Consider the following 461,373-nt stretch of genomic DNA (forward strand, 5'->3'; position numbering starts at 1 on the left):
GTCACTACATCTACTATTGAGTAGCAAAAGCTATATTACCCCTGCTTCATCAGGCGTTTCTAACAGTTGTAACACCATACTATTTAGGGAATCTCTCGCCGATAGAGTGAATAGCCAGCCACCCGCCAACGTTCGCCTGTGCGGGTGTCGTAGTAACCTCCCTGAGCGCTGCGACCTTCATCCTCTATACGCCAGTCAGCACCACCATCGTAGTTAACGGCCGTAACGTCTTTACCCAGCAGGCTGCCTTCGTTAACCCCATCGAACAATAATCCCTCTTCCGGCGTGATGTAGAGTGCATAGCCCACCAAGTCGCTGTCGAACTCATGTAGTTCCGTCAGTTGACTGCCATTCCAGTGCCAGATAGATGTAGGGTGATGTACCAACTGTTCCTTGGGCATCAGGGACGTCGGGCGTCCTTTGCGGGCCAGAATATAGACCTCACCCTGTTCATTAGCGGCAATATCATTCACGCCGTAATCGCCGATGGCGACCTCGAAGCGTGGCTCGGTTTCTCCCCACGGTAGTGAGTAGATAACGCTTTCGCCACGAGCTTGATCGAAGAATGTCATCCGCAGAACGTTATCCTGGCCAAGGGCAACTAGATCGAAACGCTCCCGTTCATTTTCCGGATCACGCGCTTCTGCTGGCACAGGGATTTCCTCCCAGTGCTCACCACCATTCTCGGTACGCCATATATGTGGTCCCCAACCAATCAGGTAGCCTCGCTGGGCGTCGAGAAACCGAAATGCCGAAATATTTTGGTCTTCTGGCCAGCGTAACTTCTCCCAGGACTCGCCCTGGTCGGTGGATTTAAAGAGTTGAGTTGCTTGAGGGCGATAGCGCTGACCTACAGGCTTATTAGCAGTACGGTCTGACCAGCCTGTCGCTAGATATAAGGTATTCCAATCTGGAGACAGCCACCAGTCGGCCTGCTGGGCAGGCTCTTCAAAGCGCCGTTCAACGCCTTCTTCAAGCGAGCCACCAAGAATACGTACCGTACGGCGATTAGCTGTTTCGCTTGGGCTATACATCCACTGTTCAGTAAACTCAGCCCGTGTTGGGTCGCTTCGCTCTTCACGCGACTTCGTGGTTACTTCAGGATTTGTAAGCTTCATGGACAGCACTTGCTCTCCACTCATCCTAAAGTCCCCTGGCCCGTAGGGCGTATCTTCCTTCATAAAGTCGTTACTAACACGCTCCCACTCCGTGCCATGGGTGAAGGCCCAGTATGCAAATAGCACGCTCCCTAATAGGAAGCCATAGCGCTTTTTCATTTAGGGAATTTCGCGTCGGTAAAGCGAATAGCCAGCCACCCGCCAGCGTTCGCCCGTGCGTGTATCGTAGTAGCCTCCTTGGGCGCTGCGGCCTTCATTCTCTATCCGCCAGTCAGCACCGCCGTCGTAGCTAACGGCCGTAACGTCTTTACCCAGCAGGCTGCCTTCGTTAACCCCATCGAACAATAATCCCTCTTCCGGCGTGATGTAGAGTGCATAGCCCACCAAGTCGCTGTCGAACTCATGTAGTTCCGTCAGTTGACTGCCATTCCAGTGCCAGATAGATGTAGGGTGATGTACCAACTGTTCCTTGGGCATCAGGGACGTCGGGCGTCCTTTGCGGGCCAGAATATAGACCTCACCCTGTTCATTAGCGGCAATATCATTCACGCCGTAATCGCCGATGGCGACCTCGAAGCGTGGCTCGGTTTCMCCCCAGGGCAGTGAGTAGATAACGCTTTCGCCACGAGCTTGATCGAAGAATGCCATCCGCAGAACGTTATCCTGGCCAAGGGCAACTAGATCGAAACGCTCCCGTTCATTTTCCGGATCACGCGCTTCTGCTGGCACAGGGATTTCCTCCCAGTGCTCACCACCATCCTCTGTGCGCCAAATGTGGGGTCCCCAGCCAATCAGATAGCCCCGCTGGGCGTCGAGAAACCGAAATGCCGAAATATTCTGATCTTCGGGCCAGCGTAACTTCTCCCAGGACTCGCCCTGGTCGGTAGATTTAAAGAGTTGGGTCGCCTGAGGGTGGTAACGCTCACCTGCAGGCTTATTAGCAGTACGGTCTGACCAGCCTGTCGCTAGGTATAAAGTATTCCAATCTGGAGACAGCCACCAGTCGGCCTGCTGGGCAGGTTCTTCAAAGCGCCGCTCGACGCCCTCCTCAAGCGAACCCGCGAGAATGCGTACCGTGCGGCGGTTGGCGGACTCACCGGGTTTCCCCATCCACGCCTCCGCAGGTTCTGCTCTATTAGGATCACTCCACTCATCACGTGGCTTAAACGTTATTTCAGGATTCGTGAGCTTCATTGACAATATCTGCTCACCACGCATTCGAAAATCCCCCGGCCCGTAAGGGGTGTCTTCCTTCATAAAATCGTTACTAATGCGCTCCCACATACCACCACTCCCTATCACGTATCCTGCTATCAAAATGACCAATGTTGCTGCTGCCCACTGATATCGGCGCATAGTGGCTCCTAGCGTATATGATTCATCAGCCGCGAAAGCGCCTGCTCCACAGCACTGAGACCCTCATTCGCCGCCTCGGCCGCCGCTTGTGCTCGGCTTGAGACAGCATCCTTGGCACTGTTAGCTTTGTCCCAGCCGACTTCAACAGCGCTGTCCCAAGCCTGCTTCCACGTCTCGCCATCCAACCACTCTTCAGCATTGGGCTGGGTGCCAATTCGCATCAGGTCGGTGATCGGTAAATCAGCAAGGCCCGCATCAAGATAGGCAGGTACATGGGTATTGAAAGCAAAAGTTTTGAAGGTGATGGGATCGACTTCCAGCTCATACTGGGTGACTTCCATCTGAACGCTGCGGTTGGGGTAGCGGCGGCAGACCACAGAGATGTAATCGCCATCCATATTGTCTTCAAGACCAGTTTCTATATTCTTCTGTAGCAAATATCGCGCTTCTGCTAACCACCCTTTCCCAGCATCGCTTAAACGAGGTTGAAGTCGCTCCCCATAGGTATAACAGTAGTAATATCCGTAGCTGATGTAATAACCCGGTGGCAGATGCCCGCAGCCAATATGGCGCATCATAAAATTGGCGTGCCGCGACCAGTGAGAATGGGCGCTATCGGGTGCAATAATTTCATCCCGGTTAGCTAGAAAACGGAGGAATACGTCAACATTGTCAAAAGGGTTCCAGGTGGTGGCCCAGGCTTTAAGAGCTTCCCAGCTTGCAACGCCGCTTTTATCAATAAACTCATCGTGAAGAGGACGATAATACCACTCGCAGTTGCCTAAAAAGGCCTCATTGGCGGGTGGCACCTGCTTGTTACAGACATGAAGATTAACGGTGRCAGGCTGTGTGTCATCGGTGGGGGTATAGGCCGCATCAGCAGCACCTAGAACATCATCATTCGTAGACACCCTTAGACTCCTAAGATATCGATATGCAAGCGGCCAGGTACGTCGCTTTCGGTGAGCTCGGTTTCACCCAGTTCATTAGTGCGCCCTTCTTTTACGACGCCACCCTGCGCATCGGTAATGCGATAGCGCATATTGGCGGCAGGTATATTCGTACCGCTCCATTTAGCGACAAAGGCTTGGTTATAGCTACCAGCGTCACTTTCACTGCCACTAGGCCGCAAAGGGTCTAAGACCGCCTGTCCACTCCCCAAGCCGGGGCTACCCCCAGAGTTGAACTTGACCTGAGCACCAACGATGGTAATGCCGCTAAGATCAAGTTTTACGAAGCTGCCCCCGGCTTTGAGGGTGATCTCTGCTCCGGCATCGATCACCGTTTTGCTGCCTGATTTTTGATGCACTTCCTGCCCCGCTTCCATCAGCTGCGCCTGGCCAACTTTTTCATGGCGGGTGCCGTCGATTCTCAGGTGGTCGTCACCATCGACTTGGGTATGGCGGTTGTTATGCACCGTGTGGTGATCGTCGTTATCAATCTCGCTGATGCGGTCATTGTGCACCTTGAGRTGGCTGTCGCKSCGGATCTCTTCRRTGCGGTCGTTRAGBGTTAACAGSTCCAGGTCTTTCTGGGCRTGGAGCCARATYTGCTCTTCGCCYGCTTCRTCYTCAAAGCGCAGTTCGTTGAAGCCTTCGGCCTTGTGGCTTTGGGTACGGATGACGGTGCGGGTTTTGTGTTCCGGCAGCGGGTAAGGCGCCGTATTCACCGCGTGGTAGGTACGCCCGGTAACCAGCGGCTGATCTGGGTCACCCTCTAAAAACGAGATAATCACTTCATGACCAATACGCGGAATGGCGATACTGCCATAGCCGCCACCTGCCCAGCCTTGGGCAACACGCACCCAGCAGCTCGCCGTTTCATTAGGTTCGGCGTAGCGATCCCAGGGGAACTGCACTTTCACCCGGCCGTGCTCGTCGCAGTGGATCTCTTCGCCTTCGGGGCCCACGACAAAAGCCACCTGGGGCCCATCGACGCGGGGCTTGGGATTAGGCGTGGCTCGCCAGGGGGCATCTCCGGGGATCAGCGTGACCTGATTGTGATAACGGGTCATCCCAGCGCTGTCAGAAGCGGTCATCCCGTCCTCTTCCAGCGCCTGGGGTTGCTCACCAAAGTGTCTCACTTCAATGGCTTGCCAGTCGCGGTTTAGACTGTCGGTGTCATGATTAGTCAGAGCAAAGCGCAGGCCGGGGGCCAGTTCGGGAAGGTCGCTTTCGGCGCTGGCGGTGATCGCTTCCCGGCGCAGCTGCTCCAGGCGAATGCGGGCAAACGGCTCGCCAGAGGCGTCCTGCTTATAGCGACCGGGGTAGTCGTAATGCTCGTAGTCAGCTTGCTGCCCACTAGCTTCTACACCTCGGCCCTGGTAGTCGTGCAGCTGTGCATAGGCGGGGTTTTTAAAGCTATAGTCTTTCAGCGTGGCGGACGCGGTCGCAACACGGGCAGTATGGCTGAGTTTGCGCACATGGCGGCTGGGGGCGGTGCCGCCTGCACGGCTGTGGTAAGTGCGTTCGCCGAGGTTGGTCAGTACCTGCGGGTCATCGGCGAAGATCAGCCGATGGCTACCCTCTGCAAATTCATGGAAGTAAAACAGGCCCTCTTCGGCGGCCAGGCGCTCGATAAAGGTGAGGTCGGTTTCACGGTACTGGACGCAGTACTCACGCTCGGCTAGGTCGCGGTTTACCGCAAATCCAACATCGGTAATACCCCGCTCATCGCACAGGGTATTAATGATGGTGAGCGGGTCGACCTTTTGGAAAATACGCGAGTTCTGACGCAGCGAAAGCCGCCAGAACGCTGGGCGCAGCCCCAGCGAGTAGAAGGTACGGCGATGGCCGCGGTCGCCCTGGCCAAATTCACTAACGATACCGTGCACTCGGCGCAGCGGTTCGCCATCCTGCCAAATAGTCAGTTCTGCCTCACGATCCAGCAGCTCCGCGGCGTCCAGGCTGCCATCGCGGCTGGCAAGGTTGAGCGCCAGCTCGAAAGGCTGGGAGAGCGCTTCATGGTAGGTGAAGTCAATCACCGCCACGTCATCCACCCCCGGTAGCGTTAGGGTGAATTGAAGGCCTGTCTTATCCGCCCCCATCCTGTCAGACATAATGCCGCTCCCTGGACCATCATTCGCTAATGAGAAACGCTCAGCATAGCGAGCCAAAAGCGAAGCGCAACCCTTGCAGGGCAAGTCACAGAGATCTCTTACACGCATGTAAGAGATCTCTTACAAAACTTTAAGCGATGGCTTACAGAAATCTCAGCACTCCCTCACTTAGTAGTGCTTTTTAGCAATAGCAGACCAACATTGAGCTATAGCTTTGTAGTCATCAGTGGCACTGAAAACCTGAATTCAGCAACAAAGATGCAATACACACTTACCGCCGCAAAATCACCAGCCAACGGCCCAAATTCATGACGCTGGCGAGCGAGGCGGCTACGTAGGTGAAGGCGCAGGCGGTGAGTACATGCCGGGCACCGGGCATATCGTAGGGTGGCACATACTCTTTTAGCAGCGGCAGTGCGCGATTAAAGCTGGCATCGAACTCTACAGGTAGGGTCACCAAATGCACCAACGCCGCCGTGCCAAAGCTGATGACCGCCATGGCAACCACGATCGCCAGGCCACCTGGCAAACGGGTCAATAGAAAAAGAAAAGGCGCGGCCATCATCAATAGAGCGCCGAGTTTTTCGGCTTTTTGAGCGACGCCGACTAACCGGCTGCGCGCCAGCAGTGGCGCGTAGCCCTGATGATGCTGAATAGCGTGACCGACCTCATGAGCGGCCACGGTGACGGCAGTTAGCGAACGGCCATCATAGTTGTCCGGGGAGAGCCTCACGCAACGTGTTTCGGGGTCGTAATGATCGCCAAACTCGGTGCGCTCTACGCTTGCGCCCTCAATGCCCAACCGACGCAGCAAATGATCGGCCAACTCGGCCCCTGTACCGGGGTAGTCGTCACGACCGCGGGTGTGGCGTTTGAGTACCCATTTGGCCCACACATTGGGGAGCACAAAAACCGCCAGCGCAAAAATGATCAGCAGAACAACCATGGCAGCCCCTGTTGATAAGCAAACGTAGGTAAATAGCCACACGCAACTATTTACTCATAGCCCGAAGGGCTGTTTTACCATGGGGACTGACTTGGCAACAGCGTTATACAGGTATGAGTTAGGTAGGATGGTTGCGGTGCTCTTCTACGTCGCGCTGAACCGCCTGCAAGCCGTGAGCAGAGATATCGCCCTGGGCGTGGGCGTGTTCGGCAATCAGCACGCTATCAGCGGCTAACACCAACTCACATTGGGTACCTACTAACTCATCGCGCAGGCGCTGAATCGCCTGCTCGCGCTTGGGATTTTTATCCACCCGACGTATATAGATAGCTTTAATACGGTTTGGGTAGGCCTTGACGATCTCGATATACACTTCTGGATCGTGCTGACCGCTGTCGCCAATCAGTATGCACGGCAGCTCGTTGTAGAGGGTCAACATGCGATCAATCAGATCGCGCTTATGCTCTTCGGCACGGCGCGGCCACGGGCGGCGCAAAGAGATGCCCCACTCGCGTAAAAAAATAATCGGCCCGACAGGAATGCGATTGATCTGAAAAAAGGTTTCGAGCATTTCATAAATGGCCCAGGGCCCCCGGGAGACATACAAAATAGGCCGTTCGGCGCGTTCACTCACGCCACGATGCAGCGCCTGATAAAGCGATGCTACACCGGGAAAAGCGGTGCGGCGATGGGGTTTTTTAACAAATAAGCGATACAGCATTTTGAGCTTTTCCGCCACGCCGGTAAACATCACGGTGTCATCGATATCACTGATCACCAGCAAATCGGCTTCGGGGGGCGGTATGTAAACTTCTACGTGAGTACGCACTGGCGTTTGATTGGGGCAATGCACCACAATATCGGCGCGGTGCCAGGAGACATCAATGGGTAGCGTGTGACTAATCGGCAAATGCACGTCGAAATAGCCATCGCGATCCGTACCCACGCAGAGCTGATTTTCGCCGATATGAATTTCTACCTGTGCATCGGCCAACCCGCGGCGCAAAATTCGCCGCGCCACATCTGCCGTATCTCGCAACATGCCATGGCGTGGGATGGCTCGACCTAGCGCAGCTTGGCGAAACACCCGGCCCATGACAAATACTTCACGCTGGGAGCCATAGCCGCGGTAAGGGTGCACCACCATGCCACCGCGGCTACTGTCTCCTTTAATGGGTTTGGCGATGACGTGGACAAGCCTTTTTACAAAGCTTGCCCACTGACGAATTAGCGCCATCAAGCGTGCTGGCCGGAGTGACGTCCTTCCTGCAGCTCTTCAAGTAACTTGGCATTAAAGGCATCCAAGTCTTTCGGCGTACGGCTAGTCACGAGTCCGCTATCCACAACAACCGGCTCGTCGACCCATTCAACGCCGGCATTGCGTAAATCTTGTGCAACGCTTGGCACGGAGGTCATGCGACGGCCTTCAACCACACCCGCGTTAATTAAAATCCAGGGGGCATGGCAAATAGCCGCGACAGGCTTGCCTGTCTTGAAAAACGCCTTTACGAAGTTCAGGGCATCGTCGTTAATGCGCAATGCATCGGGATTGAATAAGCCACCTGGAAGTACCAGTGCGTGGTAATCAGACTCACTGGCATCAGCAAGGGCTTTATCAGCTTCATAAGTGTCGCCCCAGTCGGTTTCCGCCCACGCGCGAATTCCTTTGCCTTCCGGGGTCACTACGTGAACCTCAACACCCTCTTTTTGCAGAGCAGCGCGCGGCACACTCAGTTCAGACTCTTCAAAACCATCGGCGGCTAAAATCGCCACGCGTTTACCGTTTAATGCTTGTTTCATCATGCTCTCCTTTTCGTGATGATTTGCGTTAGTAACGCTCCACCATTGTGGCGCATACAGTAACAGCGTCAAGCTAACCTGCTAACGATGTAAGCGAGTGCCTTAAGCGTTATAGACAATTTTTCCGGCCTCTCCGATATCATAGCCACCTAGCATGGCAGCCCTCTCGGCAAAGCGCGCTTGTTGCGTGAAAGCCAACAACCGCTGCAAGGCAGGTTCGAAATAGCTGCGCCGCTGCATAATTAAATCAAACGGCTCGTCGCAGAGTGGAATGAAGCCCAATTGCTGGCGATGGGCGGCGGCTTCAACGCCCAGACCCACATCGGCCTCGCCCTGACCAATACTGAGTGCCAAATCATCTTCACTTAAGGATGCGTGCGGCGCCCAGTTAAGCGCCGAGCTCTCTATCCCTGCTTGCTGTAGCAAACAGCTCAGCAGCCTTGCTGCCCCCGCATCTGGCTGGCGGTGCGCCACGCGAACATCGGGCCGCTTTAAATCGCTCAGCCCGGTGATTTTCAGCGGGTTATCAACGGGTAAGAGCAGCCCCTGGCGACGTTTGGCCCAGTGCACTATCAACAGGTCACGCATGCCGCTTAAACCGAGCAGGCTGGGCTCGTTGTAGCGTTGGGATGAAGCATCTAGGAGGTGAATACCCGCCAGCATCGCCTTGCCATCAATCAAGCGCCGTACACCATCGCCACTGCCCTGGCAGAGCATCGCCAAGTCAGAGCCACTCTCTCGAATCGACCACTCCAGCAGCGGATCCTGGCTCCCCGCGACGACCAGTGGTACCGATAAACGCTGCGCCTGATCGCCCTCCAAATGGCTCAGCACCCATAAATCAATCTGTTGACGGGGAAACAGCAGCTTTCCCGTTACCCGACTACAGGGGATCTGGCCTTGGCGCACCAGGTCGTAGACTTTGCGCTCTTTTAAGCGCAAATAGTCAGCGACTTCTGCGGTGGTCAGGTAAGCATATTGTTCAGCCATCACAATGAGCCCCTCCGCTGAGTATAAGCAATAAACAATTTACTGCATAAGGCTGCACTAATTTCAGCCTCAAGTGCATTAAGTCACTTTTCAGTACATTATGCTCAATATCACATAATAATGACGCCGATGCTCAATGCTAACCAGTGACAACCCCTTTAGTACCGCCCTCGCACTAATCCTGAGTATGGATAGCGCGTTAATTTCCATCGTGGCGCTATCGCTGCAGGTATCGCTAATGGCGGTGATGATTGCCAGCCTGATAGCCCTCCCCTTAGGCGCGGCTCTGGCGCTATGGTGCTTTCCCGGGCGTAACATCGTCATTGTTGCCCTTAATGCCTTAATGGGCTTACCGCCTGTCGTCGCCGGGCTTTGCGTGTACCTACTGCTTTCACGCGCGGGTCCACTGGGCGAATGGGGGCTGCTATTTACGCCGACGGCGATGGTGATCGCCCAGGTCATCCTGGTACTCCCGATTATTGCCGCCCTCACCCGCCAGCAAGTTGAAGCGCTTCACAGTGAGTATGCTGAACAGCTGAACTCACTAGGGCTAACACGCTTTCGCATGATCCCCACCCTGCTTTGGGATGCGCGCTTTGGGCTCCTCACGGTGATTCTTGCCGGCTTTGGCCGTGCCAGCGCCGAGGTTGGCGCGGTGATGATTGTCGGCGGCAATATCGATGGCGTTACCCGCGTCATGACCACCAGCATTGTGCTGGAAACCAGCAAGGGCAACCTACCCATAGCACTAGGGTTGGGGATTATTCTACTTGTCCTGGTCACCATGATTAACGCTATCGCCCATATAATCGGCGAAACATCGAAGAGGCGGCTGGGATGAACGCACACCACATGCCTCCCGTCGCCACTCTTGAGTTAGACAACGTGGGCTTTATCCATCGCGGCCATACGCTGCTTAAGCCCACCTCACTGCGTCTGGCGGGCTGCCAGCGAACGCTAATTATGGGCCCCAACGGCGCGGGCAAAAGCCTGCTTATGCGCCTGGCCCACGGCCTATTAACGCCTACCAGCGGCACGGTTCGTTGGCAAGGCGCACCGCCCGCACAAGCCATGGTTTTCCAGCGCCCTGTGCTGCTGCGCCGCTCGGCGCTGGATAATCTGACCTATGTGTTAGCCATCAACAAAGCGTCGCGATCAGAACCTAAAACATTAACCCGGAAAGCACAGGCCATGAGTGCCCTTGAGAAGTTCGGCCTGGCGCATCTCGCCAAACGTCCAGCACGGGTGCTTTCTGGAGGCGAACAGCAACGTTTAGCACTGGCGCGGGCTTGGCTACTCAATCCCCAGGTGCTGTTTTTAGATGAACCCACTTCGGCACTCGACCCCGCCGCCATTAAGGCCGTTGAAGATGCGGTGCTTGAGTTTCATCACAGCGGCACGCGCATTGTGATGACCACCCACGACTTGCACCAAGCACGCCGCTTAGCCAATGACGTGCTGTTTTTGCATAACGGCGAATTACTTGAACACACCTCCGCCAGCGACTTTTTTACCGCCCCCACCTCTCGTGAGGCAGGCGCGTTTATTCGCGGTGAGCTGGTTTGGTAGTCCCAAAGTGGGCGAACCCTGGGTATGAAGAAAAAGTACTGAAGCAAAAGCACTGAAGAAAAATGATTAATGCCAAACGATCAAGGAGCAATCACATGAATAAGACCACCGCATGGTTAACCGCAGGCGCGCTAGGGCTGACCTGGAGCGGCACACTGCTGGCAGCGGATGACTACATTACCCTGGCGTCGACCACTTCTACCGAAAACTCAGGCCTGTTTGACGCGATTATTCCTMCCTTCACTGAAGCAACAGGGATTGATGTACGCGTAGTGGCCGTAGGCACCGGCCAGGCGTTTGAAATTGGCCGCCGTGGCGATGCCGATAGCCTGCTGGTTCACGACACCGCGGGTGAAGAGCAGTTCGTGGCCGATGGCTACGCCACCGAGCGCCTTAATGTGATGTACAACGATTTTGTGATCGTTGGCCCCAGCGATGATCCTGCTGGCATCAGTGACAGTGAATCAGTAACCGATGCCATGCAACGCATAGCCGAGAGCGAGTCGCCCTTTGCTTCACGGGGCGACGATAGCGGCACCAACCGCGCTGAGCTGCGCTTGTGGGAAGATGCGGGCATCACGCCCCAGGGCGAGTGGTACCGTGAACTGGGCAGCGGCATGGGCCCCACGCTGAATACCGCCGCGGGCATGGATGCCTATACGTTTACCGACCGCGCTACCTGGGTTGCCTTTGACAACCCGCAAGACTTAACCCTGCTGTTTGAAGGCGATCAAGCGCTATTTAATCAGTACGGCAGCCTACTGCTCTCAACCGAGCGCTTCCCACACCTAAAGCATGAGCTCGCCGCCCAGTGGCACGAATGGCTGGTGTCTGAACAGGGACAGCAAGCGATTGCGGATTATGAAGTGGATGGCCAGCAGCTGTTTTTCCCTAACGCTGAGTAATCTTGCAAGCCCCCAAAATAGTAACGGCACGCCTTGAAGGCGTGCCGTTTTGCTTTAAGCGATTATATTTAGCGGTTAAACAAGCCGCTAATATCTTTCGCTTCCCAGTGGGGGAAATGCTTACGCACCAGGGCATTCAGGTCACGCTCAAACGCCGCCCAATCAGTGGTGTTTGAAGCAGTGCCTGGGGCGCTTGCGGTGCCGCGAATCATGCCCGCGCCTACGGTCACATTGGTCAGCCGATCAATAATAATAAAGCTGCCGGTGCCCGGGCTGGTGCGGTAGTCATCCACAGGAATCGCAGCAGTCAGCTCCACGTCGCAGCGGGCAATGGCATTTAAGCCCAGCGAATGCGTGGCATGTTTCTCCAAGGTATTGACGTCGATTTGGTAATCTATCGCGCTTACCTGGCCGGAAAGATCGCGGGTCGCTAGCTTGAAATCATATAGCTTACCCGGGGTTAACGCCTCTTCCTGCATCCAGACAATATCGGCTTTAAAGGTGTTGGAGAGCGGCAACTCGCTATCCGCCGCCACCAGCCAATCGCCACGGGAGATATCGATCTCGTCTTCCAAGGTCACCGTGATCGCCTGACCTGGATACGCCGCGTCAAGGTCACCATCATAAGTAACAACCCGTGCAACCCGCGACGTTTTACCCGATGGCAGCACTTTAACGGCTTGCCCTGGGCGCAACACACCCGCGGCTAAGGTGCCGCAATAACCACGGAAATCAAGGTTCGGGCGGTTGACGTACTGCACCGGCAAGCGCAGATCGCTAAGGTTTTGATCGCGGGTGATCTCGACACTTTCCAATAACTCGATCAGCGTTTTACCCTGGTAACTATCGGTAAAGTACCAGGGCGTTTGCTCGCTGCGATTCACCACGTTGTCACCATTCAGCGCCGACATCGGCACGAAGCGAATGTCCGGTGCTTGGAGGTTAGTGGCAAAAGCGCGGTACTCATCGACTATCTCATTAAAGCGCTGCTCGGAGAAGTCCACCAGGTCCATCTTGTTGACCGCAATCAACAAGTGCTGAATCCCCAGCAAATCGGCAATAAAACTGTGTCGGCGCGTTTGCGTCTGCACGCCGTAGCGAGCATCGATCAGGATAATCGCCAAACTGGCCGTTGAAGCGCCAGTGGCCATATTGCGGGTGTACTGCTCGTGCCCCGGCGTATCGGCGATAATAAACTTGCGCTTATCAGTGGAGAAAAAGCGGTATGCCACATCGATGGTAATGCCCTGCTCMCGCTCCGACTGCAGGCCATCCACCAATAGCGCCAGATCAACCGTATCACCGGTAGTACCACTGGTTTTAGAGGCCTGGGTGATCGCCGCCAGCTGATCTTCAAAAATCATTTTCGAGTCGTGGAGCATGCGACCAATCAGCGTCGACTTACCGTCGTCGACGCTACCGCAGGTAATAAAACGCAGCAGATCCTTGTTCTCGTGCTCGTGCAGGTACTCTTCGATATTATCGGCGATTAAATTGGATTGATGAGACATATTAGAAGTACCCCTCGCGCTTTTTCTTCTCCATGGAGCCCACTTGGTCGCGATCAATGGCGCGGCCACTACGCTCGCTGGTTCGGGTCAGCAACATCTCTTGAATAATTTCCGGCAGCGTCGCGGCTTCGGATTCCACAGCGCCGGTTAAGGGGTAGCAGCCCAGCGTTCTAAACCGCACCGATTTCTCTTCCGGGACTTCGCCAGGCGCCAACGGCATGCGGTCGTCATCCACCATAATTTGCATACCGTCGCGCTCGACCACCGGGCGCTTGGCCGAGTAGTAGAGCGGCACGATAGGGATCGACTCTAGGTAGATGTACTGCCAGATATCCAGCTCGGTCCAGTTGGAGAGCGGAAACACGCGGATCGATTCGCCTTTATTGACCTTGGCGTTATACACATTCCACAGCTCAGGGCGCTGATTCTTGGGATCCCAGCGGTGATACTTATCGCGGAAGGAGTAGACGCGCTCTTTGGCCCGGGACGCCTCTTCATCACGGCGGGCGCCGCCGAAGGCCGCATCAAACCCATGTTTATCCAGCGCCTGCTTGAGCGCTTGGGTTTTCATGATATCGGTGTATTTGGCGCTGCCATGATCGAAGGGATTGATATTGGCTGCCCGCCCCTCTTCATTGGTATGCACGATCAGCTCCATCCCCGCCTCTGCCGCCATGCGGTTGCGGAACTCGATCATCTCGCGAAATTTCCACGTGGTGTCCACATGCATCAGCGGGAATGGCGGCGTACCGGGGTAAAAGGCTTTACGCGCCAGATGCAGCATGACCGAAGAGTCTTTACCAATGGAGTACATCATCACCGGGTTGGAGAACTCCGCGGCGACTTCACGAATAATATGAATAGACTCGGCTTCTAACTGCTTGAGATGGGTCAAACGCGCAGCATCAGGGGTGTTAAAAGCCTCTCCCGGTGGCGCTGAAGACCGCTCCTTTGAAGAAATAGTAGACAATTGGGTCATGGCCCCTTACCTCACAAAAACATGCTCGTCACACAAGCTAGAAACAGTGTACGTTCTAAATATTGTACGTTCGAATGCAGGTAGGGTAACGCCAAGCTGATAATAACCCAAAAGAATTAATAACTATCTTTTTATTCCTAAATCACCTATCCAAGAATGAAACAGAGATAATCTTCTAATCGATGCGCTCAATCCAGCTCTGCCACTCGCCTCGTTGGGCATCGCTCCCGGTCAAATCAACAATGCGATAGCCAGGCCGAGAGGCTTCATCAATGGCGAACTGTTCGGCGCCGGGTAGAAACTGATCCGCCATCGCCGGGCAGCCATACACATCAATCGTGGTTTCGCCTAAGCCTTCACCTGTACCTTCGCTCAAAACATGCTGCTCGGCGTAGGCTTGATGCGCGTGACCAAACACGATGATTTTGACCTGTGGGTGCCTGCTTAGCAGCTGCCAAAACGCTTCGCGATCTTGCAACCCAATGGCATCCATCCACACCGCGCCTACATCAACCGGCGGATGGTGCATGGCAATCAGCGTGGGGCGATCGTCCTTCTCTAGCTGCTCAGCAAGCTTGGTTAGCCGCTCGCTTCCCAGCTCCCCAAAAGGCTTGCCTTCTACCTGGGTATTAAGCAGCACTATACGCCACGCACCCACGTCCACTTGATCGACCATCGGGCGCTCAGCAGCCATAAATTCGGGCTGGTCGTGGTTACCCGGCAGCCAGTACCAGGGGCAAGGCAATTGCTCCATCGCTTGAGCTGCCAAGGCATAAGAAGCGGCCGATTCATCCTGACTGATATCACCGGTAAACAGCACAAGATCGGGTTTGGCGGCAACAACGGCACTTAATACCTGCTGAAACTGACGCCAAGGGATGCCCGCTCGGGAGCGCGCTTGGGTATCTGCATAGAGATGAGCGTCGGTAATCTGCACCACCCGCATTAGGGCATCTCCGGAACATCAGCGGTATGGCCGTGGGCAAGGCCGTGAGCCAGCCACTCGCCTAGGAAACGGTTGAGCTGCAGCTTCTCATCGGGCTGATGCATGCGGGCATTGGGATAGCGGTAGCGGCCACTAAAGTGGCGCTCGCGCTGAAAATCGGTCACTTCCGCCATACGGACATCGTGATAGAGGTGCACCCGCATACGCGGCCCTTCCAGAACAGTATCTAGCGGACCGGTCTGAGAAACATCCACCATAGTGGTGTAAGGCGCCTGCTGTTGAATATAGAGATGCAAATCGCCGAAATGCTGTTTATTACCGCGCAGGGCAATATCACGGCGCTGGCCGGTCTCCATATCGCCCACCAGGCGCACCAAACGTAAATAGTTGGCGCTGCACTCCCCTTGGAGCGATTTTAAATCGGTGACATAGGCCGTTCTCGCCATGATCACTCCTTATCTGTTTCGCTTTGCGTCGTTTCGCTTTTCGTTACCGCGCGCTGAGAGGCGGCACGCAGTGACGCTCGCTGGTTATTCAGCCAATGTAGCCCAATCAAACACATGGCGTTGTCGAGTCGTCCTTGGGTTAAGAGTTCCCAGGCATCTGGAAAAGACACCACGTGAACACGAATGTCCTCATGCTCTTCGTCTAAGCCATGAATCCCGCCTAAGCCTTGGGTATCTACCAAACCACAAAACAGTGTCACTTGCTCGTTGCAGGCGCCAGGACTGGGATAATAAGTGTGAAGTTTGGTCAGTTGGGCCACTTTACAACCGGCCTCTTCCCACGCCTCGCGACGCGCCACGTCTTCCAGCGATTCATCTTTTTCTGCCAAACCGGCGACGATTTCCAATTTCCAGGGCGATATGGCGTCATCAATAGCGCCAGCGCGAAACTGCTCAATAAGCACCAGTGAGTCGCGTTCGGGGTCGTACAGCAGTACGCCCACCGCATCAAAGCGATTATGCACTTCACGCCGCATAGGTTCGCTCCAACCGCCTTCAAATAGCCGGTGGCGAAGCTCTAACGCTTCCAAACGGAAAAACCCCTGGTGCAGCGTCTCACGCTTGTGCAGCTCAACATCGTCGAGCTTTAACGGCGGAACGCTAAGCGATGGGGCAGTGGGACTCGTCGACATGCGGCACTCCCGGTGGTGATAATCGCTCTATTATCAATGCTTGCCACCGGGAATGCCAATTCAGCGGAAGGATTAAAGCTGATTAAGCAACGCCTCGGCATCGCGGCGCAGCGCCTCATCAGAGAGTTGTCGGTTATCGCGGGCGGTACCGTTAACCGCCCGCTGGGCGTGCTCACGGGCGGCCTGCCCGTTGCCCTCCTCTTGCAAAAAGGCGGCATAATAGTAGTTCACATCAATACCGTCCGGACGAATTTCCAGAGCACGCTGGAACATGCGTTCAGCGGTATCGCTATTGCCAAAACCAAGCGGACGGCCTGGAACACGATCATAGAGCGCGCCTAGCGTGACGTAAGCCGAGCCATTCAGCCCTTGAGGGTCGATTTCAATCGCCTTTTCCAGCGCCTCGCGCGCATCACCAGCGGTGCCTAACGCGCCTAAGCCACCGCGCTCACGAGCATAGGAGGCCAGCACGATCCCTTCCCAGACCAATACATCAGCTTCGTCACTGTACTGCTCGGCTAACTKCTTCGCTTCACCCGCCAATGCTTTTAACGTGCTTTCCCGCTCGTTGTCGGGCAGTTCCGCCACGCTATGCTCCCACCTGTTTTTCAGCGAGAAGAGCTCGCTTTCAAAGGCCGAAGCGGCTAGCGGCGACAGCACCAGCGCGCTGCCAATGGCGGCGGCAATTAATGAGCGTGGTAAAGAGATAGATAAAAAAGAGGGCGTTCGCATAGTTGCTCCTAAATTATTGTTGTCCGGCTTATACCCACCCATGGCGGGCCTCTCCCCCAATATAGCAAAAAATCTAACGAACGTTTGAATGATTCATCAGCGGCATGCTGCTTGGTTGCTTGGCGCAATTAACGTAAGGTAGATAGCTCGAAACATAATGGGGAACAGGTAATGAAAGGCCGCAACATGACCCGCTGGCGCGATCCAGCCAAAGATCCGCGTCAAGCCCCTAAGAGCAACCTGATTACGCCAGAAGGGGCGGCCCGCTTGCGCGCTATTTTAGATCACCTCTCGCGGGTTAAACGTCCGGCTATTTCAGCGAAGGTCGGCGAAGCAGCCGCCCAGGGTGACCGCAGTGAAAATGCCGATTACACCTATAACAAAAAAGAGCTGAACCGCGTTATTGCCCGGACCACCTACCTGACAAAACGCTTGGACGAACTGCAAATCGTTGACCGCCTACCCGCTGACACCAGCAAGGTGTTTTTCGGTGCGTATGTCAGCCTGGAAGATGGCAACGGCGAGCAGGTGCATCTTAGAATTGTGGGCCACGACGAAATCGACACCAAAAAGCGCTGGATCAGTATCGATGCGCCCATGGCCAAAGCACTGCTGGGTAAACAAGTGGGTGATGAAGCAAAGGTGCTCACGCCTAACGGTGATACGTTTTATACCATCACCGCCATCGATTACACCGCCTAACTGCTGCTCCTTTAACACTTAATCCTGCTGCACCTAATCTTGTAAGGCATAGTCTACCGTGGTGACAACGCGGACACGCTTGGTTTGCGGCGTGTAGCTATCCAAGTCTTCGATGGAAAAGTAGCCTTGTGTTGCTTGGCGAATTTGGCCCACTTGGCTACCGGAGTCTTCGGCAAACTGCTGTGCGGCGTTGCGCGCATCAGCAGTGGCTGCCGCGATCATTTCGGGCTTGATCGCGTCAAGACCGGTAAATAGAAACTCCGTACGGTACTCATAGCTTGGCGAGAGCAGTACACCCTCGCGCACCAGTGACGTCGCACTAGGGATCGCCTCAATTACGCCCTCAACATTGGGGGAGCGCAGTAGCAGCGTCGCTTCGGCACGGTAGCGTTCATCCGGGCGCTGACCGCCGTATTGGTTGCTAAATTGATCGGTAATTCGTGGCGGTGTCGAGCTAACATGCTCTGGGGCAAAGCCCTGGGCCTCAAGAAAATCGCGAATCGCCTGCTCATCCCTGGACAACTGCTGCTCAAGGTCGCCCAAGCTGTTGGCGCTGACACTGTAGTTGAACGGCCACAGCACCAAATCAGCAGGTACTTCTCGCTCAGCTAAACCTCGCACCGTGACGCTACGTGACGACTGCTGCCATACTTCCGCAGCGCCCTTGATATAACTACCGCTCCATACCAGCCCCAGCGCCAGCAGCCCGCCCAGCAAAATAGCGCTGCCCAATACCGCTGTATTACGAATGTTTCCCGCCATTTCGGCCACTCCCACTAACGTTCGTTAAATTAACGACTACTTATTTGCATCATAGCCCTTAAAGGTAGGGTCGTCGGCGGCTGATTGTGGCAAGTTTGAGGAAATATCTATGCGTTAGCTCTAACGCCCTGACTTAATCGCACCGTAAACCTTGAAGCGACGATTATCCGCCAGGGTCTGGAAATCCTGAAACGCCCGCTGCAAGTGATCTGGATAGGGTAAAAAACCATTGGCAACAATGACTAGACGCCCACCTGTGTTTAGGTGCTCGGGCGCTTGGCTAATCAAGCGTTGGCTGGGACCATAGCTAATATCGCGCTCTTTATGGAACGGCGGATTGCTGACGATCCAGTCAAACTGCTCACCTTCAAGGGCGCTAAAAACATCACTGCAGAGTACCCGCCCCGCTAGTCCATTGGCTGCTAAGCTGCGCTTACACGCCTCCACTGCAAAGGCGCTAACGTCCACAGCAGTCACATGGTGACCACGCTGAGCCAACCAGGCGCTAATGATGCCGTCGCCACAGCCCATATCCAGCACTTTGAGCGGTTTTTTCGGCAAACTACTTTCCAAACTCTCCAACAGTAATAGCGTGCCTTCATCGACTTTGCCGTGACCAAAAACGCCCGGGTGACTGTTCAGCGTCAGTCCTAATGTCTCGAATTGCTGCCAAGCGCTATCGCTAGTCGAATCCAATGCAACGGTTTGGGTGGCAAAGAGTGAACAGCGCCGGGCGTTGTCGCGCTTATCCCAAGGCATACCCAGCTCATCAAGCATCTTGGGAACGCGTTTGATCCCCCCTTGGTGTTCACCGACAATTTCAATGGGTGTGCCGTCGGGTAGCTGTTCACATAGCCACTTGAGCCACCAAATTCCCAGTTGGTGGGCCTTCGGCCAAAACAGCACAATCTCTTTGCTTAAGGGCTCCCCCGCCGCCAAGTCAAAAGGCGTTCGGGCCTGCTTGCCTTTCGCCTGCCACTCACGCAGTACGTCTAAGTCACCACTGATCACGCCCATCGATTGATCGATAAGCCAGCTATCAGTGGGTGGGCCAATGGCCCACAGCGCTGTATAGGTATCATTTTGACGCTCTAACAGCTGGCATGCGGGTGCTTGGGCACTCATTCAGCGAACTCCGGTTTAGTTAATGTGTAAAGTAGGTAACGGCCCAGGCGCCAGTGGGGGTCTTGGCGACAGTACTGCTTTTCCAGCGCCAGCAGCGTGGCATTTTCTGCTGGCGTGGCGGGTGGTTGGCGTAAGTAATCTTGAAAGRCGCGGATACCGGCAACGGCGTCTATTCGCAAACCGCTCTCTGCGCTCCACTGTTCAATCTCCGCGTGGCTAACGGGCGAAATAGGCGTCAATCGTTGGCGTTTGCCCTTCCCCGCTAAGCGGTCACTCAACGCCTTCTCCAGATTGCCTTTGACCGCGTTGGAAAAGCGCAGTGCATCGCGATTAAACACCATCAAGCTCAACTGGCCGCCCGGTGCCAGTAACTGACTCAAAGTAGCTAGCGCTGTCTGAGGATCGCCCAGCCATTCCAACACTGCGTGGCAAGTGATTAAAAGCCATGGGCCAGGGGCCTGATCGGCCAGTTCTTGCAGGGGCGCCTGCAGATAAGTGAGCGCCGCTTCCGGCAACGTCTTAGTACCCTGGTGCCAGGTTTTCGCATAATCCAGCATATCTGCTGAGGGCTCCGCCATCACAACGCTATGGCCCCGCTCAGCAAACCATGCCGCTTGTTGGCCCAGGCCACCACCGACATCGAGCACTTTCTGGCGGCTCAAAGTAAGCATTTGCGGCAACAGGTAGTCCAGCATTGCTAAACGCAGCTCGCCACGCGGCGCTTGATAGAGCGAACGCGAAAACTTATCGACTAACCCGTCAAAATAGCGATCGCCAGCCTGGGTTAATTGATAGTTTTTAAATTCGGGATTTATTAATTTATCGTTGGGGTGCATGCATAAGACCAAGCGTCGCATCAAAGCGGCGTAGTTTACCCTGCTTGCGCGTGGAACGCCTGCGGGGGTAAGAAGTGTTGCCAATCATCGTGCTGTTCCATGGCAGCAGCGAGCTGAAGCAGTTGCTTGTCCTGCCCAAGGCGGCCCACCACCTGAACACCAACCGGCAAGCCATTGCCCCCAATATGCATAGGCACTGACATGGCAGGCTGCCCGGTAAGATTGGCTAGTTGGGTAAACGGCGTACGGCTGAGCGCGTCTACCGCCAAACGTTTTAGCATCCCCGCCTTCAACGCCAACGATGGTACCCCCGGGATCGCCAACAGGCTCATCATCCGCTCTCGCGCTTCTGAAGGGTATAGCTCGCCAATCTTTGGGGCTGAATCAGCGGCTACTGGCATCACCAGTGCATCATAGCGCTGATGAAACAGGCTCATCTGCTCGGCCGCCATATGCCAGTAACGTTTCGCCAATTCGTAATCCCGCGCGGAGAGCTTTGCTCCCAATCGTCCAATGGCGCGGGTTGAAGGCTCAATATCGAGCTTGCGGACAGATATCCCGGTTTGCTGACTAACCCAAGCCAGGTCCGCGGCCAAATGGCCCAAATATAGGGTGAGATAACTATCGGCTAGCGCCYCTCCATCAACGGGCGGGTCACACCACTCGACCTCATGACCCATCGCTGCCAGCGCCACAGCCGCCTTCTCAACCGCCAAGCGAACCTCACAACTTAACGTCGTTCCCAGGCCTTGGCTTAGTGGCTCGCCCAGCGAGATGGCAATGCGCAACGGTGGAGGCGGAACTGACAACGCTGCCACATAGCCGGTTTCCCTCGGCACCGGGKAGGGCCCCGACGCCGCCATACCGTTGATCTGTTCAAGGAGAGAGGCACTATCACGTACGCTACGCGTCACGGCATGCTCAATGACCGCACCTTGCCATACCTCACCATGGGCAGGCGCAAGGGGAATCCGTCCACGCGAAGGTTTAAAGCCAAACAATCCACAGTAACTGGCAGGAATGCGAATAGAACCTCCACCGTCCCCAGCGAGGGCCATCGGCACGATACCGCCGGCCACTGCTGACGCGGCGCCACCGCTGGAACCGCCAGGGGAGTACCCAGCCCGCCACGGGTTTTGGGGGTGCGGATAAGCTTTCGGCTCAGTAATCCCCATCAAACCAAGCTCAGGGGTGGCTGTCTGCCCTACGAATACCAAGCCAGCAGCTCTTGCACGCTGAATCAGTAACGCATCTTCCTTGGGGCACCATTTCGCCAGCGACGCACTACCAAAGGCCAGCGGCTCACCGGCCAGCCCCATTAAAAGGTCTTTACTTAAGGTGGGCACCCCACCGAACGGAGTATCAGCCGGGAGTTTTTGACTCTCTTGCCGGGCACGCTCATAACGCGTTCGTACCACAGCGTTCAAGGCAGGATTAAGTTTCTCAATAGCCGTTAGGGCAGCTTCCAACACCTCATCCCGACTGACTTCACGGCGGCAAATCAGCTCGGCCAAGCCCACCGCGTCATACTGCTGGTACTCGTCAAGATGCATGGTAGTCGCCTCATATTTTTTTCCCAGCCTAGCAGACAGCATACATATCGTGCCTATCAGCACTCCAGCAACATGCCCCTTAGCCCCACCATCTAACGCTGGTAGCCATTTTTGCCCAAAAACATTGACCATGCTCAGCAAGTACTGGTTTTCAATGTCACCTAAGCCCACGCCACCACAACAAAAAGGCTATCAAGGAACATTTCATGATAAACAAAATAAATTGATATGTGTTTGCAAATGCTTTCGGAATACTAGCTAATAAACTGATAGTTTATTGGCAGATATTTTATACACATTCCCGACAGGTGCTTACTAAAAATCGACAAATAAAATCACCTAACTTTACAAAAACAATACAAAAGGTGGGATTGACATGCTTATCGACACAGCCATTCAAAATACTACCAGCCAAATAATGAAATCGTTGTTCGATAAAGACCACACCATTACGATTTTTTCTAAGGAAGCTGCCCAATCCATAGCGGCGACAGCTATTAAAGTTGAGCCCGATAATAGAAAAATTACGTTAGAGATAAAGTACGCGGGTCTTTCGCTGTCTCCTTACCTAAATAACGACACCATATCGTTTGATATAGAGGCTTCGCGGCATGGGCATGATGCTGAAGAAATTTATAATATCGAGCACGTTCCTGCTCATATTATTCAAATAGACACCCACACTTACCACCTAACGTGCCAATTACCCAACTCCATTTTTTCCTCTGATAACCGTGGTGCATTAAGAGTCCCTTTTGTTCTTGGCATGCACGCCCGCGTTTACCTGGAAGTGTTTGCCCACGAGCTCAATATAGAGGGGAAAATACGAAACCTTTCAGTGGGTGGCTGTATGGTGGATGTGCGCCTAGAAGACAGCATTGCGCTTTCTGTCGATCAGATACTTCCAGGCGTAACGCTAAAATTTCCAAATGGAGAGGCATTTAGTACCCAAGGCCGCATACGTCATATGCGCCCTTTTGGCAATCATGGTCATGCCGCCGTTGGCATAGAGTTCATTGATATGAGCCCCGCCGCAACGGAAACGCTGTTCCATTACGTTGCTGAAGCTGAATTTGAGGCCGCTTTACGCTCGGGTACTCAACATAACGCGCGGGCAAGATCAAAACTGTTTATAGCCGATGCGAAAGAGAAAAAAATGCAGCGTCAAGAAGAGCATGACCAGCTAGTAAGTGCGCAACATACCCCCTTACTGCGAGGCGTCCTCGAAATAGCCCAGCAGCTCCAAATCATGTTGATGTTTATGAAAAATAAACATTTATTACCAGCAGAAATTTTATATGAGTGCGTGGATAGCATCCTGTATATGGTCAACCATGACCGCAAAGCCCTACAGTATGCCCTGACGTATTTGCACGATGAGCCGGAGTGGGTACGCCACGCCATCCAAGTGGGTAGCCAGCTCGCCATGATGCTGATTAGCCGCGACCCCTACGCCTACAAAACGCGGGAAGCAGTAGCGGGCGCCTTGCTTCATACCATGGGCAAACCACTGCTCATTAGTGAGCAGTTGCCCTCACTGAAAATACACATGTCACCGCCACACGCGGAGATACTCAAGCAGCATGTACATGCCCTTAGCAAAAAACTGTCGGTTCTCGACTGGACACCTAGCCCAACGTGCAGCGACATTATCCTCAATGCAAACGAAAGGCTCGATGGCAGTGGCTACCCCACGGGAATGCAAGCAGAGGCGCTATCAGAAGTTGTTCGCTTAATGAGTGTTATCAAAATAATCAACAAGCTGACACATGAACGCAATGGGCAACACCCACAGCAACCTCTGGATGCTTACCGGTGGGTTAATAGCCGTCCAGAGAAATATGAAAAGTCATTGTTGGTCGAGTATATCCAACACTTTGGCCTTTACCCTATCGGCAGCCTGGCTAAGTTTTCAAACGGTTTTCTAGCCTGGATTGTGGATGTAGATGCAAAGGGCATGCCTTGTAAGGTAGACGTTGTTAAAAATTTGGCTTTTAGGGATACGTCCATTGATACAGTGCTGTTCAGTAACGACTTTAACCAGATTGGTCGACTCGAGGGGACGGTCAACCCTAGCGATTATAATGTCAGCATGAAAAAAGCATAGCTAGGCTTACCGTTCTCAAACATAGCTACCTTCAAAAGGTCGTTGCTAAGTAATAAGTGATTGCTCAAAATGGAACCGATACCATTACTTTAAGTGGTTTATGTCGTCTATCTCACGTCGCTCCACCATTGTTGAAGTAGCCCGTCTCGCTGGCGCCTCTAAAACCAGCGTTTCGCGCTATTTTGGCGAAGAGCGTGACCGGCTCTCGCCTTCACTTCAGGCGCGCATAGCCCATGCGGCAGGCACCCTTGGCTACCAGCCAAATCAAATGGCACGCGGCTTAAAAGGTGGTCGATCTAAATTGATCGGCATGCTGGTCGCCGATATCCGCAATCCATTTTCAGTGGCCATCACCCACGGTGTTGAGCAAGCGTGCCGCCAATACGGCTACTCGTTGGTCGTGTGTAATACCGACAATGACCCGGAACAGGAGCGCCAGCACTTAGACCTGCTTGGCGCCTATCAAGTGGAAGGTCTCGTGGTCAATGCGTCCGGCAACCCAGAACGCCAACTGCACACCTTTATTAGTCTGGGGACACCCATCGTGTTGCTAGACCGGGAAGTCGACCATGTAGAGGCGGAAGTGGTCGGGCTCGATAATCACCTAGCCATTGATATGGCGCTCAAATACTTAGCCGGTCAGGGCTACCAAGCCGTGCTGTATGTTAGCGAAGCGCCTGAACAATCAAGCACACGGCAAAGGCGTTTGTCCCGCTTTCACCAAGCTGCCGAGCAGCGAGGTCTGCATAACGCGACATTACTACTCGCCGCCCCAAATGGCACGGCAGCGCAGCAAACGCTAAGCGACTTTTTAGCCGCCCATCAACAGCACGCCTGCGCGGTTTTGTGTGGTAACGGCACCGCCACCCTAGCAGTGACCCGCCTGTTTCAGCAGTTGGGCTTAACGCTTGGCAAGGTAGGCTTGATGGGAATCGACGAGCTCGATTGGTGCGCCTTAGTCTCCCCCGGCATTACCACGCTTGCCCAGCCCACCGATGCGATCAGCAAAACGGCGGTTGAGTGCTTGATGCATCGCATTGCGCCGCATACATCGGCAATGCCGACCACGGTAAGTTTTGCCCCTAGCCTGATTGAACGAGGCTCCACCCAGCGCTAATTTTTAAGGCACCGCTAGAAAAGAGTCGCAAAAATGGTATCGTTCCCATTGAATGACAACAAACAGCACCAAGACAGCACAAAGAGAGTATCGACCATGCCCCACTCCATCTCTAGCCCACCCGAAATTCTCACCTTTGGCGAAGCCATGGCCATGTTTGTGGCGGATACGCCGGGCGACTTATCCAGCATTGAGCGTTTCCACCGACGCTTGGCCGGTGCCGATAACAATGTCGCTATCGGCCTCTCAAGGCTAGGTTTTCACGTCGGCTGGTTAAGCCGAGTGGGAACCGATAGCTTTGGAGGTTTTATCCAGGCGGCATTAACAGAGGAAGGTATCGATGACCGCTATATCCACGCCGATGCCCAGCACCCCACCGGGCTGCTTTTTAAAGAGCGCGCCCAAGACGGCGCCGACCCGCGAGTCGAGTATTTCAGGCGTGGCAGTGCCGCCAGCCACCTTACTATTGACGACGCCCAGAGTGTCGACTTTCAGGCGCTGAAACACCTTCACGCGACGGGCATTACCCCGGCGTTATCTGAAAGCGCCTGCCAGCTGAGCCATCATTTGATGGAACAGGCCCGCGCCCATGGCGCCACTATTTCCTTTGACCCTAATTTGCGACCATCACTTTGGCCCAGCGAGAGTGTTATGCGTTCGACCCTCAATGAACTTGCCGGCCGTGCTGACTGGGTTCTACCAGGGCTTTCCGAGGGCCAGCTGCTCACCGGGCAGAAGACACCTTACGACATAGCAGGCTACTATCTGGATCAAGGCGCCTCCGCGGTGATCATCAAGCTGGGGCCGGAGGGCAGCTATTATCGTGGCAATCTGGATGGGCAAGAGGAGAGTTTTACAGTCAGCGGTTGCCCTGTCGCTGAGGTGGTGGATACCGTGGGCGCAGGCGATGGCTTTGCCGTCGGAGTGATTAGCGCCCTGCTTGATGGCTTTACAGCACGCCAAGCCGCCCAGCGGGGAAATCTAATCGGCGCTCAGGCAATTCAAGTCATTGGTGATATGGAAGGCCTTCCTAATCGCAAGCGGTTACAAGCGCTTGAAGCAGAGCAACCCTCTGCCTAATTCGCCTCCGATGTTCTTAGTATATGGTTCTTAATATATGGCTTTTAATAAACGACCTTTAATAACAGGCTTTTACCCAGGAGATAACAATGAAAAAACGCCTAGTGGTTCAAGGACGACTCAGCGACGCCCAACTAGCGGCGCTTAATGACTTGTTTGAGGTAGACGTACTGCCGAAGACCACCGCGCTTGATGCCCCTGAAAATCGCGCGCTGTTAGCTGACGCTCAAGGCATTATCGGCTCCGGCTTGGCGATCACTCCCCAGTTGCTGGACGCAGCACCCAACTTGAAAGTCATCGCCACCATCTCGGTTGGCTACGACAACATCCCTGTTGATGAACTGACTAAGCGCGGCATTATGCTGTGCAATACGCCTGATGTGCTTACCGAAACCACCGCCGACACCGGCTTTGCGTTGATCATGGCCGCGGCGCGCCGGGTGGTTGAACTAGCCGAGTGGGTGAAAGCCGGTGAATGGCAAGCCAGCATTGGCCCCGCACTGTTTGGCAGCGATGTACACGGCAAAACACTGGGCATGGTGGGGTTTGGACGCATTGGTCAAGCCGTTGCCAGGCGCGGTGCGCTAGGCTTTGGCATGCAGGTGCTCTACTCCAACGCTTCACCCAAGCCCGATTTAGAGAGTGAACTTGGCGCGCAGCGCCGCGAACTCAGCGAGCTATTGGCCGAGGCCGATTTCGTCTGTGTCACTGTACCGCTTACCGCCGAAACCGAGCATTTGATCGGTACCCAAGAGTTCGCGCTGATGAAGCCTTCCAGCATTTTTATCAATATTGCCCGCGGCAAAGTGGTCGATGAGCGCGCCTTGATACACGCACTGGAGAACGGAGTTATTCACGCGGCCGGGCTGGATGTCTTTGAGCAGGAGCCACTACCCGCTTCGTCACCGCTGCCGAAGATGGCCAATGTCGTCGCCCTGCCCCATATCGGCTCTGCTACCCATGAAACCCGCGACGCCATGGCCCAGCGGGCGGTGGATAATATTCGCCTAGCGCTTCAGGGCAAGCGGCCGATTAGCTTAGTCAACGAGGACGCCTATCAATGAACTCTGCGATGAACACGGCCACACCTCTCTGCCTGCTGTTTGACTGCGATGGCACCCTGGTGGATAGCGAAATACTGCTTGCCGAGGTGATGGGCGACATTCTTCCTGAGTTCGGCTTACCTTTCTCAGCACGGCAATATATGGATGAATTTCGCGGGGTACGTTTCCAGACCATCGTGCAAACGCTAGAAAGCCGTTTTCAGGCATTGGAAGAAGACACGTTTTCCCAGCTTGAAGCAGGTATGCGAACCCGTATGGAAGCCCGGATGCGTGCCGAACTAGTGGCAATACCCGGCATGTCCAATGCGCTGGAACAGCTAAGCAGCCATCCCAAGGCCGTGGTATCCAATGGCCCTGAGCGCAAAATTCGCTGCGCCCTGGAAAGCACTGATCTAGGCCACCATTTTGCCGACAGGCTGTTTAGCGCCTATACCCTCAACGTCTGGAAACCCGACCCAGAACTGTATCGAAAAGCAGCCACTGCCATGGGCTACTTACCACAAGCGTGTGTTGTGATCGATGATGCGGCAGTGGGTGTGGAAGCGGGGCTAGCGGCAGGCATGCATGTGATTCATCTCAACCACTTTCCGAATGAAGAAAGCACGCCCGAAGGCGCGGTGGGTATTCACCACGCCAGCGAGCTGCCCGCGGCAATCTTACGCTTAGCGACAGCCACTACCGCTTAGCGGCGGGAAGGCGCGGGCGATTTTTAAAAGCAGGTCACCAAGCGCTCTTTAACGTTTAATTGATCATCGACGAGCAATAGCTGGCGCCACTTATCAAAGGTCAAACACGGATGAGAGGCGCCAAATGCGACGATATCACCCACCTCAACGTCCTGCGCCTCATCGGGAAGCCGCACGAATGTATGTTGATCCATGATTTTCGTCACTTCCCAACCACCCACCGACAAGGGCTGCGCGGGGTCACCTGCTTCCCGGAACCGACGTAGCGCAATAGGTAACTGGTCATGACCAATATCACGCTTACCTAGGGCCACAATAGCCAGTCCAGGTTCAGGCAGCGACTGCACCTGGGCAAAAACTTCCAGGGCAGGCTCAAGCCCCTGGTGCAAATCTGGTCGACGGTTTAGCACGGCGGACTGCGCTTCACGATAGAGCCCATGGTCGTGGACCACATAGCACCCAGGCCTTAGCACCGGGGTAAAACGACCCTGTAGCGGCGCGCCTTGAAAGGCTTCCGCAATCACGTCATACCAGGCAGAACCTGAGGCCGTTACGATCGGGTTTTCCTCCGCAAAGCGTCCAGCAGCTTCGAGCTCTACTGCAACATCCACCAGGTATTGAGCATAAGCACGAATGCCAGATTCAGGGTTATCCCCGTGAACCACACCTTCATAGCCCTCTAGCCCCACCAGGGAAAGCGCTGGCTCATTAGCAATTGTCTCCGCCAGCGAGAGAATCTGCTGCTTATTGCGGCAGCCGCAACGGCCACCGGTGACACCCACCTCAATAAGTAGCGCCAAATTCAAATCACGCTCAGCAAAGAAACGCCCGAGCTGGCGCACGTTTTCCTGACTGTCAACCACACAGTAAAACGTCGCGCCCTGCTCAATCAGGCTAGCGATGATGGCCATATTAGCCTGACCGACTAATTGGTTAGCCATTAATAGCTGGGTAACACCATTAGCAAAGGCCGCACGACACTGGGGCGCCGTCGCCAGGGTGATGCCCCACGCACCCGCCTGAAGCTGGCGATGGAAAAGTGCCGGGGTCATGGTGGTCTTGCCGTGAGGGGCCAAACGGGCACCATGGGCTTCCGCAAAGCGTTGCATCCACTCGATGTTATGCGCCAGCGGGCCTTCATGCACCACCGCGGCGGGCAGGCTGACACCGGACAGCATATTGGGCCCCACTTCGATACCACCTTTGTCCAACGCTAACGCCATTGTCTGCATTCGCCCATTTCCTCTTTAGCGTAAAGCACGCATGTTAGTTACTTTCACAAGCATTGACTTCAAGTTAGAAACTAACATATTTTCTAAGGAAGGCAATCATAGGAGTCCACGGTGAGCCAAGAAATTGACATTTTGTCACGCATTACCACTGACTTTGCCGCGCTGCGCGACGCTGAAAAGAAAGTTGCTGAGCTGATATTCGCTGACATTGAGTTTGTTACCGAAGCCAGCATCGGTGATATTGCCCAGCGCGCCGGGGTGAGCGACGCCAGCGTCACCCGCTTTGCCCGCGCCATCGGCTGTACTAACGTGCGCGACTTAAAAACACGCTTAACCCGCGCCTTAGCTGCTGGCCGTCGTTTTATTCAAGAAGCAACGCCAGAAGACAACTCAAGCGTGGTGTATGACATTGCCACCCAAACCCTGGCGCTTAACCGTGACCTACTTGCCCAAGCCGACGTAGCAGGCGCGGTTGAACAGCTAGATAAAGCCCGCCAGATACTGGTGTTTGGTGCTGGCGGCGGTTCCAGCATGCTTAGCCAGGAGCTCCAGTTTCGTTTGGTACGCCTTGGCTATGCGATCAGTGCTTACCCGCAAGCACTGTTGCCCCGCATGGTGGCATCCACCCTTGAGCCCGAAGATGTAGTGGTTGTACTCTCCGCCACCGGCTACACCCCTGAAATGGTGGAGTCTGCTCAGATTGCCAAGCAGTACGGCGCTAAGGTGATTGCGATCACCGCGATGAATTCTCCGCTAGCCGACACATCCGATATCGTGCTGCCAGTGACCTCCCGCGAAACCGACTTCATTTTCCATCCTTCCGCCTCCCGCTACGCGATGCTCGCCGTTATCGATGTATTAGCGCTTGAACTCGCCATGCGCCACCGCGAGCGCTCGCGGACTAAATTGCGCCGCCTCAAGCTGAGTCTGGATGACCATCGCGGTGGTGATAACCGCCAGCCTCTAGGAGATTAAGATGGTTTACGACTTACTGATTCGTAATGCCAACGTGCTGGATGGCTCAGGCGCTGCCCATTTTCGTGCCGATGTAGCTATTCAGGGCGAACGTATCTGCGCCATCGGCGATATGCCCGACGCCACTGCCACCACTATCATTGACGCCCAAGAGCGCTATCTGGCCCCTGGCTTTATCGATGTCCACACCCACGACGATACCAACGTCATTCGTACCCCCGAGATGCTGCCGAAGTTGACCCAAGGGGTAACCACAGTGGTAGTAGGTAACTGTGGTATTAGCGCAAGCCCTGTAACGCTTGCTGACGAAGTGCCCGACCCAATGAATCTATTGGGCAATCTAGAAAACTTTCGTTATCCCAGCTTCGCTGACTATGCCAACGCCGTAGACGCCGCTACGCCAAGTATTAACGTCGCCGCCTTGGTGGGGCATACCAGCCTACGCAGCCAGGTAATGGACAGCTTTGCCCGCCCCGCCACACAGCAAGAAATATCCGCGATGGAGGCTCTGCTACGCCAAGCGCTGAGTGAGGGCTCGTTAGGGCTTAGCTCGGGGCTTGCCTATCGCAATGCGATTCAGGCGCCCACCAGCGAAATGGGGCCACTGGTGGCGGCTGTTGGGGAGTCAGGCGGTGTCTATACCACTCATCTTCGCGATGAATTTGCGGGTTTACTGGGTGCCATGGATGAAGCCTTTACCACTGCGCGGGAGGGCAAGGTGCCGCTAGTCATCTCGCACCTGAAATGCGCTGGGGCAGGCAACTGGGGAGGAGCGGGTAAGGCGCTGAGCAAGTTGGAAGCGGCCGCACAGCATCAGCATGCCCACTGCGACTGCTACCCCTACACCGCGGGCTCTTCCACCCTCGATTTGGGCCAGGTCACGCACGAGATTGAGATCACCATTACCTGGTCTCAGCCCCACCCAGAGCAAGCACGCCGCCCACTCAAAGAGATCGCCGCTGAGTGGGGTTTATCGCTGCTAGAAGCTGCCAAGCAGCTACAGCCTGCGGGCGCGGTTTACCACAACATGAGCGAAGCGGATATGCAGCAGGTGTTAGCGCACCCGCTCTCCATGGTGGGATCTGATGGCCTGCCGAACGATCCGCATCCACATCCGCGCCTTTGGGGTGCATTCCCGCGTGTACTGGCCCACTACAGTCGCGATTTAAATTTAATGCCACTGGCAGAAGCGGTGCGCAAAATGACCAGCCTCTCGGCGGCCAATTTTGGCTTAACCGATCGCGGCGTGATCCGCATCGGTGCTTACGCAGATCTCACCCTGTTTGATCTCGCGGTGCTGGAAGATACCGCGAATTACGAGACTCCTATCGCCGCCGCAAAGGGCATCGATATGGTCGTGGTGAACGGCCAGCTCGCCTACTACCAAGGCGCGATTACCGACCAACGCGCTGGCCGAATGCTGCGCAGAACAGCGCGTATTTCTCAAACCCTCACTCCCTCACAACCCAACCAGGAGCAAACCCCATGAGTATTACTCGATACGGCACCGAAGGCGGCGTAGGCACCGGCGGTCAGAAGCTGCCCTTTGCGCGCGCCGTAGAAGCAGGTGGCTGGCTATACGTCTCTGGCCAAACGCCGATGACCGATGGCGAAGTGGTGGAAGGCGGCATTGTGGAGCAGACCCGCCTCGCCTTCGACAACTGCCTGGCCATTATGCAGGAAGCCGGGTATGGCGTTGAAGACGTCGTACATGTCACCACCGTGCTCACCGATGCGCGCTATTTCACCTCGTTCAACAAGGTGTTTAAGGAGGTCTTTGGCGACAACCCACCGGCACGTATCTGTAGCGTTCAAGACCTAGTGGTGGATTGCAAAGTAGAAGTTGACGTGAAGTGTTTCAGAGCGGATCGCGTTTAAACACCGGCTCTAAAAAAAGCGCCGCGCCCCGGCAAGGGCGCAGCGCCAGATTACCGCGTGATTAGGATAATAAAGCCCCGCGGTAATCGCTTCCATTGCCTACCTTCGGCCGCGGCAACGGCCGGATACACAACGACAAGAGGTTAACATGAACAGTCAACTATTCCTTATTACCTTCGTGCTCTACATTGTCGCCATGATCGCGTTTGGCTGGTGGGKGTCCAGGCATAAGCGCGGTAGCGGTGACGACTTTCTACTTGGCGGGCGAAGCGTGCCGCTCTTTTTAACCGTGGGCACCACCGTCGCGACCATGGTCGGCACCGGCTCCAGTATGGGCGCCGTCGGCTTTGGTTACGCCAACGGCTGGGCCGGTGCTTTATACGGGCTTGGCGGCGCAGTGGGTATTTTACTGCTCGCGGTCTGTTTTGCCCCAGTACGTCAGTTTCGTTTTATGACCATGAGCGAAGAACTGGCCTATTACGTCGGCGCTAACCGGCTGGTGCGCAACGTTGTCGCGCTACTTATCTATATCGCCTGCATCGGCTGGCTGGGTGCGCACATTCTGGGTGGCGGTCTCTACCTCTCTTGGATGGCGGGCATCGACCTGACCACGGCGCGTATTTTGGTGGCACTGGGCTTCGGCATCTACTGCGTCGTCGGCGGTTATTTTGCGGTTATCTGGACCGATACTATTCAAGCCGTTGTGCTCTTCGCGGGCTTTATTTTAATGGCAATATTGGCGCTGATAGAGGTGGGCGGCCTCCCAGGTCTTACGGAGGGTATGGATGCGGGCGCCACTAGCTTTTTAGGTATTGGTCAAATAGGCGCGCTCCCGGCACTATCGTTGGCGGCTGTTATCGCTATTGGTGTGCTGGCAACGCCCTCTTTCCGCCAACGTATATACTCTGGCGAATCAGTCAAGTCGGTACGCCGTTCGTTCTTAATCACCGGCGTGCTATACCTGGGCTTCTCGATTATCCCCGCGATTATCGGTATGGCCACCCACGCGCTTAATCCTGGGCTCGACAATAGCAACTACGCCTTCCCTTTTTTGGCGACTGAAATTATGCCGCTGGGGTTAGGATTGCTGCTATTGGTAGCGGGCCTCTCCGCCACCATGTCCAGCGCCAGCTCCGATGCCATCGCCGGTGTTTCCACCCTGATTCGAGATCTCTATGTGCTGGCCACGGGCCGCACGCCATCCGCGCGTAACGTGGTGCGCTTCTCGCGTATTGCGCTGGTGGCTACCATAGGCTTGGCGCTGCTGTTCGCACTCGCCTCGGACAATGTGATCACCTACATCACCCGCATGATCTCGACGATTCTTTCAGGGCTGTTTGTCAGCGCCATGCTGGGCCGCTTCTGGCCACGTTATAATTGGCAGGGCGCTATTGCGACGCTTATTTGCGCGTCGGTGACTTCCTTGACGATTATCGCCAATAGCGATTGGACAGCCTTCTGGGGTAACCCCAGCATCCCCGCGGTGCTAGTAGCGCTGGTAGCCGGTGTGGTCGTCAGCCTGGCAACACCCGCTTCCCGCGTCACTTCTGCCCAGGCCCTGGCGATTCTTGACCAAGAACGWAAACGTATGGAGCAAGTGCCCGAGCCGACACTGACCGGTGCAGAAGCGCCGTCTACTTCGCGCTAACGGTTAGCCATTCGTACACAAAACCCCCGCTGATTGAATCAATCAGCGGGGGTTTCTATATGAAGGTAGTGTCTTGATAGGTAATTAGGTTAACTGCCGCACTGCCAACTCCACACCGCGCAGTTCGGCAAGGCCGCGCATACGGCCATAAAGCGGGTAGCCGGGAGCCGTATTGCGTCGTTGATCATCAAGCAGTTGGTGACCATGATCCGGGCGCAGTGGTAAGCGCGCCCCGCCCTCTCGTTCGCGTCGCCGCTCTTCCTCCACCAAGGCATGTATCACCCCCMCCATATCCACATCGCCGGCCAAGTGCGGCGCCTCGTGGAAAGAGAGCGTATCCGCTTCACGCTGCGTGGCGCGTAGATGAATAAAGTGTATATGCGCGGCAAAGTGGCGGGCCATCGCCACCAAATCATTATCGTCACGAACACCGTAAGAGCCTGTGCAAAACGTCAAGCCATTGGCCGGGCTGGGCACGTGATCGACAATCCATTGGGCATCCTGCCGCGTCGACACAACCCGGGGCAGGCCCAGCAGTGGCCGCGGTGGGTCATCCGGGTGGATAGCCATTCGGACACCCACCTCTTCTGCCACCGGAATCACCGCCTGCAGAAAGTAGCCAAGGTTTTCCCGCAGCCTGGCGGCGTCAATATCAGCGTACCCTTCCAATACAGTGCGAAACTGCTCAAGGGTGTAGTGCTCTTCGGCGCCCGGTAGCCCAGCGATCAGCGTATTGACCAGCTTGTCACGACGGGCTTTATCCAACCCGTCTAAATAGCGAGCTGCCTGACTTTTTTCCTCGGTACTGTACTCGTTCTCAGCACCAGGGCGTTGAAGCAGATACAAGTCAAAAGCTGCAAACGCCACCTGCTCAAAGCGCAGCGCCAAAGCGCCATCGGATAGCTCATAGGTCAGATCGGTGCGCGTCCAATCAAGGACAGGCATGAAATTGTAGCAAACAGTATCGACGCCACAGGCAGCTAAATTGCGCAGGGTCTGGCAGTAGGTGGCAATTAACCCGTCACGTTCGGGCAAGCCTTTTTTAATCGACTCATGTACCGGCACACTCTCCACCACCGACCATGTCAGACCAGCCGCTTGGATCATTTGCTGGCGCTCACGAATCGCCTCGACCGACCAAACCTGATCATTGGGCACCTCATGCAGTGCCGTCACGATACCGGTAGCGCCTGTCTGGCGGATCTCTTCTAGGCTAATCGCATCATTAGGGCCGAACCAGCGCCAAGTATGCTCCATTGGGATCTCCTTATATTAGTTGTGATCAAGCGCCGCGAGCGCCCCGCGCAGCCCATCATGGGTCAACGTCTGATAGGCGACCACCACCGCCTGGACAAATCCCTTATTCGCTGCCAGTTCCCTCGGCACCACATCGTCCATAGCCAAAAAGGCAGCCACTAGTGCAGCGCTATCGGAACCCTGTGCTTGGTGCAGCGAGGCAAACCGCGCGGCCAACGGGTCGTCGACGGTGTAACGATTCCCAAGCAGATCTTCGCCTGCGGTATAGCGAATCCAGGCCGCCATCCCCAACGCCACGCAAGGCGATGATTGACCAGCGGCGCTGCGTTTTAGTGCGCCGGAGAGCCAGCGCTGCGGGAGCTTTTGGCTGCCATCCATGGCGATTTGCTGCAGGCGATGGCGCAGGCTGTCATTAGCAAAGCGTGCCAGCAGCGAGTCGGCATAGGCGTCTAAATCGATTCCTGCGGGCAACTCAAGGGTAGGCGCCGCCTCTTCAAGCATATAACGACGCAGTAGCGCGCGAAGTTCGGCGTGATTGACGCCGTCAAACACGGTTTCAATGCCCGCCAATGCGCCCAGGTAAGCGAGTAAAGAGTGGCTGCCATTCAGCATGCGTAGCTTCATGGTTTCAAACGGCGCCACATCGGCGACCATTTCAACGCCCTCGGCTTCCCAGCTTGGGCGCCCCATAGGAAAGTGATCCTCCACTACCCACTGAGAGAAAGCCTCACATACCACCGCATTGGGATCAGTAACGTCCAGTGCCGCTAAACGCCCGAAGTCCGCGTCGGTCATCGCGGGCACAATGCGATCCACCATGCTGCAGGGAAATGCCACCTTATTGGCGATCCAGCTGGCCAATTCTGCGTCTCGATGTTCGGCCAGTTGCATCACCGCTTGACGTGTTCGCTTACCGTTATCCGGCATGTTGTCGCAAGAGAGCACGGTAAAGGGGGCTATGCCTGTCTCGCGCCGCCTAGCTAACGCTTCCACCAATAGCCCAGGGGCAGTACGCGGCTGTTGGGGCGAAGCTATATCACCGATGATCATCGGGTCATCGACTCTTAGTTCACCGTTGGCGGGGTTTAGAAAGTAGCCCTTTTCGGTCACCGTTAAAGTAACGATACGGGTATCCGCAGAAGCCATTCGCACCAGCAAAGCCYCCCTGTCGCGGCTCCAGTTACCCGCGCCATCACGGCCCGAGAACAGCGTCTCTTCAATCACGCCTACTTCACGCAGCGTGATGTTATCGCTATCAGCGTACTCTGCTACATGATAACGATGCCCAGCCGCGCTCAATCCATCGACTAAACCAATGCTAGCGCGTAGGTTAGCGCTGCATATACCCCAGGCAGTATCGCCGCTGCGCTGACGATAGCGCTCTAAATAGACAGCCTGATGGGCGCGGTGAAAAGCGCCTAAGCCTAAATGGACAAACCCGATCTGGCCGCTTTTAGGCATGGCGTCAAGACGTTGCTGGTCCATAGTCACTACTCTCCCATCAGCAAGTTAGGCAACCAAAGCGAAATCGCGGGGACATAGGTCACCAACAGCAGCACCGCTAAGTTGCAGAGCAAAAAGGGCACGATGGCTCTGGCAACGGTCAACATCGGAATTTTGCCAATGCCGGCCACCACAAACAGGCATACCCCTACCGGCGGTGTGGTTAAACCAATCATCAGGTTCAACACCGCGATCACCGCAAAGTGAACCGGATCGACACCCACGCCAGTGGCTACCCCCACTAAGGCCGGGAAAAGAATAATCAGCGCGGCGATGGTCTCCATAAAAGCGCCGACAAATAGCAGAATCAGGTTGAGAATAAGTAAAACAATGAGCGGGTTATCGCTGATGGAGAGAATAAGCGCAGCGATCATCTGCGGGATCTGCTCACTGGTGAGTATCCAGCCAAACAAGTTAGCCAACCCTACCATCAGCAGGAGTGCCGAAGAGGTTAATACAGTATCCGACAAAATCGCCGGGAGCTTTTTCCACGACAACCCTTTATACACAAACATCCCCACGACCAAGGCATACAGGCAAGCCACAATGGACGCTTCGGTGGGGGTAAAGAACCCGCCAATAATGCCGTACAGAATAATCACGGTCATCAGTAGTGCCCAGAAGGCTGTTTTGGCTTCGCGCAGCAGTTGCAAAAAAGGTACCCGCTGCTCTTTTGGATAGCCACGCCGAACGGCCAGAATGTACACCGTGATCATCATGGCGAGGCCCATTAAAAGCCCCGGAACTGCACCGGCTAGGAACATCCGCCCGACCGAAATACCGCTAAGTGAACCGGCAATAATCATCGGTACGCTGGGCGGTATAATCGGCCCAACGGTTGACGAGGCGGCGGTAACCGCAGCAGCAAACGGCTTGTCATAACCCGAGCGCGCCATACCGGGAATCATCACCGAGCCGATGCTGGCGGAATCGGCTACGGCCGTACCGGAGATACCGCCAAAAATCATCGATCCGGCCACGTTGGCCAAGCCAAGACCGCCGCGAATATGGCCTAACAGAGCGTTGGAAAAGCGCACAATATGATCCGTAATATTGCCCACATTCATTAAATTGCCAGCCAGCACGAAACCGGGGATACACAGCAGCACGAAGGTATCGATACCCGCATACATACGCTGCGGCACAATGGTTAATGAAATGCCTTCAAGCAGAAGATAAGAGAGCGACGCTAACCCCAACGCAAACGCAATGGGCATGCCCACCAACAGCAAAACCAAGAAAACGCTAAAGAGGATAATAACTTCCATGCTTACGACTCCTGAAGGGAGGCAGAGGAGCGACACATTGCGATAATTCCCTCAAGACACCCTAGTAAGCTGTAAACCAGGAGTAGCGCAAAGGTGACTACCGTTGAGAAAAAGATATACAGCATGGGAACATGCAGCGTGGGCGAGGTCTGCCAGGCGCCGTTTTGCGCATACTGCCAAGCGTAAGGCAGCACCAGAAAGGCAAACAGGCCAATCAGCGCACAGATCAACACTTGAAAAGCCGCCTGCATACGCGGCCCTAGCAGGTGATGAAAAAGCTCGACGCTAATGTTGCGGTTCTGGCGCAGTACCACGCCAGCGGATAGCGCCACCATATAAATAAACAGATAGCGCGAAAGTTCTTCGGTCCAAGCTATCGAAAACGGCAAAAAAAGCCGCGAACAAATTTGCAGCAGTACCGTGGCGGCAATCGCTACAAGTGCCACAACAGCCAAGGTCAGAAAGCACCTATCCACCCAGCCAATCACGCGTCCGATGGGGCCCTTTAGCTTAGGCACCGCCGACATTGAATCCAGGCTATCCAACGCTTCCTGTTCAAGCGCTTTGTGATCCGAGTTCATAACCGTATCCTTATAGGCAAGCTGCATGTGCAGTTCGAAGATGGGCCAGCAAGATGCCAGCCCATCGCCATTACCAATTCACTGCAAATACGACCTTACAAATCCTGGATAGCGTCGAAGAGTTCGCGCTGCTCTTCGGTTAAGGCCTCAAGCACGGCGGGGCGAGCTTTCTCTGCGAACGCATCAACGTCGACTTCCACGAACTCCATGCCACGCTCCTGAAGCGCTTGCTCAAGACGTGCCTGGTCATCAACAAAAAGCTCGGCCTGATACGTTTGCATTGTTTGGGCGGCATCACGAACCACCTGCTGAAGCTCATCCGGCATGCTTTCCAGCTGGTTACGGCCAATCACTACATAGATCCAGCTGCGCACATGGCCGGTCATGTTGACGTAGTCCTGGACCTCATTGAAGCTGGCGCTTTCGATCAGACTAAGCGGGTTCTCCTGACCTTCCAGGGTATTTTGCTGTAGCGCGGTGAACACTTCGCTAAACGCCATTGGGGTTGGACGTGCCCCCATTGCCTGCCAGGTATCAACGAACAGCGGCACGTTCGGCACGCGTAGACGTAACCCATCCAGCTCATCAGGCGTTCGGATAGGACGATTGGAGGTCAGCTCACGGGGCCCACGCTCAAACCACGCCAAGGGCACCAGGTTAGTACGCTCAGTGATTTGCGCTTCAATTTCAGCACCAATATCACCATTCACCGCCGCATGAAGATGTTCGGAATCTCGAAAGGCGTAAGGAACCGCCATCATCGCGGCTTTAGGCGCCCAATTCTGTAAGCTTTCACCGGTGATCGTCATATCCGCCGTACCTAGCTGGATACTGTTGATCACGTCCATCTCGTTACCCAGTTGCTCACTGGGGTAGAGACGCACCTCAATCTGCCCCTCGGAGTTCGCTTCGACCTCCTGTTTAAATTTCTCGGCGGCCTGGTGCCAAATATTCTGCTCGTTGGCTAAATGGCCAAAACGCAGCGTGTAATCTGCCGCCATTAATGAGTGGCTGCCTAGCATGGCGGCCCCAAGAACAGCGCTGGTGATCAGTTGTTTAATCATTGTCTTTCTCCTGCACGCGGGTGTTGTTAGTTGTTAATTGCAGCTTCTAATTGCACGTGGGTTGGCGTGGGTGGGTGTAGCCCCTCAAGCACCGATTTGAATCAGCACCTTGCGGGCCTCTTCTGGGCGGTGTTCAAGCATGTCAATAGCGCTGGGCATGTCGCTTAGCGGCAACCGATGGCTGACTAACGCCAACGGATCCAATTGCCCACTTGCCATTAGCTTAAGCACCTCCGGAAACTTACGGTTGTTAAGTCGCGAGCCGACCAGGGTCAGCTCTTTCTTAATCACCTCTAACTGCACTAGCTCGCTGGGCTGAACGCTAAAGCCCAGCAGACCAATGCGCCCTGCCGGCGATGCTAAGCGCAGCATTTGCGGTAGCAGCGCGGGCACGCAGGCCGCATCGGCAATCAGCGGCACACCTTCACCCTGGGTTAAGGCAAGCACCTCTTTTTCCACATCCTGCTCGCGGCTGTTAAAGACCTGCGTTGCCCCCAGCTGTTTTGCCGCCGCTAATCGCTCATTAATAACGTCCGTGACGATGACCTCTTCGATACCCTTGGCCAGAGCCATCTGCAGAATCGTCAGGCCAATAACGCCAGCGCCCAAAATCATCAGTCGGTCGCCGGGATGCGGCTGCATACGATCAAGCACGTTAGCGGCGATGGTGTAGGGCTCAACCAAGGCCGCAGCATCTAGCCCAATGTGATCAGGTAGCTGGTGCAGATTTTCAGCGGGCACGGCGACTAACTCTTCAAAACCGCCATTGCGATGCACGCCGATCACCTCAAGCGTACTGCACACGTTGGGACGGCCAATCCGGCACGGGTAGCACTCGCCGCAGCTAATCACGGGGTCAACGCATACGCGATCCCCGACGGAAACGCCGAGCACGCCTTCCCCCACTGCTTCGACTACCCCGGCAAACTCGTGACCGGTGATACGCGGAAAGCGTACAAAAGCGTTATCGCCATGGATAATATGCATGTCCGAGCCGCAAATGCCGGCAAATGCCACACGCACCAGTGTTTCACCAGTGGCAGCCTTGGGCGTTTCAACGTCCGCTACCTGATAGTCGTGAGGCGCCTTCACCTGGAATGCTTTCATTGATGTAAATCTCCTTTACCCGTGCGTTAAGTTACCAATGCCCCTAATTCACCAATGCCAGAGCGTGCCATCTTCCAACCGGTTAACCGGCAAGCTTGCGCGCTTATAGGGGTACTGCTTGGCTAGCCGTTCATCGATATCAACACCATGCCCCGGCTTTTCGCCGACAATGAAATGCCCATCTTCAAAGCGATAGTCGTGGGGGAAGACCTCGTCAGTGGCACGGGAATGGGGCATATACTCCTGGATACCGAAGTTGGGCACCCAAGTGTCAAAGTGAATCGCCGCACCCAGACACACCGGAGAAAGGTCCGTCGGCCCGTGGAAGCCGGTACGCACGTGATAAAGGCCTGCTAAATCGGCGATTCGGCGCACATGGGTAATACCACCCGCATGGGTTAGCGTGGCGCGGATATAGTCGATCCACTGATTTTCAATCAGCGCTTTGGCATCAAACAGACTGTTGAAAACTTCGCCGACGGCCAGCGGTGTGGTGGTGTGCTGGCGGATAAGCCCAAACGCCTCCTGATTTTCAGCCGGTACGCAGTCTTCAAGCCAAAATAGATGGTAGGGCTCAACCTCTTTGCCTAAGCGGGCGGCCTCGATGGGCGTCAGGCGGTGGTGAACATCGTGTAGAACATGCAGGTCTTCACCGAAGCGCTCACGCACGGCGGCAAACAGCTTGGGCACATGATTTAAATATTTGCTGGTACTCCAAACGTGCTCGGCGGGTAAATCAGAATCGGCTGGCTCATAGGGCTCGCCATCTTTTTTGGCAACACCATAAATGCTCGCAATGCCGGGCACACCGGCCTGCACACGTACCGCTTTGTAGCCCTCATCCACATGACGGGCGACCTCTTCCAGGCAGGCGTCAATATCACGCCCCGTTGCATGGCCGTAAACCATGACGCGGTCTCGGCTTTTACCACCTAACAACTGGTACAGCGGCATGCCCGCGAGCTTTGCTTTAATATCCCAAAGCGCCATATCAACGGCGGCAATCGCACTCATGGTGACAGGCCCACGCCGCCAGTAAGCGCCGCGGTAAAGGTAGTGCCAGATATCTTCAATACGCTGAGGGTCTCGGCCGATCAAGGTCGGGATTACATGCTCTTCCAAATAAGCCACTACGGCCATTTCACGGCCATTGAGCGTTGCATCACCAATGCCGTACTCGCCCTGATCGGTCACAATCTTTAGCGTCACAAAATTGCGCCCCGGCGAGGTCACAATGGTATAGGCGTGCTCAATTTTCATCGCATCGACTCCTGCTTTAGCTGTTGATTTTCTTGTTCTTCGAACATGGCGGGGAAACGGCGCACCAGATCAGGCATAGAGACCAAAATTTCACGCAGATGAAGCATCATCGTCTCTTCAGCTTGCTGAACGTCTCGCGCCTCAATGGCCGCCACGATGCTGGCATGCTGGBCCACAAGCCGTTCGAGCGGGGTGCTATGGGGCACACTGAGGTAGCGCACCCGGTCAAGCTGAGCGCGGACTTCTTCAATGACTTTCCAGGCTGCATGCTGCTTTACCCCCAGCGAAAGCGTCCGGTGGAAAGCTTCGTCAAGACGATAAAATCGGTCATTATCATTAGGCTCAATACAGCGACGCTGCCGCGCTAGCAAATCATGCAGCTCCGTCAGCATCGCTGGCTCAATCCCCTTCTCTGCCGCCAATTTCACTACGGCTACTTCAACGGCTTCACGTACAAAGCGTGCCTCAAGCACCGCCCGCTGGGATATTTTGACCACATAGGTGCCACGCTGAGGTTTAACCTCCACCAGCCCAGCCTCAGAGAGCCTTATGAAAGCCTCCCTCACCGGCTGACGGCTAACCGAAAAGGTATCGGCTATCTCCTTTTCAGATAACACCTGACCCGGCGCCAGCACCATTTGGATAATCGACTGCCTCAGCACGTGAAATAGCCGTTGGCGAACCGATTCTCCATCGTGGGTTTCCTGCCAAAGCGTTTGTAATGTTGTGGGCATGGCACCTGATCCTGATAGAGAAGTGCGTGTAGGTTAGCTGCGAGAACTGATATGACTAGTATGGTAGTTGACTTAAGATAAAAAAAGCCCGAATGCGTCACTCTTTAGTCGCATTCACGATTAACGCCCACTAGCCAAATTCATACATACCTTGTAAGAAATATCTTACATAACAACCCGTTTTGGGTTATTTTTTGAGCATTGCTCTGCAAAAAAATCGCCAGCTAAAATTAAGTATTTCGCAACCTAATCGCTTAACATGCTTTGATACAAACGACTGAATACGATGACCACTGCCCAGTACGGCAATTGCCATGGACGGCCGAGGGCTGCTGCGAGCCAATACCAGTTAGGAGAGAGTAATGCAGGCCATCCAGGCAAGGGATAATTCGAAAGACCTGGTCTTAACGAAGGAACTTCCGTCATTTTTGGTAGCGGATCTACTCAAGTGCCCAAACTTACCTACCCTGCCCACTGTTGCTGTTAATGTCTTGAAAATGGCACGTACAGAGCGTCCTTCGGTTAACGACTACGCGAATGCCATTGAGCGTGACCCAGCTTTGACTATGCGTATCATTACCCTTGCCAACAGCGCCTTTTTTTCGCGTAGCCATACGAAGGTACACGGGTGTCAGGAAGCGACGGCTCGCCTGGGGCTAGACACCACGCTGGCAGCGGTAATGAGCTTTAGTCTGCTGCAAAACAGGGGGATTGATGCCCATTACCAACGGGTATGGATGCGTTCTATCATCGCCTCGTTAGCAGCACGACACCTGGCCATACAGCTCTGCCCCGATATAGCAGGGCCCGTGTTCACCGCCGCCTTACTACAAGACATTGGCATCATGGCCCTAAGGGCGACATACCCTAAAGAGAGTAATGAGATATATACCGAGGTGGCCTTATCTCATCGACAGTTATCCGAGTCTGAACAGCGGCTTTTTGGCTGCGATCACTCTCAAGTGGGCGCTTGGCTTGCCGCCAAGTGGGGCGTTCCGACACCGCTTGCTCAGCGTATCTGCGATAGTCACGGCGAACCTGATATTACAGCCCTGGACAGGCTGTGCATTCAGCTCTCTGGCCCCATCGCCGATGCCTGGCTCTCGTCTCACCCTGCGCAGTCGCTAGTCGCCGTGGTGCGAGAGTTTGAAACCTATCAGGGGGCCCACTCGATCTCGTTACGGCATTTACTCGAGAATATTCAAGAACAGTTGCCTGCGCTGGCAGATATGCTGCAAATGACGGCGCCCCCTTTACAGGATAACGAGTCGCTGCTTGCCGAGGCCCAGCAACTGCTGTTTCAGCAAACGCTACAGCTCAAGGCGCGCCTTGATACCCAGCAAGCAGAACTCGGCTCCCTGCGTCAGCGCCAAGATGAGTTAGAAGAGCGCTCACGAACAGATATGCTTACCGGGCTTGCCAACCGATCCTGGCTTGAAGAGCAGACGCATCAGCGCTTTATACTTTGCAAGGAACAGGCTCGCATCATGTCGGTGGTGTTTATTGATCTTGACCACTTCAAGAAGCTAAACGATCAATACGGCCACCAAATGGGTGACCATGTGCTGCAAAAATTTGGTAAAACGCTACAGGCACTTATTCGCGAAGGTGACCTTGCAGGGCGCTGGGGCGGCGAAGAGTTTCTGGTCATTTTGCCCGATGAAGATGCCCAGGCAGCCCAGCTATTCGCCAAACGAATTGCCCAGCGTTTAGAAAAAACACCCATGGCTCACGATGACCAGCAACCCATCCATGTATCCGTCTCGATTGGCATTGCCTGCTTGGATGATGGCGGATTTGGCGATGCAGGCGAGCTTATAGATGCCGCTGATAAAAGTATGTACTTCATTAAACGCACAGGCCGGGGGGGAATAGCGGTGTATGGCGAGCGTGGTGCTCCAGGCGCACCTCCTAGCATCGACTAGCGTATGCTTATTGTTTAGCCCTTCAGTTGACGACAAGAGCAGCCATGCTGGAACTTCACCAGATACACAAAACCTACGCGACGCCACAAGGCCCGCTGAAGGTACTTGAAGATGTCTCCTTTCGCCTAGCGTCAGGGCAAAGTATGGCGCTAATGGGTGTATCCGGCAGCGGCAAATCCACTCTATTACACCTAGCCGCCGGATTAGATCTGCCTGACCAGGGAAACATCACCCTGGCAGGAAACAACATCGCCTCTCTATCTGAACCCTCCCGTGCCAAGCTGCGCCGAGAAAACCTGGGTCTGGTCTTTCAGCAGTTCCATCTAGTGCCTAGCTTGACCGTCATCGATAACCTGCGCCTTCAGGCGCGCCTCGCTGGTCGCGACAATGCCGGCTGGACAGCGCACTTACTCGAGCGGCTAGGGCTGACGAGCATGGAAAAACGTTACCCGGAACAGCTCTCCGGTGGTCAACAGCAGCGCCTGGCCATTGGCCGCGCTTTGGCCCCGCGCCCGCCTCTGCTACTGGCCGATGAACCCACAGGCAATTTGGATGAAAACACCGCTGGCGAAGTGCTTGAACTGCTATTGAGCCTGGTTCGCGAAACGCAATGTGCGCTGTTAGTCGTGACTCACAGCCAGCAGGTCGCCGCGCCACTTGATCGCTGTCTGCATTTACGCCATGGCCAACTGATCAATAGCGCACATGTTTAGAGCAATGCCCACCGTTCTGGCCACGCTCCTTAGCCACTACCGGCGTCACCCTGGGCAACTGGCCATGCTGCTACTTGGTCTTTGGGTTGCCAGCGCTTTATGGAGCGGTATTCAAGCGATCAACGCCACAGCAAGAGACAGCTACGCCCGCGCCGATGCACTGTTTGCCACCCAACTGGACCAGTTTGAGCGCCGCGATGGCGCCCCACTCACCCGCGCCGAGTATCACGCTCTGCGCCAAACAGGCCTGCCTGTTTCGCCTATGCTAGAGGGTGAAGTCGTTACCCAAGATGGCACCCGACTAACGCTGATCGGCATTGACCCGCTTACCCTTTCCAGCGATAACGCGCTGGCTCAAGCAAACACCTCCGCGTCGTTAAGCGACTTTCTAACGCCGCCGTGGCAAACACGCCTAGCGCCTGATGCCTTGGCAGCCCTGGGGATAGAGCGCGACAATGCACCGGGTGCTAGCCCAACGTTGGCAGATGGCAAAACGCTACCTCCGCTCGTTTTAGCGCCAGCGTTGCCGCCGGACACTCTGATCATGGATATTGCCGCAGCGGCACAGTTACTGGAAAGCGGCGACGAGATTACCCGAATCGTTAGCGCACCGGGGGCACTTGCGAAAGCGCCCGCAGGATTGACCCTCACCCGTGCCAGCAACTTAGCCACCCCGGGCCAACTGACTGAAAGCTTTCACCTAAACCTTACCGCCTTGGGGCTACTGGCCTGGGTGGTGGGGCTATTTATCGTTCAAGCAGCGCTGGGTCTAGCCTTAGAGCAACGTTTGGGTATGCTGCGCACCCTCAGGGTGCTGGGTGTATCAGGGCGCAGTTTAGTCGTGACACTCAGTTTAGAGTTACTCCTGCTCGGCCTGATCGGCGCGCTTGCCGGTATTGCCAGCGGCGTCTGGCTGGCACGCCTGCTGCTACCCGATGTGGCGGCCACCCTGGGCTCACTTTATGGTGCAGGCGTGGGTCAAGAACTCAATCTACCCTGGCATTACTGGGTCGGCGGGCTGGCAGTTAGCCTTGGCGGGCTAGTGCTGGCGGGCAGTGGCGTGCTATGGCGTGCCGCCCGTTTAAACATGCTGGAGTTAGGCCAGATGCAGGCCTGGCGTAGTGGTTACCGTCGGCAATTAACGCTAATGAGCATGGGCGGTGCACTCGCCTTGAGTATTGCGTTAGCGCTATACGCCTGGTTACGTTTACAGCCCCCTGGCGATGGCTTAGTGGCAGGTTTTGGACTAATCGCAGCCCTACTGCTGGCCAGCGCCCTGTGGTTGCCACCCTTGTTAGCGTTGGTATTGAAAGTGCTGGCGCACCTTGCCCGGCGGCGGCCGCTTATTCACTGGGCAGTCGCGGATATGCAGCTTCAGCTACCCAAGCTTTCGCTGGCCATGATGGCCTTGCTCATCGCGCTGGCAACCAATCTGGGTGTCGGCAGTATGGTAGGCGGCTTTCGTTTGACCTTTTTAGACTGGCTTGATCAGCGCTTAGTCGCCCCMCTCTATTTAAATGCACCCGCCGAGCAATATGCAGACATTGATGCCTGGCTGGCGGATCGCCCGGAGGTCTTTGAGCGCCTGCTCACTCGGCGCAGCGACGCAACCCTTCAAACAGTTAGCACACCCGAAAGCAACCGCTCTTTAGGCACGCCTATCGAGCTTTATGGTATTACCCCTGGCGTATCGCTGACACCTCACTGGCCGCTGCTGGAGACACAATCAGGTCGCGCCGCAGCCTGGGCAGCTTTCGACCACGGAGCGGTTTTTGTTAACGAACAGTTAGCCACGGCTGAAAACCTTGCCCCCGGTGATCGGCTAGCATTGAGCGCGCCAGGGGTAAGCGAAAACCTGATCATAGCCGCTGTCTATCCCGATTACGGCAACCCCAGCGGCCAAGTGTTAATGGCGTCGCCCCAGCTCGCCGCACGGTTTAATGCACCGCCTAGCTCGATAGGCTTGGTGCTACATGACGATGCCGATGTGGGTGCTCTACGAGCAGCCCTTACCGTGCGTTTCGATTTAGGCAGCGATGCACTTACCGATCAAGCCGAAATCAAGCGCATTGCCACCGAGATTTTTGAGCGCACCTTTACCATTACCCGCGCGCTTAATGCACTAACCCTAGCCGTCGCTGCCCTGGCACTATTCGCTAGCCTGCTGGCCCAGGCACGCAGCCGGCGCCAGCAGTTAGCCCCACTCTGGGCGCTGGGCGTCCCCCGGTCACAGCTAGCATGGCTAAACTTAGCGCAGCTGGGTGGCGCGGCATTCGTCACCGGCCTGCTGGCCGTACCACTGGGCATTGCGATTACCTGGGGCTTAGTGGCGATTATCAATGTGGCCGCCTTCGGCTGGCGTCTGCCGCTCTACCTATTCCCTTGGGAAATGTCCGTGACACTCGCCACGGCAGTCGTCGTGGCGCTGCTGGCTGCTGCCCTGCCCGCGCTGCGTTTCTGGCGCGCATCACCGCGTGCATTGCTGGCGGAAGAGGCCAATCAATGAGCATACGCCGACGGCTAAACCTGCCACTTCTACTGATAGCCATCGTTGCTTTGATGCTTCAAGGCTGCGGCGATGAAGACGTAACCTCAGCCAGCAGTGCGGGGTTTGCCGGGTTGGGCCAGGACGCCGACGGCTTCCAACACGCCGTGCCAAACCAATTACTGACATTCCCAACGGATCACTCAGCACACCCGGATTACCGTATCGAATGGTGGTATTTAACCGCCAATTTGGAAGATGAATCCGGCGAGCCACTCGGCCTGCAGTGGACACTATTTCGTCAGGCGCTGATGCCACCCAACGAGCGACCCGAACCCACGCCCTGGGCAGCGGATCAACTCTGGATGGCCCATATGGCAATCTCACAAGGCGAGCAGCACTACGTTGCTGAGCGCTTTGGGCGCAGCCACTCACAGGCCCCATTGAGCACTCCCCAGGACAGCCAGGCGGGGGTTATCGCTTCACCCTTCCACGCTTGGCTGGATGATTGGCAGCTTAAAGCAAACGAGCAGGCCGATAGCAGCGATTTCAATAGCCTAACGCTCACCGCCTACAGCGGCGAAGGCGCGTCGCGGTTTGGTTATACGCTGGAACTTACCGCCGAGGGGCCGCTGGTGCTGCATGGCGACAAGGGGTTTAGCCAGAAAGCCGCCAATGGCCAGGGCTCGATGTACTACAGCCAACCCTTCTGGCAGATAGAGGGCGACGTCACGCTCAATGGAGAAACCAAAACGGTCAGCGGGCGCGGTTGGTTAGACCGGGAATGGAGCAGCCAACTACTGGATGCCCGCCAATCTGGCTGGGACTGGTTCTCGATTCACTTTGATGACGGCCACAAGCTAATGGCCTTTCAGCTGCGTGGCGGCTCCGCCCAAAATGCCGACTACCGCTCTGGCACCTTGATAACGCCTGAAGGCCGAGCCACCCCCTTAGCCAACAACGACATCACACTCACACCGCTGGCAAGCTCGGCAGTCGGCGGGCGCGAGGTACCCACCCAATGGCGGTTGGAAATACCGTCAGTGGAAATCGATATCAACATTGAAGCCCCTCACGCCAACCGCTGGATGACCACCAGCGTGCCCTACTGGGAAGGCGAAGTAGTGGTCAACGACCGCGCCAGCGGCGAGCCGCTGGGCGAGGGCTACCTGGAAATGACCGGGTATTGAGCTAACAAACACATTAACCCTTTGCGTAGCGAGCCTCCCCCCATCGCTGCATCGCCTCAAGCACTTCACGCAGCACCGGTCGTACCTCGGCGGCGCGATCTTCGCGATAGGCGAAGATAGGCTGGTCATCATCGGGTTCGTTCATATAGGTGCGCTGGGAGAGTTCGAGCTGCGCCGCGTGAATATGGTTGGCGGGATCGCCATAGCCGCGCGTAATATGCCCGCCTTTAAAGCGGCCATTGATCACATGCGTAAAACGCGACTGAGCAGCACAGACGGCTTGTAACGACTTGCTAAGCTCAGGGTCACAGCTCTGCTCCTCAAAGGTACCCAGGTTGATATCCGGCAGTTGGTCGTCGAAGAGCCGCGGGATGCGAGAGCGGATAGAGTGGGCGTCGAACAGCAGCGCATAGCCGAAGCGCGTCTTTAGCCGCGCAAGCTCCCTCGCCAGGGCATTGTGGTAAGGGCGCCAAACATGCTCCTTTGCCCACTCGCGCTCTTCCTTGCTCGGTACTTGTCCGTCTCGAAACAGTGGGTCACCGTCGAAGTCGATGTCGGGAAATAATCCAGTCGTCGCACCCGCGTAGAGCGGCGCGTCATTCTCAGGCCGATTAAGGTCGATAACGTAGCGCGAATAGCGCGCCTCAAGTCGGCTCGCCCCAAGCTCGGCGGCGAAGTCGTAAAGCTTGGGTATATGCCAGTCGGTGTCGGCAAGGCTGAGCGCAGCTTTATTAAGCCCCGCCTCTACCTCCGGCGTTAGCGCGGTGCCTGCGTGAGGCATTGAAACCAATAGCGGCGTATCGCCCTGGGTGAGTTGGTAACTTTCGATCATGCCTCTAGCTCCTTACCTGCTTTGAATACCGTGACCGGCAATTGCCCGCCCAGCCAGTAGCTAAGCTCCGCTGGCCCGGTAATCTCCCAGACGACCGCGTCTGCCCATTTACCTACTTCTAGCGAACCGTGAGTGGCATCAATACCCAGCGCTTTAGCGGCATTGATGGTCACGCCTGCCAGCGCTTCTTCAGGGGTAAGGCGAAACAGCGTGCAGCCCAGATTCATCATCAGTCGTAACGACAGTACGGGTGACGTCCCGGGGTTAAGGTCGCTGGCCAGCGCCATGGTGACGCCCTGCTCACGAAAGTCTGCAACCGGCGGTAGCTGGGTTTCACGCAGGGTCAGAAAAGCCCCCGGCAGCAACACGGCGGCAGTACTGCTTTGTGCCATCGCACGGGCATCCGCTTTATCGGCGTATTCGACGTGGTCCGCAGAAAGCGCGCCAAACTCCGCAGCCAGTTGGCAACCGCCAAGACGCGACAACTGCTCAGCATGTAGCTTGAGCGGCAGGCCCAATTGCTTTGCAGTTTCAAATACGCGCCGCATCTGTTCCACAGAGAAGGCGATACCTTCACAGAAGCCATCGACGGCGTCGACAAGACCTTCCTTCGCCAGCGTCGGCAGAATTTCCTCGCAGACTAGATCAATATACTCATCGCTACGTTCGCGGTATTCGGGCGGCAGCGCGTGAGCCGCAAGGCACGTCGTGAGCACTTCGGCAGGTAGCCGTTCCCCCAGCGCCCGGGCCACCTTGAGCATTTTGCGCTCGCTCTCCAGATCAAGCCCATACCCCGACTTGACCTCTAGCGTGGTGACGCCTTCACGCAGCAGTACTTTGGCGCGCTTCTCGGCGCTGGCCAGTAATTCGTCAAAGTTGGCCTCGCGAGTTGCCCGCACGCTGCTAACGATCCCACCGCCCTGTTTAGCTATCTCGCTATAGCTCACGCCCTCCAGGCGCTGCTCAAACTCATTACTGCGGTCACCGCCAAACACCAGGTGCGTGTGGCAGTCGATCAACCCCGGCGTTAGCCAGCGCCCACCCAGGTCACGCACTTCATCGAATGCCACATCGCGGTCAAGTTGCGCCTCAGTGCCAATCCAGGCGATGCGTCCCGCGTCTATAATCAGCGCCGCATCGCGCACAATTCCGTAGCGGCCACCCGCCAGGGTCACCGCATGGCAGTGGTGCCATAGCTGTTTCATGCTTCCTCCTAATCGCTAGGCTGCCGACTCGGCAGTAAGTTCGGGGCAATAGACAGGAGCTTATCGATCACTTGAGTCTCCTTTAGGCGCTGGTAAGCCGCCTCAATATCCAGGTGCAGCGCATGCTCTTCCTGGTAGGCAGGCAACACTTCTCGCAGTGATTTCCAAGCCAACGATGTGCCCTTGGCAAACTCATCGCTGCCAATTAAATCAAGGGCCTGAGAGGCGAGTAGATATTCGATCGCAAGAACGTAGAAAGCATTGTCGAGGCTCTTGTCCAGTTTCAGGGCAGCACTTTCGCCAAAGCTTAGATGGTCTTCCTGGAGGCCTGAGGTGATAAAATTGTCGGTCACTGCGGGCTGCGCCAGACGTTTGTTATCCGCCACCAGGGAAGCCGCCGAGTAGTGGGCGATCATCATGCCGGACTTGACGCCGCTTTCAGTGGTCAAGAAAGGTGGCAGCTGATTTGCCTGGGGGGTCACTAAACGGTAAGCGCGCCGCTCGGAGATCGAACTCCACTCACAGGCCGCGATGGCCAACAGATCGCAGGCCATCGCCACCGAGGCGCCGTGAGGATTAGCCTGAGACACAACCTGATAGCCATCTTCAACGGGAATCACTAACGGATTATCGGTGGCGGAATTAAGCTCTTTCTCTACCTGCTTTGCCGCATGGTCGAGCTGGTCGCGGCAAGCACCATGTACCTGGGGCATGGAACGCAGGCTTAGCGCATCCTGTAGCCGCTGCCCTTTATGACGCGCCAGGTGCGCACTGTCCGCAAGAAGCCGGCGCAAGTTGTCGCCAGTTTGCTGAACGCCTGGGTGGCATTTGAGGGCCGTCACCTCGGCCATAAACGCATTCAACTGCCCGCCCAATGCCTCAAAGCTCATGGCACCGATAATATCTGCCCAGGCGGAGAGGCGCGCTGCATCGTCAAGCGCCAAACAGGCCAGCCCGGTCATCGCGGGGGTGCCGTTCACCAGGCTCAGCCCATCCTTGGGCCCAAGCGTTACCGGCACCATACCGATGGCCTCCAGCGCCTGCTTGGCAGGCATCCGTTGGCCACGAAACTCAACATCGCCGTGACCGATTAGCGCCAAGCCAATGTGTGCCATATGAGTGAGATAACCCACCGAGCCGCGTGAGGGTACGACGGGAATAATCTGCTCATTGAGCAGCCTTATCAGCCCCTCCACCACGGCCGGACTGATACCGGAGTAGCCGTGACTGTAGTTGATCACCGCGCTGCACATAATGGCGCGAACTTGCTCCGTTCGCAGCGGGCTACCAACACCACAGGCATGGCTCATCAAGGTGTGGTGCGAGAGACGTTGCAGCTCATCCTGCTTGAGCACTACATCGCACAGCGCGCCTAACCCGGTATTGATACCGTAATGGGGCACGCTCGAAGCGGCAATCTTCTCGACGGCTTCGCGGGCGCAGCGAACCTTCTCCCAGGCCGAGGGCGACAGCGACATCGGATACCCGTCGCGGGCGACCCTGACCACCTCCAGCCAAGCTGGAGGCGTATTGCCAATTTCCACGTAGCGAGACAACTCACTCATAAACATCCTCGGCGGGTTTAACACGCGCCTGGCTCTCTTGGGGGTTATTAGCGCCATCCAAGATGAAAACCTTCACCGCAGAAGCCACAATCAGCAAAAACAGAAACAGCACGATAAAGCCCCCCGCTGCCGCCAGGAACTTAATACCGTCTACCCCCTGAGCACCGCCGCCAAAGGCCACCATGACATAGGCGATAATAGCGATTGATAGCCCCCAGAGGATCTTCTGCTTGCGGGGAGCTTCCTCCTCCGCCGTCATGTTTCTAGTGCAGATGGTAGCGATGGTCGATGACATAGAGTCTGCGGCCGTAGAGAAGGAAATAATCAGCGTAAAAATAGCTAACGGGATCAGCAAAGCGGACATTGGCAGGTTTTGCAGGAAGCCCCAAAGTCCCGAAACTGCGCCGTTCTCGGTCACCACGCTAACCAGATCGAGAGTGCCATCCATCTGCCACTTGATCGCCGACCCGCCCCAGATAGCGAACCAAACGATGCCGAACACGGAAGGCAGGATCCAGTTAATTACCAAAAACTCACGTAGCGTTCTGCCATAGGAGATCCGCGCCAAAAACAGACCCATCAACGGGGCGTAGGCGATCCAGATCGACCAGTCGTACATCGTCCACCAGGTGACCAGCGCTTCACCGCCAGACTCTTTGGTATCGAATGACCACAGGAAGAAGTTATCGAACCAGTAACCCAAGCTGGTTACCGACAGACTCAGGATGTAGCTCACTGGGCCAATGATCAGCAGAATGACGACAAAAGCGTAGAAGATGTAAGCATTGACCGATGAGAGGAAGCGGATGCCCCGCTTAAGCCCAGATAACGCAGAGGTAATAAAGATCGCCGAAATAACCAGCGTTAAAATCAGCCACGTCATGGGGCTCGAAGCGATACCGTACTCAGCCTCAATGCCGGAACTGATCAGTGCGAGGCCCGCCCCTAACGATGATGCCAGCCCAAGCGCAATGGCAAGAATAGAGATAATATCGACCACGGCTCGTACGGTAGGGCTTCGCTCGCGACTCCCTAAGAGCGGGGACAGCGTCGAAGAGATCGAGAAACGCTCTTTGCGATTAAAGTGCATATATCCAATCATCAAGCCAACGATGGAGTACATGGCGTAGGGAATAAAGCTCCAGTTATGGAAGCTTCTTGCCAGTGCAAAGATGGCCGCTTCGCCACTGTTGGGCTCAAAAGATTGATTGGCGATCTCGCCATAGACATTGCCCAGATAGATGATGGGCTCATTGACCGAGTAGGTCACCACCCCCGTCGCTATCCCGCCGGTTAGCGCCATGGCAAAAGTCGCCGCCAACGAAAACGTGGGTTTAGCGTTCGCCCCACCCAAACGGATATTGCCTGCCTTGGAAAAGAAGATAAACGCCGTGACACCCAGCGTCGAGATAGCCAACAACTGATAAAGCCAACCAAAGTCGGAAAGCGAAAGATAGAACAACTGCCTGGCAACGCTGACCAGTAGTTCGTTATTAACCAAGCCAATGATGACGGCCAGCATAATAATCACGAAGGCCGGTATAAAGACGCTTCGCTTTAACTGTTTCCTGTCTGTTTGTGACATTGTATGTCTCCTGTCGAGGTTTATTCTTATAACGCTTTTTTATTAGGTGCCGACATGCTGTCTGTCGACACCCGTATCTGTGTATCCAGCAACGTTAAAGGGAGGGAGGTAGTTGATAAGGAAGATTACTTAACCATCGGCAAATCGAGCCCCTGCTCACTGGCACTCTGTTTGGCGATGTCGTAGCCAGCATCGGCATGACGCATGACCCCAGTGGCCGGATCATTACGCAGCACGCGGCCCAATCGGGCATGAGCGTCATCCGTGCCATCGGCGACGATCACCACCCCTGCATGCTGGGAGTAACCCATGCCCACTCCACCGCCATGGTGAAGAGAAACCCAGGTAGCGCCCCCGGCAGTGTTGAGCAGCGCATTGAGCAGCGGCCAGTCGGAGACGGCATCCGAGCCATCCTGCATTGATTCAGTCTCACGATTGGGGCTGGCCACCGAGCCGGAGTCCAGGTGGTCGCGACCAATCACAATGGGTGCTTTGAGCTCACCACTGGCGACCATGGCGTTAAACGCCTGCCCCAAACGCGCACGATCCTTTAAGCCCACCCAGCAGATGCGCGCCGGTAAGCCCTGGAAGCTGATACGCTCCTTGGCCATATCCAGCCAGTTATGCAGATGCGGATCATCTGGGATGAGTTCTTTGACTTTCTGGTCGGTCTTGTAGATATCTTCTGGATCACCGGAGAGCGCCACCCAGCGGAATGGGCCAATTCCCTGGCAGAACAGTGGGCGAATGTAGGCAGGCACAAAGCCGGGGAAGCCGAAAGCATTAGAAACGCCCTCCTCCTGAGCCATCTGGCGAATGTTATTGCCATAATCGAAGGTAGGTATACCCATTGCCTGGAAGTCGAGCATGGCCTGCACATGCACCGCCATGGAGCGCTTAGCCGCCTTGACCACCACCTCGGGTTCGGTCTTCCCGCGTGCCAAATACTCATCCCAAGTCCAGCCTGCCGGCAGATAACCGTGCAGTGGGTCGTGAGCGCTGGTCTGGTCAGTCACCATATCCGGCTTGATGCCACGCTTAATCAGTTCCGGCAGAATCTCAGCCGCATTACCATGCAGCGCAATCGAGACGGCTTTACTTTCTGAGGTATAGCGCTCCAGGCGCGCCAGGGCATCGTCGAGATCACTCGCCTGCTCATCCACATAGCGGGTACGCAGACGCATATCAATGCGGCTCTGCTGACACTCAATATTAAGGCTGCAGGCCCCCGCCAGCGTTGCCGCCAATGGTTGCGCCCCGCCCATACCGCCAAGACCAGCCGTCAGAATCCAGCGCCCGGCTAGCTTGCCATCGTAGTGCTGGCGACCAGCCTCAACAAAGGTCTCGTAGGTGCCCTGAACAATGCCCTGAGAACCGATGTAGATCCATGAGCCAGCCGTCATCTGGCCGTACATCATCAGGCCTTTCTTATCCAGCTCGTTGAAGTGCTCCCAGTTGGCCCAGGCGGGCACCAGGTTGGAGTTGGCGATTAATACCCGTGGCGCATCCTTATGGGTCTCAAACACCCCCACCGGCTTGCCGGACTGGATCAGCAGCGACTGGTTATCTTCCAAGCGCTTGAGGGTCTCAACGATGGCATCGAAGCACTCCCAGTTACGGGCGGCGCGACCGATACCGCCATACACCACTAACTCTTTGGGGTTCTCGGCCACATCTGGATCAAGGTTATTCATCAGCATGCGCAGCGGTGCTTCCGTCAGCCAGCTCTTGCAGGAGAGCTCGGCTCCATGAGGTGCCCGAATTTCGGTATCGCGAAAGCGTGAAAGAGACATGGTAACTCCTGTTTGCTGTCAAAGTTTGTATATACATTATGACAACAAACGCTTCTGCGCAATCACCTAAATCGCCCTTTTTAGCAAAAAAACAACTCAGCCCTAAATATTCGCCAACATAGTGCAAACGCCAACAATAGGGCGAAATTACGCACCAAAATGGACTTTACGAGGAAATTCCAACTCTCTTCTTTACCTAAGAAGCGGACTTCGCTATATGTATATACATTAGCCGTTATTCGTTAACAAAAAGGAGCCCCGATGACCCACTGCTATTTTGCTGATCATGCCCTACTCCCGACTGGATGGGCCTCTCAGGTGCTGTTCGAAGTCGATGCCACCGGCATGCTTATATCGGTACTGCCCAACAGCTCGCCCGGCAACGCCCAGCGCTTAGCCGGGCCAGCGCTACCCGGTATGCCTAACCTACATTCACACGCTTTTCAGCGCGCCATGGCGGGCCTGGCAGAAATCGGTAGCCCCCAGCCAGACAGCTTCTGGAGCTGGCGAGACCGCATGTACGGCTTKGTTGACCGCCTGACACCGAATCAAGTGGGCACTATTGCCCAATCGCTGTATGTCGAAATGCTTAAGGGCGGCTATACCCAGGTCAGCGAGTTTCATTATTTGCACCACGATCTATCGGGCAAGGCCCATAGCGATCCTGCTGAGATGGCCTGGGCGATTAGCCAAGCGGCCGAGCGCAGTGGCATTGCGCTTACCTTGCTACCGGTGCTTTACGCCCACAGCGGCTTTGGCGGCCAGCCACCCAATCATGGGCAAAGACGTTTTATCCACGCCGTACCAGATTTTTTGAAATTGCTTGAGACGTTGAAGCCAAGCTTTGCCGACCACTCCACACAGGCACTAGGCATGGCGTTTCATTCCCTGCGCGCGGTGACATTGGAAGAGATCCAGGCGGTGCTGGCGACGAACCCTGTCGGGCCACGCCMCATTCATGTCGCCGAGCAGCAACGCGAAGTGGAAGACAGCCTCGCCTATTCAGGCAAACGCCCTGTGCGCTGGCTACTGGATAACGTTGAGGTGGATGAGCGCTGGTGTTTGATTCATGCCACACACCTGGACGATGCAGAGATACGTGACCTCGCCACTAGCGGCGCCGTGGCAGGGCTCTGTCCGACCACCGAGGCCAATCTGGGCGACGGCATCTTCCGCGCAGTGGAGTATGCCGCCCAGGGTGGGCGTCTGGGCATTGGCTCCGACAGCCATGTCTCACTCGATGTGGTTGAAGAGCTACGGCTACTTGAGTATGGCCAGCGCCTTGCCACGCAACAACGCAACTGCCTGCACAATAGCGACATACGCCCGGTGGGCGACTGGCTTTATCGCCAGGCCTTAGCGGGAGGCGCCCAGGCCTCTGGCCAACCCATCGGCGCGCTCGAAGCGGGCAAACGAGCCGATATAGTCGTCCTCGATGGCAGCGATCCCTACCTCGCCACGAGTAACGACGAAACACGGCTAGGACGTTGGCTGTTTGGCGGTTCAAAGCAGCAGATACGCGATGTGATGGTCGCAGGCCGCTGGGTTATCCAGCAGCAGCGTCACGCCCTCGATGAATCAAATAATGCCGCGATGACCAGGCTGTTTCGCGATATCGGCTAACCAACAAGCGCCCCGCTGACCAAAACTCTCCAACTGCCCTTGGAGCTCCTATGCCTGACGCAAACTACACCCTCAAAGCCACACCAACCGTTCTGTGTAAGCTACTGGTGCCCAGTCTGTTAGGCATATTGGTATTCTTTGTACCATTGCCCATTGGTGGTAAAACCGCCGTGCGCAGCATGCTTGGGGGTACAGCGGCCTACTACGTCATGGCGGTGATCGTCGCAGGCGCCCTCTATCCGGTGATCACCGGGCAGTGGGCAATGCGGTTGGCAATCAGCAGTCTGTCGCCTCCCGCCTTTTGGGCCTGGCGGCTTTTTTATGGCTGATGTCCTTCGAATTTCTAACTCAGGACACTAAGTCAAAGCCTCCATAAACGCCTGCACCAAGGGTGATTTAATCGCCTCAGGCGAACATATCCATGAGAATGACCGCACTAATGTCAGGTCGGTGTTAAGCGGTACAAAACGGCCAGACCCATCAGCATCTAGGGAGAGGTGTGATAAACACCCTGCCCCCAGCCCACTGAGCACAGCTTGTTTAATAGCCTCCTGACGGCTCAGGGTTAAGCGTATCTTCGGCTGAACGCCTACCGCCTGCATGGCGGTATCAAACACTTCCCGTGTGCCGGAACCCGGTTCGCGGACAATCCAGTCCAGGGTTCCCAGTTGCTCGGCCGACACCTGGTTTTCTTTTGCCAACGGGTGATCCCGGGTTACAAACAACGCCAACCGATCCTCCTGCCAGCGCCGAATCTGCAAATAGTCGTGCACCGCCGGCCCTTCTATCAGGCCGATCTGCGCCTGTCCGGTTTCCAGTTGTTGCAACACGCCCCGGGTGTTTTGAATATCGATGGTCGGGCGGATGCCCGGGTACTGGCCCGTCAGCCGGGCCAGTACGCCGGGGACTACATAACAGGCAATAGTGGTACTGGCGGCAATTCTAAGCTGACCTGCCAGCTCATCGCCCGACCCTTCAGCCAGCCGCTGGCAATCGCTGAGGATCAACCGCACCTGCGGCAAACGATCACGTCCGGCAGGAGTAAGCACTAACTCTCGACCTCTCCGCTCAAACAAAGCCAGCCCCATTTGTCGCTCCAGCTCCGTTACCGCCTGGCTCGCGGCAGACTGGCTGATCGCCTGTTCTTCGGCCGCCAGTGTGAGACGCCCAAGACGGGCTGTCGCCTCGAATATGGCCAGTTGGCGCAAGGTAAAATTCATAAGTTAAACCGAACTTTTAGTTAAGTTATATCCATTATACTTATCATAGTCACCAAACTACAGTAATCGCACTTGAACAGGAGCTATGTGATGGTGTGGATACTGGTAGGTTTGGCAGGCGCGGCCTTGTTGCTGTCTCAACTGCCGTTGCTGGCGGGCATAGGCCTGAGCGCCCTGCCGTTGGCCGTGCTGATTGGTGCGCTTTATGGCAATTCACCGCTGGCGACCGAACCAACTGCAAAATCTAAAGACGTTCTGGGGTTTGCTCAGCAAAAGCTGCTGCGCCTGGGTATTATTCTGTTTGGTTTTAACCTGAGCCTAACCCAGCTCGTCGCCGTCGGCTGGCCTGCCCTGGTGGCCGATGCCATTATGATCGTGGTGGTGCTGAGTTTCGGCATCTGGTTTGGCATTCGCTGCCTGAAGATGAGCCCGGAGCTTGCTTCACTGACCTCGGTCGGCAGCGCCGTCTGCGGTGCCGCTGCCATCATGGCCGCCAACCCGGTGATCAAGGGCCGTGATCAGGACGTTACACTAGCCGTGGCACTGGTCGTTATTTTCGGCACACTGGCCATGTTCAGCTACCCTCTGCTGTTCGCCTATTCCGGGCTGGACCCGGCCTGGTTCGGCATTTACATAGGCAGCACGGCCCATGAAGTCGCCCAGGCGGTCGCTGCTGGGCAGTCCATGGGTCCGGAAACGATGGAGTTCGCGGTCGTCACCAAGCTGGTACGCGTCATGATGCTGGCACCCGTTGTGCTGGTGCTGGCGCAAGTCTTCATCCGATTGCGTCAAAACGAAACAACAGACACCACCCAAACCCGCTTGCCTATCCCCTGGTTCGTTTTCGGTTTCATGCTCGCCGCTGGCATCGGCAGCCTGGGCTGGTTGCCGCCCGTGGTCATTACCGCTCTGCAATGGCTGGCCCAGGCGGCACTGGCTTTGGCGATGGTCGCCCTCGGTATCAAAGCCTGCTGGTCAGACCTGAAAGCCGCTGGCTGGCGCCCGGTAGCACATGCTGGGGTGTTGTTTGTACTGCTGTTGGGTGGCGGGCTTGGGGTAACGTCTGTTTTGGTGGCGATATTTTGAACTAGAAAGCCTGGCTGAATGCCGATGACGAGAAGCCAATCGTTCATGCTGACACCGCAATCGTGTCTTCTGGCGACCAACTTAGCCAGACATTGCCATCCCGTGGCAGTTCGGGGATATCCCTATCCCGCGCGACCAGTTTCCACTGCTGCCCATCGACATCAATCAGACAGGTGGCCATAGCTCCGGCAAAAATGCGCTGAGTCAGCCGCCCCCGAATAGAATTGCGCCCATCCTCTGGCACCGCGCCGATTGTCAGCGCTTCGGGCCGAACGGCAAAGCTGCGCCCAACGCGACCACCCGGGAGGGCAAGGCTGCCCAGACGGCTTTCCGGCAGCCAATTCGCTTCTCCCAGGAACCCTGCGGCAAAGGCGTCTTTGGGATGATCATACACCTCTCGCGGGGGACCTGACTGCACGATACGCCCTGCCCGCAGGATGCCGATGCGATCCGACAATGTCAGCGCCTCTTCCTGATCGTGGGTGACAAAAATCGTGGTGATGCCGATTTCACGCTGGATGCGTTTAAGCTCGATCTGCATGTCGATCCGCAGCGATTTGTCCAGAGCCGACAGCGGTTCATCCAGCAGCAGAACCTTGGGGTTGGTCACGATGGCCCGTGCCAGCGCCACCCTCTGCCGCTGCCCGCCCGAAAGCTGGCTCGGGCGTCGTCCGGCCATCGCACCAAGCTGCACGAGATCCAGCACCTCGGCGATCCGCCGTTTTTCCTCTGCTGCGCCCACTTTACGAACCCGCAGGCCGAAACCCACGTTGTCCGCGACGCTCATATTGGGAAACAGCGCATAGTTCTGGAACATCATGCCGATGTCGCGCTCTTCCACCGGGATCTTTTCCACGTTCCGATCCCCGATGCGGATGCTGCCGCCTTCGGGATAATGGAACCCGGCGATAGTGCGCAGCAGCGTCGTCTTGCCCGATCCCGACGGACCAAGCAGGCCAAAGAAACCGCCATCTTCAAAAGTGATCGACACTTCGTCCAGTGCAATCGCCTGGCCGAATTTTTTCGTGACGTTCCGCACATCGACGAGCGACATCAGCGTTCTCCTCCGAACTTGGAATAGCGGGTGGCAAGGAACATGATCAGCATCGACAGGGTGATGATGATGGTAGAAATCGCGTTGATCTCCGGGGTGAACCCCTTGCGGATGGCGGTGTAGATCAGGACAGGCAACGTGCTGTCGCCCGGTTCCGACAGGAAATAGCTGACCACGAACTGGTCAAAGCTGACGGCAAAAGCAAAAAGCGACCCTGCCACGACACCCGGTGCTATCCATGGCAGAGTTACGCGCCGCAACACTGTCCAGCCAGAAGCCCCCATGGAACGGGCGGCTTCTTCCAGCGTGATGTCAAAGCTCGACAGGCGCGCGGTGACGGTGACGATGACATACGGCAGGGCAAGCGCGACGTGGCCAATGATGACCGCAGGCGTGCCCCGCCCTATGCCGATGGCGAAGAAGAAGATAAGCATGGCGGTGCCCGTGATCAGCCACGGAATGGCGATCGGCGGGAACAACAACACCTGAAATACGCGTTTGCCCGGAAAGTCATAGMGGAACAACGCGATCGAGGCGGCCGTGCCAAGCGCCGTGGCGATCACCGTCGTTGCCAGCGCGATCAGCACCGACCGGACGGCAGCCGCGATGATCTGCTGGTTCCCGCTCATCTGTTCATACCATTCCGTCGAGAATTTGAACGGCAGTTGATAGAACGGCGAGGCGTTAAAGGACATCGTCGCCATGACAAGGATCGGCGCATAAAGGAACACGAGGATCAGCACCAGCCAGAAGCGGCCGATTAGCGAAAGAATGGAACTTTTCATGTTCTTGCCCTTTTCAGGATCGGGCTGGACAGCGCAAGAACCAGCAGAACCACGGCCAACAGGATGAACGACAGCGCCGCGCCCAGTGGCCAGTTGTAGACGGCAACGAATTGATCCTCGATCACCGTGCCGAAATAGGTTCCCATCCGGCCACCCAGAATGCGCGGCTCCATGAACGATCCGACCACCGGTACGAAGACCAAAACGGCGCCCGCCAGCAGTCCCGGCAGCGACAGTGGCAACAACAGCCGCCACAAGATCGTGATCCGCGATGCGCCCATGGAGCGAGCCGCATCCACAATATCGTCGTCAATGGCCTGCAGCGCGAGATACGAGGTCAGAATCACATATGGCAGGAAACTGTGCACCAGCCCGATCACCACGGCTTCGGTCGTGAACATCAGATTCAGTTGGATGTCGAAGGGCAGGATGAATTCAAGGCTTCGTTCCAGCACGCCGTTGCCACGCAGCACGATGGCCCATGAGAAGATCCGGACAAGCGAATTGGACCAGAACGGCAGGATCACCAGCAGGAACAGGGTTTCGCGCGCGCGTCCCTTGATAGTCCGAGCCAGCACCAACGCGCAGGGATAGCCGATCAGGATGCAGACCAGAGTGACGGTAAAACCCAGCTTCAGCGATTTCCACAACAGCGTGGCGTAAGTCGGGTTCGTCAGGAACTGGTTGTAATTGCCCAGCGTGATCCGCCAGTCCGGGGTATCCTGTGGCAGGTCGGTCAGAAAGCTGAAGAACAGCATGGCCGAAAGAGGCAGGAACACCGCGACCAGCAACCAAAGATAGGCGGGCGACAGAAGCGCGAACAGGCGCCTTCGATCCATCGGAGCAGTGGGTTGAGCCATTCCAATCTCCTTCCTTTTTATATTCTACGGAAGCATAGCGATTGCCGGACCCTGTATCGGGGTCAATTTTGACATTTACTGGGCGGCTTTCAGTCCCTGCCATATTTCTAAATAGGCCTCGCGCGACTCATCCGTGACGGGCGCTTGGAACTTCGCTCGCGCAACCACCTCCGGATCTCCCAGAACGCGTTTGTTGAACGCATCTTCTGGCAGAGCCGCCGCCGCATCTGCGTTAGCGGAGGCAGGCGCGCCCTCCTGATCCCAGCGGGTGTAGAATTCAGGATCAATCATCCAGTCAATGAACTGCTGCGCAGCCTCCCTGTGTTCAGAGGTCGCGGGGATCGACAAGGCATCGAGCCAGCCAATCGCACCCTCTTTCGGCACCACGAATTCAACCGGCAAGCCAAGGGAGGCGGAGCGGGCGGCCGAACCGGACCAATAGCTAGCAATGTCCAACTCGCCTGCGGCCATGTACTGGTTCCAGTCGTTTTCGCTGCTCCAGAAGGTTCGTAAGTTGGGCATCAGCGCCGCGAGCTTTTCTTCCGCCGCGTCCAGGTCTTCAATATTATTGATGTCCTGCCCGGTCGCGAGCGCAGCCAGTTGCATCGCCTCAAGCGCATCGTCGCGGATCGAAATGCGACCTGCATAGGCAGGATTCCACAGCGCCTCGATGCTGTCGGGCGCTTCCTCAATCACCGATGTGTTGAAAGCAAAGGATGTCAGGCCCCATGTCCATGGCACACCGTAGACGTCATTATCTGAAACCAGTTTTGAGTCCTGCGCAAAGCGCTCCGGCACACCCGCATAATTTTCGATGACCGAAGCGTCAATGGGCGCCAGCAACTCTTCCTCAATGGCCTGCGGAGTGAAGACGGCATTAATCATTACCACGTCATAAGCGCCAGGGTTGGTTCGCAGCTTTGTCAGCATCTCCTGCTCGGAGTTGAAATATTCATGCACAACGGTATGGCCGGTCGCCTCTTCAAAGGGCTCGATGGAAAAGCTCTGGTCAGTGCCGTAGCCCTGCCAGTTTAAAACGCGAATTTCATCCGCCAGGGCGGTACCCGTCGTCAGAGCAAGCGCGGAAAGGGAAAGCAATGTTGTCTTCATCACAGATACTCCTTGTTATTGGTGGTATGAGATCAGACCAGAGCCAAAACCTGCCTATGCTCTGGMGGGGTCGCCGAACCGGCCCGTGTCGTGGACAGGGCCGCAGCGATGTTGGCGTAACGCGCGGCACGCAGAGCGTCGCCGGATCGGGCAAGCTCGGCGATAAAACAGCCAATGTGGCAATCCCCCGCGCCGTTGGTGTCAATGGCCTCAACCCTATGAGGCTCAATCCGGTGCACCTGACCGTCAGTGGCCAGCACACAACCTGCCGCCCCGCTGCGCAGAACAGCGCCCTGGCGGTCTTGGGCCAGGGCGCTAGCGGCCTCCGCCGGATCGGACTTACCGGTCAGCACTGCTGCCTCGGCGGCATTGGCACTGATCCAATCGGCACGGGACATGACCGTGCGCAGGATCACTTCGGACAACAACGCTACGACGGGCGAGGGATCGAAGATCACCGTGATATCCGCCTGCAGACCGGCAACCCAGTCGGCCAAGGCAACCCGTGCTGCGGGGTAGTAAAGGGTATAGCCCGAGAGCATCACATGAGTGACACCTGACAACTCGATCTTCGCCAAGTCCGAGGCCGTGATCTGTCCTTCAGCACCGGGATATCCAACAAAGCTGCGTTCTCCATCCGGTTCCAGCAGCACGGTGCAACACCCCTGATCGTGTCCTGGGACTGCCGGGCGGGCACAGTCGATGCCCAGCTCCTTCAGTCGTTCTGCCACGATCCCTGCCAGCGGCCCAGTGCCGATTGATCCACCCAGGCGCACCGCCATTCCGGCTGCATGCGCCGCGGCCATCGCATTGAATCCACCGCCAACAACCATGGCAAAGCCCGTAACCTCCGCCTCCGTACCCGAGGCGGGCATGGCGCGGACATTGTAGGTCAAGTCCATCACCGGCCCAGTCATCTGCAGCAGCAGGCTCATCCTATGACCTCTTCGCAATCTACACCGCGCAGCGCCAGCAAACCCCGCGCGACTGCGTCGATGTCCAGATCGTTGGCCGCCATGACTTGCGCCTCTGCCGCGGGAGGAACATCACCGCCCAAAGCACCAGCCATGGCTCCCACTATCGCCCCAATGGTATCGGTGTCGTCGCCTGCATTTGCGGCAATCAACAGCCCCCGCCATAGATCGCCCTGCGCCAGACGCAGGATGCCGAAAGCCGCCGGAACACTTTCGCGGCTGGCGACAGAGGTGCCGATCCCGGCGATAAGAGCTTCTTCGTCGCCGCCTTCGGCCAGGTACAGAGCGGTTTCGATACGCCCGGCCATGTCAGTTTCACCCACGGCATGGCCAGCGGTCTGCCCTAAGCGGCACGCCTCCAGTGCATAATTCAGCGCCGCGTCCAGATCGCGCCCAGCGATCCCGCAGCTAACCATCATGGCGACGGCTGACGCCGCGGCGATGGCCTCTCCAGTGTTATGGGTTACCCGGCAGGTCAGTGCAACCCGTGCAACCACTGTTTCTACCTCTGGTGGAGTCATGATTCCAACAGGCGCAACCCGCATTGCTGCGCCATTGGTTGTCCCACGCCACCCGGACTCTTCGGACGAAGCTCCGGCTAACAGCGCGTCAATCGCCGTGCGGGAGGACGGACCAAGCAGATCCGACAGTCCCTTGGCGCGAATAGCCGCTTCCCACTCCAGTAGGTCGTGCGCCCAGGCCTCATGGTCGAACCCCTCGGGGTGGGCGATAAGCCTTCGGGCCAGCAGCAGCGTCTGTTCGGTGTCATCGGTCACCTGCGCGGCGCGCAGCCCGTGGGAAACTGGGTGCCCTTGAAACGGGGCGACGAACCCTTCAATCCGGCCGTAATGGGCCTGGATGGCGCTGCGCGTCAAAGTCTGTGCCGGCATCCCAAGCGCATCGCCCATTGCGAGACCCATTAGCGTCGCGCGAGCCCGGTTCAATATCGCATTCGTTACGCTCATCTTCAGAACTCCAAGTGCAGACCAAAAAGTCCCGGATCAAGAAGGCTTTCCACATATTCGACAATGTCACCAGACACCGTGCGCGTCAGCCGACGCAAGCGCAGCATCGGCTCGCCCACTGCACGCCCCATCAGCGCTGCGTCCTCAGGCGTAAGAGCGGGCAACACATTGGCCCACTCCTCGCCCGAGGCAGGCGATAGGTTCCGCGCCTCCAACGTCTGACTGAGCGAACCGTTCTCCAGCCCTTCTGCCAAAATCGGAGCAAAGTCGTCGCGCCACGGCACACGGGATCGCTCTAGTGTCAGCGCGCGGCCTGTATCTTTCCGAAAGCGGATACGGTCAACGGCAAGCACGTACTCTGCTGTGAACTGCTGGACGTCTAGATCCATCGGTTGCCGCACGATCTGCAGAATCCGCGCGCCCATCTGCGTGCCAGTATCCGATAGGGCAAGGCTCCAGCCCGGCCCGTTATCAATCACCGCACCGCCATAGGTCACAAAGGAGCCAATTCCGACCCTGGTTCGGATGAGCCCCTTGGCGACGAGGATACCCAGCCCCTTGCGTACTGTTGTACGCGAGACGGCAAAACGCTCCACCAGGGAGCTTTCACTAGACAGCGCCGCTCCATCATGCAGCGAGCCAGAGCGAATTTCCGCCTCCAGCACACGGGCAATTCTTTCGGATTTGGACTTTGGTGCAGCCTGTATCATGCAGCCTCCTTTTCTATTCACCATACTATACAGGTCTAGTCAGGAATATCACAAAAAATTACTAATCATCTATTTAAAGAGCGTAAAATTCTATTTTATCAGCACCTTATGAATACATTAAAAACACCTGTATGGTACCTGTATTATTTATAAAATCAATTATTCCAGCCAAATGCCGCATACGCATACCCTAAGCTGCTCTATCAATGATCATAGAAATGACTTAATTCCTGGCAAGCAACGCGGCTAGGCCATTGGCTGTTTGGCGGTTTCAAGCATCAGATACGCGATGTCATGGTCGCAGGCCGCTGGGTTATTCAGCAGTGGCGTCACGCCCTCGACGAGTCAAACAATGCCGCGATGACCAGGCTGTTTCGTGAGATAGGCTAGTTGTTGTTTCGCGAGAACGACTACTTAGAAGAGTGCGCCATGGTGCGCAATTTATAGCGGTCACCGGGATGCAGCAGGTGAGCATAACTAATTAGGCGGTCGCCTGACCAAGTGCGCCGACGAACACTAAGGCAGGGTAGCGCAGCATCAATTTCTAGCCACTCTGCCGCACCCGCCTCAGGCAGCACCGCCTCTACCACGTGCTCCATATCAGTAATCGGGCAGGCGGCAACCAACACCTCGTTGGGCGTTTGGCGATTGAAGTCTGCCTCCAGATAGTCAGGCACCCAGCGTGGATTGACGAAGCGCTCTTCGAGCTGGATCGGCTGGCCATTTTCCAGGTGAATAAGAATCGAATGAAATAACCTAGTCCCAATACGCACACCCATCCGCAGGGCAATCTCATCGTCAGCATTCAGCGCTTCGCAACTCACCACACGATTAGCGTATTCGTGGCCACGGCTGCGTACCTCATCAGCGATATTATTAATTTCGGCCAATGGCGACTCAGAGCGACGATCCGTCACAAAAGTGCCGATCCCCGATTGACGCACCAGATAGCCTTCCTGCACTAGGTCGCGAATGGCCTTGTTGGCCGTCATCCTGCTGACACCGAAGGTAACCGCAAGCTGCTCCTCAGGCGGGATCTTATGGTCGACGGGAAAATGACCTGTTTGGATATTATCCAGCAAGTACTGTTTGATCTGTTGATACCGGGGCGGTTGGCGTCCCACGTGCTCTCCTCAAATCCCTTTCACCACCCCGCTTTATTAGCACTCTGAAAAGAATTATCAAACCCGCGGAAACAGGTCGATCCTAATCAGGCGCGTTGCAGGCAGCGTCTCAAATGTCATTGTGTGACAGCTTTCGGTCGCTAACTCGTCATCAGCGATGGGCCTGGGCCAGTGCCAAATATCGCCACCATTAAGGGGCAGTGACGGCTCACTGACCAACCACGCCTGCCCACCAAAAGCTAAGATAAGTGCCTCAGCGTTCGGGGCTTGCCTTAGCGACTCCCCAGACGTTAGCCAGCGAACAGAAGCCTGCCAGTTTGCTGGATTGTACATTAAATTCAGTGCCCGGCTCGGCCCTTCAGGCAACAAGCAATTCACCGCAGCTTCGCCTTCGAAGATAAAGCTTTCCCGAGCCACCAAAACAGCACGCTGATCAGGCAAAACAAGTGTGACCGGATGCTCGCCTATCACCGTAAAGTGACGCCTGACCCCAGCAATAATCGAGAATGGCCCTTCCCTGTCAAGTTCAGCCACCGAAACCCGCCAACCCGGCGACTCACCTTCTCCCTCCTGGCGAGCCACTTCACGTGTTACTCCACCGCCATTTTGCCAAGCGACGGGCAAAAGATCGGTAAAGCGTAACCTTTCGGGTAGCTTCATTGATTGCTCCTCATCAGGATGCGGCAGCCTTGCGGTAGCTCATTGAGGCATCAATGCGACCCAAGATGTAGTCACCCGCGGCTACCGGCGGATATTGAGCTTCTGCTGCTGAGACACCAAGGTCGGCAGGATCAACGCGAGCCGTATAGTCGGGGTCATAAAAGGTCGCTATGGAGKAGCGTTCCCGGCCACTGGTATTGATGACACGATGCAACGTAGAGCGAAAGCGGTCATTTGACCATCGCGCCAACAGATCACCGACATTAACCACCAACGAGCCCTCAATAAAGGGGGCGTCAACCCAGCGCTCGCTACCCAGCTCGCGCACCTGTAAACCACCGACGGCGTCTTGGTAGAGCAGCGTCACGCAGCCATAATCAGTATGCGGCGCAACGCCAAATTGATCCGCCGGTCGATCATCAGCCTGCACGGGGTAATAGACCGCCTGGGTGCGCTGCAACGGCTTAGTGTATTTTGCCGCGAAGAACTCAGGGTCGATTCCTAGGCTCACCGCAATCGCACGCAACAGATCTGCGCCACAGCGACCTACCTCAACAAAGTAGCGATCCATTGCTGGCTGAAACTCCGGCATAAAGTCTGGCCACTGGTTCGGCCCACGCAGTGCCTCGCCTGCCAGTACGCTTGGGTCATCCTCGGCCAAGTCCAGCCCAAAACCATAGAACTCCTTCTCATCAGGTCGGGTTGCCTGATACATAGTGGCACCACCGCGCCGATGAAAACCACGGTGGTGCTTATTAACCGCCACCTGCGCCTTGCGCTCCAGTGGCTCAGCAAAGAAGCGCTGAGCGGCCTGCATAGCATCGTCTATTACTGCCTGTGATAAACCATGGTTGATGATGTAAAAGAACCCCACCTGGGTACAGGCGTTGTGTATCGCCTCCCCCGCCCGCGCGAGGCTATCAGGGTCGCCCTCACGCACGCCCTGCATATCAACCAGCGGTATGGTCATTGCTGAAGTTGTCATTACTTGAGTCTCCACTGTCAACGAAAAGCCAGCCCAATCCTTACCCGTGTTAGTCCACTTAGGCTATCGGTAGCGGCTATAAACAAGAACAGCCACAAGCAATAAGTATATACATATAAAAATACTTTTATCTATCCATGTCATTAAAACAAATCCTATAAAATTTCGCCTAAAACGCACCAAAATCACACAAAAAGCACCATTAATGCACTAAAAATTATCATTTTAAAATAATCTCTAACAGCGCCAGGAAACTTAACCAATAGAACTTGCATAAACACCACCTACCTGTATATACATAATAGCAGCGTCCGATTTCATAGACACAGATTCTCAACGACAGCTGGGAAGATCTAAAAACCATTTTCAACACCCGCTGAGTGAGAAAAAGACTGTTTAGATGCTCCCAAATGATGCCCGTAAAGCACTTCAGAGGTCACCATGACATCAGTACAACGACTCTCCCCAGGCCAACTTACGCTTGCCACACTTCGCGCGCTTTTTGAGGACAGCCCCACTATCGAGCTCGATGAGGAGAGCAGGGCTAGAGTCGCTCGGGCCGAAGCAACGGTTAGCGACATTCTGGATAGTGGCCGCACCGTTTACGGTATTAACACCGGCTTTGGCGTGCTCGCCCAGACCTCAATACCACGCGCGTCACTCACAGAGCTCCAGCGAAACTTAGTGCTGTCACACAGCACAGGGGTTGGTGACAACTTAGACGATGCCACCGTTGGTTTGATACTGGCGCTTAAGGCCGCCTCGCTGGCCCGTGGCCACTCCGGCGTACGCTGGCTGATCATTGACGCATTGCTGGCGCTTTACAACGCCCAGGTCTACCCCTGTATTCCCGCTAAAGGCTCAGTAGGCGCCTCAGGGGATCTTGCGCCGCTAGCGCATTTAGCCGCCACCCTGCTCGGCGAAGGCCGTATGCGCCATAAGGGACGCGAGATGCCAGCCGTTGAAGGACTTGCCCTAGCGGGTCTGGCACCGCTGACACTAGCGCCCAAGGAGGGGCTGGCACTCATCAACGGAACACAAGTTTCCACTGCACTTGCGTTGCGCGGCCTGTTCGCCACCGAAAAACTATTCACCGCTGCCGTGGTCGCCGGTAGCCTGACAGTGGATGCTTTAAAAGGCTCAGACACCCCGTTTGACGAGCGCATCCAGGCCGTTCGCGGCCACCCCGGTCAGTGTGATGTCGCTGGTTTCTACCGCGAGCTGCTAGCGGGCAGCCGGGTGCGCGAATCCCACCGCGACTGCCCGCGGGTTCAGGATCCCTACTCGCTGCGCTGCCAGCCCCAGGTGATGGGCGCCTGCCTCGACCACTTACGCTTTGCAGCGGGCGTATTTCTACGTGAAGCTAACGCCGTTTCTGATAATCCGCTGATCTTTGACAACGGTGACGTCCTTTCCGGCGGCAACTTCCATGCTGAGCCGGTTGCCATGGCCTCCGATGTGCTGGCGCTGGTGATCTCAGAAATCGGCGCGCTGTCGGAAAGACGTATCGCCCAACTCGTCGACCCCGCCCTCTCAGGGCTACCGGCGTTCTTGGTCAACGACAGTGGCCTTAACTCTGGCTTCATGATCGCCCAAGTTAGTGCGGCGGCACTGGCGTCCGAGAACAAAACCCTGGCCCACCCCGCCTCAGTAGACAGCCTGCCGACCTCCGCCAATCAAGAAGACCACGTATCAATGGCGACGTTTGCGGCAAGGCGACTGGCCGACATGGCGTTTAACTCCAGCGCGGTAGTCGCCATTGAGCTACTGGCGGCGGCCCAAGGGGTGGAATTCCACCGCCCCATGACCACGTCACCTTCCCTCGAAGAAGCGCTGGCACTGATTCGGCGCGACGTTAAACATTACGACCGGGATCGCTACTTTGCCCCCGATCTCGTTGCCGCCCAGCGCTTTGTTGACGAGGCTATCTTCGAACCACTGCTGCCCCGCCCACGCCTCTACGCCGAAGGTTGATATGAAACGACGCTACGCCCCAAGCCACCGCTGGCGACACGCCCAAAGTATCGATGAACTGGCCACGATGGCCAGTAGCCGACTGCCCGCCTTTGCCTGGGAATATCTCAATGCAGGTGCCGAGGACGAGCACACCCTCAACGACAATCGCAGAGCATTTCAACGCTGGCAGTGGCGACCACGCACGCTGGTTGACCTAAGTGAGATCGACAGCCGCACCACCCTTTTGGGCCAGGAGTGCGCAATACCCCTGGCAATCGCCCCCACCGGCTACAACGGCATGCTGTGGCGTGACGCTGATATCGCCCTAGCCCGAGCGGCGCAACGKCACGACGTGCCCTTCACGCTGAGTACCGTATCCTGCAATAGCCTTGAGGAGGTTGCCGCCGCTGTCCCAACCGGTCGGCTGTGGTTTCAGCTCTATCCACTACGCGATAAATCAGCGACCCAGGATCTGATCGAACGCGCTCAAGCAGCTAATGCAGAGGCTCTTGTAGTCACTACCGATGCAGTGGTGCTCGGTCGACGCGAGTGGGACAGCCGCAGCTACCTGAACCCTCGACGCCTGACCATGGGCCATACGCTAGATGCTTTGTGCCACCCACGCTGGGCCGCCCAGGCACTCTGGCCCAACGGCCTACCGACACTGGGTAACCTGCTCAAATACTTGCCCGCAGGGGAGCACAGTGCGGCCAGCGCAGCTACCTACATCAGTCAACAAATGGCGACCGACTTAACGTGGGAAGCGCTAGCCGAGATTCGCCAGCAGTGGTCGGGCAAGCTGATCATCAAGGGTATTCTCAATGCTGAGGATGCCCGCCACTGCCAGCGGCTAGGGGCCAACGCCATCGTGGTTACCAACCATGGTGGACGCCAACTGGATGGCTCGCCTGCCAGCCTCGACTGCTTGCCACCCATCGTCGATGCGGTGGGAAAAGAACTTGAGGTTCTGCTCGATAGCGGCATTCGCCGAGGTAGCGATATTGCCAAAGCGCTAGCTCTAGGCGCCAATGGCGTACTCAGTGGAAGGGCCACGCTATATGGTCTCGCGGTTGGCGGCGAGGCAGGCGCTAATCATGCCCTGACGCTACTCCAGCAACAGTTACACAATACGCTTGCTCTGCTGGGTCGCCCATGCGTGTCCCAACTCGACCGCGACTGTCTGGGTCTTCCCCTCCATCTTTCACACGACAACTCACATTACCTCACGGCTAATTCGGTGGATTCGCCCACACAAACCGTGCAGCCGACTATGGGAGATCTATCGTGAGCATTAAACCCAGTAAAGACGATGCCTTCCTAGATCTGTTGCTAAGCGCCTTTGGCGACAACGTGCTGCTGGGCGAGTCAATCCCGGCGTCTTGTCATAGCGATTGGACCGGCCACGCCGCCTGTCGTCCACTGGCGCTGGTACGTCCAACCAGCACACAGGAAGTCTCCAAGCTGCTGCAACTTTGCAACCAGCACCGTCGCGCCATCGTCCCCCAGGGTGGCATGACGGGTTTAGCCGGTGGCGCCGTACCCACGGCTGAGAGTGTCGCGCTGTCATTAATCAAGCTCAGCGGCGTGGAGAACGTTGACCAAGTTGCCGCCACACTGACGGTGCGAGCGGGCACTACACTTCAGGCCGTCCAAGACGCGGCTATAGAAGCAGGCTTTTGCTATCCAATTGATTTTGGCGCCCGAGGCACTTGCCAGATCGGCGGCACCTTATCCMCCAATGCGGGCGGCCATGGCGTGATTCGTCACGGCATGACACGTGACCGTGTGCTCGGCCTTGAAGTAGTGCTAGCCGACGGGCGGATTCTCGATTTGATGAACAGCATGATCAAAAATAATACCGGCTACGACCTTAAGCACTGTTTTATCGGTGCCGAGGGAACACTAGGCGTCATCACCCGCGCTGTACTGCGTCTTGCCCCGCCCCAGAGGGAGTCCCGCACGCTTTTGTGCGCGCTACGCGMCTACCCGGCGGCGGTCAGTCTGCTGCATCGACTGCGTGGCACCGGACTAGCCCTAGAGGCATTCGAGGTGATGTGGCAGGACTTCTATGCGATGAGTTGCGAGTGGCAGAGCAACCAGTCGCCTCTCCCATCAAGCTACCCTCTTTACGTGCTGTGTGAGGTCGAAGGCGATGCAAGCCACCTAGAGATGGTCCTGGAAGCCGCTCTGGAAACTGGCGAAGTGCAAGATGCCGTCATGGCAAGCACGATCAAACAGGCCCAAGAACTATGGGCAATTCGGGAGGCGACTGGCGAATTTCCCGTCAAGTTGGCACCGATCAACTTCGACATCAGTTTACCCATTGCAAAAATTGGCGACTTTGTTGAAGCGGCAGGCAAGCTGCTCACGCACCGCTGGTCAGGCATCCGCATCGTCAATTTCGGCCATATTGGCGACAGCAACCTGCATCTCACTGTAGATAGTAACTCGCTAACTGAGAACACCTCGGCGACTCACCACGCTATCGAAACTGATATCTACGGGCTGGTCGGTGAATACCGCGGCTCCATTTCTGCCGAGCATGGCATTGGTCTGCTTAAGCGTGAATTCCTGCATCACAGTGTCCGCCCCGAAGCGTTGAACGTTATGCATGCCCTCAAGCAAACATTTGATCCAAACAACATTCTCAATCCCGGCAAGGTGCTCAGTTAAGCCACCTTTATTCACCAACAACCGCACTCAAACAGGGCGAAGTTAATTCGCCCTTTAGTGCCAAAATTTGCAAAACCATTATGTATATACAGGTAAGTACTTTTTGGCATGCAGTTTGCTTTTATAAAGCTGACGTACTGGTACGCATTGTCAGTTTCGCCTCCAACAGATCCAGGCGCCCTGACAGTTTCTTAATCATCCCGATGGAGTCATGACTCGATGAAAAAATCCAATCTACTCAAGCATTCACTCTCTTACCTGGCGATAAGCCTTGGTACTTCTTTTGCAGCCAGCACCGCCTCTGCGGATCTGCTTGAAGAGGTTCAAGAACGGGGGGTTCTCAATGTAGGTACTGAATTTCATTTCGCCCCATTCGCTTATCTAGACAATGGCCAGCAGAGCGGACTCAACCTTGAACTTATGGAGCGTGTGGCTGAAGAGCTAGAGGTAAGTATCAATTGGATCGATCTGCCCTGGCCCAGCGTACTGCCAGGCCTTGAGGCTGGAAACTATGACTTCGTAGCTGGTCCGGCGATGATTACTCAAGAGCGCAAGCTACGTTACAACTTCACCCTGCCCATCGCTGATGCCACCGTCGCCATCTTAAAGCGTGCTGACGACGACTCTATACAAACACCCGAAGATATCTCCGGCAAAGCGGCCGGTGGTGGTCGCGGCACTGCGCAGCTTGAGCAGCTAAAAGCGTTTGCCGCTGAATTGCCCGAGCCCCCAACGATTACCGAGTACGTTGATTATAGCCAAACCTACGCTGATCTTGCCGCGGGTCGGATTGATGCAGTAGCCAACTCACTCCCCAATATTGCTTACACCGCTACCCAACGGCCAATGTTTGAGGTGGTCCATCCCCCCTTTGGGCAACCCGCCTACTTCGGCTATATGGCGCGCAACGATGAGGAGTCCGCCTCACTGGTGGAAGCCATCAACGAGGTGCTGTTATCGATGCACGAGGATGGCAGCCTAGCTGAGCTGCAAACCAAATGGTTCGGCGAGCCGATGGATGTTCCCAGCGAAGATTTTGAACCGGAGATCTAATCAGCTTGTGACGTGTTCGGGCGGTCATTGAGCTAGATACCGCCCGGTATGCTCTCCCTCACCTCCAGGGATATTGCCAATGTTCGACTGGCCAACCTTTCTTTTCAGCCTTCCGTTGCTTGGCAAGGCACTGCTTATCACGCTACAGACGTCGTTGCTGGGTAATACCTTTGGCTTTGTCATCGCGATACTTATTTCCAGCATGCAACTGGCAAAAATGCCACTACTACGGCGCCTCGGTGGCAGCTATATCTTTATCTTTCGGGGTGTACCGCTGCTCGTGCAGCTATTGGTCATCTACTATTTGGCGCCTATGTTTGGCCTACCCAACCTTTCCCCTATGGTCGCCGCGGTGATGGCGCTCTCGCTCTGCTCAGGCGCCTATATCGCAGAAATATTACGCGGTGGCCTGATGGCAATCCCCTCAGGGCAGAGTGAAGCGGCACATCTACTAGGCATGAGCCGTCCGGCTATTTTGCTGCGTATTGAGCTGCCCCAAGCGGTTCAAAGCACCCTCCCTTCACTGGTCAACGAGCTGGTATTGCTGATTAAGGCCTCAGCGTTAGTGTCGGTGGTCGGCCTGGCGGACCTTACCCGGGTGGCCCAGAACCTCGCCTCGTCAGACTACTTATTCTTCCAGCATTACCTGGTGCTAGCGGGGATCTACTGCCTGATTAACATACCGCTGACCATGTTCGGGCGCCGACTTGAGCGTCATTTAGAGAGGAGTCTGGCGTGACTTTCGATCTATCCATTATCACTGCCAATGCCGGAGCAATCTGGAACGCATTTTTAGTCACCATTTATACCTGGTTGGCAGGTAGCGTGCTGGGCCTTATGGCGGGATTACTGATTGCTGCGCTGATGCTCTTTGGTGGGCGGCCATTACAGCTGTTACTAAGAGTATTCATTGAGCTGGTACGCGGCACCCCCTTTCTGGTGATCCTGTTCCTGGTCTACTACGGCGGCCCCTCATTTGGCCTGCGGCTCGGCGCGATGACGGCTGGGGTGCTCTGCATCGCCTTCTATAGCAGTGTCTATTTTGCGGAAATTTTTCGTAGCGGTTTTGCCGCGGTGCCACGTGGGCAGCTGGAAGCAGGCGAGTGCCTGGGGCTTGGCCGCCTTCAGCTACTGTGGCGCGTACAACTACCGCAGATGCTCGTCCTTATCCTGCCAGCAATCGTCAATATGCTGACCATTCTGTGCAAGGAAACCGCCGTACTGTCGATTATCACTGTGCCGGAGCTAACCGCGGTGCTCACCGGTATTGGCACCCGCACCTTTACCTTTATTGAAACGTTATTAGTGCTCTGCATCGCCTATCTATTACTGATCGAGATCACCTCACGCGCAGGCAGGTGGCTTGAGCACCGCGTCGGCATCTACTTGCAGCGCTGAACAGGAGCTAGCTATGTCGCTTTCCCTATCTTCGTCCACATCTACCCCTGCTGCGGCTTTAGTCGAAGCTACGCAAAAAGGGGGTGATAAGACGCCCCCCATTATCCATCTCTCCGCCGTCGGCAAGCGTTTCGGCGAGCATCAAGTACTCACTGATATCAACCTTGATGTGCATCACTCGGAGGTAGTCTGCCTGATTGGCCCATCGGGGTCGGGTAAAAGTACGCTGCTGCGCAGCATGGCCTTTCTTGAGGAGTATGACGAAGGGGAGATTCATATCGAGGGGCGCCTACTCGGCTGGGAAATCGATGACCGGGGGCGCCGTCAACACGCCGGACGCAACCGCCTCAATCAGGCCCGACGCAACCTGGGCATCGTCTTTCAGCAGTTCAACCTGTGGCCACATATGACAGCGCTGGGCAATGTCACGGAAGCGTTAGTCAGGGTAAGGCGCTTACCGCGACAGGAGGCTGAAAAAAAGGCGATGAAGGCGTTAGACAAAGTTGGCCTCAGTGAAAAAGCCAAGGAGTATCCCGCACGCCTTTCCGGTGGCCAACAACAACGCGTGGCGATCGCCCGGGCACTGGCGATGGAACCCAAAATCATGCTGTTTGATGAACCTACTTCGGCCCTCGACCCGGAACTGGTGGGTGAAGTGCTGGCCGTGATGAAACAGCTCGCCCAGGAAGGCATGACCATGGTGGTGGTGACCCACGAGATGGGCTTTGCAGCCCAAGTTGCCGACAGCGTCGTTTTCCTGGATCAGGGCAGCATCGTTACCCGCGGCACCCCCAATGAAGTATTCCGTGATACCAACCATCCACGTCTACGCCAGTTCCTACAGAACTACCTTGACCGCAACGCCTTTTGGCATACGACCCCGGAGCAAACGAGCTGATGCCCAACCTCGACCCGACCCATCTGGCGCGCCGGGAAGTTCGCGAACTCAAGGGTTACAACGCCGGACTCTCAAGCGAGCAGGTCAGCAAGCGCTTCGGCGTAACACGTATCGCCAAACTGGGTAGCAACGAAAACCCTCACGGCCCCTCTCCACAAGTAGCCGCTGCGCTCTCTAAAGCCTTGATGGATAGCGGCCTGTATCCCGATGCATCCTGCAGTCTGTTACGTGGAGCGCTCGCGGCGCAACTGGATATAGCCCCTGAACGGCTGGTATTTGGCAATGGCTCTGAGGATCTGATTGCGATTTTGTGCCGGGTATTTCTCGACCACGGCGACAGCCTGGTGACGATCACCCCCGCCTTTGGCCTGCACACACTCTACCCGCACTCGCTAGGGGCCCATATCCACTCGGTGCCATTGCTTGATGGGGGGCGTTTCGATATCGATGGGTTGCTGGAGGCACTGGTCGAGCCGCCACGCGTGCTGATGTTCTCGTCGCCCTCCAATCCGGCTGGCAGCGCTTTATCCGCCGCTCAGCTTGATCAATTGCTTAATGCGCTCACCCCCTCCACCCTGCTGGTCTTCGACGAAGCTTATTATGAATACGCCAAAACGAGCCCCGATTACCCAGACGTGCTGGCCCAGCTGGCTCACCAGCAAATTCCCTGGATCGTACTGCGCACCTTCTCAAAAGCCTACGCACTCGCTGGTTTGCGGATTGGTTATGGCATTGTCAGCAGCCCCGCCCTTGCCGACTTAATCGACCGCCTGCGTACGCCATTCAACGTCAACCGCCTCGCGCAAGTGGCGGCGGTGGCAGCACTCCAGGACACGACGCACCTTGAAACAAGCCTTGAGCTGACAATGAGCGAGCGCAGTCGCGTGGCGCAAGCACTGAAGGATATGGGGCTGACAGTGGTACCGTCACTGGCTAATTTTCTGTTCTTCGAAACGACCCAGCCATCAGAGCAGGTGCATGAGGCGCTGCTGGCTCACGGAGTGATCGTTAAACCTTGGCTAGAGCCGGGATACACCCATTGGGTACGTGTTTCAATCGGCAGCCGAGAGGAGAACGACCAGTTCTTGGCCGCACTAGCGGCTTCAATGCCACACTAACCTAGCCCTAGCTGATTGCCTTATTATGACGTCACTAGCGATTAGCTCTAAGCCATCACTGGAGTAGTGGATGAAAAAATCCGGCACCGATAGCGTCACCGCACCAAAAGCACTTTATTTACAGGCCAAACAGTTTGTATTGGAACGCGCCGCCTCAGGTTTTTGGAAACCTGGCGACATGATTCCATCTGAAAATCAATTAGTTAATGAGCTCGGCATGTCGCGTATGACGATAAACCGGGCGCTGAGGGAACTGACTAACGAGGGTTTCTTAGAACGTACCAGCGGTGTAGGTACTTTTATTGCTGAGCGCAAACCACACTCCAATTTATTGCAGATAGCCAATATTGCTGACGAAATAGCCTCCCGTGGCCATCGTTACCATTGCGAAGTACTCGAACTTGGTCGTGTAGCCGCACCGTTCTCCATTGCTTCAGCGCTTGAGCTGACCACCGGTAGCTCGGTCTATCATCTGCGCTGTGTTCACTACGAGGAAGAGCTCGCTGTACAGCTTGAGGATCGCTMCGTTTCGCCTGCCATGGCCCCGGATTTTATTCACCAGCAATTTGATGACACATTGCAGCCTTCACGCTACTTATTGAACACCATCCCCGTAGACGAAATAGAGCATATCGKCGATGCGCTATTGCCCTCGGAAGAAGATGCCAAAGCGCTAGATATTGATGTCAACGAGCCCTGTTTAGCACTTATGCGCCGTACCTGGAGTGCCTCACGGGTCGTTACTTACGTTAAGTTTCTCCATCCCTCCATGCGCTATCGTCTGGGTAGCCGCTACTCAGTGGATGCGACCTCCCATGCTGGCTGACGCTCCACACTTTGCGCCATCCCCCCATAGATGATTGTGAATAGCCAGCTATGTATAGCGAATGTCGCTTTACGACAACTAATATTTGCCCACCGCGACACACTAGTAAGCGAATAAACCGCTGACTAGAGAGCACGCCATGAACCGCAATGTCATCCTAACCTGTGCCGTCACTGGCGCGGGGGATACCACCGCTAAAAACCCCAACGTTCCCATCACGCCCAAGGCCATTGCGGCGTCCTGCATCGAAGCTGCTCGTGCCGGGGCCAGCATCGCGCATATCCATGTTCGCGACTCGGAAACTGGCGGCATTAGCCACTCGACTGAACAGTTCCGCGAAGTGATGGAGCGCGTTCGTGAGGCCGATGTTGATATCGTGATGAACATCACCGCTGGCGGTGGTGGCGACTGGATACCCGATGCCCTAGATCCTACGCGCGGCGGCCCCGGCACCGATATTCAAACGCCCGCTGAACGTCATGCGCCGGTAGCTGAACTGCTTCCAGAATTGTGCACGCTGGACTGCGGCAGCCTTAACTTTGGCGATATGGTCTACGTGAACCCAGCCGACTGGCTACGCGAACACGCCCGTTTGGTGCAAGCCGCCGGCGTTAAGCCGGAGCTGGAGTGCTTTGATCTGGGCCACGTCTGGTTTGCCCGCCAGCTTCAGCAGGAGGGCCTGATCGACGGCGACCCGCTCTATCAGCTCTGCCTGGGCATTCCCTGGGGCGCCGAAGCCGATACCGAAACCATGCTGGCCATGCGCAACAAATTACCTGCCAACGCCAACTGGGCCGCCTTCGGCATTGGTCGTCATCAAATGCCCATGGTCGCCCAAGCGGTGCTGCTCGGCGGCCACGCCCGGGTTGGCTTGGAAGATAACCTGTTCTTGAAGAAAGGCGTGCTGGCCACTAACGGCCAACTGGTCGAAAAGGCCTCGACGATTATTGAGAATCTCGGCGCCCGCGTGATGACGCCTGCAGAAACCCGCGCGCATCTCAAACTGCGTGACCCAGAGCTGCGCAACCCGGCAGGAGGTGACGCATGAGCCGTTTAGCCATCATTGGTACCGGCGTGATCGGCAACGGCTGGATTGCCCGCGCTCTCGCCCAAGGCTGGGATGTAGTGGCCTTTGATCCAGACCCTACAGCGCCAGCGCGCACCCAGTCGTTTATCGACAACGCCTGGCCTTCGTTAACCCAGCTCGGCCTGGCGCCCAACGCTAGTCCTGAACGGCTAACGTTTGTAGCAACGATTGAAGAGGCCGTGAACGGCGCTGATCTGATTCAGGAAAACGTCCCTGAGCGCCTTGAGCTAAAACAAGAGATCCTAGCCGCAATTGACGCCGCTGCCGCACCAGACGTCATCATCGGCTCGTCCACCTCTGGCTTTAAGCCCACTGATCTGCAGCAGCAGTGCCAACAAGCGCCAGGTCGGGTGATCGTTGCCCACCCCTTCAACCCAGTCTATTTACTACCGCTGGTGGAGCTTGTTGGCGGCGAAGCTACTCAGCCCGCACAGATTGCCACCGCCCAGGAACTCTACCAGTCGCTCGCCATGCGCCCGCTGGTAGTTTGCCGGGAAATTGAGGGCCATATCGCCGACCGTTTGATGGAAGCGCTGTGGCGGGAAGCCCTGCATCTGGTCAACGATGGCGTGGCCACCACTGAAGAGATCGACGCTGCAGTAGTTTACGGCTGTGGACTACGCTGGCCGTTGATGGGCACCTTTCTCACCTTCCMCCTTGCGGGCGGCGAGCCCGGCATGCGACATATGCTGGAGCAGTTCGGCCCGGCGCTAAAACTGCCCTGGACAAAACTGGAAGCCCCAGAGCTCACCGACGAATTGATTGATAAGGTGGTAGAAGGCTGTGAGCACCAGGCCGCAGGCCGCTCAGTGGCCACGCTTGACCGCCGTCGGGATGACTTTTTAGTCGAGCTGCTGGAGGTGGTACAGAAATACTGGCCGGAAGCCGAAGGCTTAAAAGGACGCATTTAATGATCATTTATGAGACCCAGGTCGCTCCCGAGTGGGTCGACTACAACGGGCATATGAACGACGCGGAGTACGCCCGCGTCTTCTCTCAGGCCTGCGAAGCGCTTATTGATCACATCGGGCTGGATGAAGCGGGTCGCGAGCACTACGGCTACACGGTTTATACCCTGGAAACCCACCTTTGCTACCGCCGCGAGGCGCACCAAGGCCAGCCGCTCAACGTAGACCTTACATTGCTTGATAGCGATGCAAAACGGCTGCATGTGTTTTTCGCCATGTTCGATGATGAAGGCAACCTGCTGGCGACCAGCGAGCAGATGCTGATGGGTATGAAAAAAGCGTCAGGACGGCCAAGTCCGTTTCCAGCGAAGATTGCGAACTGCATCGAAGAACTGCCCAAAGCAAATAGTCAGGCGTGGCCGACGTTAGCGGGCCGCACCATCGGAATACGGCGCTGAGCTATTAAAAACAGGCTAACGCTATGCACATAGACGCTTTTATTGATCGCTTTAGCGCAGGGCTAAGCGATATCGAGGCACTGCCTTTCCCCGAGGCTCGGCGCGCCTACGATAAGCTTTGCCGCACATTCGCTCCGGCCAACCCAGCCGGCATGCATATTGAAGATAGCGCTATAAACGGCGTTAGCGTGCGTCGTTTTAATCCCCAGCAGCCATCACCGGGATGTGTGCTTTTTATCCATGGTGGCGGCTTTACCATCGGTTCAACCGATAGCCACCATGGCCCCGCCGCCAGCTTGGCACAGCAGCTTGAGCGTGAAGTGGTCAGCGTTAACTACCGGCTGGCACCGGAGGTGAAGTACCCCGCCATGCTGGAAGACTGCAAAGCGGTGTTAGCAGCCGTTCAACCTGTTGCTCTGGTGGGTGATAGCGCGGGTGGACGATTAGCTATCGACCTTGCCCACCCACTGAGTGAAGCGCCGCCGTTGGGGTTAATCTACCCACCCGTTGGCGAGCTTTCGCCAGCCTGCCTAGGCGAAGATGCCCCACTGCTTGCGCGCAACGATGTACTGAGCATTCGTCAACATTGCCCTGAAATCATTGCCACGCATCGAGATAGCACCCCTCCTGCCAATAGCATTGAAGTACTGACGGTGGAGCGAGACCCATTAACGCGGCCTATCGAAGCTGCATTGGCAAACTGGCGAGCAGCAGGCGCCTCCGTGGGCTACCGCTGTGCGCCGCAGATGGTCCACGCCGCTCTGCACGCCCAATCGCAGCTATCCGATATGGGCAGCGCGTGGCAGGCGTTTTGCCACGCGCTCAAGCAACGCCTTGATGGATAAATAAACTATTTAAGAACAGAACTGGGTTAAGAACCGAACTGGGCCCGCACCTGCTCAATGGCGGATTCGCCATCGCGAGTTTCAACGCCCTCTAGCCACTCAGCCACAGTATCCAGATTGTTGCCGATCCACTCGTTCGCTACTTCATCTGCTGGACGCTCTTCATAGCTGTACTCGTGTACCCAGTCGTTCTGGTCTTCGATATCGATCACATACTGCGACAGGAAGCGGTGAACTTCCGGCGCTTCGTCCACCAGGCTGGCAGGAGTAATCGTCCATACCGTACTTTCAATGGAGGCCACGCCTGCATCATCGCTATCGGCTAAATAGGCCAAATCGAAGCTCACGTTCATCCAGTGAGGCTCCCAGCCAACAAAGGTCACCCACTCTTCATCGGCCATTTTCTGCTCGGCCTGGGCCAGCATGGCCGAGGTTGAGCTTTCGCGAAGCTGCCAATCGCCCAGTCCTGCAAGGTCGTTATCAATGGCGTTGAGAATGGCATCGTTGATGCCGGTGCCCGCTTCAATGCCCTGGATTTCACCATCAAAACGGTCGTGGTGTTCTGCCAGCTCGGACACTGTGGTGACACCCGCATCGTAAACATACTGGGGAACCACCAGCCCGGAATTGGCGCCGCGGATATTGGAAACCACTTTTTCTACTTTCCCGTCGGCCACCAAGGGCTCGACCATATCGGTCTGAACGGGATACCAGCCGCCCAAATAGATTTCCAGGTCGTTACGCGACAAACCTTCCAGAATGACGCTCACGGCTAAATCCTGCTGCCGCGTCTCGTAACCCATCGTCTCCAGTAGCTGGGCTGCAACTTCTGATTTTACCGTTACGCCAGGCCACGGCGGTACCCCAAAACGTAGCTCATCAAGCTCCGCCATGGCAGGGGTGGCGGCAAACGCAGAGAGTAAAAACCCTGCTGTTAACGTCAATGACTTGGTGGTGGGAGAAATGGTAGTGGGAGACATTTAGCTAAACCTCTTATTCGTTGGGTTTAGTTAGTATGCGCGGCTGCCTCCCCACTACTAGGCGTAAGGCGACGATTACCAGGCATTACACGACAATTATTGAGCCTTAAACGCCTTTCTCCCGCACCTGCCGAGGTGAATAGCCATAATGAGTTCGAAACGAACGCGCAAAGCTAGACGACGAACTGAACCCGCAGGCTAAACCCACCGCCAGCACCGCGAGATCTGTCTCCGCTAGCAGCCGCCGGGCGCGCTTGATGCGCAGCTGCAAATACCACTGCCGCGGGGTCACGTTCAGTTCCTGCTCGAACAAGCGCTGCAACTGGCGAACCGATACATCTACCCGGCTGGCTATCTCGTCAAGGGCGAGCGGCTCTTCAAGGTTCTGCTCCATCAGCGCCACCGCCTCCACAACGCGCCTGTTGTGAGTGCCTAAGCGTTTCACCAGCGCCATACGCTGCTGGTCGCTGCGAGTGCGAATTCGGTCATGAATAAGTTGCTCGGAAACATCGATGGCCAGCTTCGCCCCATGCCGCCGTGCGATCACTTCCAGCGCCATATCCATCGCTGCCGCCCCACCCGCGCAGGAGAAACGCCGTTCGCCCAACTCATACAGCTCATCGGTAGTATCAATACCCGGAAAGCGCTCACGAAAGGCGGGCAGGCTCTCCCAGTGCAGCGCCACCCGCTGGTGCTTTAACAACCCGGTGGCAGCCAACAAAAACGCGCCGGTATCAATGCCGCCTAAACAGCAGCCCGCCTGATCCAACTGATGCAGCCAGGCCATTAACGGCCGGGTAAGATGCGCCTCAGGAGTGAAGCCACTGCATACCGCCAGTGAGGGTAGATGGTGGACATCCGCCGTTGCCTGATCGGTCATCAGGGTCATGCCGTTAGACGCCGTGACCGGCCCGCCATCCGCACTGATTAGCGTCCAGTCGAACAACGGACTATTGGCTATGCGGTTGGCAATTCGCAGCGGCTCCACTGCCGCAAAAAAGGCCATCATGGAAAACTGCGGCAGCAGTAAAAATCCGACCATTTCAGGCAGCGGGCCCTGATAACTAAGACGCATAGCAATGCCTAACATTTCTAGTGTGTGGATATCAGGTCAGCCCAAGCAGCGCTTCAGCCAGCTTAACGTCATCATAACGGTGGCTGTCAGTGTTCTCCGGCGCAAGATCCAGGTCAATCACTTGTATCCCCATTGCATCACGGATTGTCTCAATCTGTTGGGGAGAAACACTCAGCAGCTGCGAATCAAACAGTAAAAAATCAATGGAAGACCGCTTAGACGATAGGGGCTCAAGTGTGCAAGACAAGTGCGCATTGAGCACTTGAACCTGGTCTACCAGTGTCATGCCTCGGGTTTCAAGGTCAGCGCCTAGACTCGGCACATAGACCTTAGCTGAAGGGTTCTTAGCCAACGCCCTATCCACCCCTTTGGGCAGTAGGTTGGCAATGATGCTGCTGTAAAAGCTGCCTGGCGGGAAGACGATCAACTCTGCCGAATCGATAAGTTTACGGGTCTCCTTGCGCACCTTGGAGGCATCCAAGGTCTCGATATCATCCGCATCACCGGATAATTTTATCGCCTGGATAGGCGAGTCGATTTCAGCCGTCTCTTTGCCGGTAAAGCGGTGCTGGCCAATAATTTTTCGCCCATTCTCTAGCAACACCTCCAGTTGAAGGTCGGCGTCTGTCGTGGTGCGAACGGTACCGCGGGTTTTGATCAGCTGGCCAAATAGAAAGGCGATTGGGTCCAGGGAGCGATCATGAATTAGATAGCCGCCGGTCAAGATAAGGTTCCCGACACTGGCACCATTGAGGTTAAAGTCCTGGGGCATGTGTTTATAAAAAGCGGCGATATAGCTCTGAATGAGCGACCGCATGGGTTCAGCGATCGCCTTAAGCAGCGGGTGCTTAGCGCTAACAAGGGCCTGCAGGCTTTGCTCAAGGGCGGCCTTTGCCGCTGTGTTGTCCCGCCCCTGGGCGGCTAACCGATGGGAAAAAAGCGCAGCTACCTCTGGGTGCCCGGTGACTGAGTCGTCAGCCAGCGCCAGCAGGCGTGCTCTCAGGTCGCCCACGGCAGGCATCGCAAAGGCCCGGCGCAATTCTGCCGAGCTGCCGCCTGAATCAAAGGGGGTAACCAGATGAATGGAATTATGGGTATAGTCTGTCAACACCTCAGAAAAGCGTTTCAGTGCTGTACCACCGCTGAAAAAGAGGATTTTCGGCCCCAGCTCGGGGGCTTTTCGGTATCTGGCCAAGCGCAGTTCCCGCCCCCTGCCAAGGTCACGGGGCAGGCACATTCGAGTATAGGTAAAACGTCTTTTTTTCATACAACTCTTTGAACTGTAAGAAACGTGTAACGTAAATGACGGCCCGGTTATTTATACTAGTTACACTAAAATACAGTGGCTATCCAAGCGCACTTTATCTCGGTGAGGCAGCGTATCAATACGTCGATTTTGGAGCATTTCTATTTTCTACGATTCGAAGTCGAAAATCACTTCGAGTTAGTTGAAGCTTATGTGACTAAGCCCAGTGAACCTCTTGTTCAGCGCCTCATCAATCGCAAGGGCTATAGAAGCACGCTGCTGGAGAAAGTAGAGCTCGCCGTCGCTATGGATGTGCAGCGACGCAAAATCGATGGCCAGGGTTTTCAACAATCTAAATCCCTTGAACGCTTAGCCCGTTTGCTTGACCAGCTCGGCCAAGCCTGCCTTGAATTCACCGCCATTAAGGCGCTAAAACAGCTTCCTGATAAGTCGCGAAAAGAGTACGCCAAGCTGATTCGGTTGGTAGGCAAATCATTGAAGCTGGTGATCATTAACATCGATGACGCAAATATTCGCCAAGGCCTAAAAATAGGCCGACGGATACCCAATATAGCCGCTCGCTTAACGGCTGCTTTCGGTCCTGACAATTCAGCCGTCAAAAACAGCGCCGTGGTAGATTTTCAACTTCACCGCATGATTCATCTGCTTTCAGAACTTGCCGACGCCCTACTCGCCGCCAACTTTGGCCCCGCCGTACGGCTGCAAAACTATAAGCAGCTGCAAAACGCCGCCCACGCGATGACCGCCCAGAGTGAAGACTTTAGCGTTGAGCGGCTGGCGCTTACCCGCAGCGGCAGCACCATCGCTACATTGAAAGCCGAGCATGCCGCTTCTGGCAATATGATGGCCGTCTACAAAGAGGGTGAAAGTCAGAAAGTCATTGAAGAGCTGTACGGGGTAGATCAATGGAAGCGGGTCTACCCCAAGGTGGCGCCCACGGTGCTCTCCCACCATGTGGAGCAAGGCGATGAACTGGGCTCGATGGTCATCGAACACCTACCAGGTCAAACGCTTGAATCACTGCTGTTAAACGGCCAGTGGAAATCAGCCAAGCAACTTACCCACACCCTCCAACGAACGTTGAGAAAAATCTGGAAGAGTTCACGCACCCCTGAACCCGCTCAGGCCGAATATATGCAGCAGCTGCGTAAACGCATGCCGGAAACCCGCCAAACGCACCCGACACTGTTTAATGAGCGCCAGACTATTTGTGGACTGCCCCGCCCCAGTTTTGATCAGCTGATCGATAGGGTTGAGCCCCTTGAGGGCCAGCTTAGAGCGCCATTTTCCGTGCTGATCCACGGCGACTTTAACGTCGATAACCTAATCTACGACGAACTCAAAAATCGCATCTACTTCATCGATCTCCACCGAGCCTCCTACTCTGACTATGTTCAGGATCTATCGGTACTGATGGCGTCGATTTATCGGCTGCCCATTATGGATGAGCCCCCTAGAGCCGAACTAATGGCATTGATCAGGCAGCTCTATCAGTTTGCTCGACGGTTTGCCAAAGAGAATAACGATACACGTTTTGACGCCCGGCTAGCCATCGCCTTGGGGCGCTCCTTTGCTACCTCCACGCGCTTTATTTATGACAAACCTTTTGCCAACCGGCTCGCCCTTAGAGCGAGCTATTTGTTAGAAGCCATAACGCTTCTAAACCCGGAAAAAATTGAGCAGTACAGGCTTCCCCTAGAGGATATTTTTAGTGATTAATAAGCGGATTGCGGTCATCGGGATACCGGGCAAATGGTCAACCGAGGTCTTGGCGAATCATTTAGAACAGCGCACCGGCTACCGCTGCGTCGTTGATATGGCAGACGTCGTGCTGGAACTTGAAAGCGGCCAGTTGCGCTATCAGGACACCCTGCTCAACGCCCTTGACGGCGTGATCATCAAAAAAATAAGCGAAACCTACTCCCCTGCCGCAGACGACCGACTCCGTATGCTCAGCAGCCTCGAAGCGGACGGTGTGCGCTGTTTTAGCAGCCCACACCAGGTAAGCCGTTTGATTAATCGCCTTGAGGGCACCGCCGCCCTGGCAGCAGGCGGCGTCCCGCTTCCCGCAACGCGAGTTACCGAGAGCACTGATGCAGCGCTGGCGGCTATCCACGCGTTCGGCAAGGCGATCCTAAAACCGCTCTACTCAACCAAAGCTCGCGGCATGATGGTGTTACAAGCAGCAGACGGTGTAAAAGCCAACACCCAAAAGCTGGATAAATTTAAGGCTAAGCACGGTCTGTTTTACCTTCAGCAGTTCGTGAACCTGGGCGGTCAGGATTTAGGCATGGTGTTTCTCGGCGGCGAGTACCTGTGCACCTATGCCCGTGTTAGCGATGGCAAAGCCTGGAACACAACGATACACAGCGGGGGCAAATATCAACCCTTTGATGCCAGCCCTGAGTTGATTGAGCTGGGCCGCAAAGCCCAGTCATGCTTCGATCTAAGCTTTACCACTGTAGACATTGCCTTGACCGATGAAGGCCCCGTGGTGTTTGAGGTTTCCGCCTTTGGCGGGTTTAGCGGCGCAAAAAAAGGCTGTGGTATCGATGCCGCCGAAAAACTGGGTGATTATGTACTGGGCCAATTAGAGGCAGCGACAGCAGAGGCAGGCTAATGATCAACCTTTTTGACAACCAGCAAATCATTCAGGCCAAGGCCGCCTGTCGCTACACGCTACCGCTGACGTTTAATGGCTTAACGGTGCGCGTATTGGCCGACCAACCGGCCATTCTTGACCATCTAGAGGTTTACTATGCTGGTTTAACGGCGTCAGGTTTACTCCCGAAAGAAGTCCATACCATTGACCAGCCAGAACTACCGGTATGGCTACTGGATCAGCAGGTGGATACCAGCGGCCGCGAGTGGACAGCGGTCAAGCGTGCTAAAACCAGCGCGCTAGGCCTGAAAGAGGCCTACGTGGATACGCCCCAAGGGCGCTGGATTCATAAAGTACGCACGGGCATGGTGCTGTTCCAGTCATTAACGGCGCCGGTCGCGGTGGGCGAGTTAAACAAGCATCACTCACAAGTCATCAACTTTATTAACAACCAGTTTCTTAATCATCATCAACGCGGCGGTTACCTGCTCGGCCACGCCTCGGCTTTCGATATTGATGGCAACGTTACGGCCATTGCCGCCAGTTCCGGTGGCGGTAAATCGACGCTGATGCTGAAAGCGCTGGAAACCGCACAGGCGCGCTTTCTCTCCAATGACCGGGTTCTGTTTAAACCCGACAACGGCCAGATAAACATTCTCGGAGTCGCCAAACACCCCCGGGTTAATCCGGGCACGCTGATCCACTCCCCGCGCTTGATCGACATACTGCCTGCCCATGAGCGTGCCCGTTTTGAGCACATGCCCAGCAGCCAGCTATGGGATATTGAGCAGAAGTACGATGTACTGATTCCCAACGCCTACGGCGCAGACAAAACCGCCCTATCCGGCACGCTTAAACACCTGGTTCTGCTGGACTGGGCATTAGACTCGACGGCCCCCACCGCGCTGAGCAGCGTGGATATCGCCACCACACCTGAGGCCCTGGAGGGCTTACGCAAAAGCCCAGGGCCGTTTTTTCAGCGCGCGGATGGCCATTTCCCAGCCGAACAAGCCCAATCTGCCCAGGCCTATGCCGAATACCTAGCGGGCGTTGACGTACTGCGCCTCACCGGCGCCATCGACTTTGCACGGGCAATCGAACTTTTCAACGACAGAGGCATTCTCTGATGGCGGCGCTGGCACTGATTCGCCACGGGGCTTATGCACAGTTGGCGAATACGCCCAGTGCCCTGCAGCCCTACCCCCTCACTGAAAAGGGTGCACAAGACGTTCGAGAGCAAGCGCGGCAATTCGGTGAATGGCTAGCGACTTCAGGCTATCAACTTCATGCCGAGATTCACTGCTCGACGCTGTTAAGAGCCTGGCAAACGGCCGACATATACCGCGAAGAGCTCACACCACTGTTTGCTGAGCCACCCCGCTTGCGCAGTTTCTCAGCCCTATGTGAACGCAGCGTTGGGGCACTAGCCAACCTTAGTGTTCAGGAAATAGAACGCATCGTTGCCCTTGACCCCCGCCTTGAACCTCTTCCAGCGGGCTGGAAATCGGCCAGCGAATTTAAACTGCCCTTCGATGGCGCGGAGTCACTGTTAGAAGCTGGTGAGCGGGTCGCTGCCCATTTACAAGCCCTGTTAGCGCCATCGCCAGGGCTTGAAGCAGCGAAACAACTGCAATTGGTCGTGGGCCACGGCGCCTCCATTCGCCATGCGAGCTATCATTTAGATGTCATCCCCTTCAGCGATATTAAACGGTTAAGTATGTTTCATGGTCATCCGGTCGTTTTCGAGCGACATCACCAAGGCTGGAGCCGACTATACGGCAACTGGAAACAGCGCCAGCCGGCAGACCCACTCGATTAAACGATAGCGACCTATAAGATGGCTTCCATGACAGCGTCCAATGTTATTCCGCAAATTAACGACCACCCCTATCACAACGCCATCTTGGCTCGCCTGCCAACGGAGTGGGCGCCCTGGCCCGATGATGCCACCTCGGTCAATCACGACGAAGCGCTAAGCACCTTTGTTAAGCGTGCGCAGAAAAAGGGCTTCACTTGGCCCAAAAAACCGGTGGTGTTTATTTCAGACCCCCATGCGGATGCCGAAGCCTTTGAGGCATCCCTAATTGCTGCCGGGGTGATCGAGCGTGACGGTGACCACCTATGTGAGTATGCGCTGACAAAATTCGGCAAAAAAGCCGACATCGTTGTGGGCGGCGACTGTCTGGATAAAGGCCCCAGTAATCTGATGATGCTGCGCAGCCTGGCCCACTTATACCGCCTTAACGCCAAGGTCACCCTGCTGGCCGGCAACCATGACCTACGCCTGCTGATGGGGCTGCTTTCCCTGGAACGCGACACTGACGCCGGTAGCCAGCACCTCTTTGTACGCATGGGTAAAAAGGTGATACCGCTGTTCAAAGAGGTCTTCGATCAATACCTGGCCGATACCCAGTGGGACAAAGGGTTACCGTCGGAGGAGGCGTGCCGACAGGCGCTGTTTCCAGGCAGTGACTGGTTCGAGAACTTCCCCTTCTATGCCGCCGGGTTTCTGACTGATGAAGGCATAGCGCGTGAAATTAGCAAGATGACGACCAAGGCCCAGAACTTTGAAGCGCACTGTGCAAAAAACGGCCTGTCGCTCTCCCAGGTCTACGCCGCCGCCATGAAGTGTCGTTCGCTGTTTCTCAAAAAGTCGGGGGAATTTAGCTGGTTTTTCCGCCGCATGCGGCTGGTCAAAAAGCGCGGTTCCTTTCTGTTTCTGCATGCGGGCCTCGATGACCATATGGCCGAACTGCTCGCCAATCACGGCGTCAAGTATGCCAACCGCGCCTTCAAACAAAACCTGATGAACCAGAATCTGTTCAGTTTTTATTACGGCTCTTTGGCCAACACCTTTAGAACGAAATACCGTAAAGCCGACCTGCCCCTTACGCCCCGCGGCGCTTACGTTGCCCGACAGGCAGGCATTCAGGTGCTGGTTCACGGCCATATCAACCAACACTTTGGCCAGCGGGTGACGCTTAAAAACGGCCTTATCCATATCGAAGCCGATATCACCTTGGACGCTCACTCGCGTAAAAATGAGGGGCTCGACGGCTGTGGTGTGGGGGTAACGTTAATCGACAAAAAACGCGGGGTGATCGGCCTGAGCTGTGACTACCCTCAGATAAAAGTGTTCAAACCCAGCCTCAAAAGGAAACGGGTAGGAGCCCACTAAATGAAGTCCAAAACTAAATTCAGTCACGACTCGCTGCTGGATCGTCAGGCAACCCAGGAGCTGTTGATCACCCTGGCAAACGCGATCAATAAAGGCGAGCTGGCCTTCCAGGAGAGCGAAGGCGAGCTAGTGCTGACACCCCAGCAGTTGCTGCAAGTCTCCCTACGCGCCAGCGATGAAGGCGATAAGCAAGAGGTGGAAATAAAGATTAAGTGGCGCACCAAAGAGAAAGAGCTTTCCGATACGCCCCCCAAAATTAAAACCAAAGCGGGTAAGCGTTAGGCCGAGCATTATCGCGATGTCCCGTGCCCTACCACGATGAATGTGGGAACATGATGCCAATTGCCCCAGAGCCCTTTCGGCTCACGGAAGAAAGGCTATGGGAGCGCAGAGATGGACGTCACACATTTAGAGCACGTCATTATCGCTTTGGTCATTCAGCTCTCACTATTACCGTTTGTTTCTGCACGCGTGGCGGGGGTTATACCGGTGGCGATACTGCTTGGTCGCGAGATCGCGCAGCACGAATACAGGCTAGGCATTCAACGTGGATGGGCGTGGAGCGAAACGCTACCAGTCGGTATGTTTGAAGGCGTCTGGCGCGGGTGGACGTTAGACTCAGTGTTTGATGTGCTGCTGCCAGCACTGGCGTGCGGGCTGCTAGCGGTTATGGTTGGCCTTAAAAAAAGCCATAAAACCAAGAACAGCTAAGCCCCTTGGACTAGGAGTGACTGGCCCAAGTGCGATAAAAGGTGACGACTAGTCATTATCAAGGCGCTCTTTACGATAAAGCTGCCACTCATTTTCAACCCGGCCATCAGGCAAGCGGCAATAGCGGCCAGTGCCTAAGCTGCTTTCGCGAATTTCATTCTCCCCGCCGAGGCTTCTACAGTATTCAGCCGCGTATTGCGTCATCTGATTGTCAGAATCCGGGCCACCCCCGCCCGAGGCACAGCCGCCGAGCATGAGTAGCACTGTTATTGCACCGTAGCGGTATATAAATCTTGTTAGCATTGGAACCTCCCTCCCTGCGCATACAGTTCAGCGTCAGTTTGATTTTGGTGAGTAACCGCGTGCACATCAAGCAGGATGTTACCTGGCGAGAGGTATGATTATTTAATAGAGCGTTTGCTGATGTCGAAAATGGTAGCTAGGCTGTAGCTAGTCATCTTCGATGTACAAGCATTGTCTATGGCTATTTTTAGTACCGAATTCATATGGAGAGTGAAGCTATGTCCAGCCCGGAACATAAGCAAAAGATCTGGAAGATGATCAAAGATATCAAAGTGGGCATGCTCGTGACGTTGGATAACGACACACCCCGAGCGCGCCCCATGCATCTGGTGCAAGATGAGTACGATGGCACCCTGTGGTTCTTCACCCGCCGCAGTGCCGAAAAGGTATTTGAAACCCAAAGCGACCACGATGTGTGCCTTAGTTTCTCCGACCAGGAAGATGGCGTCTACGTTTCCCTATCGGGCAAAGCCAACCTTACCGATAACCGCGAACTGATCGAGAAATACTGGAATCCTTTCATCGCGGCCTGGTTCCCTGAAGGTAAAGACGACCCAGACGTTGCACTGCTGGAAATTAAAGTGCAGATGGGTGAGCACTGGAAAGCCAAAGAGAGCAAGACGTTCCAGCTTTACGAAATCGCCAAAGCTAACCTCAAACAGGATGCCACCCCGAACCTTGGTGAGAATGAGAAGTTCGGTGGGTAACGTCCTACCCAAGCGCCCCGCTACCGGGGCGCTTTCCAGCCTGATAGTTGTCATGCTCCTGGGTTCAAGCGGCGCTTGGGCCAATGATCAGCCCCCGAGTGACGATGCTATCAGTCAGGATAAGTGCGAACTTACCGACCAACAGCAGGCAATGCTGTCGCTGGTTAACGAAGCGCGTAGCCAAGCACGACAATGCGGCGACCAGCCGTTTGAGGCCGTAGAGTCGTTAGCATGGAGCTGCAAGCTTGAAGCAGCGGCCAAGAGCCACTCCCAGGACATGGCCGAGAATGACTACTTTAGCCATACCGGCCCGGATGGCGCGGGAATTGAGCAACGGGTGGGCAATCAGGATTACGCATGGCAAGCCGTGGGAGAAAATATCGCCGCTGGCCACACCACTGTTTCCGCCGCGGTTGAAGGCTGGCTAGACAGCCCCGGCCACTGCCGCAACATCATGAATGACGCCTTTACCGAGATGGGCATGGCAAAAGCCGAGGGTTCAGAGTCGCGCTACTCAACCTACTGGACACAAACACTCGGCAAACCCCGCTAATCGCCCACAAATCGATTACAGGTCACTCCTCTATTTCACCTTCCCTAATGCCACCATAGTTAACGGCCGTAATTGCATTTTTAGGTGAGCCGTCTACCAGCTTGGTGCTATAGGTCAGGTACACAAAGGTCTGGGTTTCGGCGTCATGCATGCGCACAACGCGCATATTCTTGAAAAGCGCAGAGCGACGTTGGCTAAAAATCACCTCTTGCTCGTCTACTTCTGCAGGGTCGAAGACAATCTCCCCCGTCTGCCGACACGCCACGCTCGCCTCACTGGCTTCCTCAGCCAACCCCACCGCACCGGAAATCCCGCCAATCTGTGAGTAAGAGAGATAACAGGAGATACCCTGAACCTTCGGGTCATCGAAGCGTTCCACTTCAATGGTATTGTTCGGGCCCAGCAGCTTGAACTCGGTACGCACGCTGCCGATATGAGCATCCTGAGCGAATAGCGTGGGCGGCAATAGCGCAACCATAGCAATGAGCAACGTGAGGGCAGCGCGTTTTGGGAAAAGCATGGGTAACTTCCTTGGGATTAGTCAGACTAAGAGACAGGCAAGCGCTAAGGATACATGATGTACAAACTTCCTGGAGAACCATCAGCAGGCAGAATCCCACTTCCCTTTTTACTTCTGAAACGTAATATTGCGCATTATGAGCATGGCTGGGGCGTACCAGAAGACGACGTAGAAGCCACAAGGTGGTTTCGTCTCGCGGCGGTGCAAGGGTATCCAGAGGCACAGTTTGCTCTCGGGGCCCAGTACGAATTTGGGAGGGGCGTAAATCAGGACGATGTAACCGCGTACATGTGTTAAACCATTTTTGAAGCCGACAGTGATAGAACAAATGGAAATAAAACAGATTTCGCCGAAATAATGACAGACGAAGACATAGCTGAAGCTGAACGGCGTGCAAGTGTGTGCATGTCCTCCAACTATCAACCAGGTTGTGAATAGAGTACTACTGGCAACATTGAGCCTAAAGAGAGTGGATTCACAGACGTTATACTAATTAATACTGTGGCACTCTGTTTTATCGGCGAACATGGCAGCAGCATTGAGGAATACAACACGCTAACGCCCTACTCAAAGTCGGGGCGCTCATAACTCCAGCGTCACCATCAATCTACCCACCACCCCCGCTACATTTCAGAAAAGGGAAGCCACAAAGGCAAAGGGTCGTCGAAAGCATCCCTGGGATTCGACGACCCTTCACCCTTCTCAACAGCCAACGCATTAAGCTTTTATATTATCTGTAACCTTCCAAACACCGGGTGAGTTCCAGACCGCATTATGTATTAAGCTTTTTTCGGCGAGGCTGTGTACCTTTCCACTCAGTGTTACATCATGATCATGCACTTCTACTTTGATGGCGTTAGCATCCTGAACAGCCCTACGTTTCAGTGAGGCTTCAATATCGGCCTTGACAGCCGCCGCTGTCGGCTTAGGTTTTAGAATGATTTGATTGCTAACACCGGTAACACCGGCCAGGTAACGAATAGAACTAGCAGCCAAACGGCGTTGATACTCCCAGGGAACTTCGCCAGTCAGCGTCACCCAACCATCCTCGACCATTACTTTCAACGGATCATTGGGTATAAATACATTCCACTCCAGCGTGTTCTTCACCGCTCGTGCGATATCGGCATCGGTACGCTGATTACTTCCTGGCAACTTCACGTCAATTTCTACCGCAACCCCCTTCACACCGCTGACTCTCTGTGCTGCGGTTTCTGCATGCCACTTCTCCGCATAGCTATCGACATGCCCAGCCAATGTCACAATGCCGTCTTTCACCTCCACTCCAATATCTGTAGCGCGAACGGAAGGTTCCCATTTGAGTTCAGCAAGCACATCTTGCTGAATTTGAGTATCTGACTTAAACATGTCTACATCTCCCTTAAACGCATGAGTGATCTTTAGGCACATAACATACACTTTCAGTTAGCACCTCATTACATATCAACAATTGCTTACCTGCCTTAGTTGACTCATTTAACTTCTAACTTGCGTCGCGAAGTCTTTTTCGTTTTTGGCAGAGTAATTGTTAAGATACCATCCTTAAACTTAGCGTCAGCATTTTGTGCATCCACCTCAGCTGGCAAAGCCACGGTCCTAGAAAAAGAGCCTTGCCATATTTCCGAATAAAAATATTCATCCTTTTTTTCTTCGGTCTCACCAGAGCGATGCCCTTTTAACGTTACCGCATGCTCAGTGACTTCAACCTCTAATTCTTTTCGATCAATTCCGGTAATTTCAGCGCGTACTATGATCTCTTTTTCGCGATCAATAATATCAACCTTAGGATTGCGTTGAGAGAACAATCCCAACCGCTCTTTGACTGAATCGTCTTTAAAGAAAGGCTTCATCCAACTGCGTTCAAAAAACCCTTCCATCATTCGGTCAAACTCCTCCAGGGGACTCAATGCACGGCTAGAAGTCTGGGTATCGTTTTTACCCTCTACTGAAGACTTGATGGCTGTCTTGCTCATGTTATCACTCCTTTTTAGGACCCTTATAATAAGAAATACAAATATATTACTTACCTTAGTTTTGATAGCTTTTCCCAATGGTTATAAAAACCACTTGGTTAGTTATAGCTTAACTTTGCATGGAGAGTAGATTATTGGGATCATTAAAAAGTGTTAACATACGTAAATTTTGACCTATGTCAAAATAAAGCATCATATTCAAAAAACTATTTTAAAATATTAAAAAAACCATCTAAACCTCTTAACAGTTTCTCTTAGCCACATGCAAAATTTGTAACTTAAGTATTCATCGTTAACAGCCACACTGGCGAGGAAAAGGTCACTGAGTCTAAATAGGTATTAATAAAGCTATTTTAATAACCCTTTGTGAGGCATGAGATATATGTTTTTCGGAAATTCTCAGCATCAAGATTTTGATAGACTAGTGCGTGCCTCACTGGCGGGGATGACAATGGGTATTTCCCCTATGTCGGTTATGCTTACATATTTGGACTGGTTATCCAGCATGGTACTATCTCCAGGAACCCAGGCTCATTTGCTACAAAAAGCCTTAAAAAAAACAGCTGCGCTTGTTTTCTTGGGCTAGCCACTCGGCTTTTGATCCCAATGCTGCCCCTTGTATTACCCCCTTACCTCAGGATCGTCGTTTTCGCGACCCTAGCTGGCGCAGCTACCCTTACAATGTGCTTTATCAAAGTTTCTTATTGCAACAGCAGTGGTGGTATAACGCCACAACAGGCTTACGCGGCCTCTCACCTCATCACGAACAAGCCTTAGAGTTCGGGGCTCGGCAATGGCTTGATGTGCTGTCGCCCTCCAACTACCTGCTGACCAACCCTGTCGTATTAAACAAAACTTTCTTCAGCGGCGGAGCCAATCTGCTTCAGGGAATGCAACACTACTATGAAGATATTCAGAACCATTTACTCGGCAAACCTCCCGTTGGCACCGACACTTATGTAGTAGGAAAGGATGTGGCGATCACACCTGGCAAGGTCGTTTACCGCAACCATTTGATCGAGCTTATTCAGTACACGCCTACGACCGACAAAGTGCATGCCATACCTACGCTGATAGTGCCTGCTTGGATCATGAAGTATTACATTCTTGACCTCTCACCACATAATTCGCTAGTCAAGTATCTGGTTGATCATGGGCAAACCGTGTTTATGATTTCCTGGCGTAACCCTACCGCCGAGGATCGTGATATCGGCATGGATGACTATCGCCAGCAAGGTATTCTCGCGAGTCTCGACACCATCGCGCAATTAATGCCCAATCAGAAGATACATGGCGTTGGCTACTGTTTAGGCGGAACGCTATTAGCTATCACTGCTGCGGCTATGGCTCGAAATAAAGATGATCGCTTAGCATCCATGACACTTTTGGCTGCACAAACCGATTTTCGGGAAGCTGGTGAGCTCATGCTATTTATCGATGATAAGCAACTCGCTTTCCTTGAGGATATGATGTGGGCTCAGGGCATTCTTGATACCAAGCAAATGTCGGGAGTATTTCAGATCCTTCGGTCTAACGATTTAATATGGTCTCGAATGATAAATGAATACCTGCTAGGCACACGACAACCCGTAAACGACTTAATGGCCTGGAACACAGATGCAACGCGCATGCCCTACCGTATGCATTCTGAATACCTGCGCAACCTATTTTTAAATAACGATTTAGCCGAAGGTCGCTTGCGGGTGGATGACCGCCCAGTAGCGCTTAGCGATATACAGGTGCCGATCTTCTGTGTCGGCACCGAATGGGATCACGTTGCACCTTGGCGATCCACTTACAGGCTGAACTTGCTTTCTGATGCACCTGAAACCACTTTCCTACTCACCAGCGGTGGCCATAATGCGGGGATTATTAGCCCTCCAGAGCACTCTCATCGGCACTACCGAATGACAGTGGCGCATGAAAACGATAGTTATATTGACCCTGACACTTGGCTAGAGAGCACAACTATACAGCCAGGCTCCTGGTGGAAGGAGTGGCAAATCTGGCTGGAGAAACACTCAGGGCCTCTGGTTAGCAAGCCAGCTCTGGGTTCAAGCGACTACCCGCCATTAGAAGATGCACCGGGGAGCTATGTGAAGCAGCCATGAACAAGGTTTTCTTTTCGGCGAGATAAATTGGACACCAGTTCGCCAGCGAAACGCGAAGACTAAATAAACTGGCAAAAAAGCACCTTCAGGATGCTAACTAATATTGATGGCACCTCCCCCTCTTTCCTAACCTAAAAATCATCTTACAAGTCATTTTGTTACTGACATAGGCTTTAAATATAAAAATAACTAGCTTTTATCACTGTATAACTCACAACATCTGCTACGCTTAACTTCCCCAACGTCTAAAAAAACCAAAAACCACATAACTATCTGAATTATAATACTTTCAAGAGAACCTTCTTTAAAAATCGTTCGTGGCTCATAGAGTTACACAAAAATTTTATTGGGGAACCTAGGATAAACGTATGGAGAAGTCAACTGGTTTGGATAAGCCATATGTCGAACAAGGAGTGCTTTACAGTCATTCCTCTCTCTTATTTGTACAAGAATTGAAAAACCTGTCTCAATACATATTAACTTTGCGTAGAAAAAACACACTATTATACCAAGGAGATCCTTTTCAAGGCTTATACATCGTGCAATGTGGCATGCTAAAACAAATGCTTCAGTCTAAAAACGACAATGAGCAGCTCACACACTTTTTTCTACCTGGCGAAATTATTGGCCTAGATGCTATTGGCGAGGGATTTTATGCAGGCACCGTGATTGCCATTGAAACATCAGGCTTACTGCACATTCCCTTTAGACGAATTGAAGAGTTTCCCAACCTTCAAGCTAGCCATATGCAATTGCTGCGCTGTTTGAGTCGGGCTATGAGCCTAGAGCACTCACGAATGTGGCAAATGATTAGCCAGCCTGCAGACGTCAGATTAGCCTGTTTTTTTGCTGCAATGTCGAGGAGTTTTTTTGCTCGGGGCTATTCGCCCTACTCTTTCAGGCTTGCCATGTCACGACATGAAATGGCCGATTATCTCTGTATGGCAGTAGAGACGCTCAGTCGCCTCATCAGCCGCTTTCAGCAACAAGAAATATTAACAGCACGTGGTCATGAGTACTGCATAGTAAACCCTGATGCATTAGCGTCTATAGTTGTAAAAAGGAAGTGAATTTATCGCAGACGACATTCTCCTAAGCGACCGTTTCTATCTTAGGAACAGGCGCGCTCTATCGCTCTCCTTTTACACAGTACGCATTATAATAAAAAACAACATCTTGGCCATCTCGTTTCCTCAACTTAAACACACTTTTATCGCCATTGGCCATGCGAAAGGCTTAACCATCCGCCAGACAGGAAAAGCAGTGAGCAAGCCTTGCTGTGCTGGCCTGACAGCGCATAACATTCGGTTCGGCGACGAGTTCCCATTACAGATTTAGCACGACGGTGACGCTATCCGCCTGATGATCCGTTGGCATCACCAGAAATCCAAACTCTTTTACCATCTTGAGCATTGGGTGATTCTCGCGCAGCACATCCGCAAATAGCTGCTTAATCGCGTTCATGCGGGCAAAATCAATAATCTGCTGCATAAGGCTATAACCCAGTCCGGTTCCTTTAAAATCACTACGCACCATGACCGCAAACTCCGCTTTCTCTTTATCGGGATCGGCAGACAGGCGCACTACCCCCACAATCTCGTCGCAGCCAGAAGGTATCGCTACAAAAGCCATTTCCCGGTCGTAGTCTATCTGGGTTAGTCGCGCCGCAAAGGCATGGTCGAACTTTTTGATGGCTGCAAAGAAGCGCAATCGCACATCACTGGGAGAGGAATGGCCCAGCATGTTGACCAGCGCCGCTTCGTCTTCGGGGCGKATGGGACGCAAGAAATAGGCTTGGCCACTGCGTGTCGTGATTGTTTGGGCGAGCTGCTTGGGATAAGGGCGGATGGCCATTGGCAGCCGTTGTTGCTGACCGGATCTAATCACGATGCGCGCATCCAAAGCCATCACACCAGAAGCGTCAGCCAACAGCGGGTTGATATCAAGTTCGACTACGCGTTCCAAGTCGCTGGCCAGTTGCGACAATTTTATAAGCGTGAGCGTGATCGCATCCAAATCAGCTGCTGGACGATCACGATAGCCTTGCAACATACGCGATATGCGTGTCGATCTGATCATATCTTGAGCCAGCAGTGAGTTAAGCGGGGGTAAGCCAACCACGCGATCACCAATGACTTCAACGGCTTTACCCCCCTGCCCAAACAGAATAATGGGGCCAAAAACGCGGTCTTCAGCGACGCCTAGAATGAGCTCATGCGCACCTGGACGACGAATCATCGGTTGCACATTGAAACCATCGACCCGTGCCGAGGGGGCCTCCTGATGGACTACCCTAAGCATATTCTCGGCCGCCAGATACACGGCCTCGGACGAAGCCAAGTTTAATTGCACACCCCCGACATCAGACTTGTGAGAAATATCGCGCGACAAAATTTTCAGCACGACCGGGAAGCCCAGCTGCTCTGCTACGTGACAGGCCTCCTCCGGCGTGCGAGCCAACATGGCCGGCACCGTAGGTATGCCATAGGCAGCCAAGACAGCTGATGCTTCGGGCTCCGTCAGTACGCTGCGGCCCTCATCAGTAACACGATCAATAATCGCGTTCGCGCTAGCCATATCGATGGTAATGAGATCGGAAACAGCCGCAGGCGTCTCCATAAGGGCCCGCTGATTGCGCCAGTAGCTGGAGAGGTGCAAAAAGGCACGAACCGCCTGCTCCGGCGTGCCATATGAGGGAATACGTTTCTCCGCAAACAGTCGTCGGGCTTCTGCGGGCGCGCCTTCGCCGAGCCAACAGGTCAAAACGGGTAGCCGATGTTTCTCAAGTGTCGTCATTACCGTTTGAGCAGCATCCAGGCTGTCGGTAACCGCTACTGGGCAATTAATAACGAAGAGTGCATCAGCACCGCGTTCATCAAGCAGTACGTCAAGCGCCTCAGCATAGCGTTGGCCCAACGCATCGCCGAGAATATCAACGGGATTAGCGTGTGACCAAGCCTTGGGTAACACGGCATTCAAACGCGCCAAGGTCGCCTCGGAGAGCTCTGCCAAGTGGCCGCCCAAATCGATCAATTCATCCACGGCTAACACACCGACTCCACCACCGTTGGTGAGTATAGCCAGCCGATCTCCCTGCACGCGGATGCCCGTGGCGAGCGTTCCTGCCGCCTGAAATAGCTCATCTAGGGTTTTCACCCGAAGCATTCCCGCACGCCTAAAGGCAGCGTCATAGATAGCATCGGATCCCGCCAGAGCCCCAGTATGCGAAAGCGCCGCTTTGGCACCTGCATCGCTACGGCCGGCTTTCACCACGACGACCGGCTTGTTTCGTGAAGCCATGCGCGCCGCCGACAAGAATTTACGTGCGTCGGAAATGGCCTCGACGTAGAGCAGAATGGAATGCGTTTTTGGGTCAAGCGCCAGGAAGTCGAGCAMATCGCCAAAATCAACATCGCTCATTGCGCCTAGCGAAATAATATACGAGAAGCCGATACCTCGCGCTGACGCCCAGTCGAGCATCGATGTTGCCACAGCCCCCGACTGGGTAACGAAAGCGATATCGCCCTTCAAGGGGGTAAGATGAGCGAAACTGGCATTGATACCCTTGTGAGGAGCCAAAACACCCAAACAGTTGGGCCCTACAATACGCATTAGATAAGGTCGTGCCGCCTCGAGCATTGCCTGCTGGAGCGCCTTTCCATCTGACTGCTCTCCTTCGCCAAAGCCTGCGGTGATAACCACCGCCGCACGACAGCCCTGCTCACCAAGTTCCTTTATCAGGCCCGGAACGCTCTCCGGCGGGGTTGCGATGATCGCCAGATCAGGAGTGAGCGGCAATTCACTAACAGAGTGGTAGTTTAGGGTTGATCGAATGGCACGCTCACTAGGGTTGACGGTGAGCACCGGCCCTGCAAAACCAGCACTGAGTAAATTTCGTGCCAACACGGCACCCACCGACCCAGGCTGGTTGCTAGCACCAATGAGCGCAATTGTTTCAGGAGAGAACAGTACATCTAAATTGCGAATCGACATCTAACATCTCCGATCATGGTGGGATTTCGGGACGCCTCACATCGTGTTTAAAGTCACCTGAACCAAGTAAATTGAAGCTCGCACTGGCCTTGAGCGAGAAATGACGTGGACTACTCATTGTATGACGCTACTTTTTGCAGTAACTGTTTATTAACTTATTAACAGCAAAAATATTGATCTACAACATCAAAGCATTGATTAATGGGTAAGCCAAGGGGCCTATTTGCTTCTATACTTCCTTTTAGTCCTTAGGAGGTAAAAAAATGACAACCATGACAACTTTACAATCAAAACACCCCAAAAAGGCTTTGAACGCATTCAATTATGATAACGTTTTTATATGGTGGTACCAGCCCTGGATGACAACCAATGGCTCGGCTGCCAAGKTACAGGGTATTTTGTTTGATTCCCTCAATGATACCATGCGCCATGAACTCGAACTGTTTTCGACCATGGCCGATTCTTATAGCAAGCTAACGAGCTGTCTACTTGGGCTTGAAGGAATACAGACACCGCTATCGATGGCGTCTTGCTACCATAAAGTAGCGAGTGACATGGCTGACGTAACCATGAGGCGAATGCATAAGGTGTCTGAGCTTAACGAAGACTTCAAAGAACTTCTCTGGTGCGAAATATAGCACACCGAAAACCTACAAAAATAAAACTCTAACCAAAGCTGGATAGACAATGTCAGTCGAAACTATTCAACAAATGTTGAAGATGACGCGTTTATTACACACCAACTTAGCTTATAGCTTAAACAAAGCATCCCTTTCAACAAAAAAAGAAAAAGTGCGCATGCTGCTTGATTACCTATCACTGCATGAAAAAGAGCTGAGTCGTGTCTTGGCGCTGAGTGAGCAAGATGCTCAATCAGCTGCTATTCACACATGGTGTGKTGAGCACTTCGACAAGAACTTTATCACACTCGAAAATATTGATTACAGCAACATGACCTTCGCAGAAATCATGTGCTCAATCGTAACAATACATAACAAGATCATTGAGCTTTATCGCTATTTGGCGCTGCGTGCAGAAACAGTAGTTGCAAATGAGCTACTTAACAACCTCCTCACTCTTGAACAGCATGAAGCAATGCGCATGGTTCGTGACGCGCAAGAGCTTGAAGATCTTTAGCGCTCTAACTAAAGGCACTCACGAGGTTTAACAATTACCAAAGCCCACCTTGCATTCAAATACTTTCTAGCCGTAGAGACTGAACATTAGACCATTATGCTAAATAAAGAGCGCTTCATTTTACTTTTTATCAAGCACTGAGGGTGTACCATGATTGCAAATGACAGAAGAATACAGCTTGTGGAGCTCCGAGTAGAATTACTCGAACGTATACAACGCTACGAAGCACATCAGCACCAGCGAAGTGGTGCCTTAGATAAAGATTTGGAAGAACAGGCGCTTGAAATTCAGAGTGATGATGTCGTCGACCTTTTGGAAAATGAAGCACGTGCAAAGCTTACGCAAATTGAAAAAGCCCTCACTCGTATTGACGCCAACGTGGGAGAGCTCTGTGAGGTGTGTGGCGGAGTGATCGATATTCACCGCCTCCAGGCCTTACCTTACGCGACACGTTGCAATGAGTGCGCTATTCCATAAAGTGATGCGCTATTAATTCAGTAATCATCAGGCTGTGAGAGCAAAAGAAGTACATTCGATGCGGTTACGGCCGTTTCGCTTGGCATTCAATAGCAAGTGATCGGCACGGTTAATCAAATTATCAATGCAGCGATCATTCAGTTCAAGCGTGGCGATGCCAATGCTAACAGACAGCCTGGCGCTCTGCAGAGTGTTACTCAGTCGCTCTGCTATAACCTGGGCGCCTTGGATATCTGTTTCAGGTAATATGATGATAAATTCGTCCCCACCATAACGACCCAATAAATCCCAATCGCGCACCGTGGAACGCATCGCATGGGCTAAAGTTTTCAGCATATGATCACCCGCCGCGTGCCCCTGCTCATCATTGATAGTCTTGAAGTGGTCAATATCCAACATCATCACACAGAGCGATAAGCCATAACGAGCAGCCCGCTTGAACTCAGTGTTAGCCAAATCAAGGAGATGGCGTCGATTATACGTTTCAGTGAGGCCATCATGGGTAGCCAGGTAGGTCAGGTGCAAATTCGTAGCCACCAACTCAGCGGTGCGCTCTATCACCCGGCGTTCCACTTCTTGCTCGGAGTATTTCGCAACCTGCGTAATGTTGGTCATATTTGAGCTCAACACGATGCAGAGTAGATGCGACACTACCCCTGGTTGGTGCATGACAGGAAATAGAAGCAGCTTAAAGCTATGCTGGTCCCCCCCTTTGTTGAAGCAACCATCCGCCACTTCAAAATGAACAGGCACTTCCCCTTTAACACAGCGTGTGCAGTTTACGATCAACTCCTCGGCTAGGGGTGATGGAAGTAGATTTCTGAAAGGTTTACCCACACTTATTAGATGGTTGCTAAATTCAGCAGATTGCAGATGCTTAATCTCTTCAATAATATAGTGATTTCGCTCAGTAACACGAACGATTATCATCTCTTTAGGAAAACACTCCCAAAGGCTTTTTGCCACTAAATTCAAATCGCTATTAAGACAGCTAAAAAAATCCGGTTTATTACATACTGAAGTAAGCATGAACACACCTCAATGATATGAGCACATATATGTACAACACACTACTTCGGCTTTGACTACGACAAGCTACTTATAAAAACCTATAGCCCGTTGTTCGCGACACTCCTGTATGACGCGAAACTCATTATTTTTCTGCGTTACGAAGTCGAATAAGGTATTGTGTAACTCAGGAGTGGCATTAGTTTCTAGCAGCCAGCAAAAAAATGTCCATGACACTTCAGCAGCTTCTTCAGCTTTGGCGAGGATTTGATGCCCTATTTGATCGTCCACAACAAAAAAATGCTGTTCTTTTGTATTGAGCAAATGTATGTTCCCTTTTTGCTCAGTATTAATGCAAGCGCCAAGCTCCATTTTCCTAGCCACTTCTTGCAAATTGCAAAGGCGATGCATGCACTCCATGCTAATTGCGGTCATCAAACGACTAACCGATGAATCAAAAGGTAGGAAGGTAAGTGCTAGCCATCGATACCGTTTTAGCTCAGAAGCTTCATTAGAATAGGCTAAATTCAACTGTTCTTGAGGTAGAAGAGAAAGAGCTGCCAAGTTATTCATGATAACGAACCTTTGGGCAATAAAAAAAGGATCAGAGCGGGGCCCACAGGTGCATACTAGAGCATGATAAAGCCTACTTTCCTTGATATTCGTCAATTTTTATAGCGCAATTAAAAATATACAAAAAACGAATTAACAAGCTAATCCACTAACGCTAAGTTATTTTTAATAAAATTAACATTATTTAATAAAAGCTAATATTGAAATTCCGTATAAACAAAAGCACTAAACTACACAGGTAAAACCTTTATTAAAAAACACCTCATTGGGTAGTGTATTTTCAAAGCCCAGCAGCGCGCAATCTATCTTTTAGTCGCTGGTTTTCCTCAATTAAATCGGTCGTCAATGCGGCAAGTTCGGGTGCAGCCTCAAAATCGCGCTCCAACTGGTACATCCGCCGAGCACGTATCAGATCTTGACTGGTGAAGCGCCAGCTCGCCACATAAGGGGAACCATCAGCCAATAACCCGCTCTCAATACGCTCGATGACCCAGTCGGTTTCCACTGAGCAGGCACGCGCCAACTCATCAAGTGTCAGGGTCGCCTCATCAATCAAATCACCGCTAATAATAGCTCGCTGTACCATGGCTTAGCCTCCCTTCCGTTGGCGCGGATCAAAAGCCAGTTCCCGCGCCATGGTTTCATAGAGCTCCCGTGCCTTATAGCTATCGGCCGGGGGCAGTACGACCTCTAATTCCACATACAGATCACCCGGCTCAGGCCCGGGAATACCACGCCCCTTCAAGCGCAACCGACGCCCTGATTGAGAGCCAGCAGGCACCTTCAATTTCACGACCCCAGAAGGGGTGGGAGTTTCAATGCTGGCTCCTAACGCAGCCTCCCAGGGCGTTACCGGTACTGTCTGATGCACATCACGCCCTTCAACACGGTAACGCGAGTGGGGGGTAAAGCGAATCTCAAGGAACAGATCCCCCGGAGGCCCCCCGCCCACACCGGGGCTCCCCTGCCCCGTGAGACGGATATGCTGGCCGGTTTTAACGCCCTTGGGAATTCTTACGCTAAGGGTATGTTCCCTGGAACTGACGCGGCCTTGGGCATCGGCCTGTGGCACAAGCAGCGTGATCGACCGGGTAGCCCCGAAGTAGGCATCCTTGAGATCAATAACAACTTTCGCGTGACGGTCTTCGCCGCGCATTTGATAGCCGCCGGCGCCTCTTCTTGGGCGACGTGCATGGCCGAAAATATTCGCAAAGAAATCACTGAATTCACCGAGGTCAGCCTCCTCGAAGCCACGGCCGCTGAACTCAAAACCTGCATCCCAGTCCGGAGGGGGATGGAAATCCTGGCCMGAGTGATACTGCTCAGCCAGTTGGTCATAGGCGAGACGCTTCTCGGGATCAGACAGCACTGCCTTGGCCTCATTGATTTCCTGCATGCGCTGCTCGGCATCTGGCTCTTTGCTCACATCGGGATGAAACTTGCGAGCCAGCTTGCGGTAGGCTTTTTTAATCTCCTCGGACGTTGCGGTCTTCTTCACGCCGAGCATCTGATAATAATCCTTAAACTCCACGTTGAGAGCCTCCCGCAGTCGGAATGGGCTCCAGGCATTGTTCCGCCAAGTATCCCGGGTAACAAGCAGTAAATGACTTAAGGATAGTCGAGGCTCACGTCGCATGCCTGTAAGTTGGACATCTATTGATACCCAATTTAGAACATCAGAATTAAAGCCGTAGGCCCTTTAAGCAACCGTGGAGACGCCTGGCGTTGGCACACCACTTGCGGGTGCGACACTAGCACCTCCTGGATTCATAGAATAAGCGCAGCACTTTGGATCACAAGGTAGAGGCAGGAGGGCCAGCGCCAGTACCCTCTCTGCCTTACCTACCAAAGTGAAGCAGAGCATGGGATACCGACAACTGACCCAAGTCCAACGATACCAAATTTTTGCCTATCTTGAGACCGGCATCAGCCAGCGACAGATCGCCAAGGCCATTGGTGTCCACAGCAGCACCATTAGCCGCGAGATAAAACATAACGGTCTGCCCCGTGGTTATCCCAATTGGCAAGTGATCAGCGCCGACGCACTGCCTGGAAAGTGACTAAACGACTACCAAGCCTGGTTCGCTGGGTCACTGGCCAATTGATGGACGAATGGAGTCCTCAACAAATCAGTGGTTTTATGGCCAATGCCAACGGAGTCTGCGTAAGCCATGAGTGGATCTATGCGTTAATCTGGGACGACAAGAAGCACGGTGGAACCTTATGGAAACGGCTCCAGCTGTCACGCCAGCGGCGCTATCAGCGCCAATTGGCTAAGCGGGCGGGGTTAGGCAAAATCCCGCACCGAGTAGGCATCGAGCAGCGCCCTGCCAAGTTGGAAGAACGTCGCCATATCGGACATTGGGAAGGCGACACGGTGCTTAAGGGCCACAAAGAATCCGGGCTGGTGACCCTGGTCGAAAGACGCAGKGGCTACCTCTTGACAGCGCGGCTGCCAACAATCACCGCCACTAGAACGGCACAGGCGATGACGCGGTTATTGGCACCACGCCGAGGGGCAGTGCACACCATCACTTTGGATAATGGGTCGGAATTCGCCGAGCATCGGAAGGTTGCCAAGTCCGTCTCGGCCAAGACCTATTTTTGCGACCCGTACCGCTCATGCCAGCGTGGTACTAATGAAAACACCAATGGTCTGATTAGGCAGTATTTTCCTAAAGGTACTGACTTCCGCAAAGTGACCAATGCCGAGCTACGAAGAGTCGTCAATAAGCTAAACGATAGACCAAGAAAACGGCTGGGATACCGAACCCCAGCCCAGGTGTTCTTAGGTGAATACTCAGGAGCACTAGAAACCGCAGGTGCTGCACTTATTAGTTGAATTCAGGATAATAGTCAGTCGAGCGATGATCAAGCCTAGAGGATACGTTAATCCAGGAGAAAGCTCAGCGATTATCAAATTACAGGGACACATTAACTAAGTGCTATTTATTGTTACGAGGTGCTGAATTCGATGCTCGATAGAATGAAGCCAACAACTACGTAATAAAATCAAAATTTAAACTCATCTCCGTCTTCGTAAAATAGATCAATATCATTTTCAAGCTGTGACTGTTTAGCCTGCTCTTGCGCATGGAATTTCACTCGTTCTGTTAACTGAATTACTTGACTCATTGAGAATAGTTGAGCGTAGGCTAACGGCAAGGCACCACGGCGATGTAAATCAGCTAACGTTCCTTCTCCTAATTGGTTCAGAGCTTGCTGATTAATACAATGTAAACCCTGCATATGCAGTGACGCCTGCTTGTCACCCCAGGTCAGCTGTAGAGGCCAAGGCTCGATTAGGCCTGCTTCACTTAACACTTGGCAGGCAGCAGTCGTTAAGTGTCGGTTACACTCGCTTTGTTTGAGAAAACTCAGTGTTAGTTCGACTTGATTAGCAAGATTTCCCTTCCCTCCAAAAAGTGGCTCGGCGCTCAAATCGTCAGTGAGGTGCTGCCGTTCTATGCAGAATACTTTTTTATTCGTCTCGGCCTTTGCCAAGGTAAACGGATACTCTCGCAGCGACGCGGGCACGTAATCACCCAGCCAACGACCATCGCGATGCAAATACAAGTTGCATTCGTTAAATCCCAGTACTGCTACTGGGTGATAACCCTCATTCTGGTAAATAAAGCCCAATACATAATGGGGTACCAGACTGGCTAGCTCTTCCAGAAGAATGGGAGCCAAGTGATATTCTGCAGAAAAGAAATAGCCTTGACGTGACCAGAATCGTTTATTGACATGCTGAGTACGTGATATGGCGATCCATTCAAGCATGAGTGCACCTACTGTTCTTCAAAAAAAAGGGGCTGGTGAAACCAGCCCCTCATGCTACTAAGCTACTAACTTATCAAAAACTTCCTACCGTTGACTCATCATTAATACCAACTAGGCCAACTTCTTGGCTCATTGATGAGGGATTGAGAGTTCCAAACTCATCATCTCCCGGCATATCACTTATAGAGTTACTCTCGAACAGAAGGGTTGCATCATTACTTAGTTGGCTAGCACTGGCGTTATCAGCCACAGTAATAGCAAGCGTTGGAGCAGTCCGGTCTCCTCCAGCCGCCTCGACAAAGCGAGTCCCACCAGTTCCTTCTATTTTGACCGTGATCAGATCTCCTGAGTTAAGCCCCTCCTGAGCAATAAGCGAATTAAGTTGATTTGCCAAGTTAATACCTACAGTTATATTTTCACCATCCTGCCATGTACCTGTAGACTGCCACACTTCCTCTTCAGAGAGATAATTGCGGTTAGTGACTGAGCCGAAGCCCGCTCCGTTGAGTGAGTTCTCTACGGAGAAAGTCATCGTCGAGTTGGCAGAATGCGTCCTATCAGATACCCAACTGATAATCGCACTATCAATAGTTTCACTATCATCAAGATTAATATTATCAGGCACGGTAAATTGAATACCGACAACATATGAGCCTATCTCTAAATCAGGACTAGACAGAGATGAACCCTGTTCAATGTCGCCATTAGCACTCTCGACCATGGCGACAAAGTAAGTATCTGGCTCGTTTTGATCCTCTGGCACCACCACCAACTCAAAACCTGCTGTCGCAGTAGCACCATCTTCATCGGTTACCTGAACTTCCAGCGCGTAATTACCTACCCCTGCACTAGGGCTCCCCGAGAAAGTCTTCGTTTGTGCGTCGAAGAAGACTCCATCAGGTATGTTTAGGGCTTCATAGGTCAATATATCGCCATCCAGGTCGCGAAAGGTATCATCAGGAATCTCGAAGAAAAACTCATCTTCAGCTTCGATCGTCTGATCTTCAAGAGGGTTATTAACGAAAGGCTCGGTATCACCACTAAGTATAAAGGTAGAGTTCGTCGCGTTTATACTTGGCGCATTGCCTTGGTAAAGCTCAAAGAAGTCAATATGGAAGCCTTCGGAACGGCCTGCGAAAGTAATCGTATGAACACCGGCGTCAAGCACAAACTCCGCTGGGAAATTCGGTACCGAATCCGAGGTGCTATCGATAAAGTTCGCGAAGCCAAAATCGCCTGTTGCATTACCATACAGCTTTATAAACCCACTATTATCTATCGCATTGACATTACTAACGAGAAGCTCTTCAGCATTGTCATCTATCTTCACCCAGACATCATTCTGGGCATCGCTGGCCCCACCTGGATCCCGTGTCCCCCGAACTCGCAAGGTAAACTCCCCTGCTGCCGACTCAGGAATGACGAATGTATAGGTCAGTTCTGCCTGCGGCCCATTAAGAGCCTCACTGTCCTCATCGCCCCAGAGATAGTAACCAACTCCCTGGAAGTTCGCCTGGTTACCATTTTCGTCTGCCTCATCGAAGAACTGCCATTTGCCAGGAGGGTTTACTCCACCAGGTCCATTTATATCCTCAAACTGTACTTTAAGACGACTGTCCTCCATAAGGTAATAACCTTCCGACGGGATTGTCGTATCGCCATCCACAACAGGCGTACCATTCGAAATTAGATAGATCGGCTGCGATACCGGCCCCAATCCCAAGCCATCAGAGGTATTCGGGTTATCAATGACGGATGCAACAAAACCAAGCGGAAGTGTGTCATCTCCATCGAAGCTGGAGGTGTCGTTCAGGAAATCCCCATAGGTAAACTCCTGCGAAACATCGGCTGTGCCACTGGCGCCCAGCTGTACATCTACAAACTGGAACTCTGCAGCATTGTTAGCAGGGAAATTCTTATCCGCTAGACGGGCATTTACAGTATCGGCAATGCCATCCTGATTATTGGTTACTGGCTGGTGCCCTTTAGTCATGACGACTCGCACCCATTCACCAGCTGGCCCGCTAACAATTACCGAAGGTACTTCACCACCGTAGGTCCCTTGACTACCGGCAGAAAGCCCGTTGACACTCAATTCGGCAACTAGGTTAGGTGGCGTTTCACTCACCAGCACTTGTGCTCCAGCCTGGCTGCCATCGCTCATCAATTGTCCGCTGGCAGTACTACCATCAGTAAACTTGATATACACATTGGAGCCGATAAGTTCCGCCCCTGAGATCCCCCCCACATCCCAGAAGGGAATCGATCCCGTATCGACACTGGATTTGGTAAAGCCAGCAATCGAGTTAGGATCCATATCACCACTGAAACCAACTGTTTCACCGTTAGTAAATCCACCGTTGGCAGTGGCCGAAAATTTCACCAAGGCCCCACGGTAACCACCATTATTATCTGAATTCTCAGGCTCAGGATCGATTCCCGGCAGGAAATAATGCTCGTAGCCAGACGACCCCACAGGCTGAATTGCCCCGGTGTTACCGGCACTGTTGATCGCCCACTCCTTGGCTGTCGCATCCCCACCTTTGCCATCGGGATCAAACACGCTATCGCCATAGAGGGCTGTCGTCACATCAAAGAAAACCGCGGCGATCTTCTTATCTCCGGTATTTTGCACCTGGAACGAGTTACTGCCGTAATTGGAACTCTGTACGTCATTCCCGCCAGGAGTCACAGTGACCAATGCAGAGCCAACATCACCTTGATCATAGCTATCCGATAATTCGAGGTTAGCACCAGCAAAAATTTCTTCGATCTCGGTCGCCGGCACCGGCAAAGGAGTGCTAGTGTCTTCCTTGGCACTTMCCTCGAAGTAGTCATAGGCAGCGGTAAAGGCTTCCGCCGCACCATGCGTGTGGGTAATCCCTACGCCGACCGAAGCTGCAGGGTCTAGTATCGCCTCCTTAAGGGCTCCGGTGAGTTCCAACCCGCTAATGGTCACGCTGGCATTACCCGGTAAAGGTTCACCTGATGCGTCCAGTAAAGTGACTGTCGCCGTCGCCATAGTATTGCCGACGTTATTGACACTGACATCGAGTACTAGCTTCGCTTTTGCAAAATCACCAAAGCCATAACCATCTGGGAAGTCAGCCCCAAGTTTGGTTTCGGCGTTGTTGTCGCGCGAGGAAAACTCAATGTCCTGACCAACACTGCCAAATACCAACTTGGCAAAATCATTACTGTTCACACTAACCGCCAGCCCTAGCTGCGAATAACTACCGGGCGCCGAAGCAAAGGGGTTATCCACCACGGACTCCAGGATGAAGCCTCCATCACGAATAATGCCCAAGTGATAATCATTCTGTGGCGTATTTGCAGACCCCGTATCACCACTCGTTGTCGTGACCCTGAGTTGATTATCGGCAACGATGCCGGCGCCGGTATCTTCGTCCTGGAATGCCGCATCAGAACTGGCCATAACCCCGGTGAAACCGTTCTGATAGGGAGTGCCGTTTACTTCGAAATTAAGGCGTATGCTTTCGCCGTCGGCCAAAGGCTGCCCATTTTGGGCGTCATAAGCAAAGACATCATCTACATTGGCATCACCATCACCATCAATATCTTCATCCGCCTGATTGGCAGTGCCATCTTCGTCCAGGTCATCACCCGGGGCATAACCGCCAAGCGGGCTGCCCTCATCAAAGTCAATCATGAAGCTCGTCGATGGCGTTGAATCGACAAGGTTGGCATTCTCTGAGGCATCTGAGACCGCCCCCTGAGCCACCCAGACCGTATAACTACCATTTTCATTCCAACCTCCAGCTGGAGACGAGATCGCATAAGTTGCTTCGCCCGTCGTTGCGTTGAAGCCATCGAAGCTGATCGTGGCAGCAACTGGAACCCCATCCAGCATGAGTGCGATGTCACTGTTATCAAGCGTCTCCGTAGCGATGCCCGAGGCATCAGCGTAAGTGACAACAACCGTAAGTTCCGCGTCGGTGTTGACTGGCTGTAGGATAGCAATCGTCGCGACCGGCTTGTCGTTATCGTCAGTGGATTCTTCGCCCTGTTGCTGAATACGCAAGTAGTCATAATTAGCAACAAAAACTGGACCGGAACCAAACGAGGTCTGGGTTACGCCAACACCGAACTCTTCTCCCGCACTAGTAATGGCTGTATTCAAAGGGCCATCCGGTAGGAGCAGTGCTGGCAGAGCCGTATCTCCCAAACTTTGTCCTGATGCATCAAGGAAGGTCATGGTGCCCGAGAAACTTGCCATGCCACCATCAACACTGGCTTCGATAGCCACAACAACATCAGCAATCTGCGCGAAGCTGATGCTTGGCGGCAGGCTGAAGGTCTGTTTGCTTTGTGAACCTCCTAGCTCATAGGAGTATTCAATTTGCCCGCCTCCGACGTTGCCGAAGGTTACCTTCAGATATTCGTCCTGGCTGAGGCTTATATTAAGACCCAGCTGCGAATACTGTGCAGGCAGCGAAGGGAAAGGGTTGCCAAATTTAAGCTCAGCAGTAAAACCATCACCTCCAGACACATTAGTATAGTAATTATCATTGGCGTTATTACTGCCTCCAGCATCACCCTCACTGGCCGAAATAACCAAATTTCCATTAATGATTTCAGCTGTACCGGTTTCCTCTGTGTCAGTACCCGAACCTTCAGTCACTCCGTCAAATAAGCCTTGTAGAGTCTCACCTTCATCGAATTCAAGATTGATCGTCGCAGGATCGGTGCTGGTAATATCATCCTCCGTCACCGTTCCCATTGCCGTCGCAGCAGCGGGATCGATAGCAAACGCCTCATCTGCAATCCCATTCAGGATGACACTGACCTGCTCCGGGCCGTTGGCTTGATCATCGTTGGCGACGTCAACCGTCAAACTGCCGACGCCGCCGGTGAAGACCACCGTGCGGGGCTCGGATGTACCATTAATAGTGAGATCCAATGCCACCTCGCCGCTGAAGCCTTCCGAAGCGGTGAGGCCGAAACTTAGCGTGGTGGCACCCTCGTCGCCGCTTTCGACCATCGGATCAGCATCGGAAATGCCGATCAAGGTCGGCGCGGGTGGCTCGACGATTCCCGCGGGCACAAACTCGATATAGTCGATACGTGCGTATTCCAGCGTAGCCGCAGTTGCAGAGAGCGCCAGAGTAGCATCGTCGCCCACTGTGACATTTTCGAAAGTCACTGTGCGGAAGCTTGACGCTTGGGCAGCATTGCCACTGGTGGCGTCGTTATCGAAGATCCAGTCRCCGCTRAAGCTCTGGCCCTGGGCATTACCGATGCTCAACTGCGCCGTACTTTCGCCGTCGTTTTCGTCAAAATACCCGACAATCACGGTGTAAGTGCCCGCCGCAACCGCACCGGCTAGCGCGTAACTGGCCGTGCCCGACTCGCCACCCTGCAGCCGGATACCTTGACCCTCATCCGCTGCGCCGATGTTCTCGACGGTGTAATTGGTTGCCGTGGTAAAGTCCTCGGCCTGAAGGCGTACGGGCGTTGTTGGCGCGACCTCGTCATCCTCTGTCACTGTGCCCGTTGCCGTTGCAGCAGCGGGATCGATAGCAAACGCCKCGTCTGCAATCCCGGCTAGGATGACACTGACCTGCTCCGGGCCGTTGGCTTGATCATCGTTGGCGACGTCAACCGTCAAACTGCCAACGCCGCCTGTGAAGACCACCGTGCGGGGCTCGGATGTACCATTAATAGTGAGATCCAATGCCATCTCGCCGCTGAAGCCTTCCGAAGCGGTGAGGCCGAAACTTAGCGTGGTGGCACCCTCGTCGCCGCTTTCGACCATCGGATCAGCATCGGAAATRCCGATCAAGGTCGGCGCCGGTGGCTCGACGATTCCCGCGGGCACGAACTCGATATAGTCGATACGTGCGTATTCCAGCGTAGCCGCAGTTGCAGAGAGCGCCAGAGTAGCATCGTCGCCCACCGTGACGTTTTCGAAAGTCACCGTACGGAAGCTTGCTGCCTGGGCAGCATTGCCACTGGTGGCGTCGTTATCGAAGATCCAGTCGCCGATGAAGCTCTGACCCTGGGCATTACCGATGCTCAACTGCGCCGTACTTTCGCCGTCGCTTTCGTCAAAATACCCGACAATCACGGTGTAAGTGCCTGCCGCAACCGCACCGGCTAGCGCGTAACTGGCCGTGCCCGACTCGCCACCCTGCAGCCGGATGCCTTGACCCTCATCCGCTGCGCCGATGTTCTCGACGGTGTAATTGGTTGCCGTGGTAAAGTCCTCGGCCTGGAGGCGKACGGGCGTTGTTGGCGCGACCTCGTCATCCTCTGTCACTGTGCCCGTTGCCGTCACAGCAGCGGGATCGATAGCAAACGCCTCATCTGCAATCCCAGCTAGGATGACACTGACTTGCTCAGGGCCGTTGGCTTGATCATCGTTGGCGACGTCAACCGTCAAACTGCCAACGCCGCCGGTGAAGACCACCGTGCGGGGCTCGACCACCCCATCAATATCCACGCTCAGGGCCACCTCGCCGCTAAAGCCTTCCGAAGCGGTAAGGCCGAAGCTTAGCGTGGTGGAGCCCTCGTCGCCGTTTTCGACCATTGGGTCGGCGTCGGTAATACCGATTACCGTTTGGCCAACATCATCTTCTGTCACTGTGCCCGTTGCCGTTGCAGCAGCGGGATCGATAGCAAACGCCGCGTCTGCAATCCCGGCTAGGATGACACTGACCTGCTCCGGGCCATTGGCTTGATCATCGTTGGCGACGTCAACCGTCAAACTGCCAACGCCGCCGGTGAAGACCACCGTGCGGGGCTCGGATGTACCATTAATAATGAGATCCAGAGCCACCTCGCCGCTGAAGCCTTCCGAGGCGGTAAGGCCGAAGCTTAGCGTGGTGGTGCCCTCGTCGCCGTTTTCGACCATCGGATCAGCATCGGAAATACCGATCAAGGTCGGCGCCGGTGGCTCGACAATTCCCGCGGGCACAAACTCGATATAGTCGATGCGCGCATATTCGAAGGGTGCCGCCGTGCTTGCCAGGTCCAGAGTGGCGTCGTCACCCACCGTGACGTTTTCGAAAGTCACCGTGCGGAAGCTTGCTGCCTGAGCAGCATTGCCACTGGTGGCGTCGTTATCGAAGATCCAGTCACCGCTAAAGCTCTGGCCCTGGGCATTACCGATGCTCAACTGCGCCGTACTTTCGCCGTCGTTTTCGTCAAAATACCCGACAATCACGGTGTAAGTGCCCGCCGCAACCGCACCGGCTAGCGCGTAGCTGGCCGTGCCCGACTCACCGCCCTGAAGCCGGATGCCTTGCCCCTCATCCGCTGCGCCGATGTTCTCGACGGTGTAATTGGTCGCCGTGGTAAAGTCCTCGGCCTGGAGGCGTACGGGTGTTGTTGGCGCGACATCATCATCCTCTGTCACTGTGCCCGTTGCCGTCGCAGCCGCGGGATCGATAGCAAACGCCTCATCTGCAATCCCATTCAGGATGACACTGACCTGCTCCGGGCCGTTGGCTTGATCATCGTTGGCGACGTCAACCGTCAAACTGCCAACGCCGCCGGTGAAGACCACCGTGCGGGGCTCGGATGTACCATTAATAATGAGATCCAGAGCCACCTCGCCGCTGAAGCCTTCCGAGGCGGTAAGGCCGAAGCTTAGCGTGGTGGCCCCCTCGTCGCCGTTTTCGACCATTGAATCGGCGTCGGTAATACCAATCAATGTCGGCGCCGGTGGCTCGACAATTCCCGCGGGCACAAMCTCGATATAGTCGATGCGCGCATATTCGAAGGGTGCCGCCGTGCTTGCCAGGTCCAGAGTGGCGTCGTCACCCACCGTGACGTTTTCGAAAGTCACCGTGCGGAAGCTTGCTGCCTGAGCAGCATTGCCACTGGTGGCGTCGTTATCGAAGATCCAGTCACCGCTAAAGCTCTGGCCCTGGGCATTACCGATGCTCAACTGCGCCGTACTTTCGCCGTCGTTTTCGTCAAAATACCCGACAATCACGGTGTAAGTGCCCGCCGCAACCGCACCGGCTAGCGCGTAGCTGGCCGTGCCCGACTCACCGCCCTGCAGCCGGATGCCTTGACCCTCATCCGCTGCGCCGATGTTCTCGACGGTGTAATTGGTCGCTGCGGTAAAGTCCTCGGCCTGGAGGCGTACGGGTGTTGTTGGCGCGACCTCGTCATCCTCTGTCACTGTGCCCGTTGCCGTCGCAGCAGCGGGATCGATAGCAAACGYCTCGTCTGCAATCCCATTCAGGATGACACTGACCTGCTCCGGACCATTGGCTTGATCATCGTTGGCGACGTCAACCGTCAAACTGCCGACGCCGCCGGTGAAGACCACCGTACGGGGCTCGACCACCCCATCAATATCCACGCTCAGAGCTACCTCGCCGCTAAAGCCTTCCGAGGCGGTAAGGCCGAAGCTTAGCGTGGTGGTCCCCTCGTCGCCGTTTTCGACCATTGAATCGGCGTCGGTAATACCGATTACCGTTTGGCCAACATCATCTTCTGTCACTGTGCCCGTTGCCGTCGCAGCCGCGGGATCGATAGCAAACGCCTCGTCTGCAATCCCGGCTAGGATGACACTGACCTGCTCCGGGCCATTAGCTTGATCATCGTTGGCGACGTCAACCGTCAAACTGCCGATGCCGCCGGTGAAGACCACCGTGCGGGGCTCGGATGTACCATTAATAGTGAGATCCAGAGCYTCCTCGCCGCTAAAGCCTTCCGAGGCGGTAAGGCCGAAGCTTAGCGTGGTGGAGCCCTCGTCGCCGCTTTCGACCATCGGATCAGCATCGGAAATACCGATCAAGGTCGGCGCCGGTGGCTCGACAATTCCCGCGGGCACAAACTCGATATAGTCGATACGCGCATATTCAAAGGGTGCCGCCGTGCTTGCCAGGTCCAGAGTAGCGTCGTCACCCACCGTGACGTTTTCGAAAGTCACCGTGCGGAAGCTTGCTGCCTGAGCAGCATTGCCACTGGTGGCGTCGTTATCRAAGATCCAGTCRCCGCTAAAGCTCTGGCCYTGGGCATTACCGATGCTCAACTGCGCCGTACTTTCGCCGTCGTTTTCGTCAAAATACCCGACAATCACGGTGTAAGTGCCCGCCGCAACCGCACCGGCTAGCGCGTAGCTGGCCGTGCCCGACTCACCGCCCTGCAGCCGGATGCCTTGACCCTCATCCGCTGCGCCGATGTTCTCGACGGTGTAATTGGTTGCCGTGGTAAAGTCCTCGGCCTGGAGGCGTACGGGTGTTGTTGGCGCGACCTCGTCATCCTCTGTCACTGTGCCCGTTGCCGTTGCAGCAGCGGGATCGATAGCAAACGCCTCATCTGCAATCCCGGCTAGGATGACACTGACTTGCTCCGGGCCATTGGCTTGATCATCGTTGGCGACGTCAACCGTCAAACTGCCAACGCCGCCGGTGAAGACCACCGTGCGGGGCTCGGATGTACCATTAATAGTGAGATCCAGAGCCACCTCGCCGCTAAAGCCTTCCGAGGCGGTAAGGCCGAAGCTTAGCGTGGTGGAGCCCTCGTCGCCGTTTTCGACCATTGAATCGGCGTCGGTAATACCGATTACCGTTTGGCCAACATCATCTTCTGTCACTGTGCCCGTTGCCGTTGCAGCAGCGGGATCGATAGCAAACGCCGCGTCTGCAATCCCGGCTAGGATGACACTGACTTGCTCCGGGCCATTGGCTTGATCATCKTTGGCGACGTCAACCGTCAAACTGCCAACGCCGCCSGTGAAGACCACCGTGCGGGGCTCGACCACCCCATCAATATCCACGCTCAGAGCCACCTCGCCGCTAAAGCTTTCCGAGGCGGTAAGGCCGAAGCTTAGCGTGGTAGTGCCCTCATCGCCGTTTTCGACCATCGGAACAGCATCTGTTATGCCAATCAGTACCTGAGGTTCGGCCTCTTCGGTCGAGGACACCTGGAGATAGTCGTAAGAAATGTCGAAAGTATCAGGCGACTGGCCACCGGTGGATGTTTGTATAAAGCCTACGCTGACGCCCTGAGCTTCATCCTTAATTGCTGAAGCCAACGGATCAGTCAGCGTTATTTCTCCCGAAGCACCGTCAATTATATTGGTATTATTCAACGTCAATACAGAGCGAGTGAGTGCCTTAACTTCGCCGGATGTAGTATCTACGACTATTTCAAGCATCAGCTTCACTGAAGCTATGTCGCTGTAGACAACACCACTCGGTAAGGCAAAGGTCGCGCCTGGAACAGCAGGTGTTGCTCCCTCTACCTGTTTATTTTCATGGGCGAGCTGGAAAGCAGCGGTACCGTTCGCACCGAAAATCCATTTCACTAGATTGTCTTCCGAAAGACTGACCGCAACACCACCAGCCTGGTAGTTAAGTGGTGCCTGCAGGCCCTCTTGCTGATCATCGAAGTCCGGCATAGCAAAACTTGTCTCAACGATAAAGCCACCAGGATTCTTCACCCCTACCGCATATGCATCCTTCTGAGAATTGTTGTTGGTATAGTGATCACCTGTATCGGCTACAATATTAAGTGTGCCATTCTCGACACTTGCTGTACCGCTCTCGACAGCTCCAGCAGAATTACTCTCATTTGCCCGGCCCATTAACCCCGTCAGGCCAGCCTCATAGGGACTCGCGGTGTCTTCTTCAAAGTCAAGCAAGAAGGTTTCGCCAGCCGCTAAAATCATGCCATTAGCAGCATCGTATGGGAAAAGGTCGTCATCATTATTAACGCCGTCCTCATCCAGGTCGTCCGGATTGGGCACAGAGCCCTCATCGTCTTCGGTCACACTGCCCGTTGCTGTGGCCGCCGATGCATCAATTTCAAACAACCCTGTGCTATTGACTGCGACCAAAGTGACTGAAATTTCGTTGGTACCATTAGCCACATCGTCATTAGGCACATCAACCGACAGGATGGCGGTGCCGTCGCTGAAGTTCAACGTATCCGTCACGGTCACGCCATCGATGCTCAGGGTCAATTCCACCTCGCCACTAAAGCCATCTGAAGCGGTGAGGCCGAAGTTCAGTGTCGTGAAGCCATCGTCTCCATTCTCGATGATGTCAGGAGCATTAACGATAGCCAGAGTAGTGGTGGGATCCGTTGGCTCTGAAATGAGATCCGGCGAGGTAACGTTGAGATAATCCCAACTAGCCATGAACGACTCTATGGGATTGTTGTAATCAGTTGAAGTGACCCCAACTGCCGTTGTTGAGTTCAGATCAGTAAGATTACTTAGCACTGCGGGTGGCAACACCTCAGGGGACGCCGTTGCGAAACCATCGGTTGCCTCGGCACGCAAGCCCCCCAGAACATTTTCGTTAGTATCGAAGAAAGTAACGATAGGAGTCACAGTACCGGCTGTCTTGTTGACGACTAGCGTCAGTTCTACAGAGGCAATATCATTCAGGGTTGTTGAGGCATTACTCAGCATATTCGCAAGCGGAATGACTGTATCAATGGCGCTTTTGGACCAGATTTGCACCCCGTTACCGCCATTACCACCGAACACTAGCTTGACGAGCTCATTATTGCCCTGACTGCCAAGACCGAAGACTATGCCTTGCTGGGCAAAGTTCGGGACAGTATCAGTTGGTAGCTCTTGGGCTGCGAGAGCGGCAGGGAAGGGATTATCAAAGCGCGAGGTAATGTTTATCGTCTCTAACGCTGGATCGCCCAGTGCCACATACTTGATAAAGTCATTCGCACTCGGGTCAGCCGCTTGTGAAATGTCGCCATTGGATGTCCAGACGATCAGTTCGCCACCCTCCACAGTAGTGAAGACCGTATCATCTACAACGTCACCCAGCGTGCCATCAAAACCGCCTTCCTCAAGCGGCGACCCGGGATTCTCGAAATCAAGTTCGAGGATGACTCCATCGCTCGAGTAATTCACATAAACCGAACTAGCCGTTGCGCTGTTGCCATTGTTATCGCTATCGAGTACTGCATTGGCGGCGACTGAAGCGGTGATTGTCCCGGTTTGCCAGCCGCTCTCAGGGGCGTCAAAGGTATAGGTGGCAATGCCACTGGCGCTATCATAAGCCACCAGCGAAGGAGTAACTAACGCACCAGCGGCAGAGGAAACAGTGACATCGGTAGCACCGATCTGTGTGCCGGAAATGTTGCCATCGTCAGTGTACTGGACAGTGACAATAACCTGTCCATCGCTCGACTCCGGCGCTTCAATCGAAAGAATGCTGGCAATCGGTATACCGCTGTCGACTGCCTGATAAATAGCTATGGCGTTGAAGCCCGGCTCGCCGTTATCCGCATTGACATCAATAACGATCTTGCCATCTGTCACTATAACGTTTTTGGTAAGAACGGTTGGCTTGTCGGCTCCTCCCGCTGCTATAAAGGCATCAAAGTTCTCAGCAAACAACTCGCCTTGTATCGTGTAGTCACCCTGGCGCTGGCCGCCCTGGGTTTGATAAAGCTCAGCAAAATGCAGCTCCACCACATATAAACCATTGGGCACTTCATAGGTTGCTGTGTATGAGCCAGCAGCAGAGTCACGATAGGTGTGGTAGGCAGAACCATCCAGATCGACCCCACCACTGTTGCTACCGGTTGCTCCGGCTTTACCATCAATATTACTGACTGTTTTTGTACTCGGCGAGTAATACGCGGGGTCATCCGCCTCAAGATCGATACCCAGGATCGGATCATTAGTGATGGCACCGCCATAAGTATTTTTATCATCACCCTCGAGACTATTATCGATAGTGTTGCTGGTTGGTCCGACGTTTATCGCTCTTTGTAACGCCCCCTTGACGAGCTGTTCAAGGTTCCGGGCAATAATGACATCCGTTTCAAAAGCGGCGACACCAAGGCCTGTCGTATCAGTAAAGCTACCTGCAGCAACGCCAACCTTGAAAGCACCATTTTCCCAAGCATTAGAACCTGTCGGCGGGGAAATGGTGTACTGGATAGTAGCGGTCTTGCCATCATTGCTGAGTGTAATAGCATCGTTATCAGCCAGGGAGACGGCACCAGGCTCATAACCGGTAAAAATCAGCTCATCACCATTGATAGAATCAACATTAATTCCAGCGTTATCGGTAACCACTACTGTGGCCAAGATGTCACTGTCGTTATCGAAAGGTTGATCGATCATTATCGACACTACTTCCGGTGGTGTTACATCTTCAGGTGGCACATAGGTTCCACCAACTTGCCAGACCACCAAACCGCTGATTTTGGCCTGGTTGACCGAGGCATCGAAGCCAATGTTGAGAACACCATCAGTGACGGTAACGGCGTAGGTCTTGATCACTTCGGTTGCTGCGCTACCAACATCGCCAATGATGTCATAGTCATCTTCCACCAGCGCATCCTCAATGCTAATGTCAAAGACACGCGCCCCAGTACCGCTGCTGTTTTCCACACCATGGTAAATCTCGGCGAAATACATATCGATCAGGTATTCACCGTTCTCGACCGGAATCGAGTAGCCCCATTCGCCGGCATCTTCTGCCGAGCGCTCAGACTGATGCAGCTCATCGGGGACACTGCCGTCGATGTCGACTACGTTGACATAATCTTTGGAGGTGACACCGCTAACCCAGCCATTAACCTCAGCGTTGGTCATGTCTGAGAGGAAATCAATTGTCTGGTCACGTACGGKGACGTTGTTAATATCGGGCCCCCCCGAGCTGATCGCGGCAACCGCAGTCAACGCAGGTACAGTGGTAATGCGCGTCCCGTTAGCGGTGGACGTGAAGCTGAATACTGACTCGCCAGTACTGGGATCGAAGTCTTCAAAACCCTCACCACTAAAAGTGATTGCCGTTTCGTTATTGATAGTAATGATCGCGGATCCAGCTTGATAGGTTACGTCGCTGGCATCGAACGAAGCACCCTGAACAACGACTTCATCGTCGGGTGTGAAGTCGGTGATTTCAGTACCGTTTATAGTATCGAGCGTACCTTGGAAGCTGTCGGCTCCACCGCCCCCTGTAAACGTATTATTGCCACTCCCGGCGATCATCACGTTGTCGCCGCCATTACCAGTGGCATGAAAATCTGCCATGGTGCCGGAGCCATCGAAGTTCTCGACGCTGTCATCCAGCGGCGACAGTACGGTATCGGTTCCGGTATAGATAATAGTGTCAATACCATTAGAGCCTTCGGCCCCCACACCGCCAGCCGAATCTGCCTCAATCTCATTACCGAAGCCATTTATTTTGAGGTTTTCGAAGTTAACCGGTGCAAGAGGCGCACCTTCACTGGTTTCAGCTAGGAAGCCAAAAGCAGCTCCAGAGGGGGCCTGGGAATCACCATCGCTGATGGTATGATTACCTGTCAGGACGTCACGTAAAACACCCTCAGGCAGCGTAAAACCATTCAGAGGCAGTTCGGTAAAGGCATCCTGGCTATTGAAACGGTAGCCCGCGTAGAGGGCGAAGCCGTCAGCCATATCAATCTCTAGGTATAATTCAACCTGCGTCACAGCAGTATCTGTGAGTGCTGGCACCGCCACTTGAGCCAACGCCTGATAATTGTTGTCGTTGATTTCATAACCAACTTCAAAGCCAGCTTCTCCGTTTACCTCTCCAAACACAAGGCGTACGAAGTTGGCCTGAGTACCATCGCCAAACATGAGTCCAGTCAGTTGGCCATCTGCAACACCGCCATTATCGGCAACCCAGTTGAGCACCTGTGTTGTTGCCACCAGACGCTGAACATCACTGCTGGGATTGACACCTACATGCATAGCATCACGAACGCTATTTGCAGGACCGACCACAGTGCCCGGCACAACCTCCTTGATTTGGAACAGTGCGGCATTGGCACCGGGAATGATATTACCGCCGATATCATAAAGGCCGGGAAGCCCCTGATCCGGGTTGGCATCCTGATTCGGCGTCGCACCATCAAGTGCTGCGCCCATCAAACCAGTATCACCGATGGTGCCGGGATAGGGAGCCTCGGTAGGCTGAAAATTCATGACGATGGCTTCGCCTGGCGTCAGCGCGAGACCATTTGCGGCGCTGTACTCAAATGGGTCATGAATATGGTTAATGCCGTCAAGATCATGATCAGTCGGATCAGCGGCTTCACTGCCGGCGAGAGGAACAGCCCCATTATTGGGCTGGAGGATTTCGATTTTGGTACCACTTCCGCTGTAAACAGTTGCCCAAACAGAACCACGAAACGCTGCCTGGTTATCCCATGCAGATAGGTCATCGCCAATAGAAGCCAGCCCAAGAGGACTGCCTGACAACGCCAATGTGATCCTCTCAGCAGCTTTTACCCCACCGCTACCGCTAGCGGTTTGCATGACGCCATTCTCATCCCGTCCCATCACGATGAGGTTGCCACCGCCCAACTGTACTGCCATAAGAGCGCCGGACATCTTCGTCTCACCATCATCAAAAACGGTCGACGTATATTCGGTCAAACCATTGATCGACCCCGTACCTGAGTCAATTGCGCCATCGTTATATCCCCCTTCGAGATAGTTGCCTTCTATAACGTTAAGTGTGGCCACCACGTCATCAATATCTGCCGGCACCCCAGCGGTTCCGAGTACACCGGATCCTCCGATACTCGACGGCGTCTGGGTATAGTCGCTAGTCAGGTACGCCTCACCATTTTCGGTAATGTAATACAGCTCTCCAGGAACTAAGCTAATAACGCGGCTTGTAAGATCCCCAGAAGACACGCCGTTAGACTCATCCTCAACAGTTACCAGCCAGTCGATAACACTGTCGTAGTGCTCTTCAGATACCAGCAGGAAAGCATCCTCAACCCCATTCTTGGGCGTAAAGAGGAGCCCAGCTTCACCGCCACTGGCACGTGTCGGGTTCGGGTGACCGCCGTAAACCAGGGTTAAAGGATCGTCAAAGTCAGGATGCGCCATTACGTAGGTGGCGGCGCCCGCCTGACCAGCGGAAAGAACCCGGCCAGCGAGATCGTCTGATCGAGTGATTTCGTGAAACTGATCGAGGTTTTTAGGATTCCAAGCTTCAGTATTGATGCTGTCACTACCACTACCATCACCGTTATTAAGATTGGTAGCTATATAGTTTTCATCTTGTTCAGCATCGATATTGCCACCATTATCCCCCGCCTCGCCAACAGGGCGACCGCCCCAGCTATTATTAGCGCCGTTATCATAAGTCCAGACGCGTCCATCTTCGGTAACTTCTACATCATAGGCATTACGATACCCCGCAGAATAAATCTGCACTGGGCCGTTAGGATCTATTTTTCCCCCGTTGAAGCCATCATTACCACCAAAGGGGTCAGTGAGCGCTTCTTCGCTCGGGGAGCGTGAGGGGTCGTTTAAGGTAGGAATGTCATAGACGTAATTGCGGCCATCATCGTTTTTGATCTCCATGGATTTAAGTTGATCAAGATCGACCTCTAAAATCGCCGCACTATAGGCCGTTTCCTGCTGTCCAGAAAAATTATTCGAAGGTGCACCAGCATTGGCATTACCCCCGTTAGCAACGATGAGCCTCTCACTTAGTAAACGACCGTTATCGTCAAACTCTTGTATGACTTCCAAACCATTAAGAGAGTGATTCTCTTCGGAACGAGCAAGTCCCCGGACAAGATCTAGTGCTTCCCATCCATCTACTGTCTGCGTTAGGCGCGTAATGATGCCAGAGTTTGTATCGAGACCTGTGTCAGAGCCACTACTCCCAGCACCAATGCGATTATCACTAGATGTCACATAGATATTGACTGCCGGCTTTCCATTAATTATGACCGGGTCACCGTTTTCATCATATTGCGGGGTTACATCAATACCCGTAACTTGACGATTGTTAGATCCCCCCTCGGTACCATCATCGTTATGGTTAGGTAATTCCTTTACTAAAAAAACAGTTTCAGCTTCAACGACATAGAAACTTGCCGTACTGTCACTATCTGCTGTATTAGGATCTCCAAATGCTACGGTTAAAACCTTGACATCACCACTCTGCTCAGTGATATAGAGGCGACCATCTGCCCCCCACACCAGTGCGGTAGGTTGGGACAAGGTAATTTTTCCGTTGAGATCTAAACTGCTTTGAGAAAAATTATTCGTAACCATGATGGGAGGATCCTTTTAACTGATTATTTTAAAACAGCTTTCGGGCAACAAATTAACTAAAAATTACTAAAACAGAACGCAAGCCCTACTTCGCATCATGAACTTTAATCTGCAAGCAATTTTCAGCTTCATTAGTTTTATCAACAATGCTAAAGCTACGCGGCAACAAACGCTGCTGCATAGCTTCCACGCAAAGCCACGCACTGGTTAAAAAATAGTTCGGATAAAAAAAAACATCAACAGACTTATTATAAAAATCAGGCCAACTAACCAAGAAAACAAAGTTTAGGTTTTATTTTTTACTGTTACCAAGCAAAAGAAACATTAAAAATAATACATTTTCCGTTTAAAAAATGACGCCAACTAATGCTTTTTTACAGTAGAAACCTAACTATCAAGGACTAAAAACATACCATTCCAGGCCACATCCAGAAGCTAATTCACTGATTTCTTATTAATAAAATCAATCAAGAAAGCTTCCCTTGCTTTATTTTAAACAACTGAATAACCGAGGAAATACATTTGACCACCTCGTTTGAACAAAGCATTGTTTAAGCGAGTGTATGTATTAGCCCTTTTAAATGACTGGGAACTTATTCGTGCAAGAAAAAATCAAGTGGTGGAAATTGTCTTTAATAAAATCGTAAGTTGGTAGCCATAGTTTTCGTGACGTACAGATGTCCAGCCGTGTTACTCAGCAGCACAGACGACCAAACAAACGATAAGCACTTAAAGGCAGTCACTGTATTTCATCCACTGGTATAGAAGGCGGTCTCAATAACCAAGCGCACACGACGTGACTGCCACTCCAGTTCGATCTACATCGTTCGGGCGTGATGGATGTCAATGGCATCTATTAGCAGATAGAGTTTGGCGTCCCTGGCAGGAGCAGCACAGACACGATAAATATATGTTTTTATTATAAGAAATCAAAAAACCATTCTCTTTGTATACCAATGAATATACCACTACTCTGAAAAAATAGTTTAAACAGACTATCCACCCTAAAGAACTGGCATGGTAAAGACCTCGTGAAGCGATTGATGCGCAGCACTGCTGACCAGCCAGACATCTAGAACATGAAGACTGCAGGATATCCTTATCAAAACCTAGCTATTGAGTTAAATTTCTTGATATTCCATTTTCAGAAAACGATTTTCCTTTGTAAATGCGGCGCGTGTATATTTTTTGATATCAATTTCAAGTGAGTCCATATCTTCACGACTCAGCTTATCTCTATTAAGAGTCAGTATGTATTGCTTACCTATTAAATCATTAGAATTGTTACCAATGAAATTTATGCTTTTTACCAATGTATCTTGATCAACGTCAAAGATATTATCATGTACTAAAAAGCCAGGATGCCGACTAGCAGTATCAGGATTTATCAACAATCCAAGATCATATAGAAACACTTTCTCCCTATTTATACTGTGGCTACCATCAGAATCAATTCTAAGCTCAAATTTCAATATCTCTTTCTTATTCGATACATCTATTGAAAATGAGCTTTTTCTATTTCCAAAAATATATTGATGCATATCAAGCAAGGTATTTTCAAATGACTCAATAGTCTCAGCTGCATCATTTACGAAGCTTTGCAACAAGTATATTTCATTTTCTCTCTCGCGTTTCTTATTTTTATGTTCAGCATCGTACTCTGAATATTTTTTCAAAAATGAAGATAACGCAGAAAACTCTTGAGCTTTTTTCTCATGAACATAAATCGTTTGTTTAAGGCTTATGAGCAAACCATCTTGGTCTAATAGAAAAAGCTTTTCTTTATAGTCTTTATCCAATAATAAAACACGCTCTTCGATATCCTTCAATTCAGACTCCAGCTCTTCTCTCCTTCCTTCAATAATATTTCTTTGGAATTCGTCTATTTTTTTCTTAAACTCAGAAACCTCATCTAAGCTTTTTTTAACAAGATCGCCTAAACCCTCTTGAAACTGATTATAAAGCTCTGCCACTTCATCGCTATCAATATAATTTTCACCACGAAATAATTTTAATTTTGAGAGTTCTGACTTTAGAACGGATTGCGTTGCTCGCTCTTTCTCAATCACATTCTCTAAATCAATAATTTCATTTTTTACAATATCAAAACCTTCAATGTTCTCTAATCTATCGATACTTTCTTTTATTTTTTTTACTTGGCTCTCTAACTCATTCAGCTCTGACTTAGATTCAGACAAATTCTTGCCTGTTAAAACAGTTACATTTTCCTCCATTTTTTTCCTAGCTTTAGATATGCTATCCAACTCCTTTGAAAGTGATTTTGCACTAACATAAGGAGAGGGATCTATACCCAAAAGGAAAAGGTGGGGGGTGTAGTCAGGAGGAATACTTTTCCTAGTATCAAAGCAATGTATTATTGATTTGAACTCTGAACCTTCCTCTCTAATTAATGGCCCCATCATAGACCTGAAAGATGGCACGCTAAAAAATTCGCTACTAGGAAATAGTAAAGCATTTATGTGTTCGTGAGCATCAGAAAGACGAGAGTAGCTTTTTGCTTTACCATCAATTATTAGAGTTGGAGAGTCTGGATTTTCGATTTTTCGTTTCGATATGACAGAGTGCCCATTTATTTCAAAGTCTAAGCAAATAGTAGTATCATGCGATAATTTTTTTTCAGGTATTAATGAAATACGGCAGTCAGCATATCTTTTCAAAAGCCCAAAGCTAATAAAATCTATAGCAATAGACTTACCTACACCGTTGGTTTTTACATTCCCATCTTTTGTTTCTCCTAGGATAAGATTAAACCCTTCGTAAAAACAAATAGGATCAAAAACTTTTGGTTCACTATATAACTTATTGATCTTCATTAGCTACAACCACATATGGTTCATTAAAATCTACAATACCTAAAGAAAAAAGAAAAATCATTCCGTAGTACACCCCTCTTGCAGAAGTATTACTCTTCTTTCTTAATACTTTAGCAACCTCAAAAATACTTACCCTCTTATCTTCGCTATTTCGAATTAGCTGTAATATTTCAAAACCAATAATAGGCGCGGTATTTTTAAACTCTTCATCCTTGGTGAATAAATTGCTCATCTCGCACCTCTTTATTAGGAAAAACATTACACTTAATAAGCTGCTTAATTATATAAAAATATGCAGCACCCGTATCAGCTTCAAAACCATTACTCTGAATCAATAATAGAAAATCACTTAGCATTTTCTGCAGTGCTGTAGTAGGATCACCACCGCACTCAGTAAGAACTTTATCGCTCGTAACTCTTAAATGCTGAGCTACTCTACGTATTTTAACTGGGCTTATATCTGAATTTTTCTCAACAGCATCAAGTACTGCACCATAGTCACGGTATAGCTCAATATACTCTCTTTTTAAAAACTCAGCATGATCAGCAAATCTTTTATTAATTTTTTCCTGTGGAAAAGGTTCATCAAGAAAGCCCTCTCCGATAGCCGGGTGGTTTTCATCACTTAGTAACTCAACAATTTTCAGGATAGTTTCAACATTTCTGGCTAATTTTTCTTTAGGCTTAACATGCAACTGATCATTTAAAAACTCATTAATAAACTCAATATTTTTTAAATCCAAATTGTTAATTTTGGCACAAAGATCTCCAACATCCCAAACACAATCAGTTATTTTAAAAATAAAGTTTTCATTTCCAAGCTCTTTTAATTTGTGCTTCTCCTTCTTAGCAATATTCAAAATGATCAGCTTGTCATACTTCAAATAAAGTTCTTTTTCAATAAATTTACTAACAGTATGCCTTGATTTTGCGAGCGCAGATGTTGATGTTACTTGTATAGCAATTCGTTCATTCTCGTCACCAAGATCAATAGCAGCAGCATTACCATCGATACTATTAATATTAATAAAATTATAGCCAAACGCTAGATTTAACAAATCTCGATAGAAATTTTCCGCATGAACATTGATATCAGTTAAATTTAGCTTATTACTAATATCGACTTGGATAGAAAGCCAAGACAATGAGGATATTATCGACTTTTGTAATTCTTGTCTGTTCATACCCCACCAAATTCAGTGTTAGCTAAAAATAAAATCTACTTTAGCTCATTTTTCATGCTCTTGGGAATACTTAGGCCTTACCTAGCTTTATCAATACCAACCAATTCAGCAGCCAAGCTCATTTACTGTTGCTACCTGATCACCACCAACATGTTTGATATTCAACGTTCACAAATCCGCATGATTTCGCATGCCTCCAACGCACCCAAAACCCGCCTACAGCCCAGCAATAGCGGGCTTTGGGCCGTTTTGCGGTGTGCATGAAGAATTGCCCCACAAGCGAACACCGCAGGCGGGTGGGGGACAACGCGCCGTTGGGTGCGGCGGCCTGGGGGGCCTACCCCTTGGCAACCATCCCATATAGCCGCTGTGTGCCGCTGTAAGCCCTGCTAATGCTTTGAAACGAGAAAGCCCCGCACAGGGCGAGGCTTTGGCTTGAGGGGCGTGATTGAGCGCTAGGCGGCTGTATCGTCGCTATCCAGCTCATCAAGGCTTGGTACGAAGCCCATTTTTTCTTCAAGCTCTTTCAGCTCACGTGGGAAGCGGATGGGTGAGTAATAGCCGCCATCTTTATAGTCTTCAAACGGCAGGCGCTCAGGGATCTCGGTGCCTGGGAGCTTTATCCGCTTGTGATCGACTGGTATGCGACTGAGGAACAGATCGCCAAGTGCCGACATTTGACGCCTGCTCACCTCGCGATTCAGTTGAGCGGTGTCTTCGTAGTTCATTACCGCCTTATAGGCCGCTCCTTTTTGCTTCCAGGCATCGATCCCTAACGTGGCCATGTAAGCATGATCGTTGCAGGTATCTGTTTCGATGCGCTCGAACAGGTACTTCACAACCTCCCCTAACTTGGCCATGCACTCTGTGTTACGGGAAAGCTCGTCCACAGCTTCAATTAGGCGATTATGCGTCACCAAGTCGATGAGCCTGCTTTTATTGTCCACTAAGGCATTACGCGCCAGATAGGTATACATTTTGATCCACTGGGCCTGTGGCTCAAGTAACTCGATCATTTCCTTGATCTGCTCGGCCTCTAGCTTAGCTTGGGTTTTCTGTTTGACCTTATCGCGCATCGATTTAGTCTGTTTGCCAAAGCCTTTCAAAAAGCTCTGCTTCCACTCTCCATCGGCTTCTTCGCCCTGCTGTTCTAGCGCGCTTAGCGTTTTTTTCAGCCGATCCAGTTCATTGCATACCTCTGTCAGCTTCCGGCGACGCGTGAGGTATCTCTTCAAGCCCTTCTCAACATTCTCGCGCAGATCTTCTTCTGAGATACAACTCGCTATGTAGGGCGCATCGAAGTAAGTAAGTGAACGTCCAGGCGCTTTGCCCCCTTTGGCGGGTGCTTGTGCTTCCAGTTGTGCGGTTTCCATGGTTTGGCCCTCGTTGCTGTTACGGTCGGTCTGTTGAGTGGTAGTGGCTGGTTGGTTCATCAGGCCCTCCATTGGGCGGTTGGGGTGCAGGGTGAGGATGTGGAGCTGAAGCCCCACGGTTGGGAAAACGGGAGAAAGAAGAAAAGCGCCTGCCAGAAAGGGGGATGGGTCACGGCAAGGAGACAACCAGGAAGTGTTCGCATAACGAACGCAACCATTCCCCTATAATTCCCCTGACTGATTTCAAAAACGCGGGCAACGAGGCAACACCGGTAACACCATTGATTTAATTGATATTTTTTTTGGCAACCTGTAGCCGCTTTTTTAAAACGGCAACAGACAAAATCAGGTGCTCTATAGATATAAAGATATGTGTTGCCTTTGTTGCCACCTCTCTTATTAATAGGCAACGGCTGCAAGCCGCATGGTTGCTGGGTGTTGCCGTTGTAGCCAGTGTTGCCACAGAAACTAGGTTCACGCGTAAAAAGCCTATCCATCATTCGCCCCCTCGCTCTGCATCCAGCTTGTCGGGATCAATGACGAAAAAGCGCGTGCTCCCTCCTCCTGGCAGGCGGTAGTTTTTCTGGCGGCGGCCACTGTCGGTTTTGGCTAGCACGTTGTAGGTTTCCAGGGTGCGTATCACTCGGTCACGGCCATACCCCGCTGCCGCCTCAGTCAGTGAGGCACGGTTGAATAGGTAAAGACGCTTGCCGTCCTCGATCTCGAAGTAACCTGCTCGGTGCTTAATGTTGGAGTTGGGTAGCTCAGCAGCAATATTGGAAAAGCGGCTATCACCGTGCATAGCGATAAAATCCGATAGCGCGCTAAGTATTTGCCGATCTTCTGCGTTACCGTCGCCTACCCTGGCGATCCACTCGCGGAAAAGCTGGCGGCTTGCATTGGCGGCGGTGCCTTCTTCCCACGGCAAAATTCCGTAAGTGGTCGCCAGCTCACCTGCTAGCCCAATGATGGCGAAGCGATCCGCTACCCTGCCCGCCTGGGGGCCTTCAGAATTGAATCCTTACCGTACCTCAGCAAACCGGCGATAAAAGTAGTCGGGATCGGTTTCCTTGAGTATCTGCTCCACGAAGGCGGGGCCAATCATGCCAAAGTGGTGCGCTGTGGCCGTGGTTAGCCTTCTATGGAAGGTGGCCCCGCTCATGCCGTGTACGTCGTCAAAGGCGCGATAAGTGCGGGTGCCTGCATTCACATCCACCATGCGCAGTTCTGCCCCGGCATGGGCGGCATTGCCAGAAATGGCTGCGTGTTCTGTCAGCGATCGTTCACCACTGGAAAGCGCCAAAACCCGCCAATATAGCTTGGGCCGCCCTTCCCGTTCGCGGGTCATGGTGCCCTTGCCCGTACCGTTAGCGATGGCGTAGGCCATTTCTTGTACCCGCTTCGGATCGGCGCGCTTGATCTCGTCCAGAATCAGCACCGTGTCATTGCGTGACGATGCCTCGATCTCGATACCACCCTTTGACATATCCCACGAGGCGGCAAAGCGGCTGGGGTCGCCCCACACCGTGGCGGCGAGTGCTTGAGCCAGTGACTTACCGCTTGAGGAGTCGCCCACCAGATGCACACCGCCCCCATTCACGCCTACTTTTGAAAGCAGCGGGCCTGCCAATGCGCAGCAAACCGAAAGGATCAGTACCGGGTTGCCCTGGCAGTAGTAAGCCAGCTCGCTTTTCCAGCCTTCCAAGGTGCCCCGCTCTGAAAACAGCAGCGCGCCCTTGCCGCTATCCTGATAGCGCACATCTTCACCGCCTAAAACCCGACTCGGAAGCACAAAGGCCCCGCTTCGCTCGTGCCACCCTGGCTTTGTGGTTGTGGCTAGGATGCGAGTTAAGCCGTGGTAGCTAGCAATGTAGGCAGGCACATAGCGGCGCTGGTGGTAATCCACCTCTAGCCCTTGGCGTAGCAAGGCTTTCAGCACTTCCTCCCCTTTGCCCGCTAGGGCTTCCATGGGCATGACGTACTCAATGGCGTGGCCGCGGTGCTTGAAGCGCAACAGGCGGCCCACGCTGCCATCGTCGCTATTGATCGTTTCCGCTTTGACGTACAGCGGTGCGCATAGCCATAGGTCAAACGGCTGGCCTGCCTCGTCGCTGTTGGTGTGCTTGATGCCGTGATACCAAGTGCCCGCCCGGTACTGCTTGCCTTCCACCATGGTTGGCCCTTCATAAACGGCGTAGCTCGGGCGCTCTAAGGTGTCGATCTTGGGCGCGGTCGGCTTGCCCACCAGGGCTAGGTGCGCTTGCTGTTCGCGTGTCGTTTGCTCGCTCATGTGGCGTTCCTTTGCTGGCGATACCAGCGAGCTAAGTCGTTAAAGTCGCTGAGTGTGGTGGGGGCTTCTTGTGGCCATACGGGAAATAGCACCAGGGCACCCACTGCCAGCGCTGCCGCGTTGGCGGCGGTGCGGCCTGGGTTGCCGGGGGTTAAGCGGTCGTCATCCCCAGCAATAACCAAATCCAGGGCGTCGTATCGGTCGCGTAGGGTTTCGGCCACGGCGGCAAGGTTGCCCGCGTTCATGGCACACGCCACCGGCTCGCGGGTGTGAGCGTGAAGGGTTGCGCCAGTGGCCCAGCCCTCACAAATAAAAAGCTGGCGGCCTGCCTGCACCCTGCCAAGGGGCGCATAAGCGCCCCGCACACGGCCACCTTTCAAAAACCGCTTGTGGCCTTGCTGGTCGATGCACTGCACATTGACCAATTGCCCATCTGCATACAGCGGCACAAGCAATTGGCCCTGTGCGGATTGGCGAAGGTGGTAAGGCTCGATCCCCTTTTCCACCAAGTACGGGTGTGCAGGGTTAGCAGGGCCTGCTGAGTGCCAAAGCCGTTTAGCTGCCAGGGCAGCGCGTTCATGGGCAGCTAAACGCTCGGCGTCTGCCTGCTGGCGTAGCTGGGTTTTGGTGGGCACATCGTAGGGCTTGGGTAACGGCGCGGTAGACGCGCATGCACGTTGAAAAATGCCTAGCCCAAGCTGCTCATCAATCAGCATAGCGGCGTCGACTTGCCGACAGTTACGTAGGTAGCTCAGTAAGGAAACCAGATCCCCGCCGTGGGCGTCTTGGTCGGCAAAGTCATTCCACTTGCCAGAGACGAGCGACACGCCAAAGGAACCTGGGCAGGCATCGGCGCGTGCCGTGTTCAGGGCTACCCACTCGCTCCCCTGGCGCTGCCCATCGGGCAGCCACTCAACCAATAGAATTTCAGCACTGTTTAGTGCCACCGCCGCGACCTGCTGAATCTTTTGGATAGTCGCTTTAGCCATGGCGCACCCCCTTCCTGGCAGGCGCTTGTTGACGTTTTGCGACTAGGCGGGCAGCCATGAGTAGGTCATGGGAGTCAGCTAGCAGAAAGCGCGACGCAATCGCCACATTGGCTAAATCGCGGGCATCAGCGCTGGCTCCTGGCGTATCCAGTTGGCAAAGCGTAAACATTAAATTGCTAGCGGCTTCCAGGCGGGCTTCCGCTTGGTCAAACAGTGCGTCGTGATCGGCGCGGGGGTCGATTAATAGGCACTCAGCATCAGTCAGGCAAAGCGCATCTTCTAGGCGTGGGGTCTGGGTGAAATTAGGCATGATCCACCTCCTCGACGCACAGGCGCTCTAGCTCGATGAGAAGTTGGTCGTGTTCTTGGTAAGAAAGGGCGTTAAGTGCGCAGGCCATGCGAGCCATGCCTAACAACTGGTGAAGCTGTTCAGGCTTACGGTTCACACGGTAAGCAATCAGTTTTGCACCGATAAGCGCGGTAGAAACTTGCGAGGGGGAAATTTGGGTGTGCGTATACGCACCTTGGCTTTGATTGGCCATGGGTGAGACTCCTATTTGATTTTTGGAGTCACCAACAACCGTTCTCACGCGATTGGAGGCGACCGTACGCAGGGTGAGAAACCGGTCAAATAGGAAACCGGCCACGCCGAAGCGTGCCCACGCACAGCCGCCATAACGACGCACTACAGGCGGAAAAAAAGCGCCTGCAATGATAGGGGCGCTGTAGCGCCTATTTGAACTCGGGTTCTCACGCCCGGCTGTAGATTTTGCTACAGCAATACCATGATAAGCATTCCCTAGCGTTCCTCGCAAGCTTTCGAGGCAGCAAATTTCACATACTTTGATAGACTTCATGGGCACCTTTCTTTTGCTTTGCTTCGGCTCCATCGCCCCCCAGCTTTGGAGCCTTTTTCGTTTTTTGGGCAAAACTTCCCCCTACCCACTGGGCATTAGCCCAGCAGCGTTACTACTTGCGGAAAGGGTTTAGGGGGTTAGCAGTCGGTTTCGACGACACCAGCAGATGAGTGCTTGCTGAAACGCTGCGTACCACTCTGGTCGTTCAACACCTTGGCGTAGATGTTTCCTGAGGTGCCCTTACGAAACGTTTTTTCGCTAGGGTTACGCATCGCCTCCATCATGGCGGTAGACATGACCACCACATCCTCAGCGGTCAGTTGCAGCGTGGTGCCGTTGATAGTGACTTCAAACTGGTTCATGCGCGTTGCTCCTGCGGTTGAGTGGTCATGCGTAGCGGTGTGGGGCAGTTTTCCAGGCGTTGACGTTTGCGCGCTTCCAGGCAGTGGGCAATCCAGCTATCCACCTCCTCTTCTAGCCACGCCACACTCTTTCCACCGATGGGCACCGGGGCCGGAAAAGTACCCTGGCGAATACCCTCATAAATGGCCGAACGGCTCTTTCCGGTTTTCTGCTCCACGTCTTTACGGCGCAACAGGCGATTGCCTAGCGCGATCTGGTTCACCGTTTTGAAAGTGGGTTGGTGTGTGGTGTCGGTCATGGGTTTATGTCCTCGCGGTCTCGTTCCCAGCAAATGCTCCAGTAGCCCGACTAAGCTTGACGCCCATACCAAAACCTTTCCATCAGAGCCGGGTGTAAGTAGACTCACTCACACCGAGATACAACATTTGACTTAGCGCAGTAAGATATATAGATATTCAATACATTTAGGAATGTCAGAGTTACCAATGCCAGTTTAATAGAAGCTAAAAATCAAAACACAGCTATTAGCAATAATCAGAAGGATAAAATGTGAATTCAAATCTCGACTCTGCTGCTATTAGAGAAATTTTATTAACAACAGAACAGCTACTTGAAGCAGATAGAATGTATGAGGCACTAGCTGCTCTCCAAAGCTCATATATTGAAATTAAAGAAACTGGTTTCGACAACTGGAATGGAGGCACCACCTTATGGACAATTTACTTAAACCTAGACCCTCAAACTTATTCACAACTTTCTAGAAAAAAAGAAGTTTTCGAAAAACAAATATCAAAAAGATTCAATCTCACTATAGAGCAATATAGTAGCGATAACTTTACAATAAAATTTGTACCAAAAGTTGTCAAAAAAGAAATAACCACAACCAACGGTGAGATACCAAAAGATAAGCGAAAAAACATTTTTGATTGTTTTACAATGGATAATATTCATTATGCCGGAGCATTAAACGATGTTGAGTTCCTTCAGAGAATATTCGACCTAGAAACACTTCCCTCTTATGATTCAAGATATAGCACAGCAGCCGGAGACATCTGGCAGCATACAGTCAATAACGATGATTACCCACTTAACTGGGTGTTTACTGACGAGCGATTCAATCTATCGAGCTGTGATGAAGAGGTCTTCATAAAATTCATTTCGGAGGCTCTAAACCCAATTGTCAGGCCGGACAGGAACGAAACATTAAGTTTAGTCCAGCATATAAACGATCAACTAAAGAGCTGTGGTTGGGAGTTGATTGAAATAGAGAAAATTGCGGGCCGCCCTAGATTCCAAGGCGAAAAAACAGCTACTAAGAATCGTTCCATATCAAGAGGAAAAGCTGTAGCAGATTCTTTAGATGCAGGATGGATGCAAAAAGAGATTGAACGGCTTGAATATGCGGTGGAAACAGATCCAATTCTAGCTATCGGCACAGCTAAAGATTTAGTGGAAACTTGTTGTAAAACAATTTTGAAGAAAAGGGAAGTCGAATACCCTAGATCAGCGGATATACCAACTCTGACCAAGCTATTAACTAAAGAATTAAAGCTGGTTGCAAATGATGTTCCTGACTCAGCCAGGGGTGCAGAAAATATAAAATTAATTCTTAGAAATCTGAGCAACATCACCAAAAACATCGCTGAGCTTAGGGGGCTTTATGGCACTGGGCATGGCAGGGATGGACAGCATAAAGGGCTTGAAATCAGGCATGCACGCCTTGCAGTTGGTGCCGCAATAATATTTATAGACTTTATCACAGAAACCCATAACAAGCGTCAGCTTACACAATCAACAGACAAAGAATAATCATTAAATGAAAACAAAAATCAAAAGCCCACTACAGGCTCTAACAATTAACTTAACAATCACATTGCTAACTATACTACCCATACTATTAGGTTTTGATCTCACCATACCTGAGTTATCAGATGAAATGAAAAGACGTTTCGGTCAGGCCGCAGCATTATTAAGCTTTATTGGTGCACTTCTACTATCATATCATTTTCTACAATTTCACAGATATAAAAAGCAAGAAGAAAAAATCAATATCGAAAAACACAAGCTACTCTTAGAAATCGATATAGAAAGCTATAACTTACACTCCGCGCAACAAAAAAAGGAATTAGAAGACAAAGTCAAAATAAAAAATAAAGAATTATCAGAAGAAAGCGGGAACATCTTAAAACCTGATACTACTGTTAACTTAAACATGGCCCTTGGGTTCGTAATACTTGCTATAGCTGCATTGATGCAAGTCATCAGCGCTGGCTAAATTCAACAAGCATAAATTAAAATCACGCACCTCTAATTAACGTAATACTCATCTCTACTTTCATCTTGGCCCCACAGCTGGGGCCAGTACAGCTTAGATAGAACGCCTTGAAATATTCAGAAACGCGCCTACTGGTTCTGACACGAAAATACGACCCGCATTTGCCACACATGTCGCCAAAAAAGCACAATTCATCTGGATAGCAGACCTTTTCGTCAATAAGTATGCAGCTAGCTTCAGGCTCTTTCTCGCTTATTTCACTCTCAGCCTTTGAGCGCTTATAAGCCCTAACAGGGGAGAAATGTAGGTCAACATACCAAAGACGACGACAGCCGAAGCACTGCAACACGGCCTCTTGGTGCTGGTAGGTTATCCTGCGGCGCTCCTTGGTTCTCATTATGGACCCACACGCTAGACACTTCTCCCCTATCCCTTTCATATCGCTAGCCCTTCGCTTCTCCTCTCAGTGCCAAAGAGGTGATCCGCCCAAAACTGCATCATGGCGGGCCTTTGATCCGGGGCCATGTGCTGGGCATGGGTGTAAACGCCCTCGATCCCTGGCAGCTTGTGCGATAGCTGTAGCTCTATCCATTCTCTGGGGTAGCCCAGCTCTTTTAAGCCGGTGGCCACCACATGGCGGGTGCCGTGGGGAACGTGCCTGCCCTCATAACCCATACGCTTGAGGGCCATACCAAAGGCTGCATCTGATATGGGCTTTCTGGGGTCGTTTCGGCCTGGGAATAGCAGTTTGAAGGGGCCTGTTAGCTTGTGAAGGTAGCGCAGCTCGTCCACCGCCTGAGCAGGCAGGGGCACTTGGTGCGCCCTGCCCATCTTCATGCGCTCGGCGGGGATCTTCCAAACGGCTGCATCTAAGTCGAATTCAGCCCACTCTGCCCTGCGCAGCTCTCCAGGGCGAACGGCTGTCAGTAGCAGTAACTTTAGTCCAATACGTACCATGGGGCTTTTATCGTACGCCTGAATATCGCGCACAAGCTGTGGTAATTCACTTTGCGGGAGATGGTGGAAGCTACCCCGCTTGTAGGGCTTGAGCGCCGTTTGAAGGTCGGTAAGGGGGTTGTAGCTGGCTCTGCCCGTAATGATGGCAAAGCGATAGATGTCACGACAAAAGGCGTGTAGGCGGCGTCTCTGCTCGAATTTGCCTGCATCCTCTAGCGTGCGCAGGATCTCCAACCACTCCAGCGGTAAAATGCTCTCAATAGCGCGGTCTCCAACCTTCGGAAACACGTACATTTCAAGCACACGTCTGCTGTCGTTGACACGTTTAGAGCCTTCTTTCCAGCGCGGCACCATGGCGGCATGCCACTCCATCGCCAGCACTTTGAAAGTGTTCTCTGACGCGTATTTTAGAGCGCGCTTTTCGTTCTGTTTGTGCTCGACAGGATCAATACCCTTAGCAATCAACCGTCTTAAGTCGGTTCGCTTCTCTCGCGCCTCTGCAAGGGTCACTTCGGGGTATTTGCCCAGGCTGATCATGTTGCGCTTGCCGTTGGGGCGGGTGTAGCGCAAACGCCATCCACGGCTGCCGTTGGTTGTGATCCTAAGKTCTAATCCCATGCCATCGGAGAGGGTAACAATTTTCGTGCCTGGCTTAGTTGCGTTTATCTGACGGGTAGTTAGCGCCATGAGGGTATATCGAGAATCCTCGAATAGGGGTCTATACCCTACTGTATACCACTTTGCGGCTGGCTTTGGAAGGAATGCTGAGGAACTGTGAGGGGCAAAAAATTAAAGTCTTTCAGAGTGTTAGACTTCTATTTTGGCCTTGTCAGGACTACTCAAGATTGCCCGTTGGCGTCCCTGGCAGGAGTCGAACCTGCGACCTGCCGCTTAGGAGGCGGCTGCTCTATCCTACTGAGCTACAGGGACAAACGTGGTCTTAAACTTGCGGGCGCGTAGTATAACGCGTCGACTTAGGTAGGGCCAACCGAATGGCTATATCCAGCCCAGCAAACGCAGCGCGAAGATGCCTAGCGTAACGGTAATGCTCGCCATCAGCGTGGTGATGGCGATGATATTGGCTGCCAGGGCCACATTGCCGCCTATCGCTTTCACCATTACAAAGCTGGCGGCGGCAGTGGGGCTGGCGAAGAACAGGAACAGCAGGCCCAACTGCTCGCCTGAAAACCCCACTAGCCAAGCCGCCACAGTAGAGAGTATTGGGAGCGTGACCATCTTCATCAAGCTAGCGCCGAGAGCCACCTGACTGCTGTCGCGCATGCTCGACACGGAGAGCGTCGCCCCAATGCAAATCAACGCCAGCGGCAGTGTTAACGAGGCAAAATAGTCCCCGGAGGTAATCACCCAACTGGGTAGCGGAATAGAAAGTGCCGTAAAGGGTAACGCCGCAAACACAGAAATAATCAGCGGATTTTTGGCGACATGCTTAAGCAGGCTGCGCCAATCGGTGGACTGGCCCGGTTGGTAGAAGGCCAACACCACAACCGAAAACGCGTTATACATCACTATCACCACGCCCAGTAGAAGACTACCCGCTGAAAGGCCATAGTTACCGTACATCCCCGCTGCCAACGCCAGCCCTACTATCCCGCAGTTGCCGCGAAACGCCCCCTGAACGTAAATGCCGCGATCATGATGCACTACACGGTATCGCGCCCATACCCAGCTCAATAAAAACTGCCCCAGCGTAGCCACGGCAAAAAACACCATCAGCGAGACGTCTAAAGCAACGCTTAGGTCGGCTTTAATCAAACTAAGGAAGATCAGTGTGGGGAGCGTTGCTCTAAATACCAGTGCGGAAGCGGTCGAGACAAAAGCGCTATCGATCCATTTCAAGCGCTTAAGACCCAGGCCAAGAAATACCATCGCGAAGACAGGCAGCGTGACATCAAGCGTGCGGGCAAACAGTTCAAGTAGGTTCACAACAGTATCTCGGTCAGCTTTGATTTAAAAACTGGCTTCCAACAACAAATTTAGCACCTGCTTATACTGTACTGCCGGACGACGTTTGTCGACTGGCAAGCGCCCCTGAGTGTAGAACAGAACACGCGCTTGCCAGACGTTATGTGGATTGGTCAAAGAGCTCCACCACACCATCATTGGGCATATTAACCACCACACCATCACGACCCAACCCCTTGGCTTTATAACTACCGGCATCGGCCCGCGCCAGGACATCGGCCACGTTGGAGTCAACTTCATCAAAGGTGGTGACACCGATACTGAGCGTCACCATGTACTCTTTACCTTCATGGGTAACAGAGATTTCACTGACCGATTGACGTAATGACTCGGCGATCCTTCTCGCTTGAGCCAGGGTGCAACTGGGCAGCAACACGCCAAACTCGTCTCCTCCCTGACGTGCCACATGGTCGCTGCGGCGAACTTCCCAGGCGACCACCTGGGCAATACGGCGCAGCATTTCATCGCCTAACGCGTGGCCACCTTCATCATTGATAGGCTTGAAGTGGTCCAAATCGAACAACAATAGGGCTGAAGGTGTACTGGTTTTTTGGAAGTCGGCAAAGGCTTCGTCCAGGCGACGCTCGAAACCACGGCGATTCAACAAGCCCGTTAACGGATCATGTTCTGCTTCCCAGCGCTGAATAGCTTCCTGCTCGCGGCGCTCGGTAATGTCTTTTACCACCCCGACCAACCCAAGGGTATGGCCATCCTGGGAAAGCATCACCACACGGGCATGAATATCCAGCCACAGCAGCTCTTTATCGCTGCGCAAAAAACGCAACTGTCGGATGAAATCGCTGCCGCTGTTAAGGCTATGCAGCCACATATCCTTGGCATCGGCGAGGKCGTCACTATGGATCTGGGGCAGCCATGTCTCCATTGGCGCGTCAGCAGAAACCCCCAGCATCTCTAAAAGCGCAGGATTCATATAAGTAATGCTGCCCTTAATATTGGCGACAAACATACCTTGCGGTGCGGCGCTCAACACCGAGTCTAGAAACGCCTCACGCTCTTGAAGATAACCGAGCAATAGCTGCCGTTCTTCTTCTACTCGGTTGAAGGTACCCGCTACCTGCTGCAACTCCTGCATATTCGTCGCCAGGGTTACATTCTCACGATAGCCGAGCCCCACCTCGCCAATTTGCCTTTCCAAATGCTTCAGGGGCGAAAGCACTTGGCCTAACATCCACCACAGCAAAGGCAGCATGGAGAGCGCAAACAGTACCCACAACCACCACAGTTTCTGAATAAAGCTAGCCAGCGGAAGTTGCGCTTGATGAACCGGCAAGTAGAGACCCACCACCCAGCCTGCAGGCCATACCTGAGCATAAGACTGAAGCGCCATTTGACCATTTAATAGTTTGCCTAAACCATCTCCCTCCCAGCCATCCAGCGCAAGGTCTAACCACGGGTTAAATGACTTGTCGGGAACAGGGCCATTAATTAAGGTGCGATCCGGGTGATACAACACTTTCCCTGACGCAGTGGCAATACCCGCATAGCCATTCTCACCCAAACGCACCTTGGCTAAACGGCTGAAGATGCCCCCTGAATCAAGACTAAGAATTCCCCCCACAAAGCCATCGAACTCGCCCTGTTCGGTGAAGCGCGGCACACTTACTAACACCATCGGCATACCGCTCGCCCGCCCTTTAAATGGCTCGCTCACATAGGGCCGACGAGTACCGCGCAACATGCGGAAATACTCAAGCTGTGAGGTTTCCAGCCCTACCCGGCCAACAATGGCGGGCCAATCGGCCACTATTCTCCCCTCGCGATCAGCCACGACAATGCCCTCGAACCAGGCCAGCAAACTATCGTTTTGCTGCAGTTGATAGCTGATCCAAGACGCATCATCGGTGTTACCAATCATTCCGCGTAGGCGCTCCAATGCCTGGAAACGCAGCTCAACCTGTTGAGTGACTTCATCAGCCAGCAGAGTAGCTTCATAGCGCAGGTGCGACATATTGGTTTCTTGCACCATGGTTTTACCCAACTGCCAGGACATGCCCAGCACCAGGGTAACGACCAAAAACCAAGTAGCGGCAAGACCCAGCAGTAGCCGGCCTCTTAATGAGCGGGAAATATGCATTTTTTTCAGCAGGGCAGCCAGACGCACGAGGAGCCCCTGAATCTATAGAATAACGGCAGCATTTGTATCCATTTGCTGTTGTTGGGGGTGATGAGCGTATCGCTCAAGCCACTTCAAACACTAATTTACCAAACTTGTGGCCTAACGAGCGTTTCACTTATCAACTAAGCGTGCCCTTTACATGATCTAGCCTATCACTTAAAGGAGGATGAATTGATTACCCTAGCCAATTAACGTATGTTCGCCCGCCTACTCCTTGTCCTGTTACCTCACTGCGGCCTTATTTATGGCGAAACGAACGGCAGGTTACACATCCTCAGGTATTCGCAAGCTGGCTGCCCTGCCTGCGCTGCTGCCCGAATTTGACCAATTCGTCCGTATAAGTTCACTTAGGCCGCCCCCCGACGCAGTAATTGGCTGGGGGTTAAAGCCCACCAGCGTCCGCGCCAGGCAGTATGCTCAGCGTCGCCAGCTAGCCTATATCGCCTTGGAAGATGGCTTCATACGCTCGTTAGGCTTAGGCGTAAACGGCTTTCAACCGCACAGCATGGTCGTCGATGAAACCGGTATTTATTACGATGCATCGCGACCTTCGGATTTAGAAAACTGGCTCAACTCAGCCACTTTCGACGCTGAGGAGTTAGCCCAAGCAGAGCGCTGTATAGCACTGATTGCCCACTACCGGCTCTCCAAATATAACCACGCCCCAGATCAACCTATTAACAACCGGGGACGCGTGCTGGTTGTTGACCAAACCGCTGGGGATGCCTCTATACACTACGGCGGCGCCAGCGGTAATAGCTTCGATCAGATGCTTGAGGCAGCGTTAGCAGAGCACCCCGACGACGACATCCTGGTCAAGATTCATCCGGATGTGATCGCAGGCAAAAAACAGGGCCACCTGCTTAACGCCGCAGACCACCCGCGCTGTCAGGTAATCGGTGAAGACCTTAACCCCTGGGCGCTATTTGATCAGGTCGACCATGTCTATGTCGTAACCAGCCAACTTGGCTTTGAAGCACTGCTTGCCGGCAAACAGGTGCACTGCTTTGGCATTCCGTTTTATGCAGGATGGGGGCTGACCCATGACCAACTGCCCTGCCACCGACGTCGCACTCAACGCACGTTAACGGAAGTGTTTGCTGCCGCCTATTTACGCTACTGCCGCTACGCCAACCCCTACACCCGGCAGTCCGCCACGCTGGAAGAGACGATTGCCTTAATCGCCGACCAAAAGCGCCAGCAGGAGCGCTACCGGGGCAACTGGCGGGCGTGTGGTTTCTCCTCATGGAAACGGCGCTTTATTGGCGATTTTTTAGGCATCGCCGCCCAAGTGAAGTATGAGCCCGAACTGCCTTCCCACGAGCAGCCCGACGAGCGGCTACTGGTGTGGTCGAGCCGCATTGATGCCGATTTTAAACGTCAGTACGCCCAGCACATGGCCAAGCTGTGGCGCATGGAAGATGGCTTTATCCGCTCGGTAGGCCTGGGGGTGGATCTCACGCAACCGCTGTCACTGGTCATTGACTCTCAAGGCATCTATTACGACCCCAGCCAGCCCAGCGATTTGGAAGCGTTGTTCAACGACACCTCGTTCAGCGACGACCTACTGCTACGCGCCAAGCATCTACGTGAACGGCTAGTGGCACTCAAGCTCTCCAAGTACAATGTACGCGGCACGGCAGATATCGATCTGCCCAAAGGGCGTTACACCATACTGGTGCCCGGCCAGGTAGAGAGCGACGCCTCGATTGCCACCGGCTCTCCGCGCATCAACACCAATAGCGGACTGCTGAGCGCCGTACGAGAAGCACACCCGGATGCCTACATAGTCTACAAGGCCCACCCGGATGTGCTGAGTGGTGCGCGTGTCGGAGCACTCGATACTAACGCTAAACGCCTGTATGATCTGGATGCCAGCGCTATCGACATTGCCACCCTGTTAGAGCGTGTCGATGCCGTGCACACGATGAGCTCCTTAACCGGGTTTGAAGCACTGTTACGTCAGCGAGAAGTCAGCACCTACGGCCTGCCTTTTTATGCTGGCTGGGGGCTAACCCAGGATGCGCTTAGCTGCCCACGCCGTAAGCGCTCACTCTCGCTGGATGCGCTGGTTGCCGGCACCCTGATTCTCTATCCCGGCTATGTAGATCCCACGACCCGCCAGCTATGCAATGCTGAAACCGTCGTCAGCCTGTTGGAACAGGCAAGAGCACAAAAAAACACCCTTACATGGAAACAGCAACTCTACCGCTGTTATCGTAACTTGTTGATCGGAAGGCATTGAGTTGAAGGATCAGAAGCGTGCATTCTTATTTTTGCAGGGCGTATGCTCACCGTTTTACCAGCGTTTAGCCAAGCGCCTGGTCAACGATGGACACCGCGTCGTTAAGGTCAACTTTAATGCGGGCGATATCGTCTACTGGCAGCGCACCCACGGCGAAAGCCACCTGTTCCGTGGCCCCACGTCCGAGTTACCCGGCTATATTAAAGCGCTGTGGGATCAATACGGCATTACCGATCAGGTTGTGTTCGGCGACCGTCGCCCTATTCACCGCCCCGCGGTCGACAATGCCGCTGCAGCCGGTGTTCGCACCCATGTGTTTGAAGAGGGCTACTTTCGCCCCTTCTGGATCACCCTGGAGCGCGAAGGCGTTAACGGCCACTCGCTGCTGCCCCGTGACCCAAGTTGGTTTTATGAGACTGGCAAAGCGCTGCCCGAACCCGCTGCGCCGGTGCGCTTTCGCTCCTCGTTTAAAATTCGCGCAATGCATGATGTCGGCTACCACTTGGCCGGGCTAACCAACCCGCTGGTGGCACCGCACTACCGCAATCATGCGCCGATCACAGCCCCCGTTGAATACGCGGGCTACCTCAAGCGTTTTGCTCAATTAAAGGCGGTTTGGAAAAAGCGCGATGCTGAGCGCATCAAAACGCTGATCGAAAGCCGTCGCCCTTACTTTATGCTGCCGCTGCAGTTGAATAGCGATGCGCAGATTCGCGACCACTCCCCCTACGCCAATATGCAGCAAGTGATGGACGATGTGATGGCCTCGTTTGCCCAGCACGCGCCCAGCGATACACAGCTATGCATTAAGAACCACCCGCTGGATATGGGGCTGGTCAACTACCCCAAGATCATCAAACAGCTTGAAGAGCGCCACGGCCTGCAAGGCCGTATCGTCTATTTGGAGTCGGGGGATCTCAACGCCCTGCTAAAACACGCCAACGGCAATGTGACCGTTAACAGCACCGTGGGCATCGTATCGCTGGAGAAAAACTGCCCCACCTTCGCGCTTAGCGACCCAATCTACAATCTGGACGGGCTGACCTACCAAGGCGACTTAGCGGATTTTTGGCAGCAGCCGCAGCCGCCTAACAGCGAGCTATTTGGCTATTTTCAAAAGACCGTGATGCACGCCGTTCAGGTTAACGGTGGCTACTACTGCCAGCCCGGTATCGATTTAGCCGTAGAGAACGCCGCCCGCATACTCGAAGCCTGCCCGTCGCCGCTGGAGAAGTTACTGTGACAGTTACTGAAACAGCTCCGGAGAGAGCCACTGAGAGCCCCCCAGAGAAAGCCCTTGAGAAAGCCCCTGAGAAAGCAACGGTGAATAAGCCTACTCAGAACCGCTGCGTGCTGATCACCGGCGCCACCGGCGCGATTGGGGGTGCCCTGGCAAACGCTTATGCCACCCCTGGCACCCACTTGGTGTTGCACGGGCGACAGCAGGAGAAGCTAGAGGCACTTGCCGAGACCTGCCGCCAGCAAGGTGCCCAAGTCACGCTCTCAACCATCAACCTGACCGATGATCACACCCTGCAAAGCTGGCTAGCCGAACTCTGCGCTCAGCAGGTGCCGGATATTGTGATCGCCAACGCAGGCAAAAACACCCACCCCCAAGGGCCCGCTATCTTAGAGCCCTGGGCAGACGTGCAAGCGCTGCTGGATATTAACCTGAAAACGCCTATGGCTATGGTGCAGCACCTAGTACCGGCCATGCAGGCCCGCGGCAGCGGCCAGCTGGTGCTGATTAGCTCCCTTGCTGCCTGGCACGGCTTACCCACCACGCCCAGCTATAGCGCCAGCAAGGCGGGTATTAAAGCCTATGGCGAAGGGTTGCGTGGCCTACTCGCGCCCCATGGCATTGGCGTAACGGTGGTTATGCCCGGCTATGTCACCTCACCCATGTGCGAAGCCATGCCCGGCCCCAAACCCTGGGAGTGGCCGCCCGAGCGCGCAGCCAAGGTAATCAAACGCGGCATCACTGCCAACCGCGCACGTATCAGCTTCCCCTTTCCGCTCAATTTTGGTACCTGGTGGCTGGCGGTACTGCCTGCAGGGATTTCTCAATGGTTAATCAAACGCCTGGGCTTTAACCMCCCGGGAGACTCGCCCCATGACTAACGCGCTGGTATGGCCGCTGCTCCTGGGGCTATTGATCAGCGGCGTGTTTGAAGCCCTGCTTAGCCCACGACCGCGCCCGTTTTGGCAGCGCGGCCGTGCGGCTAATTGCGTGCATATCGGCTCATGGCTACTGCTTTTCGGCATCTTGGTATTGCTACTTCAGCGCCCCTGGTTTGCGCTGATGGTGTTTCTCTCACTGCAACTGGTCGTCGTGCAGTCGAGCAACGCCAAATCACATACCCTCAACGAGCCGTTTATCTGCCACGACTTCGAGTACTTTTGGGACGCCATTCTGCATCCTCGCCTGTACGTGCCTTTTTTTGGCGTTGGCTTGGCAATCGCCGCCAGCAGCGCCGCTGCCGTTGCGATTGGTGCGTTCTTCTACTGGGAAGGCTCGCTGGTCACCAGCGAGGGCGCTAGCCGCTTTTTAACCACAGTATTGGGATTAATCGCAGCAGGCGCCCTGCTGCTCACCCTCAGCCTACGCAGGTTGCCCCCCATCGCTTTGCGACCCATCGATGATATGCACCGCTTAGGGCTTTTCGCCAGCTTATGGGCTTACGGTGTGGCGCTGATGCGCTCCCCCGTGCCAGCACCTGAGCAGTCCCCCTTTCACGCTTTAACGCCGGTCGCGAGCGCGCATCAAAGCGAGCAGCCACTGCCCAACGTAGTGCTGGTGCAGAGCGAGTCGTTTTTCGACCCGCGCCCCTGGTGTCATGAGGTAAATGCCGACCTACTGCCCGATTTTGATGCCACCCGCGCGAGTGCCAGCCTGCACGGCACATTAAACGTGCCCGCCTGGGGCGCCAACACCGTGCGTACCGAGTGCGCCGTGTTAACCGGCATTGCCCCCAACCAGTGGGGCGCGCGCCAGTTCAACCCTTACCGCACCCTGTCACGCCACCCAATGCCCAGCCTGGCGAGCGCGCTAAAAGCCGCGGGCTATCGCACAGTGTGTGTGCATCCATACTTGGCGAGCTTCTATTTTCGCCACAAGGTAATGCCCCAGTTAGGCTTTGATCAGTTTATAGATATCAATGCCTTCCAGAGCAGCGACAAAAGCGGCCAATACGTTAGTGACCAAGCGGTGGCACGAAAGATTGGACGGCTGCTTGAAGATGACGATAATAGACCGCTATTTGTATTTGTTATCACCATGGAAAATCACGGCCCACTGCATTTAGAAGCTCCACGCCAGGCAACGTTAGCCACCACGCTGCCCCGTGCACCCTGGCCGCTGCCCAACCATTTGCGTGACCTTGCGGTCTATTTGCAGCATTTAAGTGAATCCGACAAGATGTTGGCAGGCGTTAAAAATTCGCTGAATACTGCAAAACGACCGGGGCTGCTAGGCTGGTATGGGGATCATGTACCAATTCTGCCTGAGGCGTATGCACACTTTACGCCTCCTGATAGCCGCACCCCCTACATGGTATGGTCAACGGGTGAGAAGGCAGCCGCAGGTGAGCAGTTGGCGACGGAGCATTATGCAAATAATCATTTTGCAAAAAACCATGTTGCGAAGAACCATTTCGCAAAGAACCATGAGTCACAGGAATTGGCCGCAAACGAACTTGGTGTCCAGTTATTCAAACATGTGTTTGGACACGATATAAGTAACGATGTGATCAAGGCAGAACCAGAACCTCAGGAGCAAGAATGACTAAACGCGTTGCCATCATCGGCGCCGCCCATCGTTTCCCCGGCACCACCCCTGAAACGTTCTGGCAGGACCTGCAAGCCGAAAAAGATTTAGTTACCGAAGTGGCCGCTGACCGCTGGAGCCACGACGTCTACCAGCATCCAGATAAGCGTCACCCCGGCACCAGCGTGACCTTTGCCGCCGGTAGCCTGGGCGATATTAGCGGCTTTGACGCCGAGTTTTTTGGCATTTCGCCCCGCGAAGCGGCCAACATGGATCCCCAGCAGCGCATGCTCCTAGAGCTCGCCTGGGAAGCCATGGAAAATGCCAGCATTCCGCCCAGCTCCCTGCGTGGCAGCCAGTGTGGGGTGTTTTTAGGCGTTGCCAGCCTCGACTACTCTTATCGAATCGCGGACGATTTGGCGGCGATTGATGCCTCCACCGCCACCGGCAACACTTCGAGCATCGCCTCTAATCGATTGTCGTATGTGTTCGACCTACACGGCCCCAGCATGTCGCTGGATACCGCCTGTTCGTCTTCCATGGTGGCCTTTCACCAGGCCTGCCAATCGATTCGCAGTGGTGAAACCACGATGGCGCTGGCGGGCGGTATTAGCCTGCATCTGCACCCTTACGGCTTCATCATCTTCTCCAAAGCCAGCATGCTCTCGCCGACGGGCCGCTGTCAGGTATTTGATGAAGCAGGCAACGGCTATGTACGCTCGGAAGGGGCAGGCATTTTCCTGCTCAAAGATTACGACCAGGCGGTAGCCGATGGCGATGATATTATTGCCGTGGTGGCTGGCTCCGCGGTCAACACCGATGGTCACAAATCCGGCCTGACGGTACCTAACCCCAGCGCTCAGATTGACCTGATGCGCCGCGCTTATCAGCAGGCAGGCATCTCGCCGGACGAGATCGACTACCTGGAAGCCCACGGCACCGGTACCGCCGTTGGTGACCCGATTGAGGCCCGTGCGATTGGCGAAGCGCTTGGCCAGCAGCGTAAAACGCCGCTGCTCATCGGCTCGGTAAAAAGCAACCTGGGCCACCTGGAAACCGCTTCCGGCGTGGCAGGGCTTGCCAAGGCGCTCTACAGCATTCAGCACCGGGAAGTCCCGGCCACGATTGGCATTCGCAAGCTTAACTCGCGCATCAAGTTTGATGAGTGGAATATCTCGGTGGTCACCAAAGGCCAACCGCTGAAAAAACAGGGCCGTTTGGTCATCGGCATTAACTCCTTCGGTTTTGGTGGCGCTAACGCCCACGTTATTCTGGAAAGCCCACCCGAGCGGGTCAAACCCGAACCGCAGGCACCAAACTCACCGCTACCGATTCGCCTTAGCGCCCGCAGCGAAGCCGCGCTCACCCAAAGCGCCGAAACCCTGGCTAGCTATTTGCGTGAAAATGACTTGCGCGAAAACGACAGCGCCAGCTTTTACGATATCGCCTACACGCTGTTTAACCACCGTGACCGGCATAGCCATGGCGCGCTGCTGTTTGCCCAAACCGCGGAAGAAGCCGCTGCAAAGCTGAGCGAATTTGCCGCCGGTGAAGCAAACGGCGTTACTACGCTGGAGCGCCTGCCCACCCCGGTAGGTCCAGTGTTCGTTTACGATGGCAACGGCTGCCAGTGGGAAACCATGGGCCGCGATCTGCTTAATGATTCGCCAGTTTTCGCTGAAGCCATTGATCGCGTTGACGCACTTTTTCAGCAGCACGGTAATTTCTCGCTACGTGCCGAGCTTGAAGGTCGTAATAGTGAACAGGAAAGTGATGACAACCGCTTCGCGCTGACCGAAATCGCCCAGCCTGCGCTATTTGCACTACAGGTAGCGCTGACCGAGTGGCTGCGCGATCAAGGCATTGCCCCCACGGCGGTCTTTGGCCATAGCGTGGGTGAAGTGGCCGCTGCCTGGGCCAGCGGAGCGCTTAGCCTGGAAGATGCGGTAAAAGTGATTTACTACCGCAGTGACTACCAGGGCAAAACCCGTGGCCAAGGCGAAATGACCGCCGTGGCCATGAGCGCCGACGACATCGCCGAGTGGCTCGAAAAGCCCGAGTTCAATCAGGTTTKCCTGGCCGGCATTAACAGCCCCAAAGGCATTACCCTGGCGGGTGATAGCCAACAGCTAGGCATTCTGGAAGCCGCTCTGAGCGAGCAGGATATTTTTGCCAAGCGCCTGCCGCTGGACTATGCCTTCCACAGCCCCGCGATGGACAGTATTGAAGCAGGCGTCATCGATGCGTTAGCCGACATTACCCCACGGGCCACGCAGATCCCCTACTACTCCACCGTGACCGGTGCGCTAAGCGACGGGCTTGAACTGGATGCCACCTACTGGTGGAAAAACATCCGTGAGCCGGTGCTGTTTGACGCCGCCGCTAGCGCGTTAATCGAGCAGGGCAGCAACGTCTTTATCGAGATTGGCGCCCACCCCATTTTGCGCCGCTATCTCAATGAGTCACTCCGCCAAGTGGAACGCCCAGGACTGGTATTTGGCACCATTGAGCGCCATAAACCGGGAATTGAGGGTTTACAACGCTGCCTAAGCCAACTGCTGCTGAGTGGCCTTACCTTGGCTAGCGACCAGTTACCCGTGGTAGGACAGCGCGTGCCGCTACCCCGCTATGCCTGGCAGCGTAGCCACCACTGGGTGCACGGCACCAACGACAGTCAGGGCCTGCTTTCGCGCTACTACCAGCACCCGCTGCTGGGGTACGCGATGGCGCAGCACGAACACACCTGGGAAAGTCAGCTCGACACCCAGCGCCAGCCCTGGCTGGCCGACCACGTCGTGGGTGAAAGTGCGGTGTTCCCTGGTGCCGGTTTTGTGGAACTCACCCTGGCAGCGGCACTGCAGCTAAAAGACACCCCGCTGCTGGATATCGAAGAGCTGGAAATCCGTGCCCCGCTGCTGCTGGATGGCCCCCATGGTCGCGCCATGCGGTTGACCTACCTGCCAGTAGACGGGCGCCTGGAGATCCACTCCCGCGAACCAGCTACCGGCGTTGAGTGGCAGCTAAATGCCGTGGCCCGCACCATGCGCGAAAGCCGTGGCTTTCTGCTCAACCGCACAGCGCCAGTGCTGCCCTCCCGTGCGCCGGACTACACGCTGGCAGACCACTTGGAAATGGCCGAGCGCATTGGCCTGCATTACGGGCCCGCTTTCCAGGCGATTTCCCACGGCTGGATTGAAGGCGATGCGGTAATTGGCGCAATCGCGCTGTCAGACGAAGTTCAAGCGCAGCTCAGCACATTGCACGTGCACCCCGGCATTCTGGATAGCGCCTTCCAAATGTTTATCCCGCTGCTGGCGCAACACAGCGAGTTTGCAACACAGCTCGCCTTCGTGCCGGTTCGCGTGGGACGCATTCAGGTCAACACTCAGGCCGGTGCGCCGGTACTCGCCCGCGCCGTTATGGGCAAGCGTGCGCCGCACTCCTTCACCGCCGACTTTGAGCTGTATGACGCCGCCGGTAATGCCGTCGCCGTTTTAAGCAAAACCCGCTTCAAAGCAATTCGTCTCAACCGCGCCCATCATCAACACTTTAGCTATCTGGATGTGCAGCTCACCCCAGCGCCGCTGCAGCCAGAACCGCTGGCACTGCCCGGCGATGCGCTCGCTCGGCTGGCCGATATCGCGAGCGTTTACGCCGCCAGCACCGGGCAGCGTTACGGCAATGAAGTGGCGCCGCTACTCGACACGCTTAGCGAAGCGTTTGCCCAGCAAAACGCTGTGGTTAAAGACCAAGATCAGGCAACCGATGACGCMCAGCACTCGCCAGACGTTATCTGGCAACTGCTGGTGCAGGACTACCCCGACTACTTTGCGCCCATTCACCTGGTGGGCCGCTTAGGGTTTCACCAGCAGGCGTTACGCAGCGGCACAAGTGACCTGGAAGCACTGGGCATTAGCCGCGACCAGTTGGCGCGCTTAAACCGTGTGCTGGTGGGTGAAAGCGGCTGGCAGGCGTTGGCAGGCGAGTTAGCCGAGTTGATCGATGCCCTGATAGCAGAGCTTCCCGCCGGACAGCGCTTGCAACTGCTGGAAGCGGGCCCCAGCGCGCCTGCGTTGGGCGAGCGACTGCTGGAGCGCAGCGCCCAGGCGCTTTACCACGACCTTACCCATTACCGTGTTATCACCACCCTCGATAGCACGCGCCATCAGGCCGAGCAGCTGCAAGAGCGCTTCCCGCTGATGGATATGCAGCACCTGGGGCAAGATGACGCCACCGCGTTGACCGCCCCCACCCGTGTTGAAAAAGCCCAATTGGCGTTTGTCAGCGTGGATATCACCCAGCCTGCCGCTACGCGTCAGTTGATTGAAGCCTTACCTGATCAGCTAGCCCCTGGTGCTCAGGTCATGCTGATCGGCATTGCGCCCAGCCGCTGGTTAGATGATCTGCTGGCCACACCCGGCGTCGATCAAACCGCCCTGGAGCAAGAGACGCTGATCGGCTGGCTCAACGACCAAGGCTTTGTGGTTTCCACGCCGATGGCATTGGAAGAGAGTGACAGCGGCGCTTATTTACTCCACGCCCACTATCCGCTAGATACGCCATCAGTCGACATTGAGGCCAGCGCGGCGCAGCGGCGGCACCTGGTCGTTGCGGATCACAACAGTGAAGCGCTTGCCGCCAAACTGGTCGAGGCCCTGCAACAGCGGGGAGATTCAGCCCTACTCAGCGTTAGCCAAGCCGCCCCCGCTGAACTGCTGGCTCAATCGGCACTCGACAGTCAAGCCGAGCTAACGCTCAATGTGATTGATCTGCGCGGCCTCGGCGCCAGCACCACCGCAGAGCAAACCGCACGCTGTGAGCACGCCCTACAGTGGACGCTAGCCCTGGAGCAGCACGGCCTTGCTGCTTCCCTGTGGCTGGTGACCAACGGCCTGAGCACACTCTGGCAGGCAACGCCTGCCTCCGGCCTTAGCGATAGCGATGTCCCTGGCGATGCGGCCTTATGGGGCTTTGGCCGTTCGCTGGCCAACGAAGCGGTAGGCCATAACGTCTACCTGCTGGATGTACCCGCGGCGGTGAGCGAACCCGCGCTTAGCGCCTGGGCGATGCTGCTTGCCCAACCGGATGGCGAAAACGAAGCGCTGATTGATAACCAGGGCCACCGCTTTGCCACCCGGCTGCGCACCCTGCCAGCGCCCCGCCCAACACAGGCGGAAGCCGCTAAAACCAAGCGATCTCATCAAGCGATGACGCTAGGCTTTGCTATGCCCGGCCAGCTGCGCCAGTTAACCTGGCGCCCGCGCCCGCTACCCGAAGCCAATGCCGACGAAGTGGCCATTCGCGTTAAGGCCACCGGGCTTAACTTCCGCGATGTGATGTACACCCTCGGCCTGCTCTCCGATGAAGCAATTGAGAACGGCTTTGCCGGGCCAACCTTGGGCCTTGAATTTTCAGGCGTGGTAGAAAGCGTGGGTAGCAACGTTACCCACCTAACCCCAGGGCAAGCCGTGGTCGGCTTCGGCCCCGCCAGCTTCAGCGATAAAGTTATCGCCAGCCAGCACGCCGTGGCGCCGCTGCCGGAAGGCATTAGCTTTGCCGCCGCGGCGACAATCCCAACTACCTTCTTTACGGTTTACTACGCGCTTAAGCATCTGGCGCGGGTAGAGCCCGGCGAGAAAGTGCTTATTCACGGCGCTGCAGGCGGCGTGGGGATCGCCGCGCTACAAATCGCCCAGTGGCTGGGGGCCGACATTTACGCCACCGTAGGCTCTGAAGAGAAGCGCGACTTCCTGCGTTTGATGGGGATCGAGCGACTTTACGACTCGCGTTCGCTCACCTTCGCCGAAGAGATCCTTGAAGACACTAATGGCGAAGGCGTCGATGTGGTGCTTAACTCCCTGGCCGGGGAAGCAATCAACCAGAACCTGCGCGCACTGCGCCCGTTTGGCCGCTTCCTGGAACTGGGTAAACGTGATTTCTACGAAAACACCCATATCGGCCTGCGCCCGTTCCGCAACAACTTAAGCTACTTCGGTATCGACTCCGACCAGCTCATGAAGGTGCAGCCCGCGCTCACCCAGCGCCTGTTTGGCGAAATGATGGCGCTGTTTAACGACGGTACTTTAAGCCCGCTGCCATTTACTTCGTTCAGCCACACCCAGGTGATCGACGCCTTCCGCTATATGCAGCAGGCGCGCCAGATCGGCAAAGKCGTGGTGACTTACGAACAGCCCATCGCGCCGCCCCAGAACGAAGTATTGGGCACGGCAACGATGCAGCTGTCCTCGGAGGCCAGCTACCTGGTCACCGGCGGCCTGGGAGGCTTTGGGTTAAGGACTGCCCAGTGGCTGGTAGACAAAGGCGCCCGGCAACTGATACTGCTCAGCCGCAGCGGCGCGGCCAGTGAAGAGGCCCAAGCAGCCATTGCGGCATTTGAACAGCAAGGCGTTACGGTACTCGCCGCCGCCTGCGACATTACCGACCGCGCTGCGCTGGCCGATGTGCTGGAACGCGCCAAGGGCGAGCTCGCGCCGCTGCGTGGCATCGTCCACGCCGCCACGGTGATTGACGACGGCCTTATTCGCAACCTGGATGCCGAACGCATTCAGAAAGTGCTAGCGCCAAAAATCGACGGTGCCCGTCATCTCGATGCGCTCACCCGCGAAAGCGAGCTGGACTTCTTCGTGCTCTACTCGTCGGCCACTACGCTGTTCGGCAACCCCGGCCAGGCTAACTACGTCGCCGCCAACCACTGGCTGGAAGCGTTTGCCGCCAACCGCCGTGCCGCGGGCTTACCGGCCACCTGTGTACGCTGGGGCGCCATTGAAGATGTCGGTTTCCTGGCCCGCAACACCCGCACCCGGGATGCGCTGCAAGAGCGCCTGGGCGGCTCCGCGCTGCGCTCGGAGGACGCGCTGAAAGTACTCGAACAGATGCTGCTGACGCCAGGGCCAAGCCTGGGCGTGCTGGAACTGGAGTGGGGCGCACTTGCCCGCTTCTTACCGACTGCCGAAGCACCGCGCTTTAACGAAATAGCCCGCGCCAGCGACGACGACGGCAGCGCCGATGCCGATGACGACATCAGCGCCCTGCTGGCCGAGCTCTCGCCCGAAGAGTTGCACAGCACGGTCACCGAGCTGTTGCGCGCTGAACTGGCCAGCATTCTGCTGGTGGATGAAGAGAAGCTCGATATTCACCGTTCGGTTTACGATATGGGCTTTGACTCCCTAATGGGGGTTGAACTCATGACCGCTATCGAGAACCGCTTAGGCGTTCAGGTGTCAGTGATGGTGCTCAGTGAAGCATCGACCCTCGACAAACTGGCGGGCGTGCTGATTCAGAAATTGCATCAGCATGACGATGTTGAAGACGCTCCTCAGGATGCGATAGCCTCACTGGCCGCTCAACACGGGGCCGAAGGGTTCACCACCGAGCCTGCGTCTGCCTCCTCATCACCCGCGACCGAGACACCATGACTGCCAAGCGCTCTGAACTGAAACAGCAACTACTGGAAAAAGCACGCCAGCGCACCGCGCCGCGTGCTGCCAGCGCCACCGCTCCCGCCGCCAATGGCCAGGGGAGTGAGCAGCGCACGGTGCCGGAGCGCTTCACGCGTTTTGACGCCCAGCCCGGCTATCAGCAAATTGCCATGATGCGCCAGGCCGCCGACCAGTTAGGCTTGGTCGACCCGTTTTTCAAGGTGCACGAAGGCACCGCCGGGGCGACTAGCGTGATCAACGGGCAGACCTGCATCAACTTTGCCAGCTATAACTACCTTGGCTTCTCAGGCGACCCGCGTATCAACCAGGCCGCCTGCGATGCCGTGGCCCGCTACGGCACCTCGGTTTCCGCCAGTCGTGTGGTCTCCGGCGAACGGCCCATTCATCAGGAGCTGGAACAAGCCCTGGCCMCTGCCTACGACGTCGAAGACGCGGTAGTGTTTGTCAGTGGCCATGCCACCAATGTCTCTACGTTGGGCCACCTGCTGGGGCCCAAAGATTTAGTGCTCCACGACGAGTATATCCATAACAGCTCGCTGGTCGGCGCGCAGCTTTCCGGCGCCAAGCGTATGTCGTTTAGCCATAACGACCCCGCCGCGCTGGAAGCCCTGCTGGCCCGCCATCGGCATCAGTTTGAACGCGTGCTGGTGGTGATCGAAGGGCTCTACAGCATGGATGGCGACATCCCTGAGCTGCCGCGTTTTATCGAGCTCAAGCAGCGCTATCAAGCGTGGCTAATGGTCGATGAAGCCCACTCCTTCGGGGTGATGGGCGAAACCGGCCTGGGGCTGCGCGAGCATTTTGATATCGACCCGCGTGATGTGGATATCTGGATGGGCACCATGAGCAAAGCCATGGCTGGCTGCGGCGGCTATATCGCAGGCAGCAAACCGCTGGTGGAAACGCTACGCTACCTCGCCCCCGGCTTTCTCTACAGCGTGGGCATGCCCGCGCAGGTCGCCGCGCCTTCGCTAGCCGCGCTGCAGCTAATGCAGCAAGAGCCCGAACGGGTTCAGCGCCTGCACGCTATTTCGCGCTACTTCCTCGAACAGGCCACTGCCCGCGGGTTAGACACTGGCAATAGCATTGGCGCCGCGGTGGTACCGGTGATTATCGGCAGCTCCGCCGCAGCCGCCCGGCTTTCCAACGCCCTGTTAGAACAACAGATTAACGTACAGCCAATCCTGCACCCGGCGGTACCCGAAAAAAGCGCACGGTTACGCTTCTTTCTCTCCTGTGACCACACCCAGGCACACATTGACCAAACCCTTGATGCACTCACCAGACTACTGCCATAATTTTGTAACGCTTTTCTCGACACAAGGATGATGGCATGGACGTTTTCAACGACCAGGAAAGTGCAGCAACGCCCGCCTGGTACGTTATTCATTGCAAAGGGGGCGAATCATTTCGCGCCGCTGAACACCTCGCCAACCAAGGTTACGAGGTGTTTCACCCGGTGCTGAATAGCCAGCGCAAGCGCCAGGGCAAGCTCACCACGGTGACCGAACCGCTATTCCCCTACTACCTGTTTATCTATTTGGATCAACTGGTCAGTAACTGGCGACCGATTCGCTCCACCCGCGGCGTTCTGCGTTTGCTTACCTTCGGCGATAGGCCCGTCGCCGTACCCTCTCAACTGGTCGAAACCCTGCGTGCGCAGCCGCACCGACAGGAAGGCATTCACAGCTATTTCAGCGCCGGTGAAAAAGTCACCATCACCGACGGCCCCTTCAAAGACCTGGAAGCCATCTTTACCCGCCTTAAAGGCGAAGAACGCGCCATCGTGCTGCTGAATGTACTCAACCGGCCACAGCATCTGGAAATACCGCTAGCCACCTTAAGCAAGAAGTAACGACGCCCCACGCCAATAACGATGCGCTACAATAGGTTTTTATAACCCAGGTTTTTATAACCCAATCATTCTGCATGGAGGCACGGGTGGCAACCTATCAACGCGCGCATATACCTGGCGGCTGCTACTTTTTCACAGTCGTCACCTACGCACGACAACCCCTGTTGGCGGATCGCCTAAATATTAACGCCCTCGGGCGAGCCTTCAGCAGAGTTCGAGAAGAACGCCCCTTCGTCATGGATGCGTTTGTGCTCCTCCCCGACCACCTCCACTGCCTATGGACACTCCCCGAAGGCGACGCCGACTACTCCTCGCGCTGGAGGGACATCAAAAAATACGCCTCGCAGGAATTTCTATTTCCACCCGGCACCCAGAACGCCTGGCAGCGCGGCTTCTGGGAACACGTCATTCGCGACGACAACGACTGGCAGCAGCATATGGATTACATCCATTACAACCCCGTCAAACACGGCTGGACGAAAGCCCCACGCGATTGGGAATGGTCGAGCTTTCGACAATGCGTACAGAAAGGCTGGTACGACCCCGACTGGGGCACCCAACAAGTACCCGATGTCGCCGACATGAATTGGGAATAAAGCCCCCGTGGCGCGTGGTAACGAGTCTCGCGAGGCAAGAGCAAATGAAGTACCCGCGGGTGGCGGAGGAACGACGCCCTGTGGCGCGGAATCAACCCGGCACCGCTGCGCGCTGCTCCCGCGGGTGCGCTAACGCTTACGCCGCGCTAGGAAAATCCAAAGGTTCAGCTTCGAGCACGCACCGTAGCGCGTGGTAACGAATCTCGCGAGGCACGAGCGAATGAGGCACCCGCGGGAGGCGGCGCAAGCCGCCCAATGGCACCCAACCAAACCCCAGCAATGCTGCGCGCTACTGCTTCCGTGGGGTCATCAAACTTATGTAAAGATAACAAATTGCAAAATGTCAGCCACAAGTTAGGTCAGCAGCAATCAAAATAACGACAAAAATCTTGATGTAGTTGTTGAAAGCGTACGGCCGTTAAAGAGCCATATTTCTTTACAACAACCTGCTTTGAAATGACAAATGTTTTTCGTACCATAATTTTAGAACGCTTTGGCAGACCACCTTCTCCTAAATCAGCTTCTTCAAGCAGTGACTCATCTTCATGCAGCCTATGTAATTGGCTACTGACAGGAACCCCAACAAAATCATCAAAAGGCAGATTATCCTTAAAAACGATCACAGGCCTGAGTTTGCGCTGTTTGGAGTCGGAGAAGTAGAACTCACACAACACAAGTTCACCTCGCCTCACTTCCATATTGCGTCCTCAGCTGCACTGCTCCACTCATCTACCAATCCCGCTGAATGTTCAGAAAATGCTCGCAGATCCGAGCTTTCGGAGTCATCTTCCAGCAAGATAACAACACGCGCATGTCTGTTGGCAAGCGCCTTGTACTCGTCAGGAATATTGACCACCCCATTCTGGATATCGGTTTCAAATTCAATCGCGTACATCACACCCCCTTTTGCTCACATATCTTGACTGACCATTGGACACCTTTTTTATTATAAATTCGAGCATTACCACACTCCGCTGCGCGCTGCCCCACGGATGCGCTTTAGGCTTACCTGGCGCTACAAGGTTTGTGCACGATCGAAAAACCGAGGAACGGTGGTGACGACCTTAAATTAATATTTATTAAGGTAAAGCTAATCTACAACCCGGACTTCTCTAAGGATGGGCACTTCGACTCTACTAAGTCCACCCAACCTCCATCCCTCAACGGGGCTACTGCCATCTGTACCCCCGAATGCCCCCCAAACCACTCGAAACGTGGTTGCGTACAAAGCCCCATCTCCCATAACGATGTTCGCATCCATATGAAAGCGACGCTTCTGCTCTTGCATTAATTCATCATCAAGCTCGGTTATTATTTCAATATCCGCGATACCGTTCTCTTTGCACGCCTCATGAAAAGCAGCAAACTTTTCATCATAATAGGGATCTGGTTCTATTTTTCGATAATGCATTGCAAGGTGTCTGTCTTTATCACCATCACAGATCGCCTGAACAGCAGCATTCACCATCCCTGTTGCTGTCTCGCTAAACACTTCCTCCTCCGCCAAGGCAGAGGAAGATAGCAGCAGAGCAAAAGCCGTAGCAGACAAAATAGAGGTTAGCTTTATTTTTTGTATCATTCCCATTTCCCTTTTGTTGTTAAGCTATTGTTGATCCCAGCCCGACTTCAAACTTAGCATCACAAGTGCCCCTCTACTGACTACGACCCCGTACTTTTCAACACCCCCGCTAACAGCGCTTTAGCGTTTTCAATCAATTCATCCAGGTGCTGCTCACCTTTGAAGCTTTCGGCATACACCTTATAAAGCGATTCTGTGCCACTTGGCCGAGCGGCAAACCAACCGTTTTCGGTGGTGACTTTGATACCACCAATGGCGGCACCATTGCCGGGCGCATTGACCAACACCGCAGTAATCGGATCACCAGCAAGCTGCTGCTCAGTCACACTCTCGGCGGTCAGTTTCTTGAACGCTGCCTTCTCTTCCGGTGAACAAGCCGTATCCACACGCTTATAGAAAGGCTCGCCGAAACGCTCAGTCAGCGTGCGGTAGTACTCGCTAGGCGTCTTACCGGTCACCGACATGATTTCAGCCGCCAGCAAACACAGCACGATGCCATCTTTATCGGTGGACCACGCCTTACCGTCACGGGTTAGCAAACTAGCGCCAGCGCTCTCTTCACCACCAAACGCCAGCCAGCCCTGGTGCAGGCCCTCTACAAACCACTTGAAGCCTACCGGCACCTCATAAAGCTCGCGCTGGTGGGAAGCCACTACTCGGTCGATCATGGAGGACGACACCAGCGTCTTGCCAATTTTCAGGCTAGCCGCCCACGCCGGGCGATGAGTAATCAGGTAATCGATGCACACGGCCAAAAAGTGGTTCGGGTTCATCAAGCCGTTGGCATCGACAATACCGTGGCGGTCGGCATCCGGATCATTACCAAAAGCGATATCGAAGCGGTCTTTAATCTTGAGCAGATTGGCCATCGCCGCAGGGCTTGAACAATCCATACGGATTTTGCCGTCGTGATCCGGCGGCATAAACGCAAATTCAGGATCGACCGTGGTATTCACCACTTCAAGATTAAGGTTGTAGTGCGCCGCGATTGCCTGCCACACCGGCAGTGCGGTGCCGCCCATGGGGTCGGCGCCCAAGGTCAGGTTGGCTTCCTGAATCGCGGCAATATCCACCACGCTGCCCAGCTTGGCAACGTAATGCGCCGTAAAATCGAACTCTTGTGCGTGGGCAATCGCCTCGTCAACTGGCACGGTGGGCACATCTTCCAACTGGCGCAGCAGGTAAGCATTGGCGCGCAGCTCGATCCAGCCCGTGGCGTCGGTATCTGCCGGGCCGCCGTGGTAAGGGTTGTACTTGATGCCGCCATCTTCCGGTGGATTATGCGAAGGCGTGATGATCAAGCCATCCGCCAGCGCCACCTCAGTTCCCGCCTGATCTTGAGGACGGTTATGGTGCAAGATTGCCTGGCTAATCAACGGCGTCGCGGTGTAGCCGTGATCTTTCTCGACGAATACCGGCACCCTGTTTGCGGCCAGCACTTGCAGCACGCACTCCCAGGCGGGACGAGAAAGCGCATGGGTATCAAACCCTAAAAACAGCGGCCCCTGATAGCCCGTCTCAGTGCGGTAATCGACCACCGCCTGGGTGATCGCATAAATATGCGCCGCGTTAAAAGTACGCTCTAGGGAACGGCCCCGGTGGCCGGAGGTGCCAAACGTCACCCGCTCCTTGGGAACGCTGGCACTCGGTTGTTGTTCGTAAAATGCTTTTAAAATGGCTTCCATTTGTAAACTCCTTTTAACAACAAAACCTACGACCAGCGGCCTCAACACCTAAGTCTATAAGACTCAAGTCTGTAAGCGCTAGGGCCAAAAAAAGAAAGCCCCAATGATAGGGGCTTAGAACCATGAGTGTTTCTACAGCACCGCTCCGCACTGCATCGCGGGTGCGCTCCGCTTACCACGCGCTACGAAAAGCACAAAACCAAGTGCTTGCACATACCGTAGCGCGTGGTAACGAGTCTGCGAGGGACGAGCAACGAGGCACCCGCGGGTGGCGGCGGAACGACGCCCAATGGCACAAAACCAACCCCAGCACCGCTCCGCGCTGCATCGCGGGTGCGCTATCGCTTACCACGCGCTACGAAAACCACAAACCAAGTGCGTGCACATACCGTAGCGCGTGGTAACGAGGTTGTGAGAGAAACGAACATCCGAGGCACCTGCAGCGGCAGCCCGGCACGGATAGCGGCGGAACGACGCCCAATGGCACTTGTCATCAATCACTACCAAACAGGTCACGGGTATACACCTTGGCTTCTACATCGCTCAACTCAGCGACCATGCGGTTCGCCAGGATGACATCGCACTTCTCCTTGAACGCATCCAGGTCACGCATGACGGTCGAGCCGAAAAACTTATCGTCTTCTAACACCGGCTCGTAAACCACCACTTCCACCCCTTTCGCCTTGATACGCTTCATCACGCCCTGCATGGCACTGGCGCGGAAGTTATCCGAACCCGTTTTCATGATCAGCCGGTACACCCCCACCACGCTCGGGTTGCGGCGCAGCACCGATTCCGCGATGAAATCTTTCCGCGTGCGGTTCGCATCCACAATCGCCTGAACCATGTTACTGGGTACATCGGCGTAGTTGGCCAGGAGTTGCTTGGTATCTTTCGGCAGGCAGTAGCCGCCGTACCCAAAGCTCGGGTTGTTGTAGTGCTTACCGATACGCGGGTCGAGACCCACGCCCTGGATAATCTGCTTAGCATCCAGGCCGTGGGTTTCAGCGTAGCTGTCTAATTCATTGAAGTAGGCAACCCGCATGGCCAGGTAGGTATTCGCAAACAGCTTGATCGCCTCGGCTTCGGTGCTGTTGGTTAGCAGCACCTCAACCTCTTCTGCCATCGCCCCCTGCTTGAGAAGTTCAGCAAACGTTTCGCCGCGCTCGGAACGCTCGCCCACAATAATGCGCGATGGGTAAAGGTTGTCATAAAGCGCCTTACCTTCGCGCAAAAACTCAGGCGAGAAAAGTAGGTTCTGGGTTTTGAAGCGCTCTGAAGCACCCTTGGTATAGCCCACTGGCACGGTGGATTTAATCACCATCACCGCATCAGGATTAATGCGCATGACCTGCTCAATAACGGCTTCAACGCTTTTKGTATCGAAATAGTTGGTTTGGGGATCGTAATCGGTGGGGGTAGCAATGATCACGAACTGCGCATCGGCGTAGGCCTGCTCAGCATCCAAGGTGGCCGTAAAATTCAAATCATCACGATTTAAAAACGCCGCAATTTCCGTATCTTCGATCGGTGAGCGGCGATTATTCAGCAGCTCGACTTTCTCGGGAACAATATCCACCGCGACCACTTCGTGGTGCTGCGCAAGCAGCATCGCGTTGGAAAGCCCTACATAGCCCGTTCCTGCAACGGCAATTTTCATGCGAATCAATCCCTAAGATGTTTCTAAAAGCTGACCATAAAACCAATGGTAACAAATCAGCTAATCAGAAAGCGCAGGAGCGGGCAAACTTTCATCGATCGGCGTGCTTCACCGGCTCATGCCCCCACGCAACAAAGTTAGGGTTGAGGATTTCACGAGGGTTGGCGTAGCTGAGCTCAGTGCCTTCCAGGTTTTCTATCCGGCCGCCCGCCTGGAGCAACACCGCATGGGCCGCTCCGGTATCCCATAAAGAGGTGGGGCCTAAACGCGGGTAGGCATCGGCAAAGCCTTCGGCGATGATGCACATCTTCAAAGAACTGCCCATGGGCAACATGGTGTGCTCACCCAACTGCTCAAGCCACGCAGCTAAATCGGGGCTGGCATGTGAACGGCTGCCCATTACCCGCCACGCCACGCCCGCTTTAGGCTTACCGGCGACAGAAATAGCCTTACGCTCACCATTGGCTTCCACCTTAAACGCGCCCAGCCCCTGGGCAGCCACGTAGCCAACATCCAACGCCGGGGCGGTCACCACGCCCAGCACCGGCTTGCCGTTTTCGATCAGGGCGATATTGACGGTGAACTCGTCGTTGCGCTTGATGAACTCCTTGGTGCCATCCAGCGGGTCCACTAGCCAGTAGCGGCCATTCGGATCAACCCCAGTAAAGCCTTCGATATCTTCTTCCGAGAGAATCGGAAATTGCTCCGGCAATGCCTGCAAGCCGCGCACGATAATCGAGTGAGCAGCTTTATCAGCTTCGGTTAACGGGCTTTTATCCGCCTTTTTTTCCACGCTGAAATCGCGAGCGTAAATGCTCATAATTGCCTCGCCAGCTTCATAGGCAATTCGTTCGACGGCATCCAGCAGTGCTTGGTTAATAACCGCCATACTCCAAAACTCTATAAGACTAAATTTTAAAGATTGTCTTTAATATCTAGTCCTTGTATAAAAAAGCCAAGAAGCAGCCAACAACCCATCCACCACTTGACAGCTAGTGCCTTAAAATCAGCTAATAATTCCACGTTCACATAAGGCTGCGATCAAAGCTTCGGCTGCTTCTTCTGGGTTCATTTCGAATGCTTTCAAATGAAAATACGGCGTTTCATAAACGAAATTAATACCAGTGAGATTTTTCAGCTCACCGCAGCGGGTCTTTTATGTCGTAGAGATTGTTTAGAAAGAGTTGGCGGAAAAGTTCTTTGATTTGTTTAAAAAAATTGATCAATATATTAATTTCAAAGTCTACTAAAAAAAGATGCATCAGTGAAGACATCAGCCGCCTGTTGAGGCCTCTTATACGTCATAACCCGCTTCGCGAGCTAAAATATTATTAGCTTGTAACCAACCTTCAATATGTCCGCAATCAAAAGTGCGACCATGCATTCGAAAAGCCTGCACAATATTACCTTCCTGCATTAACCGGTCGATGGCATCAGTCAGCTGGATTTCGTTGCCTGCGCCCGGCGGCTGGTCGCGTAGCAGCTCCATAATGCGGTACGGCAATACATAACGGCCAATCACGGAAAGGCGTGAAGGCGCCTCTTCCGGCTTAGGCTTTTCCACTACGCCACGCATAGTGGCGCTCTCGCCTGCGGCGGGCTCGTCGCAATCCACAATGCCGTAACGGTAAACGTCTTCTTGTGGCACCGCTTCTACCATAATTTGGGAAGCATCGTTCGCGTCCCAACGCTCTACCATACTGCCTAAATCACAAGCGGTGCTGCCTAACTGCGGCTTTACTAATACATCCGGCAGTATAACTGCGAATGGCTCGTCTTTGTCTAGCAGATGGGCTGCACAGAAAATCGCATGGCCTAACCCTTTTGCATTGGGCTGACGAACACTGGTCACTTTCAGTTGTTTCGGCGAAATAGCGGAAAGGGTTTCCAGAAGTGCATCTTTACCCTTGCTGGCCAGTGAATGCTCAAGCTCAAAGTGAGCATCGAAGTGGTCTTCAATGGCCGACTTTCCAGCACGCGTGACCAAAATAATTTCGTTGATGCCCGCGGCCAGCGCTTCCTCCACCACGTGTTGGATAAGAGGGCGATCCACCACCGGCACCATCTCTTTAGGAATCGCCTTGCTGATCGGCAGCAGGCGCGTACCAAAACCAGCTACCGGAATAATCGCTTTGCGTACTTGAGTCATTTACCACTTCCTTTTTCGTTACATTGCTGACGCCACTCACTCACTTTACGCAGCAGCTGAGCAGTACCGGGATCTTCTACATTCTGGTGTTCAATCGGCTGGCCCGCCAGGGTTTGATATAAGCTATTGGCTAATTGCTTACCTAGCTCGACACCAGGCTGGTCAAACGGGTTGATGTTCCACAACACCGATTGAACAAACACTTTGTGTTCATATAGCGCTAGTAACGCGCCTATCGACCACGCATCTAGCGATTTAAGGAGTATAACGGAGTTAGGCTGGTTGCCTCGATACCCCTGTGCCATGTAACCACGTAACGCGGGCGGTATCGCATCGTCTCCTAATGCAAATAGCTGTGACTGCGCCAAACAGTTCGCCAGCGTCAGCGCCTCTTGGTCGTTTAACGCCGTATTAGCGCGCTCGAAAGCGCTAGCTGCACGGTCTGCCACCGCCACAAAATCTGCACTGACGGTATGCCCACCCTGATGAAGCAACTGATAAAACGCATGCTGAGCGTTAGGCCCTACATCGCCCCACAAAATAGGGCAAGTCGCATGGTTGATGGAGCGCCCATCCAAACTAACGCTTTTACCGTTCGATTCCATCTCTAACTGCTGCAAGTAAGCAGCCAAGCTTTTAAGGCGGCCATCATAGGGCAGTACGGCGTGAGTAGGGATATTTAAAAACTGGCTATTCCAAGCCCCCACAAGGGCCATTAACGTAGGTAAGTTTGCTTCCAGTGGCGCGGCCATGAAATGTTGATCCATCGCATGCGCGCCTTCCAATAGAGCATCAAAGTGCTCTATCCCAAGCTGCATGGCAACACTCACGCCAATCGGGGACCACAATGAAAACCGCCCACCAATCCACTCTTTGAATTCCAACTGATGCGCGTTGGGAATACCGAACTCGCTCATTTTATCGGGTTTAGACGACACACCCAGCAGTTGGTAACGGCGAATGGTCTCCTCTTCTACTTCAAGCGCATCGCTGAGCCATAACAGCGCCGTACGGACATTAAATTGAGTATCGGCGGTGGTGAAAGATTTTGACGCCAGCACCAGCAGCGTTGTGGCAGGGTTCAATGTTTCCATTAAGGGCAGTAACTGTGACCCATCCATGGTCGAGACATAGTGCACGCCCACTTTGACACTGCTGGGGCGATCAGCCAGTGCCTCACTCACCAATTCGGGGCCTAAATCAGAGCCACCCACGCCAATATGCACAATATCAGTGATGGCTTGCCCAGTAGCACCAAACCATTCCCCACTGTGCACACGTTGCACAAAGTCTGCCATTTTCATCCGCTGTTGCTGGCAAAAAGTCGCGGCAGCTTCCATCCCTTTAGGGGGTGTAGAACCAGCAGGCCACCGCGCCGCCATGTGCAGCGCAGGGCGTTTTTCGGAAGGATTCACCTCAGCACCGGCGAAAAATGCGTGGCGCTTCGTTTCCAACCCACAGCTATGGGCCCACTCCACCAGCAAAGAGAGCGTTTCATTGGTTAAGCGCTGCTTGCTGAAATCCAGATGTAGCGCGCCAAAGGTGAATGCAAGAGACTCTGCCCGACGTTGCGCAGACTCAGTAGTACACAGCAAATCACTGAGCGATTGAGCCTGTAAGCGCTCAGCATGAACGGCCAGAGCATTCAAAGGGGTATAAACACGCTGAGTCGCAGCTGATAACGGTGTGTACATATGTCTTCCTTGATATACAAAAGGCGTTGTGGCCTACATTTATTAAGCAAACTTCATGCCAGCCCCTATCAATTCAGTGTTAATCATATAGTTTACAACATCATGAAAAGCACACGTAGTACGGCATAACTAGGCACTGGAAAAGCGTACAATGCTACCCTGCACCATTAAACCTGGGAGCCACCGTCGGCACTCCTAGCGGAGTGCTTCGCGGGTGCCTATCTAAAACTGCCTGGGAGCCATGTAGCGCGGCGTGACGAAAGAGCGAGAGCAACGAGCGAAAGAGGCACCCGCGAAGGCAGGCGGCGAGTAGCCGCCTGGGTCAGGCCACCGTGAATCATCAAACCTCTGTGCCACCATCGGCACGTGAACTACTTMCCCTTTCAACAACCCAGTTAAAAGCGCGGTGACAATCTCAATCAACTCATCCAAATGCTGCGGGCCTTTGAAGCTTTCGGCTTACACTTTGTAGAGCGATTACGTGCCGCTGGGGAGTGCGGCGAACCAACCGTTTTCGGTGGTGACTTTTAAACCACCAATGGCTACTTGATCACCCAATGCTTTTACCACTAAGGCGGTGATGAGGTCTCCGGCCAAGGTGGTGTCGGTGATGCTCTCGGCGGTGAGGCTTTTGAACGCGGCTTTCTCTTCTGCGCTGCAGGCGGTATCGACCCGTTTGTAGAACGGCTCGCCAAAGCGTTCTGTGAGAGTTTGGTAATACTCGCTAGGCGTTTTACCGGTAACGGCCATAATCTCAGCGGCTAGCAAGCACAGTGCGATTCCGTCTTTATCGGTCGACCACGCCTCGCCTGCTTGGGTGAGTAGGCTTGCGCCAGCGCTCTCCTCGCCGCCGAAGGCGAGCCAGCCTTCGTGCAGGCCATCCACGAACCACTTGAAACCGACCGGCACTTCAAACAACTCACGGTTGTGCGAAGCCACAACGCGGTCGATCATGGAAGATGAGACGAGCGTTTTACCTATTTTCAGCGAATCGCTCCACTGCGGGCGATGGCTAATCAGGTAATCTACACACACCGCCAAGAAGTGATTCGGGTTCATCAACCCGTTGGCATCCACAATGCCGTGGCGGTCGGCGTCAGGGTCGTTGCCAAAGGCGATATCGAAGCGGTCTTTAATCTTCAGTAGGTTCGCCATGGCATACGCGCTGGAACAATCCATGCGGATCTTGCCGTCGTGATCGGGCGGTATAAAGCTGAAGTTGGCATCAATGGTGGTGTTCACTACTTCCAGGTTCAGGCCGAAATGCTCAACAATCGCCTGCCACACGGGCAGCGCCGTGCCGCCCATGGGGTCTACGCCCAGCGTTAAGTTGGCTTTTGAATCACCATCATATCCACCACGCTACCCAACTACGCTAAATAATGCGCGGTGTAGTCATACTCTTGGGCATGAGCAAGCGCTTCTTCCAACGGTACCAGCGTGATATCACTTAGCTGACGAAGCAGGTACGCATTGGCGCGTAGCTCGATCCACTTGGTGGCTTCAGTATCAGCGGGGCCACCGTGGTAGGGGGTTGTACTTAATACCGCCATCTTCTGGCGGGTTATGACTAGGCGTAATAATCAGGCCGTCCGCTTTCATGGCAGGCATGGCCTGGCGCTGCTGAGCGATGTGCTGAAAAATGGCGTGGCTGACTAAGGGAGTAGCCGTGTAGCTATGGCCCTTTTCGATCATCACCGGCACTCTATTAGCGACCAGCACCCTCAGCGCACACTCTCAGGCGGGGCGTGAAAGCGCATGGGTGTCCACGCCTAAAAACAGCGGCCCTTGGTAGTCTTCTTCTTTGCATAATCCACCACCGCCTGCGTGATGGCGATAATGTGCGCTTCGTTGAACCTGCGCTCGGTAGCGGGGCCACGGTGGCTTGGATTTGCGTCTCCCTACTCATTTCGCCGTTTAGATCAACTTATACATTACTGAATACGCGCGAGCTTTTTCTCCCATGCCCATGCATGGCGAACAATAGTAATTAGGTCTGCATATTGAGGCTGCCAACCCAAGGCTTTCTTTGCCTGTGTGGCATCTGCGACTAGTCGAGCTGGATCCCCTGCGCGTCGCTCACCTTCCTCTACTGCCAATTCGCAACTATCTTCTGCCACAATATCTTTCACAACGTCGATGACTTCTTGTACCGAATATCCTTGTCCGTTGCCTAGATTAAAACCAAGCGCGCCAGACAACTCACCATCTACCAGCGCCTGTAAAGCTAGTGCATGGGCTGAACACAAATCTTCAATGTGGATATAGTCTCGGATACAAGTACCATCTTCGGTTGGGTAATCTCGCCCGAAAACCGTAATGCTTTTACGCCGACCGGAAGCCGCTTGCAGAATCAACGGAATCAAGTGGGTTTCCGGGTCGTGACATTCGCCCAGCACCCCTTCCGGGTCCGCGCCGCAGGCGTTGAAATAACGCAGGGAAACCGAGTTCAGTCCATACGCAGTGGCGTAATCCTGCAATGCCCGCTCTACCATTAACTTGCTGGCACCATAAGGGTTAATGGGCGCTTGCGGATGCGCTTCGTCTATCGGCGTGTATTCCGGCTCGCCAAAGGTAGCGGCAGTGGAAGAGAAAATGAAATGGCGCACATGGTGGCGTACCATTACATCCAATAAGTTCAGCGTATTGGAAACATTGTTGCGATAATATTTGGCGGGGTCGCCCACGGATTCTCCCACCAAACTACACGCTGCAAAATGCATGACCGCATCAAACTGGTGTTCGCGAAACAGCCGTTCCAACAGAACGGTATCCGCCAAATCCCCGACCACTAACTGGCCGTAACAGGCGAGTTCACGAAAGCCCGTGCTTAGGTTATCAAGTACCACCACCTGCTTACCGGCTTTTGAGAGTTGCTTGACCATATGGGAGCCGATGTAGCCTGCTCCGCCAACAACTAATATCACCATCTCCTCTCCTATAGAACTATTTCTATTAAGCTTCAAAATGCCACAAACTGACAAAACTTACCCATACAGAACCAACACCATATTTGACTCAAAGGCCAATAACTTCAAGCCCCAAATCATAAACTTCAATAAAGCGATTCTGAGCTCCAAAATCCGTCGAGGTCACAAAGACACTTCTCACCTCAAAATCAGCTTCAAACTCAAAATCAAACTCGACAAATTCAAACGCTTTTAAGAAAACAGCACCTAGAACTTTAGAGTCACTTTTTGAAACCCCTTCAACAATAACTCGAATACCTTTACTTGTCGAAAAGTTGGTTCTAATCCTGCCATACACCTTGACTTTCTTATTTATAACAGCACGAGCAAAGCACAGTGTCTTGACATTAAAGAACAACTGCCTTGCCACTTTATTTTTCACTAGAGTCAGCTTTGTGAATTCTTTACACCTTTCCTCATGCCAGAACCCATCATGGTATATTGGAAAACTGGATAGATTTTCAAAATTCAATCTCTTGCCTTCAAAAACAGATTTCATTCTACTTAACAGAGCTACGCCGCCCTCAACACTCATTATGCTTTGCGCCATTAACCTATGAGCTAAATAAGGAACACTTATCTCTTGGTAAGGCCCAAACAGAAGCTTTTCATCTGAGTCCAAATGATGCTTAGCAGCCGGAGAAGTGCCAGCATAGTGTATTACGCTCGTCCTATCACTATAGTACTGATAACTTACATTACCCAGCCCTTGTAGAACAATATCTCCCAAGACTTCTCTAAACCTACCTTCGAAAACAAACCCTGCAAGACCTTGATCTCCAAATATTTGAACCTCACCCATAAAAGATTTAACAGGCGGCAATGAGGCCACGTCATTTGCAATAGTTTGATAATATTCACTATTCATCGAACGAGCTTTCATTTCTTTTAAATTAAGCAATAAAACCCCTGAGTTAAAAACTCTACCCAGTTGCTTCTGCTCATCAGACATAGGTTTTTCTAATAGCTCTGCCCGTTTTGGGTTATGATTAAAAGATACCAGCAAGGTTTGGTCATCAAAAGATTCCGAAAATATATACTTTGTTAGATCCTGAAGCACGACAACATCTAAATCCAAAAATAGAGCTACTTCAATATCATCTGGAAGGTACTCATGGGCAATCATCCAATAAAAAGCCTGTTTACCCCACCGAGAACTTCCTTTCTTCATTTTATCGATATATTCAAAATCTTCTTCAGAAACCAGTATATATCTAAAATTTTGATTATAATACTCTGCTATTTTATTCAGAGATTCAAGAACATCCGGCTCGATGTAATCTGAAAGAGCATAATAATTAACTCTCAAGTCTTTGTGCATTTCATACAAATTCACCAACAATGTTGGTGCCAGTTTGAAATACCTGGAATCTCCAGAAGAAAAAACATTTATAATCTGACCCATATCCCCTCCACAAAATACTTATATCAAATATAAAAAACTGCCAAGCAAGCAAATCAAAGGTGTAGCTCACATTACTTTGGCGACCAAGGAGTTAAAGTGTAATCACTCCTTATACGCACCAGACCTTTTCCCAAACTCAGGAAATTCATAAATCCAGTCAATCAAGATCTATTAAAATATGGCACAAGCTCATTTTCCATAACTTGAAAAAGAGTCATATAGGTTCGCGAAAGCAGAACAGTAGATAGAATATTCAAATTATCCCTAGCTTCTTTGAATATCAGCCCAGGAGCATTTTCTTGCGAGTTTAACGGTGTTGATTGCCGAACTCGCTGTTCGCGAATGAGAGCCGTTGATTCACACCTTCGTTCTCGACCGTATCTGGGGATTCAGTATTTCACCCTGAAGACTTGATCACAGCTTTCCTAGGTTTTGTATGAATAAGTGACGAATTGCAGGCCGTTACGAGATTTCAAGGTACGGTTAGTCGTTGATTGACGATATCATTTCTCTGCCCCAACGCATTGAAAGACCCAGAAAGGACGATCAGAAAATACTCAATGGTATTTTCTGGGTGCTGTGCTCCGGTGCGAAATGGCAAGATGTGCCTAATAGCTATGCCCCGTGAACCAGGTTCTACGATCGCTTTCCCCGCTGGCATGAAGACGTCACCTTCGATACCGTTCTCCAGTGATTGCATCTTTAATTGTAAGAAGACAGCATGATTGGTTTAGATGCATGGATGTTCGACTCCACTTCCATTAGTGCTACGGGGGCTGCCTCGGGAAGAGACAACAAGTGAAGCCCCAGCGAACCTCAAGATCATTCATTGGGTCTCAACAGTGGCCAATTGAAAACAAAATTTTACTTGGTACACGACCGGCAAGCTACCCCGGAGCTTTATCTTATCACTAGGTCCGGACGCTAACTTACCTCGATTTATCGTCGCCCTAGACAGTATCCATTTACCTGGGCAACATTGTGTCTTCGAAAACGCCATAATTATATGCTGGTAAATATAATAGCGCAGCTTTGCAGCACTGCTGCTTTATCAGCTACAGAATGAAGTTATCATCATTCATAGCAATATGCTTAAACTTAGCCTCAGATTGCCTTCTAGGTTCGAAACGAAGAAATTCCGTAGAACATTGTCTATCTGGCTCAAAGAACAGAGCTATAGCAGCCACACTCAGCAAGGAGCCCCCCTACAAACCGTTATCAATCTAACAGCAACGATACAATCAGCGAATTGCAAAAATCTAAGAAAATTGAGATTATGGTTGTCAATCTCAACCTGATGAGTGCCAAACTGATTTGTACCTTGGATCAAGCAAGGACTAATTTGGCTATACCCATGATGCGCTTACTACAACTTAGAGCAATCAGACAAGTTCCAGCGTATAGGGAATGAAACGTTTTAAGGAGTTTGGCTGTGACTCGAAGTGCCTGATCGGCACCCCGAGAGACCAACACAGTCAGATGGCTTAACCTTAAAACCCACATACTATCGAGTTGAAAATACATTTTACGAAAAATTTAGGTGGCCATGCGCTTCACAGCTAGCTTTCAAAGCTCTCTATGTAAGATCGCTACCTAGTTCAACAAGATATCAGTTACATCCAAACGCATGGATTTCGGTACAAGAGCGTCACTATCATGGTAGCCAACCGCAACAAATGCTATGAATACGTGGGATTCTGGGATGCCTAGCAGCTTGCGTGCTTGGTTGACCTGATCAGTGCTCATGGCTGTATTAAGCGGACATGCACCAAGACCCACATTCTCAAGGCCTAGAAGCAGGTTCATCAAGAACAATCCCCCATCGATAAACGCCTGGTTACGTTCGTCCGCGAACACATACGCAGACAAGTCACTAGTTACCAAGAGTAATTTGGGCGGCATGTCATAGCCAGACCAGCCCCCCTGTAGCTTTAAGGCATTTTGCATCAGCTGTTTATCATCGAACTGGAAAACCCGAGCTGGCTGTCGATTACAAACAGAAGGCGCTTGTGCAGCAACTTTGATCGCATTCAGAATGTGAGTGTTGTCAATTTTTTGATCCAGAAACTCACGGACACTACGACGCCCGAATGCAACTGAGGAAAAGGATTTCTCGTAATATTCTGCTTCAGACGTGGCACGCTCCAAGTGTGCAGCTTGCACACCTCCCGCCTGAGCATCAGCCTTTTCAACATGTTCTAGAACTTCCGGCTTAAACAAAGCCCTAAACTCGGAAACATTATAACCTATTGTTTTATGATGATCGAAATAAGCCCGCATGACAGCCGCGCCTATTTTAAAAAAGCTATCATCTGTCGATTTGCCGCTTTCGACCCAACTGTTCATCTCTGCTGCAAGCTTTGGTATTGCTATCTTACCAAACCCAGGACGAAAGTTTGCACGGCTCAGCCCCTTTTCAACAGCATGTGCATTGAACATAATTACGCTGCGTGCGTTGCCTTCGCTATTTGATACCATGTTCTGGGCGTAGAACTTTATATAGCGGTCGCTATCTGCTTCAGACAACCTTTTAACTTTTTCAGCAGGCGTAGGAGCTTTTATCAGCTGAGGCCTACTCATGTCGGCTTTATCAATCGGATCAAGCACAATTTTATAAAAGCGTGCGCCCGGATTAACGCCCACAAAATGGACAGCCCCTAACATTATTTGCGAAAGGTTATCCTGGGGCACAATAAAGTCGATGAAATTCTGCTCATTGCTACCTTTACGTCCACCAGGCAATGTTCCGATAACATTAAAAGTACCAGTCTTTGCATTCCTCAAATGAATATTAATCGCACGCGCAGTGGTAATCGGTGCCCAATCAAATGTAAGCCGATAAGCATGGCCTTTCACTAAAGACTGGGGCAAGTCGCACCAAACCCGATTACCCTTGACTGAACCACCCGGTGTAACCGTAATGGAAGTCTCACCAGTTGCCTTAGCGACATGCCAAGCATTGCTGCTGGCATGAAACTCGGGCGCTTCGATTGTGATTGCTCTATCAGATGGCGGCGAAAAATGCGGCTGCCTCTGCCCACTTGCCTCAATACCCACGCGCAGGGCACCGCTCTGAACACGTGCTACAGTCGTCGCAAGCGCATCTTTTAGCCAAGCCACCGATGCTTCACGATCCACTTCCAAGACATCATTTGCAGCCGTGAAATCCAATGTAGCCGATACATTACTGTTCTGAGCAACCGTAGTCTCATCATCAGTTTCATACAATCGACGACTTTCGCCAAACTTGAAATGCTTCAGAATGTTTACAAAGCGATCAGCGCCACGTTTTGTATTGTAGATTGATGAAAACGGACGCTCAAAAATAATACTGAAGGCTGTGCCGTGAAAGCTGTCAGTGATTACATAATTCGCATTTTTGTAAGCGGCCAGGAAATTCTCTACCGCATCCTCTGGTACGAATTCAAATCGGTCGCCCGAGAATATCTCCATTGAAAGCGCACGTCCCTTGTCGGGATTGGGTACAATGACAATCTTCGACAGACCCAGCTTGTCGGCAACAGCCTCAGCGACCCGACGCTTTTCAGGTGTCGGATCAAGGTAGAAGACATTCAGATAATCGCCCTCGGGCTGCCAGCTGGCGCTATCGGCAAGCTTCTCGTACTCGGCCTTTTCCAATAGGAATACAGGGTCTACAACTTTATGAGCCTCAACGCCGAAGACATCGCGCGCAACATCTACGGCATATTCTTCGCGCACCGAAACGGCATCGAACTTCTGCAAATTTTTCGAATGCTTTTCACGGAACTCACCATCGAATTTCTTGGTACCCTTGTTGCCAAACGAAGTTGCATAGGCAATGCGACCGTTTTTGTCCGATACGAAATCAAGAAACAGATCATCGTTAACGCGCCCGATCAGTGGGTTCCAAAGCTGATCGCTGCCCACAATAAAAGTGTTAACTTTCATGTTGTAACTCGGCAGTTCGCTAAAATGGAACTGGTTCGTATACTCATACCCCATGCGATCCGCAAATTTTATAGATAGTAAGTCATGTGGCCACTCCACACGATAACCGTTATAACCTAAAGGTTCGTGAACCATAAGCACACTGTAGCCTAAATTAGAAATCGCACGGTGCAATCCGTAATAGGTAGTCATAGAGCCATAATTAGCACCGTACCACCAACCCAAGATAGCTACATCATATTCATGCTTCGTGCTCATTACTTTCACTCCGATTTAAACCGTTCTTCCCAAGCAGCTTTTGCAGCAAGGGTTTTAGATAATTCTTTGTACTGATTGCTCAACTGTTCGTAATTAGCTTCCAGCTTACGCACTAAGTCTTTAAAACGTTTACGGTTGTCAAAATAGGCTTGTTTATCTATTTTACAGATGTAACCTTTACCTGAGGCAGGGTCTACTGTTATCGTATAAGGGCGTAAGAATGTGTCGTGTTCAATAGCCCTTACATCCAAGGGGAAAACAACGCCTTTTTGATATTGTAATGAGTCTGGCAGTAAGTGGCCATTATAACTAAACCGACGTAGCAAACTCTTCCAACGGCCTTTATTGCGTTGAGGTGCATGGTGAGTAACATTGCCAAGATTCATAGAAATGGCATTTTGAATTTTTTCATTTTGTGTATTGCTATTGATCAGCTTTCTTCGTTCAGCCATATCAACATTCTGCTCCCAAAATGAATCTCCGGCCAATACATCCTCAATTGCTTGGCAAATAGCATCAGCAGATTCATAGTGGTAGCTATTATTAAATCGATTGAAAAACTTGGACATCAAACGACTTAACGATTTTTGACCAATCTCAATATTTTCGAATGTTAAATGATGCACAAGATGATAACGCATGTCCAAATATAGCGTTAGCGGTGTTTGCTTAGTAAAGAAGTCTTCTTGAATTGCAACAACTCCTGGCATCGTAATAATGTCAAAATCGTTTGCAAGTGAGAAATAACTATCATCTCCTCTGACAAAGAATGGAAACGGCCAAACATTCACTGATGCAATAGGAAAACAAAAATACCACCAGCCCGCATATTTATTATCTATGTTACGGGGCTGCCCGATAGACATCGCAACCACCTCACCAAAATCACCAAGATCTCGGCCATTATCGATAGGTTTACAACGCTGATCAAACGTAGCACCGTTCTCCCACATGCGCCATTTATGGGATTCTGTGATCATGGCACCACAAACTGCCCTGTTATCAGTTTTTGAATACTGCAAAACTGACATAGTTCTTCTTAGTGACTCAGGGAAAAAACTTGCATCATCATCCATAAATAGAACATGTGACGACAGTTGATTTTCAACGACCTCCATTAGGCCACGAGTAAAGCCACCCGCACCACCTAAATTACGATTCTTTATTACTGTTGACTTTTCAAACGGAATTGAATCAGTATCACCACCATTATCAATCACTAACAACTTGAACTTATCTAGTAAATCAACGTTATTCTCAAAATATGATTGCATGCGACGTCCTGTTTCCTGCACAGCTTCGTCGCGCTTAAAAGTTGTGATTACTGCTGTTAATGAAACACTCTGATGTATTTCACCGACAATACTATAATCTACGTCATATATAAGAGTATCCCGCAGAGATATTATTTCTACATATATCAACCCATCAAGCAGCATCGTGGGCAGACGAATTTTTTCTACTTCACCGTCAGTTAGCTCAACTCTGCTTTGATATAGTTGCTCCCAACTACGGCCATGCCTTGCCATCACAATTTGTACGATAAAAGTGCCTGATGCTTTTATTTCAACATCTACCGCATGTTCATCTAAATCGTATAAATGCACAGGAAATGAATTGAAATAGCTATTAAAACTTATGGTAGCGCCACGCTGAGCAAAGTACGCTTTTTTCAGGGTATCAAACCCTGCAACTCCACCATGATGATGAAAAAACAGGGGGTACTCGCTATTAATACCTGGCTCAGGCATCACTAGGCGTTGAACAAGGTTTACCAATTGCATATCATTTCCTATCTGCTCATTAACTATAACATCGGGTACATCGCTCATTGCTTAGCACTCGCTAGATATTTTTCTGCAACATCCAATGCAAGCCCAATTGTTATATCCATATCTAAATACTGATATGTTCCTAAGCGTCCTACAAAAGTTACGTTCTTTTCTTTTGCTGCACGTTCTTGATAGCGCTCTAGTAGCTGTGTCTCTTCAACCAGCCGAATTGGATAGTATGGAATATCATCAGGGCCACATGAGCGACTATATTCACGAAATGCAATTGTCTTTGTAAAGTTACCGCTTTCCCAGGGAGCAAAGTGCTTGTGCTCAGCTATACGTGTAAAAGGTATATCGGCATCTGGATAATTCATTACAGCTGTGCCTTGATAGTCACCTTCTGCGCGTACTGGCTCAAAGTCAAGTGTACGATAACCTAAGCGGCCTAGTTCATAATTAAAGTAACGGTCGAGAGGGCCAGAATAAAAAATATGTTCGAACTCTTCATTAAGTCTTTCATATTTAGTGTCAAGGCGCACCTCAATATTTTCATGATCCAAAATATTTTCCACTATGGCTGTATAACCATGACGTGGCATTCCTTGATAGGGGTGATTAAAATAATTATCATCATAATTGAAACGGAGTGGCAAGCGCTTCAATATAGATGCTGGTAATTGACTAGGCTCAACTCCCCACTGCTTTCGAGTATAACCAGCAAAGAAACCTTGATAAATATCATCCCCTACAAAACGCAAACCCTGTTCTTCAAATGTTTCAGGCTCTTGTATATCCATCCTTGCCTTACCTTCAATGAAGGACTTCGCTTCGGCAGGAGACATACTTTTACCAAAAAACTGATTAATAGTATGTAGGTTGATAGGCATCGAATATACCTGCCCTTTTACCGTTGCTTTTACACGGTTAACATAGGGCATCATCTCACCAAAGCGATTTATATAATTCCATACCCGTTCATCGTTTGTATGGAAAATATGAGGCCCATACTTATGGACCATTACACCACTTTCAGCATCGCGCTCAGTGTGACAGTTACCTGCTGAGTGCTGTCGTTCATCTACAACTAAGCACTCATAACCTTCCTCGGATAAACTGCGCGCAATCACAGCACCACTAAAGCCTGCTCCAACTATACATATGCGCTTCATATTCGTTCACCTTCTAAGTTATTCAAAGTTTCGTAAGATCTAGTTCTCACGTAAAAATGACATATAATGCTTAAGCCCCCAACGCTGTTGAGTAACTTCATGCCGTATTGAAAAATACCCCATTACCATATGAAATTTTAAACGACCACCCGTCACCTTTGAACCAGCCAACAGCTCCCCCTCATGCGCAAACTGATGATATGGTTCAACATGCAAACTTTTAACAGTCTCGTCTCGTTCTCGATAAAGATCGATCGACTTTTCTTTCATACGAGAGACAAGATGTGTATTTCGTGGCCGATAATGTCCCATTGCAACTTTGTCAATAATGGCCACTTGTTTTCGCGGATCTTCTACCAGCTTATGCCACATCCAATCAACACCAAGTGCTGCGTGTTTTCCTTCCATTATTGGCAGTAGCTTATGTAACAAATCTGTATGCACTAACGGCATCATAAGCTCTACAAAGTTTGTTAGCCGAAAATTAAAACGCGGATTGCTAATAGTAAGACGGTAGGCATAGACACTTTGAGGGGTCAGTGATGGCTGGGACAACTGAAAACCGTGAGTTTTCACAATCCTGAAGAAAGCTAAGACGTCACTTGGATCAGTTTGAATATCATCGTCTGGAAACCAGAAATAGTCATATTTCTCAAGCAGCGAAGGATTAGACTTAAATAGATCACATATCCCTATCCATTTACCGCCATTACAAACATGATGTTTTTCATCAGCATCTACCCCATATTGGCTAATTAACACATCATATTCGCTAGTACTAGCTAAAAGCCATTCAGGAGCTTTTTGATAGCTTTCGGCACGACATACAACTAGAACAGGCTTCATAAATAACCATTTATTAAAAATTTAAAACCAATAACATGGCGGGCTTAATCATCTCCTACAATATACTCAAGGGCTGCTTCTTTATCGCTTTTGTATCTATAGGCAAGTACTTTAGCCTTCTCCAGAACACTATATTCTTCTTCAGGCCATCCCTCTCTTTCCGCCAAACTCATACCATATTCAACACCTAGAACACTGCGTTCATATTTAGTCACTTCGGCTTTAGCTTCTTTATGCATTCCATCAGGCGTCGATGTAATTATACCCACCAACTCTTCTATTCGTTTTTTAGCATACTGATTAGCTCTACGCAAAACGTCTAACTCTTTTTTATTCCAATCATTCTCTTTAGCTGCATGTATAATAACATGCAAACCATTAAATATTTGACGCACCTTTGACAGCTCTTTTCTTAACGAACTAATTTGCACAGCACTTAGCAAGAGCGGATCAATATCAAACGTTTTCTCGTTTAATGCATTTATTAGCGTTTTATCATCTGTATCTTGATGATAATCAGAAATTGCCTCTCCTATATCATCATACCAAACAGCAGCTCCGCCTTGTAAGTATATTGCCGATTGACATAAGTCACGCAATATACCTTCACCATGTGACACCATAATTAAAGATGCACGACCAACACGTTCCTTAAATAAGGCCTGAGCTTTCGCCTTGAATGCCCTATCACCTACGGCTGTCGCTTCATCCGAAATGTAAATATCAAAATCAAATGCGAGTGACAAGCCAAAGGATAATCTTGAATTCATACCAGATGAGTAAGTACGAACAGGKTCATCAAAGGCTCCTCCTATTTCTGCAAACTCTTCAACGAATGCAATCACTCGCTTTATTTCCGCGGGGCTACTMCCTTGAGCTCGCGCTACAAACTTTACGTTTTGGCGCCCTGTCATGTTGCCTTGCATGCCACCCGATAGCCCCACCGGCCACGATACACGGCTGTGGCGTATTACCTCACCCCTATCGGGGGTATCCATACCAGCGATCAGACGCAGCAGGGTGGATTTACCTGCGCCGTTGGGGCCGATCAACCCCACGCTTACCCCGGTGGGGATCGTCAGGTTGATGTCCTTGAGTACCCAATCGCTGCCGTGGTGATTGTGGTAGCGTTTGTAGAGGTTTTTTATTTCAATCATTAAGTTTTAGAAGCCATTGGTGTCTTTTCATTTTCGAAAGCCACTTCGCAATGCATGGTTCAGGTGGCAACTTCGGGCGGCTTCGCCGCCTTCGCGGGTGCCTCATTCGCTCGTACCTCGCGAGATTCGTTACGCCGCGCTACAAGGATGCTAGTCGCCATTCACCACACTTACACTCCTGCGCTTGCGTGCGTATATCGTTTCTAGCTTATGTTTGAGCGCTGTGCGCGCTGTTTGTTCCCCATGCACTAAACGAATGGTGTGCGGCCAGCGGCGCATGCGTTTGACGAAGTTGAGCAGGTCTTTTTGATCGGCGTGGGCGGAGTAGCCGCTTATAGAGGTCACGCCTGCTTTGATATCGATTCGTTCGCCATCGATGCTTACCCAACCGCCCTGGGGGCCGTACTGCTGAATATCTCGCCCTGGGGTGCCTGCGCCTTGGTAGCCTACAAAGAGCACTTGGTGGCGTTCATCGCCCAACATGGCTTTGAGGTAGTTCATGATGCGCCCGCCTGCACACATGCCGCTGGCGGCAATGACTATTGCTGGGCGACCTGTTTTGGCCAGGTACGCCACGGTTTGTTCGTGCTCTTCGTGGCTATCCACCGTGTAGAGGTTGGCAAAGTTGAGCGGATGACGGCCACTACGCAGGCGGCGTTGGGCTTCTTTATCCCAGTAGGGTTTTAGCTCGCGGTACACCTGGGKAAAGCGTGCGGCCAGCGGTGAATCTACAATGATTTCCAGCGACTGCCATTGTGGTGAACGAGACTGGTGAATAATGGTTTCCAGTTCGTAGAGCAATTCTTGGGTGCGGCCAATGCTGAACGCAGGCACCATCACCGTGCCGCCGTTAGCGAGTGCTTGCTCTATGGCTGCTTTTAGTGTGGAGCGGCGGTGGCGACGATCCGGGTGGTTGCGGTTGCCGTAGGTACTTTCGAGCACCAGTTGGTCGCAACCGTAGGGTGATTTGGGCGCGGGTAGTAATGGTGCATAAGGTGCGCCTAGATCACCTGAAAACACCACGCGCTCTTTATCGTTGGTGACGGCATCCTGGTAGCTTACTTCTACGTAGCTTGAACCCAGAATGTGCCCCGCCCGTTTGAGTTTGACACGGGTGGTTCCTTTTCCGCCAATGCCTGAGCTAATACCGGAGTGACCGCTTACGTCGCTTGCTGACTCTATGTTGTGCCATTTTCCGTAAGGCACGCTAACAATCTGCTTTTCGAGCTGGGCTTGAAAGCGCTCGATTAGTTGGGTGTTGCGGGTAAAGCCGATTTTTAGCGCGTCTTCAATGACCAGTGGTAGCAGTTTGGCTGTGGGGATCGAACAGATGATGGGGCCGGTGAAGCCTGCGGCCAACAGATAAGGCAGCCTGCCTACGTGATCAATGTGTACGTGGGTGATGATTAGGGCTTTTACGGTGCTGATATCAAATTCAATTTGTAGCAGCTCGAAGGTGTCTTCTGTGGCGTCTTCGCCTTGGAAGAGGCCGCAATCTACCAGTAGGGATTCGTTTTGATTCAGAATCAGTTGGTGGCAGCTGCCGGTGACGCCGGTGGCGCCGCCGTGGTGGAGAATTTCGAGCATTTGAAACCGGGATTTTGGGTAGTGATTTGTGAGCAGTTTGAGGCGGTGCCGGGGTTGGGTTGTGTGCCATTGGGCGTCTTGCAGACGCCATCCGCGGGTGCCTCGTTGCTCGTTCCTCGCAGACTCGTTACCACGCGCTACGGGTTCTGTGGCACGCTTCTTAGTTTGCGGAATATCTGTAAGTGCACCCGCGGGAGCAGTGCGTTAGCGTTGCCGATGGTGGCACCGGGGTGAGCGGTGGCGTTTTAGCATTTGGTGGCGTTATCGGGGCGGCTAGCGCCGCCCTTCGCGCCGGGCCGCCGCTGCGGGTGCCTCTTTCGCTCGTTGCTCTCGCTCTTTCGTTACGCCGCGCTACGGGGTTTCTGCCGCGCTTCTGTGTTTGCGAAGTATCTGTAGCACCCGCGGGAGCAGCGCAGGTGCGGTGCTGGGTTAGTTAAGCGGCTTGGCTTTTTAAAAGTGGCCATGCACCTTGCTTCGAGGCCTCCAGAATGACGATTTCATTGATTGTGCCATCCTCTGCGTAACTAATATGTGTGTTCCAATCTTGGGAAACCTCCTTTACGGTAGGTTTATCAGATAGGTGCAGAACCAAGATATCATCTGCTTCATCGTAGGTAGTTCGCATTACTTATCCTCCCACTCAAAGTGATGCATTTAGTTATGGCAGAGCGGAGTAACGTGCCTTTGGGCGTCGTTACGCCGCGCTACGGGGTCTCTGGCGCGCTTCTGAGTTTGCTGAGTATTCGTAGCGCGGTGTAAGCGATAGCGCTCCCGCGAAGCAACGCGAGAGCGTTGCCGATGATGGCACGGGGTGAGCGGTGGCGTTTTGGCATTCGGTGGCGTTATCGGGGCGGCTAGCGCCGCCCTCCGCGGGTGCCTCGTTGCTCGTTCCTCGCMGACTATTTACCACGCGCTACGAACCCCTTCACCATTCACGGCTCATCTAGTCTCTGTGATCCTTGATGATCATGATTAGCATGCTGAGGATGAAGGCTAGGAAGATGGTGATGATGGCGAATACGCTGCTGTTGTAGAGCCGGTTTGGTTCTGTGGGGTATTCCGGCATTAGCGGGCTTTGCAGTACGCTTACTTGCTTGAGCTGGCGGGCGGCTTCTAAGCGGGTGTTTTCCAGTGCGGCGAGTGCGCTGGAGTAGGTTTCCTGGGCGAACTGGGCCTGTAGCTCCAGCGTTTCATATTCGGCGGAAACGCTGTTGAGTGAGTCACCTGATGCTTGGGCGATACGGTCCCGCTGCTCAATGATTTGGTCGCGAAGCGCAGTGATATTGCGCTCGACTTGGCGCAGCTCGGGCGATTGCGCACTTTGAAAGCTGGAAAGCGCATTGCGCTGTGCTTGAAGGCGCGCAAGGTCCGCTTCCAACGTTGCCACCACCTGGTTGATGCTCGCCACGGTATCCGTCGGTGATACTAGCCCGTACTCGTTCTGATACTCCAATAATGCCTGGCGGGTTTCGGTGAAGCGCTCATCCAGGCGCACCATTTGCCTCTCCAGAAAGCGTACCTGCTCGTCGGCCAGACGGTGTCCCATTTCGTTCATATGGTTTTCGCCTGCTTCCAGCAGCAGCGTGGTCATTTGATGGGCAAATTCGGGCGTATAGCCCTGCMCTTCAATATTTAATACACCTGCGTACTCGTCTAGCTCGACTTCCACACGACGTAGATAGTATTTGTGCAGGTCTTCGATTGGAGCTTCTTTATCGCCAAGCTTGGCAAAAATATCGCCATGCTCGCTGTAGTGTCCGCGAATGTCGAGCTCTTCATCCAGCCGGCGCAGCATGTCCACGGAGAGCAGGTGCTCACGCAGTAGTAGCAGATCCTGGGTATTGCCACCGCCGCCACCCATAATTGAGGATAAGCTGATTTCAGGGGTTGCTACCTGAGGGCTTTCCAATACGACCGTAGCGCGGGATACATAGCGCTCCTCAGCAATTACAAACCAATAAAACGAGACCAGTAAAATAGCGGCAAAAGCTAACGCCCACTGAGGGGACTTAACTAAAAATCGGCGTAACGGTTGGTTCATAGATTATTTTGCCTTTAAACGATCGATAAAGCGCAGGTGCATCAACAGCCCCAGGGCATTAAGAGAAAGCGTGACCAGCCAGAAATAAAGCATGCTGGTGTCGTGAATTGTTTTGTAATTTTCAAAGAAACCAAGGCGCAAGGTTTCTAGACCATGAGGAATAGGGTTGTACATGAGATATTCAAGCAACCAATGCGGCAGGTTATTTAAGGGAAAAATAACACCTGATATTATTAATAAAGGCAAAGAGAGCATCCTGATTACCCTACCTACTTCTGGCACCAGTGTGGCAGCTACTGATGTAACTAATCCAGCTCCTATACCTAAACTCCAGAGTGATAACCATGCATATATTGCACGTAATGCATTATCCGGATAGATATCCAGACTTAGTAACAAACCACCACATATAAAGAGTAAAAAAACAAAGCTACGCAACATTCCTTCAAGAAAATTACGCACCAATACAGGATCAACTGGTTGCACTTGACGGTACGCAAATAAAGCACTGTTAGCCTCTACTGCGCCCATGCCACGTAACATCCCTTCCCTGGCGAGTGAAAATCCCATTAAACCAGCGATCATCCAGGGTATAAAAGGAGCGTTAACGATGAGTTTATCGCCACTCACAAAGCTCCGTATACCGACCATAATCCCAATAAAAGCAACTGGCTCAAAAATCATCCAGAACCAGCCCATGCGGTCCGACATGGTGCGTGAAATGGCTTCGCGCATGAACATGGCGTACCACACGCTGCGTGTTACCTGCCACGGTGTGCGGGCGCGCCGTGGGCCGTGGTTTACGTTATCCATAGCGTTAATTCTTTAGAAATAGACAAAGCGTGTTCCTGCGCATTGGGGGTCAGCACGATTGGGCGGCGTCGCCGCCCTTCGCGGGTGCCTCACTTGCTCGTTCCTCGCGTCATTCGTTACCACGCGCTACGAGAGTCCATTCAACACTCTTACAGATCAAGCGCGACGCGGGTGGCGACGGCTACCTGGAATAGTATTTGGGTAAGCGTAGAAGCTAGCTGCAGGTTGTGGGTGGGTGCTGCGGGCATGACCAGGATTTCGTCGCCGGGGCGTAGGTTCACGTTACGGGCGTTTTCAACCGCGCCGTTTTGGCGAACGATAAGAATGTGGTCGTCATCGGCGCGCTCGGTAAAGCCGCCTGCGCCTTCGATGTAGTCAATCACGCTCATGCCGGGGCGGTAGACCGCTGCCTGGGGCACCAGCACTTCCCCGCTGATCAACATGGAGTCGCTGACTTCAGGAATGGTGACCACATCGCCATCCTGAAGGCGAATATCGGAAATGCGACCGTCGTAGGCCACGACCAGACGGCCACTGGGTTCCAGTTCGCTGGCACGGGTGATGAAGTCTTGAATCAACTGGGCTTCCTGAACTCGAATGGCGGCCTCTTCGTTGGTATTGGAAGGCGCACCGAGGTAGGTGGTTTCCAGGCGGCGCAAGCTGTCTTCAAGGGATTGTGCTTGCTGCTCTTTAACGCTTTCCCGTTTAATTGAAATGCTTTCCACGGCGGTCATGCTTTCCGGCACCGCGATGGCATCCAACAGTTCGCTCAGGCGGGCATCCCTGGGCAGCGCGTAGCGAGAGGGGCCGTAGTAGCTGCCTTCGACCTCCACCACGATGGTTTCACTACGCTGGTCGGAGCTGAACAGTACTTCGTCCCCGCTGCGAATAATTTGGCCTGCGAACATATCAATGGGGAAGTATTGCGCAATGGGGCCATCTTCACGGTCGCCGCGCAAAAGTACGTGGGAGACGCCGCTTTTCAGCCGTGCCAGATTCACTAACTCGGCGCCGCTTAGCTGGTTGCCAATTAGCTCGTAGCGATGCTCACGGTGTACATCCCCTCCGACGGCAATGGCCGGGCCGCGCTCTTCGATCACGATGGTGTCGCCATCCTGAAACTGCGGGCGGGCAATGCTGCCATTGAGCAGGAAGTCGTAAAGATCGACCGTGGCGACGGTTGTGTCGTTGCGAACCACGCGCACTTGGCGATAGCTGCCTAGATCTTGGTCAATGCCGCCGGCCTGGTCTAGGAAGTAGAGCAATGAATCGTTCGGCGTGCCCGCATAACGGCCTGGGTTTTCAACGTAGCCGGTGACGTACACCGCAACAGGCTGAACGCCTTGCAGGTTGGTGTAGACCTCTACGTTATCCGGATAAACGGAGGTAATCGCGCTGCGCACGCTGTTATCGACTTGCTGACTGCTTTGGCCTTCTMCATTCAGCGGGCCGGAGCCGGGAATGAAGATGTTGCCTTGGGCATCCACCGGTAGCACACGGTCAAACTCGAACGCACCCCAGGCGCGCACGGTGACTTGGTCGCCGGGCTTGATGCGGTAATCCGGGTTTAGGCCGTCGCCCATGGCGCCCCGAAAGCCGCCGGTAAACAGGTTGGCGCCAAACGGGGGTAACGCATCCGGGTTTTGCGGGGTTTGCGATACCGGGCCATAGGTGCCGCTGCGCCAGTCTGCACGGGGCGTGTCGTTAACTTCTTCCTGCTGCTGGGCATTAGCGCCAGCACCCTGCTGGCCGCTTTGCTGGGGCAAAATACTGTCGGAAAGGCTGAGTGACTGCGCCCAGGCGTTGGTTACCGTGAAACTACTGACGAGTGCCAGCGAGGCAACGGCCAGGGTTTGCTTGAGTGAAGCGGGGGTAAATTTGGCGATAACGTTCATTACATGCGCCCTTGTGATGTTTGCGCCACAACGCGTTGATTAACCCAGCCGTTTGGCGTTTTGCACACCAGCGCGGCGCCTGCGGCGTTGGTGCCTGCTTCGACGACTCGCAGCTTACGGCATTCGCGACCACTGGCGGCCAGGTAAGCCGCATCGGCGACGACTTCAACGTTGTCGCCCCAGGGGCTACGGGTCACGTTAATGATGGCACCGGCGGGCGCTTTTGATAGGAAGTCGTTGAGGCTTTCATCTTGCAGCAGTGTGGCGGGGTCGTTGTTGAGCACGTATTGCGCTTCTTGCTGGCCAGAGCCGGAGGGGTAACTGGCGCAACCGCTGACCATGACTAAACTGAGCGCCGCCAGCAGCATGCGAGCTGGCGACACCAATGAACGTTGTGATAATGGCATAGTAAATTCCAAATTAAAGGCACGCTACCGCCCAGGGATCGTTACGGGCGTATTCCCTTGCCCTACTCTTCTGTGCGGATGAATGTGGTGGTGCGTTGAACGAACACTCTTTACACCAGGCCGCCATTGTAGGGGAATACCGTTGTCGCCTCTACATCGACAACTCTTGTACAACTCGCTAATTTAACTTATGAGCTGAAAAGGTTAGTTTTCATCGGCTTAACGGCGTGAGCCAAAGGGATATAGAAGGTATAAACAAAAAGGTATGAATAAATAGGTATAAAAAACGCCACACTGGCAAGCCAGCGTGGCGTAGGCGTAACGCACCTTTCCGCTTTTTAGCGATGGCGGTGGTGACTAGCTGTATACATCCGCTGATGCAAAAGCGCTGCCCGCTTGGTCTTTTTCAGAGAGCGCAAACGGCACCGGCAGTTCGGGCCATTCGATACCCAGTTCCGGGTCGTCAAATCGAATGCAGCGCTCTGATTCTGGGTGGTAGAAATCGGTTGTCTTATAAAGGAAGTCAGCCGTTTCAGACATCACCACAAACGCGTGCCCAAAGCCTTCGGGCACCCATAGCTGGCGGTTGTTTTCAGCAGAGAGCTCGACCCCTACCCACTGGCCGAACTGCGCGGAATCGCGGCGTAAATCGACGGCCACATCCCATACGCTGCCGTGCACGACACGTACCAGTTTGCCCTGGGGCTGTTCTAGCTGGTAGTGAATGCCGCGCAGCACGCCTTGGCGTGAACGTGAGTGGTTGTCTTGCACGAAGTTGCGCTTGCAGCCGGTGGCATCTTCGAACGCCTGCTGGTTGAAGCTTTCCATGAAGAAGCCGCGTTCGTCGCCGAATACCTTGGGGGTCAAAATCACCACCTCGGGTAGGGAGGTTTTTTCAACGAGCATTAGTGGCCTCCTTTCGCATCTAAACGGTGCAGCAGGTATTGGCCGTAGCCGGTTTTGGCCAGTGCGTTAGCGCTTTCACGCAGGGCTTCATCGGTTAGCCAACCATGCTGCCAAGCGATCTCTTCAAGGCAGGCGACTTTCAGACCTTGGCGGCGTTCGATGGTTTGCACGTACTGGCTGGCTTCAAGCAGGCTGTCGTGGGTACCGGTATCCAGCCACGCGAAGCCGCGGCCTAGCCGTTCAACGCGCAGGTCGCCGCGCTCTAGATAGGCGTTGTTGACGCTGGTGATTTCCAACTCGCCGCGCTCAGAAGGCTTCACTTGGCGGGCAATTTCCACTACGTCGTTGTCGTAGAAGTAGAGGCCGGTCACCGCATAGGGCGATTTGGGCTTGGCGGGCTTCTCTTCAATGGAAACAGCGGTGCCGCTTTCATCGAACTCCACCACGCCGAAGCGCTCGGGGTCTTTGACCAAGTAACCAAACACCGTGGCGCCGCTGGCTTGGTCAGAGGCGCGCTTGAGCTGCTCCGAGAAGTGCTGGCCGTGGAAGATGTTGTCGCCTAGCACCAGGCAGACCGGCGCATCGCCAATGAACTCTTCGCCAATGAGGAACGCCTGGGCGAGGCCATCCGGGCTGGGCTGTACGGCGTATTCAAAGCGCACGCCGAAGGAGTCGCCATTACCCAATAGGTTCTCGTATTGGGGCAGGTCTTCCGGCGTGGAGATAATCAGGATTTCGCGAATACCTGCCAGCATCAATACCGAGATGGGGTAATAGATCATCGGTTTGTCGTAAATCGGCAGCAGCTGTTTGGAAACGCCGCGCGTGATGGGGTGCAGGCGGGTTCCGCTGCCTCCCGCTAAAATTATGCCTTTACGTTGCATCGTTGTTGCTCCTTGCTCGTTGCTCGACGACTAACGCGAGCTTGCTATTTCTTCCACGGTAAGCGCCAACTGGCTTTGCCAAGTGGGCATCTGAATTCCCAATGCTGCTTCTAACTTTTCCACCGCTAGCCGAGAATTCAGTGGGCGGGCTGCCGGGGTTGGGTAGTCAGCGGTGGGGATTGCGGAGACGCCTTCCGGGCTAATCGCTAGCGGCAATTCGGCCTGCTTGGCTACCTGGAATATCTCGCAGGCAAACCCGTGCCAGCTGGTTTCGCCCCTGGGGGCAAGATGATACACACCGCTTGCCAGGTCGTTGGCGGTTTTCGGGTTGTTCAGCGTCGCTAACGCTTGTTGGGTGACGAGTGCAATCAGGCGTGCCGGTGTGGGTGCGCCCATCTGGTCACTCACAATGCTTAATGCTGGGCGCTCAGCCCCTAGCCGTAGCATGGTGCCTAAAAAGCTTTTGCCAAACGCGCTATAAACCCAGCTGGTGCGGAAAATAAGGTGTTTGCAGCCGCTATTGGCCACCGCTTCATCACCAGCCAGCTTGGTCGCGCCGTAAGCATTGCATGGCCCGGTGGCATCGTTTTCCTGCCAGGGGGCGATGCCTTCACCGTTGTAAACATAATCCGAGGAGTAGTGGATTAGCCAACTGCCCCGCTGCTGGCAATATTCTGCCAACTGCGCAGGCACTTCGGCGTTTAGGCGCGTTGCCATGGCCTGGTCGGATTCGGCGTTATCGACGGCGGTGTAGGCTGCCGCGTTAACGATTAGGTCTGGTTGGTGTTGATCTAGGTAAGCACTAACAGCATCGGTGTCAGCCAGATCTAACTTAGCGCGATTGGGCGCTAGAATTTCACCCAGCGTTGCCAATTGACGACGCAGTTCAAAGCCCACCTGACCATTGCCGCCGGTAATTAAAATAGTGAGGCGTGAAATGAGAGGTGTGAGGTGTGAGTGTTCAGAGTTCATAGTGACGCCTTTAAATGCTTGATCAGCCCGCCTAGCTGTGAAAATACAGAGTTAATCGCTATTTCGAGAGTTGAAATATCAGCCGTATACCCTAAGCGTTGGGCAATTTGGCACTGAGTTTCAAGCTCACTGAGCGATCCCCGCGCTATATGCAAAAATCTTAAGAAGTCAGGTTTACTGCCTCGTGCCGCGCCTTCAGCTATGTTGCTCGGCACCGAGACAGCGGCACGCTGCATTTGGCTAGCAAGGCCAAAGCGCTCAGTTGAGGGAAAGGTCGAGGTCATTGTGTAAATAGAAACAACGAGATCCATCGCTTCTTGCCATACACGCAGTTGCTGGTGCTTTCTCATGACCATTCCCCTCCCCCCTTACAAGCGAAGCGCTTACCCCTTACCTCTTACAAACTGCCTAGGCGCTGGCCCTGGTAGCTGCCGTCTTGTACGCGTTTCCACCAGGATTCGTTGGCGAGATACCACTGGACGGTTTTGCGTAGCCCAGTTTCGAAGGKTTCTTCTGGCTTCCAGCCTAGCTCGCTTTCGATCTTGCTGGCGTCGATGGCGTAGCGTAGGTCGTGGCCCGGGCGGTCTTGTACGAAGGTAATCAGGTCGCGGTAGTTACTTTCCGCTGGCACCAGCTCTTGCAGCAGGTCACATAGCGTTTCAACCACTTCTAGATTGGCCTTCTCGTTATGCCCACCGATGTTATAGGTTTCACCCACAACGCCTTCCGTGACAACTTTGATCAGCGCGCGGGCGTGGTCTTCTACGTATAGCCAGTCGCGTACCTGTTGACCATTGCCATACACCGGCAGTGGCTTACCTGCCAGGGCGTTAAGGATCATCAGCGGGATGAGTTTTTCAGGGAAGTGGTAAGGGCCATAGTTGTTGGAGCAGTTGGTGACCAATACCGGCAGACCGTAAGTACGGTGCCATGCGCGGACCAGATGGTCTGAACTTGCCTTGCTGGCGGAGTAAGGCGAGCTGGGGGCGTAGGGGGTTTCTTCGGTAAACAGGTCTTCCGGGCCTCCCAGGTCGCCATACACTTCATCGGTCGAGATGTGGTGGAAGCGGAAAGCGCTGGCTTTTTCAGGGGCGCTTGCTTGCAGGCCTTTCCAGTAGTGACGCACCGCTTCCAGCAGCGTGTAGGTGCCGACAATATTGGTTTGAATAAAAGCGGCGGGGCCATCGATGGAGCGGTCTACGTGTGACTCTGCGGCCAAGTGCATCACGGCATCAGGCTGATGGCGTTCGAAAATAGCCGCCATGCTGTCGGCATCGCCAATATCGGCCTTTTCAAAGGTGTAGCGTTCGTTGCTTTCCACCGATGTTAGCGACTCTAAATTACCGGCGTAGGTCAATGCATCGACATTCACCACGGCGTGTTCGGTCTGCTCGATCAGGTAGCGGATCACCGCTGAACCGATAAACCCTGCTCCACCTGTTACTAAAATATTCATTTAAGGTTCCTTATAGATCATTCATTACATCCCTTGCACCGGCTCTTGTGTACTTTTTTGCTTTGGGTACCGATAGATTGTCCAGATAAGCCCTAGAACAATTATGACAGTGCGACCATCGAGAGGAAATAAATAGGTCGGCGGATTGATGTGTGGACAAGCTTTGCTAACAAAATATAAACAATCGTTTAAAATATGCTAAGAACAATATTCGGCATATTAATTCAAAATTATTAGTTTAGCTGTTTGCGGTGACGTGAGTGAATTCCCCACAAAATAGCCAACAGAAAGGCATACATCATTACTCCACTGTTATGTCCCAAAAAGGTTTGGGTTATCCCAAAATCGATATAGGCCACGGGCAACAAAAACCCGGCAACTGCCACCGCACGTATTTCTAGGTTGCTATGCCTTAAATACTCGCTAAATAGCTTCATCGGCACTAAATAGAGCAATAGAAGTACGGCAAGACCGATCAGACCTCGCTTTGCAAAAGTGTCAAGAAATTCATTGTGTGCATGGTCAAACTGCAAAATACCAGCACTGACGATGCCATCTTCTGCCAGCGTAGTCATGCCTTTCAAATAGCCATTCTGACCCCAGCCTAGTATTGGCCTATCTGAAATTAAATGACTGGCACCTTTCCACATTTCAAACCTGGCGCCCACAGAGGTGTCTTGTGATTCACCAGAAACATAAAGTGAAATATCATCAACCGCCTGAAATACTCGTTCCTGAACACCTGTTTGGGGTAAAGCAAAGACCGTTACGCCCCCTAGTACAAGGCCGAAAGCCAATGCTCCTTTCCATTTAAGTGGCCACTCTTTGCCGTAGCTACGGTAAAGAACGAGTAGAATCAAAGGAAAACCAACCCAGCCACCTCGACTCCCTGAAAGGAGTGATCCCAGTATCCCCATAACAGCACCCAGGGCAAGCAGTACCAACCAGCGCTTTCTATGCGGTTGTAATATGGCCCATCCCATACCTGCAAGGCAGAGAATGCCCAATAGCATACTCAAATTGCCGAACTGGATAACGTGGGTATAGCCACCCGCACGCACAGTATTTAATAGCAGTTTCTGGCATAAAGCCCAGCCACCCGCACCAATGGCGCCCAATGCAAAGCCACTCCACATTGCCGATAAGCGTGGTGGATTTGCAAGCAAAAATAATAATGCAGGGATAGCTAGCAATAATCGACTTGGTCGATCATAAGCACGAGAGCCTTCATCATAAAACCATGCCAACAAGATGATGGTGAAAGCATAAAGTGCCATAGTAGTCATGACGAAGCAGTCACGACGACTTATAAAAAATTGCGGCCTTAGCAGAGGGAGAGCTAACCCTCCTATCAGAAGAAGCACAGCACCAAACGAGTAACCAGAAGGTACCACCAATGAAAGTGCCCCAAAAATAAACACAGAAGCACTTGCATAAAAAATAGATTTAGAATCTTCTAAAATAGTAAATGGCACTTTTGCCTCATTAACGGTAGTTTTAAGGGCCATATAATATATGTATTTGCTGTTTAGGGCTTACCCAAAACATCAACAAGGCAGACTAGTAGGCATTTTTATTGGTAAAACCTTTAAAAATAGTTAGAAAAATAATACGTAGATCAAGCCACAGAGACCAGTTATCGATATACCACAGGTCATACTCGACACGACGTTGCATTTTATCAAGTGTGTCTGTTTCACCACGMAAGCCATTAACCTGGGCCCACCCAGTAATACCTGGCTTGACTTTGTGTCGCCGCATATAAGATTCGACAAGATCTTTGTAATAATCATTATGCGCTAACGCATGTGGTCGCGGGCCAACTATGGACATACGACCTTGTAATACATTGTAAAATTGAGGCAGCTCATCAAGTGACGTTCTACGCAAAAAAGCACCTATCGGAGTTATTCGCTGATCATTCTTTGTCGCCTGAGTAACCTGGCCTGCTTTTTCCTTATGGACACGCATAGATCTAAATTTATATACCTTCACACGGCGTCCGTTTGCACCAGTGCGATACTGCTTAAAAAGAATTGGCCCTGGAGAGGTAATTTTGATGCCCACTGCGATGGCTATACAAACTGGAGTAATCAGTAAAGCGATAAGACCACCTACAACCAAATCCTCACCACGTTTTATGATACGCGCCATACCACTGAGTGGCGTAACACTAAGGTCAATAGCGAAATGCCCTGCCACCTCGCTAAACCTGTGGTTGAGCAATTGCATACCCTGAAAATCAGGTATGAAACGCACTTCCGCAGTGTGATTTCTCAATGCATAAAAGATAGAACGAACAGCTCCGCCCATTTCTAAAGGAACACAAATCCAAACTTCACGTGCACCTGACACCTCAATTCTTGATGCAATGTTAGATAAGCTCTCATTATTAAACCCAGCATGCAGCCTTTCGACCCCCACGATAGAATAACCTTCGCCTTTGGCTACGCGCATACTTCTCGCGACTTGCAGCAACTGGCTACTAGGACCAACCAGAAATATGGATCGTCTCGCACGCCCCTTCATACGAGCTTTTCTTAAAATAATTTGCGCCAGAACACGCCCTCCTCCCGCTATGATATAAGAGAGAAGCAAAGAGGAGGCTACCCACAACCTTGAAAACCGAACAGAGGCATCCGCTAAAAAAATCAACGATGTCGCCAGTAATCCAACAGCTACCCAGACCATTAAAAGTCGGGCCACCAATGTAGAAACGGGTGTAATACGCCATCGACTATAGCCACCAAACATGCTGTTAAGTAGAATAGCAAAAAGAGCAATTAATGAAGTCGCCAAAACATAGCGCTCATGAAGATGAAAAGTTCCAAACCGGAAATTAAAAGCAATAACACAAGCACATACAATCGCAAAAAAATCAAAGACCGGCACTATAAGTTGCGCGGGATAACGCTCAGTTAAACCTTGTGTTTTGCTAGACATTTGGAACCCCTTCACTATTTTCCATATTCAACATACTCTGTTCAATTATAAAATCATTCAACCCAATACCGGGAGTGCATTGAGAGCTTTTTATTTATAGAAACAGGTATTTTGTGAGAATGTTGCCCCAATTTGTAACCAATCAATTTTAAAGCATTACGAATAAAGCAAGAGGGCCAAAGGTAGAACCGCTCTAATCCAATATAACGAAGTTCAGATTTAACATATCTAAAACCTTCTCCACCCGCACCACCGAAAGTTTCTCTGATCCAAGGTTGCTCAGCATGGAATACACCAACATCAAAATAACGCCGGAATTCTTCTAGCATCGTATAGTTATGGGAGTGACGACAACAAGCATTACCGGCGTAAACGACATTATAACCTGCCATTAACATTTTGGCAGTCGCGTACATATCTTCCGATAAGATAACATCGTTGGGAAACCCACCTACCTCAACTAAAGCCTCCCTACGATACGCGGCAAAAGAATTGGACATAAATGGGGTTTTAATACCTAACACAGGTGCATCTTTTAGTGACTTATGTATAGTCTTATCTGGATAGTTAAAGAGGCGTGCGTGTGCTGCCAATAAATTAGCGTCATGGTGAGGAAGCTGTCTTCCACACACCGCTCCTACTGCACTGCTTTCAAAATAACTTATAATTTTTTCAACAGCTAAGACATCATCAAGATAGGCATCCTGAGTTAGAAAAACGAAAATTTCGTATTCAGAGTGCTCATTAACTATTTTCTGCCTAGTACCTCCATGATTAAAGTCTTTAGTATCGATAACTATGACCTTATCCGCCCTCTCAAATGCCAACTGCTGAGATCCATCTTTGGATGATGAGTCAACCACTACAATATCAAAAGCAGCAGTTTGCTGATCTAAAGAGTCAAGAAGCCTCAATAAATCGGATTTGCCATTATAAACAGGTATTACGCATGCTACTTTAAGACCACTTACCATACGGTATTCCTTACCTTTAAAATCAATCCGTTTCGTTAGTTAAAATAGACGTGTAGCAGGTCACGAGAGCAGTTACATGGCTTTCAAGATTAGGCTGACTTTCCCAGAATTTTTGATAGGCCTGCACACCCAATCGATTAACAGTTTCATCGCACTCTAACACTGCAAGCTGTCCATCTAAACTGCTACTATCACCGGTTTCAAATATTAAACCCGTCTCATTATGTATAACATAATCAGTCGCTGCCGTCTGAGACGCCACAATTGCAGGCACGCCTAATGCAGCAGCTTCTAACACAACTAGGCCCTGGGTTTCATAGGAACGAGAAGTAAATAAAAGAGCCCTAGTATCCTGTAAGTATTTTTTCACCTGCTCAGCATCTACCCAGCCAACAAATTCAGCCTCAGGCAACAATTCTCTCAGCTGATCTGAGATTTCTCCACTTCCAATGAAGCGCAGCCTATCAGGAGCTATATTCTTAACTTTGGACAATAGAAGCGCTCCCTTTTCTGCAGACAACCTTCCAATGAAAGTATAATAACGTGCATTTGCTGGCGTTGCAGGTGAAACTTTTTGGATATCGATTGGATTACCGACTCGCCAAAATATGGAATCATTTGGAAGTAATGGTTTTAATACTGTCTCACTATAATCAGACACACTAATGAAGTTCTTAATCCCTTTATAAAAGCCAGCAGGTTTATAAACTAATTGTCTCAGCACTCGCCAAGCCTTATGTGAATAACTACGGGCATCACAATTAGTAGTAATACAATCTATGGACATAGGCACTTTATGGCATATGCCTTCTTGCTGATAATTATAAAGCCCGCCGTTCGGGCAGACCGAAAAATAATCATGTAATGTTAAAACTCTGGGAATATTAGAACTTACAACAGCCGAGACAGCACTAACACTAAGAGACTTTACCCAAGTATGAATATGTACAATCGTGTTATTCGGATTAAAATCAGACAAATAATTTTTTATCACTTTATAAGAGCGAGTATTCCATATACCCTGAAAAGAGGCTTCAAAACGATTAGGGTTATCTAGCAAGTCATACTGTTTTAAATCTATCAGTTCAATGTTTGAATGTATCAAATCCTCACTAGCAGGACCTACTGCAAAAATATAGGTAACATTATATCCCGCAAGGGCAAGGCCTCGCGCACTGGCAATAGCGACTTTAGCAGCCCCACCTTCAACTCTTGCATAATCATTAATGATGACTACGTTACAAAGCTTCTCGTCACTCATTCCATTATCCGCCGCTTGTTTAAAAAAGACACATAAATTGCTGCTATAACAAGAAACACTCCGGGTGAAAAATAGCCATATCCTCTGAGAAAAAACTCTATTGAAAAAGCAATAAAGAAGCCGTAAACCAATATTTTCTTTTTGAGCTGTGCTTCATGAGGAGCATTCTCTTTCGCCGATCTAAAGTAACGATTAATATAAAAGGAAATTTTCAACAATGAAAACAAATAAAATAAAACCAGCAAAAGCCCTAATATACCAAACTCTGCCACTATTTTAGCCAACAAAAAGCCACCATCATAAATATTGAAGTATTTACCTGTTAAATAATAAATACGTTCAGAAACATCAGGGAAATAGGTTGCCTCAGTTCCCAGCATTTGAAATCCAATACCCAGCCCATACGTTTCCACTAAATTAGTATAGGCCATAATCCAGCCCTGAAGAAAAACCAACGTGGTCAAATTATCTGAGTTTTCGAATGTTAGCCGACTTTGAAAGTAAGGAAAATAATCGAGTAAAAAAATAAAAAAAACTAATCCGATAATAATTAGAAAGCCAGCACAAAAAAACAAATAAACTGGCTTCATGCGCAACACATACATGAGACATGACAAGCAAAAAACGACTAGCAATGTTAAATTTGGAAAAAGCAGAGCCAGAAATAATACATTTAACAAAAAAATAACAACAACTTTAAAGCTGTTACTAATCAGAACATAAGGCAAAATCATCATGCATAATGCTAACGCATAATGACTTTCCTCTGAAAAAGGAAAGACAGATTTTTCAAGAGTGCCATATCCTCCCCAATGCATACCAAAAAGAATTTCAACCCACCCGATAATAAGCAATAAAACAATAGAATAAAATAAAGTAGCATAAAGCCTATCAAAGCTCATATAAAAAACGTAACGCCCGAGCAGCATTGCCGTAAAAGCCACATAAAACCATATTAGTGATAAAAGGGGCTTAATATCCTGATAAATAAAGCAAATAACTGCACAGTTGATCGCAACTAATAGTAAAATAATTGAGAAAAGAAACAGTAGCTCAGCATCAATTTTAAAAGCACCTCGAGAGGTCGTCAAAACAGCTTGTATCAAAAAGGATGATACAAGCATGCCTATTGCTAATGAGCTAGTATCCAAGGTCACGAAAATAAAGCTTGGCATTAGCAATACAGTTAGAAATATTAATAACAACCGTAAATCAACGATACCATTGCGTAGATACATATAGAACCACTCTATTTAAAAAACATTTCCGAGTTAAACCTTTAATACATATTTATATAAACATGAATCTTTCCATAACAAGAAGAAGCCTTTCTCGTACTCAAAGAAAACTTCCTCTCATTAATTAATGACTTCACTAATAACTAAGCCAGCGCTTTCTCTAAATATTTTAATGTATCTTTTTTAAGCTTCTCTAATTTTAAATTGGCTACTTCAAAATCTATCTCTTTCGGCAAAATATTATCTAAGTCCTTGGTGTTTTCGACAAGACGTTCCCCCAAGCCCAGACTATCTAAAAATCCTTTGATGCGATTAGTACCTGATTCAGGCTTAATGGAGACAAAAGGAATTCCAAAATTCGTGGCAAAAGCTGTACCATGAAAAGAGTTTGTGACTACAAACGATGCATTGTTCATCAATGACATATACTCAAGCGGGCTCGCATCACGATAATGATGATCCGTCTTATAGAGTAGGAAAGGGTCTTGATCAATCGCCACAATTTTCAAATTAAACTTTTTAGCTACTTTATTAACAATCTCATACACTAAGCGATCTTTTTTCAATGTATAAACAAAAATATAGCGTTCATGAAGAGGTTCTTGGTCAGTTAAATTGAGTAACTCACTCCMCTCATCTCGTGTGAGCATCAGCGTAGGGTCCAGCGTGCACTCTATGTCATCTCGACCAGAAAGGACTTTCATTCGTTCGGCAGTATCTTCTTCACGAAAAGATAATGAAGAATATGTGTTAAGAGATGCTTGTAGATAATCCTTACTTTCCCCAGTATGCACGTATGAACCCGAGCTAGTAGAGAAAGCTACTTTCTGCTTGTCTTTGACAAAATCAAGCATATAGTTTTTATCGAACGAGCCTATGATGACCGGGTTCCAAATCTGGTCACTACCACACACGAAGATGTCAAAATCGTTATTTAGCTTATGCAGGTCAGCTTGTGAGGTGCAAGATTTAGTAAGGTTATAGTTCTCTTGCATAAACTGATGAAACCTTTCTATAAGGCGCTTCCGGGGAAAATAGCGTCCTATATCTTTGATTAAATGCAAACCGGTACGTGGGCTTTTACTGAACCGTAAAAGCTTCATTGTATTTGCTAACTGAGGCGTTTTATAATCAATAATTGACACTTCGCCAAAATTCGAAAGAATTTTCTGAGAGGCTAATGCCTGCAAACATCCACCATAACTATTAGCATAGTGTATCGTAATAAGAGCTATCTTCTTCATTTGTAGTCCTTTACTAAAGTTTAGTATAAATTTCTTCAATTGGCCGTCTGGCTGACTGGCATACCTTGTTCATTTCTTTTGGATAGCCAATTGCAAGCATCATCATTACTGAATGTTCAGGATTGATAGGTAATGATTTCCTCAATTTTAAGTCTGTTGTAGCGTCCTGGCTCCAATTAAGGCAGCAAGAACCAATGCCCAGAGAATGTAATGTGAGAATTAAAGACATTGAAAAAATACCACCATCTATCCAATGTTGATACCGCTCTTTATAAGAGACGAAAGCTTTTAAATCACTACTAATAATTAACAGTCGACTTACTTTATGTCCAAACCCGCGATTGCCATTCTGCAAAGACAACGCTGCTTTGATTAGCTCAGGCTTATCTATATCATAAATATGCCATGCTTGCCGATTACACACTGATGGAGCCTTCATGGCCATGTGTATGGCTCGTTTTAGCTGATCATCTTCCACAATATGATCACTGAATTCACGTATTGAATGACGTCCTAAGAAAAAACTTTCCGGATTTTCTAAACGGAAGGTTGGCAACTCTACTTCTAATATCCCACCTTCTTTGCTTGCTTCATGAGCTATGTGCTGTAAGTCATGATGCAGCGCTATCCCTTCACCACTATCCGCAATCTGTGCAGAAAAGTCGCTGAGGACTTTCAGAGCAACACGATCTTGAAAACCATAGTCATTAGACTCTTCCGCTCTATCCAGAATTTTTTTTAATAATTTTGCATTACTTCCACCGGCCGAAGGGTTACGCTCTGTCAGACTAAGGCTTTTCTCCAAACTATGGTAAACGCGCACAGAAGCGTAGTTTCTTTCCTGTTTGTCACGCATATTTTGACGCCATCCACCATAACGTGTAAATCTAAAGAAATCGTAAAGCATACAAAATAAGCAAAAAATCAAACGACCAAATGACTTTAACATATTCATCAAACTCTCCATTAATTCTTGACAACCAGCCGCTTAGCTGTGATGAAATATAGTAATGCAAGAAGAGCATTACTCAAAATAGTTGCAATTGCAGCACCCATCATTCCATAAACCGGTATTAATATAGTGTTGAGCAATACATTCATTAATGCCACTGACATCATCAGCTTAACTTTCAGCTTCATATGATTTTGAGTAACAAGAACAGCGCCCGCACTAAAAGCCACGAACATAAATGGGACAGAAAAAGAAAGCATCTTTAAAACAGAAGATGCTGAAGAATAGGTATCCCCGAAAAGCAATAAAACCATCCAGTCCGATGCAACCCAAATACCTACAAGAAAAAGGAGTCCAAGAAGCAGCATCGCAATGTTACCTTGTTCAAATACCTTTTTGACTCGAGAGGGATCCTGGATTGACCAACGATGAATCTTAGGTAAAAAGTACTTCTGATATATAACGCCAGGCAAAAGATATATTGCTGAAATAACCAGAAAAGCGATATTGTATATACCAGCACTTGCATCGCTGTCCAAGTATTTAAGCAAGACTATATCACTTTGGTAATATATCAAGTGAGCAAATGCAGCTAAGCCGAAAGGCCATGATGAGTTAATAACAGCTTTCCAGCTTTTTTTATTCTCACAAAATTCTTTAAAGTGTTTTTCGTGGCCTACCAAACCAAATTTATTATTAAACATTGGTTTAAGCATAAAATAGCCGATTGGAATCATTACTAGAGCAACTACTGCATACATCAGGGACCCTAATACTACATTAATCTTTTCGCTTAAAAATAAAGCCAATGCAGCAACCAAGAAGAAGCGTAATAAATGTGGAAAAAGTTGCCATATAGCTAAAGACAGAAACCTTTCTTCAAGCTGCAACCGACTACTAACCAACTCCAAAACCACTTGCGCCAGCACATGAAAAGCTAACAAGCATAACACTAAGCTTGTTATATAATTATGAGGGCCAATTACTGCCCAAACAATTAATCCGCAATAAACTAATCCTGTCGAATAAGATGTAAACCTTATGGAACCGTTTAGCCATCGCTTTGCAGCCCAGCCTTCTTGGCCAAACGCTTTTAGCCAGAATTGGGCAACTCCAAAACCAGCAAGAGGAACGAAAAGCATTACAAAAGACAATGAAGAGGAAAAAACACCATACGCTTCTGGAAGCAATGAACGAGCAAGAATAGCTTGTGTAATAAAAGCTAAACCTGCACCAGTTAGCGTTGCAAGCCAAAGAGAAGAAACGGCTTTTATAGCCTCACGTTTTAATAAAATCATTCCGCTCCTAACCCTCGGCTCACTTTAAAATAAATCATTACTTAGTGCTTCTTTAAATCACGGCGTTTCATATTACTAAATGAGACTGAAATCAATGCTATAACAATACCGAAGATACCACCTACAATAATTGATAGTGCAAGTATTAGAGGTTTATTAGGTGATACAGTACGCTCTCCAGGAAAAGCATACTCAATTACGTCCACTACTCTTTCGGTAACTATAAAATCATCTAATAAATTTATTGAAGATTCATTTTCATCTATAGACTCACTAATCTGTTGTCTTGCGTCTATACTTTGCTGATTATCTCTTACGTCTTCATTGCTTAACCCTTCATTTAAAGAACTAATTAATGCGTCTCTCTCAGACTCAAGCGTTTGATAGCCCATGAAATATTTAGGCAAGTTTTCTTCACTAGAATATATTATTTGGCTACCGCTCTGTTCGCCATCTAGTTGATAAGGCATCGTTGGCATTTGAATATTCAAATTACGTGCAACTGTTATCGCTCGTTCAACTTCAAATATCTCTTCTTCCCGTTCAGAGCGAAGCGCTGCTTGCTCTAAATCAAGATTTATATTTAAACGCATTAGCTGCGCTTGGTTATAAGCCGTAAACCTCGAATGCAAAGTAGACCAAACCGTGTTTGAAGTATCTGCTATGTAAGAATTTAATAGCTCATCCCCATTTTCACCTTCTGGATACTGATACTTTACACTCAGAGTCATATTTCCAGCCCGATCTTCAACCAAGCCTTCAATGGTAAATCTATTTTGAAAGAGTTCTATTAAAGACACCTCTGTGTCAAAGTTAAACTCACCTTCTCTTTCTTCAATAAAAGCTTCAAAGTTCTGATAACTAGTCAGCCTGTTTCCTAATGCCCTATATGCATCTTCTGGAGAAATTTGAAAATCATTAAAGTGGTTAAATACTGMAAAATTTGATGCTGCTGCAGGAGCAGCGCGAAAACGGGCTTCGTATACAGGGGTTACTAGCGATAAATATACTAATGCGAGGGATACACATAGTACTAATGTACCAACAATCCAATACCAAGCACCTAAAATTGAAAGTGCTACCTCTCTCAAATCAATTTCATACGAATTTTCAAATTGAGTATTTGATTCCATTGCCATTTTCGAATTTTTCCTATTTTATTCATTAATAGACAATTACTAGTGATCACAAGATATATTGTAACATCATATTTTAGCCCAGATAGGCAGCGCATGATGCCTTAATTGACAAAACCGATGATTCTATATTGATTCATTTGTTAACACAATCTGTAGTAATTCATCCGTTCACCCAAATATTGTCTTTTCTACAATGCCTAGATGATATTAATTATTATTTATTTTTTGTATATTACCTCTCATAATCTTTTTTCTTTAACTAAGTATAAAAAAACCTTCACGAATGAGTGAAGGTAAGAAAATTAGCTCACCTTTTTTACCTCTAACTTTCTGATTATCAAGTCATTTTAAAAATGGTACCTTACCCCAGTCAGCCAATATGCTTTGTCAGAAGAGCCCCCCTGCCGTACGCTGGGTGCGTAGCCATCGGCTAGCTCCAAGAACAGATCAAATGCGCTGGATATCTTGTAATACGCCCCCGCTGCCCAGGCATTGCTCTCTTCGTTCTCATCCCGCTCTACGTTGTAGTAGTCTGCGGTAAAGGCCCACTGCCCAACTGTATAGGTTCCACCTAGGCCAAGTGTCTCGAATCCTCCGCCGTAGCTATCGCTGTTATCTTGCGTTTCAGCACCTAAGCGCAGGGTAAATTGATCGCTCAGTGAGTAGGCCCCCATCAACCCATAGAGCATTTCGCCGTTGCCACCGCCACGCACTACATTTTCCACCGCGCCAAAGCCAATCTTGAATGGCCCTTGTTGATAGCGGATACCGCCCTGGGCTGCGACGACTTCGCCCTCTCCACTCTGTTCGGCAAGGGTGAACCCACGCTCACTGTAGTGTTTGAACTGTAGGAAGGAGGKAAAGCCATTTAACTCCGGTGTGTAGTAACCAATGGAATCGCCTCGCGACTGTAGCCCGGTTGAGTTGAAGAGCAGGCCTTTATCGAGATAGACATCAAAGGGTGCCGATACAAATTGATAATAAAGGCTGTCGAAGCTGCCTGCCTGAACCGTGCCGTACTGCTTGCTGGTTAGCCCGATATAGCTTTGACGAATCTCATTAAAGCCTTTCTGCGTGTTGCGTTCATCACCGCTAAAGCGCCACTCTAGACGCCCAAAAGCGTTTAGACCATTGTTGACGGCATGGCTCATGCGAAACCCTAGCCGTGAGTAAACATCGACAAACTCTGCCCCGTTATCCACCTTATTGCCCGAGCTATCGAAGTCCGGCCCACCGCCAGCGATCCCCATGGCAATACGTCCATAAATATCGAACTTTGTACCCTCTTGGTGATATAGCGTTGTTGCTTGCGCTACTGAAGCCGAAAGTGCGGCGATAACTGCGCCTGTTAACAGCGTTTTTTTCATCTTTTATCCCTTACATTATTTTACCCACACACGCATGTGATGCAGTTGATGTACGCATCTATTGCAATGTTATAAGATAACAATTAATAAGGGAAGGCAATCTTCTGATCAATGCACCTAAGTAGTTAATTTATAGATTGATTACTTAGGATAAATCATCAATGGAATATTCAGGTCAATAAAAAAACCGGCCTCCYAAGAGGCCGGTTCTATTGGTTCTGCTAGGCAGTTACCCTTTAAGCGTGGTGTTTAAACCAAGCTTAGAAGTGGTAACGAGCGCCTGTCAGCCAGTATACGTCGTCAGTCAGGTCACCAAGGGTAACGTCACGATCAACAGTTGGTGCGTCGCCATCGTTAAGCTCGAGGAACACGTCGAAGTTACTGGATACATTGTAATAAGTACCTAGAACCCAAGCGTTACTGTCGTCTAACTCTTCGCGGTCTACGTTGTAATAGTCAGCAGCGAATGCCCAAGGACCAGTGGTGAAAGTACCACCTACACCAACTTTATCGTAGCCATTTTCGTCGTTAGCACCACGAAGCGCGTAGCTGTCGTTGTTGTCACGAGTTTCATAGCCCAGACGTGCAGAGAACTGGTCAGTGAAATCGTAAGAACCGATCAGGCCGTACAGCACTTCGCCGTTACCGCCGCCGCGCTGCACGTCATCAACGAAGCCAAGACCAACAGTCACAGGGCCTTGTGCATAACGTACGCCACCCTGAGCTGCAACAACTTCACCTTCTGAAGATTGCTGAGCTTCAGTCAGGCCGCGCTCGCTGTAGTGCTTCGCTTGCAGGTAAGCAGTGAAGCCACTCAGGTCAGGCGTGTAGTAACCGATAGAGTCGCCACGTGACTGCTTCGGGTGACCTGCGAATTCTAAACCACGATCGATTTCCCAATCAAAGGGCAAAGAAACGAACTGGTTGTAGAAGCTGTCGAAGTTACCCGCTTGGAAAGTACCGAACTGGTCGCTTTGCAGACCGATGTAGCTCTGACGGATTTCGTTGAAACCTTGGTCAGTGTTGCGCTCGTCACCGCTGAAACGCCACTCGAGACGACCGAAAGCAGTCAGGTCACGTGAAACTTCATGGCTCATGCGCAGACCAAGACGTGAGAAAACGTCTACGAACTCAGCACCGTCATCAATTTCTTGACCATCGCTGTTGAACTCAGGGCCGCCGCCAGCGATACCCATGGCGATACGGCCATAGATGTCCAGCTTGGTGCCGTCTTGGTCATAGACAGTTGCAGCTTGTGCTGCAGCTGAGGCACCCAGGGCGCCAACGATAGCAGTCGCTAAAAGTGTTTTTTTCATGATGTAAGTTCCTTAACTCGTATACTGTTTCGATCGTTGCTGCTCGACTCTTAATAAGCCGGCAGGTGGCTTGCGGGCCATGCTCTTTTCCCATCCGCCGGTTTTTCCCGGTGGTATGCGGCATGTCCTCAACTAAGCCTTGTTATAGTCCAATGCTCGCAGGACAAACTCTATACCGGGATTCCAGTGAACGCAATAGAAAAAAACAGTGTTTTTTTACTATTTGCACTTTTTTATGGAACCCACGCTCTCAAGCCCGGTCTCAGCGGCCTTTGAATTTCTGCTGCAAGCCTAGCAATTTGTCTTCCATGCTAAGCGACTTATGCGGCTCACTTTTTTCACTCTTAGCCTGCTCTGCCGCCGCCTGGCGGGGCTTTGGTACTATTGGCTTCGGTTTCGACTGAGCTTTTTGGTGCTGAGAACTCTCTTTTTTATCCCCATGCTCTTTCTTATCACCGCGTTTTTCTGACGCATGCTGTGCGGCTTCTTTATCGACCTTGCCAGCAGGCTGACCGTCTAAATCTACTCTTTCTGCTCCCGCACGCACAGCTTTTATGTAGCGCGGAAGGTTTACGTAGTTGGCCAATGCGCGACGAATGAGCTTGCTGGGCCACTCTTCGCGCTCTGCCAGGTCTTGATGAATGCCGACTTTGAGCGGTTTAGTATGGCCTTTAAAGAACGCTTGTGGGTAGCGTTCATACCATTGATTAAGTAGTGCATGGGGCGAAGGTACTTGATCAGGTGCAGTCGTGTGCCCTGCTTCCGCTATTTCGCTAGGTGCGCCTTGTTCACGATGGCCTGATTCTTTAGCTTGTTGAGCGAGTGCTTCAGGCTCAGGTTTCTCGATTGTTTCTTGGTCGTGTGTTTCTTGAACGTGCACTGCTTGATCGCGCACTTCTATTTCTTCAGGTGCTGCCTGTTCAAGCGCTTCGCCCTTGGGCGCTTCATGTTCAGGGGCAACTGGTTCAGGGGCAGTTTCGCTGTGAGTCTCTGCTATGGTCGCCCTGTCCTGGCTTGGCACGCTTGGCTCTTGGGCAGCTTGCTCTTGAGTACCTTGTTCTTGAGTACCTTGCAGGGCCAATTGCTGCTTTAGCCGCTGATTCTCTTCGCGCAGGGTTTGCAGCTCAGCTTGTGTGCGTTCAAGACGCGCTTCTAAATCATCCAACAAGTTCGTTAAGCTGGCGGCCATAGCCTTCTCCTTTGACCTTTTTAGTCGGCGATACGCTCGTAGACCACGAAATCGTAATTTGGCTGCCCTTCTGCTGGCTGCCCCGCTACGCGCTGTACTTCTTGCCATTCGCTGGGTTCGAAGTCTGGAAACGTTGCGTCGCCTTCTACGTCAATGTCCACTTCCGTTATGTAGAGCCGCTGAGCAAAGGGTAGCGCCTGACGGTAGATTTCACCGCCTCCCATTACCATGATCTCTTCTGCCGCCTCTATGGTGGCGTGCTGGTCAGCGAGCGCGAGCGCTGCTGGCAGGTCGTGACACACACGTACGCCTTCGTGAGAAAACTCGGTGTTGCGGGTAACCACTACATTAAGCCGATTCGGTAGCGGCTTGCCAATGGAGGCGTAAGTTTTACGCCCCATCACCAGCGGTTTTGCCTGGGTAATACGCTTAAAGAACTTCAAATCTTCGGGCAAGTACCAGGGTAGCTTGCCGTCGACGCCGATCACTCGGTTTTTTGCCATGGCGACAATCATAGCCACCGGCACCAGGGAGTCGAAGCTATCGTTTTGCTGGCTCATACCGCCACCTCAGCTTTGATGTGGGGGTGCGGCTCGTAAGCCTCAATCTCAATATCTTCGAAACGGAACGCGAACAGGTCATCTATTTCTKGGTTAAGCACCAGCTTTGGCGCGGTCTTCGGGGTGCGCGCGAGCTGTTCTTCGGCCTGTTCCAGGTGGTTACTGTATAAGTGCGCATCGCCTAGGGTGTGGATAAACTCACCCGGCTGCAGGCCGGTTACCTGCGCGACCATGGTCAGTAGCAAGGCGTAGCTGGCGATGTTAAACGGCACGCCGAGGAAAATGTCGGCGCTGCGCTGATAGAGCTGGCACGACAGTTTTCCATTGGCAACGTAAAACTGGAACAGGCAGTGACACGGAGGCAGTTTCATTTCATCGACCTGGGCTGGGTTCCAGGCGGAAACGATCAGGCGGCGCGACTGTGGTGAGGTGCGAATTTGCTCGAGCACCTTGGCAATTTGGTCAACGCTGCCACCTTTAGGGTCTGGCCAGCTACGCCACTGGTAGCCGTAAACGGGGCCTAGGTCGCCGTTTTCATCTGCCCATTCATCCCATATCCGCACGCCGTTCTCTTTCAAGTAGGCGATGTTAGTGTCGCCCTTCAGGAACCATAGGAGTTCATGAATGATAGAGCGCAGGTGCAGCTTCTTGGTGGTAATGAGCGGAAAACCACGGGATAAATCGAAACGCATTTGATGGCCAAACACGGAGCGCGTACCCACGCCTGTGCGGTCGTGGCGATCAACGCCATGCTCCAAAACGGTTTGCATCAAGTCTAAATAAGGTTGCTCAAGCGCGGGCGTTGTAGCAGTCACAGAATTTCCAAATTAACAGGCGGTGTAGCGGTTTATTCTAGGCCCCCGTAGCTGCTTGGTCTAGCGGTGCCGCCCGGTTAACGACATTCACCCCAGCACAGCAAGGTTTCGCGGGTGTGAAAGCGCTTACCACGCGGTACGAAAACCACAACATCAGCGAAGGCGGCAGGACGGCGCCCGGTGACACCGCACCAACCCCAGCACCGCTTCGCGCTGCATCGCGGGTGCGCTCCGCTTACCACGCGCTACGAAACCCACCCAACCAAATGCCTGCACATACCGTAGCGCGTGGTAACGAGTTTGTGAGAGAAACGAACAAACGAGGCACCCGCGGGTGGCGTCGGAACGACGCCCGGTGGCACCGCACCAACCCCCAGCACCGCTCCGCGCTGCATCGCGGGTGCGCTCCGCTTACCACGCGCTACGAACCCCACAAAATCATATGCGTGCACGAACCGTAGCGCGTGGCAACGAGTCTGCGAGGAACGAGCAACGAGGCACCCGCGGGTGGCGGCGGAACGACGCCCAAGGGCACMGCACCAAACCCCAGCACCGCTCCGCGCTGCATCGCGGGTGCGCTCCGCTTACCTCGCGCTACGAAACCCGCAAGTGCATGAATCGTGGCGCGTGACGAGGCAAATGTTTAGCTTGCGGCTTTTACATCTATTGGCTGAGAGCGTGACCAGGCGATGATGATTAGACCCAGGGCGATCATGGGGAGGGTGAGTAGCATGCCCATGGTGAACCAGCCAAACGCAAGATAGCCAATATGGGCGTCGGGCATACGGACAAACTCGACCATGAAACGGAAAACGCCGTAGCAGACTAAAAACAACCCGGATATGAAGCCGCGGGATGTGGGCTTGGAGGAGACCCACCAGAGGATGGCGAACAGCACGACACCTTCTAGCAAGGCTTCATAAAGTGCAGATGGATGCCGCGGTTCAGGGCCCATGCCGGGAAACGGCATACCCCAGGGTAGCGATGTGATGCGCCCCGGCAGCTCATGGTTGATGAAATTGCCGATGCGCCCTGCCCCCAAACCGATGGGAACCAAGGGAGCAATGAAGTCGGTCAGGGTTAAGAAAGCCAGCTGTTTACGGCGGGCAAATATCCAGGATGCGAGCAGTACGCCGAGCAGGCCGCCGTGAAAGCTCATGCCGCCATCCCATACGCGGAAGATCCAGAGCGGATCGGCTGACCACTGCCCAAGCCCGTAGAACAGCGCGTACCCTAAACGCCCACCGGCCACGACACCGATCGCACAATAGAAAAGWAAATCGCCGATATCGTCATTATTGAGGCCGATACGCGATGCGCGCCGACAGCCGAGCCACCAGGCCGCTACAAACCCCACAACGTACATCAGGCCATACCAATGGACTTGCAGTGGTCCTAAGGAGATTGCCACTGGGTCAATCGTTGGGTAATTAATCATTTAAACTCTCTAATCTGACCAAAGGAATTAATGAGGCCTTCTCGCGGAGGTAGGCATTTAGCAACCGTACATCGTCACCACAGGCCACCGCTACGAGGCGTGCGCCAATGTCACGGGGGCAATGATAAGTCGGCATACTCAGAAAGCCACCTTTATCGTCATTTAGGCGGCGGCGCTTTAATCCTGCGCACCTGGAAACCAGCGGACAATCATATTAAGAAGAGTTTCAGGTTGATAGGGCTTGGCGAGCAGGTCATCCATACCTGCAGCTAAACAGGCATCGCGCCCGGCATTGTCGATATTGGCCGTTAACGCGACCAGCACGCTTGGACTGCCGCCACTTTTGCGCTCGTACTCGCGCCAGCGCCGGGTAGTTTCAAGCCCGTCCAGAGTGGGCATAAAGATATCCATAAACACCAGATCAAAGCGGATGCTTTTTTGGCGCTCCAACGCTTGCTCGCCGCTGCTGACGCCTTCCACCTTTAGGCCTTGGGATTCCAGCATTTGCCGCGCCAACATCAAATTGACCGGGCCATCATCGACGACTAATACACGTAAGTTGCGCTGGGCTCCGGCATGCTCACCGTTCTCCACCTCCGCTCCACTGATTACAGCAGCTTGTCCAGCATCCTGCTCAGCACCTTGCTGAACGAGATTCACCAATAGCGCACGGATATCCGAGACGTGCTCGTACACTTCCATGACATTTTGTCGAAAGCCATCGGTAATCTCTTTTTCAGCCATAGCACTTAAATGATCTAGCAAGTTATCTGTTTCACGCTGCAGCAGCGTTAAATAGCCTGATTTCAAACGCGACTCTTCCCGCGCTCTTTCGCGGCCTGCCATTAACAGTTTGAGCTGACGCTGCTGGTGCTGAAGGTCGTCCAACAGGGTTTGCTCATGCTCCTGCTGGGTGTTCTTAGTCGCGGCAGTGGCTACTTGCGAGCAGTGCATGCAGCGCTCAAGACCGGCTAGCACTTCATTAACGKTGGCCAGGCGCTGAAGGGGTAGGTGGGATTCGTCAGCAGTGTCTGGTGGAGAACATTTATGTTGGGATAGCGAACGTGCAGCGGTGGCGCACAGGGCATGACTATGCCGTTCAAGTTCGGCGAGCTCTTGCATAAAACGGCTATCTTTACGCCGGGCGCGCGCTTTAACCAGCATAAGAAAGGCGCAGACATTCAAACTACTGCCGATCAGCAGTGCCGCCATTAACCACAGCGTGGTGCTCCAGGAGGCGTAATTGGGGGACATCCACCACACCATTGCCCCAACGACCAGGCAGAGCACGACCAATGCTGCTTGTACAAGCAGCAGAGGCCACAGAAGAGGCCACACGATGGCATTCCAAAAGTGCTCCCTTTGATAGCGTTGCATGATCTCGCCTTCCTCTTGGCCGAATAGCCGCTGATAACGTGACCGCTGTTTTACCCCTGAGGCAACTACCCGTATGGCTGCCATCACACCCTTTAAGGTGATGCTTAGTGCTACAAACATGATACTTATATAAGTGTACGTCTACACTTCGTTACTGTCATGCTGCTCTTCCGTTGAACGTTTTTCACCCTTTTCGCCTAAGAGTTTGTTATGTGTTTGATTTCATTTGCTTGGCAACCTGGCTCGCCTACCCCTTTACGGCTGATTGGCAACCGTGATGAGTTCCATGCGCGCCCGACCGCCCCACTGGCTGAGTGGAAAGATAACCCAGTGATTGTCGGAGGCCGTGATTTAGAAGCCGGGGGCTCGTGGCTGGCTGCCAAGCGTGGCGGTGTGGTGGCAGCTTTGACCAACGTACGCGACTTGCAATTGGCCACGCCGCCCGGTGCGCCAAGCCGTGGCGAGCTGGTCGCCGGTGCCCTGCAGTGTGACGATATTGAGGCGTGGCTAACCGCGCTCAGTCAGGGCGAGGCATTGCGCTACGCGGGTTTTAATTTGTTAGTGGCGACCCCACAGCGGCTTTGGCACTTACACCGTGGCCGTGATCATTTGGCCCTAAGCGACGTGCCGCCTGGCGTCCACGGGCTATCCAACGCTGATTTAAMCTCCCCCTGGCCAAAACTGTTACATGTTCGCAGTGCGCTTGAGCAACAGTTATTACCTGCTGGTTTACAACCCACATGGCCAACCGTCGTTCAGCGTGCCATGCAGAATCCGCAGGAAGCGGCCTTGGAGGAGTTGCCGGACACCGGCGTGGGGCTTGAATTAGAGCGCCAGCTATCGGCGGCGTTTATCGTTGGCGAGCGCTACGGCACCCGGGCTACTTCGTGGCTGACGTTAGATGCCCAGGGGAACATCGACATTACCGAGCAGCGCTTTGGACCGCTGGGGCGCTTCGAAGGTGAAACCTCCTTAGCGCTTCCCAGCAGTTGATAACAAGTATTTTTAGTCGCGGGGCGGCATCAAGTGCGACAGCTGCCACTCATCCAAACGCTGATCTAAATGGGCATGCACCTGAGCAGGCGTGTCCAGCTCCATGACTTCTTTCAGCAGTTGCTGGGCATCGCTAAACGGCACCCGGCGAATGGCCGCGCGCACTTTGGGCAGGCTAGGTGCGTTCATCGAGAGACTGGTAAAGCCCATGGCCATCAGCAGCAGCGCCCCGGCCGGATCTCCGGCTAACTCACCGCATAGCGAAATCGGTTTATTCAGCCGCGTGGCGTCATTGGCAAGCTCTAGCAGGGCGCCGAGCAGCGCTGGGTGCAGCGCATCGTAAAGGCTCGATACTCGCGGGTTATTGCGGTCCACCGCCAGCAGGTACTGGGTAAGGTCGTTGCTACCCACAGAGAAGAAGTCGACACGCTTCGCCAGTGCATCCATTTGATAGATGGTGGCGGGCACTTCGATCATCACACCCACTTTTGGCCTGACGACGGTAATGCCCTCTTCACCTAACTCTAAAATGGCGCGGTCCAGCAGGCGCAGGGCTTCATCTACTTCTTCTACGTTGGTGATCATCGGGAACAGCACGTAGAGGTTGTCTAGATCGATTGACGCTTTAAGCATGGCGCGTAGTTGCACCATCAACACTTCAGGGTGATCCAGCGTTACCCGCATACCGCGCCAGCCAAGGAATGGATTGGCCTCTTCGATGGGGAAATAGGGTAGATCCTTGTCGCCCCCAATATCCAAGGTACGCATCACGACCGGCAGCGGCGCAAAGCCTTCTAACTGGTCGCGGTAGAGTTTGGTTTGCTCTTTCTCGCCGGGGAAACGTTCGGTAATCATAAAAGGCACTTCGGTGCGGTAGAGCCCCACCCCACCGATGCGGCTTTTCAGAAGCGCAGTGGCATCGACGGCCAACCCGGTGTTCACCATGAGCGGCATGGTATGACCATCGGGCGTGGCGCTGGGCAGATCCTGTTCGTGCTCAAGCAGTTCGCTGAGCGCCTCTTCTTCGGCGATCAGACTTGCATAACGCGCAGTAAGTTCAGGCGCAGGGCGTACAAACAGTCGGCCACGGTGGCCATCCAACACTACGGGGGCGCCGCCCATGCGGGGTAGCGGTAAATCCACCATACCCAGCACCGTCGGGATGCCCATGGCGCGAGCGACAATCGCCACGTGGGAGGTACTGGAGCCCCGCACCGAAACCAGCCCTTTAAGCTTGTCTCGGGGGACTTCACCCAGCATGGCCACGCTGATCTCATCACCGACCAAAATGGCGTTATCCGGGKAGGTTTCCGGCGTCGAGGGGGTGCCTTCCTGCAGGTGCGCCAGCACTCGGCGGCCCAAATCGCGAATATCGGCGGCGCGCTCTCGCAGGTAGTTATCGTCGACCCGCTCTAAGTACTGCACGTGGCGGCGCACTACGTCGGCGAGCGCGCCTGGGGCCCACTGCCCTTCACGAATACGCTTTTCGACTTCATCTGCCAGCGCTGCTTCGCCCAACATCTGTTGATACACATCGAACAGCGCCAACTCTTGGGCGGAAATCCGGCTCGCCAACCGTTCGGCCGCCGCACGAATTTCATTGCGGGTTTTGCCAATGGCCTCCATGAGGCGAGCAACCTCGTAGTCCTGGTCGCTGGGCACTAAATCGGGAACGCTATTGAGGTCAGCCGGGGGCGTAATCACCACCGCTTCGCCCATGGCCATGCCGGGTGATGCGGGCACGCCTTTAAACATTGCCTGACCACCGGCTAGCGCCGGGCGCATGAGATTGCCCGTGGCCAGGGCGTGGGCCAAGACCCCTGCTAACTGCGCCGCCATAGTGACCAGAAAGGCTTCGTCTTCATCATCGTAGCGGCGCTTTTCGGCTTGCTGCACCACCAGTACGCCCAGCATATGGCGCTGGTGAATAATCGGTACGCCTAAAAAGCTGGAGTAACGCTCTTCACCGGTGGCTTCAAAGTAGCGGAATTGCGGGTGGGTCTGGGCATCTTCAAGGTTTAAAGGCTCACTGCGTTTGCCCACCAACCCCACCAAACCTTCGCCAAGCGGCAGCACTACACGCCCGACTGCCTGGGTGCGTAGACCAATGGTCTCCATCAATACCAACGACTCAAGCTCTTTATCGTAGAGGTAGAAGGAGCACACATCGGTCTGCATCGCTTTCCGAATTCGGCGTACCATGGTGGACAGCGCGGCGTCGAGGTTGCGCGCGCCATTCACTTCCTGAATCACCCTGCGCAGCACCTCAAGCATGGACGTTTTACTTTTCACTGTTATTTGCCTCGCTGAGGAATTTCTTGGCAGACTGCCGCTGCCCTACCTTGGCAGCGGCGTGTCGCCCTAATCGTCATCCTGTGCCAGGCGCTGAACGCGGGGAGACAACTCTCGCAGCGCGCGCCGATATACCTCTCGTTTAAAAGGCACTACTTGCCCTAGCGGGTACCAGTAGCTTACCCAGCGCCACCCATCAAATTCGGGTGTTGGGGTTGCCGTCATACAGATTTGGCTTTCCTGGCAACGGATTTTAAGTAAAAACCACTTCTGCTTCTGGCCTATACAGACCGGACGCGAATGTGTGCGAACCATACGTCGTGGCAGACGGTAGCGTAGCCAGCCCCGGGTGCAGGCAACAATATCAACATCGTCGGCGGTTAGGCCGATCTCTTCGTAAAGCTCACGAAAAAGTGCTTGTTGTGGCGTCTCGCTTGCATTGATGCCCCCCTGGGGAAATTGCCACGCATTTTGTCCTACCCGACGCGCCCAAAGCAGCTGCCCCTGGCTATTGGCAATGATGATGCCAACATTGGGGCGAAAGCCGTCAGCGTCGATCACGGACATCACCTTCATAAATTTTCAGTTATCCCCATTTTTCCACAAGGGAGACAAGCGTATCAATACAATATAACGCTAAGTGCTGAATGCTTACGTTGTCTAACCCTCATCGTTGGTGGGAATGGCACGGTGACTCTGCGATAATCCGCGTCCGCTATTTGCCTATCTAGCGTCTTTATAAAGCATTACTGACCGTCAATGACCAACGACTAATAAAGGGGAGCGCCGTGAGTCTGGCCATATTCGATTTGGATAATACGCTGCTATCCATCGACAGCGATCACGCCTGGGGCGAGTTTTTACTCGAACAAGGGGCGGTTGACCCGATCGCTTACCGGGAAGCCAATGAGCGCTTCATGGCCGATTACAATGCGGGCACTCTGGATATGGCCGCCTTTTTGGAAATGGCGCTTAAGCCATTGGCTGACAATCCACCTGAACAGCTTTCGGCGTGGCACCAGCAGTTTATGGCCAGCAAGATCGAGCCAAACATTCTGCCCAAAGCGGAAGAGCTGCTGGCGCGCCACCGCACCAAAGGCGATACCCTGCTGATCATTACCGCTACGAACCGTTTTATTACCGCGCCGATTGCCGAGCGTTTAGGGGTTGATCACCTGATCGCCGTTAACCCGGAAGTGCATGCGGGCCGCTACACGGGCCGTGTTTCGGGTATTCCGAGCTATCGCGAAGGCAAAGTCACCCGTTTGAACCAATGGCTTGAACAACAGGACATTTCAATGGAAGGCGCTTGGTTTTACAGCGACTCCCACAATGACCTCCCCCTGCTCGAGAAAGTCGACCACCCCGTCGCGGTAGACCCCGACGACACCCTGCGAAAAGTCGCCGAAGAGCGCCAATGGCGGATTATGAGTTTGCGGGATTGAGGTGAGTGGTGAGTGGTGAGTGGTGAGTGGTGAGTGGTGAGTGGTGAAGAGTATGCGGGTACGTAGCGCGTGGTAACACGTTTGTGAGAGAAACGAACAAACGAGGCACCCGCGGGTGGCGGCGGGACGACGCCCCTTGGCACCTCACCAAACCCCAGCACCGCTCCGCGCTGCATCGCGGGTGCGCTCCGCTTACCACGCGCTACGAAACCCCACAAAATCAGATGCGTGCACATACGTAGCGCGTGGTAACGAGGTATGTGAGGAAACTAACATGCCGAGGCACCCGCGGGAGGCGGCGGAACGACGCCCAAAGGCACCGCGCGAGCTGGCATCAATACTTGCCACACCACGTAGGTAAATATTTAGTTGCTTAGCAGAGCATCTAGCGAAATCACACTGCCAGTATGTTTAGCTGCCAACTTGACATCGTCTGTGACCAACGTAGCTGCTACAGATGCGGAAGCAGAGATAATACTATCCGGCAGTTTCATCTGAGTACTTCGTCTTACCTTGATGGTTTCGTTTTTGACCCGATGATCCAGCTCCACTCTTGTTAGCTGGGCCAATATTGCTTTATCGCCTGCTCATCTTCTGGGAGTAAACTGGGGAAGGCCAGAAGCTCGAGTTCTGTGATAACAGAATAGGCATAATGAGCAGCAGGTAGACGCAACTTGCGTTCAATGGCATTAATGAAAACATTGGTATCGAGGAGATAGCTACCACTCATCCCGTAGGTTCCTTTGGTACTCGACTCCGTCATGAGCGGCTAAGGACGGTGCTTTGACAGGCCCAAAATCTATTCCAACTTGCCTAACAGAAGAGCTCTCCTCATCCGCTGTATTTTCATACAAAACAACGATTCGGGCATGCCTGTTCTTTAAATGCGCATACTCATCGGGGATTTTAACTACCCCATTCTGAATATCTGCCTCAAACTCAATCGCCTGCATTTTAACCCCCTTACACCCAAATGACTTGCACAGCCATTTGACACTCTTTCTACCAAAAATTCGAGTAACTAAATAAGAGGTTCATGGCCTCGGTACCGCTTCGCGGCTGCGCTCCGCTTACCACGCGCTACGAAACCCACAAAATCAGATGCATGCACGAACCGTAGCGCGTGGTAACGAGTCTGCGAGGGACGAGCAACGAGGCACCCGCGAGTGGCGGCGGTACGACGCCCAAGGGCACCGCACCAACACAAGCACCGCTGCTAAATCTCACCCAATAAAAAACCCCGCAAGCTTGGCTTGCGGGGTTTTGCGTTTACTGGCGCTTGTGTAAGCGTCAGCGGGCGCGTTTAGCCGAGCAGGTGCTCGACGGCTGCACGCTCTTCGCGCAGTTCTTTCTCGGTGGCTTTCATCTTCTCTTGGCTGAATTCGTCAATTTCGAAGCCTTGAACGATTTCATACTTGCCACCCTGGCAACGCACTGGGTAGGAGTAGATGATGCCTTCTTCGATGCCGTAGCTGCCGTCAGACGGAATTGCCATGCTGACGATGCCTTTGGAGCCCAGCGCCCAGTCGTGCATGTGGTCGATGGCGGAAGAAGCAGCAGAAGCGGCTGAAGAGGCGCCACGTGCTTTGATGATTGCCGCGCCGCGCTGTTGCACAGTGGGGATGAAGTCGTTTTCGTACCAGTCGCGCTCAACCAGATCGAACGCTGCTTTGCCGTCGACTTTGCACTGGGCCAGATCCGGATACTGGGTGGCACTGTGGTTGCCCCAGATGATCATGTTTTCAACGTCAGTGACGTGCTTGCCGGTTTTCTGTGCCAGCTGGGTCAGGGCGCGGTTGTGGTCCAAACGCGTCATCGCGGTGAACTGGCCTGCGTCCAGATCTGGCGCGTTGCAGGAAGCTATCAGCGCGTTGGTGTTAGCCGGGTTACCCACGACCAGCACTTTCACATCACGGCTAGCGTGATCGTTCAATGCTTTACCTTGTACGGAGAAGATCGCGGCGTTGGCTTCCAGCAGATCTTTACGCTCCATGCCTGGGCCACGCGGACGTGCACCTACCAGCAGAGCGAAGTCAGCGTCTTTGAACGCGACGTTCGGGTCATCAGTTGCGACGATGTCTTGAACCAGCGGGAAAGCACAGTCGTTAACTTCCATTACCACGCCGTTCAGGGCGTCCATTGCCTGGGGAATTTCGAGCAGCTGGAGAATGACTGGCTGATCCGGCCCCAACATGTCGCCTGCAGCGATGCGGAAAATAAGTGAGTAGCTGATCTGACCGGCGCCGCCGGTAATCGCAATACGTACTGGATCTTTCATCATTGCTCCTTGATAGATTCGCCTAGGGTTGGTTCTCGCCTGAGGAGTGGCTCAACAGAACTCAAGACGCGAAGATGGTATGCCCAGCCGGGGAAAAACTCAATCAGACAAGAGACTACTACCCATTTACCATACTTGCCATTCACTCAGCGGCTTGCTACTCGCTGAAAAGATTGAGTTGCGCTATGGTATCTTCCATTTTATGCCCACCTTTCTTGTTTTGCTAAGGACATGGACGCTCCATGCGAAAAATCCCGTTCTCTTATGCATTGGCTAGCTTACTGGTGCTGGCGCTGGTGATATGGCTCGCCTTTGGTAATTTCCAGCGCTTCCAAACCAGTGCACCGGAAGCCTCTCCCCGCAACGACACGGAGCCACGGGTCGAAATTGCGGTGCAGCAGAGTACGCCGTTTATTCCCCAACAGATTATCCAAGGCCAGTTGACCGCTGAACGCGAAACCACCCTGCGGGCCAACGTCGCAGGCTTTGTGGCCGAAAAGCCGGTTGCCCAGGGCAGCCGCGTTGAGGCGGGCGATACGCTGCTGGTCCTGGATAACGACGCCCTGCCGGAACAACTGCAGCAGGCCCGGGACGAGTTAGCGGTGGCTGAGGCGGAGTATGCCGGGGCACGCAACCTGCGCCAGCGGGAGCTGATTTCGCAGCCCGAGCTTTTGCGCCTGCAGAGTTCACTCAGTGCCAGCGCCGCCTCGGTGGCCCAACTGCAGAAGCAACTGGATGACAGCCGCCCCACTGCGCCTTTTGATGGTGTGATCGATCGTGTGCAGGTAGAGGTAGGCGACCTGTTACAGCCCGGAGAAGAGTGGGCCCAGTTGGTGGACGACCGCCGCTTGAAGGGTGCCGCCTGGGTATCCCAGCAGCAAGTAGGCGATTTAAGCGAGGGGTTGCCGGTCACCGCACGATTACTCAATGGAGACCACCTTGAAGGCGAGCTGACCTTTATCAGCCACCGCGCCGAAGAGGCCACGCGCACTTTTTACATCGAAGCTACGCTGGATAACCCGGCGGGTAAACGTCTTGCCGGTGGTAGTGCGGAACTGACGATTACGCTGCCACCCCGCCAGGTGCACACTCTGTCGCCTGCCCTGCTCAGCTTGAACAGTGAGGGCCAACTGGCCGTCAAGCACCTGGATGAGGACGATCAGGTACAGCAGACCGCCGTCGAACTGGTGAGCGCCGATATACAGCGCGCCTATGTGACCGGCCTACCCGATCCGCTGCGCCTCATTACGCTAGGCGCGGGCATGGTGGATATCGGCGAAACGGTGACACCGGTGCCTGCTGAAGACGCCATTATTTCGCAACCGCAAGCCGGGCAGGATAGCGTTCATGCGCCAATTGATTAATGCGGCGCTAGACCACACCCGCACGACACTTCTTCTGTTGGTGAGCCTACTGCTGGCGGGCATCGCTGCCTGGCAGATGATCCCTAAAGAAGCCAACCCCGACGTCACCATTCCAATGATTTACGTTTCGCTGTCGTTGGAGGGTGTGAGCCCCGAGGATGGCGAGCGGCTGCTGATCCGCCCCATGGAGCAGGAACTGCGCGGCATTGAAGGACTGCGCAAGTTTACCGCCCAGTCCAGCGAAGGCCATGGCTCGATTACACTGGAGTTCGACCCTGGCTTTAACCCCGATACCGCACTGACCGACGTGCGCGACCGGGTGGATATTGCCCGCAGCGAGCTGCCTTCAGAAGCCGATGAGCCGCGGGTGATGGAGGTCAATGTATCGGAGTTTCCGGTGTTGACCATCGGCCTTTCGGGGCAGTTGGACACCCGGGAACGGATGTCGATTGCCCGGCGCCTGCAGGAAGAGATCGAAGGCATCGCCGATGTACTGGAAGTCGACATCGCCGGTGAGCGGGAAGACTTGCTGGAAATCGTCGTTGATCCGCTGGTGCTGGAGAGCTACGGGGTCGATTTTGATGCGTTGTTTAATCAGGTATCGCGCAATAACCGCTTGGTGGCAGCGGGCAGCTTGGATACCGGCGCGGGGCGCCTGGCGTTAAAAGTCCCCGGCATTATTGAGTCCCTTGAGGACGTCATGAATATGCCGGTCAAGGTCGATGAGGATCGCGTGGTCACTTTTGGCGATGTGGCGTGGATCAACCCCACTTATAAAGAGCCGGAAGGCTTCGCCCGCATTGATGGCCAGCCCGCGGTGGTGCTGGAAATTTCCAAACGCGCGGGGGCGAATATTATCGCCACCATTGGCGCGGTACGTGAACGATTGGCCGAAGCCGATGACCTGCTTCCCGAGCAGTTGCGTTTCACCACCATTCTGGATGAGTCGACCACCGTGGAGAATATGCTCTCCGAGCTACTCAACAACGTGCTGACTGCCGTGGTGCTGGTGCTGATCGTGGTGGTCGCGGCCATGGGCTGGCGCATGGCGCTGTTAGTCGGGCTTACCATTCCCGGCGCGTTTTTAACCGGCATCCTGCTGGTGTGGGCATTCGGTTTTACGCTCAATATCGTGGTGCTGTTCGCGCTGATTCTGGTGGCGGGCATGCTAGTGGATGGCGCGATCGTGGTCAGCGAGCTTGCTGATCGCCATTTACGTGATGGTCAAACACCCCATCAGGCGTGGCTTAACGCGGCTTCGCGCATGAGCTGGCCGGTCATCGCCTCGACCGCCACTACGCTCGCGGTGTTTATTCCCCTGCTGTTCTGGCCCGGCGTGGTCGGCCAGTTTATGAAGTACCTGCCCGCCACGGTGATTTTGTGCCTTTTAGCATCCTTGGCCATGGCGCTGGTGTTTTTGCCCACGCTGGGGCGCTTGTTTACGCGCTCGGAGGCCAAACAAACAGACGCGACACATGCAGATAGCAACCATGAGGAAGAAGCGACGACGTCGTTTGGGCGGGGTTATCGCCATCTATTGTCCAGGCTACTCAAGCACCCTGCCTGGGTACTGCTGGTGACGATGCTGTTAATGGCGCTGCTGTATACCGGCTATGCACGCTTCAACCACGGCGTCGACTTCTTCCCCAGCGTGGAACCTGACAGCGCCCAGGTGCTGGTGCGCGCCCGCGGCGATTTTTCTGCCGTCGAGACCGATGCCATCGTTCAGCGGGTGGAAGCGCAGCTATCTGGCATGAGCGAAGTGAGGGCGCTGTATGCGCGTTCGTTTGCGGTGCCCAACGAACAGATGGGCAATGACGTGATCGGCATGCTGCAGTTCCAGTTTATCGACTGGCATGAGCGCCGTCCCGCCCAGGCTATTTTGGACGATATGGCCGAGCGTGCAGGGGATATTCCCGGTATTACGCTTGAGTTTCAGGAGCAGGAGATGGGCCCTGGCGGCGGCAAACCGATTGTGCTGGAAGTGAGCGCCACGAATCCTGACGTTGCCGATGCAGGGGTTAACCAACTTACCCAGTTAATGCGCGAGCTGGGTGGTTTTACCGACATTCAGGATAACCGCAGTCTGCCCGGCGTGGAGTGGCAGGTTAACGTGGACCGGGAAGCCGCGGCGCGCATGGGCACCGATGTCACCACCATTGGTAGCGCGGTACAGCTGCTTACTACCGGCCTTCAGGTAGCGAGCTATCGGCCGCCGGAAGTCAGCGATGAAGTGGATATCCGCGTGCGTCTGCCGCAAAACTGGCGTTCACTGGATCAACTCGAGCGCTTGACGATCAATACCCAGCGGGGCCAGGTGCCCATCTCGCATTTTGTGACCCTGGAACCGGCACCTAAAGTCGGTACGCTCAACCGCATTGATGGCCGACGTGCCATTACGATAGACGCCGACCTTGCCCCCGGCTATCTCGCTGATGAGCGCCTGGGTGCCCTGCTGGAAGCTGGCAGCGACAGCCTGCCTGACGGCTTAATGGTTAATGTGGCCGGAGAGCAGGAGGATCAACAGGAATCGATGCAGTTCCTGGCCAGCGCGTTCTTGATTGCTATCGGTTTGATGGCGCTGATTCTGGTCACGCAGTTCAATAGCTTCTATCAGGCGGGCTTGGTGCTGTCGGCGATTGTGTTCTCTACCGCCGGGGTGCTGATGGGTCTGCTGATCACCGGTCAGGCGTTCGGCATTGTCATGGTGGGGATGGGGGTGATTGCTCTGGCGGGCATTGTGGTTAATAACAATATCGTCTTGATCGATACCTACAACGAGCTACGCGGCCAGGGTATGACMCCCGGCGAGGCGGCGCTGGAAGCGGGCTGTTTGCGCCTACGCCCTGTGCTGCTAACCGCGATTACCACGGTGCTGGGGTTAATGCCGATGGTGCTGGGGATCAATGTAGACCTGTTCACCCCTGCCCTGGGTTTCAATGCCCCTTCTGCCCAGTGGTGGACGCAGATGTCGAGCGCCATCGCCGGGGGGCTCACCTTCGCCACCGCTCTCACGCTGCTGCTCACGCCGTGTATGTTGGTAATTGGCGGGAAGCTGCGGCGCAGGGGGTGAATGGTGAATGGTGAATGGTGAATGGTGAATCGATTATGGGGTATTGGGCGCCCACCGTTTTATGTACATGCGTGATTTAGTAGCGCGGCGTAAGCGTTAGCGCACCCGCGACGGCGGCCCGGCGCGAAAGCAGCGCGAAGCGGTGCCGGGGTTGAAGCGGGATTACCATGGTGCAGAAGCGCCGCGTGGCGGCGCCTGTTTAATAGCGGACTTAAGCGGGAGCTTTGTTGTGCTCAGGGCTGTGGGCGGCATGTAAGCGAGCGATTAGCTGGTCTTCCAGGGCAAAGCGTTCGGTGAGKCCGCGGGCTAGGCGGTCGATCCAGGCAGGCAGGCGGGCAATATTTTGCTCGCAGCTAAGCGTGGAGCCAAAATCGGTATCAAACTCCAATACCATCTCGGTGGACATTTCTAAACGTTCGAGCAATTTTTCCGCAATGACAAGCGCGCTTTCATCACCAAAGGCCTGCGCCTCTTCTGAAAGCTGCGGATAGATCTCAAAGTGTCCGGCGCTGATGTAATCCATCAACTGCTCACTGAAGGTATCGATGGGTGCTTTGCTCACCGCTTCCAGTTCAGCATCACACGCTTCTTTTAGCTCAATAAAGCTGACCAATAGATGACGACGTTGATCCAGCCAGCGGTCGATCAACGTATGCACGCCACCCCAGCGCTCCAGGGCATTTTTGCAATCTTCGAGCATGGGGCTTTCTCCTTAAACTCACCTTTTGACTAAGCAACTTTTAACGACACTACTTTTGACTGTGCTTAGCCGCTCAGAACAACGGTAGGCCTAGGTTCGCGCCTCCTCCTACCGCTGTCAATCCCAGCGGGTACGGTTTCTTTGGTACTTAACGTTCACTGCTAATAACGCTTTTGAATACGCCGCATAAACACTGCTCTCAAGCGGCTAGCGCTAGCATTACATTAATTATATTTATGCTCTCAACTTCCGGTCGCCATTGGGTGTAAAGGCGACTGTCGGGTATCAAATGCTCGTCAAAATATATTTTAAGCCTAAACATTTTAAGCTTGAATTTTATACATACCTCTCCTATCTTCAAAACAGAGTGTATTTTCCCGTGGAGAAAAATAATGAGAATCGCCTGCCTGGGTGGAGGGCCTGCCGGCCTCTATTTTGCGATCAGCATGAAGCTGCAGGACCCTTCCCATGAGATCGTGGTGCTTGAACGTAACCGTGCCGACGATACCTTCGGTTGGGGCGTGGTGCTGTCCGACGAAACCCTCGACAACCTGGCAGCCAACGACCCGGTTAGCGCAGAGCGAATTCGTGAGCACTTCGCCTATTGGGATGATATTGCAGTTGTTCATAAAGGCGTCAAAACCGTCTCCACCGGCCACGGCTTTTGCGGTATTGGCCGCCGCCAGCTGTTAATTCTGCTCCAGGAGCGCGCCCGCGAACTCGGCGTAGACATGCGTTTTGAAACCGATGCCACAGAAGACGCCATTGAACAGTACCGGCAAGAATATGACTTGGTGTTGGCGGCCGATGGCCTGAACTCCCGCACCCGCCAAACCTATGCTGAGCATTTCAAACCCGATATTGATGTGCGGGCGTGTAAATTTGTTTGGTTGGGCACGCACCAGACCTTTAACGACGCTTTCACCTTTATTTTCGAGCACACCGAGCATGGCTGGGTGTGGGCCCACGCTTACCAGTTTGATAACGATACGGCGACTTTTATTGTCGAGTGCAGTGAAGCCACCTGGCAGGCGTTTGGCTTTGGTGAGCTGAGCCAGCAGGAATCGATTGCGGTCTGCGAGCGTATTTTTGCCAAGCATCTTGATGGCCATGCGCTGATGACCAACGCCAACCATATACGCGGCTCGGCGTGGATCAACTTTCCACGGGTGCTTTGCGAGCGTTGGAGCTATGAGAATGTAGTACTGATGGGCGATGCCGCAGCGACTGCCCACTTCTCGATTGGCTCGGGCTCCAAACTCGCCCTGGAAAGCGCCATAACGCTGGCTAACTGCTTACACAGTGAAAGCAGTATGGAAGCTGCCATCGCCCGCTACGAAGAAGACCGCCGTTTCGAGGTGCTGCGCTTACAGTCCGCAGCGCGTAACTCCACCGAGTGGTTTGAGCAGGTAGAGCGCTACCTGGATCTCGACCCGGTGCAGTTCAACTACTCGTTACTGACCCGCTCCCAGCGCATCAGTCACGAAAACCTACGGGTGCGCGACCCCGAGTGGCTGGAGAGCGCCGAGCGCTGGTTTCAAACCCAGGCGGGCAATCCAGACAGCGCCCGCGCACCGATGTTTGCCCCCTACCAACTGCGAGAAATGACGCTGATTAATCGCGTCGTGGTCTCGCCCATGGCCCAGTACAAAGCCGTGGATGGCTGCCCAACCGATTGGCACTTTAGCCACTACGCAGAGCGGGCCAAAGGCGGTGCGGGACTGGTGTATACCGAAATGACCTGCGTCAGCCCCACTGGGCGTATTACCCCCGGCTGCCCAGGGCTGTACGCCCCCGAGCATGAAGTAGCCTGGAAGCGCCTGTGTGATTTTGTTCACGCGGAAACCAACGCCAAGCTGTGTGCCCAAATCGGTCACTCCGGCCCTAAAGGCTCTACCCAGCTGGGTTGGCAGGAGATGGATGCCCCGCTGGCGGAGGGAAATTGGCCAATACTGTCAGCCTCTGCTCAACCTTGGGCAGCGCGCAACCAGGTGCCGAAGGCGATGGATCGCGAGGATATGGATCGCATCCGCGACGAGTTCGTCAGCGCAGCGCAAATGGCTGACCGCGCGGGCTTCGATATGGTCGAGATTCACGCCGCCCACGGCTACCTGCTCTCTTCGTTTATTACCCCCCTGACCAACCATCGTAACGATGAGTATGGCGATGCTTTAGATAATCGGCTGCGTTACCCGCTGGAAGTTATCAACGCCGTACGCAGCGTTTGGCCTGCCCATAAACCGCTTTCGGTGCGTATTTCCGCCAACGACTGGTGCGGCGATGAAGGCATTACCCCTGATGATGCGGTTGAGATCGCCAAGCGGCTGCGGGAGGCTGAGGTGGATATTGTGGATGTCYCAGCTGGGCAAACCTCGACCMAAGCCAAGCCGGTGTATGGTCGTATGTTCCAAACGCCCTTCTCTGACCGGATCCGTAACGAAGCATCAATTGCCACCATGGCGGTGGGTAATATTTATCAGGCCGACCATGTGAACTCGATTCTAATGGCTGGCCGCGCCGACTTGGTCTGTATCGCCCGCCCTCACCTGGCTGACCCTTACTGGTTGTTGCACGTTGCTGCTGGCTTAGGTGATAGAGAAGTCGAGTGGTCAGCGCCCTACCGAGCAGGGGCGGACCAGCTGCAACGTTTAGCTGAGCGTGGCGAGGGTTGGATATGAGTTTGATGGGAAAACGCGCCGTGATTACCGGCGGCGGCAGCGGTATTGGTGCGGATATGGCGCTGGCCTTTGCCCAGGCGGGCGCTGACGTGACCATTACTGGCCGCCGGGAGGCTGCCCTTCAAACGGTAGCTGACCAACATGATGCCATCAGCTTCGCAGTGGTCGATGTTACCGACGAAGCCGCCATGGTGGCGTTTTTCGAGAACATCGGCAGGGTCGATATTGTTATCGCCAACGCCGGAGCGGCGGAAAGCGCGCCATTTGCCAAGGCATCGTTCGAGCAGTGGCAGCGCATGCTTAATGTAAATCTAAGCGGGGTATTTCTAACCCTACGCGAAGGCTTAAAGCAGCTAAATGACGGAGGTCGACTAATCGCCGTTGCCTCCACCGCTGGCCTGAAGGGTTACGCTTATGTGGGCGCTTACTGCGCGGCAAAACATGGCGTGGTGGGGTTGGTGCGTTCGCTGGCGGCTGAGACAGCGACCCGCAACATGACGGTTAATGCGCTCTGCCCTGGGTTTACCGACACACCCTTATTGGCGGCCAGCGTCGACAACATTGTGGCTAAAACCGGCCAGTCCGCCGAACAGGCGACCTCTCATTTTGAGTCCACCAACCCCACCGGGCGCTTAGTCACTCCCGCCGAGGTCACCGCAACGGCTTTATGGCTATGCGGCCCTAATAGCGGCGCGATTAACGGCCAAGCAATCTCAATTTCAGGGGGTGAAGTATGACGGCTGGGAATGTGGCTGGAAACAGCTTAAGTAAGGAACGCCTGCGCTTATGGTTGCGCATGTTGAGGGTTACCCGCCAGGTGGAAGCCGAACTGCGTGAGCGCCTGCGCACCGAGCATGACTCTACGCTGCCGCGCTTTGATGTGATGGCCGCGCTGTATGCCGCTGAGGAGGGCCTAAAAATGAACGAGCTCTCCAAACGACTGCGGGTTTCCAATGGCAATGTCACCGGCATTATCGATCGACTGGTAGAGGATGGTGCCGTGGAGCGTATTGCCATTGAGGGCGACCGGCGCGCCACGCGGGTGTGCTTAACGGTGGTTGGTCGGGAAAACTTTAGAGGAATGGCCGTTGAGCATGAACGCTGGATCAATGCGCTATTTGAGGGGGTAAACGAAGAGGACGCCCACCACATAGGCGAGCTGCTCCACCGCTTACCCGCTTCTCCTAACAATGCCGATTAATCACTGATAGGCGAGAACAATATTATGAAGAGCATGGCAGGCTTAACCCCCGAGCACTTTATCTGGGAAATGCGCGGTGATGTTGCCGTTATTCGGCTCAATCGCCCTGAGCGCAAAAATCCGCTGACCTTTGAGAGCTACGCAGAGCTGCGCGATACCTTTCGTGATCTGGCCTACGCCTCGGATGTGCATGCCGTGGTATTTACCGCCAACGGCGAGAACTTCTGCTCCGGCGGCGATGTACATGAAATTATCGGCCCGCTAGTGGGCAAAGATATGAAGGGCCTGCTCGAATTCACCCGCATGACCGGGGATCTGGTCAAGGCCATGCTGAACTGCGGCAAGCCCATTATCGCCGCCGTAGACGGCATTTGTGTGGGGGCGGGGGCGATTATCGCCATGTCCTCGGATATTCGCTTTGCCACCCCTCGCGCCAGCACGGCGTTCCTGTTTACCCGGGTGGGCCTGGCGGGCTGCGATATGGGCGCCTGCGCGATTCTTCCACGCATTATCGGTCAAGGCCGCGCCGCAGACCTGCTCTACAGCGGCCGCAGCATGAGTGCCGAGGAAGGCCTGCAGTGGGGTTTTTACAACCGCGTGGTCGAGCCGGACGCTCTTGAAGAAGACGCCATCGCCTACGCCACCCGCCTGGCCAATGGGCCCACCTTTGCCCACAGCATTACCAAAACCCAGCTAAATCAGGAGTGGTCGATGAGCCTGGAGCAGGCTATCGAATCGGAAGCCCAGGCCCAGGCAATCTGCATGCAAACCAACGATTTCGAGCGCGCCTACCACGCCTTTGTAGCCAAACAAAAACCTGAGTTTAAGGGGGACTGATGAGCGACAAGAGTTTTCTAGCGTGGCCCTTTTTTGAGGCCCAGCATCGCGAACTTTCCGAGCAGCTTGAGGCGTGGTGTCATGCTGAACTACCCCGCGATCACAGCGATGTGGATGCCACCTGCATCCAGCTAGTGCGCGACCTGGGCAAAGCGGGCTTTTTGCAAGGCACCGCTGGCGAGCATATCGATGTGCGCAGCCTGTGCCTCATTCGCGAAACCCTTGCCCGCCACGACGGCTTGGCCGATTTCGCCTTTGCCATGCAGGGGTTGGGAACCGGCGCAATTAGCCTGTATGGCAGTGACGAACAGAAGCAGTGGCTGGATAAAACCCGCCGGGGTGAAGCCATTTCTGCGTTTGCCCTGAGCGAGCCCCGCTCGGGGTCTGATGTGGCCCAACTGGATACCACCGCCGAGCGTGACGGCGATAGCTACCGGTTGAATGGCGAAAAAACCTGGATCTCTAACGGCGGCATTGCCGATATCTATACGGTCTTCGCCCGCACCGGTGAAGGGCCCGGCGCTAAAGGGCTTTCAGCCTTTTTAGTGCCTGCCGACACCCCAGGGCTGGAAATTCGTGAGCGCCTAGAGTCTGTGGCACCTCACCCGCTGGCACGGCTGGGCTTCAACGATATGGTGCTGCCTGCCAGCGCGCTGATCGGCAAGCCTGGGCAAGGCTTTCGGATTGCCATGTCGGTGCTGGACGTTTTCCGCTCCACGGTTGGAGCAGCAGCCCTTGGCTTCGCCCGCCGGGCGCTGGAAGAGTCGCTCTCCCGCAGCCGCTCCCGGGAGCTGTTTGGCGCAACCCTTTCTGATCTGCAAATGGTGCAGGGCCACTTGGCCGATATGGCGCTGAATGTAGATGCCGCTGCCCTGCTGGTTTACCGCGCCGCTTGGACCAAAGACCAAGGCGCGGAGCGCGTCACCCGAGAAGCCGCGATGGCCAAGCTGTTTGCCACCGATCAAGCCCAGCAGGTGATCGATCAAGCCGTGCAGCTACATGGCGGTGACGGGGTGCGCAAAGGCCACATTATCGAGAGCCTCTACCGGGAAATCCGCGCGCTGCGTATTTATGAAGGGGCATCAGACGTCCAGAAAGTAGTCATCGCCCGCAGCATGCTCGCGGAAGAGTAAGCAGCAAAAAGTCGAACAAGGTTTTACACCAAACAATAAAACACAACGCCAGACACCGTATCCCTGCCCCAGGGCTATCACAGTTGGAAATGACTTCTTTGAATATCTCCGTTAACGGGAGAAGAGAGCAGGTTGGAGCGAGGGTCTTTTGACAGGGATGTCAAAAGTAGCGCCCAAGGAAGGGTTCACAGCGCCCTCGCGGAAGCCTGCTCTCGAGACCAAAGCGGTGCAGATCTCCATCTGAGAAAGACCTGATTTCTATATGGCTCGGGCAGGAATAAACAACGACTCTAAATACGGAGGTTGGTCATGTACATCCAGTCGGCTCATGCTGATACTTTTGCGCGGGATAACCTGCCACCCACTGATGGTCAGCCTGAGTTTCTGCTCGCGGGCTACGATTATCCTGAACGCCTGAACGCAGGCGTAGAACTGTGCGATCGGCTGCTCAACCTGGGCCACGGTGAACGGATTGCCTTAGCGGGCAATGGCCGACGGCGAACCTATCAAGAACTCACCGAGTGGACCAACCGCCTTGCCCACGTGCTGGTCGAAGACCTTGGCGTGATTCCCGGCCAGCGAGTATTGATTCGTTCGGCCAATAACCCGGCTATGGTGGCCTGCTGGTTAGCCGCCACCAAGGCAGGCGCTGTTGTCGTCAACACCATGCCAATGCTGCGCGCCAAAGAGCTATGCCAGGTCATTGATAAAGCGGAAATCAGTCTCGCCCTCTGCGATACCCGCCTGCTCGATGAACTGGTTGAGTGCCAACAACATAGCCCGGAGCTCAAACGGATCGTTGGCTTTGATGGCACCGCCAACCACGACGCCGAGCTTGACCGCTTGGCACTCAGTAAACCCGCCACCTTTGATGCCGTGGATACCGCCGCCGACGATGTGGCGCTGCTCGGTTTTACCTCGGGCACCACCGGCTCACCTAAAGCGACCATGCATTTTCACCGTGACCTGCTGGTGATTGCCGATGGCTACGCTAAAGAGGTGCTGCAGGTAACGCCGAAGGATGTATTTGTCGGCTCCCCCCCATTGGCGTTTACCTTCGGCCTGGGTGGATTGGCGATCTTTCCGCTGCGCTTTGGCGCCACCGCCGTGCTGCTCGAACACGCCTCCCCACCCAATATGATGGACATTATCCGCGAGTATCAGGCCACGGTAGTATTTACCGCACCCACGGCATATCGCGCCATGCTCTCCGCACCCACTCGTCATGAGGATTTAAGCAGCCTGCGCGTCGCGGTTTCCGCTGGTGAAACCCTGCCCGCGCCGATTTATCATGACTGGATCAAGCAAACCGGCACGCCCATCATTGACGGCATTGGTGCGACGGAAATGCTGCATATCTTTATCTCCAACCGCCTGGATGACCATCGCCCCAATTGCACCGGCAGACCGGTAACAGGCTACCAAGCACGTATTGTTGATGACGCGATGAATGATGTACCTCGCGGCACGGTGGGTAAGCTTGCCGTACGTGGCCCTACCGGCTGCCGCTATCTAGCCGATCAGCGCCAGCAAAAATACGTCAAAGATGGCTGGAATATTACCGGCGATGCGTTTTATCAAGATGAAGAGGGTTACTTTCATTTCGCCGCCCGCAATGACGATATGATTGTCTCGGCGGGCTATAACATCGCAGGCCCTGAAGTGGAGGCGGCGCTACTGGCCCATCCCGCTGTTAAAGAGTGCGCGGTGATTGGCGCACCCAGCGAAGAGCGGGGGCAGATTGTCGAGGCTTTTGTTGTTCTAAACGATGGATTTCAGCAAGATGAAGAGTGTCAGCAAATGTTGCAAGACTTCGTGAAGCAGTCCATTGCGCCGTATAAGTACCCTCGCTCCATACGTTTTATCGAGGCACTGCCTAAAACAACCACGGGTAAGGTTCAGCGCTTTCGGCTGAGCCAGGAACATTACCCCAGCGCTGGCTCTCCCTGCACCAATATAAATAGCACCAACGTATAACCCTCTAAGCAATAAAACGATTAAAAATGAGGAATGATCCATGAAAATGATATCCCGCTTTGGCCTTGGCTTACTGCTCTCCTCCAGCCTGGTAACCGCTCACGCCGACGACGTTAAAATCGGTATGATTACCACCCTGTCAGGTGGCGGTTCGCACCTGGGCGTGGACGTTCGCGATGGCTTTATGCTCGCTCTTGAGCAGGCTGGCCGTGACGATGTGGAAGTGCTGATCCAGGATGACGCTAACCGTCCTGACTTGGCGCGCAGCTTGGCCAATGAGTTTATGCAGCGTGATGAGGTCGATATTCTGACCGGCATTATCTGGTCTAACCTGGCGATGGCAGTGGTCCCCACTGTGACGCGCCAGGGCACGTTCTATCTCTCACCCAATGCCGGACCTTCCGACTTAGCGGGTCGCATGTGCCATGAGAACTACTTCAACGTGGCCTACCAGAACGATAACCTGCACGGCGCGATGGGTGCTTACATGCGCGAGGAGGGTTATGAGCGCCCGATCATCATGGCGCCCAACTACCCGGCTGGCACCGATGCGTTGGCGGGCTTCAAACACCTTTATGAAGGTGAGGTTGTCGGTGAGCTTTACACCCAAATGGGGCAGACTGACTACGCTGCGGAAATTGCCCAGATTCGTGACAGCGATGCCGACAGCCTGTTCTTCTTCTTGCCCGGCGGGATGGGTATCTCGTTTATGAAGCAGTGGGAGAGCTCCGGCGTTGATATGCCGATCTTTGGCGCCGCCTTCTCGTTTGACGAAATTCTGATCAAAGCGGTAGGCAGTGCAGCCATTGGCGCACGCAATACCTCGCTATGGGCTTATGACCTCGAAAATGACACCAACGCCCGCTTTGTAGAGGGTTTCCAGGCCGCCTATGACCGCATGCCGACGCTTTACGCTGCACAGGGTTATGACACCGCCAACCTGATTCTTAGTGCGCTTGACGTTGCCCACCCCGATGATAAAGACGCCTTCCGCGAAGCACTACGTGCCGCTGATTTTGATAGCGTGCGCGGCGAGTTCCGTTTTGGCCCTAACCATCACCCTATCCAGGACATCTACGTTCGTGAAGTCGTGGAAGGTGACGATGGTGAGCCTACCAATCGCCTAATTGGTATCGCGATTGAAGATATCCAGGACGTCTACTTCGAAGAGTGCAAGATGTAATACCGCTGCGGCTGGGCGTGATCGCCCGGCCTTTGCTCTTTTCCTTCGCAAAGGATGTTTGACGTGTCCGTTACTCTGCTAATTGAGCAACTACTTAACGGCGTGCAGCTCGGCACCATGCTGTTTTTGATGGCCAGCGGCCTCACCCTGGTGTTCGGGGTGATGGGGCTAATCAACCTTGCCCACGGTTCGTTTTACATGGTGGGGGCCTATGCCACCGCCGCTGTGACTGCCTCAACCGGCTCTTTTTTGGTTGGCCTGGGGGCCGGTATGGCTGCGGCCGCCATGGTCGGCGCGCTGGTGGAGTTACTGGTCATACGCCGACTCTATCACCGCCCTCACCTTGACCAGGTATTGGCGACCTTTGCGCTTATTTTGATTTTTTCGGAAGGTACGCGCTGGGTTTTCGGCTCGTCGCCCATGCGGCTTAGCCCGCCCACCTGGTTAACCGGGTTCGTCACGCTGCCCGGCGATACCCGCTATCCCATCTATCGACTGATGCTGATTGGCGTGGGGATTGTCATTTCCATCGCGCTTTACTTGCTGATTTCTAAAACACGCTTAGGCATGCGTATTCGGGCCGGAGAAAGTGACCGCGAAATGATTGGTGCACTTGGGGTGAATATTTCCAAGCTGTATACCGTGGTCTTTGCGTTGGGCGCGGGGTTGGCAGGCTTAGCCGGTGCATTGGTGGGGGCGCTACAGTCTGTACAGGTAGGCATGGGTGAACCGGTGCTGATTTTGGCCTTCGTCGTGATCGTGATTGGTGGTATCGGCTCCATTAAAGGGGCGCTACTGGGTGCGCTGTTGGTGGGTGTGGTCGATACATTGGGACGGGTCTATTTGCCGATCTTTTTCCGTGCGTTTATGCCGCCCTCTGAGGCGACAGGTGTCGGCGCGGCGCTGGCTGCGATGCTGATCTATATCCTCATGGCCGTTATTCTCGCGTTCAAGCCAAAGGGACTGTTTTCTGCTCATGACTAATAACACTTACCTGTCTAAGAACGGCTTGGCTAAGAACGGCCCCCAGGGCGTTACCAACGCTTCCCTTGCCACCAAGACGGATAGCCACTTTGATCGCAAAGGGCTGGTGCAGATAACCCTGCTCGGGCTGCTATTTTTGCTACCTGTTGCGGCTTATTTTCTGGGCCATACCTACTACGTCAATTTGGCTTCACGGATGACCATCATTGCCATGGCCGCCGTTGGACTTAATCTGGCAATTGGCTATGGCGGCATGGTGAGTTTTGGCCATGCGGCCTACTTTGGCCTGGGTGGCTACGTGGCAGGCATCAGCGCCTATCACGCCTTTGATGTTACACCGTTTATGACCTGGCCCATTAGCATTCCGGGCAGCGATAGCCTGCTGGTGGTATGGCTGGCCGCCGCCGTACTGTGCGGACTGCTGGCGCTGGCGATCGGCGCTATTTCACTGCGCACCACCGGGGTGTATTTCATTATGATCACCCTCGCCTTTGCGCAGATGATTTACTACTTTGCCAACTCCTGSCCCACCTATGGCGGCGAGGAKGGCCTGCCGATTTACATACGCAATACCCTGCCGCTGGTCGATAGCAGCAATGCGCTAACCTATTTTTTGATCTGCTTCACCGGGTTAATACTGGCGATGGCGATCACCTCACGGCTGATGAAATCACGTTTTGGTGCAGCACTCACCATGGCGCGGCTTAACGATGTGCGTTTGGCCACTGCTGGGATTAGCCCCTACCCCATTCGCCTGGTGGCGTTTGTGATTTCTGCGGCAATTACCGGGCTTGCCGGTGCGCTCTATGCGGATCTAAACGGCTTTGTTAGCCCCACCATGCTCAGTTGGCATTTCTCCGGTGAACTGATGGTGATTGTGATTCTGGGCGGCGTAGGGCGCCTGTATGGCCCGCTGGCCGGTGCAGTGCTGTTTGTAATGATGGAGACATTCCTCGGAGGCGTTACCCAGTATTGGCAGCTATTCCTGGGTTTAGTCCTGCTTGGCGTGGTGCTGTTCGCCAAACACGGGGTGATGGGTTGGTTAGCTGGGAGGGAGCGCAATGAGTGATATCGTTCTTTCACTGCAAAACCTGAATAAACGTTTTGGGGCGTTGCAGGCAACCGGTGATGTCTCGCTGGATCTTAAGCCAGGAGAAATCCACGCACTGATTGGGCCCAATGGAGCGGGTAAATCGACGTTGATAGGCCAAATTGCCGGCAATATACGCCCGGATGAGGGCCGCGTTTTTCTAGCTGATACCGAAATCACCGGTATGAGCATTGCCCAACGCGCCCGTTTGGGGCTGGGACGTAGTTTTCAGGTCTCCTCGCTGGCCGAGCCGCTTTCCGTGATGCGTAATGTGATGATGGGCGTTCAGGCGCTGCAGAGTCATAGCTTTCGCTTCTGGAAACCCGTCGCCCGTGACCGGCACTTGCTTGAACCCGCTTATGCGGCGCTGGAGCGCATGCAGCTTAGCCATCGCGCCTGGACGCCGGTCTTTGAGCTTTCCCATGGTGAGCGCCGTCAAGTGGAGGTGGCTTGCGCCCTGGCCCTTAAGCCCCGCGCCCTTTTGCTGGATGAGCCCATGGCTGGTCTGGGCCCGGAAGGTTCGGCGAAGCTTACTGAGCTGCTGGAAACGCTAAAGCTGGAAGTGCCCATTTTGCTAATCGAGCACGATATGGAAGCGGTGTTTCGGCTTGCCGATCGCATCTCGGTGCTGGTCTCTGGCAGCGTTATCGCCCACGGCGATAGCCAGGCGATTAGGCAGGATCCGCGCGTTCGTGAAGCCTACCTGGGAGATTCTGATGCTTAAGGTTGCTGACATTGAAACGTTTTATGGCCCCTCCCAGGCGCTCTTTGGCGTCAACCTTGAGGTGAACGCCGGGGAAATGGTGGCGTTGATGGGCCGTAATGGTATGGGTAAAACCACCACCATTCGCTCGATATTTGGTCTGACGCAAGCTAGCCGCGGCACTATTGAATTTGAATCTCAAGAGATACGCCGTTTGCCCGCTTACCGCATCGCTAAGGCGGGGTTGGGTTTGGTGCCAGAAGGGCGCCGCTGCTTTCCCAATTTATCCGTACGCGAAAACCTGCTGGTCACCGCTCGCCCTGGCGAGTGGACGCTGGAAAAAGTGGCAACGCTGTTTCCGCGTTTGGAGGAGCGCCGGGCGCAAATGGCCAAAACCCTTTCTGGCGGTGAGCAGCAGATGCTGGCCATTGGTCGGGCATTGATGACCAATCCGCGCTTGCTAGTACTTGATGAAGCCACCGAAGGCTTGGCGCCGGTTATTCGTCAGGAGATTTGGCGAGCGATTCGGCTGCTTAAGGAGCAAGGCCAGGCCACGCTGTTGGTGGATAAGTCGTTAAGCGAGATTCTGCCTATCGCTGACCGCTGCACCATTCTTGAAAAGGGCAGCACAGTGTGGGATGGGAAACCAGCGGCACTGGACAGTGCTGTGCGTGACCGTTACCTGGGTGTGTAGGGAGGAAAATAATAATGGCGTTTACCACGCAGCGGAAGGTTCGTTTTCAGCACTGTGACCCGGCCGGTATCGTTTTTTACCCTCGCTATTTCGAGATGATCAACTCGGTGGTAGAGGATTGGTTTGAGGAGGTCGTGCACCACGACTTTAACCAACTGCATGTGGAGACCGGTACGGGCGTGCCCACTGCTGCTATCGAGACCCAGTTTCATGCACCTAGCCGATTAGGCGAACGGCTGACCTTTGAATTAAGGGTTCAGTCCATGGGGCGCAGCAGTTTAACGCTGCAGATTGTCGCTTATTGCGGAGAGCAAAAGCGCTTAACCAGTGATTCAACCCTGGTATTTGTGGATTTAAGTAGCGGTAAGCCGATGCCATGGACAGAGGCAATACGCCAGCATATTACCGTTGATAACCTATAAGGATAGCCATAATGAGTGACGCCAACTTTCATCAGCTTCTTCACCCTTCCCACTGGAAACCGGCCATTGGCTACGCTAACGGCGTGCTGGCTTCGGGCCAAACTGTGTTTGTAGGCGGCCAGATTGGCTGGAATGCCGACCAGGTATTTGAAAGTGATGACTTTGTCGTGCAAGTGAACCAGGCGCTGCAAAATATCGTGGCGATCTTAAAAGAGGCTAATGCAGGCCCGGAGCATATCGTGCGGTTAACTTGGTATGTGACGGATAAGCAGGAGTATCTGGCGCGGCTTAAGGAGGTGGGCGCAGCCTATCGCGAAGTGCTGGGCAAGCATTTCCCGGCGATGACTATGGTTCAGGTGGCGGGACTTGTCGAAGATCAGGCCAAGGTAGAAATCGAAGCGACTGCGGTGATTCCGGCCGTATAGCGTTATGAGTACGGGGCAGCGGCAGGGTGCCGCGGGGGCGCTGTGAACCCATCCATGGGCGCTACTTTTTCCATCTGACCGCCATGGATGGCGGAAATGCCGGAATTGTCGGGAACATTTTCCGGCCCTGGAAAAAGACCCCCGCTATACCCTGCCCCAGCCCCTCGCTGGAAGCCGAACTTTCAGCGCCCTAACTGGACGCTGCTTGGTATTAGCAGTGAAACCCTTTAATCCACTCAACAAAACAACCATCGTTAAGATAGTGCTCAAGAATCGAGAAGTGGTCTACGTTGGGAAGTAGCTGCTGAGTCACTGTTTGGCCTTGCTGGCTTAAATGCTCAGCATAGCTGCTCATCTGGCGCTCGAACTCTTCAGACTCCAGGTTCCCTGCTACCAGCTGTATAGGCGCAGATACTCGGCACGGCAGCCATAAGGGGCTGAACTCCTGCACATCGCGCCCGCTGAGCTGAAGCTTGGGCTGCAGCCATGACCAAGGAAATGGCCGCAGGTCGTATAAACCGCTGATACAGAGCGCGCCGCGAATCAACTGGTTGGGTAAGCCAAAGGTGCCTTGCCAATCCGTCGACATTAACATCGCGCATAAATGCCCGCCCGCCGAGTGCCCCGAAACACTCAGCTGCTCAGGATCAACTTCCAACTCAGCGGCATGGCAATAAATGTAGGCCACCGCTGCTTGGCTCTGCCGCACCAGTTCGCTAAAGCGAACCTGTGGGCAGAGCGCGTAGTTGACCACCGCGACGGTGATACCAGCGTTGACCAAGCCATCGACGATAAAACTAAATTCACGATGGCTCAGCGAGCGCCAGTAGCCGCCGTGGAAGAACACATGCACCGGCGCTTTTGGGCTATCGGTATCAGGTGCATCGGCATGAAAGATATCCATGCGCTCAGCAAGCGTTGAGCCATAAGGCAGATCGAGCGTTGTGCGGTGGTTAATTCTTGATGCTTCGCTGCGCTCACGCCAATCCTTTACCAACACCGCCGGGTCACGACCCATCATCGGGTCGTAGGCGCGATCGATCTCTTCTTGAGTCGTAAAGTGTTGATAAAGCATGTACGTCTCCTTATCGCTGACGCCCTACTAACCCCGACTTTTCATCAACAGCATACGCAGCGGTGCGATTGCCAGAATGGCAAATCCGATTAGCGTCCAGGCGGGCAGTGATAGGCCGAGCAACGAGAAATCGATATTGGCGCACTCCCCCGAGCCGGTTAACACCATGGAAACCACATCCTGCATGGGCAGGATATCCATCATGTAATCGAGCCCAGGGCCACAGGAAGGGACTTCATCGGCTGGCAAGCCTTGTAGCCACACATGGCGTCCGGCGATAAAGGCACCCGTTCCCACCGCAATGAGCGACAGCAGGCCATAAATGACTTTACCCGCACGCCCAGCGGGGCTGTGGATAGCCGCAATCGCAAACACGATGCCCGCGGCGATCACCGCTACGCGCTGAAAGATACACAGCGGGCAAGGTTCATAACCGCCGATGTGCTCTAGCCCAAGGGCTACCGCCATCATCAAAACGCAGAAGGCTAAACCGGCCAGGGCTACCGAGCGAAAGGAGTGCAAAATCATTGACGAACCTCAGATGGCAGCGCCGACATGGCGCGGGACTCACGGGCTTTAGTGAAGTAGACCTGTAAAAACTCTTCAAAGGTCTCTTGGTCAGCGGCTTCAATATCGTGCTGCTGCTGGTGGGAGGTCTCGATTAACTGGGCAAGTAACGCTTCGCGACTACGCTGCATCGGCTCGGCTTTCAATTGTGCGGCCTGCTCTTGAGCAAGGCTTAACATCAAATCGCTAAGCGATCCGCCATTCTCCTTCAGCCGTTGAAGCACTTGCGCCGATGGCGTTAGCGAAGGGTCTGCCAGGCGTGGAGCAAGGCTTGCCAGCGCGTCAGCATGAGGGGCTCCCTCCTCGACCGCATCCAACAGTCGGGCGACTTCTCCCATCTCTGCGAATATCTGCTCGCCCCACTCACGTACCGAGGTGGATTCACCGTGGTTAAACAGCGTGAGTTCAGGGTCACGGCCGCGCTCGACCACCCAGCGACGGTTGTCGTCCAGACGGTCACACTCTTCATCGGAGATCCATGGGCTGTCGCTGAGCAAGCACCACATCAAGAAGGTGTCCACAAAGCGCATCTGCTCTTCAGTGACGCCGAGAGGGTCGAAAGGATTCAGATCCAAACAGCGCACTTCGATGTACTCCACACCGCGTGCTTCGAGCGCCTGGCTGGGCGTTTCGTTGTGCTTGGCGACCCGCTTGGGGCGAATATCGCTGTAGTATTCGTTTTCGATTTGAAGAATATTGGCGTTTAGCTGGCGCCACTCACCATCCACGTGAACACCCATTTTTTCATAGTCGGGCCACGGCGAAGAGATGGCGTGGCGAAGGGTGTTAACGTAGTTAGATAGCGAGTTAAAACAGATTTTAAGCTGCGACTGCACCTTGTTTTGATAGCCCAGATCCGACATGCGTAGGGTTGTCGCGTAAGGCGCGTAGTAGGTATCGTCACTGAGGGAGTGCAGCTTTTCAGGCACTTTTTTGTCGTCGGGCAAAAAGCTCTTATCGATGGCCGGGGATGCGCCAAACAAATAAAGCAGTAACCAGCTATGGCGACGGAAGTGGCGAATCATGCCGAAATAACGGGTAGAGCGGTAATCGTTGAACGGGATATTGGTGGCTTTTTCCATTTCACGCAGGGCGTGCCACATATCATCCGGCAGCGATACGTTGTAGTGAACGCCTGCAATCGCCTGCATGATGCGGCCATAGCGCATATCCAACCCTTTACGGTAAACATGCTTCATGGTGCCCACATTGGAGCTGCCGTAGTCGGCAATCGGCACGCTGTCGTTACCGGAAAGCCTGGAGGGCATGCTGCCCGGCCAGATCCACTCATTTTCAAGATGGTGATAGGTGAAGGTGTGCAGGTCAGAAAGAAAGCACAGCGCTTCACCCGGCAGCGAATAAACCGGCGTAATGTACTCTAACAGTGACTCTGAATAATCCGTGGTGATATGCGGGTGGGTTAACTTGGAGCCCAGCGCGTGGGGGTGCGGCGTTTGCGCAATGTGGCCCTTGGCATCAACCCGTAGCCCCTCTTTCTCAAGTCCACGACGCAGGCGGCCCAACCGACCAAGGCGCGCACTGGGGATCAGGCGCTCGACTTGCGCGGTCAGCGCAGATGGCACAGTGAGTGGTTCAGGCAAGATGAACACTCCTTGTCAGTAAAGCCCGCCGTAAGCGGGCCTTGTTGTAGTCAGGTGGCATCGCCATCATCGCTGTTCGAAAGTAGACAACAGGATATGGCGGCAACSATCATTTTTTCAAGGCGCGCGACTATTTGCCGCCACGTGCTTTTAGCAAAGCAGCCCCCAGCGCGCCCATGGGCGCTGGTTCGTCGGTCTTGGCGCTATTACGTTGGTTCCGAGACGGCTTGCGGTTGGCGTTCCGCTGATCTCTAGTTGAGCCATCGTGCTTATTAGCATCGTTTTCTGCCTCTGGCTGGTCATCCAGGCGCATTGAAAGCCCCACCCGCTTGCGGGGTATGTCCACACTCATGACTTTGACAGTCACAATATCCCCCGCCTTAACCACGCTGCGTGGATCGTCGATAAAGCGATCCGACAGCGCTGAAATATGTACCAGGCCGTCCTGATGGACACCGATATCCACAAAAGCACCAAAATGTGTCACGTTGGTAACTGTGCCTTCGAGCACCATGGAAAGCTTGAGATCGTTGAGGGTTTCGACCCCTTCGCGGAACTCGGCAGCTTTAAACTCTGGGCGCGGGTCGCGGCCGGGTTTATCCAGCTCTTTGAGAATATCGCTGACCGTGGGCACCCCAAAGCGCTCATCGGCAAAGTCGGCTGGCTTTAACGCTTTCAGCGCAGCGCTATCGCCAATCAAGCCGCGCACTTCACGGCCGCTCTGCTTAGCGATACGCTCTACCAGTGGGTAGGCTTCAGGGTGTACGGCGCTGGCATCCAAGGGGTTATTGGCATTATGGATGCGCAAGAAACCCGCACACTGCTCAAAAGKCTTTGCGCCCAGTCGGCTGACTTCTAACAGCTCTTTACGGCTTTTAAAGGCGCCTTTGGCATTGCGCTGGGCAACGATATTTTCGGCCAGTGCAGCACTCAGCCCCGCCACCCGGGAAAGCAACGCGCTGGAGGCGGTGTTGAGATCGACGCCTACGGCGTTAACACAGTCTTCAATCACCACTTCCAGGCTGCGGGAGAGCTGCACCTGGGAGACATCGTGCTGATACTGGCCAACGCCGATGGATTTGGGCTCGATTTTCACCAGTTCGGCAAGCGGGTCTTGCAGGCGACGGCCGATAGAGACCGCACCGCGTACCGTGACATCGAGATCGGGCATTTCACGCGAGGCGTACTCAGAGGCGGAGTAAACCGAAGCGCCCGCCTCAGAGACCATCACTTTGCTTAAGCGGTGTTTGGGGGCCAGTGCTTTGAGCAGTTCACCCGCCAGCTTATCGGTTTCCCTACTGGCGGTGCCGTTGCCCACCGCAATCAGCTCGACGCCATGCTGTTTGGCCAGCTTGGCTAGCACGGCCAGTGACTCATCCCAGCGATTTTGCGGCGCGTGCGGGTAAATCGTGGTGTGATCGACAAACTGCCCAGTGGCATCGATGACCGCGACTTTACAGCCGGTACGCTGGCCGGGGKCGATGGCCAGAGTGACTTTCTGACCCGCCGGTGCCGCCAGCAGCAGGTCTTTCAAGTTGGCGGCAAACACTTCAATCGCGGTTAATTCGGCCTGCTCGCGTAGACGCCCCAGCAGCTCGGTTTCCAGGGCGGTGTAGAGCTTTACCCGCCATGTCCAGCGCACCACTTCGGCCAACCATTTATCCGCCGGGCGGCCCTGATCACTGATACCAAACTGCTTGGCAATCGTGACTTGAGCGGGATGAACGGGAGCCTCCTCTTCGCCGGGCAGCCGGATTGACAGGCTTAACACCCCTTCATTGCGCGCACGGAACATGGCCAGGGCACGGTGTGACGGCGCTTTGGCGAGTTTTTCATCGTGCTCAAAGTAGTCGGAGAACTTGGCGCCCTCCTGCTGCTTGCCTTCCAGCACCCGGGCGCTTAGTTCGCCCTCTTGCCATAGTCGTTCACGCAGTTGGCCAATGAGCTCGGGATCTTCGGCGAAGCGCTCCATCAAAATCTGCTTTGCGCCATCCAGGGCGGCCTTGGCATCTTCAATGGCGGGAATATCGCCCTCTGCTGGGCGTAAATAGCTCGCCGCTTCGCTGTCAGGATCAAGGGATGGATCGGCCAGCAGCGCATCCGCCAACGGCTCAAGCCCTGCTTCGCGGGCGATTTGTGCTTTGGTGCGGCGCTTTTTCTTAAACGGCAGGTATAGATCTTCCAGCCGCTGCTTGGTCTCGGCGGCGTCAATACTCGCTTTAAGCGGGCCGTCTAGCTTGCCTTGCTCGTCGATGGCGGCCAGTACGGCGGCTCGGCGCTCTTCCAACTCACGCAGGTAGCGCAGGCGCTCATCGAGCTGGCGCAGCTGGATATCGTCCAACGCGCCGGTGACTTCTTTACGGTAGCGGGCAATGAACGGCACGGTGGCGCCACCATCCAGCAGCTCCACCGTAGCCGATACTTGCTCGGGACGTACGCCAAGCTCAGTGGCTAGGCGGGAAATAATACGCTGATTGACATCCATAAATTGCAACTAACTCATGCAGCATTTTTAAGTGTCCACAAGGTATCACAAACCCGCCACGGCTGGCATAGCTTGAGGCATTAGCGGCGCCACCCGTGGTCGTCCCAAAACGGCCGACGTGATTCACGCTGAACCGCTTCGCGACTAATGCCAATATCTTTAAGCATATCGTCGCTTAAATGACGCAAGGTCTCACGCTCACGACGCAGTTGCTGCCAGCGATAGAGCCTTTCTCGCCAGGTGACTCTCGGTTGCCGTTTCTCAATCGACTGGCACTGTTGGTTTTGCAAGCAGTGTAACGAGCGCTCCATTTCAACCTCCCTTCGCCGCTAGATACGGCGGCATGAATAAGTGTTGAAGGAAGTATTGAACAGCGCCTACAATCAATCCAACGAATACTCTTTATAAACAACATCAGAAATATTGATACCCATGGCCACACTACCCACCATCGATCACGAGCTGCTGCGTMCCTTTGTTGCCATAGTTGACCAAGGCGGCTTCACCCGCGCCGCTCAGACGGTGAACCGCACCCAATCGGCCGTGAGTATGCAGATCAAGCGGCTTGAAGAGGACGTTATTCAGCGTCCGCTGTTTGTGCGCCAGAGCAAGCCGCTGCAACTGACCAGCGAAGGCCACACGCTGCTTGGCTATGCGCGTAAAATTTTATCGCTGCAGGGAGAGGCGCTAACGCTTCTGCGCCAACCCGATATGGTGGGCCGCGTACGCTTGGGCGTACCAGATGACTATGTAATGCGCTTTCTGCCCGGCATTCTGAAAACCTTTTCCCAGGCCTGGCCGTTGGTGGATGTGGATGTCCACTGCGCCCCCTCGTCAGTGCTTTCCCAGCAGCCGCAAGGAAGCCTGGATCTGATTATTATGACGCGGGAGATAGGCGATGAGATTGGCACCATCTTAAGGCGTGAGGCGACCGTGTGGGTATCGGCGGAGAGTCACTGCACCCATTTACAGACACCGGTACCGCTTGCCCTGTTTGAAGCCCCCTGCTTTTGTCGCCGCCATGCCTGCAACGCGCTTGACCGCGCAGACCGGGCTTATCGAATTGCTTACAGCAGCCCCAGCCTGGCAACGCTGCAAGCCGTTGTTGGGGCGGGGCTGGCTGTGTCTGCCTGGATGCGCAGTCTAGTTACCCCCGATATGCAGATATTGGGGGTAAAAGAGGGGTTTCCCGAATTACCCGAATCATCCATCGTGCTACTGCGCACCGCCTCCACCCAGTCACCGATCATCGATAGCTTGGCAGAGCATATTGTTGAAGGGTTTAGGCTTTAATTGGCTGAGATGAGTCGCTTGCCGCCTGCTGGTATAGGCAGGTACGATCAAGCTGTGAAAGGCTGGTCAGCCCTAGCAGGGCCATATTGCGTTCAATTTCACGCTGCAAAAGATCGGCGACATGCTCTACTCCGGCCTGCCCCGCGCAGGCGGCTGCGTAGTTGAAGGGCCGCCCGACAAAGACAAAGTCAGCCCCCAGCGCTAGCGCCTTGATAACATCGCTGCCACGTCGGAAGCCGCTGTCGATCATAATTGGAATATCACTGACCCGGCGCTTAATTTCTGGCAAGACTTCGAGCGGCGAGATGGTGCAATCCAACTGGCGGGCGCCGTGATTGGAAAGGATAATGCCATCGACACCCGCTTGATGTGCACGAACGGCATCTTCCGGGTTGAGTATTCCTTTGACGATCAAGGTATCGGGCCAAAGGCGCCGCACCAGATCGAGATAGCCCCAGTCAAAATGACGCCGCCCCGAAAAATCCCGCGCGGCTTGGCGAGATATGACGGGGGCACCCCGTTCGGCATAATTGTTCTCAAAGTGTGGCATGCCATGCTTACGCAGGGTGCGCAGGAAGGTATTAATCAGCCAGTCTGGGCGCATCAATCCATCAAACGCTAAACGCAGGCTTGGTTCCAGCGGGGAGGCAAACCCCGAGCGGCGAAAATTATCAGGATTGGGCGGTACCGGGTAATCAAGCGTTACTACCAGCTTCTTGAAGCCAGCCCGCTGAATACGTGCCAGCAGCGCTTCGATACCTTCCGGGGTTCCCGGCAAATACGCCTGGAACCAGTCGGCGCCCTCCACTTTGGCCACCTCTTCCATGGGTATCAGCGACGAACCGCTCATAATCATCGGTAGGTTACGCTCAGCCGCTGCCCGCGCCAGCACTAAGTCACCCCGGTAAGCCGAGAGCGCACTGATGCCCATAGGGGCGATGCCGAAAGGTACCGCGTAGCGTTTGCCATAAAGCTCGGTGTGCAGATCAATTTGCGCAACGTTAACAAACGCTTTGGGCAAAAATCGGTACTCATCAAAGGCGCTCAGATTAGCGCGCTGGGTTCGCCCATCCTCGGCGACATGGTCGATATAGCCAAAAATCGGCCTGGGCAGTTTGCGCCGCGCCAGTCTCTCAACATCGTGCAGGTTATGGATGCTGGCGAGTTTTTTTTGAGTACTCAGTCGTTGAAACCATCCTTTCACACAGCGCTCCTAATCATTGTTTTATATCGCTCCAGTTAACAGGCTCACCCATTCAAGCCGGCATGAAGCGCAGGGCCACTCCGTTATTACACCAGCGCAGGCCGGTGGGGTCAGGGCCATCTTCAAATACATGGCCTTGATGACCGCCGCAGCGGGCGCAGTGGTATTCGATGCGAGGCCAAACCAATTTGAAATCCAGCTCTGTCAGCATATGTCCTTCTACATGCTCAAAAAAGCTTGGCCAACCAGTGCCAGAATCATATTTCATTTCACTGGTGAAAAGTAATAGGTCACAACCAGCGCAATGGTATTCGCCCTCTCCCCACTCTTTATCCAAGGGGCTAGAGAAGGCAGGTTCAGTCCCGTGCTTACGGAGCACATTAAAGGCCTCATCAGAGAGCCGTTCGCGCCACTCAGCTTCACTCAGATCCAGTGTTTCCAATCCAGGGGCAGCCTCAAGGTCTAAGCGTGGAAAGCCAAACGAAAAACCGGGAATTGCCCCTACTACGCTGGTGAGTCCTGCTAGGCCTAAAAATTGACGTCTTTTCATGGTGTTGCTCCCGTCGTAATTGGCAAGGAAAATAGCCAATAAAAAAATGGGACAGCGCCTGAGCACTGTCCCATTCTGACTTCCATCGCTTCTAACGCCTTTGTCGCCCCTGCATTCGATTCCTTACATCAGCGTGCATCTTTATATCCGCTAACGTTTAGCCTAGCTGAGGGCCCGCCTTGATGATTGCTTCGTTGACGCCTTCAAACTTCTTGAAGTTATCGACGAATTTGGTCGCCAGCTCTTTTAGATGGCGGTCATAGGCATCACGGTCTTGCCAGGTCTCGCGCGGGTCGAGCAGGCTAGAGTCGACGCCCGGCACAGCGAGCGGTACTTGCAGGTTTAGGCCGTCGATATGCTTGGTGTCGATGTCGCGCAGAACACCGGATTGAATCGCACTGATGATGGCACGGGTGGTGGGGRTGGAGAAGCGTGCACCACCTTCGCCGTAGGCACCGCCGGTCCAGCCGGTATTGACCAGATAGACCTGGGCATCTTTCTTCTCAACGCGCTTAATCAGCAGGTCAGCGTACTCACGGGCAGGACGCGGGAAGAACGGTGCGCCGAAGCAGGTGGAGAACGTGGCCGCCAGGCCTTCAGAGGAGCCCATTTCGGTAGAGCCCACTTTGGCGGTGTAGCCAGACAGGAAGTGGTATGCCGCGGCTTCTTTGGAAAGAATCGACACCGGGGGCAGTACGCCGGACATATCGCAGGTCAGGAACACGATGGCATTCGGCTCGCTGGCCAGGTTTTCCGCTACGCGTTTTTCAACGTGCTCTAGCGGGTAAGCGGCGCGGGAGTTCTGGGTCAGGCTGTCGTCGGCGTAGTCAGGCTCGCGGCGGTCATCCAACACCACGTTTTCCAGCACGGTACCAAACTTGATGGCGTTCCAGATAACCGGCTCGTTTTTCTCGGAGAGGTCGATGCACTTGGCATAGCAGCCTCCTTCCATATTGAAGACGATGCCGTCACCCCACGCGTGCTCGTCGTCACCGATCAAGAAGCGCGCCTGATCCGCCGAGAGTGTCGTTTTACCAGTACCGGAGAGGCCGAAGAACAGGCAGGTTTCGCCATCTTCACCGACGTTAGCCGAGCAGTGCATGGGGAGTACGTCTGCGGCCGGTAGCAGGAAGTTCTGCACCGAGAACATAGCTTTTTTCATTTCACCGGCGTAGCGCATACCCGCGATCAGCACTTTTTTGTCGGCGAAGTTGATAATCACGCAGCCGTCAGAGTTAGTGCCATCGCGCGATGGGTCACACTCAAAGCCTGGGGCGTTAACAATCGTCCACTCGTCTTTAACCGCTGTGTTGTAAGCCTGGGGGCGAACAAACATGGTACGGCCAAACAGATTTTGCCAAGCGGTTTCGGTGGTAACACGTACCGGCAGGTAGTGAGCGGAATCGCTGCCAACGTGCAGCTCAGCAACAAAATGCTCTTGGCTGGCCAGGTACTCATTGACCCGATCCCACAAGGCGTTGAACTTACCTGCGTCGAAGGGCTGGTTCACATTGCCCCAGTCGATTTGGCTGCTGGTGGAGGGCTCGTCGACGATATAACGATCTTTCGGTGAACGGCCGGTACGTACGCCGGTCTTGACTACCAAGGCACCGTTGGCTGAGAGGCGGCCTTCGCCACGTGCCACCGCACGCTCGATTAGTTCGGCGCTGCTGAGATTAACGTGGGTTTGGGGAGCGGCTTGAGTCGTGGTCATGTCGATTCCTGGGCTTCTCTCGAGTTACCGGGCGTCACCGACGCCTTAAAGTCATCCCMGCCACTACAAAACCGGCTGGGCGCGCTGAAGTTCGGCGCATTATGGCAAAAAGAAAGCCCCCAGGAAACGGGGGCGAAGATCAAATATCTTGTAGTTAAACTACTACAAAGGCACTACATTTTGTGTTGCGGCGCAGTAATAATTCAAACAGCCGTTTGCAAGAAATTGCAAATTCATTGAATCCACTGGCCCTCCTAGCACTGCTGGGAACTGCCCTACCCCGCGACCTCGACTACATACTTAGTGAATCGTGGGCGATGGCGCTTCGGGGTCGTCCAACAAAGTTTCAATATCCGCTGCTGTGTAGTGATATTTCGTGTGGCAAAAGTGGCATTGGGTATCGATAGCACCCTGTTCGTGGAGAATATCGCGCAGTTCATCCTTGCCTAGAGAGTGCAGCGCGTAGCTCATACGTTCCCGAGAGCAGGTGCAGCCAAAGCGCAGGGCTTTGGGCTCAAAAACACGCACGGTCTCTTCGTGGTAGAGGCGATGCAGTACTTCGCGTTGCTCAAGACCCAGCAACTCTTCTGTTTTGATCGTATCGGCTAGCTGTACGCTGCGATCCCAGGCATCGACATCCTGGTTTTGTGACTCTTCTGGCAGCCGCTGTAGCAGTAACCCACCCGCGCGCTTCTCATCGGCCGCTAACCACAGGCGGGTTGGCAACTGCTCGGATTGGCTGAAATAGGCTTCCAGGCAGCCACCCAGTGACGCTTGGTCCAGCGCCACGATGCCTTGATAGCGATTACCTTCGCGGGGATCAAGGGTAATCACGATCTGGCCTTCGCCCACCAGCTCGCGGAAGCTGGCACGCTCACTAGGCAGCGCGGCGTCTTCTGCTATGCGGGCAATCGCGCGCAGTTCGCCACCGGGATTGGATTCGGCCATCAGCAATGAAAGAACGCCGCGCCCGCGCACTTCGATACTCAGCGTGCCATCTAACTTAACCGTGTCGGTGAGCAGCGCCACGGCGGCTAACAGCTCGCCCAGCAGCTCATTGACCGCCGGAGGGTAGGCGTGGCGATCCAACACTTCGTGATAGGCGGCAGCCAGGGTGACGATCTCGCCGCGGACATTGGTGTGATCGAACATAAAACGTTGAATTTGATCGGACATAATTTGGCAACCTAAGGTTTAACTAGTTTATTAGTGGCTAAGGGCTACTTGGCTCAGGGKTATCGCAGTTGACAATCCGCGCTCCTCAGTGCCGAGGGCAGGTTTACGCGAGGGCGCTGTGAACCCATCCATGGGCGCTACTTTTGACATCCTTGTCAAAAGACCCTCGCTTCAACCTGCTCTCGGATCCCGTTATGGGGGAGTAATTAAAGGGAGTCACTCACCTACGATAGTCTCGTTACTCACCCTGATGGCGCTGGAAGCGCTGGATATCGCGGCGCTGCTTTTTGTCGGGGCGCTTGAGCGGGTGCTGCATCGCTTCGTTAGTGAGGCGTCTTGCTTCGGCCTCTTTAGCACGACGCTGCGCGCTCTCTGCGGTTTCCGCATAGAGCGTGCGCGCTTCTGGTGCCCCGCGGCGTTGATCCGAAAGCGATAAGACCTCTACCTCCAATATCTCCCAGCCCTGGGGCACGCGAATAAGTGCACCGATTTCCACCTGCTTGCTGGTTTTAGCGCGGCCACCGTCGTAATTCACTTTCCCGCCCTCAATGGCTTTTTTAGCCAGTGCGCGGGTCTTAAAAAATCGTGCGGCCCACAGCCATTTATCCAAGCGTACGCTGTCGCTCATGAACGCTCTCCTTGCGTTGCTGAAAACTGATGTGGCAGTTGCTCGGGAAACAGATGCGCAAAGCGGTCTAGGGCAATAAATTCCTGTAACTCTTTTTCAGGCCGCTGGCTGTCTGGCTGTTTAATGCCCAGTAGATGCTTAATCCCAAACTCACGAGCGCTCTCTAACACGCGGGCGTTATCATCGATAAACAGCGTACGCGCGGGATCAAAGGCCTCAATTTCCTGCAGGGCAAACCAGAATGCTTGTTCCTCTTTGGCAGCCCCCACGTCCTCGGAAGAGACGATAGCGTCCAGGTAGCCTTCTAGGCCGGTGAGGGGTAGCTTCAGGGCAAGACTGGCGCGATCGGCGTTAGTGGCGAGCACTACCCGCGGGTGGGCCTGTTTTAGCCATTTGAGAAAATCCAGCGCGTCGCTGCGCAGGCCTATCAAGTGTTGGACTTCGCGCTTCAGAGCGACGATATCCACACCCAGCTCGCGGCTCCAGTACGCCAGGCTGTACCAGTTCAAGGTGCCCTGCTCGCCGATAATACGTGCACGCAGGGCTTCTTGAGAGGCTTCATCCAGTTGGTGCAACTCACGGTAGCGCCGCGGCAGATGCTCCAGCCAAAAGTGGCTGTCGAAGTGTAAATCCAGCAGCGTGCCGTCCATGTCTAAGAGGACGGTGTCTATCTCGCGCCAATCAATCATTGCCGCTCCAGTCACGTTAGGAGTAAGCGTGCTATTGTAGCGTAACCGCCTTTTACCAGCCATGGAGGCCCACTGTTATGTCGACGTTCCCGCCAACGCACAACCCCTTCAATCACCCCGACGATGCCAACATTAACCGCTCCGGGTACCAGCAAAAGCCACAGATTTTGGCGCGCAAGCGCGTTGCCGAAAGTCGCTTATTCCAGATTGAGTCATTGGATTTGCGCTTTTCTAATGGCGAGGAGCGCCAATTTGAGCGCTTAACCGGCGCTGATCGCGGTGCGGTGATGATGGTGGCGATGCCCGATCCCGACCATGTGCTGCTGATCCGGGAATATGCCGCAGGGTTTGAAGATTATGTGCTGACCCTTCCAAAGGGATTGGTCGACCCCGGTGAAGATATTATCACCGCAGCCAACCGCGAACTGATGGAAGAGTGTGGCGTTGGCGCTCACCGCATTGAACCGCTGGTCGAGCTTTCGCTGGCGCCCAACTATATGCGCCACCGTATGCAGGTACTCCTCGCCACCGACCTGTACCCCAAGCGCCTGCCAGGGGATGAGCCAGAGCCGTTGATTGTGGAAACCCACGCCATTGAGGAGCTCCCCGCCCTACTACTGCGCGAAGATTTTCACGAAGCCCGCGCTATCGCCGCGCTCTATATCGCCCGGGATAGGTTGCGGGAAGAGAAACGCAATAGCGCGACGGATTTGCTTTGATTGGGTGGTGAAGCGTGAGAAGAAAGGAGTGAATAGTGCGCGGAGTAGCAAGCCGCCCAGAGGCCTTGCCACCCCAACCCCGGCACCGCTTCGCGCTGCTTCCGCGGGTGCGCTGACGCTTACGCCGCGCTACGAAAACCCACTCACGATTCACCCCTCACCCCTCACCCCTCACCCCTCACCCCTCCCCCCTCACATCAATGGTTCTTCAATGCGATCCAGCGCCGTTGACGGTGGCTGTCTAAGCCTGCTTCCAGCAAGACCATTGAGCGCAGGGCGTCGTCGACGCTGACCGGTAGCGGTGCTTTATCGCGGATAGCAGCGGTGATGCCTTGATAATACGCCAGATAATCGCCCGGCAGGGTAGGAAGCTCACGGCGCGTTAGCGGCGCGTTTTCGCCCTCTCCTTCGCGCAGTGTCAGGGTGCCATTTTGGGTATCTTCGCCCCATTGGGATGTCGGCACTTCGCCTGCTTTTAAGCGATCCTCTTGAGGGTCTAAGCCGTATTTTATGAAGCTGCCTTGGGTGCCATTAATCCGAAAGCGTGGCGTCGGTTCCGCCACCAGCGTGCCCGCCGCCAAGGTAACGCGAAAGCTTTCGTAGTCGAGCAGCGCGAGGAAGTCATCGTCGGCCTTGGCGCCATCCCGCAGTGCGCCAAGCTCCAGCAGGATTGCGTGGGGCATGCCAAACAGTTCGCAGGCTTGATCCAGAAGGTGTGGGCCCAGGTCGTACCAGATACCACCACCGGGGGTGGCTTTCTCGCGCCAGCGGTCGCGAACTTCCGGGCGAAAGCGGTCAAAATGGGATTCAAAATTCACCAGCCGACCTAATGTTCCCGCCGCCAGCAGATCTTTAACGGTCAAGAAATCGCTATCCCAGCGGCGATTATGGAACACCGACAGCAGACACTCTTTGTCATCTGCTAACTTTTTGAGCAGTTTGCCTTCTGAAAGCGTGACCGTAAACGGCTTATCAACCACGACGTGCTTGCCCGCCGTTAGGGCCGCTTTAGCGAGCGAAAAATGAGTATCGTTGGGCGTGGGAATTACGATCAGATCAATATCGCTACGCTTACAGAGGTCCAGCGCTTGGCTCTCAACCTCAACATTGGGAAGAGACGCCTCTACCTTGGCCGCATTGCTTGACGACACTGCCACCAAATCCAGGCCTTCCGTGGCCTGGATCAGCGGTGCGTGGAAGGTTTGGCTAGCGAAACCGTAGCCCACTAACCCAACGTTAATAATCGCCTTCATTTGATTCCTTACTCGGATTGTTGCGAATGTCGATTGCGTGTATCAGCTGTGAGTATCAATCGAGCTTGCTTAGATCCCGAACCGCCCCTTTGTCGGCGGAGGTCGCCAATAGGGCATAGGCTTTAAGCGCTGGAGTAATCTTGCGGGGGCGCTGTTCAMCTGGCTTCCAGGCTGTGACACCTTTGGCGTCCATCGCTTCGCGGCGAGCCGCTAGCTCAGCGTCGGTCAGTTTGACGTTGATCGCCCGGTTGGGGATATCGATACGGATCAGGTCGCCCTGCTCAATCAAACCAATCGCGCCACCCGCCGCGGCCTCCGGGGAGACATGGCCAATGGAGAGCCCTGAGGTGCCCCCCGAGAAGCGTCCATCGGTCAGCAGCGCGCAGGCCTTGCCTAGCCCTTTGGATTTTAGGTAAGAGGTCGGGTAGAGCATTTCCTGCATACCGGGGCCGCCTTTGGGGCCTTCGTAGCGAATCACTACCACATCGCCCTCTTTGACTTTATCCGCCAGCACATCGGCAACGGCCTGATCCTGGGACTCCACCACATGGGCGGGGCCTTCAAACACCAGGATTGAGTCATCGACACCGGCGGTTTTGACCACACAGCCATCCAGCGCGATATTGCCGTAGAGCACCGCCAAGCCGCCCTGCTGTGAGAAAGCGTGTTCAAGGTCACGAATACAGCCGGTAGCGCGGTCGCCATCCAGACTCGGCCAGCGAGCACTTTGGGAAAACGCCGTTTGGGTGGGAATGCCACCCGGCCCGGCTTTAAAGAACTCAACCACTTCAGCGCTTGGCGAGCGCATGATATCCCACTCATCCAGCGCGGCTTTGAGGCTATCGCCGTACACGGTGGGTACCGACGTATCCAGCACCCCGGCACGATCCAGCTCGCCTAGAATGGCCATGATACCACCGGCCCGGTGAACGTCTTCGATGTGATACTTCTGGGTATTGGGCGCCACTTTACATAGCTGAGGCACTTCACGGGAGAGGCGGTCTATATCCGACATGGTAAAGTCCMCCTCGGCTTCCTGGGCCGCCGCCAGGAAGTGCAGGATGGTATTGGTCGAGCCGCCCATGGCGATATCCAGGGTCATGGCATTTTTAAACGCTGCCTTGGAGGCAATGGCACGGGGCAGCAGGTGCGCCTCGTCGCCTTCGTAGTAGCGCTTGGCCAGCTCGACAATGCGATGCCCCGCGGTTTCAAACAAGCGGCGGCGATCCGAGTGAGTGGCCAGCACCGTGCCGTTGCCCGGCAGCGCCAAGCCCAGCGCTTCAGTCAGGCAGTTCATTGAGTTGGCGGTAAACATACCCGAACAGCTGCCGCAGGTGGGGCAGGCGCTGCGCTCTACTTCCGCCAAAGTCTCATCGTCTACGCTGTCGTCAGCGGCCATGACCATGGCATCGACGAGATCCAGCCCATGGTTAAGCAGCTTGGTTTTACCCGCTTCCATGGGGCCGCCGGAAACAAAGACAACCGGAATATTGAGGCGCAGAGCCGCCATCAGCATCCCAGGAGTGATTTTGTCGCAGTTGGAAATACAAACCAGCGCATCGGCGCAGTGGGCGTTGCACATATACTCGACACTGTCAGCGATCAGATCACGGCTGGGCAGTGAGTAGAGCATGCCGTCGTGGCCCATGGCGATGCCGTCGTCCACCGCGATGGTATTAAACTCTTTGGCAACACCACCGGCTTTCTCAATCTCTCGCGCCACCAGCTGGCCCATATCTTTTAAGTGAACATGGCCCGGCACAAACTGGGTAAAGGAGTTGGCGACCGCAATAATCGGTTTTTGAAAGTCGCCGTCCTGCATACCCGTGGCACGCCACAGGGCGCGGGCACCGGCCATATTGCGGCCAGCGGTGGTGGTACGTGAGCGATACTCTGGCATGGCGTCCTCTACTGTCTACTTTTTACTGTCTATTATTTATCAGACCACAGCATAAAAGGGCGTGGGCTGGTGTTAATCCAACGGCCTTAGATTGTGGCATGGGTGCTGCGTAGAGACTAGATGCAGAGGCGAGATGCAGAGAGTAGGGCAAAGACGAGATTTAGCGCCCTCCATGGCGCCGAAGAGTTAAAACGTTTCCCACGCCTCTTCCGTTGGTTGTGCCTGGGCAGTGCGTTGCGGAGAGCTGTGCTGAGGTGCGGCTAGTGCTTGGGGAGCTGGTGCTGATAATGGAGTAGGTGTAAGTTTAAGCAAGCGCTCGCGGGCGGTCTCGCTGCTCTCATCTGCTGCGCCCTCTAAGCGGAAGGCGGCAATCACATTAGCCAGTTCCAGGGCTTCCTGGGTGAGGTTCTGGGCGGCGCTGGAAATCGACTGTACCTTGGAGGCGTTCTGTTGGGTAACGTGATCCATTTCCGAGACGGCGGTATTTATTTGCGCGATACCGCTGCTCTGTTCATCGGACGCGGTGCTGATCTCTTCCATAATATCACTGACTTTCATCACCTGAGTAACGACCTGCTCAATCGCGGCTTCGGCCTCTCTCACAGCCTGGGCGCCGCCGTTAATCTCCTCGGRGGAGGCGTCGATTAAGCGGCGAATTTCGCCTGCGGCATCGGCACTTCGCCCGGCTAAGTTACGCACTTCGTTAGCCACTACCGCAAAGCCACGCCCCTGCTCGCCGGCCCTTGCGGCTTCCACCGAGGCATTCAGCGCCAAAATATTGGTTTGAAAAGCGATGCCGTCAATCACACTAATGATATCGGTCATTTTATTGGCGCTAGCAGCAATGCGCTCCATACGCTCAACCAGCGCCTGCATGCGCTCGCCAGTTTCCCGGCTGGTCGTCGCATTTTGCATGGCCAACTGATTGGCCTGGCGGGCGTTTTCAGTGTTTTGCTGCACGGTTGCGGTCATTTGATCCATGCTCGAAGCGGTTTGCTGCAGCGAGGACGCCTGCTGCTCGGTGCGCGACGCCAGGTCTTCATTCTGCTGTTTGATGTGTTCGGACGCAGGTGTCACCACATCGACTTTGTTGCCCACCTCGGTAATCAGCCCCGACAAGCTGGCACGCATGGTTTCCAGCGAACTCAGCAACTCGCCTAACTCGTCATTACGCTTTAAAGTCACTCGGTTGGCGAGGTTACCCGCAGCGATTTGGAACGTTACCCGGCGCGCCTCGTTGAGCGATTTAATCAGCGATTTAAGGACTGCCATGCTGAGGCCGACCATTAATATGATACCTAGCAGGAGAACACCTAACTGGCCGTATAAGAGCCCTTGCTGTTGCTGCTCGGCGTTTTCCATCAAGGTTTGAGCGGCCGCTCGCTCCTGGTCCACCAATACATTGATAGTGGCACTAATACTCTCAGAGGTAGGTTGCACGGTGTCATTAAAGGCTTCAAAAGCGGCAAAGCCGTTGCCATCACGGATAGCGGTTAGGGTGGTATCGGCACTTTCGTTAAAGGTGGTGAGGTGCGCTGTTAGCCCTTCCTGCACACTGCTTGTTTCGCGTTGCGCGCTATAGCCTTGCCATGACGCTTCAATAGCGGTGCTCATGGTGGCTAGTTGTGTATCCAGCACATCGAGATCTGCACGCCGCGGGTTACGCACCGCAGGCTCTAACACCTGGATCACTTGGCTAACGCGCTGACCAATCTGCTGAAGATCGGTGATGCCTTCAAGACCGGTTTGATTGAGCGTTCGCAGCCGTTCAGCGGAACTGGTTAAGCCATAAACCCCTGCTGCCCCCGCCATTACCAATAAGATAATAGACGCCAACACCATGCCGATTAGCTTGGCCTGGATACTGCTGAAACTAAAACGTTGCGCCCAACCCCGCAGCCCCGTGCGGCGTAACGCACCATAATGAAGCTTAAAGCCACGTATTTTGCCCTGTTGCATTGCAGTGTACACGCGCTCAGCCCGGGCAACGGCCTTAGCCGAGGCTTTGCGCCGGATAGAGGTATAGCCCACAACACGCTCACCATCGAGCAGCGGTGCAATGGTGGTATGTATCCAATACGCCTCTCCACTTTTACGGCGATTTTTGATCAGTCCTTGCCAGCTTTTACCGGCTTCAATGGTTGACCATAGATTTTGAAAAACGCCTGTTGGCATTGTCGGGTGGCGGAACAAGCTATGGGCTTCGCCCATTATCTCTTCCAGCGAATAACCGCTCACCTCCACAAAGGTCTGGTTGACGTAGGTGATTCTGCCCTGAAGATCCGAGCGTGAGATCAACACTTCGTCATCGGCTAGCTCATAAACAGCGGATGCTGCTTGTTCGGCATTTTGCATTTAGAACCCCTACTTTTTATTGAAGGCTTGCGCCATCTTTAGGCTTAGCGGTTCCCTAACACTAAGCCTTTTCAATTAGAGGTGATGCATGAAATATGCCACCGCAAAGGGTGGCATATGATTAAAACGAATAAAGGCAAATCAATCACCTAACCGCGTTGCCTGGGGTACTAGAATTCTTCCCATTGGTCGGCGCGTGGTTGCGTTGCGGGTGGCTTAGCGCCACGCTGCTCGGCAGGCCCGGGCAAACTTTGGGCTGCTTTGCTGAGGGCTTGGTTGGCGCGCTGTAACTTCGCTCGCGCCTCTTTGATGCTCTCATCTTGGGCACCTTCCAAACGGAACGCATCAACCACGTTGGCGAGTTCATAGGCTTCAAGGGAGAGGTTGTCGGCTGACGCCGCAATCGACTGCACTTTAGAGGCATTCTGCTGGGTGACAAGATCCATTTCGGCAATCGCCGAGTTAATTTGCCCTATCCCGCTGCTCTGCTCACTGGAAGCCGTGCTAATCGATTCCATCAGCTCACTGACCCGGCTGACCTGCTTAGAGACCTCTTCAATTGCCCGCTCCGCCTGCTCCACCGCACTGCGGCCACCGCTGACTTCCTGGGTGGTGCTATCAATCATCTTACGGATTTCCTGGGCGGCATCCGCGCTACGACCAGCTAGATTGCGCACTTCACTGGCGACAACCGCAAAGCCGCGGCCGTGTTCGCCCGCGCGCGCAGCTTCAACCGACGCATTCAGCGCCAGGATATTGGTTTGGAAGGCAATACCGTCGATCACGCTGATCATCTCGGTCATCTTTTCAGCACTCTGGGCGATACGCTGCATGCGCTCCACCAGCTTTTGCATTTGCTGACCGGTCTCCCGAGTACTTGCCGCATTTTGCACCGCCAGGTCGGTAGCCTGACGGGCATTCTCAGTATTCTGCTGAACCGTCGAGGTCATCTCCTCCATACTCGAGGCGGTCTGCTGAAGCGACGATGCCTGCTGCTCGGTACGCGAAGAGAGCTCTTCGTTTTCAGCAGCTATCTGCTGAATTGCCGGAGTGACCACAGAGACACGATTCTCTACATCACCCACGATGCTGGAAAGGCTAAAACGCATGGTGTCCAAGGAGTAAAGCAGCTCGCCCAGTTCATCGTTGGTTTGACGCCGCTCACGGGCGGCCAGGTTACCCGCGGCAATTTGGAAAGTGATATAGCGCGCGCCGGACAAACTGCGAAACACCGACTTCAGAATCATCACGCTTAGGCCGATCATGACTAAAAAGCCCACTGCCAGTAGCACCAATTGCGCTATTAGCAGCTGTTGACGCCCGCCTTGCGCGTTGGCGACCAACGCTTCGGCATCGGCGCGCACCTTTTCGACCAGCGTGCTGTTCATCTCACGTAGTGATTCAGTCGTCGGCACCACTGTGTCATTAAAGGCTTCAAAGGCCGCAAACCCATTGCCCACTTGAATCGCTTCAAGGGTTGTTTGCACCCCGTTTATCCAGGTAGCCAACGTACTGTCAAAGACCTGGGCGGACTCATCCGTCACCGCATCACCCGCGTAGTAATCCGCCCACAGCGTTTGCATGGCTTCGGTGTATTGGCCTATGTCTGCGTTGACGGCATCCAGGTCAGCGCGGCGGGGGCTGCGCACTGCAGGCTCAAGCGTCTCAAGCGTTTGGCCAATATGGCGTTCGATATGCTGCAACGAGGCGACATCACCCAATCCGGAGCGATTAATGGTTTCTAGCCGTTCACCGGAGATCATCACCGCGTATACGCCTAATCCACCCGAAAGGCAGAGCAGCAGCAGCGATGCCACGACCATGCTGGTGAGCTTGGCTTTCAAGCTAGAGAACTGAAAGCGCGACAGCATACCTGTCAAGCCTTTACGCCGCAGTGTGCCTTGAGCCAGCTTATAATGGCGGGACTTGCCCTTTTCGCGAATGTCGGCGTAGACTTTTTCTGCCCGGGCAACGGCTTTACCGGCAGCTTTGCGGCGCACAGAAGTGTAGCCAACGATACGCTCACCGTCCCGCAGTGGCGCGACCGTAGCATGCACCCAGTAGTGATCGCCGTTTTTACGTCGGTTTTTGACTACGCCTTGCCACGTTGTCCCCGCTTGAATCGTTTTCCAGAAGTCTGCATACGCGGCTTCAGGCATATCTGGATGACGAAGAAGGTTGTGAGGAGAGCCGATTAGCTCTTCACGGCTATAGCCACTGACCTCAACGAAGGTGGGATTGGCATAAGTGACATTGCCTTTTAGATCCGAGCGGGAGATCAATACCGCCTCTTCGCTCAGGACATACTCGCGTTGCGTCACAGGCTGGTTATTGCGCATCAGTTCTCCAAGAATTAGATATTCTTAATTTTTATTCAATCATACGCTATTATCGCTAGGGTTCTTGTCAGCAAACCAGTGAACAAATGTAAAAAAAGCGCCTTACTTTGGTAAGACGCTTAATAAAAGGGCAAATAGCCTCTGCAAGGAATTAAATAAACGTTCTATCAGCGGCCAAACACCACATTGGCCACATCACGGTAGCGTTTCGCAAAGTGCACCGTCATGCCCTCTTTTAGGTAGTCGGGCAGCTCTTGATAATCGCGTTTATTGGCATCGGGCAGAATTAATTCAAAAATATCGCTGCGCCTTGCGGCAATCACTTTCTCGCGGATCCCCCCCACGGGTAGCACCTGGCCGGTTAGGGTTAACTCGCCGGTCATTGCCAGTGGCCGATCGATCGCATGGTGCTTGGCCAGCGAGAGCAGTGCGGTGGTCATGGTGACACCAGCCGAGGGGCCATCTTTGGGCGTGGCGCCTTCGGGCACATGCAAATGCACAAACGCCGAGTCAAAGAAGTCTGCATCGGCGCCATACTCCTGTAGATGACCTAAAGTATAGCTGTAAGCGATGTTAGCGGACTCCTGCATCACTTCGCCGAGCTTGCCGGTGAGCTTAAAGCCACGATCCAGCGAGTGTACTTTGCCCGCTTCGATGGGCAGCGTCGCCCCTCCCATGGAGGTCCACGCCAGACCGGTCACCACCCCTTCGCCGGTAAGCACCTTTTCCTTACGGAAAATCGGCGCACCTAAGAACTCCTCAAGATTTTTAACCGATATCTTGACCGTCTCGCCCTCTTCTTCGAGCAGTTTAACGGCCGATTTACGCACAATGCGGTGCAGCTGTTTCTCCAACTGGCGTACGCCGGCTTCCCGGGCGTAGCCTTCAATTACCTGCTTTAAGGCCGCATCGGACAAGCTGATGCGTTTTTTCGTCAGATTGTCGCGCTTGAGCAGTTTCGGCCATAGGTGGTTCTTAGCTATCGCCAGTTTTTCTTCGGCGATATAGCCGGAAAGACGTATCTGCTCCATGCGATCCAGCAGTGGCCCAGGAATCGAGTCCAGGGTGTTGGCGGTGCATATGAACAGCACCTTGGAGAGATCCATGCGCACGTCGAGGTAGTGATCAAGAAAGTCGACGTTTTGCTCAGGGTCGAGCACCTCCAGCAGTGCCGAGGCGGGGTCGCCCTGGAAGGACTGCCCTAGCTTGTCGATCTCATCCAACATGATAACGGGGTTTTCGACCTCGACCTCTTTAAAGGCCTGCACCAATTTGCCGGGCATAGCGCCCACATAGGTACGCCGATGGCCTTTGATTTCCGCTTCATCGCGCATGCCGCCCACCGAGAAGCGGTAGAACTGGCGCCCCAGGGCTTCGGCGATCGAACGCCCGATGGAGGTTTTACCTACCCCCGGCGGGCCGACCAACAGCACAATCGAGCCGCCTACGTCGCCTTTAAAAGTGCCCTCGGCCAGAAATTCGATGATGCGCTCTTTAACGTCTTTCAAGCCGTCGTGGTCACGATCCAGCACTTGGCGGGCGTGGGGTAGGTCCAACTGATCTTGGCTGGTCACCCCCCAGGGCAGTGAGGTGAGCCAATCCAGGTAGTTGCGCGTGGTGCCGTACTCCGGCGAACCGGTCTCCAGCACGCTGAGTTTGTTGAGCTCATCGTCAATGCGCGATTGCACGCGCTCGGGCACGACCAGCGATTCAAGACGCGCTCTAAAGGTATCCACATCGTTTTCGCGATCATCTTTGGAGATACCCAGTTCACGCTGGATGACCTTGAGCTGCTCACGCAGGAAAAACTCGCGCTGGCGATCCTGCATTTGCGCGTTGACCTGCTCGCTGATCTCGCCCTGCAGCAGCGCCACATCGATCTCTTTGCGCAGCAGCGGCAGCACTTTCTGCATCCGCTCTTCCACCGACAGGGTGGCCAGCACATCCTGCAGTTCGGGGCCTTTGGCGGAGGTGATCGCGGCGGCAAAATCGGTCAACGGCCCCGGCTGATGGGGGCTGAAGCGGTTGAGGTAGTGTTTGAGCTCTTCCCCATACAGCGGATTAATCGGCAGCAGTTCCTTAATGCCGTTGATAATCGCCATGGCGTAGGCGCGGGTCTCTTCATTCTCCGCGTCAACCGGCTCTTTCGGATAAGTGACTTCGACGAGATAAGGCGGCTCTTTAGACAACCAACGGGTAATCTTAAAGCGCTGAAGACCTTGGGCGATAAACTGAATTTGATCATCTTCGCCCTTGAGTTTATGCACTTTGACCGCGGTACCGATTTCGGGGAAACCTTCGTGGTCAAGAGAGGTAACGCCCTGTTCACCCACAAAGGCAACGCCTAGGGTGTGGTGCGGCGTGTTGCCCACGCGGCGCATGGTCTCTTCCCAGCGCTCACGATTGACCACCAGGGGTTGCACCTGGGCAGGGAAGAAAGGTCGATTATGGATAGGCAAGAGATAAATACGTTCAGGCAGCATTTCGCTGGCGGGCACGAGGGAGTTTACTCGTTCGCCGTCAGAGCGAAAATCTTCACTGCCCTTCTCATCAGCCGTCGTTGAGGATGACTGTTCATCATCAGTTTGCCAGTCAAGGTGTTCATTATCACGTTCGTAATCCTGGTCGCTCATGCATCCTCCAATGAACCGGTACTGGCGGTGAGAACCGCCTAGCGKTGTCCATGGAATGCGGGCAGTGCAGCTAAACTTCAACCCTTGGGGAGTAGAACAGCCTGCTTAACAGCGCTACCTGCGAGCGTAGGTAAGCGTTGCTTTTAAATTATTGAGGCCAAAGCTCGGGCATTGGGCGACCATTGATTCGCCATACGCCGCGTACCACATCAAATTGCAGCTCACGGGTGCCGAGCGGCAGCCCTAACCATAGCGCAGCGACGGTAGGCGCATCGTGCCAGGTGAAATCGCCATCAATACGCTCCAACCACTTCGCCTGCTCTTTCTTATTATCCAGATTAACCACACTCAGCTCATCCAACTGGCGGGCATCAAAAAACAGTGCGCCATCCGCATCCAGGCGAATACCTAGCAGCGGACTGTCGATGGCAACGGTCATCACATCTAAACGCGGCGAGTCGCTAAGCACTTTGCGCAAATCCGGCTCAAGGCGTGCCAGCAAGCCTTCGGCCATGGGTAGGCTAGCGTCTCCCCAAGCGGCTTCCTGCCGCAAACGGCGAATCACGTGGCGTACCGCATCGGCATTCAGGCGGGAGAGTTCCATCTCTATGCGGCCATTAAGTAGCGGCATGTCCGGCGCTTCAGAAGGCACCATCACATCACCTACCTCTAAGTCACCTTTGATACGCAGCTCGCTCTCATCCAGCACCATATGACTATTCAGGTCGAGGGGCGAAAGTTGGATATCGTAGGAGGGGTAGCTCAGCGTCATTGTTTCAATATGCAGGTGATCGCGCTGAGCAAAGTGGTAGGCACCGTCGGTATAGGTGTAGCGGCTTTCCAACGCCGTGGGGCCTAGCGCTAGCTGGGCCATGCCATCGGTGAGGGTGAGTTGGTCAAACAGCGCGCGTAGCCGCCAATCGCCAAACACGCCTTCCAGGCGTAGCCGACCGCCGCGAACGGCTAAGTCGCGGCCATTTTGTTGAATAACGAAGGGAGCAAGCGCCAGGCGCAGCTCGCTATGACCGCTCAGGGTGTGGTAACGCCCTTGCCAGCGCGGCACAGAGGGGGCAGTGACTTCGCCCAAGGCTTGCTGCAACACAGTATCCAGGCGCGGTAACACAGTGCCTTCGACATCTGTGGTTAAGATACCGTGACGCGCATTATAGGTCAGCTCAAGACGCCAGGGGCGACCCAATAGCGGTGAAAGAATCAGCCTACCTTGGGAGCTTAGCCAGCCCTGATGACTCTCAGTACGATTGACGCGCCACTCTCCCCGCGCCTCCAAATCTTCGAGCGCTTGGCGCAGGCTGCGCTCAAAAAGCACGCTGGAGAGGAGCTGCGCTGCCATCCACACCACCGCGATAATTGCCAGTGTGGGGACAATCAGACGTTCCTTGCGCATGCTACCTCCTTGAAGCCAACGCCTTGCAGTCAATGCACTCGAAAAAAGTTATCAACCGCTCCTGATCTCTATTTACCACTTACCACTTACCAAGTTTAGTGAAGCCAGAACCACAGGTGCATAGTACTCCAGGCGTAGGCCCCGGCCATCACATCATCGATCATAATACCAAAACCGCCCGCTACGCGGCGGTCTGCCCAGCGTATCGGCCAGGGTTTAAAGACATCGAAGATGCGAAATACCACAAACCCCCATAGCGCAGCTTCCCACGAAAAAGGCACCGCCGCCATGGTCAGCCAGTAACCCACAAACTCGTCCCAAACGATGCCAGAGTGATCGTGGACACCTAGATCGTGAGATGTTTTATCGCACAGCCAAACGCCAATAACAAAGGTGACAAAACAAATACTCAGGTACCACCCCAGGGGCAGTTCCGCCATCATCCAGTAGAACGGAATGGCTGCCAGGGTGCCAAAGGTACCGGGTGCCCAAGGCACAGCGCCGCTGCCTAAGCCAAAGGCAAAAAAATGTGTTGGACGGCGCCAGACACTTTTAGGTGCACGATTCATGGCGCTTCCCCACTAAAATGCTGCCAGCCGGCGTAGCTGCTTAGGTCACTCTGGTCAGAGGCCCTCACGCCGAGCGATTCGCAACAGTGACCAATGACGGTCAGCGTCAAGCCTAATGGCGCAAGGCGCTGCTGCGCCGTGGCTACATCGTTAGCACGCAATGTCACTAGCAGCTCATAATCATCGCCGCCGGAAAGCGCCGCCTGTAAAGCAGCCTCCCGACCTAGCGTGCTTTCCAGCTCATCAGCTAATGGCAGCGCGTCTAACGCGATGACGGCCCCTACTTGCGAAGCCTCGCGAAGATGGGCTAGATCCGCCAGCAGGCCGTCGGAAATATCCAGCGCCGCGGTGGCTAGGCCACGTAGCGCCAAGCCCGCGGCTAAGCGCGGCTGCGGCAACAGATAGCGACTTAGCAGCGGATGCGCTACATCACGCTCGCCCCGCTGCCAAAGCACCAGCCCGCCTGCCCCGCCGCCCAATGCGCCGGTGACGGCGATCAGGTCACCCGCCCGGGCACCGCCACGGGTCAAGGCTTCACCCACTGGGACTTCGCCCATCACGGTGACGCCGATGGAGAGCGCACCAGAAGTGACATCCCCCCCCACCAGCGTTGTGTCGTGCTGCTGGTTGAGGGAATGAAAGCCACGCGCATAGTCTGCCAGCCAAGCATGGACAGCTTCATCATCGGCAAATTGACGCTGATCCAGGGTCAACGCCATTAAGCACCAGCGTGAAGTCGCCCCCATGGCGGCCAAATCGCTCAGCGCAACGGCCAAGGCACGGTGGCCCACCGCAAATGCCGGGGCTTCGCGGGGAAAGTGTACATTCACCACCGAGGTATCAACGCTTACGGCCAGCTGTTGACCTGCTGGCGGTACCAGTAGCGTGGCATCGTCTCCACATCCTAGTGTGACGCCATTTGACGCGGTCGACGCCTCCTGCGACGACATAAAGTAGCGTCGAATCAAATCAAATTCGGCAAGCACAAAGGCCCCTTAAACGCATTGTCATACCGCTCGCGTTCAGAGACGACGAGCGGTGACCTCGGCACTACGCAAGCGAATAGCCAGCTTGTCGAGAATACCGTTCACGTATTTATGGCCGTCGGTGGCGCCAAATGACTTAGCCAGCTCAACGCCTTCGTTAATCACTACACGATAGGGTACTTCCATGCGCCGGGAAAGCTCGTAAGCGCCCAATCGCAGAATTGCCAACTCGACCGCATCAAGATCTTCCAGGCGGCGGTCTAACAGGGGAGAGATTTCACGGTCCAGTTCCACCTTAAAACGTACGGTATTATGGAGCAGCTCGTGAAACAGTGCCTTGTCGGCMATCTCCATCACCTTGACCCAGTTTTCATGATCTTCCAGATCATCATCAGCCACCTGGCTACGAAACTCGGCTTCAATAGTGGTGATGGATTTACCCGTCATGTGCCACTGATAAAGCCCCTGCACGGTTAACTCACGCGCTGCGTGGCGGCCCTGCTGAGCGGCAGAAGGTTTACGCTCGCTCATTGGTTATCTCCTAACGGCAGCGCGCGCAGCAGAGAGACCATTTCCATGGCCGCCATGGCCGCTTCGGTGCCTTTGTTACCGGCTTTGGTGCCCGCACGCTCAATCGCCTGTTCGATGTTTTCAACGGTTAATACGCCGTTAGCCACCGGGGTATCAAACTCAAGCTGCAAGTGATTGATCGCCGTATTGCAGCCGCCCGCCACATACTCAAAGTGAGGCGTTCCACCGCGAATGACTGCGCCCAGGGCAATTACTGCATCGGGTTTCATCACCTTTAGCACGCGCTTCACCGCCAACGGCAGTTCCCAGGCACCTGGCACGTGAACAATATGAATGTGCTCGGCGTCTACGCCGTGGCGGGTCAAGCTGTCGACGGCGCCTTCCACCAGGCTATCCACCACGTGATGGTTAAAACGGCCGACCACAATGACATAGTGGCCATCGACGTCAACAAAGGTACCTTCAACTTGAGTGAGGGAGTGCATCAATTTATTCCTGCTAAATTAGTCTTGCTGAGAAGTTGGCTCGTACGCCGTGTCGTTAGGRCCCAGTCGCTCGACGACTTCAAGGTCAAAGCCGGACAGCGCGGAGAACTTCCACGGTGAACTAAGTAAGCGCATTTTACCCACGCCTAAATAGCGCAGAATCTGCGAACCGGTGCCGATGGTTAAGTAGTTACCGGCGCCGTCGGAATCGCTAGTACGCGGCTGACGCACACGATCCAAAAAGATATCCAACTGATCTTTTAAATCCTGATGAGGGCGGCCGTCATCAATCAGCACAAACACACCCGGCGCGGCACCGGCAATCTCTTCCAGCGCCCGATGAGCATCCCAACGGCACTGCTCGTCTTTCATCAAGCCCATCACGTCGCGTAGCGTATCGCTAAGATGCACGCGCACCGTGGTGGCTTGCTCAGGCGTGGGCTGGCCGTTCACCAATGCCAGGTGATGGGCGCCCTGTATACGATCACGGAAAACGTGCAACGTCAGCTCGCCATGGGAGGTCATCACCGTTGACGCTTCTAGATGGTCGATGGTCTGCTCATTGACGATGCGGTAGTGAATCAAATCCGCAATGGTGCCAATTTTAATACCGTGCTCATGAGCAAAGGCTTCGAGTTCCGGGCGGCGCGCCATGCTGCCATCATCATTCATGACTTCGCAGATCACACCGCTGGGGTCACAGCCTGCCAGAGCCGCCAAGTCACACGCCGCTTCGGTATGCCCGGCACGACGCAGCACACCGCCCGGTTCTGCCATCAGCGGAAAGATATGGCCCGGCTGCACGATATCCGACGGCTTGGCATGGGGCGCCGCCGCTGCCTGTACTGTGCGCGCTCGATCCGCCGCGGAAATACCGGTCGTGACCCCTTCGGTTGCCTCAATCGAAAGCGTAAATTTGGTACCAAAACCGGAGCCGTTATCACGCACCATCAATGGCAAATTAAGCTGCTCACAACGGGCACGGGTCATTGGCATACAGATCAAGCCACGGGCGAAACGGGCCATAAAGTTGATATGTTCGGCCTGCACTTTTTCGGCGGCCATGATGATATCACCTTCATTTTCGCGATCCTCATCGTCCATGAGAATCACCATTTTGCCCTGGCGAATATCTTCAACCAGCTCGGCGATAGGGGCTAAGCCTCTAGAGGTGGGGTGCGCCATGGAATCTCCAGTCAATGTTTTCATGAACAGTTGTCACGAACGGTTCTCATGAGCGGTTGTCATTAACAATTATCACAAACAATTGCCGTGAGCAGTTGTCGCAAAGAAAACGTCCCGCGAAAAATTAGTCATGATTTTGCGCGTCAGGGTACCTTGCTCTCGTTCAATGCGCTAGTCGCCTGAGGAGAGGCGATAATGCGCCAATCACGCCCCACCGCTCGCATATCATGAATGGTTAAACGCCGCTGGTCGGCCATACGCGAGAGCCCTGGCAGCGCAAAAAGCGGCCGTGCTTCGCCACCTAACAGCGTGGGGGCGACAAACAGCTGCAGTTCATCGACCAGCGCCGCGTCAAGCATAGCGCCTGCCAGCGTCGCACCGGTTTCCACCAGCAGTTCGTTAACCTGCTCATTTTCTGCTAACCACTGCAGCATTGCCACTAGATCGATACGACCATCGCTCCCAGCGGGCACTATCTGAACTTCCGCACCCGCTTGGATTAGCCGTTCGCGCTTCTCCTCCGCGTGCTCTGGCGTGGTGATCACTAGCGTCCGCCCTGGTTCGCTTAAACAGGCCGCCGCCAGGGGTAAGCGCAAGTGGGTATCTAAAATCACCCGCAGAGGCTGGCGGCGAACCACGTCGTCAACATTATCGAGGTGCAGCTGCTCTTTGCGTAGCGTTAGCCGTGAGTCGTCCATAATAAGCGACTCCACACCGCTCAATATGGCGCTGGAGCGCGCCCGCAGCCGCTGCACCTGTGTTCGCGCTTCGGGCCCGGTAATCCACTGGGACTCCCCGGATCCCATGGCGGTACGGCCGTCTAAACTCATCGCCATTTTCAGGCGCACAAAGGGACGCTGTTGGGTCATGCGAGCAATAAAGCCGGGGTTTAACCCGCGCGCTTCACTCTCAAGCAAGCCCACAGCAACCTCGACACCGCCCTCTTCAAGCATGCGAATGCCGCGACCGCTCACCTGGGGGTTAGGATCCACCATCGCGATCACTACCCGTGACACGCTGGCCTCCTTCAATGCTACCGCACAGGGCCCGGTGCGCCCGGTGTGGGAACAGGGCTCCAGAGTCACGTAGGCGGTCGCCCCCTGGGCCCGCTCACCGGCGGCATTTAAAGCGTGGATTTCGGCATGGGGKTCACCGGCACACCGATGAAAGCCTTCACCGACAATCTGCTCATCACGCACAATCACACAGCCGACCCGCGGGTTCGGATCAGTAGTGTATAAGCCCTTTTGCGCCAGTTGCAGCGCCCGCGCCATATAGCGGTGGTCGGCGTGGCTAAAATCGCTGCTCATTTTGACGGTCCGCTCTTGTTTGAGGGCTCTTGGGAAAGCCGATCAATCTCAGCGCGAAATTCATCCAGATCCTGGAACTTGCGATACACCGAGGCAAAGCGGATATAAGCCACGTGATCAAGGGTTTTAAGCGCTTGCATGACCGACTCACCGATATCCCGGGCGTTGATCTCACGATCGCCCCGAGCGCGCAGCGTTTGACGAATGCGCTCCACCGCCGCTTCAATGGCTTCAGCACTGACCGGGCGTTTTTCCAGTGCGCGCAGCATGCCTGCCCGCAATTTGGCTTCGTTAAAGCTCTCCCGTGAGTCGTCAGACTTCACCACTCGCGGCATGACCAATTCAGCGGTTTCGTAGGTGGTAAAGCGCTCTTGGCAGCTCGCACACTGGCGGCGACGGCGCACCTGGTCGCCATCGGCTACCAGCCGCGAATCGGTCACTCGAGTATCGTTTGCACCACAAAAAGGGCAATGCATGGCGGTCAACCTGTTGTCAGCTCGTGTCGGCGTGCCCCACGAGTTAGCGTGTTATAACCTGTCAATGTGTGTGCTATTAATGGCGTTTCGCAGTAGCAACTGCCACAAGCTAATATATCTTAGCGTTTAAACGCGGTATCAACCTCGTATTGTAACGATTTGGCACACAAGCTGCAGCGTTTGTGGCAGATTGTTTATCAGGAGTCACCCATGCCCCCCTTTGAGCAGACCGTTCACGCCTATCTCAGCCACCTTTACGGGCCCCGTGCAGGCGAAGTGCAGCGCCGTTTAAACCAGCGCCTGGCACATTTCCAGTCGCTTGCCCCATTTTCACCCAACGCCGTGGAAGCCAACGCTAATAACGCACCTTCCTGGAGCGAAAAGGACCAGTGGGTGATCAGCTATGGGGACTCGATTATTGAAGAGGGCGAGCCACCGCTGGCAGTGCTTAGCGATTTTCTTCAAGCCCGGCTGGGCGATCGCATCAGCGGCGTGCACGTTTTGCCTTTCTTTCCTTGGAGCAGCGACGACGGTTTTTCGGTGATCCACTATCGGGAAGTGAACACCGATCTCGGCGACTGGTCGCATATCCGCGAGCTGGCCAGCCATTATCACTTAATGGCCGACCTGGTGCTCAACCACGTTTCAAGGGAGTCTCTCTGGTTTGTCGATTACCTGAGCGGCAGCCTGCCGGGGCGCGACTACTTTATCGAGGTCGACCCGGATACCGATGTCTCCCAGGTGGTGCGACCACGCAGCAGCCCACTGCTAGTCCCTATTTCCACCCGGCGCGGCACTCGCTATCTGTGGGCGACATTCTCCGAAGACCAGCTTGATCTAAACTTTGAAAACCCGGATGTGCTGCTCGAGTTCGTGGGTATTTTGCTGTTCTACCTGGAGCAAGGCACGCGGATTGTGCGTCTGGATGCGGTGGCCTTTCTGTGGAAGAAATTGGGTACCGCCTGCATTCATCTGCCGGAAACCCACACCGTGGTGCGGCTGCTGCGGGCGATTGTGGATCACGTGGCGCCAGGCACTCTGCTGATTACCGAAACCAATGTGCCCCACCAGGAAAACATCAGTTATTTTGGCTTAGATCGTCTTGCGGAAGGAGAGCCCGACGAAGCCCATATGGTGTATCAATTTGCCCTTCCTCCCCTGCTGTTGCATACCCTCACCCGTGGTGAAGCGAGCACCCTGCAAACTTGGCTTGCCAGCCTTCCCGTCCTGCCTGACCACTGCACCTACCTCAACTTTACCGCCAGTCACGACGGAATCGGCGTGCGCCCACTGGAAGGCTTGCTGCCCGATCACGAGCGCGATGCACTGCTGGAGCTGATGCACAAATTCGGCGGCTTTGTCAGCATGCGCAGTAACCCGGATGGCAGCGATACGCCCTATGAGATCAATATCACCTGGTTTGAAGCCATGCGCGGCACCCGCCGTGGTCCCGACCCATGGCAGATTGCGCGCTTTCTATGCAGCCAGGCGATTATGTTGAGTTTGCAGGGCATACCCGCGCTGTATATTCACACCCTGACAGGCACCCTCAATGACGTGGAAGGCGTTGAGCGCAGCGGGCGCCTGCGCTCGATCAACCGTCGGCGCTGGCAGCGCAGCGAGCTTGACCTCCTACTCGATAGCCCGTCGACGCCCACTCACGATGTTTTCCACGCCTTAAACCGGCTATTAGACCAGCGCCGCAAGGAGCCCTGCTTTCACCCCAATGCCGCTCAACGGGTTGTGGTCTCAGCACCGGAACTGTTGGCAGTAGAGCGCGGCCCGCTCCACGATGGTCGCCGGCTGCTAGCGCTGTATAACGTCACCGACCTACCGCTTCCTTTAGAGAATATGGGTGAGGCAGTTACCCAGGCACTTGAAAAACACGCCTGGCAAGCGCTGGATCCTGCTAACCCCTGGAGCGCCGAAGGTTCGCTGCCGCCTTACGCCGTACGCTGGTTAGTGGCTGATCGTTAATACCGTCGAGAAGCCTAAAGCTTCAAAAACCGCCAATTGCGACATATCGCCCCAGGTATAAAACACCTAATCCCTAAATAATGTCGTGCTGCGACAATGCCCGCACAGCTTTATTCTAGGGGTTATTTTTTCTTATGTTGCAACAGAGTGTTGCCCTGGGCCCAATGGGCTTTAGTATCCACCAGCTCTTGATTGGCTTGGCTTTTTTATTGGCGCTGCTTGCCGGTGCGCTGCTGGGGCGCCGTCATGGGGTGTCTGTTAGCGATACGCTATTCACTCTGCTGTTTGTCGCTTTTATAGGCGCCCGCCTGGTCTTCGTGGTGCGTTACTGGGGCGAGTATGACGGCCTGCTTTCCCGCCTGGATATTCGCGATGGCGGTTTTGATATTGTTGGCGGTATCGTTATCGGCCTTGCGTATGCCAGTTGGGTTTTATGGCGCTCACCACACCAGCGGTTTCCGCTGACTGGCGCACTATTGGCTGGCGGCCTTGTGTGGGGGCTGGCTGCGGGTAGCGCTACCCTAATAGAGCACCAATCTCGCCCGTTACCGGATATCGCGCTGACTACCCACGCAGGTGAGTCCATCGATCTACCGCAAATGTCGCGACAAAACCAACAACCTATGGTGGTAAACCTATGGGCCAGTTGGTGCCCGCCGTGCATCCGCGAAATGCCGGTTTTTGAACAGGCCCAAACTAATGAAACAGACATCACCTTCGTATTCGTGAATCAAGGGGAGTCAGCTGCCCATATTGAGGCGTTTATGAGTGAACACGACTTCTCGCTGGACAACATATGGCTTGACCCCCGCAATGCGGTTGGCCAAGCCACCGGGGCTCACGCCATGCCAACCACGCTTTTTTATGATGCGGATGGAAACCTAGTCAATACGCACTTTGGCGAGCTTTCCAGCGCTACTTTGCGGCGTGGGTTAGAACGTTTGCGCTGACCTGCTCTCTTATCAAGCGCCTTCTGCTACTTTTTTCACCCCATTTTTTTAACGCCATATCATTAAAACAGGACGTTGTAATGCAATTAACCCGAAACACCATTAGCGGCTTTTTGTTACTGGCAGGATTGGTAGGCACCTCTGCGAGCGCTGCCGACGAGCTCCCCGCCCCTATCCAGGCGCTTGCCAACCAAGGCTTGGAGATTCATGGCCAATTCGATGCCCCCGGCGGGTTGCGCGGCTATGGCGCCAGCGTGCAGGGCCAGGACATGGCGATTTATCTGACGCCAGATGGCGAGCACGCCGTAGTGGGTACGTTAATGGATAGCGAGGGCAATGACCTTACCGAAGCGCAGTTGGATGAGCATGTACGTGCACCGCTAGAGGCACAAACCTGGCAACTATTAAGCGAAAGCCACTGGGTTCAAGATGGCGACGTTGATGCTCCCCGGGTGATTTACACCTTTACAGATGCCAACTGCCCCTACTGCCGTCAAATGTGGCAAGACGTTCGCCCCTGGGTGGAAGCAGGTGAAGTGCAGCTACGTCATATTATGGTAGGTATCTTAGCGCCCGACAGCCCTGGAAAAGCAGCCGCCATACTCGGAGCCGATGACCCGGCAGCGACGCTGCATGCCCATGAAAGTGGCCAGCAAGAAATCGAAGCCAGCGCCCAACCAAGGGAAATTGAAGAGCAGGTGTATGCCAATAACCAGCTGTTCGAGGAGTTAGGGCTGTATGCCACGCCCACCTCGGTTTTTCAGCGTGAAACAGAGAATGGCAGCGTACGCCTTGACCGCATTCAGGGCATGCCCAGTGATGAGCGGCTGATCGACATGATGGGCAGCGAAGCGCCATAGAGGGTTGCAGGAGGCCGCTAAAGCGGCCTCCTCAATGCTACATTCGTCTCCCTAGCTTACTCCTCGGAAAGGTTTTCAAACCGCGGCATGCCGACGTTCCAGGGTTTAATGTCGCCCTTCTCCCCGAAGTTGTCGTGGTCACCGAGTACGTGGCCGTCGTGTTCGCGGGTTTGCCCGTACAGTGAGCGGTTATGGAAGGTCGGGCCGAAGCGCTCGGCTGTCTCGGCGACATCGCCCGTGKAGCGGGGGTCTTGGGGGCGCTCTTGGCTGCTTATGAAGTAAGCAATATCCCAGGTGTCTTGAGCGCTGAGCGACCGCGGCTGACCAAGCGGCATGTTTTGGTAAATAAAGCCCGCCATGGTTTCTACTCGTGCGATTCCCGCCCCCCAATTATTAGAGCCGTCGCCCCAGGGGGCTGGAAATACGTATTCGCCGTTTTCATAGTGACCCGAGCCATCTTCCTGATGACATACCGAACAGTTTTCCTGGTAAGCCGCTTCGCCTCTAGCGTAGTCGGGCTCTTCAGTTGGCTCATCCGGCGCGGGGAAGCCACGCCCATAGATCGGTTTGTCTGGATACATCGGCGCACCGGTGGCCAGCCACTGATGGTAGGCGCTTAGCGCCAGCATTTCATCGCTGCCATACTCCGGTGGCACGCCGTTCATGGAGTAAGCAAAGCAGCCTGCGATACGCTCTTCCAGGTTATTTACATGCTGGTTTTTACCCCGGAAGTCCGGCAGCGTGATGGCCGCCGCCCACACCGGCGCGCTGAACGGCACCCGCCCTTCACCCAAATGACAGCTTGAGCAGTTCATGTCATTGAACACGTTCTCTCCACGCAACTGCTGCGTATTGGTGAATAGATCGTGCCCGTAGCGGATGACTTTTTTCAGCTCCGGATGAAGTTCGGAATTCTCAAGGTCTTCCATGGTGGGGGGCTCGTGGACAAGCATATTCAGCGCGGCATCTGGGCGCTCTTCTGGCTGGGCAAAAACCGTGGCTGCATAAAGGGCACCGAACGCAAGCGAGCAGCCGGTCAGTGCTATAACGAGGGGGCGACGACAGGTAATCATTGTGCTGTCTCCTGCTCTTCTGAACCGGGTTGCGTGGCATACCAGGCAGACACCGCCTGAATGTCGTTATCGCTCATGCGTTTGGCAATGGCCCCCATGAGATTCTGCGGGTCGTTGCTGCGTGTCTCGTTTTTCCACGCCGTCAACTGAGCGCTGATATAGCCAGCATGCTGGCTGGCGACACCTGGGAAGGTACTGCCAACGCCCGTACCACCAGGCCCGTGGCAGCTTTGGCAGGAAACAATATAGGCGTTCCAATCGCCACGTTCGGCAAGCTGTTGACCACGCGCCAGCAGAGCTTCGTCGGCCTCATCGCCGCCTTGCCCCGGCGTTAGCGGCATTTGGCTATAGTATTCGGCTACATCGGCTATTTGCTGGTCATCGAGCATATTGGCAAATGTCACCATGGTCGCATTTTGACGCTGCCCGGCTTTAAAGTCGTGTAACTGCTTGGCGATATAGTCGGCATTCAGCCCAGCTAAGCGCGGCCATGACTCACCATTGGGCACATTCATACCGCTGCCATCGGCCTGGTGACAGGCTGTGCAGGTAGCCGCTGCTGCCTGGCCTCGCTCTGCGTCACCCTGCTGCGCCAGTGCACCTCCAGCGGCTAAGCCAATCCCCATCAGCAGGCCAAACCTGCTTAAGCATTTTTTATTCATCTCGGTTCCTCCCTTGCATTATCGTTGTTAGCTACCCGCCACTGGCACCACCAGGCAGGCGGTAAAACCACCTTCTGCTGGGCTGGAAAACGTCACTTCGCCACCGAAGCGTTCGGCGATAGCGGCCACAATGGCTAGCCCCAGCCCACTGCCCTGCTGTTTACTGGCGCGCCAAAATCGTTGCGTTAATTGTTCAAGCGTCGCGCCATCAACACCTGGGCCTTGGTCGCTAACGCTAAAGGTAAGGTGACGCTCCCCTGGCCCCCACTGCGCATTAAAGGTAACTTCGGCATCGGCGGGCCCATGGCTAATAGCGTTATCGAGCAAATTACGCAGCGCGGTGATGGCCAGTTCGCGGGGCATCGCAAGGGCGACATCAGGCCAGTGGGGCGGGACTATAAATCGCGCTGATTTGTCGTGTTGGCTATCCGCCAGGGCGTGCTCGGCCACGTCCGCAACGCGGCTAGCCTCGCCATCGTCAAAGCGCACACGCCCCTCTACGCGGGCCAACGTGAGCAGCTGGTCAAGGGTTGAGCTCAACCGCACCACACCTTCTTCAGCATAGTTGAGCGATGTTATTGCAGCCTGCCCTTCGACCCGACGGGCCACTTGCAGGTGGGKTTTGATTGCAGTAAGCGGTGTGCGCAGTTCGTGGGCGGCATCGTTGGTAAAGCGCTGCTCGCGGATAATGGTTTGCTGTACGCGCGCCAAGAGGGCATTGAGGGTCTCAATCAGCGGCCGTATCTCTTTGGGTAAGCCGTAGGTAGCGACCGGGGCCAGCGCATCAGGGTGGCGATTGGCCAGCGATTCGCGCAGCCGTGTTAGCGGTGCTAAGCCACGCCAAACCCCCAGCCAGAGCGCAAACATGCTGCCTACCAGCGCTACGATAAAGGGCACCACGGTCATGCGTATAACGCCGCTGAGCAGCATATCGCGCTCATCCATACGGTCAGCGGTGGTAATCACGATGCCAGCGCGCTCGTAGGTAAACACCCGCCAAGTCACGTCGCCTGCCTGACGATAAGTGTGGCCGCCCTCTCCCGGGGCGAGAATAGCGTCCATATCGGCATGGGTACGCGCCATGATCTCACCTTGGGGCGAGTGCACTTGGCAGGCCAGCCCCTCAATGGGTGGAATAGACAGCACCGGGTGCTCGGCGTCTTCCCATACGTCAAACGGCAGCTGCAGGACTAACCCGGCCACCATTCTTGCCGACTGCGCTAAGCGCTGATCCAGGGTGTCTACAAACTTCTCTTCCAGGTCGCGCATCAGCCACGCCGCTGCCACCCCCCAGAGCAGTGCCAGCGTTAATCCCAGAGTCAGCAGCAAGCGCGCACGTAAACTCATAACTGCCCCTTGTAGGGCGTACCAGCCGCATGTACCGATTCGGGTTTGCCCAACCGATAGCCAAGTCCTCGCACTGTCTCGATCACGCCGCTACCCAGCTTGCGGCGCAGGTGGTGGATATGCACATTCAGCGCATTGCTCTCCACATCGTCGTTCATACCGTAAAGGCTATCTTTGAGCTGGTCGGCGGAAAGGACGCTGCGTGGCGATTGCAGGAAGGTTTCAAGCAGCACCAGTTCCCGGCGAGACAGCATAATCAGCTGTTCATCGACGTAGACCTCCCTAGCCGTTGGATCTAAGCAGAGGGCGCCGTGGGCAATCAGACCGCTGCTGCGCCCTGCTACTCGGCGTAACAAGGCGTGCAAACGCGCTACCAGCTCATCTAAATCGAAGGGTTTTACCAAATAGTCGTCAGCGCCGCCCTGCAGTCCATCCACCCGGTCACGCACCGCATCCCTGGCGGTTAACACCAGCACGGGAACGTCGTTGCCCTGCTCACGCCATTCGGCCAGCAATTGAAGACCATCGCCATCGGGCAATCCGCGATCAAGAATGACCACATCACTGGCCACCGTTCGCATCGCCTGACGGGCGGCGTTCACCGTGGAGACGTGATCGACCACAAAATCGTAGGTCATTAATCCAGCGCGAATACCCGAAGCAACCAGCGGGTCATCTTCAATCAACAAGACGTGCATAGCGGTTTCCTATTTATTACCCATCAGCATGGCTGATGGGTATTAACCCAGCGTTAAGACAAATAAAAACGCCCTTGCTGTGAAGGCAAGAGCGTGGGCATGGCAATCGCCGAATAAGGACGAATGGCTAGGCGAGACGCTTAGCAGCAAACCACCCCAACACCATGGTCACCAGCATGGCCAATAGCGGTAAGGAAAGACCGCCGATGGAGGCTATCGCTGGCCCTGGGCAGTAGCCGGAAAGTCCCCAGCCAATGCCAAACAGGGCCGCGCCCCCTAACAACTTTGCGTCTAACTCTCGTTTGGTCGGTAACTGAAAGACGCCACCCAACAGTGGAGCAGTACGCTTGAATACCAGCCGATAGCCGATAAAGGTGGTGACGACGGCCCCACCCAATACGAACATCAGCGTTGGATCCCAGGCACCCGCTACGTCTAGAAACCCCACTACTCGCGCGGGGTCGGTCATACCTGAAACAGCCAAACCGATGCCGAAAAGTAGTCCCGCCGCATAGCCTGCCGCCGTTTTCATCCAACTGCTCTTGTTTGACTGACTCATTGAACTATTCATTGAACGCCACCTAAACCTAGCAAGTGGCGCGAGATATAAACGGTCACTAGCCCCGTCACTAAAAACATACCGGTGGCCGCCATCGAGCGTGGCGCCAAGCGCGCCAGCCCGCATACGCCATGGCCGCTGGTACAGCCACTGCCCAGCCCCGTGCCTACGCCCACTAACAGCCCAGCCACTAGCATTAACCCTACGCCTCCCACCGGTGCGCCAATCACCTCGCCAGGACTACCGGCAACGTTGCCCAAACCACCACCAAACGCCATAAGCAAAAGCGGGCCGCTAATCAGCCCTAACAGAAAAGCCACTCGCCAAGCGCTATCGCCCTTAGGGCGTTGGGTTATCAAGTTGCCCACGATGCCACTGATACCCGCGATACGCCCCAGCGTTGCCATCAGCCAGGTAGCGGAAAGCCCGATCAACACACCCCCAACCAGCCCTTGTAAGCCTGCTGTCCAATCCACTGGTCACTCCTCAACTCGCACTTAAACCGTTAGAAAAAATTAATCGGCACTTTGAGATAGACGGTGCCGTTCTCTTCCGCCGGAGGCAGCTCCCCCGCACGCATATTGACCTGCACAGAGGGAATAATGAGCTTCGGCATGCCTAAGGTGGCGTCGCGCTCTGTGCGCATCTTCACGAACTCGTCTTCGCTGACACCTTCATGAACATGGACATTCTCACTGCGCTGTTCCGCAACGCTGGTTTCATGCTCAAAGGTATCGCGGCCGGGGGCTTTATAGTCGTGGCATAAGAACAGCCGCGTCTGCTCGGGAAGCGCCAGCACTTTTTGAATAGAGTGATACAAGGTGCGCGCATCACCACCGGGAAAGTCACACCGCGCGGTACCATAATCCGGCATAAACAGCGTATCGCCTACAAAAGCGGCATCGCCCATTACGTAGGTTAAACAAGCAGGCGTATGCCCTGGGGTATGCAGCACACGGCCTTGTATTTGGCCAATCGTGAACGTATCGCCTTCTTCAAACAGCGCATCAAATTGGCTGCCATCCCGAGCGAACTCACTGCCCGCATTGAACGCCTTACCGAATATCTCCTGCACCTTCACTATGTTGGCGCCAATGCCGGTTTTACCGCCTAACTGCTCATGCAGGTATGGCGCAGCCGAGAGGTGGTCGGCATGCACATGGGTCTCCAAAATCCAGACAACATCGAGATCGTGTTCGCGAATAAAGGCGATGATGTTGTCAGCGGATCGCACGTCCGTATGCCCAGCGGCATAATCAAAGTCGAGTACCGAATCTATAATTGCGCAGGCACGGCTATCGGGATCTTGAACGACATAGCTAAAAGTGTTCGTGGGCTCATCAAAAAAGTGCGTAACGATTGGGCGTTGCATCGCTGCCTCCCATGGGTGGAAATGTCTTTCTCATACTGTAGGGACAGCATAGTTCATTTTTCGTTCTATATTTAGATCATTTTAGAATAAAAAGGTGCTACTATCCGCAATATAGCGTTGATGCAAAAAGCACCTCCACCAAATATTTCGCTAAGGTCTGTCCTGTTTAGGCCGATAGTGAACGAATAGGGAACGGGTTCCTTACCTCATTACAACAACTAGGAAGAACATGACTCACTTAACAACCACACAAAAACTCTGGGGAACGCTGGGTATTATCTGGGTTGCCATGCTGCTCCTGGTTGGCTGGCTGGCCTGGGAGAACCGCCAGACAATCGAGAATGAACGCCGCGACAGCATTCAGTACGTGGTAGAAAGCGTGCAAAGCCAAATTGAAGCCCTGCAAGAGCGGGTCGCCGCCGGTGAGCTAAGCCTGGAAGAAGCGCAACAGCGGGCCATCGATAATATGTCCACCGTTAGCTTTGGGGCTGGCGAGTATATTTTCTCTTTCAACGATGACTTGCTCGTCATTTCTCACCCCAGCCGCGAAGCCGGCACAGATATGACCGACTATCTAGACGCCAGCGGCATGGCGCTCTATCCGGAATTACTACGAGTTGCCCAAGCAGGCGGTGGTCACGTTAACTACTACTCCACCCGCGCGGGTGGCGATGAGCAGCTGCCGAAAACCAGTTACGTCGCGCACCTTCCCGAGTGGGGTTGGTCACTGGCGACAGGCGTTTATGTCGATGATATTAACGCTGCCTTTATTGACGGTTTGATTCGCTCGATCGTGATACTGCTGATCATTGGCCTACCGGTAACGCTGCTAATGGGCTGGGTTATTCGTGATGTCGCACGCAGACTGGGGGGCGACCCACGCTATGCAGCCAGCGTTGTACGCCATATTGCTGACGGAGATTTGACCCAAACCACGCAGCTTTCGGCGAAGGATCAGCAGAGCTTACTTTTTAATATCAATCGTATGCGTGAAACCCTGGCCGCAACCATTGGCGACATTCACCAAGGGGCAGATCAGGTGAATAGTGGTGTAGAGCAAATTGTGGGCGTTAACGAAGAGCTTTCCACACGTACCGAACAGCAGGCGGCTTCGTTGGCTGAAACGGCCTCTAGCATGGAACAGCTTACCGCCACGGTTAAGCAAAATGCCGAACACACGGATCATGCGCGTACGCTTGCCACCCGAGCGGCCGACAGCGCACAGCGCGGCAGTGACTCTATGTCGACGGTGATCACCACTATGGCGACGATTAACGAAAGCGCCACCCAAATGAGCAGCATCGTTAACACCATTGACGGCATCGCCTTCCAAACCAATATCTTGGCACTGAACGCCTCGGTGGAAGCGGCACGCGCAGGCGAGCAAGGGCGCGGCTTTGCCGTCGTTGCCAATGAAGTTCGCCAACTAGCCAGCCGTTCGGCCTCCGCTGCGCAAGAGATCAAAACCTTGATCGAAGCGTCGGATAGCAAAGTGGTGGAAGGCAGCCGCCAAGTGCGTGACACCGGCGATGTGATCAATGGCATGGTTGATGACATCAAACAGCTCAGCACAATCGTTCAGGAAATTTCTGCCGCCACCACGGAGCAGAGCAGCGGCATTGAGCAGGTCAACCTAGCAGTAACGCAAATGGATCAAATGACCCAGCAAAATGCCAGCCTGGTGCAAGAGAGTAACCACGCCACCCAAGCGCTTGCACAGCTCAGTGCCCAGCTGCGCCAACTGGTCGCCCACTTCCGCATTAACCAGAACGCGGACCATGTTCAGGCTAACTTGCCCGCCTCCTCTCCGGCACCTCGGGCAACCCATCAGCATAGTGATTTTTAGTGCCTGTTATCACTAGCGAAACGCTATAGAGCTATGCTGCCGCGGCAAGCGAAATTGCCGCGGCAGCATTTGCTTTAAATTTCGCTAAGGTATTAGCGCCCTAAGCCGATAGAAAACTACGTTGCTTACTTACATCGGCTAGGATAAACATGACACGCTTAACGACGACACAGAAACTCTGGGGAACACTGGGCATTATCTGGGTTGCCATGCTGCTGCTAGTAGGCTGGTTGGCTCTGGAGAATCGCCAGACGATTGAGAACGAACGCCGCGACAGCATCCAATACGTAGTGGAAAGCGTGCATGGCCAGCTTGAAGCCCTGCAAGAACGGGTAGCCGCCGGTGAGCTTAGCCTTGAAGAAGCTCAGCAGCGCGCCATCGATAATATGTCCAGCGTCAGCTTTGGCGGCGGTGAGTATATTTTCTCCTTTGATGACGACCTGAGAATTGTTTCCCACCCCAACCGTCCCCGCGGTGAAGATATGAGCGCCTACCAGGATGCCAGCGGGATGGATCTCTACGCCGCTTTTCGAGAGGCAGCTCAGGCCGGTGGCGGGCACGTTGACTACTATTCCCGCCGTATCACTGGCGATGAGCAGGTACCGAAAATCAGTTATGTTGCCTACCTTCCGGAGTGGCAGTGGTCACTCGCGGCGGGCGTTTATGTCGACGATATTAATGAAGCCTTTATTGCCGGTTTGATTCGTTCGGTCATCATACTGCTGATCATTGGCCTTCCGGTAACGCTGCTGATGGGCTGGGTTATTCGTGATGTCGCGCGCAGGTTGGGGGGCGACCCACGTTATGCAGCCAGCGTAGTACGCCATATTGCTGACGGTGACTTGACCCAAACCACCCAGCTTTCGCCGAAGGATCAGCAGAGCTTACTGTTCGATATCAACCGCATGCGCGAAACCCTGGCCAATACCATTGGCGATATTCACCACGGCGCCAATCAGGTCAACAGCGGCGTAGAGCAGATCGTCGGGGTAAACGAAGAACTATCCACGCGTACCGAAGAGCAGGCTGCTTCATTGGCCGAAACAGCCTCCAGCATGGAGCAGCTCACCGCCACGGTTAAGCAAAATGCCGAACACGCCGATCATGCGCGTACGCTTGCTACCCGCACTGCGGACAGCGCCCAGCGCGGCAGTGACTCTATGTCCACGGTGATTACCACCATGGCGACGATTAACGAAAGCGCCACCCAGATGAGCAGTATCGTTAACACCATTGATGGCATTGCCTTTCAAACCAATATTTTAGCGCTTAACGCCTCGGTGGAAGCTGCACGCGCCGGTGAACAAGGGCGCGGCTTTGCTGTTGTCGCCAATGAGGTTCGCCAACTCGCCAGCCGTTCGGCGGCTGCCGCCCAAGAGATCAAAACCTTGATCGAAGCGTCGGATAGCAAAGTGATGGAAGGCAGCCGTCAAGTGCGTGATACCGGCGATGTGATCAATAGCATGGTCGATGACATCAAGCAGCTCAGCACACTGGTTCAGGAGATTTCTGCGGCCACCATTGAGCAGAGCAGCGGTATTGAGCAGGTCAACCAGGCGGTAACCCAAATGGATCAAATGACCCAGCAAAATTCCAGCCTGGTACAAGAGAGCAACCACGCCACCCAGGCGCTTGCACAGCTCAGCGATCAGCTGCGCCAACTGGTCGCACACTTCCGCATTAACCAGAAGAGCGCGGGGCATGCACAGGCAAGCTTACCCGCCGCCTCTTCTGCCAAGCGGGCGGCTCATCAACACAGTGATTTTTAGCACTAGCGAAAGCTAAGTATTGAAAATCATGGGCTAAAAAACCGAACGCTAAAAGACTGCTCTAAGTACAAGGCCAGCTACCTTAAGGTAGCTGGCCTTTTTAATGGATGAACGGTTTTTAAGAAATGATGACTTAAACACCTGGGCCGTTAAACCTTACCCTGGTTATCCAGTTCTACCGCCTCGTGCATCCGCGTGAGCAGATCCGGCACTGCGGCCTGCACCCGGTTCCAACTAGGAATAAAGGGGCGCTCTCGCGGGTTATCCATAAACAGATTGCCGGCTTCGAGTAGGTTGCTGGCAAACAGCTCTACTGCCTGCTCTTCACTGTGGCGGTCAAGGCTCAGCCCGTTCATGGTGGCATCGTGATCGTAGGCTTCAATCAAATCCAGCGCAAAGCGGTAATAGGTGGCTTTAAGGGTGCGGAAATCTTCGCTGCTAAAGGTAATGCCCTGGGTGGCTAGTTTACGGTAGAGCGCTTTTGAGATATCCAGGCTCATGCGGTTTAAGCCGCCGTTGGGGTCCTCTTCGCTAACCGGTTGATGCTTGTGGTCGTAGGCATCGGCAATATCGACCTGGCAAAGCTGGCGCAGAGAGTAATTACGCTGCAACTCCGACAATACGCCAATCTCCAACCCCCAGTCCGCTGGCATACGGATTCCTTCAAGCACTTCGCTACGCATCGCAAACTCTCCCGACAACGGATAACGAAAGCTATCCAGGTAATCGAGATAAGGCATTGGCCCACAGACGGTTTTCAGCGCCCGCAGTAACGGCGTGACTAACAGTCGAGAGACGCGACCGTTCAGTTTGCCCTCGGCAATGCGCGGGTAATAGCCTTTGCAGAAACTGTAGTTAAAATTGGGGTGGGCAACCGGATACATTAAGCGTGCCAGTAGCCCCCGCTCGTAGGTCAGAATATCGCAGTCGTGCAACCCCACTACCTTCGAACGCCCAGACGACAACATATAACCGGCGCAGTACCATACGTTGCGCCCCTTGCCGGGCTCCAGCGAGCCTAGCCCGTGCTCTTCCAACTCTGCGTCCAGGGCGCGCAGCCGTGGGCCATCGTTCCATAAAATGCGCGTATGCAGGGGAAGGCGAGAGAAGAAATCGCGAGCGTACAAAAACTGCTCCCGATCGGCGCGGTCCAGGCCGATGACAATTTCATTGAGATACGGGACTTTAACCAACTCATCGACAATCGCCGACAGTGCAGGCCCTTCCAGCTCCGAAAACAGCGACGGCAGAATCAGCCCCATGGGGCGTCGTCGAGCAAACTGGCACAGCTCTTGTTCAAGCGCTTCTACCGAGCGCCGGGTAAGATTGTGAAAGTCGGTAATAATTCCGTTTTGATGAAAGTCACTCATGCACTTACCTCCCTGAATTCAAAGAACTGTACTCAAAGAACAAGATTCCAAGAACACAGCCGCATCTTTCTCCGCCGTCGCTAAACGGCGGTCGTCTCGCCCCCACCAGTAGTCCACCCCCTCGGCCCAGCCGGTCGGCCCTGTTGCCTCGGTGCGATAGAGCGAAGCGTTGCGGGGCTCTACAGCTAAATCGTGGCAACCTCGGATCACGACGGCTTGATCGACTGCTTCGAGCATAGTGATATCGTTCGGCCCGTCTCCTAACCCTAGTGAAAGAGGCGTTCGACCTCTTAACGCCGTAAAGCGCTTAACCAGCCACTCGACGGCATTACCCTTATCGGCGGAGAGCCCCATGACATGCCAAAAGCGCCCGCCTTGAGTCAGCTGTAGCCCATCCCCTTCTAAAGCGGCGCGAAATGCCTCCAAAGCTGCTTCGGAGTCCTGCCACAGCAGCGGCTCACTGCCTTCCCGCTGTCTTGCATCGCGGGCGCGAACTGCGTCAAGCCCAGTAAGCTCCATCACCTCAGGTACACTCAACTCCCCCATGCGAGTGAAACGAATATCCAGACGTTCGCGCCATACCTTCAATCGGGCACGAATAAAGCCAACATCCACACCAGGATGCTTGATAACAACGCCATCGCGGCCACTTCCTGGACGGTCTAAGCGCGCATGGCACCAGCCTGGCGGCAAACCAATCACTGCTCCATTTTCAGCAATAAACGGCGTTGCTGTAAGGCCTAGGGCTTCGCGCAGGGGAATCAGTTCGGCGCGGGTTTTACTGGTCACCGGAATGACCGGCACCCCCATCTGCTTTAAACGGGCAAGCCAGGGGGCCGCAGGGCTGAAGTCATAACTGTGATGGTCGAGCAGCGACCCATCGAGATCGGTCACTACTAGCCGAGGCTGCAGAGCGGGATCAATCGAAGAGATTGACGCTGCCGAAGGCGTTGATGCGGAGAGACGAGCGGATTCAGGCATGGCACTACCTCTTTTCGGCCTTAACGCATTATTTAGGCATTATGTCTAGAACACCTGATGTGAGCGATGACCAGCTATTAATTGGCTATCAAGAACATAGCAATTTATAAGCCAAAACAGAGAAGTTCCGACTCAGCAGAGGGTTACAGAACGTCTTACGGAATAAATAAATCGGAATATCTGTTAGCACCAAAAAGAGGCAAACAAAGCGCACCAAAAAAGTGCATGAAACAGATCGGTGCGCTTTAGTGCTGTTTCCTATCAAAAAAGGCGCATTAGAACTAACTAAGATGAAAATAAAGTTATAAAAAAGTGTCACAGTGCTTGGCAACGACGCATAAATAGCTATACTGAAATTGTACCCACTGGTGGTCTTGTACACCCCTCACCTGATACCAGTGGGCTGCAGTGAGCCAAGCCCTTTAATGCCCGCCCTTCCCCCGGCGGGCTTTTTTTATGGGCCACTGTCATAGAGGGGTGCGTCGGCTGGAGGTCGATTTAGCTCCAGACCACTGGGCTTCTAGTGTTATGACGCCCTCCCTTCGAATAGCGTCTACATTAACCGTTACTCGACGTGAATAACCACCTCAACCCGCCGGTTACGCGCACGCCCTTCCGCTGTGGCATTGCTTTCCAATGGTTTTGTGGCCGCCAGGCCTACGGCGCGTAGCCGCTCAGCATCTACTCCGGCGGCTTCAAGTGCTTCCACAATGGCAATGGCTCGAGCGCTAGACAATGCCCAGTTAGACGAGAACTCATCAGTGCTAATGGTCTGGCTATCCGAGTGCCCCTCAACCCATACTTCGCCTTCATAGCGCTGAATAGTTTCCAATAAACTGCCCACTAGTGACGATCCGTCAGTGGTTAGCTCAGCCGTTGCTGAAGGAAACAGCAGTTGGTCCTGCACGCGAAGACTAATCCCCTCGGCCACCCGGGAGACTTCAACCCCCTCAAGGTCGGGCAGGTAGGTAGACTCTTCTACGCGTTCTGAAAGCGCCTGGTTTAGCGCAAGTGCCCCCGAGACCGACTCATCACTCACTGCTTGCACATTCACCGGAGGGCGATCAGTCAACACCACCATGTAGTCAGCTAAGGGCGATGTAAAATCATCGCTGCCCGCGGGCATCAGCAGCTTTGGCAGAGTGATCGCAGGTTCGGCGAGGGGCGGTGGCGCTGCCAAAAGCGGCGGAACACCGAAGCTTGTTCTACGCCGCGGGAAATCCGTTAACTTGGGCAGCCCAGCCACGCCGAGTGCCGCACTAACGGCCACAGGGCTTAACCCTGCCCCGTGCCACCGAGCAACGCTGGCACGCTCATCGCTTACCTGGGCCAACGACTCGGGCAGGGGGACTTCCAAAGCGGGTACTGATGTGTAGGCGTATTCGCTCGCGCTATCTTTCTGAGTATCCTCCTGGTTCCACTGAGGAATTACCGGCCCAGCGGCAGCGATAATGACCACAAATAGCGCTACCAGCAGCGTCATAATATCGAGGTAACTAATCATCCATCCGCTACCGCTATCGCTTTCATGGTAAGCCGACATTAGCGAATCATGGCGCGGACCGCTGCGGTGATCTTCAAGCATTATTATCATCGCTCATTCAAGTTTTTAACCTCGTGGCCGATCTAGCTAAGTGAGTCAAATTAGGTGAGTCGAATTAGGCATGGCAAACTAAGATGCCATATTACGCATGGCTAACAGTCTATCAAAAGCCGTTTTGTAGCAAAAAAGGAACCCGCAGGTGCGCACCCGTCCCAGATTATCTCCATTGCCCTATTTTATACGCCCTGTCAGTTTGGGGCTGGCAAGCTTAATGCTCAGCGGCTGCTTTTATGCCAATACCTCCCAAGCGCCGATTGCCACCACTTATCCCTATAGCGAACAGCAGCGTATGCAGGCCGCCCATCACTGGGATGTACTGGCCCGCCACGAAGCTACCAGCATTTTGAAGCGTGAGCGTGTTCGCAATCGCGATTTACACATCAGCGAACCCGACAGTGAAGCACTGCATGCTTATAGCGGCGGCGAATTTGGCCGCGGCTTTCGCGCCCTACTGACCAGCGAACTGGTGTCCAGAGGTGCCAACCTCACCMCCGTTCCCACTGCGAACAGCGCCAACATCACGTTTAATGTCGAGGTCGTCGAACACCGCGATCGCGGCTTTATACGCCCCCCCGTCGGTGCTTTTACCGCCCTCACCGCGGGCATCGCTGTAGCCACCATTCCGTATAACCAGTGGGCCGAACCTGCACTGGGGTTAATCCCCGCGGGTATGCTCGCCGATACCACCAGCGGTAGCTGGACGAATACGGGCAACGAAGAGATCATCGTGACCACGCAGATTATCGACGGCGAGCGAATTCTCTACTCTTCGTCCAACATTTACTACATTAATGCCGGTGATCGTCGTCAATATGCGCCAAACCGCGTGCCCCAGGCACCTACCACCCCTTCCGTTCCGCTTACTGATACGTGGTAATTTCATGCTGATGACACTTTTCGCTACACGGCGCACTCGCTCTATTAGCCATACCACCCGAGCGGTGACCATTGGCATGACGCTACTGTTAATGGCTGGCTGCGGTGCGCTGGGCAATGCTAACAACATGCCCGCCGAACCGGAACCCGATCTTTCGGAATTGGTTCATACTGCTGCCGAGCAGATGGTTGCCAGCAATCCAGAGCTAACGCGCTATAGTCCCATGATTGCCGCTACCTTTGTCAGCATCGATAATTTAAGCCAATCCTCCACGCTGGGGCGTATGAGCTCAGAAATTATGGCCTCAGCGCTATCCCGCCAGGGCATGCAGGTGCGCGAAGTTAAAATGCGCGACAGCATGTTTATTGAAGAGAGCGTGGGCGAGCTAATTCTTTCACGGCAAGTTCAGCGCTTAACCGCCCAACACAACGCCCGATCAATATTGATGGGCACCTACGCGCAAGGCCAAGACTACGTCTATGTGAGTGCTCGGGTGGTGCGGGCAGGGGATGCCATGGTGCTCGGCAGCGCCGATTTCCGCTTACCGCTCAATAACAACACCCGCAGTTTGTTAGAGGGCCAGGGGGGTTGGTGATTATTGTATAGAAGAGAGTAACGACATGGTTGCCACTAGATCATTACTCTCTAGCTCACCTACCGCTGACTGTAGCGCTAAGCTATCTAGTGCGTATTCACCAATGACGTCAACATATTGAATGCGTTGATCATAGAGGCTAGCGCGGGCATCAAGCACATCTACTAAATCGCGTAGGCCAAACTGCTCTCCGCGCTCGGCGGCGTTTAGAAACAATTGGCTTGAAGCAATAGCCTGCTTGACGGCTTCAATTCGACGCACATGCCCTTTGAGTGAGCGTAACCGTTGACGCACTTCCTGCATCGCAAGATTACGCTGATTATCAAACGCAGCTTTATTAGCGTCGATGCGATTTTCCCCCTGCCTAACGCTTGCGGTCGTATAGCCGCCACGATAGATGGGCATGCTCACTTCAATACTGGCGCGGTAGTCCTCGCTTTCACGTAGCTGGTCATCGCTTTGTCGATCTGAATAGCTCAAATTTAAATTAATCTCTGGGTAATAGCCCGCCCGACGAACATTAGCATTTTCTTCTGCAATGCGCAGCTCTTGACCCGCCAACAAAACATTCAGGTTCCGCCCGGCTTGCATTACCCAGTCCTCCTGCTCTCCCCATTCACTTTGCAATGTAATGTCAGTTAGCTCGCCAACGGCTAGGCCATGGAACTCGGGCAGCGTGCCGGTTAAACGCTCTAGAGTGCTGAGAGCATTATCCAGTTCATTTTCTGCTTGAACGGCGTCTGATATTGCTTGATCTAAGCGTGACTGCGCTTCCAGTAAATTTATCCGGTCACCAATACCAAGATCAAATGCTCGCTGAGCTTGGCGAACTTGCAAATCTAGTGAAGTCTGCTGCGTTTCTAGTAAGCCGAGACGCAGGGAGGCTAGATAAGCTTGCACATAGGCTTCACTGACCTGGAGCGCTAGATCGCGCTCGACTACCGCTAGCTGTAAGACAGCGGCGCTGACCTGGGCATTGGCAACGCCAACACCCCGCCAGCGTTCTAAGCTAAATAGGGGCTGCTGCAATTGTAGCTGCCACAAGGTTTCATCAATTTCCCCAGGCCGCTGAGCACGTTGATCGAGACCAAAGTCATCGGGCGAAGTTTGAATATTGGTCGAGTCTTGCCATAAGTACGAACCGGTAGCGCTGACTTGGGGCATCAACTGTGAACGCGCCATAGGAATTTCTTCACGCGTGGCCTCTAATTCGTAACGTTGACGCAAAAGGTCGGCATCATTTTCAAGTGCACGGGCAAATAGTTCTGGCAAGGATGGCAGGGCCACAGGAAATGTGGAATGTGATTCAAGCGCCGCCAGCTCTGCTGCGGGGGCATTGCCCGCTCGTAATTCCTGTTGCGCATAAATCGACGGAGATAAAATACTCAACGCAATCACAATAGCCGCTAGGCGTAGCGACCTCCACTGCATGGCGCTTACCGTTATTGTATCGAGAGATATTTTTGGCATTAGTCCTCCCGCAGGGCCCGCGCCAGCATGTCGGTAATTGGTTTGGCAATATAGCTTGCGAATGTTCTCTCACCGGTACGAAGCATCACTTCTGCGGGCATACCTGAAAGCAGTTGCATCTGTTCATTCATTTGCGTGTAACCCTGTTCTGTTACACGTATTCGGGTACGGTAATAATGTTGCCCTGTAGCTTCATCTTCAAAGCTGTCCGCACTCACGTGAATGACCTCACCATCAATCACATCGGTTAGCCGTTGATTGAAAGCGCTAAAGCGAATTTCAGCAAACTGACCAATATGAATATTGTCGATATCGCGCGTTGGGATGCGGGCTTCTACTACAAAACCGTCATTAGAGGGCACGATATCCATAATGGTATCGCCCGCACGGATAACAGCACCGACGGTATGAATTTGGCGGCCCACCACAATCCCCGAGACAGGAGCCGTAACGATGGCTCGCTCTACCTGATCACTCAGTGAAATAATGCGCTCTTCTGCCTCAGCAATTTGTGCTTGCGCTTCGCGCAACTGCTCGCCAACCTCTTTCTGAAACTCTTGCTGCTGAATCTCGCGCTGCATACGATTTTCGCTTATTTGTGATCGCAACTGGGCGATATTAGCGCGAAACTCGGCGTTATCGCCTTCGTACTGAAGCACCTGCCGCTCTAATTCACGCAAGCGCTGGCTATCTCCTAAGCCCTCCCGATAAAGGGAACGAAAGGCACCTGCCTCGGTATTTAATGAGCTGTTACGGCTGGTGTTAACGCTAATCCGCTGCTCCAAGCCGACAATCTGTTCACGCATTTGCACAATCTGCTCATCCAATGCTTCTAAAGTGCTTTTAAGCGACTGGCGACGTGCGGTAAATAGACTCTGCTGTACAGCAACCACTTGCTGAACACGCATGTTATCAGTGTCTTGAAGATCGTCAGGTATTACCATGGCCTCCGCCCCTTGCTGCTCGGCGAGCAGGCGGGCTTCCATGGCTCGATTAATCAAATATTGGGAACGGGCAATGGCTAGTTGAGAGCTGGCTTGAGTATCACTCAACACTATTAAGGTGTCTCCTACCGCAACTTGGTCACCATCTTCGACCAGCAACTGCTCAACAATACCGCCTTCCAAGTGCTGCACGGTGCGCTTGAATGACTCGATCGAGACACTGCCCGGCGCAACAACCGCAATCGCTAGGGAAGCGGTGGCGGCCCATAGAACAAAGCCGCCCAAGGCAAAGATGAGAATCGCAAAGCCCAGCTTACGGTAGCCTTTATCACTGATGGGTAGTGATTCGCAGGCCTCGCCGTCAATTGTCAAAGGGCGATTGGGGGTGATATCGATCTCGGAGGTGGGAGGGTTACGTTTCTCGTCGCTCATGCTATTTCTCCTCAGTGCCACGGCCACCCGAGATGGCTGAGAGGCGCGCTGTCCCTTGCTGGCTTACTTGCCCGCGCGGTTTTTTAGCAAACTGAGCGATAATTTGGTCACGTGGCCCAAACATGCTTATTTGCCCCTCTTTCATCACAAGGAGTTTGTCCATACTTTTCAAAACACTGGTGCGATGGCTTATAACAAAAAGCGTCGCTCCCTCGGCTTTAAGCTGGGCGATAGCCATCGCCAATGCCCGTTCGCCAGCATCATCTAAGTTTGCATTGGGCTCGTCTAGCACCACCAATACCGGGTTGTCATACAGAGCGCGCGCTAACCCAACCCGCTGGCGCTGGCCTCCCGAGAGACCACCACTCGTGGAAGAAATCACCGTGTCGTAACCGTTGGGTAATTCCAAAATCATTTTATGCACGTCGGCTTTTTTCGCCGCATCAACCACCTTTTTGGGGTCGAGATTGCCAAAACGAGCAATATTTTCACTAATGGTGCCGTCAAACAGCTCAATGTCTTGAGGTAAGTAGCCAATATAGGGACCAATTTCATCTCGGTTGTATTGAGTGATCACCCCGCCATCTAGACGTACGTCACCCACTTGGGTTGGCCATATACCCAATAGCACTCGCGCTAGCGTCGACTTACCCGCGGCACTAGGGCCGATAATGCCAACGTGTTCCCCCTTAGCGACTCGAAACTCAATGCCGCGGATGGTTGCCATACGCGTACCAGGCGGTGCAGCGGCGACCCCTTCAAGTGCAACTTCACCTCTTGGTGCAGGCAGCGACATCTTACGCTGCTCATCCGGTATTTGAGTCATCAGTTCATTTAACCGCTCATAGGCACCGCGCGCGCCTACAAAACCTTTCCAGCCACCGATCATTTGGTCGATCGGCGCAAGCGCACGGCCCATCAAGATAGAACCGGCAATCATCATGCCGGGGGTCATTTCCCCCCTTAGCACCAGTAGCGCACCCAAGCCTAAAATTAAAGATTGAAAGAACAGGCGCATAACTTTGGAGGTATTGGTTAGCGCTCCAGCGCGATCACTCGCCTGGGACTGCTTGGACAAAAACTCATGGTGACGCTTCGACCAGCGCCCCATAATGCCCGGCAACATGCCCATGGCATGCAGCACCTCGGCATTGCGCAGATTAGAGTTGGCAAGATTTTGCGCCTGAATATGTTCGCTATTGGCTTCTGCCAATAGCCTTTTGGTCGACTTCTCGTTGGCAATCGCTAGTGTTAGCAAAATCAACCCAGCACAGGTAGCAAATACCCCAAGCCAAGGGTGAAATAGAAAGAGTACGCCGAGATAAACAGGCACCCAAGGGGCATCAAAAAAAGCAAACAGGCCATTCCCGGTTAGAAACTGGCGCAAGCTGGTCAAGTCACTGAGAGGTTGTGCGCTTTGACTGCCCTGAACCACCAAGCTACGGCGGAACATCGCGCTATAAAGCCGCTCGTTAATACTGGTGTCTAACCGATTGCCAACGCGCACCAATATGCGTGAGCGCACCAGCTCTAACCCTCCCATGATCATAAAAAAGAACACGACGACAAGGGTAAGCATTAATAACGTGTCTAGACTTTGGGTGGTGAGCACACGGTCATACACTTGCAGCATGTACATTGGCGGCACAAGCATCAGTAAGTTAACAAACATACTGAAAAAACCCACCGAAAAAAATGAACCTTTACAATCTTTTAATGCACGCTGCAAATCGGTTTTTTCTTGTTGTTTTGCCATGGCGAGCCTCCCTTAAATCAATAAGACGCTAAGCACGTAACAATATGTTACACACATTAACAGAAACGCCTCTACAGAGTGTAGAGGCGTTAGTGATAAAGGGTATTTTTGGTATTTAAGTACTAGTTTCGTTACTCATAAACCGGCAGCCGCGCGCAAACTTCGGCTACTTTATCTAACACCTGGGCTTCGATGGCGCTGGTGTCTTCGCCTTTGGCCAGTACATCGAGAATGTCACAGATCCAGCCAGCTAGCTCGGTACACTCCTGCTCACTGAAGCCGCGCGTGGTCACTGCCGGCGTGCCAATGCGCAGGCCGGAGGTGACAAACGGGCTTTGCGGGTCATTAGGCACGGCATTCTTGTTGACGGTGATGTGGGCACGCCCCAGTGCAGCATCGGCATCCTTACCGGTTACGCCCTGTTTGATCAGCGAGAGCAGGAAGAGGTGGTCTTCGGTGCCGCCGGAAACAATGTCGTAACCGCGATCGATAAACACCTTAGCCATAGCCTTGGCGTTTTTAACCACCTGCTGCTGGTAGGTTTTAAACTCCGGCGCCATGGCTTCTTTGAAGCAGATAGCTTTAGCCGCGATAACATGCATCAACGGGCCGCCCTGACCACCGGGGAAAACCGCTGATTGCAGCTTTTTCTCAATCTCAGCGTCGTTTTCTGCCGAGAGAATCACACCGCTGCGGGGGCCGCGTAGGGTTTTGTGGGTGGTGGAGGTAACCACGTGGGCATAGGGCAAGGGACTGGGGTAGACGCCCGCCGCGACCAAACCAGATACATGGGCCATATCAACAAGTAAGTAAGCGCCCACTTCATCGGCGATTTCACGGAACTTGKCCCAATCAATAATTTGCGAGTAGGCAGAAAAACCAGCGATGATCATTTTGGGCTTATGTTCACGAGCAAGCTGAGCCACCTGGTCGTAATCGATCAGTTCTTGATCGTTCAAACCGTACTGAATGGCGTTATAGTGCTTACCCGAAAAGTTGGGCTTGGCTCCGTGGGTCAGGTGGCCGCCCGCGTCCAGACTCATACCCAAAATGGTATCGCCGGGCTTGACCAGCGCCTGGAATACCGCGCTGTTAGCCTGTGACCCGGAGTGCGGCTGAACGTTAACATAGGTAGCGCCGAACAGCTTTTTGGCGTAATCAATGGCCAGGTTTTCAGCAATATCGACGAACTCGCAGCCGCCGTAGTAGCGCTTTCCGGGGTAGCCTTCGGCGTACTTATTAGTCAGTTGGCTGCCCTGGGCTTCGAGTACGCGGGGGCTAGCATAGTTTTCGGAAGCGATCAGTTCGATGTGGGCTTCCTGGCGTGCCACTTCTTTCTGCATGGCATCAAACAGCACATCATCAAATCCGGCAATTGTCATATCGCGGCTGAACATCGGCGGGAACCTCGTAACGAGAAAGGGTCATCATGGAAGAAGCGAGGACGCTATCATAACGCAGCCTGACGCGACTTTCATCGCATCCGCGTCAGGTCGTACATGAACGTGCTTCATGTTGTTCTGTTCACTAAATGCTGACCAAATGGATAACTAGGCTGCCTTATCTCGCAATCCTTCAATGTCACCGCGTGCGTCCCTGCGGATGTCATTGAGCAGAGCAAAGCAGTTTCATCCCCCGATCATTTGCATTTTCCTTCGCCCTAAAAAATACTGTATATTTATACAATATTTTAAAATCAGGATGCCGACGATGCCGGGCCAGTCAGCTCACTTTATCTCCGCCTTGCCGTTAACTTCCCAGCCACTGCCTTACTTAACCTTTTTGGGCCGCGCTGGCTTCAGCGGTTTTCCTTCGCCTGCGCAGGATTACGAGCCATGCACGCTGGATCTCAATACAAGGCTGGTTAAAAACCCCACCGCGACCTTTTATGTCACTGCCACCGGCGACAGCATGGAAGGTTGGGGGATTTTTGAGGGCGATCTGCTGATTGTTGATCGCAGTATTGAACCGCGCCTAGGACATATTTTGATCGCTATGCTGGAGGGCGAGGCATTAATTAAACGCTACGCGCTTTATCGGGGCTCACCCCATCTATGTTCGAGCCACCCAAACTACCCGCCGCTGCTTCTTGAAGGCAGCGACTGCCAGCTATGGGGCGTGGTACGCGCGGTGGTGCATGAGTACTTACGTTGAACAAGCTACTGACGTTGACTGAGGGGTGGCGATGATCGGATTAGTCGATGCCAACAACTTTTATGTCAGCTGCGAGCGGGTTTTTCAGCCCAAGCTGGAAGGTAGACCTGTCGGCGTGATGTCAAACAACGACGGCTGTGTAATCGCCCGCTCAACGGAGTTGAAAGCGCTGGATATCCCTATGGGAACGCCAGCTTTCAAGCTTGAAGGACTGCGTCAGCGCGGCGATATTCACCTGCTGTCATCTAACTACGAGCTCTACGGCGATATGTCGGCACGGCTGGCCCAACTGCTACGCGATGCCTGCCCTGCGGTCGCGCCCTATTCAATCGATGAGATGTTCGTCTACTTGGAAGGTTTCACCACAGCACAATGTGCGGCGCTAGGGCAACGCCTGCGCCAGCTTATTCGCCGCCACTTGGGTCTGCCGGTGTGTGTGGGGCTGGCACCCACTCATACGCTCGCCAAACTGGCCAATCATCTTGCCAAGCAAGACCCTCGCTACCAAGGCGTTTGCTTGCTCAATGGGCAGGATCACACCACTGAGGCATTGCTCAAACGTACGGCGGTAGGCAGCGTATGGGGCGTCGGCCATCGGCTTGCCGAGCGTTTAGCGATTGGCGGCGTGACTACTGCTTGGGACTTGCGTGAAAGCGACGAAAAGCAGCTGCGCAAGGGCTTCTCGGTGGTACTGGCACGTACCGCGCTCGAGCTGCGCGGCACGCCTTGTATGGAGATGAACGCGCTGGAGCAACCGCGCCAACGCATTATGACCTCGCGCTCCTTCGGCCAACCCACCGGCGTTTTTGCAGAAGTACATAATGCCCTGCGCCGCCACGCCCAGCGCAGCGCTGAAAAACTGCGCGAACAGCAGAGTCTGGCCCGTGCGGTAATGGTGTTTCTGCATACCAACCGCCACCGCCGCGACCAGTTGCAGTATTTCCCGCAGGCGCTAATCCCCCTGCCCTCACCTAGCGACGACACCCGAGTGATCCTTGACGCCGTTCGCCAAGGGCTTGAGCAGATTTATCGTCCTCGCTACCGGTTTATGAAGGCTGGCGTGATGCTGCTGGATTTGGTGGACGCTGAGCAGCATCAACTTTCGTTGCTACATCCGCCCACACGGAATCGTCATCCGTTTTTGATGGCAACGGTGGATCAGATTAACCAGCGCATGGGGCAAGGCACGATCAGCTTTGGCATGACGAACGCACCTGCCGCCTGGCAGTTACGCTGCGCCCATCGCTCAGACCGCTATACCACGCGCTGGGATGAGCTGATGAAAGTGGGCACTCACCCCGGCGCTACCCAAGCGTGTACTTCGCGAACAGAACCGCTACCCTAAGGCGTCAATTGCGTAGGAAACGCTGTTTTTATGACCCTCTCTCGGCCAGATAAAGAGTACGCCCCAGCCCCTGGCCTAGCGCAGCGCTGGGCTAGTCGCTATGTACAGGGCTATTTACGCCGCCACCCGGCACTTGATTCCCCTGACCCGCAGGCCCTGAAGCGCGCACGGCGCTGGATCATCGCCTGGGCAGCGCTCGCTGGTTTGATTTCCGGCACGCTGATTGGCAGCGCCGAATGGTGGATGCGTGAGTTTGCCACTAGCCCCTGGGAAGCCATGAGCCTTAGAGAGCAACTTCCCTACTGGGCCGGCTATCTGGCCGTTGCAGGCTGTGTTACCGCGCTGGAAATCGGCTTTTTATACTGGAATGCGCTGCGCGGTGTGGCGAATATTACCCGTTTGGCGGGCTTACGTTACGGTCAAACAGACGCGTTGGAACCCGATATTCAGCTGACCGTTCACGGCGTTTCCCGGTCGGCATTGGAGTACCCCAGCCCTGGTAGTCTTATTTATGGCGTAGACCCCCACGCCTACCTGCATGGCTGGAAGCTAACACTTTGAGCGCTACTTTATCGCTTAAAAATCAGCTTAAGCAGCTTTCTACTGCGTTTACTGCTGCGTCGGTTATTGGGACGACTGACGCTGCGCGGCTTTCTACCCGTATTAACCGGCCCGCTATACGCCGTGTGGAACGCCTGGATTGCGGCACGGATTATTCAAGAAGCTTATCTGCAGGCGCGAGGCCCCGCCCTGGTTAAGCACTTGATGGAAACACTGACGGACAGCGACGCACACACCCGCCGTCTGGTAGCCCAGGGGGTCGGCGAGCTTATTATGCGCAACCAGCACCCTCATCCCAACTTGGTGCTGCTGTTGGCTCGCCTGCTGAATAGCCTGCCTGAAAAACCTCCGGCGATTGACATTGATTGGCCAACTGCTCTACAGGGCTATGCGCAACTGACGGGCGAGTCACGTAAAACATTGCTGAATACGCTGACCCAGGTGACGCTACTTAGCGGCACCTATCGAGGTTCACGCAAGCGATTTTTAACAGAGGTGTTTGCGACCTGCCAAACGCCGCTGTGCAGCGATGAGGTAAAAGCTCAGCAGCAGCGTTTGTTATCGGGACAGGTGCCGTAACGTATTACGCTGCCCTCAGCGCGTGACGCAGCCGTGGGCTGAGGGTTTCGCCAATCGCTGCCATGACGACTAGAATCACCAGCAGCCAGGGCCAGTGAGCGGCAAATGAAACCTGATAGATCCCCAGCGCGTCGACGAAAATCACCACAATCCCCAACGGGCTAACGTAGCGCACCATGGTCAGCCATAGCGCATAAGGCAAGGGGGCAAGCCCTAGCTCGTCACGGAAAGTGCTACTTTTCAGCACAAACCCAGCCAACACCACCGTGCCCAAGCCACCCAGCGGCATCATCCAGCGTGAGGTTAAATAATCCAGCCAATCAAAGAAATGCTTACCGCCCAGTGTCCAGTCCGCGCCCAGGTTAAACGACAGCATCGCCAGTGTGCTAATCAACCACAGCACAATACCGGTGCCCCAGGCGGCTGCCGGACGCGAGATACCTTTGTTGTCGCACAGCCAGGAAACCGTGGCTTCGACCATAGAGATCGAAGAGGTCAGCGCTGCCATAGAGAGCATCAGGAAGAAGAGAATGCCAAACAGGGTGCCCAGCGGCATCGCCTGGAAAGCCAGCGGCAGGCTCATAAAAATTAGCCCAGGGCCTTCGCCGGGGTTCATACCGTTAGCAAAAATCACCGGGAAGATCGCCAGCCCCGCCATCAAGGCAACGACGGTATCCGCTACTGCCACACTGACCGTGGTGCGGCCAATTGAGGCGTCTTTGGGTAAGTAGCTGCCGTAGGTCAGAATCGCCCCGGAGGCCAGCGAGAGAGTAAAAAATGCATGGCCCAGCGCTGCTAGCATGCCCTCGCTAGAGAGGCTTCCCGCATTGAACGAAAACAGGAAGTTCACCGCTGCGCCAAAACCACCTGAGAAAATGCCAAAACCGATCAGCACGACCAGCATGATCACCAGCCCCGGCATCATCCAACTAACGCTTTTCTCGATACCCTTTTGCACGCCCTTGCCCACAATCAGCATAGTAACCAGCGTAACGAGAGTGCTCCAGAAACCGAGGTTCAGCGGGTTGGCGTTATTGGCCCCAAACACGGCGGCCATCTCATCCACGCTGGTGCCCGCGAGGCCACCAGTCAGCATCTTCCATAGGTACGAGAACGACCATCCCGCTACCACCACGTAAAACGACAGAATCATAAAGCCGCACAGCATGGCCATCCAGCCAACCAGCGACCACGCCGACGATCGGCCAGACTCGTTGACCACACGGCGAATGGCGTCCACCGGACTGCCGCGGCCACGCCGTCCAAAGGCGATTTCTGCCATCATTACCGGCACACCGACAGCAAAGATGCACGCTAGATAAACCAATACGAAGGCGCCGCCGCCGAACTCCCCGGTCATGTAGGGGAATTTCCAAATATTGCCCAGCCCCACCGCGGAACCGGTGGCTGCCAACATAAAGCCCCAGCGGCCTAGCCACTGAGTGCGAGGTTGCCTAGAAGAGGTCATTTGCCCAGTTATCCTGTCTGAAAAAGGCGCCTATCCTAGAGGATTTCGTGGGCAATGCCCACTGGACCCCAGTTCCTAGGTGTAGACGCTAGCTTTGGCAGCGGCATCCAAACGCTGGGCAGTTTGGTCTACCTTACGCAAGCAGGCCAGCAGCACCGCGCCGAGGGTCACAAAGCCGCCCGCAAGCCAAAGCCCAACGCCATAATGGCCAGAGGCTTCCGCCAACATACCGGTTAACGCCGGGGCGCATATTTGAGCGGCACCGTATGCCAGCGTCATCTGCCCCATTAACCGCGCAGGGCTTGAAGGATAGAGCCTGCCTGCCATGGTCAGCACCAGACTGACGCAGCCAAGAAAGGTGCCACCGTAGAGCACAGCGCTTAACAGCACCACCGCGGCATTGGCGGTAATAGCCGGCAGCACTATGCCCACCACTTGAATCGCCATGGCGATAATCAGCGCCCCTAGGTAGCCCACCCGACGAGCAACTAAATCCCATAGCATGACCGCAGGTGCGGCGGCCAAACCGGCCAAGGCGAACGTCCAGTTGCCCATGCCCGCCAGCAACGGTTCACGCTCCACGATGGCGACTAAGAAAGTAGCGCTGATCACATAGCCGTAACCGGCACAGAAGTAAGCGGCCAGCATCCAGCGCATAAAGGTGCGGGTGGGCGGCATAACTGGCTTACTACTGGCTGCGTTCGCTCCCACTAGCGGTTTTGCCGGGCGCGGCAGCCACCGCCAGGCAGGCACGAGCAGCGCGGCACCCAGCAAGCTAAAGCCCCACCACTGGGTCTGCCAGCTAAACGACAGCTGCAGCATCATTTCCACCGCGACCGCCGCAACAATCATGCCTAAGCCCACACCGGCAAAATGAATACCCAGCTCGCCACGTTGGCGATGTTGGATTAACCAGTGAAGAATCAGCCCTGACGCTAATAGCATGGAAGCGCTGCTTGAAAGACCGGCCAGAAAGCGTAACCCTGCCCAAACCCAGAAGTGATCGGTAAGCGCCATACCCGCAGTCGTGATTACCGCCAGGATTAACCCACAGCGAAATAGCGTGTCTTTAATATAAACAGTGTGAATAGAGGCGGCCAGCACTGCCCCCAGCATATAGCCCGCGTAGTTAAGTGCGGCCAGCCAGCCGCCATCGGCATCGCCCATCCAGGTCTGCTGCTGCATGACCGGTAGCAATGGGGTATAGGCAAAGCGCGCGATGCCAACACATAATATTTGGCTAAAAACGCCCGCCAGCAGCACTTTGAAGCGCTGGGCACCTAGCGTTGCAACGGTCATGGGGCGGCTCCTGAACGGCTCTTTAACGACGACTTAGCGAGCGTTATATTAATTAGCGTGCGTATTTTATCGTCATAGTAAGGCCTTTCGGGCAGCGGGTCATGACCACCTAAGTCGAGGGGCTAGGTTAAAAAGGTCTAGCTCGCATCAACCTCCATGCTTAAAAGCAAAAACGATAGCGTTTTGCCATGCCCGTCCAAATTGAGCGCGCCATTAACACCACCCTGCAGCACATCATCAATCACGAAGTTCATGCCCGCCAAATTGGGCAAAGGGTAGCGTCGCACTCGGCTGGCACCGCGATGAGCAAACAGCGCCAGCACACGCTCTTCGGTTACCTGCTCCAGCAAGGTGGCGTAGTGGTTTGGGTCATAGGCAAACAGTGCCACGTTAAGCCGCTCACCTTTGTCACCAGCACGGGCATGGGCGAGTTGATGAAGAGCGATTGAGGAATGCGGGCTTACCGCTGTTTGCGTGTGTTCAGTTTGCAACATAGCGTTCACTCCTGCGTTCGCCGAGCGGCGATGATTCAAACAGACTGGCATGGGGATGAATATCGCTACGCTTTACCAAATAAGAAGCGGTAAACACTCGCCTTTGAAATTGACGCCGCACGCCGCCGCCGCCCGCAGGCCCGGCACAATAAAGCGCCAATAGCTCCTGGGTGGCACGGGCTACCCAGCGCCGCTCGCTGTGCTCGGCCGCCAGCCGCAACCGATAATCGCCGCTGGCAGACCCTGAAGCGCTACGCTGCAGCTCACCGCTATCGCTATCGAATACGCTGGCCAAGCCAATGATATCCAAGCGGGTACGCAGCTCGGCAGGGGCTCGAAACACCAATCGTTCACGCAGTACCTGCGCTGCAAGCTGGGCTCGTGCCAACGCGTTGGGGCCTGCATAGGAAATTTCCGCCTCGCCCTGCCAACCGCCTTCATAGCACACGGTGGTTTTTAGCCGCTCAGGCGCAGGCTTGCCGCGAATTCCTGTCACCGCCACGCGATTGGGTGACAACTGACGCACCTCTGCGTGGGAAAGATCCACCGTGACATCCGGAGTCAGATAATTCGCCGGGTCATGCACTTCGTAAAGCAGCTGTTCTTTCACCGTTTGCTCGGTAACACAGCCGCCGGTATTGGCAGGCTTGGAAATAATAAGGCTGCCATCCTGCTCCACTTCAATAATCGGATAGCCCACCGTGGCGAGCCCGGGCACGTCTTTAAAGCCCGGATCGGCAAAATAGCCGCCGCTTACCTGGGCGCCACACTCAGCCAAATGCCCCGCCATCATGCCGCAAGCCAGGCGATCCCAATCGTCCCAACGCCAATCGAAGTGGTGCATCAGCGGCGCTAAAAACAGCGCCGGGTCGGCAACACGGCCTGTAACCACCACATCCGCCTGCATGGCCAACGCCTCAACCAGCGCCTTGGCCCCCAGGTAGACATTGGCTGAAATCAGGGCGTCATCGCCCGGCATATCCAGCCGTTCGGCCTCCCAGCGCTGTAAGTCCAGGCTATGTAGCTGCTGACGGATATCGTCACCATGCACCTGGGCAATGCATACATCCCCGCGCCCAAGCTGCGTAGCCAAGTCAGCAATTACCTGACAAGCACCACTGGGGTTCGCCGCACCAAAGTTGCCTAAAATCTTAATGTCGTGATCCAGGCAGTCGCGCAGCACCGGCGCCAGCAGCTCGTCTAACAGCGGTTCAAACCCGCTTTCGGGATCATCACGCATCGCGCGGTGAGCTGCCGCTAATGTCCGTTCACCCAGGGTTTCAAATACTAAAGCGGAGGGCTGCTGTCGCTTGATCAACTCTGCCACCACCGCCACGGCCGCATCGGTACGGTCGCCAGAAAAACCCGCACCGCTGCCTAATAAAAAGCTCATAGCTGGGTCTCCTTGGCCTGAAGAGAGTGGTGGTCGCCCGCGACGGCCCCCTGCTCGTCTCTCAGCAGAGAGCGGCGGCGTATAAATAGCCCAATGATTAGGGCTAGCGCTGCCAGTGTGGTCAGCCAGCCGGGCGTCAGCGCCAGCCCAATCACTGCGATCAGCGCTACGACATCGATCAAACGCTTACCCGTCATGGCTACCCGGGACATCAGCGCGGCAAAGGCCATCACAAACACGACCCCCTGACAGCTGGCCAAGACAACCTCCAGGGCAGAACCAAACCCTGCCAGGGCTGGGTAGATCAGCAGCAGGAATGGAATGACATAGATAGCCGCCGCCAAGCGCACTGATTCAATAGCCGCAGGCAGCCAGTTGGTGTCGGCAATGCCTGAGGCCACGAATACCGCAATGCAGACAGGCGGTGTAATAACAGAGAGTGTCGCGAAGTAGAAAACGAACAGGTGGGCAATCAACGGCTCAACGCCGATGGTGGTGAGCGCAGGCGCCAGCACTGATGCCACCAGAACATACGCTGCCGTGGTCGGGATCCCCATGCCCAAAATCAGGCACACGCCGCCGACGATAAAAGCGACCAGGAACAGCGATTCGCCGCCTACCGTGACGATCAAGCTGGCTAACGTCACACCGATGCCCGTCATACCGATCATCGCCACCAATATCTGCGCCCCGGCCAGCAGCACGCCAATAATCACCATGCCCTTGCCTGCATCGACCAGACCAGCCACCAGTTTGCCGAGGATCTCGCGCAGCGGCATCTTGGCCAGCAGCGCAAAAGGCACGAACGTTAGCACGGTCATCAAGATGCCGTAGAACGCCGACATTTGAATCGAGCGGCCGCTAAGCACGCCGTAAAACAGCCCGCCTAATGCAGCCAGAATGGGAATAATACGTTCAGGGCGTATCACGTCTGACCAGCTGGGCAGCTCATCATCGGGCACTACCTGCAGTTGGCGGCGCTTGGCGACGAGATGAATGGTGACAAATACGCCCAGGTAGAAAAGAATTGCGGGCAACAAGGCCGCTAAGGCGATACGTAAGTAACTTTCGCCTAGAATTTCCGCCATGATAAATGCCGCAGCGCCCAGGATCGGCGGTGCGATTTGGCCGCCGGTCGAGGCGACTGCTTCTACCCCAGCCGCGAAGGGGCGTGGGTAGTTCAAGCGCTTCATCATCGGAATGGTGAAGTTGCCTGTGGTGGCGACATTGGCCMCCGCGCTACCGCTGACCATGCCGAATAGCCCCGAGGCTACAGTGGCCACTTTGGCAGCACCACCCGGTGAACGGCCGCTAATACGCAACGCCAGATCCATAAAGGTATTGCCGCCTCCGGTATGTAGCAGCAAACAGCCGAACAGTACGAAAGCGGCAATTGTCGTCGCAGCGACGCCCACCAGCATGCCCCACACGCCTAAGTCACCGAGGTAAATGGTTTCGGTCATGTAGTAAAGATCAAACCCGCGGTGGCCAAGCGGCCCTGGAATGGCGGCCCCAAACCACGCGTAGGCTAATCCCACTAACACCAACAGTGGAAAGATCACGCCGATGGCACGGCGTGACAGTTCCAAAATAGCCACTAGCAGTACGCCGGTCAGCAACATATCCCGAGGCGTTGCCCAGGGTAGTTCGACCAGAATTTGTTCGTAGTTAAGCGCCACATAGCTGCAGGCAACTACCACCCCCACTGCCAGCACCACATCAATAGCGATACCCAGCGGGCGCCAGCGCTTGCCTGCGCCTAACGGATAAACGGCAAGCCCTAGCAGGATGACCAGCGCGAGAAAAATGCTCCGCTGAATCAAACTCTCGAAAGGCCCAGTGGCGGAGGTATACAGGATTAGCCAGCCCAGCAGGAGCGCCAAGCCTTTGGTGAGTGTCTCGCGCATGATCATCTTCTCCAATGGGCCTTACTGGACAGGCTGCAAGGTATCGGGGATGTCATGCCCCTGCTCTTCGAAATAGCGCGCAGCACCGGCATGCAGTGGCACGGTGCCAACCTCCAGGGTCATCTTCGCCATATCCGCATCCTGCATGGCCGCAAAGGCGTTAACCTGCGGTTCTGGGTTTTCCATCACCGCTTTGACGATTTGATAAGCGGTTTCTTCATCCATATCCGGATGGGCGTGCACGGCAACCCCAAAGGCCCAAGTGGTGTAGGCAGGAATACCCTCTGCAGCCCCTTCAGGTACATCGACAATCGCCACGTCGGGCATTTCGTTGCGCAGTGCGTCGGCCTGCTCTTGGTCAAGCGACAGCACGCTTATCGGTGTGAAAGTGGCGATATCCATAGAGGAGCCATCCAGGCGTTCTCCGACACCCGACTTAACGGATCCCATCACCCGGCCATCTTTCATAGCGTCGACCATATCGGTCGTTGAACCACGCACATAGTCAGGCTCAATACCTAGCGTGCGCATTACCGCTTCGGTGGTTTTCTCGGTGGCTGACCCCGTAATGCCTGGATTGAAGCGCACACCGTTTAAGTCAGCGAAGGTTTCCACCCCTGCATCCTGGCGCATTACGGTATTCTGCGGTGCCACGGTGTAGACCCACAGCAGGCGGTTATCGACGGGGCGGCCTTCAAAATCCTCCTCGCCCGCGTAGGCGTGATAACCCGTATTGGTGGTCACCAGGCCCATATCGATTTGGTTGCGGCCTAAACGGCGCAGGTTATCCACAGTGGCACCGGTTTCGGCAACCGAAGAACTGATCCCTTCAACTTGGTTATTAATAATCTGATTGACGGCCACAAAGTAGCTGTAGTGGCTGGAGGAGCTTGAGGTAGAGCCAATCAACAGGCGTTCATCGGCATGAGAGGTCGCAGCGGCTAGCATAGCGGCGCTTGCCACCATGGCGGTCAGTAGCGTTTTCATTGTGTCTCCGAAGCTCGCTAAGCGAGCTATTGTTATTGTAGAGCGGTTTTTTATCTAAAACGGTGATCGCGACGAATCTAATCGCGATAAGCCAAGCATGGTGCTCCGGTTTAATTTTGTATATTGAATAGTTTTTAATTTATGTTTTACTTTCTAAATGAATCCAAGCATCCAGCAATTGCGTGTTTTTGTTGCCGTCGCCCACTCGCGCAGCCTTGCAGAGGCCAGCGAGCGAGTACATCTTTCCCAACCGGCGATCTCTATTGCGCTGCGTAAACTTGAGGAGAACGTCGGTGGTGCACTGTTTGCCCGCACCACGCGCCAGCTCGTGTTAACACCGGAAGGCGAAGCTTTTCTGCCCGTTGCCGTGCGGCTCCTGAATGATTGGAACGAAGCCTTTGAAGATCTCAACGACCAGTTTTCAAAACAGCGCGGAAAGGTAACGGTGGCCGCCCTACCCACTCTGGCGGCAGGACTATTTCCGCGCGTCATTAAGCTTTTTCATGAGGCCTACCCACGAATTAACCTCAGCCTGCACGATGTGCTGGCCGATCAAATCAATCAAATGGTGCGCGAAGGCCGCGCCGATCTGGGTCTTTCAGTGCCGCCAAGCGACGCAGACGACTTAACGTTTGAACCCGTCCTCGAAGACAGCTATGTGGTCGTTTGCCCCTGCGGGCATCCGTTGCTGGCGCAATCAGCCGTCGCCTGGAGCCAACTTGCAGCTTATCCGTTTATTGGTATCAATCGCCTTTCCAGCTCGCGCCAGGATATTGACCGCATTATGCAGAGCGTAGGAGAACGGCTGGATATCTTGTGCGATGCGCGCCAGATCGCCACAGTAGGCCGCATGGTAGCTGCGGGGTTAGGCATTAGCGTGCTGCCCTCGCTCAGTTTTCGTCAAATTGCCGCTGATGGGATTGAATACCGCCCGTTGGKCGAGCCAACCATTCGTCGTGAGCTGGGCATTATATTGAGCCGCCGTCACCCTCCTTCCGCCGCCACCAGCGCCCTGCGCGAGCTAATTCATCACCATGAATAAGCGGCTTTCTCTACACACAGTGCGGGAATCTGGCAGACTAGAGGTGATTAACATCCACCTAAAAATGAGTGAGCGACAACGATGAGCGATAGTGCAAAACCCTGGACACAGCCAATGCCCGACGCGCAGTTCAAACTGATGCGCGATATTCTTGCCGCCCCCAGCCCTGTAGGCCTGGAAGCTGCCATGACCTACGGCGTACTCAAGCCGCATTTTGAGAGCTTCGCGCCTAAAAGCTGGCACCTTCACCAGTTTAAGGGCAACGCGGGCGTTGTGCTGGACACTCACCCCGGCCGCGACGACATGTTCAAGGTCATGCTGATCGGCCATGCGGACAAAATCCGCATGCAGGTGCGCTCGATTGGCGAAGACGGCAAGATCTGGATCAATACCGATTCGTTCCTGCCGACGGTACTGATCGGCCATGAAGTGAAGCTGTTTAGCGAAGACCCGGACGCCCCCGGTAGCTACCGCTGCATTGAAGGCGGCACGGTCGAGGCACTGGGCGCGATTCACTTCTCTGACCCTGCCCAGCGCGATGGCAGCAAAGGGCTGAAAAAAGAGCAGATCTACCTGGATCTGCAGATTCACGGTGAGAATAAAAAGCAACAGGTGCTGAACTTGGGTGTTCGCCCTGGTGATTCGATTATTTTCGACCGCCCTATCCGCCCCGGCTTTAGCCCTAATACCTTCTACGGCGCTTACCTGGATAACGGACTGGGCTGTTTTGTGGCCGCCGAAGTGGCGCGCCTGATCGCCGAAGCAGGCGGCACCCAAAACGTGCGCGTGCTGTTTGCGATTGCCAGCTATGAAGAGATTGGCCGTTTCGGTAGCCGTGTGATGGCGGGCGAAATGAAGCCGGATGCTTTGATTGGCGTGGACGTCAACCACGACTATGTGGCTGCGCCCGGTATTGGCGACAAGCGCATGCAGCCGCTGGAGATGGGCAAAGGCTTCACCATGGCGGTGGGCTCTATTGCCAGTGAACAGCTCAACCGCATTATCGCCACTGCCGCTAAAGAGCAGGATATTCCGCTGCAGCGCGATATTGTGGGTATCGATACGGGTACCGATGGCATGGCAGGCGTATTGGCGTCTATCGACAGTGCCGCTACCTCGATTGGTTTCCCCATCCGTAATATGCACACCATCTCAGAAACCGGTCATACCCAGGATGTGCTGGCGGCGATTCATGCCCTCACCCATACCCTGCAAGCCTTGGATGCCATACCCGATCTACAGCGTGAATTCCTGGATAACCACCCGCGCTTAGACCAAGCGAGCCCGCTCACTCACCAAGGCAGCGACAAGCCGGACAGCGAGGGCGATGACAGTAAAGATGAGAATACAGAAAGTGACCAAAGCGCTGCGAGTACTCAAAGTAAAGAAAGTAATCACAGTAAGAAAAACAAGAAGAAAGCTAAAAAATAAAACAAGCGTATAAAAAAGAAGCCCCGGCCATTCCCTGGCTGGGGCTTTATCAAACCTTCCTTGATTCATCTTCACAAACATCCTGTTTGTGCTTCCATGAGCATAAGCCTTCCTAGCTTAATCTTCCCTGTTGCCACTTCCGTGTGGTGTATGCTCACAGTGAACCTTAAAACGGTCTATTTATCTAACCTATGTTATTAAAACGGAAAAAAATTTATCTTTTTTTCACAATCTCAGGGATAGCTATTTAAAGCACGCTTTTTATCTTTTTCATATGGCACATATACCCAGCAGCGCTATACTTTTAAAAGTGTCGGCAACGATACTGCTCTACATGGACGTTACCACGCCTGAACCATCATCGAACCTAATGGTAGGAGGTCAGCGTGCGCGATATTATAATTACCAATAAAGTCAATGGCCTGGATGTCATCTGTCGTCATTGTGGCAACTCAGAGTCACCCAGAAATCCATTCTTGAACCGCTTCCGTTTAGAAGGCACCGGTAAAAACAGTACCACCGTACGCTGCCTGAACTGTCAAACCGCGGTTGAAGTACCTCTGAATGAGTTAAGCTCGCTTTATTATCATTATGCTTGCTAAAGTAAGCACTTGCTAACTTTAGCGCTTGTTATAAAAAGGCTTATTTCATCACCACTGTCCTTTTATTATCATAAGCAATGCATTGTTAATAAAAACGTCATAAGAGCTTAATTAACTTGTTATTTATGTCGAGGTAAAAAAACCCGGCCMCTCCTTGGCCGGGTTTTCATCGGGTCTTCCCTGATCTTGCACCACAAACATCCTGTTTGTGCATCCTTGTGTTACACAAGCAATCCTTGCTTGTTCTTCCCTTTCGCGAGTTCCCTTCGCTGTGTGCACACAGTGCGCTTTATAACAGTAGGTTTATCTAACCTATGATATGTAGCGGCAAATAAATTGTTTTTTAACGGCTTTTTAGCTTTTAACCCCCTACCGTCTTATAGAGAAAGGCAAAAAAAGCTGATCACCAAAGTAGCAAMGGCGAGGGGYCGCCTCGCCGTTGCCGCTGGGTAGATATGAGTGTCTATTTCATTAGTGCCTAAGCGATTATTTCGCCAGCCATGCCATCAGCGTCTCAGCTGTGAGCGCCGAGGAAGGCGGGTTCTGCCCTGTGATCAACTGGCCATCTTCACGTACGTAAGGAGTGAAATCATCCGCTTTGCTATAAATCCCGCCGCACTTTTGTAAGGCATCTTCAACGAGATGTGGCACGATATTGGTCAAGCCAACGGCCTCTTCTTCGCCGTTGGTAAAGCCCGTTACTTGGCGGCCTTTCACTAGTGGCTCGCCTGCGCTGTCTTTGGCATTCACCAGTACAATCGGCGCGTGGCAAACCGTGGCAACCGGCTTGCCTTGGGCGATAAAAGTTTCGATCAGGCGAATAGAGTCCGCATCGTCGACGAGATCCCATAGCGGGCCATGGCCACCGGGGTAAAATACCGCATCGAAGTCATCGGCCTTCATATCGCTCAAGCGATGGGTAGCGGCAAGCTCCGCGTTAGCTTTTTCATCTTGCTTGAAGCGGCGCGTTTCATCAGTTTGGCTATCCTCTGCATCACTTTTGGGATCCAGCGGCGGCTGCCCTCCCTTGGGCGATGCCAACGTTACTTCAGCACCCGCGTCTTTAAAGACATAATAAGGGGCGGCCAGCTCTTCGAGCCAAAAACCGGTTTTATTGCCGGTATCACCCAACTGATCGTGAGACGTCAGTACCACTAAAATACGCTTGCTCATATCTCTCTCCTGGCGGTGGAAAATGAGGCTATTAAAATGCGTTACGGTTAGTTAGTGGGGGCCTGGGTGGCGGAATACAAGGAGAAACGATAAGTGAGCATTGAAGCGCGGGATTTTTACCGCAGCGGGCCAGACCATCGCCAGGGGGAAGCCAGTAGCTTTGCCTTGATTCGGCGCCAGTTTGATTTTCGTTCCATTGAGATTGGCCGCTGGGTTACCAGTACCGAGCGTGACCGGGCCGCTGAGCTTTTTCACGATGCGCTATGCGATCTTATGATGATCTTACAGGGGCCAGAGGCGTTGATTTCGCTACGCGGCTCAATAGCGTTGCAATATGGCAGCGGTGGTCAGCCGGGCATTTCTGCCCACTATAACCCCAGCCAACGCAGCTTTGCGCTGGCTAAAAATGCTGGCCCCGGCAGTATTGCCCATGAGTGGTTTCATGCTTTCGACCATTATATCGCCAGTAAGTGCTTTCGCGGTGCGCCCAACGGTATGTTCGCTTCTACCGCTTGGCTTGCCGATGTGGCGCCTATTCCCCATCCGCTCAACCAGTTACTGATACGCTGCTTCAAGGAAATTTTGCTACAGCCAGCGGGTGAACAGCCAAGCAAGCTATTTAAGCACTCGGCACACATGGACAAAAAGCTTGGCCAGCTCTACTACAGCAAGCCCGAAGAGCTCTGCGCCCGCGCTTTTGAAGCGTTTGTGCAAGATGCCGCCATTACCAATCACTTCCTAGTCAAAGGCACCAAAGCCTCCCCCGAAGCGGAAATGGGGCTTTACCCGCAGGGCGAGCAGCGGGAGAGAATTAACCGCGCGTTTAGCGACTATTTTGGCGGGCTAGGAAAGGCGTTGAAAAGCGAAGAAAAATAATCGTTGGCCATCCGAAGCGCAATGACATCGCAGCAGGGACACGGCTGCACTCTGGACTCAAAGGAAGAGACTCAGCCTATTGTGCTGTGTGCGAAAAAGCACAATCGCGACTACGCTATAGCAACGTTCACTACTCAAAGGAAGAGAATATGTCTACTACCACTATCGTCGTTATCGTTGTTGTTATCGTTGCCGTGTTAGGTATTGGCTTCGGCGGCGTGCTGCCTTTTTAATAGCCCCCTTTATTTTCCCAAAACTGTTCCCAACAGCCAGAAACAAAAAGGCCGCCAAGCTAAGCACTTGACGGCCTTGAAAATTCTGTGGCGGAGGGGGAGGGATTCGAACCCTCGAAGCCTTGCGGCTTACACACTTTCCAGGCGTGCTCCTTCGACCACTCGGACACCCCTCCGCGTTTTGGCGCTGTTGAAAGGCTATACCTTTCGCGACAGAACGGCGCACATACTATGGGCTAAGCCTCGAAATAGCAAGCCTTTTCAGGCCGATTACCCATTCGGTTAGCGGGACGGCAACACCGCGTAACTGCCGTTGGCTTCCAGGCAGAGTGTCTCACCACAATAGAGCCGCTGGGTTAGCTCTATACGCCCTTTACCGCGCTCTGCGAGCTTGTTGGCAAGCTGTGCGGGGCCTTCTGGTAGAGCTGGCGTGCATACCAAGCGGTAGTCACTCGTTACCGGCGCAAGAAAACGCTGGCTAGCCTCGGCAACGACCACATCCCGCGCAATGCCCCGCTCGCGCAGCCATAGCGTTAGCCAGCACCAACCTTGCAGCGTAGTCTGCGCCGTGAGTGCACCGCCAAACCCCGTGCCCTTATCGTTAAGGTTAGGCGATAACGCTAACTGCCAGGTTAGCGAATCGTCCTGGCGTGAGACTTCGTGAATGCCTAGCGCGCTTACCATGGGGATGGCATCACTTAGCCACTGCTGAAAGACGGCCAGGTCCTCCGGTTGGCTCTCTGGCAGCGGCAAACGGGGGTGGGGTATGCTTGGCTGGCGGGGCAGATTCATACCTAGCCCCAACGCTCAACAAAGTCAGCAACGTTATGCTGTGGTACGGGTTTGTGGCGACCCCCTAAGGTGCCCAGATAGATAAACGCGACGACTTCATCATCTTCATCCAGGCTCAGCCCTTTGCGAACCACAGGGTCGAAAGCATATTTCCCGCTGCGCCACATAGCGCCTAAGCCTAGCGCGTGGGCGGCTAGCAGTATGCCGTGGGCGGCGCACCCAGCGGAGATCACCTGCTCCATTTTGGGTACTTTTTCGAGTTCGGGCGTGACCTTGGCGATTACGGCGATAATCATCGGCGCTCGCAGCGGTTTTTTGCGCGCTGAGTTGAGCGTTTCGTCGTCGGCGCTGGGATCCTCCTGAAACTCCGCCTCGGCAAATAGCTCGCCTAACCGTTCACGCCCTTCCCCGCTGAACTCGATAAAGCGCCAGGGACGCAGCTCTTTATGGTCGGGCGCTCGTAGCGCGGCCTGATAAATGGCGCTGAGTTGTTCGCCGCTGGGTGCTGGCTCCATCAGCTTGCCCATTGAGCTACGTTCGTGAAGCAGCGTAAGTGCGTCCATTAATGACTCCAAATCCAATCGTGTGAGGCTACTGTAGCACCGTCATTTATAACACTGTCCTTAATAACACTGTCATTTACAACATTGCCGTTTACTGCCTTGCTAGGCGCAGCGGGGCGGGCGGCGTTAGCCCGGGCGTTGCGCGCCAGGGGCTAATGTCCAACCCGCCGCGGCGCACGTAACGCGCCAGCACCAGCAACTGAGTAGGCTGTACCTGGGCCATTAAGTCGGTAAAGATATGCTCAACGCAGTGTTCGTGGAAATCCTGGTGCTGACGAAACCCAATCAGGTAGCGCAGCAGCCCTTCGCGGTCGATTTTGGGCCCTTTATAACAAATCAGCACGCTGCCCCAGTCCGGCTGGCCGGTAACGGGGCAGTTAGATTTCAGCAGGTGGGAGTAGAGCGTCTCTTCAACGACCTCATCGCCTACCGTTAAGTGGGCGCTACTAGGCGTGTAATCGCTTACTGCGATATCTAAATCGTCCAAGCATTCGCCTGGCAAGCGCTGCGCTGAAAGCTCAGGGGCATCCACATCAAACAACTCAACGCTCACCTCAGCCCCTGCCGCAACCGCGAGGTCATTGGCAAGCGTTTCCATCACTTCCTGACGAGTATAAAAACGGGTTTGGTTGAAGCTGTTGAGGTAGAGCTTCCAGGATTTAGACTCAATCAGATGGGGGGAGCTTGCAGGCAGGCGAAAGCGCGCCACGGCTACGATAGGCTTACCGCGGCTGTTCAGCCAGGAGACTTCAAAGGCGTGCCACTCATCCTCCCCCACAAACGGCAAAGCGCCCTCTTCAATCCCTAGTGGCGCCCGGTTAGCCGCGCGGGGAATCGGGTAGAGAAGCCCCGCGTTATACTGTTCAGGATAGGCGGAATCGCGCCCTAACGGCGCATGTTCTAAGGTATCAGGGCGATGTGCCATGGTATAAAAGCTCTCTTCTCAATCAAGTTGTTATGCGCTTAGCTGCGAATGCCTTTGCCTCGCTCTAGCATCGCTAGCGCAATGCTAAACAGCACAATAATAAAGGCGAAAATGGCGGCAAGCGCCCAGCCAACGGGAATATCCGACACTCCCAAGAAGCCGTAACGGAAAACATTCACCATGTACAAAATCGGATTGAGCATGGAAACGCCCTGCCAGAAGTCAGGCAGCATTGAGATTGAGTAAAACACGCCACCCAGATAGGTAAGCGGCGTGAGAATAAAGGTCGGCACGATAGAAATATCGTCGAACTTATTCGCCAGCAAGGCATTAATAAAGCCGCCAATAGAAAATAGCGCAGAGGTGAGCACAACGACCAACACCGTGAGCAGCGGATGTTCCATGGTCAGGCGGGTAAAGAACAGCGATACCACGGTCACAATCAACCCTACGCCCAGCCCACGCGCCATACCGCCTAGAATAAAGCCGGCCAAAATCACCCAGTTGGGCATCGGCGATACCATCATCTCTTCAATCGAGCGCTGGAACTTGTTTGAAAAGAAACTCGATGCCACGTTGGAGTAGCTGTTGGTAATCACCGACATCATGATCAGTCCAGGGACGATAAAGTCCATGTAACTGAAGCCGTCCATATCGCCAATCCGCGAACCAATTAGATTACCGAAGATGATGAAGTACATCGCCATGGTGATTGAGGGCGGCAGTAGCGTTTGTGGCCAAATGCGGGTGAAGCGTTTGATCTCTTTTAGCACCAGGGTCCAGAGCGCGATGAGTGTCTGGCTGAAATTCATGCGCGCACCTCTTTGGTTTCATCACTTGAGCTTGCTACGCGCTGGTCAATCGCTCCTTGGCCACTGCTTTCCACCATTGACACAAACATCTCCTCAAGACGGTTGGCGCGATTACGCATGGAAACCACCTGCACGCCCTGCTCGCTCAACGCATTGAAGACATCGTTCAAGCGCTGTCCGCGATGCACTAACAACGAAAGCTGGGTGGGTTCTAACTGGTGCAGCTCAAAGCCTTCGATTCTGGGCACTTCTACAACTGGCTCAGCCAAATCAATCAAGAAGGTCTCGGTATCAAGCTCAGCCAGCAGCTCCCGCACGCTAGTGTTCCGCACAATGTCGCCATTATTGATAATCGCCACATTACGGCACAGGCTCTCAGCCTCTTCCAGGTAGTGCGTCGTCAGGATGATGGTGGTGCCTTCGTCTTGGTTAATTCGCCGCATATACTCCCACATACTGCGCCGCAGCTCGATATCCACCCCGGCGGTTGGCTCATCCAGAATCAGCAGTTTGGGACGATGCATCAGCGCTCGAGCGATCATCAGGCGGCGCTTCATGCCACCTGACAGCATGCGCGCGCTGCCGTTGCGCTTTTCCCATAGGCCCAGATCGGTCAGCAGCTGTTTAGCGCGGGGCAAGGCCTCACGGCTAGTCATACCGTAGTAGCCCGCCTGGGCCAGTACGATATCGAGCACTTTCTCAAATTGATTGAAGTTGAACTCTTGAGGCACTACGCCTAGCTGGTACTTGGCTTTAGCGAAGTCTTTATCCACATCAATGCCGAATATGGAGACCTTGCCCGCCGTCTTTTGCACCAGCGAACAAACCACCCCCAAGGTGGTGGATTTACCGGCGCCATTGGGGCCCAACAAAGCAAAAAAATCGCCCTGCTGGACGTCGAGATCAATACCTTTGAGCGCCTGAAAACCATTGCCATACACTTTGGTAAGGCCACGGATCGACAATGCCGGTTCGGCCATGAAAATGTCCTGTCAGCAAAATGAGAAGCACGAAAAAGTGCGTTAGAAGGAGAGATATCGGGGCAATCATATGTTTTTTCAAGCCACCCACTGCCACACATAGCCTGCTATTGGCTAGCGCGCTATCGATTCAAGCGCATATGTACATTTAATGACACTTTGCCACGCTTTTGGGGCAGAAGCCCGCGAACTAATACTTTAGTATTAGCGCCGTGCTATGTAGGGAGTCGGGATAACCACCGCTTGGCATACAAGGGAATCAAGAAAACACATAAGAGAGCTAATCACATAATGAGCGCCACTGTTACTCACCACCCAAAGGCCTTAGCCAGCTTACCGCCAGTCGCTTCGCCTAAGACAAAGAAGAGCTTAGCCGCTTTACCCCTTCGTCGACAGCGGCTTATTGGAGTTGTTGTGCTCTGGTTGATCCTTGCCATCATGATTGTCGTTAACGCATGGCAAAGTCGTGCCTTACTGTATACCGAACGCGAACAACGCATGGTCACCGCCGTGGATATCGCGGTTTCGACCATGGAACATTTTGACATGCTGGCCCAGCAGGGCGATATCACGCTGGATGAAGCTAAAACCCTCGCCTTGGACACCATTCGCGATGTGCGTTTCGGGGAAGAAGATAATTATCTATTTGCGTTTAGTGGCGACCTGAAAATGCTTGCCCACCCTAAACGGGAACGAGGAGACGATCTGGCCCAGGTCACTGATCCTGAAGGCACGCGTATTTTCCAAGCCATTCTAGATAACACCCGCGGCACGGGAAGCAGTTTCACTGAGTATTACTCAAATTTTGCCAGAGGAAACGATGCGCAACCGTTGGTACGTACTTACGCCGAGGCTTACGGGCCTTGGGATATGTACATTGCCAGCGGTGTTTTTATGGGGGATGTTAACAGCGCGATCATGGGTCAGCTTATCGAAAGCGTAGTAGTGGGCATACTCGCTGGCGTGCTAGTCACCATCGCTTTCTGGAGCATGATCTCGTTAATCCTACGTCGTCTTGGCGGCGAGCCTAGCTACGCCGCAAGCGTCGTTGGCCGTATTGCTCAAGGCGATTTATCCGCAACAGTGCTGCTCAGCCAGAACGACACCAGCAGCTTATTGCACGATATCCAAGCAATGCGTGACAAGCTGCGCGAAACCATGCAGGAAATACAGACCACCAGTAGCGCCGTTGATCATAATGCCGGCGAGATCGCCTCAGGCAATCAAGAACTCTCCTCGCGCACCGAGCAACAGGMTGCAGCGCTTCAACAAACTTCTTCCAGCATGGAAGAGGTCACCGCCACAGTGCGACAAAATGCCGACAGCGTAGAACAAGCCAAAGAGCTGGTACGCAATGCCGGCGAAACGTCCCAAGCAGGCCAACAGGCGATTGGGGAAGCGGTCACCTCCATGCAGGCTATTAACGCAGAAGCCGCCAAAATCACCGAGATCGTGACTCTGATTGATGGCATTGCGTTTCAAACCAATATTTTGGCACTCAATGCTTCCGTGGAAGCCGCTCGGGCGGGCGAACATGGGCGAGGCTTTGCCGTCGTCGCTGGCGAAGTGCGCCAGCTAGCGAATCGTTCAGCCAACGCCGCTCAGGAGATCAAAACGCTGATCGACACATCGAACACACAAGTGAGCAATGGCGCTACGCTGGTCGGCACGGCGAAAGAGCGGATGCAAAAAATTGATCAGCAGATCCAGCAGGTTAATGACTTGTTTACCGACATTACCGCGGCCACCCACGAACAGACGCGGGGCATTGAACAGATCAACGTTGCGATTGCTCAATTAGATCAGGCTACCCAGGATAATGCATCCATGGTTCAGCAAACGGCAACGTCCGCCCATGACCTAACCAAGCGTTCACAGTCGCTAAACGATGTCGTCAGCCACTTCACACTCACCCACTAACCATTCAGAAACGCTTTTCTGCGCTCAAGCCTGTTGGCTTGAGCGTATTGGGTGTGGCAACTATTTAAGCGCACGAAAAAAATCGCACAAAAACAGGCGATTATTAAAAAAGCTAAAAGCTTGAATACAAAGAGAATGACGGCAGAGAGGATAACGAAGGAGTACGACTGCTTACACGGAGKGGGAAAGGAGATTCGACGTGACTGGCCTTCCAGCTCACGACCCTCGCCTTGGCAAGGCGATACTCTTCCACACCAACAAAACTGGAGCGGGAAAGGAGATTCGAACTCCCGACCCTCGCCTTGGCAAGGCGATGCTCTACCACTGAGCTATTCCCGCAACGCACACACAACTGCTTATAACGCTTGATGGCGTCCCATAGGGGGTTCGAACCCCTGTTACCGCCGTGAAAGGGCGGTGTCCTAGRCCACTAGACGAATGGGACWATATATCGAAACTGGAGCGGGAAAGGAGATTCGATCGGACTGGCGCACCAGATCCCGACCCTCGCCTTGGCAAGGCGATACTCTTTACCACACCATCAAACCTGGAGCGGGAAAGGAGATTCGAACTCCCGACCCTCGCCTTGGCAAGGCGATGCTCTACCACTGAGCTATTCCCGCTTATAAAACGCTTGCTCTTACTTAACGCTTACCTAAAGTACCGAAAGTGGCGTCCCATAGGGGGTTCGAACCCCTGTTACCGCCGTGAAAGGGCGGTGTCCTAGRCCACTAGACGAATGGGACAMTWTAAGCAATTTCTGCTTGGAGCGGGAAAGGAGATTCGACCGGGCTGGCGTTCCAGCTCCCGACCTCGCCTGACTTACCACACACCTAACACMTACTTGGAGCGGGAAAGGAGATTCGAACTCCCGACCCTCGCCTTGGCAAGGCGATGCTCTACCACTGAGCTATTCCCGCATTCCGATAACCCTGACGACCTCTTATCTTTAAAGGCTTAGCCTCAAAATAAGTGGCGTCCCATAGGGGGTTCGAACCCCTGTTACCGCCGTGAAAGGGCGGTGTCCTAGACCACTAGACGAATGGGACGTTGCATTGCCTCGTCGAGGTGGCGCGTATGTTACTCAGACCGCCTTAAGCTGTCAAGCACTCAGCCCTCATCAAGCTAACTGACCTGCTTTCAACCACCTACACGCTCAGACAATAGAGAGCGATATCAAGTGCACACCAAGAGTGCCATTTGAGATCAACAAGCTGCATAACGGTGCAAACCGTTAATTTTGTTGTGCTTACCTTGCCAACTTGCAACCTACAAAACCCTTTAAAATCTTTTATTTATAAAAAAATCGATTTTTTATGGCACACCCCTTGCTACTTCATTGTGTTCCCTTGCTGACCTACTTCCCAATTAATGAGGTGTGCTATGTCCTTATCCCGTCGCAAGTTTCTCACTACAGCCGCGGTCTCCTCCACGGCCGGCTTGGTATTAGGGGCGCCGTCAATTGCCCGTGCGCAATCCGCCGAGAGTTTTAACTGGCGTATGACCAATGCTTATCCACCCGGCTCGCCCTTTTACGTGGAAGGTCCTGGCAGCCCCACCGATGTAATCGCCAAAATTAACGCCATGTCAGGCGGTCGACTCAACATTCAACACTTCTCATCCGGCGAGCTGATTCCCGCCTTTGAAGGCTTCGAAGCCGTCCAAAGCGGCACCATCGAAATGAACGCCGCCAACAGCTACTTTTGGTCGGGCACTACCTTTGCCGCCCAGTACTTCACCACCGTGCCATTTGGCATGAGCTTTATGGGCCATATGGCGTGGCTTTACCACGGTGGCGGTTTGGAGCTTTGGCACGAAGTGTATGAACCCTACGGAATGGTGGCCTTCCCGCTGAATAACACCGGCGTACAAATGACCGGCTGGTTCCGCGAACCCATTGAGGATATTAGCCAGCTAAACGGTCTGCGCATGCGCGTTCCTGGCTTAGCGGGTCAGGTCTACTCCTCGCTTGGCGTGGATGCCCGCGTGCTGCCCGGTGGCGAAATCTTCCCGGCGCTGGAGCGCGGCGTTATCGATGCCGCCGAGTTTGTTGGCCCGTTCCAAGACCGCCGCATGGGCCTACACAACGCTGCCAAGTTCTACCACACCACTGGCTGGCATGAACCTTCTACCACTGGCGAACTGCTGATCTCGAAATCACACTGGGACAGCCTGCCTGAAGATCTGCAGATGATTGTGAAAAGCGCCTGTATGGCTGCCTGCTTGGAGAGCGTGACCTGGTCGGAAGCCGTTAATGGTGAAGCCATGACCGACCTGGTAGAAAACGAAGGCGTCACTGCCAGCATGCTGCCACAACCCGTCATTGATGCGCTGCGTGAGGCAACGATGGACACGCTTTCTACCGAAGCCGACGCCGACCCGCTGGTGCGTAAAGTGCACGATAGCTATATGGCGTTTAAAGCCAATCATGACCGCTGGGCAGGCGCCAGTGAACGCGCTTGGTTAAACGACATTATCGGAGTCTGATATGCGCGCCGTGGCATGTTTTGTCCACGGAGTTGAGGCGGTGGTTCGGCTTTTTGGCTGGATCGCCGCCTGGACCTGCGTGGTATTAGTCGGATTAGTCGCTGGTGACGTATTGATGCGCTATGCATTTAGCGTTGGCGCGGTATGGCTGCAGGAGCTGCAGTGGCACTTGATCTCACCTATCGCACTGTTTGGCATGTCGTATCTACTGCTGATGGGTGAGCAAGTTCGCGTGGACGTCTTCTACGAACGCTTCCCCGCGAGTCTGCAGCGAGTAATTGAGGTGATCGGTGGGCTATTACTGCTAGTCATGGGGCTGTATATCGCCTGGCTGACGCTGCCCTGGATCGCCCAGTCGTTCGCCCGCGGCGAGGCGTCACCCAACCCCGGTGGCCTACCTCTGCGCTGGCTACTCAAATCGCTGATTCCGTTTGGTTTTGTCCTTCTCGCGCTGCAAGGGTTGGCCCACGCGCTGCGTCAGGCGTTCGCCCTGCCCACACGAGGTGAATAACGCATGTCTCCCAATGAATGGCTAGCGATCGGCATGATCGTGGCTTTTTTCGTGTTTCTGCTGATTGGTATACCGGTAGGTATAAGCATCGCCGCTACAGCCTTCTTCTTTGGCTATATCGGCTTCGGACCGATGCTGTTTAATCTGCTGCCATCGCGTATCTACGGGGTGGTGACCAATTACACTTTTATGGCGATACCGCTGTTTGTGTTTATGGGGGTGATGCTGGAGAAGTCGAAATTGGCTGAAGAGCTGATCGATGTGATCGGCCACTTGTTTGGCGGCGTTTCAGGCGGCATGGGGGTGGCGATTATTTTAGTTGGCGTTTTGTTAGGCGCCGCGACGGGCATTGTCGGCGCCMCCATCGTCACCCTGGGCCTGCTCACCCTGCCCACACTGCTACGCCGCGGTTACCCCAAAACCCTGGCCACCGGCATGATTTGCGCCTCGGGTACCTTGGGGCAAATTATTCCGCCCAGCCTGGTGCTGATTTTACTCGCGGAAATTCTGGGTGAATCGGTCGGCACGATGTTCGCCGCGGCCATGGTGCCGGGGCTGACGCTGGCGGCGGTCTATATTATTGCCATTCTGATGATCGCCAAACTCTACCCCCACCTAATGCCGCCAATTCCGGCTGAAGAGCGTGCGGATATGGGGAGGCGCCAACTGATTCGTAAAGTCGTTACCGTAGTGGGACCGCCTGTGGGCTTGGTGTTTGCAGTATTGGGTTCGATTATTGGCGGTATTGCGGCGCCTACCGAAGCGGCCTCCATGGGCGCACTGGGGGCGTTAGTCATTGTGACTTGCTCCGGGCGGTTAACCTTTGCGCTGCTCAAAGAGGTTGCCAAAGCCACGCTGGTAATCTCGGCGATGGTGTTCTTTATTTTAATCAGCGCCCAGGTGTTTGGCCTGGCATTTCGTGGTTTAGGCGGCGAGCACTTGGTTGCCCGTATGTTTGATTGGGTGCCCGGTGGTGAGCTAGGCGCGATGCTGTTTATGCTGCTACTAATGTTTGTCTTGGGCTTCTTCCTGGAGTGGATCGAGATCAGCTATATTGCCCTACCGCTGTTTCTACCCTTCTTTGTCCAGATGGGCGTTGATATGGTGTGGCTGGGTATTTTGGTGGGGCTGGTGCTGCMAACCTCGTTTCTTACCCCTCCCTTTGGTTGGTCGCTGTTTTTCCTTAAAGGCGTGGCGCCTAAAGAAGTCTCGACACTGGATATTTACAAAGGCGCACTGCCCTTTATCGGCTTACAGTTTCTGGCCGTGGCGCTGGTGTTTATCTTTCCGAGCATTGCCACTTGGCTACCGAACGCGATTGGCTGGTAATCATAATTAAAAAGGACGCTGGATATGCTCCACACTCAACGTAGTTATGGCGGCAGTTGTGTCGCCCCTCATCACCTAGCTGCCAGCGCCGGGCGCGATGTGCTTAAACAGGGTGGTAATGCGGTAGAAGCCATGGTTGCCGCTGCCGCGGCCATTGCCGTGGTTTATCCGCATATGAACGCCTTGGGCGGCGACGGTTTCTGGTTAATTCATGAGCCGGGCAAAGCGCCGGTAGCTATCGACGCATGCGGCCCGGCGGCAGGCTTGGCCAGCGCGGATTTCTACGCCGGTGAAACGCAGATTCCCGAGCGTGGCCCTAAAGCTGCGCTTACCATGGCGGGCACCATTGGCGGCTGGCATGAAGCACTGAACGTGGCATCAACATGGGGTAAGTCACTTCCGCTTACCACCCTACTGGCCGATGCCATTCATCATGCCGAAACGGGCATTGCGGTTTCCCAAAGCCAAGAGGCGCTCACTGCCAAACACGTAGAGCGTTTATCCCAAAGCCCTGGCTTTAGCGATGCCCTTCTGCTTAACGGCCAGGTACCCCGTGAAGGCGAACGGCTGCGCCAGCCGCGTTTGGCCGCCACACTCAAGCGTTTGGCAGAAGCAGGATTAGATGACTTCTACCGCGGCGAGCTGGCCGCCAGTATGGCGCGGGATTTAGAGGCCGTCGGCAGTCCGCTGCGCCTGGCAGACTTTCACGCTTATCGCGCCCAACGGGTCACACCGCTGGAAGTAACGCTTCAGGATGCCACGCTGTATAACCTGCCTGCGCCGACCCAAGGCATGGCCTCGTTAATGATTTTAGGTATCTACGAGCGCCTAAAAGCCGCCGAGCCCAACGGTTTTGACCACCTGCATGGTTTAATTGAAGCCACCAAACGCGCCTTTATCCTGCGCGACCAAAACGTCACCGACCCCGGCCGTGTGCCAACACCGCTGCAAGATTTGCTCAGCGAAGAGAACATTGGCTTAGAAGCGGCTCAGATCGACCCGCAGCACGCCCTACCCTGGCCCCACGAACCAGCGCCAGGCGACACCATTTGGATGGGCACCGTGGATAGCGAAGGACGTTCGGTGAGCTTTATTCAGAGCATCTACTGGGAGTTTGGCAGCGGCGTGGTGTTACCGGAAAGCGGCGTGCTGTGGCAAAACCGCGGCATCAGCTTCTCGCTTAACCCCGACGACCTGCGCAGCTTAGCCCCTGGTCGCAAACCCTTCCACACGTTGAACCCGGCGCTGGCCAAATTTAACGATGGCCGCACCATGGTTTACGGCACTATGGGCGGTGAAGGCCAGCCGCAAACCCAGGCGGCCGTATTTTCACGCTATGCAATGCACGGCATGCCGCTCCAGCAGGCGATTACCGCCCCCCGCTGGTTGCTGGGTCGTACCTGGGGAGAAAGCAGCACGAACTTAAAGCTGGAAGCGCGCTTTGACGACGCGCTGATCACCGCCTTAGTCACGGCGGGCCATGATGTGGAAGTACTCCCAGAGGCATTCAGCGACACCATGGGGCATGCAGGTGGGATTGTGCACCACCCCGATGGATTAATAGAAAGCGCCCACGACCCGCGCAGTAATGGCGGGGSGGCAAGCTTATAAGAAGCAGACTGGCGGCTTTCTCAGCCTTCGCACAGGCTGAACTTGGGCAGGTGGCTAGCTGTCACTTACACAAGTGATAAGCTAGTCTGCCTAATAAGCCTCTGAATGATTGAAACCAGAGGGAAAGGAGAACCCCATGGCGAAAATAGAAAAATCCCCCGACGAATGGCAACAACAGCTAACCCCAGAGCAGTACCGTGTTGCGCGTGAAAAAGGCACGGAACGACCGTTCACCGGCGACTATCAGGTGCGCGATGCGCAGGGTATTTACCACTGTGTCTGCTGTCATGCGCCGCTGTTTGAAAACGAGCACAAGTTTGACGCTGGCTGCGGTTGGCCAAGCTTCGACCGGCCGCTGGGCACCCGCTGTGTGGAGGAGCATACCGACACCACGCACGGCATGCAGCGAACCGAGGKGGTCTGCTCCCACTGCGATGCCCACCTGGGTCATGTATTCCCCGATGGGCCTCCAGATACCACCGGTTTACGCTACTGCATTAACTCCGTGTCACTGGAATTTCACCCCGACGAGTAATCAGCGTTAAGTCCGGCGGGCTGCTATAATGGCAGCCCGCTTTTTTTGTGCTTGTAGGAGAGATTCATGCTCGGCTGGTTTCCAGGACATATGAACAAGGCCCGCCGCCAGATTGCGGAGGTGCTGCCAGAGATCGATGTCGTGATCGAGGTACTCGACGCGCGTCTGCCCTACTCCAGCGCCAACCCGATGCTGGCCGAGCTAACCCGCCATAAGCCGGTGTTGAAAATTCTCTCCCGCGCCGATCTCGCCGACCCTGAGCGAACGGCCGAGTGGGTGGCTTTTTTCGATGCCCAAGAGAATATGCGCGCCCTGGCGGTGACCACCACCAATACCCGCGAACTAAAGAAAATCCCCAAGCTATGCCATGAGCTGGCCGGTGCCGTGCGTGCTGATCGCGATGTCCGCGTAATGGTGATGGGCATACCGAATGTCGGTAAGTCCACGCTGATTAACGGCTTAGCAGGGCGAAAAATCGCCAAAACCGGCAACGAGCCTGCGGTGACCAAGCGCCAGCAAAAGGTACGTATTGATGGGCGTGTGGCGCTTACCGATACCCCTGGGGTACTGTGGCCCAAAATTGAAGACCAGGCCAGCGCCTATCGCCTCGCCGCCACCGGTGCCATTCGCGACACGGCCATTGAGTACACAGACGTGGCGATTGTGACCAGCGCGGAGCTTGCCAAACGCTACCCTGAAGCGCTCACCGAGCGCTATAAGCTCAAAGAGCTGCCGCCCTACGCGGCGCCCGATATTCCCCACGACATTGATGCGGACGGCCCCAAAAAGCCTGACTTCCTCGCTATTGCTGGCTTTGACGGCAACGCCATTTTGAAAGATATTGCTGCTCGCCGTGGCGGACTGCGCCCCGGCGGTGCCGTCGATCTGCATCGCGGCGCGGAAGTACTGCTTCACGAACTGCGCGATGGCAAGCTAGGCCGACTAACCCTTGAAACTCCGGCGGATATTCCCCCACCGCCCGAGCAAAACAACGAAGACAATCAAGACCTTTCCGACGCATAATGGTTTGGCAGCCTGTTAGCCGATGACGGCTCGTAGGCGCTTACCTTTTGGATACTTTGGGCCTCTCGCTACTTTTGGACAGACACCTCATGGATACCCCGCAGTCGCACGAATCACAACCGCTGAAGAAATCTCATAAGCTGCACAATGTCTGCTATGACATTCGTGGCCCGGTACTCGACCATGCCAAGCGCCTGGAAGAGGAAGGCCAGCGGATTCTCAAGCTCAACATCGGCAATCCTGCGCCGTTCGGCTTCGAGGCGCCGGAAGAGATTCTCCAGGATGTGATGCGTAATCTGCCCACCGCCCAGGGCTACTGCGACTCCAAGGGCCTCTACTCCGCCCGTAAAGCAATAATGCAGGAGTGCCAGCGTAAGCAGATTCCCAACGTGGGCATTGAGGATATCTTCATCGGTAACGGCGTCTCCGAGCTGATTGTGATGGCCATGCAGGCGCTGCTCAATGACGGCGATGAGGTACTGATTCCAGCGCCGGACTACCCGCTATGGACCGCGGCCGCCCACCTTTCCGGTGGCCATGCGGTGCACTACCTGTGCGACGAACAAGCCGACTGGACGCCCGACATGGCGGATATTCGCGCCAAAATCACCAGCCACACCCGGGCCATTGTACTGATCAACCCCAATAACCCAACGGGTGCGGTATATCCGCCTGCCGTGGTTAAAGAGGTATTGGCAATCGCCAAGCAGCACAATCTAGTGGTGTTCTCTGATGAGATCTACGACAAGATTTTGTATGACGGCGTTGAGCACACCGCTACCGGGGCACTGGCGGACGATGATCAGTTAGTCATCACTATGAACGGTCTCTCCAAAAGCTACCGTTGCGCCGGCTTCCGCTCAGGCTGGATGATTATTTCCGGCACCCTGGCCAAGCTAAACGCCCAGGACTATATCCAGGGGCTGAATATGCTGGCCTCTATGCGGCTGTGCGCTAACGTGCCCGCCCAGCACGCGATTCAAACCGCGCTGGGGGGCTATCAGTCGATCAATGATCTGATCCTGCCCGGCGGGCGACTGCTGGCCCAGCGCGATATTACCGTGGAGAAGCTGAACGCTATTCCCGGGGTCTCCTGCGTGAAACCCAAAGGCGCGCTCTACGCCTTTCCACGCCTCGACCCGAAAGTGTTCAACATTAAAGATGACCAGCAGATGGTGTTGGATCTGCTGCTACAGGAAAAAATATTGCTGGTGCAGGGCACCGCCTTTAACTGGCCCGAGCCGGACCATGTACGCATCGTCACGCTACCCTGGGCCGACCAGCTTGGCGATGCGCTGGACCGCTTTGCTAACTTTTTGTCCCGTTACCGTCAGTAAGTCAGGAAGATTTAACAGCCTCCATGACTTGAAACTGCCATGAACAGTACGTATCTAAGCAACTATTCCGTGACCCATTTCACTGGCTGCTGTTAAACCGTTTTATAAACGCTTAGGGAGAACCTGCACCATGATGCGAATTCTACTGTTTTTAGGCACCAATATAGCGGTATTGTTGGTCGCCAGTATTACCCTGCGCCTGCTGGGCGTTGAAGGGTATCTGCGCGGCCAGGGGATCAACTTCACCAGCCTGCTGATTTTCTGCTTTATCTTCGGTATGGCGGGCTCGATTATTTCGCTGTTCATCTCCAAATGGATGGCCAAGCGCAGCACCGGCACGGTGATTATTGAAACGCCTTCCAACTCCACAGAGCAGTGGTTGCTGGATACCGTTGCGGAGCTTTCCCGTGAAGCGGGTATCAAAACGCCGGAAGTGGGCATCTTCCCCGCCCAGCAGTCCAACGCCTTTGCGACTGGCTGGAATAAAGATGATGCGTTAGTCGCTGTTTCAGCGGGCTTAATGAACCGTATGCGCCCGGAAGAAGKGCGCGCAGTACTGGCTCACGAAATAGGTCACGTCGCTAACGGCGATATGGTAACGCTGGCACTGATTCAAGGCGTGGKGAACACCTTTGTCATGTTCTTTGCCCGGGTGGCGGCGCACCTAGTGGATAACTTCCTGCGCAGCCGTAGCGAGGGCGGTGGCGGCCTGGGCTTTATGGGTTACTTCGCAGTGGTTATGGTCGCTGAGATTGTATTTGGTATTTTGGCCTCGGCGATCGTCGCCTGGTTCTCGCGCTACCGCGAATACCGCGCCGACGAAGCAGGTGCACGCTTGGCGGGCACCAACGCCATGGTCAGCGCGCTGGCACGCTTGAAAACCGAAACCGAAATGCCCGACCAAATGCCTGATACGCTGCGCGCCATGGCCATCACMAAAGGCCAAACACGCTCGCTGGTGGAAAAGCTATTTGCCAGCCACCCGCCGCTGGATGAGCGCATCCGCGCACTAAAAGAAGCCGCTTATCGTCAGTAAGTTTTTCCGCAATTTCATACGTTTAAGGCCCGCATATGCGGGCCTTACTGTTTTTCGCCATCGGTTTTCAATAGCTGTTTTTCACAATCTAGCTAGTGTTACCGCAAACCCTGCACCACGCAGTATACCCTCTAGCGCTACCGCCTCCCCTGATAGCTGCACGTTGAGGGTAGCGAACTCGCGGCGTAGCGGGTAGTTGGCGCGGCAGTCGTCAAAGCCTTTGCGCATACCGTGATGCAGCGTTTGACGCTCTAGCGCATCGTGGTCGCGGCGTACGTCGTAAACTGCTCGCATGCAGAGTCGCAGGGCGTCTTCCGGGGGGAGTGCGTGCTGCAAATGCAGCGACGCGAGGGCGGGCGGTGGGCAAATATCAGCAAACGTCAGCTCGCTGGGTTGGCCGCAGTGGTGCGCCAGCGCTTGCCGTATCATCCAGGTGCCGCGCAGCTTGCCATCCAGGCTATGCCCGGCAATATGCGGCGTTGCCAACGAGACCAGATCGCGCAGTCCAGCGTCGATGTCCGGCTCATCTTCCCATACATCCAATATTGCGCTGATATCGCCCTTCCCCGCCAACCGGCTGCGCAACGCCAAGCCATCCAGGCAGTCCCCACGCCCAGCATTCAGAACAACGCAACCCGGCATCAGCTCTTCGATGCGCTGGGCGTTGAGTAGTTGGTAAGAGGCGTGAGGGCCTTCCCGGGTCAGCGGCGTATGCAGGCAGAGCACATCACAGCGTTCAATGAGGGCGTCTAGAGAGTGAAACCCTCTCACCCCCTCCTCCTCAGCCCGGGGCGGGTCACAGGCCAGCGTTGCTATGCCCATGGCGGTTAGCCGTGCTTGCAAGTGGCTGCCCACATTACCCACTCCCACAATACCCACGGTACGCTCGCTAAGCAGCCAGCCATCGCGTTCTGCCAGCGTCAGCAGGCTGCTTAATACGTAGTCGACCACCGCTTCGGCATTGCAGCCGGGGGCACTGGCGAAAGCGATATCGCGCTTAGCGAGCGCCACCTGATCGATATGATCGGTGCCGATGGTGCAGGTGCCAATAAAGCGCACGGGGCTATCAGTAAGCAACTTATCGTTAACGTGGGTAATGGAGCGCACAATCAGCGCGTCGGCGGCGTGAAGATGAACGGCGTTTATCTCCCGCCCGGGTACGCGGGTTAGCGTACCCAAGGAGCCAAAGCAGGTGTCTGCAGCAGGGATGTTAGCGTCGATGACAAGTTTCATAGGCGTTTGGGTATCCGGGCTTTACAATACGCCCGCGACGGCTGATGGGCAGGCGTGTTTAAAGGCTATCTTTTAAGGGCTAAGTAAGGAGAGTGTTGTGATCGTACGCTGGGAAACCAACCATGACTATGTGTTGGTTCATATTCACCAGGATATGTTTGGTGACTGGATTTTCAGCCGCGCTTGGGGCCAAATCGGCACTCAGTTTGGCGGCCTGAAACATCAACTAGCCGATACGCTGGATCAAGCCCATATGTGGCTGGAGGATGAGGCCACCATCCAGTCTTCACGGGGGTTTCGCAAGGTGCTGGAAGTGGCCGACCATACGCCAGAAGGCCAGGAAGCCATGCGCCAGCTTTCACTGCTGGATGTGCTTTAGCCACCACGTTTAGCCATGCTTGTTAACCGCGCACTTTTAGCCATACACTTTTAGCCTAAGAAGCGCCGCCCGTCACGCTCATGGGCGCCTTTAGGCGCTGTGCTTTCTGGCGGTGCGGTAAACGCCGCCAGCGCCGATTCATCCAGCCAGCCGCGTTCGCGCAGCCAGGCACTTAAGCGCTCCAGCTCAAAACCACGATCCAGCTCCTTACCGTCACTGTCCATCAGCACCGGGATACGCACGCCGTAGCGCTCCACCAAGGCATCGTCGTCGCTAATCTCGATATGGTGCAACCATACCTTTTGGTTCGCGAGCGTGGCCACCAGTGACTCTAATTGGGTACACAGGTGGCAGCCCATGGTCGTGTAAAGCGATAGCTGGATCATACTGAAGCTCTCTTCATACTACAGCTCTCCTATGACGCCTTATGGCGAAGTAGAAACACATGGTGCAAGTTTGTACGCCGCTGGAAATCGGGGTCGAAGCTACGCCCGGTAATGTCCTCTACGGCAAATTGCTCGCTAAGCGCCTCATCCAGTTTAAAGCGCCGCTGGTTATTAGAAAATACCAAGGTTCCACCGGGTGCCAGGCGCGCCATTGCGAGCTCCACAAGCCGCGGGTGGTCACGCTGCACGTCGAGGGTGTCGCGCATCTTCTTGGAGTTAGAGAACGTCGGCGGATCCATAAAGATCAGGTCGAACTCGGCGTTGGCGGTTTCCAGCCAGCGGAAACAGTCGTCGCGCACCACCCGGTGCAGTCGCGTATCAAGTTTATTTAGCGCAAAGTTGTCTTTCGCCCACTCCAGGTAGGTGTTGGACATATCCACGCTCACGCTGTCGCTAGCGCCACCCAAGGCCGCCTGTACCGTCGCTGTGGCGGTATAACAGAACAGATTTAAAAAGCGCTTACCGCTGGCCATTTCGCCCAGCATGCGCCGTACCGGCCGATGGTCAAGGAACAGCCCGGTATCCAGGTAGTCGCGCAGGTTGACCCATAGCCGTGCTGCGCCCTCCTGCACCTCAAAGCGTTCACCGCTGGCGGCTCGCTTCTGGTACTGAGCGCTGCCAGTTTGGCGCTCGCGGCGTTTGATATAGATTTTGCTGGCATCAACGTTAAGCGCCTCGGGCATGACTTCCAAGGCATCGTACAAGCGCTTTTGCGCCTGAGCCGGATTGATCGAACTGGGCGCCGCGTACTCTTGCACGTGCACGCGATCACCGTAACGATCCACCGCCAGGGCGTACTCGGGCATATCAGCGTCATAGATGCGATAGCTGGTTTCACCGCTCTGTTTAAGCCATTTCTTCAAGCGCTTCTGATTTTTAATCAGTCGATTGGCAAACATCTGCGCATTGTCTGAGCCTTTTGAGGCTGGTGCGTGAGGCGTTTCTTGGCGATCTTCAGCAGTCGGCGCAGCACCGCTCTCAACGCTGGCCTGGGGCGCATCGCTAACGGCAGGCGAGTGCTCGGCACCACCAATCTCCATTAGCAGCAGCTTAGCATCCAAGGCGCCGTTTTTGAGCGCATACTGTTTGTGCGCCCGCATAGCCAGCCGGTGGCCGAGATCCGGGTTGCCGGTAAAGACCGCCAGCGTCCAGCCGGGAAACAGCGCTTTGGCTTTCTCACCCAGCTGGGCGTAGAGACGCACCAGCTCAGGCAGCTCGCCCAGCCGTTCGCCGTAAGGAGGATTGGTGATCAGCAGGCCGCTTTCAGCGCTGAGCGTTTCTGGCCGGGTCAGTTGGGCCAGACTCTGCCCATGCAGGGAAATCAGCGCAGGAATACCCGCTCGCATGGCATTGGCTTTCGCCGCATTGAGGGCCGCCGGGCTCTGGTCGAAACCTAAGAGTTGCGCTTTGCAGCGCTTGCGGCCAATCGACGCGCGCGCTTCGGCTTCGCGCTTCTGCTCCCGCCACGCCTCGTCATCATGCCCTGCCCAGCCGTGAAAGCCGAAGCGCTCACGATTAAGGTTTGGCGCTTGGTCGGCGGCCATCATGGCGGCTTCGATGAGTAGCGTGCCCGCACCACATAGCGGATCAATCAGCGGCTCACCCGCTTTTAAGCGCTCGGGCCAGCCCGCGCGCACCAATAGCGCTGCGGCCAAGTTCTCTTTTAGCGGCGCGTGGCCTACGTCACGGCGATAGCCCCGGCGGTGCAGGCTTTCACCAGAGAGATCCAGGCCAATGGTCAAGTTCATCCGGTGCAGATGGGCGTAGATGCGCAAATGCGGGGTTTTGGTATCCACGTTGGGACGTTCCTGCCCGGCCAGCTGCAGGGCATCGACCACGCCGTCTTTAACGGTTTGCGCGCCAAAGCGGGTATGGCGAATATGCTCGCTGCGGCCGTGGAAATCCACCGCCAGCGTGTTACCCGGTGCCAGGTGTTGCGTCCAGGCGATGCGGGCGACCACATCGCGCACCTGCTCGGCGGTGTCGATCATCGATTCGCGCACCAGGGTTAAAATCACCCGGTTAGCTAATCGCGACCATAGGCATACGCGGTAGGCGATGGCCTGACTGGCAGTGAAGTACACCCCAGCCACCGTGGTTTTGCCCGGCGTAGCGCCCAGCGCTATGAGTTCATCGTGGAGCAGGCCTTCGATGCCTTTGGGGCAGGTGGCTAGCAAATTTAGCGGAGCAGTTTGGTTCGACTCGATCATGATAATAGCGGCGCTGAAAGGCGCGATATTCCTGTATATAACAAATGAGTTTACGTTTTATGACAAATTGGTAGTCGACAGATGACCCCATCATGGTCTAACAATAAGAGAGTAGCTACTGAAAAACGCATGCGTTGCCTGTCAGGGCCGGTTTATGACTCGGCCTATGATTTGAAAGAGATCGCCGCTCGACCCGTTCAGCTCGTGAGTGCTAGACATTTGAGTTGAGGCGGCGTCTCGCTCTTGAAGCAAGCTCTCGGAATAATGGTGTTTTCGAACATGTATTACCAATAGTGTCGTCAACATCCTATTTCTTATCAAAGGCTTTCGTGAAAAGAGGTTAGCCAATGAAACGGCAAAAACGTGATCGCTTCCAGCGGGCTTATGTCCACGGCTACAAAGCGGGTGTATCGGGTCGTTCTCGTGATGACTGTCCCAGTCAAGATATCAATTTACGCGAATACTGGATGAGCGGTTGGCGTGAAGGTCGCGGCGACCAGTGGGATGGGATGACCGGCATTTCCGGTATCCATAAAAACCCCATGGTCATGACTTAACGTTTTTAGACTCTCTGATGTTTAAATGTAAGCTAACTTTTAAACAAAAGGTTATAAGTGAGCCCACTTTTTAAGTGGGCTTTTTAGCTAGCTTTCAGTGCCCTCGCACACTCGCCGACTAGTTTAGGCCCTTGGTAGATCAAACCTGAGTAGAGTTGCACTAAGTCCGCGCCAGCTGCGATTTTGGCCTGGGCGGCAGCGGCGCTATCAATACCGCCTACGCCAATAATCGGCAACGCGGGGAGGTGCTCACGCAGTTGTCGAATCACGCGATTGGATGCTTCGAAGACCGGCTTACCAGAAAGTCCACCGGCCTCCTTCGCTTGGGGGTCGTCCTGCACCGCTTCACGGGATACCGTGGTATTGGTGGCAATCACACCATCAAGGTGGTTGCGCTCAATACTTCCCGCCATCAACGCTACTTCTTCAGCACTCATATCCGGAGCGATCTTAATGAGCAACGGCACCTTGCGGCCCGCTTGGGCATCAAGCTCTATAGCGCGGGCACGAATAGGCGCCAACAGCGCGTCCAACTGCTCGCCAAACTGCAGACTGCGCAGCCCGGGGGTATTGGGTGACGAGACATTAACGGCAATGTAGTCCGCATAAGGGTGCACCGCGTCTAAACACACCAGGTAGTCATCCAACGCCTGCTCTACTGACGTGGTGAGGTTCTTACCAATATTGATACCCACTATGCCAGCGTAATGGCGCTGTTTAACCTGCTGAATCAGATGCTCCACCCCTTTGTTGTTAAAACCAAAGCGGTTGATGATCGCCTCGTGCTGCGCCAGACGAAACAGCCGGGGCTTGGGATTGCCCGGCTGGGATTTGGGCGTGACGGTGCCCACTTCGACAAAGCCAAAGCCCAGCGCACCCAGGGCATCCAAATGGTCGGCGTTCTTATCCAACCCGGCGGCGAGCCCGACGCGATTGGCAAACCGCAGCCCCATCAGCTCGACGGGATCATTGACCGGCTGTCCAAATAGCCGCGTTACGCCGCCCATGCGATGCAGTGTCTCCAGCGCGCTTAGCGCCATGCCATGGGACGTTTCTGGATCAACGCGAAAGAACAGCGAACGGGCAAGGTTATACATAGCGGGTCTCTAAAAACGGGTGCGGGGCTGAAAACGGGCGCCAGTATAACGCAATAAAGCGCGCCCCGGTGGAGAACCGGAACACGCTTTACAGTGGCGTATGAAAAAGCTAGGCGAACCTACGCCTCGCTATCGCTCTCGGCAAGATCAACCAGCTCGCGTACCGCGACGGCAAACAGCGCAAAGCCGCCTTCACTGCCGCCACGCACCTCTTCGATAAGACGGCACCAGCGGCGGTGCAGGTCAGCGTGCTGATCCAGCCACTGCGCCACCCGCTCCTGGGTATCGCGGCTTCCGGCATCCAACTTCAGTACGCTGGTGGTCAGCGCCAACTGCTGGCGCTCAATATCGTCACGGAAGGTTTCCCGCGCCTGGGCCTGCCAGGCGTCGCGCACTTCCAGCTGGGTTACCTGCTGAATCATCCACGGCAGTTCCAGGCGGCTGCCAATTTCATACAGCACCTCCGCTACCCGCTGCGGTTTTTCATTGGTCAGGCGCGCCGCTTGGATAATACCCAGCCCAGCGTAGAGGCTTGATGACGCTGCCACGGTGGACGCCAAGGCCTCGGGCACACCCGCTTCCAGCAGCTCGTCGCGGCGGTTATTCCAAGCGCTCAGCTCTTCGCCGCTGAGCAACTCACCTATACCTTCCTGCAGCTGCGCTAAGCGGGGAGCAAAGTACTCAATGGTATCCTGGGTCGAGAGCCCCAAATGCTGACGCACAAACCAGCGCGTGGCACGGCGGATCAAGCGCATCAGATCGAGCATCATTGAGGKCTGAATACGGTTGGGCACCTGATTATCGAGGGCTTCAATCTGTGCCCATAGGCCGGGCAAGTTGAAGCTATCGCGGGCCACGATATAGGCCCGCGCGATATCGGCACGCCCAGCGCCGGTGGAGTCCATCAGGCGGCGTACAAAGACGATGCCCATATGGTCAACCAAGTCATTGGCGACCTGGGKGGCGACAATCTCCCGCTTCAGACGGTGCTCGTACATCTCGTCTTTAAAGCGCTCAACCAGCACTGATGGGAACAGCCGCTCCAGATGCCGGTGAATGTAGTGATCGTCCGGCACTTCAGAGGTGATCAAGTCGCCCTTCAAGGTGCTCTTGGCGTAGGAGATCAGCACCGAAAGCTCTGGCAAACGCATCCCTTGGCCATTACTGGTGCGCTCTTTGAGCACCTCATCGGTGGGCAGGAACTCCAACTCGCGATCAATTTGTCCTGCGGCTTCCAGTTCGCTGATAAAACGGCGGTAAGGGCCCATCGAATAATCGGAGAGGATGGCCGATAGATCCAGCGCCTGACTCTGGCGGTAGTTATCCAGGATCACCAGATCACCTACCTCATCGGTCATGTCCGCCAGCAGTTCATTGCGCTGCTTGTCGGTCATATCGCCACGCTTGACCACTTCATCGATCAGGATTTTGATATTGACCTCATGGTCAGAGCAGTTCACCCCACCGGCATTGTCAATAAAGTCGGTATACACCCGTACACCCTTGGCGGCGGCTTCCATACGCCCGCGCTGGGTCAAACCGAGGTTACCGCCCTCGCCGACCACACGGCAGTTTAAGTCATTACCGTTAATGCGCAGCGTGTCGTTAGCTTTATCGCCTACATCAGCGTCAGTCTCTTCAGAACCTTTCACGTAGGTACCGATACCGCCGTTCCAGATCAAATCCACCTTGGATTTGAGCATGGCGCGGATCAGTTCATTGGGCGACAGGCGCTCTTCATGAATGCCAAATACCTGCTGCATCTCCGGCGTGATGGCAATTGACTTGGCGCTACGGCTAAAGATGCCGCCACCGGCGGAGATCAGCTCCTGGCTGTAGTCTTCCCAGCTTGAACGTGGCAATGCAAACAATCGCTTACGCTCGGCAAAGGAGGCCTCTGCATCCGGGTTGGGGTCGACAAAGATATGCAGGTGGTTGAAGGCGCCGACTAGCTGAATCTTGTCAGAAAGCAGCATGCCGTTACCAAACACATCGCCAGCCATATCGCCGATCCCCACCACGCTAAACAGGTCGCGTTGGGTGTCGAGATCAAGATTTTTGAAGTGGCGTTTAACCGATTCCCAGGCACCGCGCGCGGTGATACCCATTTTCTTGTGGTCATAGCCATTGGCGCCGCCAGAGGCAAAGGCAYCACCCAGCCAGTGGCCATACTCAATGGAAATTTCGTTAGCGATATCCGAGAAGGTAGCGGTGCCTTTATCGGCGGCCACCACCAGATACGCATCATCCGCATCGTGGCGAACCACATTTTCCGGCGGGACTACGTCCCCCCCCACCAAATTGTCGGTGACATCCAATAGCGCACGGATAAAGAGTTGATAGCAGGCAATACCTTCTTTCTGGACAACGTCACGGCTGGCATTTTCCGGCATGCGTTTACACACAAAACCGCCTTTGGCGCCGACCGGCACGATAACCGCATTCTTCACCTGCTGGGCTTTCACTAGCCCCAGCACTTCGGTGCGGTAATCTTCAAAGCGATCCGACCAGCGCAGACCACCGCGGGCCACTTTGCCGCCACGCAGGTGCACGCCTTCTACCCGCGGCGAGCAGACAAAAATCTCAAACATCGGCCGCGGCTTGGGCATACCGGTGACTTTAGAGGGCTCGAGCTTGTAGGCGATGTAGTCTTTAAAGCGCCCACCCTCGGCAAGCTGGTAGTAGTTGGTCCGCAGGGTGGCGAGGATCAGCTCCATAAAGCGGCGCAGCAGCTGGTCGTCGTTAAGGCTGGCGACACCTTCAAGGCGCTCGTTCAAGCTGGCAATACACTCGTCGGTGGCGTGGCTCTGCTGCTCAGGATCAAAACGCAGCCGGAATAGCTCAACCAGCTCGCGGGTAATGGCCGGGTAGTTGGCCAGCGTGGCGGCAATATAGTCCTGGGACATGCCGAAGCGGATCTGCTTTAAATAGCGGGCGTAGCCGCGCAGCATGGCCACTTCGCGCCAATCCAGCCCGGCGCCGATAATCAGGCGGTTAAAGGCATCGTTATCGGCTTCGCCGGTCCAGATGCGCTTAAAGGCTTCGGTGAACACATCGCGCMTATCGCCCAGACTGACATCCGCACCGCTGTGCTCAAGCTCGAAATCGTGGATCCAGTAGCGCTGTTCAGGGGCGTTGATATCGTAGGGACGCTCGCCAATCACGCGCAGGCCAAGATTTTCCATCATCGGCAGCACGTCAGAGAGAGGTATCTGCGTACCGCGGTGGAACAGCTTCAGATTAACCCCGCCGCCCTGCTCTTCCAGCGGGCGATAGAGCGACAGCGATAAATCGTCGCCGTTGTTCAGCGTCAGCAGGTGCTGAACATCAAACMCCGCGGTACGCGCGGAGAAGTCTTCCCGGTAGCTGGCAGAGAACGCCTCGCGGAACTGATCCATAAGCAGATTAGCGCGCTCTTCACCGAAGCCTTCAATCATCGCGCTCTGCAGCTCGTCGCGCCAGCTGCGCGCCAGCCGCGCCACTTTACTCTCAAGGCGTTTGAGGTCGTAGTCGCTGGGCGCGTCGCCATTAAAGCGCAGAATCAATTGAATACGCGCCAGCACCGACTCGGATAAATAGGTATTGAAGTCGCCAAAGTGGGCGTCCAGCTCGTCGCACAGTACGTTTTGGATGCGCTGACGCAGGTCCGTAGAGAACACGTCGCGGGGCACAAACACCAGGCAGGAATAAAACTTGCCGCTGATATCGGCGCGAATAAACAGCCGCACCTGGCGGCGCTCGCGGATATTGAGAATGCCCAGCGCGGTACTCGCCAGCGACTCGGKATCAATCTGGAACAGGTCATCGCGGGGGTAGACTTCCAGCACCTGGAGCAGCTGCTTGCCGTTGTGGCCTTGGGGGTTAAACCCAGCAATATCCATTACCGCTTTAAGTTTGCGGCGCAGCAGCGGAATATTGCGCGGTGACTCGTTATACACCGTAGAGGTAAACAGACCAAAGAAGCGCCGCTCGCCGATCACATTGCCGTCGTCGTCGTAGCGGTCAATGGTGATATAGTCTGGGTAGGTAGGACGGTGCACCCGGGAATGATGGGCGCTTTTGGCAAACGACAGTAGTTGCGGCACCAGCACATAATCGTTGTGCTCATCCACGCCCTCTTCGGTACGAATGCGCTCGCAGTAGCGCGGCTGATCCAGGCGGAACACGCCTAACACGCTATCGGCATCGCGCTGCAGTTCGTGGCCTTCCAGCAGGTACTCGTCGTAGCCCAGGAAAGTGAAGTTATCTTTGAGCATCCACTCCAAAAAGGCAATCGCCTCTTCGTGGTCGTCGGGGTCGATCTGCGGCGGGCAGTTTTTCTCCAGCTCTTGAATCGATGCGGTAATTTGCGAGCACATGGCGTCGAAATCGCCTACGGCGGTACGTACATCGCGGAGCACTTCGTGCAGGTTGTGCTCAATCTTCTCAAGCAGCGCCACATCGGTGTGCCGGTCTACCTCAATCACGATCAGCGACTCGCGGGCTTCAGGCGCGTTTTCATCCCTGGGCGAGGCCAGTGCCTGTAGCTGGTGACGCTCATCACGAGCGACCGCCAGCACGGCATTTTGAATCGCGTGCACCGTCAAGCCGCGGCGGTTGAGCTCGATACGCACCGAATCGACCAAAAACGGCATATCTGCGTGGAGAACGGCGACGAAAGTATGCGTCGACTGCCAGCCGTGCTCTTCAAAATCTGGATTAAATACCCGTACCTTGGGGCTTTGCGAGTCGTGGTGCTGCAAAAACTGCCAGATCGACAGCGTTGCGCCATACAGATCGTCCAGGCGACGATCTACCAGGTCTTCCACCGGCACGGTGGCATAAAAGTGTCGAGCAAAGGCGTCCACAGTGGCGGCGCGTGCGGGGTCTAACCGCGCGTGTAGCCGCTCCTGAAGCTGCTTCAAAAGATCTTGCCGACTCTCTTCAATCGCAACGTAGTGCATCCATCACCTCGACTGCCTGGGCCATTAACCGGCCAAAAAACGAAGGACAATAGGCCTTTAGGCCAACATAACGGCTAGCTTACGCTACCTATCGTCACGGCCCTAATCACCTGACGTGTTGTTCATGACGCATACCGTTTACGCATTAGGTCGACGCTTACTCGACCTCGCGCCGCTTTAACAGCACCCCACACTCACAGTGGTCGGTAAACGGAAACTGGTCAAACAGCGCAAAGCGTTCTATCCGATGGGTGTTGGTCAGTATGGTCAAGTTTTCAGCTAACGTGGCTGGGTTGCATGAAATATAGACGATCTGGGCGTACTCGCTGAGTTGCTCACAGCTCTGCGCGTCTAAACCAGCACGCGGCGGATCGACCAGCACGGTAGAAAAATCGTACTCATCCAAGGCCATTTCCGCCACGCGACGCCCGGCTTTTTCGCCCTTCAGTGCCTGAGAAAACTCTTCAGCTGACATGCGCCCAATCTGTGCGTTCGTTACCCCATTAGCTTCCAGGTTGACGTTGGCGCTGGCCACCGAGGTGCGAGAGATTTCGGTGGCCAGCACGCGGCGGAAGTTGTCCGCCAGGGCGATGGTGAAATTTCCATTGCCGCAATAGAGCTCAACCAGATCTTTGTTTAAGCCCTGCTCTGGCTGGTCGGCGGTGACATCCCGTGCCCAGCGGAGCATTTTCTGGCAGATATGCGCATTGGGCTGGGTAAAGCTGTTTTCGACCTGTTGGTAGTGTAGCGTTCGGCCATCCACCTCTAGCCGCTCCCAGACGTGGTCACGGGTCAACACAAGGCGCTGCTTGCGGGAACGACCCATAATCATAATACCCAACTGTGCTTCCAGCGCCCGCGCTTCTTGCTCCCACTCTTCGCCTAACGGGCGGTGATAAATCAGCGTTACCAGCGCCTCCCCCGATAGCGTGGTTAAAAACTCGACCTGAAACAGCTTGCGGCGTAGCTCGCTAGACTTAAGGCAGGCCTCGCGCAGTTGCGGCATGAGCTGGTTAATGCGCTCGCTGGCCACCGCGTACTGATCTAGCCGAATCACCCGCTTGTTCTTCGGATTCTCAGGGTCTACCTCGAACATGGCGTAGAAGAGATCGTCCTCTTCGTGCCATATGCGAAACTCGCAGCGCTGGCGGTAATAACCCGGCGGCGATTCAAACACCTCTAACGCCGGTGGCTGGAAAGGGGCAAAGGTACTTTCCAGGTAATCGCGCTTGGCGGCTAGCTGCTCAGCGTAGCGCTCAGGTTCTACAACGGGGATAGCCAAGGCTGCTCCTCTTAATATTTTGATCAGAAGTAAATAACGTTCAGTCGTCCATATCCAGCCATTGGGACGCCTTAAACCCATAGCGGGCGAAACCAGCGGTCAGGTTGGCAGCGGGTGCCGTGGTAAAGCAGCGGCCATCCTGTTGACCGCTATAGAGCTCATCAACCACTTGCGCGACCCGGCGGGCAATCGCGTCGCCGGAATCGATCCAGTGCAGCGGCACAGGGGCCAGCTTGGTCAGCCAGGGCTTTAGCAGCGGGAAATGGGTACAGCCCAGCACCACGGTATCCAGGGCCCGATCGTCAGAAGATAAGCAGTCAGAAGATAAACGGAGGGCAGACGAAGGTGTCGAGGCGTGCCATAACGGCGCCAGGGCCGCCTGCATACGGTCAGTATTGGGGCTTATACCCGCCAAGTACGCTTCTGCTTCGACGACCAAGGCATCAGCGGCGACGCGAGTAATGACGCAATCACTGGCAAAGCTATCAATCAAGCGCTGGGTATAGGGCCGGCCAACCGTGGCTTTGGTGGCAAGCAGCCCAATATGGCGTGTCTGGCTGATCGCCGCGGCAGGTTTGATCGCGGGCACGGTGCCCACAACGGGGATCGCTAATCGTTCGCGCAAATTTTCCAACGCCAGGGTACTTGCGGTATTACAGGCAACGATCAAAACGCTCGGCTGGCATGCCGCCACTGCGGCGCAACACACTGCCACGATACGATCAGTCAGCGCTGCGTCTTCGCGCAGCCCATAAGGCAACCAAGCGTTGTCGCAGGCGTAACACAGCGCCGCATCAGGGTAGTGTTGGCGCAGGGACTGCGCCACCGACAGGCCGCCAACGCCGGAATCAAAAATTAACACGGGCCCTTTCATGACTCTGCCTGAAAAAAACGGAGCCGCTAGTTTAGCATGCTCCGTCATTTTATTAATGGCCGTTAGTGCGCTGCGAATGCCGCTAGCGCTATAACACGGGCACGTCGGCCCCGCGCAGCTCGGCGTAGAGTTCGGGGTAGGCTTGCTGCAAACGCTCTAACTCCTGCTCAGCGCCTGCTGGGAGCGCCTGACGCAGCTCTTCCATGTCCTCGGGGCCAAAGTGTTCATCAATCAGCGGGAATAGGCCTTCACGCTCATGGCGCAGATAGGCTCGGTGGGCTTCTAAATAGGCTTTCAAATCATCGGCAAAGCGATCCATTGGCAGAACATTATCCATCAGTATCATGTCGATATCGTTGGATAAGCGCTGCAAACGCGGCTTTAATTCACGGTAGTCCTCCGCCATCTGCTCGGTAAGCGCAACATGCTCCGGCGCCTGGGTTTGCAGCCGCTCCACACAGACACGCTCCAGCGGCGCTGCGAAACCATCCATATAGGATAAAATATAGTCGACGACCTCGCGCATCAGCTGAAAATTGGGTCGCTCTCCCTGGACAAGGGTTTTCTGCTTTAACTGCAGCACATGGAGTAATCTCGCCATGTTGGCATGATCTAGACGCAGTTGGTTTAACATCGAACCGTCTCCTTTATTGTGTCATGCCTACCATCGAGCCTTGGTGATTGACAGCATGCGATCATAAGCGCGGTAACAAGCATGTTGTGTCGCTACAACGTATCGTAACCTGAGCTTGTCGTAACGGTAGGGGGTTATCATAAACAATGCCCCTCTAGCGTTATCCTAGCAAGTGTATCTTTCTGATAGGTTACGCCAAAGGTAGTTCGCTAAGGCGCGGCTTACCACTCACACTTGTTGGTAATTTGTTGCTCAATGGTTTGATTTATAACGGAAGCTTACATGGATCTTTTTGATAGCGCCCAGGCGACACCTGCCGACGACGCCCCGTTAGCCTTTCGTATGCGTCCACGTCAGTTAAATGATTACGTGGGTCAGCAGGCGCTGGTGGGGCCAGATAAACCCTTACGCCGCATGGCGGAATCAGGCGTCGTGCGCTCAATGATTCTATGGGGCCCGCCGGGGGTTGGCAAAACCACGCTGGCGGAGCTATTGGCACGGGCTTCCCAGGCTCACCTAGAACAGCTCAGCGCGGTAATGGCTGGGGTTAAAGAGATTCGCGCCGTAGTCGAGCGCGCCCAGCAGATGTCATCCACGGTTATCCTCTTTTTAGACGAGATTCATCGCCTTAACAAGAGCCAGCAGGATGCCCTACTGCCCCATGTGGAGTCGGGCCTGCTGACGCTAATAGGTGCCACTACCGAAAACCCCTCCTTCGAAGTCAATTCGGCGCTACTTTCCCGCGCGCGGGTTTACGTGCTGAAATCGCTCACTCAAGACGAACTGACCACGGTGATGCGCCAGGCCCTTAACGACGTTGAGCGTGGGCTGGGCAAGCGCGATATCCAGGTTGATGACGAGGTATTAACCGCCCTGGCCCACGCCAGCGCAGGCGACGCCCGACGGGCACTGGGGCTTTTAGAAACCGCCTGCGATTTCGCTACCCAGGAAGCTGGCCGCGAAGTGCTGCATAAAGCGGTACTCGCCGATGTGATTGGCCACCAGGCCAGCGCCTTTGATAAGCAGGGGGATGCTTATTACGACCTGCTTTCAGCGATTCATAAGTCGATACGCTCTTCGCGCCCCAATGCCGCGCTGCTGTATATGGCGCGCTTTATGCAGGGCGGCGGCGACCCACTGGATGTGGTGCGCAGGCTAACCGCCATTGCCTCAGAAGATGTCGGCAACGCCGACCCCCGCGCGCTACCGCTGGTGATTGCGGCATGGGATGCTTACTTACGCTTGGGGGATTACGAAGGCCAGCGGGCGATTGCCCATGCGGCGATTCATTTGGCAGTGGCGCCCAAAAGCAACCGCATCGACCGCGCCTGGAGTGAAGCTAAACAGTACGTGCGCCAGCAGCCCCAGGTGGACGTGCCCACTTACCTGAGAAACGCGCCGACCAAGCTGATGGAGCAGTTAGGCCACGGCGAGGGCTACCGCTATGCCCATAATGAACCAAACGGCTACCCGGCGGGCAGTGCCCACGACTGTTGGCCTGAAGAGCTACCTAAGGCCGACTTTTTCAAGCCAAGCGCCATCGGTCAGGAGAAGCGCTTTGGGGAAATTATGGCGTGGCGGGAAAATCTTGATCAGGAAGCAGATCAGGCGCCCTAAGGCGCCTGATGGTTCAACCAGTGGCAGGTTTAACTGCCACTCTCCAGCAATTACTTATCTTTAACGACTGACTCCTTACACCTGACCATTCACGCTTCACCCTTAAAGCTCTTCGCGGATAACATCGGTGCCTTCGGGGATCTCGAAATCAAACATATCCGGGGCGATATCACCATTGAGGGTAATATTGCTAAACGTAATCGAGGTGCGCTGGCCGGTGCTGTCCATCATCCACAGCTCGCTTAGCTCTTCACCTTCAAACACCATGCTCAACTCTTCAAACAGCGTGTCGGCAGAGATAGGCACTAGAGTAAAGACATCGTCTCCCTCATCCTGCTCGTAGAAAACCTCATAGCTTTCGGCTAAATCATCCACGCTTCCCGACAGCAGCAACGCTGGGGTATGGGTGACCCGATCATCCATCTCTTGAACGGTGACCTGTTCAAGGTCAGGGTCGTACATATACACATCTTCACCGTCGGACACCACGGTTTGAGAGTACGGCGCTTCCACTTCCCAACGCAGCATGCCTGGGCGGGACAACCACATCTGCCCCCGCGCGCTCTGCATCCGCTCGCCACTTCCATCCAGAATCTGCTGTTCAAAGTCGGCTTGATAGCGCTCAAGCGGATCCAGCCGCTCGGTCAAACGTTCGGCCGCGTCATCCGCAAAAGCGGGAGCACCAAATGTTAACCCCAAAGCGCTGGCCGCAAATGCCAGTTGTGAAGGACGTTTTGTTTGCGTATCGCGCATATGATCTCCCTAGGCAACCGTTGACAGATAACCGTTGCTAAATAACGAAGCTTGTTAAAAATAACTGAGGCCGGTGTAACCGCTCATGCCTCACTCGGAAACGTAACAATCAGACGTGAAAAACGCCGTGGGGTTTCACCTACGGCGTTACTTTCACGCTTATTGCATAATTGCGCGCGGTTAGTGGCCCACCGGCGGCGGCGCCAGCACTTCCCGCGCCCCGTTGGAACCCATGGACGTCACTACGCCAGCGCCCTCCATAGCCTCAACCAAGCGCGCAGCTCGGTTGTAGCCAATTTTAAAGCGCCGCTGCACCGCAGAAATCGAGGCTTTGCGTGTTTCGGTGACAAACTGGACGGCCTCATCGTAGAGCGCGTCCTGCTCTGCATCGTCGCCATCGCCCCCTTCAGCCTCAAGGCCAGTTAGGGCATCGGCAGAGACGCCGCCAGAAAGAATCTCTTCGATATACTCCGGCGCACCACGACGCTTCCAGTCATCGACCACCCGATGCACTTCGTCATCATCCACAAAGGCACCATGGATGCGGTTAGGCGGCCCAGAGCCCGCGGGCAGATAGAGCATATCGCCATGCCCCAGCAGGCTTTCGGCGCCGCCCTGGTCAAGAATGGTGCGCGAATCGATTCGAGATGAGACCTGAAACGCCATCCTTGATGGGATGTTGGCTTTAATCAAGCCCGTCACTACATCCACCGAGGGGCGCTGAGTCGCCAGAATCAAATGGATACCGGCAGCGCGGGCTTTTTGTGCCAGGCGCGCAATCAGCTCTTCCACCTTTTTACCGACAATCATAAACATATCGGCAAACTCGTCGATCACCACGACGATGTAAGGCAACTTCTCCAACACCGGATGCGGCTGATGCACTTCCCAAGGCTGCGGCTCCCAGAGCGGGTCGGCCACTTGAGCACCGGCGCGCTCCGCTTCGTCCAAGCGGCCATTGAAGCCCGCAATGTTGCGCACCCCCATGGCTGCCATTAGCTTGTAGCGGCGCTCCATTTCAGCGACACACCAGCGCAGACTGTTGGCCGCCTCTTTCATATCGGTAACCACGGGCGCCAGCAGGTGGGGAATACCGTCATACACCGACAGCTCCAACATTTTCGGGTCGACCATAATCAGCTTCAGCTCGCTGGGCTTCGCTTTCAGCAGCATCGAAATCAGCATGGCGTTAACGCCCACTGATTTACCCGACCCGGTGGTACCCGCGACTAGCAGATGGGGCATCTTGCCCAGGTTAGCGACCACGGGACTGCCGCCAATATCCTGGCCAAGCGCCATGGTTAGTGGCGAGGTCTCCTGTTGATAGCGGTCGGAGTCGATGACTTCGCGCAGCCGGATCATGGCACGGTTGGGGTTGGGTATTTCGATCCCCACCGTGGGGCGACCGGGTATCACCTCGACCACACGCACGCTTTTGACCATCAGTGAGCGTGCCAGGTCTTTGGCGAGGTTACTGATCTTAGACACTTTGACGCCCGCGGCGGGCTTAATCTCAAAGCGCGTAATGACCGGCCCAGGCCAGGTATCGACGACTTCTGCCTTGACGCCGTATTCGCGTAGCCGCACTTCAAGCAACTCAGCCATATCGGCCAACTGCTGGTCGCTGTAGTTGGGCTGATAAGGCTCTGCGGGTGTCAGCAGTTGCAGGCTCGGCACGTCGCCTTCGGGCTCATCCAACGTCTCAAAAGCAGGCCGCTGGCTCTGCAAATGCTCCACGGTCCATAGTGCAGGGCCTTCATCCGCTTCTGGCGTGCTCTCGTCGGGCGCGAAGGTGGGCTCCTGACGGGCTGCCGGGGTTGGCGTAGGCGGCGCATTGCCTATCTCGTCATCGTTCAGCTCTTCATCATCCAGTTCTTCATCATCCCACACCGGCTCCGGGACGACCTCAGCCACCCGTTCAGGTCTACGGGCAGACTCAGGTGCAGCAATGCGCTCAGGCACACGCTCAGCCTCGCTAACACGTTGTTCGGCCTCGGTGGGGGCTTCGTCGTTGACAAAAAAGCGGCTTTCCGCAGGCGTGGGCGGCTCTTCTTGACGCGTCGCACGCAGCGGGAAGGCAGTGTCGGCTTCTTTGGGCTCTTCAAACGCAGGTGTCTGCTTCTCAGGCACTGCGGCCGGTTTCTCAGCCTGGACAAAGGCATTTTCGCGCGGCGCTGCTACCTTTTGCGCGCTGCTATCGGCTGACTCCGCGTTAGGAGTAGAAGTGATAGGTGCGGGTGTTTTAGCTGGCACATGCTTATTGCTTGAAAAAGCCGCCGCTTCCCAGGGAATCGAAGTGTCCGTGGTCTCGCTGCTTTCTGAAAGGCTGTTTTCTGAAGGACTCACTTCGGAAGGAGTCGTTTCTGAAGAACTGTTCGCTAAAGAACTATTCGCTAAAGAGCTGCTCTCTGACGTGCTGCCCGAAAGCGGCATAGACAAGCCGGGCTCACGGCGCTCGCGACCGCTCGGGCTTTTACCGACTGGCTCCGCCGCAGGCACAGCGTCGGGCTTAATCTCCGCGGTTGCGGCTTCAGGCGCTACTGGAGACTTACTTTCAGGCGCTAGTGGGGACTTAGCTTCAGGCTGTACTGGAGACTTAGCTTCTGGTTTCGGCGTAGGCTTAGCGGCGGCTTTAGCAGCCGCACGTTGCGCTGCGCGCATGCGGCGAGACTGCCGACGTGCCGATAACCAGCTGCCCAGGCGACATAGTCGCTTGCCGAGCTCATCCGCCACCTGCAGCCATGACATACCGCTAAACAGCGGAAAGCCGCTTAAAATTAACGCCGCGGCGATTAGCCCCACGCCGCCACTGCTTACCAGCGGCCTAAGCGCGCCGACCAGGCCTTCGCCCAAAATACCGCCAGAGGCGTAGGGCAGCATGCTTTCAGGGTGATAAAAGTGCAGCGCACCCAGCATGGTCGTGCCAAAAATAAGCAGCATCAAGCCGCCCGCGTGCACGGCAATCGCCACCGGGTCAAGCTCAAAACGCACCTGACGCGAGCGAATCAGCCACCAGGCGGCAAAACCAAACATGCCTGGCCACCACAATGCGCTGGCGCCAAGCAGTGAATAGAGGACATCGGCTAGCCAGGCGCCTACTTGGCCCATCCAGTTACGAACATCGGTTTCCGGGCCCTGATAAGACCAGCCTGGATCAGACGGGTGGTAGCTAAATAGTGCTAATAATAAAAACACACACAGCGCAAGCAGTATCACCACTACGCCTTCGCGTACGGAGCCTTGTAAGCGCAGGCCAAAACGACGAGCCTTATCCTTTGCGGCGTTAACACGCGCAGAAGAAGCCGATGATGGTGTTTGACGCGCGCTACGCTGCGTTCGCTTGTTTACTGCTTTATTCACTTTCAAGCGACTCTCCCTTTACACCTCAATGGCGTCTTTAATCCACTTGCGAGTTTGCATGATACCGAGCATCCTTCCGCCGTCACAGAGCACGCTGCAACAGGAGCAAGTAATGCTACCTTGGCTTTCCTCGCCACATCCTACATTTCCAGCTACGCATAACGCCCTAGAGGCGCCCAATGGCCTGCTGGCCGCTGGCGGTGAGCTCTCCCCCACCTGGCTGGKAGAAGCCTATCGGCAGGGCATATTTCCCTGGTTCAGCGACGACGACCCCATTCTGTGGTGGAGTCCAGACCCGCGCATGATACTCCTACCAGAGCAATTTAAGCAGCGTCGTAGCCTAACCAAACGATTACGCCATGGTGGCTTCCATGTCACCCTGGATCAACACTTCGACCAGGTGATTCAGGCCTGTGCCGCCCCACGTGGCGAAGAGGCTGGCACCTGGATCACGGATGACATGTGCGACGCTTACAGCCTGCTGCATGCCTTGGGCATTGCCCATAGCATTGAAGTCCATCAAAACAGCCAATTAGTGGGCGGGCTGTATGGCATTGCCATGGGCCCAGTGTTTTTCGGCGAGTCGATGTTCTCCCGCGCCCCGGATGCCTCAAAGGTAGCGCTGGCCCACCTTGCCAGGGCCATGCGCGAGCACGGTGGCAAACTCATCGACTGCCAAATGCATACGCCCCACCTGGAGAGCCTGGGCGCTATTACAGTCGCCCGCGAGGCATTCATCAACTATCTTAAAAACTGGTTGCCCGATAAGGCGTTTACGTTCCCTTCACCAACCACTGAGACACCCACTGTTCCCGCATCGCTGTGGCTAAACGCGATTGCCGCTGAGGGTAATGCATAGTGACGAACTTATTCTGTTTCAACCCTTTCTTTCAACAAGGAGGCAAGCCGTGAGCAGTAACACTCCGCGTCGCCCGGTGCGGGATTTACGCTTCTTCCTTACCGTGCCGCATGCCTGTAGCTACCTACCCGGCCGAGAGGCGACGACACTGTTTCTCGACCCTCAGGAGTCGCCAGTCCCAGGTGTCTATGACTCGCTGGCGCTGTTAGGGTTTCGTCGCAGCGGGCGCCATTTATACCGCCCTCACTGTGAGGGATGCAACGCCTGCCGCTCGGTGCGTATTCCCGTTGAACAGTTTGCGGCTAACCGCACGCAACGCAAAATTTGGCGCCGCAMCGCCGATATTAGCGTGCGTATCGTGCCCGCTCACTTTGCATCAAGCCACTACTCGCTCTACGCTAACTACATTCGTCAGCGCCATGCCGACGGCGATATGTACCCGCCCAGCCGTGAACAGTATCGCACTTTTCTCACCCTTGATGAGCCCTATGCCCATCTAATGGAGATGTACCTCGACGACGAACTGGTCGGGGTAGCCGCTTTTGACCAGCTGGAGCATGGGCTCTCGGCAATCTACACCTTCTTTGCCGTGAGCGAGGCCTTGGACAAGCGTTCGCTAGGCACTTTTGCTATTCTCCAGCTTATTGAACTCAGCCGAGAAAAAGCGCTGCCGCACCTTTATTTAGGGTATTGGATCGAAGAGTGCCGTAAGATGCGCTACAAGCAGGCGTTTGCGCCGTTGGAAATCCTTGATGGGCGCCATTGGCGGCCGTTAATTCGCTAAACATGCCAGCTTTTTTGCCTTGACGGCGGGCTTACGGCACAATATAGCGCTGTTTCTTGAGCGCCCACCTAGCGGCACTCAAATTCTGACCGATTATTACATCACTAACTCATAAGTGAGGACATGCCTATATGGCACGCGAAGATCATATTGAAATGGAAGGCGTTATCGTCGATACCCTTCCGAACACCATGTTTCGGGTTGAGCTGGAAAACGGTCACGTTGTTACCGCTCACATCTCCGGCAAAATGCGCAAAAATTATATCCGCATTCTGACCGGCGACAAGGTAAAAGTAGAGCTGACACCGTACGACCTGTCCAAAGGCCGTATCGTTTACCGTTCGCGCTAAGCCCTCAGCTTGTTGATAGCTGATACTAACGCGTTGGGCTGGCTTCGACTGCTGCTAAGAACTGTTTCGAAGAATTGCTTCTAGGACAGCGCCGATCAGTGTCAATGACTGCTGACTAAGAACGACAACGCCCCGTCAAAGACAGGGCGCTGCGTTTTTATGGGTACAACATAAGTGATGGGCTTTAATGCGGCTTAGCGCCCTTTTCAGGGCGCATCTGCCATTTCAGTCTCTGTGGAAAGGTGCAACTCGCCCTCCTCCAGGCTAACGTGAACAATGCCGCCCTGGTCAGCCAGCTCGCCAAACAGAATCATCTCGGCTAATGGCTTTTTCAGCTTCTCTTGAATGAGGCGCGCCATTGGGCGTGCACCCATATCAGGATCATAGCCTTTATCGGCCAGCCAATCTCGTGCCATGTCGTCCACATCCAGCTGAACACGCTTCTCATCCAGCTGCGCCTGCAGCTCGATCAAGAACTTGTCGACGACGTTGCGCACCACCGAAACCGGCAGCGAATGGAACTGAATAATGCCATCCAGACGGTTGCGGAACTCCGGCGAGAAGGTCCGACGAATCACTTCCATGGCATCGGTGGAGTGGTCTTGATGCTGGAAGCCAATGGAGCGGCGCGACGCCTGCTCAGCACCGGCGTTAGAGGTCATGATCACGATAACGTGGCGGAAATCGGCTTCGCGGCCGTTGTTATCCGTTAAACGACCGTGATCCATGACCTGCAGCAGCAGGTTAAAGACTTCCGGATGAGCTTTCTCGATCTCATCCAGCAGCAGCACACAGTGCGGCTGCTTAGTGACCGCTTCCGTCAGCAGACCACCCTGGTCGTAACCGACGTAACCCGGGGGCGCACCGATCAAGCGCGATACGGTGTGACGCTCCATATACTCCGACATATCAAAGCGCACCAACTCGATGCCCATAATATGCGCAAGCTGCTTGGCCACTTCGGTTTTACCCACCCCCGTGGGGCCAGCAAACAGGAAGCTACCGACGGGCTTATCGGGGGATTTAAGCCCTGCCCGGGAGAGCTTAATGGCCGCCGAGAGGCTATCGATTGCTTCATCCTGCCCAAACACCAGCATCTTCAGGTCACGATCCAGCTTCTCTAGCAGCTTGCGGTCAGAGCTTGAAACACTCTTCGGCGGAATACGCGCAATCGATGCCACCACGGCTTCCACTTGCTCGACGTCGATGGTCTTAAGACGCACTTCCGGCGGCAATAGACGCTGGTGAGCGCCCGCCTCGTCAATCACGTCAATCGCTTTGTCGGGCAGGAAGCGATCGTTGATGTAGCGATCCGCTAAACGTGCCGCGCTCTCAAGCGCGCCATCGGTATACTTCAGTTCGTGGTGCTCTTCAAAGCGAGAACGCAGCCCTTTGAGGATTTTGATGGTGTCGTCGACCGMCGGCGCCATCACATCCACTTTCTGGAAGCGCCGCGCCAGGGCACGATCTTTCTCGAAGATACCGCGGAATTCTTGGAACGTGGTCGAACCAATGCAGCGCAGCTCGCCCGAAGAGAGTAGTGGCTTAAGCAGGTTAGACGCATCCATCACACCACCAGAGGCGGCGCCTGCGCCAATCACCGTGTGGATCTCATCGATGAATAGCACCGCGTTAGGCTGCTTGCGTAGCTCGCTCAGCAGGCTTTTGAGGCGTTTTTCAAAGTCGCCACGGTACTTGGTACCGGCCAGTAGCGCGCCCATATCCAGCGAATAGACCACCGCATCGGCAATAACGTCGGGAACATCTTCTTCAACGATACGCTTGGCCAAGCCTTCGGCCACCGCGGTTTTACCCACGCCTGCCTCACCGACCAACAGCGGATTATTCTTGCGCCGCCGGGCCAGAATTTGCACCACGCGCTCAAGCTCGTGGTCACGGCCAATCAGCGGATCAATTTTGCCCAGCCGCGCCTGCTCATTCAGGTTGGTTGCGTAGCCCGTGAGCGGATGAGCAGCGCCCTCATTGCCACCCTCTTCCGCGTCTTCGCTCTCTGACGAAGAAGGAGCGGGAGACGGCCCGTGACCAGCCACTTTGGAGATACCATGGGCGATGTAGTTGACCGCATCAACCCGCGCAACACTCTGCTGTTTAAGGAAGTAAACCGCTTGGCTCTCTTGCTCGGAGAAGATCGCTACCAGCACATTAGCGCCGGATACTTCACTTTTACCCGATGACTGAACGTGGAAGACCGCCCGCTGTAAAACACGCTGAAAACCAAGCGTGGGCTGGGTCTCGCGATCACCCTGGCCTTCTGGAATCAGTGGCGTGGTCGAGTTAATAAAATCCTGCAGATCGGACCGCAGCTTGTCGAGGTTCGCCCCGCAGGCCTTCAGTACGTCTACCGCTGAGGCATTATCTAGCAACGCTAGCAGCAGGTGCTCAACGGTCATAAACTCATGGCGCTTTGAGCGCGCCACGGTGAAGGCCGTGTTCAGGGTCATTTCAAGTTCTTTGCTCAGCATGGCAGTCCCCTTTTCGCTACTACCTAGGGCGTATCGCCACCTAGGGCTTGCGTCGGATCAGTTTAATCGACCGGCACTCTCAACATCGGGTACAAATGGCACGGTTGCAAGCCTCACCGCCAATTATTTCTCAACGTTTTTAATTGGCGGCCTCAATATCACTTATCAACGGGTGCTCACACTCCCGGGCATATTCGTTTACCTGATAGCTTTTGGTTTCAGCTATATCCCGCGTAAATACGCCGCAGGTGCCCTTTCCTTGGGTATGTACGGCGAGCATAACCTGAACGGCTGTCTCGCTGTCCATGTTGAAAAAATCTTGCAGCACTTCAATGACGAACTCCATCGGCGTGTAATCGTCATTGTGAAGCACCACCTTATAAAGCGGCGGTTGCGCCAGCGCCGGTTCTGCTGACTGCACCGCGATATCGCCATCTTCATCGGGCATATTTGGCCGTGTCATCCCCGTTTGTACGGGTAGCATGGCCAAGCATGAACTATCTAGGTTGGGCATAAGCAGCACGGTGGTTGTCTCAACACTGACCGCTGGAAGCGTCTACAGGTCTCACGATGGCTAATTGGCTATTAACTTTCACTATTAGCTAAGACGCTTTCGATCAGCAAGGGTTCATGGAAAAATTAAAATATCACAGGGTGTAACAGGGAGTGCAAGAGCGGGTGGAATAGAGAACTTAATACGAAACCCCCGCCCGCCGAGCGGACGGGGGTTAACAAGCCTCATCGCGGGCGGTTGCTATTAGCTCTTAGCGACCATGGCCAGCGTTTCGTTAAGAGTCTTGCTGGGGCGCATAACCTGACCAGCCAACTCAAGATCTGGGTGGAAATAGCCACGAATATCGACAGACTGCCCCTGAACGCTGTTCAGTTCATCGACAATGGTCGCCTCTTTGGCCGTTAGCGCGTCGGCCAAACGACCGAATAAGGCTTGCATCTCGGCATCTTCACTCTGCTCAGCCAAGGCTTCTGCCCAGTATAGCGCCAAATAGAAGKGGCTGCCGCGGTTGTCGAGCTCACCCACTTTGCGCGACGGCGACTTATTGCTATCCAGGAACTTACCGTTCGCCTGATCGAGGGCTTTAGCCAGCATTTTCGCCCGGGCGTTATCGAAGGTGCTGCCCAGGTGCTCAAGGGATGCCGCCAGAGCCAGGAACTCGCCCAGCGAATCCCAGCGCAGGTGGTTCTCTTCCAGCAACTGTTGAACGTGCTTGGGCGCAGAGCCGCCAGCGCCGGTTTCAAACAAACCACCGCCATTCATCAACGGTACGATTGAGAGCATTTTGGCACTGGTGCCCAGCTCCATAATCGGGAACAGATCGGTCAAGTAGTCGCGCAGTACGTTGCCAGTGACGGAGATGGTGTCTTCGCCCTTACGGATACGCTCCAGGGAGAAGCGCATGGCGTCTTCCGGCGCCATGATACGAATATCCAGGCCAGTGGTATCGTGATCTTTCAAGTAGCTTTCGACTTTCTTGATCAACTGAGCATCGTGAGCGCGCTGGGCATCCAGCCAGAAGATAGCGGGCGTGGCGCTTTCACGGGCACGGTTAACCGCCAGCTTCACCCAATCGCGCACCGGGGCATCTTTGGTCTGGCACATCCGCCAAATGTCGCCCTGTTCAACGCTGTGCTCTAACACGACATTGCCGCTGGCATCGGTAACGCGCACCGTACCGTCAGTGGGGATTTGGAAGGTCTTATCGTGAGAGCCGTACTCTTCAGCTTTCTGCGCCATTAGACCCACATTGGGCACGCTGCCCATGGTGGTCGGATCAAAGGCACCGTGCTGTTTGCAATCTTCAATCACGGTTTGATAGATACCGGCGTAGCAGCGATCAGGAATCACTGCTTTAACGTCGTGTAGCTGGTCGTCGGCCCCCCACATTTTACCAGAGTCGCGGATCATCGCGGGCATAGAGGCGTCGATGATCACGTCGCTGGGCACGTGTAGGTTGGTGATTCCTTTGTGGGAGTTCACCATCGCCAAACGCGGACGCTCGGCATACAGCGCCTGTATCTCATCCTGAATCTGGGTCTGACGCTCTTCTGGCAGCGATTTAATCGCCGAGTAGAGGTCACCGATACCGTTATTGGCATCGAAACCCGCCTGCTGAAGATCATCAGCATGCTTGCTCAGCACGTCCTGATAAAACTCGCTGACCACCATGCCGAACATGATCGGATCAGAGACTTTCATCATGGTCGCTTTAAGGTGCAGCGAGAACAGCACGTCTTTCGCTTTGGCGTCAGCGACTTCTTCGGCCACAAAACGGCGCAGCGCGTTACGGCTCATCACCGCACCATCGACCACTTCGCTTTCCAGCACCGAGGTTTTCGGCTTGAGTACCGTCGTGCTGCCATCTTTCGCGACCAGCTCAATCTTAAGATCGGTGGCCTTTTCAATTAGCGCCGACTTTTCACTGCCGTAGAAGTCGCCTTCACGCATATGCGCGACATGAGATTTGGAGTCGCTGCTCCATTCACCCATACGGTGAGGATATTTGCGGGCGTAATTTTTAACTGACAAGGGCGCGCGGCGGTCAGAGTTACCTTCACGCAGTACGGGATTGACGGCACTGCCTTTGGTTTTGTCGTAGCGGGCCTGGATATCTTTTTCTTCGTCAGTTTGGGGCGTTTCCGGGTAGTTGGGAAGTTTGTAGCCCTGCTGCTGCAATTCTTTGATCACCGCCTTTAACTGGGGCAGTGAGGCGCTGATATTAGGCAATTTAATAATATTAGCTTCTGGGGTCTTGGTCAGTTCGCCAAGCTCCGCCAGGTGATCGCCGATCTGCTGCTCTTTACTCAGATAGTCGGGAAACTGAGCGATGATTCGAGCGGCCAGGGAAATATCGCGGGTCTCTACCTGAATACCAGCAGAATCGGTGAATGCGTCGATAATGGGTAGCAGGGAGTGTGTCGCGAGCGCGGGCGCTTCGTCGGTGAGCGTATAGATGATCTTCGGCGTTTTGGTCATTTTTGCGTTAACCTCTCTCTTTTCGCTGCGGTGGCAAGAAATCTTGAGCGGAGCGCGAGCTCAACGATGGGCGCCCCATCAGGTAGCCGGAGTATACCAGCGCTGCCCTCCATGCGCATGGTCGACATGCCAAAGGCACCGAGTAAAGAACAGCAACGAGACTTCATGAGCAACCTCTATCTACTGCATAAGCCTTTCCAGGTACTGAGCCAGTTCACTGACCGTGAGGGTCGCCCCACGCTGGCGGACTATATTGATGTCAATAATGTTTACCCCGCCGGCCGGTTAGATTACGACTCTGAAGGCCTGCTGCTGCTCAGCGATGACGGTGAATTGATTCACCGCATCTCTCACCCCCGCCATAAGCAGCCCAAAACCTACTGGGCTCAGCTCGAAGGGCACATTGATGACACGGCGCTCAAGGCGTTACGCCAGGGCATTACCCTTAAAGACGGCCCCACCCAGCCCGCTAAGGCGCGGCGAATAGGTCCTCCCACTACCGCGCCGCGCCACCCGGCCATCGACCCCAAGCGCCATCCCTCGACTAGCTGGCTGGAGCTAACCCTCAGCGAAGGGCGTAACCGACAGGTGCGCCGCATGACGGCCCACGTGGGCTTTCCCACCCTGCGCTTGATTCGCATCGCCATTGGCCCATGGAAGCTGGACGGTTTGGCCCCTGGCGAATGGCGTAAGGAAGCGCTACACGCTCCTCGACCCGCCAATACGCCTGCTCGCCAGCGAGCGCGACCCACCACAAAACGCAGGAAGCCCTGATGAGCCTTATTCGCAGCACCGCAGCCTGCGTGATTCAGCAGGGTGAGCGCTTTTTGATGGTAGAAGAGCAGCGCGGCGGCCCTCAGAGCGTGTTTAACCAGCCCGCCGGTCATATCGAACCCGGCGAGGGGCCTATCGCGGCAATTCTGCGTGAGGTGCAGGAAGAGACCGCTTGGCAGGTATCACTCACCGGTTACCTGGGCCTATACGTATTCCATAGCGACGCAGGACAGACGTTTCATAGCCACGGTTTTATTGCCAAGCCGCTTGATAAGCTTGATCTCGCCCTTGACCCCGATATTTTCGCCACCCATTGGCTCACACTTGAGCAAATACGCGCCTTAGATCACCAGTCACGTCTACGCAGCCCACTAGTACTCAAACGTATTGAGGATGCGCTCAGCGGGACGAGTTATCCGCTGGCGGTGATTCGCGAGTGAAGCACTCGAAGCCATCACCCCCCATCGTGTATAATCCCCGCCCAATTGCATAACACTTTTTAGCAAACCACCTTTTGCACACTATTTCTTACTGAGGATGCCAATGTCATCCAATACCCAGCCAGCCAGCGATGGTTCAACCACTACCGAGCCCTCTACTAGCGGCAAAGTCATTGTCGGTATGTCCGGCGGTGTCGACTCGTCCGTTTCTGCCCTTCTCCTCATGCAACAAGGCTATGAGGTGGAAGGTCTGTTTATGAAGAACTGGGACGAAGACGACGGCACCGAATACTGCACCGCTAAAGAAGATCTCGCCGACGCCGAAGCGGTCTGCGCCAAGCTGGGCATTAAACTGCACACCGCCAATTTTGCCGCGGAGTACTGGGATAATGTCTTTGAGCACTTTTTAGCCGAATACAAAGCGGGCCGTACGCCCAACCCGGATATTCTGTGTAACCGGGAAATCAAGTTTAAGGTGTTCCTTGAATACGCCGAAATGCTGGGTGCCGATAAAATCGCCACCGGGCACTATGTTCGTCAAGGGCATGTCCGCCAAGGCATGAGCGAAAGTCGTCCGCGCCTGCTTAAAGGGCTGGATGGCAATAAAGATCAAAGCTACTTCCTGCATGCGGTGCCGGAAGCCGCGATCGCGCGCACTCTGTTTCCCGTGGGCGAGCTGGAAAAACCCGCCGTGCGTGCGTTAGCGGAACAGCACGAGCTGATTACCGCCAAGAAAAAAGACTCCACCGGGATCTGCTTTATTGGCGAGCGGCGTTTTCGCGACTTCCTGCAGCAGTACCTACCCGCCCAACCCGGCAGCATTGAAACGCCGGACGGCGATGTGATTGGCCAACATATGGGACTGATGTACTACACCCTGGGTCAGCGCCAAGGCTTAGGCATAGGCGGACTGGCCAACTACTCAGAAGAGCCCTGGTACGTGGCAGCGAAAGACCTTGATCGCAACGTACTGGTCGCGGTGCAGGGCAAGCACGATCAATTGCTCTACTCCGACACTCTGGCCACGGAAGCCATGGATTGGGTGGCGGGCGAGCCGCCGATTCAGCAGGGTCGCTTTACTGCCAAGACGCGTTACCGGCAAAGCGACTGCCGCTGCGAAATGCGTGTGCTGCCCGACGGCGGTGTCGAGGTTACCTTCGATGACCCGCAGTGGGCCGTCACCCCCGGCCAATCGTTGGTACTTTACGATGGCGACATTTGCTTGGGCGGCGGCGTTATTCGCGCCACCTGGAAGAAAGCCGCGGAGGCTGCTGCATGAATCCCACCACGCCGATCCATCGCGCGCCCGACTCGCCGTCTGCCCGCCAAGCGCTTGCGTTAGCAGGCGTGTTCCAAGCCGCCAGTCTGGTGGACGAACTCGCCCGCACCGGGCAAGTCGACCCGCGCGCCTGGGAAACGCTGATTGAAGCCACCGTGGATACCAACCCGGAGAGCTTTGAAGCTATTTACGGCGGGCACCCCAACAACTTACGCCGTGGCCTGGATACCTTAGAAGCCCTGGTGGGCCGCAAGCAGGCGAACCCGGTGGTGCTGCGTTACGGTTTTTCGCTGCTGATGCTGATGAATAAACTGCGCACCAGCAACGACATGATGGACGCTCTGGGCCAAAAGCTCACCCGCATTCAGGGACAGGCCGAGCATTTCGGTGCTACCCATGAAAACGTGGTCGCCAGCCTGGGGGAAGCCTACCAAGAGACCATTTCCACCTTTAAAACCCGCATTGTGGTGCAAGGTGACCCCTCGCTATTGCAAAGCCGCATGATGCCCGAGCGTGTGCGCGCCTGCCTGATGGCAGGGATTCGCTTTGGGTTATTGTGGCATCAACAAGGCGGGCGGCGTTGGAAGCTGGTATTCCAGCGCAAAGCGCTACGCCGGGCGCTGGACAGCCTCAGCTGACCGCCACCCAATCGACTACTCTGTTCTCGTTTGACTTGTTCTTGATTAATTTGCTCTCGATTAATTTGCTCTCGAACCACCTGGAAACCATGCCATGCAACTCTCCGCTTTGACCGCCCTCTCCCCCGTTGACGGCCGCTACGCTTCTAAAGCCGCCGCCCTGCGCGAACACTTCAGTGAATTCGGCCTGATTCGCGCCCGTGTGATTGTGGAAGTTCGCTGGCTTCAGCGCCTGGCCGAGCACACCCAAATAATCGAAGTGCCGCCGCTCTCCGCTGAGGCAACCGCGTTTCTTGAGCAGCTGATTCGTGAGTTTTCAATCAGCGATGCCGAGCGCATCAAAGAGATCGAGCGCACTACCAACCACGATGTCAAAGCGGTGGAGTATTTCCTCAAAGAGAAAATTGCCGATCAAGCCGAGCTACATGCGGTCACCGAGTTTATTCACTTTGCCTGCACCAGTGAAGATATCAACAACCTCTCTTACGGCGTGATGCTCAGCGATGGCCTAACCGCCATGCTGCCCACCATGCACGAAGTGGCCGACGAAATCGCCAAGCTGGCCATCGCCCACGCCGCCCAGCCGATGCTATCCCGTACCCATGGCCAAACGGCGACGCCAACCACGCTGGGCAAAGAGATGGCCAATGTGGCCTACCGCCTTAAGCGCCAGTTGAAGCAGATTGAAGCGGTGGAAGTGCTGGGCAAAATCAACGGCGCCGTGGGCAATTACAACGCCCACCTGACCACCTACCCAGAGATCGATTGGGAAGCCAACGCACGTACCTTTGTGGAAGGCCTAGGGCTAACGTTCAACCCTTACACCACCCAGATCGAGCCCCACGACTATATCGCCGAACTGTTCGATGCTATCTGCCGCTTCAATACGATCTTGATCGACTTCGATCGCGACGTATGGGGCTATATTTCATTGGGTTACTTCAAGCAGCGCACGGTTGAGGGCGAAATTGGCTCATCGACCATGCCGCACAAAGTGAACCCGATCGACTTTGAAAACTCCGAGGGCAACCTGGGTCTGGCCAATGCGGTACTGAGTCATCTTGCCCAAAAGCTGCCGATTTCCCGCTGGCAGCGTGACCTCACCGACTCCACCGTACTGCGTAATCTGGGCGTAGGCTTGGCCTATGGTTTAATTGCTTACCACGCCAGCTTAAAAGGCGTCAGCAAGCTGGAAGCCAATCCCGAGCGTTTAAACGCCGACCTGGATAACAGTTGGGAAGTGCTCGCCGAGCCGATTCAAACGGTGATGCGTCGCTACGGCATCGAAAAGCCCTACGAAAAACTTAAGCAACTGACCCGCGGCAAACGTATTGACCAAGCGGGCTTTGCGGCGTTTATTGATACACTGGAATTGCCCAGCGAGGTTAAAACCGAGTTGAAGGCGCTTTCACCGGCCAACTATATTGGTAATGCTCAGGCCCAGGCCGAAGCATTGACGCAACAATTAAACTGTCTATAAAGACATCTATAACGACACCTTATATCGCCAACTTACTAACGCCAGGGCATGCCATGAACCATCACGATAAGCCGTTAACCCTGCTGGGCGATCTTACCGCCGCCGACTTTCTGGCCCATTATTGGCAGCAAAAGCCGCTGCTGATTCGTGGCGCGATGCCCGACTTCATCAGCCCCATTGAAGCCGATGAACTGGCGGGCCTTGCCTGCGAGCCTGGCGTGGAAGCACGTCTGGTCGAAGAAGAAGGCCCGGRCGGCCCCTGGCAGGTCTCTCACGGCCCCTTCGATGAAGCCACCTTCGAACGGCTACCGGAAAACAACTGGAGTCTGCTGGTGCAGGCGGTTGACCACTATGTGCCCGCGGTGGCAGCACTGATGGATGAGTTTGACTTCCTACCCCGCTGGCGGCTCGATGACGTGATGATCAGCTACGCACCTCCTGGCGGCAATGTGGGCGCGCATATCGACCAGTACGACGTTTTCCTACTCCAAGCCAGCGGCCACCGCCGCTGGCAGCTGGGTGGCAAACTGACCGAAGATGCGCCGATTATCCAAGGCATTGATCTGCGCATTCTGAAAGAATTCAGCGTAGAGCCAGACTCCGACTGGGTGCTTGACCCCGGCGATATGCTCTATCTTCCTCCCGGTTGGGCACATCACGGCGTCAGTCAGAGCGATGACTGCATGACCATTTCGGTGGGTTTTCGCGCACCTTCCGCCGATGAGGCGATCMCCTCCTATGCGGACTACCTCGGCGAGCAGCTACCGGCCTCTCAGCGTTACAGCGATGCAGGCATGGCGCCTGCTCAGCAGCCCGGTGAACTGGATGACGCCGCAGTGGAACGGATGCGTCAGCTGATTATGTCGACGCTGGATAACCCAACCCAAGTCGCTCAGTGGTTTGGCCGGGTGATGACCCAGCCAAAATATGTCGATCAAGTGGTACCGCTTGAAACACCGATGACCGAGGCGGCGCTTGTTGCTCAGCTACAAGACGACGAACCGCTTTATCATATGCCGGGCTCACGCTTTGCCTGGCGTAGCGACGCCAGCGGCACCACGCTATTTGTTGATGGCGACGGCCACGCTTGCTCGGCTGAATTGGCTAAACGCCTTGCCGACACTACCCCGCTCTACGCCGACGACCTTGAGCTTGACGGTGCTGCTGCGCTCATCACGCAACTGGTCAATACCGGCAGCCTGGGTTTTATGAGCGATGAAGGTGATGACGACGAGGCGTATTAATGGCGATTACCCACATTAGCACCGGCAACTGGGAAACGCTTGGCCAGGCTGCCAGCGAGATCCGGCGCCGAGTATTTATTGAAGAGCAGAGCGTGCCTCAGGAAGAGGAGTGGGATGGCTTGGATCCTGAGTGCCAGCACTTTTTGGCACTCCTCGACGGGCAGCCGGTAGGCACCGCACGGCTGCTGCCCGATGCCCATATTGGCCGTGTTGCAGTACTTAGTGATGCCCGCGGCACCGGCATCGGCGTGCTGCTGATGCAGGCCGCCATTGAGGCGGCTCGCCATGCAGGACACCCTCAAGTCGTGCTGAGCGCCCAAGTTCACGCGTTGGCGTTTTATCAGCGGCTAGGCTTCGTTGCCCACGGCGAGGAGTTTCTCGATGCAGGTATTCCCCATCGAGAAATGACGCTTTCACTCGCGTAATAGATACTCTTGTTTGATCTCTAGCACTGCTCCGGCAGTGCTTTTTTATGCCCTCCTGACGAAAAACCACTACACAAACCCACCGCTGTATTACCCGCTGTAGTCGGGTTACAACCCACTGTGCCCCCAAGTGTCAATTGTTGAATACGCCATCCTCGTGGATAGTTATTGCATTGCAGCGTTATGGCGATGTGGTTAAGGCTTCAAGCCCGCAACGCTGTATCAGATGCCTCTAGCACTGATGTCTCTAGCACCCAAGACAATGGGCTTAGAGACGATTGACTTAGAGACGATTGGCTTAAAGACAGTAACGCGAAATTCAATGATGCTGAATACAACTTCGCAGGTGCAGCATAAGCAAGCGCTGATTTGCGAAACAACATCAAGACCAAAGAGGGTAAGCTCATGTCAGGACTGCTCGACGATATCAAAGCCATGGCCCAGCTCCGCGAAGCACAAGGCGGCAAATGGGAAGCCATCAAACCTGAGTACGCCGCCCGCATGCGTGCTCAAAACCGCTTTCACACCGGCCTGGACATTGCTCGCTATACCGCCAAAGTCATGCGTGAAGATATGGCTGCTTACGATGCTGATACCGCACAGTACACCCAGTCACTAGGCTGCTGGCACGGCTTTATTGGTCAGCAGAAGCTTATCTCAATCAAAAAGCACTTTGGCACCACCAAACGTAGCTACCTCTACCTTTCTGGCTGGATGGTTGCCGCGCTGCGCTCCGAGTTCGGCCCGCTCCCCGACCAGTCAATGCACGAGAAAACCTCCGTCGCGGACCTGATTGAAGAGCTCTACACCTTCCTAAAGCAAGCCGATGCCTGGGAACTTAACCACCTGTTCCGCGCCCTGGATGAGGCTAAAGAGGCCGGCGACAGCGGCAAAGAGCAGGAGTTGATCAGCAAAATCGATAATTACGAGACCCATATCGTGCCGATCATTGCCGATATCGACGCGGGCTTTGGTAACGCAGAAGCCACCTATCTGCTGGCCAAGAAGTTTATTCAAGCCGGCGCTTGCTGTATCCAGCTGGAAAACCAGGTCTCTGACGAAAAACAGTGCGGCCACCAGGACGGTAAAGTCACCGTGCCCCATGAGGACTTTCTGGCCAAAATTAACGCCGTGCGTTATGCCTTTTTGGAACTCGGCATTGAAGATGGCGTTATCGTGGCGCGCACCGACTCACTCGGCGCTGGTTTGACGCAAAAAATTGCCGTCACCAATGAGCCAGGTGATCTAGGCGATCAGTACAACAGCTTCCTGGACGGCGATACGATTGAGAACGCCGCCGACATCAATAACGGCGATGTGGTTATCAAGCAGAACGGCAAGCTGGTGAAACCCAAGCGCCTCGCGTCGGGCCTCTACCAGTTCAAACCCGGTACTGGCGAAGATCGTGTCATTCTGGACTGCATCACCAGTCTGCAAAACGGCGCCGACCTGCTATGGATCGAAACCGAGAAGCCTCACGTTGGCCAGATCGCCAGCATGGTTAACCGGATTCGTGAAGTCGTGCCGGATGCCAAGCTGGTCTACAACAACTCACCGTCCTTTAACTGGACGCTGAACTTCCGCCAGCAGGTGTTCGATGCCTGGCAGGAAGAGGGTAAAGATGTATCGGCTTACCAGCGTGACAAGCTGATGAGCGCCGAATACGACGAAACAGAGCTTGGTCAGTTGGCCGATGAGTGGACGCGTAACTTCCAACGCGACTCATCTCGCGAAGCAGGGATCTTCCACCACTTGATCACCCTGCCGACTTACCACACCGCCGCCCTGTCCACCGATAATCTGGCGAAAGGCTACTTCGGCGACGAAGGCATGCTGGCTTACGTGAAAGGCGTCCAGCGCCAGGAAATTCGCCAGGGGATCGCCACAGTTCGTCACCAGGATATGGCGGGCTCCAATATCGGTGATGACCACAAAGAGTTCTTCCACGGCGATGCCGCGCTCAAAGCCGGTGGCAAAGACAACACCATGAACCAGTTTGGCTAATTAGCAGGTTTTAAACTGCCTTAACTCGCCATGCAAACCCTGCAACAGGRGGCCTTACAGGCCTCCTGTTTTTGCTTGTCTAGCGGTATTTGCACACTGTTTTCTTAATACGCTGTTACACTCTGGCGTAAGCTATTTGGTAGCGCCTGCGCTACCAGTTGTGATCTTTTTAAACGATCACTGGTCAAAAGCGGTGGCATCAGCTATCTTTAACGAACACTGTTCTATAACTGTAATTGCTCCTCAAACCGTCATCTTAATGACAGCCATGTGGGCGACAGTTATCAAAATAGACACACTGGAGGTTTTAATGAAACGTCTTCTTTTACCCGTTGCCGCACTAAGCATTCTCACCCTAGCTGGCTGCGCCAACACATCCGGCTACTCTGGCGATGTCTATAGCGGTAATCAGGCCAAAACAAGCCAAAGCGTCACTTATGGCACGATCGTGGCGGTTCGCCCGGTACAGATTCAAGCGGAAAGCCGTGCAGGCGGCCTTTTAGGCAGTGGTGGTGGCGCGATCATTGGTGGTCTTCTGGGCAACCAAGTCGGCGGTGGCTCGGGTCGTCAATTGGCAACGGTTGCTGGTGCACTCGGCGGTGCGGTGGCAGGCACCGCCGCTGAAGATGCGACTAACCGCGTCAATGCGCTGGAAATGGAAATTCGTCGTGACGACGGCTCTGACATCGTTGTCGTTCAGCGCGCAGACCAACAATTCCAAGCCGGTCAGCGTGTTCGCCTGATTGGTAGTGGTGCTAGCGTGAGCGTTGCACCTTATTAATGTAAGCAGCGTTCATGGATAGCGTTTAATCGCCACGAAAAAGCCCGACCATCTACCATGATGGTCGGGCTTTTTTTATGACTATTTTATTGCCGCCGACTTTATTGCTGTCGACGAAATCAGTGAGCTTTGCTGCCCGCCCAGTTAACCAGCGCCATAACTGCCCAGCCAATGAGGCCCAACAGAATAACGACCAGCAGCATATCAACCGGCTTCACTAACGTGGTCGAGCCCAATACTCCCAGCGTAATTACCCATAGATAACGGTTATCGCCATGGCTTTTCAAAAAACCGGGCAACACCTTATCTAATCCCTCGCTCACGCCGCTATTCCAGCGCTGATGCACAAAGTAAGCAATCAGGCAAAATGCGACAAGCCAAATAATTAAGATCGTCATTGCATGCTCCAAAAGTGATAGGGCAAAGGAAAAAATGATGGTTGTAGGGTATCCCTGGTCACCCTGGTGCGCAATACCGTCGAAAGTGGTGAGTAGGAAAAAGCGCTGCTACCCCCTGACAAGCCAGCCCACACGCGTTACCATATTGGGACATGCACTCACCGAAAGGTTATTCCATGCAAATTGCGCAAAACTCGGTTGTCGCGTTTCACTACACCCTGACCAACGATGCAGGTGAAGTGCTAGACAGTTCCGAAGGCCGTGAGCCGCTTACCTACCTCCATGGCGCCGGTAATATCATTCCGGGCCTTGAGAAAGAGCTGGAAGGTCGTGCTGCGGGTGAAAAACTGAACGTTGCCGTATCGCCTGAAGAAGGTTACGGCGAGCTGCAAGAGCAGCTAATGCAAGAAGTACCGCGCGATGCGTTCCAAGGCGTTGAAAGCATTGAGCCGGGCATGCAGTTCCAAGCCCAGACCCAAGGCGGCCCGCTGATGGTTACCGTCAAGAAAGTCGAAGGCGATACGGTTGTTGTCGATGGCAACCACCCGCTGGCAGGCCAGCAGCTCAACTTTGATGTTGAGATCGCTGAAGTACGCGAAGCCAGCGCTGAAGAAGTTGAGCACGGCCACGTGCACGGCGAAGGCGGCGTTGAGCACTAAGACGCTCGCGCTACCGATCAGAAAAGGTGACCTCAGGGTCACCTTTTTTATGCCTACTCGTCAGGTATCAGCACTAACTGCCCATGACGCACGCTGCGTGACGACGTTACTTCGGCGGCAAACTGTTTGAGCGCCCGCCCCTGGCCTTTGAGCAGCGCCACTTCCAGGCAACTGTCGTGGTTAATATGCACATGTAGGGTCGACAGCGTTAGATCATGATGGTCGTGGGAGTGGCGCGTTAAGCGCTTGGACAACTCACGGGCGGCGTGATCATAGACATATACCAGCGCGCCCATGCAGGGTGAGTCCGGTGCGACCTCCTCCCTCACCTGCTTTAAACCACTGCGGGTCAGGTCGCGAATCGCCTCTGAGCGATTCTGATAGCCGCGCTCACGCATTAGCGTATCTACCTCCGCCAGCAGCTCTTCATCAAGCGTAACCGTTACACGCTGCATTCACGCCCCCTCAATTGATTCACTTTTCATGTGTCGCCCATGCCGCTAGTATGATGTTATTTAAAAAAGATCATACTAGTAACAGCAAGGATAAAGCGATGCCTGGATTACCTCGGCCTATCTTACTGGGTATTGCACTCAGTTGTTTAGGGGCCGCTAGCGCCGTGCAGGCGAAGGAGCAGCTGGTGCTCGCCGTTGGTGGCGAGCCCGAGCAGGGCTTCGACCCGCTACTGGGCTGGGGGCAATACGGCAATCCGCTGTTTCAGTCGACGCTACTCTCTCGGGGCAGAGACCTTACGCCACAGCCTGAATTGGCTACCCAGTGGTCACTTTCTGAAGATCGTCTAACGTGGACACTCACCCTGCGTGACGATGCCCGCTTTGCCGACGGTACGCTGCTGACCGCTGAAGATGTGGCCTATACCTTCAACGCAGCGGCCAAGGCGGGTGGGCGTGCCGATCTAAGCGCCCTTGATCAAGCCCAAGCCGTGGATGCGTATACCGTCACGCTTCATCTACGCGCCCCACACATCACTTTTGCTGACCAGCTCATGACGCTGGGTATTGTGCCAAGCGCCGAGCGTGACAACGGCTATAGCGAACATTATGGTCGCCACCCCCTTGGCTCAGGCCCCTATCAACTGGTCGAGTGGCAGGAAGGCGAACAGCTGATTGTAGAACGTAATCCCTACTTCTACGGCCCTACGCCCGTCTTTGAACGGCTGGTGTTTCTGTTTACCGGTGAAGACGCCACCCTCAGTGCCGCCCATGCTGGTCAGGTGGATATTGCCTCGGTTCCGCCAGCGCTGGCGGACAATGTACCGGCGCAGATGCAGCGGGTCATCATGGAGAGCGTCGATAACCGTGGCATCCTTTTCCCCATGCAGCCTGCCAATGGTGAGCAAGCAGCGTCGGGAACATTGATTGGCAACGACGTCACCGCCGACCTTGCCATTCGCCAAGCCATCAACCTTGCGGTCGACCGTGAAACCTTGGTGGAGGTAGCGTTGCACGGTTTTGGCCGCCCCGCATTTGGCCCAGCCGACGGCCTTCCTTGGAGTGGCCCGGAAGAGAACGTCGTCGCACCCGACTTGACTCAGGCAGAAAAAATACTTGAAAGCGCTGGTTGGGAACTTGGTGAAGATGGCCTGCGCTACAAAGATGGCCTGCCCGCGCGCTTTCGGCTCACCTACCCCGCCAGCGATACCACCCGACAGCTGCTCGCGGAGGTAAGCGCCGAGATGGTACGCCCACTGGGTATTGAAATGCAGCCCACAGGCCGCCACTGGGACGAAATCCAGCGCGAAGCGCTGCATCAGGACGCGATTATGTTCGGGTTTGGCAGCCACAGTCCGCAAGAGATTTACTACCTCTTCCACAGTCAGTATGCGGGCAACGGTTTCTATAATAGCGGCTTTTATGCCAACCCAGAGGTGGACGCCCACCTTGACGACGCCCAGGCGGCTCACAGCATCGAACAAGCCAACCAGTACTGGCAAGCAGCGCAGTGGGATGGCACGACTGGCTATGGTCTGCGCGGCGACAGTAGCTGGGCCTGGCTGGTCAACCTGGAGCACGTCTATTTTGCCAACACTTGCTTAGACGTTGGCGAGCTGGGCGTGGCGCCCCACGGCCACGGCTGGCCGATTACCGCTAACCTGCTTGAGTGGCGCTGGACGTGCGAGTAATAGCGCGTATCGCGACGCGGCTGTCACGCCTAATCCTGGTGCTGCTGTGTGTGGCAGTGGTCTCGTTTGGGCTGATGATGGCCTCGCCTATCGACCCAATCGATGCCTACCTAGGCCCGCAGATGGCCCAGGTTAGCCCTGAGCAACGTGAATTAATTGCCCAGCGCTGGGGGTTTGATGAGCCTCCTGCTGTCCAGTTTGGCCACTGGCTACGTCAATTAGCGAGCGGTGATCTGGGCTGGAGCCATGTGTATAACCAGCCGGTTAGCGAGGTAATTGGCCAGCGCTTTCAGCGCTCCATTGTGCTGCTGGGCGGCGCCTGGCTACTCTCGGCGCTACTGGGATTTAGCCTTGGCGTTGTAGCCGGAGCCAAAGAGGGCTCAACGCTGGATAACATTATCAGCACCTACGCCTTCATTACCGCCTCCACGCCCGCCTTCTGGCTGGCGATACTTGCCGTGCTGCTTTTTTCAGTAACGCTAGGCTGGACACCCACTTGCTGCGCTGGCCCAACGGGCACCTTAAGCCAAGATGTCACTCTCGCTACGCGCCTGCACCATCTGATACTGCCGATCGCCACCCTGGCGTTGCTGGGCATTGCCAATGTCACTCTTCACACCCGCGCTCGCATGCTTGAGCTAATGCGCTCAGAGGTGGCCACTCATGCTTTCGCCCAGGGTGCCAGCCGAATTGATGTGGCCTGGCGCCACGGCCTGCGCCATGCCAGCCTACCAGCGATGACGCTGGCGTTTGCTTCACTGGGCGAGCTATTCGGCGGCTCTATCCTTATTGAACAGGTATTTGCCTACCCCGGTTTAGGTCAGGCCACGGTGGCAGCGGGACTGCGCAGTGACGTTCCCCTGCTGCTAGGCATTGCCCTCTTTACCGCGCTGTTTGTCAGCGTCGGCAATATGATCGCTGATACGCTCTATGACGTTATCGACCCTCGCATTAAGCAGGGCGGCCTATGAGACTCGCCCTAACAAGCCGCGATGCTCAACCACGCCTGCGTGCCGCTTTCAGCCTGGGCGTCACCGTTCTGCTGGTGACGGGGCTGGTCGCCAGCCAGTGGCTGCTGGGTGATTCAGCTCAGCAGATGCAGTTTGACGCCCGCTTGGCCCCGCCCAGCCTTGACCACTGGTTAGGTACCGACGCGCTAGGTCGGGAACTTTGGGCAAGAACCCTGGCCGGGCTGGCACTCAGCTTTTGGGTGGGCTGCCTGGCGGCGCTACTAAGCACTCTGATTGCACTGAGCCTGGCGGCACTGGCCACGCTATCAGCGCGGCTGGATGCGCTGGTAAGTCTACTGATTGATACGCTACTCAGTGTGCCCCACCTGATTTTATTGATGTTGATCGCCTTTGCCCTGGGCGGCGGCACCCAGGCAGTGATTATTGCCGTAGCCGTCACCCACTGGCCGAGTTTGGCCCGGGTGCTACGCGCCGAGCTGTTGCAACTGCGCCAGGCACCCTATGTGCGAATCTCTCGTGCGCTGGGTAAGTCGCGCTGGTTTGTGCTCCATGGCCACTTGCTCCCCCATTTGCTCCCTCACTGCTTGGTCGGCGCGCTGCTGCTGTTCCCCCACGCGATTCTTCACGAAGCCGCGTTAACCTTTCTGGGCTTTGGCCTAAGCCCCAGTCAACCGGCCATTGGCGTACTGCTGGCGGATGCCATGCGTTACCTAAGCGGTGGCTACTGGTGGCTAGGGGTATTTCCAGGCTTGGGGCTGTTAGTGATGGTGCTGGGCTTCGAGCGCCTTTCCACTCACCTGCGTCGTGCGTTATAGCGAGGAACCACAGATATGTTAACCATTGAGCGTTTAACGCTACAGCTGCCTTATTATGCCCATGGGCATGCCTCATGGTGGAAACGTCGCTGGGCCACCTGCCTGGATGAGCTCTCGTTGCAGTTCTCGGCAGGCGAAGTGCATGCGGTGGTGGGCGCATCCGGTGCTGGCAAAAGCCTGTTGGCCTACGCAGTGATGGGGTTACTGCCAACACCTGCGCGTTTGAACGGGCAGCTTTGCTATCAAGGAAAGCCGCTTGATGAACAACGCCAACGCCAGCTTCGCGGCCGTGAACTAGCACTGATCCCCCAGTCGCTTAGCGCGCTGGACCCGCTGGTGCGCACCCAGCGCCAAGTGACCTGGGCGGCCCAGCGCGCAGGTCATGCCCCGGCGAATGCTTGGCACTCTGCTCAGCAAGCCCTAAATCATTACCAGCTAGACGCCCACGCACAGCAGGCCTACGCCCACGAGCTTTCCGGTGGTATGGCCCGCCGCGTGTTGACGGCCATGGCCCACGTGAGTCAGGCCCGGCTGGTGATTGCCGATGAGCCTACCGTGGGCCTTGACCCGCACCAGCGCCAGCGAGTGCTGGCGGCGTTGCGGGAGCTGGCCGACCAGGGCAAAAGCGTGATGTTAATTACCCACGACCTACGCCACGCCCTACCGATTGCTGACCGCGTGACCATTATGCGTGACGGCAAGCGGGTTGAAACCGCGCCCGCCCATGCTTTTCAAGGTACCGGCGACTTGCTGGTCCATGACTATTCACAGGCACTATGGTTGGCGCTGCCGGACAATCACTTTTCGACCAGCGCGACACGCCAGGCACCACAGCTGCAACAGGAGGCAGACGTTGCTTGAAGCGTGCCAACTTGGCTTTCAGTTTGCTAACAGCTCCCCACTGCTGCGGGACGTTTCACTCACGCTGAAAGCAGGTCAGTGGCTAGGACTAAGCGGTGACTCTGGGGCAGGTAAATCAACGCTGGGCAAACTGCTGGCCGGCTATTTAGCTCCCCAGTCGGGTGCGATCACCCTGGATGGCGCGGCGCTACCTAACAGCGGCGTGCAGCCTGTGCAGKGGCTGCCACAATCGCCAGAGCTGGCGGTTAACCCCCGCTGGCGGGTAGGCAACATATTACGTGAAGCCTGGGCACCTTCTGACGCCCAGTGCCAAGCGTTTGGTGTACAGGCAAACTGGCTATCGCGCTTTCCACAGTCGTTATCGGGGGGAGAGTTACAGCGCGTATGCGTGTTGCGAGCGCTCGCGCCAGAAGTGCGCTTTCTGGTCGCCGATGAGATCTCTACCATGCTCGACCCGATCACCCAGGTAGAGCTTTGGCAGGCGTTAAAACAGGAGACCGAGAAACGCCAGCTTGGCGTCCTCGTGATTAGCCACGACAGCGCGCTGCTGGAACGCCTCTGCCCGCAGCGCTTACACTTAAGCGCAGGTCAATTAATAGACAAAACGATAACTGATGCCAGGGAAGGTTGAAATTAGCTAACTGACTGGCGACGCTCAAAGCGCCATAGACCGAAAGCAATGATCAGCGTGATACTCAGCAGTAGCCACGAGCCAATACTCACCCCTGCCCACCCGGCCCATTGCCAGAACGGCTCCAGCCAGAAGCCACCCAAACTGGCGCCCACATAGTAAAACACCAGATAGAGCGCCGAGGCGCTGCCCCGAGCCCCCAGTGCATAACGCCCCACCCAGCTAGACGCCAACGAATGGGCCAGAAAAAAGCCAAAGGCGTTGACGGTTAAGCCGATGATAATCACCGGCAGCGAATCCGCCAAGGTGATCGCCGTGCCCAGCATTAAAATTACGACCCCCACCATCATGCACGCCGCGGGAGAAAAGCGTTTGGCCAAACGCCCGGAAATCATTGAACCAAAGGTGCCGCCGAGATAGGTCAAGAAAATCAGCCCCAAGCCGCTAGCGGCTAGTTGATAGGGCGCTGCCGCCAACCGAAAGGTGATATAGCTGTATTGGTTAATAAAAATCAGGAAGTTGATACCACCCAAGCAGTAGGCGGCGAGCAATACCGGGTTGCGTAAATGACTGACTAAATCGCTAGCCGCTTTGCGTAGCTCAAAGCGCTGGGGAGTAAAAGCGCGGCTATTGGGCAGCAAGCGCCAAAACACCGCACAGCCGACCAGCGTCATAAGGCCTACCGCTAGGAATGCCGCGGTGGGACCACCTATTTCAGCGGCGCCGCCGCCGACAATACGCCCGCTAATACCACCGAGGGAGTTGGCACCAATATAGAGCCCTACAGCACTTAACAGCGCAGGCTTTTCAAACTCATCCCCCATCCAGGCGATGGCGACTGCCGGTAGCCCGCCCAGCACAAAGCCCTGCACCAGGCGCAGTAGCAGCAAGCTTTCGAAGGTGGGGGCAAATGCCAAGGCAATGGAGCAGCCGCCTGCTAACAGCAGGGTGATGCGCATAATACCTTCGCGACCAATAGCATCAGAGAGTGGCCCGAAGACCAGCAGCGCAATGGCTAAGGAGAGGGKCGACACCGACATCAGCAGGCTGACGCCAAGGGTGGAGACAGCGTAAGTCTCCTTTAACCCTGGCAGCAGCGGCTGCGGTGCATAGAGATTAATAAAAACAAGAAATGAGCCGAGGCAAAGCGCCAAGGTGGCGCGCCACCAGGCGCGCGATTTGGCTTCAATCATGCCATTCCTAGATTAATGACGTCAGGCTACTGGAAAACACTGCCACCCAATTGGGCTAGATGCGTCGGCTCCAGCGCCCGCCGTGACTGCCAGTAGTAACGCTGCCAGTAGCTGTTATCCAAGCTGGAAATAATCACCCCTTTCGAGGTCGAAGCGTGGAGAAAATAGCCATTGCCCACGTAGATACCCACATGGTTATAGCGACCCGGCGGCTGGAAGAACACCAGATCGCCCGCCTGCAGCTCTTGGCGGTCGATCGGGCGTCCCTCGTGTACTTGACCACGGGTGGAGCGCGGAAGCTCTAAATTGAAGGTGTCACGATAAACATTGCGCACCAGGGCCGAACAGTCAATACCTCTCTCTGAGGTGCCGCCAATCCGGTATGGCGTTCCTGCCCAGCGCTGGTGTTGTGCCAGCAGCGCCTCGCGAATCACTGTTGGTGGCGGTACTTGCAAACTGCGCAGATGCGCATCGATGGGGTCAACCGGGGACATTTGCGGGTTCGCCCCCATTCCAGGCAACGTCATCGAGAAATAATCCTCCGGTGCCTGCATATTGCTCTGTCGCGCCGAACCTGCGCAACCAGCGACCAATGCAACTAAACAACAAACACTTACAACACGGACAGCGGTCACAGCGGGGCGTGGCAACGCAACCATGCGATTAACCTCGTGACATCGATAAGAAGGCGGTATGACAAAACTAATTTTTCTAATAAGCATGACTATAAGCTAATTCTCATAGGTTTGGCGAGCATCAATGTAACGTGCGTTGATCGCCCGGCAGTGTATCAATATGCAGTGGCGCGAAATGGCGCGGTTTATTGCCCGGAAAATCCAAGCTTACCCATGGGCCAGCCAAGACCGGCGCACCGCATACCCAAGCCACCAGTGCCTGACGAAAACCAGCTAGAAAGCTCTCCCGCTCAGGGGTTTCGCCCATAAAAAACGAGAACCCTGCATACATCCCCATGGCATACTCCTGCCACCCGGCATAGTGGTCCGCCGCCAATTGATAAGCTCGATCCAACACCTTGGCAAAGGCCGCGCTGTCCAGCCAGCCTAGCTGCCGAGCGGCAATGGCCAAATCGACCAGTTGGGCAATATCCCAGGCCGCCATATCCACCTCATTACAGCCATCTTCGTTGTCGCGCACACGGCGCAAGCGCAGCAGATGGTGGCGTTCGTCGTCAGCACAGTCGCCGGATTCAAGAATGGCGATCTCTGCGCTTAAGCGCTCAGTATTAAGGGTATAGGGCGCATAGTTAATCTGATACTCCTGACGATCCCCCGCTTCGAGCATGTAGGTCAAAAACTCCTGCATATCTTCGCCGTTGCTCAAATGGTAGTGGCTCTCCACCCATTCGCGGATCTCGGCGCACTCACGGGCACTCTCGGGCTGGGGTTCACTCCACACCGCACTGTTCAGCGGGCCCACCAACGACATAGCGGTAAAGTGGCTCAAAGTGGGGCGATTACCCGGCTCGCGCCAAGCGTCGTGKTGCCAATCCAGCCAGTGAAACAGGCTACCAGGATCTTCGATGTGCCAAATAATTTCATTCACCAGCGAGGCATGCTCCGGCTCCGGCAGGCAGCTCTCCCAGGCAAACCACGCCTCTAACAGACGTTTGGCATTGGGGTAAAAACGACATAGGCAGCTACGCAGTGCGCTGGCATAGGCCATTAACGGGGCACGATCCAATAAGCCGCTGTCGAGGGACATATGTAGATAGAAGGCGAATTTTTCAGCCATATGAATAGTCGCCGCATGGCGGCTCACGCCCTTAATCGCGTTGCGCTGCTTCAGCTCTTCCGGCGTCGGCTGACCGAACCAGCTTTGCGACGGCGGCAAAACGCCGTGCACCGCGTCGGCCGCCAACTGATTAAGGTGGTGCGCCTGGGCGGGTAGCCAGTAGCGGGCGAGCGCATGAGCGCCTTCATCGGCATGCAGGCCCAGTGACTCCTGCAAATACAGCGCTGCATCGGCACGCTGCTCTTCCGGCAGCGCCGCGGAGGGGTCTATCTGGCGCAGCATGGCATCCGGCTCGCGAACGCTGGCCAGCGCCAACAGCCAGTGATGGGGCGTGTTACGCCATTGTCGAATGCGCACCTGAGACGCGTTGAGCGTGGGCTCGTCTAACAGCTCCCGCGGAGGGCGCTTCCAGGGGCTATGGCTACTATGCAGCAGTAACCGATGCCGCTCGCTGGGTGTTTTCCCCCGCCGGTCAATGCCGTCAAACAGACTCTGCCCGCGCCCGTAGGCGTTAAGGACGGCGTACCAGTCATGATAGCGACGACTGATCAAATCAGCGGCGTGCCCCGCTAAATCAYCGGCCTCTTCCTGGCTAAGCCAACCACAGCAAGCACCGGCCCAGGCGAGTTCCACAATCCGCAGCCAATCCCAAGCCGCCCACTCCAGGGGCTCGCCCTGGGTGACGAATTTATTCAGCACCGGCGCATAGGGCGACTCTTCTACCACACTCCGCTGCCACTCCATACGCTGGGCGTTATCCATACTCAATAGTTCGCGGGCTTCGATATCCCAGCGCTGACGCTCGCCTTGCGCGCCTAACCACAGCATCACCCCGATTAGCCCATCTCGATCACGGACATCCCATGCGTGAGCCAGCCACTCGGTGGCTTCAGGCCAGTCAGTTTGGCTGGCAGGATAGGCAATAATCGGCCGGAATAGCGCGCATAGCCGCCAGCTCTGCGCTTCAGGTTGTTGAGGCCATAGCGAGGCAGGAGCCGGCATTTCAGCCAGGGCGTTTTCGAGTGCATCCCAGGTAATGCCCTCGCCATCGGTTTCAAGGTTGGCCAGCGCCTGACAGGCGTCGATAAAACGGTCATCGGCACCGACTTCCCAACCCCGGGCGCCTAACGCGCGACGTAGATCCGCCAGCCAGGCGCGCAGATCGCTGTAATCACTCGTGATGCGACGAGTCAGATGGTGCGCCCAATGGCGGGCTTGATCAGCGTCTAACCAGCCTGCGGCCCCCGCCAGTGCGGCCCACTCTAGGGCGCCTAGCAAACGGTCGGCACTGCCTGCGGGCGCACCCAGCCCATGGAACAGCTGCTCAGCAAGCTCGCCACGACTGGTAATCCCCAGCTGTAACAGGCGCTGCTCCGCCGCCCCTGCATCGACCGCCAACGGATGAGGAGTAAACGCCCAATCACACAGCACCAGCTGTTGGGCCCACCAGGCATTTAACGCGTCGATCAAGAGGCACCTCGAAAAAGCACAATGTCACCAGCAAAAAGCCGGAGTAAAGCTGCCTAGTGTAACGGAAAGTGGCGCTAACACCGATAGCCCTGGGCGACGGTAGGCACAAAACGACACCGCCCGGCACAAGGCCGGGCGGTGTCATGCGGTTAGCTACTCAATCGTTAAGATTGTTTCACTTTGCTTATCACCCAAAGGAGCACCACGGCACCCACGGTCGCGGTTACCAGCGAACCGATAAAACCACCCGCCGAGAGGCCTAAAAGGCTAAACAAAAACCCACCGATAAGCGCCCCCACAATACCGACGCCGATATTACCCAGGACGCCGAAACCGCCGCCGCGCATGATGTTGCCAGCAATCCAACCAGCCAAACCACCAATGATTAACCATGCAATAAAGCCCATATAGTCTCCTTACTATTTCAATAACGGGTTTTAGCTAAGTATGTTGATAGGCGTTTTACCTACCAGTCACGCTTGTTCTACCATAGCACATAGCGTTACTTTTCGGTGCCTCTAGGTATCGATGTTTGGTTACTCTTAAAGGAAAATTCATGATCCCCAGCTCGCTAAATCAACTGATTAAAAGCACTCAAGGCCAGCAAACGGCTCAGTGGGAAGGCCGCGACGTGGTGCTTTTCAATATGCCTTGGGGCGAGTTGGTGATTAGTCTCCAGGGCGCGCAAGTGCTGCACTTCTGCCCAGAGGGGGATACCGATTGGTTATGGCTAACGCCTACGCCCCAGTCGCTGCCAGGCGCTATTCGTGGGGGTATTCCACTCTGCTGGCCATGGTTTGCCGACGAGCGTTATGCCGACGAGAGCCCCAATCGCGATGGCCCCTTCCATGGCCTAGCCCGCCACGCCGACTGGCATTTGGACGCTGTTGATGAGCACGCCGAGGGAATTGAACTCCACCTCTCCCCCGCGCAGCCCCTTCATACACTGCTCACCGCGCGCTTGGTGGTACAAGCCAACGCCCAGCGCTTAAACGTTGAGCTGATTAGCGAAAACATCGGCGAAACGCCGATCAAAACCAGCGGCGCACTGCACACCTACTTAGCCGTTGCTGACACCCATCAGTGCCGCCTGGAAGGCCTCTCCGGCGCACGTTACCTCGACAAACTGCGTGACTTTGCCGAGAGKGAACAGCAGGGTACGCTAGCCGTTCAGGGTGCCGTTGACCGCATTTACCACACCAATGAAGCCGTACTACTCAGCGATGGCGAGCGCAGCTTGCGCATCGGCAAGCAGTCCAGCGACTCTACCGTGGTGTGGCACCCCAACAACGACCTGCCCAGCGACACGCCCGCCGACGTAGCGCGCCACTTTATCTGCGTTGAGGCTGCCAATACGCGTCTGGATCCAGTGTGGTTGGTACCTGGCGCTCAGCACCTGTTAGGCACCACCCTCAGCCGCGGTTAATCTTCGGTTCATCAATGCTTTGTTATTATGCGCTCACTGCTATTTGAGCTAGGGAGACCCGATGGATCCGCAGCAATGGCTAGAGGCAGCCACGCTCGCCTTTAATTTAATCGGTATGGTGGTGTGCTTGGTCGGCCTGACCCTGGCACAGAAGATGACCCGCCGCTGGCCCGGTTACACTCTGGCGGGGGTTGGCTTTTTGATTGCCACCCTGCCTATGTTTTCGCAGCTACTATTAGTGTTTCGTTAATATGATGCTGGCACTGGTCAATCAGCCCTTTTCACTGTCGTGAGTTAGCGCTGTTAATGGATAGTGATCAATTGCCACAAAAGGATCAATAGGATGCGCCAGCCGTTAAGTCGCGAACTGAGCAATTTATTAGAGCGCGGGCGAGATCGCCAGTTGCGCTTAGCGGTCACCGGCCTCTCCCAAGCGGGGAAAACCGCGTTTTTGACCTCACTGGTCAACCAGCTGCGCCATGCTGGCGTAGAGGCGCAGCTCGATTTACTGCCCGCCGCCCGGGAAGGCCGCCTGCTCGGCGCCCAGCGGCTTAACCAGCCCGACCTGGGCGTGCCGCGGTTCCCCTACGACCCCGGCATGGCCGCCCTGCGTGATACCCCGCCGCGCTGGCCCGAACCCACCCGCGGGATCAGCGAGTTACGCTTACAGTTACGCTACCGCCCTGCCCGCAGCGGATGGCTGACACCGGAAATAGCCCACCTCACTCTCGACCTGTTTGATTATCCCGGCGAGTGGCTGCTCGACCTGCCGCTACTGCAGCACGACTTCTACAGCTGGAGCCAAGCGCAGGCGCTGTACGCAGGCGAACAGCGCCGTGGCCTGTTTAGCGAGTGGCTAGCGGCGGTGGAGAAGCTCGACCCGGCAGGCGAAGCCGATGAGGCTCAACTGGCTGCCCTGGCAGAAGAGTATGCTCAAGGCCTACGTCGCGCCAAGCAGGCGGGTTTTTCCGACCTGCAGCCTGGGCGCTTTTTGCTGCCGGGCGAGCTGGAAGGCGCCCCGGTACTACAGTTTTTCCCACTGCCACAGCTTAATGCGTCTCAACCCAATACTTCTAGAGAGGCGTTGGAAGCACTGCCCGCCAATAGCCTTTACGCCACCCTGACGGCGCGCTTTCGCTACTATCAGCAGCAGGTGGTTAAGCCTTTTTACCGCGACCACTTCCGCCGCTTTGACCGCCAGATTGTATTGGTAGATGTGCTTGGCGCACTCAATGCGGGKCCCGAGCGTTTTGAAGATCTTTCCCGGGCACTGCGCCAGTTAATGCACAGCTTTGACTATGGCCAGCGTAGCCTTCTCACGCGCCTGTTTGCGCCCAAAATTGATCGGCTGGCGATTGCCGCCACCAAAGCGGATCACGTGACACCTGACCAGCACGGCAATCTGGTGCAGTTGCTTGAAGCACTGCTGGCAGAGCCACTTAAAGACCTACGCTTTGCCAACGTGCCGGTTAAAGCGCTCTCGCTGGCAGCGATTCGCGCCACTGAAGCCCGCGAGGTGACCCAAGAAGGTAAGCGCTCACCCGCGCTGCGCGGCACTACGCTAGAAGGCGAAGACGTGCTGGTCTACCCCGGCGATGTGCCCGCTCGACTGCCCGCTGCGGATTTCTGGCAGCAGCAGGGCTTCGACTTCCCCGCTTTTCGCCCGATGCCGACGCCCTCAGAAGCGCTGGATCATATTCGCATGGACGCCGCCATCGACTGGCTGATTGGAGACAAACTGACATGACAACCCCACAGCCACGCCGTCACTTTACCCTGGACGACAAGCCCGCAGAGGTCGCTGCTGCTGAAACACCGCTTCGCCAGCGCGAAGCCTTTGCAGGCGCCAGCGAGCACCATCCGCTAGCGCCTCTTCCAGAAGACAAAGCCCTGCCCGCCGCCAGTTTGGGTGCGCCGCGCAAACGCCGCTGGGGGCTAATATTCGCCCTGGTAGGCGGCGCCATTTTGGGCACCGCGGAGCTGGTCACCGGCATACCCGATGCGTTGGCCCAATCCCAGTGGTTGACCATGGCCTGGCAGGCCTTCGGGATCAGTTTGATCGGGCTAGGGGGGATCTCCCTGCTCAAAGAGTTGGGCCGTTTGCGCCGTCTCAAGCGCCACGACAAACTGCGCGGCGATCTGGCCGAGCTGCCGCTACGCTCGCCCAAGCAGGCCCGGGCCATGGCCGAGCAGTTGAGGCGCCAACTTAAGCTCGCCGACGATGATCCGCACTGGCTAGCTTTTCAACGCGCTAGCCAGCCCCACCATAGCGGCGAGGAGATTCAGACGCTGCTGCGTTATCATTTGCTAGCACCGCGTGACCGCGAAGCCCAGCGCCTGATTACCCGCATGTCCGGCGAAACCGCGATTATGGTCGCGATCAGCCCGCTAACCCTGGTGGATATGGCGCTGGTGGCCTGGCGCAGCTTGGCGATGGTCGATCGGCTCTGCCGCCTTTACGGGCTGGAGCTGGGCTACGCCAGCCGCCTGCGGCTATTTCGCAATGTGCTGCACAATATGGCGTTTGCCGGGGCCAGCGAACTGGCCACCGACGCCAGCATGGATATGCTCTCGCTGGATTTAGCCGGGCGACTCTCTGCACGCGCAGGCCAGGGCCTGGCCACCGGTCTGCTTAGCGCACGCCTGGGGCTCCGCGCCCAGCGCCTATGCCGCCCGGTGCCTTTCACTGCCGATGAACAGCCCAAGATCGCCGACCTGCGCCAAGACCTATGGCGGCAAATCAAGCGTCTCGACAAGGATAAGGCCCCACAGAGCCGCTAATGAAGTAGACGCGACGCCGCCAAGTCTGTTTTCGGTCACAATTTGCGATTCAACGCTGTTTGTCCTCATGATGGGAGTTTGGCATAACATCCTCCAGTGCGGAGAAACTGTTTATGAACACCCCTAATGATTCTGACTCGCCCCCGATAGCCAGCGACATGCAGACCGACTATGTCGTCGGCCAGGATAATATAAAGGGGCAGCTTGGCCCCTTCGGTTTTGATATCCACAACCGCGTCTTCGTGGTCTCTGCGGTTGCCTCGGCAATTTTTATCGTCCTCACCCTGGTGTTTCCTGAACGCGCGAGCAGCGTTTTCCAGTCTATCGTTGCCTTCTCTACAGGAACGCTGGATTGGTATTTCATGATCCTGGTGGATTTCTTCATTTTGTTCTGCTTAGCCCTGGTGGTACTTCCTCACGGCTCGGTCAGATTGGGCGGCCCCGACGCTAGGCCAGAGCACAGCTACCTCTCCTGGTTTGCGCTGCTGTTCACTGCAGGCATTGGCATTGGCCTACTGTTCTTCGGCGTGCTAGAACCGGTTTATCACGCCAATGTTTCGCTACCGCTGGGCGTTGAATCTCCCTTCGGTGCCGATGGCGAGCTGAATCCTGATGCTATTGCTGACGCCAGTGCACTAGGCCTTGCGGGCACCTATCTCCACTGGGGTATCCATGGCTGGGCGGTTTATGTCGTCATGGCGCTAGGACTGGGTATTTTTACCTATAACAAAGGCCTGCCCTTCTCGATCCGCTCGGCATTTTTTCCTATTCTCGGTGACCGTGTCTGGGGCTGGTGGGGACATGCGATCGACATCCTTGCCGTATTTTCGACTCTATTTGGACTGGCGACATCGCTAGGGCTTGGGGCGCAGCAGGCCAATGCGGGGATGAACTTTGTTTTCGGTCTGGAGGTAAGCACCACCACCCAGGTCATCGTTATCGTACTGGTCACGGCGGTGGCGCTCATATCGGTGTGGCGCGGGCTCGAGGGGGGCGKTAAGAAGCTCTCCGAGATTAATATGGTGCTGGCCGTACTGTTCTTCTTTTTCGTGCTGTTCGCTGGCCCCACCCTGCTGGCGTTAAGCGGATTCTGGGCGGGTCTAACAACCTATGTGACAGACTTTCTACCGTTATCGGCGCCCTTTGGCCGTGACGATGACTCCTTTCGTCAAGCCTGGACCATTTTCTACTGGGCTTGGTGGATCAGTTGGGCACCTTTCGTCGGCATGTTCATCGCTCGGGTGTCGAAGGGCCGTACCGTGCGTGAGTTCGTCCTCTGCGTACTGCTGGTTCCCAGCCTGTTTATCTTTATCTGGATGGGCGTCTTTGGTTCAACCGCGCTTGAACAGCTCTACGCCAACCCTGCTGGCAGCCTGGTTAAAGAGTATGTGATCGACAACTACAGACCCGAGCTTTCGCTATTTGGCATGCTGAATGAACTGCCGTTGACAGGATTGATGTCGACGCTGGGAATCGTTCTGGCGCTGATTTTCTTTGTCACCTCCTCTGATTCCGGCTCACTAGTGATCGACACCATCACCGCCGGTGGCAAAATCGACGCTCCGCGGCCTCAGCGGATGTTCTGGGCAATTGTGGAGGGCCTGATCGCCATTGTGCTGCTAATCGGCGGTGGCCTAACAGCGCTTCAAGCGGGGGTCACCGCCACAGCGATACCCTTCTCTATTGTGCTACTGCTGATGTGCTACTCGATCATCAAGGCGCTCAATGGCGAGCTGCGGCTTCTACGTAAATAACACCAACATATAAGCCATGGTAAAAAGAGGCCCCCTGCTAAATCAGCAGGGGGCCTCTTATTTCAACAAGCTCATACGCGGGCGCTTAAGCAATACGCTGCTCGGTCTCCGCATCAAATAGAATCGCGCGGCCCATATCAACACGCAGCGCTAAGCGCTCCCCCGCCGTTACCGCGCATTTAGGCCCAACACGGGCGGTAACTTCCTGTTCGCCCAGGGGTAACCGCAGCAAGATATCCGCCCCGGTAGGTTCTACCACCGCCACGCTGGCGCTGAGCAGCGTTCCTTCGGCTTGGGAGGTTAACCGCTCATCCTCTTCGCTGAAGTGCTCCGGGCGCAGGCCAAGAATCACCGGCTGATTCAACCGCTCGGCCATGTCTGGTGCGATACGCGCTTCTGGCCAGGGCAGCACCAGTTCCTCCTCCCCCGGTGTGGCAATTCGCAGTTGATAACCGCCATTGTTATCTTCCAAAGAGGCGCGAATAAAGTTCATCGACGGCGAGCCCATAAAGCCGGCCACAAACATATCCACCGGGTTGTTGTAGACCTCATCCGGGGTGCCCAGCTGCAGAATATGGCCATCGCGCATCACTGCGATGCAGTCTGCAAGGGTCATGGCTTCGACCTGGTCGTGGGTGACGTAAACAATGGTGGTGCCCAGGCGCTGGTGAAGCTTTTTGATCTCGGTGCGCATATCCACGCGCAGTTTTGCATCCAGGTTTGAGAGCGGCTCATCAAACAGGTAGACCTTTGGCTCCCGGGCCAGCGCACGCCCCATGGCTACCCGCTGACGCTGCCCGCCGGAGAGCTGTGCAGGCTTGCGTTCCAGCAGGTGAGTGATCTGCAGAAGATCAGCCACCCGCTCCACGGCGGCTTCCCTCTCGGCTTTGGGCACCTTGCGCATCTCAAGCCCGAAGCTGATGTTCTGGCGGACGGTCATACTGGGGTAAAGCGCGTAGGACTGAAACACCATGGCGATATCCCGATCCGCGGGGGTACGCCAGGTCACGTCTTCACCATCGATATAAATATTGCCAGAGGTCACCGGCTCTAGCCCGGCAATGGCATTCATCAGCGTGGACTTACCGCAGCCCGAGGGGCCAACCAGAATCAGGAACTCGCCGGAATCGATCGAGATGCTGACGTCTTTGAGCACCCGCTCGCTACCGAACTCTTTGCGCACGTTGTGGATTTCTAACGCTGCCATAATGAAAATCCTATTCTAAAGCGACTGACAAACTCCATTCATCTGGGTTGGTCAGAAGCAGCCCTCCGCGGGGGCGCTGTGAACCCTTCCCTGGGCGCTACTTTCGCCATCTGRCCGCCACGGATGGCGGAAATGCCGGAATTGTTGGGAACATTTTCCGGCCCTGGCGAAAGACCCCCGCTACGGGCTGCTTCTGACCTTCTAGATATGGTTGCCACTCACCTAGTTGTTATTAGCCTTTAACGGAGCCCGCAGTCAGCCCGCGCACGAAGTATTTTCCCGCCAGCACGTACACCACTAGAGTGGGCAGCGCGGCAATCATCGCCGCCGCCATATCCACGTTGTACTCGCGTACACCAGTGGAAGTATTCACCAGGTTGTTTAGCGCCACGGTAACGGGCTGGGTGTTATGGGCCGAAAACGCCACGCCAAACAGGAAGTCGTTCCAGATTTGGGTGAACTGCCAGATCACCGAAACCACGATAATGGGTGCGGAAACCGGCAGTAGAATGCGCCAGAAGATGCGGAAAAAGCCCGCACCATCCAACTTCGCCGCCGATACCAGCTCGTTGGGGATACCCACGTAGAAGTTGCGGAAAAACAGCGTAGTAAAAGCGATGCCAAAGACCACGTGAACCAGAATCAACCCGGCGCGGGAGCTGGAGATACCCAGCCAGCCGAGGGTTTGCGCCATGGGCAACAGCACCACCTGGAAAGGAATAAAACAGCCAAACAGCATTAGCGCGAAGACTAATTCAGAGCCTTTGAAGCGCCATTTGGTCAGCGCATAGCCGTTAAGGGCTCCGATAGTGGTTGAGATCAGCACCGCTGGAATCACAATCGCAAAGGAGTTCCAGAAATAGCCGCCTACGCCATCACAGCGCATGCCGGTACAGGCTTCACCCCAGGCTTTTGTCCACGGCGCGAAAGTGGGATTTTGCGGAAATGAGAGCAGCGACCCGGCGCTGATTTCGCTCAGCGGCTTCACCGAGGTCATCAGCATGACTACCAGCGGGAGAATATAGAACAGCGCGGCGAGTAACAGCACGCCGTAGAGCAGGCCACGGCCGAGCCGCGCAGCGGGCGTCTGACGACGAATCACATTAGCCATGCTTGCGGCTCCTTAATTCGGAGTAGAGGTAAGGAATCAAAATCGCCAGCACGCCGCCCAACATCAGCATAGCGCTGGCGGAGCCCAAACCTATCTGCGCCCGGGTGAAGGCGTGGGCGTACATAAAGGTGGCGGGTAAATCGGTGGCATAGCCAGGCCCGCCGCCGGTGAGCGCAACGACCAGGTCAAAGCTCTTGATCGCAATATGGGCCAAAATCATCACGGCGCTAAACACTACCGGACGCAGGCAGGGCATCACTACGCGCCAATAAATCCGCGGTAGGCTAGCGCCATCTAGTTGCGCGGCTTTGATAATGCTGTCGTCGATACCCCGCAGCCCGGCTAAAAACAGCGCCATCACAAAGCCTGACGCCTGCCATACGGCGGCAATCACCAGGGTGTAGATGGCCATATCCGGGKCGACAATCCAGTCAAAGCGAAACGACTCAAAGCCCCAGCCCTGAACCATCGCTTGAATGCCCAGCTGCGGGTTGAGCAACCATTTCCACACCACACCGGTAACGATAAACGACAGCGCCATAGGGTAGAGGTAGATGGTGCGCAGCGCGCCCTCCTGGCGAATTTTCTGATCGAGCAAAATCGCCAGCAGCGCACCAATCACCAGGCAAACCGTTACGAACAGCACACCAAAAATCATCAGGTTGGTTGAGGCGACCCACCAGCGCTCATTGGCCATTAAGCGTGCATATTGACCAAAGCCGACAAAGTCATAGCTGGGCAGCATGCGCGAGCTGGTTAGCGAGAGCACGAMCGTCCACAGCATGAAGCCATAAACAAAGAACAGCGAAATGGCCACTGATGGCGCCAGCACCAGGCGTGGCAGCCACGCCTGCAAACCGCCGGATGGCGTCGTCCGCTTAGCGCCAGCCCCTAAAGGCGTCGCAGAGGTATTTTTCATGGGGAGGGAATCTCTCATGGAGAAGTATCCTTGCCAAGCAACGAAGGCGCCGCCGTTGCAGCGGCGCCTGAAGAACGCTAACGCTAGAAAAGCCTAGAAAGAGGCCGCTTCGGCAGCGCTCACCATGCGTTCTGCCGCTTCTTCAGCAGGCATATCGGCGTCGTTGAAGTAGTTGGTAACCACATCAAAAATGGCACCCTGTACATCCGCACGTACGGCCATACCGTGAGCCATACTCGGAACTAGGCCACCCTCTTCGGCGGTGCGCTGAAAATCAGCCAACGACTGCTGGGCACAGCTATCGAATTCGCTCATGTCCAGATCAGGCCGCGCAGGAATCGAGCCTTTGGCAAGGTTAAACGCTTCCTGGAAAGTAGGCTCAAGCACCAGACGGGCTAACGCTTGCTGCGCCTCGCGCTCCTCGTCGTCGGTGACGCGGAACATGGCCAGACTATCGATATTGAAGGTGAACGCATCTTCGGTGCCCGGCGCTGCGGCACAGAGGTAATCTTCCCCGGCGGTCAGTCCAGCCGCAGTGAACTCACCTTTGGCCCAATCGCCCATGAGCTGAAACCCAGCCACTCCTTCAATCACCATTGCCGTGGCAACATTCCAGTCGCGCCCAGGCATGCCTTCATCCATCAGCTCGCGGGTACGTTTGAAGTCTTCAAGGGCATCGATCATTTGTTCGCCGCCCAGGGCTTCAGGGTCTAGTTCTACCAATGCCTGCTGATAAAACTCGCTACCCTGACCACCTAACAGCACGCTTTCGAAGACCGTAGCGTCCTGCCAGGATTGGCCGCCATGAGCCAGCGGTACGAAGCCCGCTTCGCGGATAGCCTCGCCTGCCTCGAACAACTCATCCAGCGTGGTGGGCATCTCAACTCCAGCCGCTTCGAGCACTTCGGGGTTGGCCCACAGCCAGTTTACCCGGTGCACGTTGACGGGTACCGCCACGTATTGGCCGTCGTGACGCATGATATCGGCCACGACTTCCGGCAGCAGTTCATCCCAACCTTCCGCATCGGCAACGCCGTTCAGGTCACCGAGCAAGCCAAGCTCACCCCACTCCTGAATCTCGGGGCCTTTGATTTGGGCGGCGGAGGGCGGGTTGCCCGACATGGCACGGGATTTAAGCACCGTCATGGCGGTTTCACCGCCGCCGCCTGCCACGGCGAAATCTTGCCAACCGTAGCCTTCAGCTTCCATTAACTCTTTAAGCACGTTGGCAGCGCGAGCTTCACCACCAGAAGTCCACCAGTGCAGCACTTCAACTTCATTCGCTTGAGCGGTGGTGGCTAGCGTGGCACCTGCCAGAGCAAGCGCGAGGGTCGTTTTCTTTAACGTCGACATGGAGTAACTCCTTATATTGTTATTGTCCTCTCGGACGTTCGACATCCAAGAGGTTACGCCAAGGTGAGCGTCAACGGGAGTTACCGAGTACTGCATAGTGTTGGGGTTTTATTACAAACCTGTAATAGTTTCCTGGCGGGGTAGCGAGAGAGTCACCACCAGCCCACCATCAGCATGGTTGGCGAGCGTGATATCGCCGCCATGGGCACGGGCAATATGCCGAGCAATACCCAACCCGAGGCCGCTACCACCCGTGTGTCGACTGCGTGAGGGCTCCAGGCGCACAAAGGGCGAAAMCACCCGCCCCAATTGCTCTTCGGGTATACCTGGGCCGTGGTCACGAATACGCATGGTGACAACATTACCGTGATCGATTAGCTGCACATCGGCCTGCTTGCCATAGAACACCGCGTTCTCAAGCAGGTTTGCCAGGCAGCGTTTAAGCGCTACCGGTTTGACAATCAGCGGCGCGATAAGAGAACCACTTTTAATCTCAATAGTGACCTTACCCCCCTGAAGGCTAAGCTCTTCGGCCAGCTCTTCGAGCAGGTGTGTTAGATCAACGGGCTCGGGCTCTTCATGCAGGTCTAAGCCTTTTACCGAGGCCAAGGCACCTTTAACCAAGCTATCCAGCTCATCCAGTGAGGCGCAAAAACGCTCGCGCTGATAGTCGTCATCGAGCATCTCGGCGCGCAGGCGCATGCGGGTTAAGGGGGTCTTTAAATCATGGGAAATCGCCGAAAACAGCCGTTCGCGCTCCTCAATCTGCTCACGAATACGCCGCTGCATACGATTGAACGCTGCGGCGGTGGCGGCAACCTCCTTAGGGCCGCTCTCCCGTAGTGGCGGCATATCCAAATCATCGCCCAACTGATTCGCTGCCCGTGAAAGCCGCGCCAATGGTCGGGTCACGCTGGTAATTCCTAACAGCGAAAGCGCCAGCACACTCAGCAGCACCAGCAACCCGACCAGCAAGCGCTCCTCAGAAAGCCAGCGATAGCCGCTGAAAATATCGGGTACGCCCAGCAGCGTGGCCACATACAGCCAGGTGCCTGGGGCAAGCTCCAGTTGAACCACTAGAATTGGCGGCGAGAGCGGTTCCATCAGCAGGCTGTGCTGCCCCCAGCGGGGCGGCAGATCGTAAAGCAGTACTTCGTTATTGAGCACTCGCAGGTTTTCCGGGCGGGAGAACTCGACAATCACGTCGTCAATATTGAGCTGCTGGGTGAGCACCGAGCGCACATTGTTCACCACCACCTGTTTTTCCGGCCCCGAGCCGATATCGTCGATGGCCAGCCTGCGTTCGTTGACGCTAACAAAAAAGCGCGTGCCGCCCATATTACGCAGCTGATCCAGCACGATGTGGCGGTAGTCAACGGGCAGTGAGCGGAAAAACTTCATGGTGGAGGCGATGCTAAACGCCATATTGGTGGACAGCTCATCAAGCTGTGCCAAGTGGCTGGRGCGCACCTGGGAAGTCCAGATCGCGTAGCTGGCCCCTTGGGCGACCAGCACTCCGGCGATCATAATGATCACAAAGCGCCCGCGCAGGGATGCTGGTAACCAGCGGGCCGCTCGTCGTGATAAGCGTCGATGTATTTTTGCCCACTCCATGCGTCTCACGTTAATGCGTCTMCCTGAGCGGTTAATACGTAGCCCGCCCCGCGCACCGTACGAATCAGTTGGGAGTGCTGGGCGTCTTCCCCCAGCCGTTGGCGCAGGCGGCAAACGTGGACATCAATGGAGCGATCAAGCGGCGGCGCGTCCCGCCCACGGGTAAGCGCGTAGAGATCATCCCGAGTGAGCACCTTCGCCGGATGCTCTAAAAACACCTGCAATAGCTGAAAATCAGCCCCTGAAAGCGCGGCGCGCTCGCCCTGCAGGTCAATCAACTCACGGGTCATTCGGTCGAGTTGCCAGTTACCAAAACTGACCCAGCGTGCCTGCCCAGCGGGCAGCTCAGGCGGTGCACAGCGGGTACGCCGCAGCACCGCTTTAATCCGCGCCAGCAGCTCACGGGGATTAAACGGCTTGCCCAAATAGTCATCAGCGCCTAGCTCAAGGCCAAGAATACGGTCGGTCTCATCGGCACTGGCGGTCAGCATAATAATCGGTACATCGCTGTGTTTTCTAACGTCGCGGCAGATGGTAAAGCCGTCATCTCCCGGAAGCATTAAATCGACAATCAGCAAGTCAGGTGCATGTTCAGCGCGCAGAACATGCAGCGCTTCGGCACCCTCCGCCGTCAATACCCGGTAGCCATGACGCCCCAGGTAGTCCGCGAGCAGTTCACAAATTTCCGGATCATCGTCGACCACAATCAAGGTAGCAGGGGGTGTCGTCATCGCAGCAGTTGTCGCCCTACATTGTTGTCGTTTTATTGGGCTTTGATGATGATCGAGGGGCCAAGCAGTAGCAATACCGCTACGACCAAGGTTGCATTAGATTAATGTTCTTCGACGCTTAAAGCCCAAACCGCTGCTTAAGCCACTCGGCAACGGCAGCTTCACCGTGGTGGCCAATGCGTTCAGCGCCTGAGAGACGATCAAATAGTGCCGGGTGGGCATTAGCCATTACCTGGGCCTCCCCTGCTAAATCGAGCATTTCTGTATCGTTAAGGTTATCGCCAAACGCTAAACAATCTGCGGGCGTTAAGCCCAACCGTTCCAGCAGTGATGACAGCGCCACACCTTTGTTGACCCCGCCGGCCATGATTTCCAGAGAATCAATGGTGGAATAGGTAATATGCAGCCCGTCGCCGTGGGCCTCTTGTGCCTGGGCTTCTAGCTGTTTTAGCGCGTTTGGATCGCCTAGATAGAGCACTTTGCCTACACCATTAGCGTCCATTTGCGCGGGGGGCACGACTTCATAGCCAAACCCTGTGGAGGCGTGAAGTGATAATAAGTGCGGGGCCTCTGAATCAATATGCCAACCGCTTTCGCGATAAAGGTTAAGCCGCACTTGAGGCGGGCGCGGAAGATTGATCAGCGTCTTKGCATGTTCAGGCTCAAGGTGATTAGCCGCCAGCAAGGCATCTTCAGGATCGTGAACATAGGCACCGTTAGTGCTGATCAAGTGCGCAGGAATATCCAACTGATCACGAAACACCTTCATATCGTAGTAGTGGCGGCCAGAGGCGAGCGCGACATGATGACCTTGCTTCACCAATGCTCTGAGCACCTCTACGGTGCTTGCGTGCAGCGTGTGGTCGCTTCCTAATAGGGTTCCATCCAGGTCAGAAACAATTAAGCGAGGTGTCATAGCGCGCTCCGTGAGTGTGGATGTTTTAGCTTAACCGATTGATTCCTCGGACGCCTAGCCGCAACCGGCTAGGACGCCAGGCACAATGGCCACTCCACCTCGCGGGTTCGGCCATTGGGCAACATCAATGGGATGACAGCCCCAAGGCTACCGCCTTTGCTTGTTCATCCAAGATGACATGAATCACGCCTCGCTGCAGCCGCTGCACGCCGTGGGCTCCCAGGCTAGCCAGGGCCCTCTCGTCTAGCATAGAGACATTGGTTAGTTCCAAGCGCAGCCGCGTGGATGCCACCGCCGTCGCACTATGCACATTGCTCTCGCCGCCCAGCGCTTGCTGCCAAGCCTGACGACGCTGAGGTGTTAGGGGCTCTATGGCAGCTACAGAGGACGCTACGGCATTAGACGGCCCTGGTTCGGCAAGTTGCTCCGGTGCCTCMCCAGTGGCGCTTAGCGCAGCGCGTATATCATCAACTACGGCGTCGGCGATAGGCCCTACAATGACCTGAAGTCCACCGCCCTGAAGGCGCAGGAGCCCTCGTGATCCCAGCGTCTTGAGAGCCGCCTCGTCGATAGCATCAGGGTTGTCCAATACTAAGCGGAGACGAGTAGTACAGGCGCCAACGCTTTGCAGGTTTGCTGCGCCCCCCAGAGCGGCAACGAAGGCAGGGCCTCGCTCACTGGGAGTAGCTTCTGCCCCAACGGGTGCTATTGTCTCTGGGTCACGGCCCGGCGTTGGTAGGTCGAAGCGCACAATCGCCCAGCGAAATACTGTGTAGTAGATGCCAGCGTAGACCAACCCTACCGGCAACATCAGCCAGCCGTTGGTAGAAAGACCGTAGGAAAGTGCGAAGTCGAAGGCCCCAGCGGAAAAAGTGAAGCCCAGTTTAACGTCAAGCCAGTGCAGCAGAGCTACTGAGATACCGGTCAGCAAAGCGTGCATGACATAGAGCAACGGCGCCAAAAACATAAAAGTAAATTCAATGGGTTCGGTGACGCCGGTCAGAAAAGCGGTCAACGCCAGCGACAACAGCAGGCCACCTACCTGGGCACGTCGCCCTTTCGGTGCGGCGTGGTACATGGCCAGCGCTGCGGCTGGCAGGCCGAACATCATCACCGGGAAAAAGCCCGCCATAAAGCGGCCTGCGGTAGGATCACCTGCGAAGAAGCGATTAAGATCCCCGCTAACTACCGCCCCAGATGCCGTTTCAAAGCTGCCAAAAACAAACCATACCAAGCTGTTGAGCACATGGTGCAGACCAGTAACGATCAGTAGCCGATTGAGCACTCCATAGACGAATAGCCCTAACTCACCAGCATCAATGAGCCATTGGCCCAGCAAATCAATACCGTGCTGGATGGGAGGCCAGATAGCCCCGAAGGCGAACCCCAGAACCACAGCGGCAAGGCCGGTGACAATAGGCACAAAGCGCCGCCCGCCGAAGAAAGCCAAGTAGTCTGGCAGTTGGATTGCTTGGTAGCGGTTATAAAGCAAGCCCGCCACGCTGCCGATGATGATGCCTGCCAGCACACCCATATTAATCTCTGGATTAAGAGAGTTCAGCACGGCATCTAGAACCAAATAACCAATGACACCGGCCAGACCCGCTGCGCCATTGCTGTCATTGGCAAAGCCCACCGCCAAACCAATGGCAAAGATCAGCGCTAAATTGGCGAAGATCGCCTCACCCGCACTAGCGATAAAGGCGATATCGAGTAGATCTGGCTGACCTAAACGTAATAGCAGACCAGCAATAGGCAGCACGGCAATCGGCAGCATCAGGGAGCGGCCAAGTTGCTGTAGACCGCCCATCAGACGGGATCCCAGGGTCATGACAGGCATATCAGCACCTCGTGAGGGGAGTTGTTGTTGTGGGAGTTGTCGTTGTGGAACTTGTGGCTAATGGAGCTGCATCGTTAAGCGCCAACAGCTCGCCGAGGCGCCGACGCACCGCGACAGCGTCGTGAAGAGCCAGTAACTCGGGGAGCTTGGCTGCCAAGACGGCGGTGTCCAGACGGCGCAAAGTAGCCTTCACCGCCGGTATTTGTGCAGGCTCTACTGAGAGTTCATCGACACCCAGGGCCACTAGCAAAGGAGCGGCCAGTTCGTCACTGGCAGCACTGCCACATACGCCGACCGAGCAACGCCCCTCAGCGCCATCGACCGTCGCTTGGATCAGACGCAGTACCGCCGGGTGGAGTACATCAGCCCGGCTGGCAAGCGCTGGATCTTCACGATCCATGGCGAGGGTGTACTGGGTTAAGTCGTTGGTGCCAATGGAGAGGAAATCGGCCTCGTCGGCAAGACTGGCAGCGCAGAGTGCGGCGCTGGGCACTTCGATCATGGCCCCTAAACGCGGCCGTTCACTCAGCCCTAACTCAACGGCCAGCGTCTCTAAACGCTGGCGCACTTCGCGTAGTTCGGAGGCCTCGCTCACCATAGGCAGCATGATATGCAGCGCTTTCAACGGGGTAACACCCAGTAACGCTCTTAGCTGTGTCTCCAAAAGCTTGGGCTGGCTTTGCCAAAGGCGCACACCGCGTACTCCCAACGCTGGATTAGGCACATTTGGCAAACGCAGATAAGGAAGCTGCTTGTCGGCGCCAATATCCAGCGTGCGAATAATCACTGGTTTACCGTCTAAAGCCTTTAGAGCGGCTTGATACTCTTTACGCTGAAATTCCTCGTCCGGGGCGCTATCTCGCTCTAGGAACAGAAACTCGCTGCGTAGTAGGCCTACGCCATCAGCGCCTGATGCTGCCGCTAGGCGCGCCTCCTCGGCGCCACCAATATTAGCGCGCACCTCAACAGTACGTCCGTCTAAGGTAATGGCTGGCTCATGAGCTGCGGCCCGCGCCGTTTCGGCTTGCTGTCGGCGAACCTCAACCCGGTCAGCCATCTCGGCCTGTTGTATCGGCGTTGGCTTCAGCGCCAAGCAGCCGTTCTCGGCATCTAGAATGACGCTTTCAAGGGAGGCCTCATGAGCTGCTTCCAATAGCCCCTGCCCCATGGCCACTAGACAAGGGATACTCCGTGCCCGCGCCAGAATAGCCACATGAGAAGTGGTGCCACCGCCAGCAAGACAAAGCCCAGCGGGGTGCTGGTCAGCCACGGCCACCAATTCCGAAGGGGTTAAATCCTCCGCCACCAAGACGGCGCCTTCAGGCAGCTCAGGAGCTGCCTCTTGATGGTCGTTACTCAGCGCCGCCATCACACGTCGTTGCAGGTCACGCAGATCCGCGACGCGGGCGGCCATCAAGTCATTACCGCTAGCGACAAGCCGCTCGGCTTCAACGTCTAACGCCTCGCGCCAAGCTTGGCCAGCACTGCGGCCATCACCAATACGCGCCTCTGCCGCTGCTTCTAGGTTCGGGTCTTCCAACCAGGCGCCATGGGCGGCGAAGATTTCCGCCTCCGCGACCTGCCCTTGACGTGTTGCCTGCGCCTCTGCCTTTGCTAAGTCTTCGCCGATACGGTTCAGCGCCTGTTTAAGGCGGGGGGACTCTACGCTTTCACCTTCCCCGTCATAAGGCACGCTAGGCAGTGGCGGTCGGTAAACTATCAGCGGGCCAGTCGCCAAGCCCTGACTGGCGATCAAACCGGCCAGCTCTCCTGCTCCAAGTTCTTTCTCAAGCTCTTTCTCAAGTGCTTGGGTCGGTACCGCCGGGGTTGTGCCAGCAGCGTGCTCCTCGGCTTCGGGAGTAGTCAGCAACGCTTCAGCAGCGTCCAAAGCGACTTCCCCCCGAGCTCCCTGGGCAATCAGACGCAAAGGGCTGCCTGCGACTAAGCCAAGGTTCATTAGCGCACTTAAGCTTTCAGCATTCGCGCTAGCACCTTCTGCCGCTGGTTCACGGTGCACTTCCAAATTAACATCGTGCTCCCGTGCGATGGCTCTTAGCCGCGCCGCAGGACGGGCATGCAGCCCTGCCGCGAGAGCAAGCGTTATGCAACGCTCCACTAACGGGCCTTTGGTCGTTGCGGCTTCGCCCTGCTCCGCTGAGGTGCGCGTAAGCACCATCAGCGTTTCGCCTAGGGCAACTCGCTCCCCCTTCGCATAGCGAAGCGGCAATAGGCGCCAGCCAGCGGTTTCGGTGACCACTATGGGCGTGATCAGCGCAGAGGCGCCTAGCGCCAATACATCGGCGTCAAAACGGCACAGCGGCTCACCGGCGCGGACTTGGTCACCCACCGTCACCAATAGTTCGATGCCCCGGCCCTGTAATTCAACCGTGTCCAGTCCCAGGTGAATCAGCAGCTCTAAGCCAGCGTCGGTTCGTAAAGTCAGGGCGTGGCGAGTGCGGGCACATTGCACTACCTCTCCGTCGCAGGGAGCATGCAGGCACTCGCCGAGGGGGTCGAGGGCAATGCCCTCGCCTAGCGCTAAGCCAGCGAAAACAGGGTCAGGCACCTCGTTGAGGGGGATCACCACCCCCTCTACGGGGGCCAGTAGGGTTAGGGTTTGACTTGCATCGGACATGGGAAGACTCCCGCTTTGTCTTTGTTATTAGCTATCAGCTATCAGCTATCAGCTATTAAAGGGTGCAGGTGACCTTGTTAAGGTGCCGGGGTCGATCCGGGTCACTACCCCGGGCCGCCGCTAGGGCTGCCACCATGACGTAGAAGCTTTGGATGACGGACAGCGGCTGCAGGTCGTCGTGGCCCGCGTCCACCAACGTTAGTTGGCGTTTAGCCACGCTCGCATCAGCCGCCAGTAATACCTGCGCCCCGACGCCCTCTAGCCATTCGGCCAGCGTTAGCAATCCGGCCTGCTCCGGGCCGGGCGGCGCGAGTACCAGCACTGGGTAGCCAGGGCCTATCAATGCCATCGGGCCATGGCGAACTTCTGCTCCGCTAAAGGCCTCGGCCTGAATGGCACAGGKCTCTTTGAATTTAAGCGCCGCTTCTTGGGCAACCGCCAGCCCGGCCCCCCGGCCAATGACCATCATCCTGTCGGCTGTCTGAAATGCCTCTACCGCAGGCGTCCAATCTTGCTCAAGCGCTTTTTCCAGGCGCTCTGGCAATCCCTCCAGGGCGGTTAATAAGCTGCGATCCTCGCTCCAGTGACCCAGTAGTTGAGCCATGGCAGAGAGGGTCGCTAGGTAACTTTTGGTGGCCGCAACGCTCTTTTCTTCCCCGGCATGGAGAGGGATCTCAGTGTCACTGACTGCACCCAGCGGCGACCCCGCCGTATTGAGCAGCGCCAACGTATGGGCACCGCCGGTCGCTAACGCCTGCTGGGTAGCAATCAAATCAGGGCTCTGCCCTGACTGGGAGACCGCCAGGGCCAGATGGCCACTAGCCCGCCAAGGGGCCTTGGCCAGTGTCGTCAATGAAGGCGGCAGCGAAGCCACCGGTAGGCCGCGTTGCTTCATGCACAAGTAGGCAAAGTAACTAGCGGCATGGTCGGAGCTCCCGCGGGCCACGGTTACCGCTGAAACCGGCGGCGACTGACGCAGTTGCTGGCCCAAATCAGCCATCATGGGTGCATTTCGCCGCAGTTGACTCCGGATAATTTCCGGAGCGCTGCGGGCTTCATCGAGCATCAGGGACATCAGGCATCTCCGTGGATAAAGCGGCCCTCTACGAAGACCGCTTGAAGTTGGAGTTGAGGGTCAAGAACAACCAGATCAGCCACTGCGCCTTCCGCAAGGCGACCAATATCGCCAAGCCCCAGAAAATCAGCGGGAATGCGGGATAGGCGGTCAGAAGCCTCAGCCAGCGAAAGTCCGAGGCTTACGAAGTTACGCAGCGCTTGATCCATGGTCAGCGTGCTACCGGCCAAGGTGCCATCGGCCAAACGTACCCCACCTAAGCATTTGGTGACGGTCTGCTCACCCAGGCGGTAATCGCCGTCAGGCATGCCAGCAGCAGCGGTGGAATCAGTCACCGCATAGAGATTAGGGATGCAGCGCAAGGCAGTAAGGATGGCGCCAGGGTGGACATGCAGCAGGTCGGGAATCAGCTCGGCATACTGGGCATGGGCCAACGCGGCTCCGACCATACCTGGCTTACGGTGGTGCAGGCCGGTCATGGCATTGAATAGGTGGGTGAATCCGCAGGCACCATGAGCCAGAGCCTCGACCCCTTCTTCATAGCTGCCTAGGGTATGCCCCAACTGCACCCGCACGCCTCGATCGCTAAGGTGGCGAATCAGTGCCATATGACCGGAGAGTTCTGGAGCGAGGGTAATCAAGTGAATCGGCGCCAGATTACAAAGCTCGTCTAGCTCCTCGATCAACCCAGTCCGGGCATAGGATGGCTGGGCACCTAACTTACCAGGGTTGATATAAGGCCCTTCCAGATGCACGCCCAGTACTTTGGCTGCCAGAGGTGCGGGTGCCTGCATATAAGCTGCGATATCCCGTAGTGTCCTTCTGATGTGGTCGTCTGGCGCAGTCATGGTAGTGGCAAGCAGCCGAGTGGTTCCGAAGCGAACATGGGTGCGGGCCAAGGTAGCCAGTGCCTCGCCTCCCTCCATAACATCAGCGCCACCGCCACCATGCACATGTAAATCGATAAAGCCGGGGAGTATGCGAGGATGATCATTGGAATCAGGGTCTACCGGCTCGCCGCTGATACGCTTGATACGCTCCCCCTCCCAGTGAATCTCGCCCAGGCGCCAGCCCTCGGCGGTCAGGATATTGCCAAATTGCATAACGTTTCCTAGCGAGTCAGTTCGACCATAAAGTCGTAGTAATCGGTGCGGCAGTAAGTCACCGTAAGCTCTGCTGGCGTGCCATCGGCCAGATACCCTAGCCGAGTGATCTTAAGCAACGCCTGCCCCTCGGGCACTTCGGCGAGCACCGCTAGCTCTGCGTCAGCGTTGATGGCGGTGACATGCTGCAGGGCTCGAGCCATTGACTTACCGCTGGCTTCCAGTACCGCATAGAGAGACGTTTCTACTGATTGAGGATCGGGCAGCACCGATACAGGTAGGCAGCTATCCTCTACCGCCATCACCACCTCATCAGCCAAACGTAAACGCTTAAGGCGCGCCACCTGGGCATCGGCACCCAAGCCAAGACGCATACTCTCTTCCGCGTTGGGAGTTGCCAGCCTGCGCTCTAACCATTGAGAACTTGGCGTAAAACCACGCTGAGTCAGTAGCTCGGTGAAACTCACCAATCGGGTTAACGACTGATTAAGTCTCGGCGTGATGAAGGTGCCAGAACCACGGCTACGGCGAATGAGCCCCAGCTCAGCCAAACAATCCAAAGCCTTGCGCGCGGTAATACGCGAGACATTGAGGGTATCGGCCAAGCTCCGCTCTGAAGGCAGCGCCTCGCCGGTCTCCCAAGCGCCTGTCTCGATGGCATGCTCCAACTGACGGGCTAACTGCTGGTAGAGCGGTGTCGCTCCCTGCGGGTCAAGGCGCAGGTGGGTAAAGCGTGGATCCATGGATATCTCCGTACGACAAACAATACCAATTGAATACCAATATAGACATAATTCAATACCAATCAAGTGCCAATTAACAACTACCACAACCGAATAGCCCCACTCCACTCTGCCCACAGGGTAATTACCCAGCTAACAGGGAAGATGTAGGTTATTGATAAATCGAGAACAAAAAGAACTTCACATAGCGACAATTGGCGCAGCCTGCGGGAATCCGTATAGTGGCACCCTAACTCTCGCCAACTGATTGAGCTCATGCTTCAGAACAACGCCATGCTTGCCCAGCTCAAGCAACAGATTCGTCAAACCACCCCCCGTGCTGAAGGGGTGATCAAAGCCACCGACAAAGGTTTCGGGTTTCTCGAAACCGACGACGGTGAATCCTATTTCGTGCCGCCGCCCGCCATGAAGCAGGTGATTCACGGTGATCGCGTGGAAGGTGTGATTCACGAGAACGGTGACAAAAAGTCCATTGAGCCGGAAAAGCTGATTGAAGCGGGTCTTGATCGGTTTGTCGCCCGGGTGCAGAAGCGCGAAGGTCGCCTATCTGTCGTCCCCGACCATCCGTCGATTAAAAATATTATCAAGGCGCGGATAAAGAACAGCCTTGATGAAGAGAGCATTGCTGATGGCGATTGGATCGTCGCTCGGCTGGTACGTCATCCGCTAAAAGCCGACGACCGCGCCTTCTTTGCCCAGATTGATGAGCTGGTGGCTAAAAGCGACGACCCTGCGGTGCCGTGGCGCGTTACGCTGGCACGCCATGCGCTGGAACAAGAGTGCCCCGACGCGGGCACCGACTGGCCGCTGATGGATGAAGGTCTGACCCGCGAAGACCTGACCGCTACGCCCTTCTTCACCATTGATGGTGAGAAGACCCGCGATATGGACGATGCGCTGCACGTGGCCACCCGCGCTGAAGGCGGCTGGCAGTTGAGTGTCGCGATTGCCGACCCCACTGCTTACGTGGAAGAGGGCCATGCGGCTGATTTAGAAGCCCGCACGCGCGCCTTTACCGTTTACCTGCCTGGCCAGAACGTCACTATGCTGCCAGAGCAGTTGGCAGATGATCTCTGCTCGCTGTGGGAAGGTAAGGATCGCCCCGCGCTGGCCTGTACGCTGGATATCAATGCCGACGGCAGCATGGGCGAGTATCGCTTTTTTGCGGCCAACGTTAAGTCTCACGCCAAGCTCGTTTACGACAACGTCTCCGACTGGATCGAAGGCCAAGGCGATTGGGCGCCCGCAGATGATATTGCCGAGCAGCTCACCGCGCTGCGTGATTTGACCGAGGCACGTACTGCTTGGCGTAACGAACACGCGCTGGTGTTTAAAGACCGCCCCGACTATGTGTTCGATCTCGATCCTGCCGGTAATGTCTTGGCGGTGCGCACCGAAGAGCGCCGGATTGCTAACCGCATGATCGAAGAGTCGATGATTGTGGCCAACGCCTGCTGCGCGGACTTCCTGGCCCAGCATATCGGCCACGGTATCTTTAACGTGCACCGTGCGTTCGAGCCGGAAAAAGCCGAAGCCGCCCAGGAGTTCCTGGCAGGTCAGGAAATTGTGGTCGAGCGTGAGGCGTTGACTGAGCTTGCCCGCTACACCGAGCTTAAGCGTGCGCTGGAAAGCCGCGATGACGCTTGGCTGGATGCGCGTCTGCGCCGTTTCCAGGGCTTCACCATGATGTCCGCACAGCCCGGCCCGCACTTTGGTTTAGGCTTGGCTGCCTACGCTACCTGGACATCGCCGATTCGTAAGTATGGCGATATGGTCAACCACCGCTTGATCAAGCGCGTGTTGAAAGGCGAACAGGCGCCCGCCGAGGCTACCCAGCAGCTCACCGAGCAGCTGACTGAGCGTCGCCGCCTGAACCGTATGGCCGAACGTGATGTGAAAGATTGGCTCTACGTGCGTTACCTGACCCCCTCAGCGCAGAACCAGGACACCTTTGAGGCCGAGATCATGGCCATCAACCGTGGTGGTATGCGCGTTCGTCTGCTGGAAAATGGCGCGACGGCGTTTGTACCTGCTCCCTTGATGCACAGTGACCGCAGCAAAGTGGTCATTGATGATAAAGAGGGGCGTATTCAGATCGAGGGCGAAGAGCGTTATAAGCTTGGCGATCCGCTGCGCGTAGTGCTCACCGAAGCTCGCGAAGAGACTCGCTCGCTGGTGGCAAAGCCAGCTGATTGATAAGTCATCACTAGCTAGGTATTACCCAAAGGGGCAGCGATCACGCTGCCCCTTTTTTAGTGTGTGTTTGGTTGATACCTGGATTCGCTGCTAGTTATTCGCCAATAACTAAAAAAGTGCTTCGTTTCGCTCACTGATTAAGGGCCAGCTAGCATCTTTTTCAGATACCACTGTGTGTGGAATCGGCCACTCAATTGCGAGACGTTCATCGTTATAGCGCAAACCACTTTCAGACTCAGGATGATAGGCCGCCGAGACCAGATAGCTGACTTCAACATCGTCGGTCAGTGTCTGAAAGGAGTGCGCAAAGCCTGGCGGGACATAAAGCTGATGCCGGTTTGCAGCGGTTAATTCAAACAACTGATGCTGCAAGTAGGTTTCCGACTCTTCACGGATATCCACGATGACATCGACAATCGCGCCTCGAATGCAGCGCACCAGTTTGGCTTCGGCATGGGGCTGGCGCTGATAATGCAATCCCCTTAAGGTGCCTCGCTGAGCAGAAAAGGAGGTATTCTGCTGCACAAAATCACTCAGCAGGCCATGGCGCTCAAACTCCGCACGGCACATGGTGCGGGCAAAAAAACCGCGTTCATCACCATGTGGTTCAAGCTCTATCAGGCGGGCATCCTTGAGGTTCGTTTGATGAAAATGCATGTCTTACTCCGTGAAAGTGGCAGCAACGACCGACATCGGCTCCAGGGCAAACATAGCTTCCTGTTCAGCATATAGACGGKCGATCAGCCGCCCGGGCGGTATACGCACATCATCAAAGGTTAGCGCCGCATCCTTTTCCACATGCCTCACTACCTGACAGCCTAGCGCTAGCCCGATAGGCAACAGCCGTTCCCTGCGTATTACCTCAATGTTTTCCGCCACACCATAGACTTCAAAACCGCCGAGTTCTTCTATTGTTTCCCCCTCTCGCAACGCTTTTTTGGCTATGGCGATAACGCCCACCCTCGGGCCCTCTAAGGGGGATAACACTGGATCACGGAAAAGCACGGCACGGGCAACGGACGTGGGCACTTCGAAATGGCAAAGGTGGTAGGGCGTTGTGAAGCAGTAATATGGCCCCTCGCCCAACTTGTAGAGTTCGAGATAGTGGCGCTGGCGGGGGCTATCAATTGTCCCGAGCACAAATACGCCCGGCCCTGGCTGCGCTCCAACAACATAATCAACCAAACCCGGTTCCTCTGGGTTCAAGTAGGGCTCAAATGCCGACACCGCCTGTTCGATGGGCAGTAAAGGGCCACCGGCTACGCCACCGGAGAAATCAGGGCCCAACATACCGCGTTGCGCCACTTGCATACCGGTTCCATTGGCGACGATCGCCTGTTCGAACGATATCTTGGTGCCATCAGCAAAAGAGGCCACCATTGCCGGCTTTTGCCCCCAGCGTTTGGCAAAGCTTTCCTGGGTAGCCGGATTGCGATAAGGGTCATGCAAGCCTTTAATGTTGCCACACAGCACAGGCTTAATGCCTAGCCCGGCGACAAACCGATAGAGGTTCATCTGCACGCCAGGCTGGTCGCCATCGGCAAAGCTATAGACAACCCCCATCTGATCAGCTTTCACTTTCAAGATAGGGCCGATCGTGCCGTCGAGTTCCGCATTCATTTGGATGACGTCTTTACCACTCTCCAGCGCCGCCAGAACAGCATGTGCCGCGAACTCCAACGACCCGGTGACTTCAATGATCGCATCCAACCCTTCAGCCCTCGCCAGTGCCACAGCATCTTCGGTGACCGCCGGTCGCCCAGCCGCAATCGCCGCTTCCAGTTGCTGCTGGGTGTCACAAGCGACTGGCTCAATCCCGATTTGCTGGAAGACCTTGACCGCGGCAGCCATATGGCGATTGGCAACGGCACAAAGGCGCATTCCGGGCGTCGCGGTCATAATTTGCAGAGCGATACCACCCGCTTGAAACCCCGCCCCTATAATCCCCACACGAATGGGATTACCCTGCGCCTCTCGTTTGGCAAGCGCTGTATCAACAATAATCATTGTTGGTTCATTCCTTCCAAAGCTTCCAGGGGGCGCCTTCTGCCCAGGCGGTCTCAAGCACCATTCTGTCTCTCAGCGTATCCATACTTTGCCAGTAACCGTTATGATGGAAGTAGCCTAATTTCCCCATCTCAATCATCCGGTTCATGGGCCCGTTTTCCCATACGGTCTGGCTATCATCGATCGTCTCAAACACTTCCGGATGACAGACGAAGAAGCCGCCATTGATAAGCCCTCCATCGATTTCGCCCTTTTCACGGAAGCCCTCTACCTGGCTATTGCCCTCTTTCAAGCGTAGCGCGCCATAGCGGCCCGGCTGCGTTACTGCCGTCAGTGTGCACCAATTATTCGAGGCCAGATGTGAGTCGATCAGTGCATTAATATTCAGATCACTTAACCCATCACCATAGGTCAAACAAAAAGGTTCATCTGCCAGGTAAGACATAGCCTTTTTGAGACGTCCACCGGTCATGGCATCGGCGCCTGTATCCAGCACGGTGATTTTCCAATCATCGTTAACACTCTGCAGCCAGTCGACGTTGCCTGTCTTCAGATCTATGGTGTAATCGGTTCGATTACCGCGATAATTGAGGAAATAGTCGCGAATGTACTCCACCTTATAGCCACCCAGGACGATAAACTCCTTTAAGCCATGATGGGCGTACATCTTCATGATATGCCAAAGGATAGGCCGACCACCTACTTCCACCATGGGCTTGGGGCGAATGGCGGTTTCTTCACTTAAGCGCGTTCCAAACCCTCCTGCGAAAATTGCGACTTTCATAGTCAAGCCTCCGTTTCAGGCCTCAAGGTTAACGTGGGTAGTGGCAGGCAAAGCACCCGGAGTGACTGCATCACAAATTTTCCAGCGTAGGCTTTCAGATAGCCGTTCCGCAGCGATATGGGCCTGTAGCGCATGCAGACGCATATAGCGCGAGGCGCGGAACTGGGTATCCGAGAACTCCATGCTTTTGAGCCCATTGATCAACCCCATGATCGAATCGAGAAGTGTCATCTGGGGTTGGTACTCGGGTGCCAATTTTGCAAACAGGCTGAAATCCACTTGGTAGGAACGGCTGTCCGCCGGGGCTTGGGTATTGATACTCAGCGTGGTACCGGGGATTGCCTGGGCAACCGCCGCGGCTAAGTCTCGCACTTGATGATTGCGTGCATTCGAGCCGGTGTTGATATTGAGTATGCGTCCGCCATTTTCAGGCTTGCGCTGTATTGCCCAGTCGACAGCGCGGGCCATATCAGAAACGTCGATCAAGGGCCGCCAGGGTGATCCATCGCTAAGCACGCTAATATGCTGCTGACTCAGGGCACCGGCAACAAAATCATTGAGCACCAAATCGAGCCGTAAACGTTCTGACATTCCGCAGGCAGTCGCAAAGCGCAAGCTAGTAATCACCATGTCGCCCTCGATGCCGGCTAACGCTTTTTCAGCCGCTATTTTCGAACAGGCATAAGCGGTAACGGGTGCCACGGGATCCACTTCACTACGCGGTGCCCCCAGAGCGACACCATAAATMCTGCAGCTTGAGGCAAAAACGAAGTTTTTTACCCCCGCCTGAGCCGCTGCCATGGCAATATCAAACGTCGCCTGGTGATTGACCTCATCTGTCACTACGGCAAAACGGTCTCCCATAGGGTCATTGGAAATCGCTGCCAGTTGAACCACTGCCGTATAGCCTGCAAAAAAATCATCCGGAATATCTCGCACATCCCCCATAAACTGTTGGTCGAGATAACGCTCGGGAAACAGTTCGGCCCCCGTCAAACAGTGTGCGAAGTAGGCAGTGTCGTACCCATGAAGAGTGGCGGCTGGGTGACGTAAAGCTAACTCCCGCACCACAACGGAGCCAAMATAACCCATATTCCCCACAATTAAGATTTTCAAAACACCACCTCATCAATAATTATTATCACTATAAAACTGGTTATTTCTCCGAATAAAACATTAGAACTCTGTTACTACTAATAACCAGCTTTCTTTAAGAGCTATTTCTTACTAGTCACTTATTGATTACCTGTTTATGAATTCCCTATGCACTAATCATTATTCCTCACAAACTATGCCACTAAACACTCACAATTTGAAACAAAAAAAATACCAAAACTTACATTCAAAATAAGAGACGGCTCTTTTACTGTCAAGAGCAAAGGCGGGTTAAAAATCTAGTCTGCGGTACTATTTTTTTCATCCGACAACACGGCAAAAGGAGTGCCTTTTCGGTCACTCCTTCTTTTTTTCAGCTATCGGTTTGATATAGATTCTGACGGCAACCAAGTGGCAGTCGCAATCGAGTAGCACTCAGTTCACGAGGGCTTCCTTACCCAGCAGCTCACCAAGCAGTTGAGGGAGCGTCGGAGTTTATGCCCGTAGTAATTGATAACAAAAAAGGCGTATCCAAGTCGAAGTTGAAGAGCGTATAAGCTTGGGAATAGGTCCGTTTGCTGATGGCCCAGCCTAGCAGTTAAATTTTATTAGGCCGTTACAAAAGCAGCAGCGCACTTGAGACGCCGCTGCTTCTATCAACTTACTAGAATTCTGCTTGTCTTGCTGCCGTGGGTAAGGCCTTGGCAGGTTTGTACTCTGATGCCTTTTGCACGACAGCTTCATCTATCTGAAAGGCAGCTACCAGCTCGCGAAGACGCCCAGCCTGATCTTCCAAGGAAAAGGCTGCATTAGTCGATTGCTGAACCAGGGTGCTGTTTTGCTGAGTAGTAGAATCCATTTCAGTAATAGCCGTATTGATCTGCTCGATACCACTACTTTGCTCCCGAGTGGCAGAAGAGACCTCGACCATCAGCATAGCAAGGCGCTGGATCACCGCTTCCGTCTCACCAATAGTCGCAGCGCCTCGCTCCGCTTGGTCAGAACATAGCTTTATTTTGCTACGCGTATCGTCCAGCATAGTGCGAATCTCACCTGCTGAAGCGGCACTGCGGCTTKCTAACGCACGCACTTCTGTTGCCACCACCGCAAACCCACGGCCTTTATCACCAGCACGCGCCGCTTCAACGGAGGCGTTTAAAGCCAGGATATTAGTTTGAAATGCAATCGTATCGATGGCCTCAACGATCTTATCCATGCTAAGCGATGCGGCTGTCACTTCGCGCATTAATTCCMCACTTCGGGAAACTTCTTCGCCACTGCTTTGCATCTGTTGCGAAGCATTATGGGCCAGCGTATCAGCCTCTTTGGTTGAATCGCTATTCTGACGAACCGTTGCCGTCATCTCCTCCATACTAGAAGCCGTTTCCTGCAAGGCAGCTGCCTGCTGCTCAGTGCGAGCGGCGAGCTCCTGCCCACCTTGGGCAATCTCATTGGCTCCGTTCAAGACATTCTCACTGGAGTCACGTAGTGATGCGACCAGAGTAGTGAGCGCTTTACTCATTTCGGCCATGGAGGTTAATAACTGAGCCGTTTCATCACGCCCTGTGGCTACGATATCGTGTCGCAGATCTCCTTCCGCTACGCGCTGGGCAACCTCAACGGCCCGCCGCAAAGGCAGAACGATGCTACGCGTAATGGCAATTGCCAGCGCCAGCGCCATCAACAACGCCACCCCCGAAAAAATACAAAGCTGCCAAATAGCCAAACGATACTCAGCATTTATCGCCTCATTAGCCGTCTTGACCCCTTCAGCAGCCACTAGGCTAATTTCATCAGCCAACTCCTCAAGCTGGTAGATACTATCTTTATGCTCACCGAAAGCCAGATTGGCTTGAGAGGTTTCGGTAATACTGCCTAACTCAATTTGGCGATAGACTGACAGAAAACCCTCTTCATACCCCTGGAGGGCGCTTCCTGCCTGTTGGTACAAAGCATTGAGGCTATCTTTATCGGCAATTTGGCTACCCGCCTGGAAAGCGGCCTGTATTTCTTCGATGGTCGCCGCCCAACTTTGCTGATAAGCCGCTACACGATCACGACTGTCAATATTGATGAAGATATCTTTTTCAAAGCGCCGCGCTTGCAATGCCAGACGCTGAATTTCAGCGGCATTGCTTGCTAGAGCTACGTCCGTGTCCAGGGTTTTTTGGGCAGTATCTTTGGTGAAGGTGATGCCCATAATTCCCGCTATTAAAGTGCCCAAAAGAAATAGCGAGACCAAGCCAAAAGCCAGTGCGAGCCGTGTACCGATCTTGAACCGTGAAAGCATTGCCAAATCCTAACAAGTGAAAGAGCTAGGATTTTAGGCAACAAGAATGAAAACTGTAACTCAACCTTTGCAAACTATTGTCAACTTTTATACATAATCAAAGAGTATCTACTATACCAGCGCGTCTCACCTCGCTAACTTACTGACAGACTAGACATAACCTGAGCGGATATCGGCCAGCTCTATGACACTATCTGCCGATGCTGACAGAAGAAACGCAGCATTTCCTTGGTGGCATTGGGGCCTTTCGGGTCGGTATAGCTTCCTTTCGTGCTGCCGCCCGACCAAGCGTGGCCCGCCCCGTGTACCTGCCACTGCTCCAGATGAGTTTCGCCTTTCGCATTATGGTGCGTGGTACAGGTATAGCCGTGGCCATTGGCTACCTTCCCCTTCTCCACTGTCGCCCCTGCTTGATACGACGTGCTGTACTGGGCGGCTACGCGATCCGCATTGCTGGGGTGCACGGTGGTGTCACGATCACCATGAAAGATAATCGCTGGCACATCCGACGCCCATCTAGCTTGTTTGGCGTTGTTACCGCCTCCCAGGGGGCCAGTGCCGCCCTGCATTGCCCCTAAAGCATCGGGAAGACTCTTGGCTACGCCATGGGGCAACCCGGAGTGCACGCCCACCGCGGCAAAGAGATCCGGGTAGGTCATTGCCAGGGTGGTTGCCATGGCAGCGCCGGCCGAGAGCCCTGCCACATAGACACGGGTGGCATCGAGTCCATAGGTGTCGATGATCTGGCGAGTCATGCCAGTCAAAATCGCCGGTTCACCGCCCTCCCGCTGCTGGTCTTCGGCTTTAAACCAGTTCCAGCACTTGGAATTATTGGCGGTCATCGGCTGAGCTGGATAGAGCACACAAAATAGCTGGTCTTCGGCCAGCCGGTTCATACCGGTGCCTGCAGCGAAGTCATCGGGGTTTTGCGTACAGCCATGCAGCATCACCACCAGCGGCAGTGCCTGACCGGTATAGCCGCTAGGGATATACAGTTTGTAATCACGTGCTCCCACATGGTTGGTAAACCGACCAGCAGTGAACGCCCCGGGCTGTGCTTCCTCACTGACACTAGGTGCTTGCTCGGGTTGCGCCATCCCACCGCGAAACTTCATCCACTTATCCCGCCATGCAGCAGGCACCTTAATATCGTTGGGCGTGAATGCTCCGGCTGGCGAATCAGCAGGCTCTGGCTTGGATACAGTTGCTTCTTCGTCGATAACCTCGCAGGCTCCGTCGAAGGTATTGCCMCCTCGATAAGCGTTATCCGGTGTTGCATCACGCCCAGCTTCGGGCACGCTGCCCTGGAGAAGGGCCATGGCCTCGTGAAGTTTCCCTGCACGGGTGAGTCGCGTTGCTTCTTCCATTCGTTTCGTCACAGTGGCGTCAATCATGATCAAAGTCCCTATTTAGTGATGCAGTGGTTGCCTGTTGAGTGGCAGGCGCTTCAGTGGATTCGATCCGCCAGAGCGGCTTTAACCGCTTTGCTAGCATTAAGTGCCCCCAATACGACCACCGACTCGATGGTGGCAAGGGCAAGCTCCGGCGTTACATCGTCGGCAATGCTGGCCATACCCAGCACCTGAATCTGCAACATCTCCCCTGCCGACTGCAGGGCCTCTAAATCCGCGCGACTGTAGTGCTCAAGCCCTAGCACAAACGATTTGCGGGTGACGGTCTCTCTCACCACATCAGCATGGTTTGCCAACTGATTGCGGATAGCCGTCCGGATCAGATCGGTTCGGTTGGAGTAAAAACCCTCCTGAACCAGCAGGTCGATCTGCCCCAGATCAACGACCCCCAGATTGATAGTAATCTTCTCGCTAGAGTCGCCGCTCTTGCGGCGCAGTTCGTGCACGCTCATGTGTGAAGCCTCGTTGTGCTCGTCATTGAACATCCCATTGGCACTATAGCATCTAAATAGACTCCACATACCATCCATGTGGATGGTATTTATAATAGTTTAGTCTCATAAATAGTCCAGCGCATCGGTTCAAGTGTCGTCGAACTGACTTATTTCTCCTTTATGGTGAAACGATGACACTGGGTAGGACTGGAGGTTAGCTTGCACATTGCCGATGTGACGATGTTTCATGCCCCCGCCAGCGGCGGCGTGCGTACTTATTTGCAGGCCAAACACCGCGTTTTTTCGCGCATTCCACAGCTGCGTACCAGCCTGCTTGTGCCGGGGGCGGAGCGCGATAGCCTCGGCGATCACCACACCTTACCGGCACTACATCTGCCCTTGGGTCAGGGCTACCGTTTTCCGCTGCGTGGGTCGCCCTGGCGAGATACCTTGATTGATCTAAAGCCTGATCTTATTGAGGCTGGCGACCCGTATGTAACGGCGTGGGCAGCGCTGGCCGCGGGTCAGCGCCTTGGCGTGCCAGTGGTAGGCTTCTATCACTCCGACCTTCCACGCTTGATGGGTGACCGCTTTGGGCACTACGTTGAAAAGCGCTTAACACGCTATGTCACTGAGCTTTATAGCCAGTTCGATAGCGTGCTAGCGCCCTGTCATGCTATGGCGAACCGGCTTCGGGATTGGGGCGTTGATAACGTTCGCGTGCAGTCACTAGGCGTCGATTTGACGCAATTTAATCCCCAGCAGCATGACCCGGCTTTCCGCCAAACCATGGGTATAGCCAACGATAAGAAGCTGCTGATCTTTGTGGGACGTAACTCCCGTGAGAAAAATATTGATGTGCTGCTGGCGACGATGCGCCAGCTAGGTAGCGATTATCATTTGTTGCTGATGGGCCCCGGCATGCCGCATCACGTTCCCAGCAACGTCACCATTGTGGACCGATGTTGTGGCGCCCATGAGGTGGCTAAAGCCCTGGCCAGTAGCGATGCACTGCTGCACGCTGGCACCCGCGAAACCTTCGGTTTAATTGCCCAGGAAGCGATGGCCAGTGGCCTTCCGGTAATAGCAGCCAATGCAGGTGCACTGGCAGAAAATGTGCCGCTGGGGGCGGGTATTTTATGCAAACCGCTTGATCCAACTGCCATGGCTGAGGCGTGTGTGGCACTGTTTAGTAATGACGTGGCCTCCAGCGGGCGCTATGCGCGCCGCCATGTAGAGCGCCATTTCAACTGGGATGGCGTCATGCACTCACTGCTTGAGCACTACCAGTACCTTTGCCACGGCAGTCAACCGTATGCACTCAACCAACACCACTAATCGTCGCCAGCTACTCAAGTGGCGACCCATCCACGGCGTGATGATTGTCTTGGCGCTGAGTGCGCCGCTGGTGCTCACCGCCTGGCTGGGTGGCGCTGAGGCACTGCTGCGCGTCAAACACTTTCCGCTCGGGCTGTTACTATTGATGCTGGTAATGGCCTTTGTGTGCTGGAATCTCAATGCGGCAAGGCTACGTTTGATGCTGGGTGGCCGTGCAGGCAAGCTAGGCCAAGGCGGCGCTCTGGGCATTGAACTGGCGTCTAAATTTGCCCTGTGCGCCACCCCAGGCGGCAGCGGTGGCCCAGTCACCCTACTGATGCTGCTTGCCCAGCGCGGCTTCCCGCCCGCCAAAGGCGCGGCGGTGTTCTTGATCGACCAAGGCTGCGACTTACTGTTCTTCCTGGCGATGCTGAGCGGCCTGGTGCTGTTTTCGCTGCTTAGCGACACCCAATGGCCACATCAATCGTTGGTACAGTGGGCGCTGGCCGGCTTAGCCTTTATGGCAACGTTGGTGATTGTGGTCATGCGCTATTTACCCAGCCTATTACGCTCACCCAGTGTGAACACGCCATGGCCAAGCCGTTATCGGCGGCGCTGGCTAGCACGGCGTTTGTTGCGCTGKCGGCATGCGTTAAAGGTGACGCTTGAGCTGCCGCGCACTACGCTATTCGCGATGCTATTACTGACCACGGCGCATTGGCTGATGCGCTATAGCTTGCTCTATTTGGCAGTGCTAGGGGTGGGCGGTCATGCAGATTGGATGTGGACGTTTCTAACCCAAATGCTGGCCATGGCTGCCAGTCAGTTCAGCTTTCTGCCCGGCGGCGCGGGTGCTGCGGAGGTGGGCGTGGGTGGCCTGTTACTGCCGTTGATGGAACGCGAGCAGGCCGCTGCAGCAGTATTGGTATGGCGGTTGGTCAGCTATCATCTTTATTTGGCGGCAGGCGCACCGCTGTTTATTCTATATAGCTACCGAATGCTACGCCGTTCACCGACGCCATAGCCCTTAATAACATGGCCCTTAATAACATGGCCCCAATAAATAAGGGCGCCCCGAGGGGCGCCCTTATCGCGTGCAGCTAAACGTCAGTGACTTACCAGCCAGTGACTTCTTTCAGCGCATCGCCGATTTCAGCCAAAGAGCGCACAGTTTTAACACCGGCGTCTTCTAGAGCAGCAAACTTCTCGTCAGCGGTGCCTTTACCGCCAGAGATGATCGCGCCCGCGTGGCCCATACGCTTGCCAGGAGGCGCAGTCACACCGGCAATGTAGGAAACCACGGGCTTGGAAACGTTGGCTTTGATGTAAGCTGCCGCTTCTTCTTCAGCTGTACCACCGATTTCACCGATCATAACGATAGCTTCGGTTTTCGGATCCTTCTCGAACATCTCAAGGATGTCGATGAAGTTAGAGCCCGGAATCGGGTCGCCACCGATGCCCACACAGGTAGACTGACCAAAACCGTGATCAGTGGTCTGCTTAACGGCTTCATAGGTCAAGGTACCAGAACGAGATACGATACCTACGCGGCCCGGCTGGTGAATGTGACCCGGCATGATGCCGATTTTGCATTCGCCTGGGGTGATAACACCGGGGCAGTTCGGGCCGATCAGGCGTACGCCTAGCTCGTCACATTTCACTTTTGCTTCGAGCATGTCTAGCGTAGCGATGCCTTCAGTGATGCACACAATCAGCTTGATACCGGCATTGGCCGCTTCAAGGATTGAGTCTTTACAGAACGGCGCCGGTACGTAGATAACGCTGGCTTCCGCGCCGGTTTTCGCTACCGCTTCTTTCACGGTGTTGAAAACGGGCAGACCGAGGTGCTCCTGGCCGCCTTTACCCGGTGTAACACCACCGACCATTTGCGTACCGTAGGCAATCGCCTGCTCGGAGTGGAACGTGCCTTGGCCACCGGTAAAGCCCTGGCAGATGACCTTGGTGTTCTTATCGATCAGGATGCTCATTACTTGCCCTCCGCCGCTTTAACGACCTGCTGAGCCGCGTCGGTCAGACTAGTAGCCGCGATGATGTTCAAACCGCTAGATGCTAGTTTTTCAGCACCCAGTTCGGCGTTGTTACCTTCCAGACGTACGACAACCGGTACATTGACGCCCACTTGCTCAACGGCACCGATAATGCCTTCAGCAATCATGTCGCAACGTACGATACCGCCGAAAATGTTAACCAGTACGGCTTTAACATTGTCATCCGACAGGATGATTTTGAACGCTTCTGCCACGCGCTCCTTGGTGGCGCCGCCGCCAACGTCCAAGAAGTTAGCGGGCTTGCCGCCGCTTAGGTTGACGATGTCCATGGTGCCCATGGCCAAGCCTGCGCCGTTAACCATGCAGCCGATGTTGCCATCAAGTGCGACATAGTTAAGTTCCCACTTCGCCGCATCGGCTTCGCGCTGATCTTCTTGCGAAGGATCACGCATTGCCTGCAGATCAGGGTGACGGTATAGCGCGTTGCTATCCAGACCCAGCTTGGCGTCGAGGCAGTGTAGGTTGCCTTCGTCGGTAATAACCAGCGGGTTGATTTCTAGCAGTGCCAGGTCTTTGTCGTGGAACAGCTGAGACAGGCCTAAGAAAATCTTGGTGAACTGCTTGATCTGGTCGCCTTTCAGGCCCAGAGCAAAGGCTAGCTCACGCGCTTGGTACGGCTGTGCGCCGACAAGCGGATCGATTTCGGCTTTGAGAATCTTTTCCGGGGTCTCTTCCGCAACCGTCTCGATCTCTACACCACCTTCGGTAGAGGCCATGAAGACCACGCGACGGGTAGTACGGTCGACAACGGCACCGAGATACAGCTCGTCGGCGATGTCAGTGCAGGTTTCAACTAGAATCTTGGCAACCGGCTGACCTTTTTCGTCAGTCTGGAAGGTAACCAAGTTCTTGCCCAGCCACTTTTCAGCAAAGGCTTTAGCTTCAGCCGGGTCTTTGATCAGCTTAACGCCACCCGCTTTACCACGGCCACCGGCGTGCACCTGAGCTTTAACCACCCACATGTCACCACCGATTTTTTTGCAAGCCTCTTCGGCTTCTTCGGGAGTGTCGACAGCAAAGCCTTTAGACACTGGTAGACCATAATCGGCAAACAGCTGTTTACCTTGATACTCGTGAAGATTCATCGATTCATGCCATTGGTTGCATGTGACTCGAACGATGATCAGCTTTTTTTAAGAACAGTCTTAAAAGAACTGGCCATCCCCGTTCTTTCGATCTTTGTGGATTAAGACAAAGCCGAAAGTTTGCGCCACCCTTAAAAGGTGGCGCTTCGTTGTTTAACTAAATTACTTACGCTTCTTGCGATTGGCCATATGAATCGCGTGGCCATCTACCGCAAGCGCTGCTTCGTGAACAGCTTCCGACATGGTCGGGTGCGCGTAGCAGGTCAGGGCCAGGTCTTCGGCGCTAGAGCCGAATTCCATGGCAATCACGCCTTGGGCGATCATCTCGCCAGCGTGTTGACCCACGATATGCATACCGAGAATACGGTCAGTTTCCGCATCAGCGATAATTTTGGCACTGCCTTCGGTGGCGTTATTAGCCATCGCGCGACCACTTGCCGCAAACGGGAAGGTGCCGGTTTTGACTTCGATGCCTTTCGCTTTGGCATCTTGCTCGGTCATACCGACCCACGCCACTTCCGGGTAGGTATAGATGACGCTAGGAATAGTGTCGTAGTTCATCTCAGCTTTATGGCCAGCGATAATATCCGCCACCATGATGCCTTCTTCAGATGCTTTGTGCGCCAGCATCGGGCCGCGTACACAGTCACCGATGGCGTAAACGCCCGGCACGTTGGTACGGCACTGGTCGTCGACAAAGATAAAGCCGCGTTCATCCAGCTCAATGCTGACACCGTCGGCGATGACACCTTTGGTGTAGGGACGACGACCAACACAGACGATGAGCTTATCAAAGGTCATCTCTTGTTCGCCGTTGGCATCGCTGTACTTCACAACGACTTCTTCGCCTTTGACTTCAGAACCGGTGACGCGAGCGCCCAGTTTGATATCCAGTCCCTGCTTCTTGAGCAGCTTCTGCGTCTCTTTGGCGACTGTGGCGTCTACCATCGGCAGAAAGCCGTCCATTGCTTCAAGCACGGTGACTTCTGAGCCCAGACGGTTCCATACGCTGCCCAGCTCAAGACCGATGATGCCAGCACCAATCACGCCCAAACGCTTGGGTGTTTCGGTGAATTCCAGCGCGCCGGTAGAGTCGACAATCAAGCCTTCGGTCAACGGGGTCGGCGGAATTTCCACCGGTACTGAGCCCGCAGCGATAACGATGTTATCGGCATCATAGGCGGTGGTATTGCCGTCGTTGTCAGTGACCTCAACCTGCTTGCCAGACACCACTTTACCGGTACCTTCGATCGCAGTAACGCCATTGGCCTTAAACAAGCCAGAGATGCCGCCGGTCAAGTTCTTAACGATCTTGTCCTTGCGCGCCATCATCTTGGTAACGTCCATGGAGACGKCGCCGGCCTGAATGCCCATATCGTCGAAATCGTGCTTGGCTTCAACGAACTTGTGGGATGCTTCAAGCAGCGCTTTAGACGGGATACAGCCCACGTTCAAGCAGGTGCCACCGTGGACAACGTTGCCTTCTTTACCGATCCATTTTTCGATACAGGCCGCTTTTAGGCCCATTTGTGCAGCGCGAATGGCGGCGACGTAACCGCCAGGGCCGGCACCGATAACGATCACATCAAACTTATCAGCCATGTTGGCTCCTTTAGCTTGCTGACCTCACGCCGCGATAACTCAAACCGGGCGCGAGGCTGTGTGCAATTGCAGATAAATCCTGGTTAAGCAGTAGCGTACTGAATCATTATTTCATTCAGTACGACGTTGGTGCTTTAGACATCCAGCAACAGACGTGCCGGGTCTTCCAGCAATTCTTTAAGGGTAACCAAGAATTGAACGGCGTCTTTGCCGTCGATCATACGGTGGTCGTAAGAGAGCGCCAGATACATCATCGGGCGAATCTCGACCTTGCCGTTAATTGCCATCGGACGATCCTGGATTTTGTGCATGCCCAGAATGGCGGTTTGCGGCGGGTTGATGATCGGGGTCGACATCAAGGAACCAAAGGTGCCGCCATTGGTGATTGTGAAAGTACCACCAATCATGTCGTCCATGCCCAGCTTACCGTCGCGGCCACGCTTACCGAAATCAACAATCGTACGTTCAACGTCAGCAATTTTCATGCTGTCGGTGTCACGCAGTACCGGCACGACCAGACCACGGTCGGTGGATACAGCAACACCGATATCCTGGTAACCGTGATAGACAATGTCGGTGCCGTCGATAGAGGCGTTCACATCCGGATAACGCTTGAGCGCTTCTGAAKCTGCTTTGACAAAGAAGCCCATAAAGCCCAGCTTGATATCGTGAGCTTTTAGGAACGTCTCTTTGTACTGCGCACGCAGGGCCATGATCTCGGTCATGTCCACTTCGTTGTACGTGGKCAGCATCGCCGCGGTTTGCTGCGCCTGTACCAGGCGCTTGGCGATTGTCTGACGCAGGCGACTCATGGGTACGCGCTTCTCGATGCGCTCACCTTCGGCAGCCGGTGCAGCGGCTGCTTTCGCCGGTGCAGCCGATTTCGCTGCTTTCTTGGCGGAGCCATCTTTGACCGCTTTCTGAACATCTTCTTTCAAGATACGGCCACCTTTGCCGGTGCCCTCTATCTTGGCAACGTCCAGGTCGTGCTCGGCAACCATTTTACGCGCAGCCGGGGCGAGGATCTTGCCGCCCACTTTCTCATCGGCGCCATCGTCATCGCTGCTGCCTGCTTTAGCGGGTGCTGAATCGCCGCCGCTATCGCCACCACTGCTGTCACCACCAGCGCCTTCAGTGAAGGTCGCTAGAATGGCTTCAGATTCCACCTGGCTGCCCTCTTCGGCTTTAATTTCAGCCAGGGCGCCATCGGCCGGCGCCACGACTTCCAACACGACTTTGTCGGTTTCGATATCGGCCAGCACCTCATCGCGCTTGACCGCTTCACCGACTTTTTTGTGCCAGGTAGCCACGGTGCCTTCCTGTATCGACTCAGGGAAGCTGGGGGCTTTTACATCGTGCTGTTTGCCGCCACCGTTACCGCTGCTGGCTGGCTTGTCTTCGGATGGTTTGCTGTCTGCTTCTTCTTTCGGCGCTTCAGAAGCACTTTCTTCTTTCTTGCCGCTGTCGCTAGAAGCACTGCCTTCACCAATCTTGCCTAATACTTGCTCTGACTGAACGGTATCGCCCTCTTCGGCCATTACGTCGGTCAGGGTACCCGCTTCCGGTGCGACAACTTCGAGTACTACTTTGTCGGTTTCGATTTCAACAATCAGCTCGTCACGCTCAACGCTGTCACCCGGCTTTTTATGCCACGCCGCCACTGTGCCTTCGGCAACGGATTCCGGAAAGGTTGGCGCTTTGATCTCAGTAGCCATGTCGTTTCCCTTATGTGTTCTCTAAATCCGGTGGTCGCTTATAAATTAAAAGCGTCTTCCACCAGCTGGCGCTGCTGTTCAGTGTGGACGGACATATAGCCAGCTGCAGGAGCAGCAGAGGCGGGACGTCCAGCAAATTTCAAGTCGCGTCCGAGGCCATCTTTCAGCATATCGGCCACTGCACGCATATTGTGCTGACTGGAATACCAAGCGCCCTGATTAAGCGGCTCTTCCTGGCACCACACAATGTCTTCTATGTTGGTGTAGTCTTGCAGCGCTTCCAGAAGCTCTTCTTTCGGGAAGGGGTAGAGCTGCTCAACACGTAAGATTGCTGTGTCATGACGCTCATTCTCAGCGCGCCACGCAGCCAAATCGTAGTAGACCTTGCCAGCACATAGCACCACGCGGGTGACCTTCTCTGGCACAAGATCCGCCTGGTCAGCAAGTACCATGTGGAACTTACCGTGGGCGAGATCTTCAAGGCTCGACGTCGCTTCTTTATGGCGCAGCAGCGATTTAGGTGTCATGACCACCAGCGGCTTACGCAGCGGACGAATCACCTGACGACGCAGTAGATGATAAATCTGCGCGGGCGTGGTCGGTACACAAACCTGCATGTTGTGCTCGGCACACATTTGCAGGAAGCGCTCCAAGCGTGCCGAAGAGTGCTCTGGGCCTTGGCCCTCGTAGCCGTGTGGCAGCAGCATGGTTAAACCACACACACGACCCCACTTCGTTTCACCTGAAGAGATGAACTGGTCGACGACCACCTGGGCACCGTTGAAGAAGTCACCGAACTGGGCTTCCCAGATCACCAAGTCATTCGGCGCGGTGGTTGAGTAACCGTACTCAAACGCCAAAACCGCTTCTTCCGAAAGGATAGAGTCATGAATGGTGAAACGCGGCTGACCATCGGCCATGTTCTGCAGCGGCACATAGGTGGTGCCGTCTTTCTGGTTATGCACCACCGCATGACGGTGGGAGAAAGTACCGCGACCAACGTCTTGCCCGGTAATCCGAATCGGGKGGCCCTGCTCTAGCAGAGTGGCGTAGGCCAGCGTTTCCGCAAAGCCCCAGTTAAGCGCCAGACCGCCAGCCTGCATCTTACGCCGGTCATCATAAATCTTGGCCACCTGGCGCTGTACGTCGACGCCATCCGGCACCTCACACATTCGAGCGGCTAGCTGCTGCAGACGCTTCATATCGAAGGTCGTATCGGCATCGCCCGACCATTCGTGGCCCAGGTAAGGCGCCCAGTCAACGAATAGAGAAGCATTGGGCTCTTGCACCAATGCATTGGCCACGTGATTGCCTGCCACTAGATCATCACGATAGGTCTCTATCATCGCTTTGGCGTCTTCGTCAGAGAGCACGCCCTGTTCAACCAAGCGCTTGGCATACAGCGACCGCGCGGAGGGATGATCTTTGATCTTGGCATACATCATCGGCTGCGTGCCTGACGGCTCGTCAGCTTCGTTATGGCCACGACGACGATAGCAAACCAGATCGATCACCACGTCCTTTTTGAACTGCTGGCGATAGTCGAGAGCCACTTGGGTGGCGTGCAGCACTGCGTCCGGGTCATCGCCATTGACGTGGAAAATTGGCGCTTGAACCATCTTGGCAATATCAGTGCAGTATTCGGTAGAGCGAGCATCCAGCGGATGCGAGGTGGTGAAGCCCACTTGGTTGTTAATCACAATGTGGACTGTGCCACCGGTTTTATAAGCACGGGTCTGGGACATCTGGAATGTCTCCATCACCACACCCTGACCAGCAAAAGCCGCGTCACCGTGGACGTTGATCGGCAGCACTTTGCTGCCCTCTTCGTCGTTACGACGATCTTGGCGGGCACGCACAGAGCCCTCTACGACTGGCGCGACAATTTCCAGGTGCGACGGATTAAACGACATCGCCAAATGGACTTCGCCGCCCGGTGACATGACGTTTGAACTGAAGCCCTGGTGGTACTTCACATCGCCTGAGCCGCGTTCAATGACTTTCTTACCGTCGAACTCATCAATCAAGTCAGCTGGGTTTTTACCCAATATATTGACCAACAGGTTGAGTCGACCACGGKGCGCCATGCCGATGACCACTTCCTTGGTGCCATAACCGCCAGCACGCTGGATAAGTTCATCCATCATCGGCACAAAGGTTTCACCGCCTTCAAGACCAAAACGCTTGGTACCTGGATACTTGGATGCCAGGTAATTCTCCAAACCTTCGGCGGCCGTCAAACGCTCCAGCACGTGCTTACGCACATCGGCGCTGAAATCAGGCGCACTGCGTACCGACTCGAAACGCCGCTGTAACCAGCGTTTCTCTTCCGTATCGACGATATGCATGATCTCGCAGCCGATGGAGCGGCAATAAGTACGCTCCAACGCATCCACGATGTCACGCAGTGGCGCTTTGTCGATACCTAAAAAGAAAGAACCGGTTTGGAACTCGGTGTCCAGATCAGCTTTTGAAAGCTGATGAAAGGACAGATCGAGGTCGGGGACGGGGGTGGGATTACGCAGTCCTAGCGGGTCGATATTGGCCTTTTGATGGCCACGGAAGCGGTAAGCGTTAATCAGCTGCAGGACTTTTACCTGCTTCTTGTTTTCACCGCTATCGGCAGCGGCGACTACACGGCCCGGGCGGCTTTCGCGCCCCAACTGGTAGAACTGATCACGGACTGGGCTTAGTGGAACATCGTGGGAGGCACTGCCCTCGGGGCGCGGCAACTGGTCAAAATAGCTGCGCCATTCGTCAGGGACAGACTCAGGATCGGCGAGGTACTGCTCGTAAAGCGCTTCCACGTAGTGAACATTGCCGCCACTAACGTGAGAGGAACGCCACATCAACTCCATTATGCCTTGTTGCATCTCTCGTTCACCCTGCACTGATGGGGTGGTATCGGTATCGTCGCAAACGTGCGGCGACATCGCTATTGCCCTGCCGGCGGGGCGGGACATTTGCCGGCGGCGCCGGCCAACGGCCGGAAACCCTGTTCATCTAGCTATTCGTTCTCAAACTTTTCATACGGTGTTTCGTCTTCAGTTCATGCTCGAAAGCCGGTACCCCAGGCACCGGCTTTCAAACTTGTCTGATCAGCGGTGCGACGTGACGCCGCACCGCGTGACAAACCCTATGATAACAAGCGAAGCGCCATGATTTAAGTGGCATTATCACCCAACTTAAGTGGCAGACGCTTTTTTACTAAGATGTCATAGGCTTAGGTAGCATCAGCGAGTAACATTTCGCGAATTTTACCAATTGCCCGGGTAGGGTTAAGCCCTTTTGGGCACACCGCTACACAGTTCATAATGCCACGGCAACGGAATACCGAGAACGGATCTTCCAGGTTGCTCAACCGCTCGCTGGTGGCCGTGTCACGTGAATCGGCCAGGAAGCGGTATGACTGCAGCAGACCCGCCGGGCCAACGAACTTCTCGGGGTTCCACCAGAACGACGGGCAAGACGTTGAACAGCATGCGCACAGAATACACTCATACAAGCCATCAAGCTTGTCGCGTTCTTCTGGCGACTGCAGGCGCTCAATGGCCGGCGCAGGCGTGTCGTTCTGCAGGTACGGCTGAATACGCTCGTACTGCTTATAGAACAGCCCCATATCGACGACCATATCGCGAATAACCGGCAAGCCCGGTAGCGGGCGCAGGGTCAGCTTGTTGTTTTTGACAACGTCTGACAGCGGCGTGATACAGGCCAAGCCGTTTTTGCCGTTCATGTTCATGCCGTCTGAACCGCAGACGCCTTCACGGCAGCTGCGACGAAACGCCAAACCGCTGTCTTGCTCCTTCATCATATGAAGGACATCCAGCACCATCACATCGCGGCCTTTGGTATCGACCTGAAACTCCTGCATGTAAGGTGCGGAGTCGGTTTCCGGATTGTAGCGGTATACGGATACCTGAAGATTGGACATAGTGACTCCCTCTCGTCTATGCGGCGTTTAGTAGGTACGAACCTTAGGCTCGAACGTATCAACAGTTTTCGGCTTGAAGTTAACGTCGCGTTTTTTCAGCTCTTTCGTCGCCGGGAAGAACAGCGAGTGCTTCAGCCAGTTGACGTCATCACGGTCTGGATAGTCGTAGCGCGAGTGGGCGCCGCGGCTCTCTTTACGCTCAAGGGCAGCGATCGCCGTCGCTTCAGCCACTTCCATCAAGTTATCGAGTTCCAGCGCTTCTACACGGGCAGTGTTAAAGGCATTGGACTTGTCAGGCAGGTGGGCATTGGCGATACGCTCACGCAGCAGCGCTAGCTTGTCGACGCCTTCCAGCATGTTTTTCTCTTCGCGGAATACGCCGAAGGAGGTTTGCATGATTTCCTGAAGCTCAGCCTTCAGTTCAGGAATGCTTTCGCCGCCTTTAGACTCGTTCCAGCGCGTGATCCGCTTCATGGCCGACTCAATGTCAGACTCAGAAGCGTCCAGATACTCAATGCCTTCGTTCAGCGCACCTTCGATAAACATACCCGCGGCACGACCAAACACTACCAGATCCAGCAGCGAGTTACCGCCCAAGCGGTTGGCACCGTGAACAGATACACACGCTGCTTCACCACAGGCAAACAGGCCGTTAACGATATGATCCTTACCGCTTTCGTCCATGGTAATGGCCTGACCATGAATATTGGTCGGAATACCGCCCATCATGTAGTGGCAGGTGGGTACAACCGGGATCGGATCTTTCGCCGGGTCAACGTGAGCAAAGGTCTTAGAAAGCTCAACGATACCGGGCAGGCGCTTACCAAGCACTTCTTCACCCAAGTGATCAAGCTTCAGGAAGACGTGATCGCCCTTCTCGCCACAGCCGCGACCTTCCAGAATTTCCATGACCATCGAACGGGCGACAACATCACGGCCCGCCAAATCTTTGGCGTTCGGCGCATAACGCTCCATAAAGCGCTCGCCGTCTTTGTTGATCAGGTAGCCACCTTCACCGCGGCAACCTTCTGTGACCAGCGTGCCCGCACCGTAAATACCGGTCGGGTGGAACTGCCACATTTCCATGTCTTGCATCGGGAAGCCCGCACGCAGCGCCATGCCAATGCCGTCGCCAGTGTTGATCAAGGCGTTGGTCGTAGAGGCGTAAATACGCCCTGCACCACCGGTGGCCAGTACCGTGGCCTTGGACTTAACGTGAACCACTTCGCCGGTTTCGATGCACATGGCAATACAGCCGACCACGTCACCGCTGGCGTTTTTGACCAGATCCACCGCGTACCACTCATTGAGGAACACGGTGTTGTTCTTCAGGTTGTTCTGATAAAGCGTGTGCAGCAGCGCGTGGCCGGTACGGTCAGCCGCGGCACAGGTACGTGCTGCCTGACCGCCTTCACCAAAGTTCTTCGACTGACCACCAAACGGGCGCTGATAGATGCGACCGTTGTCTAAACGCGAGAACGGCAGGCCCATGTGTTCAAGCTCAAATACCGCTTTCGGGCCTTCAGAACACATATACTCCGCCGCGTCCTGGTCAGCGATATAGTCGCCGCCTTTAACGGTGTCGTACATGTGCCAGCGCCAGTCGTCGTTCGGGTCATCAGACGCGATTGCACAGGTGATACCACCCTGAGCAGAAACGGTGTGAGAGCGGGTCGGGAAAACTTTCGATAACACGGCCGTCTTTTTACCGGACTTCGCCAGTTCCAGAGCGGCTCGCAGGCCAGAGCCACCGCCACCAATAATAATGGCGTCAAACGTCAGGCTACGCAGATTAGACATGTAATCAAGCTCCCCACAAAATTTGAATGCCCCACACCAAGTACACGAAAATGCCCAGGATGATGACAGCTTGGGCACCCACGCGCAGGCGAGTGGACTTGAGATAGTCGGTGGTGACGGTCCACAGACCGATCCAGGCGTGTGCCGCTATGGCGACAAAGGCCAAAAGCGAGAAAATGCGCATCCACGTCTGGCTGAATAGGCCGCTCCACGCGTAGTAATCGAGGTTCGGATTAAACAGCAGGAAGGCAACGATAAAGACCGTGTAGAGGGCCAAAATAACAGCAGAAACGCGCTGCATCAGCCAGTCAGAAAGCCCACTACGGCCAAAACTTGTAATGTTAGTTACCATACCCAAACTCCTGCCAGAATAATCAGAACGGCGCTGACCACCACGGTGATCTGCGCTTTTTTAACGCCACCCTCAAGGGTTACTCCAATGTCGGCATCCATCAGCAGGTGCTTGATACCTGCTACAAAGTGAAATGCCAGTGCAGACAACAGCCCCCAAGCAATCAGCTTAGCCAAAAAATTATTGGCCAGCGCATCGCTAACGGCGTCGAAACCCGCAGGAGATGACAAGGATTTGCCCAGCGCCCAAAAAGCGAAAATCAGGCCAACGAACAGGATGACACCCGTGATGCGGTGTGTGATCGACGTCAGCGCCGGCAGTGGGAAATGTATCGTAGTAAGGTCTAGGTTTACGGGTCGTTTGCTATTCACGGCTTTGTACACACTCTCTTGGCCCGCTCTGCGACAGGTCGGGCATGGCCCGAGCGGGCGGTGGTTGCTGGAAGGGGCTCGGCCGTTGCCAAGTCGGGCACGACCACCTACCTGCCGGTCGCGCGACGTGGATTATAAGAACCTTCGCCCTCGCTTACAAACCGAACTCAGGCCTAACTCGACTATGGTGCAAGAAAATTGTCTTCATCCTGAGTCGATTTTGCGCTGCAGCATGGTTATAGTGGCAAGAGACTAGCAGTTTGATAAGCCTGTTAACATATTATGTTAGAATACAGGCAAAAATCTCTGGCGTTTTGCTACACTGCACGCCCTCTCATCATATACAAAAATTACCCACAACAACAATTCTTGTACAACATTCGGCTAGCGCTTAGGCTAATTGACAAAATGTCGCACGCTTCTATAGTGGGCAAGCCTTTTCGCCGGCGCGGTATGCGCAGCAATGACTTTACGTCCCAACCCGAATTCGAAAGGAGGCCAGCATGGCTGACAGGAAAGCGACATTGACGGTAGACGGTCTGGATAAACCGATCGAGCTACCCATGTATTCCGGCACACTTGGCCCCGACGTCATCGACGTACGCGGCTTAGGTGCTGAAGGCCTGTTTACCTACGACCCCGGCTTTATGGCCACCTCTTCTTGCCAGTCTGCCATCACCTATATTGATGGTGGCAAGGGCGTACTGCTTCACCGCGGTTACCCCATTGACCAACTGGCCAAAGAGTCCAATTTCGTGGAGGTGTGCTACACCCTGCTGTTTGGCGAGCTACCCAACGACGAACAGTACGCAGAATTTGAATCGCGCATTCGTAACCACACCATGGTTCACGATCAAATCAATAACTTCTTTAAAGGGTTCCGCCGCGATGCGCACCCGATGTCCATCTTGTGTGGCGTAGTAGGCGGCTTAGCGGCCTTCTACCATGACCATATGGACATCACTAAAGAAGAAGATCGCGAGATCAGCGCGATTCGCCTAATTGCCAAAATGCCGACTCTGGCGGCCATGTCGCACAAGTATAATGTCGGCCAGCCGTTCAACTACCCGCGCAACGACCTGAGCTATGCAGAGAACTTCCTCTACATGATGTTCAGCAACCCGTGCGAAGAGTACAAAATCAACCCGGTATACGCGAAAGCTATGGACCGCATCTTTATGCTGCATGCGGATCACGAGCAGAACGCCTCTACCTCGACAGTACGCTTGGCAGGCTCTACCGGCGCCAATCCATTCGCCTGTATTAGCGCAGGTATCGCGGCACTCTGGGGCCCTGCTCACGGCGGCGCCAACGAAGCCGTGCTAGCTATGCTTGACGAAATCGGCGAAGACTCCGAAGAGAACATCCAGCGCTTTGTCGATAAAGCCAAGGACAAGGATGACCCGTTCAAGCTAATGGGCTTTGGTCACCGCGTTTATCGCAACTTTGACCCGCGCGCCAAAGTGATGAAGGAGACCTGCGACGAAGTCCTCGCAGAGCTCGGCATGGCTGATGACCCCCAGCTTAAAATTGCCAAGCGTCTTGAGCAGATCGCCCTAGAAGATGAGTACTTCATTGAGCGCAAGTTGTACCCGAACGTCGATTTCTACTCCGGCATCATCTTGAAAGCGATGGGCATCCCGACCAATATGTTCACCGTGATTTTCGCGGTCTCACGCACCATTGGCTGGATCTCTCATTGGCACGAAATGCTCAGCGAAAGCTACAAAATCGGCCGTCCGCGKCAGCTCTATATTGGTCACGACCAGCGTGACTATCCGAAAAAATAAATCCCCCGCTTTATAGCACGACCAAAGGCCACCTCCGGGTGGCCTTTTGCGTATAACCCTGACTTAGGCCACCAAGGCAGCAACATGTCGCAAACGATTGATCCCATGCCTAGTGCCCTGCAAGGCAAGACAGCAGCCCAGAAGCCTCTTAGGCCCCTTGTAGTGATCGCTTGTAGTGATCGCTTGATGGGATAGCTTGATGATAGCTAGCGTGCCTACCGAGGAGGCACGCTCGATAGCATTTAACGCCGCCTTGGGGAATCATTCATTGGACCATCGCCCCACTATAGAACGCCTAAACAGCTGCTAATATCGCTTGACTTTTTTGCTGCCGGGTATTGATCAAGGTTTTCCACACTATCTGTGGATAACCCTGTTCACAACCACTTCAAAACGTCCCGAAATCGCCATGGGCAGTGGGCCAGCCTTAAATTGGTTATTTTTTAACCTAACATAACTGATTGTTTTTAAAGGGTTTAAGTTCTGTTCAAGATTTTTTGCGTCAACAACAAGGGGTTGTGCACAACCCTAAAACCAGAAACGCAAAAGTGGACAAGTCAAGCACAAAATCGTCCAAAAATTGTCGATTTGTAGCTCTTTTGTGAATGACAGACATGCAAAAACCAGCATATGAGAGGAGCTCATTGCTAGAGGAAATAAACGATTAGGAAGGGTACTGAAGTAGTGGCGTCCCATAGGGGGTTCGAACCCCTGTTACCGCCGTGAAAGGGCGGTGTCCTAGACCACTAGACGAATGGGACGTAATTGAGCCGCTTCGCAAAAACCATTACTGAAAAACCGTTACTTAAAAGTTATCACTAATTGGTGGAGCCTAGCGGGATCGAACCGCTGACCTCAACACTGCCAGTGTTGCGCTCTCCCAGCTGAGCTAAGGCCCCACATGTCGCGAAGACGGAGCGTATAATACTGATTATGCGGGTCTTCGTCAATAGAAAAAACGCCAATTCCTAAGGGTAAGAAATTGGCGCTAGCGCTATATCAATCACGGTTAAGCGATTTCACGAAGCGATTTCACGAAACTCTTTTTCAAAGCGCTTGGCCTGTTTTTTGGAGACGCCGCCTAAGACCTCTATCGCACTGCGCAAACGTGCGCGAGTAACGTCGGAGCCAAGAATTGCCATGGCGTCCATCACTGAGGTGCTTGAGCTGCTACCGGTAATGGCAATAAACACCGGTGCCAAGAAGGCCTTCATTTTCAAATCAAAATACTCAGCCAGTATCTTGACTTCGCTCAGCAATGCCTCTTTATGCCAAGCCGCAACGCCTTCAAACCGCCAGACAAGAAACTGGAGCAGTTTGACCAGTTCCTCCTCCTCGAGCTTCACGCTATCGAACGACGCTTTTGTTAGCGTCGGCAAACCCGAAAAGAAGTGCCCTGCCAACGGCATCACTTGGGAGAGCGTCTCTACCCGTGGGCGTACCTGTGGCAGTATCTGCTTAACGTAGGCTTCATTGAAGGCCCAATCGCGCAGCGCGCTCAACAGTGCATCGTCGTCGAGGTCTTCACGGATATACACGCCGTTCAACCACGTCAGTTTCTCCAGGTCGAACACCGGACCACCTAGGGAGACACGCTGAACATCGAACTCTGCCATCATTTCTTGCAGGCTGAATTTCTCGCGCTCGTCGGGCATCGACCAGCCCATCCGCCCCAAATAGTTGGTAACGGCCTGGGGTAAAAAGCCCATCCGGCGATAATAATTGATCGAAGTCGGGTTCTTGCGCTTGGAGAGTTTGGATTTATCCGGGTTGCGCAGCAGCGGCATGTGACAAAGTTGCGGCATTTGCCAACCAAAATACTCATACAGCAGTTGATGTTTTGGTGCGGAGTTAATCCACTCTTCCCCACGCAACACATGGGTAATTTGCATTAAGTGGTCATCAACAACGTTTGCTAGGTGATAAGTAGGCATACCGTCTGATTTAAGCAGAATTTGCGCATCCACCTGCGCCCATTCCACTTCAATAGTGCCACGCAGCATGTCATTGACGACACAAACACCTTCAGCAGGCACGTTCATGCGCACCACGTAAGGCCAGCTTTCCTGCTCACGGCGTGCTTGCTCTTGGCTATCCAGCGCTAAATCAGCGGGCTTCAATGCCAGCTGCAGCCCTGCGGCTTTACGCGTCTCGCGCAGCTCATCCAACTCTTCACTGGTGCGGTAGCATTTAAACGCATGCCCGGCATCCAACAGCTGCTGGGCGTATTGGGCATAAATATCGCCACGTTCGCTTTGCCGATAAGGGCCGTGAGGCCCGCCAACATCCGGGCCTTCATCCCACTCAAGCCCCAGCCAACGCAGCGAATCGAGAATCATCTGCTCCGACTCAGGCGTAGAACGCACCCGATCAGTGTCTTCAATACGCAGAATAAATTGGCCACCATGCTGACGCGCAAAACAGAGGTTAAAAAGCGCAATGTAAGCCGTACCAACGTGGGGGTCTCCAGTGGGAGAAGGGGCGATGCGAGTACGTACGGTCATGAAAACGTCCTATTGGCAAAAATGCATGGCAATATTATACGCACCTTAGGCGCAACCAACAGCGTTGCTCAGGGAACAACTAGCGCAAGAAAGCGTCAGAGAAATTAACTCAACGTTATTTGTCCACTAATGCGCGCTAAAGCACAATCGCTTAGTATGGCTCTGCAGCAACACCTTGGGCGCATACCCCAAGTTTGAGACAGACCAATAACGTATGTTCATAGCGCCACTATTTTTGTTTGTTGAAAGACATACCATAGTGGAAAACAGCCAACGAGCTTGTTTAGCTCATCATTAGGAAGACGAAATGGAATCGCTAGGCTCACGTATCAAGCAACTGCGGCTTAGGGCCAAGCTCAACAAAGCTGCCCTCGCACGCAAAGTTGGCGTGTCAGATGTCACCATTTCTTATTGGGAATCTGGGGCGATCAAACAGATCGGTCACGAACGCCTTGTTGCGCTCGCCGACGCCCTCGACTGCTCCCTGGCAACACTGCTGGAAGGTGACAGCGCCCCCGAGCTGTTAACGTTGACCCACACTGGCCCCCTCCCCTGGGAACAGGTACAGGCAACGACCATTAAAGTGCCCAGTCATCTGCCGCTGCACATCGACTGGAAAGCACCGTGCGTGATGGCAACACCCGGCCAAGGTACAGATTTTTCACCCGTTAATGCTGGTGACCTTCTGCTGCTTGGGCCAACACATGTGTTTCACAAAGCGGGCCACTATGTAGTGCAACGCGACGATCGTTTCGTCATTGAGCACTTCGCCAAAGCCCCAAGCGACACATCGATTCATGCAGTACTGTTAGCCCATTGGCATCCTGCCTAAAGCGTCTACCTCCCCGGACTCTCTAGCACCTCCACCTGGTCACGCGTTTGCCTTGGCTCACTCCCCACCAAGAAGCGCCGTGAGTAGGTGGCCACTTGGCCCAGCCCATGGCGGGATTGATTTACCAGCTCTCCCGCCAGGTGCTGGCCCTCGTGGCCAATACGCGCCTGAACGGCTTCCGGCTGCACACTGCCTTCGGAAACCTCAACCTGCACTATATAGCCACCATCGGGTAAGCCACTGCCTGGACCAAATGGCCCCGCTGCAAACACGCCATTTTGTATGCGTGTCCGCTCCCGCCAACGCACGCTGCTAATCTCGCGCTCGACGATAATCTGCACCAGTGTTTCGTCAGGTAAGTTGCTCTCGCCTTCCACCATTAAACGCCTATCGCTGCGCAGTGATACATGCGCAAATATCTCGACCACCAGCGGCGCTACTTCTTCCTCCTCATCTGCTTCTGTCTCGGCAGCTGTCGGTTCAGGGGCTGACGTTTGTGCTGCGGTTGAGGACGGTTCMCTTGGTTCATCTGTTCCGCCACACCCTGCCAGTAGCGCAACAGACACTATTAACACGCCAACACTGCTCATTACATTGCGCATACACACTCCGAAATATTACTTGTTCTGCAGCTTACCACTGCATAGCCGCTACCACAGTGGAATACTCATTTTTGGCCCCGCGCAAGCCCTCGCTTCCGGTACAATATGCTTATCATGCTAACAAGACACTTTCAGGAGCAGCGGCTTTGGAGATCATTTGGTGGTTGGCCTATATAGCACTGGGCGGTTTCGTGGGTCTGATGGCGGGCTTATTGGGGATTGGCGGTGGGGGCATTATGGTGCCTATCCTAACGTCCCTTTTTGTACTGCAAGGCGTATCTTATGAGCACCTTGCCCACCTGGCCTTAGGCACCGCCATGGCGGCTATCATTCCCGCCTCCGCCTCCAGCCTGCTTTCCCACCACCGCCATGGGGCGGTTCGTTGGGATATCGTGCGTTTTATCACCCCAGGCATATTAACCGGCACCTTTTTGGCGACCTTTATCGCTGCCCTGATTCCCACCCGCGGCCTAGCCATCTTTTTCGCCTGTTTTATGCTGCTAATGTCGCTGCAGATGCTGGCGAATATCAAGCCCAAACCCAACCGCAGCTTACCTGGTCCTCTTGGGGTCAGCGGCGTCGGCCTCGGCATCGGCGGTATTTCTGCGCTCGTTGCCATTGGCGGTGGCTCACTAACAGTCCCCTTCCTCACTTGGTGCAATGTCAAACTTCCCCGCGCGATTGGCACCTCCGCAGCCGTAGGGCTACCGATTGCGGTTGCCGGGGCGCTAGGCTACGTCATCAACGGCTGGTCTACCCAAGGCCTGCCCAGTGCAGCGCTCGGCTACGTTTACCTACCCGCGCTACTATTAATGGCACCCTTCAGTATTCTTACCGCCCCTATCGGGGCAAAGCTAGCGCACAAGCTGCCCGTTAAACTCCTCAAACGAGTATTCGCTTTTATGCTGATGGGGTTGGCACTGCAGATGGTTTATGCAGTGTTTACGGCTTGAGGGGGTGCGAGCAGCAAAGCCTAAAGCGATTATTCTTAGCTAATAGCTAAAACAATCGGATAGGGACAGACCCTAAAGGGTAGCGCTGCTCAATCAGCGGGTGGGTGACGTCGCACGTATCTGATCGCGCCTGACTTTGTGATTAATGATCGCATTCACATGCCTGATCAATCGACCTTGCCATACGCCCACGCCTCGCATGAAATACTCAGGCCAATGAGGCGACTCAGGTATGGTAGAAAGAAAAGGGTGAATAAGAGAGGGGTACTGAGCTAATACACTACGCGTGTCTTTATGCCTTGATATGTCACGGTAAACATACTTGGCATAATCCAGGCTAGGCCGCCTAGCAGCGGGGTCTGAGAATATTTCAAGTGCTTGGTTCCACAGATCTTCACGCACGATTCGGCATAAGACTTCTGTACGCACTAGCTCACGTTCAACCGCTATCGGCCTCATACGCCGGTGTTTCAAATTAGCGATGCGCGTCCATAACAGCGCGGCTGGATTTAAAACATAAAAACGTAGAATTTCTTTACCGTCTTGGTGTAGATCCCACTCTACCAGCCTTGCCTTGGCGCGCATGCTATCAGCATCAAGCCCACCATACACCTGGTTCATAACATCTACTACGAAATGCCCGTCAGCCAATATTTCAGGGCGATAAAGCTCTATCAATGCCATGTTGGGTACATGGTCATCTGGCGTAGGAAAGCGTGGCACTCCTTTCCACTGCTCTGCTAATACCCTGACCCCTTCAACAGTCCCTGCTACAATGTCGAGGTCTGATGAAGTCAAAGCAGCAGTATGTACTTGATCTAACTGCCCTTCCAAAAAATAAGCACCCCAAAAAGCAATTGCCTGGCCTCCAATGAGCACCAGGCGTTCTTGATATTCTGGGGGAAGCTCTGCAATAAGTTTCAGAATAGGCTGTATTGAAAGACTATCTTCCATCCAAACTCACTACAGATAAGTAATAAATTTAGGTAGGCTCAGAGCGGCGCAGGAGCTGGAGCGCCACGAATAATTCGGGCATGCTGACGTGCGCCCTTGAACTGAGAAGCACGCTCGATTGCTTCCTTAGAAACCTGCATTTCTGCATATTCTTGGAAACGGTTGCGTTCTTTCTCTTGAAGACGTAGCACGAAACCATTCTTTTGATTTGCGCTAATATAAGAAACCATGATTTTCACCAGTAAAATCAGTTGGTTATAGAAGGTAGTGATGCTCACTCATCTGGCTAAGCTTTCTGTGAAAGCTTAGCCAGATGAGTGAGCTTCGTCAAGATTTGTTGACGTTCATAGATATTAAGTGATATTTCCACCCTGCGCAATCCCCCACCCATCCATGGCTGAGGATATCCCGTTGCCGCAATCTTCTAGCGAAACCCTGAGGAAACGCGTGCAACTAAGCGACATTTCCAGCTTGGCAAGTTTCTACCTAAATGAATGTAAGCCAACTCCGACACAATTTGTACGAGATCGCTTACACCGCCCAGCATCTCGTCTGCCTGACCACCACACACTTGAACTGCTGCGTGTTCACGAAGTAGCCCTGGCCACCATCCGGTGTCAACAATCGGCAACGGCTGCCCACACGGTGGGCTTTAAACAATCGGTACTCCCCTTCCACCTCCGCCACTACCAGATCGGCGGAGCCGAACGATCGCGCTTCATCTACCAGCAGCACATCGCCTTCCATGCACGGCCCGCCTAGGCGGGCGTCCTCGCTTATCTCCMCCAGAAAGCAGCTGGGTGAAAATTTTCGATTATCCATTTCGGCTACCGCTGGGTGCTCCACGCCCACCGCTGCTGGCCCTAAGTAATTTACACGCATTCTGTTGCCATGTGCTTGCTCCACATTCGCAGTACTCGCCCCGCTAGTGGTCGAAATGGAACGCCCCAAAAACACTCGCGTGATCCTACACGCCGCCCAGCAAGCACTGGCAAAGATCTACCGGCCCAAATACGCTACAAGGCGTGATGCTGATCAATCTCACCGACGAGAAGCGCCAACAGCTCAGTTTGATGGGTACACCACAAACGGAAGAAGAACATCAACGCAGCCAAAAGCTAATGCCCACTATGGACGCGCTAAACGAGAAAATGGGAAAGCAAACGGTACGTCTAGGCTAGCGGAAAAGAACGCCCCTAGCACCTACGCTGCGCGAACCGAAGCCCGCGCTATACGACGCATTGGGATGAGTTGATGGTGGCATATACGGATGAGGGGGCGGCTAAAAGATCAACTACCATCAGAAGAAATTGAAATTAACCAGCCTATAAGAGAAGGTAAATTCCAAGTACAAACGGCAAGCATGATATAAATAAAAGCCGCTATCGCTAGAGCAAAATAGAAGGTATTTCTTCTCTTCTTTATAGGCTCTAAAAACCGGCTCTCTTTATCGTCACTAGAGGAATAATGTTGAAGTACATCAAGCCACTTTTCGCTTTCTTGGTCAGACAAAGCGATATCACGAAAATGAGCTGCAGATTGGATCATTAAAGACAAGATCAAATAACATGCTAAAACTTTAGATATAACAGACAGCCCAGCGCTACCAAGAAGCTCTGAAAAATTATCCTTATCAAACCTAGCAACAAAAGAAAAAGTTATAAATATCAATATACCAAGAGCATCACGAGCGATAGAGCTTACTAAATCTCTAACTTTTTGAGCATAAAGATCCGCCTGAGATTTCATATCTTTCATGAGTTCACGGATTTCTTTATGGTATGCATCCTTACGGTCTAGAATCACAAAAGCGTAGCTGTCCCGCGCCTGCTGTAAGGCAGCTGAAAGATGATGCTCCATGCCTGATGAAAGAGACTGGCCTCTTTCGATATCGATCGACAGCCGATCCATCAACAACCCTAACCGCGTCTCAGGTCGCTCATCATATACCCAGGAAACCGCTTCGATCATTCGTTTCAGCGTCTCTGAACTCGCTGCTGGACTGGTGTCGAGCAGTGGTAATGAAAGGCGCTTAGTGCCCTGCAACGTGGCTTCGTAGATACCATCGACACATCGTAGTTCTTGGACTAAACAGGCCGAGAATACGCTTGCACTTAATGTGACCAAGGGAGCAGTCTCGGCGCTATCGAGGTCCCCCCAGGTGAGGGCATATGCTTTCGGGCAAACCCGCAATGCCTTCGTGGCATTGGTATGTATCAAGCGATGCACATCCGCATGTTCTGGTAGTATCACTTCATCGATGCTTGGGGGCTCACCCTCTGGCGGCATAACCCAAAGCAGCGGGCCACCAACGCCATTAGAAAGCCCATGAACACGCACCGTTGTTGGGTTGGCCAAGTCAGGGATATTGCCAGTAGGATACAGAAACGGATCCCAGTTTTTGAGCCATTGATGGAATCCATCCACGCTGAAAAATACCAACGTGGTTTCGTCATCCCTTGCCTTCAAAAATTCAGAGATAGGCGTCTTTCCAAGAACCAAGCGCCAGGGACTATTATCGAAATCGTCACCTGACAGGTCATCGACATCAATCCTGTCGTTAGTATCGGCCGCCCAGATCGTTGGAGGTGATATTTCCAATTGCTCGCTAAGTGCTAAGGTATGGGATAGCTTCGCTCGAATCGACTCGTTCAGCGAATCACCTTCTATAATCAAGCGAAAGCTCTCTTCAACCGCCTTCGCAGCATGAGGGCGAAGAGCTTCAATGGCCTGTAGCAGATCCACTACGGCGGTCATGGCGACTAGCCTTTCGGTATTAAGTTATGGGTTTCAATGGTAACCCGCGACCTACCGCCATCCAAATTTTCAATCAGCATACCTACTTGTTCTGGGGTGCCTTCATAGGAGATCGTGATTCCCTCCGAAGTTTCGTAAATATGCTTGCGCTGCGCCTTGGGAAGGGAATCAGGGCGCGGCCGGAATGTTTGCCCCGCTATGCCTGCCTCTTCCAGGGCATCACGTAGAGACCGCACCAGCGCAACCTTCCTTTCTGGGTTTTCATCTCGTACTACTGTGTCCAGGAACGTATCCGTATCGAAGGTATCATGGTCCCTGAGATAGTTGAGAGCACGACCTCGATAGGTGTTCAAATCCTCACCAGGAGGCAATTGATCTTGTGGTATATCTTTCGCCCACTTCCTTACTGCCTGATCTGTCGACCTTGTCAGTACTGAATCTTGCTGACGCTCGATCACACCCAGAAAAGCTTGATAATAATCACCTAGCACAGGTTTCTTAACTCGATCGAAAGCCAGTACATCCCATGCAAACTGATTGCTAGTATCTATTAAAGCACTTTTCTGCACCGCTTTTTTGTTTTCATTCAAGGCATTCGGAATCTCATCAACAACAGCAACCTTTCGTCCCTGTATATCCTCATAGTTATAGGTAAACGATTCCTGCTGATCCATCTTGACCAAAAATACAAGTTGCTGCCAATCATGAGCCTTGGCTAAATACTTAACGACCGATACGATAAAAACACCTGCCGACATGTTACCACCATGTAGGCGCGCAAACTCTTGGGTCATCTGGTAAGAAAGGTCTACAAACCCATCTCGGTCTTCAACTAATCGTTGGCTTTGTTCCTGAAGGTTGGGCGCATCAGGATCAAAAAGATACTGAGTTCCTTCAGCTATATCACGCAGCCGGTCAAGAAAAAACGATTTCTGTTTTTCCTGCAACTGAACTTCATCAAGCTTTATGACCTTACCTGGCGCATCAGGATCAATGATATGAAAGATAAATTCGACGATCTCTAGGGTATCGCGTTGGCCCTGCGTAAGAACGCCTTCTAATTGTTGTCCTGCCATTCCGAATCCCCTTATTTTTGTGTTTCCTGCGCCGGTCACACCACATAACCTCGAGTATTACGAGGTTTAGCAAATATGCTGGCTAACTCTGCGGCGTTTAATAAACCGCCGAATACAACCTATCCTCGAGCCTCTCTGCCAGGCTCATCTTCTGCTACGCGAAACCGCCAATACCGATCAGGCTTTACCCAAACAACGTCTGACTCTGTCAGCTTACGGAAAGCCGTCAGCACCTGTGTTCCAACGACAAGATTTCCATCCGCGTTTTCACGCAGCAGTTCCTCTGCGTCCTGCTTTACCAAATAATCGACCACGTCGTCCTGATATAAGCAGCCTTCCCGCTCAATTAAAGCCAGCATCCACGCCGCTACATCGTTTGGCTTCATGATGAGGGTTGCTCAACCTTTTCGAGGGAATCTGTAGGAAAAACACCCTGCTCCAACTTCTTTCCTGCAAACCATTGGCACCTACATCTTTGACGCTCTTCGTCATAATCACTAACAGCCATTCCCGGGCCACCAGATTTGAGCTGAACGATATCCCCGACTACGAATTTCTTAGTCATTTTCTTTTCCTTTAAATCAATCAAAATAAAAATGAGCTATACCACCCGCCCAATCCAAATCTCACACCGCCCCAGAATCTCCACATCGTGCATATCCTGCGGCTTGATCATTTCCGGCTGGTAGTGGTCGTTGTCGCTGATCAAGTACAGCGCGCCGCCCGCCAGACGCTGTACCCGTTTAATTCTTCGCTCACCGCTCACCGCTCACCGCTCACCAGCAGCAAAAACACGCCTTTCTGTTTTGGGTCGCAGCATTTTGTAACATCCATTTACTAACCTTAAGAAAGCCTAACCCATCGATACGGCTAGCACCATTCACCTAATGCCCATTTACGGCTCTTTTTTTATTTCATTTTGGGTGATACCCAGCCTGATCTGCGACGTAAGCGCTATGGCAACTACCCTGCTATGTGCTGCGCGCCCTTTCTTACGTACAATAGCGCGCATACAACACGCTACCTGTGAGAAAGCTCTCAAGAAGTACCCAGATTTTGAGACATCAGTCCACTACCGCTATTGGGTAAACTTTGGGCACATCAGGTGCGTTAATTACGGAATTAAGAGGCAATATGACTGCATTCATTGCAGCTAACAGTGTTAATAAATGACTAATTTATTTAAAGAAAATAGTGCAGATCGAGGCAGGCTGTTTTCAGTCGCGCCCATGATGGATTGGACCACAAAGGACTACAGAGCATTCGCACGTACTTTAACCAAGCGAACGCTGCTGTACACCGAGATGGTCACTACCGGTGCGATTTTGCACGGGACGCCCCGTGAGCGCTTTTTGGGCTATAGCGAGGTGGAGCATCCGCTTGCACTGCAGTTGGGCGGCAGCGATGCCGGTGAGCTGGCGGAGTGCGCGGCGATTGCCGAGGCGTGGGGTTATGATGAGGTGAATCTGAACGTGGGTTGCCCGAGCGACCGCGTGCAGAACAATATGATTGGCGCATGCTTGATGGGCTACCCCGAAAAGGTGGCCGATGCCGTGCGGGCGATGCAGGCGGCGGTGTCTATACCGGTCACGGTGAAGTGCCGTATTGGCATCGATGACCAGGATGAGGACGCCGACCTTGAGCGGTTTATCGCTATCGTCGCGGACGCAGGCTGCGAAGTGTTTACCGTTCACGCCCGTAAGGCGTGGCTGCAGGGCTTGTCGCCCAAGCAAAACCGCGATGTGCCGCCMCTTAACTACCCCCGCGTTCATCGTTTAAAGCAGAGKCATCCTGAGCTACATATCGGCATTAATGGCGGCATTAAAACGCTAGCCGAGTGCCGTGAACAGCTCACTCAGGTGGATAGTGTGATGGTGGGGCGTGAGGCGTACCAAAACCCGTGGCTACTCGCCGGTGTCGATGAGCAGCTATTTGGTGAAAAAGGCCCGGCGGCAAGCCGCTTGGATGCCGCGATTGCTTTCCGGCCTTATATTCAGCAGCGCTTAGATGAAGGCGCGAAGCTGAATCATATTACCCGCCACCTACTGGGATTGTTTCAGGGKTGCCCTGGAGGCAGGCGCTTCCGGCGCCATTTGTCAGAACACGCGCATAAAGAAGGTGCAGGATTGCGCCTATTTGATGACGCGCTTAGCTTGGTGAACGAACCCGAGTGCGTTGTATAAAAAACCCGCTACGCAGGCGTAGCGGGTTCGTGTTCCTAATAGCGTAAGCTTACTGACCGTTTTCCCGGCGGTTCGCCATTACGCCCTGCTCGACACGCTCGCCGATAGTTTGGTCGACGTTTTTCCAATACTCAAATACCCGTGATAGCACCGGCTCTTCAACACCGTCGGAAACGTGGCCCACAATGTTGTTTACCAATCGGTCGCGGGCAGCATCATCCATTACCTTATTGACTAGGTCATTGGCTTGGTTGAAATCGCCATCGCCCGGGCGCAGCGTGTAGGCGGCGCGAACCAACTCGCCGTCAGTCTCCCATACCGCATCTTCCGGGTACTTTTCAGGGTTGGCGTGCGCACCCCCTTTGCTATTAGGTGCGTACACCGGGTCGGKGGAGTGGGCAATACGCATCTGACCACCCTGGCTGTAGCTGTTAACCGGGMCCTTGGGTGCGTTAACGGGGATATGTTGGTAGTTCACCCCTAAACGCGCACGGTGCGCATCAGCGTAGGATATTACCCGCGCCAACAGCATTTTATCCGGCGAGAAACCGGTGCCCGGTACGGCATTGCTGGGCTGAAACGCTGCCTGTTCGATTTGGCTGTGGAAATCGACGGGGTTGCGATCCAGCGTCATCTTACCGACTTCTTGCAGCGGGTAGTCGGCGTGGGGCCACACCTTGGTCAAATCGAAGGGGTTGATGTGGTAGGTCTTCGCATCTTCGAACGGCATAATCTGAACTTGCAGTGTCCAGGTGGGATAATCGCCGCGTTTGATGGCGTCAAACAGGTCACGGCGATGGTAGTCGGCATCCGCACCCGCCATCTTATCGGCCTGTTCCTGGGTCATGCACTTAATGCCCTGATCAGTCTTGAAGTGATACTTCACCCAAAAGCGCTCGCCTTCAGCGTTCACCCACATATAGGTATGGCTTGAATAGCCGTTCATGTGGCGCCAAGTGGCGGGGATACCACGATCACCCATTAGCCAAGTGACTTGGTGGGCAGATTGCGGAGAAAGCGTCCAGAAGTCCCACTGCATATCGTGATCACGCAAGCCGTTATCCGCTCGACGCTTTTGTGAGTGGATAAAGTGCTGGAATTTGAGCGGATCGCGAACAAAGAACACAGGGGTATTATTACCCACCATGTCGAAGTTGCCCTCTTCGGTGTAGAACTTCAGCGAGAAGCCACGGGGGTCGCGCCAAGTGTCTGGGCTACCCGACTCACCGGCCACCGTCGAGAAACGCGCCAACATCTCGGTTTTTTTACCCGGCTGGAGAAAATCCGCCTTAGTGTATCGGCTGACGTCGTGAGTTACTTGGAAGTGGCCAAAGGCGCCGCTCCCTTTTGCATGGGGCTGACGATCCGGAATCATTTCCCGGTTAAAGGCAGCCATCTGCTCCATCAAGTAGTGATCATGTAGAACGATCGGCCCATCGGGGCCTACTGAAAGTGAGTGTTCATCACTGTTGACTGCTATGCCCGCATCCGTTGTGGTGTGCTTAGGTTTATCGCTCGTCATCGCTTTTCCTCCATGTCACGGTAGACGTGGCGCTGGATCGCCACTCGTTCGAGTACGATGAAAGCTTAGCTGTTTGTTTTAGTTCCTATCATTTTTGCAGCCGCTAACAAAGCCCACCACTAGGTATAGTCAAACCGCTGCCAACTTGCCATTTACAGTAGCTAATCCTTAACTATCACAGCGATAGTTGTTAGCTATGAATAACGATTAATAAAACGAATCAGGGGGCGGCACCAAGCTTGAGTTAAAGCTTTCAACGGCAGTTTCAGCTTCATCAATTTCATCAAAGCGGGCAATATGGAACAACGCTTCGCCTTCGTTGGCTAGCGGTAAGCGGCTCATACCAATCACAATGCCATCGGCAACGGCGCGCACTTCGCCCTCGTCATTGCCAAAAGGGTCAGCGACTTTGCCCAGCACTTCACCTTTGGCAACGCGGGCACCCAGGCGCACCTTGGGGCGCAAAATACCGTCGATAGGCGCGCGCGCCCAGCTTGACCCTTTGGCCAGTTCCGCAGGCGCAGGTGTGCGGCGGCGCTGCTCGCCGGTCAGCATGCCTAAGCGGCGCATCACCCGCAGCACGCCGCGCACCCCTGGGGCAATCGCCCACTCGTCAAAACGCAGCGCTTCGCCTGCTTCATAGGTGAGCACCGGAATCCCACGCGTCTGGGCGTAGTGGCGCAGGCTACCTTCACGCAGTTCCGCATTCAGCACCACCGGCGCACCAAAAGCATCGGCCATACGCTGCGTTTCGCTGCCGGTTTGCAGCTGAGCACGAATTTGCGGCAGGTTGGTGCGATGAATAGCTCCGGTGTGCAGGTCAATAATGTGCGKGGCGTGATCGACAATTTTTTCGCGAAATAGCGCTGCGATGCGCCCGCCTAAAGAGCCCGACTCACTGCCCGGAAAACAGCGATTGAGATCACGCCGATCAGGTAAATAGCGCGTTTGCTGTAAGAAGCCGAACACATTCACCACCGGTACAGCGATCAAGGTGCCGCGGATACTATTGATCGCTTTCGCGCGCAGCACCCGACGGACAATTTCCACCCCATTGATTTCATCACCGTGAATGCCACCACAGACCAACAGCACCGGGCCATCCTTGCGACCGTGAACGACTTCGACAGGAATATGCAGGGGGGTATGGGTATACAAACGCGCTACCGGCACATCAATTTGTAAACGCTGACCGGGCATAATGGTATGTTCGCCCAGCTGAAAAGGAGCTCGCGCCATGCTTTATATCCTGTTTTTTTTAATCCGTTATGCTCACGTCATTAGTACGAGGTGGGCCAGTCTCATTGCCTGTTTATACGCTTTCAGTGGCCAAATGACGAATTTGTTAACCCACGTTATGAGGTAGGACATTTATCCATACAGTTTTGAATGTAAATGTGCTTCAGCTTAGGTTAAAATATGACCATACTGTGTCGATTATGAGGTTGCACTTTCATGGCAAGAAAGACCAAAGCTGAAGCCGCCGCTACTCGCGAAGCGCTGCTTGAAGCTGCTGAAGAGGTATTTTTTGCCAAAGGCGTGGCGCGCACCTCTCTAGAGCAAATTGCTCGCCATGCAGGCCTTACCCGCGGCGCCGTTTATTGGCATTTTAAGAATAAAGGCGATCTTTTCATGGCGCTGGTTGAAAAGGTGCGCATGCCGTTTCAGTCGTTGATGGATGAGGTCGACAAAGCTGACCCCGAACTATCACCGCTAGAAGCCATACGCCTAGCCTGCCATGCTGGCTTGGTGCGCATTGAGCAACCGTCTTACCAACGGGTACTGTCGATTTTGTTGCATCGCTGTGAGTTTTTCAGTGATATCAACCCGCTGGAAATGCAGGAAGAGATTGGCAACGAGTGCTTTGAAGAAATGCTCGACGTATTTATCCTTGCTAAACAGCAGGCGCTGCTGCGCGAAGATTTAAGCCCTCAAGTAGCAGCACGCTTGATGCAATCAATGATGGGTGGAGTATTCCACGACTGGCTACGTAACCCCGAGGCTTTTTCGATTCGCGAACGCGGTGGAGAGCTAATCGATGCCTCTATCCGTATGATGCAGCGCTAAACACCTCATCCAGCTCTCGCTGCAATGCAGCAAGTATGCTAATACTGGCCATATCGTTTTAGTCGTGTGAGCCAACTATGGATGCCTTAGCGTTTATCCGCGTACGCGAATTAGAAGTGGCCGTACGTATTTGGAACCCTACCGCGCCCCGCACCCTTATCGCCTGGCATGGCCTTGCTCGCCATGGAGGCGATTTTAGTGCGCTGGCGCGGGAGCTCGGTAGTGAATGGCGGATTCTAGCCCCAGACMCTCCAGGCCGCGGGTTATCAAGCTGGTCGCTATTCCCTGCCCACGACTACCTTTATAGCCATTACATAACCGTTGCGATCGCGCTGCTCGATCACTTTGAACTTGATTACGTTGATTGGCTGGGCACCTCAATGGGAGGCCTGCTTGGCATGCTGATCGCCGCGGACCCACAGCATAGCGCGCGTATTTCCCGGCTAATTCTTAACGACGTCGGCCCCGAACTGAACACACAGGGCCTGATTGGTCTTTCCAGTTATTTCGGCGTTACCCACCGGTTTTCTACCTTTAGCGAACTCCAGCAAGAGCTCAACCAGCACTACGCCAGCTTCGGCATTACCGCTGAAGCGGCACGCCGCGAGCTCGCACTCAACAGTGCCCGTCGGTTGCCGGATGGCAGTTGGACGTACCACTTCGATCCGCGCATCGGTGAACAGTTTGTGCATGATACGCCCCGAGACATGTGGGCCGACTGGGCGAATATTCGCTGCCCAGTGATGGTCATTCGCGGGGAAGAATCAACGCTATTAGACCCGGAAACTCTACCAAAGATGGCCGAGGCACAGCCTAAGCTGGTAACGCTTAGCGTGCCTAACTGCGGTCACGCCCCCATGCTGGATAAACCGGCACAGGTTGATCCCATTCGCCACTTTTTAAACCGTCCCGCTCCTCGCCCAACGCCAAGTAATAAAACGCAAAACGCCACAGGCTGGCAGCTTGCAGTGCAGTGGCTGGCGCAGAAGTGGCGTCGGTGGTGGAAGTAGACCGGAATGCTTAAAATTTGTGCCTCCCGGTCACTATCTCCAGCAAAATGGCGTATCAGTGCGAGGCAGAGTAATGGGCTGAAGTGCGGTTTTTCTGATTGAGCCGCAGTCTGTTCAAACGTATCCGCGTTTCGAGATACGCCTGTTCAGAGACGCTACGGTAAGCCCCTTCTTCAGGCAAGTACTTCACCAGCACCCGGCGCTCCCCCTGCACAGGCAGGGCATCGCTTTTGCTAAGCAGCTTCACCGTGCTATTGGGCTCATCATCAATCACTGCAAACGCCTGCTCCCCCGCGCCTTGGCGCTCAGTCACTACGACCGTTTGGCCCAGTAAGCAGCGCCGGGTGAAGGGGCGGTAACGGTGTAGCCCGCGGTGCAATGCTTGGCAGAGCATCGACGCTACGGGGGAGGCAGCCACCAGCGAGCCCCATAACACCAGCACCCCTACCGGGATACGTATCAAGCCGAGAGGCAACCAACGCAGCACCAGCAGTTCGATCGCCAGTGTGATCACCGCGGCAATGGTTAAAATTACCGTTAATGCCAGCGTAGCGGGAACACCCGCGAAGCCTAAAGAGACCAGCGTGCTGGCAAGATGATCCTCTTTTAGACTATCGCGCTCAAAAAGCTCTAAGGGCGCTAAGCGGATAATCACTAATAGCCAGTAGAGGGCTAATAGTCCGAGTAATAGGGTAAAAACAATGCTCGGAAATTGCGTAGCAGCGTGCAGTAGCGATTGCATGGCGTGTTCTCCCCCGGTACTTAGCCGGTGATGTGTTGTTACTTCCAGCTTAGTCCAGGTTAGCTTTKGAATGCCACTTCTACTTTGACCTGGATCATCGCACTAAAAAAAACGGGTGCCACCCGAAGGTAGCACCCGCTTATTATCACCCTTGGTAAATCGCTAAAGGCTAGTGCTTGTCATGCTCCAGTGCGGGCTTAGCAGACTCATGTTTGTTCCCTTTCATCTTACGACCTAGCCAATCAGATGCCGTCGCAATCATGGCATAGAAGCTGGGAATAAACAGACTACCCAAAGTAGCCACCGAGAACATACCCATCGCCACTGTGGTGCCGATATGGTGGCTACTCACATCGCTGGCACCGGTGGCTAAGGCCAACGGCAAAGTGCCGAAGATAAACGCCAAGGAGGTCATTACAATGGGGCGGAAACGCAGTTCAGCTGCGGTAATAGCCGCTTCACGAATGGATTTGCCCTGTTCCTTACGCTGCAGCTCAGCAAATTCCACAATTAGGATCGCGTTCTTCGCCGCAAGCCCGACCACCACCAGCATGCCTATCTGGACATACACACTGGTATCCAGCCCACGTAGAACTATCCCGCCAATACCGCCGAGGAAGGCAAAGGGCGTTGCCGTCAGTACCGCCAGCGGTAACGACCAACTTTCATACTGAGCCGCCAGAATCAGGAACACCATCAACAGCCCGAAGACAATCGCCAGAGTCGCGGCGCTGCCCATGTTGGACTCTTGATAAGCCGTGCCGGTCCAGCCCATGCCCCAGTTAGAGCCTAGCGTCTCTTGTACGATGCTTTCCATCGCTTCAATCGCTTGGGCGGAACTGTAGCCAGCCGCAGGTTCACCCTGGAACTGAGCACCCGCGTAAACCCCAAACCGCGATACTACCGCCGGGCCGGTTTGGCGCTCAAGCTCGACAAACTCGGAAAGGGGAATACGTTCGCCGTTGCCGCCACGGACATAGACACTGCTGACGTCTTCCGGCGTTTTACGAAATTCGTCCTCGTTTTGCAGATACACCTGGAAGTTGCGGTTTTGATAGCTAAAGTAATTCACAAAACCATTACCAAACGTATTGCCTAAGGCCGAGTTAATATTCCCCAACTCCACGCCATAACTCAACGCTTTCTGCTGGTCGATATTGGCACGGTATGACGGCACATTAACGTTAAAGGTGCTGAAAACCCGGTTCAAGGCGGGATGCTGGTTAGCTTTTTGCATTATTTGCAACGAAGCTTCATAGAGCTCGCGCGTCGACGCCCCGTCAAAGGACTGAAGGTAACCGGTAAACCCGCCGGTGGTCGAAAGCCCCATGATAGGCGGCAAGTTAAAGGCCATGGCAGAGCCGCCATCAATACTGGCGCCTAACCCCATAATACGCCCGACCAGCTCAGTGGCTGTCAGTTCACGCTCCGACCAAGGGCTAAGATTGATAAACATTACCCCGCGAGCAGTATTCACAGCACTTGAAAGGATGTCATAACCCGCCACCGCCGATGAGTACTCCACCCCGGGAATATCTTCAATCGCCGAACTGAGTTTCGCCATATAGCGTTGCGTACGGTCAAGCGACGCCGCATCCGGCAAGGACACACTCACCAGCACAACCCCCTGGTCCGTTTCAGGCACCAACGTTGAGGGTGTATTAGCGTATAGCCAGTACGACCCCACCCCTGTCAGCACCGTGAGCGCCAGCGCCAACACCCAGAATCGCACCAGGCCTTTTACGACCCACATGTAAGCGGCGGTAATCCCTGCGAACATGCGATCGAACAGTCGGAACGGTGTGTTTAAAGCGCGCTTAAACTTGGACTGACCGGCACCAGCGATTTTATGTTTAATAAAGATCGCCGATAGGGCCGGTGTAAAGGTCAACGCCATTACCGCAGAGAGCGCCACCGAGATCGCCACGGTGATCGCAAACTGCTGGTAAATTTGCCCGGTAAAGCCGCCCAGGAAAGCCACTGGTACAAACACTGCGGCCATAATCAGCGAGGTCGCAATAACCGGCCCGCCAACTTCTTTCATCGCCCGGATAGTGGCGTCGCGCACGCTGATATCTTCCTCTTCACTCAGCACGCGCTCGACGTTCTCCACCACCAGAATCGCATCATCGACGACTATCCCTATTGAGAGCACCAGCGCAAACAGCGTCAGCAGGTTGATCGAAAAGCCAAATACGTAGAAGCCTGCAAACGTACCCACTACCGCGACGGGCACGACCGACATGGCAATCACGGTAAAGCGCCAATTCTGTAGAAAGATAAACAGAATGACGATTACGATTAGAAAAGCTTCAATAAACGTTTTTATAACCGTTTCTACCGACGCATCAATAAACAGCGTGGTGTCGTAAGGCGCTACATACTCAAGCCCGGGTGGGAAGCGAGTGGACAAATCTTCCATCGCAGTACGCACACCCTGAGCAGTTTCCAGCGCATTTGCGCCGGGCTGTTGGTTAATAATAATCGGCGCCATACTTGAGCCGTTCAAACGTGCGTCGACACCGTAAGAAGAGGCCCCAAGCTCAATGCGTGCAACGTCTTCCAAGCGAAGCGAAGAGCCGTCGTTATTGGTACGCAGGTAGATATTACGGAAGTCGTCGACATCATTAAGGCGACCTCCAGCGGTAATCGTATAGGTGTAAGCGCGCGGTTCACTTTGCGGCGTTGATGCCAAGCTACCGGCCGGAATCTCAGTGTTTTGCGCTCTAATCGCACTCGCCACTTCGCTAGGCGTCAGGTCGTACTGAGCTAATTTATCCGGATCCATCCAGATGCGCATGGCGAACTCACCACCGCCCAACACCTCTGCATTACCCACCCCGGGCACCTGACGCAGTTCATCAAGGACGTTCAAGGTGGCGTAGTTCTGCATGAAAATTTTGTCGTAGTCGCCGCTCGGCGAGGTCAACGCGATAAACATCAAAATAGAGTCGGAGCGAAGCTCAACGGTGACGCCTTGCGACTGTACGGCTTCAGGTAGCTGGGAGAGCGCCCCCTGAACGCGGTTATTGACGTTAATGGTATTAATATCGCCACTGGTACCGATATTAAATGCCACGCTTAAACTCATGGTGCCGTTATCAGAGCTGTTGGAGGTCATGTAAAGCATGTCCTCAACGCCGTTGATCGCTTCTGCGATGGGTGCCGCCACCGTTTGTGCAACAGTCTCTGCATCTGCGCCCGGGAATTGGGCCTGAACGGAAACCGTCGGCGGCACAACGCTGGGGTACTGCTCAATAGGCAGTATACGCATCGACATAACGCCCACCAGCGTCACGATAACTGCCAACACTGTGGCAAATATCGGGCGGCTGATGAAGAAGTTAGAGAAGTTCATTATTGCGCACCCTCTTCCCCTTCAGCGGGCTGACCATCGGCTGCCCCCTCTTCCATCTCTTGCGCCGCTTCTGCCTGCTCTTGCGCTTCTTCTTGCTCGGCCTCTTCGACCACTGCCTCCGCATCACCACTAAACGGCTGGGGATCAATCGCCATACCCGGCTCCAAACCTGCCGGATCACCGACAATCACACGATCGCCCGGCTCAATGCCTTCACGAATCAACTGCCAAGGGCCAGCGACTTCGCCCAATGAAACAGTTCTTTCGCGGGCTTTGTTATCTTCATCCAGGACAAACACTTGCGGGCCCATCAATCCTTGCGTCACCGCGATCTCTGGCACTGCCATGACATCAAAACGTTTCAGGCCCTCAATACGCACACGCACAAATTGACCGGGCAGTATGCTTGCGTCGGGATTTTCAAAGGTGGCTGACGCTTGCACGGTGCTGGTGCCGCTATCGACCCGCGAGCCCAGGAAGTCTAAATGCCCTTCCAGTTCTGAATCGCTGCCGCCACTGACGCCAGGGATGCTCAACCGCGCACGAATATCCGAGGTATCACCGCTGTCACTCAACTGGCGACGCAGTTCAAAAGCATCACGCTGGGGCAGCTGGAAACGCACTTCCAGTGGATCCAGCGGGGTGATCGTCGCTAATTCTGTACCGGAGGTAACCAGATTGCCCACGTTAATTTGGCTCAACCCAATCATGCCCGATACGGGGGCAGTCACCTGGGAGTAGCCTAGATCCAGGTTAGCGCTGGAGAGTGCCGCTTCTGCCTGTGCTACGTTGGCCTGGGCGACGCGTTGGTCTGCCAACGCCTGGTCATACTGTTGACGGCTCACCGAGTTTTGGCTGAGTAGCTGCTCAAAACGCTGGGCATCACGCTGGGCCCGGGAAAGCTCGGCACGGGCGCTCTGTAGATCCGCGTCACGCTGGTTAACCGTTGCCTGGTAAAGGTCTGGCTCGATGGTGTAGAGGAGATCACCCTCCTCGACTAGCTGACCGGGTTCGAAGTGGCGCTCCTCAAGAAAACCATTTACACGGGCAACCAAGGTGACCTCATCATCACTGCGCAGCAGCGAGGGGTACGACTTATCCAGCGGTATATCCTGACGCGCCATTTCAGCCACTTCGACCTTATGGGGCGGAGCTTCTTGACCGCCACCCTGCTGGGGCGCCTCGGCTTGCTCCTGACCACAGGCTGAAAGTGCCAACGCAGCTACCAGCGTCACCAGACTCGCTCGGCGTGAGTGAATCATCTTCTTCATACGTTGAATTCCCATATATCTTTTTTAAGGTGACCGATAGCACGCGCGCACCTGGAGCACTCCCAATCGACAAGCAATTAAGCGCCGGGCTGGGGCGGCGCACCGATGTTGAGCGCGGGTTCATAGCGGTCGTTGCCGCCGCTTTCGGGCAAGGTAAAGTTCACCTCATCGCCGGTTAGCCACGCATTGACTTCCTCAATGGCGTCTACATCCAGGCGCCCGGCCTGCTGGCGCAGCGAGAGCAGGTTCACCACATAGTCGTAGCGAGCCTCGGCGTAATTAGCGATGGCGTTATACAAATTCTGCTCAGCGTTCAAAACATCCACAATATTCCGGGTGCCGACTTCGTAACCGGCGCGGGTAGCTTCCAACGCACTTCGGTTAGAAACGATGGCCTGCTCCCGAGCCTCGACGGTTTCCACGTCATTACTGACTTGGGTATACAGCGAGCGTACCTGCTGGATCGACGAGCGACGCTGAGACTCGAAATCGTACTGGCTACTCTCCAGTTGATAGGTTCCCTGGCGAATGCTGGCGCTGGTACTACCACCGGTGTAAATCGGTAAATTAGCGCTTATACCCACCTGGCTAGAAGAATCATTCCCGGTGGTATTATCAATATCGCTGTCGCCAAATTGATAGTTACCAAAGGCTTGCAGAGTCGGCAAACGACCCGCGCGGGCAATGTCTACGCCGCTACGGGAAACCTCAATGGCCGCCTGTTGGGCCAATACTTGCGGATTAAGCTCAAGGGCTTGCTCTACCCAGTAGTCGCGGCTGCTGGGCTCAGGCAGTGCAATCGGCATGCTGTCACCCAGCGCTTCGATGCTGGCATAGCGCTGCCCGGTCAACTGCTCTAGTGCCTCAAAAGCCACCTGTAGATTGCTCTCAGCGGCAATCCGGTCAGCACGTGACTGATCAAAGGTGGCGCGAGCCTCTTCGACTTCAGTAATCGCAATCAAACCAACCTCAAACTGCTCGCCTGCTTGCTCAAGCTGGCGGCCGATGGCACGTTCTTGAGCAAGACGCGCCTCTAGGACCTCGTAAGCACGCAAAATGTCGAAATAGGCGCTAGCCACATCAATTAACAGCTGCTGTTCGGTCGCCGCTAGCAAATAGACCTGCTGGTCGATCTGTCGGTCGGCCTGGGTAACTTCCCGGCGGGTCACTTCATTATAAAGCGCCTGGGTGGCTTCAAGAGAGAGCGATACCGTGTTGTAACGGTCATCACCGGCACTCACATTCCCTGCGCCAGTACCTGCTCCCGCTTGGGATGAAMCCTGACTTTCATACTGCTCGTTATGCGTCACACTGCCCGACGCATTGATTTGGGGAAGCAGCCCACCTCGTGCAACATCTCGACCTGCTTCAACGCCCAAATATTCGGAACGTGCCGAGGCAAGCTCAGCGTTATTGTCTAACGCATCACGGGTAATCGTGATGAGATCGGCAGCTTGAGCAGGCAATACAAAAGAAGCGGTAAATACCGCTAACAGTAGGGGTCGTAAAGGGGCATTGACTGCCCAGTGTGCCAGTCGCATGGGATTGCCTCTAGGTATCAGCGTCAGGTTGGCGAACGCACTCAATCAATCAGCGCACTTATTCAATCAAAGCACGGTGTCACTCAAAGTACGGTGCCACTCAGAAAGATGAGCATTATAGTTACATTCATGTATGTATGCTAGCCTTGAACAATCTAAAAATGTGTGTACAGCCTATTGTCAAGTCGCTTCCAGCTTACCTTAGTCCAAAGCATGATGGCTTGGCGATTAATGCGGCGCTCTTTTACGAAATTGCCGAGTGTCGATGCCCCATTTATTTAGCCGAGAAGCCAACGTCGTAGGCTTAATGCCAAGCAGCTCCGCCGCGCCCCCCGCCCCCGAGACCTTTCCCCCCGCCTGTTCCAGAGCGGCAATCGTGCTTTCACGCTGGCGCTGGCTCAGCGCATGCTCGGTGAGCAGCGTTGCTTCACTTTGCTCCACGCTGGCGTGAACCGGCGCAGGCACCGGGTTAGCAGAGCCTATTGAACGCGGCGAGTCCCCTAACAGCAGGTCATCAAACATCAAGCGCCTATCCTGGGTCACGATAACTTGGCGCTCAATAATGTTCTCCAGTTCACGAATATTGCCTGGCCAGGGGTAGTGCTGAAGAATCTCCAGCTGGGCGGGGGGAATGCGCACCCCTGGCTTATTAAACTTCAGGCAGGCGCGCTGTAAAAAGTGTCGCGCCAACAGCGGCACATCCTCAATTCGCTTACGCAGCGGCACCGAATCGATTGGAAACACATTGAGACGGAAATAGAGATCTTCGCGAAAATGGCCCGCGTCAATCATCTCGCGCAGCTCACGGTTAGTGGCGGCGATCACACGAACATCGACCTTCCGAGTACGGTTATCGCCCACCCGCTCAAACTGCTGATCCTGCAACACCCGCAGCAGCTTGCTCTGAAGCTCCAGAGGTATTTCACCAACCTCATCCAAAAACAGCGTGCCACCGTGGGCCAGTTCAAAGCGCCCGGTGCGATCTTGAACAGCACCGGTAAACGCCCCTTTAACATGGCCAAAAAACTCGCTTTCAAATAAGTCCCGTGGAATAGCCGCACAGTTCACCCGGATCAGCGGCCGGTCGCTACGCGTACTGCCAGCATGAATGGCGCGGGCAATCAGCTCTTTACCGGTGCCCGACTCGCCGCTGATCAGCACGTTGGCGCTGGTGGGAGCGACCAGTTCAATCTGCTGGATTAACTTTGCCACCGCCGGGCTGTTGCCGACAATATCACGGTGGTTAAGCTCCGCTTTTATCTCTTCTTGAAGGTACTCATTTTCCAATTCCAAACGCTGCTTGAGCGACTCCACTTCAGCAAGAGCATCGCGCAGTTGCTGCTCAGCGCGCTTGCGCTCGCGAATATCGCGAAACAGCACTACCGCCCCGACCAACCTGCCCATTTCGAAAATCGGCGTACTGGTGTATTCAACCGGAATCGCTTCGCTATTTTTATGCCAGAACACTTCGTTATCGACGTGATGTACTTGGCCGTCGCTAAACGAGGCATGGATCGGGCACTGCTGTACCGGAAAGTGGCTGCCATCGGCGTGGGTGTGATGGAACATCAGGTGGGCGTCGTGGCCCACCATATCCTCGGTGCTCCAGCCTAAAATGCGCTCGGCAGCAGGATTCACAAAGGTGGTTTTGCCTTCGGCATCCAGGCCGTAAATGCCCTCCCCCGCTGCGCCAAGAATAAGCTGGTTCTGCTTCTCAATCCGCTCAAACACCTGCTCGACCCGCTGCCAGCCCACTTCGCCCTGGCGGTGCTGGCGGCCTAGCTCCGCTTTTGCCCGCCGCTGTTCGGCTTTATTGCGATCAATCAACGTCAATAAAAGCTGCGAAGAGTCTTCAATATGTTGAGCATATACCTCGACCCGATACGGCTGGCGCAGCATGTCGAGCATCACCAAGTCATCTGACCAGGCCGCTTTCTGTGCCAACGCCTCACCGGTGAAGTTCACCCATAGCGGCAGTGAAGCGCTCAAGCGATGGCTAAAGGGAGCCCTCAGCGGTAGTGCTTCATCAATATTGAGCATCTCGCAGGCGGCAGGGTTTGCGTCGAGTAGTTGGTCGGCAAAAGGGTCGACCACGAGCATCGCAAGGGGGGAGATGCGGCCCATTAGTGCGGCGGTGTGAAGGCTTGCTGGCTCATCCATTGGCGTTAGGCTCGAGTTAGTTGTCCCTTAACCATTCAATTCCCGCGCCATTCACGACATTTCGTCAATAAAACAACGGAATATCGTGAATTACGATTTTTCGTAACACACAAAACGCTCCAAAAAGACTCGTGAAATAAAAAATAAATATATTAAAAACAGATATTTATAAAAAATACGCGCGAGTTGGCACACAAATAGCAACGGTAGTGAGGATAGTGCGATAGCGCCACACGCCTAATCTCTTTTGCACCAGGACGGCGCAGCCATCGGTTTTATTGCTTCTATTTATTGCTCCTACCAGGAAACACTAAAACTTTTGGGTTAGGCGTTAATTAACCGAAATGACACAGGAGACATACTTATGTCTTATTTAATGCCCAGTGAATTTGTCACCAAGTTGGTGGATCAGGGTGAGTCAAAAGTCTATATGGGCACCCGGGATACGCTTATCCGTTCCTTTATGGCAGGGGCGACCCTAGCGTTGGCAGTTATTTTTGCCATTACCATAGCGACACAAACAGGCAACTTTTTGATCGGGGCGCTGCTTTTTCCTGTCGGCTTTGTGATGCTTTATCTGATGGGTTATGACCTGCTCACAGGTGTTTTCACGCTGGTGCCCCTTGCATGGCTCGACAAGCGGCCTGGCGTCACACTACCTCGAATGCTCAAGTGCTGGGCGCTGGTGGGGCTCGGCAATCTTGGGGGCGCCCTGTTTATCGCCACCTTTGGCTACCTGAATTTCACTATGGGCGGAACCGAGGAGATCAACGCTGTCGGCCAAACGATGATGACTGTGGGTGAAAGTCGCACGGTGGGTTACCAGGACGCGGGACTTGCCGGTTGGATTGTGCTCTTCATGAGAGGCATGTTCTGCAACTGGATGGTCTCAATGGGCGTGGTAGGTGCTGCTATCTCCACAACGGTTTCTGGCAAAATCATGGCCATGTGGATGCCGATTATTGTCTTCTTCTATCTCGGTTTTGAGCACTCCGTGGTCAACATGTTCTTGTTCCCGATTGGCCTCATGATGGGCGCTGACTTCACCCTGTATCAATACATTATGTGGAACGAGATCCCCACGGTGCTGGGTAACCTGGTTGGCGGTCTGACACTGGTTGGTTTGGTGCTCTACACCACCCACGTCCGCACTCAAGCCAAAAAAGTCTTTTCTTGATTACTGCCTATTAGCCAAAAAAGGGCCTCAAACGCCCTCCACTCCAAAGGAGAACCATCATGGATAAGCTCGAAATGCGTCACACTCTGCTCGCCGCCAAAGCGCGTAAAAAGATGAGCTGGGACGATATTGGCAACGCGGTGGGTATGTCGCCGGTGTGGGTCGCTTCCGCCTGTTACGGCATGAACAGCGCCAGCCAAGCGATTGCCGATAAGCTTTGTGACTCCCTCGGCGTGGACAGCGATGTCGCCGAAGCTTTAGTGGCTTTCCCCACCAAAGCCTGGGACGAAGCGATCCCCCAAGACCCCTTCATCTACCGCCTGTATGAAGTCGTTGGCGTTTACGGGGAGACCCTGAAAGACGTGGTGCAGGAGAAATTTGGCGACGGCATTATGAGCGCCATCGACTTCACCATGGAAGTCGATAAAATCGAAGACCCCAAAGGTGACCGGGTACTATTAACTTTGAATGGTAAGTTTTTGCCCTATAAATCTTGGTAAAACGTAAGTCCTGGCAAGTCAGGCGAAAGACTCGAGCCTCGCCACGCTGCGCTCAACCGCCGAACGATAACCGGCACCGAACAGCAGCAGGTGATTCAGCAGCGGGTAAAGCTGAAACAGCGCTTCACGCCTCGGCCAATCGGTCGGGGCGTCGCCATTCCAGTAAGCATCAAAAAACGCCTCCCCCGGCGAGCCAAATAGCGTTAGCATTGCCAAATCTACTTCCGCGTAGTGACGGTACACCGCGGGGTCGATAACCGCGGGCCCCTTTGTCGTGAAGAGCACATTCCCCGACCATAGGTCACCATGGAGCAAGCTGGGCGGCGCATCCGGCAGCCAACTCTCCAAATCGTGAGCCAAACGCTCGATACGCCTCCGCAACTCGCCGTCCAATAGCCCACGCTGGTGACACGCCTCACACAGGGGTAATAAACGCCGCTCACGCTGGAAGGCCCGCCCGTCACTAAGCGCTGCATTAGGCTGGGGCGTGCGCCCACAGGCATTATCCTGATGCCAGCCGTGGGCGTCGCCAATCACACCGTGCAGCCCGCGCAGCCCTTCACCTAGCGCGGCTTCGCTCTGCGGCCCACCTGGCACGGTATCCAGCGACTCAATGACTAGCCAGCCCGCTGACAAACCTAACACTTCAGGCACCACCAACTGCGCAGAGGCGCTGCGCAGGGCACGTAGCCCTTCGGCTTCACCGCGCAGTTGTGTCGCGTCGTCGTGTTTAATCACCACCTGCCCCTGGCGCGTCTCCAGGCGGTATACGGCGGCGATATCCCCCCCACTTAGCGACTGCAAGTCTCCAGCAGGGGTTAACGAGATGGACTCTAACAGCTGGATTAGGGTGGCATCCATGTCACTCTCCCCGTTGCTCGAATTTAGCTCGATCGACTGACTTATGGCGCTTAGCCTAGTCGTTTATCGATCAGGCTCTCTAGCTCAAGCTGGTCATCGTGGAAGCGGCGGATGCCTTCGGCCAGCTTGTCATTAGCCATGGCGTCTTGATTGTGGCCCCAGCGGAAGGCCGATTCACTTAACGGTTCAGTCGGTTTGCCGCGACCTTCGCCAGATTGAATCTGCGCATTGACGCTGCCTTCTGTTGCTTCCAGCTCCTCCAGCAACGCCGGCGAAATCGTCAGCCGTGGGCAGCCCGCCAAGGCCAGTACTTGGCCGGTAGTGCGGAAGCTCGCGCCCATTACCACGGTGTCGTAGCCACCTTGGTTGGCACGCTGGCAAACGCCTTGAACAAACTGAACGCCCGGGTCGTTTTCTGGCGTGTAGTCGTTGCCGGTCGCTTTTTTGTACCAATCGGTCACGCGCCCCACGAAGGGCGAGATCAGAAACACTCCAGCATCAAAGCAGGCCTGGGCCTGGGCTTCGCTGAACAGCAGCGTCAGGTTGCACTGAATACCCTCACGCTCAAGCACCTCGGCGGCACGAATGCCTTCCCAGGTAGAGGCCAGCTTGATCAACACGCGGTCACGAGACACCCCGCGGGCATCATACAGCTCGATTAACTCGTGGGCCTTGGCTATGCTGGCCTGGGTATCAAACGACAACCGCGCAGCCACTTCGGTGGAAACACGCCCCGGAACAACGGCAGAAATCTCGCTGCCCATGGCCACCGCTAAGCGGTCAACGGCATATTTGACCTGCTCTTCACGGCTGCCGCCGGAGGCTTTTACACTGCTGAGCTCTTCGTCAATCAGCGCTTGGTAACCGGACAGGCTAAACGCCTTAAGCAGCAACGAGGGATTGGTGGTGGCATCCTGAGGCTGATACCGACGAATAGCGTCCAGATCACCGGTGTCGGCGACGACAAGCGAATGTTGCTTTAACTGCTGCAGCTGACTGGTCATAACATCTCCTTAATATCCGTCTAATTCTTAATAATCACTTCACGCCGCCATGGCGTTGTTCAAGTGCTGCGCAATAACGCGCATAAATCGGTTGGTAGGCGGCCACCCGTTCTGGATGGGGGTCGGCCAGCGACTGCGTATCCAGATGGACTAATTTTTCGCACAGCGCTTCCAGGGTGACCCCCTCTGAACGCTGGTCGCACCAGGCCGCCTGTATCGCCGCGCCCAGGGCGGCCGCGTCGGTAATCTCGGGGCAAATCACCTGGGTGTCGGTAATATCCGCGACCATCTGCCGCCATACGGGGCTGTTAGCGCCGCCACCGATCAGGCGAATCTGGCTAGCCCCGGCGGTTAAATCACCCAGCAATTCCAGCCCGTAGCGTAGCCCGAAAGTGGCCCCCTCCACCACCGCCCGGCACATATTAGCCTGGGTGGTATTAAGACTGGTCAGACCCAGGAAGTCCGCTGAGGCATTCGGCAGCATAGGCACCCGTTCGCCGTTGAAAAATGGCAGTACGGTAACGCCCTCGGCGCCGATTGGCGCGTTGGCCACTTTCCCGCTAAAGGCCGCCAAGTCCAAACCAAACAGCTCGCGCACCCGAGTTGTGGCGGAAGTGACATTCATGGTGCAAATCAGCGGCAGCCAGCCGCCGGTGCTGGAGCAGAAGTTGGCGACCATGGCGCTATCGCACTCCACGGGGGTCGCTGAGTAGGCGCAAACGGTGCCGGAGGTGCCCAAACTCAGCGTGATCAGCCCTGGGGTAATATTGCCGGTGCCAATAGCGCCGAGCATATTGTCGCCGCCGCCGGAGGAGACAACCACCTGATCAGTCAGCCCCAACTCGCGGGCCACGGCTGAACGCACGATGCCTACTGGCTCATGGGCTTCCAGCACCCGGGGAAGAACCCGCGTGGGGTCTAATTCAGGGGCAATTTCAGCAAATACGTCTAGCTGCCAGCAGCGCTTGCGGGTATCGAAGTAGCCGGTGCCTGAAGCGTCGCCCGCTTCGGTGACGCGTTCACCGGTGAGCCAGAAATTGAGGTAGTCGTGAGGCAGTAGCAGGCTCTCGATACGCTGATAGGCGTCCGGCTGCTGCTCGCGCAGCCAGGCGACTTTGGAGGCGGTATAGCCGGTTTGCAGTACCAGCCCCAGCTTCTCCAGGCAGCCCGCTTCGCCGCCCAAGCGGGCGACTAAAGCGGCGTTCTGGGCACTGGTTTCGGTGTCGCACCAAAGCTTGGCGGGGTAGACCGGCACGCCCTCTGCATCGAGAGCCACCATACCGTGCTGCTGGCCGGAAACGCCTATACCTTGCACTTGGCTAGCCGAGACACCGGCTTTGTCGAGTGCGGCAAAAAACGCCGCTTTCAAGGCCGCCAGCCATTCAGCAGGCGCCTGCTCGCGACGGCCATTCTCGCCTTCATCCAGGTGATGAGCACGGCTTGCTTCCGCAAGAATTTTGCCCTGCTCAACGTCTACTACCACTACCTTGGTACTCTGGGTACCGCAATCTACCCCGATATACATCACAATGTTCCTTTGGACGACGCCAGACCCTCTAGCGTAGCGCGTGCGCCGCGTTCGTGCAGTGAACTTAGAGCCGCTAAATAGGCTTCTACAAAACGGGTGCTGTCGATTAAGTCGCCAAACAGCTCACGATTTTCGATAAAGGCCGTGGGKCGAGCGCGGTTCTCAGCGGCAATCACCATCAGCGGGGCCTTCAAGCGGTCAACGATGTCAATCGACTCGCCCTGCTCGTCTACCCCTTCAGCGTAGCGTGCCCAGCTGGCCACCACAGCGGCGCTGCGCTCTATCTCGCCACCTTGCGCCAACTGCTGCCGAATCACCGGCACTAGCCACTTAGGAATGCGGTCAGAGCTCTCGGCGCAGAGGCGTGCCAAGGTATCTTTGATTTGCGGGTTGGCGAAGCGCTCAATCAGCGTTAAGCGGTAGGTTTCCAAATCAACCCCCGGCACTGGAGCCAAGGTCGGCGTGCCCTCTTCGCGCATATAACCCAGTAAAAAATCAACGAATAGCGGATCTTGGCACACCTCATGGGCGTAGCGGTATCCGGCTAAATAGCCAAAATAGGTCAACGCCTGGTGGCTGGCGTTGAGCAGACGCAGCTTCATCAGCTCGTAGGGTTCGACATCCTTGACGACTTGGACACCCACTTTATCAAACGCCGGGCGGCCAAGGGGAAAGTGATCCTCCAATACCCACTGGGTGAAGGGCTCACAGACCACCGGCCAAGCATCTTCAACGTCAAAGCGCTGGGTCAGCTCATCAATATCCGTGGTCGACGTTACCGGGGTAATACGATCCACCATAGCGTTGGGGAAGGCCACCTCTGCTTCCAGCCAGGCGCCTAGCTCCGCATCCCGCGCCTGGGCATAGGCGCCGAACATGCGTTTGGCCACGTCACCATTACCTTGAATATTATCACAGGACATTACGGTGAACGGTGCGATGCCCCGGGCGCGACGGCGAGCGAGCGCTTCCACCACCAGCCCGAAGCTGGTGGTGGGCTGGGTAGGATTGGCAAGATCGGCGCGCACTTGAGGGTTGTCGAGATCGAATTCACCGTTCACCGGGTGAAAGTTATAGCCACCTTCGGTTACCGTTAGCGACACAATGCGAATCGCCGGATCGGCCATCTGCTCGATCACGGCCTCTGTTTCTTCAGGCGCAAACAGATAATTCAGCATGCTACCGATCACCCTGGGCTCATACTGGCCGTCTGGATGTTTGACCACCAACGTGTAGAGATAGTCCTGCGCTGCCAGTGCCTGCTGCATGCGTTTGTCGCCGGGCATCACGCCCACACCAACAATGCCCCAATCCAGCGCTTCGCCCTGGTTCATCAAGGCATCCAGATACATCGCTTGGTGGGCGCGGTGAAAGCCGCCTACCCCGATATGCACGATGCCGGGGGTGAGCGTTTGGCGGTCATACTGAGGTTTGGCAACATCGTCGGTTAGCTTGCCCAGGTTGTGATTATTAAGACGGGTCATGGGACTCTCCAGCCAAGGCCTTCTTGGCGCGATGGGGTGAATAAAGGCAGGTAACAAGCGGCGCTATCAATGGGCTAACACACAGTACTAGCGCCAGCGCTGGTCAGGCGGTAAACAGCAACTCTTCACTAATTGAGCGTTAAGCATGTCTTTGTGGTGGGTGCGTTCCAGCGCACCGGTGCGATCCTCGCCCATCTCAAGCCAGCGATTGATCAGCCGCTCAACCAGCACGACGTCATCGACGTCTAGAAATAGCGTCCAATCAAACAGCGGTCGCAGTTCGCGCCAGGGGGAACGGTCAAGCAGCAGGTAGTTGCCCTCGACAATGACGATGCGCTGTTCAAGGGTGATCAGTCGTCCACCGGCACGGGCTAGATCCAGTGGGCGGTCAAAAACCGGCACCGCTACCGGATGAACCCCTTGGCGGATGCGCTCGAGGTCGCAGCGCAAACCCTCTACATCGAAGGTATGGGGCGCGCCTTTTACCGGCACCTGTTGCTCGCCCAACACAGCGTTATCGAAGTGGTAGCCATCCATGGGCACTAGTCCAGCCTGGCCTGGTAGGTGCTGATTAATGGCATCACAGAGCTGGGCGCTGCGATAGGATTTCCCCGCCCCCGGCGGCCCTGCCAGCGCTACCAGATAGCGTGAGGCGCCTTCGGCGGCGCGAATAATCTGATGGGCTAACGTATCAAAATCAGGGGTCATGGCCATCTCAGCTCATCCAGTTGCCGCCATCCACATTGAGCGTCTGGGCGACCACGTAATCACTGTCTTGGCTGGCCAAAAACACCGCCGCGCCGGTGTGGTCTTCGGGCAGGCCCATTCGCCCAAACGGCACCGCCTCGCCCACTAAGCGCTTCTTCTCGCCGAGTGGGCGGCCCTCAAAACGGGCGAACAGCGCGTCGACTTCTTCCCACATTGGCGTATCCACCACGCCGGGGGCGATGCCGTTAACATTGATGCGGTGTTTGATGAGATCAAGCCCGCTGGATTGAGTGAGGCTTATCACCGCGGCTTTACTGGCGCAGTAAACGCTTACTAGCGCTTCACCGCGACGGCCTGCCTGGGAGGCCATATTGATAATTTTGCCCCCCTGCCCGCGAGCCACCATAGACCGGGCAACCGCTTGCAAAGTAAAAAACATACCTTTGGTATTGACCGCAAACTGCTTGTCGAAGCTGGCTTCAGTCACCTCCAGCACCGGCGCCATATCAAAAACAGCGGCGTTATTGACCAAAATATCGATGCCGCCGAAGCGCTGCGTCACCGCGTCGACCATGGCGTTAATCGATGCCTGATCACAGACATTCAGCTCAATGCCCATGGCTTTTTCGGCGGGGGCTTGCTGGCCCAATGTTGCCAAAGCCGCCTCAATGGCGGCACCATCAATATCAGCCACCACCACACTGGCACCTTCGCTTAAATAACGCTGAGCAATGGCCAAGCCGATGCCCCGAGCGCCGCCGGTAATCACCGCGATTTTGCTATTTAGTTTCATTGTCATGCTCTCACTGTTAACTGCACTATTATGGGCAAGAAGCCTTTATCAAGTGGATAAATGGCCATTGGCTTGCCACTCATCCACCAAGGCTTCCAGGCCGTGCATATGCTCTAAAATACGCCAGGCACCGACTTGAGTAAGGCGCGCCGCTTGATCAACATCCACATGGCTGGCGCCGATAAACCCAATCACGCACATACCTGCAGCACGGGCGGCCGTCACCCCGGCCACGCTATCTTCTACCACTAGACAATCACGCGGCACTTGGCCTAAATGGGATGCCGCCAATCGGTAGAGTGCGGGGTCGGGCTTGGGATGCGCTACCTGATCAGCGGTAAAAATAGGCACCTCGCCAAACGCATCGGCCAACCCTGTGCTGGCCAGTGATGCCAATACACGACTGCGTCGACTGTTGGAAACCACCGCCTTTTCCAAGGTAATGCCACGAATCGCCTTGTCGGCGCCGTCTATAGCTTTAAGCTCCTGCGCCAAACGGGCCTCGATAGCAGTATCCACCTGCTCGGTGGCATCAGACGGCAGCGTGTGGGCGCTTAACGCTTCAAGATGAGCAAGAATAGCCGCCGTGGTCATCCCCAGCGCTTGGCCTAGTTCCTGGTCGATATTCAGATCGGGCAGCCAGCGGGAGAGGTACTCCACCAGCGTACCTTCAGCCAGCGCCTCGCTGTCGACCAGCACGCCATCACAGTCAAAGATGAGTGTCCTCATGCAGGCTCCTCAGAAGGCGAACCGGGCGCGCGGTTATCGTGTCGGGTTAGCCCTGCCAAGGGGTGCTGTTGCAAGCTGGGCAAGGCCAGGCCGCCAGCGTCAAACAGGTGGGCGCGCTCGGGGGCAAAGCCGAAATGCACCGTATCGTTAACCCGATAGGCCACGTCGCCATCGGCCATAATCGTGATGAGTTCGTCGTCCATCTGGACATAAAGCGAGGTTTGGCCACCTAGCCGCTCCAGCACTTTGATCTCGCCACTCAGGGGCCCCTGCTCTTCGAGTACTAAGTGTTCCGGGCGAACACCCAGCTCAAGGGGGGCGTTGGCCTCCAGGTGCTGACCGTCCACCGGAACGCTGCGTTCACCGCCGCCGGGCATACGAATCCCCACGCCTTCAGGCGAAACGCTGGTCAGCGTTACCGGCAGAAAGTTCATTTTCGGCGAGCCGATAAAACCCGCTACAAAGCGATTGCGCGGATGATGGTAGAGCGCCATGGGCGAGCCCACCTGCTCGACGACGCCGTCGTGGAGCACAACGATTTTATCCGCCATGGTCATCGCTTCGATCTGGTCGTGGGTGACGTAGATCATGGTAGCGTCCAGCTCATCGTGCAGGCGCGCTAACTCAATACGCATCTGCACACGCAGCGCGGCATCCAGATTGGAGAGCGGCTCATCGAACAGGAAGATGCTGGGGTTACGCACAATCGCCCGGCCAATCGCGACCCGCTGGCGCTGACCGCCGGAAAGCGCTTTGGGCTTGCGGTCCAACAGCGGTTCGAGCTGTAGAATCTTGGCTGCTTCCAGTACCTTGGCGCGCCGCTCCTCTTTGGATACCCCCGCCAGGCGCATGCTAAAGCCCATGTTGCCCTCTACCGTCATGTGCGGGTAAAGCGCATAGCTTTGAAACACCATGGCGAGGCCTCGGTCTGCGGGCCCAACGTCATTAATACGCTGACCGTCGATCAAGATATCGCCATCCGTCGCGCTCTCAAGCCCAGCGATCATGCGCATCAGGGTCGATTTACCGCAGCCGGAGGGGCCAACGAAGACCACAAATTCTCGGTCATTAACCTCAAGGTCGATACCCTTGATGACCTCGGTGTCGCCGAAACGCTTGGTAATATTGTGTAGTTGTAGTGTTGCCATGAGGAAGATCCTTTACTTGACGGCACCAAAGGTCAGGCCACGCACCATCTGTTTTTGTGTCATCCAACCGAGTATCAAAATCGGCGCAATGGCCATGGTGGAAGCGGCAGACAGCTTGGCCCAGAACAGCCCCTCAGGGCTTGAGAATGAGGCGATATAGGCAGTTAATGGCGCGGCTTTTGAGGTAGTGAGATTGAGACTCCAGAACGCCTCGTTCCAGCTCAAAATGACCGATAGCAACCCTGTGGACGCGATACCCGGCAGCGTGAGCGGCAGCAGCAGGAAGAACACTTCCTGGAGGGTGGAAGCACCGTCCATCCGCCCCGCTTCAAGAATGTCTTTAGGCATATCTTTAAAGAAGGTGTAGAGCATCCACACCACAATCGGCAGGTTCATCAACGTATAGACGATGATCAGACCGGTGCGGGTATCGAGTAGCCCAACGTCGCGAAAAATCAGGKAAATCGGCACCAGCACACCTACCGAGGGCAGCATTTTGGTAGAGAGCATCCACAGCAACGTGCCCTTAGTGCGCTTAGTCGGCAAAAAGGCCATGGCGTAGGCTGAGGGAATCGCAATCAGCAGCGCAAAGAACGTGGAGCCAAAGGCCACCGCGACGCTGTTAAGCGCAAAGCGGGTATAGCCAGAACGCGCGTGTACCGCCTGATAGCTTTCCAGGGTGGGCGAAAAAATTAGCGTGGGGTCGGCAATCGCCGCGGTTTCCGTTTTAAAGCCAGTCAGGATCATCCAGAAAATCGGAAAGAAGATCACTAACGCTACCGACCAGCCCAGTACCGTTATCATGGCTCGCTTGCTTTGCGCCGACCGCCATCCCGACACCGAGCGGGGCGCTGCGGGTTTGGAATTTAATGTTGTCATCGAAGTACTCCCAGGACACAAGTGCCGGTCTACTCTTCCAGGTTTTTGGCCACCATACGGACCAGGAAGATCGCCACGATATTAGCGAGAATGATCGCGATCACCCCACCGGCGGAGGCAGTGCCCACGTCAAAATCGAGCAGCGCACGAATGTAAATCAAGTAGGCCAGATTGGTGGTCGCCAAGCCCGGGCCACCGGAGGTGGTGACAAAAATCTCGGCAAAAATGGTCAGCAGGAAGATCATCTCGATCATGATGACCACGCTGATGGCGCGTTTAAGATGCGGTAACGTAATGAAGAAGAAAATCGCCACCGGCCCCGCGCCGTCCATTCTTGCGGCTTCCMCCTGATCCTCATCCAGCGACTGCATAGCGGTTAGCAGAATCAGCAGCGCGAACGGCAGCCACTGCCACGCTACGATGATCACAATCGAGGTCAGCGGCAGCGAGGAGAACCAGTCGACGGCGGGCAGGCCGATAGACTCAGACAGCCACGCCAGCACCCCATTGGAGGGATGCATCATCATGTTTTTCCACACCAAGGCACTCACGGTGGGCATCACAAAAAATGGCGAGATCGCCAGCACCCGAGCGATCCCGCGCCCGGCAAACTCCTGCTGGAACAGCACCGCCAGCAGGGTGCCGCCAACAACGGTAATCGCCAGCACCCAGCCCACCAGCAGCAGCGTGTTACCCATGGCCGCCCAAAGGGCTGGATCAGTGAGCAAATATTGGTAGTTTTCAAGTCCGGCAAAGCCGGTCATGCCCGGCATTAGCAGGTTATAACGCTGGAAGGAGAACCATAGCGTCATGCCCAGAGGCACAATCATCCAAAGCAATAACAGCGTTACAGCAGGCGCTTGAAGTGAAAGCGTCCTTAGCCCGCCGACCGTCCGGCCAGAAGCACGTGTTTTATTCATGGGAATACCTGCAGAAACAGTGTGGGTGCAATGCCTGCCTGGCTAGCCAAGGCAGGCATTGCGGCCATCAGTCTAGATAACCAGCCCGCTGCATGGTGCGTTCGGTGGCACGCTGAGCACTGTCTAGCGCCTGCTCCACCGTGGTGTCACCGGTTAGCGCCGCGGCAATGGTTTGGCCAACCTGGGTGCCGATCGACTGAAACTCTGGAATGCCCACAAACTGCACGCCCACATAGGGATTGGGTTCCAGGGTGGAGTCGGTAGGGKCGGCGTCTTGAATAGCCTTCAGCACGAAGTCTGCAAAGGGGGCTGCTTCGGTGTACTGCTCGTTGGCGTAGGTCGACTCACGGGTGCCTGGGGGCACGCTGGTCCAGCCTTCGGTTTCACCGACCAACTCAATGTACTCTTGCGAAGTGGCCCAGGTAACAAACTCAAGCGCCGCTTCCTGGTTTTCTGAAGAAGCCGGTATTGCTAACGCCCAGGACCACAACCAGTGTGAACCTTTCGGCGTTTCGGCCACGGGTGCTGGAGCAAAGCCTAAGCTATCCGCCACATCGGACTCATTGCCGTCATACAGCTTGCCCGCTGCTGAGGTGGCATCTACCCACATCGCGCAATTGCCGCGGGAGAACAGCGCCAGGTTCTCGTTAAAGCCATTGGAGCTTGCGCCTGGCGGGCCGTAGTCATTGAGCAAGTCGACATAAAACTGGATAGCGTTAACCCACGCCTCAGAGTTGAGCTCGGGGTTCCACTCTTCGTCAAACCAGCGGCCACCATAGGTATTCACCAGGGTGGAAACAAAGGCCATGTTCTCGCCCCAGCCGGGTTTTCCGCGCAGGCAGATTCCCGCCACCCCCTCTTCGCTGCCGTGCAGCTCGCCTGCCCACTCGCGTACCTCTTCCCAGGTGGGCTGCTCGCTCATCTCAATACCCGCTTTCTCAAACAGATCCTGGCGGTAGTACATCATCGAGCTTTCGGCATAAAACGGCAGAGCGTGGAGCGTGCCGTCCAAGCTCAAACCATCGCGCACCGAGGCCAGCAGATCGTCTTCGTTATAGTCGTCGGGCAGGTTATCCAGGGGAGACAGCCAGCCGCGCTCTGCCCAGATAGGTACTTCGTAGGTGCCGATGGTCATCACGTCGAACTGGCCACCATCGGTGGCAATATCGGTGGTCATCCGCTGACGTAGCACGTTCTCCTCGAGCACCACCCAGTCCAGGGTGATATCGGGGTGAGCTTCTTCAAAAGCCTCGGTGAGGCTCTGCATTATCACCATGTCGTTGTTATTAACCGTGGCCACGGTAATTTCGGTCTGCGCCTGGGCATGGCCTGACATGGCAATGGCGGCCGCTAGCGTGGAGACGGGCAAGTGACGTGCGAGTCGCATAAAGAACTCCTAGTGGGCTGGTATTGGCATTGTTGTCGCCTTGATCTTATTGATCATCTATCGAACAAATGATCGTACGTAAGCCAAAAAAAAGCAAAGCCGATTAACTTAGACTTTACGCTAACTTATCACCTTTGACGCATGTTGCAGCGCACGCGCTACCACTCCAACCCCTCTCAACTTATAGCGCCTCAACAATCTGCCGTGCGGCTATTTCGTCGGTGACTAACCCTTTCAGCCAACCGCCACGCAGCGCGGCGTGTATCGCCGGGGCTTTTTCGTGCCCTCCCGCAATGGCTACCATATGGTGCTTCCCAAAGCGCTCCAGAGGCAGGCTAGKGACCCGTCGCGTAATTGAGCAGTCGATCACCTCACCGTCGCGGTTAAGCGGCCAGCCAAGCAACTCTCCCACCGCTTTTAGGTTCAGCAATTCATCCAGCTCGCTTTCGCTAATAAAGTGGTCTTGGAACAGCGTGGCCTGGCGGTCAATACGCCCGATGCCGATAAAGGCAGCCTCTGACTCTCTGGCCACATCAGCAATCGCCTTAAACAGGCGTTGCGCTAGCATCGCCTGTTTTTCAGCCAGCGACTCGGCGACTACCGGCGCGGGCAGTAAAAAGCGTTCGCCGCCGGTTTTATCCGCCATCACCATCACCGCATCGTAGCGGTTAGCTGAGCCATCCCTGGCAACATTCCCCACCAGCGACACAAAGCGGTGCTGAGGCCGCTCAACGCGGCTCAGCGCTTCAACCGCTGCCCGCACCGAACGCCCGGTGCCTAACGAAAGCGTCAACGGTTCGCTGCGTTCAACCAGTTGGGCAATGCGCTCAGCGGCAGCCACGGCCAAGTAAGCGGCGGCACTGTCGGCGGCGTGGTTATCGGCGGGCACCACTTCGCAGTAGGTCAAACCAAAGTGATCGCGCAGCGTGCTGCCCAGCGCCATGCAGTTCGAAATGGGGTGATCTATATGCACTTTCACCAGCCCTTCCTGGCGAGCCAACGCCAATAGGCGCTGCACCCCTGGCCGCGAAACGCCCAACTGGCTGGCAATCTCATCCTGGGTCATGCCACCGACATAGGACATCCAAGCGGCTCTGGCTGCTTGATCCAGCTTTACCTCAAATTTATCCATTCGATGGTTCCCGTATTGTTGATCAGGCATCATCATACAAAGCTAACCCCGCGACCAATAGTCGCCTATCCGCTAACATAGCCAGAATTACGCGTTTCACAATGGATCGACCGTTTGGAGATACAGCATGTACAAACTGGCTTTTTTTGTTCCTGTGGAAGATGCCGAAAGCGTTAAGCGAGCCGTATTTGAAGCTGGTGCAGGACGTATTGGCGATTATGAAAATGTCTGTTTTCAAACCCGAGGCACAGGGCAGTTTCGCCCTACGGAAGGTGCCCACCCGCATATCGGCTCGGTGGGCAGTCTGGAAACAGTCGAAGAGTTCAAAGTCGAATTGTTGTGCGATGAAGCGCATATCCATGGCGCCATCGCCGCCTTGAAACTTGCCCACCCCTACGAAGAAGTCGCTTATGATGTGTGGCCGTTAGCCGATCTATAATCAGCTGGTTAACGTCTTACGCACTGCCAAAATAGCGCTCCCGATCTTCGGGAGTCACCATGCTGATATGCAGCGGAAATTCGTTGTGGGCGCGGTCGGCGTAGAAGTGGCGTAGCGTGCGTTCAATGGTGGTGAAGGCCAGTTCATCCCAGGGAATTTCGTGCTCTTCAAACAGCGCGACTTCCAGGCTTTCCGGCCCGGCGCTGAAGCCACCGATTAACTCGGCGCGAAAGATCATATACACCTGATTGATATGCGGCAGGTCGATTAGCGTGTACAGGTTGGCCAGTTCGACCTCCGCACAGGCCTCTTCACGGGTTTCTCTGGAGGCCGCCTGCTGAGTTGATTCGGCGTTTTCCATATAGCCAGCGGGCAGCGTCCAGTAGCCTTTGCGCGGTGAAATCGCCCGCTTACAGAGCAGCACTTTACTACCGCTAACGGGCAGCGTACCGGCCACGATGCGCGGGTTCTGATAGTGAATCGTACCGCAGGCATCGCACAGGTAACGCGGGCGGTCATCGCCTTCTGGGACAGCAAAACGTACTTTATCACCACACTGGCTGCAAAAGTTCATCGCGTATTCTCAACGGCTAGTGAATAGAAGCCTCGACGCGCTTGACGTCAACGACCGCTGCTGGGTAAAAGAGAACAAAGTAACTGGATGCCCCATGTTAGAGAAACTGCGTAAACAGCTGCAACAACTGACGCCTCAACGCTTGGATCACATCGTGATGCCCGAGGCCGCCGTGCTGTTGCCGATTGTCGAACGTCCAGCGCCTACCTTACTGTTTACTCGCCGGGCCAGCCACTTGAGCACCCACAGTGGCCAAGTGGCGTTCCCAGGTGGCAAGCGCGAGCCCTTTGACAGCGACCTATACGCCACGGCACTGCGCGAGGCAGAAGAGGAGATTGCCCTCGACCCCGGTCTGGTGCAACCCCTGGGACGGCTGTCGGATGTCATTTCGTTGCACGGTATTCGCGTTACTCCCTGGGTCGGCATTATTCCACCCGACTTACCGCTGATTGCCGACCCCGGCGAGCTAGACGCCATTTTTGAAGTGCCGCTGAGTCACTTTTTAGACGACCACCGAACGCATACCGATGTGATTACCGTCGATGGCGTTGCCCACTACGTGCCCAGCTACCACGTAGACGGCCACGTTATCTGGGGGCTCTCGGCGATGATGTTAGTGGAGTTACTGGCCGAAGGCTTTGGTATGCCGATTGATTTGTATCAGCGACCTGCTGGGCCGCTGCACCACTACCCTGAACGCACAAGCCGACTCTCAAAATCCTCCACGAATACTTCGCGCCCGGCGCCATCGAGAACCAGCAAATGACCCCCAGTGTTGCTACTTCGTCACCTGCACTGCAGCCAGCGACTCAGGTCGCCCTTGTGGATGCACTGGTTGAACAAGGCTGGTATGTGGGCCGCGGGGTCATTGACCTTGGGCTATGCGAGGCGCTGAATCACGAACTTCTGCATCGGGCGGCCTATAACGGTCTGGATGAAGCGGGGATCGGTCGTGGCCAGCAGCACCTGCTGCGTAAAGATATTCGTGGTGACGCCATTCACTGGCTTGATCGCGAGAGCGCTGCCCAACGGCGTTACTTAGATACCATGAGCGAGCTACAGCAAGCGCTTAACCATGCGCTGTTTTTGGGCTTATTTGAGTACGAAGCCCACTTTGCCCACTACCCGCCGGGGGCTTTTTATCAGCGCCACCTGGATAGCTTTCGTGGTCGCGCTAACCGCGTCATCTCCACCGTTGGTTATTTGACACCAGACTGGCCAAGCGACGGCGGCGGTGAAATGGTGGTTTACCACCCGGACGCCCCCAACCAGGAGGTCGCCCGCGTAGTACCCGAGGCAGGCACTTTCGCCTGCTTCTTATCGGAAACCATTCCCCACGAAGTACTGCCTACCCGCCACCCGCGTACCAGCATTGCGGGCTGGTTCCGGCGCAATGCCTCGCTGGGTGGCGTGCTAGATCCAGCCCG

390 protein-coding genes, 10 tRNA genes and 3 pseudogenes (1 of these 403 cut by a window edge) are annotated in these 461,373 nt (G+C 54.5%); 144 read left to right on the top strand and 259 right to left on the bottom strand.

What is annotated here, in order from left to right:
- Positions 1-83: 83 nt before the first annotated feature.
- The 8 genes from HALO_RS15160 to HALO_RS15195 all read right to left on the bottom strand — a co-directional run bounded on the left by HALO_RS15160 (position 84) and on the right by HALO_RS15195 (position 9,268).
- Positions 84-1,277 carry a WD40/YVTN/BNR-like repeat-containing protein gene (locus tag HALO_RS15160; protein WP_035578183.1) on the bottom strand — a complete coding sequence of 398 codons (1,194 nt, stop codon included), beginning with the start codon at positions 1,275-1,277 and terminating at the stop codon, positions 84-86.
- A complete protein-coding gene (locus HALO_RS15165) occupies positions 1,278-2,402 on the bottom strand; it encodes a WD40/YVTN/BNR-like repeat-containing protein (RefSeq protein ID WP_035578181.1) in 1,125 nt (374 codons plus the stop codon). It lies immediately after the preceding gene.
- Positions 2,403-2,482: 80 nt separating this feature from the next.
- Positions 2,483-3,385: a hypothetical protein gene (locus HALO_RS15170; RefSeq protein WP_092490849.1), complete on the bottom strand. Its 903-nt coding sequence runs from the start codon at positions 3,383-3,385 to the stop codon at positions 2,483-2,485.
- A 2-nt stretch (positions 3,386-3,387) separates the two neighbouring features.
- On the bottom strand, positions 3,388-5,532 hold the full coding sequence (locus tag HALO_RS15175; RefSeq protein ID WP_231896723.1) for a type VI secretion system Vgr family protein: 2,145 nt from the start codon (positions 5,530-5,532) through the stop codon (positions 3,388-3,390).
- Between the two features lie 271 nt (positions 5,533-5,803).
- On the bottom strand, positions 5,804-6,478 hold the full coding sequence (locus HALO_RS15180) for a zinc metallopeptidase (RefSeq protein ID WP_035578179.1): 675 nt from the start codon (positions 6,476-6,478) through the stop codon (positions 5,804-5,806).
- 118 nt (positions 6,479-6,596) lie between these two features.
- The gene (locus HALO_RS15185) at positions 6,597-7,715 is read right to left on the bottom strand and encodes an App1 family protein (RefSeq protein WP_035578177.1); all 1,119 of its coding nucleotides are present in this window, start codon (positions 7,713-7,715) and stop codon (positions 6,597-6,599) included.
- On the bottom strand, positions 7,715-8,278 hold the full coding sequence (locus HALO_RS15190) for a type 1 glutamine amidotransferase domain-containing protein (RefSeq protein ID WP_035578175.1): 564 nt from the start codon (positions 8,276-8,278) through the stop codon (positions 7,715-7,717). The genes HALO_RS15185 and HALO_RS15190 overlap by 1 nt, the downstream gene beginning before the upstream one ends.
- A 102-nt stretch (positions 8,279-8,380) precedes the next feature.
- Positions 8,381-9,268 carry a helix-turn-helix transcriptional regulator gene (locus HALO_RS15195; RefSeq protein WP_035578174.1) on the bottom strand — a complete coding sequence of 296 codons (888 nt, stop codon included), beginning with the start codon at positions 9,266-9,268 and terminating at the stop codon, positions 8,381-8,383.
- Between the two features lie 136 nt (positions 9,269-9,404).
- On the opposite strand from HALO_RS15195, the gene HALO_RS15200 reads away from it, so the two are divergent.
- The 3 genes from HALO_RS15200 (at position 9,405) to HALO_RS15210 (ending at position 11,742) form a co-directional block, all read left to right on the top strand.
- Positions 9,405-10,109, top strand: a complete 705-nt coding sequence (locus HALO_RS15200) for an ABC transporter permease (RefSeq protein WP_035578172.1) — start codon at positions 9,405-9,407, stop codon at positions 10,107-10,109.
- A complete protein-coding gene (locus HALO_RS15205; protein WP_035578170.1) occupies positions 10,106-10,837 on the top strand; it encodes an ATP-binding cassette domain-containing protein in 732 nt (243 codons plus the stop codon). Before HALO_RS15200 ends, HALO_RS15205 begins: the two co-directional genes overlap by 4 nt.
- Positions 10,838-10,932: 95 nt before the next feature.
- Positions 10,933-11,742 carry a substrate-binding domain-containing protein gene (locus tag HALO_RS15210; RefSeq protein ID WP_050713600.1) on the top strand — a complete coding sequence of 270 codons (810 nt, stop codon included), beginning with the start codon at positions 10,933-10,935 and terminating at the stop codon, positions 11,740-11,742.
- Between the two features lie 68 nt (positions 11,743-11,810).
- Here the strand turns inward: HALO_RS15210 and cysN are convergent, their stop codons facing one another.
- From cysN to HALO_RS15240, 6 genes are all read right to left on the bottom strand, one after another.
- Positions 11,811-13,253: a sulfate adenylyltransferase subunit CysN gene (gene cysN / locus HALO_RS15215; RefSeq protein WP_035578166.1), complete on the bottom strand. Its 1,443-nt coding sequence runs from the start codon at positions 13,251-13,253 to the stop codon at positions 11,811-11,813.
- 1 nt (position 13,254) lies between these two features.
- Entirely contained in the window at positions 13,255-14,232 is a 978-nt protein-coding gene (cysD, locus tag HALO_RS15220) for a sulfate adenylyltransferase subunit CysD (RefSeq protein ID WP_081899041.1), read from the bottom strand.
- A gap of 175 nt (positions 14,233-14,407) precedes the next feature.
- The gene (locus HALO_RS15225; protein WP_035578164.1) at positions 14,408-15,178 is read right to left on the bottom strand and encodes a metallophosphoesterase; all 771 of its coding nucleotides are present in this window, start codon (positions 15,176-15,178) and stop codon (positions 14,408-14,410) included.
- On the bottom strand, positions 15,178-15,624 hold the full coding sequence (locus HALO_RS15230) for a DUF1249 domain-containing protein (protein ID WP_035578163.1): 447 nt from the start codon (positions 15,622-15,624) through the stop codon (positions 15,178-15,180). The genes HALO_RS15225 and HALO_RS15230 overlap by 1 nt, the downstream gene beginning before the upstream one ends.
- A 2-nt stretch (positions 15,625-15,626) precedes the next feature.
- Positions 15,627-16,316, bottom strand: coding sequence for an NUDIX domain-containing protein (locus HALO_RS15235; RefSeq protein WP_035578161.1), 690 nt, complete (start codon positions 16,314-16,316; stop codon positions 15,627-15,629).
- A 72-nt stretch (positions 16,317-16,388) separates the two neighbouring features.
- Positions 16,389-17,048 (bottom strand): hypothetical protein, encoded by a 660-nt coding sequence (locus tag HALO_RS15240; RefSeq protein WP_050713601.1) that lies wholly within the window; start codon positions 17,046-17,048, stop codon positions 16,389-16,391.
- Between the two features lie 171 nt (positions 17,049-17,219).
- On the opposite strand from HALO_RS15240, the gene greB reads away from it, so the two are divergent.
- Complete coding sequence (gene greB, locus HALO_RS15245) at positions 17,220-17,750, top strand: transcription elongation factor GreB (RefSeq protein ID WP_081899040.1); 531 nt, start codon at positions 17,220-17,222, stop codon at positions 17,748-17,750.
- Between the two features lie 33 nt (positions 17,751-17,783).
- Here greB and HALO_RS15250 read toward each other — a convergent pair whose 3' ends face one another.
- The 4 genes from HALO_RS15250 to HALO_RS15265 form a co-directional block, all read right to left on the bottom strand.
- Positions 17,784-18,512: an SIMPL domain-containing protein gene (locus tag HALO_RS15250; protein WP_035578156.1), complete on the bottom strand. Its 729-nt coding sequence runs from the start codon at positions 18,510-18,512 to the stop codon at positions 17,784-17,786.
- A gap of 120 nt (positions 18,513-18,632) precedes the next feature.
- Positions 18,633-19,637 carry a methyltransferase gene (locus HALO_RS15255; protein ID WP_050713602.1) on the bottom strand — a complete coding sequence of 335 codons (1,005 nt, stop codon included), beginning with the start codon at positions 19,635-19,637 and terminating at the stop codon, positions 18,633-18,635.
- Positions 19,634-20,473: a methyltransferase domain-containing protein gene (locus HALO_RS15260; protein ID WP_050713603.1), complete on the bottom strand. Its 840-nt coding sequence runs from the start codon at positions 20,471-20,473 to the stop codon at positions 19,634-19,636. The genes HALO_RS15255 and HALO_RS15260 overlap by 4 nt, the downstream gene beginning before the upstream one ends.
- 35 nt (positions 20,474-20,508) lie before the next feature.
- Positions 20,509-22,026 (bottom strand): amidase, encoded by a 1,518-nt coding sequence (locus tag HALO_RS15265; protein WP_050713604.1) that lies wholly within the window; start codon positions 22,024-22,026, stop codon positions 20,509-20,511.
- Positions 22,027-22,402: 376 nt separating this feature from the next.
- Here HALO_RS15265 and HALO_RS15270 point away from each other — a divergent pair, with 376 nt between their 5' ends.
- The 5 genes from HALO_RS15270 (at position 22,403) to HALO_RS15290 (ending at position 28,080) form a co-directional block, all read left to right on the top strand.
- Complete coding sequence (locus tag HALO_RS15270; protein WP_035578149.1) at positions 22,403-24,133, top strand: HD domain-containing phosphohydrolase; 1,731 nt, start codon at positions 22,403-22,405, stop codon at positions 24,131-24,133.
- A gap of 100 nt (positions 24,134-24,233) precedes the next feature.
- A complete protein-coding gene (locus tag HALO_RS15275) occupies positions 24,234-25,250 on the top strand; it encodes a LacI family DNA-binding transcriptional regulator (RefSeq protein ID WP_035578147.1) in 1,017 nt (338 codons plus the stop codon).
- A gap of 96 nt (positions 25,251-25,346) precedes the next feature.
- Complete coding sequence (locus tag HALO_RS15280; protein ID WP_035578144.1) at positions 25,347-26,330, top strand: sugar kinase; 984 nt, start codon at positions 25,347-25,349, stop codon at positions 26,328-26,330.
- An 89-nt stretch (positions 26,331-26,419) separates the two neighbouring features.
- A complete protein-coding gene (locus HALO_RS15285) occupies positions 26,420-27,394 on the top strand; it encodes a 2-hydroxyacid dehydrogenase (RefSeq protein ID WP_035578142.1) in 975 nt (324 codons plus the stop codon).
- A gap of 8 nt (positions 27,395-27,402) precedes the next feature.
- Positions 27,403-28,080 carry an HAD family hydrolase gene (locus tag HALO_RS15290; RefSeq protein WP_092490850.1) on the top strand — a complete coding sequence of 226 codons (678 nt, stop codon included), beginning with the start codon at positions 27,403-27,405 and terminating at the stop codon, positions 28,078-28,080.
- Positions 28,081-28,103: 23 nt separating this feature from the next.
- Here HALO_RS15290 and HALO_RS15295 read toward each other — a convergent pair whose 3' ends face one another.
- Positions 28,104-29,312: an amino acid deaminase gene (locus HALO_RS15295; RefSeq protein WP_035578137.1), complete on the bottom strand. Its 1,209-nt coding sequence runs from the start codon at positions 29,310-29,312 to the stop codon at positions 28,104-28,106.
- Positions 29,313-29,423: 111 nt separating this feature from the next.
- On the opposite strand from HALO_RS15295, the gene HALO_RS15300 reads away from it, so the two are divergent.
- From HALO_RS15300 to HALO_RS15315, 4 genes are all read left to right on the top strand, one after another.
- Positions 29,424-30,287, top strand: a complete 864-nt coding sequence (locus HALO_RS15300; RefSeq protein ID WP_035578136.1) for a MurR/RpiR family transcriptional regulator — start codon at positions 29,424-29,426, stop codon at positions 30,285-30,287.
- A gap of 1 nt (position 30,288) precedes the next feature.
- Positions 30,289-31,776, top strand: a complete 1,488-nt coding sequence (locus tag HALO_RS15305; RefSeq protein ID WP_035578135.1) for an N-acyl-D-amino-acid deacylase family protein — start codon at positions 30,289-30,291, stop codon at positions 31,774-31,776.
- Positions 31,773-32,165: a RidA family protein gene (locus tag HALO_RS15310; protein ID WP_035578133.1), complete on the top strand. Its 393-nt coding sequence runs from the start codon at positions 31,773-31,775 to the stop codon at positions 32,163-32,165. Before HALO_RS15305 ends, HALO_RS15310 begins: the two co-directional genes overlap by 4 nt.
- Before the next feature lie 148 nt (positions 32,166-32,313).
- Positions 32,314-33,813 carry a sodium:solute symporter family protein gene (locus tag HALO_RS15315; RefSeq protein WP_050713605.1) on the top strand — a complete coding sequence of 500 codons (1,500 nt, stop codon included), beginning with the start codon at positions 32,314-32,316 and terminating at the stop codon, positions 33,811-33,813.
- Positions 33,814-33,897: 84 nt separating this feature from the next.
- Here HALO_RS15315 and uxuA read toward each other — a convergent pair whose 3' ends face one another.
- From uxuA to HALO_RS15355, 8 genes are all read right to left on the bottom strand, one after another.
- Positions 33,898-35,070: a mannonate dehydratase gene (gene uxuA / locus HALO_RS15320; protein ID WP_050713606.1), complete on the bottom strand. Its 1,173-nt coding sequence runs from the start codon at positions 35,068-35,070 to the stop codon at positions 33,898-33,900.
- 15 nt (positions 35,071-35,085) lie between these two features.
- Positions 35,086-36,555, bottom strand: coding sequence for a mannitol dehydrogenase family protein (locus tag HALO_RS15325; RefSeq protein WP_050713607.1), 1,470 nt, complete (start codon positions 36,553-36,555; stop codon positions 35,086-35,088).
- 5 nt (positions 36,556-36,560) lie between these two features.
- Positions 36,561-37,841, bottom strand: coding sequence for a TRAP transporter large permease (locus tag HALO_RS15330; protein WP_035578126.1), 1,281 nt, complete (start codon positions 37,839-37,841; stop codon positions 36,561-36,563).
- 2 nt (positions 37,842-37,843) lie between these two features.
- Positions 37,844-38,422: a TRAP transporter small permease gene (locus HALO_RS15335; RefSeq protein WP_035578123.1), complete on the bottom strand. Its 579-nt coding sequence runs from the start codon at positions 38,420-38,422 to the stop codon at positions 37,844-37,846.
- Positions 38,423-38,517: 95 nt separating this feature from the next.
- Positions 38,518-39,486 carry a TRAP transporter substrate-binding protein gene (locus HALO_RS15340; protein WP_035578122.1) on the bottom strand — a complete coding sequence of 323 codons (969 nt, stop codon included), beginning with the start codon at positions 39,484-39,486 and terminating at the stop codon, positions 38,518-38,520.
- Between the two features lie 84 nt (positions 39,487-39,570).
- Complete coding sequence (locus HALO_RS15345) at positions 39,571-40,593, bottom strand: Zn-dependent oxidoreductase (protein WP_035578119.1); 1,023 nt, start codon at positions 40,591-40,593, stop codon at positions 39,571-39,573.
- Positions 40,594-40,641: 48 nt separating this feature from the next.
- Complete coding sequence (gene manD / locus HALO_RS15350; protein ID WP_035578116.1) at positions 40,642-41,853, bottom strand: D-mannonate dehydratase ManD; 1,212 nt, start codon at positions 41,851-41,853, stop codon at positions 40,642-40,644.
- A complete protein-coding gene (locus tag HALO_RS15355) occupies positions 41,850-42,587 on the bottom strand; it encodes a GntR family transcriptional regulator (protein WP_050713608.1) in 738 nt (245 codons plus the stop codon). The genes manD and HALO_RS15355 overlap by 4 nt, the downstream gene beginning before the upstream one ends.
- Positions 42,588-42,949: 362 nt before the next feature.
- Between HALO_RS15355 and HALO_RS15360 the strand changes: the two genes are divergently transcribed.
- Genes HALO_RS15360 through HALO_RS15375 form a run of 4 tightly spaced genes read left to right on the top strand, consistent with a single transcriptional unit; the run spans position 42,950 to position 48,900 of the window.
- Entirely contained in the window at positions 42,950-44,512 is a 1,563-nt protein-coding gene (locus tag HALO_RS15360; RefSeq protein ID WP_035578111.1) for a sensor domain-containing diguanylate cyclase, read from the top strand.
- Positions 44,513-44,556: 44 nt separating this feature from the next.
- Complete coding sequence (locus HALO_RS15365) at positions 44,557-45,225, top strand: ABC transporter ATP-binding protein (RefSeq protein WP_035578109.1); 669 nt, start codon at positions 44,557-44,559, stop codon at positions 45,223-45,225.
- Between the two features lie 4 nt (positions 45,226-45,229).
- Positions 45,230-47,731: an ABC transporter permease gene (locus HALO_RS15370; protein ID WP_035578107.1), complete on the top strand. Its 2,502-nt coding sequence runs from the start codon at positions 45,230-45,232 to the stop codon at positions 47,729-47,731.
- Positions 47,728-48,900, top strand: a complete 1,173-nt coding sequence (locus HALO_RS15375) for a lipocalin-like domain-containing protein (protein ID WP_035578105.1) — start codon at positions 47,728-47,730, stop codon at positions 48,898-48,900. Before HALO_RS15370 ends, HALO_RS15375 begins: the two co-directional genes overlap by 4 nt.
- A 13-nt stretch (positions 48,901-48,913) precedes the next feature.
- Here HALO_RS15375 and hutG read toward each other — a convergent pair whose 3' ends face one another.
- From hutG to hutU, 5 genes are all read right to left on the bottom strand, one after another.
- Positions 48,914-49,732 carry an N-formylglutamate deformylase gene (hutG, locus tag HALO_RS15380; protein WP_035578103.1) on the bottom strand — a complete coding sequence of 273 codons (819 nt, stop codon included), beginning with the start codon at positions 49,730-49,732 and terminating at the stop codon, positions 48,914-48,916.
- The gene (hutI, locus tag HALO_RS15385) at positions 49,729-50,937 is read right to left on the bottom strand and encodes an imidazolonepropionase (RefSeq protein ID WP_035578102.1); all 1,209 of its coding nucleotides are present in this window, start codon (positions 50,935-50,937) and stop codon (positions 49,729-49,731) included. The genes hutG and hutI overlap by 4 nt, the downstream gene beginning before the upstream one ends.
- An 8-nt stretch (positions 50,938-50,945) precedes the next feature.
- A complete protein-coding gene (locus tag HALO_RS15390; RefSeq protein WP_035578100.1) occupies positions 50,946-52,502 on the bottom strand; it encodes an HAL/PAL/TAL family ammonia-lyase in 1,557 nt (518 codons plus the stop codon).
- Positions 52,495-54,087, bottom strand: coding sequence for a BCCT family transporter (locus tag HALO_RS15395; protein WP_035578098.1), 1,593 nt, complete (start codon positions 54,085-54,087; stop codon positions 52,495-52,497). Before HALO_RS15395 ends, HALO_RS15390 begins: the two co-directional genes overlap by 8 nt.
- A gap of 125 nt (positions 54,088-54,212) precedes the next feature.
- Positions 54,213-55,880 (bottom strand): urocanate hydratase, encoded by a 1,668-nt coding sequence (gene hutU / locus HALO_RS15400; RefSeq protein ID WP_035578096.1) that lies wholly within the window; start codon positions 55,878-55,880, stop codon positions 54,213-54,215.
- 261 nt (positions 55,881-56,141) lie between these two features.
- On the opposite strand from hutU, the gene HALO_RS15405 reads away from it, so the two are divergent.
- Positions 56,142-57,503 (top strand): formimidoylglutamate deiminase, encoded by a 1,362-nt coding sequence (locus tag HALO_RS15405; RefSeq protein ID WP_050713609.1) that lies wholly within the window; start codon positions 56,142-56,144, stop codon positions 57,501-57,503.
- A gap of 50 nt (positions 57,504-57,553) precedes the next feature.
- Entirely contained in the window at positions 57,554-57,832 is a 279-nt protein-coding gene (locus HALO_RS15410) for a hypothetical protein (RefSeq protein WP_035578092.1), read from the top strand.
- A 27-nt stretch (positions 57,833-57,859) separates the two neighbouring features.
- On the opposite strand, the gene HALO_RS15415 is transcribed toward HALO_RS15410, so the two are convergent.
- A complete protein-coding gene (locus HALO_RS15415; protein ID WP_035578090.1) occupies positions 57,860-58,723 on the bottom strand; it encodes a LysR family transcriptional regulator in 864 nt (287 codons plus the stop codon).
- Between the two features lie 72 nt (positions 58,724-58,795).
- On the opposite strand from HALO_RS15415, the gene HALO_RS15420 reads away from it, so the two are divergent.
- Positions 58,796-59,809 (top strand): YeiH family protein, encoded by a 1,014-nt coding sequence (locus HALO_RS15420; protein WP_327050251.1) that lies wholly within the window; start codon positions 58,796-58,798, stop codon positions 59,807-59,809.
- Between the two features lie 43 nt (positions 59,810-59,852).
- Here HALO_RS15420 and HALO_RS15425 read toward each other — a convergent pair whose 3' ends face one another.
- The 10 genes from HALO_RS15425 to HALO_RS15470 all read right to left on the bottom strand — a co-directional run bounded on the left by HALO_RS15425 (position 59,853) and on the right by HALO_RS15470 (position 69,036).
- Positions 59,853-60,863: an ABC transporter ATP-binding protein gene (locus tag HALO_RS15425; RefSeq protein WP_035578086.1), complete on the bottom strand. Its 1,011-nt coding sequence runs from the start codon at positions 60,861-60,863 to the stop codon at positions 59,853-59,855.
- Positions 60,863-61,648 carry an ABC transporter permease gene (locus HALO_RS15430; protein WP_050713610.1) on the bottom strand — a complete coding sequence of 262 codons (786 nt, stop codon included), beginning with the start codon at positions 61,646-61,648 and terminating at the stop codon, positions 60,863-60,865. The genes HALO_RS15425 and HALO_RS15430 overlap by 1 nt, the downstream gene beginning before the upstream one ends.
- Positions 61,645-62,508 (bottom strand): ABC transporter permease, encoded by an 864-nt coding sequence (locus tag HALO_RS15435; RefSeq protein ID WP_035578082.1) that lies wholly within the window; start codon positions 62,506-62,508, stop codon positions 61,645-61,647. Before HALO_RS15435 ends, HALO_RS15430 begins: the two co-directional genes overlap by 4 nt.
- Before the next feature lie 75 nt (positions 62,509-62,583).
- Positions 62,584-63,618, bottom strand: coding sequence for an ABC transporter substrate-binding protein (locus HALO_RS15440; RefSeq protein ID WP_035578081.1), 1,035 nt, complete (start codon positions 63,616-63,618; stop codon positions 62,584-62,586).
- A gap of 32 nt (positions 63,619-63,650) precedes the next feature.
- Positions 63,651-64,553, bottom strand: a complete 903-nt coding sequence (locus tag HALO_RS15445; RefSeq protein WP_035578080.1) for a PfkB family carbohydrate kinase — start codon at positions 64,551-64,553, stop codon at positions 63,651-63,653.
- Positions 64,550-65,557: an ADP-ribosylglycohydrolase family protein gene (locus HALO_RS15450; protein ID WP_035578079.1), complete on the bottom strand. Its 1,008-nt coding sequence runs from the start codon at positions 65,555-65,557 to the stop codon at positions 64,550-64,552. Before HALO_RS15450 ends, HALO_RS15445 begins: the two co-directional genes overlap by 4 nt.
- Before the next feature lie 2 nt (positions 65,558-65,559).
- A complete protein-coding gene (locus HALO_RS15455; RefSeq protein ID WP_035578078.1) occupies positions 65,560-66,267 on the bottom strand; it encodes a GntR family transcriptional regulator in 708 nt (235 codons plus the stop codon).
- A gap of 410 nt (positions 66,268-66,677) precedes the next feature.
- Positions 66,678-67,391, bottom strand: coding sequence for a histidine utilization repressor (gene hutC, locus HALO_RS15460; RefSeq protein WP_035578077.1), 714 nt, complete (start codon positions 67,389-67,391; stop codon positions 66,678-66,680).
- Positions 67,392-67,448: 57 nt separating this feature from the next.
- Positions 67,449-68,051 carry a HutD/Ves family protein gene (locus HALO_RS15465; RefSeq protein ID WP_050713611.1) on the bottom strand — a complete coding sequence of 201 codons (603 nt, stop codon included), beginning with the start codon at positions 68,049-68,051 and terminating at the stop codon, positions 67,449-67,451.
- Between the two features lie 13 nt (positions 68,052-68,064).
- On the bottom strand, positions 68,065-69,036 hold the full coding sequence (locus HALO_RS15470) for an isopenicillin N synthase family dioxygenase (RefSeq protein ID WP_092490851.1): 972 nt from the start codon (positions 69,034-69,036) through the stop codon (positions 68,065-68,067).
- Positions 69,037-69,477: 441 nt separating this feature from the next.
- On the opposite strand from HALO_RS15470, the gene hutH reads away from it, so the two are divergent.
- From hutH to HALO_RS15535, 13 genes are all read left to right on the top strand, one after another.
- Complete coding sequence (hutH, locus tag HALO_RS15475; protein WP_035578075.1) at positions 69,478-71,010, top strand: histidine ammonia-lyase; 1,533 nt, start codon at positions 69,478-69,480, stop codon at positions 71,008-71,010.
- A 1-nt stretch (position 71,011) separates the two neighbouring features.
- Positions 71,012-72,280, top strand: coding sequence for an alpha-hydroxy acid oxidase (locus HALO_RS15480; protein ID WP_081899038.1), 1,269 nt, complete (start codon positions 71,012-71,014; stop codon positions 72,278-72,280).
- Entirely contained in the window at positions 72,277-73,665 is a 1,389-nt protein-coding gene (locus HALO_RS15485; protein ID WP_197671941.1) for an FAD-binding oxidoreductase, read from the top strand. The genes HALO_RS15480 and HALO_RS15485 overlap by 4 nt, the downstream gene beginning before the upstream one ends.
- A 219-nt stretch (positions 73,666-73,884) precedes the next feature.
- Positions 73,885-74,718 (top strand): transporter substrate-binding domain-containing protein, encoded by an 834-nt coding sequence (locus HALO_RS15490; protein WP_035578074.1) that lies wholly within the window; start codon positions 73,885-73,887, stop codon positions 74,716-74,718.
- Between the two features lie 79 nt (positions 74,719-74,797).
- Positions 74,798-75,457 carry an amino acid ABC transporter permease gene (locus HALO_RS15495; protein ID WP_035578073.1) on the top strand — a complete coding sequence of 220 codons (660 nt, stop codon included), beginning with the start codon at positions 74,798-74,800 and terminating at the stop codon, positions 75,455-75,457.
- Positions 75,454-76,116, top strand: a complete 663-nt coding sequence (locus HALO_RS15500) for an amino acid ABC transporter permease (RefSeq protein WP_035578072.1) — start codon at positions 75,454-75,456, stop codon at positions 76,114-76,116. Before HALO_RS15495 ends, HALO_RS15500 begins: the two co-directional genes overlap by 4 nt.
- 13 nt (positions 76,117-76,129) lie before the next feature.
- Entirely contained in the window at positions 76,130-77,014 is an 885-nt protein-coding gene (locus HALO_RS15505) for an amino acid ABC transporter ATP-binding protein (RefSeq protein ID WP_035578071.1), read from the top strand.
- Entirely contained in the window at positions 77,014-78,132 is a 1,119-nt protein-coding gene (gene hisC / locus HALO_RS15510) for a histidinol-phosphate transaminase (protein WP_035578070.1), read from the top strand. Before HALO_RS15505 ends, hisC begins: the two co-directional genes overlap by 1 nt.
- A gap of 70 nt (positions 78,133-78,202) precedes the next feature.
- Positions 78,203-78,958, top strand: a complete 756-nt coding sequence (hutC, locus tag HALO_RS15515) for a histidine utilization repressor (RefSeq protein WP_050713613.1) — start codon at positions 78,203-78,205, stop codon at positions 78,956-78,958.
- A 139-nt stretch (positions 78,959-79,097) separates the two neighbouring features.
- Entirely contained in the window at positions 79,098-80,006 is a 909-nt protein-coding gene (locus HALO_RS15520) for a 3-keto-5-aminohexanoate cleavage protein (RefSeq protein ID WP_035578068.1), read from the top strand.
- A complete protein-coding gene (locus HALO_RS15525; RefSeq protein ID WP_050713614.1) occupies positions 80,003-80,956 on the top strand; it encodes an L-carnitine dehydrogenase in 954 nt (317 codons plus the stop codon). Before HALO_RS15520 ends, HALO_RS15525 begins: the two co-directional genes overlap by 4 nt.
- On the top strand, positions 80,956-81,411 hold the full coding sequence (locus HALO_RS15530) for a thioesterase family protein (RefSeq protein ID WP_035578066.1): 456 nt from the start codon (positions 80,956-80,958) through the stop codon (positions 81,409-81,411). Before HALO_RS15525 ends, HALO_RS15530 begins: the two co-directional genes overlap by 1 nt.
- Before the next feature lie 23 nt (positions 81,412-81,434).
- The gene (locus HALO_RS15535) at positions 81,435-82,256 is read left to right on the top strand and encodes an alpha/beta hydrolase fold domain-containing protein (protein WP_035578065.1); all 822 of its coding nucleotides are present in this window, start codon (positions 81,435-81,437) and stop codon (positions 82,254-82,256) included.
- Between the two features lie 26 nt (positions 82,257-82,282).
- Here HALO_RS15535 and HALO_RS15540 read toward each other — a convergent pair whose 3' ends face one another.
- The 3 genes from HALO_RS15540 to HALO_RS15550 all read right to left on the bottom strand — a co-directional run bounded on the left by HALO_RS15540 (position 82,283) and on the right by HALO_RS15550 (position 85,578).
- On the bottom strand, positions 82,283-83,236 hold the full coding sequence (locus HALO_RS15540; RefSeq protein WP_035578064.1) for an ABC transporter substrate-binding protein: 954 nt from the start codon (positions 83,234-83,236) through the stop codon (positions 82,283-82,285).
- A gap of 106 nt (positions 83,237-83,342) precedes the next feature.
- Positions 83,343-84,311 (bottom strand): GlxA family transcriptional regulator, encoded by a 969-nt coding sequence (locus tag HALO_RS15545; RefSeq protein ID WP_035578063.1) that lies wholly within the window; start codon positions 84,309-84,311, stop codon positions 83,343-83,345.
- Positions 84,312-84,342: 31 nt separating this feature from the next.
- On the bottom strand, positions 84,343-85,578 hold the full coding sequence (locus HALO_RS15550) for a GAK system CofD-like protein (protein WP_231896724.1): 1,236 nt from the start codon (positions 85,576-85,578) through the stop codon (positions 84,343-84,345).
- Positions 85,579-85,770: 192 nt separating this feature from the next.
- Between HALO_RS15550 and HALO_RS15555 the strand changes: the two genes are divergently transcribed.
- The 7 genes from HALO_RS15555 (at position 85,771) to HALO_RS15585 (ending at position 92,069) form a co-directional block, all read left to right on the top strand.
- Positions 85,771-87,297 (top strand): aminoglycoside phosphotransferase family protein, encoded by a 1,527-nt coding sequence (locus HALO_RS15555; protein ID WP_152561127.1) that lies wholly within the window; start codon positions 85,771-85,773, stop codon positions 87,295-87,297.
- On the top strand, positions 87,290-88,198 hold the full coding sequence (locus HALO_RS15560; RefSeq protein ID WP_035578059.1) for a GAK system ATP-grasp enzyme: 909 nt from the start codon (positions 87,290-87,292) through the stop codon (positions 88,196-88,198). Before HALO_RS15555 ends, HALO_RS15560 begins: the two co-directional genes overlap by 8 nt.
- Positions 88,198-89,307: an HprK-related kinase B gene (locus tag HALO_RS15565; RefSeq protein ID WP_035578057.1), complete on the top strand. Its 1,110-nt coding sequence runs from the start codon at positions 88,198-88,200 to the stop codon at positions 89,305-89,307. Before HALO_RS15560 ends, HALO_RS15565 begins: the two co-directional genes overlap by 1 nt.
- Entirely contained in the window at positions 89,307-89,999 is a 693-nt protein-coding gene (locus tag HALO_RS15570) for a histidine phosphatase family protein (RefSeq protein WP_035578055.1), read from the top strand. The genes HALO_RS15565 and HALO_RS15570 overlap by 1 nt, the downstream gene beginning before the upstream one ends.
- Before the next feature lie 27 nt (positions 90,000-90,026).
- Entirely contained in the window at positions 90,027-91,358 is a 1,332-nt protein-coding gene (locus HALO_RS15575) for a metallophosphoesterase (protein ID WP_172821678.1), read from the top strand.
- The gene (locus tag HALO_RS15580) at positions 91,359-91,640 is read left to right on the top strand and encodes an amphi-Trp domain-containing protein (RefSeq protein WP_035578050.1); all 282 of its coding nucleotides are present in this window, start codon (positions 91,359-91,361) and stop codon (positions 91,638-91,640) included.
- Positions 91,641-91,751: 111 nt separating this feature from the next.
- A complete protein-coding gene (locus tag HALO_RS15585; RefSeq protein ID WP_035578048.1) occupies positions 91,752-92,069 on the top strand; it encodes a hypothetical protein in 318 nt (105 codons plus the stop codon).
- A gap of 48 nt (positions 92,070-92,117) precedes the next feature.
- On the opposite strand, the gene HALO_RS15590 is transcribed toward HALO_RS15585, so the two are convergent.
- Entirely contained in the window at positions 92,118-92,372 is a 255-nt protein-coding gene (locus HALO_RS15590) for a DUF333 domain-containing protein (RefSeq protein ID WP_035578046.1), read from the bottom strand.
- Positions 92,373-92,590: 218 nt separating this feature from the next.
- On the opposite strand from HALO_RS15590, the gene HALO_RS15595 reads away from it, so the two are divergent.
- The gene (locus tag HALO_RS15595; protein ID WP_035578044.1) at positions 92,591-93,079 is read left to right on the top strand and encodes a pyridoxamine 5'-phosphate oxidase family protein; all 489 of its coding nucleotides are present in this window, start codon (positions 92,591-92,593) and stop codon (positions 93,077-93,079) included.
- Complete coding sequence (locus HALO_RS15600) at positions 93,072-93,632, top strand: CAP domain-containing protein (RefSeq protein ID WP_231896725.1); 561 nt, start codon at positions 93,072-93,074, stop codon at positions 93,630-93,632. Before HALO_RS15595 ends, HALO_RS15600 begins: the two co-directional genes overlap by 8 nt.
- Positions 93,633-93,654: 22 nt before the next feature.
- Here HALO_RS15600 and HALO_RS15605 read toward each other — a convergent pair whose 3' ends face one another.
- On the bottom strand, positions 93,655-94,152 hold the full coding sequence (locus HALO_RS15605; RefSeq protein ID WP_035578040.1) for a CreA family protein: 498 nt from the start codon (positions 94,150-94,152) through the stop codon (positions 93,655-93,657).
- Positions 94,153-94,209: 57 nt separating this feature from the next.
- Between HALO_RS15605 and HALO_RS23760 the strand changes: the two genes are divergently transcribed.
- Positions 94,210-94,449, top strand: coding sequence for a tetratricopeptide repeat protein (locus tag HALO_RS23760; protein WP_050713616.1), 240 nt, complete (start codon positions 94,210-94,212; stop codon positions 94,447-94,449).
- 420 nt (positions 94,450-94,869) lie between these two features.
- Here the strand turns inward: HALO_RS23760 and HALO_RS15615 are convergent, their stop codons facing one another.
- Positions 94,870-95,520 carry a BON domain-containing protein gene (locus HALO_RS15615; RefSeq protein WP_035583205.1) on the bottom strand — a complete coding sequence of 217 codons (651 nt, stop codon included), beginning with the start codon at positions 95,518-95,520 and terminating at the stop codon, positions 94,870-94,872.
- A gap of 104 nt (positions 95,521-95,624) precedes the next feature.
- A complete protein-coding gene (locus HALO_RS15620; RefSeq protein WP_035578038.1) occupies positions 95,625-96,125 on the bottom strand; it encodes an Hsp20/alpha crystallin family protein in 501 nt (166 codons plus the stop codon).
- Between the two features lie 451 nt (positions 96,126-96,576).
- Between HALO_RS15620 and HALO_RS23545 the strand changes: the two genes are divergently transcribed.
- From HALO_RS23545 to HALO_RS15635, 3 genes are all read left to right on the top strand, one after another.
- A complete protein-coding gene (locus HALO_RS23545) occupies positions 96,577-96,711 on the top strand; it encodes a poly-beta-hydroxybutyrate polymerase N-terminal domain-containing protein (RefSeq protein ID WP_231896855.1) in 135 nt (44 codons plus the stop codon).
- The gene (locus HALO_RS15630) at positions 96,695-98,236 is read left to right on the top strand and encodes a PHA/PHB synthase family protein (protein WP_050713617.1); all 1,542 of its coding nucleotides are present in this window, start codon (positions 96,695-96,697) and stop codon (positions 98,234-98,236) included. The genes HALO_RS23545 and HALO_RS15630 overlap by 17 nt, the downstream gene beginning before the upstream one ends.
- A gap of 368 nt (positions 98,237-98,604) precedes the next feature.
- On the top strand, positions 98,605-99,306 hold the full coding sequence (locus HALO_RS15635; protein ID WP_050713618.1) for a helix-turn-helix domain-containing protein: 702 nt from the start codon (positions 98,605-98,607) through the stop codon (positions 99,304-99,306).
- A gap of 256 nt (positions 99,307-99,562) precedes the next feature.
- Here HALO_RS15635 and HALO_RS15640 read toward each other — a convergent pair whose 3' ends face one another.
- On the bottom strand, positions 99,563-102,229 hold the full coding sequence (locus tag HALO_RS15640; protein ID WP_050713619.1) for a bifunctional acetate--CoA ligase family protein/GNAT family N-acetyltransferase: 2,667 nt from the start codon (positions 102,227-102,229) through the stop codon (positions 99,563-99,565).
- Between the two features lie 263 nt (positions 102,230-102,492).
- Here HALO_RS15640 and HALO_RS15645 point away from each other — a divergent pair, with 263 nt between their 5' ends.
- From HALO_RS15645 to HALO_RS15655, 3 genes are all read left to right on the top strand, one after another.
- Entirely contained in the window at positions 102,493-102,867 is a 375-nt protein-coding gene (locus HALO_RS15645; RefSeq protein WP_231896726.1) for a hypothetical protein, read from the top strand.
- A gap of 49 nt (positions 102,868-102,916) precedes the next feature.
- The gene (locus HALO_RS15650; RefSeq protein ID WP_050713620.1) at positions 102,917-103,366 is read left to right on the top strand and encodes a hypothetical protein; all 450 of its coding nucleotides are present in this window, start codon (positions 102,917-102,919) and stop codon (positions 103,364-103,366) included.
- Positions 103,367-103,516: 150 nt separating this feature from the next.
- The gene (locus tag HALO_RS15655; RefSeq protein WP_035578032.1) at positions 103,517-103,843 is read left to right on the top strand and encodes a TraR/DksA family transcriptional regulator; all 327 of its coding nucleotides are present in this window, start codon (positions 103,517-103,519) and stop codon (positions 103,841-103,843) included.
- Between the two features lie 27 nt (positions 103,844-103,870).
- Here HALO_RS15655 and HALO_RS15660 read toward each other — a convergent pair whose 3' ends face one another.
- The 4 genes from HALO_RS15660 to HALO_RS15675 all read right to left on the bottom strand — a co-directional run bounded on the left by HALO_RS15660 (position 103,871) and on the right by HALO_RS15675 (position 106,955).
- Positions 103,871-104,872 carry a GGDEF domain-containing protein gene (locus HALO_RS15660; RefSeq protein ID WP_050713621.1) on the bottom strand — a complete coding sequence of 334 codons (1,002 nt, stop codon included), beginning with the start codon at positions 104,870-104,872 and terminating at the stop codon, positions 103,871-103,873.
- Positions 104,873-104,938: 66 nt separating this feature from the next.
- A complete protein-coding gene (locus HALO_RS15665; protein ID WP_035578029.1) occupies positions 104,939-105,424 on the bottom strand; it encodes a hypothetical protein in 486 nt (161 codons plus the stop codon).
- 280 nt (positions 105,425-105,704) lie between these two features.
- Positions 105,705-106,010, bottom strand: coding sequence for a chaperone modulator CbpM (locus HALO_RS15670; protein WP_035578027.1), 306 nt, complete (start codon positions 106,008-106,010; stop codon positions 105,705-105,707).
- A 3-nt stretch (positions 106,011-106,013) separates the two neighbouring features.
- Complete coding sequence (locus tag HALO_RS15675) at positions 106,014-106,955, bottom strand: DnaJ C-terminal domain-containing protein (protein WP_035578025.1); 942 nt, start codon at positions 106,953-106,955, stop codon at positions 106,014-106,016.
- 331 nt (positions 106,956-107,286) lie between these two features.
- Here HALO_RS15675 and HALO_RS15685 point away from each other — a divergent pair.
- A pseudogene (locus HALO_RS15685) lies at positions 107,287-108,266 on the top strand (IS30 family transposase).
- A gap of 170 nt (positions 108,267-108,436) precedes the next feature.
- Here the strand turns inward: HALO_RS15685 and HALO_RS15690 are convergent.
- The 13 genes from HALO_RS15690 to HALO_RS15750 form a co-directional block, all read right to left on the bottom strand.
- Complete coding sequence (locus tag HALO_RS15690) at positions 108,437-109,207, bottom strand: SapC family protein (protein ID WP_050713624.1); 771 nt, start codon at positions 109,205-109,207, stop codon at positions 108,437-108,439.
- 73 nt (positions 109,208-109,280) lie between these two features.
- Positions 109,281-125,858, bottom strand: coding sequence for a malectin domain-containing carbohydrate-binding protein (locus HALO_RS15695; protein WP_172821679.1), 16,578 nt, complete (start codon positions 125,856-125,858; stop codon positions 109,281-109,283).
- Positions 125,859-127,342: 1,484 nt separating this feature from the next.
- The gene (locus HALO_RS15705) at positions 127,343-129,055 is read right to left on the bottom strand and encodes a DUF2326 domain-containing protein (protein WP_050713626.1); all 1,713 of its coding nucleotides are present in this window, start codon (positions 129,053-129,055) and stop codon (positions 127,343-127,345) included.
- Positions 129,042-129,287 (bottom strand): hypothetical protein, encoded by a 246-nt coding sequence (locus HALO_RS15710; protein ID WP_050713627.1) that lies wholly within the window; start codon positions 129,285-129,287, stop codon positions 129,042-129,044. Before HALO_RS15710 ends, HALO_RS15705 begins: the two co-directional genes overlap by 14 nt.
- Entirely contained in the window at positions 129,262-130,239 is a 978-nt protein-coding gene (locus tag HALO_RS15715) for an SMEK domain-containing protein (protein ID WP_050713628.1), read from the bottom strand. Before HALO_RS15715 ends, HALO_RS15710 begins: the two co-directional genes overlap by 26 nt.
- 455 nt (positions 130,240-130,694) lie before the next feature.
- The gene (locus HALO_RS15720; protein ID WP_157693178.1) at positions 130,695-131,612 is read right to left on the bottom strand and encodes a hypothetical protein; all 918 of its coding nucleotides are present in this window, start codon (positions 131,610-131,612) and stop codon (positions 130,695-130,697) included.
- Between the two features lie 496 nt (positions 131,613-132,108).
- A complete protein-coding gene (locus HALO_RS23360; RefSeq protein ID WP_197671942.1) occupies positions 132,109-132,540 on the bottom strand; it encodes a hypothetical protein in 432 nt (143 codons plus the stop codon).
- Positions 132,541-132,633: 93 nt separating this feature from the next.
- Entirely contained in the window at positions 132,634-133,902 is a 1,269-nt protein-coding gene (locus HALO_RS15725) for a DUF927 domain-containing protein (RefSeq protein WP_197671943.1), read from the bottom strand.
- Complete coding sequence (locus HALO_RS15730; RefSeq protein WP_050713630.1) at positions 133,899-134,891, bottom strand: toprim domain-containing protein; 993 nt, start codon at positions 134,889-134,891, stop codon at positions 133,899-133,901. The genes HALO_RS15725 and HALO_RS15730 overlap by 4 nt, the downstream gene beginning before the upstream one ends.
- Complete coding sequence (locus tag HALO_RS15735; protein WP_050713631.1) at positions 134,884-135,201, bottom strand: hypothetical protein; 318 nt, start codon at positions 135,199-135,201, stop codon at positions 134,884-134,886. Before HALO_RS15735 ends, HALO_RS15730 begins: the two co-directional genes overlap by 8 nt.
- A complete protein-coding gene (locus tag HALO_RS23130) occupies positions 135,194-135,748 on the bottom strand; it encodes a hypothetical protein (RefSeq protein ID WP_157693179.1) in 555 nt (184 codons plus the stop codon). The genes HALO_RS15735 and HALO_RS23130 overlap by 8 nt, the downstream gene beginning before the upstream one ends.
- Positions 135,749-135,885: 137 nt before the next feature.
- The gene (locus HALO_RS15745; protein WP_050713633.1) at positions 135,886-136,110 is read right to left on the bottom strand and encodes a hypothetical protein; all 225 of its coding nucleotides are present in this window, start codon (positions 136,108-136,110) and stop codon (positions 135,886-135,888) included.
- Positions 136,107-136,409, bottom strand: a complete 303-nt coding sequence (locus tag HALO_RS15750; RefSeq protein WP_050713634.1) for a helix-turn-helix transcriptional regulator — start codon at positions 136,407-136,409, stop codon at positions 136,107-136,109. Before HALO_RS15750 ends, HALO_RS15745 begins: the two co-directional genes overlap by 4 nt.
- Before the next feature lie 251 nt (positions 136,410-136,660).
- On the opposite strand from HALO_RS15750, the gene HALO_RS15755 reads away from it, so the two are divergent.
- A complete protein-coding gene (locus HALO_RS15755; RefSeq protein WP_050713635.1) occupies positions 136,661-137,920 on the top strand; it encodes an abortive infection family protein in 1,260 nt (419 codons plus the stop codon).
- A gap of 7 nt (positions 137,921-137,927) precedes the next feature.
- Entirely contained in the window at positions 137,928-138,386 is a 459-nt protein-coding gene (locus tag HALO_RS15760) for a hypothetical protein (RefSeq protein ID WP_050713636.1), read from the top strand.
- A gap of 22 nt (positions 138,387-138,408) precedes the next feature.
- Here HALO_RS15760 and HALO_RS23765 read toward each other — a convergent pair whose 3' ends face one another.
- The 5 genes from HALO_RS23765 to HALO_RS15785 form a co-directional block, all read right to left on the bottom strand.
- The gene (locus HALO_RS23765; protein WP_050713637.1) at positions 138,409-138,825 is read right to left on the bottom strand and encodes an ogr/Delta-like zinc finger family protein; all 417 of its coding nucleotides are present in this window, start codon (positions 138,823-138,825) and stop codon (positions 138,409-138,411) included.
- Complete coding sequence (locus HALO_RS15770; protein ID WP_050713638.1) at positions 138,822-140,030, bottom strand: tyrosine-type recombinase/integrase; 1,209 nt, start codon at positions 140,028-140,030, stop codon at positions 138,822-138,824. The genes HALO_RS23765 and HALO_RS15770 overlap by 4 nt, the downstream gene beginning before the upstream one ends.
- Before the next feature lie 166 nt (positions 140,031-140,196).
- A tRNA-Arg gene (locus tag HALO_RS15775) sits at positions 140,197-140,273 on the bottom strand.
- A gap of 66 nt (positions 140,274-140,339) precedes the next feature.
- Positions 140,340-141,287: an AEC family transporter gene (locus HALO_RS15780; protein ID WP_035578020.1), complete on the bottom strand. Its 948-nt coding sequence runs from the start codon at positions 141,285-141,287 to the stop codon at positions 140,340-140,342.
- 139 nt (positions 141,288-141,426) lie between these two features.
- Complete coding sequence (locus HALO_RS15785) at positions 141,427-143,448, bottom strand: diguanylate cyclase (protein ID WP_442906013.1); 2,022 nt, start codon at positions 143,446-143,448, stop codon at positions 141,427-141,429.
- Between the two features lie 259 nt (positions 143,449-143,707).
- Between HALO_RS15785 and HALO_RS15790 the strand changes: the two genes are divergently transcribed.
- The 8 genes from HALO_RS15790 to HALO_RS15825 all read left to right on the top strand — a co-directional run bounded on the left by HALO_RS15790 (position 143,708) and on the right by HALO_RS15825 (position 159,385).
- Entirely contained in the window at positions 143,708-145,708 is a 2,001-nt protein-coding gene (locus tag HALO_RS15790) for a capsular polysaccharide biosynthesis protein (RefSeq protein WP_035578016.1), read from the top strand.
- Between the two features lies 1 nt (position 145,709).
- Positions 145,710-146,951 (top strand): capsule biosynthesis protein, encoded by a 1,242-nt coding sequence (locus HALO_RS15795; protein ID WP_035578014.1) that lies wholly within the window; start codon positions 145,710-145,712, stop codon positions 146,949-146,951.
- A gap of 80 nt (positions 146,952-147,031) precedes the next feature.
- Complete coding sequence (locus HALO_RS15800; RefSeq protein WP_050714195.1) at positions 147,032-147,829, top strand: SDR family NAD(P)-dependent oxidoreductase; 798 nt, start codon at positions 147,032-147,034, stop codon at positions 147,827-147,829.
- Entirely contained in the window at positions 147,822-149,492 is a 1,671-nt protein-coding gene (locus HALO_RS15805; protein ID WP_035578012.1) for an LTA synthase family protein, read from the top strand. Before HALO_RS15800 ends, HALO_RS15805 begins: the two co-directional genes overlap by 8 nt.
- Entirely contained in the window at positions 149,489-156,910 is a 7,422-nt protein-coding gene (locus HALO_RS15810) for a type I polyketide synthase (RefSeq protein WP_050713639.1), read from the top strand. Before HALO_RS15805 ends, HALO_RS15810 begins: the two co-directional genes overlap by 4 nt.
- On the top strand, positions 156,907-158,232 hold the full coding sequence (locus HALO_RS15815) for an aminotransferase class I/II-fold pyridoxal phosphate-dependent enzyme (RefSeq protein ID WP_050713640.1): 1,326 nt from the start codon (positions 156,907-156,909) through the stop codon (positions 158,230-158,232). The genes HALO_RS15810 and HALO_RS15815 overlap by 4 nt, the downstream gene beginning before the upstream one ends.
- 35 nt (positions 158,233-158,267) lie before the next feature.
- Positions 158,268-158,789: a transcription/translation regulatory transformer protein RfaH gene (gene rfaH / locus HALO_RS15820; protein ID WP_035578007.1), complete on the top strand. Its 522-nt coding sequence runs from the start codon at positions 158,268-158,270 to the stop codon at positions 158,787-158,789.
- An 86-nt stretch (positions 158,790-158,875) separates the two neighbouring features.
- The gene (locus HALO_RS15825; RefSeq protein ID WP_035578004.1) at positions 158,876-159,385 is read left to right on the top strand and encodes an REP-associated tyrosine transposase; all 510 of its coding nucleotides are present in this window, start codon (positions 158,876-158,878) and stop codon (positions 159,383-159,385) included.
- A 359-nt stretch (positions 159,386-159,744) separates the two neighbouring features.
- On the opposite strand, the gene HALO_RS15830 is transcribed toward HALO_RS15825, so the two are convergent.
- The 13 genes from HALO_RS15830 to HALO_RS15880 form a co-directional block, all read right to left on the bottom strand.
- Complete coding sequence (locus HALO_RS15830) at positions 159,745-160,083, bottom strand: type II toxin-antitoxin system PemK/MazF family toxin (RefSeq protein ID WP_035578002.1); 339 nt, start codon at positions 160,081-160,083, stop codon at positions 159,745-159,747.
- Positions 160,074-160,280 (bottom strand): hypothetical protein, encoded by a 207-nt coding sequence (locus HALO_RS15835; protein WP_035578000.1) that lies wholly within the window; start codon positions 160,278-160,280, stop codon positions 160,074-160,076. The genes HALO_RS15830 and HALO_RS15835 overlap by 10 nt, the downstream gene beginning before the upstream one ends.
- Positions 160,281-160,475: 195 nt before the next feature.
- Complete coding sequence (locus HALO_RS15840) at positions 160,476-160,964, bottom strand: hypothetical protein (RefSeq protein WP_035577998.1); 489 nt, start codon at positions 160,962-160,964, stop codon at positions 160,476-160,478.
- A gap of 80 nt (positions 160,965-161,044) precedes the next feature.
- Positions 161,045-162,649 (bottom strand): phosphoglucomutase (alpha-D-glucose-1,6-bisphosphate-dependent), encoded by a 1,605-nt coding sequence (gene pgm, locus HALO_RS15845; protein WP_050713641.1) that lies wholly within the window; start codon positions 162,647-162,649, stop codon positions 161,045-161,047.
- A 493-nt stretch (positions 162,650-163,142) separates the two neighbouring features.
- Complete coding sequence (locus tag HALO_RS15850; protein WP_050713642.1) at positions 163,143-164,309, bottom strand: nucleotide sugar dehydrogenase; 1,167 nt, start codon at positions 164,307-164,309, stop codon at positions 163,143-163,145.
- A 91-nt stretch (positions 164,310-164,400) separates the two neighbouring features.
- The gene (cysQ, locus tag HALO_RS15855) at positions 164,401-165,198 is read right to left on the bottom strand and encodes a 3'(2'),5'-bisphosphate nucleotidase CysQ (protein WP_050713643.1); all 798 of its coding nucleotides are present in this window, start codon (positions 165,196-165,198) and stop codon (positions 164,401-164,403) included.
- A gap of 405 nt (positions 165,199-165,603) precedes the next feature.
- Positions 165,604-166,458 (bottom strand): UTP--glucose-1-phosphate uridylyltransferase, encoded by an 855-nt coding sequence (locus HALO_RS15860; protein WP_050713644.1) that lies wholly within the window; start codon positions 166,456-166,458, stop codon positions 165,604-165,606.
- Entirely contained in the window at positions 166,455-168,152 is a 1,698-nt protein-coding gene (gene pgi, locus HALO_RS15865) for a glucose-6-phosphate isomerase (protein WP_050713645.1), read from the bottom strand. The genes HALO_RS15860 and pgi overlap by 4 nt, the downstream gene beginning before the upstream one ends.
- Positions 168,153-168,629: 477 nt before the next feature.
- Positions 168,630-169,460 carry a hypothetical protein gene (locus tag HALO_RS23665; RefSeq protein ID WP_331710086.1) on the bottom strand — a complete coding sequence of 277 codons (831 nt, stop codon included), beginning with the start codon at positions 169,458-169,460 and terminating at the stop codon, positions 168,630-168,632.
- A gap of 62 nt (positions 169,461-169,522) precedes the next feature.
- On the bottom strand, positions 169,523-169,705 hold the full coding sequence (locus HALO_RS23670) for a hypothetical protein (RefSeq protein ID WP_331710121.1): 183 nt from the start codon (positions 169,703-169,705) through the stop codon (positions 169,523-169,525).
- Positions 169,662-169,847, bottom strand: a complete 186-nt coding sequence (locus HALO_RS23675; protein ID WP_331710120.1) for a hypothetical protein — start codon at positions 169,845-169,847, stop codon at positions 169,662-169,664. The genes HALO_RS23670 and HALO_RS23675 overlap by 44 nt, the downstream gene beginning before the upstream one ends.
- A gap of 239 nt (positions 169,848-170,086) precedes the next feature.
- A complete protein-coding gene (gene galE, locus HALO_RS15875; protein WP_050713646.1) occupies positions 170,087-171,082 on the bottom strand; it encodes a UDP-glucose 4-epimerase GalE in 996 nt (331 codons plus the stop codon).
- 88 nt (positions 171,083-171,170) lie between these two features.
- Positions 171,171-172,526 carry a glycosyltransferase family 8 protein gene (locus HALO_RS15880; protein ID WP_050713647.1) on the bottom strand — a complete coding sequence of 452 codons (1,356 nt, stop codon included), beginning with the start codon at positions 172,524-172,526 and terminating at the stop codon, positions 171,171-171,173.
- Positions 172,527-173,016: 490 nt separating this feature from the next.
- On the opposite strand from HALO_RS15880, the gene HALO_RS23770 reads away from it, so the two are divergent.
- On the top strand, positions 173,017-173,154 hold the full coding sequence (locus HALO_RS23770; protein ID WP_092490856.1) for a transposase: 138 nt from the start codon (positions 173,017-173,019) through the stop codon (positions 173,152-173,154).
- Between the two features lie 965 nt (positions 173,155-174,119).
- Here HALO_RS23770 and HALO_RS15890 read toward each other — a convergent pair.
- From HALO_RS15890 to HALO_RS16050, 32 genes are all read right to left on the bottom strand, one after another.
- Complete coding sequence (locus tag HALO_RS15890) at positions 174,120-176,714, bottom strand: polysaccharide pyruvyl transferase family protein (RefSeq protein WP_050713648.1); 2,595 nt, start codon at positions 176,712-176,714, stop codon at positions 174,120-174,122.
- Between the two features lie 5 nt (positions 176,715-176,719).
- Positions 176,720-178,546, bottom strand: a complete 1,827-nt coding sequence (locus tag HALO_RS15895) for a glycosyltransferase family 2 protein (protein WP_157693181.1) — start codon at positions 178,544-178,546, stop codon at positions 176,720-176,722.
- Positions 178,543-179,658: a UDP-galactopyranose mutase gene (gene glf / locus HALO_RS15900; RefSeq protein ID WP_050713650.1), complete on the bottom strand. Its 1,116-nt coding sequence runs from the start codon at positions 179,656-179,658 to the stop codon at positions 178,543-178,545. Before glf ends, HALO_RS15895 begins: the two co-directional genes overlap by 4 nt.
- A 39-nt stretch (positions 179,659-179,697) precedes the next feature.
- On the bottom strand, positions 179,698-180,504 hold the full coding sequence (locus HALO_RS15905) for a DUF707 domain-containing protein (protein ID WP_050713651.1): 807 nt from the start codon (positions 180,502-180,504) through the stop codon (positions 179,698-179,700).
- A gap of 44 nt (positions 180,505-180,548) precedes the next feature.
- Positions 180,549-181,661 (bottom strand): ABC transporter ATP-binding protein, encoded by a 1,113-nt coding sequence (locus HALO_RS23550; protein WP_231896727.1) that lies wholly within the window; start codon positions 181,659-181,661, stop codon positions 180,549-180,551.
- A 150-nt stretch (positions 181,662-181,811) separates the two neighbouring features.
- Complete coding sequence (locus tag HALO_RS15915; RefSeq protein ID WP_050713652.1) at positions 181,812-183,248, bottom strand: MBL fold metallo-hydrolase; 1,437 nt, start codon at positions 183,246-183,248, stop codon at positions 181,812-181,814.
- Between the two features lie 433 nt (positions 183,249-183,681).
- The gene (locus HALO_RS15920; protein WP_050713653.1) at positions 183,682-183,873 is read right to left on the bottom strand and encodes a DUF2283 domain-containing protein; all 192 of its coding nucleotides are present in this window, start codon (positions 183,871-183,873) and stop codon (positions 183,682-183,684) included.
- Positions 183,874-184,191: 318 nt separating this feature from the next.
- A complete protein-coding gene (locus tag HALO_RS15925) occupies positions 184,192-185,289 on the bottom strand; it encodes a chain-length determining protein (RefSeq protein WP_050713654.1) in 1,098 nt (365 codons plus the stop codon).
- Between the two features lie 3 nt (positions 185,290-185,292).
- Entirely contained in the window at positions 185,293-186,102 is an 810-nt protein-coding gene (locus HALO_RS15930) for an ABC transporter permease (protein WP_050713655.1), read from the bottom strand.
- Between the two features lie 149 nt (positions 186,103-186,251).
- On the bottom strand, positions 186,252-187,997 hold the full coding sequence (locus HALO_RS15935) for a polysaccharide biosynthesis/export family protein (protein ID WP_050713656.1): 1,746 nt from the start codon (positions 187,995-187,997) through the stop codon (positions 186,252-186,254).
- Positions 187,997-188,404 (bottom strand): DVU3141 family protein, encoded by a 408-nt coding sequence (locus HALO_RS15940; protein ID WP_050713657.1) that lies wholly within the window; start codon positions 188,402-188,404, stop codon positions 187,997-187,999. The genes HALO_RS15935 and HALO_RS15940 overlap by 1 nt, the downstream gene beginning before the upstream one ends.
- A 357-nt stretch (positions 188,405-188,761) precedes the next feature.
- Positions 188,762-189,310, bottom strand: a complete 549-nt coding sequence (gene rfbC / locus HALO_RS15945) for a dTDP-4-dehydrorhamnose 3,5-epimerase (protein WP_050713658.1) — start codon at positions 189,308-189,310, stop codon at positions 188,762-188,764.
- On the bottom strand, positions 189,310-190,194 hold the full coding sequence (gene rfbA / locus HALO_RS15950) for a glucose-1-phosphate thymidylyltransferase RfbA (RefSeq protein ID WP_050713659.1): 885 nt from the start codon (positions 190,192-190,194) through the stop codon (positions 189,310-189,312). The genes rfbC (HALO_RS15945) and rfbA overlap by 1 nt, the downstream gene beginning before the upstream one ends.
- Positions 190,195-190,224: 30 nt before the next feature.
- The gene (gene rfbD, locus HALO_RS15955) at positions 190,225-191,166 is read right to left on the bottom strand and encodes a dTDP-4-dehydrorhamnose reductase (protein WP_050713660.1); all 942 of its coding nucleotides are present in this window, start codon (positions 191,164-191,166) and stop codon (positions 190,225-190,227) included.
- Positions 191,163-191,516: a four helix bundle protein gene (locus tag HALO_RS15960; protein WP_092490908.1), complete on the bottom strand. Its 354-nt coding sequence runs from the start codon at positions 191,514-191,516 to the stop codon at positions 191,163-191,165. The genes rfbD and HALO_RS15960 overlap by 4 nt, the downstream gene beginning before the upstream one ends.
- A gap of 47 nt (positions 191,517-191,563) precedes the next feature.
- Entirely contained in the window at positions 191,564-192,622 is a 1,059-nt protein-coding gene (gene rfbB, locus HALO_RS15965; RefSeq protein WP_050713662.1) for a dTDP-glucose 4,6-dehydratase, read from the bottom strand.
- 233 nt (positions 192,623-192,855) lie between these two features.
- Entirely contained in the window at positions 192,856-194,097 is a 1,242-nt protein-coding gene (locus HALO_RS15970; RefSeq protein ID WP_231896728.1) for an O-antigen ligase family protein, read from the bottom strand.
- 85 nt (positions 194,098-194,182) lie between these two features.
- Positions 194,183-195,565 carry an undecaprenyl-phosphate glucose phosphotransferase gene (locus HALO_RS15975; protein ID WP_050713663.1) on the bottom strand — a complete coding sequence of 461 codons (1,383 nt, stop codon included), beginning with the start codon at positions 195,563-195,565 and terminating at the stop codon, positions 194,183-194,185.
- A 53-nt stretch (positions 195,566-195,618) separates the two neighbouring features.
- Positions 195,619-196,539 (bottom strand): glycosyltransferase, encoded by a 921-nt coding sequence (locus tag HALO_RS15980; protein ID WP_050713664.1) that lies wholly within the window; start codon positions 196,537-196,539, stop codon positions 195,619-195,621.
- A 22-nt stretch (positions 196,540-196,561) separates the two neighbouring features.
- A complete protein-coding gene (locus HALO_RS15985; protein WP_092490858.1) occupies positions 196,562-197,800 on the bottom strand; it encodes a glycosyltransferase family 4 protein in 1,239 nt (412 codons plus the stop codon).
- Positions 197,797-199,038 (bottom strand): hypothetical protein, encoded by a 1,242-nt coding sequence (locus HALO_RS15990; protein ID WP_050713666.1) that lies wholly within the window; start codon positions 199,036-199,038, stop codon positions 197,797-197,799. The genes HALO_RS15985 and HALO_RS15990 overlap by 4 nt, the downstream gene beginning before the upstream one ends.
- Positions 199,039-199,181: 143 nt before the next feature.
- Complete coding sequence (locus HALO_RS15995) at positions 199,182-200,282, bottom strand: polysaccharide pyruvyl transferase family protein (protein ID WP_050713667.1); 1,101 nt, start codon at positions 200,280-200,282, stop codon at positions 199,182-199,184.
- 13 nt (positions 200,283-200,295) lie between these two features.
- Entirely contained in the window at positions 200,296-201,237 is a 942-nt protein-coding gene (locus tag HALO_RS16000) for a nitroreductase family protein (RefSeq protein ID WP_197671944.1), read from the bottom strand.
- 11 nt (positions 201,238-201,248) lie between these two features.
- Complete coding sequence (locus HALO_RS16005; protein WP_050713668.1) at positions 201,249-202,532, bottom strand: flippase; 1,284 nt, start codon at positions 202,530-202,532, stop codon at positions 201,249-201,251.
- Between the two features lie 41 nt (positions 202,533-202,573).
- Complete coding sequence (locus HALO_RS16010; protein WP_050713669.1) at positions 202,574-203,671, bottom strand: Wzz/FepE/Etk N-terminal domain-containing protein; 1,098 nt, start codon at positions 203,669-203,671, stop codon at positions 202,574-202,576.
- A gap of 347 nt (positions 203,672-204,018) precedes the next feature.
- Entirely contained in the window at positions 204,019-205,038 is a 1,020-nt protein-coding gene (locus HALO_RS16015; RefSeq protein ID WP_050713670.1) for a porin, read from the bottom strand.
- Between the two features lie 260 nt (positions 205,039-205,298).
- Positions 205,299-206,354: a porin gene (locus HALO_RS16020; RefSeq protein WP_050713671.1), complete on the bottom strand. Its 1,056-nt coding sequence runs from the start codon at positions 206,352-206,354 to the stop codon at positions 205,299-205,301.
- 262 nt (positions 206,355-206,616) lie between these two features.
- Positions 206,617-207,543, bottom strand: coding sequence for a ProQ/FINO family protein (locus HALO_RS16025; protein ID WP_050713672.1), 927 nt, complete (start codon positions 207,541-207,543; stop codon positions 206,617-206,619).
- 20 nt (positions 207,544-207,563) lie between these two features.
- Entirely contained in the window at positions 207,564-208,103 is a 540-nt protein-coding gene (locus tag HALO_RS16030; protein WP_050713673.1) for a dihydrofolate reductase, read from the bottom strand.
- The gene (locus tag HALO_RS16035; protein ID WP_050713674.1) at positions 208,100-208,918 is read right to left on the bottom strand and encodes a thymidylate synthase; all 819 of its coding nucleotides are present in this window, start codon (positions 208,916-208,918) and stop codon (positions 208,100-208,102) included. The genes HALO_RS16030 and HALO_RS16035 overlap by 4 nt, the downstream gene beginning before the upstream one ends.
- A 643-nt stretch (positions 208,919-209,561) precedes the next feature.
- Positions 209,562-210,356, bottom strand: a complete 795-nt coding sequence (lgt, locus tag HALO_RS16045) for a prolipoprotein diacylglyceryl transferase (protein WP_050713676.1) — start codon at positions 210,354-210,356, stop codon at positions 209,562-209,564.
- A 177-nt stretch (positions 210,357-210,533) separates the two neighbouring features.
- Positions 210,534-211,733 (bottom strand): response regulator, encoded by a 1,200-nt coding sequence (locus HALO_RS16050; protein WP_050714198.1) that lies wholly within the window; start codon positions 211,731-211,733, stop codon positions 210,534-210,536.
- Between the two features lie 210 nt (positions 211,734-211,943).
- Between HALO_RS16050 and HALO_RS16055 the strand changes: the two genes are divergently transcribed.
- Positions 211,944-212,726 (top strand): NRDE family protein, encoded by a 783-nt coding sequence (locus HALO_RS16055; protein WP_050713677.1) that lies wholly within the window; start codon positions 211,944-211,946, stop codon positions 212,724-212,726.
- A gap of 12 nt (positions 212,727-212,738) precedes the next feature.
- Here HALO_RS16055 and ptsP (HALO_RS16060) read toward each other — a convergent pair whose 3' ends face one another.
- Both ptsP (HALO_RS16060) and rppH read right to left on the bottom strand, forming a co-directional pair.
- Complete coding sequence (ptsP, locus tag HALO_RS16060; protein ID WP_050713678.1) at positions 212,739-215,000, bottom strand: phosphoenolpyruvate--protein phosphotransferase; 2,262 nt, start codon at positions 214,998-215,000, stop codon at positions 212,739-212,741.
- An 87-nt stretch (positions 215,001-215,087) separates the two neighbouring features.
- Positions 215,088-215,579 carry an RNA pyrophosphohydrolase gene (rppH, locus tag HALO_RS16065; RefSeq protein ID WP_050713679.1) on the bottom strand — a complete coding sequence of 164 codons (492 nt, stop codon included), beginning with the start codon at positions 215,577-215,579 and terminating at the stop codon, positions 215,088-215,090.
- Between the two features lie 227 nt (positions 215,580-215,806).
- On the opposite strand from rppH, the gene HALO_RS16070 reads away from it, so the two are divergent.
- Complete coding sequence (locus HALO_RS16070; RefSeq protein WP_050713680.1) at positions 215,807-216,463, top strand: HAD family hydrolase; 657 nt, start codon at positions 215,807-215,809, stop codon at positions 216,461-216,463.
- 556 nt (positions 216,464-217,019) lie between these two features.
- Here HALO_RS16070 and HALO_RS23365 read toward each other — a convergent pair.
- Both HALO_RS23365 and HALO_RS16085 read right to left on the bottom strand, forming a co-directional pair.
- A complete protein-coding gene (locus HALO_RS23365) occupies positions 217,020-217,193 on the bottom strand; it encodes a hypothetical protein (RefSeq protein WP_197671945.1) in 174 nt (57 codons plus the stop codon).
- Positions 217,194-217,766: 573 nt separating this feature from the next.
- Entirely contained in the window at positions 217,767-218,741 is a 975-nt protein-coding gene (locus tag HALO_RS16085; protein WP_008957639.1) for a malate dehydrogenase, read from the bottom strand.
- 242 nt (positions 218,742-218,983) lie between these two features.
- Here HALO_RS16085 and HALO_RS16090 point away from each other — a divergent pair, with 242 nt between their 5' ends.
- Both HALO_RS16090 and HALO_RS16095 read left to right on the top strand, forming a co-directional pair.
- Positions 218,984-220,105 (top strand): efflux RND transporter periplasmic adaptor subunit, encoded by a 1,122-nt coding sequence (locus HALO_RS16090; protein ID WP_050713682.1) that lies wholly within the window; start codon positions 218,984-218,986, stop codon positions 220,103-220,105.
- Entirely contained in the window at positions 220,089-223,178 is a 3,090-nt protein-coding gene (locus HALO_RS16095; protein WP_050713683.1) for an efflux RND transporter permease subunit, read from the top strand. The genes HALO_RS16090 and HALO_RS16095 overlap by 17 nt, the downstream gene beginning before the upstream one ends.
- Positions 223,179-223,389: 211 nt before the next feature.
- Here the strand turns inward: HALO_RS16095 and HALO_RS16100 are convergent, their stop codons facing one another.
- Positions 223,390-223,878: an Rsd/AlgQ family anti-sigma factor gene (locus HALO_RS16100; RefSeq protein WP_035577908.1), complete on the bottom strand. Its 489-nt coding sequence runs from the start codon at positions 223,876-223,878 to the stop codon at positions 223,390-223,392.
- A 392-nt stretch (positions 223,879-224,270) separates the two neighbouring features.
- Here HALO_RS16100 and HALO_RS16105 point away from each other — a divergent pair, with 392 nt between their 5' ends.
- From HALO_RS16105 to HALO_RS16165, 13 genes are all read left to right on the top strand, one after another.
- Positions 224,271-226,556, top strand: coding sequence for a bifunctional salicylyl-CoA 5-hydroxylase/oxidoreductase (locus tag HALO_RS16105; protein ID WP_050713684.1), 2,286 nt, complete (start codon positions 224,271-224,273; stop codon positions 226,554-226,556).
- Positions 226,553-227,293, top strand: coding sequence for an SDR family NAD(P)-dependent oxidoreductase (locus HALO_RS16110; RefSeq protein ID WP_050713685.1), 741 nt, complete (start codon positions 226,553-226,555; stop codon positions 227,291-227,293). The genes HALO_RS16105 and HALO_RS16110 overlap by 4 nt, the downstream gene beginning before the upstream one ends.
- Positions 227,290-227,757 carry a MarR family winged helix-turn-helix transcriptional regulator gene (locus tag HALO_RS16115; RefSeq protein ID WP_035577900.1) on the top strand — a complete coding sequence of 156 codons (468 nt, stop codon included), beginning with the start codon at positions 227,290-227,292 and terminating at the stop codon, positions 227,755-227,757. The genes HALO_RS16110 and HALO_RS16115 overlap by 4 nt, the downstream gene beginning before the upstream one ends.
- Positions 227,758-227,781: 24 nt before the next feature.
- Complete coding sequence (locus tag HALO_RS16120) at positions 227,782-228,594, top strand: enoyl-CoA hydratase family protein (RefSeq protein ID WP_050713686.1); 813 nt, start codon at positions 227,782-227,784, stop codon at positions 228,592-228,594.
- Positions 228,594-229,727, top strand: a complete 1,134-nt coding sequence (locus tag HALO_RS16125; RefSeq protein WP_050713687.1) for an acyl-CoA dehydrogenase family protein — start codon at positions 228,594-228,596, stop codon at positions 229,725-229,727. Before HALO_RS16120 ends, HALO_RS16125 begins: the two co-directional genes overlap by 1 nt.
- 309 nt (positions 229,728-230,036) lie before the next feature.
- Positions 230,037-231,704 carry a benzoate-CoA ligase family protein gene (locus HALO_RS16130; protein ID WP_050713688.1) on the top strand — a complete coding sequence of 556 codons (1,668 nt, stop codon included), beginning with the start codon at positions 230,037-230,039 and terminating at the stop codon, positions 231,702-231,704.
- A gap of 40 nt (positions 231,705-231,744) precedes the next feature.
- Positions 231,745-232,887 (top strand): ABC transporter substrate-binding protein, encoded by a 1,143-nt coding sequence (locus tag HALO_RS16135; protein WP_035577891.1) that lies wholly within the window; start codon positions 231,745-231,747, stop codon positions 232,885-232,887.
- Positions 232,888-232,950: 63 nt separating this feature from the next.
- The gene (locus HALO_RS16140; protein WP_050713689.1) at positions 232,951-233,871 is read left to right on the top strand and encodes a branched-chain amino acid ABC transporter permease; all 921 of its coding nucleotides are present in this window, start codon (positions 232,951-232,953) and stop codon (positions 233,869-233,871) included.
- Complete coding sequence (locus HALO_RS16145; RefSeq protein WP_231896729.1) at positions 233,864-234,940, top strand: branched-chain amino acid ABC transporter permease; 1,077 nt, start codon at positions 233,864-233,866, stop codon at positions 234,938-234,940. Before HALO_RS16140 ends, HALO_RS16145 begins: the two co-directional genes overlap by 8 nt.
- Positions 234,933-235,685 (top strand): ABC transporter ATP-binding protein, encoded by a 753-nt coding sequence (locus HALO_RS16150; RefSeq protein ID WP_035577882.1) that lies wholly within the window; start codon positions 234,933-234,935, stop codon positions 235,683-235,685. The genes HALO_RS16145 and HALO_RS16150 overlap by 8 nt, the downstream gene beginning before the upstream one ends.
- Positions 235,678-236,358, top strand: coding sequence for an ABC transporter ATP-binding protein (locus HALO_RS16155; RefSeq protein WP_035556816.1), 681 nt, complete (start codon positions 235,678-235,680; stop codon positions 236,356-236,358). The genes HALO_RS16150 and HALO_RS16155 overlap by 8 nt, the downstream gene beginning before the upstream one ends.
- 14 nt (positions 236,359-236,372) lie before the next feature.
- Entirely contained in the window at positions 236,373-236,780 is a 408-nt protein-coding gene (locus tag HALO_RS16160; RefSeq protein WP_035577880.1) for an acyl-CoA thioesterase, read from the top strand.
- A gap of 11 nt (positions 236,781-236,791) precedes the next feature.
- A complete protein-coding gene (locus tag HALO_RS16165) occupies positions 236,792-237,205 on the top strand; it encodes a RidA family protein (RefSeq protein WP_035577878.1) in 414 nt (137 codons plus the stop codon).
- A gap of 211 nt (positions 237,206-237,416) precedes the next feature.
- On the opposite strand, the gene HALO_RS16170 is transcribed toward HALO_RS16165, so the two are convergent.
- The 5 genes from HALO_RS16170 to HALO_RS16190 all read right to left on the bottom strand — a co-directional run bounded on the left by HALO_RS16170 (position 237,417) and on the right by HALO_RS16190 (position 243,244).
- On the bottom strand, positions 237,417-238,280 hold the full coding sequence (locus HALO_RS16170) for an alpha/beta hydrolase (protein ID WP_035577875.1): 864 nt from the start codon (positions 238,278-238,280) through the stop codon (positions 237,417-237,419).
- A 27-nt stretch (positions 238,281-238,307) separates the two neighbouring features.
- The gene (locus HALO_RS16175; protein WP_035577872.1) at positions 238,308-238,808 is read right to left on the bottom strand and encodes a disulfide bond formation protein B; all 501 of its coding nucleotides are present in this window, start codon (positions 238,806-238,808) and stop codon (positions 238,308-238,310) included.
- Complete coding sequence (gene gshA / locus HALO_RS16180) at positions 238,805-240,448, bottom strand: glutamate--cysteine ligase (RefSeq protein ID WP_035577870.1); 1,644 nt, start codon at positions 240,446-240,448, stop codon at positions 238,805-238,807. Before gshA ends, HALO_RS16175 begins: the two co-directional genes overlap by 4 nt.
- A gap of 130 nt (positions 240,449-240,578) precedes the next feature.
- Positions 240,579-242,933 (bottom strand): Tex family protein, encoded by a 2,355-nt coding sequence (locus HALO_RS16185; RefSeq protein WP_050713690.1) that lies wholly within the window; start codon positions 242,931-242,933, stop codon positions 240,579-240,581.
- Positions 242,934-243,013: 80 nt separating this feature from the next.
- Entirely contained in the window at positions 243,014-243,244 is a 231-nt protein-coding gene (locus HALO_RS16190; protein ID WP_050713691.1) for a DUF1127 domain-containing protein, read from the bottom strand.
- A 121-nt stretch (positions 243,245-243,365) separates the two neighbouring features.
- Here HALO_RS16190 and HALO_RS16195 point away from each other — a divergent pair, with 121 nt between their 5' ends.
- The gene (locus HALO_RS16195) at positions 243,366-244,226 is read left to right on the top strand and encodes a LysR substrate-binding domain-containing protein (RefSeq protein WP_050713692.1); all 861 of its coding nucleotides are present in this window, start codon (positions 243,366-243,368) and stop codon (positions 244,224-244,226) included.
- Here the strand turns inward: HALO_RS16195 and HALO_RS16200 are convergent.
- The 6 genes from HALO_RS16200 to yrfG form a co-directional block, all read right to left on the bottom strand.
- Positions 244,216-245,430, bottom strand: coding sequence for an alpha-hydroxy acid oxidase (locus HALO_RS16200; protein ID WP_035577863.1), 1,215 nt, complete (start codon positions 245,428-245,430; stop codon positions 244,216-244,218). The genes HALO_RS16195 and HALO_RS16200 overlap by 11 nt on opposite strands.
- 52 nt (positions 245,431-245,482) lie before the next feature.
- Positions 245,483-245,980, bottom strand: a complete 498-nt coding sequence (gene msrB / locus HALO_RS16205) for a peptide-methionine (R)-S-oxide reductase MsrB (RefSeq protein ID WP_035577861.1) — start codon at positions 245,978-245,980, stop codon at positions 245,483-245,485.
- A gap of 157 nt (positions 245,981-246,137) precedes the next feature.
- Complete coding sequence (locus HALO_RS16210) at positions 246,138-247,694, bottom strand: phosphoenolpyruvate carboxykinase (protein ID WP_050713693.1); 1,557 nt, start codon at positions 247,692-247,694, stop codon at positions 246,138-246,140.
- A gap of 300 nt (positions 247,695-247,994) precedes the next feature.
- Entirely contained in the window at positions 247,995-248,870 is an 876-nt protein-coding gene (gene hslO / locus HALO_RS16215; RefSeq protein ID WP_035577856.1) for an Hsp33 family molecular chaperone HslO, read from the bottom strand.
- 238 nt (positions 248,871-249,108) lie between these two features.
- Positions 249,109-249,498 (bottom strand): RNA-binding S4 domain-containing protein, encoded by a 390-nt coding sequence (locus HALO_RS16220; RefSeq protein WP_035577854.1) that lies wholly within the window; start codon positions 249,496-249,498, stop codon positions 249,109-249,111.
- Positions 249,495-250,187, bottom strand: coding sequence for a GMP/IMP nucleotidase (yrfG, locus tag HALO_RS16225; RefSeq protein WP_035577851.1), 693 nt, complete (start codon positions 250,185-250,187; stop codon positions 249,495-249,497). Before yrfG ends, HALO_RS16220 begins: the two co-directional genes overlap by 4 nt.
- Positions 250,188-250,264: 77 nt before the next feature.
- Here yrfG and nudE point away from each other — a divergent pair, with 77 nt between their 5' ends.
- Positions 250,265-250,906 carry an ADP compounds hydrolase NudE gene (gene nudE / locus HALO_RS16230; protein WP_231896730.1) on the top strand — a complete coding sequence of 214 codons (642 nt, stop codon included), beginning with the start codon at positions 250,265-250,267 and terminating at the stop codon, positions 250,904-250,906.
- 197 nt (positions 250,907-251,103) lie between these two features.
- Here the strand turns inward: nudE and HALO_RS16235 are convergent, their stop codons facing one another.
- The 13 genes from HALO_RS16235 to nrdR form a co-directional block, all read right to left on the bottom strand.
- Entirely contained in the window at positions 251,104-252,159 is a 1,056-nt protein-coding gene (locus HALO_RS16235; protein WP_035577849.1) for an oxidoreductase, read from the bottom strand.
- 55 nt (positions 252,160-252,214) lie between these two features.
- Entirely contained in the window at positions 252,215-254,059 is a 1,845-nt protein-coding gene (ilvD, locus tag HALO_RS16240) for a dihydroxy-acid dehydratase (protein WP_050713694.1), read from the bottom strand.
- 186 nt (positions 254,060-254,245) lie between these two features.
- Positions 254,246-256,414, bottom strand: a complete 2,169-nt coding sequence (locus HALO_RS16245) for a methyl-accepting chemotaxis protein (protein ID WP_050713695.1) — start codon at positions 256,412-256,414, stop codon at positions 254,246-254,248.
- Positions 256,415-256,584: 170 nt separating this feature from the next.
- The gene (locus HALO_RS16250; RefSeq protein WP_035577842.1) at positions 256,585-258,753 is read right to left on the bottom strand and encodes a methyl-accepting chemotaxis protein; all 2,169 of its coding nucleotides are present in this window, start codon (positions 258,751-258,753) and stop codon (positions 256,585-256,587) included.
- Positions 258,754-258,920: 167 nt separating this feature from the next.
- A complete protein-coding gene (gene lon, locus HALO_RS16255) occupies positions 258,921-261,386 on the bottom strand; it encodes an endopeptidase La (RefSeq protein ID WP_035577841.1) in 2,466 nt (821 codons plus the stop codon).
- A 148-nt stretch (positions 261,387-261,534) separates the two neighbouring features.
- Positions 261,535-262,791, bottom strand: coding sequence for a DUF945 family protein (locus HALO_RS16260; protein ID WP_035577840.1), 1,257 nt, complete (start codon positions 262,789-262,791; stop codon positions 261,535-261,537).
- A 95-nt stretch (positions 262,792-262,886) separates the two neighbouring features.
- Positions 262,887-263,360: a phosphatidylglycerophosphatase A family protein gene (locus HALO_RS16265; protein ID WP_022519723.1), complete on the bottom strand. Its 474-nt coding sequence runs from the start codon at positions 263,358-263,360 to the stop codon at positions 262,887-262,889.
- Positions 263,357-264,346 (bottom strand): thiamine-phosphate kinase, encoded by a 990-nt coding sequence (gene thiL, locus HALO_RS16270; RefSeq protein ID WP_035577838.1) that lies wholly within the window; start codon positions 264,344-264,346, stop codon positions 263,357-263,359. The genes HALO_RS16265 and thiL overlap by 4 nt, the downstream gene beginning before the upstream one ends.
- Positions 264,347-264,382: 36 nt before the next feature.
- Positions 264,383-264,877 carry a transcription antitermination factor NusB gene (nusB, locus tag HALO_RS16275; protein WP_050713696.1) on the bottom strand — a complete coding sequence of 165 codons (495 nt, stop codon included), beginning with the start codon at positions 264,875-264,877 and terminating at the stop codon, positions 264,383-264,385.
- Positions 264,874-265,362, bottom strand: coding sequence for a 6,7-dimethyl-8-ribityllumazine synthase (ribH, locus tag HALO_RS16280; protein ID WP_035577834.1), 489 nt, complete (start codon positions 265,360-265,362; stop codon positions 264,874-264,876). The genes nusB and ribH overlap by 4 nt, the downstream gene beginning before the upstream one ends.
- Positions 265,363-265,380: 18 nt before the next feature.
- The gene (gene ribBA / locus HALO_RS16285) at positions 265,381-266,547 is read right to left on the bottom strand and encodes a bifunctional 3,4-dihydroxy-2-butanone-4-phosphate synthase/GTP cyclohydrolase II (protein WP_035577832.1); all 1,167 of its coding nucleotides are present in this window, start codon (positions 266,545-266,547) and stop codon (positions 265,381-265,383) included.
- Positions 266,548-266,690: 143 nt separating this feature from the next.
- Positions 266,691-267,857 (bottom strand): bifunctional diaminohydroxyphosphoribosylaminopyrimidine deaminase/5-amino-6-(5-phosphoribosylamino)uracil reductase RibD, encoded by a 1,167-nt coding sequence (gene ribD / locus HALO_RS16290; RefSeq protein ID WP_050713697.1) that lies wholly within the window; start codon positions 267,855-267,857, stop codon positions 266,691-266,693.
- The gene (gene nrdR / locus HALO_RS16295) at positions 267,854-268,333 is read right to left on the bottom strand and encodes a transcriptional regulator NrdR (protein ID WP_035577827.1); all 480 of its coding nucleotides are present in this window, start codon (positions 268,331-268,333) and stop codon (positions 267,854-267,856) included. Before nrdR ends, ribD begins: the two co-directional genes overlap by 4 nt.
- A gap of 210 nt (positions 268,334-268,543) precedes the next feature.
- Between nrdR and HALO_RS16300 the strand changes: the two genes are divergently transcribed.
- The 3 genes from HALO_RS16300 to dsbG all read left to right on the top strand — a co-directional run bounded on the left by HALO_RS16300 (position 268,544) and on the right by dsbG (position 272,120).
- The gene (locus tag HALO_RS16300) at positions 268,544-270,310 is read left to right on the top strand and encodes a sugar phosphorylase (RefSeq protein WP_035577825.1); all 1,767 of its coding nucleotides are present in this window, start codon (positions 268,544-268,546) and stop codon (positions 270,308-270,310) included.
- 134 nt (positions 270,311-270,444) lie between these two features.
- The gene (locus HALO_RS16305) at positions 270,445-271,260 is read left to right on the top strand and encodes a TlpA disulfide reductase family protein (protein ID WP_035577823.1); all 816 of its coding nucleotides are present in this window, start codon (positions 270,445-270,447) and stop codon (positions 271,258-271,260) included.
- 80 nt (positions 271,261-271,340) lie between these two features.
- Complete coding sequence (gene dsbG, locus HALO_RS16310) at positions 271,341-272,120, top strand: thiol:disulfide interchange protein DsbG (RefSeq protein WP_035577821.1); 780 nt, start codon at positions 271,341-271,343, stop codon at positions 272,118-272,120.
- Between the two features lie 56 nt (positions 272,121-272,176).
- Here the strand turns inward: dsbG and HALO_RS16315 are convergent, their stop codons facing one another.
- The 7 genes from HALO_RS16315 to HALO_RS16345 form a co-directional block, all read right to left on the bottom strand.
- Positions 272,177-273,193 (bottom strand): c-type cytochrome, encoded by a 1,017-nt coding sequence (locus tag HALO_RS16315; protein ID WP_050713698.1) that lies wholly within the window; start codon positions 273,191-273,193, stop codon positions 272,177-272,179.
- Positions 273,190-273,855 carry a c-type cytochrome gene (locus tag HALO_RS16320; protein ID WP_035577818.1) on the bottom strand — a complete coding sequence of 222 codons (666 nt, stop codon included), beginning with the start codon at positions 273,853-273,855 and terminating at the stop codon, positions 273,190-273,192. The genes HALO_RS16315 and HALO_RS16320 overlap by 4 nt, the downstream gene beginning before the upstream one ends.
- Positions 273,856-273,882: 27 nt before the next feature.
- Positions 273,883-275,202, bottom strand: coding sequence for an ATP-binding protein (locus HALO_RS16325; RefSeq protein ID WP_050713699.1), 1,320 nt, complete (start codon positions 275,200-275,202; stop codon positions 273,883-273,885).
- On the bottom strand, positions 275,199-275,900 hold the full coding sequence (locus HALO_RS16330) for a response regulator (RefSeq protein WP_035577814.1): 702 nt from the start codon (positions 275,898-275,900) through the stop codon (positions 275,199-275,201). Before HALO_RS16330 ends, HALO_RS16325 begins: the two co-directional genes overlap by 4 nt.
- A 127-nt stretch (positions 275,901-276,027) precedes the next feature.
- A complete protein-coding gene (locus tag HALO_RS16335) occupies positions 276,028-276,432 on the bottom strand; it encodes a DUF6691 family protein (RefSeq protein WP_027959643.1) in 405 nt (134 codons plus the stop codon).
- Positions 276,433-276,467: 35 nt separating this feature from the next.
- Positions 276,468-276,935, bottom strand: a complete 468-nt coding sequence (locus HALO_RS16340) for a YeeE/YedE family protein (protein ID WP_035577811.1) — start codon at positions 276,933-276,935, stop codon at positions 276,468-276,470.
- Between the two features lie 29 nt (positions 276,936-276,964).
- On the bottom strand, positions 276,965-277,831 hold the full coding sequence (locus HALO_RS16345; RefSeq protein WP_035577809.1) for an MBL fold metallo-hydrolase: 867 nt from the start codon (positions 277,829-277,831) through the stop codon (positions 276,965-276,967).
- Between the two features lie 229 nt (positions 277,832-278,060).
- Here HALO_RS16345 and HALO_RS16350 point away from each other — a divergent pair, with 229 nt between their 5' ends.
- The gene (locus HALO_RS16350; protein ID WP_035577808.1) at positions 278,061-279,677 is read left to right on the top strand and encodes a methyl-accepting chemotaxis protein; all 1,617 of its coding nucleotides are present in this window, start codon (positions 278,061-278,063) and stop codon (positions 279,675-279,677) included.
- A gap of 149 nt (positions 279,678-279,826) precedes the next feature.
- Positions 279,827-281,446 (top strand): methyl-accepting chemotaxis protein, encoded by a 1,620-nt coding sequence (locus HALO_RS16355; RefSeq protein WP_035577805.1) that lies wholly within the window; start codon positions 279,827-279,829, stop codon positions 281,444-281,446.
- 149 nt (positions 281,447-281,595) lie between these two features.
- Here the strand turns inward: HALO_RS16355 and HALO_RS16360 are convergent, their stop codons facing one another.
- The 3 genes from HALO_RS16360 to HALO_RS16370 all read right to left on the bottom strand — a co-directional run bounded on the left by HALO_RS16360 (position 281,596) and on the right by HALO_RS16370 (position 285,382).
- Positions 281,596-282,816, bottom strand: a complete 1,221-nt coding sequence (locus tag HALO_RS16360; RefSeq protein WP_035577802.1) for a glycosyl transferase — start codon at positions 282,814-282,816, stop codon at positions 281,596-281,598.
- Positions 282,817-282,834: 18 nt separating this feature from the next.
- Complete coding sequence (locus tag HALO_RS16365) at positions 282,835-283,797, bottom strand: HAD-IIB family hydrolase (protein WP_035577799.1); 963 nt, start codon at positions 283,795-283,797, stop codon at positions 282,835-282,837.
- 565 nt (positions 283,798-284,362) lie between these two features.
- Positions 284,363-285,382, bottom strand: coding sequence for an OmpA family protein (locus HALO_RS16370; protein ID WP_035577796.1), 1,020 nt, complete (start codon positions 285,380-285,382; stop codon positions 284,363-284,365).
- A gap of 229 nt (positions 285,383-285,611) precedes the next feature.
- Between HALO_RS16370 and HALO_RS16375 the strand changes: the two genes are divergently transcribed.
- Both HALO_RS16375 and HALO_RS16380 read left to right on the top strand, forming a co-directional pair.
- Positions 285,612-286,277 carry a hypothetical protein gene (locus HALO_RS16375; protein WP_442906069.1) on the top strand — a complete coding sequence of 222 codons (666 nt, stop codon included), beginning with the start codon at positions 285,612-285,614 and terminating at the stop codon, positions 286,275-286,277.
- Positions 286,278-286,281: 4 nt separating this feature from the next.
- Positions 286,282-286,872: a FlgO family outer membrane protein gene (locus tag HALO_RS16380; RefSeq protein WP_035577793.1), complete on the top strand. Its 591-nt coding sequence runs from the start codon at positions 286,282-286,284 to the stop codon at positions 286,870-286,872.
- Here HALO_RS16380 and HALO_RS16385 read toward each other — a convergent pair whose 3' ends face one another.
- The 4 genes from HALO_RS16385 to glyA form a co-directional block, all read right to left on the bottom strand.
- The gene (locus HALO_RS16385) at positions 286,873-288,342 is read right to left on the bottom strand and encodes a TolC family outer membrane protein (protein ID WP_231896733.1); all 1,470 of its coding nucleotides are present in this window, start codon (positions 288,340-288,342) and stop codon (positions 286,873-286,875) included.
- A complete protein-coding gene (locus tag HALO_RS16390) occupies positions 288,342-289,718 on the bottom strand; it encodes an HlyD family type I secretion periplasmic adaptor subunit (RefSeq protein WP_035577789.1) in 1,377 nt (458 codons plus the stop codon). The genes HALO_RS16385 and HALO_RS16390 overlap by 1 nt, the downstream gene beginning before the upstream one ends.
- Before the next feature lies 1 nt (position 289,719).
- Entirely contained in the window at positions 289,720-291,474 is a 1,755-nt protein-coding gene (locus tag HALO_RS16395; protein ID WP_035577787.1) for a type I secretion system permease/ATPase, read from the bottom strand.
- Positions 291,475-291,605: 131 nt separating this feature from the next.
- Positions 291,606-292,871, bottom strand: coding sequence for a serine hydroxymethyltransferase (gene glyA / locus HALO_RS16400; RefSeq protein WP_050713700.1), 1,266 nt, complete (start codon positions 292,869-292,871; stop codon positions 291,606-291,608).
- A 313-nt stretch (positions 292,872-293,184) separates the two neighbouring features.
- Between glyA and HALO_RS16405 the strand changes: the two genes are divergently transcribed.
- From HALO_RS16405 to HALO_RS23775, 3 genes and pseudogenes are all read left to right on the top strand, one after another.
- Positions 293,185-293,628, top strand: a complete 444-nt coding sequence (locus HALO_RS16405) for a LexA family protein (protein WP_035577783.1) — start codon at positions 293,185-293,187, stop codon at positions 293,626-293,628.
- A 31-nt stretch (positions 293,629-293,659) separates the two neighbouring features.
- Positions 293,660-294,973, top strand: a complete 1,314-nt coding sequence (locus HALO_RS16410) for a Y-family DNA polymerase (protein WP_035577781.1) — start codon at positions 293,660-293,662, stop codon at positions 294,971-294,973.
- Between the two features lie 30 nt (positions 294,974-295,003).
- Positions 295,004-296,113, top strand: a pseudogene (locus tag HALO_RS23775) (LBF_2804 family protein).
- 4 nt (positions 296,114-296,117) lie between these two features.
- Here HALO_RS23775 and HALO_RS16420 read toward each other — a convergent pair.
- The 6 genes from HALO_RS16420 to HALO_RS16445 all read right to left on the bottom strand — a co-directional run bounded on the left by HALO_RS16420 (position 296,118) and on the right by HALO_RS16445 (position 303,661).
- A complete protein-coding gene (locus tag HALO_RS16420) occupies positions 296,118-297,581 on the bottom strand; it encodes a sodium-dependent transporter (protein WP_035577777.1) in 1,464 nt (487 codons plus the stop codon).
- Between the two features lie 75 nt (positions 297,582-297,656).
- Positions 297,657-298,880, bottom strand: coding sequence for a YbfB/YjiJ family MFS transporter (locus tag HALO_RS16425; RefSeq protein ID WP_035577775.1), 1,224 nt, complete (start codon positions 298,878-298,880; stop codon positions 297,657-297,659).
- Positions 298,881-299,017: 137 nt separating this feature from the next.
- Positions 299,018-299,374 (bottom strand): AtuA-related protein, encoded by a 357-nt coding sequence (locus HALO_RS16430; protein ID WP_035577772.1) that lies wholly within the window; start codon positions 299,372-299,374, stop codon positions 299,018-299,020.
- Entirely contained in the window at positions 299,361-300,767 is a 1,407-nt protein-coding gene (locus tag HALO_RS16435) for an acyclic terpene utilization AtuA family protein (protein ID WP_035577769.1), read from the bottom strand. The genes HALO_RS16430 and HALO_RS16435 overlap by 14 nt, the downstream gene beginning before the upstream one ends.
- Complete coding sequence (locus HALO_RS16440; protein WP_231896736.1) at positions 300,764-302,674, bottom strand: TRAP transporter permease; 1,911 nt, start codon at positions 302,672-302,674, stop codon at positions 300,764-300,766. Before HALO_RS16440 ends, HALO_RS16435 begins: the two co-directional genes overlap by 4 nt.
- 21 nt (positions 302,675-302,695) lie before the next feature.
- Complete coding sequence (locus tag HALO_RS16445) at positions 302,696-303,661, bottom strand: TAXI family TRAP transporter solute-binding subunit (RefSeq protein WP_035577763.1); 966 nt, start codon at positions 303,659-303,661, stop codon at positions 302,696-302,698.
- A gap of 157 nt (positions 303,662-303,818) precedes the next feature.
- On the opposite strand from HALO_RS16445, the gene HALO_RS16450 reads away from it, so the two are divergent.
- Complete coding sequence (locus HALO_RS16450) at positions 303,819-304,703, top strand: LysR family transcriptional regulator (protein WP_050713702.1); 885 nt, start codon at positions 303,819-303,821, stop codon at positions 304,701-304,703.
- Between the two features lie 81 nt (positions 304,704-304,784).
- Entirely contained in the window at positions 304,785-306,134 is a 1,350-nt protein-coding gene (locus HALO_RS16455; protein WP_035577758.1) for a M20/M25/M40 family metallo-hydrolase, read from the top strand.
- A gap of 1,088 nt (positions 306,135-307,222) precedes the next feature.
- Here HALO_RS16455 and HALO_RS16465 read toward each other — a convergent pair.
- Complete coding sequence (locus tag HALO_RS16465; protein WP_035577754.1) at positions 307,223-307,909, bottom strand: type 1 glutamine amidotransferase domain-containing protein; 687 nt, start codon at positions 307,907-307,909, stop codon at positions 307,223-307,225.
- A 93-nt stretch (positions 307,910-308,002) separates the two neighbouring features.
- Here HALO_RS16465 and HALO_RS16470 point away from each other — a divergent pair, with 93 nt between their 5' ends.
- A complete protein-coding gene (locus HALO_RS16470) occupies positions 308,003-308,785 on the top strand; it encodes a CLCA_X family protein (protein WP_035577751.1) in 783 nt (260 codons plus the stop codon).
- 321 nt (positions 308,786-309,106) lie between these two features.
- Here the strand turns inward: HALO_RS16470 and HALO_RS16475 are convergent.
- The 6 genes from HALO_RS16475 to HALO_RS16500 all read right to left on the bottom strand — a co-directional run bounded on the left by HALO_RS16475 (position 309,107) and on the right by HALO_RS16500 (position 313,090).
- Positions 309,107-309,194 (bottom strand) — tRNA-Ser (locus tag HALO_RS16475).
- 106 nt (positions 309,195-309,300) lie between these two features.
- Positions 309,301-309,810 (bottom strand): YiiD C-terminal domain-containing protein, encoded by a 510-nt coding sequence (locus HALO_RS16480; RefSeq protein WP_035577749.1) that lies wholly within the window; start codon positions 309,808-309,810, stop codon positions 309,301-309,303.
- 2 nt (positions 309,811-309,812) lie between these two features.
- Complete coding sequence (locus tag HALO_RS16485; RefSeq protein ID WP_035577746.1) at positions 309,813-310,373, bottom strand: nitroreductase family protein; 561 nt, start codon at positions 310,371-310,373, stop codon at positions 309,813-309,815.
- A gap of 91 nt (positions 310,374-310,464) precedes the next feature.
- On the bottom strand, positions 310,465-311,298 hold the full coding sequence (gene queF / locus HALO_RS16490; protein ID WP_035577743.1) for an NADPH-dependent 7-cyano-7-deazaguanine reductase QueF: 834 nt from the start codon (positions 311,296-311,298) through the stop codon (positions 310,465-310,467).
- A gap of 38 nt (positions 311,299-311,336) precedes the next feature.
- On the bottom strand, positions 311,337-312,110 hold the full coding sequence (locus tag HALO_RS16495) for an ABC transporter permease (RefSeq protein WP_035577741.1): 774 nt from the start codon (positions 312,108-312,110) through the stop codon (positions 311,337-311,339).
- Positions 312,107-313,090, bottom strand: coding sequence for an ABC transporter ATP-binding protein (locus tag HALO_RS16500; protein WP_035577738.1), 984 nt, complete (start codon positions 313,088-313,090; stop codon positions 312,107-312,109). Before HALO_RS16500 ends, HALO_RS16495 begins: the two co-directional genes overlap by 4 nt.
- 414 nt (positions 313,091-313,504) lie before the next feature.
- Between HALO_RS16500 and HALO_RS16505 the strand changes: the two genes are divergently transcribed.
- Positions 313,505-315,010: a methyl-accepting chemotaxis protein gene (locus HALO_RS16505; RefSeq protein ID WP_231896737.1), complete on the top strand. Its 1,506-nt coding sequence runs from the start codon at positions 313,505-313,507 to the stop codon at positions 315,008-315,010.
- 264 nt (positions 315,011-315,274) lie between these two features.
- On the opposite strand, the gene HALO_RS16510 is transcribed toward HALO_RS16505, so the two are convergent.
- The 6 genes from HALO_RS16510 to HALO_RS16535 all read right to left on the bottom strand — a co-directional run bounded on the left by HALO_RS16510 (position 315,275) and on the right by HALO_RS16535 (position 316,059).
- Positions 315,275-315,349, bottom strand: a tRNA-Gly gene (locus HALO_RS16510).
- Between the two features lie 30 nt (positions 315,350-315,379).
- Positions 315,380-315,455 (bottom strand) — tRNA-Glu (locus HALO_RS16515).
- A 103-nt stretch (positions 315,456-315,558) separates the two neighbouring features.
- A tRNA-Gly gene (locus tag HALO_RS16520) sits at positions 315,559-315,633 on the bottom strand.
- 47 nt (positions 315,634-315,680) lie between these two features.
- Positions 315,681-315,756: transfer RNA gene (locus tag HALO_RS16525), tRNA-Glu, on the bottom strand.
- A 99-nt stretch (positions 315,757-315,855) separates the two neighbouring features.
- Positions 315,856-315,930: transfer RNA gene (locus HALO_RS16530), tRNA-Gly, on the bottom strand.
- A 53-nt stretch (positions 315,931-315,983) separates the two neighbouring features.
- Positions 315,984-316,059 (bottom strand) — tRNA-Glu (locus tag HALO_RS16535).
- A 334-nt stretch (positions 316,060-316,393) separates the two neighbouring features.
- Between HALO_RS16535 and HALO_RS16540 the strand changes: the two genes are divergently transcribed.
- From HALO_RS16540 to htpX, 8 genes are all read left to right on the top strand, one after another.
- Entirely contained in the window at positions 316,394-317,497 is a 1,104-nt protein-coding gene (locus HALO_RS16540; RefSeq protein WP_035577734.1) for a TRAP transporter substrate-binding protein, read from the top strand.
- Position 317,498: 1 nt separating this feature from the next.
- Positions 317,499-318,008, top strand: coding sequence for a TRAP transporter small permease subunit (locus tag HALO_RS16545; protein ID WP_035577732.1), 510 nt, complete (start codon positions 317,499-317,501; stop codon positions 318,006-318,008).
- Positions 318,009-318,011: 3 nt separating this feature from the next.
- Positions 318,012-319,337 (top strand): TRAP transporter large permease, encoded by a 1,326-nt coding sequence (locus HALO_RS16550; RefSeq protein WP_050713704.1) that lies wholly within the window; start codon positions 318,012-318,014, stop codon positions 319,335-319,337.
- A 24-nt stretch (positions 319,338-319,361) separates the two neighbouring features.
- Positions 319,362-320,948: a gamma-glutamyltransferase family protein gene (locus HALO_RS16555; protein WP_050713705.1), complete on the top strand. Its 1,587-nt coding sequence runs from the start codon at positions 319,362-319,364 to the stop codon at positions 320,946-320,948.
- Between the two features lie 136 nt (positions 320,949-321,084).
- Positions 321,085-321,483, top strand: coding sequence for a peptide-methionine (R)-S-oxide reductase MsrB (gene msrB, locus HALO_RS16560; RefSeq protein ID WP_050713706.1), 399 nt, complete (start codon positions 321,085-321,087; stop codon positions 321,481-321,483).
- 66 nt (positions 321,484-321,549) lie between these two features.
- Positions 321,550-322,506: a ribosome biogenesis GTPase YlqF gene (gene ylqF, locus HALO_RS16565; protein ID WP_035577722.1), complete on the top strand. Its 957-nt coding sequence runs from the start codon at positions 321,550-321,552 to the stop codon at positions 322,504-322,506.
- 89 nt (positions 322,507-322,595) lie between these two features.
- The gene (locus tag HALO_RS16570) at positions 322,596-323,843 is read left to right on the top strand and encodes a pyridoxal phosphate-dependent aminotransferase (RefSeq protein WP_035577720.1); all 1,248 of its coding nucleotides are present in this window, start codon (positions 322,596-322,598) and stop codon (positions 323,841-323,843) included.
- A 130-nt stretch (positions 323,844-323,973) separates the two neighbouring features.
- On the top strand, positions 323,974-324,879 hold the full coding sequence (gene htpX / locus HALO_RS16575) for a protease HtpX (protein ID WP_050713707.1): 906 nt from the start codon (positions 323,974-323,976) through the stop codon (positions 324,877-324,879).
- A gap of 81 nt (positions 324,880-324,960) precedes the next feature.
- On the opposite strand, the gene pdxB is transcribed toward htpX, so the two are convergent.
- Positions 324,961-326,112 carry a 4-phosphoerythronate dehydrogenase PdxB gene (pdxB, locus tag HALO_RS16580; RefSeq protein WP_035577716.1) on the bottom strand — a complete coding sequence of 384 codons (1,152 nt, stop codon included), beginning with the start codon at positions 326,110-326,112 and terminating at the stop codon, positions 324,961-324,963.
- Between the two features lie 97 nt (positions 326,113-326,209).
- Here pdxB and HALO_RS16585 point away from each other — a divergent pair, with 97 nt between their 5' ends.
- Complete coding sequence (locus HALO_RS16585; RefSeq protein ID WP_035577715.1) at positions 326,210-326,491, top strand: hypothetical protein; 282 nt, start codon at positions 326,210-326,212, stop codon at positions 326,489-326,491.
- A gap of 50 nt (positions 326,492-326,541) precedes the next feature.
- Here the strand turns inward: HALO_RS16585 and HALO_RS16590 are convergent, their stop codons facing one another.
- Positions 326,542-326,877: a glutaredoxin family protein gene (locus HALO_RS16590; protein WP_035577713.1), complete on the bottom strand. Its 336-nt coding sequence runs from the start codon at positions 326,875-326,877 to the stop codon at positions 326,542-326,544.
- A 29-nt stretch (positions 326,878-326,906) separates the two neighbouring features.
- Positions 326,907-329,147: a bifunctional 23S rRNA (guanine(2069)-N(7))-methyltransferase RlmK/23S rRNA (guanine(2445)-N(2))-methyltransferase RlmL gene (gene rlmKL / locus HALO_RS16595; protein WP_035577711.1), complete on the bottom strand. Its 2,241-nt coding sequence runs from the start codon at positions 329,145-329,147 to the stop codon at positions 326,907-326,909.
- Positions 329,148-329,494: 347 nt separating this feature from the next.
- Between rlmKL and rmf the strand changes: the two genes are divergently transcribed.
- Complete coding sequence (gene rmf / locus HALO_RS16600) at positions 329,495-329,704, top strand: ribosome modulation factor (RefSeq protein WP_035577708.1); 210 nt, start codon at positions 329,495-329,497, stop codon at positions 329,702-329,704.
- An 83-nt stretch (positions 329,705-329,787) separates the two neighbouring features.
- Here rmf and HALO_RS16605 read toward each other — a convergent pair whose 3' ends face one another.
- The 5 genes from HALO_RS16605 to HALO_RS16625 all read right to left on the bottom strand — a co-directional run bounded on the left by HALO_RS16605 (position 329,788) and on the right by HALO_RS16625 (position 338,534).
- Positions 329,788-330,801 (bottom strand): quinone-dependent dihydroorotate dehydrogenase, encoded by a 1,014-nt coding sequence (locus tag HALO_RS16605; protein ID WP_035577707.1) that lies wholly within the window; start codon positions 330,799-330,801, stop codon positions 329,788-329,790.
- 119 nt (positions 330,802-330,920) lie between these two features.
- Positions 330,921-335,744, bottom strand: coding sequence for an NAD-glutamate dehydrogenase (locus tag HALO_RS16610; RefSeq protein ID WP_050713708.1), 4,824 nt, complete (start codon positions 335,742-335,744; stop codon positions 330,921-330,923).
- 157 nt (positions 335,745-335,901) lie between these two features.
- Complete coding sequence (trmA, locus tag HALO_RS16615) at positions 335,902-337,026, bottom strand: tRNA (uridine(54)-C5)-methyltransferase TrmA (protein WP_035577703.1); 1,125 nt, start codon at positions 337,024-337,026, stop codon at positions 335,902-335,904.
- A gap of 40 nt (positions 337,027-337,066) precedes the next feature.
- Positions 337,067-337,900 (bottom strand): glutamate racemase, encoded by an 834-nt coding sequence (murI, locus tag HALO_RS16620; protein ID WP_035577702.1) that lies wholly within the window; start codon positions 337,898-337,900, stop codon positions 337,067-337,069.
- A gap of 88 nt (positions 337,901-337,988) precedes the next feature.
- Positions 337,989-338,534 carry a hemerythrin domain-containing protein gene (locus tag HALO_RS16625; protein WP_035577700.1) on the bottom strand — a complete coding sequence of 182 codons (546 nt, stop codon included), beginning with the start codon at positions 338,532-338,534 and terminating at the stop codon, positions 337,989-337,991.
- 282 nt (positions 338,535-338,816) lie between these two features.
- Here HALO_RS16625 and HALO_RS16630 point away from each other — a divergent pair, with 282 nt between their 5' ends.
- Positions 338,817-340,151, top strand: a complete 1,335-nt coding sequence (locus HALO_RS16630) for a replication-associated recombination protein A (RefSeq protein WP_035577699.1) — start codon at positions 338,817-338,819, stop codon at positions 340,149-340,151.
- 102 nt (positions 340,152-340,253) lie between these two features.
- Here the strand turns inward: HALO_RS16630 and lolA are convergent, their stop codons facing one another.
- Together lolA and HALO_RS16640 are read right to left on the bottom strand one after the other, a co-directional pair.
- Positions 340,254-340,904 carry an outer membrane lipoprotein chaperone LolA gene (gene lolA, locus HALO_RS16635; RefSeq protein WP_035577697.1) on the bottom strand — a complete coding sequence of 217 codons (651 nt, stop codon included), beginning with the start codon at positions 340,902-340,904 and terminating at the stop codon, positions 340,254-340,256.
- 180 nt (positions 340,905-341,084) lie between these two features.
- Positions 341,085-344,270 carry a DNA translocase FtsK gene (locus HALO_RS16640; protein ID WP_035577695.1) on the bottom strand — a complete coding sequence of 1,062 codons (3,186 nt, stop codon included), beginning with the start codon at positions 344,268-344,270 and terminating at the stop codon, positions 341,085-341,087.
- Between the two features lie 106 nt (positions 344,271-344,376).
- On the opposite strand from HALO_RS16640, the gene aat reads away from it, so the two are divergent.
- From aat to infA, 3 genes are all read left to right on the top strand, one after another.
- Positions 344,377-345,123, top strand: coding sequence for a leucyl/phenylalanyl-tRNA--protein transferase (gene aat, locus HALO_RS16645; RefSeq protein WP_050713709.1), 747 nt, complete (start codon positions 344,377-344,379; stop codon positions 345,121-345,123).
- A gap of 49 nt (positions 345,124-345,172) precedes the next feature.
- Positions 345,173-345,907, top strand: coding sequence for an arginyltransferase (locus HALO_RS16650; protein WP_050713710.1), 735 nt, complete (start codon positions 345,173-345,175; stop codon positions 345,905-345,907).
- A 131-nt stretch (positions 345,908-346,038) separates the two neighbouring features.
- Positions 346,039-346,257: a translation initiation factor IF-1 gene (gene infA, locus HALO_RS16655; protein WP_007111068.1), complete on the top strand. Its 219-nt coding sequence runs from the start codon at positions 346,039-346,041 to the stop codon at positions 346,255-346,257.
- A 206-nt stretch (positions 346,258-346,463) separates the two neighbouring features.
- Here infA and clpA read toward each other — a convergent pair whose 3' ends face one another.
- The 3 genes from clpA to HALO_RS16670 all read right to left on the bottom strand — a co-directional run bounded on the left by clpA (position 346,464) and on the right by HALO_RS16670 (position 351,732).
- Positions 346,464-348,740, bottom strand: coding sequence for an ATP-dependent Clp protease ATP-binding subunit ClpA (clpA, locus tag HALO_RS16660; protein ID WP_050713711.1), 2,277 nt, complete (start codon positions 348,738-348,740; stop codon positions 346,464-346,466).
- A 139-nt stretch (positions 348,741-348,879) separates the two neighbouring features.
- Complete coding sequence (gene clpS / locus HALO_RS16665; RefSeq protein ID WP_035538640.1) at positions 348,880-349,188, bottom strand: ATP-dependent Clp protease adapter ClpS; 309 nt, start codon at positions 349,186-349,188, stop codon at positions 348,880-348,882.
- Positions 349,189-349,497: 309 nt separating this feature from the next.
- Complete coding sequence (locus HALO_RS16670; protein ID WP_050713712.1) at positions 349,498-351,732, bottom strand: NADP-dependent isocitrate dehydrogenase; 2,235 nt, start codon at positions 351,730-351,732, stop codon at positions 349,498-349,500.
- A gap of 165 nt (positions 351,733-351,897) precedes the next feature.
- Here HALO_RS16670 and HALO_RS16675 point away from each other — a divergent pair, with 165 nt between their 5' ends.
- The 9 genes from HALO_RS16675 (at position 351,898) to HALO_RS16715 (ending at position 360,797) form a co-directional block, all read left to right on the top strand.
- Positions 351,898-352,506 carry a pseudouridine synthase gene (locus HALO_RS16675; protein ID WP_035577681.1) on the top strand — a complete coding sequence of 203 codons (609 nt, stop codon included), beginning with the start codon at positions 351,898-351,900 and terminating at the stop codon, positions 352,504-352,506.
- A complete protein-coding gene (locus HALO_RS16680; RefSeq protein WP_035577678.1) occupies positions 352,506-352,946 on the top strand; it encodes an NUDIX hydrolase in 441 nt (146 codons plus the stop codon). The genes HALO_RS16675 and HALO_RS16680 overlap by 1 nt, the downstream gene beginning before the upstream one ends.
- Before the next feature lie 103 nt (positions 352,947-353,049).
- Positions 353,050-354,225 carry a tRNA 2-thiouridine(34) synthase MnmA gene (gene mnmA, locus HALO_RS16685; protein ID WP_081899034.1) on the top strand — a complete coding sequence of 392 codons (1,176 nt, stop codon included), beginning with the start codon at positions 353,050-353,052 and terminating at the stop codon, positions 354,223-354,225.
- Positions 354,222-354,863, top strand: coding sequence for a high frequency lysogenization protein HflD (hflD, locus tag HALO_RS16690; RefSeq protein WP_035577673.1), 642 nt, complete (start codon positions 354,222-354,224; stop codon positions 354,861-354,863). Before mnmA ends, hflD begins: the two co-directional genes overlap by 4 nt.
- 94 nt (positions 354,864-354,957) lie before the next feature.
- Positions 354,958-356,343: an adenylosuccinate lyase gene (gene purB / locus HALO_RS16695; RefSeq protein ID WP_035577671.1), complete on the top strand. Its 1,386-nt coding sequence runs from the start codon at positions 354,958-354,960 to the stop codon at positions 356,341-356,343.
- A gap of 53 nt (positions 356,344-356,396) precedes the next feature.
- Entirely contained in the window at positions 356,397-357,587 is a 1,191-nt protein-coding gene (locus HALO_RS16700; RefSeq protein WP_050713713.1) for a cupin domain-containing protein, read from the top strand.
- A complete protein-coding gene (locus HALO_RS16705; protein ID WP_035577667.1) occupies positions 357,587-358,012 on the top strand; it encodes a GNAT family N-acetyltransferase in 426 nt (141 codons plus the stop codon). The genes HALO_RS16700 and HALO_RS16705 overlap by 1 nt, the downstream gene beginning before the upstream one ends.
- Positions 358,013-358,417: 405 nt before the next feature.
- The gene (locus HALO_RS16710) at positions 358,418-360,016 is read left to right on the top strand and encodes an isocitrate lyase (protein ID WP_035577665.1); all 1,599 of its coding nucleotides are present in this window, start codon (positions 358,418-358,420) and stop codon (positions 360,014-360,016) included.
- Between the two features lie 310 nt (positions 360,017-360,326).
- Entirely contained in the window at positions 360,327-360,797 is a 471-nt protein-coding gene (locus tag HALO_RS16715; protein ID WP_035577663.1) for a glycine zipper 2TM domain-containing protein, read from the top strand.
- 119 nt (positions 360,798-360,916) lie between these two features.
- Here the strand turns inward: HALO_RS16715 and HALO_RS16720 are convergent, their stop codons facing one another.
- Positions 360,917-361,195 carry a hypothetical protein gene (locus HALO_RS16720; protein ID WP_035577661.1) on the bottom strand — a complete coding sequence of 93 codons (279 nt, stop codon included), beginning with the start codon at positions 361,193-361,195 and terminating at the stop codon, positions 360,917-360,919.
- Between the two features lie 176 nt (positions 361,196-361,371).
- Between HALO_RS16720 and HALO_RS16725 the strand changes: the two genes are divergently transcribed.
- Positions 361,372-361,854, top strand: a complete 483-nt coding sequence (locus tag HALO_RS16725) for an FKBP-type peptidyl-prolyl cis-trans isomerase (RefSeq protein WP_022520436.1) — start codon at positions 361,372-361,374, stop codon at positions 361,852-361,854.
- Between the two features lie 53 nt (positions 361,855-361,907).
- On the opposite strand, the gene nikR is transcribed toward HALO_RS16725, so the two are convergent.
- Entirely contained in the window at positions 361,908-362,309 is a 402-nt protein-coding gene (gene nikR, locus HALO_RS16730) for a nickel-responsive transcriptional regulator NikR (RefSeq protein WP_035577659.1), read from the bottom strand.
- A gap of 98 nt (positions 362,310-362,407) precedes the next feature.
- Between nikR and HALO_RS16735 the strand changes: the two genes are divergently transcribed.
- The 5 genes from HALO_RS16735 to HALO_RS16755 are packed head-to-tail and all read left to right on the top strand — an operon-like array spanning position 362,408 to position 367,275.
- A complete protein-coding gene (locus tag HALO_RS16735; RefSeq protein WP_035577656.1) occupies positions 362,408-363,997 on the top strand; it encodes an ABC transporter substrate-binding protein in 1,590 nt (529 codons plus the stop codon).
- On the top strand, positions 363,988-364,968 hold the full coding sequence (locus tag HALO_RS16740) for an ABC transporter permease (RefSeq protein WP_035577653.1): 981 nt from the start codon (positions 363,988-363,990) through the stop codon (positions 364,966-364,968). The genes HALO_RS16735 and HALO_RS16740 overlap by 10 nt, the downstream gene beginning before the upstream one ends.
- Entirely contained in the window at positions 364,965-365,783 is an 819-nt protein-coding gene (locus HALO_RS16745; RefSeq protein ID WP_035577650.1) for an ABC transporter permease, read from the top strand. The genes HALO_RS16740 and HALO_RS16745 overlap by 4 nt, the downstream gene beginning before the upstream one ends.
- A gap of 15 nt (positions 365,784-365,798) precedes the next feature.
- Positions 365,799-366,644: an ATP-binding cassette domain-containing protein gene (locus HALO_RS16750; protein WP_050713714.1), complete on the top strand. Its 846-nt coding sequence runs from the start codon at positions 365,799-365,801 to the stop codon at positions 366,642-366,644.
- Complete coding sequence (locus tag HALO_RS16755; protein ID WP_050713715.1) at positions 366,637-367,275, top strand: ABC transporter ATP-binding protein; 639 nt, start codon at positions 366,637-366,639, stop codon at positions 367,273-367,275. Before HALO_RS16750 ends, HALO_RS16755 begins: the two co-directional genes overlap by 8 nt.
- 2 nt (positions 367,276-367,277) lie before the next feature.
- Here HALO_RS16755 and HALO_RS16760 read toward each other — a convergent pair whose 3' ends face one another.
- The 4 genes from HALO_RS16760 to HALO_RS16775 all read right to left on the bottom strand — a co-directional run bounded on the left by HALO_RS16760 (position 367,278) and on the right by HALO_RS16775 (position 372,097).
- The gene (locus HALO_RS16760; protein WP_050713716.1) at positions 367,278-368,468 is read right to left on the bottom strand and encodes an MFS transporter; all 1,191 of its coding nucleotides are present in this window, start codon (positions 368,466-368,468) and stop codon (positions 367,278-367,280) included.
- A gap of 26 nt (positions 368,469-368,494) precedes the next feature.
- Positions 368,495-369,022: a C40 family peptidase gene (locus HALO_RS16765; protein WP_050713717.1), complete on the bottom strand. Its 528-nt coding sequence runs from the start codon at positions 369,020-369,022 to the stop codon at positions 368,495-368,497.
- A 202-nt stretch (positions 369,023-369,224) separates the two neighbouring features.
- Positions 369,225-371,690 (bottom strand): DUF1266 domain-containing protein, encoded by a 2,466-nt coding sequence (locus tag HALO_RS16770; RefSeq protein ID WP_050713718.1) that lies wholly within the window; start codon positions 371,688-371,690, stop codon positions 369,225-369,227.
- Positions 371,691-371,854: 164 nt separating this feature from the next.
- Positions 371,855-372,097 carry a GlsB/YeaQ/YmgE family stress response membrane protein gene (locus tag HALO_RS16775; protein ID WP_035577633.1) on the bottom strand — a complete coding sequence of 81 codons (243 nt, stop codon included), beginning with the start codon at positions 372,095-372,097 and terminating at the stop codon, positions 371,855-371,857.
- Positions 372,098-372,246: 149 nt separating this feature from the next.
- Between HALO_RS16775 and HALO_RS16780 the strand changes: the two genes are divergently transcribed.
- The 5 genes from HALO_RS16780 to HALO_RS16800 all read left to right on the top strand — a co-directional run bounded on the left by HALO_RS16780 (position 372,247) and on the right by HALO_RS16800 (position 377,651).
- Positions 372,247-373,116: a D-hexose-6-phosphate mutarotase gene (locus tag HALO_RS16780; protein WP_050713719.1), complete on the top strand. Its 870-nt coding sequence runs from the start codon at positions 372,247-372,249 to the stop codon at positions 373,114-373,116.
- Positions 373,117-373,177: 61 nt separating this feature from the next.
- Complete coding sequence (locus tag HALO_RS16785; protein ID WP_035577629.1) at positions 373,178-373,366, top strand: hypothetical protein; 189 nt, start codon at positions 373,178-373,180, stop codon at positions 373,364-373,366.
- A gap of 93 nt (positions 373,367-373,459) precedes the next feature.
- Complete coding sequence (locus HALO_RS16790; protein WP_035577626.1) at positions 373,460-374,863, top strand: YcjX family protein; 1,404 nt, start codon at positions 373,460-373,462, stop codon at positions 374,861-374,863.
- On the top strand, positions 374,860-375,897 hold the full coding sequence (locus HALO_RS16795) for a YcjF family protein (protein ID WP_035577624.1): 1,038 nt from the start codon (positions 374,860-374,862) through the stop codon (positions 375,895-375,897). The genes HALO_RS16790 and HALO_RS16795 overlap by 4 nt, the downstream gene beginning before the upstream one ends.
- A gap of 113 nt (positions 375,898-376,010) precedes the next feature.
- Positions 376,011-377,651: a BCCT family transporter gene (locus HALO_RS16800; protein ID WP_050713720.1), complete on the top strand. Its 1,641-nt coding sequence runs from the start codon at positions 376,011-376,013 to the stop codon at positions 377,649-377,651.
- Between the two features lie 85 nt (positions 377,652-377,736).
- Here HALO_RS16800 and HALO_RS16805 read toward each other — a convergent pair whose 3' ends face one another.
- From HALO_RS16805 to HALO_RS16860, 12 genes are all read right to left on the bottom strand, one after another.
- The gene (locus tag HALO_RS16805; RefSeq protein WP_035577623.1) at positions 377,737-378,858 is read right to left on the bottom strand and encodes an ABC transporter ATP-binding protein; all 1,122 of its coding nucleotides are present in this window, start codon (positions 378,856-378,858) and stop codon (positions 377,737-377,739) included.
- A gap of 232 nt (positions 378,859-379,090) precedes the next feature.
- Positions 379,091-379,969, bottom strand: coding sequence for a carbohydrate ABC transporter permease (locus HALO_RS16810; RefSeq protein ID WP_050713721.1), 879 nt, complete (start codon positions 379,967-379,969; stop codon positions 379,091-379,093).
- Positions 379,962-380,888, bottom strand: coding sequence for a carbohydrate ABC transporter permease (locus tag HALO_RS16815; RefSeq protein ID WP_050713722.1), 927 nt, complete (start codon positions 380,886-380,888; stop codon positions 379,962-379,964). Before HALO_RS16815 ends, HALO_RS16810 begins: the two co-directional genes overlap by 8 nt.
- 93 nt (positions 380,889-380,981) lie before the next feature.
- On the bottom strand, positions 380,982-382,241 hold the full coding sequence (locus tag HALO_RS16820) for an ABC transporter substrate-binding protein (protein ID WP_035577618.1): 1,260 nt from the start codon (positions 382,239-382,241) through the stop codon (positions 380,982-380,984).
- Positions 382,242-382,352: 111 nt separating this feature from the next.
- Positions 382,353-383,855, bottom strand: coding sequence for an ATP-binding protein (locus HALO_RS16825; RefSeq protein ID WP_050713723.1), 1,503 nt, complete (start codon positions 383,853-383,855; stop codon positions 382,353-382,355).
- Between the two features lie 5 nt (positions 383,856-383,860).
- Complete coding sequence (locus HALO_RS16830) at positions 383,861-384,586, bottom strand: response regulator (protein WP_050713724.1); 726 nt, start codon at positions 384,584-384,586, stop codon at positions 383,861-383,863.
- A gap of 118 nt (positions 384,587-384,704) precedes the next feature.
- Positions 384,705-385,502 carry a Cof-type HAD-IIB family hydrolase gene (locus HALO_RS16835; protein ID WP_035577612.1) on the bottom strand — a complete coding sequence of 266 codons (798 nt, stop codon included), beginning with the start codon at positions 385,500-385,502 and terminating at the stop codon, positions 384,705-384,707.
- Between the two features lie 124 nt (positions 385,503-385,626).
- Positions 385,627-387,342, bottom strand: a complete 1,716-nt coding sequence (gene nagE / locus HALO_RS16840) for an N-acetylglucosamine-specific PTS transporter subunit IIBC (protein WP_092490859.1) — start codon at positions 387,340-387,342, stop codon at positions 385,627-385,629.
- 1 nt (position 387,343) lies between these two features.
- The gene (gene ptsP / locus HALO_RS16845) at positions 387,344-389,977 is read right to left on the bottom strand and encodes a phosphoenolpyruvate--protein phosphotransferase (RefSeq protein WP_035577609.1); all 2,634 of its coding nucleotides are present in this window, start codon (positions 389,975-389,977) and stop codon (positions 387,344-387,346) included.
- Between the two features lie 55 nt (positions 389,978-390,032).
- A complete protein-coding gene (locus HALO_RS16850; protein ID WP_092490860.1) occupies positions 390,033-391,052 on the bottom strand; it encodes an SIS domain-containing protein in 1,020 nt (339 codons plus the stop codon).
- Positions 391,052-392,155 (bottom strand): N-acetylglucosamine-6-phosphate deacetylase, encoded by a 1,104-nt coding sequence (nagA, locus tag HALO_RS16855; protein ID WP_035577605.1) that lies wholly within the window; start codon positions 392,153-392,155, stop codon positions 391,052-391,054. Before nagA ends, HALO_RS16850 begins: the two co-directional genes overlap by 1 nt.
- A gap of 8 nt (positions 392,156-392,163) precedes the next feature.
- Positions 392,164-392,898 (bottom strand): GntR family transcriptional regulator, encoded by a 735-nt coding sequence (locus HALO_RS16860; RefSeq protein WP_035577602.1) that lies wholly within the window; start codon positions 392,896-392,898, stop codon positions 392,164-392,166.
- Between the two features lie 255 nt (positions 392,899-393,153).
- Between HALO_RS16860 and HALO_RS16865 the strand changes: the two genes are divergently transcribed.
- The gene (locus HALO_RS16865) at positions 393,154-395,094 is read left to right on the top strand and encodes an exoribonuclease II (protein ID WP_035577600.1); all 1,941 of its coding nucleotides are present in this window, start codon (positions 393,154-393,156) and stop codon (positions 395,092-395,094) included.
- 108 nt (positions 395,095-395,202) lie between these two features.
- Here the strand turns inward: HALO_RS16865 and rfbC (HALO_RS16870) are convergent, their stop codons facing one another.
- From rfbC (HALO_RS16870) to HALO_RS16900, 7 genes are all read right to left on the bottom strand, one after another.
- Positions 395,203-395,751, bottom strand: coding sequence for a dTDP-4-dehydrorhamnose 3,5-epimerase (rfbC, locus tag HALO_RS16870; RefSeq protein ID WP_035577599.1), 549 nt, complete (start codon positions 395,749-395,751; stop codon positions 395,203-395,205).
- Between the two features lie 3 nt (positions 395,752-395,754).
- Positions 395,755-397,101 carry an NAD(P)H-dependent oxidoreductase gene (locus tag HALO_RS16875; protein WP_050713726.1) on the bottom strand — a complete coding sequence of 449 codons (1,347 nt, stop codon included), beginning with the start codon at positions 397,099-397,101 and terminating at the stop codon, positions 395,755-395,757.
- A 7-nt stretch (positions 397,102-397,108) separates the two neighbouring features.
- On the bottom strand, positions 397,109-397,885 hold the full coding sequence (gene rfbF, locus HALO_RS16880) for a glucose-1-phosphate cytidylyltransferase (RefSeq protein WP_035577595.1): 777 nt from the start codon (positions 397,883-397,885) through the stop codon (positions 397,109-397,111).
- Between the two features lie 15 nt (positions 397,886-397,900).
- Entirely contained in the window at positions 397,901-399,001 is a 1,101-nt protein-coding gene (locus HALO_RS16885; protein ID WP_050713727.1) for an NAD-dependent epimerase/dehydratase family protein, read from the bottom strand.
- Positions 399,002-399,644: 643 nt separating this feature from the next.
- The gene (locus HALO_RS16890; protein WP_050713728.1) at positions 399,645-401,270 is read right to left on the bottom strand and encodes a methyl-accepting chemotaxis protein; all 1,626 of its coding nucleotides are present in this window, start codon (positions 401,268-401,270) and stop codon (positions 399,645-399,647) included.
- Between the two features lie 182 nt (positions 401,271-401,452).
- Positions 401,453-402,664 carry an extracellular catalytic domain type 1 short-chain-length polyhydroxyalkanoate depolymerase gene (locus tag HALO_RS16895; protein WP_035577590.1) on the bottom strand — a complete coding sequence of 404 codons (1,212 nt, stop codon included), beginning with the start codon at positions 402,662-402,664 and terminating at the stop codon, positions 401,453-401,455.
- Positions 402,665-402,717: 53 nt separating this feature from the next.
- The gene (locus tag HALO_RS16900; RefSeq protein ID WP_035583164.1) at positions 402,718-403,134 is read right to left on the bottom strand and encodes a CopG family transcriptional regulator; all 417 of its coding nucleotides are present in this window, start codon (positions 403,132-403,134) and stop codon (positions 402,718-402,720) included.
- Between the two features lie 201 nt (positions 403,135-403,335).
- Here HALO_RS16900 and HALO_RS16905 point away from each other — a divergent pair, with 201 nt between their 5' ends.
- Together HALO_RS16905 and HALO_RS16910 are read left to right on the top strand one after the other, a co-directional pair.
- Positions 403,336-404,454 carry a glycosyltransferase family 4 protein gene (locus HALO_RS16905; protein ID WP_035577587.1) on the top strand — a complete coding sequence of 373 codons (1,119 nt, stop codon included), beginning with the start codon at positions 403,336-403,338 and terminating at the stop codon, positions 404,452-404,454.
- Positions 404,432-405,457 carry a lysylphosphatidylglycerol synthase transmembrane domain-containing protein gene (locus tag HALO_RS16910; RefSeq protein WP_050713729.1) on the top strand — a complete coding sequence of 342 codons (1,026 nt, stop codon included), beginning with the start codon at positions 404,432-404,434 and terminating at the stop codon, positions 405,455-405,457. The genes HALO_RS16905 and HALO_RS16910 overlap by 23 nt, the downstream gene beginning before the upstream one ends.
- Before the next feature lie 91 nt (positions 405,458-405,548).
- Here the strand turns inward: HALO_RS16910 and sucD are convergent, their stop codons facing one another.
- The 9 genes from sucD to sdhC form a co-directional block, all read right to left on the bottom strand.
- Positions 405,549-406,421 carry a succinate--CoA ligase subunit alpha gene (gene sucD, locus HALO_RS16915; RefSeq protein WP_009287300.1) on the bottom strand — a complete coding sequence of 291 codons (873 nt, stop codon included), beginning with the start codon at positions 406,419-406,421 and terminating at the stop codon, positions 405,549-405,551.
- On the bottom strand, positions 406,421-407,587 hold the full coding sequence (gene sucC / locus HALO_RS16920; protein ID WP_035577585.1) for an ADP-forming succinate--CoA ligase subunit beta: 1,167 nt from the start codon (positions 407,585-407,587) through the stop codon (positions 406,421-406,423). Before sucC ends, sucD begins: the two co-directional genes overlap by 1 nt.
- 162 nt (positions 407,588-407,749) lie before the next feature.
- Positions 407,750-409,189, bottom strand: coding sequence for a dihydrolipoyl dehydrogenase (gene lpdA / locus HALO_RS16925; RefSeq protein ID WP_050713730.1), 1,440 nt, complete (start codon positions 409,187-409,189; stop codon positions 407,750-407,752).
- Between the two features lie 134 nt (positions 409,190-409,323).
- Positions 409,324-410,904, bottom strand: a complete 1,581-nt coding sequence (gene odhB / locus HALO_RS16930; RefSeq protein ID WP_050713731.1) for a 2-oxoglutarate dehydrogenase complex dihydrolipoyllysine-residue succinyltransferase — start codon at positions 410,902-410,904, stop codon at positions 409,324-409,326.
- Between the two features lie 38 nt (positions 410,905-410,942).
- Positions 410,943-413,777 (bottom strand): 2-oxoglutarate dehydrogenase E1 component, encoded by a 2,835-nt coding sequence (locus tag HALO_RS16935; RefSeq protein WP_050714203.1) that lies wholly within the window; start codon positions 413,775-413,777, stop codon positions 410,943-410,945.
- A gap of 350 nt (positions 413,778-414,127) precedes the next feature.
- Positions 414,128-414,838, bottom strand: coding sequence for a succinate dehydrogenase iron-sulfur subunit (locus HALO_RS16940; RefSeq protein WP_009287296.1), 711 nt, complete (start codon positions 414,836-414,838; stop codon positions 414,128-414,130).
- Positions 414,839-414,865: 27 nt separating this feature from the next.
- Positions 414,866-416,638 carry a succinate dehydrogenase flavoprotein subunit gene (sdhA, locus tag HALO_RS16945; protein ID WP_035577580.1) on the bottom strand — a complete coding sequence of 591 codons (1,773 nt, stop codon included), beginning with the start codon at positions 416,636-416,638 and terminating at the stop codon, positions 414,866-414,868.
- A 4-nt stretch (positions 416,639-416,642) separates the two neighbouring features.
- The gene (gene sdhD, locus HALO_RS16950) at positions 416,643-416,990 is read right to left on the bottom strand and encodes a succinate dehydrogenase, hydrophobic membrane anchor protein (RefSeq protein ID WP_035577578.1); all 348 of its coding nucleotides are present in this window, start codon (positions 416,988-416,990) and stop codon (positions 416,643-416,645) included.
- Complete coding sequence (gene sdhC, locus HALO_RS16955) at positions 416,984-417,361, bottom strand: succinate dehydrogenase, cytochrome b556 subunit (protein ID WP_196518187.1); 378 nt, start codon at positions 417,359-417,361, stop codon at positions 416,984-416,986. Before sdhC ends, sdhD begins: the two co-directional genes overlap by 7 nt.
- A 503-nt stretch (positions 417,362-417,864) precedes the next feature.
- On the opposite strand from sdhC, the gene gltA reads away from it, so the two are divergent.
- Positions 417,865-419,151 carry a citrate synthase gene (gltA, locus tag HALO_RS16960; protein WP_035577576.1) on the top strand — a complete coding sequence of 429 codons (1,287 nt, stop codon included), beginning with the start codon at positions 417,865-417,867 and terminating at the stop codon, positions 419,149-419,151.
- Positions 419,152-419,836: 685 nt separating this feature from the next.
- On the opposite strand, the gene HALO_RS16965 is transcribed toward gltA, so the two are convergent.
- The 3 genes from HALO_RS16965 to gltX all read right to left on the bottom strand — a co-directional run bounded on the left by HALO_RS16965 (position 419,837) and on the right by gltX (position 421,655).
- Positions 419,837-419,912 (bottom strand) — tRNA-Glu (locus tag HALO_RS16965).
- Between the two features lie 62 nt (positions 419,913-419,974).
- Positions 419,975-420,050, bottom strand: a tRNA-Ala gene (locus HALO_RS16970).
- A gap of 120 nt (positions 420,051-420,170) precedes the next feature.
- Entirely contained in the window at positions 420,171-421,655 is a 1,485-nt protein-coding gene (gene gltX, locus HALO_RS16975) for a glutamate--tRNA ligase (RefSeq protein ID WP_035577574.1), read from the bottom strand.
- Positions 421,656-421,962: 307 nt separating this feature from the next.
- Between gltX and HALO_RS16980 the strand changes: the two genes are divergently transcribed.
- Positions 421,963-422,487, top strand: a complete 525-nt coding sequence (locus HALO_RS16980; protein ID WP_035577572.1) for a helix-turn-helix domain-containing protein — start codon at positions 421,963-421,965, stop codon at positions 422,485-422,487.
- Positions 422,488-422,492: 5 nt separating this feature from the next.
- Here the strand turns inward: HALO_RS16980 and HALO_RS16985 are convergent, their stop codons facing one another.
- Positions 422,493-423,089, bottom strand: a complete 597-nt coding sequence (locus HALO_RS16985) for a hypothetical protein (protein WP_050713732.1) — start codon at positions 423,087-423,089, stop codon at positions 422,493-422,495.
- Between the two features lie 146 nt (positions 423,090-423,235).
- Between HALO_RS16985 and HALO_RS16990 the strand changes: the two genes are divergently transcribed.
- Positions 423,236-424,042, top strand: coding sequence for a sulfite exporter TauE/SafE family protein (locus tag HALO_RS16990; protein WP_035577568.1), 807 nt, complete (start codon positions 423,236-423,238; stop codon positions 424,040-424,042).
- 93 nt (positions 424,043-424,135) lie between these two features.
- On the opposite strand, the gene HALO_RS16995 is transcribed toward HALO_RS16990, so the two are convergent.
- From HALO_RS16995 to HALO_RS17005, 3 genes are all read right to left on the bottom strand, one after another.
- Complete coding sequence (locus tag HALO_RS16995) at positions 424,136-424,996, bottom strand: hypothetical protein (protein ID WP_035577566.1); 861 nt, start codon at positions 424,994-424,996, stop codon at positions 424,136-424,138.
- A 38-nt stretch (positions 424,997-425,034) separates the two neighbouring features.
- On the bottom strand, positions 425,035-425,274 hold the full coding sequence (locus HALO_RS17000) for a hypothetical protein (protein ID WP_035577563.1): 240 nt from the start codon (positions 425,272-425,274) through the stop codon (positions 425,035-425,037).
- Between the two features lie 253 nt (positions 425,275-425,527).
- Positions 425,528-425,878: a hypothetical protein gene (locus HALO_RS17005; protein ID WP_050713733.1), complete on the bottom strand. Its 351-nt coding sequence runs from the start codon at positions 425,876-425,878 to the stop codon at positions 425,528-425,530.
- Between the two features lie 146 nt (positions 425,879-426,024).
- Between HALO_RS17005 and HALO_RS23135 the strand changes: the two genes are divergently transcribed.
- Positions 426,025-426,177 (top strand): DUF4113 domain-containing protein, encoded by a 153-nt coding sequence (locus HALO_RS23135; RefSeq protein ID WP_152561123.1) that lies wholly within the window; start codon positions 426,025-426,027, stop codon positions 426,175-426,177.
- 22 nt (positions 426,178-426,199) lie between these two features.
- Positions 426,200-426,310: pseudogene (locus tag HALO_RS23780) on the top strand (DUF4113 domain-containing protein); the annotation flags it as partial.
- On the opposite strand, the gene HALO_RS17015 reads toward HALO_RS23780, so the two are convergent.
- From HALO_RS17015 to HALO_RS23140, 5 genes are all read right to left on the bottom strand, one after another.
- The gene (locus tag HALO_RS17015) at positions 426,287-427,753 is read right to left on the bottom strand and encodes a hypothetical protein (protein WP_035577558.1); all 1,467 of its coding nucleotides are present in this window, start codon (positions 427,751-427,753) and stop codon (positions 426,287-426,289) included. The pseudogene HALO_RS23780 and the gene HALO_RS17015 overlap by 24 nt on opposite strands.
- A 5-nt stretch (positions 427,754-427,758) precedes the next feature.
- Positions 427,759-428,829, bottom strand: a complete 1,071-nt coding sequence (locus HALO_RS17020; protein ID WP_035577555.1) for a nucleoid-associated protein — start codon at positions 428,827-428,829, stop codon at positions 427,759-427,761.
- 119 nt (positions 428,830-428,948) lie between these two features.
- Positions 428,949-429,215: a DUF6953 family protein gene (locus HALO_RS17025; RefSeq protein ID WP_035577553.1), complete on the bottom strand. Its 267-nt coding sequence runs from the start codon at positions 429,213-429,215 to the stop codon at positions 428,949-428,951.
- The gene (locus HALO_RS17030; RefSeq protein ID WP_035577551.1) at positions 429,212-429,394 is read right to left on the bottom strand and encodes a YodC family protein; all 183 of its coding nucleotides are present in this window, start codon (positions 429,392-429,394) and stop codon (positions 429,212-429,214) included. The genes HALO_RS17025 and HALO_RS17030 overlap by 4 nt, the downstream gene beginning before the upstream one ends.
- A 36-nt stretch (positions 429,395-429,430) precedes the next feature.
- Complete coding sequence (locus HALO_RS23140; protein WP_157693182.1) at positions 429,431-429,595, bottom strand: S24 family peptidase; 165 nt, start codon at positions 429,593-429,595, stop codon at positions 429,431-429,433.
- 403 nt (positions 429,596-429,998) lie between these two features.
- Between HALO_RS23140 and dusA the strand changes: the two genes are divergently transcribed.
- The gene (gene dusA / locus HALO_RS17035) at positions 429,999-431,012 is read left to right on the top strand and encodes a tRNA dihydrouridine(20/20a) synthase DusA (RefSeq protein WP_050713734.1); all 1,014 of its coding nucleotides are present in this window, start codon (positions 429,999-430,001) and stop codon (positions 431,010-431,012) included.
- Between the two features lie 49 nt (positions 431,013-431,061).
- Here dusA and HALO_RS17040 read toward each other — a convergent pair whose 3' ends face one another.
- Together HALO_RS17040 and HALO_RS17045 are read right to left on the bottom strand one after the other, a co-directional pair.
- Complete coding sequence (locus HALO_RS17040; RefSeq protein WP_050713735.1) at positions 431,062-432,534, bottom strand: catalase; 1,473 nt, start codon at positions 432,532-432,534, stop codon at positions 431,062-431,064.
- Positions 432,535-432,741: 207 nt separating this feature from the next.
- Positions 432,742-433,773 (bottom strand): succinylglutamate desuccinylase/aspartoacylase family protein, encoded by a 1,032-nt coding sequence (locus HALO_RS17045; RefSeq protein ID WP_050713736.1) that lies wholly within the window; start codon positions 433,771-433,773, stop codon positions 432,742-432,744.
- Between the two features lie 216 nt (positions 433,774-433,989).
- Between HALO_RS17045 and HALO_RS17050 the strand changes: the two genes are divergently transcribed.
- Together HALO_RS17050 and HALO_RS17055 are read left to right on the top strand one after the other, a co-directional pair.
- Positions 433,990-434,601, top strand: a complete 612-nt coding sequence (locus HALO_RS17050) for a TetR family transcriptional regulator (protein WP_035577543.1) — start codon at positions 433,990-433,992, stop codon at positions 434,599-434,601.
- Between the two features lie 77 nt (positions 434,602-434,678).
- Positions 434,679-435,611, top strand: coding sequence for an alpha/beta fold hydrolase (locus HALO_RS17055; protein ID WP_050713737.1), 933 nt, complete (start codon positions 434,679-434,681; stop codon positions 435,609-435,611).
- A 55-nt stretch (positions 435,612-435,666) separates the two neighbouring features.
- Here HALO_RS17055 and HALO_RS17060 read toward each other — a convergent pair whose 3' ends face one another.
- The 5 genes from HALO_RS17060 to HALO_RS17080 all read right to left on the bottom strand — a co-directional run bounded on the left by HALO_RS17060 (position 435,667) and on the right by HALO_RS17080 (position 444,683).
- Entirely contained in the window at positions 435,667-436,353 is a 687-nt protein-coding gene (locus HALO_RS17060; protein ID WP_035577539.1) for a hypothetical protein, read from the bottom strand.
- A 169-nt stretch (positions 436,354-436,522) separates the two neighbouring features.
- Positions 436,523-439,711, bottom strand: coding sequence for an efflux RND transporter permease subunit (locus HALO_RS17065; RefSeq protein ID WP_035577536.1), 3,189 nt, complete (start codon positions 439,709-439,711; stop codon positions 436,523-436,525).
- Entirely contained in the window at positions 439,711-440,982 is a 1,272-nt protein-coding gene (locus HALO_RS17070; RefSeq protein WP_035577533.1) for an efflux RND transporter periplasmic adaptor subunit, read from the bottom strand. The genes HALO_RS17065 and HALO_RS17070 overlap by 1 nt, the downstream gene beginning before the upstream one ends.
- A 77-nt stretch (positions 440,983-441,059) precedes the next feature.
- Positions 441,060-442,523 carry a TolC family outer membrane protein gene (locus HALO_RS17075; protein WP_050713738.1) on the bottom strand — a complete coding sequence of 488 codons (1,464 nt, stop codon included), beginning with the start codon at positions 442,521-442,523 and terminating at the stop codon, positions 441,060-441,062.
- A 228-nt stretch (positions 442,524-442,751) separates the two neighbouring features.
- Positions 442,752-444,683 (bottom strand): sigma 54-interacting transcriptional regulator, encoded by a 1,932-nt coding sequence (locus HALO_RS17080; protein WP_035577527.1) that lies wholly within the window; start codon positions 444,681-444,683, stop codon positions 442,752-442,754.
- A gap of 364 nt (positions 444,684-445,047) precedes the next feature.
- Here HALO_RS17080 and HALO_RS17085 point away from each other — a divergent pair, with 364 nt between their 5' ends.
- Positions 445,048-445,860 carry a formate/nitrite transporter family protein gene (locus HALO_RS17085; RefSeq protein ID WP_035577524.1) on the top strand — a complete coding sequence of 271 codons (813 nt, stop codon included), beginning with the start codon at positions 445,048-445,050 and terminating at the stop codon, positions 445,858-445,860.
- Positions 445,861-445,919: 59 nt separating this feature from the next.
- Entirely contained in the window at positions 445,920-446,360 is a 441-nt protein-coding gene (gene cynS / locus HALO_RS17090; RefSeq protein ID WP_035577522.1) for a cyanase, read from the top strand.
- 18 nt (positions 446,361-446,378) lie between these two features.
- On the opposite strand, the gene HALO_RS17095 is transcribed toward cynS, so the two are convergent.
- The 12 genes from HALO_RS17095 to HALO_RS17150 form a co-directional block, all read right to left on the bottom strand.
- A complete protein-coding gene (locus HALO_RS17095; protein WP_035577519.1) occupies positions 446,379-447,221 on the bottom strand; it encodes a fructosamine kinase family protein in 843 nt (280 codons plus the stop codon).
- Positions 447,222-447,271: 50 nt separating this feature from the next.
- On the bottom strand, positions 447,272-448,225 hold the full coding sequence (gene tal, locus HALO_RS17100) for a transaldolase (RefSeq protein WP_035577517.1): 954 nt from the start codon (positions 448,223-448,225) through the stop codon (positions 447,272-447,274).
- Between the two features lie 34 nt (positions 448,226-448,259).
- Positions 448,260-449,750 carry a xylulokinase gene (gene xylB, locus HALO_RS17105; protein WP_035577514.1) on the bottom strand — a complete coding sequence of 497 codons (1,491 nt, stop codon included), beginning with the start codon at positions 449,748-449,750 and terminating at the stop codon, positions 448,260-448,262.
- Complete coding sequence (locus HALO_RS17110; RefSeq protein WP_035577512.1) at positions 449,750-451,237, bottom strand: mannitol dehydrogenase family protein; 1,488 nt, start codon at positions 451,235-451,237, stop codon at positions 449,750-449,752. The genes xylB and HALO_RS17110 overlap by 1 nt, the downstream gene beginning before the upstream one ends.
- An 87-nt stretch (positions 451,238-451,324) precedes the next feature.
- On the bottom strand, positions 451,325-451,945 hold the full coding sequence (locus tag HALO_RS17115; RefSeq protein ID WP_035583158.1) for a nucleoside triphosphate hydrolase: 621 nt from the start codon (positions 451,943-451,945) through the stop codon (positions 451,325-451,327).
- A 7-nt stretch (positions 451,946-451,952) separates the two neighbouring features.
- Positions 451,953-452,738 carry an L-iditol 2-dehydrogenase gene (locus HALO_RS17120; RefSeq protein WP_035577510.1) on the bottom strand — a complete coding sequence of 262 codons (786 nt, stop codon included), beginning with the start codon at positions 452,736-452,738 and terminating at the stop codon, positions 451,953-451,955.
- Between the two features lie 48 nt (positions 452,739-452,786).
- The gene (locus HALO_RS17125; protein ID WP_035577508.1) at positions 452,787-453,467 is read right to left on the bottom strand and encodes an HAD family hydrolase; all 681 of its coding nucleotides are present in this window, start codon (positions 453,465-453,467) and stop codon (positions 452,787-452,789) included.
- Complete coding sequence (locus HALO_RS17130) at positions 453,464-454,615, bottom strand: ABC transporter ATP-binding protein (RefSeq protein WP_035577507.1); 1,152 nt, start codon at positions 454,613-454,615, stop codon at positions 453,464-453,466. The genes HALO_RS17125 and HALO_RS17130 overlap by 4 nt, the downstream gene beginning before the upstream one ends.
- Positions 454,616-454,627: 12 nt before the next feature.
- Positions 454,628-455,494 (bottom strand): carbohydrate ABC transporter permease, encoded by an 867-nt coding sequence (locus HALO_RS17135; RefSeq protein ID WP_050713739.1) that lies wholly within the window; start codon positions 455,492-455,494, stop codon positions 454,628-454,630.
- 29 nt (positions 455,495-455,523) lie between these two features.
- Positions 455,524-456,414: a carbohydrate ABC transporter permease gene (locus HALO_RS17140; protein WP_050713740.1), complete on the bottom strand. Its 891-nt coding sequence runs from the start codon at positions 456,412-456,414 to the stop codon at positions 455,524-455,526.
- A gap of 67 nt (positions 456,415-456,481) precedes the next feature.
- Entirely contained in the window at positions 456,482-457,801 is a 1,320-nt protein-coding gene (locus tag HALO_RS17145) for an ABC transporter substrate-binding protein (RefSeq protein ID WP_050713741.1), read from the bottom strand.
- 181 nt (positions 457,802-457,982) lie between these two features.
- Complete coding sequence (locus HALO_RS17150) at positions 457,983-458,933, bottom strand: sugar-binding transcriptional regulator (RefSeq protein WP_050713742.1); 951 nt, start codon at positions 458,931-458,933, stop codon at positions 457,983-457,985.
- 127 nt (positions 458,934-459,060) lie between these two features.
- Between HALO_RS17150 and HALO_RS17155 the strand changes: the two genes are divergently transcribed.
- Positions 459,061-459,372, top strand: coding sequence for an NGG1p interacting factor 3 protein, NIF3 (locus HALO_RS17155; protein WP_035577495.1), 312 nt, complete (start codon positions 459,061-459,063; stop codon positions 459,370-459,372).
- Between the two features lie 16 nt (positions 459,373-459,388).
- Here the strand turns inward: HALO_RS17155 and HALO_RS17160 are convergent, their stop codons facing one another.
- Positions 459,389-459,946: an NUDIX hydrolase gene (locus HALO_RS17160; RefSeq protein ID WP_035577492.1), complete on the bottom strand. Its 558-nt coding sequence runs from the start codon at positions 459,944-459,946 to the stop codon at positions 459,389-459,391.
- A 94-nt stretch (positions 459,947-460,040) separates the two neighbouring features.
- Here HALO_RS17160 and HALO_RS17165 point away from each other — a divergent pair, with 94 nt between their 5' ends.
- Both HALO_RS17165 and HALO_RS17170 read left to right on the top strand, forming a co-directional pair.
- Positions 460,041-460,712: a CoA pyrophosphatase gene (locus HALO_RS17165; protein ID WP_172821681.1), complete on the top strand. Its 672-nt coding sequence runs from the start codon at positions 460,041-460,043 to the stop codon at positions 460,710-460,712.
- Positions 460,709-461,373, top strand: the 5' portion of a protein-coding gene (locus HALO_RS17170; RefSeq protein WP_035577488.1) for a 2OG-Fe(II) oxygenase. It continues 4 nt past the right edge of the window; 665 of the gene's 669 nt are visible here — the first part of the coding sequence; it begins with the start codon at positions 460,709-460,711; its stop codon lies beyond the right edge, outside the window. The genes HALO_RS17165 and HALO_RS17170 overlap by 4 nt, the downstream gene beginning before the upstream one ends.

The organism is Halomonas sp. R57-5, assembly GCF_900070345.1.
Lineage (GTDB): Bacteria > Pseudomonadota > Gammaproteobacteria > Pseudomonadales > Halomonadaceae > Vreelandella > Vreelandella ventosae_B.

Coding starts and splice junctions, on each gene's coding strand:
- HALO_RS15160 (WP_035578183.1), bottom strand. CDS start 1,277: ATGAAAAAGCGCTATGGCTTCCTATTAGGGAGCGTGCTATTTGCATAC.
- HALO_RS15180 (WP_035578179.1), bottom strand. CDS start 6,478: ATGGTTGTTCTGCTGATCATTTTTGCGCTGGCGGTTTTTGTGCTCCCC.
- HALO_RS15185 (WP_035578177.1), bottom strand. CDS start 7,715: ATGGCGCTAATTCGTCAGTGGGCAAGCTTTGTAAAAAGGCTTGTCCAC.
- HALO_RS15190 (WP_035578175.1), bottom strand. CDS start 8,278: ATGAAACAAGCATTAAACGGTAAACGCGTGGCGATTTTAGCCGCCGAT.
- HALO_RS15195 (WP_035578174.1), bottom strand. CDS start 9,268: ATGGCTGAACAATATGCTTACCTGACCACCGCAGAAGTCGCTGACTAT.
- HALO_RS15200 (WP_035578172.1), top strand. CDS start 9,405: ATGCTAACCAGTGACAACCCCTTTAGTACCGCCCTCGCACTAATCCTG.
- HALO_RS15205 (WP_035578170.1), top strand. CDS start 10,106: ATGAACGCACACCACATGCCTCCCGTCGCCACTCTTGAGTTAGACAAC.
- cysD (WP_081899041.1), bottom strand. CDS start 14,232: ATGACCCAATTGTCTACTATTTCTTCAAAGGAGCGGTCTTCAGCGCCA.
- HALO_RS15225 (WP_035578164.1), bottom strand. CDS start 15,178: ATGCGGGTGGTGCAGATTACCGACGCTCATCTCTATGCAGATACCCAA.
- HALO_RS15230 (WP_035578163.1), bottom strand. CDS start 15,624: ATGGCGAGAACGGCCTATGTCACCGATTTAAAATCGCTCCAAGGGGAG.
- HALO_RS15235 (WP_035578161.1), bottom strand. CDS start 16,316: ATGTCGACGAGTCCCACTGCCCCATCGCTTAGCGTTCCGCCGTTAAAG.
- greB (WP_081899040.1), top strand. CDS start 17,220: ATGAAAGGCCGCAACATGACCCGCTGGCGCGATCCAGCCAAAGATCCG.
- HALO_RS15250 (WP_035578156.1), bottom strand. CDS start 18,512: ATGGCGGGAAACATTCGTAATACAGCGGTATTGGGCAGCGCTATTTTG.
- HALO_RS15255 (WP_050713602.1), bottom strand. CDS start 19,637: ATGAGTGCCCAAGCACCCGCATGCCAGCTGTTAGAGCGTCAAAATGAT.
- HALO_RS15270 (WP_035578149.1), top strand. CDS start 22,403: ATGCTTATCGACACAGCCATTCAAAATACTACCAGCCAAATAATGAAA.
- HALO_RS15275 (WP_035578147.1), top strand. CDS start 24,234: ATGTCGTCTATCTCACGTCGCTCCACCATTGTTGAAGTAGCCCGTCTC.
- HALO_RS15280 (WP_035578144.1), top strand. CDS start 25,347: ATGCCCCACTCCATCTCTAGCCCACCCGAAATTCTCACCTTTGGCGAA.
- HALO_RS15285 (WP_035578142.1), top strand. CDS start 26,420: ATGAAAAAACGCCTAGTGGTTCAAGGACGACTCAGCGACGCCCAACTA.
- HALO_RS15290 (WP_092490850.1), top strand. CDS start 27,403: ATGAACACGGCCACACCTCTCTGCCTGCTGTTTGACTGCGATGGCACC.
- HALO_RS15295 (WP_035578137.1), bottom strand. CDS start 29,312: ATGCAGACAATGGCGTTAGCGTTGGACAAAGGTGGTATCGAAGTGGGG.
- HALO_RS15305 (WP_035578135.1), top strand. CDS start 30,289: ATGGTTTACGACTTACTGATTCGTAATGCCAACGTGCTGGATGGCTCA.
- HALO_RS15310 (WP_035578133.1), top strand. CDS start 31,773: ATGAGTATTACTCGATACGGCACCGAAGGCGGCGTAGGCACCGGCGGT.
- HALO_RS15330 (WP_035578126.1), bottom strand. CDS start 37,841: ATGGAAGTTATTATCCTCTTTAGCGTTTTCTTGGTTTTGCTGTTGGTG.
- HALO_RS15335 (WP_035578123.1), bottom strand. CDS start 38,422: ATGAACTCGGATCACAAAGCGCTTGAACAGGAAGCGTTGGATAGCCTG.
- HALO_RS15340 (WP_035578122.1), bottom strand. CDS start 39,486: ATGATTAAACAACTGATCACCAGCGCTGTTCTTGGGGCCGCCATGCTA.
- HALO_RS15345 (WP_035578119.1), bottom strand. CDS start 40,593: ATGAAAGCATTCCAGGTGAAGGCGCCTCACGACTATCAGGTAGCGGAC.
- manD (WP_035578116.1), bottom strand. CDS start 41,853: ATGAAAATTGAGCACGCCTATACCATTGTGACCTCGCCGGGGCGCAAT.
- HALO_RS15360 (WP_035578111.1), top strand. CDS start 42,950: ATGCAGGCCATCCAGGCAAGGGATAATTCGAAAGACCTGGTCTTAACG.
- HALO_RS15365 (WP_035578109.1), top strand. CDS start 44,557: ATGCTGGAACTTCACCAGATACACAAAACCTACGCGACGCCACAAGGC.
- HALO_RS15375 (WP_035578105.1), top strand. CDS start 47,728: ATGAGCATACGCCGACGGCTAAACCTGCCACTTCTACTGATAGCCATC.
- hutG (WP_035578103.1), bottom strand. CDS start 49,732: ATGATCGAAAGTTACCAACTCACCCAGGGCGATACGCCGCTATTGGTT.
- hutI (WP_035578102.1), bottom strand. CDS start 50,937: ATGAAACAGCTATGGCACCACTGCCATGCGGTGACCCTGGCGGGTGGC.
- HALO_RS15390 (WP_035578100.1), bottom strand. CDS start 52,502: ATGAGTGAGTTGTCTCGCTACGTGGAAATTGGCAATACGCCTCCAGCT.
- HALO_RS15395 (WP_035578098.1), bottom strand. CDS start 54,087: ATGTCACAAACAGACAGGAAACAGTTAAAGCGAAGCGTCTTTATACCG.
- hutU (WP_035578096.1), bottom strand. CDS start 55,880: ATGTCTCTTTCACGCTTTCGCGATACCGAAATTCGGGCACCTCATGGA.
- HALO_RS15410 (WP_035578092.1), top strand. CDS start 57,554: ATGCCTGACGCAAACTACACCCTCAAAGCCACACCAACCGTTCTGTGT.
- HALO_RS15415 (WP_035578090.1), bottom strand. CDS start 58,723: ATGAATTTTACCTTGCGCCAACTGGCCATATTCGAGGCGACAGCCCGT.
- HALO_RS15425 (WP_035578086.1), bottom strand. CDS start 60,863: ATGTCGCTCGTCGATGTGCGGAACGTCACGAAAAAATTCGGCCAGGCG.
- HALO_RS15435 (WP_035578082.1), bottom strand. CDS start 62,508: ATGGCTCAACCCACTGCTCCGATGGATCGAAGGCGCCTGTTCGCGCTT.
- HALO_RS15440 (WP_035578081.1), bottom strand. CDS start 63,618: ATGAAGACAACATTGCTTTCCCTTTCCGCGCTTGCTCTGACGACGGGT.
- HALO_RS15450 (WP_035578079.1), bottom strand. CDS start 65,557: ATGAGCGTAACGAATGCGATATTGAACCGGGCTCGCGCGACGCTAATG.
- HALO_RS15455 (WP_035578078.1), bottom strand. CDS start 66,267: ATGATACAGGCTGCACCAAAGTCCAAATCCGAAAGAATTGCCCGTGTG.
- HALO_RS15465 (WP_050713611.1), bottom strand. CDS start 68,051: ATGAAGCTACCCGAAAGGTTACGCTTTACCGATCTTTTGCCCGTCGCT.
- hutH (WP_035578075.1), top strand. CDS start 69,478: ATGACATCAGTACAACGACTCTCCCCAGGCCAACTTACGCTTGCCACA.
- HALO_RS15490 (WP_035578074.1), top strand. CDS start 73,885: ATGAAAAAATCCAATCTACTCAAGCATTCACTCTCTTACCTGGCGATA.
- HALO_RS15495 (WP_035578073.1), top strand. CDS start 74,798: ATGTTCGACTGGCCAACCTTTCTTTTCAGCCTTCCGTTGCTTGGCAAG.
- HALO_RS15505 (WP_035578071.1), top strand. CDS start 76,130: ATGTCGCTTTCCCTATCTTCGTCCACATCTACCCCTGCTGCGGCTTTA.
- hisC (WP_035578070.1), top strand. CDS start 77,014: ATGCCCAACCTCGACCCGACCCATCTGGCGCGCCGGGAAGTTCGCGAA.
- HALO_RS15520 (WP_035578068.1), top strand. CDS start 79,098: ATGAACCGCAATGTCATCCTAACCTGTGCCGTCACTGGCGCGGGGGAT.
- HALO_RS15530 (WP_035578066.1), top strand. CDS start 80,956: ATGATCATTTATGAGACCCAGGTCGCTCCCGAGTGGGTCGACTACAAC.
- HALO_RS15535 (WP_035578065.1), top strand. CDS start 81,435: ATGCACATAGACGCTTTTATTGATCGCTTTAGCGCAGGGCTAAGCGAT.
- HALO_RS15540 (WP_035578064.1), bottom strand. CDS start 83,236: ATGTCTCCCACTACCATTTCTCCCACCACCAAGTCATTGACGTTAACA.
- HALO_RS15545 (WP_035578063.1), bottom strand. CDS start 84,311: ATGCGTCTTAGTTATCAGGGCCCGCTGCCTGAAATGGTCGGATTTTTA.
- HALO_RS15550 (WP_231896724.1), bottom strand. CDS start 85,578: ATGAAAAAAAGACGTTTTACCTATACTCGAATGTGCCTGCCCCGTGAC.
- HALO_RS15565 (WP_035578057.1), top strand. CDS start 88,198: ATGATCAACCTTTTTGACAACCAGCAAATCATTCAGGCCAAGGCCGCC.
- HALO_RS15570 (WP_035578055.1), top strand. CDS start 89,307: ATGGCGGCGCTGGCACTGATTCGCCACGGGGCTTATGCACAGTTGGCG.
- HALO_RS15575 (WP_172821678.1), top strand. CDS start 90,027: ATGACAGCGTCCAATGTTATTCCGCAAATTAACGACCACCCCTATCAC.
- HALO_RS15580 (WP_035578050.1), top strand. CDS start 91,359: ATGAAGTCCAAAACTAAATTCAGTCACGACTCGCTGCTGGATCGTCAG.
- HALO_RS15585 (WP_035578048.1), top strand. CDS start 91,752: ATGGACGTCACACATTTAGAGCACGTCATTATCGCTTTGGTCATTCAG.
- HALO_RS15590 (WP_035578046.1), bottom strand. CDS start 92,372: ATGCTAACAAGATTTATATACCGCTACGGTGCAATAACAGTGCTACTC.
- HALO_RS15595 (WP_035578044.1), top strand. CDS start 92,591: ATGTCCAGCCCGGAACATAAGCAAAAGATCTGGAAGATGATCAAAGAT.
- HALO_RS15605 (WP_035578040.1), bottom strand. CDS start 94,152: ATGCTTTTCCCAAAACGCGCTGCCCTCACGTTGCTCATTGCTATGGTT.
- HALO_RS23760 (WP_050713616.1), top strand. CDS start 94,210: ATGTACAAACTTCCTGGAGAACCATCAGCAGGCAGAATCCCACTTCCC.
- HALO_RS15615 (WP_035583205.1), bottom strand. CDS start 95,520: ATGTTTAAGTCAGATACTCAAATTCAGCAAGATGTGCTTGCTGAACTC.
- HALO_RS15620 (WP_035578038.1), bottom strand. CDS start 96,125: ATGAGCAAGACAGCCATCAAGTCTTCAGTAGAGGGTAAAAACGATACC.
- HALO_RS23545 (WP_231896855.1), top strand. CDS start 96,577: ATGGGTATTTCCCCTATGTCGGTTATGCTTACATATTTGGACTGGTTA.
- HALO_RS15635 (WP_050713618.1), top strand. CDS start 98,605: ATGGAGAAGTCAACTGGTTTGGATAAGCCATATGTCGAACAAGGAGTG.
- HALO_RS15655 (WP_035578032.1), top strand. CDS start 103,517: ATGATTGCAAATGACAGAAGAATACAGCTTGTGGAGCTCCGAGTAGAA.
- HALO_RS15660 (WP_050713621.1), bottom strand. CDS start 104,872: ATGCTTACTTCAGTATGTAATAAACCGGATTTTTTTAGCTGTCTTAAT.
- HALO_RS15665 (WP_035578029.1), bottom strand. CDS start 105,424: ATGAATAACTTGGCAGCTCTTTCTCTTCTACCTCAAGAACAGTTGAAT.
- HALO_RS15670 (WP_035578027.1), bottom strand. CDS start 106,010: ATGGTACAGCGAGCTATTATTAGCGGTGATTTGATTGATGAGGCGACC.
- HALO_RS15690 (WP_050713624.1), bottom strand. CDS start 109,207: ATGCTTGAATGGATCGCCATATCACGTACTCAGCATGTCAATAAACGA.
- HALO_RS15705 (WP_050713626.1), bottom strand. CDS start 129,055: ATGAAGATCAATAAGTTATATAGTGAACCAAAAGTTTTTGATCCTATT.
- HALO_RS15710 (WP_050713627.1), bottom strand. CDS start 129,287: ATGAGCAATTTATTCACCAAGGATGAAGAGTTTAAAAATACCGCGCCT.
- HALO_RS15715 (WP_050713628.1), bottom strand. CDS start 130,239: ATGAACAGACAAGAATTACAAAAGTCGATAATATCCTCATTGTCTTGG.
- HALO_RS15720 (WP_157693178.1), bottom strand. CDS start 131,612: ATGGAAACCGCACAACTGGAAGCACAAGCACCCGCCAAAGGGGGCAAA.
- HALO_RS15725 (WP_197671943.1), bottom strand. CDS start 133,902: ATGAGCGAGCAAACGACACGCGAACAGCAAGCGCACCTAGCCCTGGTG.
- HALO_RS15730 (WP_050713630.1), bottom strand. CDS start 134,891: ATGGCTAAAGCGACTATCCAAAAGATTCAGCAGGTCGCGGCGGTGGCA.
- HALO_RS15735 (WP_050713631.1), bottom strand. CDS start 135,201: ATGCCTAATTTCACCCAGACCCCACGCCTAGAAGATGCGCTTTGCCTG.
- HALO_RS23130 (WP_157693179.1), bottom strand. CDS start 135,748: ATGAAGTCTATCAAAGTATGTGAAATTTGCTGCCTCGAAAGCTTGCGA.
- HALO_RS15745 (WP_050713633.1), bottom strand. CDS start 136,110: ATGAACCAGTTTGAAGTCACTATCAACGGCACCACGCTGCAACTGACC.
- HALO_RS15750 (WP_050713634.1), bottom strand. CDS start 136,409: ATGACCGACACCACACACCAACCCACTTTCAAAACGGTGAACCAGATC.
- HALO_RS15760 (WP_050713636.1), top strand. CDS start 137,928: ATGAAAACAAAAATCAAAAGCCCACTACAGGCTCTAACAATTAACTTA.
- HALO_RS23765 (WP_050713637.1), bottom strand. CDS start 138,825: ATGAAAGGGATAGGGGAGAAGTGTCTAGCGTGTGGGTCCATAATGAGA.
- HALO_RS15790 (WP_035578016.1), top strand. CDS start 143,708: ATGGCGAAACGAACGGCAGGTTACACATCCTCAGGTATTCGCAAGCTG.
- HALO_RS15805 (WP_035578012.1), top strand. CDS start 147,822: ATGACTAACGCGCTGGTATGGCCGCTGCTCCTGGGGCTATTGATCAGC.
- rfaH (WP_035578007.1), top strand. CDS start 158,268: ATGGACGTTTTCAACGACCAGGAAAGTGCAGCAACGCCCGCCTGGTAC.
- HALO_RS15830 (WP_035578002.1), bottom strand. CDS start 160,083: ATGGAAGTGAGGCGAGGTGAACTTGTGTTGTGTGAGTTCTACTTCTCC.
- HALO_RS15835 (WP_035578000.1), bottom strand. CDS start 160,280: ATGTACGCGATTGAATTTGAAACCGATATCCAGAATGGGGTGGTCAAT.
- HALO_RS15840 (WP_035577998.1), bottom strand. CDS start 160,964: ATGATACAAAAAATAAAGCTAACCTCTATTTTGTCTGCTACGGCTTTT.
- pgm (WP_050713641.1), bottom strand. CDS start 162,649: ATGGAAGCCATTTTAAAAGCATTTTACGAACAACAACCGAGTGCCAGC.
- cysQ (WP_050713643.1), bottom strand. CDS start 165,198: ATGGCGGTTATTAACCAAGCACTGCTGGATGCCGTCGAACGAATTGCC.
- HALO_RS15860 (WP_050713644.1), bottom strand. CDS start 166,458: ATGACTCAAGTACGCAAAGCGATTATTCCGGTAGCTGGTTTTGGTACG.
- pgi (WP_050713645.1), bottom strand. CDS start 168,152: ATGTACACACCGTTATCAGCTGCGACTCAGCGTGTTTATACCCCTTTG.
- HALO_RS23665 (WP_331710086.1), bottom strand. CDS start 169,460: ATGGGCGGCACGGCGCTGCCCGTGTGGCAGGCGATTGTTGAGCATTTC.
- HALO_RS23670 (WP_331710121.1), bottom strand. CDS start 169,705: ATGGCGGTATTAAGTACAACCCCCTACCACGGTGGCCCCGCTGATACT.
- HALO_RS23675 (WP_331710120.1), bottom strand. CDS start 169,847: ATGATCGAAAAGGGCCATAGCTACACGGCTACTCCCTTAGTCAGCCAC.
- galE (WP_050713646.1), bottom strand. CDS start 171,082: ATGGTGATATTAGTTGTTGGCGGAGCAGGCTACATCGGCTCCCATATG.
- HALO_RS15880 (WP_050713647.1), bottom strand. CDS start 172,526: ATGGGTCAGATTATAAATGTTTTTTCTTCTGGAGATTCCAGGTATTTC.
- HALO_RS15890 (WP_050713648.1), bottom strand. CDS start 176,714: ATGAGCACGAAGCATGAATATGATGTAGCTATCTTGGGTTGGTGGTAC.
- HALO_RS15895 (WP_157693181.1), bottom strand. CDS start 178,546: ATGAGCGATGTACCCGATGTTATAGTTAATGAGCAGATAGGAAATGAT.
- glf (WP_050713650.1), bottom strand. CDS start 179,658: ATGAAGCGCATATGTATAGTTGGAGCAGGCTTTAGTGGTGCTGTGATT.
- HALO_RS15905 (WP_050713651.1), bottom strand. CDS start 180,504: ATGAAGCCTGTTCTAGTTGTATGTCGTGCCGAAAGCTATCAAAAAGCT.
- HALO_RS15920 (WP_050713653.1), bottom strand. CDS start 183,873: ATGCGAACTACCTACGATGAAGCAGATGATATCTTGGTTCTGCACCTA.
- HALO_RS15930 (WP_050713655.1), bottom strand. CDS start 186,102: ATGGATAACGTAAACCACGGCCCACGGCGCGCCCGCACACCGTGGCAG.
- HALO_RS15940 (WP_050713657.1), bottom strand. CDS start 188,404: ATGCCATTATCACAACGTTCATTGGTGTCGCCAGCTCGCATGCTGCTG.
- rfbC (WP_050713658.1), bottom strand. CDS start 189,310: ATGCTCGTTGAAAAAACCTCCCTACCCGAGGTGGTGATTTTGACCCCC.
- rfbA (WP_050713659.1), bottom strand. CDS start 190,194: ATGCAACGTAAAGGCATAATTTTAGCGGGAGGCAGCGGAACCCGCCTG.
- rfbD (WP_050713660.1), bottom strand. CDS start 191,166: ATGAACTCTGAACACTCACACCTCACACCTCTCATTTCACGCCTCACT.
- HALO_RS15960 (WP_092490908.1), bottom strand. CDS start 191,516: ATGAGAAAGCACCAGCAACTGCGTGTATGGCAAGAAGCGATGGATCTC.
- HALO_RS15980 (WP_050713664.1), bottom strand. CDS start 196,539: ATGGTAAGTGGTCTTAAAGTAGCATGCGTAATACCTGTTTATAATGGC.
- HALO_RS15985 (WP_092490858.1), bottom strand. CDS start 197,800: ATGAGTGACGAGAAGCTTTGTAACGTAGTCATCATTAATGATTATGCA.
- HALO_RS15990 (WP_050713666.1), bottom strand. CDS start 199,038: ATGTATCTACGCAATGGTATCGTTGATTTACGGTTGTTATTAATATTT.
- HALO_RS16000 (WP_197671944.1), bottom strand. CDS start 201,237: ATGAATATGTTAAAGTCATTTGGTCGTTTGATTTTTTGCTTATTTTGT.
- HALO_RS16005 (WP_050713668.1), bottom strand. CDS start 202,532: ATGATTTTATTAAAACGTGAGGCTATAAAAGCCGTTTCTTCTCTTTGG.
- HALO_RS16020 (WP_050713671.1), bottom strand. CDS start 206,354: ATGAAAAAAACACTTTTAGCGACTGCTATCGTTGGCGCCCTGGGTGCC.
- HALO_RS16025 (WP_050713672.1), bottom strand. CDS start 207,543: ATGGCCGCCAGCTTAACGAACTTGTTGGATGATTTAGAAGCGCGTCTT.
- HALO_RS16030 (WP_050713673.1), bottom strand. CDS start 208,103: ATGAGCCAGCAAAACGATAGCTTCGACTCCCTGGTGCCGGTGGCTATG.
- HALO_RS23365 (WP_197671945.1), bottom strand. CDS start 217,193: ATGAGTGGTAGCTATCTCCTCGATACCAATGTTTTCATTAATGCCATT.
- HALO_RS16085 (WP_008957639.1), bottom strand. CDS start 218,741: ATGAAAGATCCAGTACGTATTGCGATTACCGGCGGCGCCGGTCAGATC.
- HALO_RS16090 (WP_050713682.1), top strand. CDS start 218,984: ATGCGAAAAATCCCGTTCTCTTATGCATTGGCTAGCTTACTGGTGCTG.
- HALO_RS16110 (WP_050713685.1), top strand. CDS start 226,553: ATGAGTTTGATGGGAAAACGCGCCGTGATTACCGGCGGCGGCAGCGGT.
- HALO_RS16115 (WP_035577900.1), top strand. CDS start 227,290: ATGACGGCTGGGAATGTGGCTGGAAACAGCTTAAGTAAGGAACGCCTG.
- HALO_RS16120 (WP_050713686.1), top strand. CDS start 227,782: ATGAAGAGCATGGCAGGCTTAACCCCCGAGCACTTTATCTGGGAAATG.
- HALO_RS16125 (WP_050713687.1), top strand. CDS start 228,594: ATGAGCGACAAGAGTTTTCTAGCGTGGCCCTTTTTTGAGGCCCAGCAT.
- HALO_RS16130 (WP_050713688.1), top strand. CDS start 230,037: ATGTACATCCAGTCGGCTCATGCTGATACTTTTGCGCGGGATAACCTG.
- HALO_RS16135 (WP_035577891.1), top strand. CDS start 231,745: ATGAAAATGATATCCCGCTTTGGCCTTGGCTTACTGCTCTCCTCCAGC.
- HALO_RS16150 (WP_035577882.1), top strand. CDS start 234,933: ATGAGTGATATCGTTCTTTCACTGCAAAACCTGAATAAACGTTTTGGG.
- HALO_RS16155 (WP_035556816.1), top strand. CDS start 235,678: ATGCTTAAGGTTGCTGACATTGAAACGTTTTATGGCCCCTCCCAGGCG.
- HALO_RS16160 (WP_035577880.1), top strand. CDS start 236,373: ATGGCGTTTACCACGCAGCGGAAGGTTCGTTTTCAGCACTGTGACCCG.
- HALO_RS16165 (WP_035577878.1), top strand. CDS start 236,792: ATGAGTGACGCCAACTTTCATCAGCTTCTTCACCCTTCCCACTGGAAA.
- HALO_RS16170 (WP_035577875.1), bottom strand. CDS start 238,280: ATGCTTTATCAACACTTTACGACTCAAGAAGAGATCGATCGCGCCTAC.
- HALO_RS16175 (WP_035577872.1), bottom strand. CDS start 238,808: ATGATTTTGCACTCCTTTCGCTCGGTAGCCCTGGCCGGTTTAGCCTTC.
- HALO_RS16190 (WP_050713691.1), bottom strand. CDS start 243,244: ATGGAGCGCTCGTTACACTGCTTGCAAAACCAACAGTGCCAGTCGATT.
- msrB (WP_035577861.1), bottom strand. CDS start 245,980: ATGAAAAGACGTCAATTTTTAGGCCTAGCAGGACTCACCAGCGTAGTA.
- hslO (WP_035577856.1), bottom strand. CDS start 248,870: ATGTCCGATCAAATTCAACGTTTTATGTTCGATCACACCAATGTCCGC.
- HALO_RS16220 (WP_035577854.1), bottom strand. CDS start 249,498: ATGAGCGACAGCGTACGCTTGGATAAATGGCTGTGGGCCGCACGATTT.
- yrfG (WP_035577851.1), bottom strand. CDS start 250,187: ATGATTGATTGGCGCGAGATAGACACCGTCCTCTTAGACATGGACGGC.
- nudE (WP_231896730.1), top strand. CDS start 250,265: ATGTCGACGTTCCCGCCAACGCACAACCCCTTCAATCACCCCGACGAT.
- HALO_RS16235 (WP_035577849.1), bottom strand. CDS start 252,159: ATGAAGGCGATTATTAACGTTGGGTTAGTGGGCTACGGTTTCGCTAGC.
- HALO_RS16250 (WP_035577842.1), bottom strand. CDS start 258,753: ATGCGCAATAACCAGCCTGTGACGCAACGCGAGTATGTCCTGAGCGAA.
- lon (WP_035577841.1), bottom strand. CDS start 261,386: ATGAGCGACCAGGATTACGAACGTGATAATGAACACCTTGACTGGCAA.
- HALO_RS16260 (WP_035577840.1), bottom strand. CDS start 262,791: ATGCGCAAGGAACGTCTGATTGTCCCCACACTGGCAATTATCGCGGTG.
- HALO_RS16265 (WP_022519723.1), bottom strand. CDS start 263,360: ATGAATCGTGCACCTAAAAGTGTCTGGCGCCGTCCAACACATTTTTTT.
- ribH (WP_035577834.1), bottom strand. CDS start 265,362: ATGCACTCCCTCACTCAAGTTGAAGGTACCTTTGTTGACGTCGATGGC.
- nrdR (WP_035577827.1), bottom strand. CDS start 268,333: ATGCATTGCCCTTTTTGTGGTGCAAACGATACTCGAGTGACCGATTCG.
- HALO_RS16300 (WP_035577825.1), top strand. CDS start 268,544: ATGCCCCCCTTTGAGCAGACCGTTCACGCCTATCTCAGCCACCTTTAC.
- HALO_RS16305 (WP_035577823.1), top strand. CDS start 270,445: ATGTTGCAACAGAGTGTTGCCCTGGGCCCAATGGGCTTTAGTATCCAC.
- dsbG (WP_035577821.1), top strand. CDS start 271,341: ATGCAATTAACCCGAAACACCATTAGCGGCTTTTTGTTACTGGCAGGA.
- HALO_RS16320 (WP_035577818.1), bottom strand. CDS start 273,855: ATGAATAAAAAATGCTTAAGCAGGTTTGGCCTGCTGATGGGGATTGGC.
- HALO_RS16330 (WP_035577814.1), bottom strand. CDS start 275,900: ATGCACGTCTTGTTGATTGAAGATGACCCGCTGGTTGCTTCGGGTATT.
- HALO_RS16335 (WP_027959643.1), bottom strand. CDS start 276,432: ATGAAAACGGCGGCAGGCTATGCGGCGGGACTACTTTTCGGCATCGGT.
- HALO_RS16345 (WP_035577809.1), bottom strand. CDS start 277,831: ATGCAACGCCCAATCGTTACGCACTTTTTTGATGAGCCCACGAACACT.
- HALO_RS16350 (WP_035577808.1), top strand. CDS start 278,061: ATGACTCACTTAACAACCACACAAAAACTCTGGGGAACGCTGGGTATT.
- HALO_RS16355 (WP_035577805.1), top strand. CDS start 279,827: ATGACACGCTTAACGACGACACAGAAACTCTGGGGAACACTGGGCATT.
- HALO_RS16360 (WP_035577802.1), bottom strand. CDS start 282,816: ATGAGTGACTTTCATCAAAACGGAATTATTACCGACTTTCACAATCTT.
- HALO_RS16365 (WP_035577799.1), bottom strand. CDS start 283,797: ATGCCTGAATCCGCTCGTCTCTCCGCATCAACGCCTTCGGCAGCGTCA.
- HALO_RS16370 (WP_035577796.1), bottom strand. CDS start 285,382: ATGCTTGAAGATCACCGCAGCGGTCCGCGCCATGATTCGCTAATGTCG.
- HALO_RS16380 (WP_035577793.1), top strand. CDS start 286,282: ATGCTGATGACACTTTTCGCTACACGGCGCACTCGCTCTATTAGCCAT.
- HALO_RS16385 (WP_231896733.1), bottom strand. CDS start 288,342: ATGCCAAAAATATCTCTCGATACAATAACGGTAAGCGCCATGCAGTGG.
- HALO_RS16390 (WP_035577789.1), bottom strand. CDS start 289,718: ATGAGCGACGAGAAACGTAACCCTCCCACCTCCGAGATCGATATCACC.
- HALO_RS16395 (WP_035577787.1), bottom strand. CDS start 291,474: ATGGCAAAACAACAAGAAAAAACCGATTTGCAGCGTGCATTAAAAGAT.
- HALO_RS16405 (WP_035577783.1), top strand. CDS start 293,185: ATGCCGGGCCAGTCAGCTCACTTTATCTCCGCCTTGCCGTTAACTTCC.
- HALO_RS16410 (WP_035577781.1), top strand. CDS start 293,660: ATGATCGGATTAGTCGATGCCAACAACTTTTATGTCAGCTGCGAGCGG.
- HALO_RS16420 (WP_035577777.1), bottom strand. CDS start 297,581: ATGACCTCTTCTAGGCAACCTCGCACTCAGTGGCTAGGCCGCTGGGGC.
- HALO_RS16425 (WP_035577775.1), bottom strand. CDS start 298,880: ATGACCGTTGCAACGCTAGGTGCCCAGCGCTTCAAAGTGCTGCTGGCG.
- HALO_RS16430 (WP_035577772.1), bottom strand. CDS start 299,374: ATGTTGCAAACTGAACACACGCAAACAGCGGTAAGCCCGCATTCCTCA.
- HALO_RS16435 (WP_035577769.1), bottom strand. CDS start 300,767: ATGAGCTTTTTATTAGGCAGCGGTGCGGGTTTTTCTGGCGACCGTACC.
- HALO_RS16445 (WP_035577763.1), bottom strand. CDS start 303,661: ATGAAAACGCTACTGACCGCCATGGTGGCAAGCGCCGCTATGCTAGCC.
- HALO_RS16455 (WP_035577758.1), top strand. CDS start 304,785: ATGAGCGATAGTGCAAAACCCTGGACACAGCCAATGCCCGACGCGCAG.
- HALO_RS16465 (WP_035577754.1), bottom strand. CDS start 307,909: ATGAGCAAGCGTATTTTAGTGGTACTGACGTCTCACGATCAGTTGGGT.
- HALO_RS16480 (WP_035577749.1), bottom strand. CDS start 309,810: ATGAATCTGCCCCGCCAGCCAAGCATACCCCACCCCCGTTTGCCGCTG.
- HALO_RS16485 (WP_035577746.1), bottom strand. CDS start 310,373: ATGGACGCACTTACGCTGCTTCACGAACGTAGCTCAATGGGCAAGCTG.
- queF (WP_035577743.1), bottom strand. CDS start 311,298: ATGGCACATCGCCCTGATACCTTAGAACATGCGCCGTTAGGGCGCGAT.
- HALO_RS16495 (WP_035577741.1), bottom strand. CDS start 312,110: ATGAATTTCAGCCAGACACTCATCGCGCTCTGGACCCTGGTGCTAAAA.
- HALO_RS16500 (WP_035577738.1), bottom strand. CDS start 313,090: ATGGCCGAACCGGCATTGTCGATCCGTGGCCTTACCAAAGTGTATGGC.
- HALO_RS16540 (WP_035577734.1), top strand. CDS start 316,394: ATGTCCTTATCCCGTCGCAAGTTTCTCACTACAGCCGCGGTCTCCTCC.
- HALO_RS16545 (WP_035577732.1), top strand. CDS start 317,499: ATGCGCGCCGTGGCATGTTTTGTCCACGGAGTTGAGGCGGTGGTTCGG.
- ylqF (WP_035577722.1), top strand. CDS start 321,550: ATGCTCGGCTGGTTTCCAGGACATATGAACAAGGCCCGCCGCCAGATT.
- HALO_RS16570 (WP_035577720.1), top strand. CDS start 322,596: ATGGATACCCCGCAGTCGCACGAATCACAACCGCTGAAGAAATCTCAT.
- pdxB (WP_035577716.1), bottom strand. CDS start 326,112: ATGAAACTTGTCATCGACGCTAACATCCCTGCTGCAGACACCTGCTTT.
- HALO_RS16590 (WP_035577713.1), bottom strand. CDS start 326,877: ATGATCCAGCTATCGCTTTACACGACCATGGGCTGCCACCTGTGTACC.
- rlmKL (WP_035577711.1), bottom strand. CDS start 329,147: ATGATCGAGTCGAACCAAACTGCTCCGCTAAATTTGCTAGCCACCTGC.
- rmf (WP_035577708.1), top strand. CDS start 329,495: ATGAAACGGCAAAAACGTGATCGCTTCCAGCGGGCTTATGTCCACGGC.
- HALO_RS16605 (WP_035577707.1), bottom strand. CDS start 330,801: ATGTATAACCTTGCCCGTTCGCTGTTCTTTCGCGTTGATCCAGAAACG.
- murI (WP_035577702.1), bottom strand. CDS start 337,900: ATGAAAGGGCCCGTGTTAATTTTTGATTCCGGCGTTGGCGGCCTGTCG.
- HALO_RS16625 (WP_035577700.1), bottom strand. CDS start 338,534: ATGTTAAACCAACTGCGTCTAGATCATGCCAACATGGCGAGATTACTC.
- HALO_RS16630 (WP_035577699.1), top strand. CDS start 338,817: ATGGATCTTTTTGATAGCGCCCAGGCGACACCTGCCGACGACGCCCCG.
- lolA (WP_035577697.1), bottom strand. CDS start 340,904: ATGCGCGATACGCAAACAAAACGTCCTTCACAACTGGCATTTGCGGCC.
- infA (WP_007111068.1), top strand. CDS start 346,039: ATGGCACGCGAAGATCATATTGAAATGGAAGGCGTTATCGTCGATACC.
- clpS (WP_035538640.1), bottom strand. CDS start 349,188: ATGCCCGATGAAGATGGCGATATCGCGGTGCAGTCAGCAGAACCGGCG.
- HALO_RS16675 (WP_035577681.1), top strand. CDS start 351,898: ATGAGCAACCTCTATCTACTGCATAAGCCTTTCCAGGTACTGAGCCAG.
- HALO_RS16680 (WP_035577678.1), top strand. CDS start 352,506: ATGAGCCTTATTCGCAGCACCGCAGCCTGCGTGATTCAGCAGGGTGAG.
- mnmA (WP_081899034.1), top strand. CDS start 353,050: ATGTCATCCAATACCCAGCCAGCCAGCGATGGTTCAACCACTACCGAG.
- hflD (WP_035577673.1), top strand. CDS start 354,222: ATGAATCCCACCACGCCGATCCATCGCGCGCCCGACTCGCCGTCTGCC.
- purB (WP_035577671.1), top strand. CDS start 354,958: ATGCAACTCTCCGCTTTGACCGCCCTCTCCCCCGTTGACGGCCGCTAC.
- HALO_RS16705 (WP_035577667.1), top strand. CDS start 357,587: ATGGCGATTACCCACATTAGCACCGGCAACTGGGAAACGCTTGGCCAG.
- HALO_RS16710 (WP_035577665.1), top strand. CDS start 358,418: ATGTCAGGACTGCTCGACGATATCAAAGCCATGGCCCAGCTCCGCGAA.
- HALO_RS16715 (WP_035577663.1), top strand. CDS start 360,327: ATGAAACGTCTTCTTTTACCCGTTGCCGCACTAAGCATTCTCACCCTA.
- HALO_RS16720 (WP_035577661.1), bottom strand. CDS start 361,195: ATGACGATCTTAATTATTTGGCTTGTCGCATTTTGCCTGATTGCTTAC.
- HALO_RS16725 (WP_022520436.1), top strand. CDS start 361,372: ATGCAAATTGCGCAAAACTCGGTTGTCGCGTTTCACTACACCCTGACC.
- nikR (WP_035577659.1), bottom strand. CDS start 362,309: ATGCAGCGTGTAACGGTTACGCTTGATGAAGAGCTGCTGGCGGAGGTA.
- HALO_RS16735 (WP_035577656.1), top strand. CDS start 362,408: ATGCCTGGATTACCTCGGCCTATCTTACTGGGTATTGCACTCAGTTGT.
- HALO_RS16745 (WP_035577650.1), top strand. CDS start 364,965: ATGAGACTCGCCCTAACAAGCCGCGATGCTCAACCACGCCTGCGTGCC.
- HALO_RS16750 (WP_050713714.1), top strand. CDS start 365,799: ATGTTAACCATTGAGCGTTTAACGCTACAGCTGCCTTATTATGCCCAT.
- HALO_RS16765 (WP_050713717.1), bottom strand. CDS start 369,022: ATGCAGGCACCGGAGGATTATTTCTCGATGACGTTGCCTGGAATGGGG.
- HALO_RS16775 (WP_035577633.1), bottom strand. CDS start 372,097: ATGGGCTTTATTGCATGGTTAATCATTGGTGGTTTGGCTGGTTGGATT.
- HALO_RS16785 (WP_035577629.1), top strand. CDS start 373,178: ATGGATCCGCAGCAATGGCTAGAGGCAGCCACGCTCGCCTTTAATTTA.
- HALO_RS16795 (WP_035577624.1), top strand. CDS start 374,860: ATGACAACCCCACAGCCACGCCGTCACTTTACCCTGGACGACAAGCCC.
- HALO_RS16805 (WP_035577623.1), bottom strand. CDS start 378,858: ATGGCAGCGTTAGAAATCCACAACGTGCGCAAAGAGTTCGGTAGCGAG.
- HALO_RS16810 (WP_050713721.1), bottom strand. CDS start 379,969: ATGGCTAATGTGATTCGTCGTCAGACGCCCGCTGCGCGGCTCGGCCGT.
- HALO_RS16820 (WP_035577618.1), bottom strand. CDS start 382,241: ATGTCGACGTTAAAGAAAACGACCCTCGCGCTTGCTCTGGCAGGTGCC.
- ptsP (WP_035577609.1), bottom strand. CDS start 389,977: ATGTCCGATGCAAGTCAAACCCTAACCCTACTGGCCCCCGTAGAGGGG.
- nagA (WP_035577605.1), bottom strand. CDS start 392,155: ATGCAATTTGGCAATATCCTGACCGCCGAGGGCTGGCGCCTGGGCGAG.
- HALO_RS16860 (WP_035577602.1), bottom strand. CDS start 392,898: ATGGATCCACGCTTTACCCACCTGCGCCTTGACCCGCAGGGAGCGACA.
- HALO_RS16865 (WP_035577600.1), top strand. CDS start 393,154: ATGCTTCAGAACAACGCCATGCTTGCCCAGCTCAAGCAACAGATTCGT.
- rfbC (WP_035577599.1), bottom strand. CDS start 395,751: ATGCATTTTCATCAAACGAACCTCAAGGATGCCCGCCTGATAGAGCTT.
- rfbF (WP_035577595.1), bottom strand. CDS start 397,885: ATGAAAGTCGCAATTTTCGCAGGAGGGTTTGGAACGCGCTTAAGTGAA.
- HALO_RS16900 (WP_035583164.1), bottom strand. CDS start 403,134: ATGAGCGTGCACGAACTGCGCCGCAAGAGCGGCGACTCTAGCGAGAAG.
- sucD (WP_009287300.1), bottom strand. CDS start 406,421: ATGAGCATCCTGATCGATAAGAACACCAAGGTCATCTGCCAGGGCTTT.
- sucC (WP_035577585.1), bottom strand. CDS start 407,587: ATGAATCTTCACGAGTATCAAGGTAAACAGCTGTTTGCCGATTATGGT.
- HALO_RS16940 (WP_009287296.1), bottom strand. CDS start 414,838: ATGTCCAATCTTCAGGTATCCGTATACCGCTACAATCCGGAAACCGAC.
- sdhA (WP_035577580.1), bottom strand. CDS start 416,638: ATGTCTAATCTGCGTAGCCTGACGTTTGACGCCATTATTATTGGTGGC.
- sdhD (WP_035577578.1), bottom strand. CDS start 416,990: ATGGTAACTAACATTACAAGTTTTGGCCGTAGTGGGCTTTCTGACTGG.
- gltX (WP_035577574.1), bottom strand. CDS start 421,655: ATGACCGTACGTACTCGCATCGCCCCTTCTCCCACTGGAGACCCCCAC.
- HALO_RS16980 (WP_035577572.1), top strand. CDS start 421,963: ATGGAATCGCTAGGCTCACGTATCAAGCAACTGCGGCTTAGGGCCAAG.
- HALO_RS16995 (WP_035577566.1), bottom strand. CDS start 424,996: ATGGAAGATAGTCTTTCAATACAGCCTATTCTGAAACTTATTGCAGAG.
- HALO_RS23135 (WP_152561123.1), top strand. CDS start 426,025: ATGCTGATCAATCTCACCGACGAGAAGCGCCAACAGCTCAGTTTGATG.
- HALO_RS17015 (WP_035577558.1), bottom strand. CDS start 427,753: ATGACCGCCGTAGTGGATCTGCTACAGGCCATTGAAGCTCTTCGCCCT.
- HALO_RS17020 (WP_035577555.1), bottom strand. CDS start 428,829: ATGGCAGGACAACAATTAGAAGGCGTTCTTACGCAGGGCCAACGCGAT.
- HALO_RS17025 (WP_035577553.1), bottom strand. CDS start 429,215: ATGAAGCCAAACGATGTAGCGGCGTGGATGCTGGCTTTAATTGAGCGG.
- HALO_RS17030 (WP_035577551.1), bottom strand. CDS start 429,394: ATGACTAAGAAATTCGTAGTCGGGGATATCGTTCAGCTCAAATCTGGT.
- HALO_RS17050 (WP_035577543.1), top strand. CDS start 433,990: ATGGCAAGAAAGACCAAAGCTGAAGCCGCCGCTACTCGCGAAGCGCTG.
- HALO_RS17060 (WP_035577539.1), bottom strand. CDS start 436,353: ATGCAATCGCTACTGCACGCTGCTACGCAATTTCCGAGCATTGTTTTT.
- HALO_RS17065 (WP_035577536.1), bottom strand. CDS start 439,711: ATGAACTTCTCTAACTTCTTCATCAGCCGCCCGATATTTGCCACAGTG.
- HALO_RS17070 (WP_035577533.1), bottom strand. CDS start 440,982: ATGAAGAAGATGATTCACTCACGCCGAGCGAGTCTGGTGACGCTGGTA.
- HALO_RS17080 (WP_035577527.1), bottom strand. CDS start 444,683: ATGGATGAGCCAGCAAGCCTTCACACCGCCGCACTAATGGGCCGCATC.
- HALO_RS17085 (WP_035577524.1), top strand. CDS start 445,048: ATGTCTTATTTAATGCCCAGTGAATTTGTCACCAAGTTGGTGGATCAG.
- cynS (WP_035577522.1), top strand. CDS start 445,920: ATGGATAAGCTCGAAATGCGTCACACTCTGCTCGCCGCCAAAGCGCGT.
- HALO_RS17095 (WP_035577519.1), bottom strand. CDS start 447,221: ATGGATGCCACCCTAATCCAGCTGTTAGAGTCCATCTCGTTAACCCCT.
- tal (WP_035577517.1), bottom strand. CDS start 448,225: ATGACCAGTCAGCTGCAGCAGTTAAAGCAACATTCGCTTGTCGTCGCC.
- xylB (WP_035577514.1), bottom strand. CDS start 449,750: ATGTATATCGGGGTAGATTGCGGTACCCAGAGTACCAAGGTAGTGGTA.
- HALO_RS17115 (WP_035583158.1), bottom strand. CDS start 451,945: ATGACCCCTGATTTTGATACGTTAGCCCATCAGATTATTCGCGCCGCC.
- HALO_RS17120 (WP_035577510.1), bottom strand. CDS start 452,738: ATGAAACTAAATAGCAAAATCGCGGTGATTACCGGCGGCGCTCGGGGC.
- HALO_RS17125 (WP_035577508.1), bottom strand. CDS start 453,467: ATGAGGACACTCATCTTTGACTGTGATGGCGTGCTGGTCGACAGCGAG.
- HALO_RS17130 (WP_035577507.1), bottom strand. CDS start 454,615: ATGGCAACACTACAACTACACAATATTACCAAGCGTTTCGGCGACACC.
- HALO_RS17155 (WP_035577495.1), top strand. CDS start 459,061: ATGTACAAACTGGCTTTTTTTGTTCCTGTGGAAGATGCCGAAAGCGTT.
- HALO_RS17160 (WP_035577492.1), bottom strand. CDS start 459,946: ATGAACTTTTGCAGCCAGTGTGGTGATAAAGTACGTTTTGCTGTCCCA.
- HALO_RS17165 (WP_172821681.1), top strand. CDS start 460,041: ATGTTAGAGAAACTGCGTAAACAGCTGCAACAACTGACGCCTCAACGC.